Source organism: Pseudomonas sp. I3-I5 (assembly GCF_022699445.1).
GTDB lineage: Bacteria > Pseudomonadota > Gammaproteobacteria > Pseudomonadales > Pseudomonadaceae > Aquipseudomonas > Aquipseudomonas fulva.
In genome coordinates this window covers 3,383,848-3,840,645 of record NZ_CP093940.1, presented here as the reverse complement: position 1 = coordinate 3,840,645, position 456,798 = coordinate 3,383,848, and the positions used below count along the sequence as shown (strand labels likewise).

Annotated in this window: 409 protein-coding genes, 5 tRNA genes, 3 pseudogenes and 1 riboswitch (2 of these 418 cut by a window edge); of the genes and pseudogenes, 255 read left to right on the top strand and 162 right to left on the bottom strand. The window is 62.7% G+C overall.

Going from position 1 to position 456,798, the window contains the following annotated elements:
• Nucleotides 1-611 carry the 3' portion of a PTS fructose-like transporter subunit IIB gene (locus tag MOP87_RS17110; protein ID WP_242809836.1) on the top strand. 1,123 nt of this gene lie to the left of the window's left edge, so 611 of the gene's 1,734 nt are visible here — the last part of the coding sequence; its start codon lies beyond the left edge, outside the window; it ends in the stop codon at nt 609-611.
• Nucleotides 612-816: 205 nt separating this feature from the next.
• On the opposite strand, the gene MOP87_RS17105 is transcribed toward MOP87_RS17110, so the two are convergent.
• A complete protein-coding gene (locus MOP87_RS17105; RefSeq protein ID WP_242810554.1) occupies nt 817-1,041 on the bottom strand; it encodes a DUF3820 family protein in 225 nt (74 codons plus the stop codon).
• 191 nt (nt 1,042-1,232) lie between these two features.
• On the opposite strand from MOP87_RS17105, the gene MOP87_RS17100 reads away from it, so the two are divergent.
• Nucleotides 1,233-1,709, top strand: a complete 477-nt coding sequence (locus MOP87_RS17100) for a PA2169 family four-helix-bundle protein (protein ID WP_242809835.1) — start codon at nt 1,233-1,235, stop codon at nt 1,707-1,709.
• Here MOP87_RS17100 and MOP87_RS17095 read toward each other — a convergent pair.
• The 11 genes from MOP87_RS17095 to norR form a co-directional block, all read right to left on the bottom strand.
• Nucleotides 1,706-3,202 (bottom strand): diguanylate cyclase, encoded by a 1,497-nt coding sequence (locus MOP87_RS17095; RefSeq protein ID WP_242809834.1) that lies wholly within the window; start codon nt 3,200-3,202, stop codon nt 1,706-1,708. The genes MOP87_RS17100 and MOP87_RS17095 overlap by 4 nt on opposite strands.
• Nucleotides 3,203-3,338: 136 nt before the next feature.
• Nucleotides 3,339-4,673, bottom strand: coding sequence for an OprD family porin (locus MOP87_RS17090; RefSeq protein WP_028688222.1), 1,335 nt, complete (start codon nt 4,671-4,673; stop codon nt 3,339-3,341).
• A 196-nt stretch (nt 4,674-4,869) separates the two neighbouring features.
• Nucleotides 4,870-5,094: a hypothetical protein gene (locus tag MOP87_RS17085; protein WP_028688221.1), complete on the bottom strand. Its 225-nt coding sequence runs from the start codon at nt 5,092-5,094 to the stop codon at nt 4,870-4,872.
• Between the two features lie 351 nt (nt 5,095-5,445).
• Nucleotides 5,446-6,180: a YkgJ family cysteine cluster protein gene (locus MOP87_RS17080; RefSeq protein WP_028688220.1), complete on the bottom strand. Its 735-nt coding sequence runs from the start codon at nt 6,178-6,180 to the stop codon at nt 5,446-5,448.
• Nucleotides 6,177-6,488, bottom strand: a complete 312-nt coding sequence (locus MOP87_RS17075) for a hypothetical protein (protein ID WP_049695469.1) — start codon at nt 6,486-6,488, stop codon at nt 6,177-6,179. Before MOP87_RS17075 ends, MOP87_RS17080 begins: the two co-directional genes overlap by 4 nt.
• A gap of 85 nt (nt 6,489-6,573) precedes the next feature.
• Nucleotides 6,574-7,473 (bottom strand): chemotaxis protein, encoded by a 900-nt coding sequence (locus MOP87_RS17070; RefSeq protein WP_027916572.1) that lies wholly within the window; start codon nt 7,471-7,473, stop codon nt 6,574-6,576.
• Nucleotides 7,474-7,545: 72 nt separating this feature from the next.
• On the bottom strand, nt 7,546-8,730 hold the full coding sequence (locus tag MOP87_RS17065) for an HlyD family type I secretion periplasmic adaptor subunit (protein WP_023534727.1): 1,185 nt from the start codon (nt 8,728-8,730) through the stop codon (nt 7,546-7,548).
• Nucleotides 8,727-10,895 carry a type I secretion system permease/ATPase gene (locus MOP87_RS17060; RefSeq protein ID WP_242809833.1) on the bottom strand — a complete coding sequence of 723 codons (2,169 nt, stop codon included), beginning with the start codon at nt 10,893-10,895 and terminating at the stop codon, nt 8,727-8,729. The genes MOP87_RS17065 and MOP87_RS17060 overlap by 4 nt, the downstream gene beginning before the upstream one ends.
• Nucleotides 10,892-12,328, bottom strand: coding sequence for a TolC family outer membrane protein (locus MOP87_RS17055; RefSeq protein ID WP_242809832.1), 1,437 nt, complete (start codon nt 12,326-12,328; stop codon nt 10,892-10,894). The genes MOP87_RS17060 and MOP87_RS17055 overlap by 4 nt, the downstream gene beginning before the upstream one ends.
• A 66-nt stretch (nt 12,329-12,394) precedes the next feature.
• Nucleotides 12,395-29,560 carry a BapA/Bap/LapF family large adhesin gene (locus tag MOP87_RS17050; protein ID WP_242809831.1) on the bottom strand — a complete coding sequence of 5,722 codons (17,166 nt, stop codon included), beginning with the start codon at nt 29,558-29,560 and terminating at the stop codon, nt 12,395-12,397.
• Between the two features lie 186 nt (nt 29,561-29,746).
• The gene (gene norR / locus MOP87_RS17045) at nt 29,747-31,300 is read right to left on the bottom strand and encodes a nitric oxide reductase transcriptional regulator NorR (protein ID WP_110606894.1); all 1,554 of its coding nucleotides are present in this window, start codon (nt 31,298-31,300) and stop codon (nt 29,747-29,749) included.
• 153 nt (nt 31,301-31,453) lie between these two features.
• Here norR and hmpA point away from each other — a divergent pair, with 153 nt between their 5' ends.
• The 14 genes from hmpA (at nt 31,454) to MOP87_RS16975 (ending at nt 45,316) form a co-directional block, all read left to right on the top strand.
• Nucleotides 31,454-32,632, top strand: a complete 1,179-nt coding sequence (gene hmpA / locus MOP87_RS17040; protein WP_242809830.1) for an NO-inducible flavohemoprotein — start codon at nt 31,454-31,456, stop codon at nt 32,630-32,632.
• A gap of 380 nt (nt 32,633-33,012) precedes the next feature.
• Complete coding sequence (locus MOP87_RS17035) at nt 33,013-33,519, top strand: disulfide bond formation protein B (protein ID WP_027916567.1); 507 nt, start codon at nt 33,013-33,015, stop codon at nt 33,517-33,519.
• A gap of 555 nt (nt 33,520-34,074) precedes the next feature.
• Nucleotides 34,075-35,019 carry a ubiquinol oxidase subunit II gene (gene cyoA, locus MOP87_RS17030; RefSeq protein ID WP_023533467.1) on the top strand — a complete coding sequence of 315 codons (945 nt, stop codon included), beginning with the start codon at nt 34,075-34,077 and terminating at the stop codon, nt 35,017-35,019.
• Nucleotides 35,020-35,022: 3 nt separating this feature from the next.
• The gene (gene cyoB, locus MOP87_RS17025) at nt 35,023-37,041 is read left to right on the top strand and encodes a cytochrome o ubiquinol oxidase subunit I (RefSeq protein ID WP_023533473.1); all 2,019 of its coding nucleotides are present in this window, start codon (nt 35,023-35,025) and stop codon (nt 37,039-37,041) included.
• A 3-nt stretch (nt 37,042-37,044) separates the two neighbouring features.
• Nucleotides 37,045-37,665: a cytochrome o ubiquinol oxidase subunit III gene (gene cyoC, locus MOP87_RS17020; RefSeq protein WP_023533465.1), complete on the top strand. Its 621-nt coding sequence runs from the start codon at nt 37,045-37,047 to the stop codon at nt 37,663-37,665.
• Nucleotides 37,665-37,997: a cytochrome o ubiquinol oxidase subunit IV gene (gene cyoD / locus MOP87_RS17015; RefSeq protein ID WP_023533459.1), complete on the top strand. Its 333-nt coding sequence runs from the start codon at nt 37,665-37,667 to the stop codon at nt 37,995-37,997. The genes cyoC and cyoD overlap by 1 nt, the downstream gene beginning before the upstream one ends.
• A gap of 11 nt (nt 37,998-38,008) precedes the next feature.
• Nucleotides 38,009-38,896, top strand: coding sequence for a heme o synthase (gene cyoE / locus MOP87_RS17010; RefSeq protein WP_023533464.1), 888 nt, complete (start codon nt 38,009-38,011; stop codon nt 38,894-38,896).
• A 308-nt stretch (nt 38,897-39,204) separates the two neighbouring features.
• On the top strand, nt 39,205-40,413 hold the full coding sequence (gene alaC, locus MOP87_RS17005) for an alanine transaminase (RefSeq protein ID WP_028688214.1): 1,209 nt from the start codon (nt 39,205-39,207) through the stop codon (nt 40,411-40,413).
• A 131-nt stretch (nt 40,414-40,544) separates the two neighbouring features.
• Nucleotides 40,545-41,672, top strand: coding sequence for a hypothetical protein (locus MOP87_RS17000; protein WP_197874604.1), 1,128 nt, complete (start codon nt 40,545-40,547; stop codon nt 41,670-41,672).
• A 147-nt stretch (nt 41,673-41,819) separates the two neighbouring features.
• Nucleotides 41,820-42,203: a YkgJ family cysteine cluster protein gene (locus MOP87_RS16995; RefSeq protein ID WP_027916564.1), complete on the top strand. Its 384-nt coding sequence runs from the start codon at nt 41,820-41,822 to the stop codon at nt 42,201-42,203.
• A 207-nt stretch (nt 42,204-42,410) separates the two neighbouring features.
• Entirely contained in the window at nt 42,411-42,974 is a 564-nt protein-coding gene (locus tag MOP87_RS16990) for a GNAT family N-acetyltransferase (RefSeq protein WP_027916563.1), read from the top strand.
• 79 nt (nt 42,975-43,053) lie between these two features.
• On the top strand, nt 43,054-43,593 hold the full coding sequence (locus MOP87_RS16985) for a hypothetical protein (RefSeq protein WP_242809829.1): 540 nt from the start codon (nt 43,054-43,056) through the stop codon (nt 43,591-43,593).
• An 18-nt stretch (nt 43,594-43,611) separates the two neighbouring features.
• Nucleotides 43,612-43,998: a lysozyme inhibitor LprI family protein gene (locus tag MOP87_RS16980; RefSeq protein WP_049695475.1), complete on the top strand. Its 387-nt coding sequence runs from the start codon at nt 43,612-43,614 to the stop codon at nt 43,996-43,998.
• Nucleotides 43,999-44,887: 889 nt separating this feature from the next.
• Complete coding sequence (locus MOP87_RS16975; RefSeq protein ID WP_242809828.1) at nt 44,888-45,316, top strand: hypothetical protein; 429 nt, start codon at nt 44,888-44,890, stop codon at nt 45,314-45,316.
• On the opposite strand, the gene mnmH is transcribed toward MOP87_RS16975, so the two are convergent.
• On the bottom strand, nt 45,226-46,329 hold the full coding sequence (gene mnmH / locus MOP87_RS16970; RefSeq protein ID WP_242809827.1) for a tRNA 2-selenouridine(34) synthase MnmH: 1,104 nt from the start codon (nt 46,327-46,329) through the stop codon (nt 45,226-45,228). The two genes, MOP87_RS16975 and mnmH, sit on opposite strands and share 91 nt — an antisense overlap.
• Nucleotides 46,329-47,363 carry a selenide, water dikinase SelD gene (selD, locus tag MOP87_RS16965; RefSeq protein ID WP_027913658.1) on the bottom strand — a complete coding sequence of 345 codons (1,035 nt, stop codon included), beginning with the start codon at nt 47,361-47,363 and terminating at the stop codon, nt 46,329-46,331. The genes mnmH and selD overlap by 1 nt, the downstream gene beginning before the upstream one ends.
• Nucleotides 47,364-47,559: 196 nt before the next feature.
• On the opposite strand from selD, the gene MOP87_RS16960 reads away from it, so the two are divergent.
• Genes MOP87_RS16960 through phnE form a run of 4 tightly spaced genes read left to right on the top strand, consistent with a single transcriptional unit; the run spans nt 47,560 to nt 50,817 of the window.
• The gene (locus MOP87_RS16960; protein WP_027913659.1) at nt 47,560-48,414 is read left to right on the top strand and encodes a putative selenate ABC transporter substrate-binding protein; all 855 of its coding nucleotides are present in this window, start codon (nt 47,560-47,562) and stop codon (nt 48,412-48,414) included.
• An 8-nt stretch (nt 48,415-48,422) separates the two neighbouring features.
• Nucleotides 48,423-49,232, top strand: a complete 810-nt coding sequence (locus MOP87_RS16955; RefSeq protein WP_242809826.1) for an ATP-binding cassette domain-containing protein — start codon at nt 48,423-48,425, stop codon at nt 49,230-49,232.
• Nucleotides 49,226-50,053, top strand: a complete 828-nt coding sequence (locus MOP87_RS16950; protein ID WP_242809825.1) for an ABC transporter permease — start codon at nt 49,226-49,228, stop codon at nt 50,051-50,053. The genes MOP87_RS16955 and MOP87_RS16950 overlap by 7 nt, the downstream gene beginning before the upstream one ends.
• A complete protein-coding gene (phnE, locus tag MOP87_RS16945) occupies nt 50,050-50,817 on the top strand; it encodes a phosphonate ABC transporter, permease protein PhnE (protein ID WP_027913662.1) in 768 nt (255 codons plus the stop codon). Before MOP87_RS16950 ends, phnE begins: the two co-directional genes overlap by 4 nt.
• Before the next feature lie 33 nt (nt 50,818-50,850).
• Here the strand turns inward: phnE and MOP87_RS16940 are convergent, their stop codons facing one another.
• Nucleotides 50,851-51,744 carry a bestrophin family ion channel gene (locus MOP87_RS16940; RefSeq protein ID WP_027913663.1) on the bottom strand — a complete coding sequence of 298 codons (894 nt, stop codon included), beginning with the start codon at nt 51,742-51,744 and terminating at the stop codon, nt 50,851-50,853.
• A 245-nt stretch (nt 51,745-51,989) separates the two neighbouring features.
• Here MOP87_RS16940 and MOP87_RS16935 point away from each other — a divergent pair, with 245 nt between their 5' ends.
• Nucleotides 51,990-53,045, top strand: coding sequence for a diguanylate cyclase (locus MOP87_RS16935; RefSeq protein ID WP_242809824.1), 1,056 nt, complete (start codon nt 51,990-51,992; stop codon nt 53,043-53,045).
• Here the strand turns inward: MOP87_RS16935 and MOP87_RS16930 are convergent, their stop codons facing one another.
• Together MOP87_RS16930 and MOP87_RS16925 are read right to left on the bottom strand one after the other, a co-directional pair.
• The gene (locus MOP87_RS16930; protein WP_197874031.1) at nt 53,046-53,693 is read right to left on the bottom strand and encodes a trypsin-like peptidase domain-containing protein; all 648 of its coding nucleotides are present in this window, start codon (nt 53,691-53,693) and stop codon (nt 53,046-53,048) included.
• A gap of 278 nt (nt 53,694-53,971) precedes the next feature.
• Nucleotides 53,972-54,056: transfer RNA gene (locus MOP87_RS16925), tRNA-Leu, on the bottom strand.
• Between the two features lie 105 nt (nt 54,057-54,161).
• On the opposite strand from MOP87_RS16925, the gene queA reads away from it, so the two are divergent.
• From queA to MOP87_RS16895, 6 genes are all read left to right on the top strand, one after another.
• Nucleotides 54,162-55,211: a tRNA preQ1(34) S-adenosylmethionine ribosyltransferase-isomerase QueA gene (gene queA / locus MOP87_RS16920; RefSeq protein WP_027913679.1), complete on the top strand. Its 1,050-nt coding sequence runs from the start codon at nt 54,162-54,164 to the stop codon at nt 55,209-55,211.
• A 14-nt stretch (nt 55,212-55,225) separates the two neighbouring features.
• Nucleotides 55,226-56,341 (top strand): tRNA guanosine(34) transglycosylase Tgt, encoded by a 1,116-nt coding sequence (gene tgt, locus MOP87_RS16915; RefSeq protein WP_161780411.1) that lies wholly within the window; start codon nt 55,226-55,228, stop codon nt 56,339-56,341.
• A 44-nt stretch (nt 56,342-56,385) separates the two neighbouring features.
• A complete protein-coding gene (gene yajC / locus MOP87_RS16910; protein ID WP_023533309.1) occupies nt 56,386-56,721 on the top strand; it encodes a preprotein translocase subunit YajC in 336 nt (111 codons plus the stop codon).
• A gap of 64 nt (nt 56,722-56,785) precedes the next feature.
• Nucleotides 56,786-58,648 (top strand): protein translocase subunit SecD, encoded by a 1,863-nt coding sequence (secD, locus tag MOP87_RS16905; protein WP_197874025.1) that lies wholly within the window; start codon nt 56,786-56,788, stop codon nt 58,646-58,648.
• A gap of 10 nt (nt 58,649-58,658) precedes the next feature.
• On the top strand, nt 58,659-59,567 hold the full coding sequence (secF, locus tag MOP87_RS16900; RefSeq protein ID WP_027913682.1) for a protein translocase subunit SecF: 909 nt from the start codon (nt 58,659-58,661) through the stop codon (nt 59,565-59,567).
• 118 nt (nt 59,568-59,685) lie between these two features.
• On the top strand, nt 59,686-60,228 hold the full coding sequence (locus MOP87_RS16895; protein ID WP_027913683.1) for a glycine zipper 2TM domain-containing protein: 543 nt from the start codon (nt 59,686-59,688) through the stop codon (nt 60,226-60,228).
• Nucleotides 60,229-60,331: 103 nt separating this feature from the next.
• On the opposite strand, the gene suhB is transcribed toward MOP87_RS16895, so the two are convergent.
• A complete protein-coding gene (gene suhB, locus MOP87_RS16890; protein ID WP_023533392.1) occupies nt 60,332-61,150 on the bottom strand; it encodes an inositol-phosphate phosphatase in 819 nt (272 codons plus the stop codon).
• A 150-nt stretch (nt 61,151-61,300) separates the two neighbouring features.
• Here suhB and trmJ point away from each other — a divergent pair, with 150 nt between their 5' ends.
• From trmJ to MOP87_RS16780, 22 genes are all read left to right on the top strand, one after another.
• Nucleotides 61,301-62,056: a tRNA (cytosine(32)/uridine(32)-2'-O)-methyltransferase TrmJ gene (gene trmJ, locus MOP87_RS16885; RefSeq protein WP_027913684.1), complete on the top strand. Its 756-nt coding sequence runs from the start codon at nt 61,301-61,303 to the stop codon at nt 62,054-62,056.
• 3 nt (nt 62,057-62,059) lie between these two features.
• On the top strand, nt 62,060-62,845 hold the full coding sequence (gene cysE / locus MOP87_RS16880) for a serine O-acetyltransferase (protein ID WP_023533458.1): 786 nt from the start codon (nt 62,060-62,062) through the stop codon (nt 62,843-62,845).
• Nucleotides 62,846-63,027: 182 nt separating this feature from the next.
• Nucleotides 63,028-63,519: a Fe-S cluster assembly transcriptional regulator IscR gene (iscR, locus tag MOP87_RS16875; protein ID WP_023533322.1), complete on the top strand. Its 492-nt coding sequence runs from the start codon at nt 63,028-63,030 to the stop codon at nt 63,517-63,519.
• Nucleotides 63,520-63,564: 45 nt separating this feature from the next.
• On the top strand, nt 63,565-64,779 hold the full coding sequence (locus tag MOP87_RS16870; RefSeq protein WP_027913686.1) for an IscS subfamily cysteine desulfurase: 1,215 nt from the start codon (nt 63,565-63,567) through the stop codon (nt 64,777-64,779).
• Between the two features lie 46 nt (nt 64,780-64,825).
• Entirely contained in the window at nt 64,826-65,212 is a 387-nt protein-coding gene (iscU, locus tag MOP87_RS16865) for a Fe-S cluster assembly scaffold IscU (protein ID WP_003248539.1), read from the top strand.
• A gap of 29 nt (nt 65,213-65,241) precedes the next feature.
• Nucleotides 65,242-65,565, top strand: coding sequence for an iron-sulfur cluster assembly protein IscA (gene iscA / locus MOP87_RS16860; RefSeq protein WP_023533425.1), 324 nt, complete (start codon nt 65,242-65,244; stop codon nt 65,563-65,565).
• A gap of 8 nt (nt 65,566-65,573) precedes the next feature.
• Complete coding sequence (gene hscB / locus MOP87_RS16855; protein WP_027913687.1) at nt 65,574-66,095, top strand: co-chaperone HscB; 522 nt, start codon at nt 65,574-65,576, stop codon at nt 66,093-66,095.
• 42 nt (nt 66,096-66,137) lie between these two features.
• Nucleotides 66,138-68,003 (top strand): Fe-S protein assembly chaperone HscA, encoded by a 1,866-nt coding sequence (gene hscA / locus MOP87_RS16850; RefSeq protein ID WP_027913688.1) that lies wholly within the window; start codon nt 66,138-66,140, stop codon nt 68,001-68,003.
• Between the two features lie 3 nt (nt 68,004-68,006).
• Complete coding sequence (fdx, locus tag MOP87_RS16845; protein ID WP_027913689.1) at nt 68,007-68,348, top strand: ISC system 2Fe-2S type ferredoxin; 342 nt, start codon at nt 68,007-68,009, stop codon at nt 68,346-68,348.
• 10 nt (nt 68,349-68,358) lie between these two features.
• Nucleotides 68,359-68,559 carry a Fe-S cluster assembly protein IscX gene (iscX, locus tag MOP87_RS16840; protein ID WP_023533289.1) on the top strand — a complete coding sequence of 67 codons (201 nt, stop codon included), beginning with the start codon at nt 68,359-68,361 and terminating at the stop codon, nt 68,557-68,559.
• An 88-nt stretch (nt 68,560-68,647) separates the two neighbouring features.
• Nucleotides 68,648-69,073, top strand: a complete 426-nt coding sequence (gene ndk, locus MOP87_RS16835; protein WP_023533373.1) for a nucleoside-diphosphate kinase — start codon at nt 68,648-68,650, stop codon at nt 69,071-69,073.
• A gap of 28 nt (nt 69,074-69,101) precedes the next feature.
• Nucleotides 69,102-70,247: a 23S rRNA (adenine(2503)-C(2))-methyltransferase RlmN gene (gene rlmN / locus MOP87_RS16830; protein WP_027913690.1), complete on the top strand. Its 1,146-nt coding sequence runs from the start codon at nt 69,102-69,104 to the stop codon at nt 70,245-70,247.
• Between the two features lie 13 nt (nt 70,248-70,260).
• Nucleotides 70,261-71,022 (top strand): type IV pilus biogenesis/stability protein PilW, encoded by a 762-nt coding sequence (pilW, locus tag MOP87_RS16825; protein WP_027913691.1) that lies wholly within the window; start codon nt 70,261-70,263, stop codon nt 71,020-71,022.
• Nucleotides 71,019-72,023, top strand: a complete 1,005-nt coding sequence (locus MOP87_RS16820) for a RodZ family helix-turn-helix domain-containing protein (RefSeq protein WP_027913692.1) — start codon at nt 71,019-71,021, stop codon at nt 72,021-72,023. Before pilW ends, MOP87_RS16820 begins: the two co-directional genes overlap by 4 nt.
• A 3-nt stretch (nt 72,024-72,026) precedes the next feature.
• Entirely contained in the window at nt 72,027-73,136 is a 1,110-nt protein-coding gene (gene ispG, locus MOP87_RS16815; RefSeq protein WP_023533296.1) for a flavodoxin-dependent (E)-4-hydroxy-3-methylbut-2-enyl-diphosphate synthase, read from the top strand.
• Between the two features lie 25 nt (nt 73,137-73,161).
• Nucleotides 73,162-74,451 carry a histidine--tRNA ligase gene (gene hisS, locus MOP87_RS16810; RefSeq protein WP_028687033.1) on the top strand — a complete coding sequence of 430 codons (1,290 nt, stop codon included), beginning with the start codon at nt 73,162-73,164 and terminating at the stop codon, nt 74,449-74,451.
• 39 nt (nt 74,452-74,490) lie between these two features.
• Nucleotides 74,491-75,132, top strand: coding sequence for a tetratricopeptide repeat protein (locus tag MOP87_RS16805; protein WP_027913694.1), 642 nt, complete (start codon nt 74,491-74,493; stop codon nt 75,130-75,132).
• Nucleotides 75,133-76,275, top strand: a complete 1,143-nt coding sequence (bamB, locus tag MOP87_RS16800; protein ID WP_027913695.1) for an outer membrane protein assembly factor BamB — start codon at nt 75,133-75,135, stop codon at nt 76,273-76,275.
• Between the two features lie 115 nt (nt 76,276-76,390).
• Nucleotides 76,391-77,854: a ribosome biogenesis GTPase Der gene (gene der, locus MOP87_RS16795; RefSeq protein ID WP_023533412.1), complete on the top strand. Its 1,464-nt coding sequence runs from the start codon at nt 76,391-76,393 to the stop codon at nt 77,852-77,854.
• A gap of 267 nt (nt 77,855-78,121) precedes the next feature.
• Nucleotides 78,122-78,676 (top strand): hypothetical protein, encoded by a 555-nt coding sequence (locus tag MOP87_RS16790; RefSeq protein WP_027913696.1) that lies wholly within the window; start codon nt 78,122-78,124, stop codon nt 78,674-78,676.
• Between the two features lie 132 nt (nt 78,677-78,808).
• Entirely contained in the window at nt 78,809-79,957 is a 1,149-nt protein-coding gene (locus tag MOP87_RS16785) for a pyridoxal phosphate-dependent aminotransferase (protein WP_181073667.1), read from the top strand.
• On the top strand, nt 79,945-80,736 hold the full coding sequence (locus tag MOP87_RS16780) for an amidohydrolase (protein WP_027913698.1): 792 nt from the start codon (nt 79,945-79,947) through the stop codon (nt 80,734-80,736). The genes MOP87_RS16785 and MOP87_RS16780 overlap by 13 nt, the downstream gene beginning before the upstream one ends.
• A gap of 50 nt (nt 80,737-80,786) precedes the next feature.
• On the opposite strand, the gene MOP87_RS16775 is transcribed toward MOP87_RS16780, so the two are convergent.
• From MOP87_RS16775 to MOP87_RS16750, 6 genes are all read right to left on the bottom strand, one after another.
• Nucleotides 80,787-83,336, bottom strand: a complete 2,550-nt coding sequence (locus MOP87_RS16775) for a sulfite reductase flavoprotein subunit alpha (RefSeq protein ID WP_242809823.1) — start codon at nt 83,334-83,336, stop codon at nt 80,787-80,789.
• A 190-nt stretch (nt 83,337-83,526) separates the two neighbouring features.
• Nucleotides 83,527-84,690, bottom strand: a complete 1,164-nt coding sequence (locus tag MOP87_RS16770) for a type III PLP-dependent enzyme (protein ID WP_023533340.1) — start codon at nt 84,688-84,690, stop codon at nt 83,527-83,529.
• 470 nt (nt 84,691-85,160) lie between these two features.
• Nucleotides 85,161-86,318, bottom strand: a complete 1,158-nt coding sequence (locus MOP87_RS16765) for an ABC transporter ATP-binding protein (protein WP_027913700.1) — start codon at nt 86,316-86,318, stop codon at nt 85,161-85,163.
• On the bottom strand, nt 86,315-86,968 hold the full coding sequence (locus MOP87_RS16760; RefSeq protein ID WP_242809822.1) for an ABC transporter permease: 654 nt from the start codon (nt 86,966-86,968) through the stop codon (nt 86,315-86,317). The genes MOP87_RS16765 and MOP87_RS16760 overlap by 4 nt, the downstream gene beginning before the upstream one ends.
• The gene (locus MOP87_RS16755) at nt 86,965-87,876 is read right to left on the bottom strand and encodes a glycine betaine ABC transporter substrate-binding protein (RefSeq protein ID WP_027913702.1); all 912 of its coding nucleotides are present in this window, start codon (nt 87,874-87,876) and stop codon (nt 86,965-86,967) included. Before MOP87_RS16755 ends, MOP87_RS16760 begins: the two co-directional genes overlap by 4 nt.
• A 13-nt stretch (nt 87,877-87,889) precedes the next feature.
• On the bottom strand, nt 87,890-88,603 hold the full coding sequence (locus tag MOP87_RS16750) for an ABC transporter permease (protein ID WP_242809821.1): 714 nt from the start codon (nt 88,601-88,603) through the stop codon (nt 87,890-87,892).
• A gap of 360 nt (nt 88,604-88,963) precedes the next feature.
• Here MOP87_RS16750 and MOP87_RS16745 point away from each other — a divergent pair, with 360 nt between their 5' ends.
• Together MOP87_RS16745 and MOP87_RS16740 are read left to right on the top strand one after the other, a co-directional pair.
• Entirely contained in the window at nt 88,964-89,539 is a 576-nt protein-coding gene (locus MOP87_RS16745) for a hypothetical protein (RefSeq protein WP_027913704.1), read from the top strand.
• A gap of 92 nt (nt 89,540-89,631) precedes the next feature.
• Entirely contained in the window at nt 89,632-91,215 is a 1,584-nt protein-coding gene (locus MOP87_RS16740; RefSeq protein WP_028687037.1) for a peptide chain release factor 3, read from the top strand.
• 109 nt (nt 91,216-91,324) lie between these two features.
• Here MOP87_RS16740 and MOP87_RS16735 read toward each other — a convergent pair whose 3' ends face one another.
• The 4 genes from MOP87_RS16735 to MOP87_RS16720 all read right to left on the bottom strand — a co-directional run bounded on the left by MOP87_RS16735 (nt 91,325) and on the right by MOP87_RS16720 (nt 95,096).
• The gene (locus tag MOP87_RS16735; protein ID WP_242809820.1) at nt 91,325-92,404 is read right to left on the bottom strand and encodes a polyamine ABC transporter substrate-binding protein; all 1,080 of its coding nucleotides are present in this window, start codon (nt 92,402-92,404) and stop codon (nt 91,325-91,327) included.
• Nucleotides 92,405-92,455: 51 nt separating this feature from the next.
• Nucleotides 92,456-92,797, bottom strand: coding sequence for a cupin domain-containing protein (locus MOP87_RS16730; RefSeq protein ID WP_028687039.1), 342 nt, complete (start codon nt 92,795-92,797; stop codon nt 92,456-92,458).
• A 28-nt stretch (nt 92,798-92,825) separates the two neighbouring features.
• Nucleotides 92,826-94,232 (bottom strand): FAD-binding oxidoreductase, encoded by a 1,407-nt coding sequence (locus tag MOP87_RS16725; protein ID WP_027913708.1) that lies wholly within the window; start codon nt 94,230-94,232, stop codon nt 92,826-92,828.
• Between the two features lie 63 nt (nt 94,233-94,295).
• Nucleotides 94,296-95,096 carry a helix-turn-helix domain-containing protein gene (locus tag MOP87_RS16720; RefSeq protein WP_110606880.1) on the bottom strand — a complete coding sequence of 267 codons (801 nt, stop codon included), beginning with the start codon at nt 95,094-95,096 and terminating at the stop codon, nt 94,296-94,298.
• Nucleotides 95,097-95,306: 210 nt separating this feature from the next.
• On the opposite strand from MOP87_RS16720, the gene MOP87_RS16715 reads away from it, so the two are divergent.
• Complete coding sequence (locus MOP87_RS16715; RefSeq protein ID WP_027913710.1) at nt 95,307-96,206, top strand: hypothetical protein; 900 nt, start codon at nt 95,307-95,309, stop codon at nt 96,204-96,206.
• A 221-nt stretch (nt 96,207-96,427) separates the two neighbouring features.
• Here MOP87_RS16715 and MOP87_RS16710 read toward each other — a convergent pair whose 3' ends face one another.
• The 9 genes from MOP87_RS16710 to MOP87_RS16670 form a co-directional block, all read right to left on the bottom strand.
• Entirely contained in the window at nt 96,428-97,396 is a 969-nt protein-coding gene (locus MOP87_RS16710; RefSeq protein WP_027913711.1) for a peptide ABC transporter ATP-binding protein, read from the bottom strand.
• Complete coding sequence (locus MOP87_RS16705; protein WP_027913712.1) at nt 97,396-98,364, bottom strand: ABC transporter ATP-binding protein; 969 nt, start codon at nt 98,362-98,364, stop codon at nt 97,396-97,398. Before MOP87_RS16705 ends, MOP87_RS16710 begins: the two co-directional genes overlap by 1 nt.
• 11 nt (nt 98,365-98,375) lie before the next feature.
• Complete coding sequence (locus MOP87_RS16700; RefSeq protein WP_027913713.1) at nt 98,376-99,302, bottom strand: ABC transporter permease subunit; 927 nt, start codon at nt 99,300-99,302, stop codon at nt 98,376-98,378.
• Between the two features lie 9 nt (nt 99,303-99,311).
• The gene (locus MOP87_RS16695) at nt 99,312-100,322 is read right to left on the bottom strand and encodes an ABC transporter permease subunit (protein ID WP_027913714.1); all 1,011 of its coding nucleotides are present in this window, start codon (nt 100,320-100,322) and stop codon (nt 99,312-99,314) included.
• An 88-nt stretch (nt 100,323-100,410) separates the two neighbouring features.
• On the bottom strand, nt 100,411-102,021 hold the full coding sequence (locus MOP87_RS16690) for an ABC transporter substrate-binding protein (protein ID WP_132578303.1): 1,611 nt from the start codon (nt 102,019-102,021) through the stop codon (nt 100,411-100,413).
• Between the two features lie 69 nt (nt 102,022-102,090).
• Complete coding sequence (locus tag MOP87_RS16685) at nt 102,091-103,470, bottom strand: OprD family porin (protein ID WP_027913716.1); 1,380 nt, start codon at nt 103,468-103,470, stop codon at nt 102,091-102,093.
• A 170-nt stretch (nt 103,471-103,640) separates the two neighbouring features.
• Complete coding sequence (locus MOP87_RS16680) at nt 103,641-105,233, bottom strand: ABC transporter substrate-binding protein (RefSeq protein WP_027913717.1); 1,593 nt, start codon at nt 105,231-105,233, stop codon at nt 103,641-103,643.
• Nucleotides 105,234-105,371: 138 nt separating this feature from the next.
• Nucleotides 105,372-106,997 (bottom strand): ABC transporter substrate-binding protein, encoded by a 1,626-nt coding sequence (locus MOP87_RS16675; protein WP_027913718.1) that lies wholly within the window; start codon nt 106,995-106,997, stop codon nt 105,372-105,374.
• A 374-nt stretch (nt 106,998-107,371) separates the two neighbouring features.
• The gene (locus MOP87_RS16670) at nt 107,372-108,088 is read right to left on the bottom strand and encodes an SIMPL domain-containing protein (RefSeq protein WP_027913719.1); all 717 of its coding nucleotides are present in this window, start codon (nt 108,086-108,088) and stop codon (nt 107,372-107,374) included.
• Nucleotides 108,089-108,289: 201 nt separating this feature from the next.
• On the opposite strand from MOP87_RS16670, the gene MOP87_RS16665 reads away from it, so the two are divergent.
• From MOP87_RS16665 to MOP87_RS16650, 4 genes are all read left to right on the top strand, one after another.
• Nucleotides 108,290-109,546, top strand: coding sequence for an ATP-binding protein (locus tag MOP87_RS16665; RefSeq protein WP_027913720.1), 1,257 nt, complete (start codon nt 108,290-108,292; stop codon nt 109,544-109,546).
• Complete coding sequence (locus tag MOP87_RS16660) at nt 109,546-110,106, top strand: response regulator transcription factor (RefSeq protein ID WP_027913721.1); 561 nt, start codon at nt 109,546-109,548, stop codon at nt 110,104-110,106. Before MOP87_RS16665 ends, MOP87_RS16660 begins: the two co-directional genes overlap by 1 nt.
• Before the next feature lie 216 nt (nt 110,107-110,322).
• A complete protein-coding gene (locus MOP87_RS16655) occupies nt 110,323-111,264 on the top strand; it encodes an AEC family transporter (RefSeq protein ID WP_027913722.1) in 942 nt (313 codons plus the stop codon).
• Between the two features lie 50 nt (nt 111,265-111,314).
• Nucleotides 111,315-112,676: an amino acid permease gene (locus MOP87_RS16650; RefSeq protein ID WP_027913723.1), complete on the top strand. Its 1,362-nt coding sequence runs from the start codon at nt 111,315-111,317 to the stop codon at nt 112,674-112,676.
• Nucleotides 112,677-112,689: 13 nt separating this feature from the next.
• Here the strand turns inward: MOP87_RS16650 and MOP87_RS16645 are convergent, their stop codons facing one another.
• The 5 genes from MOP87_RS16645 to gatC all read right to left on the bottom strand — a co-directional run bounded on the left by MOP87_RS16645 (nt 112,690) and on the right by gatC (nt 117,498).
• Entirely contained in the window at nt 112,690-113,733 is a 1,044-nt protein-coding gene (locus tag MOP87_RS16645) for a calcium/sodium antiporter (protein WP_132578307.1), read from the bottom strand.
• A gap of 59 nt (nt 113,734-113,792) precedes the next feature.
• The gene (locus tag MOP87_RS16640; protein WP_023533371.1) at nt 113,793-114,167 is read right to left on the bottom strand and encodes a septal ring lytic transglycosylase RlpA family protein; all 375 of its coding nucleotides are present in this window, start codon (nt 114,165-114,167) and stop codon (nt 113,793-113,795) included.
• 119 nt (nt 114,168-114,286) lie between these two features.
• Nucleotides 114,287-115,732 (bottom strand): Asp-tRNA(Asn)/Glu-tRNA(Gln) amidotransferase subunit GatB, encoded by a 1,446-nt coding sequence (gene gatB, locus MOP87_RS16635; RefSeq protein ID WP_027913725.1) that lies wholly within the window; start codon nt 115,730-115,732, stop codon nt 114,287-114,289.
• An 11-nt stretch (nt 115,733-115,743) separates the two neighbouring features.
• A complete protein-coding gene (gene gatA / locus MOP87_RS16630; protein ID WP_027913726.1) occupies nt 115,744-117,195 on the bottom strand; it encodes an Asp-tRNA(Asn)/Glu-tRNA(Gln) amidotransferase subunit GatA in 1,452 nt (483 codons plus the stop codon).
• Between the two features lie 15 nt (nt 117,196-117,210).
• On the bottom strand, nt 117,211-117,498 hold the full coding sequence (gene gatC, locus MOP87_RS16625) for an Asp-tRNA(Asn)/Glu-tRNA(Gln) amidotransferase subunit GatC (RefSeq protein ID WP_023533299.1): 288 nt from the start codon (nt 117,496-117,498) through the stop codon (nt 117,211-117,213).
• 206 nt (nt 117,499-117,704) lie between these two features.
• Between gatC and mreB the strand changes: the two genes are divergently transcribed.
• From mreB to tldD, 8 genes are all read left to right on the top strand, one after another.
• Nucleotides 117,705-118,742 (top strand): rod shape-determining protein MreB, encoded by a 1,038-nt coding sequence (gene mreB, locus MOP87_RS16620; RefSeq protein WP_003255163.1) that lies wholly within the window; start codon nt 117,705-117,707, stop codon nt 118,740-118,742.
• A 224-nt stretch (nt 118,743-118,966) separates the two neighbouring features.
• Nucleotides 118,967-119,995 (top strand): rod shape-determining protein MreC, encoded by a 1,029-nt coding sequence (gene mreC / locus MOP87_RS16615; protein ID WP_028687046.1) that lies wholly within the window; start codon nt 118,967-118,969, stop codon nt 119,993-119,995.
• Nucleotides 119,995-120,483 carry a rod shape-determining protein MreD gene (gene mreD, locus MOP87_RS16610; RefSeq protein ID WP_027913729.1) on the top strand — a complete coding sequence of 163 codons (489 nt, stop codon included), beginning with the start codon at nt 119,995-119,997 and terminating at the stop codon, nt 120,481-120,483. The genes mreC and mreD overlap by 1 nt, the downstream gene beginning before the upstream one ends.
• Nucleotides 120,484-120,516: 33 nt before the next feature.
• Nucleotides 120,517-121,146, top strand: coding sequence for a Maf family protein (locus MOP87_RS16605; protein WP_110606874.1), 630 nt, complete (start codon nt 120,517-120,519; stop codon nt 121,144-121,146).
• Nucleotides 121,147-121,201: 55 nt separating this feature from the next.
• Entirely contained in the window at nt 121,202-122,659 is a 1,458-nt protein-coding gene (gene rng, locus MOP87_RS16600; protein WP_027913731.1) for a ribonuclease G, read from the top strand.
• Nucleotides 122,660-122,741: 82 nt separating this feature from the next.
• Complete coding sequence (locus MOP87_RS16595) at nt 122,742-126,551, top strand: YhdP family protein (RefSeq protein WP_242809819.1); 3,810 nt, start codon at nt 122,742-122,744, stop codon at nt 126,549-126,551.
• A gap of 14 nt (nt 126,552-126,565) precedes the next feature.
• Nucleotides 126,566-127,417, top strand: a complete 852-nt coding sequence (locus MOP87_RS16590; protein WP_028687049.1) for a carbon-nitrogen hydrolase family protein — start codon at nt 126,566-126,568, stop codon at nt 127,415-127,417.
• Between the two features lie 2 nt (nt 127,418-127,419).
• A complete protein-coding gene (gene tldD / locus MOP87_RS16585) occupies nt 127,420-128,859 on the top strand; it encodes a metalloprotease TldD (RefSeq protein WP_028687050.1) in 1,440 nt (479 codons plus the stop codon).
• 35 nt (nt 128,860-128,894) lie between these two features.
• Here the strand turns inward: tldD and yjgA are convergent, their stop codons facing one another.
• Nucleotides 128,895-129,416 carry a ribosome biogenesis factor YjgA gene (gene yjgA / locus MOP87_RS16580; RefSeq protein ID WP_023533376.1) on the bottom strand — a complete coding sequence of 174 codons (522 nt, stop codon included), beginning with the start codon at nt 129,414-129,416 and terminating at the stop codon, nt 128,895-128,897.
• A gap of 109 nt (nt 129,417-129,525) precedes the next feature.
• On the opposite strand from yjgA, the gene pmbA reads away from it, so the two are divergent.
• The 6 genes from pmbA (at nt 129,526) to MOP87_RS16550 (ending at nt 134,759) form a co-directional block, all read left to right on the top strand.
• Nucleotides 129,526-130,872, top strand: coding sequence for a metalloprotease PmbA (pmbA, locus tag MOP87_RS16575; RefSeq protein ID WP_027913735.1), 1,347 nt, complete (start codon nt 129,526-129,528; stop codon nt 130,870-130,872).
• A 148-nt stretch (nt 130,873-131,020) separates the two neighbouring features.
• Complete coding sequence (locus tag MOP87_RS16570; RefSeq protein ID WP_027913736.1) at nt 131,021-131,440, top strand: hypothetical protein; 420 nt, start codon at nt 131,021-131,023, stop codon at nt 131,438-131,440.
• Nucleotides 131,415-132,791, top strand: coding sequence for a class II fumarate hydratase (locus MOP87_RS16565; protein ID WP_088523090.1), 1,377 nt, complete (start codon nt 131,415-131,417; stop codon nt 132,789-132,791). The genes MOP87_RS16570 and MOP87_RS16565 overlap by 26 nt, the downstream gene beginning before the upstream one ends.
• Before the next feature lie 27 nt (nt 132,792-132,818).
• The gene (locus tag MOP87_RS16560) at nt 132,819-133,247 is read left to right on the top strand and encodes a hypothetical protein (RefSeq protein WP_028687053.1); all 429 of its coding nucleotides are present in this window, start codon (nt 132,819-132,821) and stop codon (nt 133,245-133,247) included.
• 1 nt (nt 133,248) lies between these two features.
• Nucleotides 133,249-133,860, top strand: coding sequence for a superoxide dismutase (locus tag MOP87_RS16555; RefSeq protein WP_110606869.1), 612 nt, complete (start codon nt 133,249-133,251; stop codon nt 133,858-133,860).
• A gap of 11 nt (nt 133,861-133,871) precedes the next feature.
• Complete coding sequence (locus MOP87_RS16550) at nt 133,872-134,759, top strand: ZIP family metal transporter (RefSeq protein ID WP_242810553.1); 888 nt, start codon at nt 133,872-133,874, stop codon at nt 134,757-134,759.
• A gap of 86 nt (nt 134,760-134,845) precedes the next feature.
• Here the strand turns inward: MOP87_RS16550 and MOP87_RS16545 are convergent, their stop codons facing one another.
• The 10 genes from MOP87_RS16545 to MOP87_RS16500 all read right to left on the bottom strand — a co-directional run bounded on the left by MOP87_RS16545 (nt 134,846) and on the right by MOP87_RS16500 (nt 141,859).
• A complete protein-coding gene (locus MOP87_RS16545) occupies nt 134,846-135,118 on the bottom strand; it encodes an HPr family phosphocarrier protein (RefSeq protein WP_078479052.1) in 273 nt (90 codons plus the stop codon).
• Nucleotides 135,119-135,137: 19 nt separating this feature from the next.
• Nucleotides 135,138-135,992 (bottom strand): RNase adapter RapZ, encoded by an 855-nt coding sequence (rapZ, locus tag MOP87_RS16540; protein ID WP_023533444.1) that lies wholly within the window; start codon nt 135,990-135,992, stop codon nt 135,138-135,140.
• Between the two features lie 2 nt (nt 135,993-135,994).
• Nucleotides 135,995-136,459, bottom strand: coding sequence for a PTS IIA-like nitrogen regulatory protein PtsN (gene ptsN / locus MOP87_RS16535; protein WP_027913742.1), 465 nt, complete (start codon nt 136,457-136,459; stop codon nt 135,995-135,997).
• Nucleotides 136,460-136,471: 12 nt separating this feature from the next.
• The gene (raiA, locus tag MOP87_RS16530) at nt 136,472-136,780 is read right to left on the bottom strand and encodes a ribosome-associated translation inhibitor RaiA (RefSeq protein ID WP_003255135.1); all 309 of its coding nucleotides are present in this window, start codon (nt 136,778-136,780) and stop codon (nt 136,472-136,474) included.
• 81 nt (nt 136,781-136,861) lie between these two features.
• Nucleotides 136,862-138,355 carry an RNA polymerase factor sigma-54 gene (locus MOP87_RS16525; RefSeq protein ID WP_023533448.1) on the bottom strand — a complete coding sequence of 498 codons (1,494 nt, stop codon included), beginning with the start codon at nt 138,353-138,355 and terminating at the stop codon, nt 136,862-136,864.
• Between the two features lie 175 nt (nt 138,356-138,530).
• The gene (gene lptB, locus MOP87_RS16520) at nt 138,531-139,256 is read right to left on the bottom strand and encodes an LPS export ABC transporter ATP-binding protein (RefSeq protein ID WP_027913743.1); all 726 of its coding nucleotides are present in this window, start codon (nt 139,254-139,256) and stop codon (nt 138,531-138,533) included.
• Nucleotides 139,257-139,781 carry a lipopolysaccharide transport periplasmic protein LptA gene (gene lptA / locus MOP87_RS16515; protein WP_023533341.1) on the bottom strand — a complete coding sequence of 175 codons (525 nt, stop codon included), beginning with the start codon at nt 139,779-139,781 and terminating at the stop codon, nt 139,257-139,259.
• Nucleotides 139,768-140,340 carry an LPS export ABC transporter periplasmic protein LptC gene (lptC, locus tag MOP87_RS16510; protein ID WP_028687057.1) on the bottom strand — a complete coding sequence of 191 codons (573 nt, stop codon included), beginning with the start codon at nt 140,338-140,340 and terminating at the stop codon, nt 139,768-139,770. Before lptC ends, lptA begins: the two co-directional genes overlap by 14 nt.
• Before the next feature lie 8 nt (nt 140,341-140,348).
• Nucleotides 140,349-140,873, bottom strand: a complete 525-nt coding sequence (locus MOP87_RS16505) for an HAD family hydrolase (protein WP_027913745.1) — start codon at nt 140,871-140,873, stop codon at nt 140,349-140,351.
• A gap of 11 nt (nt 140,874-140,884) precedes the next feature.
• Nucleotides 140,885-141,859 carry a KpsF/GutQ family sugar-phosphate isomerase gene (locus tag MOP87_RS16500; RefSeq protein WP_027913746.1) on the bottom strand — a complete coding sequence of 325 codons (975 nt, stop codon included), beginning with the start codon at nt 141,857-141,859 and terminating at the stop codon, nt 140,885-140,887.
• A gap of 247 nt (nt 141,860-142,106) precedes the next feature.
• Here MOP87_RS16500 and MOP87_RS16495 point away from each other — a divergent pair, with 247 nt between their 5' ends.
• The 12 genes from MOP87_RS16495 to MOP87_RS16440 all read left to right on the top strand — a co-directional run bounded on the left by MOP87_RS16495 (nt 142,107) and on the right by MOP87_RS16440 (nt 152,026).
• Nucleotides 142,107-142,916: an ATP-binding cassette domain-containing protein gene (locus MOP87_RS16495; RefSeq protein WP_023533446.1), complete on the top strand. Its 810-nt coding sequence runs from the start codon at nt 142,107-142,109 to the stop codon at nt 142,914-142,916.
• Nucleotides 142,916-143,713 carry a lipid asymmetry maintenance ABC transporter permease subunit MlaE gene (mlaE, locus tag MOP87_RS16490; RefSeq protein ID WP_023533432.1) on the top strand — a complete coding sequence of 266 codons (798 nt, stop codon included), beginning with the start codon at nt 142,916-142,918 and terminating at the stop codon, nt 143,711-143,713. Before MOP87_RS16495 ends, mlaE begins: the two co-directional genes overlap by 1 nt.
• The gene (mlaD, locus tag MOP87_RS16485; protein WP_027913748.1) at nt 143,713-144,198 is read left to right on the top strand and encodes an outer membrane lipid asymmetry maintenance protein MlaD; all 486 of its coding nucleotides are present in this window, start codon (nt 143,713-143,715) and stop codon (nt 144,196-144,198) included. The genes mlaE and mlaD overlap by 1 nt, the downstream gene beginning before the upstream one ends.
• 9 nt (nt 144,199-144,207) lie before the next feature.
• Nucleotides 144,208-144,855, top strand: coding sequence for an ABC transporter substrate-binding protein (locus MOP87_RS16480; RefSeq protein ID WP_027913749.1), 648 nt, complete (start codon nt 144,208-144,210; stop codon nt 144,853-144,855).
• The gene (locus MOP87_RS16475; protein ID WP_027913750.1) at nt 144,852-145,157 is read left to right on the top strand and encodes an STAS domain-containing protein; all 306 of its coding nucleotides are present in this window, start codon (nt 144,852-144,854) and stop codon (nt 145,155-145,157) included. Before MOP87_RS16480 ends, MOP87_RS16475 begins: the two co-directional genes overlap by 4 nt.
• Before the next feature lie 117 nt (nt 145,158-145,274).
• Nucleotides 145,275-145,514 carry a BolA family protein gene (locus tag MOP87_RS16470; RefSeq protein ID WP_019471361.1) on the top strand — a complete coding sequence of 80 codons (240 nt, stop codon included), beginning with the start codon at nt 145,275-145,277 and terminating at the stop codon, nt 145,512-145,514.
• Nucleotides 145,515-145,537: 23 nt separating this feature from the next.
• Nucleotides 145,538-146,803 carry a UDP-N-acetylglucosamine 1-carboxyvinyltransferase gene (gene murA, locus MOP87_RS16465; RefSeq protein ID WP_027913751.1) on the top strand — a complete coding sequence of 422 codons (1,266 nt, stop codon included), beginning with the start codon at nt 145,538-145,540 and terminating at the stop codon, nt 146,801-146,803.
• Between the two features lie 121 nt (nt 146,804-146,924).
• Entirely contained in the window at nt 146,925-147,560 is a 636-nt protein-coding gene (hisG, locus tag MOP87_RS16460) for an ATP phosphoribosyltransferase (protein ID WP_242809818.1), read from the top strand.
• Nucleotides 147,561-147,686: 126 nt separating this feature from the next.
• Entirely contained in the window at nt 147,687-149,012 is a 1,326-nt protein-coding gene (hisD, locus tag MOP87_RS16455; RefSeq protein ID WP_110606866.1) for a histidinol dehydrogenase, read from the top strand.
• A gap of 2 nt (nt 149,013-149,014) precedes the next feature.
• Nucleotides 149,015-150,061: a histidinol-phosphate transaminase gene (gene hisC, locus MOP87_RS16450; protein ID WP_128610213.1), complete on the top strand. Its 1,047-nt coding sequence runs from the start codon at nt 149,015-149,017 to the stop codon at nt 150,059-150,061.
• Nucleotides 150,062-150,184: 123 nt separating this feature from the next.
• Nucleotides 150,185-151,465, top strand: coding sequence for an MFS transporter (locus MOP87_RS16445; RefSeq protein WP_242809817.1), 1,281 nt, complete (start codon nt 150,185-150,187; stop codon nt 151,463-151,465).
• 75 nt (nt 151,466-151,540) lie between these two features.
• Complete coding sequence (locus MOP87_RS16440; RefSeq protein ID WP_027913755.1) at nt 151,541-152,026, top strand: nuclear transport factor 2 family protein; 486 nt, start codon at nt 151,541-151,543, stop codon at nt 152,024-152,026.
• On the opposite strand, the gene MOP87_RS16435 is transcribed toward MOP87_RS16440, so the two are convergent.
• Nucleotides 152,005-152,877 carry a hypothetical protein gene (locus MOP87_RS16435; RefSeq protein ID WP_242809816.1) on the bottom strand — a complete coding sequence of 291 codons (873 nt, stop codon included), beginning with the start codon at nt 152,875-152,877 and terminating at the stop codon, nt 152,005-152,007. The genes MOP87_RS16440 and MOP87_RS16435 overlap by 22 nt on opposite strands.
• A 36-nt stretch (nt 152,878-152,913) precedes the next feature.
• Between MOP87_RS16435 and MOP87_RS16430 the strand changes: the two genes are divergently transcribed.
• The gene (locus MOP87_RS16430) at nt 152,914-153,249 is read left to right on the top strand and encodes a GIY-YIG nuclease family protein (protein WP_104926496.1); all 336 of its coding nucleotides are present in this window, start codon (nt 152,914-152,916) and stop codon (nt 153,247-153,249) included.
• Here the strand turns inward: MOP87_RS16430 and yejK are convergent.
• Nucleotides 153,230-154,237 (bottom strand): nucleoid-associated protein YejK, encoded by a 1,008-nt coding sequence (gene yejK / locus MOP87_RS16425; protein WP_242809815.1) that lies wholly within the window; start codon nt 154,235-154,237, stop codon nt 153,230-153,232. The genes MOP87_RS16430 and yejK overlap by 20 nt on opposite strands.
• A gap of 372 nt (nt 154,238-154,609) precedes the next feature.
• Between yejK and MOP87_RS16420 the strand changes: the two genes are divergently transcribed.
• Complete coding sequence (locus MOP87_RS16420; protein WP_003255106.1) at nt 154,610-154,891, top strand: HU family DNA-binding protein; 282 nt, start codon at nt 154,610-154,612, stop codon at nt 154,889-154,891.
• 50 nt (nt 154,892-154,941) lie between these two features.
• On the opposite strand, the gene rlmF is transcribed toward MOP87_RS16420, so the two are convergent.
• The 5 genes from rlmF to MOP87_RS16395 form a co-directional block, all read right to left on the bottom strand.
• The gene (gene rlmF, locus MOP87_RS16415; protein ID WP_197874011.1) at nt 154,942-155,895 is read right to left on the bottom strand and encodes a 23S rRNA (adenine(1618)-N(6))-methyltransferase RlmF; all 954 of its coding nucleotides are present in this window, start codon (nt 155,893-155,895) and stop codon (nt 154,942-154,944) included.
• 128 nt (nt 155,896-156,023) lie between these two features.
• Nucleotides 156,024-158,870, bottom strand: a complete 2,847-nt coding sequence (locus MOP87_RS16410; protein ID WP_110606862.1) for a valine--tRNA ligase — start codon at nt 158,868-158,870, stop codon at nt 156,024-156,026.
• Nucleotides 158,871-159,084: 214 nt separating this feature from the next.
• Nucleotides 159,085-159,432 (bottom strand): hypothetical protein, encoded by a 348-nt coding sequence (locus MOP87_RS16405; protein ID WP_027913760.1) that lies wholly within the window; start codon nt 159,430-159,432, stop codon nt 159,085-159,087.
• A 5-nt stretch (nt 159,433-159,437) separates the two neighbouring features.
• Nucleotides 159,438-159,866, bottom strand: coding sequence for a DNA polymerase III subunit chi (locus MOP87_RS16400; protein WP_027913761.1), 429 nt, complete (start codon nt 159,864-159,866; stop codon nt 159,438-159,440).
• Nucleotides 159,867-159,914: 48 nt separating this feature from the next.
• Nucleotides 159,915-161,408, bottom strand: coding sequence for a leucyl aminopeptidase (locus tag MOP87_RS16395; protein ID WP_028687060.1), 1,494 nt, complete (start codon nt 161,406-161,408; stop codon nt 159,915-159,917).
• A 301-nt stretch (nt 161,409-161,709) separates the two neighbouring features.
• Here MOP87_RS16395 and lptF point away from each other — a divergent pair, with 301 nt between their 5' ends.
• Nucleotides 161,710-162,825 (top strand): LPS export ABC transporter permease LptF, encoded by a 1,116-nt coding sequence (gene lptF, locus MOP87_RS16390; RefSeq protein WP_023533424.1) that lies wholly within the window; start codon nt 161,710-161,712, stop codon nt 162,823-162,825.
• On the top strand, nt 162,818-163,879 hold the full coding sequence (lptG, locus tag MOP87_RS16385) for an LPS export ABC transporter permease LptG (protein WP_023533306.1): 1,062 nt from the start codon (nt 162,818-162,820) through the stop codon (nt 163,877-163,879). Before lptF ends, lptG begins: the two co-directional genes overlap by 8 nt.
• Before the next feature lie 94 nt (nt 163,880-163,973).
• On the opposite strand, the gene MOP87_RS16380 is transcribed toward lptG, so the two are convergent.
• From MOP87_RS16380 to gcvH, 5 genes are all read right to left on the bottom strand, one after another.
• Nucleotides 163,974-164,462 (bottom strand): RDD family protein, encoded by a 489-nt coding sequence (locus tag MOP87_RS16380; protein WP_027913763.1) that lies wholly within the window; start codon nt 164,460-164,462, stop codon nt 163,974-163,976.
• Between the two features lie 89 nt (nt 164,463-164,551).
• On the bottom strand, nt 164,552-164,764 hold the full coding sequence (locus tag MOP87_RS16375; protein WP_027913764.1) for a cold-shock protein: 213 nt from the start codon (nt 164,762-164,764) through the stop codon (nt 164,552-164,554).
• Nucleotides 164,765-165,121: 357 nt separating this feature from the next.
• Complete coding sequence (gene gcvT, locus MOP87_RS16370; RefSeq protein ID WP_027913765.1) at nt 165,122-166,243, bottom strand: glycine cleavage system aminomethyltransferase GcvT; 1,122 nt, start codon at nt 166,241-166,243, stop codon at nt 165,122-165,124.
• Between the two features lie 82 nt (nt 166,244-166,325).
• Nucleotides 166,326-169,181 (bottom strand): aminomethyl-transferring glycine dehydrogenase, encoded by a 2,856-nt coding sequence (gcvP, locus tag MOP87_RS16365; RefSeq protein WP_242809814.1) that lies wholly within the window; start codon nt 169,179-169,181, stop codon nt 166,326-166,328.
• An 11-nt stretch (nt 169,182-169,192) separates the two neighbouring features.
• Entirely contained in the window at nt 169,193-169,576 is a 384-nt protein-coding gene (gcvH, locus tag MOP87_RS16360) for a glycine cleavage system protein GcvH (protein ID WP_242809813.1), read from the bottom strand.
• A gap of 816 nt (nt 169,577-170,392) precedes the next feature.
• On the opposite strand from gcvH, the gene MOP87_RS16355 reads away from it, so the two are divergent.
• Nucleotides 170,393-170,647 carry a bacteriocin immunity protein gene (locus MOP87_RS16355; protein WP_132578325.1) on the top strand — a complete coding sequence of 85 codons (255 nt, stop codon included), beginning with the start codon at nt 170,393-170,395 and terminating at the stop codon, nt 170,645-170,647.
• A gap of 78 nt (nt 170,648-170,725) precedes the next feature.
• Here the strand turns inward: MOP87_RS16355 and gltS are convergent, their stop codons facing one another.
• The 7 genes from gltS to arcD (MOP87_RS16320) form a co-directional block, all read right to left on the bottom strand.
• A complete protein-coding gene (gene gltS / locus MOP87_RS16350) occupies nt 170,726-171,925 on the bottom strand; it encodes a sodium/glutamate symporter (protein ID WP_049695491.1) in 1,200 nt (399 codons plus the stop codon).
• 165 nt (nt 171,926-172,090) lie between these two features.
• The gene (locus MOP87_RS16345) at nt 172,091-173,599 is read right to left on the bottom strand and encodes a sigma-54-dependent transcriptional regulator (protein WP_027913769.1); all 1,509 of its coding nucleotides are present in this window, start codon (nt 173,597-173,599) and stop codon (nt 172,091-172,093) included.
• A 71-nt stretch (nt 173,600-173,670) separates the two neighbouring features.
• Nucleotides 173,671-174,039, bottom strand: a complete 369-nt coding sequence (locus MOP87_RS16340; protein WP_027913770.1) for a DUF5064 family protein — start codon at nt 174,037-174,039, stop codon at nt 173,671-173,673.
• Nucleotides 174,040-174,086: 47 nt separating this feature from the next.
• Nucleotides 174,087-175,016 (bottom strand): carbamate kinase, encoded by a 930-nt coding sequence (gene arcC, locus MOP87_RS16335; protein WP_028687065.1) that lies wholly within the window; start codon nt 175,014-175,016, stop codon nt 174,087-174,089.
• A gap of 88 nt (nt 175,017-175,104) precedes the next feature.
• On the bottom strand, nt 175,105-176,115 hold the full coding sequence (locus MOP87_RS16330; RefSeq protein WP_027913772.1) for an ornithine carbamoyltransferase: 1,011 nt from the start codon (nt 176,113-176,115) through the stop codon (nt 175,105-175,107).
• A gap of 66 nt (nt 176,116-176,181) precedes the next feature.
• Complete coding sequence (gene arcA, locus MOP87_RS16325) at nt 176,182-177,435, bottom strand: arginine deiminase (RefSeq protein ID WP_145280581.1); 1,254 nt, start codon at nt 177,433-177,435, stop codon at nt 176,182-176,184.
• Between the two features lie 31 nt (nt 177,436-177,466).
• The gene (arcD, locus tag MOP87_RS16320) at nt 177,467-178,894 is read right to left on the bottom strand and encodes an arginine-ornithine antiporter (RefSeq protein ID WP_027913774.1); all 1,428 of its coding nucleotides are present in this window, start codon (nt 178,892-178,894) and stop codon (nt 177,467-177,469) included.
• Between the two features lie 423 nt (nt 178,895-179,317).
• On the opposite strand from arcD (MOP87_RS16320), the gene arcD (MOP87_RS16315) reads away from it, so the two are divergent.
• Nucleotides 179,318-180,745: an arginine-ornithine antiporter gene (gene arcD, locus MOP87_RS16315; protein WP_028687067.1), complete on the top strand. Its 1,428-nt coding sequence runs from the start codon at nt 179,318-179,320 to the stop codon at nt 180,743-180,745.
• On the opposite strand, the gene MOP87_RS16310 is transcribed toward arcD (MOP87_RS16315), so the two are convergent.
• The 6 genes from MOP87_RS16310 to gap all read right to left on the bottom strand — a co-directional run bounded on the left by MOP87_RS16310 (nt 180,725) and on the right by gap (nt 187,451).
• A complete protein-coding gene (locus MOP87_RS16310) occupies nt 180,725-181,138 on the bottom strand; it encodes a YbaN family protein (RefSeq protein ID WP_027913776.1) in 414 nt (137 codons plus the stop codon). The genes arcD (MOP87_RS16315) and MOP87_RS16310 overlap by 21 nt on opposite strands.
• Before the next feature lie 51 nt (nt 181,139-181,189).
• Nucleotides 181,190-181,783, bottom strand: a complete 594-nt coding sequence (locus MOP87_RS16305) for a biliverdin-producing heme oxygenase (protein WP_242809812.1) — start codon at nt 181,781-181,783, stop codon at nt 181,190-181,192.
• Nucleotides 181,784-181,929: 146 nt separating this feature from the next.
• Complete coding sequence (locus MOP87_RS16300) at nt 181,930-184,518, bottom strand: TonB-dependent receptor (RefSeq protein ID WP_145280579.1); 2,589 nt, start codon at nt 184,516-184,518, stop codon at nt 181,930-181,932.
• A 182-nt stretch (nt 184,519-184,700) separates the two neighbouring features.
• A complete protein-coding gene (locus tag MOP87_RS16295; protein WP_145280577.1) occupies nt 184,701-185,669 on the bottom strand; it encodes a FecR domain-containing protein in 969 nt (322 codons plus the stop codon).
• A gap of 79 nt (nt 185,670-185,748) precedes the next feature.
• The gene (locus MOP87_RS16290) at nt 185,749-186,264 is read right to left on the bottom strand and encodes a sigma-70 family RNA polymerase sigma factor (protein ID WP_242809811.1); all 516 of its coding nucleotides are present in this window, start codon (nt 186,262-186,264) and stop codon (nt 185,749-185,751) included.
• 185 nt (nt 186,265-186,449) lie between these two features.
• Nucleotides 186,450-187,451 carry a type I glyceraldehyde-3-phosphate dehydrogenase gene (gap, locus tag MOP87_RS16285; protein WP_027913781.1) on the bottom strand — a complete coding sequence of 334 codons (1,002 nt, stop codon included), beginning with the start codon at nt 187,449-187,451 and terminating at the stop codon, nt 186,450-186,452.
• A gap of 262 nt (nt 187,452-187,713) precedes the next feature.
• On the opposite strand from gap, the gene edd reads away from it, so the two are divergent.
• The 11 genes from edd to MOP87_RS16230 all read left to right on the top strand — a co-directional run bounded on the left by edd (nt 187,714) and on the right by MOP87_RS16230 (nt 201,013).
• A complete protein-coding gene (gene edd, locus MOP87_RS16280; RefSeq protein WP_145280575.1) occupies nt 187,714-189,540 on the top strand; it encodes a phosphogluconate dehydratase in 1,827 nt (608 codons plus the stop codon).
• A complete protein-coding gene (locus tag MOP87_RS16275; protein WP_027913783.1) occupies nt 189,537-190,499 on the top strand; it encodes a glucokinase in 963 nt (320 codons plus the stop codon). Before edd ends, MOP87_RS16275 begins: the two co-directional genes overlap by 4 nt.
• 72 nt (nt 190,500-190,571) lie before the next feature.
• A complete protein-coding gene (gene gltR / locus MOP87_RS16270) occupies nt 190,572-191,297 on the top strand; it encodes a two-component system response regulator GltR (protein ID WP_145280573.1) in 726 nt (241 codons plus the stop codon).
• On the top strand, nt 191,278-192,732 hold the full coding sequence (locus tag MOP87_RS16265) for an ATP-binding protein (protein ID WP_027913785.1): 1,455 nt from the start codon (nt 191,278-191,280) through the stop codon (nt 192,730-192,732). The genes gltR and MOP87_RS16265 overlap by 20 nt, the downstream gene beginning before the upstream one ends.
• Nucleotides 192,733-192,873: 141 nt before the next feature.
• Nucleotides 192,874-194,124 carry an AGE family epimerase/isomerase gene (locus MOP87_RS16260; RefSeq protein WP_242810552.1) on the top strand — a complete coding sequence of 417 codons (1,251 nt, stop codon included), beginning with the start codon at nt 192,874-192,876 and terminating at the stop codon, nt 194,122-194,124.
• Between the two features lie 103 nt (nt 194,125-194,227).
• Nucleotides 194,228-195,514, top strand: coding sequence for an ABC transporter substrate-binding protein (locus tag MOP87_RS16255; RefSeq protein WP_027913787.1), 1,287 nt, complete (start codon nt 194,228-194,230; stop codon nt 195,512-195,514).
• A 230-nt stretch (nt 195,515-195,744) separates the two neighbouring features.
• Nucleotides 195,745-196,653 (top strand): sugar ABC transporter permease, encoded by a 909-nt coding sequence (locus MOP87_RS16250; protein ID WP_023533407.1) that lies wholly within the window; start codon nt 195,745-195,747, stop codon nt 196,651-196,653.
• Nucleotides 196,646-197,491: a carbohydrate ABC transporter permease gene (locus MOP87_RS16245; RefSeq protein ID WP_023533435.1), complete on the top strand. Its 846-nt coding sequence runs from the start codon at nt 196,646-196,648 to the stop codon at nt 197,489-197,491. Before MOP87_RS16250 ends, MOP87_RS16245 begins: the two co-directional genes overlap by 8 nt.
• Nucleotides 197,492-197,494: 3 nt before the next feature.
• On the top strand, nt 197,495-198,649 hold the full coding sequence (ugpC, locus tag MOP87_RS16240) for a sn-glycerol-3-phosphate ABC transporter ATP-binding protein UgpC (protein WP_059183669.1): 1,155 nt from the start codon (nt 197,495-197,497) through the stop codon (nt 198,647-198,649).
• Nucleotides 198,650-198,749: 100 nt separating this feature from the next.
• Nucleotides 198,750-200,042: a carbohydrate porin gene (locus tag MOP87_RS16235; RefSeq protein ID WP_225806717.1), complete on the top strand. Its 1,293-nt coding sequence runs from the start codon at nt 198,750-198,752 to the stop codon at nt 200,040-200,042.
• A 116-nt stretch (nt 200,043-200,158) separates the two neighbouring features.
• On the top strand, nt 200,159-201,013 hold the full coding sequence (locus MOP87_RS16230; RefSeq protein WP_242809810.1) for a D-hexose-6-phosphate mutarotase: 855 nt from the start codon (nt 200,159-200,161) through the stop codon (nt 201,011-201,013).
• Here MOP87_RS16230 and hexR read toward each other — a convergent pair.
• Nucleotides 201,006-201,869, bottom strand: coding sequence for a DNA-binding transcriptional regulator HexR (hexR, locus tag MOP87_RS16225; RefSeq protein ID WP_173645906.1), 864 nt, complete (start codon nt 201,867-201,869; stop codon nt 201,006-201,008). The genes MOP87_RS16230 and hexR overlap by 8 nt on opposite strands.
• Before the next feature lie 211 nt (nt 201,870-202,080).
• Between hexR and zwf the strand changes: the two genes are divergently transcribed.
• The 3 genes from zwf to MOP87_RS16210 are packed head-to-tail and all read left to right on the top strand — an operon-like array spanning nt 202,081 to nt 204,960.
• Nucleotides 202,081-203,550 (top strand): glucose-6-phosphate dehydrogenase, encoded by a 1,470-nt coding sequence (zwf, locus tag MOP87_RS16220; RefSeq protein WP_027913791.1) that lies wholly within the window; start codon nt 202,081-202,083, stop codon nt 203,548-203,550.
• Nucleotides 203,522-204,262 (top strand): 6-phosphogluconolactonase, encoded by a 741-nt coding sequence (gene pgl, locus MOP87_RS16215; protein WP_242809809.1) that lies wholly within the window; start codon nt 203,522-203,524, stop codon nt 204,260-204,262. Before zwf ends, pgl begins: the two co-directional genes overlap by 29 nt.
• 17 nt (nt 204,263-204,279) lie before the next feature.
• Nucleotides 204,280-204,960, top strand: a complete 681-nt coding sequence (locus MOP87_RS16210; RefSeq protein ID WP_023533406.1) for a bifunctional 4-hydroxy-2-oxoglutarate aldolase/2-dehydro-3-deoxy-phosphogluconate aldolase — start codon at nt 204,280-204,282, stop codon at nt 204,958-204,960.
• 195 nt (nt 204,961-205,155) lie between these two features.
• Here MOP87_RS16210 and leuA read toward each other — a convergent pair whose 3' ends face one another.
• From leuA to MOP87_RS16190, 4 genes are all read right to left on the bottom strand, one after another.
• Complete coding sequence (leuA, locus tag MOP87_RS16205) at nt 205,156-206,829, bottom strand: 2-isopropylmalate synthase (RefSeq protein WP_023533308.1); 1,674 nt, start codon at nt 206,827-206,829, stop codon at nt 205,156-205,158.
• A 406-nt stretch (nt 206,830-207,235) separates the two neighbouring features.
• Nucleotides 207,236-208,063 carry a M23 family metallopeptidase gene (locus MOP87_RS16200; protein ID WP_027913793.1) on the bottom strand — a complete coding sequence of 276 codons (828 nt, stop codon included), beginning with the start codon at nt 208,061-208,063 and terminating at the stop codon, nt 207,236-207,238.
• A gap of 3 nt (nt 208,064-208,066) precedes the next feature.
• Nucleotides 208,067-209,446, bottom strand: coding sequence for an exodeoxyribonuclease VII large subunit (gene xseA, locus MOP87_RS16195; RefSeq protein ID WP_023533297.1), 1,380 nt, complete (start codon nt 209,444-209,446; stop codon nt 208,067-208,069).
• Between the two features lie 75 nt (nt 209,447-209,521).
• Entirely contained in the window at nt 209,522-210,430 is a 909-nt protein-coding gene (locus tag MOP87_RS16190) for a LysR substrate-binding domain-containing protein (protein WP_049695560.1), read from the bottom strand.
• Between the two features lie 100 nt (nt 210,431-210,530).
• Between MOP87_RS16190 and MOP87_RS16185 the strand changes: the two genes are divergently transcribed.
• From MOP87_RS16185 to MOP87_RS16165, 5 genes and pseudogenes are all read left to right on the top strand, one after another.
• Complete coding sequence (locus MOP87_RS16185; protein ID WP_242809808.1) at nt 210,531-211,298, top strand: sulfite exporter TauE/SafE family protein; 768 nt, start codon at nt 210,531-210,533, stop codon at nt 211,296-211,298.
• A gap of 48 nt (nt 211,299-211,346) precedes the next feature.
• A complete protein-coding gene (locus MOP87_RS16180) occupies nt 211,347-211,898 on the top strand; it encodes a hypothetical protein (RefSeq protein ID WP_027913795.1) in 552 nt (183 codons plus the stop codon).
• 135 nt (nt 211,899-212,033) lie between these two features.
• A complete protein-coding gene (guaB, locus tag MOP87_RS16175) occupies nt 212,034-213,503 on the top strand; it encodes an IMP dehydrogenase (RefSeq protein ID WP_023533362.1) in 1,470 nt (489 codons plus the stop codon).
• 110 nt (nt 213,504-213,613) lie between these two features.
• Nucleotides 213,614-215,191, top strand: coding sequence for a glutamine-hydrolyzing GMP synthase (gene guaA, locus MOP87_RS16170; RefSeq protein ID WP_023533313.1), 1,578 nt, complete (start codon nt 213,614-213,616; stop codon nt 215,189-215,191).
• Between the two features lie 215 nt (nt 215,192-215,406).
• Nucleotides 215,407-215,677: pseudogene (locus tag MOP87_RS16165) on the top strand (IS630 family transposase); the annotation flags it as partial.
• Nucleotides 215,678-215,862: 185 nt separating this feature from the next.
• On the opposite strand, the gene MOP87_RS16160 reads toward MOP87_RS16165, so the two are convergent.
• Nucleotides 215,863-216,306, bottom strand: a complete 444-nt coding sequence (locus MOP87_RS16160; protein WP_242809807.1) for a hypothetical protein — start codon at nt 216,304-216,306, stop codon at nt 215,863-215,865.
• Nucleotides 216,307-216,614: 308 nt separating this feature from the next.
• On the opposite strand from MOP87_RS16160, the pseudogene MOP87_RS16155 reads away from it, so the two are divergent.
• Together MOP87_RS16155 and MOP87_RS16150 are read left to right on the top strand one after the other, a co-directional pair.
• A pseudogene (locus tag MOP87_RS16155) lies at nt 216,615-216,713 on the top strand (IS5/IS1182 family transposase); the annotation flags it as partial.
• 209 nt (nt 216,714-216,922) lie between these two features.
• Nucleotides 216,923-217,213, top strand: a complete 291-nt coding sequence (locus MOP87_RS16150) for a hypothetical protein (protein ID WP_242809806.1) — start codon at nt 216,923-216,925, stop codon at nt 217,211-217,213.
• Between the two features lie 474 nt (nt 217,214-217,687).
• Here the strand turns inward: MOP87_RS16150 and MOP87_RS16145 are convergent, their stop codons facing one another.
• Nucleotides 217,688-219,688, bottom strand: coding sequence for a methyl-accepting chemotaxis protein (locus MOP87_RS16145; protein ID WP_242809805.1), 2,001 nt, complete (start codon nt 219,686-219,688; stop codon nt 217,688-217,690).
• Nucleotides 219,689-219,862: 174 nt separating this feature from the next.
• On the bottom strand, nt 219,863-221,092 hold the full coding sequence (locus MOP87_RS16140) for an FAD-dependent oxidoreductase (RefSeq protein WP_242809804.1): 1,230 nt from the start codon (nt 221,090-221,092) through the stop codon (nt 219,863-219,865).
• A gap of 138 nt (nt 221,093-221,230) precedes the next feature.
• On the opposite strand from MOP87_RS16140, the gene MOP87_RS16135 reads away from it, so the two are divergent.
• Nucleotides 221,231-222,166, top strand: coding sequence for a LysR family transcriptional regulator (locus MOP87_RS16135; RefSeq protein WP_242809803.1), 936 nt, complete (start codon nt 221,231-221,233; stop codon nt 222,164-222,166).
• A gap of 56 nt (nt 222,167-222,222) precedes the next feature.
• On the opposite strand, the gene MOP87_RS16130 is transcribed toward MOP87_RS16135, so the two are convergent.
• Both MOP87_RS16130 and MOP87_RS16125 read right to left on the bottom strand, forming a co-directional pair.
• Nucleotides 222,223-224,169 carry an EAL domain-containing protein gene (locus MOP87_RS16130; RefSeq protein WP_236165798.1) on the bottom strand — a complete coding sequence of 649 codons (1,947 nt, stop codon included), beginning with the start codon at nt 224,167-224,169 and terminating at the stop codon, nt 222,223-222,225.
• 188 nt (nt 224,170-224,357) lie between these two features.
• Complete coding sequence (locus tag MOP87_RS16125) at nt 224,358-225,305, bottom strand: AraC family transcriptional regulator (protein WP_027913804.1); 948 nt, start codon at nt 225,303-225,305, stop codon at nt 224,358-224,360.
• 176 nt (nt 225,306-225,481) lie between these two features.
• Between MOP87_RS16125 and MOP87_RS16120 the strand changes: the two genes are divergently transcribed.
• From MOP87_RS16120 to tadA, 6 genes are all read left to right on the top strand, one after another.
• Entirely contained in the window at nt 225,482-225,916 is a 435-nt protein-coding gene (locus MOP87_RS16120) for a hypothetical protein (protein ID WP_027913805.1), read from the top strand.
• A 16-nt stretch (nt 225,917-225,932) separates the two neighbouring features.
• Nucleotides 225,933-226,592: a hypothetical protein gene (locus MOP87_RS16115; RefSeq protein WP_027913806.1), complete on the top strand. Its 660-nt coding sequence runs from the start codon at nt 225,933-225,935 to the stop codon at nt 226,590-226,592.
• Nucleotides 226,585-227,262, top strand: a complete 678-nt coding sequence (locus MOP87_RS16110) for a hypothetical protein (RefSeq protein WP_242809802.1) — start codon at nt 226,585-226,587, stop codon at nt 227,260-227,262. Before MOP87_RS16115 ends, MOP87_RS16110 begins: the two co-directional genes overlap by 8 nt.
• Entirely contained in the window at nt 227,259-228,692 is a 1,434-nt protein-coding gene (locus MOP87_RS16105; protein WP_059183676.1) for a M48 family metallopeptidase, read from the top strand. Before MOP87_RS16110 ends, MOP87_RS16105 begins: the two co-directional genes overlap by 4 nt.
• Nucleotides 228,693-228,846: 154 nt before the next feature.
• Nucleotides 228,847-230,229, top strand: a complete 1,383-nt coding sequence (locus tag MOP87_RS16100) for a multicopper oxidase family protein (RefSeq protein WP_028687082.1) — start codon at nt 228,847-228,849, stop codon at nt 230,227-230,229.
• Nucleotides 230,229-230,708, top strand: coding sequence for a tRNA adenosine(34) deaminase TadA (gene tadA, locus MOP87_RS16095; protein ID WP_023533384.1), 480 nt, complete (start codon nt 230,229-230,231; stop codon nt 230,706-230,708). The genes MOP87_RS16100 and tadA overlap by 1 nt, the downstream gene beginning before the upstream one ends.
• 9 nt (nt 230,709-230,717) lie before the next feature.
• On the opposite strand, the gene mltF is transcribed toward tadA, so the two are convergent.
• Nucleotides 230,718-232,175 (bottom strand): membrane-bound lytic murein transglycosylase MltF, encoded by a 1,458-nt coding sequence (gene mltF, locus MOP87_RS16090; protein WP_028687083.1) that lies wholly within the window; start codon nt 232,173-232,175, stop codon nt 230,718-230,720.
• 354 nt (nt 232,176-232,529) lie between these two features.
• On the opposite strand from mltF, the gene purL reads away from it, so the two are divergent.
• Complete coding sequence (gene purL, locus MOP87_RS16085; protein ID WP_027913811.1) at nt 232,530-236,429, top strand: phosphoribosylformylglycinamidine synthase; 3,900 nt, start codon at nt 232,530-232,532, stop codon at nt 236,427-236,429.
• 3 nt (nt 236,430-236,432) lie between these two features.
• Nucleotides 236,433-236,744: an NGG1p interacting factor 3 protein, NIF3 gene (locus MOP87_RS16080; protein ID WP_027913812.1), complete on the top strand. Its 312-nt coding sequence runs from the start codon at nt 236,433-236,435 to the stop codon at nt 236,742-236,744.
• A gap of 2,047 nt (nt 236,745-238,791) precedes the next feature.
• Here MOP87_RS16080 and MOP87_RS16075 read toward each other — a convergent pair.
• The 3 genes from MOP87_RS16075 to MOP87_RS16065 all read right to left on the bottom strand — a co-directional run bounded on the left by MOP87_RS16075 (nt 238,792) and on the right by MOP87_RS16065 (nt 242,493).
• Nucleotides 238,792-240,852 carry a PhoX family phosphatase gene (locus MOP87_RS16075; protein ID WP_242809801.1) on the bottom strand — a complete coding sequence of 687 codons (2,061 nt, stop codon included), beginning with the start codon at nt 240,850-240,852 and terminating at the stop codon, nt 238,792-238,794.
• Nucleotides 240,853-241,301: 449 nt separating this feature from the next.
• A complete protein-coding gene (locus MOP87_RS16070) occupies nt 241,302-241,856 on the bottom strand; it encodes a L,D-transpeptidase family protein (RefSeq protein ID WP_023533642.1) in 555 nt (184 codons plus the stop codon).
• An 82-nt stretch (nt 241,857-241,938) separates the two neighbouring features.
• Entirely contained in the window at nt 241,939-242,493 is a 555-nt protein-coding gene (locus tag MOP87_RS16065) for an NUDIX hydrolase (RefSeq protein WP_028686922.1), read from the bottom strand.
• 114 nt (nt 242,494-242,607) lie between these two features.
• On the opposite strand from MOP87_RS16065, the gene MOP87_RS16060 reads away from it, so the two are divergent.
• From MOP87_RS16060 to purT, 5 genes are all read left to right on the top strand, one after another.
• Nucleotides 242,608-243,264: a CoA pyrophosphatase gene (locus MOP87_RS16060; protein WP_225806658.1), complete on the top strand. Its 657-nt coding sequence runs from the start codon at nt 242,608-242,610 to the stop codon at nt 243,262-243,264.
• Nucleotides 243,261-243,785: a gamma carbonic anhydrase family protein gene (locus MOP87_RS16055; RefSeq protein WP_104926485.1), complete on the top strand. Its 525-nt coding sequence runs from the start codon at nt 243,261-243,263 to the stop codon at nt 243,783-243,785. Before MOP87_RS16060 ends, MOP87_RS16055 begins: the two co-directional genes overlap by 4 nt.
• Entirely contained in the window at nt 243,778-243,972 is a 195-nt protein-coding gene (locus MOP87_RS16050; protein ID WP_023533645.1) for a DUF1289 domain-containing protein, read from the top strand. Before MOP87_RS16055 ends, MOP87_RS16050 begins: the two co-directional genes overlap by 8 nt.
• A 67-nt stretch (nt 243,973-244,039) precedes the next feature.
• Nucleotides 244,040-244,507, top strand: coding sequence for a VUT family protein (locus MOP87_RS16045; RefSeq protein WP_023533643.1), 468 nt, complete (start codon nt 244,040-244,042; stop codon nt 244,505-244,507).
• Nucleotides 244,508-244,583: 76 nt separating this feature from the next.
• Nucleotides 244,584-245,765, top strand: a complete 1,182-nt coding sequence (gene purT, locus MOP87_RS16040; RefSeq protein WP_128610236.1) for a formate-dependent phosphoribosylglycinamide formyltransferase — start codon at nt 244,584-244,586, stop codon at nt 245,763-245,765.
• Nucleotides 245,766-245,826: 61 nt separating this feature from the next.
• Here purT and MOP87_RS16035 read toward each other — a convergent pair whose 3' ends face one another.
• The 3 genes from MOP87_RS16035 to MOP87_RS16025 all read right to left on the bottom strand — a co-directional run bounded on the left by MOP87_RS16035 (nt 245,827) and on the right by MOP87_RS16025 (nt 249,424).
• Nucleotides 245,827-247,125, bottom strand: a complete 1,299-nt coding sequence (locus MOP87_RS16035; RefSeq protein ID WP_027913817.1) for an MFS transporter — start codon at nt 247,123-247,125, stop codon at nt 245,827-245,829.
• A gap of 280 nt (nt 247,126-247,405) precedes the next feature.
• Entirely contained in the window at nt 247,406-248,605 is a 1,200-nt protein-coding gene (locus MOP87_RS16030) for a transporter associated domain-containing protein (RefSeq protein ID WP_028686919.1), read from the bottom strand.
• Nucleotides 248,606-248,614: 9 nt separating this feature from the next.
• A complete protein-coding gene (locus MOP87_RS16025; protein WP_027913819.1) occupies nt 248,615-249,424 on the bottom strand; it encodes an inner membrane protein YpjD in 810 nt (269 codons plus the stop codon).
• A gap of 251 nt (nt 249,425-249,675) precedes the next feature.
• Between MOP87_RS16025 and ffh the strand changes: the two genes are divergently transcribed.
• From ffh to MOP87_RS15965, 12 genes are all read left to right on the top strand, one after another.
• On the top strand, nt 249,676-251,052 hold the full coding sequence (gene ffh, locus MOP87_RS16020) for a signal recognition particle protein (protein ID WP_023533651.1): 1,377 nt from the start codon (nt 249,676-249,678) through the stop codon (nt 251,050-251,052).
• Between the two features lie 239 nt (nt 251,053-251,291).
• On the top strand, nt 251,292-251,543 hold the full coding sequence (gene rpsP, locus MOP87_RS16015; protein ID WP_023533649.1) for a 30S ribosomal protein S16: 252 nt from the start codon (nt 251,292-251,294) through the stop codon (nt 251,541-251,543).
• 5 nt (nt 251,544-251,548) lie between these two features.
• Nucleotides 251,549-252,085, top strand: a complete 537-nt coding sequence (rimM, locus tag MOP87_RS16010; protein ID WP_027913820.1) for a ribosome maturation factor RimM — start codon at nt 251,549-251,551, stop codon at nt 252,083-252,085.
• 3 nt (nt 252,086-252,088) lie between these two features.
• Nucleotides 252,089-252,841: a tRNA (guanosine(37)-N1)-methyltransferase TrmD gene (gene trmD, locus MOP87_RS16005; protein ID WP_023533658.1), complete on the top strand. Its 753-nt coding sequence runs from the start codon at nt 252,089-252,091 to the stop codon at nt 252,839-252,841.
• A 41-nt stretch (nt 252,842-252,882) separates the two neighbouring features.
• Nucleotides 252,883-253,233 (top strand): 50S ribosomal protein L19, encoded by a 351-nt coding sequence (gene rplS, locus MOP87_RS16000; protein WP_023533640.1) that lies wholly within the window; start codon nt 252,883-252,885, stop codon nt 253,231-253,233.
• A gap of 93 nt (nt 253,234-253,326) precedes the next feature.
• A complete protein-coding gene (locus tag MOP87_RS15995; RefSeq protein ID WP_027913821.1) occupies nt 253,327-253,746 on the top strand; it encodes an acyl-CoA thioesterase in 420 nt (139 codons plus the stop codon).
• Nucleotides 253,747-254,330: 584 nt separating this feature from the next.
• Nucleotides 254,331-255,227: a site-specific tyrosine recombinase XerD gene (gene xerD / locus MOP87_RS15990; RefSeq protein ID WP_027913822.1), complete on the top strand. Its 897-nt coding sequence runs from the start codon at nt 254,331-254,333 to the stop codon at nt 255,225-255,227.
• A 154-nt stretch (nt 255,228-255,381) separates the two neighbouring features.
• Nucleotides 255,382-256,125: a thioredoxin fold domain-containing protein gene (locus MOP87_RS15985; RefSeq protein ID WP_027913823.1), complete on the top strand. Its 744-nt coding sequence runs from the start codon at nt 255,382-255,384 to the stop codon at nt 256,123-256,125.
• Between the two features lie 83 nt (nt 256,126-256,208).
• Complete coding sequence (locus MOP87_RS15980) at nt 256,209-257,513, top strand: homoserine dehydrogenase (protein ID WP_023534107.1); 1,305 nt, start codon at nt 256,209-256,211, stop codon at nt 257,511-257,513.
• A 245-nt stretch (nt 257,514-257,758) separates the two neighbouring features.
• Nucleotides 257,759-259,168 carry a threonine synthase gene (gene thrC / locus MOP87_RS15975; RefSeq protein WP_145280616.1) on the top strand — a complete coding sequence of 470 codons (1,410 nt, stop codon included), beginning with the start codon at nt 257,759-257,761 and terminating at the stop codon, nt 259,166-259,168.
• 126 nt (nt 259,169-259,294) lie between these two features.
• A complete protein-coding gene (locus MOP87_RS15970) occupies nt 259,295-259,723 on the top strand; it encodes a histidine kinase (RefSeq protein WP_242809800.1) in 429 nt (142 codons plus the stop codon).
• A 69-nt stretch (nt 259,724-259,792) separates the two neighbouring features.
• A complete protein-coding gene (locus MOP87_RS15965) occupies nt 259,793-260,074 on the top strand; it encodes a DUF3509 domain-containing protein (protein WP_023534040.1) in 282 nt (93 codons plus the stop codon).
• A 126-nt stretch (nt 260,075-260,200) separates the two neighbouring features.
• On the opposite strand, the gene MOP87_RS15960 is transcribed toward MOP87_RS15965, so the two are convergent.
• A complete protein-coding gene (locus MOP87_RS15960; RefSeq protein WP_231977378.1) occupies nt 260,201-261,157 on the bottom strand; it encodes a TIGR02285 family protein in 957 nt (318 codons plus the stop codon).
• An 8-nt stretch (nt 261,158-261,165) separates the two neighbouring features.
• A complete protein-coding gene (locus tag MOP87_RS15955) occupies nt 261,166-262,365 on the bottom strand; it encodes a CaiB/BaiF CoA-transferase family protein (protein ID WP_242809799.1) in 1,200 nt (399 codons plus the stop codon).
• A 132-nt stretch (nt 262,366-262,497) separates the two neighbouring features.
• On the opposite strand from MOP87_RS15955, the gene MOP87_RS15950 reads away from it, so the two are divergent.
• From MOP87_RS15950 to MOP87_RS15865, 18 genes are all read left to right on the top strand, one after another.
• Entirely contained in the window at nt 262,498-263,040 is a 543-nt protein-coding gene (locus tag MOP87_RS15950; protein WP_023534041.1) for a YaeQ family protein, read from the top strand.
• An 8-nt stretch (nt 263,041-263,048) separates the two neighbouring features.
• Entirely contained in the window at nt 263,049-264,758 is a 1,710-nt protein-coding gene (gene recJ / locus MOP87_RS15945; RefSeq protein ID WP_027913828.1) for a single-stranded-DNA-specific exonuclease RecJ, read from the top strand.
• A gap of 224 nt (nt 264,759-264,982) precedes the next feature.
• Nucleotides 264,983-266,089, top strand: coding sequence for an NADH:flavin oxidoreductase/NADH oxidase (locus tag MOP87_RS15940; RefSeq protein ID WP_028686914.1), 1,107 nt, complete (start codon nt 264,983-264,985; stop codon nt 266,087-266,089).
• A gap of 143 nt (nt 266,090-266,232) precedes the next feature.
• On the top strand, nt 266,233-266,916 hold the full coding sequence (locus MOP87_RS15935; RefSeq protein WP_197874162.1) for a tellurite resistance TerB family protein: 684 nt from the start codon (nt 266,233-266,235) through the stop codon (nt 266,914-266,916).
• Nucleotides 266,917-267,059: 143 nt separating this feature from the next.
• Nucleotides 267,060-268,682: a methyl-accepting chemotaxis protein gene (locus MOP87_RS15930; RefSeq protein WP_027913831.1), complete on the top strand. Its 1,623-nt coding sequence runs from the start codon at nt 267,060-267,062 to the stop codon at nt 268,680-268,682.
• Nucleotides 268,683-268,687: 5 nt separating this feature from the next.
• A complete protein-coding gene (locus MOP87_RS15925; RefSeq protein WP_242809798.1) occupies nt 268,688-269,194 on the top strand; it encodes a chemotaxis protein CheW in 507 nt (168 codons plus the stop codon).
• Nucleotides 269,191-270,456 (top strand): CheR family methyltransferase, encoded by a 1,266-nt coding sequence (locus tag MOP87_RS15920; RefSeq protein WP_197874154.1) that lies wholly within the window; start codon nt 269,191-269,193, stop codon nt 270,454-270,456. The genes MOP87_RS15925 and MOP87_RS15920 overlap by 4 nt, the downstream gene beginning before the upstream one ends.
• Nucleotides 270,453-271,121: a chemotaxis protein CheW gene (locus MOP87_RS15915; RefSeq protein ID WP_242809797.1), complete on the top strand. Its 669-nt coding sequence runs from the start codon at nt 270,453-270,455 to the stop codon at nt 271,119-271,121. The genes MOP87_RS15920 and MOP87_RS15915 overlap by 4 nt, the downstream gene beginning before the upstream one ends.
• Nucleotides 271,118-273,421 (top strand): hybrid sensor histidine kinase/response regulator, encoded by a 2,304-nt coding sequence (locus tag MOP87_RS15910; protein ID WP_027913835.1) that lies wholly within the window; start codon nt 271,118-271,120, stop codon nt 273,419-273,421. The genes MOP87_RS15915 and MOP87_RS15910 overlap by 4 nt, the downstream gene beginning before the upstream one ends.
• A complete protein-coding gene (locus MOP87_RS15905; protein ID WP_027913836.1) occupies nt 273,418-274,431 on the top strand; it encodes a chemotaxis response regulator protein-glutamate methylesterase in 1,014 nt (337 codons plus the stop codon). The genes MOP87_RS15910 and MOP87_RS15905 overlap by 4 nt, the downstream gene beginning before the upstream one ends.
• 51 nt (nt 274,432-274,482) lie before the next feature.
• Nucleotides 274,483-275,487, top strand: coding sequence for a PleD family two-component system response regulator (locus MOP87_RS15900; RefSeq protein ID WP_028686906.1), 1,005 nt, complete (start codon nt 274,483-274,485; stop codon nt 275,485-275,487).
• A gap of 140 nt (nt 275,488-275,627) precedes the next feature.
• Nucleotides 275,628-276,723, top strand: a protein-coding gene (gene prfB / locus MOP87_RS15895) for a peptide chain release factor 2 (RefSeq protein WP_110606993.1) whose coding sequence is annotated in 2 segments (ribosomal slippage) — nt 275,628-275,699 and nt 275,701-276,723 — 1,095 coding nt in all. Because the reading frame shifts where the segments join, the coding sequence is not laid out codon by codon here.
• Nucleotides 276,724-276,815: 92 nt separating this feature from the next.
• Nucleotides 276,816-278,318 carry a lysine--tRNA ligase gene (gene lysS, locus MOP87_RS15890; RefSeq protein WP_028686905.1) on the top strand — a complete coding sequence of 501 codons (1,503 nt, stop codon included), beginning with the start codon at nt 276,816-276,818 and terminating at the stop codon, nt 278,316-278,318.
• Nucleotides 278,319-278,506: 188 nt separating this feature from the next.
• Entirely contained in the window at nt 278,507-279,211 is a 705-nt protein-coding gene (locus MOP87_RS15885; protein ID WP_027913840.1) for a TetR family transcriptional regulator, read from the top strand.
• A gap of 27 nt (nt 279,212-279,238) precedes the next feature.
• A complete protein-coding gene (locus tag MOP87_RS15880; RefSeq protein ID WP_049695514.1) occupies nt 279,239-279,787 on the top strand; it encodes a hypothetical protein in 549 nt (182 codons plus the stop codon).
• Nucleotides 279,788-279,890: 103 nt separating this feature from the next.
• Nucleotides 279,891-281,189, top strand: coding sequence for a flavohemoglobin expression-modulating QEGLA motif protein (locus MOP87_RS15875; RefSeq protein WP_197874152.1), 1,299 nt, complete (start codon nt 279,891-279,893; stop codon nt 281,187-281,189).
• The gene (locus MOP87_RS15870) at nt 281,161-282,084 is read left to right on the top strand and encodes an alpha/beta hydrolase (protein ID WP_140174107.1); all 924 of its coding nucleotides are present in this window, start codon (nt 281,161-281,163) and stop codon (nt 282,082-282,084) included. The genes MOP87_RS15875 and MOP87_RS15870 overlap by 29 nt, the downstream gene beginning before the upstream one ends.
• Nucleotides 282,081-282,407 (top strand): hypothetical protein, encoded by a 327-nt coding sequence (locus MOP87_RS15865; protein ID WP_023534135.1) that lies wholly within the window; start codon nt 282,081-282,083, stop codon nt 282,405-282,407. The genes MOP87_RS15870 and MOP87_RS15865 overlap by 4 nt, the downstream gene beginning before the upstream one ends.
• An 88-nt stretch (nt 282,408-282,495) precedes the next feature.
• On the opposite strand, the gene MOP87_RS15860 is transcribed toward MOP87_RS15865, so the two are convergent.
• The 3 genes from MOP87_RS15860 to MOP87_RS15850 all read right to left on the bottom strand — a co-directional run bounded on the left by MOP87_RS15860 (nt 282,496) and on the right by MOP87_RS15850 (nt 284,363).
• Nucleotides 282,496-283,278 carry an OmpA family protein gene (locus MOP87_RS15860; protein WP_027913844.1) on the bottom strand — a complete coding sequence of 261 codons (783 nt, stop codon included), beginning with the start codon at nt 283,276-283,278 and terminating at the stop codon, nt 282,496-282,498.
• A 50-nt stretch (nt 283,279-283,328) separates the two neighbouring features.
• Nucleotides 283,329-283,742: a DUF4398 domain-containing protein gene (locus tag MOP87_RS15855; RefSeq protein WP_023534068.1), complete on the bottom strand. Its 414-nt coding sequence runs from the start codon at nt 283,740-283,742 to the stop codon at nt 283,329-283,331.
• Between the two features lie 279 nt (nt 283,743-284,021).
• Nucleotides 284,022-284,363: a pilin assembly protein gene (locus MOP87_RS15850; protein ID WP_242809796.1), complete on the bottom strand. Its 342-nt coding sequence runs from the start codon at nt 284,361-284,363 to the stop codon at nt 284,022-284,024.
• Between the two features lie 197 nt (nt 284,364-284,560).
• Here MOP87_RS15850 and ppc point away from each other — a divergent pair, with 197 nt between their 5' ends.
• The 7 genes from ppc (at nt 284,561) to MOP87_RS15815 (ending at nt 291,779) form a co-directional block, all read left to right on the top strand.
• A complete protein-coding gene (gene ppc / locus MOP87_RS15845; RefSeq protein ID WP_145280622.1) occupies nt 284,561-287,188 on the top strand; it encodes a phosphoenolpyruvate carboxylase in 2,628 nt (875 codons plus the stop codon).
• A gap of 256 nt (nt 287,189-287,444) precedes the next feature.
• Complete coding sequence (gene adk / locus MOP87_RS15840; RefSeq protein WP_028686901.1) at nt 287,445-288,095, top strand: adenylate kinase; 651 nt, start codon at nt 287,445-287,447, stop codon at nt 288,093-288,095.
• A gap of 166 nt (nt 288,096-288,261) precedes the next feature.
• Complete coding sequence (gene tsaB, locus MOP87_RS15835) at nt 288,262-288,936, top strand: tRNA (adenosine(37)-N6)-threonylcarbamoyltransferase complex dimerization subunit type 1 TsaB (protein WP_242809795.1); 675 nt, start codon at nt 288,262-288,264, stop codon at nt 288,934-288,936.
• A 130-nt stretch (nt 288,937-289,066) separates the two neighbouring features.
• A complete protein-coding gene (locus tag MOP87_RS15830) occupies nt 289,067-289,357 on the top strand; it encodes a hypothetical protein (RefSeq protein ID WP_049695516.1) in 291 nt (96 codons plus the stop codon).
• Between the two features lie 3 nt (nt 289,358-289,360).
• The gene (locus tag MOP87_RS15825; RefSeq protein ID WP_049695517.1) at nt 289,361-290,230 is read left to right on the top strand and encodes a DUF72 domain-containing protein; all 870 of its coding nucleotides are present in this window, start codon (nt 289,361-289,363) and stop codon (nt 290,228-290,230) included.
• Between the two features lie 29 nt (nt 290,231-290,259).
• Nucleotides 290,260-291,093, top strand: a complete 834-nt coding sequence (locus tag MOP87_RS15820) for an isocitrate lyase/phosphoenolpyruvate mutase family protein (protein ID WP_140174111.1) — start codon at nt 290,260-290,262, stop codon at nt 291,091-291,093.
• Nucleotides 291,090-291,779: an extensin family protein gene (locus tag MOP87_RS15815; protein WP_027913852.1), complete on the top strand. Its 690-nt coding sequence runs from the start codon at nt 291,090-291,092 to the stop codon at nt 291,777-291,779. The genes MOP87_RS15820 and MOP87_RS15815 overlap by 4 nt, the downstream gene beginning before the upstream one ends.
• A 2-nt stretch (nt 291,780-291,781) precedes the next feature.
• Here MOP87_RS15815 and MOP87_RS15810 read toward each other — a convergent pair whose 3' ends face one another.
• Nucleotides 291,782-292,402 (bottom strand): hypothetical protein, encoded by a 621-nt coding sequence (locus MOP87_RS15810; RefSeq protein WP_027913853.1) that lies wholly within the window; start codon nt 292,400-292,402, stop codon nt 291,782-291,784.
• A gap of 104 nt (nt 292,403-292,506) precedes the next feature.
• Here MOP87_RS15810 and MOP87_RS15805 point away from each other — a divergent pair, with 104 nt between their 5' ends.
• Nucleotides 292,507-293,283, top strand: coding sequence for a class I SAM-dependent methyltransferase (locus MOP87_RS15805; protein ID WP_049695519.1), 777 nt, complete (start codon nt 292,507-292,509; stop codon nt 293,281-293,283).
• A gap of 78 nt (nt 293,284-293,361) precedes the next feature.
• On the opposite strand, the gene MOP87_RS15800 is transcribed toward MOP87_RS15805, so the two are convergent.
• Entirely contained in the window at nt 293,362-294,003 is a 642-nt protein-coding gene (locus tag MOP87_RS15800) for a TetR/AcrR family transcriptional regulator C-terminal domain-containing protein (protein ID WP_145280628.1), read from the bottom strand.
• A 173-nt stretch (nt 294,004-294,176) separates the two neighbouring features.
• On the opposite strand from MOP87_RS15800, the gene MOP87_RS15795 reads away from it, so the two are divergent.
• Together MOP87_RS15795 and MOP87_RS15790 are read left to right on the top strand one after the other, a co-directional pair.
• Nucleotides 294,177-295,274: an efflux RND transporter periplasmic adaptor subunit gene (locus MOP87_RS15795; protein ID WP_059183688.1), complete on the top strand. Its 1,098-nt coding sequence runs from the start codon at nt 294,177-294,179 to the stop codon at nt 295,272-295,274.
• Nucleotides 295,275-295,280: 6 nt separating this feature from the next.
• Complete coding sequence (locus MOP87_RS15790) at nt 295,281-298,349, top strand: efflux RND transporter permease subunit (protein ID WP_242809794.1); 3,069 nt, start codon at nt 295,281-295,283, stop codon at nt 298,347-298,349.
• A 57-nt stretch (nt 298,350-298,406) separates the two neighbouring features.
• Here the strand turns inward: MOP87_RS15790 and MOP87_RS15785 are convergent, their stop codons facing one another.
• Together MOP87_RS15785 and plsB are read right to left on the bottom strand one after the other, a co-directional pair.
• A complete protein-coding gene (locus tag MOP87_RS15785; RefSeq protein ID WP_242809793.1) occupies nt 298,407-299,093 on the bottom strand; it encodes a DUF4197 domain-containing protein in 687 nt (228 codons plus the stop codon).
• Nucleotides 299,094-299,121: 28 nt separating this feature from the next.
• Entirely contained in the window at nt 299,122-301,608 is a 2,487-nt protein-coding gene (plsB, locus tag MOP87_RS15780; protein WP_242809792.1) for a glycerol-3-phosphate 1-O-acyltransferase PlsB, read from the bottom strand.
• Nucleotides 301,609-301,852: 244 nt separating this feature from the next.
• On the opposite strand from plsB, the gene MOP87_RS15775 reads away from it, so the two are divergent.
• Nucleotides 301,853-302,062, top strand: a complete 210-nt coding sequence (locus MOP87_RS15775) for a cold-shock protein (protein ID WP_023534051.1) — start codon at nt 301,853-301,855, stop codon at nt 302,060-302,062.
• A gap of 60 nt (nt 302,063-302,122) precedes the next feature.
• Here the strand turns inward: MOP87_RS15775 and MOP87_RS15770 are convergent, their stop codons facing one another.
• From MOP87_RS15770 to MOP87_RS15755, 4 genes are all read right to left on the bottom strand, one after another.
• Nucleotides 302,123-302,503, bottom strand: coding sequence for a hypothetical protein (locus MOP87_RS15770; RefSeq protein WP_023534045.1), 381 nt, complete (start codon nt 302,501-302,503; stop codon nt 302,123-302,125).
• Between the two features lie 17 nt (nt 302,504-302,520).
• On the bottom strand, nt 302,521-303,333 hold the full coding sequence (locus tag MOP87_RS15765) for a putative RNA methyltransferase (protein WP_110607004.1): 813 nt from the start codon (nt 303,331-303,333) through the stop codon (nt 302,521-302,523).
• On the bottom strand, nt 303,333-304,484 hold the full coding sequence (dapE, locus tag MOP87_RS15760) for a succinyl-diaminopimelate desuccinylase (protein ID WP_049695524.1): 1,152 nt from the start codon (nt 304,482-304,484) through the stop codon (nt 303,333-303,335). The genes MOP87_RS15765 and dapE overlap by 1 nt, the downstream gene beginning before the upstream one ends.
• A 181-nt stretch (nt 304,485-304,665) precedes the next feature.
• Nucleotides 304,666-307,263: a glycosyltransferase gene (locus MOP87_RS15755; RefSeq protein ID WP_027913862.1), complete on the bottom strand. Its 2,598-nt coding sequence runs from the start codon at nt 307,261-307,263 to the stop codon at nt 304,666-304,668.
• Nucleotides 307,264-307,381: 118 nt separating this feature from the next.
• On the opposite strand from MOP87_RS15755, the gene tcdA reads away from it, so the two are divergent.
• Nucleotides 307,382-308,191, top strand: coding sequence for a tRNA cyclic N6-threonylcarbamoyladenosine(37) synthase TcdA (tcdA, locus tag MOP87_RS15750; protein WP_023534048.1), 810 nt, complete (start codon nt 307,382-307,384; stop codon nt 308,189-308,191).
• Between the two features lie 13 nt (nt 308,192-308,204).
• Here the strand turns inward: tcdA and MOP87_RS15745 are convergent, their stop codons facing one another.
• The 4 genes from MOP87_RS15745 to MOP87_RS15730 all read right to left on the bottom strand — a co-directional run bounded on the left by MOP87_RS15745 (nt 308,205) and on the right by MOP87_RS15730 (nt 311,312).
• Nucleotides 308,205-308,615 carry a SufE family protein gene (locus MOP87_RS15745; RefSeq protein ID WP_027913864.1) on the bottom strand — a complete coding sequence of 137 codons (411 nt, stop codon included), beginning with the start codon at nt 308,613-308,615 and terminating at the stop codon, nt 308,205-308,207.
• A complete protein-coding gene (locus MOP87_RS15740; RefSeq protein ID WP_242809791.1) occupies nt 308,612-309,817 on the bottom strand; it encodes a cysteine desulfurase in 1,206 nt (401 codons plus the stop codon). Before MOP87_RS15740 ends, MOP87_RS15745 begins: the two co-directional genes overlap by 4 nt.
• An 81-nt stretch (nt 309,818-309,898) precedes the next feature.
• Nucleotides 309,899-310,933: a 2,3,4,5-tetrahydropyridine-2,6-dicarboxylate N-succinyltransferase gene (gene dapD / locus MOP87_RS15735; RefSeq protein WP_027913866.1), complete on the bottom strand. Its 1,035-nt coding sequence runs from the start codon at nt 310,931-310,933 to the stop codon at nt 309,899-309,901.
• Between the two features lie 31 nt (nt 310,934-310,964).
• Nucleotides 310,965-311,312: an ArsC family reductase gene (locus MOP87_RS15730; protein WP_242810551.1), complete on the bottom strand. Its 348-nt coding sequence runs from the start codon at nt 311,310-311,312 to the stop codon at nt 310,965-310,967.
• Nucleotides 311,313-311,675: 363 nt separating this feature from the next.
• Between MOP87_RS15730 and MOP87_RS15725 the strand changes: the two genes are divergently transcribed.
• Nucleotides 311,676-313,322 (top strand): Na+/H+ antiporter, encoded by a 1,647-nt coding sequence (locus tag MOP87_RS15725; protein WP_027913868.1) that lies wholly within the window; start codon nt 311,676-311,678, stop codon nt 313,320-313,322.
• Between the two features lie 26 nt (nt 313,323-313,348).
• On the opposite strand, the gene dapC is transcribed toward MOP87_RS15725, so the two are convergent.
• Genes dapC through map (MOP87_RS15710) form a run of 3 tightly spaced genes read right to left on the bottom strand, consistent with a single transcriptional unit; the run spans nt 313,349 to nt 318,093 of the window.
• Entirely contained in the window at nt 313,349-314,545 is a 1,197-nt protein-coding gene (gene dapC, locus MOP87_RS15720; protein ID WP_242809790.1) for a succinyldiaminopimelate transaminase, read from the bottom strand.
• 27 nt (nt 314,546-314,572) lie between these two features.
• Nucleotides 314,573-317,272 (bottom strand): [protein-PII] uridylyltransferase, encoded by a 2,700-nt coding sequence (locus MOP87_RS15715; RefSeq protein WP_027913870.1) that lies wholly within the window; start codon nt 317,270-317,272, stop codon nt 314,573-314,575.
• Nucleotides 317,273-317,310: 38 nt separating this feature from the next.
• Nucleotides 317,311-318,093, bottom strand: coding sequence for a type I methionyl aminopeptidase (gene map, locus MOP87_RS15710; protein ID WP_027913871.1), 783 nt, complete (start codon nt 318,091-318,093; stop codon nt 317,311-317,313).
• Nucleotides 318,094-318,444: 351 nt separating this feature from the next.
• Between map (MOP87_RS15710) and rpsB the strand changes: the two genes are divergently transcribed.
• From rpsB to ispD, 23 genes are all read left to right on the top strand, one after another.
• The gene (gene rpsB / locus MOP87_RS15705; RefSeq protein ID WP_003252287.1) at nt 318,445-319,182 is read left to right on the top strand and encodes a 30S ribosomal protein S2; all 738 of its coding nucleotides are present in this window, start codon (nt 318,445-318,447) and stop codon (nt 319,180-319,182) included.
• A 182-nt stretch (nt 319,183-319,364) separates the two neighbouring features.
• Nucleotides 319,365-320,228 carry a translation elongation factor Ts gene (gene tsf / locus MOP87_RS15700; protein ID WP_023534066.1) on the top strand — a complete coding sequence of 288 codons (864 nt, stop codon included), beginning with the start codon at nt 319,365-319,367 and terminating at the stop codon, nt 320,226-320,228.
• A 180-nt stretch (nt 320,229-320,408) separates the two neighbouring features.
• The gene (pyrH, locus tag MOP87_RS15695; RefSeq protein WP_023534028.1) at nt 320,409-321,152 is read left to right on the top strand and encodes a UMP kinase; all 744 of its coding nucleotides are present in this window, start codon (nt 320,409-320,411) and stop codon (nt 321,150-321,152) included.
• Nucleotides 321,149-321,706 (top strand): ribosome recycling factor, encoded by a 558-nt coding sequence (frr, locus tag MOP87_RS15690; protein WP_023534036.1) that lies wholly within the window; start codon nt 321,149-321,151, stop codon nt 321,704-321,706. Before pyrH ends, frr begins: the two co-directional genes overlap by 4 nt.
• A gap of 15 nt (nt 321,707-321,721) precedes the next feature.
• On the top strand, nt 321,722-322,477 hold the full coding sequence (gene uppS / locus MOP87_RS15685) for a polyprenyl diphosphate synthase (protein WP_027913873.1): 756 nt from the start codon (nt 321,722-321,724) through the stop codon (nt 322,475-322,477).
• Nucleotides 322,477-323,292 carry a phosphatidate cytidylyltransferase gene (locus tag MOP87_RS15680; RefSeq protein ID WP_028686886.1) on the top strand — a complete coding sequence of 272 codons (816 nt, stop codon included), beginning with the start codon at nt 322,477-322,479 and terminating at the stop codon, nt 323,290-323,292. The genes uppS and MOP87_RS15680 overlap by 1 nt, the downstream gene beginning before the upstream one ends.
• Complete coding sequence (gene ispC, locus MOP87_RS15675; RefSeq protein ID WP_059183692.1) at nt 323,289-324,479, top strand: 1-deoxy-D-xylulose-5-phosphate reductoisomerase; 1,191 nt, start codon at nt 323,289-323,291, stop codon at nt 324,477-324,479. The genes MOP87_RS15680 and ispC overlap by 4 nt, the downstream gene beginning before the upstream one ends.
• A 68-nt stretch (nt 324,480-324,547) precedes the next feature.
• The gene (gene rseP, locus MOP87_RS15670; protein ID WP_242809788.1) at nt 324,548-325,900 is read left to right on the top strand and encodes an RIP metalloprotease RseP; all 1,353 of its coding nucleotides are present in this window, start codon (nt 324,548-324,550) and stop codon (nt 325,898-325,900) included.
• A 74-nt stretch (nt 325,901-325,974) separates the two neighbouring features.
• Nucleotides 325,975-328,326, top strand: a complete 2,352-nt coding sequence (gene bamA / locus MOP87_RS15665; RefSeq protein WP_145280647.1) for an outer membrane protein assembly factor BamA — start codon at nt 325,975-325,977, stop codon at nt 328,324-328,326.
• Between the two features lie 44 nt (nt 328,327-328,370).
• Nucleotides 328,371-328,874 carry an OmpH family outer membrane protein gene (locus tag MOP87_RS15660; RefSeq protein WP_023534153.1) on the top strand — a complete coding sequence of 168 codons (504 nt, stop codon included), beginning with the start codon at nt 328,371-328,373 and terminating at the stop codon, nt 328,872-328,874.
• A 1-nt stretch (nt 328,875) separates the two neighbouring features.
• The gene (gene lpxD / locus MOP87_RS15655) at nt 328,876-329,931 is read left to right on the top strand and encodes a UDP-3-O-(3-hydroxymyristoyl)glucosamine N-acyltransferase (protein WP_023534150.1); all 1,056 of its coding nucleotides are present in this window, start codon (nt 328,876-328,878) and stop codon (nt 329,929-329,931) included.
• A 113-nt stretch (nt 329,932-330,044) separates the two neighbouring features.
• On the top strand, nt 330,045-330,485 hold the full coding sequence (gene fabZ / locus MOP87_RS15650; RefSeq protein WP_023534097.1) for a 3-hydroxyacyl-ACP dehydratase FabZ: 441 nt from the start codon (nt 330,045-330,047) through the stop codon (nt 330,483-330,485).
• Nucleotides 330,482-331,258, top strand: coding sequence for an acyl-ACP--UDP-N-acetylglucosamine O-acyltransferase (lpxA, locus tag MOP87_RS15645; RefSeq protein ID WP_027913879.1), 777 nt, complete (start codon nt 330,482-330,484; stop codon nt 331,256-331,258). The genes fabZ and lpxA overlap by 4 nt, the downstream gene beginning before the upstream one ends.
• A 1-nt stretch (nt 331,259) precedes the next feature.
• Entirely contained in the window at nt 331,260-332,387 is a 1,128-nt protein-coding gene (gene lpxB / locus MOP87_RS15640) for a lipid-A-disaccharide synthase (protein WP_027913880.1), read from the top strand.
• 1 nt (nt 332,388) lies between these two features.
• A complete protein-coding gene (gene rnhB, locus MOP87_RS15635) occupies nt 332,389-333,012 on the top strand; it encodes a ribonuclease HII (RefSeq protein WP_027913881.1) in 624 nt (207 codons plus the stop codon).
• A 175-nt stretch (nt 333,013-333,187) separates the two neighbouring features.
• Entirely contained in the window at nt 333,188-336,712 is a 3,525-nt protein-coding gene (gene dnaE, locus MOP87_RS15630; protein ID WP_242809786.1) for a DNA polymerase III subunit alpha, read from the top strand.
• Between the two features lie 106 nt (nt 336,713-336,818).
• Entirely contained in the window at nt 336,819-337,766 is a 948-nt protein-coding gene (locus tag MOP87_RS15625) for an acetyl-CoA carboxylase carboxyltransferase subunit alpha (RefSeq protein WP_027913883.1), read from the top strand.
• 87 nt (nt 337,767-337,853) lie between these two features.
• A complete protein-coding gene (gene tilS / locus MOP87_RS15620; protein WP_145280651.1) occupies nt 337,854-339,137 on the top strand; it encodes a tRNA lysidine(34) synthetase TilS in 1,284 nt (427 codons plus the stop codon).
• 271 nt (nt 339,138-339,408) lie between these two features.
• Nucleotides 339,409-341,037 (top strand): CTP synthase, encoded by a 1,629-nt coding sequence (locus MOP87_RS15615; RefSeq protein ID WP_049695534.1) that lies wholly within the window; start codon nt 339,409-339,411, stop codon nt 341,035-341,037.
• A gap of 3 nt (nt 341,038-341,040) precedes the next feature.
• Nucleotides 341,041-341,886 carry a 3-deoxy-8-phosphooctulonate synthase gene (gene kdsA / locus MOP87_RS15610; RefSeq protein WP_110607010.1) on the top strand — a complete coding sequence of 282 codons (846 nt, stop codon included), beginning with the start codon at nt 341,041-341,043 and terminating at the stop codon, nt 341,884-341,886.
• Nucleotides 341,887-342,038: 152 nt separating this feature from the next.
• Complete coding sequence (eno, locus tag MOP87_RS15605; RefSeq protein ID WP_023534096.1) at nt 342,039-343,328, top strand: phosphopyruvate hydratase; 1,290 nt, start codon at nt 342,039-342,041, stop codon at nt 343,326-343,328.
• A 158-nt stretch (nt 343,329-343,486) separates the two neighbouring features.
• Nucleotides 343,487-343,768 (top strand): cell division protein FtsB, encoded by a 282-nt coding sequence (gene ftsB / locus MOP87_RS15600; protein WP_023534037.1) that lies wholly within the window; start codon nt 343,487-343,489, stop codon nt 343,766-343,768.
• Nucleotides 343,765-344,472 (top strand): 2-C-methyl-D-erythritol 4-phosphate cytidylyltransferase, encoded by a 708-nt coding sequence (gene ispD / locus MOP87_RS15595; RefSeq protein ID WP_110607011.1) that lies wholly within the window; start codon nt 343,765-343,767, stop codon nt 344,470-344,472. The genes ftsB and ispD overlap by 4 nt, the downstream gene beginning before the upstream one ends.
• A gap of 69 nt (nt 344,473-344,541) precedes the next feature.
• On the opposite strand, the gene MOP87_RS15590 is transcribed toward ispD, so the two are convergent.
• Entirely contained in the window at nt 344,542-345,435 is an 894-nt protein-coding gene (locus tag MOP87_RS15590; protein ID WP_027913889.1) for a LysR substrate-binding domain-containing protein, read from the bottom strand.
• A gap of 107 nt (nt 345,436-345,542) precedes the next feature.
• Between MOP87_RS15590 and MOP87_RS15585 the strand changes: the two genes are divergently transcribed.
• The 8 genes from MOP87_RS15585 (at nt 345,543) to rpoS (ending at nt 352,720) form a co-directional block, all read left to right on the top strand.
• Nucleotides 345,543-346,655: an S-(hydroxymethyl)glutathione dehydrogenase/class III alcohol dehydrogenase gene (locus MOP87_RS15585; protein WP_023534027.1), complete on the top strand. Its 1,113-nt coding sequence runs from the start codon at nt 345,543-345,545 to the stop codon at nt 346,653-346,655.
• 8 nt (nt 346,656-346,663) lie between these two features.
• A complete protein-coding gene (gene fghA, locus MOP87_RS15580) occupies nt 346,664-347,518 on the top strand; it encodes an S-formylglutathione hydrolase (protein WP_028686879.1) in 855 nt (284 codons plus the stop codon).
• 96 nt (nt 347,519-347,614) lie between these two features.
• Complete coding sequence (gene ispF, locus MOP87_RS15575; RefSeq protein WP_027913891.1) at nt 347,615-348,088, top strand: 2-C-methyl-D-erythritol 2,4-cyclodiphosphate synthase; 474 nt, start codon at nt 347,615-347,617, stop codon at nt 348,086-348,088.
• Entirely contained in the window at nt 348,085-349,143 is a 1,059-nt protein-coding gene (truD, locus tag MOP87_RS15570; protein WP_027913892.1) for a tRNA pseudouridine(13) synthase TruD, read from the top strand. Before ispF ends, truD begins: the two co-directional genes overlap by 4 nt.
• Nucleotides 349,131-349,880 carry a 5'/3'-nucleotidase SurE gene (surE, locus tag MOP87_RS15565; protein ID WP_033694933.1) on the top strand — a complete coding sequence of 250 codons (750 nt, stop codon included), beginning with the start codon at nt 349,131-349,133 and terminating at the stop codon, nt 349,878-349,880. Before truD ends, surE begins: the two co-directional genes overlap by 13 nt.
• A gap of 35 nt (nt 349,881-349,915) precedes the next feature.
• Nucleotides 349,916-350,554 (top strand): protein-L-isoaspartate(D-aspartate) O-methyltransferase, encoded by a 639-nt coding sequence (locus MOP87_RS15560; RefSeq protein WP_161780410.1) that lies wholly within the window; start codon nt 349,916-349,918, stop codon nt 350,552-350,554.
• Between the two features lie 192 nt (nt 350,555-350,746).
• Nucleotides 350,747-351,604: a peptidoglycan DD-metalloendopeptidase family protein gene (locus MOP87_RS15555; RefSeq protein WP_027913895.1), complete on the top strand. Its 858-nt coding sequence runs from the start codon at nt 350,747-350,749 to the stop codon at nt 351,602-351,604.
• Between the two features lie 108 nt (nt 351,605-351,712).
• Nucleotides 351,713-352,720, top strand: coding sequence for an RNA polymerase sigma factor RpoS (rpoS, locus tag MOP87_RS15550; RefSeq protein WP_023534146.1), 1,008 nt, complete (start codon nt 351,713-351,715; stop codon nt 352,718-352,720).
• Nucleotides 352,721-353,374: 654 nt separating this feature from the next.
• Here the strand turns inward: rpoS and fdxA are convergent.
• Together fdxA and mutS are read right to left on the bottom strand one after the other, a co-directional pair.
• Nucleotides 353,375-353,698: a ferredoxin FdxA gene (gene fdxA, locus MOP87_RS15545; RefSeq protein WP_023534129.1), complete on the bottom strand. Its 324-nt coding sequence runs from the start codon at nt 353,696-353,698 to the stop codon at nt 353,375-353,377.
• A 139-nt stretch (nt 353,699-353,837) separates the two neighbouring features.
• Nucleotides 353,838-356,411, bottom strand: coding sequence for a DNA mismatch repair protein MutS (gene mutS, locus MOP87_RS15540; protein ID WP_242809784.1), 2,574 nt, complete (start codon nt 356,409-356,411; stop codon nt 353,838-353,840).
• Between the two features lie 199 nt (nt 356,412-356,610).
• Between mutS and MOP87_RS15535 the strand changes: the two genes are divergently transcribed.
• The 3 genes from MOP87_RS15535 (at nt 356,611) to recX (ending at nt 358,751) form a co-directional block, all read left to right on the top strand.
• Nucleotides 356,611-357,093 carry a CinA family protein gene (locus MOP87_RS15535; protein ID WP_027913896.1) on the top strand — a complete coding sequence of 161 codons (483 nt, stop codon included), beginning with the start codon at nt 356,611-356,613 and terminating at the stop codon, nt 357,091-357,093.
• Nucleotides 357,094-357,195: 102 nt separating this feature from the next.
• The gene (gene recA, locus MOP87_RS15530) at nt 357,196-358,263 is read left to right on the top strand and encodes a recombinase RecA (RefSeq protein WP_023534161.1); all 1,068 of its coding nucleotides are present in this window, start codon (nt 357,196-357,198) and stop codon (nt 358,261-358,263) included.
• A gap of 20 nt (nt 358,264-358,283) precedes the next feature.
• Nucleotides 358,284-358,751 carry a recombination regulator RecX gene (gene recX, locus MOP87_RS15525; RefSeq protein WP_027913897.1) on the top strand — a complete coding sequence of 156 codons (468 nt, stop codon included), beginning with the start codon at nt 358,284-358,286 and terminating at the stop codon, nt 358,749-358,751.
• 15 nt (nt 358,752-358,766) lie between these two features.
• Here recX and MOP87_RS15520 read toward each other — a convergent pair whose 3' ends face one another.
• Nucleotides 358,767-359,876 (bottom strand): TIGR00730 family Rossman fold protein, encoded by a 1,110-nt coding sequence (locus tag MOP87_RS15520; protein WP_050587300.1) that lies wholly within the window; start codon nt 359,874-359,876, stop codon nt 358,767-358,769.
• 118 nt (nt 359,877-359,994) lie between these two features.
• Nucleotides 359,995-360,414 (bottom strand): quorum-sensing-regulated virulence factor family protein, encoded by a 420-nt coding sequence (locus MOP87_RS15515; protein WP_242809782.1) that lies wholly within the window; start codon nt 360,412-360,414, stop codon nt 359,995-359,997.
• A gap of 210 nt (nt 360,415-360,624) precedes the next feature.
• Between MOP87_RS15515 and MOP87_RS15510 the strand changes: the two genes are divergently transcribed.
• From MOP87_RS15510 to MOP87_RS15500, 3 genes are all read left to right on the top strand, one after another.
• On the top strand, nt 360,625-361,335 hold the full coding sequence (locus tag MOP87_RS15510) for a tRNA-uridine aminocarboxypropyltransferase (RefSeq protein ID WP_027913899.1): 711 nt from the start codon (nt 360,625-360,627) through the stop codon (nt 361,333-361,335).
• Between the two features lie 175 nt (nt 361,336-361,510).
• Nucleotides 361,511-362,161 carry a response regulator transcription factor ErdR gene (erdR, locus tag MOP87_RS15505; RefSeq protein ID WP_027913900.1) on the top strand — a complete coding sequence of 217 codons (651 nt, stop codon included), beginning with the start codon at nt 361,511-361,513 and terminating at the stop codon, nt 362,159-362,161.
• A 73-nt stretch (nt 362,162-362,234) separates the two neighbouring features.
• Nucleotides 362,235-362,603, top strand: coding sequence for a diacylglycerol kinase (locus tag MOP87_RS15500; RefSeq protein WP_027913901.1), 369 nt, complete (start codon nt 362,235-362,237; stop codon nt 362,601-362,603).
• A gap of 32 nt (nt 362,604-362,635) precedes the next feature.
• Here MOP87_RS15500 and MOP87_RS15495 read toward each other — a convergent pair whose 3' ends face one another.
• Nucleotides 362,636-363,562 (bottom strand): LysR family transcriptional regulator, encoded by a 927-nt coding sequence (locus MOP87_RS15495; protein ID WP_049695540.1) that lies wholly within the window; start codon nt 363,560-363,562, stop codon nt 362,636-362,638.
• A 121-nt stretch (nt 363,563-363,683) separates the two neighbouring features.
• Between MOP87_RS15495 and fpr the strand changes: the two genes are divergently transcribed.
• Nucleotides 363,684-364,463: a ferredoxin-NADP reductase gene (gene fpr, locus MOP87_RS15490; RefSeq protein WP_023534074.1), complete on the top strand. Its 780-nt coding sequence runs from the start codon at nt 363,684-363,686 to the stop codon at nt 364,461-364,463.
• Nucleotides 364,464-364,542: 79 nt separating this feature from the next.
• Here fpr and MOP87_RS15485 read toward each other — a convergent pair whose 3' ends face one another.
• Nucleotides 364,543-365,037, bottom strand: coding sequence for a SprT family zinc-dependent metalloprotease (locus MOP87_RS15485; protein WP_242809780.1), 495 nt, complete (start codon nt 365,035-365,037; stop codon nt 364,543-364,545).
• A 180-nt stretch (nt 365,038-365,217) separates the two neighbouring features.
• Between MOP87_RS15485 and ttcA the strand changes: the two genes are divergently transcribed.
• A complete protein-coding gene (ttcA, locus tag MOP87_RS15480; protein WP_023534071.1) occupies nt 365,218-366,042 on the top strand; it encodes a tRNA 2-thiocytidine(32) synthetase TtcA in 825 nt (274 codons plus the stop codon).
• 3 nt (nt 366,043-366,045) lie between these two features.
• Nucleotides 366,046-366,717 carry a DNA-3-methyladenine glycosylase I gene (locus MOP87_RS15475; protein WP_028686875.1) on the top strand — a complete coding sequence of 224 codons (672 nt, stop codon included), beginning with the start codon at nt 366,046-366,048 and terminating at the stop codon, nt 366,715-366,717.
• A 24-nt stretch (nt 366,718-366,741) separates the two neighbouring features.
• Here the strand turns inward: MOP87_RS15475 and MOP87_RS15470 are convergent, their stop codons facing one another.
• Genes MOP87_RS15470 through arsC form a run of 3 tightly spaced genes read right to left on the bottom strand, consistent with a single transcriptional unit; the run spans nt 366,742 to nt 368,103 of the window.
• Nucleotides 366,742-367,155 carry a DUF2069 domain-containing protein gene (locus MOP87_RS15470; protein WP_027913905.1) on the bottom strand — a complete coding sequence of 138 codons (414 nt, stop codon included), beginning with the start codon at nt 367,153-367,155 and terminating at the stop codon, nt 366,742-366,744.
• Nucleotides 367,148-367,753: an NAD(P)H:quinone oxidoreductase gene (wrbA, locus tag MOP87_RS15465; RefSeq protein ID WP_059183696.1), complete on the bottom strand. Its 606-nt coding sequence runs from the start codon at nt 367,751-367,753 to the stop codon at nt 367,148-367,150. The genes MOP87_RS15470 and wrbA overlap by 8 nt, the downstream gene beginning before the upstream one ends.
• Entirely contained in the window at nt 367,750-368,103 is a 354-nt protein-coding gene (gene arsC / locus MOP87_RS15460; RefSeq protein WP_027913907.1) for an arsenate reductase (glutaredoxin), read from the bottom strand. The genes wrbA and arsC overlap by 4 nt, the downstream gene beginning before the upstream one ends.
• An 85-nt stretch (nt 368,104-368,188) precedes the next feature.
• Here arsC and MOP87_RS15455 point away from each other — a divergent pair, with 85 nt between their 5' ends.
• Complete coding sequence (locus MOP87_RS15455; protein ID WP_027913908.1) at nt 368,189-368,653, top strand: TlpA disulfide reductase family protein; 465 nt, start codon at nt 368,189-368,191, stop codon at nt 368,651-368,653.
• A gap of 75 nt (nt 368,654-368,728) precedes the next feature.
• Here the strand turns inward: MOP87_RS15455 and MOP87_RS15450 are convergent, their stop codons facing one another.
• Genes MOP87_RS15450 through MOP87_RS15435 form a run of 4 tightly spaced genes read right to left on the bottom strand, consistent with a single transcriptional unit; the run spans nt 368,729 to nt 373,393 of the window.
• Nucleotides 368,729-369,133, bottom strand: a complete 405-nt coding sequence (locus MOP87_RS15450) for an META domain-containing protein (RefSeq protein WP_028686873.1) — start codon at nt 369,131-369,133, stop codon at nt 368,729-368,731.
• Nucleotides 369,130-369,567 carry a hypothetical protein gene (locus MOP87_RS15445; protein WP_027913910.1) on the bottom strand — a complete coding sequence of 146 codons (438 nt, stop codon included), beginning with the start codon at nt 369,565-369,567 and terminating at the stop codon, nt 369,130-369,132. Before MOP87_RS15445 ends, MOP87_RS15450 begins: the two co-directional genes overlap by 4 nt.
• Nucleotides 369,568-369,598: 31 nt before the next feature.
• Nucleotides 369,599-370,588, bottom strand: a complete 990-nt coding sequence (locus tag MOP87_RS15440) for a 2-hydroxyacid dehydrogenase (protein WP_110607015.1) — start codon at nt 370,586-370,588, stop codon at nt 369,599-369,601.
• 48 nt (nt 370,589-370,636) lie between these two features.
• Nucleotides 370,637-373,393 (bottom strand): response regulator, encoded by a 2,757-nt coding sequence (locus MOP87_RS15435; protein ID WP_027913912.1) that lies wholly within the window; start codon nt 373,391-373,393, stop codon nt 370,637-370,639.
• Between the two features lie 270 nt (nt 373,394-373,663).
• Between MOP87_RS15435 and cysM the strand changes: the two genes are divergently transcribed.
• The 5 genes from cysM to MOP87_RS15410 all read left to right on the top strand — a co-directional run bounded on the left by cysM (nt 373,664) and on the right by MOP87_RS15410 (nt 379,744).
• Nucleotides 373,664-374,563 (top strand): cysteine synthase CysM, encoded by a 900-nt coding sequence (gene cysM, locus MOP87_RS15430; protein WP_027913913.1) that lies wholly within the window; start codon nt 373,664-373,666, stop codon nt 374,561-374,563.
• Complete coding sequence (rlmD, locus tag MOP87_RS15425; RefSeq protein WP_145280667.1) at nt 374,564-375,922, top strand: 23S rRNA (uracil(1939)-C(5))-methyltransferase RlmD; 1,359 nt, start codon at nt 374,564-374,566, stop codon at nt 375,920-375,922.
• Between the two features lie 96 nt (nt 375,923-376,018).
• A complete protein-coding gene (gene relA / locus MOP87_RS15420) occupies nt 376,019-378,259 on the top strand; it encodes a GTP diphosphokinase (protein WP_027913915.1) in 2,241 nt (746 codons plus the stop codon).
• 85 nt (nt 378,260-378,344) lie between these two features.
• Nucleotides 378,345-379,178 (top strand): nucleoside triphosphate pyrophosphohydrolase, encoded by an 834-nt coding sequence (gene mazG, locus MOP87_RS15415; RefSeq protein WP_027913916.1) that lies wholly within the window; start codon nt 378,345-378,347, stop codon nt 379,176-379,178.
• 26 nt (nt 379,179-379,204) lie between these two features.
• The gene (locus MOP87_RS15410) at nt 379,205-379,744 is read left to right on the top strand and encodes a DUF2058 domain-containing protein (RefSeq protein ID WP_023534063.1); all 540 of its coding nucleotides are present in this window, start codon (nt 379,205-379,207) and stop codon (nt 379,742-379,744) included.
• A 122-nt stretch (nt 379,745-379,866) separates the two neighbouring features.
• On the opposite strand, the gene MOP87_RS15405 is transcribed toward MOP87_RS15410, so the two are convergent.
• The 4 genes from MOP87_RS15405 to purM form a co-directional block, all read right to left on the bottom strand.
• Nucleotides 379,867-380,049, bottom strand: a complete 183-nt coding sequence (locus MOP87_RS15405; protein WP_023534042.1) for a hypothetical protein — start codon at nt 380,047-380,049, stop codon at nt 379,867-379,869.
• Between the two features lie 215 nt (nt 380,050-380,264).
• A complete protein-coding gene (locus MOP87_RS15400; RefSeq protein ID WP_242809778.1) occupies nt 380,265-380,975 on the bottom strand; it encodes a DUF3108 domain-containing protein in 711 nt (236 codons plus the stop codon).
• 8 nt (nt 380,976-380,983) lie between these two features.
• Nucleotides 380,984-381,637 carry a phosphoribosylglycinamide formyltransferase gene (gene purN / locus MOP87_RS15395; RefSeq protein WP_027913918.1) on the bottom strand — a complete coding sequence of 218 codons (654 nt, stop codon included), beginning with the start codon at nt 381,635-381,637 and terminating at the stop codon, nt 380,984-380,986.
• Nucleotides 381,637-382,695 carry a phosphoribosylformylglycinamidine cyclo-ligase gene (gene purM / locus MOP87_RS15390; protein WP_027913919.1) on the bottom strand — a complete coding sequence of 353 codons (1,059 nt, stop codon included), beginning with the start codon at nt 382,693-382,695 and terminating at the stop codon, nt 381,637-381,639. Before purM ends, purN begins: the two co-directional genes overlap by 1 nt.
• A 286-nt stretch (nt 382,696-382,981) precedes the next feature.
• On the opposite strand from purM, the gene MOP87_RS15385 reads away from it, so the two are divergent.
• The 5 genes from MOP87_RS15385 to MOP87_RS15365 all read left to right on the top strand — a co-directional run bounded on the left by MOP87_RS15385 (nt 382,982) and on the right by MOP87_RS15365 (nt 387,478).
• Nucleotides 382,982-384,049 (top strand): DUF2066 domain-containing protein, encoded by a 1,068-nt coding sequence (locus MOP87_RS15385; protein WP_242809776.1) that lies wholly within the window; start codon nt 382,982-382,984, stop codon nt 384,047-384,049.
• A gap of 11 nt (nt 384,050-384,060) precedes the next feature.
• On the top strand, nt 384,061-385,164 hold the full coding sequence (locus MOP87_RS15380; RefSeq protein ID WP_242809774.1) for an AI-2E family transporter: 1,104 nt from the start codon (nt 384,061-384,063) through the stop codon (nt 385,162-385,164).
• 159 nt (nt 385,165-385,323) lie between these two features.
• Nucleotides 385,324-386,031 carry a DnaA regulatory inactivator Hda gene (gene hda / locus MOP87_RS15375; RefSeq protein WP_027913921.1) on the top strand — a complete coding sequence of 236 codons (708 nt, stop codon included), beginning with the start codon at nt 385,324-385,326 and terminating at the stop codon, nt 386,029-386,031.
• A 127-nt stretch (nt 386,032-386,158) separates the two neighbouring features.
• Nucleotides 386,159-386,797 carry an NlpC/P60 family protein gene (locus tag MOP87_RS15370; protein WP_028686867.1) on the top strand — a complete coding sequence of 213 codons (639 nt, stop codon included), beginning with the start codon at nt 386,159-386,161 and terminating at the stop codon, nt 386,795-386,797.
• Nucleotides 386,798-386,938: 141 nt separating this feature from the next.
• Complete coding sequence (locus MOP87_RS15365; RefSeq protein WP_027913923.1) at nt 386,939-387,478, top strand: C40 family peptidase; 540 nt, start codon at nt 386,939-386,941, stop codon at nt 387,476-387,478.
• A gap of 6 nt (nt 387,479-387,484) precedes the next feature.
• Here MOP87_RS15365 and MOP87_RS15360 read toward each other — a convergent pair whose 3' ends face one another.
• Nucleotides 387,485-388,801: a sorbosone dehydrogenase family protein gene (locus tag MOP87_RS15360; protein ID WP_088523265.1), complete on the bottom strand. Its 1,317-nt coding sequence runs from the start codon at nt 388,799-388,801 to the stop codon at nt 387,485-387,487.
• Nucleotides 388,802-388,954: 153 nt separating this feature from the next.
• Nucleotides 388,955-389,176: riboswitch (cobalamin riboswitch) on the top strand.
• A gap of 119 nt (nt 389,177-389,295) precedes the next feature.
• Here MOP87_RS15360 and cobO point away from each other — a divergent pair.
• The 15 genes and pseudogenes from cobO (at nt 389,296) to MOP87_RS15290 (ending at nt 401,676) form a co-directional block, all read left to right on the top strand.
• Nucleotides 389,296-389,907: a cob(I)yrinic acid a,c-diamide adenosyltransferase gene (cobO, locus tag MOP87_RS15355; RefSeq protein ID WP_242809772.1), complete on the top strand. Its 612-nt coding sequence runs from the start codon at nt 389,296-389,298 to the stop codon at nt 389,905-389,907.
• The gene (locus MOP87_RS15350; protein ID WP_059183703.1) at nt 389,904-391,199 is read left to right on the top strand and encodes a cobyrinate a,c-diamide synthase; all 1,296 of its coding nucleotides are present in this window, start codon (nt 389,904-389,906) and stop codon (nt 391,197-391,199) included. Before cobO ends, MOP87_RS15350 begins: the two co-directional genes overlap by 4 nt.
• Nucleotides 391,190-391,846, top strand: a complete 657-nt coding sequence (gene bluB, locus MOP87_RS15345) for a 5,6-dimethylbenzimidazole synthase (protein ID WP_169738685.1) — start codon at nt 391,190-391,192, stop codon at nt 391,844-391,846. Before MOP87_RS15350 ends, bluB begins: the two co-directional genes overlap by 10 nt.
• Complete coding sequence (gene cbiB, locus MOP87_RS15340) at nt 391,843-392,751, top strand: adenosylcobinamide-phosphate synthase CbiB (RefSeq protein WP_027913928.1); 909 nt, start codon at nt 391,843-391,845, stop codon at nt 392,749-392,751. Before bluB ends, cbiB begins: the two co-directional genes overlap by 4 nt.
• Entirely contained in the window at nt 392,744-393,736 is a 993-nt protein-coding gene (gene cobD, locus MOP87_RS15335; RefSeq protein WP_027913929.1) for a threonine-phosphate decarboxylase CobD, read from the top strand. The genes cbiB and cobD overlap by 8 nt, the downstream gene beginning before the upstream one ends.
• The gene (locus tag MOP87_RS15330; protein WP_027913930.1) at nt 393,733-395,187 is read left to right on the top strand and encodes a cobyric acid synthase; all 1,455 of its coding nucleotides are present in this window, start codon (nt 393,733-393,735) and stop codon (nt 395,185-395,187) included. The genes cobD and MOP87_RS15330 overlap by 4 nt, the downstream gene beginning before the upstream one ends.
• Before the next feature lies 1 nt (nt 395,188).
• On the top strand, nt 395,189-395,710 hold the full coding sequence (gene cobU, locus MOP87_RS15325; RefSeq protein ID WP_242809770.1) for a bifunctional adenosylcobinamide kinase/adenosylcobinamide-phosphate guanylyltransferase: 522 nt from the start codon (nt 395,189-395,191) through the stop codon (nt 395,708-395,710).
• Nucleotides 395,707-396,762 carry a nicotinate-nucleotide--dimethylbenzimidazole phosphoribosyltransferase gene (gene cobT, locus MOP87_RS15320; protein ID WP_181074142.1) on the top strand — a complete coding sequence of 352 codons (1,056 nt, stop codon included), beginning with the start codon at nt 395,707-395,709 and terminating at the stop codon, nt 396,760-396,762. The genes cobU and cobT overlap by 4 nt, the downstream gene beginning before the upstream one ends.
• Nucleotides 396,759-397,325 carry an alpha-ribazole phosphatase family protein gene (cobC, locus tag MOP87_RS15315; protein WP_088523269.1) on the top strand — a complete coding sequence of 189 codons (567 nt, stop codon included), beginning with the start codon at nt 396,759-396,761 and terminating at the stop codon, nt 397,323-397,325. The genes cobT and cobC overlap by 4 nt, the downstream gene beginning before the upstream one ends.
• A gap of 1 nt (nt 397,326) precedes the next feature.
• The gene (locus tag MOP87_RS15310; RefSeq protein WP_027913934.1) at nt 397,327-398,049 is read left to right on the top strand and encodes an adenosylcobinamide-GDP ribazoletransferase; all 723 of its coding nucleotides are present in this window, start codon (nt 397,327-397,329) and stop codon (nt 398,047-398,049) included.
• 22 nt (nt 398,050-398,071) lie between these two features.
• Nucleotides 398,072-398,434: pseudogene (locus MOP87_RS15305) on the top strand (glycosyl hydrolase); the annotation flags it as partial.
• A 171-nt stretch (nt 398,435-398,605) separates the two neighbouring features.
• A complete protein-coding gene (locus MOP87_RS15300; RefSeq protein ID WP_028686859.1) occupies nt 398,606-399,808 on the top strand; it encodes an MFS transporter in 1,203 nt (400 codons plus the stop codon).
• Nucleotides 399,805-399,927, top strand: coding sequence for a hypothetical protein (locus MOP87_RS21765; protein ID WP_255212321.1), 123 nt, complete (start codon nt 399,805-399,807; stop codon nt 399,925-399,927). The genes MOP87_RS15300 and MOP87_RS21765 overlap by 4 nt, the downstream gene beginning before the upstream one ends.
• A gap of 46 nt (nt 399,928-399,973) precedes the next feature.
• Entirely contained in the window at nt 399,974-400,525 is a 552-nt protein-coding gene (locus MOP87_RS15295) for a glutathione peroxidase (protein WP_027913937.1), read from the top strand.
• Between the two features lie 854 nt (nt 400,526-401,379).
• A complete protein-coding gene (locus tag MOP87_RS15290; RefSeq protein WP_242809768.1) occupies nt 401,380-401,676 on the top strand; it encodes a hypothetical protein in 297 nt (98 codons plus the stop codon).
• 71 nt (nt 401,677-401,747) lie between these two features.
• Here the strand turns inward: MOP87_RS15290 and MOP87_RS15285 are convergent, their stop codons facing one another.
• Entirely contained in the window at nt 401,748-402,005 is a 258-nt protein-coding gene (locus MOP87_RS15285) for a DUF2798 domain-containing protein (RefSeq protein WP_027915763.1), read from the bottom strand.
• A 115-nt stretch (nt 402,006-402,120) separates the two neighbouring features.
• On the opposite strand from MOP87_RS15285, the gene MOP87_RS15280 reads away from it, so the two are divergent.
• Nucleotides 402,121-403,050, top strand: coding sequence for a LysR family transcriptional regulator (locus MOP87_RS15280; protein ID WP_027915764.1), 930 nt, complete (start codon nt 402,121-402,123; stop codon nt 403,048-403,050).
• A 41-nt stretch (nt 403,051-403,091) separates the two neighbouring features.
• Here MOP87_RS15280 and MOP87_RS15275 read toward each other — a convergent pair whose 3' ends face one another.
• From MOP87_RS15275 to MOP87_RS15265, 3 genes are all read right to left on the bottom strand, one after another.
• Nucleotides 403,092-404,357: an outer membrane protein transport protein gene (locus tag MOP87_RS15275; protein ID WP_023533893.1), complete on the bottom strand. Its 1,266-nt coding sequence runs from the start codon at nt 404,355-404,357 to the stop codon at nt 403,092-403,094.
• A gap of 144 nt (nt 404,358-404,501) precedes the next feature.
• Entirely contained in the window at nt 404,502-404,984 is a 483-nt protein-coding gene (locus MOP87_RS15270) for a hypothetical protein (protein ID WP_110607519.1), read from the bottom strand.
• A 249-nt stretch (nt 404,985-405,233) separates the two neighbouring features.
• Nucleotides 405,234-405,458 carry a hypothetical protein gene (locus tag MOP87_RS15265; RefSeq protein WP_027915766.1) on the bottom strand — a complete coding sequence of 75 codons (225 nt, stop codon included), beginning with the start codon at nt 405,456-405,458 and terminating at the stop codon, nt 405,234-405,236.
• Nucleotides 405,459-406,397: 939 nt separating this feature from the next.
• On the opposite strand from MOP87_RS15265, the gene MOP87_RS15260 reads away from it, so the two are divergent.
• Both MOP87_RS15260 and rmuC read left to right on the top strand, forming a co-directional pair.
• Nucleotides 406,398-406,814, top strand: coding sequence for a sel1 repeat family protein (locus tag MOP87_RS15260; RefSeq protein ID WP_197874726.1), 417 nt, complete (start codon nt 406,398-406,400; stop codon nt 406,812-406,814).
• A 202-nt stretch (nt 406,815-407,016) separates the two neighbouring features.
• Nucleotides 407,017-408,387 carry a DNA recombination protein RmuC gene (rmuC, locus tag MOP87_RS15255; RefSeq protein WP_197874738.1) on the top strand — a complete coding sequence of 457 codons (1,371 nt, stop codon included), beginning with the start codon at nt 407,017-407,019 and terminating at the stop codon, nt 408,385-408,387.
• Here rmuC and MOP87_RS15250 read toward each other — a convergent pair.
• Nucleotides 408,359-411,832, bottom strand: coding sequence for a hybrid sensor histidine kinase/response regulator (locus MOP87_RS15250; protein ID WP_197874727.1), 3,474 nt, complete (start codon nt 411,830-411,832; stop codon nt 408,359-408,361). The genes rmuC and MOP87_RS15250 overlap by 29 nt on opposite strands.
• Before the next feature lie 235 nt (nt 411,833-412,067).
• Here MOP87_RS15250 and MOP87_RS15245 point away from each other — a divergent pair, with 235 nt between their 5' ends.
• From MOP87_RS15245 to MOP87_RS15235, 3 genes are all read left to right on the top strand, one after another.
• A complete protein-coding gene (locus tag MOP87_RS15245) occupies nt 412,068-412,799 on the top strand; it encodes a GntR family transcriptional regulator (protein WP_027915770.1) in 732 nt (243 codons plus the stop codon).
• A 124-nt stretch (nt 412,800-412,923) separates the two neighbouring features.
• The gene (locus tag MOP87_RS15240) at nt 412,924-414,192 is read left to right on the top strand and encodes an MFS transporter (protein WP_242809766.1); all 1,269 of its coding nucleotides are present in this window, start codon (nt 412,924-412,926) and stop codon (nt 414,190-414,192) included.
• 21 nt (nt 414,193-414,213) lie between these two features.
• The gene (locus tag MOP87_RS15235; protein WP_145281018.1) at nt 414,214-415,047 is read left to right on the top strand and encodes an amidohydrolase family protein; all 834 of its coding nucleotides are present in this window, start codon (nt 414,214-414,216) and stop codon (nt 415,045-415,047) included.
• A gap of 71 nt (nt 415,048-415,118) precedes the next feature.
• Here the strand turns inward: MOP87_RS15235 and bglX are convergent, their stop codons facing one another.
• Nucleotides 415,119-417,416, bottom strand: a complete 2,298-nt coding sequence (gene bglX / locus MOP87_RS15230) for a beta-glucosidase BglX (RefSeq protein WP_232097786.1) — start codon at nt 417,414-417,416, stop codon at nt 415,119-415,121.
• 155 nt (nt 417,417-417,571) lie between these two features.
• Between bglX and MOP87_RS15225 the strand changes: the two genes are divergently transcribed.
• Nucleotides 417,572-419,449, top strand: coding sequence for a 1-acyl-sn-glycerol-3-phosphate acyltransferase (locus MOP87_RS15225; protein ID WP_027915774.1), 1,878 nt, complete (start codon nt 417,572-417,574; stop codon nt 419,447-419,449).
• A gap of 24 nt (nt 419,450-419,473) precedes the next feature.
• Here MOP87_RS15225 and sugE read toward each other — a convergent pair whose 3' ends face one another.
• From sugE to rdgC, 3 genes are all read right to left on the bottom strand, one after another.
• Nucleotides 419,474-419,791: a quaternary ammonium compound efflux SMR transporter SugE gene (sugE, locus tag MOP87_RS15220; protein WP_023533912.1), complete on the bottom strand. Its 318-nt coding sequence runs from the start codon at nt 419,789-419,791 to the stop codon at nt 419,474-419,476.
• A gap of 133 nt (nt 419,792-419,924) precedes the next feature.
• Nucleotides 419,925-420,890 (bottom strand): bile acid:sodium symporter family protein, encoded by a 966-nt coding sequence (locus tag MOP87_RS15215; RefSeq protein ID WP_242809764.1) that lies wholly within the window; start codon nt 420,888-420,890, stop codon nt 419,925-419,927.
• A gap of 113 nt (nt 420,891-421,003) precedes the next feature.
• Nucleotides 421,004-421,924: a recombination-associated protein RdgC gene (gene rdgC, locus MOP87_RS15210; protein WP_027915776.1), complete on the bottom strand. Its 921-nt coding sequence runs from the start codon at nt 421,922-421,924 to the stop codon at nt 421,004-421,006.
• A gap of 215 nt (nt 421,925-422,139) precedes the next feature.
• On the opposite strand from rdgC, the gene MOP87_RS15205 reads away from it, so the two are divergent.
• From MOP87_RS15205 to MOP87_RS15190, 4 genes are all read left to right on the top strand, one after another.
• Nucleotides 422,140-422,215, top strand: a tRNA-Val gene (locus MOP87_RS15205).
• A 13-nt stretch (nt 422,216-422,228) separates the two neighbouring features.
• Nucleotides 422,229-422,305: transfer RNA gene (locus MOP87_RS15200), tRNA-Asp, on the top strand.
• 170 nt (nt 422,306-422,475) lie between these two features.
• A tRNA-Val gene (locus tag MOP87_RS15195) sits at nt 422,476-422,551 on the top strand.
• Between the two features lie 13 nt (nt 422,552-422,564).
• Nucleotides 422,565-422,641: transfer RNA gene (locus tag MOP87_RS15190), tRNA-Asp, on the top strand.
• A gap of 98 nt (nt 422,642-422,739) precedes the next feature.
• Here MOP87_RS15190 and map (MOP87_RS15185) read toward each other — a convergent pair.
• The gene (map, locus tag MOP87_RS15185) at nt 422,740-423,540 is read right to left on the bottom strand and encodes a type I methionyl aminopeptidase (protein ID WP_242809762.1); all 801 of its coding nucleotides are present in this window, start codon (nt 423,538-423,540) and stop codon (nt 422,740-422,742) included.
• 324 nt (nt 423,541-423,864) lie between these two features.
• Here map (MOP87_RS15185) and MOP87_RS15180 point away from each other — a divergent pair, with 324 nt between their 5' ends.
• The 4 genes from MOP87_RS15180 (at nt 423,865) to MOP87_RS15165 (ending at nt 426,393) form a co-directional block, all read left to right on the top strand.
• Nucleotides 423,865-424,629 (top strand): FKBP-type peptidyl-prolyl cis-trans isomerase, encoded by a 765-nt coding sequence (locus MOP87_RS15180; protein ID WP_027915778.1) that lies wholly within the window; start codon nt 423,865-423,867, stop codon nt 424,627-424,629.
• Nucleotides 424,630-425,119: 490 nt separating this feature from the next.
• Nucleotides 425,120-425,560 (top strand): YkvA family protein, encoded by a 441-nt coding sequence (locus tag MOP87_RS15175; RefSeq protein WP_027915779.1) that lies wholly within the window; start codon nt 425,120-425,122, stop codon nt 425,558-425,560.
• 126 nt (nt 425,561-425,686) lie between these two features.
• On the top strand, nt 425,687-426,028 hold the full coding sequence (locus tag MOP87_RS15170) for a helix-turn-helix transcriptional regulator (protein WP_027915780.1): 342 nt from the start codon (nt 425,687-425,689) through the stop codon (nt 426,026-426,028).
• On the top strand, nt 426,025-426,393 hold the full coding sequence (locus MOP87_RS15165) for a hypothetical protein (protein ID WP_027915781.1): 369 nt from the start codon (nt 426,025-426,027) through the stop codon (nt 426,391-426,393). Before MOP87_RS15170 ends, MOP87_RS15165 begins: the two co-directional genes overlap by 4 nt.
• 148 nt (nt 426,394-426,541) lie before the next feature.
• Here MOP87_RS15165 and MOP87_RS15160 read toward each other — a convergent pair whose 3' ends face one another.
• Complete coding sequence (locus MOP87_RS15160) at nt 426,542-428,623, bottom strand: carboxy terminal-processing peptidase (RefSeq protein WP_168199520.1); 2,082 nt, start codon at nt 428,621-428,623, stop codon at nt 426,542-426,544.
• Nucleotides 428,624-428,766: 143 nt separating this feature from the next.
• On the opposite strand from MOP87_RS15160, the gene MOP87_RS15155 reads away from it, so the two are divergent.
• A complete protein-coding gene (locus MOP87_RS15155; protein ID WP_197874731.1) occupies nt 428,767-429,729 on the top strand; it encodes an NAD(P)H-quinone oxidoreductase in 963 nt (320 codons plus the stop codon).
• 122 nt (nt 429,730-429,851) lie between these two features.
• Here MOP87_RS15155 and MOP87_RS15150 read toward each other — a convergent pair whose 3' ends face one another.
• The 6 genes from MOP87_RS15150 to MOP87_RS15125 form a co-directional block, all read right to left on the bottom strand.
• Nucleotides 429,852-430,505 carry an HAD family hydrolase gene (locus MOP87_RS15150; protein WP_242809760.1) on the bottom strand — a complete coding sequence of 218 codons (654 nt, stop codon included), beginning with the start codon at nt 430,503-430,505 and terminating at the stop codon, nt 429,852-429,854.
• Between the two features lie 12 nt (nt 430,506-430,517).
• A complete protein-coding gene (locus MOP87_RS15145) occupies nt 430,518-431,507 on the bottom strand; it encodes an ABC transporter ATP-binding protein (RefSeq protein ID WP_027915785.1) in 990 nt (329 codons plus the stop codon).
• Nucleotide 431,508: 1 nt separating this feature from the next.
• Entirely contained in the window at nt 431,509-432,303 is a 795-nt protein-coding gene (locus MOP87_RS15140; protein WP_027915786.1) for an ABC transporter permease, read from the bottom strand.
• Nucleotides 432,293-433,132: an ABC transporter permease subunit gene (locus MOP87_RS15135; protein ID WP_028686850.1), complete on the bottom strand. Its 840-nt coding sequence runs from the start codon at nt 433,130-433,132 to the stop codon at nt 432,293-432,295. Before MOP87_RS15135 ends, MOP87_RS15140 begins: the two co-directional genes overlap by 11 nt.
• Nucleotides 433,129-433,935, bottom strand: coding sequence for an alkaline phosphatase family protein (locus MOP87_RS15130; protein WP_027915788.1), 807 nt, complete (start codon nt 433,933-433,935; stop codon nt 433,129-433,131). The genes MOP87_RS15135 and MOP87_RS15130 overlap by 4 nt, the downstream gene beginning before the upstream one ends.
• A 150-nt stretch (nt 433,936-434,085) precedes the next feature.
• Nucleotides 434,086-435,147, bottom strand: a complete 1,062-nt coding sequence (locus MOP87_RS15125) for an extracellular solute-binding protein (RefSeq protein WP_242809758.1) — start codon at nt 435,145-435,147, stop codon at nt 434,086-434,088.
• 325 nt (nt 435,148-435,472) lie between these two features.
• Here MOP87_RS15125 and MOP87_RS15120 point away from each other — a divergent pair, with 325 nt between their 5' ends.
• On the top strand, nt 435,473-436,186 hold the full coding sequence (locus MOP87_RS15120) for a UTRA domain-containing protein (RefSeq protein WP_197874733.1): 714 nt from the start codon (nt 435,473-435,475) through the stop codon (nt 436,184-436,186).
• 53 nt (nt 436,187-436,239) lie between these two features.
• On the opposite strand, the gene MOP87_RS15115 is transcribed toward MOP87_RS15120, so the two are convergent.
• From MOP87_RS15115 to minC, 7 genes are all read right to left on the bottom strand, one after another.
• Nucleotides 436,240-438,393 carry a mechanosensitive ion channel family protein gene (locus MOP87_RS15115; protein ID WP_197874734.1) on the bottom strand — a complete coding sequence of 718 codons (2,154 nt, stop codon included), beginning with the start codon at nt 438,391-438,393 and terminating at the stop codon, nt 436,240-436,242.
• Nucleotides 438,394-438,437: 44 nt separating this feature from the next.
• Entirely contained in the window at nt 438,438-438,605 is a 168-nt protein-coding gene (locus tag MOP87_RS15110) for a hypothetical protein (RefSeq protein ID WP_165919273.1), read from the bottom strand.
• A gap of 142 nt (nt 438,606-438,747) precedes the next feature.
• On the bottom strand, nt 438,748-440,037 hold the full coding sequence (locus MOP87_RS15105; RefSeq protein ID WP_027915792.1) for a M18 family aminopeptidase: 1,290 nt from the start codon (nt 440,035-440,037) through the stop codon (nt 438,748-438,750).
• A 212-nt stretch (nt 440,038-440,249) separates the two neighbouring features.
• Complete coding sequence (locus MOP87_RS15100; protein ID WP_027915793.1) at nt 440,250-440,885, bottom strand: RluA family pseudouridine synthase; 636 nt, start codon at nt 440,883-440,885, stop codon at nt 440,250-440,252.
• A 149-nt stretch (nt 440,886-441,034) separates the two neighbouring features.
• Nucleotides 441,035-441,289, bottom strand: a complete 255-nt coding sequence (minE, locus tag MOP87_RS15095) for a cell division topological specificity factor MinE (protein WP_009682849.1) — start codon at nt 441,287-441,289, stop codon at nt 441,035-441,037.
• 3 nt (nt 441,290-441,292) lie between these two features.
• Nucleotides 441,293-442,105, bottom strand: coding sequence for a septum site-determining protein MinD (gene minD / locus MOP87_RS15090; protein ID WP_012313198.1), 813 nt, complete (start codon nt 442,103-442,105; stop codon nt 441,293-441,295).
• A 100-nt stretch (nt 442,106-442,205) separates the two neighbouring features.
• Nucleotides 442,206-442,964, bottom strand: a complete 759-nt coding sequence (minC, locus tag MOP87_RS15085; RefSeq protein WP_197874735.1) for a septum site-determining protein MinC — start codon at nt 442,962-442,964, stop codon at nt 442,206-442,208.
• 111 nt (nt 442,965-443,075) lie between these two features.
• Between minC and MOP87_RS15080 the strand changes: the two genes are divergently transcribed.
• Nucleotides 443,076-444,011, top strand: a complete 936-nt coding sequence (locus MOP87_RS15080; RefSeq protein WP_027915795.1) for a lipid A biosynthesis lauroyl acyltransferase — start codon at nt 443,076-443,078, stop codon at nt 444,009-444,011.
• Nucleotides 444,012-444,053: 42 nt separating this feature from the next.
• On the opposite strand, the gene MOP87_RS15075 is transcribed toward MOP87_RS15080, so the two are convergent.
• Nucleotides 444,054-444,881 carry a VacJ family lipoprotein gene (locus tag MOP87_RS15075; protein ID WP_023534883.1) on the bottom strand — a complete coding sequence of 276 codons (828 nt, stop codon included), beginning with the start codon at nt 444,879-444,881 and terminating at the stop codon, nt 444,054-444,056.
• Entirely contained in the window at nt 444,874-446,172 is a 1,299-nt protein-coding gene (locus MOP87_RS15070; RefSeq protein WP_027915797.1) for a serine/threonine protein kinase, read from the bottom strand. The genes MOP87_RS15075 and MOP87_RS15070 overlap by 8 nt, the downstream gene beginning before the upstream one ends.
• A gap of 186 nt (nt 446,173-446,358) precedes the next feature.
• Between MOP87_RS15070 and MOP87_RS15065 the strand changes: the two genes are divergently transcribed.
• Nucleotides 446,359-446,712, top strand: coding sequence for a hypothetical protein (locus tag MOP87_RS15065; protein WP_027915798.1), 354 nt, complete (start codon nt 446,359-446,361; stop codon nt 446,710-446,712).
• A gap of 47 nt (nt 446,713-446,759) precedes the next feature.
• Here the strand turns inward: MOP87_RS15065 and MOP87_RS15060 are convergent, their stop codons facing one another.
• The gene (locus MOP87_RS15060) at nt 446,760-448,325 is read right to left on the bottom strand and encodes a beta-1,6-glucan synthase (protein WP_028686846.1); all 1,566 of its coding nucleotides are present in this window, start codon (nt 448,323-448,325) and stop codon (nt 446,760-446,762) included.
• Nucleotides 448,326-448,521: 196 nt separating this feature from the next.
• Here MOP87_RS15060 and MOP87_RS15055 point away from each other — a divergent pair, with 196 nt between their 5' ends.
• The 3 genes from MOP87_RS15055 (at nt 448,522) to MOP87_RS15045 (ending at nt 455,035) form a co-directional block, all read left to right on the top strand.
• Nucleotides 448,522-449,382, top strand: coding sequence for a glycine betaine ABC transporter substrate-binding protein (locus MOP87_RS15055; RefSeq protein WP_027915800.1), 861 nt, complete (start codon nt 448,522-448,524; stop codon nt 449,380-449,382).
• Between the two features lie 394 nt (nt 449,383-449,776).
• Complete coding sequence (gene hrpA / locus MOP87_RS15050; RefSeq protein ID WP_027915801.1) at nt 449,777-453,682, top strand: ATP-dependent RNA helicase HrpA; 3,906 nt, start codon at nt 449,777-449,779, stop codon at nt 453,680-453,682.
• A gap of 231 nt (nt 453,683-453,913) precedes the next feature.
• Nucleotides 453,914-455,035 carry a beta-ketoacyl-ACP synthase III gene (locus MOP87_RS15045; protein ID WP_059183708.1) on the top strand — a complete coding sequence of 374 codons (1,122 nt, stop codon included), beginning with the start codon at nt 453,914-453,916 and terminating at the stop codon, nt 455,033-455,035.
• Nucleotides 455,036-455,110: 75 nt separating this feature from the next.
• Here MOP87_RS15045 and MOP87_RS15040 read toward each other — a convergent pair whose 3' ends face one another.
• A complete protein-coding gene (locus tag MOP87_RS15040; RefSeq protein ID WP_196136828.1) occupies nt 455,111-456,358 on the bottom strand; it encodes a putative porin in 1,248 nt (415 codons plus the stop codon).
• A gap of 247 nt (nt 456,359-456,605) precedes the next feature.
• Here MOP87_RS15040 and MOP87_RS15035 point away from each other — a divergent pair, with 247 nt between their 5' ends.
• On the top strand, nt 456,606-456,798 hold the start of the coding sequence (locus MOP87_RS15035; protein WP_128611094.1) for a GNAT family N-acetyltransferase. The gene runs 944 nt beyond the window's last position; only the first 193 of its 1,137 coding nucleotides appear in the window; it begins with the start codon at nt 456,606-456,608; its stop codon lies off the right edge, out of view.

Here is a 456,798-nt window from a genome sequence, read left to right as displayed (position 1 = left end):
TGATCTACGTGGTGGGGCAGCCCGTGGCGGCCATGCTTGAAGGCCTTACGCGGTTTCTCGACAGCATGGGCACTACCAACGCGATCCTGCTGGGGCTGCTGCTCGGTGGCATGATGTGCATCGACCTCGGCGGGCCGATCAACAAGGCCGCCTATGCGTTCTCGGTAGGGTTGCTGGCCTCTTCGAGCTATGCCCCGATGGCGGCCACCATGGCCGCTGGCATGGTGCCGCCGATCGGCCTGGGCCTTGCCACGTTCCTGGCCAGGCGTAAATTCGCCCAGAGCGAGCGGGAGGCAGGCAAGGCAGCGTTGGCGCTGGGGCTGTGCTTCATTTCCGAAGGGGCCATTCCATTCGCCGCCAAGGACCCGCTTCGAGTAATCCCGGCGAGCCTGGCAGGGGGCGCGCTGACCGGAGCGTTGTCCATGTACTTTGGTTGCAAGCTCATGGCGCCACACGGTGGCCTGTTCGTTCTGCTGATCCCGAACGCCATCAACCATGCCGCGTTGTACCTGTTGGCGATTGTCGCAGGCAGCTTGCTGACGGCGGTGGTCTATGCGCTGATCAAGAAGAACGAAAACGTCGAGTTGATGGTGGCGCCGTCCAAGGGCTAGGGTTGCTCAGCGGCAAGCCTTCTTGGCTACGGATGCTGTTCATCGGGCTTGCTGGCTTGCCCATGAAGTGCAAGGCGGTCCGATGAATACGTCAACTTCGACATTACGCGATCACTGTGGGCGCGGCCTTGCCAGGGCGCTCCTACAGGGAGCGGCGTCAGCGCTACACCGTGCCGTCCCGTGAGGGCGCGGTCGGCCAACCCGCTCAACAGCCATGCTTGCGCCGCAACGGCGCCAGCAGGTCAGCCAGGCCGTTATGATCGACCTCATGCATCAACGCCAGCAACTCCCCTAGCTCTCCTGTGGGAAAGCCCTTGCGCGCAAACCACGCCAGGTAATCGCCCGGCAGGTCGGCAATGATCCTGCCTTGGTATTTGCCGAACAGCATGCTGCGGGTCACCAGCAGTTCGAGACGTTCCGGGTTGAACATTTTCGTACTCGTCATAAAGACGTCCACCATACTGCAAACTGCACGACCCACCTAGGCGGATCATGCAGAACGCGATGCATGGCGATTTGCCTTTATCTTTTAAGCTACTGATTTAAAAGACTTTATTTTTTTTGGAAAGCTGGCACGAAGGCTGCTCCTGTCTACTTATCAACCCTCAAGGAGTTTGAGTCATGAGCGATACCAACAAAGACGTGATCGATATTCTCAACGACCTGATCGAATACAGCAAAGACGGCCAGAAAGGCTTTCTGAAGTCGGCAGAAGACGTCAAGAATCCGAGCCTAAAAGCTTTCCTGAGCGAGCGCGCCGCGGGTTGTGGCCAAGCTGTTTCGGAGCTCCAGGCCGAGGTCCGTCACTTGGGCGGTGATCCAGAGACCTCCACCAGCTTCACCGGTGACCTGCACCGTGCCTGGATCGAAATCAAGACAGCCTTCACCAGCCACGACGACGAAGCGGTGATGAACGAGACTGAGCGTGGCCAGGACTATGCCCTGAAGGCCTACCGTGAAGCCCGTGAAAAGCTCACCAAACTCAACGTCCCTGCCGCTTCGAACAGCCTGGTGCTGGTCGATCGTCAGCTGCAAGGCGTGCAGAAAAACCATGATGAAGTAAAAGCGCTGCGTGACAAGGTCCGCGCTCAGTCCTAAGTGACCGGGCCTTCTACCCGGTTGCGGCCGTTGGCCTTGGCCCGGTAGAGCGCTTCATCCGCCCCACCCAGCATGGCTGCAAGGTCTTGCTGGGTGTGTGCGTTAAGGCTGCCAATACCGATGCTCACCGTGACCGGCTGGGTATCGTCACCAAAAGGTGCAAGCCGTGCGACGCTGCGGCATATCCGTTCTGCCAGCATCCGTGCCCCGTCCAAGTCGGTTTCCGGCAGTACCACCTGAAATTCCTCCCCGCCATACCGAGCGGCCAGATCGGCCGGCCGACGGATACAGGCCTCGATGGCCTTGGCCACCTCGCGCAGTACATGGTCACCGCCTGCATGGCCATGGCGCTGATTGAACGCCTTGAAATGATCCACATCCACCATCAGCACCGTCAGTGGTTGGCGCGTACGCTGTGCACGTGCCCATTCAAGGCGCAGCACTTGGTCCAGGTGCCGGCGGTTGGCCAGGCCGGTCAGGCTGTCGGTCGCGGCCAAGGTCGCCAGGCGCTGTTCAGCCTGGAAACGGCGACGCAGCTCGCGACTGAGCAGCCAGGTCAACCAGATGATCCCCGCACACAGCAGCCCGGTGGCAACGCTGACCAGCAGTGCCGTACGGCGCCAGGACGCGAACACCTCGTCGGTGGCATGCACCACCAGCACGATCAGCGGCAAGTCGCCCACGCGGGCAAAGGTATACATGCGCTCGCCGTCATCCCCGGCGGAGGCCGCGACGAAGCTGCCACTCTGCTGCCCGAGTATTCGCTGGAAATTGGGTTTGCCGGCATGCTGGCTACCGACCGATGGATCGGAGGGGCCCATGGGCTGGCGGGCCAGAAGCTGGCCTTCGACGTTGAGCAGGTTCACGCTGCTGTTGGCGCCGATATCCAGGCGTTTGAACAGATCGGTAACGTAGCCAAGGCGCAGCGCGCCAGCCGCGATGCCAGCGAAATCACCGTTCGGGTCGGTGATGCGTCGGCTGAAACTGATGCACCAGTCCAGGTCGCCCAATCGGGCCTTGAACGGCGGCCCCACCAGCAGGGTGGTGTTGGGGTTGTGCAAATGGGTCTGGAACACGCCTGTGTCCCGGAAGTTGGCTTTGCGCGGTACGCTGCTGGTCGAATCGCCTACCACGTCACCGTTGCTGTTCAGCCACAGTACATCCCCACGCTTGCGGTCGGCGAAGGTGTCATCGAACAGCAGCCGCTGGCGCAGGGGGCCGGGTACGGAGGGCAGCTCCTTGCGGCCTACCGCCCAGATCAGCCTTTGCAGGGCCTGATCGTAAAGCTCGACATTGCGCAAAATGTCACTTTCGATCAATTGCACGATGTTGTTGGCCGAGCGTACGGCCGATTGCTCCACGCTTTCACGCTCGCGCATCAGCAAGTAGCTGACGATGGCCACGATGGCGAACACGGCCAGGCAACTGCCCAGCACGAGAGCAAGTTCGGGGTGCGACCGGGAGGGGGGGAGGCGTAACGGTGAGGTAGGCATGGTCGCGACTGCTGGGAGCCATTTGCGGCGGCGACATTCTAGGCAAGTGAAGATTGTCGGACAAGTTCGTCCGACGGAATTACCGTGCGGCAGGGGTTCCCCTGCCGCGCTGATCAGCCAGTGATTGCAGTGACTGTCAGAACACGTTCAAGGGATAGTCGACAATCACGCGCATCTCGTCGTTGTTGCTGTTGCCGTCAATCGAGGCGTAGCCCTGGCCGCCGCGGTGCGTGGCATACCGTACCAGTACCGAGAGGTCTTTGAGGTCGCCTTCCTGGAACACGTACTTGATGTCCAGGTCGCGTTCCCAGTGCTGGGCATCCTTGCCATCGGCCCGGTAGTAATCGTAGTGGCTGTTGCCCTGGGCGGCCTTGGTCAGGTCGGCCTTGCCCCGCGAGTAAGACAGCGATGCGCTCAAGCCGGGCAAGTCGAGGCCGGCGAAGTCGTACCCGTACTGAAGTTTCCAGGACCGCTCGTTCGGCGCGTTGAAGTCCGAATACATGCGCGAGTTGTCCAGGTAGACGCTGTCACCGAGGTTGATGTAGTCGAACGGGGTATCGCCGTTGACCCGCTGATAGGCGGCCGTCACGGTATGGGCGCCTGCATTGAGTGTCAGGTGAAGGCTGTAGGTATTGTTGTCGATGCTACCCAGCAAGGCCCGGCCTGTGTCTTGCGTGTGATAGAAGTGGGCGCCAGGGTTGAGGCTGACCTGCTCGTTGACCACGTAGGTGTAGTCGAAGTCGGCGTAGTACTGGTTCCAGATGTCCTTCAGTTCGGCCGCATACACGCTGGTAGTGATGTTGGGTGTACCGCTCCAGGCTGCGCCCGCCCAGCTCAGGTGCTTGCTCTTGCCGCGCTCATCCAGCGAGCCATAGTAGGTATCGATACGGCGGTGGCCGCTTTGGTTGTAGGGCTTGGTGAAACTGACCTTGCCACCCTCAAGCAGCAGCCCTTCGACGCTGGTGTTGATCAGGCTGATACCCCGGAACGTTTGCGGCAGCATGCGGGTTTCGCCACCGGCGATCACGGGGTTGGTCAAGAACAGGTCGCCGGCCTTGAACTCGGTGTCCAGCGCCTTGAGCTTGAGCGCCGCGCCTGCTGTGGAAAACGAATGCGGGGCAGCGCCCAGTTCGCCGTCGCCTTTCACATGTGTAGGCAGAATGCTGGTGCCTGCATGACCACCGCCACCGTCCAGCTTAACCCCCAGCATGGCGTGCGCGTCGAGACCGAAACCGACAATGCCTGGCGTGTAACCGGATTCGAAGCGCGCCACTGCCCCTTGACCCCATTCCCGCGTATCGCGTGCACCCTGATTGTGGGAGTCGCGGTTGAAATAAGCATTGCGCAGGTGCAGGTTCAACGATGAACCCGCTACAAAACCTTCGGCATTGTCATCGGTGGCCTGGGCCGTGACGGGAATACTTGCACTGAGCGCAATGAAAAGCGGGGTGAAGCGAAACGCGAAAGACACCGGTATTGACTCCTTGATCGGTAGGCGGGGCAGTGCTTGTTGTAGGAGATGGTCATGCTTGCTGCATGACGAATCTGCCAGGGGAAAACCCAGCGCATACGAAAAAAAGCCGCTGATAGGGCAGCGGCTTTTTAGAGGCTAACATATTGAAACAGATGAATCCCATGGCGCATGTTGAACGCGCCGAGGCGTAGGCTCAGCTGTCGGCGTCGGTATCGACAACCGCTTTGGACGCTGTCTGCTGCGAGGCTTTGACCGTCTCGGCATGCTGGGCGGCCACTGTTTCGCGGGCGTCCTGATGGGCCGCTGCGAACTCGGCGTTGCGGGCCACGAATGCAGGCGACTCTTCGGCCATGGCCAGGGGGGACAACAACAGGGACGACAGGACGAACACGCTGGCAATACCCATACTGTTGGACATTTCTAACTACCTTCTTGCGGTGCAAGTGCTAATGAGGACAGGGGTAAAGTTAGTCGTGTGGAGGCAGTTTAAACAGAGCGAAGTTGGATAAGCACTGTTGCGTAAAAGGTAAGTATCGGGGCTGGAATGGCGCAGATTGTCGTTGAAATGCCCGGTTTAGAGCCTTGTAGCGTGACGAAAGACAAGGCGCTCAGTGGGCGGTGTGAACACACCCTGTGAAAGGATCACCAAACCTTGTAAGTCGCGAAGCTGCGTGGCACGGCCACTGCGTAGGCCACTACAGCCGCAGCGGCGCCCCTGACCGGGTAAAACGGGCTGACGGTGTTCAAGCCAACATCACCCGTCCTGCCCCTAGAACCCGATAAAGGCGTAATAAACCGGTGGCTGGTCAGTCACCTGCACCCCAAGTGCCTGTAACTGGGCCTGCAATACAGCGTCTTCGACATGCAGAGCCCAAGACCCCCCTGTGTCCTGAGGATGCTCTGCAAGGGCTGTGGCAAATGCCTGCATGTCAGGCAGGTAGGCCGTGAAGCCGTTGCCCTTGAGCGCGCTGGTGGTCATGCCCAGTGCTTGGCAGACCGCCACCTTGGCCGCAATGTCTTCCCTGTCTGCCTGCCGAGAGGCCTGCACCAGCGCCTGCAACTCGGCATCGACCAGCTGTGTGCCGTGAATCAGCTCAGGCCCCTGTTGCCAGGCCTCGGGTGGGCAATCCTTGCTCTCGGGCCGCAAGGGAATGTGCGGGTTGATTTCAACCGGATAGATCCTGCACACCAGTGGGCGCTGGTCGTAAATGGCGCACAGGTCGTTGTCGTCCAGGTAGCGGCAACGGCCAGGGTTGAAGGCCGCGAAGGTCACCGACACCCGAACCTGGCCGTCGGCACTGGGCACGGCATGAGAGCGCAACAGCACATGTTCGCGTTGCTCAGGGGGCATGCCAGGGCCGTCCACCACGAATGCCTCTATCAGCACTATCACCTGCCCGCCGTCACGGGCCCAGCGCTGCGACTCGGCCAGGGTCAGGGGCACATGGTGGCCGCTGCAGCACTTGCCGCAGCCGGTGCAGGCGAAACGCAGGCTATCGCTCACTTGGTTTGCGGGCTCCATTCACTCACATACGCCCGCTGTTGCTTGCGGTCATACAGGCACAACTCGGTACCGGTTCGCTGCTTCATGTGCTTTTGCGGGTACAGGCCTTCGACCAGCAGGGCGCTCATGCCGGTCTGGTCGTCGAATTCGGCGGGCTTGCTACGGGCATGGGCGTTCTTGAACTGGCTGGCAGCCAGGCAGGCCTTGAGCATTTGCTGGCGGTGCTCGTTCCAGGCCTGGCTGCTGGAAGCCTGGACGAGGCCGCTGAACAGGGCGCAACTGATCAGGATGAGGCTGATACGTTTCATGCGTGGCTTCCTGTTGGTTGCGAAAGGGGGTATGGAAGTATGCCCCAGTCAGTCCGAGGGGCAAACCCGCCGCCGTGTGGGCAGGTCAGCGCTCGGCGAAGACCACCGCCCGCGCCGCCACCACCAGGCAGTCGGTCAACTCCGGGGACGAGAACTTGGTCAAGATGGCATTGGCCCCGGCCTGGGTCGCCTTTTCGCTGCTCATGGCGCTGTCCAGCGAGGTGTGCAGCAGCACATACACGTGCTGGAAATCCGGGCTTTCGCGCAGGCTGCGGGTGAAGGCATAGCCGTCCATCTCGCTCATCTCGATGTCCGAGACGATGACATTGATCTCCTGCGCCGTGCCTTGCAGCTCCAGCAGAATGCCGATGGCGTCCTTGGCACTGCGGGCGGTGCGGCATTCGATCCCCAGGTTGCGCAGGGTATGCACCGACTGTTGCAGGGCGACGTTGCTGTCGTCGACCACCAGGATGTTGGCGGCAGCCAGCAGGCTGGCGTCCTCGACGCTCAGGCCACTGGCGGGCAATTCGACGGGGGGCGGGGCGATGCCGTGAATGACCTTCTCGATGTCGAGCACCTGCACCAAGGTGTTGTCCACGCGGGTGACGCCCGTGATGAACGACTGTTTGCCCGCACCGTACGGCGGCGGTTTGATGTCGGTGCTCAGGCAGTGCACGATGCGGCTGACCGCTTGCACGTGCAGGCCCTGGCGTGAGCGGCTGATCTCGGTGACGATCAAACACCCGCCGTTGGGGTCGGCCAGCGGTTGCTCGCCAATGGCGCGGGACAGGTCGATCACCGACAGCGGATGCCCGCGCAAGGTCGCCACGCCTTTGACATGCGGGTGGGACTCGGGAAGCTTGGTCAGCGCCGGGCACGGAATGATTTCGCTGACCTTGAGCAGGTTGATTGCCATCAGCTTGCCGCTGCGCAGGGTGAACAACAGCAGGGACAACGCGTCCGCGCGGGCATTTTGCTTGGCCATGGTGACCTTCGGTGGGGAACAGGGGATGACAGGTTATCGGCCTGTTCCGTAAAGGCTTTAGGGGCGCTTGCGCTAACGCTCGCGCAAGGCTTCCTTGGCCCGGTTCAGGGGTTTGATGAGGTAGTCGAGTATCGTCTTCTCCCCGGTGCGAATATCCACCGTGGCGATCATCCCTGGCACGATTGCAAACTGCTTGCCGGCCTTGTTCTGCAGGCTGTCCTGTTCGGTGCGAATGAACACCCGGTAATAGTAGATTTCAGGTTTGACCTCGTCTTGCAGAGTATCCGGCGAAATCCCCACCACCTTGCCGTCCAAGCCGCCATACACCGAGTAGTCGTAGGCGCTGATCTTCACTTTGGCGGCCTGATCGGGGTGAATGAAGGCAATGTCCCGTGGCGCGATGCGGGTCTCGATCAGCAGGCGCTCATCCATCGGCACGATCTTCATCACCTGGCCACCTGGCTGCACCACACCGCCCAGGGTGTTGACCTCGATGTCCTTGACGATACCCCGCACCGGCGAGCGCAAGGTCAGGCGCGTCAATGAGTCGCTGCGGCCACGGATTACCTCCGACAGGCTGTCGGCCTCGGCACTGGCCTTGGCCAGTTCCTCCCTGGCCCGCACCAGATACTCCGAGCGTGCCTCGGTGGCCTTGAGCTCCAGTTCCGAGCGCTGGCGGTTCAGGCGGATGACCTCGACGCGGCTGGAAGCGCCCATCTTCGCCAGGTTTTCGGTGATCTTGAGCTCGCTGCGCACCAGCCGCAGCGAGTCCTCGATACCGGCCAGCGTCTGCTCAAGACCACGGCGGCGGGTGGTGTACAGCGCCGTCTCCGCCTCGATCAGCTCGGGCGACTCGCGCAGGCTGGCCGGGAATTTCAACGGCTTGCCCGTGACCTCTGCCTGCAGGCGCGCCTGGCTGGCCTTGGCGGCGCGGTACTTGGCTTCGCTTTCGCCCACGCTTGATGATGTCTTGGTCGGATCGAGCTGGGCCAGGACCTGGCCGCGCTCGACCAGATCTCCTTCGGCCACGCTCATCTGCGCGACGATCCCACCTTCGAACGACTGGATCACCTGCTCACGGGAGCTGGGGATGACCTTGCCCGTGCCGGTGGACACCTCGGTCACCTCGAACCAGGCCGCCCAGGCCAGGAATGCCGCCAGCATCACCGCGCACAGGGTGATCAGGCGCCCAGCCCGAAACACCGCCTGGTCATCCTGACCATCGAGGTAAGAGGCGGGAAGTTCATGGTTGCTCATGCCTGCGCTCCTTGCAGTTTGGCCAACGCGGCGTCGCGTGCGTCGTCGATCACGATACGGCCGCCGTCGAGCACCAGGACGCGGTCCACCCGCTGCAGCACGCTCAACCGGTGGGTGGCGATCACCAAGGTGCGGCCCTGGCAGAAGCGATCCAGGTTATCCAGCAACCGGCGCTCGGTGATGTCATCGAGCGAAGCGGTGGGCTCGTCCAGCAGCAGCACCTGCGGCTGACGCACCAGCAGCCGCGACAGCACCAGGGCCTGGCGCTGCCCACCGGACAGGCCCAGGCCGCCTTCGAGGATCAGGTGATCCATGCCTTTGGGCAGGCGACGCACGAAGTCCAGCGCACCGGTGGCCGACAGCGCCGCCACCAGCTCCTGATCGCTGGCCTGGCCGGCGCCCAGGGTCAGGTTCTCGCGCAGGGTGCCGTGGAACAGCCTGGCGTACTGGGCCAGCAAGCCCACGTCACGGCGCAGGTCGGCCGGGTCCAGGTGCGCCATGGCGATACCGTCCAGGCTCACCTCCCCCTGCATCAGGTCCATGCTACCGGCCAGCGCCTGCAGCAAGGTCGACTTGCCAGCGCCGTTGCGGCCGAGCACGGCAATGCGCTCGCCCGGGCGAATGTCCAGCTGCGCGATGTTAAGCACAGGCGGCGCCTCTTCGCTGTAGCGGAAGGTGGCCTGGCGCAAGCGGTATTCACCACGCAGGGCAGGCATGTGCACCCGTGCCTCGCCTTCGGGGTGGTCCACTGGCGACTGCATCAGCTTGTCCAGCCCTTGCAGGGCCACCTTGGCCTGCTGCCAGCGGGTCAGTACATGGGTCAGTTGGGCCAGCGGCGCCATCATGCGCGAGGCCAGCATGGAGGCGGCCACCAGGCTGCCGGTGGTCAGGTCGCCGGCGATCACCATGGGCGCGCCGATCACGATGACCACGGCGAATACGGCGCCTTGCACATTCTGCGTCCAGGCCACCAGCCCGTTGGTGAGGGTGCGCAGGCGCAGGTTGGTGTGGGCGCAGGCGGCGTTGTACTGGTTCCATTGCCGCTCGAAACGCGCTTCGGCTTGCAGGGCCTTGATCTCGTCCAGGCCCTGGATGCTCTCGACCAGCATGGCATTGCGCAACGAGGACTCACGCATCGAGGCATTGGCCAACCGTGCCAGGCGCCGCTGCGCGAGCAAGCCCGGCACCACCATCGCCACCAGGGCCACGATCGGCACGAACACCAGCACGCCGCCGATCAGCCAGAACACGAACAGGAACAGCAGGAAGAAGGGCAGGTCGGCCAGTGCCGTCGCGGTGCTGGAGGTGATCAGGTCGCGGATCGACTCCAGCTCGCGCAACTGCGAAATGAACGAGCCGGTGGACTTGGGCCGCACCGAGTTGCGCAGGCGCAGGGCGTGGCCATAGACCAGGTCGCTGACGCGCAGGTCGGCCCGCTTGCCCAACAGGTCGGTGACCTTGAGACGCAGCAGGCGCATGCTGAAGTCGAACACCAACGCCAGCACCACGCCGCCAAACAGCACATACAAGGTCGGCAGTGATTCAGCCGGAATCACGCGGTCGTAGACCTGCATCGAGAACAGCACTCCGGCCAGCGCCAGTACGTTGGCGACCAGTGAGGCGATCATCACTTGCCCGTACGGGTGCAGATCGCGCAGTACGATACGGGCGAACCAGTGCCGGTCGTACGGGGCGGTGTAGTCATCGGTGCGCACATCGCGCAGTGGCCGTGCGGGGCGCAGCAGTGCAACGCGGGTGATCCTGCCTTGCAGCGCATCGCGGGGCAGGCGCGAGGTCAACCCTTGATCGCCTGCGAAGACCACCGCCAGGTCGTCCTCCTGGGTCACCGACTCGACCACCGCCAGTTGGCCGTCATCGAGCTCCAACACCAGCGGCGTGCGCCATTGCCGCAAGCCTTTTGCGTCGAAACGCACGAAGCGCAAGGCCAGGCCGGCTTGGCGGGCCATGTGGCGCAGGATTTCGTCCAGGGGGCGGGCATCCTCATCGGCGGCCAGGCGGATGCGCTGGGGTGACACGTCCAGACGATAATGGTGCGCGACCTGCAGCATCACCTCCAGCCAAGGGCCGAGGTCTGCGCGCGCGCTGGTGGCAGGCGCCGGGGCCTGGGCCGGTTCGGGCAGCGTCACATTGACCGGATCGCTCATGGCTGAATCTCCACACCTTGCAGGTTACGCCCCTCGAGGCCGAAGGCCGCCCGCAGGGCGCCCGTGTTGTAGAGGCAGTCCACGTCCAGACGCAGCAGGTCGGAACGGGTGCCGGCCAGTTCGAAGCGCGACTGGTAGATTTCCTGCTCGGCATTGAGCAAGTCGAGCAGGGGGCGCGTGCCTAGGTCCAGGTACTGGCGGCCATAAAGCATTCGCGCTTCCTGGATGCTGTCCTGGCGGGCTTCGAGCGAGTTCAGGCGGCGCCCCAGGCCCGCTGTTTGTGCGGTGGCCTCGGCCAGGCCGCGACGGGCCTGCAGGCGCGCGGCATCCTCGGCCGAATCGGCGGCCGTCAGGGCATAGCCGGCCGCGCGGCTGCGGGCACTGATGGAGCCGCCCTGGTAGATGGGTACCTCCACGTTGAGGTAGATACCGGCCTGGGTACGGTCCAGGCGCGAGTTGTCACGGTTGTAGTCGTTGTCCAGGTAATGGTTGACCTGCGGCTGCAACGACACGGTGGGGTAGGCCTCGGCCTTTGCCTGGGCCAGTTCGGCCTGGCCTTGGGCACGTTGGGCAAGCGCCATCAGTACCGCTGGCAGGCGCTCGTCGCCCTGGCTCGGGCGCTTGCAGGCCTGGGCCAGTTCCCGAGGCGTTCGTTCGTCCAGAGAGACCGGCGTGGCGCGTCCGAGCAAGGCCGCCAGGGTCGAGCGCCAGCGCTCGTACTGGGCGCTGTATTCCTCCAGCACGGCGCGGGCGCTTTGTACCCGTGATTCGGCCTGGACCACGTCGGAGCGGGTGCTGGCGCCCATGTCGCTGCGCTGGCGGGCCATGTTGGCAATGTCGCCCACCCCGCGGATCTGGTCACGGGCAATGCCGATCAGCTGCTCATAGCGGCGCGTTTCGATCCAGGCATAGGCCGTGTCGCGGGCCAGGTCATCGACCACCAGCAAAATATTGGCCTGGGCCCGGGCGGCTGCGGCCTGGGCAGCGCTGACCGCATGATCGACCTTGCCGAAGTCGTACAGCATCTGCTTGAGCGACAGGTTGATGGCCTGGCTGCTGCGGTCACCGCCGTACCCGGTGTCATAGCCGGTACGCAGGCCACCGGAGATCTGCGGGTAATAACCTGCACGGGCGACGTTGATACCTTCGCCTTGCTTGTACAGGTTACCGATGGCCTCGGCGATGCTGGGGTGCCATTGCGCGGCTTGCAACACGGCCTCGGACAGCCGCAAGGCCTGCGCGCCGGCTACCGGCGCCATGCCCACGGCGGGCCTTGCCGGTACCGCTTCAGGCGCGTCCCTGAGCAGGGACGGCCCGATCTGGCGTAATGCGGGGTCTATGTCATCGGCGGCCTGGGCCACCGGTTGAAAATTCAAGACCAGGAGCCCGAAGGCTCCCAGCAACCACGGTGACAGCGTACTGCTTGGTTTCACAGAGTGTCCTTACTGCTGGTCATCGTCCTTGCCCCCGGGGATGTACCCGGCGGGTTTGCAGCGGCCTCAGACCACATGGATACCGCTTTGCACCCACAAGTGGTGACTCGGATCCTCCTGAGCCGTGTACTTGTTATAGTCGATACCGTCGGCAGTTTGGTTCCCCACCTTGCTCCAGGTGTCGGTCATGTGAACCGAGTCACTGTCATCCCCCTTGATGATCAGCGTGTCGCTGGCGCTGTCGGTAACCGCCACCACGTCGGCCAGGGTCAATGTGAGGGTTACTGCGCTGGTGTCGTTGAGGTCGATGGTGTCGATCTCGTGCACCCGACCGACCAGGTTGCCCAAGTCGATGCTGGCATCACCGCCATTCCAGAGCAGCGTGTCGTTCCCGCTCCCCCCGTTGATGCTGGCAAAGCCCTGGTCGCTGATCACCAGGGTATCGTTACCAGCGCCCCCGTCGAGCGTGACCGCGCTACCGGCGCTGGCCACCAGCGTGTCATCGCCATCGGTGCCGGCGATCACCTCACTGGCAGCGACCGTGGCGACACTGGCCAGCGCCGCGCCCTCGTCACCGGTGTCCGCCATGATCGCAGTGGTGGCGGCAAAGCCTGTGACCGGGTCGAGGTTGATGGTGAGCGTGGCGGTGTCGGTAGTGCCATTGGGGTGGGTCAGCTCGTAAGTGAACACCTCCCGTTGCCCGATCACCGACGAGCTGAGACCGGCATCGAGGGTATAGGCATAGCTGCCATCGGCCTGCACCACCAAGGTCCCGTAGCTGCCCTGGGCGATGGCCCCGTTGTAGCCCGGGATGGTGAAGGTGTTCGCCGCCGTCAGCACGCTCAGCACCGTCAGGGGCGAGCCCAGATTGTCGGCGCCCGCGCCGTCGGTCAGCAGGTTGCCGGTGACCGGCGTATAGCTGCCCACCACGAACTCATTGAGGTGAGTGGCCGTGGCATTGACCGTTGTGGTCAGCGAGCTGAGCAGCCCAATGCCGCCTGCGGTGACCCGCACGTGGTAGGTGCCGGCGCCCTGGTTCTGGAAGGTGTAGCCCGCTCCCCCGCCCAGCAGGGTGACCAGTGAACCACCGCCGACGGTCTGCACCGTCACGTACTGCCCGGTGGCCGGGTTGAGCTTGAGCAGCTCGAGCGTGGTGCCGTTGAGCAGGGTCAGCAGGTTGGCAGAATTGAGCACTACCTGTACATCAGCAGTGGTATTGGCTGCCACGGTAGTGGTGTACGTGGCCGAGCGGGTACCCACTACCGGCAAGGACAGCGGTGAGAACGTGGTGGTGCTGCTGGTTTGCAGGTTCACCAGGCTGATGTTGGTGTTGTCGACGTCATTCACCGCGTCCACTACGGTGGCTGGCGCTGCATAGTTGGTGTTGCTCCACACCTCGGTGGCTTGTGGGCTGTCAATGCGCACATACAGGTTGGCCGTGTCGGACTTGCCGTTCGGATGCACCAGCTGATAGCTGAATACATCCACCTTGCCGACGCTGCTCGGGCTGCCGTTGGGGGTATAGGTGTAACTGCCATCGCCCCGTATTACCAAGGTCCCGTACTGGCCCTGCACGGTGGTAGCGCTGCCAGCGGCCACATAGCTCCCACCCTTGAGCACTTGCAGCACCGCGTCGCTGTCCGGCCCACGCGCATCGGTCGTGCCGTCGATACCCACATCGGTGACGACGTTGCCGGACGTCGCTGCGCCCGTACCGGTGAACTGGGTCAGGCTGGTGGTATCGACCTGCAACGTGGTGTTGACCGTGGTCAGCAGGCCGATACCGCCGCTGCCCACGGTCAGCCGGTAGTCACCGGCACGCAGCTCGCCGATGTCCACGCGCAGGCCTTGGCCCAGCGGCAGCAATACCAGGTCGAGCAAGCCCTGGCTGTTACCGGTCGCCAGCGTCACCCAGGCGCCGCTGGCATTTTTCACTTGCAAGGTGAAGGTGGCGTTGTCCAGCAGGGCCAGGGCACTGCCCGTGTTGAGCGTCAGCGTTGGATCCGCCGTTGTGCCTGCTCCCACTGTCCAGGTAAAGGTCTTGCTGAAGCCCGCCAGCAGGGTGCTGAACGAGTCCTGGTAGGTACGGCTGCTGACGACGGGCGCAAGGTTGACCACGGCGGTCGCCAGGTTGTCGCTGGCGATGACCGGCGCATCGGCGTCCACATCGGGCGCTGTGACGGTGACGTTGCCCGACACGTTGCCGCGTGGGTCGCTCAGGGTGATCGACAGTAGCTGGCCATTGTCCTGTGGTGGGTTCAAGGCCACGGTGAAGCTGCCGTTAGGCTGCACGGTACCGGTTTGCAGCACCGTGCCGGTTGCGCTGCGCACGGTGACGGTGGCGCCGGGCTCGCCGGTACCGGTCAGGCTGGTACCGTCGGCATTGACCTGGAGGTTGCCGGCGACCGCTGGCGGGGTGAAGTCCGGCGCGGTCAACGCGGTGGGCGTCGAAACGTTGCCTGCCGCGTCCGTGAGCGTGACCGACAACGCCTGGTTGTCGATCTGCGCGGCCGCCAGGCTGACCACGAACAGGCCGTTGCTGCCGACCGTGGCGGTGCCCAGCACCGTACCGGCGCCGTTGCGCACTTGTACCGTACTGCCGACCTGGCCCGAGCCGCTGACGGCGGTGCCGGTGGGGTTGATGGTGGCAATCGGCGCGGCAGGCGGCGTGGTATCGGGTGCGAGCACACTGGCGCTGCCGGACAGGTTGCCGGCGGCATCGGTCTGGCGCACCACCAGCAGTTGCCCATCGTTCTGCGGCGAGGTCAGGGCGATGGTGAAGGTGCCGTTGGCCTGCACCACACCGGTACCGACCTGGCCACCTGGGCCTTGCACGGTAACGGTAGCGCCTGCTTCGCCGTTGCCGGTCAGCACGGTGCCTGCACCGTTGACCGTCACGTTGGTCGGCGCAGCCGGTGGTTGGAGGTCAGGCGCGGTGAAGGCCGTGCTGCCAGAGGCGTTGCCCGCCCCGTCGGTCTGGCTGACGTTCAGCACCTGGCCATTCAACTGCGGTGCATTGAGGTTGATGCTGAACTCGCCTGCGGCGTTGACCTGCCCGGTGCCCAGCACCGCATTGCCGGCGCTGCGCACGGTCACGGTTGCGCCCGCTTCGCCGGTGCCGGTCAGTACCAGGCCATTGGTCGACAGCGCGGCGATGACAGGGTTTGCAGGCGGGGTGATGTCTGCCGCCACCACGAAGGTCGGCTGCGATTCGCCGCCAACCAAGGCAACGGCCGTGACGGTCAGTTGCTGCCCGTTGAGCTGTGCAGTCGTCAGTTGCAGGCTGAACGTACCGTTCAAGGTGGCGCCGCCGACACCAATCTGATTGCCTGCTGCGTCGTATACCCGAATGCCTGTTCCCGAAGGCGCATTGCCCGACAAAGTCAGGCCATCGCTGGCCAGCACGACATTGGTAGGTGGTACAGGAGGGGGTGCCAACGGCGTGACGAAGGTGATGCTGGCAGACGTATTGGCCGCCGCATCGGTCTGGTAGACCACCAGCGACGCCACCGAGCCGGCAGGCGGACTGGTGACGATCTGGAAGGTCCCGGCCTCGCTGACTTCACCGGTACCGATCACCGTCCCGTTTTTGCTGATGGTAACGGTTGCGCCTGGCTCGCCACGGCCCGTGATCACGGTGAAGGTGTTGTCCACCGCCAGGTCTGTGACGGCATCGGGCGGCGAGGTATCCCGGGCCAGCAAGGTGGCCGGGAGTGAGGTGTTGCCTGCTGCGTCGATGGAGACGACGGTCAGAAGCTGGCCGTTGTCCTGGGCTGGATCCAGGGCGATCGTGAAGGCACCGCCCGCCGCCACCTGCACAGTGCCGACTTCGACACCGTCCGGCCCGCGCACGCTGATGGTGGTGCCGGCTTCGGCCGTGCCGGTGAGGGTCTGGCCGGTGGCATCGAGCACCAGGTCGCCCGGCTGCACCGGTGGGGTGAGGTCAGGCGCTTGCAATTGCACCCCCGGCGATGGGTTGCCGGTGGCGTCCTGGGCGATGAGGGTCAGCACTTCACCGTTGATCTGTGCCGGCGTCAGTGCCACCACGAAACGGCCGTCAGCGGCGACGACAACCTGGCCTACCAGATCGCCCTGGCTGTTGAGCACCGTCACGCGCGCCCCGACTTCGGCCGTGCCGACCAATTGGGTGCCGCTGCTGTTGATGGTCGCCACCACTGCTTCAGGGGGCGTGATGTCCAGTGCGGTCAGGGTGCTGACCGGCGAGACGTTCTGGGCAGCATCGGTCAGGGTCACCTGCAAGCGCTCGCCATTGAGCTGCGGGGTTTGCAGGGCGATGGTGAAGGTGCCTGCGGCGCTCACCACACCCGTGCCGATCTGTGTCGTGCCCACGAACACCCGCACGGTGGCGCCCACTTCACCGACGCCACCGAGGGTGTCGCCGGCCGCATTGAGCCGCAACTCGGTCGCCGCTGCTGGCGGCGTCAGGTCTGGCGCCTGCACCGTGACCGCCTCGCTGACGTTGCCGGGTGGGTCGGCCTGCAGCACGGAAAGCACTTGGTTATCGATCTGAGCCGGCGACAGGTCCACACGGAAGCTGCCGTCGGCCAGGACCGTGCCCGTGCCCAGCGTCACGCCCGCTGCATCCCTGACGGTTACCGTTGATCCCGGCTCACCAAAGCCGGTGACCACGCTGCCATCGGCGTTGATCACTACCTGCGTCAATGGCTCTGGTGGGGTGAAATCAGGCGTTTGCAAGGTGGCGACCGGCGAGACATTACCGGCCCCATCGGCCTGGGTGAAGCTCAGCACTTCGGCGTTGGTGAGCGGCGGGTCGAGGGTCAGCGTGAAGTTGCCGCTGGCATCGACAATGGCGCTGCCGATGTCCTCACCCGCTGCATTGGTGACGGTCACTGCTGCGCCGGCTTCGCCGCGCCCTGTGATGGTGACGCCGTCACTGGAAACCGCCAGCTCTGCCGGTGCGGTTGGCGGCGTGGTATCGGGCGCGGTGATGACGCTGGCGCCCGATTGGTTGCCGGCGGCGTCGGTCAGCAGCACCTGCACCTGTTGCCCGTTGGCCTGAGGCGCGGAGAGGTTGACCTGGAAGGTGCCATCGACGCGCACGGTGTCGGTGCCCAGCACACTGCCGTCGGCAGCGATCACCCGCACGGTGACGCCTGGCTCGCCTGTCCCGTTGAGCAGGCTGCCACCGCCAGCGAAGGTCAAGTCCTGTGCAGGTGTTGGCGCGGTGCGGTCCGGCGCGGTAAGGCTGACGCTGTTCGATTCGTTACCGGCCACATCGGCCTGGCTGGCATTGAGCAGCTCGCCGTCCAGTTGTGCCGTGGCCAGCGTGGCGCTGAAGTTGCCAGCAGCATCGACCACGGCAGTGCCGAGTTCGATACCGCCTTCGCCAGTGATGGTCACGGTAGCACCCGGTTCGCCGCGGCCGGTTACGACCAGGCCGTCGCCAGACAGCACCAGGCCGGTGAGCGGTAGCGGCGCCGTGGTATCCGGCGCCTGCAGCGTGGCAGGCAGCGATACCGCGCCGTCGGTGCCAGTAGCGGCGACCAGCAGCACTTCGCCGTTGGCCTGTGGGCTGCCAAGGTTGACCGTGAAACTGCCGTCATTGGCCACCGGGCTGCTGCCCAGAAGTTGCCCATTGGTGCCGTACACGTTGACGGTGGTGCCGCTGGCTGCCGTTCCCGAGACCGACAGGCCGTCGGCGGCCAGGACCAAGTCTGCCGGGGTTGCCGGTGCCAAAGGCCCAGGGGCGTTGATCGATTGGGCAGGCGAGACGTTCTGTGCTGCGTCGGCTTGCACCACGCTCAAGGTTTCACCCACCAGTGCCGCAGGGCTGAGGCTGACGTTGAAGCGACCGTCGGCTGCGACCACTGCTGTGCCCAACAGGCTGCCATCGGCTGCACTGACGCGCACTGTGGCACCGGCCTCACCGCTACCCACCAGGCTTGCGCCGTCGGCGGACACGGCCAGGTTGCTGACGGCGGCTGGCGGCGTGGTGTCCGCTGCGGTATAGGGCGCAGCGGTCGAAACGTTGCCGGCAGCGTCGGTGGCGGTCACCTGCAGGGCCTGCCCATTGGTCTGGGGCGCGTTGAGGGTTACCTGGAAGGTACCATTGGCGGCGGCGACTGCCGTGCCCAGCACGTTGCCGGCGTTATCACGCACGGTCACCGTGCTGTTTGCTTCGGCGCTGCCGGTCATCTGCAGGCCCGACGGGGCGAGCAGCAGGTTGACCGGTGCGTCGGGGGCGGTGAAGTCCGGCGCAGTCACGGCAACCGCCACCGATGTGTTGTTGCCCGCATCGGTCTGGGTGACGCTCAGGCGCTGCGCGTTGAGCTGGGCGCTGTTCAGGGTCAGGGTGAAGCTGCCATTGGCCGCGACCAGTCCTGTACCGAGGATAGTGCCGTCGACCCCGCGCACGCTGACGGTGGCGCCTGCTTCGCCCAAGCCGGTCAGGGTCAGGCCGTTGTTGTTCAGCACCACGTTGGTCAGGGCGGCAGGGGGCGTGAGGTCTGGCGTGGTGAGGTTGACGGCAACCGAGGTATTGCCGGCGGCATCGACCTGGGTGACGCCGATGGCCTGGCCATTGGCCTGGGGCGTATCGAACACCACGGTAAAGCGGCCATCCACACCCACCGTCGCGGTTCCCAGCACGGTGCCGGAAGCGTTGCGCACCTGCACGGTGGCGCCGGGTTCACCGCTGCCGGACAGCTGCCGGCCATCGCCGCTCAACTGCGCGTCGATCACTGCCGCTGGCGGTGTGCGGTCTGGGGTCGCGAGGCTGGCCGGCGCCGACACGTTGCCGGCTGCGTCGCTGAGGGTGACCTGCAGCGCGCTGCCGGTGGTCTGGGCACTGGGCAGGGTGATCTGGAACTGGCCACTCTGGTTGACGGTGCCGGTGGTCAGTACCGCGCCGCTGGCATCGCGAATCGTCACCAGCGCCCCGGCTTCACCCTGGCCGCTGACGACCGTGGCTGCGTTGTTCAAGCTCAGGTTGTTGGCAGCCAGAGGCGCCTGCAGATCGGGGGCCTGCAAGGTCGCAGCCAATGACACATTACCGGCCGCGTCCGCCTGGGTCACGATGAGGTTCTGGGCGTTGGCCACTGCCGGGACGAAGTTGACCGTGAACAAGCCATTGCTGCCTACGGTCGCGCTGCCCAGGAAGTTGCCCAAGCTATCGCTGACACGCACGGTAGCGCCCACTTCGCCCTGGCCGGTCAAGGTGCTGCCGATACGGTCGATGGCCACGCCTGTCGGTGCATCAGGCGGCGTGGTGTCTTCGGCAACCACGGTGGCTGGCACCGAGGGTTGGCCGCCTGCCGTGGCTCGCGCGGTGACCTGCAATTTCTGCGCATTGAGCTGGGCATTGAGGAAGAACACGCGGAAGATGCCGTCGGTGCCAACCGTCGCCGTGCCCAATGTGGTACCGGCGGATGTCACGGTAATCAAGGTACCGACGGTGCCCTGGCCGGTCAGGAGGAAGCCGTCTTCGCTGATCGCCAGGTTGCTTGGGGCCGCCACTTCGTTACCGGTCGGGCCCTGCAGCTGCACGTCGGTGGAGGCGTTGCCGGACGGGTCGATCACGACCACGTCGACCGTTTCGCCCGTGCTCAGGGGCGGGTCGATCGGGATCACGAAGGTGCCGTCCGGGCCGGCCGTATCACTGCCGCGCTCGGAGCCATCCGGGTTGCGGATGACCACCGTGCTGCCAGGTTCGGCCGTGCCGCCGACCGTCGTACCATCGGGGCTCACGCTGACATTGGTAGCTGGCAGCGGATCGGTGTTGTCCGGTGCTGTCACGCTGATCGGCACCGATGCATTGCCGGTCGGGTCGGTGACCACGACGGTGACGGTCTCCCCATTGTTTTGCGCGGTGGGCAGCGTCACGCTGAAGCCGCCGTCGGCGTCTACCGGGACAGTGACTTCACCGCCGGCACTGTCGCGTACCGTGACGGTCTGGGCGCCAGGCGCGTTACCGGTCACAGTGGTGCCGTCTTCGCTGACCACCACGCCGGTGGGTTGCGCAGGTGGGGTGATGTCCGGCGCGGTGACCCGTCCTGGCGAGGAGGCGTTGCCGGCGCCGTCGATCAATACGACGTCCAGCACCTGGCCATCGAGCTGCGCAGGTGACACGGGTACGGTGAAATTACCACCCTCAGGCACCAGGATACTGCCCAGCACGGCGCCGCCAGCGCCCCGTACTTCCACCGTGGCGCCGGGCTCGCCAACGCCCTGGATGGCAGTGCCGCCCGGGGTGATGACAAGACCCGTAGCGGTTGACGGCGGTGTGCTGTCGTCAGCCGTGAGCGTGGCTGCAGGTGACAGGTTGCCCTGTGCGTCGATGAGGATCACCGACAGCACTTCACCATTGGTTTGCGCTGGGGTGAGAGGGACTTCGAAGTTGCCATCTGCCCCTACTTCGACGCTGCCCAGCACATTGCCGGCGGCATCGCGCACCTCGACAGTGGTCCCGGCCTCACCTTGACCGCTCAGTACGTTCCCGGCGTCATTGAGCGAGAGGCCAACAGCCGCCAGAGGCGGTGCGAGGTCGGGCGCCGTCACGGTGCCCGCCGGGGACGGGTTGCCGGCAGGGTCGGTCTGTATGATCGACAGGTCCTGGCCACCGAGCTGCGCGGGTACCAGGGTGACGCTGAAATTGCCATCGGCTTGAACCTCGGCAGTGCCCAGCACGATGCCAGCCACACCGGTCACCGTGACTTGTGCGCCAGGCTCGCCCGTGCCGGTCACGAGGGTGCCATCGGCTGATACCAGCAGGGTGCCGGGTAGGGCAGGCGGTTCGTTGTCCGGTGCAGTCAGATCGACGGCTTGGGACAGGTTGCCGGCAGCATCACGCTGTTCGACACTCAGCACTTGGCCATTGGTCTGCGCGGGGTCGAGCGTGACCGAGAAGGCGCCATTGCCGCCTACCTGGGCGAAGCCCAGCACGGCGCCGTTCGGCGCGCGTACGGTCACCGTGGCGCCGGCTTCGCCAGTACCGCTCACCACGCTGCCTGCGCCGTTGATGACCGCATCGGTAACCTGCTGAGGTGGCGTGGTATCCGGCGCCGTGAAGGGTACAGGCCCTGCGCTGTTGCCCAGGTTGTCGGTGGCTTCCACGCTCAAGCTTTCGCCGTTGCGCTGGGCAGCGGACAGGGTGACGTCGAAGCGTCCGTCAGCCCCCACGGTTGCGCTGCCCAACACAGCGCCGCCTGCGTCGCGGACGGTGATGATCGAGCCGACCTGACCCACGCCGGTGAGGTGGATACCCGCCGTGTCGATGGCCAACGCAGAAGGCTGCAGCGGGCCGTCCAGATCAGGCGCCGTGAGGGTGGCGCTGGAGGTGTTGCCGGCGCCATCGCGCACGGTGACTTCCAGGGTCTGGCCATCGGTTTGTGGTGACGTCAGCTGCACGCTGATTACGCCGTTGGCACCGATTTGAGCCGTGCCGAGCACGTTGCCATCGGCATCGGTGACCTGCACCGTGGCCCCTGCCTCGCCCCGTCCGGTCAATACGCTGCCATTGGTGTTCAACTGCAGATCGGTAGGTTCATTGGGGGCCGTGATGTCGGGAGCGACGATCTGCACGGGCAGCGAGGGGGTGCCGTCGCCGTCGACGGCGACCACATCCAGGGTTTCGCCGTTCGCCTGGGCCGGTGTGAGCCCCACGGTGAAGCTGCCGTCAGGGTTGGCCTGCACGGTGCCGATGACATTGCCCTGGGCATCGCGTACTTCAACCTGAGCGTTGCCCGGTGCGGTGCCACTGACCGAGGTGCCGTCCCCAGCCACCACGATATCGGTCGGGCTGGCCGGTACAGGGGCTTGCGAAACGGTGACGTCTATCACCGTGGAGGTATTGCCAGCTGCGTCGGTCTGCACCAGCGAGATGGCCTGGCCGGCCGCCAGCGGCGCATCGAGGTTGACGACGAAGGTGCCGTTGACCGCGACAGTCCCCGTGCCGATGACAAGGCCCTCATCATTGCGCACCTGTACGATGGCGCCCGGTTCACCCCTGCCTGCGACGGCGAGGCTTCCCGCACCTGCTTGCACGTTGCTGACCGGCACTGGCGGCGTGATGTCGGGGGCGACATAGCCCAGCGGCACCGAGCTGTTACCCGCAGCGTCGGTCACGGTCACGGACAGGGCCTGACCGTTGGCCTGCGGCGGGTCGAGTATGAGGCTGAAGGTGCCGCCGGGCTGGGCGATGGCGCTGCCGATCAGGGTGCCAGCGGCATCGCGCACTTCAACGCGCGCGCCGGCCTCGGCAGTACCGCTCAAGGTCACGCCGTTTTCCAGCGCCAGATTGGCAGGCTGCAGCGGCGCCACCTGGTCAGGCGCGGCCAGCGAGCTTGGCGCCGAGACGTTGCCCGCTGCATCGGTAAGGGTGACCTGGAGCGCCGAGCCGTCAATCACCGGCGTCTGCAACTGCACCACGAAGGTGCCGTCGGCTTGTACCGTGCCGCTTGCCAGCAGCTGCCCCTGATCATTGCGCACTTGCACGGTGGTGCCGACTTCGCCGCGCCCGGAAACGGTGGCGCCATTGGCACTGATCACAAGGTCGGTGGCAGGTTGTGGCGGCGTGGTGTCGCCCCCGTTGTCAATCACAGGCGCAGTGACCGAGCCTGGCAACGAGGCATTGCCGGCGGCATCGGTGGCATTGACCTGCAAGACCTCGCCGTCGACCTGTGGCGGATTCAGGGTGATGCTGAAGACACCGGTTGCACCCACCACGGCTGACCCCAGCACAGTGACCCCGTCAGCGGCCAGCACACGCACGGTGCTGCCTGCTTCGGCGCGCCCCGTGACCACGCTGCCGTCGCCATTGACCTGCAACTCGCCGGGGATGGCTGGTGGCGTGATGTCCGGCGCCGTCACCTGCACGGGCAGGGAGGCGTTTGCTGCGCCATCGATGGCCACCACGTCGAGCAGTTCGCCGTTGGCCTGAGCCGGGTTGAGCACCACGGTGAACGTGCCACCGGCACCTACCACCACACTGCCGACTACGTTGCCATTGGCATCACGTACCTGCACCTGGCTGCCTGCCGGGGCCGTGCCGCTGATGCTGGTGCCGTCGTCGGCCACCACCAGACCGCTCGGGCTGGCCGGGGCCGGAACAAGGGGGACGTCGAACAGCAGCGGTTCGGACGCATTGCCGCTGGGGTCGGTCTGCACGAGATTCAGGCGTGCGCCGGGCTGGGCGGGTGGGGTGAGTTCGAGCAGGAAGGTCCCGTTGCCACTCACGGTGCCGCTGCCGATCACAGTGCCGGTCGCATCGCGCACTTCCACGCGCGCGCCCGCTTCGCCTCGACCGGCCACGGTCAAGCCGGCGTTACCCACCACGACATTGCTTACCGCAGCCGGAGGCGTGATGTCCGGTGCTTCGAACTGCAGCGGGGTCGAGGCGTTGCCGGCGGCGTCCACCAGGCGTACATCGAGTGCTTCGCCGTTGGCCTGCGCGGGTGCCAGGGTGAGACTGAAGTTGCCGTTTGCATCCACCAGGCCGGTGCCGATCACGGCCCCACCAGCGGTGCGTACTTGCACCGTTGCGCCAGGCTCGCCACGACCGGTAAGCGTGATGCCGCCTTCAAGGGCAAGCTCGGTTGGCTGGGCGGGCGCCAGCAGGTCGGGGCTGACCACGGTGGCGGGGGTGGATGCGTTGCCGGCGGCATCGGTGAGCACGACTTGCAGGGTGCTGCCGTCCTTGACCGCAGGGTCCAGGTTGACCTGGAAGGTGCCGTCGGCATTGACGGTTCCGCTGGCCAGCAGATTGCCTTGGCCATCGCGTACCTGCACCGTAGCGCCAGCTTCACCGCGCCCGTTCAGTTGCGCGCCGGCAAGGTTGATGGCCAGGCCCGTGGCAGGTGCAGGCGGGGTGTTGTCCACGGCATCGATATCCGGCGCGGTGACATTACCCCCAGCAGAGGTGTTGCCCGCTGCGTCGGTGGCCGTGACCTGCAAGACCTCGCCGTCGACCTGTGGCGGGTTCAATGTGATGCTGAAGCGGCCAGTGGCGCCGACCACTGCGCTGCCCAATACCGTGATGCCATCGGCAGCCAGCACACGCACGGTGCTGCCGGGCTCGCCACGTCCGCTGAGCCCCGTGCCGTCGGCATTGATGGCCAGTTCGCTTGGCGTTGCAGGCGCAGTGATGTCCGGGGCGATGATCTGGGTGGGCAGGGAAGAAAGCCCTGCACTGTCGATCGCGACCACATCGAGCAATTCGCCGTTGGCTTGTGCGGGTGCCAGCTCGACGGTGAAGCTGCCGTCAGGGCCTGCGACTGCGCTGCCAAGCAACGCACCGTCCGCCCCGCGCACTTCCACCCGAGTGCCTGCCGGGGCGGTGCCGGTGAGGGCGGTACCGTCTTCGGACAGTGCCAGCTCAGCAGGGCTGGCGGGTGGATTGGTCGCCGGCACCGCGATTGTCACGGGGATAGAAGCATTGCCGCTGGGGTCTACCTGAATCAGCCTCAGTTGCTCACCGGCCTGCGCGGCAGGGTCGAGGTTTACCAGGAATGTGCCGTTGGCGGTGACTACGCCGCGACCTAGCAGATTGCCATCGATGTCACGCACTTCAACTGTGGCACCGGCTTCGCCACGACCACTGAGTGCGGCCCCCCCTGGGCCGACCAGAAGATTGGTCACGGCTTCGGGTGGGGTGATGTCCGGGGCATCGAACTGCAACGGGTCAGACGTGTTGCCAGCTGCGTCTACCAGGCGCACGTCCAGCGCCTGGCCGTTGGCCTGGGCAGGAGAGAGGGTGACCGTGAACAGGCCGTCGTCACCCACGATTGCCGAGCCGATCAAGGTACCGGTTGCGGTACGGACCTGCACGATGGCACCCGCTTCACCGCGACCGGTCAGGGTCACGCCGCCAGCCAAGGCCAGGTCGGTTGGCTGCGCCGGGGCAATCAGGTCAGGGGAGGTAACGGTCGCGGGCTGGGACACGTTCCCCGCGGCATCGGTGAGCGTGACCTGCAGGTCGCTGCCGTCCTTGACGGCGGGGTCCAGGTTGACAGTGAAGGTGCCATCGGCGGCCACGGTGCCTGTTGCAATCAGGTCACCGGTCGCATTGCGCACTTGGACGGTAGCTCCGGCTTCACCGCGACCGCTCAACTGAGTACCCGCCACACCCACGACCAGGTTGGAAGCCGCTTCAGGCGGCGTTGTATCGCCACCGCCATCGATATCCGGTGCGGTGACCGAACTGGCCTGGGATGCATTGCCCGCGGCATCGGTGGCAGTGGCTTGCAGCACTTCGCCGTCTACCTGAGCAGGGTTCAAGGTGATGCTGAATACGCCGGTAGCGCCGACGACCGCCGAGCCCAGCTCGGTGCCGTCAGCGGCCAGAATACGCACGGTGCTCCCCGGCTCGGCGCGGCCCGTGACCACGGTGCCGTCGGCGCTCACCGCCAGCTCCGCGGGGGAGGCAGGCGCTGTGATATCGGGGGCGGTGATTTGAGCGGGCAGTGACGACACATCGTCGGCGATGGCCACCACATCCAGCAGTTCGCCATTGGCTTGGGCGGGGTTCAGGTCGATGCTGAAGCTGCCGTCGGCATTGGCGATGGCGCTGCCGATCAACGCGCCGCTGGCATCGCGCACCTCGACGCGTGAGCCTGCCGGAGCAGTACCGCTGAGCACGGTGCCGTCGGCGTTTACCGCCAGGTTGGCAGGGCTTTCCAGGGCTGGCGTCAGGGGCACTTCGTAGTCGACTGCGGGCGAGGCGTTGCCGCTAGGGTCTGTCTGCACCAGGCTCAGTTGCTCGCCGGGTTGCACGGCGGGGTCGAGGTTGACCAGGAAGGTGCCGTTGGCGGTAACCACGGTGCTGCCCAGCAAGGTACCGTTCGCATCGCGCACCTCGACCGTCGCACCTGGCTCGCCTCGGCCACCGATCACGTTACCGCCAGGGCCGACCAGCACATTGGTGACCGCCTCTGGCGGGGTGATGTCAGGGGCATCGAACTGCAAGGGTGCCGAGGCATTGCTTGCCGCATCGACCAGGCGTACGTCCAGTGCCTGGCCGTTGGCCTGGGCAGGGGAGAGGGTGATGCTGAAGGCGCCGTCTGCGCCCACGGTGCCTGTGCCAATCAAGGTGCCGGCAGCATCGCGCACTTGCACGGTAGCGCCTGGCTCACCGCGCCCGGTGAAGGTGACACCATCGGCCAGGGCCAGGTCGGTGGGTTGCGCAGGCCCCACAAGATCTGGAGATGCCACGCTGGCGGCTGGCGAAATGTTGCCTGCCGCGTCGGTCAGGGTGACTTGGAGGCTGCTGCCATCCTTGACGGCGGGGTCCAGGTTGACGGTGAAAGTGCCATCGGCGCCGACAGTGCCCGTGGCGAGCAGGTTGCCTGCCGCGTCGCGCACTTGCACGGTGGTGCCGGCTTCGCCGCGACCGGTCAGTTGGCTGCCTGCCAGTCCGATGACCAAGTTCACGGGCGCGTCTGGCGGGGTGACATCACCGCCACCATCGATGTCCGGTGCTGTGACTGCGCTGGCTTGGGATATGTTGCCCGCAGCATCGGCGGCAGTGGCTTGCAGCACTTCGCCGTCTACTTGGGCAGGGTTCAAGGTAATGCTGAACACGCCGGTGGCGCCGACGACCGCCGAGCCCAACTCGGTGCCGTCAGCGGCCAGAATACGCACGGTGCTGCCCGGCTCCGCGCGGCCGGTGACCACGGTGCCGTCGGCGCTCACCGCCAGCTCTGTGGGGGCGGTGGGCGCCGTGATATCAGGGGCGGTGACTTGGGCTGGCAGTGACGACACATCGTCGGCGATGGCCACCACATCCAGCAGTTCGCCATTGGCCTGGGCGGGGTTCAGGTCGATGCTGAAGCTGCCGTCGGCATTGGCGATGGCGCTGCCGATCAACACACCGCTGGCATCGCGCACCTCGACGCGCGAGCCTGCCGGAGCCGTACCGGTGAGCACGGTGCCATCGGCGTTTACCGCCAGGTTGGCAGGGCTTTCCAGGGCTGGGGTCAGGGGCACTTCGTAGTCGACTGCGGGCGAGGCGTTGCCGCTAGGGTCTGTCTGCACCAGGCTCAGTTGCTCGCCGGGTTGCACGGCGGGGTCGAGGTTGACCAGGAAGGTGCCGTTGGCGGTAACCACAGCGCTGCCCAGCAGGGTACCGTTCGCATCGCGCACCTCGACCGTCGCACCTGGCTCGCCTCGGCCACCGATGACGGTACCGCCCGGGCCGACCAGCACATTGGTGACGGCTTCTGGCGGGGTGATATCAGGAGCGTCGAATTGCAAGGGCGCCGACGCGTTGCCTGCCGCATCGACCAGGCGTACGTCCAATGCCTGGCCGTTGGCCTGGGCAGGGGAGAGGGTGATGCTGAAGGCGCCGTCTGCGCCTACGGTGCCTGTGCCGATCACGGTGCCGGCAGCGTCGCGCACCTGCACGGTAGCGCCTGGCTCACCGCGCCCGGTGAAGGTGACGCCATCGGCCAGTGCCAGGTCGGTGGGCTGCGCGGGCCCCACAAGATCTGGCGACGCCACGCTGGCGGCTGGTGAAGTGTTGCCTGCCGCGTCGGTCAGGGTGACTTGAAGGCTACTGCCGTCCTTGACGGCAGGGTCCAGGCTGACGGTGAAGGTGCCATCAGCACCCACGGTGCCCGTGGCGAGCAGGTTGCCTGCCGCGTCGCGCACTTGCACGGTGGTGCCGGCTTCGCCGCGGCCGGTCAGTTGGGTGCCAGCCAGGCCTACCACCAGGTCCACCGGTGCATCCGGCGGCGTGGTGTCACCGCCATCGACCAAGGGCGCGGTGATGTTGGCTGCCGGCGACGTATTGCCTGCCGCGTCGGTGGCGCTCACGGCCAAGGCCTGGCCAGTGGTCTGCGGGGGTTGTAGCGTGATGCTGAACAGGCCGTCAGCGCCCGCGATGGCGGTGCCCAGCAACGCGCCGCCGGGGCCGCGTACCGAAACGGTAGACCCGGGCTCGGCCCGCCCGGTCAGGGTGGCACCCTGGGCATCGACGGCCAGGTTGGTCGGTGCGAGCGGCGCCGTGAGGTCTGGCGCTACGACAGCGCCCGGTGCAGAGACGTTGCCAGCGGCATCGGTAAGGGTAACTTGCAGGTTCTGGCTATCGAGCTGCACGGGTGTGAGCACCACCTCGAAGGCACCATTGGCCCCCACCACGCCGCTGCCGATCACATTGCCGGCAGCGTCGCGAACGTTGACCGTAGTGCCGGGCTCCCCACGGCCCGAAAGGCGCGTGCCATCAGCGGACACAGCGAGCGCCACGGGCGCATCAGGAGGGGTGGTATCGGTGCCATCGACCACTGGAGCGGCAATACCGGCTGCGGCGGACGTGTTGCCCGCTGCATCCTCAGCCGTGACTTGTAACGCCTGGCCCGCTGTCTGCGCCGGTTGCAGGGTAACGCTGAACACTCCGTCCGCCCCTGCCGTGGCCGAGCCCAGCAGCACGCCGTCGGCCCCTCTGACCGACACCGTGGAACCGGGCTCGGCACGGCCGGTGAGCGTTGTACCCTGGGCGTCGATCGCCAGTTCGGTTGGCGCCAGCGGAGCGGTCGCATCCGGTGCGGTCACGGTGCCTGGTGCAGACACATTACCGGCTGCATCGGTCAAGGTCACTTGCAGGTTTTCGCTGTTGATCTGGGGGGCGTTGAGCGCTACATCGAAGCTGCCATCGGCCCCGACCGTACCGGTACCGAGCAGGTTGCCAGCCGCATCGCGGATGTTCACGATCGCACCCGCTTCACCGCGCCCCGACAGGCGCAGGCCATCCGGGGAAACCAGCAGGTCGATGGGGGTCGCCGGGGCCGTGGTGTCAGGCACTGCACCGCCACCACCGCCGCCGCCGCCACTACCGCCGCCTACCGCCGCCGCGCCGCCGCCCACGCCGAGCAACCCCAGGCCTGCGATGGCCCACGTCGGCATGGCATCGCCCGCCGTACCGATGCCTGCAACCAGTTCGTCCAGAGAAGCCACTTCGTTGAAGGTGAAGCCGGTGAACGCCTGGGCGTCGTATTCGGCTTGCCAGAGGGTACCGTCTTCGCCGACGAACACCATGTCGCTGCCAACGCCAGCCTGATTCACCGCGAAGAAATTGCCGATGGTGACCTTCTCGCCGGACTTGAGCGTGACGATCAAATCCTGCCCGCGTTGGGTGACGGTGGCGACCTGGTCGGGGGCGACGGGCATTTGCACGACGCCTGGGCCATTGAGACTGATATTGCCCCAGGCATTCTGGGTGGCGACGGCGGACTGCTTATCGGCGACGACGATGTTTTCCATGAAGTGCTCCCTGCTGGTCGACTGATCCCCCCCGGCCTGAATGTGGCCGGCATTGCTGCACCAGGTCCTCTGGAACGCGATGCGGCAACCTCGACTGGTGAGTCGAGGCATGGGCGTTTAGGAGATATAGCAGCCGTGTTCAGACCAACCAGAGGCTTTCTGGGTTAATCCTTTTGTGAGGCATCCCTAGCGGATACCTAGCCGCCGGGCCAGGCGGCTGAGGTTCGCGCGGTCGAGTTCGAGCGCTCTTGCGGTGGCTGCCCAGTTGCCCTGATGTTGATCCAGGCAGGCCTGGATCAGCTGGCGTTGGTAGGTGTCCAGCGCCTGGCGCAGGCCTCCAGCACCCAGGTCGGGTACCGTCGTCTCAGGGGCTGGAGCGGGCTGCGAATGGAGTGAGGTAGGTGGTTGCAGATCCAGATCGGCAGCGGTCAAGGACAAGATCCTGGGGCGTACCGTTTGTCGGCCCAACGCCTTGAGCGCCGAGCGGCCTATCAGATGCTCCAGTTCACGCACGTTGCCCGGCCAGTCGTAGGCCAGGAGTGCAGCTTGAGCGTCCGCGCCCAGTCGTAGGCTGCTCAGGCCCAAGCGTGAGCGATTCTGTTCGAGGAAGTAGCCTGCCAGCAGCAACACGTCGCGTGCGCGTTCCCGCAGAGGAGGGACATGCAACGGATAGACGCTCAGACGGTGGTAGAAATCGGCACGCAAGCGCCCGTTGCGCACCTCGGCGGCCAGATCACGGTTGGTGGCGGCGATCAGGCGCACATCGACGTGGTGTTCGCGGTCTGAACCCAGCCGCTGCAACTGTCCGCTTTGCAACACGCGCAGCAGCTTGGCTTGTACCGCCAGCGGCAACTCGCCCACCTCGTCGAGAAACAAGGTGCCCCCATGGGCCAGTTCGAACTTGCCCCGGCGGTCTGCATGGGCGCCGGTGAAGGCCCCGCGCACGTGGCCGAACAGCTCGCTTTCCACCAGCGTGTCGGGCAGCGCTGCGCAGTTCAGGCTGATCAGCGGCTTGTGGGCCCGGCTGCTCGCCTGGTGCAGGGCCTGGGCCACCAACTCCTTGCCCACCCCGGTCTCGCCGGTGATCAGCACGGTGAGGTCGCTGCTGCCCACCAGTCGGATTTCCTCCACCATGCGCTGGTGGGCCGGGCTCTGGCCGATCAGCTCTCGGTCCTGACCACTGGCCTGGCGGTACACCTCCGCCCGCTGATGCTCATTTTCCGCACGCAGGGCCAGGCGTTCGATCCGCTCGGCCACGGTCACCGTCGCAGCGGCCAGGCTCGCAAAGGCTTGCAAGGCGTCGAGCTCCAGGCTCTGGAACTGGCCGGGCGTCAGGGCATCGAGGGTGACCAGCCCCCACGGGCGCTCATCGACCATCAAAGGGCAACCCATGCAGTCGTGAACCTCAAGGTCCACATCCGGCGTATTGACCAGGCCATCGTACGGGTCCGGCAGCTCGGAGTCGCTGGCAAAGCGGGTAGGGGAGGGGCTGCTCAACAGGATCTGAAAACGTGGATGCTCACTGACCTTGAAGCGACGTCCAAGGGTGTCTGGGCTCAGGCCATCCACGGCCAAGGGCACTAGCCATTCGCCATCGAGCCGGAGCAAGGCGGCAGCGTCACAGGGCAACAGACTCCGCATGGCTTGCAGTAAACGGCGATAGCGTTCCTGATCAGGCAGGTCGCGAGACAGGTCGCTGACCAGTGGCAGCAAGGCGGTAAGCAGTGGCTTGGCAGTCATAGGGACTCCTGTGGGTCTAATTGACTATACGCCGCCCTGAGTCATTTAGACATGGTACGGCTTGAAGGCCGCGGATTTGCTGCGCGCTGGACTTGGCACGAATGATGAAAAGACTGAGCATCATTCGAAGCCCCAGGCTCAGGAGTTGCTGCAATGCTCAATGCCGAACAACGTGCGATCATCAAGGCCACCGTTCCATTGCTGGAAACAGGCGGCGAGGCACTGACCACTCATTTTTACCAGATGATGCTCAACGAGTATCCCGAGGTACGCCCACTGTTCAACCAGGCGCATCAGGCCAGCGGTGACCAGCCCCGTGCCTTGGCCAATGGCGTGCTGATGTATGCCCGTCATATCGACCAGCTCGAACAGCTGGGCGGTCTGGTGGGCCAGATCATCAACAAGCATGTGGCGCTGCAGATCCTGCCCGAGCATTACCCGATCGTTGGCCGCTGTTTACTGCGGGCCATCGAGGAAGTGTTGGGCACAGACATTGCCACGGCCGAGGTAATCGATGCCTGGGGCGCAGCCTATGGCCAGTTGGCAGACATACTCATTGGTGCTGAAGAAAACCTTTACAAGCAAAAGGAAGAGGCCGACGGCGGGTGGCGAGGGGCTCGCGAATTCCGACTGGCACGGCGGGTGGAAGAAAGCCTCGAGATCGTCTCCTTCTACTTCGCACCGGTGGACGGCAAGCCGGTGCTCAAGGCTGAACCAGGGCAGTACATCGGCCTGAGGCTGATGATCGATGGTGCAGAGCAACGCCGCAACTATTCGCTCTCCGCCTTGTGCGACGGGCGTGAATATCGGATCAGCGTCAAACGCGAATCCGATGGCAAGGTCTCCAACTACCTGCATGACAACCTGAGGGTAGGTGACACCCTCGAATTGTTCCCGCCAGCCGGTGATTTCACACTGGCCGCCAGTGACAGACCGTTAGTGCTGATCAGTGGGGGCGTGGGCATTACGCCTACCTTGGCCATGCTAGAAGCAGCCTTGCCGACCGGGCGGCCGGTGCACTTCATTCACTGCGCGCGCAATGGACAGGTGCATGCATTTCGCGAGTGGCTCGACACTCAGGCAGCGCAGCATCCGCAGCTCAAGCGTTTCTACTGCTATGCCGAAGCGGATGAAGCAGCCCACGCCGATGCCGTGGGCCTGCTGGACCAGCATCTGCTGGGCGAATGGCTCCCTCGCGAGCGCGATGTGGACGCCTACTTCCTCGGACCGAAGCCCTTCATGGCCGCCGTTAAACGCCAGCTTCTGTCCTTGGGCGTACCCGAGCAACAGACCCGCTACGAGTTCTTCGGGCCGGCCGCAGCGCTGGCGTAAGCGCATTAGCGCCTAGTGACTATATATAAAGAAGCGTAACGGCCAGGCGCAAGGTCGGCCGTCTCTGGGGCTGCAAGGCAGCCCCTTCCTGCGAAGACGAGATCGCCAGGGCGATACGTGTCTGAGCGTTAATCCTGCATTAACCCAGCTGCCATTCACTCCTGCTGAGCGAGAAGCAGGCGGCAACGGCGGCCTGTTCGGTAGCTTCAATTTTCGCTGCCCCTCGTTGAACCGTCCTGCCAATACCCGGTCTGAGCCACACCCCATTGCCGCCTGGAATATGTATCCATGAAAGGCGGGGCGCCCAGGCAACCGGCGTCTGTGTAGAATTACGCCGGGCTGGCGGAATACGCTGCGACTATCCATCCAAGGAACCGGCAATGAATGATCAAACATCGCGCCTGAATCGGGAACGGCGCTTTCTGGTACTGTTGGGCCTGATCTGCGTTTCGCTGATCGGTGGCGCTCTCTACATGCAGGTAGTGCTGGGCGAGGCGCCATGCCCGTTGTGCATCCTTCAGCGCTATGCGCTCCTGTTCATCGCCGTCTTTGCATTCCTGGCCGCAGCCATGCCCGGGCGACGCAGCCTGACCTTCTTCGAGGCACTGGTGGTGGTCAGCGCCATTGGCGGAATCATTGCAGCCGGCAACCATGTGTATATACTCGCCAACCCCATGGTCAGTTGTGGCATCGATACCCTGCAGCCCATCGTCGATGACTTGCCCTTGGCCAAGCTCTGGCCGCTGGCGTTTCAAGTGGACGGCTTCTGCAGCACGCCTTACCCACCGGTGCTGGGCCTTTCGCTGGCGCAATGGGCATTGATTGCCTTCGTCCTGACGGCGTTGCTGGTACCACTTGGCATCTACCGCAACCGTCGCCGTCCTTAGACAAAAGTCCCTGAATCCAACAAGGTTTTCAGGCGCTCGATCAAGGTCGGGAAACCCCTGGGAAGTTGATCCAGATCAAGCTGTAGCCCTTGCTGAATGCGGGTTGCAGGGCTATAGCCAGGGGTGCGACAAAGTGTCGCGAAGTTGAATTTATCGGCGTTATTGTTACAGATCCTGTAAAGGACTGTTGCTCAATAAGTCATAGTCAAGGGTTGGCGACCTATCTACAATCGCCCCCAATTTCCGTTCGGCACTGCTTGCAAGTCGCAGGATTGAAGGAAGCCCCAGCGCTCCTTTTTGCTGACTTCGTCAAGTTTCGCCCAACGGCGATACCGGGCGGACCCCCCTCCGCGTTTTCCGCACCAAATGGAATTGGTCTGCTATACAGGCCTTTGCCTACGAAACCAAAAGCACCGCTAACTCGCTTGAAGCCAAGGTCCTGCAGTCGGGCCCAGGCAGGAGCGGGTACGGGCGCGCAATGCCTCACTTGGTTGGACGAAGTGTTGGCTACCAAACACCAATTGCATTGAAGCAAGCTGATCTAGAGGTCGTGAGATGAGTAAAAAGCGTTACCCCAGACTGTTTGGCATATTGCCCTTTTTAGGCATGCTTTTACTCAGTGGGTGCAACTGGACCCTGCTCGACCCGAAGGGACAGGTCGGCATTGAGCAAAAGAACCTGATCCTGATCGCAATCGGCCTGATGCTGCTGGTCGTCGTGCCAGTCATCATCATGACCGTGGTGTTCGCCTGGAAGTATCGCGCTTCCAACAAGGCAGCCACCTACACCCCGGACTGGTCTCACTCGACCAAGATCGAGGCTGCGGTGTGGATCATCCCGATTCTGATCATCATCGTGCTGGGTTACGTGACCTACAAGTCCACCCACAGGCTCGACCCGTACCGTCCTCTGGATTCCGACGTGAAGCCCGTGCAGATCGACGTCGTCGCGCTAGACTGGAAGTGGCTGTTCATCTACCCGGAACAAGGTATCGCCACGGTCAACAAGATCGTCTTCCCGGCCAATACCCCGGTCAACTTCCGCGTCACCTCCGACGCCGTGATGAACTCGTTCTTCATCCCGGGCCTGGGCGGCCAGATCTACGCCATGGCGGGCATGACCACCAAGCTGCACCTGATCGCCAACGAGAACGGCGTGTTTGACGGTATCAGCGCCAACTACAGCGGTGCTGGCTTCACCGGCATGAAATTCAAGGCTACTGCCACGTCCCAGGAAGACTTCGAGAAGTGGGTCGCCGAAGTCAAGCAGTCGCCGAAGAAGCTGGGCAAGGCCGAATACGAAGCCTTGGCCAAACCAAGCGAAAACAACCCAGTCACGCTGTATAGCGAGGCCTCGCCTGACCAGTTCCAGCTGATCGTCGACAAGTACGAAGGCATGAACCGCGGTCGTTCGAGCCACGAAGAAGCTGGCAGCAAAGACCTGGCCACTACCAAGGGTGTGGAATCGAGTATGCAACCAGCTGCCGGTGCAGAGGAGTAAGAGATGTTCGGTAAATTAAGCCTGGAGGCGATACCCTATCACGAGCCGATAGTCATGGTGACACTCGCCATTATCGCGCTCGGTGGTATCGCTGTCGTTGGTGCGGTCACCTACTTCCGCAAGTGGTCCTACTTGTGGACCGAGTGGTTGACGACCGTCGACCACAAGAAAATCGGGGTGATGTACATCATCGTCGCGATGGTCATGCTGCTGCGCGGCTTTGCCGACGCCATCATGATGCGGACCCAGCTGGCTGTTGCCACCGGTGGTTCCGAAGGCTACCTGCCGCCTGAACACTATGACCAGATCTTCACCGCCCACGGTGTGATCATGATCATCTTCATGGCGATGCCATTCTTCACCGGCCTGATGAACCTCGCGGTTCCTCTGCAGATCGGTGCGCGTGACGTGGCCTTCCCGTTCCTGAACTCCCTGAGCTTCTACCTGCTGCTGGCAGGCGTGCTGCTGGTGAACATCTCGCTGGGCGTTGGTGAATTCGCCAAGACCGGTTGGGTTGCCTATCCGCCGCTCGCGGGTATTCAGTACAGTCCGGGCGTAGGTGTCGACTACTACATCTGGGCGCTACAGCTCTCAGGATTGGGTACGACGCTGACAGGCGTGAACTTCCTCGTCACCGTGATGAAGATGCGCGCACCTGGCATGAAGCTGATGGACATGCCTATCTTCACCTGGACCTGCACCTGGGCAAACGTGCTGATCGTGGCTTCGTTCCCGATCCTGACCGCTGCACTGGCACTGCTGACCGTTGACCGTTATCTGGACTTCCACATCTTCACCAACGAGCTTGGTGGGAACCCGATGATGTACGTCAACCTGTTCTGGGCCTGGGGTCACCCTGAGGTTTACATTCTGATCCTGCCGGCCTTCGGCGTGTTCTCGGAAGTGACCTCCACCTTCTCCGGCAAGCGCCTGTTCGGCCACCACGCGATGATCTACGCATCGGGTGCGATCGCTGTACTGGGCTTTGCGGTTTGGCTGCACCACTTCTTCACCATGGGTGCCGGCGCCAGCGTCAACACCTTCTTCGGCCTGGCGACGATGCTGATCTCCATTCCGACGGGTGTGAAGCTGTTCAACTGGCTGTTCACCATCTACCAGGGCCGTCTGCGCTTCACTGCGCCGATCCTCTGGACCCTGGGCTTCATGATCACCTTCTCCATCGGTGGCATGACTGGCGTTCTGCTGGCTGTACCGGGTGCTGACTTCGTGCTGCACAACAGCCTGTTCGTGATCGCCCACTTCCACAACGTGATCATCGGTGGTGCGGTATTCGGCTACATCGCCGGCTTCGCCTACTGGTTCCCGAAAGCCTTCGGTTTCACCTTGAACGAGAAGTGGGGCAAAGCTGCCTTCTGGTTCTGGATCTCGGGCTTCTACGTGGCATTCATGCCGCTGTACGCACTGGGCTTCATGGGTATGACCCGTCGTCTGAACCACTCGGACAACCCACTGTGGGAACCCTACCTGTACGTTGCCGTGGTCGGTGCCGTGCTGATCCTGTTCGGTATCGCCTGCCAGCTGATCCAGCTGTTCGTATCGGTTCGCGATCGTCACCAGAACCTGGACGTGACCGGCGACCCATGGGGCGGCCGTACCCTGGAATGGTCGACTTCGTCGCCACCTCCGTTCTACAACTTCGCCCACATGCCTGAGAAGGTTGGCCTGGATGCCTGGCACGAAGCCAAGGAAGCCGGTGTTGCCTACAAGGTGCCGGGCAAGTACGAAGCGATCCACATGCCGAGCAATACCTCTACCGGTTTGTTCATGGGTCTGTTCCTGACCATCTTCGGCTTCGCTTTCATCTGGCACATCTGGTGGCTGGTCGGCGCAAGCCTGGTTGCAACCATCGCTGTCTTCGTTCGCCACGCTGCGCGTGACGACCAGGGCTTCATGGTTCCGGCCGAAGAAGTGGCGCGCATCGAAGGCGAGCGCATGAAAGCGTTGGCCAATGCAGGTGCTCTGCCTGCCGGCGCACGTGTCGAATCGTTTGAGCGGGTGTAATCAATGTCCAGTCAAGTAATGCACGGTGCTCATGGTCACGACCATGGGCACGACGATCACCACCACGACTCGGGCCAGATGACCGTACTGGGCTTCTGGCTGTACCTGATGACCGACTGCATCCTGTTTGCGTCGCTCTTCGCCACCTACGCGGTGCTGTCCGGCAGTTTTGCCGGCGGCCCGTCGGGTCATGACATCTTCGAGCTCAAGTTCGTAGCTGTCGAAACGCTGTTCCTGCTGCTGTCCTCGATCACCTTCGGCTTCGCCATGCTGAAGATGTTCGCCGGTAACAAGGCAGGCGTACTGGGCTGGTTGGCTGTGACCTTCCTGTTCGGTGCGGGCTTCATCGCGATGGAAATCTACGAGTTCCATCACCTGATCGGCGAAGGCTTCGGCCCGAACCGCAGTGGCTTCCTGTCGGGCTTCTTCGCGCTGGTAGGCACCCACGGTCTGCACGTGACGGCTGGTCTGATCTGGATGGCAATCATGATGTACCAGATCAACAAGCACGGCATCACGCCGACCGCCAAGACCCGCATGAGCTGCCTGAGCCTGTTCTGGCACTTCCTGGACGTGGTCTGGATCTGCGTATTCACCGTCGTCTACCTGCTGGGGGTTCTGTAATGGCTAACGCACACGACACTCATCACGAAGGCAGCCACGGCAGCGTCAAGTCGTACATGATCGGTTTCGTCCTGTCGATCATCCTGACCGCGATTCCGTTCGGCCTGGTGATGTACCCAAGCCTGCCGAAGAACCTGACCGTTCTGATCGTTGTGGCCATGGCCGTGATTCAGGTAGTGGTACACCTGGTGTACTTCCTGCACATGGACCGCTCGAAAGAGCAACGCAACAACGTATCGACGTTCCTGTTCACCGCCATGGTGATCGCGCTGCTGGTTGGCCTGTCGCTGTGGATCATGTTCAGCATCCACGTCGAAATGCTGGCCAAGTGAGGTAAGACTGCATGTCCGTTAAGCACTTTATCCAAATCACCAAACCGGGGATCATTTTCGGTAACGTGCTTTCCGTGGCAGGCGGTTTCTTCCTTGCCGCGAAGGGCCATGTGGACTTCGCCCTGCTGCTGGCAGTGGTCGTTGGTACTTCCCTGGTGGTGGCGTCCGGTTGTGCATTCAACAACTGCATCGACCGCGACATCGACCAGAAAATGGAGCGCACCAAGAACCGCGTGATGGTACAGGGTGGCATGTCACTGCCCCTCGCGCTGATCTACGCCACCCTGCTTGGGGTGGCGGGTTTCAGCTTGCTGTACGTGCAGGCCAACCCCTTGTCCGCGTACTGCGCACTGATCGGCTTCGTGGTCTATGTAGGCTTCTATAGCCTGTGGCTCAAGCGTAAATCGGTGCACGGCACCTTGGTCGGCAGCCTGTCCGGTGCCATGCCGCCTGTCATTGGCTACTGCGCTGTCAGCAATAGCTTCGACCTGGCGGCTGTGACCCTGCTGGTGATGTTCAGCCTGTGGCAGATGCCGCACAGCTTTGCCATCGCCATCTTCCGCTTCAAGGACTACAGCGCCGCAAACATTCCGGTATTGCCGGTGGCGCGTGGCATCCTGGCTGCGAAGAAGCAGATCGTGCTGTATGTGCTGGCGTTCGTGCTTGCGACCTTGATGCTCACCCTCGGCGGTTACGCTGGCCTCGGCTACATGGCCGTGGCGGCTGCCATGGGCCTTTACTGGCTGTACATGGCATGGGGTGGCTACAAGGCTGAAGACGACAGCAAGTGGGCGCGCAAAGTGTTCGGCTTTTCCATCCTCACCGTCATGGCCCTGAGCCTGATGATGGGGGTGGACAGCCAGACGGCTGCTGACGTGCTGATGACCTACGCACGCTGAAACCACGCCTGCTTCACGAAAACCCCGGCCTGTGCGCCGGGGTTTTTTTATGTCTATTTGGGGCCTGTGGCGGGTGAGCCAGACCCCTCGCTTGGTTTGTAGAGCTTTTTTGGAACAGGCCTACCAGTGATGGTGAAGCGCACCACTGCGCGCGTTGGCGTTACAAAAAATGCCCCTGTTTAGATAATAAAAAACAGCAGATTGCCCTTTACAAGACACCTATATCGGCACTATCTTCTGAATCAGGTCGCCGCATGCGGCCAGCGTCGCTCGGACGGTTCCGGGCGCTTACGTTTTCTGAGGAAACCATGGCCACTCCAGGTTTGCCGCGCCGTTTTGCGCGCATCGATCGTCTCCCGCCCTACGTCTTCAACATCACTGCCGAGCTCAAGATGGCTGCCCGCCGCCGTGGCGAGGACATCATCGACCTGAGCATGGGTAACCCCGATGGCGCCACGCCGCCGCATATCGTCGAGAAGCTGGTGCAGGTCGCTCAGCGCGAGGATACCCACGGCTACTCCACATCACGCGGCATCCCGCGCCTGCGTCGCGCTATCTCGAACTGGTACAAGGAACGGTACGAGGTCGACATCGACCCCGAAGATGAGGCCATCGTCACCATTGGTTCGAAAGAGGGCCTGGCGCACCTGATGCTGGCCACACTGGACCAAGGCGATACGGTACTGGTACCCAACCCCAGCTACCCGATCCATATATACGGGGCTGTCATCGCCGGGGCCCAGGTGCGTTCTGTCCCGCTTGTGCCGGGCGTGGACTTCTTCAACGAGCTTGAGCGGGCCATTCGCGAGTCGATCCCCAAGCCCAAGATGATGATTCTCGGCTTCCCGTCCAACCCGACTGCCCAGTGCGTGGAGCTGGACTTCTTCGAACGCGTGGTGGCATTGGCCAAGCAATATGGCGTGCTGGTGGTCCACGACCTGGCGTATGCCGACATCGTGTACGACGGCTGGAAGGCGCCATCGATCATGCAGGTGCCTGGCGCCAAGGACATTGCGGTGGAGTTCTTCACCTTGTCCAAGAGCTACAACATGGCCGGCTGGCGGATCGGCTTCATGGTCGGCAACCCCGAACTGGTCAATGCCCTGGCGCGCATCAAGAGCTACCACGACTACGGCACGTTCACGCCTTTGCAGGTGGCTGCCATCGCAGCGCTGGAAGGGGATCAGCAGTGCGTACGGGATATTGCCGAGCAGTACCGCCAGCGTCGCAATTTGCTGGTCAAGGGTTTGCACGAGTTGGGCTGGATGGTCGAGAACCCCAAGGCGTCCATGTACGTCTGGGCCAAGATCCCGCCTGAGTACGCACACCTGGGTTCGCTCGAGTTTTCCAAGAAGCTGCTTGCCGAGGCCAAGGTATGTGTCTCGCCAGGCATCGGCTTTGGGGACTATGGTGATGATCATGTGCGCTTTGCCCTGATCGAAAACCAGGACCGGATCCGTCAGGCCATCCGCGGTATCCGCCAGATGTTCCGGGCTGACGGGCTGGCGCGCAAGTAATCCGTGACGGCCTGCCGCTGGCGTTGCCGGCGGCAGGTGCGCTGCGCTCAATGGTGGGGTGGGCTTCCGAATGTGCCTTGCCTCGCTGACTGATTACCTTCGGCACTCATTTCTCGCACGATGATAGTGACATGAGTGTTTTTACCGCCTATTTCTGTGGGACAGGTTCCCATCGCTTCGACGACACCAACACCAACTTCTGGAACGGCGAACTGGTCTCGACCCTGGCAAGCCATGACCAAGGCCGCGAATTTGCCCACTGGGTCGCTGTCGACGGCCCGGGCAGCGGCAATCTCCAGGACGACAGCCTGTTCGTCGATCCCGGCGGCTACTACAACTGGACAGGGCAGTTGTTTGGCCGTGGCTGGGAAGAAAACGTCAGCCATGTGCTGCAGATCATCAAGGGCGAAAGCCGCTGGCAGCGCACCAAGCTAAGCGAAGCCGAGTACAAACGCCTCAAGGATGCCGGCGTCCCTGTGCCAGAGGTGCCTTCGACCGCTTCGTGGTTCTGGAGAACCTATGACTACGGCGATCGCCACCCCACGCCGCAAGAGCTGCAAGAGCGCATCATTCATCTGTTCCGCAAGCCGCGCGTGCCTACCCAGGTCAACCTGGTCGGCTGGAGCCGCGGCGGCATCAGCTGCCACATGCTGGCCAATGCCATGGCCAAGGACCCTGAACTGTGTGATGTCCCGGTCAACATTTTTACCATTGACCCGGTTCCAGGCATTGGCAATGTGCAGCCAGAGCGCGTGATGCTGCCGGGCAATGTGCGCGAGTATGTGGGCTTCTACTCCCGTGACGAACGCTCCAAAGGGTTCGCCTGTGTGGTGCCAGGCGTGCAACCCGGTACCCGGATAAGCGTGTTTCCCATGCCGGGTCGGCACGCGACGTTGGTGGGGAATGCGTCGGTTGACGGTGCGGGCAGCGGCGAAGTGCTCGTCGAGCCGGGTTTGGTGGTCAGGCACTACGCCGAAGTATGCCTGAGGCGCTGGGGTGTCGAATTGGCCAAGTGCCTGAACTTGAGTGACGGACAAGTGATGGCCTATCACAAGGCAATGGCAGACTGTGAGGACCGGTACCAAGCAATGCGTCGTGCGTCCTACACCCTTGTGACCGAAGGTAGCCCTGACGACCGGCTGTTACACCAGGGCACCCGGCAAACGACCTTCAGCCATGTGCGCGGTGATCCCTATCGCCCAGCCGCGGGCCTTGGCCTGAATCAATGCGATGGCGATACCTATAAAGCGCTGCGCTAACTGAAATCGAGGGGCGAATAGGGTGTCTGGTGAAAGCCAAGCGCCTGCGGTTATTTTTTTCTGCCCCTCTATTCAATCACCCCCGCTTGGACCGAGAATGGCTGCTCGGGCCAGCCCCGATCTCAACCACCTTTCTTCCGTGCAATCATGTCCGAATATAACCCTTGCCTTGACTGCGGCGCTTGCTGCGGGTACTTCCGTGTGTCCTTCTTCTGGGGTGAATGCCAGTCCTCCGGCGGTGTGGTGCCTGACGATCTGGTGGTGCAAGTGAGTCCGTCTCGGGTGGCCATGATTGGCACCGACGCCAAGCCCTGCCGCTGCATTAGCCTGCAGGGCGAGGTGGGGCAGGGTGTGGCCTGCGCCATCTACGCCAACCGTTCCAGTCCCTGCCGCGAGTTCGAGGCGTCGTGGGAAGGGGGCGTACACAACCCACGCTGTGATACCGCCCGGGCCGCCTACGGGCTACCGCCATTGACCCCGCCTGGGGCGAATGAGCCGCATTGGCCCGATGATGGGGCTGAGGTCGCCTAAGCCCGTATCTAAGCGTGCGCGCACGAGCGTCTTGGACCTGAATCGTTGACATGGAAGTCGGTAGGATTCGCCATCTCTGACAGAGTCGCGATGCGAAGCTGAATGCGTTGGCTGTCGACTGTGGCCCGCCGTGCAGTTTTGCACTGCCTGAAGGTCGCGCTTGACGCTAAACTGTCATCTTACCCAGCAATGGACAGGTGAGCCGGCGTGACCCCACCCCGAAGTTTCCCGAGTGATCTGTGTCTCGATAGCCCGCGCCTTTACCTGCGCCCCATGCGCCACGCCGATGCGGCGAAGTGGTTGGCGATCATGGCCGACCCTGAGGTCATGCGGTACTGGCACCACGCGCCCTGGCAGAATCTGGCTGAAGCCCAGAGCGCGCTGGCAGCTGACCGTGAAGCGTACGCCAATGGCGAGCAACTCAAGTTGGGTATGTACCGCCGGGACAACGGCGAACTGATCGGTATGGTTCAACTGTTCAACATCGACGACACCTCCCGGCGAGGTGAGATCGGCTATTGCCTGGCCAGCGCCGTGCAGGGCAGGGGATACATGGATGAAGCGTTGACGTGCTTTATCGACTACATCGCCAATACCCTGCACATGCGCCGCCTGGAAGGCGAGATCGACCCTCGCAACCAGGGCTCGGCGCGTACGTTGGAGCGCCAGGGGTTCGTGCTGGAGGGCACCCTGCGAGCGCGCTGGTGCGTGGGCGGTGAGCTGTCGGACTCGGGTATCTACGGGCTGCTGCTGGAACCTCCGGTGGCGTGAGAGGCTGCGATCACCCAGTTTGGAAGCGGGGGATGACATGGGTTATGGTCATTCCCTGTGCCGACCTTCCAGGTGTCCTTTGCCCGCTTTTTACATCAGCATTACCCTCCTGTTGTACCTGGTCGCCCTGTGTCTCGATGGCGCCTCGATGAGTGACGGCCACCACATGCCAGCCCTGCAGATGCTGCTGTACGGGCCTTGGGGCATACCATTCGGCCTGCACCAGTGGTTTGCCAACCCATTGCTCGCCCTGGCCATCCTGGCGCATCGGCGCTTTCGCCGTTTGGCCCTGCTGCTGGGGCTTTGTGCGCTGTATCTGGCAGGTACCAGCCTGGGTATCGACCGCCTGCCTGACAACCAGAGTTATGAGTTCCACGACCTGACGGGCTTGGCGGCAGGCTTCTACGTGTGGGTGGCAGCGATGCTGGTGTTTTGCTTTGGTCAGGGCTGGTACTGTCTGAAAGCGCGCCAAGCCGCTGATATGCCTGGGTGGAATTGGGCGGACGTTACCCTGATTGCAGCATTGGCGGTGATGTTGTATGCCGCCACACAGATGCCGTCGCTGCGCTTCGAGCCGAGCAGGGTGTTGATGCCGCCGGAGCAACCTCAAACGCTTTGACCTTCACGGAGAGTTCGCATGATCAAGCACTATCTGGCTGGGCTGGCATTGGCGTGCTGCACGCCGCTGGCCATGGCCGACGATCCGTCGCCCGCTTATGCCCGCTGTATGGACAATGCCTCCAGTACCCTGGCCATGGGTGAATGCCTCAAGGCCGAGACGCAGGTACAGGACCAGCGTCTGAACCGCGTCTACAAACAGCTGATGAATAAACTACCGGCGGATCAGCAAAAGAGCCTGCGTGATGTGCAGCGCAAGTGGCTGGCTTATCGGGATGCCAACTGCCAGTTTCATCGCACGGCCAGTGGCGGCACCATGGCGCAGCTTGAGGGCGGGACCTGCCTGATGGACATGACCCGAGAGCGGGCGGCGGAGCTTGAGCGCGTATTGGATCCGCAGCGGTGATGGTGGCTTGTGCGGGTGTAGTTGAGGCTATGTTGTAATTGCGTGGGCGTTCTTACGCCCATACGCAAAGTTGGCCACTCGTTACAACTTGGGTAACAGTGCCTTGTCATGATTCTGTAAGTGCATCTTATTTGTCCCTTCTCATTCATACTAGTCCGGTTCAGTATTGCAGGCGCTCCTGCCTACTCTAAGTAAAACTGCTGTTGCTGTTGCTGTTGCTGTTGCTGTTGCTGTTGCTGTTGCTGTTGCTGTTGCTGTTGCTGTTGCTGTTGCTGTTGCTGTTGCTGTTGCTTTGGCTTTTGCTTCTAAGCGCGCGGTAGCCCAGGCGGCGCAGATCGCGACTTCAGGAGGCCGAGCGCAGGGCTTGCGGAGGGAGGTGACAGGCATGGATGCCTGTCAAGCGCTGGGCCCCAGGATGGGGCCTGCAGCGCGGTCCTCCCGGGAGCAAGCCCGGAGCGAGGGGACCCCGGAGCGCAGCGTAGGGGCCGGATGATAGGAGCAGGCGGTTTTTGCTTACTTTTTGCCAAGACAAAAAGTGAGCCGCCGTAAGGGCGGAAGGGTGACTGTGCGCCACCCGCGCCAATGAATACCAACTCGATATATGTGCCAATGCTTTGAAGTTTGAAGTTTGAAGTTGAAGTTGAAGTTTGATTGGGTTGGTGTGGGTATTGATAGAGCGCATAGTCCATTTGCGATGGCGACGCTTAATCACCTTTTCGCCCTTACGGCGAGTTACTTTTTGTCAAACGCCACAAAAAGTAACCAAAAAAGGCTGCGCTCCGTTCATACGGCCCCTACGCTGCGCTTCGGGGTTCCCTCACTCCGGTCTTGCTCCCGGGAGGACCGCGCTGTAGGCCCCATCCTGGGGCCCAGCGCTTGACAGGCATCCATGCCTGTCACCTCCCTCCGCAAGACCTGCGTTCGGCCTTCTGAAGTCGCGAAGATCAAGATCAAGATCAAGATCAAGATCAAGATCAAGATCAAGGTCAAGATCAAGGTCAAGATCAAGGTCAAGATCAAGGTCAAGATCAAGGTCAAGATCAAGGTCAAGATCAAGATCAAGATCAAGGTCAAGATCAAGATCAAGATCAAGATCAAGATCAAGATCAAGATCAAGATCAAGATCAAGATCAAGATCAAGATCGAGGTCGAGGTCAAGATCAAGATCAAAGGCCAGAGTCGAGTAAGAGCGAGAGCTGGCAGCTGCCGGGTTGCCCGGCTCAGACCCTACTTGCGCCGCGCGCGTTGCGCCAGATACTCCCGCACCTGCACAGCATCCCCAACAAACTCGATCCGCTCGGCCTTCGCCTCACGCTGATAGGCATACATCGGGTCGTAGTACTCGTTGAGCAGCCCCTCGATCCAACCTCGGTGCAGGTCCACACCGCCACTGCGCAATTGCTCTTCCAAAGCCTGCTCCAGCAGCGCCGTGAGCCGCTGATGGCGCTCTCCGCCGAGGCGCTTGCGGATGTTGGCCATGCTCTGCAGCATGCGCTGCGCGAACAAGTGCAGCCCGGCTTGCTCGCCATGCAGGGCGATGAACTCGGCACTGAGGTCGATGACATAGTCGCGCAGGATGCGCTCGACCCGGCCATCGAAACTGTCCTCCAGCCAAACCAGCGGGTACTGCTGCATGCCCTGGTACAAAGACAAAGGCACCGTGCAACTGCCAACGATGCGCCCTTCATCCTCCAACACGAATTGGCCGATACCCTGCGCGCGCTTTTTCAGCACATCGATGGCCAGCTGGTTCTCGAAGTCGATCTGGGCCGGTTGCCCGGTGGCGCGTTTGCCAAAGCTCGAACCGCGATGATTGGCATGGCCTTCAAGGTCCAGCACGTTGCCCAGCTGCTGCAACACGTCGGTCTTGCCAGTCCCGGTCAAGCCGCCAACCAGTACGAAATCACACTCGCTGACGGCCTGCTCCGTGGTTTCCAGCAAGTAGTTGCGCATCGCCTTGTAGCCCCCGCTGATACGCGGGTAGCGAATACCGGCTTCATCGCGCAACCACCCCTGGACGATCTGTGAACGCAGGCCACCACGAAAGCAATACAGATAGCCTTCCGGGTGAGCCTGGGTGAAGGCCACCCACGCCTCCAGACGGGCCTGCTTGGTGGCGCCGCCCACCAGTTGATGACCCAAGGCGATGGCGGCAGCCTGGCCCTGCTGCTTGTAGCAGGTGCCCACCTTCTGCCGTTCCAGATCGTTCATCAGGGGCAGGTTGGTCACGCCGGGGAAGGCGCCCTTGGCAAACTCGACGGGCGCGCGCATGTCCATCATCGGCACATCGTCGAGGAACAACTGACGGAAATCGGTGCAGTCTGGCCGCATCAGGCGACCTCGACTGCGTGGCTCTGTCGCTCTGCCAGATAGCCGATAGGCGACAGCTGCAAGCCCAGGTCGGCGGCTGCCGCGAGAAATGCGTCTTCACCTTCCGGAGTCACGGCCACAAGCAGCCCGCCGCTGGTCTGCGGGTCGCACAGCAAATGCTTCTGATCGTCACTGAGCGCGCCGATCTTGTGCCCGTAGCTCTCGAAGTTGCGCAGCGTACCCCCCGGAATGCAGCCGGCCGCGAGGTAGTGCTCGACACTCGGCAGGCGGGGCACCTTGGCGTAGTCCAGGTGTGCGGTCAGGCCGCTGCCCTCTGCAAGCTCAACCAGATGGCCGAGCAGGCCGAACCCGGTGACGTCCGTCATGGCCTTGACCCCGTCGAGCTTGCCAAATCGGCTGCCCGGAGTGTTCAGGGTACACATCCAGTCGCGCGCTACGCCTCGATCCTGCTCGCGCAGCACGGCTTTCTTCTCGGCAGTAGTGAGGATGCCGATGCCGAGCGGCTTGGTCAGATACAGTCGGCAGCCCGCCGTGGCGGTGTCGTTGCGCTTGAGATGGCGCTTGCTGACCACGCCGGTTACCGCCAGGCCGAAAATCGGCTCGGGGGCGTCGATGGAATGACCACCAGCAAGCGGGATGCCGGCTTCGGCGCAGACAGCCCGGCCACCGCGGATTACCTCACGAGCAACCTCGGGTGCCAGGACGTTGACCGGCCAGCCCAGGATGGCGATGGCCATCAGTGGATCGCCGCCCATGGCGTAGATATCGCTGATGGCATTGGTTGCCGCGATGCGGCCGAAATCGTAGGGGTCATCGACAATGGGCATGAAGAAGTCGGTGGTCGACACCACCCCGCGCTCCTCGTCCAGGGCATACACGGCGGCATCGTCGCGCGACGCATTGCCGACCCAGAGTTTCGGGTCCAGGGCCTGGGCACCGCTTTCGGCCAGGATGACGTCCAGCACCTTGGGGGATATCTTGCAGCCACAGCCGGCACCGTGGCTGTACTGGGTCAGGCGAATCGGCTCGCTCATGTGTACCTCGGCAGGTCAATTTATCGCCCGATTGTAGCAAAGCTGGTCATTGGGCCTGCGGCTCTTATAATCGTTGGGTCAATGACTTGCATCGAGCTGCAACCTGCACGTCGGCAAGGCAGCGCACATGCGCCGCCTGTTACTGCGCGCAGCCTCGAATTCGCCCTCATTCCCCGCTATTGAACCGGAGAAACCCATGCTCAAACGTCCTATGGCGCTCGCCGCCAGCCTGGTGCTGTCCTGCTGTGCCCTGGCCGTCCAGGCGGCAGAGACACTGCGTGTCAGCGCCATTCCTGACGAGGCGCCCACCGAACTGCAACGCAAGTTCAAACCCCTGGGCGAATACTTGTCCAAACAGTTGGGCATGCAGGTGAAGTTCGTGCCGGTGGCTGACTATCCGGCCGTGGTCGAATCGCTGGCCTCCGATCGGCTGGACCTGGCGTGGCTGGGCGGATTCACGTTCGTGCAGGTGCACCTGAAGGATCCGACGGCCACGCCGCTGGTGCAACGCGAGCAGGACGCCCAGTTCACCTCCAAGTTCATCACTGCCGACCCTGCGGTGAAAAGCCTTGCGGACCTCAAGGGCAAGTCCTTCGCCTTCGGGTCCGTTTCTTCCACCTCCGGTAGCCTGATGCCACGCTACTTCATGCTCAAGCAGGACAACATCAAGCCTGAAGGGTACTTCAGCCGCGTCGCCTATTCCGGTGCCCATGACGCCACCGTGGCCTGGGTGCAGGCTGGCAAGGTCGATGCCGGTGTGCTCAACGCCAGCGTCTGGCAGAAGCTGGTGGACGCCGGCAAGGTCGATACCGCCAAGGTGCGCGTGTTTGCCACGACCCCGACCTATTTCGACTACAACTGGACGGTGCGTGGCAACATGGACCCGGCCCTCAAGGAGAAGATCAAACAGGCCTTCTTGAACCTCGACCCTGCCGACCCAGAGCAAAAAGCCATTCTCGACCTGCAGGCGGCCAGCCGCTTCATCGAAACCAAACCGGAAAACTACGCGGGCACCGAGCAGGCCGCCCGCGAGGCCGGCTTGCTCAAGTGACGTCTGCCGTGCCTTCTGAGGCAGTCATCGCGCTGCAAGGTGCAAGCTTGCGGCATGGCGCGGTGCGCGCCGTGGAGGGCGTGACCTTGCGCATCGCACAGGGTGAGCGCGTCGCGATCATCGGCCCATCGGGGGCCGGCAAGTCAAGCTTGCTGCACCTGATGGCCACGGCGACCAGGCCTAGCAGCGGTCGTCTGGAGGTGCTCGGGCAGCAGCCATGGGCGTTGTCGACAGGGGCCCGGCAGCGCCTGCGGGCCCAGGTAGGCCTGGTTCACCAGGCGCCGCCGCTGCCGCCGCGCCAGCGGGTGGTCACTGCGGTGCTCGCGGGCCGCCTGGGCCAATGGGGGCTTGGACGCAGTCTGCTCAACCTGCTGTATCCCTGCGATGTGCCTGGTGCGCGCCAGGCCCTGGCCGAACTGGGTCTTGCAGACAAGCTGTTCGTGCAGTGCGGTCAACTGTCGGGTGGCCAGCTTCAGCGAGTAGGTATTGCGCGGGTGCTTTATCAGCAACCCCGTATCGTGCTTGCCGACGAGCCAGTGTCGGCGATGGACCCGGTATTGGCCGATCACAGCCTGGCGTTGCTCAACCGGCATGCCCAGGCCACTGGTGTGGCGTTGGTGGCCAGCCTGCACGCGGTCGATTTGGCATTGGCCCACTTTCCCCGGGTGATCGGCATTCGCGAAGGGCGCGTGCTGTTCGACTGCCCGGCCCAGGCGGTGACCGACGAGCTGCTGCAGGCGCTGTATGCCAATGAGCAGTTGGTGGCTGGACGTGGTGTTGATGCAACAAGCCCCCACGTGCAGTTGCCCAGATGCTGAGCGCCAGTCGCCGTGATCCGGCAATGGTGCCGAGGGTACTGATCGGGTTGCTGGCCATCGCGGTCCTGTGGCCGGGTATCCAATGGAGCGAACTCAATCCAGCCGTGCTGTTGCAGGCCGAAAACCGCGAGCAGATGGCACGTTTCACGGGGGCATTCTGGCCACCGGCACATGAACGCGACTTCCTCGAGCTATTGCTGGAGGCCACGCTACAGACCTTGGCTGTGGCTACCGCTGGCATGGTACTCGCCTGGCTGCTGGCCGTGCCGGCCGGGTTGCTGGCCAGCCGCGCCTTGTCCCTGAGCGCTGCCTCACGTGGCGGGCGCCCCGGTGTCTGGTCGCGCCTGGTGCGGCTGCCCGTACGGGGAGTGCTGATCTTCCTGCGCAGCGTGCCTGAAATCGTCTGGGCACTGTTGTTCGTGCGCGCCGTAGGCCTGGGGCCCACGGCTGGCGTGCTGGCAATTGCCATTACCTACAGCGGCATGCTGGGCAAGGTGTATGCGGAAATCTTCGAATCGGTGGACCAACGGCCTGCCCACGCCTTGTTGCAGGCGGGCAGTGGACGGCTGGCTGCCTTTTTCTACGGCATCCTGCCCAATGCCGCCAGCGAAGCGGTGTCCTACACGGTCTATCGGTGGGAATGTGCAGTACGGGCATCGGTGGTGATGGGGTTCGTGGGGGCCGGCGGTCTGGGTCAGCAGATCGACCTGTCCATGCGCATGTTCGCTGGCGCCGAGGTCGCCAGCATGTTGCTGACGTTCCTGGTCTTGGTGATGCTTGCCGATGGGCTCAGCCGGTTATTGCGCTGGAGGCTTGCATGAATCGGCTCATCAACCTGGCCCTGTTGGCCGCGCTGCTGGCAGCCATCGTCGGCTCGTTCGCTTACCTGGGGTTGGATTTCGGTGCCTTGATCGGCAACGGTGGGCTGGCCCAGATGGGCCAGTATGCCGGGCGGTTCCTGGCCCCGGACCTGTCCAGCGAGCATCTGCGAGCCGTGGCGCAGGGCGCGTTGGAGACCCTGGCCATGTCTGGCATCAGCACGTTGCTGGCCGCCATCATGGGCCTGTTGCTGGCGCTGCCGGCGGCAGGCCGCTTTGGCTGGCCGCTGCGGGCGCTGGCCCGGTTGCTGCTCAATGCCCTGCGCGCTATTCCGGAGCTGGTGTGGGCCGCGCTGACGGTGCTGGCAGCTGGACTGGGACCAAACGCCGGCACCCTGGCGTTGGCGCTGCACACCGCTGGCGTACTGGGACGGCTGTTTGCCGAAGCGCTGGAAAACGCCTCGCCCGAACCTGCAGCAGCCTTACGCCTGCAAGGCGCGGGGCAGGTAGCAGCCTTCTGCTACGGCACCTTGCCCAACCTGTGGCCGCAATTGCTTGCCTACAGTTTGTACCGTTGGGAAAACAACATACGCATGGCCAGTGTACTGGGCTTCGTCGGTGCCGGAGGCTTGGGACAGCTGCTCTACACCACCTTGAGCCTGTTCCAGGAGGCCCAGGCCAGTACGGTGATCATTGGAATGCTGGCGCTGGTGTTTCTGGTCGATGCGCTCAGTGATGTACTGCGCCAGCGTTTTGTAAGGGCCTGATCAGGCCAGCGGCCCTGTGACCGCTGCCCGTTCTCAGGCGCTCACCGCCTCGCCCGATTGCGCGCCACGCTGCATCGATTCCAGGTTGCGCTCGATCGTCTCGCAGATGGTATCCATCTGGATCTGGTGTTCGCTGAAGCGGAACGGGCTCTGCAAGTCGGTCCCGATGCGCTCGATCGCCAGCAGCATGAAGCCTACAACCGTGGAGGCCAGGGGCGTGAACCATTCCAGCGACTCTACCAGGCCGACCGGTACGATCAGGCAGAACAGCGTGATGAATAACCGAGGGAAATACACATAAGGGTAGGGCAGTGGCGTATTGGCGATGCGCTCCATGCCACCTTGTGCATTGGACAAGTCCACCAGGGTGGACTCAAGTCGAGCCAGACGGATGCTGTCCAGCCGGCCCTCCTGATATTCCCTGGCCAGTAACGCGGCGGAACCACTCAAGATGTCATTGGCAAAATTGTTGGAACCGTGGTGCCGCTCGAATTCTGCCTCAGGGATAAACGCCACCAGCTCTTGTGGGCATTTTTCCCCCTTCAGGTGTGCGGCCAGGCAATTGATATAGGCGATGTGCCGACGCAGCAGGGTCGCCTTGACCGGATTCAATCCATCGTCAGGGTCATCGATCAGCGTCAGCGTCTGACGGGCGAAACTGCGGGAACTGTTGACCAGCGCGCCCCACAGGGTACGGGCCTCCCACCAGCGGTTGTAGGCGCTGCTGTTGCGAAAGCTCACCAGCACGACCAGCGCCGAACCCATCAATGAAAGAGGGATCAGGGGCAGGGTGAACTTGCTGTTGAGAAACAGCATGAAATCAATGGTGACCAGCACGTCCCAGATCAGCAGCCAGAACAGTGACCAACCGATGTAGCCGAAGGTTTTCACGACCAGGCGGTATTTGCGGATGATGACGTCTTTCAAATGGCGCACCTTTACGGGTTCAGGACCTTGGATGGGACGCTGAGTCCCGCCGAAGGTTCTGCATGAGGTTGTTGCAACGCGTGTGGGGCTGACAAGTGCTGGCGTGATATCCGAATGGGTGTGTGCATTTCATCCAGACGCGTTTGCCGGCCCGATTTGGATGGTGGCACAATGCCTTGCCTCAGCATGCACATGCTCCGCAGCTGTACCCTGCACCTTCCGCCTTATTTTCTCGGTATCCCGCCATGATCGAGCGCACCGGCACGGGCCTTTCCTTCGCCAAACGCATGTATGCACCACGCGCCATCGGAACCGGCCTCGGCTTTTTTTGTGTATTGATCGGCATTGCGCCATTGCAGCCAGAGTGGTGGGTGTGGGCGCTGTTACTGGCACACGGTTTTGTCTGGCCGCACCTTGCGTTTCAGATAGCCCGGGTTTCTGCCCAGCCCTACAAGACCGAGCAGCGTAACTTGGTGGTCGATGGATTCGCCGGGGGTTGCTGGGCGGGTGCCATGGGGCTCAATCCTTTGCCCAGCGTGATCATCCTGTCGATGATTGCCATGGACAAGATCGCGGCAGGTGGCTGGCCCCTGTTGATCAGAACGGTGATTGCCCAGGGCATCGGCATCGCCTTGGGCCTGTGGCTGTTCGCGCCGCCGCTTTTTCCGGCCACCACGCAGGTGCAGATGCTGGCGTGTCTGCCGATCCTGCTGATCTACCCCATGGCCATTGGCATGATCTGCTATCAGGTGACTGTCCAATTGGGCCAGCATAAACGTGCACTGGCCCGCATGAGCCAGACCGACAGCCTTACGGGCCTGAGCAACCATGGGGCGTGGCAGGAACTGCTGCTGCGCGAATTCGCGCGTTGCCGAGCTAACGCCGGGAGCAGTTGCCTTGCCCTGATCGACGTGGACCACTTCAAACAGGTCAATGATCGTCATGGCCACCAGGTGGGTGACAACATCCTGCGGGTAATCAGTGCCACGCTCTCCTTGCACCTGCGCAAGCACGACCCTGCGGCCCGCTACGGAGGAGACGAATTCTGCGTGATGCTGCCCGATACGACGCCAGGGCAAGCAAGGGATGTGCTGGAGCGGCTGCGCCTGGCCGTGGAGGCGTTCCGCGACCCGGCGCTGCCGCACCTTACCCTGAGCCTGAGTATCGGCATCGCCCCTTATCATGCAGGCATTATCGATGCCCAGGCCTGGCTGCACGCCGCCGATATGGCGTTGTATGCCGCCAAGCGCGCCGGCCGAAATTGCATCGTCCTGGCGCCCCAGGCTTCTGAGCCCGCCTGATCAGGGTTTTGCTGCAACGGCCACGAAGCCCTTGATCGACGTTGGGGCCGCGGGTTTGGACTTGCGCGCCAGCATGTACTGGTAGCGCCGCCATTCTTTGTCGATCTCGCTGAAGGACATGAACACACTGACCCGGTCCTTGCCCACCAGGTCCGGTCGTCTGACGGCATCGATGCCGCTGGTAGGGATGATGGCGATGTTGATGCCTACCACGCTACCGTCATCGGCGAATACCGGGCCGCCAGACATCCCTTTGGTGATCGGCCCGTCGTGCACCGAATAGAACACGCTGCCAGGGGTGCCATCGAGCCGGACCAGTGACGAGAGCGCGTGGCCCTTGCCTTGTACGGGCATCATCAAGCTGTTGTAGCCCACTGCCGTGACCGTTTCTCCAGGCACATATTGTCGCCAGTGCGGTATTTCGCTGGCTTTGTGCTTAAAGAACACCACATCGCCTAGTCCTTCGTGGACCACGTTGCGCAGGAAAGGCGTGTGTTTGGCGGTGACGGCATAATCTGCGTTCCACTGGATGGCGCTTGCCATCAGCAGCATGGGCAGCGGTGCCCCGGACGTCACCACGAAAGCTTGACTGTAGACCGGGTCTGAAACGTAGGACGTTGGCACTCCATTGCACCCACTTAGCAGCATCATTGCCGCCATACAGGGCGCGGTTGTTTTCATTGGTCACACGAGGGGGAGGGGGTTGAGAGGAGCTGCACTATGGCTAAATGCCATCAGCCAGGCAATACGTTCGGCTTTTATCCGACGAAGTGAGGGTAGGCGGCGGGTATGGCCACTGGCCAATAGCATTGCTGCATGGTCAGTCACCAGCAAATCAATGGGCTGGCGCCAAGCAAATGTGCTGCACTGAATGGTTTTTTCGGCGCAAAAAAAAGCCGACCATTTAAGGTCGGCTCTTTCGGATTTGGTGCCCCGAGGGAGACTCGAACTCCCACTCCTTTCGAAAACGGATTTTGAATCCGCCGCGTCTACCAATTCCGCCATCAGGGCGTGGCGCGCAGTATAGAGAGGTGCCGTCGGTCGGTCAATCGTCTTTCATGGTCAATTTTCATTCGTTGGGCTAAACTTCCCGGCCCTGCCGAACCGAACATCATCATGCGCGTTGCCGATTTCTCCTTCGAACTTCCCGATTCCCTGATCGCCCGCCATCCGTTGGCCGAGCGCCATGGCAGCCGCCTGCTGGTGCTCGACGGGCCAAGCGGTGCACGCGAGCACCGGCAATTCCCCGACCTGCTGGGCTATCTGCGCCCGGGTGACCTGATGGTGTTCAACAACACCCGGGTCATTCCGGCGCGGCTGTTCGGTCAGAAAGCCTCCGGCGGCAAGCTCGAAGTGTTGGTCGAGCGTGTGCTCGACAGCCACCGTGTGCTGGCCCATGTGCGGGCGAGCAAGGCGCCCAAGGTAGGGGCGGTCATTTTGGTGGACGGTGGCGGTGAAGCTGAAATGGTTGCGCGCCACGACACCTTGTTCGAGCTGCGTTTCACCGAAGAGGTATTGCCGCTGCTCGACCGCGTCGGCCACATGCCGCTGCCGCCCTACATCGATCGCCCTGACGAAGGTGCGGACCGGGAGCGCTACCAGACGGTCTACGCCGAAAAGGCAGGCGCTGTCGCCGCGCCTACCGCAGGCCTGCATTTCGACGAGGCGCTGCTCGAGCAGATCGCCGCCAAAGGGGTGGAGCGCGCGTTCGTCACCCTGCACGTGGGCGCCGGTACCTTCCAGCCGGTGCGGGTCGACAAGATTGAAGATCACCACATGCATAAAGAGTGGCTCGAAGTGAGCCAGGATGTGGTCGACGCCATCGAGGCCTGCCGTGCCCGCGGCGGGCGCGTGATCGCCGTGGGCACCACCAGTGTGCGCTCGCTCGAAAGCGCCGCCCGCGATGGCCAGCTCAAGCCCTTCAGCGGTGACACCGATATCTTCATCTACCCCGGCCGCCCATTCCACGTGGTCGATGCGCTGGTTACCAACTTCCACCTGCCTGAGTCCACGCTGCTGATGCTGGTCTCGGCCTTCGCCGGTTACCCCGAGACCATGGCTGCCTACGCGGCAGCGGTCGAGCAGGGGTACCGCTTCTTCAGTTACGGTGATGCCATGTTCATCACCCGCAATCCGGCGCCTCGCGGGCCCGAGGAGCAAGCATGAGTCGCACCTGCCGAATGTCCTTCGAACTGCTGGCCACCGACGGCAAGGCCCGTCGTGGCCGCATCACCTTCCCCCGTGGCACGGTCGAAACCCCGGCGTTCATGCCGGTGGGCACCTATGGCACGGTCAAGGGCATGTTGCCCCGTGACATCGAGGCCATTGGTGCCGAGATGATCCTGGGCAACACCTTCCACCTGTGGCTGCGCCCAGGTACCGAGGTGATCAAGAAGCACAACGGGCTGCACGACTTCATGCAGTGGAAAGGCCCGATTCTCACCGATTCCGGTGGCTTCCAGGTCTTCAGCCTGGGCGCCATGCGCAAAATCAAGGAAGAAGGCGTGACCTTCGCCTCTCCCGTGGACGGCTCCAAGGTGTTCATGGGCCCGGAAGAATCCATGCAGGTGCAACGTGACCTGGGTTCGGACGTGGTGATGATCTTCGACGAGTGCACCCCGTACCCTGCCGAGCACGACATCGCCCGTACGTCCATGGAGCTATCGCTGCGCTGGGCCCAGCGCTCGAAGAACGCCCATGCCGACAACACCGCCGCGCTGTTCGGCATCGTTCAGGGCGGCATGTACCAGGACCTGCGCATGCGCTCCCTGGAAGGGCTTGAGAACATCGGCTTCGACGGCCTGGCCATCGGCGGCCTGTCGGTGGGTGAGCCCAAGCACGAGATGATCAAGGTGCTGGACTACTTGCCAGAGCAGATGCCGGCTGACAAACCTCGTTACCTTATGGGGGTAGGCAAACCGGAGGATCTCGTTGAGGGTGTGCGCCGCGGCGTCGATATGTTCGACTGCGTGATGCCTACGCGCAACGCGCGCAACGGCCACCTGTTCGTCGACACCGGGGTGATCAAGATCCGCAACGCGTTCCATCGCCATGATGAATCGCCACTGGATCCGACCTGTGACTGCTATACCTGCAGCAACTTCTCCCGCGCCTATCTGCATCACCTGGACAAGTGTGGCGAAATGCTCAGCAGCATGTTGAATACCATCCATAACTTGCGCCATTACCAGCGTTTGATGGCCGGTTTACGCGAGGCTATTCAACAAGGTAAATTGGCCGCCTTCGTCGACGCCTTCTACGCCAAGCGCGGGCTTGTTGTACCGCCCTTGGACTGACTGTCTGCATCCATTATTAAAATATTCGCATTAGGAGTGCACCCATGAGCTTCTTGATCCCCGCCGCATACGCGGACGCTGCAGCCCCCGCCGCCGGCCCTGCCGGTACTGGCTTCGAGTGGATTTTCCTGGTCGGTTTCCTGGTCATCTTCTACCTGATGATCTGGCGTCCACAGGCCAAACGTGCCAAAGAGCAGAAGAACCTGCTGGGCAACTTGCAGAAAGGTGACGAAGTTGTCACCAACGGTGGCATTGCCGGCAAGATCGTCAAAGTGGCCGATGATTTCGTGGTGCTGGAAGTGTCCGACACTGTCGAGCTGAAGTTCCAGAAGGGCGCCATTGCCGCGACCCTGCCAAAAGGTACGCTCAAGGCTATCTGAGTTACCGGTTTCATTTTTCCAGTCGGGGCGCGCAACGCGCCCCGCGTCTTGAACGGGCGGCGTGATGCTGAACAAATACCCTCTGTGGAAATACGCACTGATCCTGCTGGTACTGGCGATCGGTTTCATTTATTCCGCTCCCAACCTCTACCCGGATGACCCGGCCGTGCAGATCAGCGGTGCCAGCTCGGCGCTGCAGGTCAACCAGGCCGATCTCGATCGCGTCAGCAAGGCGCTGGTCGATGCAAACATCGCAGTCAAAGGCGTGAGCCTGGGTGAGAAGGGCAGTGGCCTGATTCGTCTGACCAATCAGGAAGACCAGCTGCCCGCCAAGGATGTGGTGCGCAAGGCGCTGGGCGATGACTATGTCGTGGCGCTGAACCTGGCACAAACCACCCCGCAGTGGTTGCGCAACCTGGGTGCCAGCCCCATGAAGCTGGGCCTGGACCTGTCCGGTGGCGTGCACTTCCTGCTGGAAGTGGACATGGACAAGGCCATGAGCGCCCGCTTGAAAGTCTACGAAGGCGAGGTCAAGACCTTGCTGCGCAAGGAGCGGGTCCGCTACCGCAGCCTGCCGCAGCAGGACGGTGGCATCATGCTCGGCTTTGCTGACAACGCTACGCGCGAACAGGCACGTGCCCTGATCCGCAAGAATTTCAACGATTTCGACCTGACCACCACCGAGCGCAATGACCTCGCCGTGCTGCGTCTGGCGCTGTCTCAGGCGAAAGTGGCCGAGATTCGCGAATACTCGATCAAGCAGAACCTCACCACCGTGCGTAACCGTGTCAACGAGCTGGGCGTCGCCGAGCCGCTGGTGCAGCGCCAGGGCGCCAACCGCATCGTGGTCGAGCTGCCGGGTGTGCAGGACACTGCCGAAGCCAAGCGTATTCTGGGCAAGACGGCCAACCTGGAGTTCCGTTTCGGTGCCGAGCCGGGCGCGTCCAAAGCCACCACCGAAGTGTTCGAGTTCCGTGAAGGGGGGCGTTCGGCGCCCGTTGAGCGTGGCCTGATCATCACCGGTGACCAGGTGACCGACGCCCAGGCCAGCTTCGACGAGCATGGCCGCCCGCAGGTGAACATTCGTCTGGACGGGCATGGCGGCGAACTGATGAGCCGCGCGACGCGCAGCAACGTTGGTCGCAGCATGGCGGTGATCTTCATCGAGCAGAAGCCTGTCACCCGCTACGTGAAGCAGACGGTCGATGGCGTCGAGAAGGACGTTGCGGTCCAGAGCTTCCAGGAAGAGAAGAAGATCATCAGCCTGGCGACCATCCAGTCGCCGCTGGGTAGCCAGTTCCGTATCACGGGGCTGAACGGCCAGGGCGAATCGTCTGAACTGGCCCTGCTCCTGCGTGCCGGCGGCCTGGCTGCACCGATGTACTTCGCTGAAGAGCGTACCATCGGCCCAAGCCTGGGGGCCGACAACATCACCAAGGGCATCGACGCCTCGCTGTGGGGTATGCTGTTCGTCTCGCTGTTCATCATTGCGATCTACCGGGCCTTCGGTGTGCTGGCCACTATCGCACTCGCCGGCAACATGGTGTTGCTGCTGGCGTTGATGTCCTTGCTGGGCGCTACGCTGACATTGCCAGGCATCGCGGGTATCGTGCTCACCATGGGCATGGCGGTGGATGCCAACGTGCTTATCTTCTCTCGAATCCGTGAAGAGCTGGCTGCAGGCATGTCTGTTCAGCGCGCTATTCATGAAGGCTTCAACCGCGCCTATTCGGCCATCGTCGATGCCAACCTGACTACCTTGCTCGTGGGCGGCATCCTGTTTGCCATGGGCACCGGGCCGGTCAAAGGCTTTGCGGTCACCATGTCCCTCGGGATTTTCACGTCGATGTTCACTGCTGTGATGGTCACCCGTGCCCTGGTCAACCTGACCTGTGGCGGGCGTGACATCAAGAAGCTGTGGGTTTGAGGGAGCTGCGATGAAAACCATCAATTTCATGGGTGTACGCAATGTCGCCTTCGGCGTCACCGTACTGCTCACCGTGCTGGCCTTGTTCAGCTGGTGGCAAAAGGGCCTGAACTTCGGCCTGGACTTCACTGGCGGCACGCTGATCGAGCTGACCTACGAGCGCCCGGCCGATCTCAAGGCGGTACGGGCCGAGTTGGTCGACTCGGGTTTCCACGAGGCAGTGGTGCAGAGCTTCGGTGCCACGACCGACCTGCTGGTGCGCATGCCGGGTGATGACCCACAGCTGGGCAACAAGGTCGCCGCAGCCTTGCAGAAGGCCGGCGGTGACAACCCAGCCACCGTCAAGCGTGTCGAGTTCGTCGGCCCGCAGGTGGGTGAAGAGCTGCGTGACCAGGGCGGCATGGGCATGCTCCTGGCGCTGGGTGGCATCCTTATCTACCTGGCGTTCCGCTTCCAGTGGAAATTCGCAGTAGGCGCCATCATTTCGCTGATCCACGACGTGATCGTGACACTGGGCATCTTGTCGTTCTTCCAGATCACCTTCGACCTGACGGTGCTGGCGGCGGTGCTGGCCATCATCGGCTACTCGCTCAATGACACCATCGTCGTGTTCGACCGGGTGCGTGAGAACTTCCGGGTCATGCGCAAGGCGTCCTTGATCGAAAACATCAACGTCTCCACCACCCAGACGTTACTGCGTACCGTGGCGACTTCGGTGTCTACCTTGCTGGCTATTGCCGCCTTGCTGTTCTTCGGCGGTGACAACCTGTTCGGCTTCTCGCTGGCCCTGTTCATCGGCGTGATGGCCGGTACCTACTCGTCGATCTACATCGCCAACGTGGTGCTGATCTGGCTGAACCTGAACAGCGAAGACCTGATTCCGCCGGCAAAGACCGAGGGCGTGGACGACCGTCCGTGACCGACTGACGCTCCGCTTGGCGGACGAGAGGGCGCGAGTGTTGAACTCGCGCCCTTTTTTTTGCTCCAAGGCAAGGAGAAAGCGGGCCAAGTCCCGTATGTACGATCAGGAGGTTCACGTGAATAAATCAATGCTGGTGGGTGCGGTGCTAGGTGCTGTCGGTGTCACTGCCGGAGGTGCTGTGGCGACCTACAGCTTGGTGAACAAAGGGCCTGAGTATGCTCAGGTCACCGACGTGCAGCCGATCAAGCAGCAGGTCAAGACCCCGCGCGAAGTGTGCAAGGACGTAACCGTCACTCGCCAGGCGCCAGTCAAGGACCAGCATCAGATCGCCGGCACTGTGGTCGGCGCGTTGGCCGGTGGCCTGTTGGGCAACCAGATCGGCGGCGGCACCGGCAAGAAGATCGCGACCGTGGCCGGTGCGGTGGGTGGTGGGTATGCTGGCAACAAGGTGCAGGAGGGCATGCAGCAGCGTGACACCTACACCACGACCCAGACCCGCTGCAACACGGTCAACGACATCAGTGAAAAAGTGGTGGGCTATAACGTCAAGTACACCATCGGCGATCAGGTCGGCCAGGTGAAGATGAACCGTGAGCCAGGCTCTACCATCCCAGTGGACAAGAACGGCAAGCTGATTCTCAGCGATGCCGGACAGTGATGCTGCTGCCGGCGTTGGCCCTGTGCCGACGCCGGTGATGCAGGGCTGGCAGGCATGAAAAAAGCACCCCGAGGGGTGCTTTTGTTTTCCTGCAATCAAATGCTCAACGCTTCATGCTTTCAGGCAGGTGCGGTTGGATGGCGGTCAGTACCGCCTTGAAGCACTTGATGTTGCCGGCGACGATGTGGCCTTTGTCGAGGAAGTCATGGCCGCCATTGAAGTCGCTCACCAAGCCGCCTGCTTCCTGAATCAGCAGCACGCCTGCGGCCATGTCCCATTCGGACAGGCCCGACTCCCAGAATGCATCGAAACGGCCTGCGGCCACATAGGCCAGGTCCAGGCTCGCCGCGCCAGCGCGGCGGATGCCGGCGGTCTGGCCTACCAGGCTGCGGAACATGCCCAGGTAATTGTCCAGGTCGGCCATCTGGTTATCACGGAAGGGGAAGCCAGTGCCCAGCAGGGCGCCGTCCAGGCTGGTGCGCGAGCTGACGCGCAGGCGGCGGCCGTTCAATTGAGCGCCACGGCCACGGCTGGCAGTAAACTCTTCCTGGCGAACCGGGTCGACGATCACAGCGTGCTCCAGGCGACCACGGTACTTGCAGGCAATGCTGACGGCAAAGTGAGGAATGCCACGCAGGAAGTTGGTGGTGCCGTCCAGCGGGTCGATGACCCACAGGTAGTCCTTGCCTTCTTCGCCGGAGCCGGCGTGCAGGCCAGTTTCCTCGCCCAGGATGGAGTGGTTCGGGTAGGCCTTGCGCAGGGCATTGACGATGCTCTGCTCGGCAGCGCGATCGACTTCGGAAACGTAGTCCTTGGCCTCTTTCTCATCGACCTTGATGCTATCCAGGCGTTCGATGGAGCGGAAGATCAGTTCACTGGCGCTGCGAGCGGCGCGCAGGGCGATATTCAGCATAGGCTGCATGGGCGGGTCACCTGGAGATGTTAAAGAAGAAAGCCGAACATTCTAACAGAAAATTGTGGCGGCAGAAGGGCGCATTCGCGTGCGTGGCGTTACGCCTGTCGGTTCTGTAAGATTCCAGGCCCTGATTTCCGCCACTGTGAGCACGAGACCTTGCTGCAGAATATTCGTGTCGTTCTGGTCAACACCAGCCACCCCGGCAACATCGGCGGCGCTGCGCGCGCCATGAAGAACATGGGCCTGTCGCGTCTGGTGCTGGTGCAGCCAAAGCAGTTTCCTGCCGACGAGGCCAGCGCGCGCGCCTCGGGCGCGGACGATGTGCTGGGTAACGCCATCGTCGTCGACAGCTTGGAGCAGGCATTGGTCGGCTGCAATCTGGTGATGGGCACCAGTGCCCGTGAGCGCAGCATTCCATGGCCTCTTATCGGCCCACGTGAATGCGGCGACAAGGCCGTGCAGCATGCCGACGGGGGCGAGCAGATCGCCTTGGTGTTCGGGCGCGAGCATGCCGGGCTGACCAATGAAGAGTTGCAGCGATGTCACTTCCACGTGCACATCCCCTCCAATCCCGACTTCAGTTCGCTGAACCTGGCCGCGGCTGTTCAGGTACTGGCCTATGAAGTGCGCATGGCCAGCCTGGCGAACGACCGCTCGCCTGCCCAGGTTGAGAAGGCTGACGCCGACGCCTTGGCCACGATGGACGAGATGGAGCTGTTCTACGACCATCTGGAAAAAACCCTGGTCGACATTGGTTTCCTTGATCCCGAAAAGCCCAAGCACCTGATGCCGCGTCTTCGCAGGCTTTACGGTCGGGTTGCAGTGGAGCGTACGGAAATGAGCATTTTGCGCGGCATTCTTACCGAGACCCAGAAGGTGGTCCGGGGTGAGCCGCATAAACGGAAGGACTGACAGATGCTGGAACGTCTGCGTGAAGATATTCAAAGCGTGTTCCACCGTGATCCAGCGGCGCGCAACGCGTTCGAAGTGCTGACCTGCTACCCCGGGATGCATGCCATATGGCTGCACCGGTTGGGTAATGCCCTGTGGCGGCGGGACTTCAAGTGGCTGGCGCGGCTGGTGTCCAACTTCGGTCGCTGGCTGACCGGTATCGAGATTCACCCGGGCGCCACGATAGGGCGGCGGTTCTTCATCGACCATGGCATGGGCATCGTCATTGGCGAAACCGCCGAGATTGGTGACGACGTGACGCTCTACCAAGGCGTAACCCTGGGCGGTACCAGCTGGAATAAAGGCAAGCGTCACCCAACGCTGGAGGACGGCGTAGTGGTCGGTGCGGGTGCGAAGGTGCTGGGGCCGTTTACCGTAGGGGCCGGGGCCAAGATCGGTTCCAATGCGGTGGTGACCAAGGCGGTGCCAGCCGGCGCCACGGCTGTTGGCATCCCCGGGCGCATCATCGTCAAGGACGAGCAGGGCGATGTCGAGGCGCGGCGCAAGGCCATGGCCGAGAAGATCGGTTTCGATGCCTATGGGGTCAGTGGCGACATGCCCGACCCGGTCGCCCGCGCCATTGGCCAGATGCTTGACCATCTGCAGGCCGTTGATGAGCGCCTGGAAGGCATGTGCGGGGCGTTGACGCGGATGGGCAGTGACTATTGCGCCAAGGAGCTGCCTGCGCTGCCTGAAGATGACTTCACCGAACAGGCGCAGTTGGCCAAGCGCGACATCCAGCCGCATTGATCCCGCCGTATCAGGCGCGGGTTCTGGCATGGGGGCATGTGCTATCGCCCCCGTGTCTGCTACAATCGCGGCCGCCTCCCCTCATGCAAACCCGACTAAGGCACTAGGTCTAATAGTTGACTTAAATGCTCGGGAATCGCATACTTGCACACATCCCGTAACTCCCGTGGTACCCAATAGCCATGCGACTGACTACCAAAGGCCGATACGCCGTGACTGCCATGCTCGACCTGGCGTTGCACGCGCAGCATGGGCCGGTGTCTTTGGCCGACATCTCCGAGCGCCAGGGCATATCCCTTTCTTATCTGGAACAGCTGTTCGCCAAGCTGCGCCGCAGCAGCCTGGTTTCCAGCGTTCGCGGCCCCGGTGGCGGTTATCAGCTGTCGCGCGGCATGGAGACCATCCAGGTCGCCCAGGTCATCGATGCGGTCAACGAATCGGTCGATGCCACCCGTTGCCAGGGGCTTGGGGACTGCCATGCCGGTGATACCTGCCTGACCCACCACTTGTGGTGCGACCTCAGTCAGCAGATTCACGAGTTCCTCAGTGGCATCAGTCTGGCCGACCTCGTCATGCGCCGTGAGGTGCAGGAAGTCGCTCAGCGTCAGGACCTGCGCCGCGTCGCTGGTCTGTCTGCCCCGCTGGACAAGATTGAGACGTCCGCCGTCGATTGATCCTTCGGGACGACGAGCGACGCCACCGCCTGATAGGAGAGAAAAATGAAGTTGCCGATCTACCTCGATTACTCCGCGACCACCCCGGTCGACCCACGCGTAGCCCAGAAGATGGCCGAATGCCTGACGGCTGACGGTAACTTCGGTAACCCGGCTTCGCGCTCCCACGTCTTTGGCTGGAAAGCCGAAGAAGCGGTCGAGAACGGTCGCCGTCAGGTCGCCGAGCTGATCAATGCCGACCCGCGCGAAATCGTCTGGACCAGCGGTGCCACCGAGTCCGACAACCTGGCCCTGAAGGGTGTTGCGCACTTCTATCAGACCAAGGGCAAGCACATCATCACCTCCAAGATCGAGCACAAGGCGGTCCTCGATACCGCTCGCCAGCTGGAGCGTGAGGGGTTCGAAGTCACCTACCTGGAACCGGGCGAAGACGGCATCGTCACCCCGGCCATGGTCGAGGCGGTCCTGCGTGACGACACCATCCTGGTCTCGCTGATGCACGTGAACAACGAAGTCGGCTCGATCAACGACATTGCCGCCATCGGTGAACTGACCCGTTCGCGCGGCGTGCTGTTCCACGTCGATGCCGCCCAGTCTGCCGGCAAGGTCGAAATCGACCTGCAGCAGCTCAAGGTCGATCTGATGTCGTTCTCCGCGCACAAGGTCTATGGCCCCAAAGGGATCGGCGCGCTGTACGTCAGCCGCAAGCCGCGGGTACGCCTCGAGGCAGCCATGCACGGCGGTGGTCACGAACGCGGCATGCGTTCGGGTACGCTGCCGACGCACCAGATTGTCGGCATGGGCGAAGCATTCGCCATTGCCAAGCAGGACATGGCGGCTGAAAACGCACGCATCAAAGCCTTGAGCGACCGCTTCTTCAAGCAGGTATCCAGCCTCGAAGAACTGTACGTCAACGGTAGCCTGACTGCTCGCGTGCCGCACAACCTGAACCTGAGCTTCAACTACGTCGAGGGCGAATCGCTGCTGATGTCGCTCAAGGACATCGCCGTCTCGTCCGGTTCGGCTTGCACCTCCGCCTCGCTCGAGCCGTCCTACGTGCTGCGTGCACTGGGCCGTAACGACGAGCTGGCGCACAGCTCCATCCGCTTCTCCTTCGGCCGCTTCACCACCGAGGAAGAGGTTGATTACGCCGCGCAGAAAGTCTGCGAGGCCGTGAACAAGCTGCGTGAACTGTCCCCACTTTGGGACATGTACAAAGACGGCGTCGACATCTCCAAGATCGAGTGGGCCGCCCACTAAGCAGTCGCCGGCAAGAGCGGCTCCCTGATGAGGAAGGAATTGCACCATGGCATACAGTGAAAAGGTCATCGACCACTACGAAAACCCGCGCAACGTCGGCAAGATGAATGCCGAGGACCCGGATGTCGGTACCGGCATGGTCGGCGCACCGGCCTGTGGCGACGTGATGCGCCTGCAGATCAAGGTCAACGAGCAGGGCGTGATCGAAGACGCCAAGTTCAAGACCTACGGCTGCGGTTCGGCCATCGCGTCCAGCTCCCTGGCCACCGAGTGGATGAAGGGCAAGACCCTGGACGAAGCCGAGACCATCAAGAACACCCAGCTGGCCGAAGAACTGGCATTGCCGCCGGTCAAGATCCACTGCTCGGTACTCGCCGAAGATGCCATCAAGGCCGCTGTTCGCGATTACAAGCAGAAGAAAGGCTTGATCTAACGTCGCCTGTTGCAAGGTAAGGAGTTCTCATGGCTATCAGCATGACAGAAGCCGCCGCCAATCATGTGCGGCGTTCCCTGGAAGGGCGGGGCAAGGGTGAAGGCATTCGCCTTGGCGTACGCACCACCGGTTGCTCGGGCCTGGCCTACGTGCTGGAGTTCGTGGACGAGCTGGCGGGCGAGGACCAGGTGTTCGAGAACCATGGCGTCAAGGTGATCATCGATCCCAAGAGCCTGGTTTATCTTGACGGCACCGAGCTGGACTTCGTCAAGGAAGGGTTGAACGAAGGGTTCAAGTTCAACAACCCCAACGTGCGCGGTGAGTGTGGCTGCGGCGAAAGCTTCAACGTCTGAGGCCGACCGTGGGTACTCCTTGTCATTTTGCACTGTTCGACCTGCAGCCGAGTTTTCGACTGGACCTTGAGATGCTGGCCACTCGCTATCGCGAGCTGGCCCGCGAAGTCCATCCTGATCGTTTTGCCGATGCCTCCGAGCGCGAGCAACGCTCTGCGCTGGAGAAATCCGCTGCCCTCAACGACGCCTACCAGACGCTGCGCAGTGCACCACGCCGTGCGCGCTACCTGTTGGCGATCGGTGGCCACGAAGTGCCGCAGGAGGTCACGGTCCATGACCCGGATTTCCTCCTGCAGCAGATGCAGTGGCGTGAGGAGCTCGAAGACCTCCAGGACGAAGCCGATCTCGATGGCGTGGCCGTGTTCAAGAAGCGCCTGAAGGCTGCTCAAGACACGCTCAACGAGGATTTCGCCGCCTGCTGGGATGTTGCCGATGCGCGTGAGCAGGCCGAACGCCTGATGCGCCGAATGCAATTCCTCGACAAGCTCGCCCAAGAAGTGCGCCAACTGGAAGAGCGCCTCGACGATTAACCCGGTGCTACCCGTGATGGCACCTAAGGTATTCAGATAAGCATGGCCCTATTGCAGATTGCCGAACCCGGTCAAACGCCCCAGCCCCATGAGCGCCGCCTGGCGGTAGGGATCGACCTGGGCACCACCAATTCCCTGGTCGCTGCATTGCGCAGCGGCGTGAGCGAGCCCCTGCCCGATGCGCAAGGTAATGTGATTCTGCCTTCGGCGGTGCGTTACCTCGAAGCTGGCGGCAGCGAAGTCGGGCAGGCAGCGCGTGACGCTGCCTCCAGCGATCCGCTGAACACCGTGCTGTCGGTCAAGCGCCTGATGGGTCGCGGCCTGGCCGACGTCAAGCAGTTGGGCCAGCAATTGCCCTACCGCTTCGTCGGTGGCGAATCGCACATGCCTTTCATCGATACGGTGCAAGGGCCCAAGAGCCCGGTGCAGGTCTCGGCGGACATCCTCAAGGTGCTGCGTGAGCGCGCCGAGGCGACATTGGGCGGTGAACTGGTCGGTGCGGTGATCACCGTTCCGGCCTATTTCGATGACGCCCAGCGCCAGGCCACAAAAGATGCTGCACGCCTGGCTGGCCTGAACGTACTGCGTCTGCTCAACGAGCCCACGGCCGCCGCCGTGGCCTATGGCCTTGACCAGAACGCCGAGGGCGTAGTCGCCATCTACGACCTGGGTGGCGGTACCTTCGACATTTCCATCCTGCGCCTGACAGCGGGCGTGTTCGAAGTGCTGGCCACCGGCGGCGACACCGCCCTGGGTGGCGATGACTTCGATCACGCCATTGCAGGCTGGATCATCGAGCAGGCTGGCTTGTCCTCCGACCTCGACCCGGCTACCCAGCGCGCGCTGTTACAGACGGCTTGCGCCGCCAAGGAAGCGTTGACCGATGCCGAGGTGGTGGGCGTCACGCATGGTGCCTGGCAGGGTGAGCTCACCCGTGCCGGTTTCGATGCGATGATCGAGCCGCTGGTGGCCCGCAGCCTCAAGGCCTGCCGCCGTGCCGTACGTGACAGTGGCGTCGAGCTCGATGAAGTCAGCGCCGTGGTCATGGTCGGCGGTTCCACGCGCGTGCCCCGTGTTCGCGATGCCGTCGGTACCCTGTTCGGTCGTAGCCCGCTGACTTCCATCGACCCCGATCAGGTCGTGGCCATCGGCGCCGCCATTCAGGCCGATACCCTGGCCGGCAACCGTCGCGAAGGCGGCGAGCTGTTGCTGCTTGATGTGATCCCGCTGTCACTGGGCCTGGAGACCATGGGCGGGCTCATGGAGAAAGTGATCCCGCGCAATACCACCATCCCGGTGGCGCGCGCCCAGGAGTTCACGACTTATAAAGACGGCCAGTCGGCCATGATGATCCATGTGCTGCAGGGCGAGCGCGAACTGATCAGCGACTGCCGGTCACTGGCGCGCTTCGAACTGCGCGGCATTCCGGCCATGGTGGCAGGGGCAGCGAAAATTCGCGTCACCTTCCAGGTCGATGCCGACGGGCTGCTCAGCGTCGCCGCCCGGGAACTCGCATCAGGCGTGGAAGCCAGCATTCAGGTCAAGCCGTCCTACGGCCTGACCGATGGCGAAATCGCGCGCATGCTCAAGGACTCCTTCGAGCATGCTGGTACCGACAAGCAGGCACGTCAGTTGCGTGAGCACCAAGTGGACGCCGAACGGCTGCTCGAAGCGGTACAGGGCGCCCTGGACGCCGACGGTCAGCGCTTGCTCAGTGAAGAAGAGCGCCAGGCCATTGAATTCCAGATGCAAGAACTACGTGATTTGCTGGCGGGCACCGATGGCGCTGCCATCGAGCAACAGACCAAGCGTCTGTCGCACGTGACCGACGCATTTGCCGCCCGACGCCTTGATTCGACGGTCAAAGCCGCACTGGCCGGGCGCAACCTGAATGAGATCGAGGAGTAATCGATGCCGCTGGTGACATTCCTGCCGCATGAGAAGTTCTGCCCGGAGGGGCTGACCGTGGAGGTGCCTGCCGGCACCAATATCCTGGAGCTGGCCCACGATCATCACATCGAGATGGAGAGCGCCTGCGGCGGTGTGAAGGCCTGCACCACGTGCCACTGCATCGTGCGCAAGGGCTTCGATTCCCTTGAGGAAGCCGACGAGCTCGAAGAAGACATGCTGGACAAGGCGTGGGGCCTGGAAGCGCAGTCGCGTCTGGGTTGCCAGGTGGTGGTGGCCGATCAGGACCTCACCATCGAGATCCCCAAGTATTCGCTCAACCACGCTGCCGAAGCGCCGCACTGAGGTCCTGGACATGAGTCTGAAATGGATTGATGTACTTGATATCGCCATCGAGCTTGCAGAAAGCAAGCCGGACGTCGATCCTCGGTATGTGAATTTCGTCGATCTGCACCGCTGGGTGGTGGCATTGCCTGGCTTCAGTGACGATCCTTCGCGCGCCGGCGAGAAGGTGCTCGAGGCCATCCAGGCGGCCTGGATCGACGAAGCCGACTGAACACGCACCGCAGGTTAGGCAATCCCCTGGAACCCGCGTATAATTCGCGGGTTTAATTTTTCGTAACACTCATATTCTGGAGTTTTCCATGGCTGTTCAACGTACTTTCTCCATCATCAAGCCTGACGCTGTTGCCAAGAACGTCATCGGCAAGATCACCACTCGCTTCGAAGAAGCCGGCCTGAAAATCGTTGCCTCGAAAATCAAGCAACTGTCCAAGGCCGAGGCCGAAGGCTTCTACGCCGAGCACAGCGAGCGCGGCTTCTTCGGTGATCTGGTTGCCTTCATGACTTCCGGTCCGGTTGTCGTTCAGGTCCTGGAAGGCGAGAACGCCATTGCCAAGAACCGTGAGCTGATGGGCGCTACCAACCCTAAAGAAGCCGCTGCCGGCACCATCCGCGCCGACTTCGCCGAGTCCATCGACGCCAACGCCGTTCACGGTTCGGACTCCGAAGCTGCTGCTGCTCGCGAAATCGCTTACTTCTTCGCTGCTACCGAGGTAACCACTCGCTAAGCGAAAGCTTACGGGTGAGGGTGAATCCATGACGACATCGACTGACAAAATCAACCTGCTGGGTCTGACCCTGCAGGAAATGGAACAATTCTTCGATTCCATCGGAGAGAAGCGCTTCCGCGCCGGTCAGGTGATGAAATGGATTCACCACTTTGGCGTCGATGATTTCGCCGCCATGACGAACGTCGGCAAGGTCTTGCGTGAAAAGCTCGAGGCCGTTGCCGAAATTCGCCCACCGGAAGTGGTCAGCGAAGACATTTCCGCAGACGGCACCCGCAAATGGGTGATCCGCGTTGCCTCCGGCAGCTGCGTCGAAACCGTCTATATTCCCACCGACGATCGCGGCACCCTGTGCGTGTCGTCGCAAGCCGGTTGTGCCCTGGACTGCAGCTTCTGCTCCACCGGCAAACAAGGCTTCAACAGCAACCTCACCGCCGCCGAAGTGATCGGCCAGGTGTGGCTTGCGAACAAATCCTTCGGGACCGTGCCTGCCAAAATCGACCGCGCCATCACCAACGTGGTCATGATGGGCATGGGCGAACCCCTGCTCAATTTCGACAATGTCATCGCCGCCATGAAGATCATGATGGAAGATCTGGGCTATGGCATCTCCAAGCGTCGCGTCACCCTGTCCACCTCGGGCGTCGTGCCGATGATCGACGAGTTGGCCAAGCACATCGATGTGTCGCTGGCTTTGTCATTGCATGCACCCAATGACGAGTTGCGCAACAAACTGGTACCGATCAACAAGAAGTACCCGCTCAAGATGCTGCTCGACGCATGCATGGGCTACATGGCGACCCTGGGCGGCAAGCGGGTGCTCACCATCGAGTACACCCTGCTCAAGGACGTCAACGACCAGCCCGAGCATGCGGCGCAGATGATCGAGCTGCTGCGCGACGTGCCGTGCAAGATCAACCTGATTCCATTCAATCCGTTCCCGCACTCCGGCTACGAGCGCCCCAGCAACAACGCCATTCGTCGTTTCCAGGACCTGCTGCACCACGGTGGCTACAACGTGACGACGCGCACCACCCGTGGTGATGACATCGATGCGGCTTGCGGCCAGCTGGTGGGGCAGGTCAATGACCGCACCCGGCGCAGCGAACGTTACATCGCCGTCCGGCAGCTGTCGGCAGACGCCGAGCGCCCGGACAGCCCGGCCGCCCACTGACCGGAACTGGCCTATGAACGTGCGCGCTGCGCTGCCGATCATTGCGCTTTCGCTGCTCGCCGGCTGCATGTCAGGCGCAGGCAGCGATGCGCAGGTGGCTGAGCAGCGCAGGGTCGAGGCCGGGCGGGCGTATGTGCAGCTGGGGCTGGGCTACCTGCAGCAGGGGATGCTGGGCCAGGCCAAGACGCCCTTGTCAAAGGCGCTGGCGCTGGATGGCGACGATGCCGACGCCCATGCCGCCTTGGCATTGGTCTACCAGGCCGAAGGCGAGCCTGTATTGGCCGAGCGCCATTTCAAGCAAGCGCTTGGGGCGGGTGCCAGCACCACGCGAATTCGCAACAATTACGGCAGTTTCCTTTATGCTCAAGGGCGGTTTGCCGAAGCGCAGCAGATGTTTCGCCTTGCCAGCGCCGATACCCTGTATCCTGAGCGATCACGGGTTTATGAAAACCTTGGCCTGACAGCCTTGAGGCTCGGCCAGCGCGATCAGGCGCACGCCCATTTGCAAAAAGCATTGCAGCTTAACCAGCGACAGCCACAAGCGTTGCTGGAAATGGCTGAGTTGTCCTACGAAAACAGGCATTATGTGCCGGCCCGGGATTACTACGATCGTTTCAGCCGGTTGAGTGGCCACGATGCCCGGAGCCTGCTGCTGGGTAGCCGCCTTGCCAAGGTGTTCGACGAGCAAGGGACGGTGGCCGAGTTGGGGCAGCAATTACAACGACTTTATCCCGGTACGCCGGAATATCAGCAATACCTGTCGGAGCAACGATGAACGCCGCGCATCCCGAAGTAGCTGTAGCGCCTGGCCAGAACCCTGGTGAGCTGTTGCGCCTGGCCCGTGAGAAACGGGACTGGTCCCAAGCCGAGGTGGCCCGCAAGCTCAATCTTACTGTCAGCTCGCTCAACCATGTGGAAACCGGCGCCTTCGACAAGCTGCCCGGGCATACCTTCGCCCGTGGCTACATCCGCGCCTACGCCAAGTTGATGGAGCTGGACCAGGCTGCCCTGGTCGAAGCCTTCGATCGCTACACCGGCACCCACGCCAAGGGCAGCGACGTACATTCGCTGGGGCGTATCGAAGAGCCTTCCCGGTTGTCCCACAATATTCTGCGCGGGGTCAGCCTGTTGCTGCTGCTGGCGGTCGTGGGTGGCGGTTTCGTCTGGTGGCAGGACCAGGGCAGTCTGCGCGGCAAAGATCTCTCCAGCATCGCCCTTGAGCACGTCGAGGTCGAAAGCGCCGACGGCACCACCCAGATTCACCCGCTTGACGAACCCGAAGACCAGGCCGTCTCTGCCGCCCAGCAACCTGAGAGCGCCCCCCTGCCGTTGGCCCAGGGTACCGACGAGCAGCAGGCTGCAAGTACCGGGCAGGCAGCGGCTACCGACACGCCTGCAGCCGGCTCTGCTCCGGTAACGGGCACTGCGACGCCGCAGCCGGCGCCGGCCAACGCTACCCCTCTTGCCAGCGCGCCGGCGGCAGCCGCCCCTGCAACCAGTGCAGCCGCCGCCGAGCCCGCCGCCGTGCCAGCAGGCAGCGGCAAGGTCGCGATTGAGTTCGTCGCCGATTGCTGGACCCAGGTTTCCGATGGCAACGGCAAGGTGCTGTTCAGCGGCATCAAGCGCAAGGGGGACAACCTCGAGCTGACTGGCAAGCCGCCGTTTGCGGTACGTCTGGGCTTTGCCCGTGGCGCCAAGGTCAGCTACAACGGCCAGGCCGTCGACGTTGCCCCGTTCACCAGTGGCGAAACCGCTCGCCTGAAGTTGGGACAGTAATTCATGCACGGCCAATCCCCGATCAAACGTCGCGAATCCCGCAAGATATGGGTCGGCAATGTGCCGGTGGGCGGTGATGCGCCCATTGCAGTGCAGAGCATGACCAACACCGATACCAATGATGTCGCCGCCACGGTGGGGCAGATCCAGCGTCTGGTCGATGCTGGTGTGGACATCGTTCGCGTGTCGGTACCTGACATGGACGCCGCCGAAGCCTTCGGCCGCATCAAGCAGCAGGTCAGCGTGCCGCTGGTCGCCGACATTCACTTCGACTACAAGATTGCCCTGCGAGTGGCCGAGTTGGGTGTGGACTGCCTGCGCATCAACCCTGGCAATATCGGCCGTGAAGACCGGGTCAGGGCTGTCGTTGACGCCGCTCGCGACCGTGGTATTCCAATCCGTATCGGCGTCAACGCAGGCTCACTGGAAAAGGACCTGCAGAAAAAGTACGGCGAGCCTACGCCCGCAGCGCTGGTCGAATCGGCGCTGCGCCATGTGGAACACCTCGATCGTCTCGACTTCCAGGATTTCAAGGTCAGCGTCAAGGCGTCGGACGTGTTCATGGCCGTCGAGGCCTATCGCCTGCTGGCACGGCAGATCGTGCAACCCCTGCACCTGGGAATCACCGAAGCCGGTGGCCTGCGCTCGGGTACGGTGAAATCTGCCGTTGGCCTAGGTATGCTGCTGGCCGAAGGCATTGGCGATACCATCCGCATTTCGCTGGCGGCAGACCCGGTGGAGGAGGTCAAGGTAGGCTATGACATCCTCAAGTCCCTGCACTTGCGTTCCCGAGGCATCAACTTCATCGCCTGCCCGAGCTGCTCGCGGCAGAATTTCGATGTGGTAAAAACCATGAACGAGCTCGAAGGGCGCCTCGAGGACCTGCTGGTGCCGCTGGACGTGGCCGTCATCGGCTGTGTGGTCAATGGCCCGGGGGAGGCCAAGGAAGCGCATGTCGGCCTGACCGGTGGTACGCCCAACCTGGTCTACATCGACGGTAAACCGGCGCAGAAACTGACCAACGACAACCTGGTCGATGATCTCGAAAGGCTCATCCGTCAGAAAGCGGCCGAGAAGGTCGAAGCCGACGCGGCGTTGATCGCCCGTGGCTGATACACAGAATTCGTAAGGATCATTCGTGAGCAAATCGCTGCAAGCCATCCGTGGCATGAACGACATCCTGCCCGAGCAGTCGCCATTGTGGCGCTATTTCGAGGGTACCGTTGCCGGCCTGCTGGACACCTACGGGTACAGCCAGATCCGCACGCCCATCGTGGAGTTCACCGAGCTGTTCAAGCGCTCGATCGGTGAAGTGACCGATATCGTCGAAAAGGAAATGTACACCTTCGAAGACCGCAACGGTGACTCGCTCACACTGCGTCCGGAAGGGACTGCGGCCTGTGTTCGCGCGGTGCTGGAGCATGGCATCACCGGCAATGGCCAGGTGCAGAAGCTGTGGTACATCGGGCAGATGTTCCGCCACGAGCGTCCCCAGAAGGGCCGCTACCGGCAGTTCCACCAGATCGGTGTGGAGGTGTTCAACCTCGATGGCCCGGACATCGATGCCGAGTTGATCATGCTGACCTGGCGCCTGTGGGGCTTGCTGGGCATTCAGGATGCGGTCAAGCTCGAACTCAACAGCCTTGGCACCAGCCAAGCGCGCGCCCGCTACCGCGACGCGTTGGTGGAGTTCCTGTCCGCGCGCCTGGAGCAACTGGACGAGGACAGCCAGCGCCGCCTCAAGAGCAATCCGCTGCGCATCCTCGACAGCAAGGACACCAACACCCAGGCGGTGCTGGTCGATGCGCCGAAGCTCGAAGATTACCTGGACGAAGAATCCCGTGCGCACTTCGCAGGCCTGAAGGCCCGCCTGGACGCTGCCGGCATTCCATTCGTGCTCAACACCAAGCTGGTGCGGGGGCTGGACTACTACAGCAAGACCGTCTTCGAGTGGGTCACCGACAAGCTTGGTGCCCAGGGTACGGTGTGTGCCGGCGGCCGCTACGATGGGCTGGTGGAGCAAATGGGCGGCAAGCCTACACCTGGCGTTGGCTTTGCCATGGGTATCGAGCGCCTGATTCTGCTGCTTGAAACCCTTGGCAAGGTACCGGACTCCATCAGCCGTCAGGTCGATGTCTACCTCTGCGCTTTTGGTGAGCAGGCCGAGTTGGCGGGCCTGCGTCTGTCCGAAGCGGTGCGTGACCGCCTGCCGGGCCTGCGTCTGGCCGTGAATGCGGGCGGGGGCAGTTTCAAAAGCCAGTTCAAGAAAGCCGACAAGAGCGGCGCGCTGTTCGCCTTGATTCTTGGCGATGATGAGTTGGCCAAACAGGAAGTCGGCTTCAAACCCCTGCGTGGTCAGGGCGAACAACAGAACATTGCCTGGGATGCCCTTGCAGGGCACCTGGAAACCGCGATCGCGCAGGCGTAACGCGGTTCAACGAGCGAATAGGCGAAAAGGAGTATTGGGGTGTCGAGTACCGATGATGATGACCTGGCAGGGGTCAAGGACTGGTGGAACCGTAACGGCAAGCCGCTGCTGACCGGTGCGTTGCTCGCCGGCGTGGTAGTGCTGGGCTGGAACACCTGGCACAAGTACCAGAACAACCAGTCGCAAGGTGCCTCGCAGTTGTATCAGGCGCTACTGGAAACCAGCCTCACGCCTACGGGTCAGCCGGACGCCACCCGGGTTGCGGAACTGGCCGGCAAGCTCAAGAGCGAGTTCGGCGGCACTGCCTATGCCCAGTACGGCAGCCTGTTCGTGGCCAAGGTAGCGGTCGAGAGCGGCAAGCTCGACGATGCCGCTGGCGAACTCAAGGCTGTGCTGGACAAGCCGGCAGACGCCACCCTTGGCGAGATCGCACGCCAGCGTCTGGCCCGTGTGCTGGCCGCCCAGAACAAGGCCGAGGATGCCCTCAAGTTGCTTGACGGGGATGCCGAGAAAGCCTTCCTCGCCAGTCGCGAGGAGTTGAAAGGGGACCTGCTGGTACAGCTGGGCCGCGCTGATGACGCGCACGGTGCTTACGAAAAGGCCAAGGCTGCGTTGTCCGACGAGGCGGCAGTGGGTGGCTTGCAGTTGAAGCTCGATGATCTGGCCAGAGGGGACGCGTAAGTGATCGGTTGGAAACAAGCAGCAGTGCTGACCTTGGCGGTATTGGCCGCAGGGTGCAGCAGCAACAGCAAGAAGGAATTGCCTCCTGCCGAACTGACCAAGTTCACCGAGGAAGTGGTGCTCAAGAAGCAGTGGAGCCGCTCCATCGGTGACGGTCAGGGTGAAACCTACAACACCCTCGTGCCGGCCATCGAGAACGACCGGATCTATGCCTCCGACGTCACCGGCGATGTCTATGCCCTGGACCGCATCACGGGCAACGTGGTGTGGAACAAGGACCTTGACCTGCCGGTTTCTGGCGCGGTCGGCGTAGGCTACGGTCTGGTGATGCTCGGCACCCTCAAGGGTGAAGTGATTGCCCTGGATTCGAGCACCGGCGAGGAGCGCTGGCGCGCCCGGGTGACCAGCGAAGTGCTGGCGCCCCCGGCCAACAACGGTGATGTGGTAGTGGTGCAGACCCAGGATGATCGCCTGATCGGCCTGGATGCTGCTACCGGTGATCGTCGCTGGATTTATGAAAGCACCCCGGCAGTACTGACCCTGCGCGGTACCGGCGCGCCGATCGTGACCAACCGCCTGGCGGTTGCTGGCCTGTCCACCGGTAAGGTCGTGGCAGTCGACATCAGCAATGGCGTACCTGTATGGGAAAGCCGTGTGGCGATCCCCCAGGGCCGTTCCGAGCTTGAGCGTGTCGTCGACATCGACGGCGGCTTGCTGCTCTCGGGTGGTACCCTGTACGTCAGCACCTACCAGGGGCGCGTTGCGGGCCTGGATCTGGAAAGTGGCCGCGTGCTCTGGCAGCGTGATGCTTCCAGCTACGTCGGGGTCGCCCAGGGCTTTGGCAACGTTTACGTGAGCGAAGCCTCGGGTACCGTGGAAAGCGTCGATGAGCGTTCCTCCAGCGCCCTGTGGTCCAACGATGCCATGGCCCGCCGCCAGCTGACCGCCCCCGAGGTGTACAGCAGCTACGTGGCAGTAGGCGACTTCGAAGGCTACCTGCACCTGCTCAGCCAAGTCGACGGTCGCTTCGTTGGCCGTGAGCGTGTCGACAGCAGTGGCCTGCGTGCACGGCCATTGGTGGTGGGTGACACCATCTATGTCTTCGGCAACAGCGGCAAGCTCGAGGCACTGACCATCCGCTGAAGCTATGCTTGAAGCCGTGCGGCTTCAGGCTGCGGCGTAGGACACGCCGCCCGAACTCCGGCCGCTGCCTTGCAGCGGCCTTTGTATTTTCAAGAATTCAAGAGTGGAGAGCCGAATGGTTCCCGTAATCGCCCTGGTGGGCCGTCCGAACGTCGGCAAATCCACCATGTTCAACCGCCTGACCAAGACCCGCGATGCCATCGTGGGTGACCTGTCGGGCCTGACCCGTGATCGCCAGTATGGTGATGCCAGCTGGCAGGGTCGCTCCTTCATCCTCATCGACACCGGTGGCATCACCGGTGATGAAGTGGGCATGGACGAAAAAATGGCCGAGCAGTCGCTCATGGCCATCGAAGAAGCCGACTATGTGCTGTTCCTGGTCGATGCCCGAGCGGGCATGACAGCGGCAGACCAGATGATTGCCGAGCACCTGCGCAAGCGCAACAAGGCGGCGATTCTGGTCGCCAACAAGATCGACAACATCGACGCTGACGTCGCTCGCGCTGAGTTCTCGCCAATGGGCATGGGCAATGCCATTCCGGTGGCAGGCTCCCAGGGTCGAGGCATCAACGCGTTGATGGAGGCCGTACTCGGTCACTTGCCGCGCGATGCCGAAGAAGAAGCCCTGGACCAGGATGTCGCCGAAGGCGAAGAGGCCGTTCGCATCCCTGGCCCAAGCGAAAAGGATGGCATCAAGATTGCCATCATTGGTCGCCCCAACGTCGGCAAGTCGACCCTGGTCAACCGCATGCTCGGTGAAGAGCGTGTGGTGGTCTACGACGAGCCGGGTACGACGCGCGACAGTATCTACATTCCCTTCGAGCGTGATGGTGACAAGTACACCTTCATCGACACCGCCGGTGTGCGCAAGCGCGGCAAGATCCACGAGGAAGTCGAAAAGTTCTCGGTGGTGAAGACGCTGCAGGCGATCAAGGACGCCAACGTGGTGATCTTCGTCATGGATGCTCGCGAAGGGGTGGTCGATCACGACCTGAACTTGCTGGGCTTTGCTCTGGAAGCTGGCCGCGCCATCGTCATCGCCCTGAACAAGTGGGATGGCATGGAGCCGGGTGAGCGTGCCTATGTGAAGACCGAGCTGGAGCGCCGGCTGTTCTTCGTCGATTTCGCCGATATCCACTTCATTTCCGCCCTGCACGGCACGGGCGTGGGCAACCTGTACAAATCGGTGCAGGCCGCGTTCACCTCAGCTGTGACCCGCTGGCCAACCAGCCGCCTGACGCAGATCCTCGAAGACGCCGTCAGCGAGCACCAGCCGCCGCTGGTCAATGGCCGTCGCATCAAGCTGCGTTATGCGCACCTGGGCGGGGCCAACCCGCCGCTGATCGTGATCCACGGCAACCAAACCGACAGCATTCCCAAGTCGTACTCGCGTTACCTGGAAAACACTTACCGTCGCGTGCTCAAGCTGGTCGGCACGCCGATTCGCATCGAGTACAAAGGCGGTGAAAACCCCTACGAGGGCAAGAAGAACACCCTCACAGACCGCCAGGTCAACAAGAAACGTCGCTTGATGTCGCACCACAAGAAAGCCGAGAAGAAACGCCGCGATAAGCGATAGGCGCCTGCCGGACCCGTTACAGTGTCTGTACAGGTCCTCGCCCGCCGTGCTGCGCATTTCTAGCGCCGCACCTGTGTTCCTGTTTCCTCGCGAGTGCGGCCATGCAGCCAAGCTCGGGAGGAAACATTGATCTATGCCGCTCTCCACATTGCACCGGTAGTTTGTGTGCGTGTGGTGCACAAGGCGCTCAGTCCGTGCTCCCCGCGCGGGGGGCGTTGGCTATTCACGTACGTGTGAATGATGTGTTAGATCAATGGAGGGAACGTCATGAACGATATTTACTTAAAAAAAACCAAAGGCAAGCTCTATCTGCTTGAGGACGGCGAGCGTTATGCAATCATCGTCAATCATTTGAATGAACTGCAGGTAGCAGGATCGCTGGATACGCCCGAGTGCTTCGACATCGGAATGCTCGCCCACCCATCGCTCGAGGGGGGTGTGGCTTTTGAGTTTCGAACGTCAGCAGGCAAGCAGGTCACTGGACGTGGTGGGCGCGTGCTTCATGCGTCGGGCGAGGAGCTGGGCACACCCGGTCCTGCTCTGCAAATCAGTCACCTGGCTGGAAACGTTGACGGCGAGCCCAATGTTAACCAGGTTCAATTGCAAACCCTCGATGCCCGCTACGTCTCAGCCCACGATCGTGTGCTCGTGGGCTACAAAGAAGTCCCCGTAGGCTGGACTTGGTTCGGCCTCACGCCCAATGCTACGAAGAAGGTACCCGTTTGGGAGAGCCAGCCAAGCGACAGGTTGCGCTACCATACCAAGGACGTGGCGCCCGCAGCGACCTTCATACTGGAGTTCGTCGCTCCAGCAGAAGGTTAAACTAGCCCCGACAGTGATCTTCGGGAAAGCCTGTGACGTGCGACTCACGCCTTGACTGGCTTCTTCCCGACGAAACGATCCGCTATGCTCGTGCTTTCTTTCCGTGCCGGCTGCACCAGGAGCAAGGGCGCCATGATCCCCAGCAAATTGCCGAACGTCGGCACGACCATCTTCACCACCATGTCAGAGCTCGCCGCCCAGACCGGTGCGCTGAACCTTTCGCAGGGCTTCCCGGATTTCAACGGGCCCCAAGCCCTGCTCGAGTCGGTGGGCCGGCATGTCATGGCAGGCCACAATCAATACGCGCCCATGTCGGGCCTTGCAGCCTTACGCCAGCAGGTGACCATCAAGGTCAAGCGGCTCTACGGTGTCACGGTGGACCCCGACCATGAAGTGACGATTACGCCCGGCGCGACGGAGGCGATCTTCTGCGCTATCCAGGCGGTCGTGCAGCCAGGGGACGAGGTCATCATCTTCGACCCCTGCTACGACAGCTACGCGCCCTCGGTGGCGCTGGCCGGTGGCCGGTGCGTGCATCTGCAACTGGACCCTGGCGATTTTTCCATCGATTGGCAGCAGCTCGCGGACGCCCTTACGCCACGCACACGTCTGGTCGTGCTCAACTCGCCCCATAACCCCAGCGGTGCCTTGCTTTCCAGCAAGGATCTGGATCAGCTGGCCCAGCTGATCGCCGATCGAGACATCTACGTACTCAGCGATGAAGTCTACGAACACCTGGTCTACGACGACGTGAAGCATGCGTGCGTACTGGCTCACGAGCAGCTCTACAGACGTGCGTTCGTGGTCAGCTCCTTTGGCAAGACGTACCACGTCACCGGTTGGAAGACGGGCTATGTCATCGCACCGCCGGCCCTCACCGGCGAACTGCGCAAGGTGCATCAATACGTCAACTTTTGTGGCGTGACCCCGTTGCAGTACGCCCTGGCTGACTTCATGGCCGAGCATCCGGAACATGTCGATGCGTTACCGGCTTTCTATCAAGCCAAGCGCGACCTGTGTTGCGGCTTGTTGCAGGATTCGCGATTCAGCTTCACCCCCACAGCCGGCACTTACTTTCAGTTGGTTGACTATTCGCACATCCGACCGGACCTCGATGACGTGCAGATGGCGACGTGGTTGACCCGCGAGCATGGCGTGGCCACCATCCCGATCTCGGTGTTCTACCAGCAACCTGTTCCCGGTCAGCGACTGCTGCGCCTGTGCTTTGCCAAACGAGAGGAGACGCTGCGTCAGGCGGCGGAGAAACTATGCGCGATCTGAGTACGCTGCCTGACCTCAGGCTGGCCCTGGTGCAGACCACACTTGCCTGGCACGACCGGGAAGCCAACTTCGCCCATTTCGATGTGCTGCTCGAGCAGGTGGGCGAGGTGGACCTGGTGATCTTGCCGGAAATGTTCACCACCGGGTTTTCCATGCAGTCCAAGAGCCTCGCCGAGCCGGAGAATGGCCCGACGTACAAATGGCTCAAGGCTCAGGCGAAAAAGTGCAATGCCGTGGTCACGGGCAGCGTGATCATTCAGGCGGCCGATGGCAGTCACCGTAACCGCCTGCTCTGGGCAAGGCCAGATGGCGAGATCCTGCACTACGACAAGCGTCATCTGTTCCGCATGGCTGGTGAGCATGAGCACTACACGCCGGGCGAGCGTCAGGTGCAGTTCGAGCTCAAGGGATGGCGTATTCGCCCGCTCATCTGCTACGACCTGCGCTTCCCAGTCTGGAGCCGGGATGCCACGGACACCGACCTGCTGTTGTACACGGCCAACTGGCCGGCAGCACGTCGCCTGCACTGGAACCGTCTGCTTCCGGCGCGAGGGATCGAAAACCTGTGCTATGTCGCGGCTGTGAACCGGGTGGGCACTGACGGCAAGAGTTTCGCGTACAGCGGTGATAGCCAGGTGCTGGATTTTCAGGGCGAGAGCTTGCTCAGCGCTGGAGAGGCAGATGGCGTGTTCACTGTGGTATTGAGTGCCTCGGATCTCGCTGCCTATAGAGCCAAGTTCCCGGCCAACTTGGACGCCGATACCTTCGAGCTGCACTGATTGCGGCGAGGTTCCGGAAGATCAATGCCAGAAAGCCGCCTGGCTGCCGGTCAGTACACATCCCGCCGGTAGCGCCCCTCTTCGATCAGCCGTTGCACCGCAGCGTCCCCAAGCAGGCCTGCGAGTGCCGCATCGACACCCGCGGCCATGCCCTGCAGGCTGCCGCAGACGTATACGCAGGCACCTTCATCCATCCAGCGTTTGAACAATGCCGCCTGCTGCAACAACACATCCTGCACGTAGATTTTTTCAGCCTGGTCGCGAGAGAACGCCAGGTCCAGCCGTGCCAGATCGCCAGCGGCGAGCAACCCTTGCAGCTCCTGGCCACACAGAAAATCATGAGCACGGTTGCGTTCGCCGTACAGCAACCAGTTACGCCGCTCGCCCGCGGCGACGCGAGCCCGTAGCAGACTGCGCAGGCCGGCCAGGCCCGTGCCGTTGCCGATCAGGATCATCGGCACATTACCCTGGGGCGCATGGAAGCCGCTGTTGCGCCTTAGCCTCAGGCTCAGCGTGCCGTCGAGCGGCAGGTACTTGGTCAGCCAACCAGAGCCTACGCCCACCTCGCCGCTTGGATGGCGCTCCTGGCGCACGATCAGCTCCAGCACGCCATCACTGGCAATTGACGCGATGGAATAGTCGCGGCTGCCGAGGGGCACCAGTGCGTCCACCACCGCCTGGGCATGCAGCCCGACCAGATGCTCACCGACGGCAGGTAACTGACGGCCGGCAAGTGCTTGGGCAAGCGTTTCTACCACCCCTTCGACCTGCACCTGCGTGTCCGCCTCCAGCCCCAGGCTTTTGATGAAGGCATCGACCCTCGGCCGACCGTTGAGCGGCAGAATCTCCACCAGGTCGCCAGCTTCCCACACGGCAGGCGCTTGCGCTTGCAGACCAAGCAGGTAGACCGGATGGCCCTGGCTGCCAGGGTTGAGCAGTTCACGGCGTATCAGCGACCAGTTGCCAAAACGGGGAGCTTGCCAAGCGGATACCGGCGCGGTGCCGGTCAGAAGCGCCAGCGCCTGATGCCACTGCTGAAGGGCTGCCTGATCGACGTTGTCCACCTCTATGGGGCTGAACGCACAGCGAGCACCCCGCTCGGTCAACCACGCCTGAAGCCTGCGGGCGAATCCGCAGAACTGTGGGTATTGACGATCACCCAGCGCCAGCAGGGCATAGCTGAGCGTCTGCAAGGACAAAGGCTGACCCAGCACGTTGCGCTCAAAGCCTCGCGCGCTGTCAGGGGCGTCTGCATCCCCGAAGGTGCTGACGACGAACAGCGCACGGCGTGCCTGACGCAGATCGTCTTCACACAACGTACCCAATGCCCTGACCTGCACCGGCAAACCCGCCGCTTGCAGTTGCCCGGCGCTGTGCCAGGCCAGTTGCTCGGCCGTACCACTCTGGCTGGCGTAGCCGATCAGCCAGCTCTCGCTGTTGACCTCATCGCAGGTCACGTGGCGGCGGGCAGCCCGAACCTGACGTTTCTTGCGTCGTCGATCCAGGTAGAGCAGCCAGCCCGTGACGAAGAAGATTGGCATGGCCAGGCTGGCCAAGGTCAGAACGATGCGTCCAACCAGGCCAAAGTATTCGCCGACATGCAGCGCGTACACGCTCTGGAGCAATTGGGCCTTGAGTGACTTGTCACTGTAGCGTTCGTGACGGCTAACCTTGCCATTGGCAGGGTCCAGGACCAAGGTGTCGAATGCCCTGGGGTGGTCGGCGTCATCGAGCAGGTAGAACACGTTGGCAGGTTGACCGCCAACTGGGGGCAGGCGCAGGTTGTAGCTGGCAAGGCCTGGACCTGCGGCGTTGCGCAGGCTGGCCCAGAGGGCGTCGTAGTCGACGTTCAGCGCCGGTGCGTTTGGGTCGATGGGCGCAGCCCCGTGGCGCCGGGCTTTTTGCGCCTGTGGCTGCCCAGCGACCGGCGGATCGGCCAGTAGCCGGTTCAGGCCTTCGCGGTACCATTCGTAGGACCAGAACAGGCCCGTCAGGGCAAATAGCAGGTAGAAGAGCAGGCACCAAGTGCCTGCCACGGCGTGCAGGTCCCAGTTGAACGCGCGGCCTTTCTTGGCCCAATCCAGCGTCAGCCAGGTTCGCCAGTTCGTGGCATTGCGCGGCCAACGCAGGTACAGGCCCGACAGGCAGAAGAACACCAACAGCAGCGTCGAGGCACCGGTGATCTGCCTGCCCGTGTCGCCCATGGCCAGAAAGCGGTGAAGCGTGAGCATGAGGGTGAAGAAGCCTTGCCCAGACACCTCGCCCAGCAACTGGCCCGTATACGGGTCTGCGTAGCGCAACGGGCCGCGCCGCTCGCCCGGTGCAGGTGTGAAGAAGATCCTGGCGGCTTCGCCTTCACGGACGTCGACCCACAGCATGGCGACCTTGTCGTGTTGCTGGGCCTCGACCCGCCGCACCAGTTCAGCAGGCGGCAGCACGCCCTCTGGGCGTACCTCCACGCGCAGCACATCGGCATTGAACGCGCCCAGCAGTTCGTCCTGAAACGAATAGAGCGCCCCGGTGATACCCATCACTGCAAGAACCAGCCCGGCCGTGATGCCGAATAACCAATGCAGCTGGAACAGCGTCTTCTTCAACACCTTCGATCACCTTGTATCGCCGCCGCACCCTGCGTCGCGCTGGCGGATGTTAATGGAAGCTCCAGTACGCGGCAATTGAGATTCGTTCACATTCACAAGGTGAGTGGCGGGAGGTGTAGCGCCGGTGACCAACGTGCGGTCGGCTTTATTGCGCAGACATGAAAACGGGGCCTTTGGGCCCCGTCATGGATTACAGGTAGAAGGCTTTGAGCGGCGGGAACCCATTGAACTCCACCGCGCTGTAGCTGGTGGTATAGGCACCGGTCGACAGCCAGTACAGGCGATCGCCAATGGCCAGGTTCAGCGGCAGACCATACTTGTAGTGCTCGTACATGATGTCGGCGCTGTCACAGGTAGGCCCGGCGATGACCACTTCCTCGGTTTCGCCCTTTTTCTCGGTCCAGATCGGGAACTTGATGGACTCGTCCATGGTTTCGATCAGGCCCGAGAACTTGCCGACGTCGGTGTAGATCCAGCGCTCGACGGCCGTGCGCGACTTGCGTGCCACCAACACCACTTCGCTAACCAGGATGCCGGCGTTGGCAATCAGCGAACGGCCCGGCTCCAGGATGATTTCTGGCAAGTCGTCACCGAAGTCTTCCTTGAGGAAGCGAATGATCTCTTCGGCATAGGTTTCCAAGCTGTTGGTGCGGGTAATGTAGTTGGCCGGGAAGCCGCCGCCCATGTTGATCAGCTTCAGTTCGATACCGTCTTCTTCCTTGAGCCGTTCGAAGATCACCTTCACCTTGGCGATGGCGGCGTCCCACACGCTGATGTCGCGCTGTTGCGAGCCCACGTGGAAGGAGATGCCATAGGGCACCAGGCCCAGGTCGCGGGCGAGGATCAACAGGTCCATGGCCATGTCGGTCTGGCAACCGAACTTGCGCGACAGCGGCCAGTCAGCGGTGGTGGAGCCTTCGGTCAGGATACGTACGTACACTTTCGAACCCGGCGCGGCCTTGGCGATGTTGCGCAGGTCTGCCTCGGAGTCAGTGGCGTACAGGCGCACGCCCTTCTCGTAGAAGTAGCGAATGTCCTTGGATTTCTTGATGGTGTTGCCGTAGCTGATGCGGTCGGCGCTGACACCCTGGTTCATCACCTTGTCCAGCTCGTAGATGGAGGCGATGTCGAAGTTCGAGCCCTTGTCCTTGAGCAGGTCGATGATCTCGACGGCTGGGTTGGCCTTGACGGCGTAGTACACCTTGGCGAATTCGAACCCGGCGCGCAGGTCGTCATAAGCCTTGCTGATCATCTGGGTATCGATGAGTACGAACGGCGTTTCCTGCTTGTCGGCAAACGCCTTCATTTTCTGGAAGGTGTCGCGTGCGAAATAGTCTTCGACCTGGATCGACATGCTCAGGGACTCCATGGGCAAACTGAAAATTTAAGTGGCTGCAAACTGAACGTCCTCCGTATCCCCACTTTGGTTCGCCTACTCAGTACTTGAGCCGGATGGATCGTTTCCAGCATGGACGTTCGGCGCGCACTTTAGGACGTGAACTCGGCAGAATCAACAGGCAATCCCTGATGAATCGGCGATGATCGAGCTGCCACGCCTGGGATAAACGACCCATGTGAGCGGCTGATGTTCCCCAGTGCGCTTCAGACGTAAAGAATTGTGGAATAGCCCTTAGCAGGGGGCTTAAACCCAAGCCCCTCTGCATGGGCACGACGTGCTTTTGGAGATGATCGAGCGGTGCGAAAGGTAGGCTCGGGTGTTCATATTTATGGCCACCCGAGCCTGGTACGGGCGTTCAGAAAACGGCCCGTGAATTTTTTGTTCCGTCCGCCCTCGTCACGTCTTTTTTTTGCGATGAGAGGCTTTTAGGACGTCACCATCTCGGCGGGCGAGACGATGGTGGATTTCGCCCCACGCGAGCGGCCCGAACTCAGGTAGGCTGCAATCGACTCCTGGGTGACCTCGCCCAGGAACACCTGCTCGGCGTCCAGTACTGGGAGCCAGGCGCGGTTGAACTCGTACATGCGCGACAACAAGATACGCAGGTTCTCATCGTGCGCCGCCGTGGCGTTGAACGGCCGTAGGAAGTCGGCGCACGTGCCTTGCTGGCGGTGCATGTCGCGTCGGCGCACATAGCCAAGCGCCTTGTTCGCGGCATCGGTCACCACCACGTAGCGGCGATCATGTTCATCCAGCAGCTCCAGCGCATCATGCACTGGGGTCTGCGGGCTTACCGCCGGGGCATTGTCAGCGGCATCTTCGGCACGTACCAGCAGCAGCCGCTTCAGGGTGCTGTCCTGGCCGACGAAGTTGCTCACGAAGTCATCGGCCGGGTGCGCCAGCAAGGTGTCCGGGTGATCCAGCTGCAACAGCTTGCCCGCACGGAAGATGGCAATCTTGTCGCCCAGCTTGATGGCTTCGTCGATGTCATGGCTGACCATGATCACGGTCTTGTTCAAGGCCCGCTGCATCTCGAAGAATTCGTTCTGGATCATCTCCCGGTTGATGGGGTCCACGGCGCCGAACGGTTCGTCCATCAACAGCACCGGGGCGTCGGCTGCCAAGGCGCGGATCACCCCGATCCGCTGCTGCTGACCCCCGGAGAGTTCGCGGGGGTAGCGCTGCAGGTACTGCTTGGGTTCGAGCTTGATCATGTGCATCAGCTCCCGGGCGCGCTCGGCGCAGCGCTGCTTGTCCCACCCGAGCAGGCGAGGGACGACGGTGATGTTCTCCTCGATGGTCATGTTCGGGAACAGGCCGATCTGCTGGATCACATAGCCGATGTGACGACGCAGGCTGACCTCGTCCAGCCCGCTGGTGTCTTCGCCATTGATGAACACCTGCCCCGAGGTGGGTGTGATCAGGCGGTTGATCATCTTCAGGGTGGTGCTCTTGCCGCACCCTGACGGGCCCAGGAACACGCAGATTTCGCCTTCATTGACCGTGAGGCTGACCGCGTCCACGGCCTTGACGTCCTTGCCGTTGACGTTGAAGGTCTTGCTGAGGTTTTTCAGTTCGATCATGAGCGCATTCCTTCTGGAGTCAGGGCACGTTGCAGGGTTTGCAGAAGCAGGTCGGCGATGATCGCCAGCAGGCTGACCAGCACGGCGCCGACCAGCAGCATCGACATGTCGCTGCGGCTGATGGAGGTGAGGATGAGGACGCCCAGGCCACCGGCTCCGATGGTGGCGGCGATGGTCATTACGCCGATGTTCATCACCACGGCCGTACGCACGCCGGCGAGAATCACCGGTACCGCGATGGGCAACTCGACCATGCGCAGGCGTTGGCCGAAGGTCATGCCAATGCCCCGGGCAGCCTCGCGAATACCGGGCTCGACGTTGCTCAGCGCCAAGTAGGTGTTGCGCAGGATCGGCAGCAGGGAATAGAGAAACACCGCCGTGATGGCAGGCAGCGGGCCCAGGCCCTGGCCGAACGTGGAGTAAAACGGCAACAGCAGCCCGAACAGGGCGATCGACGGGATGGTCAGCAGTACCGTGGCGCTGGCCTGCACGGGCCCGGCCAGGAACGGGAAGCGGGTCATGACGATGCCCAGCGGCACCCCGATCAGGATGGCCAGGCCCACGGCCACGCCCACCAACATGATGTGCTGCCAGGTCAGCTGCAGCACCAGGGCCCAGTCCAGGTGCGCGAAAGTGTCGAGCAATGTCATGGCGTCACCTCCTTCAAGGGATGTTCTCGCAGGAAGTCGGCCGCGACCGAGGAGGGGCTTTGATGCTGCACATCGACCTTGGCGTTGAGCTGGCGCATGGTCTCGTCGTCCAATTGCTCGGCCAGAGGCGCGAGCAGGCTGGCCAACTGCGGGTGAGCGTCGAGTACGGCCTTGCGCACCACCGGGCCTGCCGTGTAATCCGGGAAGTAGTGCTTGTCGTCTTCGAGCAGCTTGAGCTTGAACGCGTTGAGCCGGCCATCGGTGGTGTACACCAGGCCTGCGAACACCTGGGCATTGCGCAGCGCGGTGTAGACCAGGCCTGCATCCATCTGGCGGATGTTGGCGCGCCCCAGCTGCATGCCATACCGCGCCTGCAGGCCATCCAGGCCGTCGGGCCGGTTGGCGAACTCGGTGTCCAGCGCAACCACGTGCTTGCGCGCCTGCTCGTCCATCAACACCTGGTTCAACTGGCTGATGGTGTTGACCTGTGGGTAGGCTTTGGCCACTTCGCTAGGCAAAGCCAATGCATAGGTGTTGCTGAACTTGGAAGGCTTGAGCCAGACCAGTCCCTTTTCGGCGTCCAGAGCCTTGACCCTGGCATAGGTGGCCGCCGCGCTGGGCATGCGTTCTTCGACATGGTTGTAGGACACCAGCGAGACCCCGGTGTATTCCCACATCAGGTCAAGCTGCCCGGTTTCCTGCGCCTGACGTGCCAGGCTGCTGCCAAGGCCGCCAGTGACGCGCACATCGAAGCCATGGGCGCGCAGGTATTGGGCAGTGATTTCGGCGAGCACGGTCTGTTCGGTGAATACCCGGGCGCCGATACGGATCAACGGTTTGTCTGCCGCCTGGGCAAAACCTGCCGACAGCAGGACCGCGCCCAGGAGCAAGGCGATTGCGTTCTTCATGGTTTTCCTCGGGTTATTGGGCCAGGCCACGTTCCAGCCAGCGCTTGCTGGCGAACGTCACCAGTGCGTCCAGCAGCAATGCCAGCAGTGCCGTGCAAGCGGCGCCCAGCAAAAGCTGGGGCTGGTTGTTCAGGGCGATGCCGGGGAAGATCAGGCTGCCCAGGCTGTTGGCACCGATCAGGAAGGCGAGCGGGGCGGTGCCCACGTTCAGTGCCAGCGCCACACGCACGCCGCCGACGATGATGGGCACGGCGTTGGGCAGCTCGACCTGCCATAACTGCTGGCGCGGCGTCATGCCGATGCCGGTAGCGGCTTCCCTGAGCGAGGCGGGAACGTTTTTCAGCCCTTCGTAGGTGTTGCGCACGATGGGCAGGAGGGAGGCGAGGAACAGGGCGAAAATGGCAGGCCCTGCGCCGATGCCTAGCACGCTCAGGGCGATGGCCAGTACGGCCAAGGGAGGGATGGTGTTGCCAATGTTGAAGAACTGCATGAACCGCTCGGCTTTGTCGACCCTGTGCGGTCGACTCAAGGCAATGCCGGCGGGGATGCCCACGGCCAATGCCGCCGCCATCGAAGCCAGCACCAGAACCAGGTGCGCTTGCAGGTAGAACGTCAGATCGTCGCGGTAGCGCGCGATCGTGTCGAGGCCGATCCAATGGACCAGCAGGGCCAGGATGACGAGCACGGCGGCCCATCCCAACAGCCCTTTTCCGTAGCGTGTCGCCACAGGTGGACTCCTTCTTGTCGTCGGCGAGCACACTTCTTCTTGGCCAGCCCTCGAGGGCAGCGGTGGTGTGTTCGCGAGTAGCAGCATGATGCCGTTGAAGCTGAGCGTTCATGCAATGAGTCGAGCCCCGTCGGGCATCGAAGATGCTGATGAATTCAGCCCTGAGTCGAGGTGCAATTCAGGGCAATGGACGTCTCCCAAGGCACCAAGGTTCCCATCTGGGGAAGCATTTGGCCAGCCCTGCGCAGCTCGCAAGTCATTGTTTCCAGGTGCTCATTACGCTCATAGGCCTCTTCAATACTGGGCTGTAGCGAACTGGAAAAAAGTCGTTTTTGTTCAATCTTGCACAGGTCCCATGCCATGCTGAATTACAGTTATGACCGATCGTTCATCGCCCAGGTACGTTGTCTGTCCCTGGACGCGCCGGGGTATCTGGACTGCGCTAAATTGGTCGAGCGCGGCCAACAGGCCGCACGCGCCGCCGATGACTGGATGATCGTCACCTCTCTGGTGACAAAGTCGCCACACATGTTCATGTTCCGTTGCCTGTTCGACGCCGCGATTGGCCGTCCTTACTACGACATCCAGTCTTGGAGCCGAAAGACGGGGCGGGATTTTCAGTCTGCCAATTGCCACCTCGACTGCAGCAACAATGGCTACGCCGGCCTCTATGCCGCACCTCCCGGCGAGCAAACATTGTGGAAGTTCATGCAGATGGACGAGGGTGGCGAGTGGCGGAGCATGACATCCATCGTCGAACCAGGGCAGACGATTCGTGGCCGTATCCATACCCGCTCGAACATACCGCTTCAGGCCTATCGCAAGGAAACGGTGGCAGGTCACTGGTTTGCCTATGTGGTCAATGAGGGTGGACAGCCCATGGACCTGGAACTGGACATTCTGCATGTCGGCCAGGAGCTCATGGACGATCATTGAGGCGGGCCAGCGCGTGGCGGCAGGTTTTGGCCTGACGCCAGAGTTCAGGTATGATATCGCCCCTTTCAAATCCCCCAGTCAGGCGATTTCCCATGACCAACCAGGCCGCCGAAGTCGCGAAGCGCCGCACTTTCGCAATCATTTCCCACCCCGACGCCGGTAAGACCACCATCACCGAGAAGCTGTTGCTGATGGGCAAGGCCATCTCCGTCGCCGGCACCGTGAAGTCGCGCAAGTCCGACCGCCACGCCACCTCCGACTGGATGGAAATGGAGAAGCAGCGCGGCATCTCCATCACCACTTCGGTGATGCAGTTCCCGTACCGAGAGCACATGATCAACCTGCTCGACACCCCCGGGCACGAAGACTTCTCCGAAGACACCTATCGCACCCTCACCGCGGTGGACTCGGCGCTGATGGTGCTCGACGGCGGTAAAGGTGTAGAGCCGCGGACCATTGCCCTGATGGACGTATGCCGCCTGCGCGACACGCCCATCGTCAGCTTCATCAACAAGCTCGACCGCGACATTCGCGACCCGATCGAACTGCTCGACGAAATCGAAGCCGTTCTGAAGATCAAGGCCGCACCGATTACCTGGCCTATCGGGTGTTACCGTGACTTCAAGGGCGTGTACCACCTGACCGGTGACTACATCATCGTCTACACGCCCGGCCACGGCCACGAGCGCACCGAAGCCAAGATCATTCGCAATCTGGACTCGGACGAAGCCCGCGCCCACCTGGGCGACCAGTACGACGCGTTCGTCGAGCAGCTGGAGCTGGTGCAGGGCGCTTGCCACGAGTTCGACCAGGACGAATTCATCAACGGTCAACTGACCCCTGTGTTCTTCGGTACCGCACTGGGCAACTTCGGTGTCGACCACGTGCTCGATGCCGTCGTCGACTGGGCGCCGCGCCCGCTGGGCCGTGTTGCCCACGAGCGTACCGTCGAGCCCGTGGAAGAGAAATTCACCGGCTTCGTGTTCAAGATCCAGGCGAACATGGACCCGAAACACCGGGACCGTATCGCCTTCATGCGCATCTGCTCGGGCAAGTACGAAAAGGGCATGAAAATGCGCCACGTGCGGCTGAACAAGGACCTTCGCATCGGCGATGCGCTGACCTTCTTCTCGTCCGAGCGTGAGCAGCTCGAAGAAGCCTACGCCGGCGACATCATCGGTTTGCACAACCACGGCACCATCCAGATCGGTGACACCTTCACCGAAGGCGAGGCGCTGGGCTTTACCGGCATCCCGCACTTCGCCCCGGAACTGTTCCGCCGCGTGCGCCTGAAAGACCCGCTGAAATCCAAGCAGTTGCGTCAGGGCCTGCAGCAGCTGGCCGAAGAAGGTGCTACCCAGGTGTTCTTCCCCGAGCGCAGCAACGACATCATCCTCGGTGCGGTCGGTGTGCTGCAGTTCGACGTGGTTGCCAGCCGCCTGAAGGAAGAATACAAGGTCGAGTGTGCCTACGAGCCCATCACCGTGTGGTCGGCGCGCTGGATCGCCTGCGACGACAAGAAGAAGCTGGAGGAATTCCAGAACAAGGCCATGGAGAACCTGGCCATCGATGGTGGCGGGCACCTGACCTACCTGGCGCCCACCCGGGTCAACCTGTCGCTGATGGAAGAGCGCTGGCCTGACGTCAAGTTCCGCGCCACGCGCGAGCACCACTGAGCGTAAAAGGCCCGGCCACTTCGCTGGCCGGGCCCTTGCGCGAGCAGGGCGGCCCGACGTTCGCCTCGCTCACCTCAACCATTTCCTGCCACTTTCGCAGGCGCAGGCATCAGTTGCCCGCCTTCACACTGGTCCAGATACGCGTCCTGATGCGGTCTATCTTGGCCGGCATCGCTTCTAGCGCGTACAACTTGCCCATCACCGCTTCGCTCGGATAGATCATGGTGTTGGCCTTGAGCGCCGGGTCAACCAGCGCATCGGCTTGCAGGTTGGCGTTGGCGTATTGCACATGATTGCTGATGGCGGCCATTACCTGCGGCTCCAGCAGGTAGTTCATGTAGGCATACCCGGCCTTTTCATCCGGCGCATCGGCGGGCATGGCCACCATGTCGAACCACATCGGCGCCCCCTCCTTGGGTATCGAGTAGCCGACCTTGACCCCGTTATGGGCCTCCTTGGCGCGATTCTTTGCCTGGAGCACGTCCCCCGAGAACCCGACCACCACGCAGACGTCGCCATTGGCCAGGTCCGCCGTGTACTTGGATGAATGGAAATAGCTGATGTACGGCCGCACCTGCATCAGCAGCGCCTTGGCCTTGTCGTAGTCGGCCGGGTTCTGGCTATGGTGGGGCAGCCCCAGGTAATGCAAGGCGATGGGTAGCAACTCGGGGCCATTGTCCAGCACCGCCACACCACAACCTTTGAGCTTGCTCATGTACTGCGGCTTGAAGATCAGGTCCCAGGAGTCGACCGGCGCGTCGTCGCCCAATACGGCTTTGACCTTGTCGATGTTGTAGCCGATGCCCGTGCTGCCCCAGAGGTACGGGAACCCGTACTGGTTGCCTGGGTCATTGCCCTCCAGGGCCTTGAGCAGCACTGGGTTGAGGTTCTTCCAGTTGGGCAACTGCGACTTGTCCAGGCGCTTGAGGGCTTTGCCCTGGATTTGCCGGGCCATGAAATGGTTGGAGGGAAACACCACGTCGTAGCCGGAATTGCCGGTCATCAACTTGCCATCGAGGGTCTCGTTGCTGTCATAGACGTCGTAGGTGGGCACGATGCCGGTGGCTTGCTGGAACTGCTTCAAGGTGTCGGGCGCGATGTAACTGGACCAGTTGTAGATCTTGACGGTTTCTGCCGCGCTGGCCACGCTGGCGGCCAGCATCAAGGGGGCGATGATAAGCGTGCGCATATCGGGTTACCTTGCTTTGTGTGTTGTTATCGAAGGCAGGCGATCAGCGGATCAGAAGATAAGTACGTAGGTCTTGCGCACGGTTTCCTGGATATCCCAGGTGCCAGTGCTGTTGGCCGGTAGCATCAATGCGTCTCCGGCTTCTATGACCAGGGGCTCGCCATCGTCAGGGGTGAAGGTGCAGCGCCCCTTGATGAAGTGGCAGAACTCCTGTTGCGTGATTTGCCGTCGCCAGCGCCCTGGGGTGCATTCCCAGATTCCCGTCTCCACGCCATCGCTGCGTTGCACGCTCGTGGTCGATGTCACCGCCACGGGTTGGCCGAGCGGTACGGCGACAGGGCTGCTGGACTGCAAAACGGCGCTGTCTGCCCGTTTGAACTGAGTGATGCTCATGAAAGGTCGGTCCGGTTTGGGTGAAGAATCAGTGCATGAAACCTTCCATGAAATCTGCCAGCTTGCTGGCCAGTTGCCGTCTCCATGGCGGTGTCGCGGGGTTGGCCAGGGTACGGTCCTCGTGGACGAAACTCTGGATGATGGCGTTGTACCCCAACCAGCGGCTGGGCTCCGGAGGCCAGCTGGCCAGGCTCGATAGCGGCCTGTTGTCATGTACCCAAGGCTGCCCGGTGAGTGCGTTCTGCTGATTCAGGATAAGTGCAGCCAGGGTGCGACCACCCAGGTTGGTCGCGCCTACGCCTTCACCGCCGTAGCCTCCGGCCAACGCGATACCCCGCTGGCGGTCGCACAGCATGTGCGGCTGGAAGCGCCGCGCCATGCCCAGGTTGCCACCCCACGAATGGGTGATGCGTACATGGCGCAGTTGGGGAAACAGCTCGCTGAACAGGTAGCGACGCAGCTCGATTTCATGGGCCTGGAGGTTGAAGTCCTCACGCAACCTGCCACCGAAGCGGTAGCCACCTCGGGCACCGAACACCAGCCGATCATCGGCAGTGCGCTGACCATAGGTCACCTGTCGGCTGCCCTCGCTGAAGGCTTGTCCCTGGTCGAGGCCGATCTGCGCCCAAATGGCCTCAGGCAAAGGCTCGGTAGCGACCATCAGGCTCTGAACCGGCAACTGGTGTTTGCCCAACGGCGGCAAGCTGGCGGCATAGCCTTCCACCGCCGGGACGATCCAGTTGCACCGCAGGCGTGCCAACGGGGTGGTCACTTCGCCAGGTTGCCAGTCCAGCGCCGGTGTGTTTTCGTAGATCGGCACCCCCAGGGCCTCGACTGCGCTGGCCAGGCCACGGACGAGCTTGGCCGGCTGAATCGTGGCCGTGTGCGGGCTGTAGATAGCCCCATAGGCATTGCTTACACGCAACTGGCCCTGCAGTTGCGCTGGACGCAGCCAGTGGTAATCGTCCTCGGTCATGCCCAGGTTGTACAAGTGATCCAGGTAGGCACGCAGGCTTCGCTCCTGCTCGGGATAACGGGCTGCGCAGTACAACACGCCGCCCTTGCGGTAGTCGCAATCGAGCTGTTCGCGGTGCAACACGCGCTGTACTTCGTCTGGAATGTCATGCAGCAGCTCGATGCTGGCGCGGCGCTGAACCGGCGACAGGCTGGCCAACAGGCGATCTTCACCCAGCAAATTGCCCATCAACCACCCGCCGTTGCGCCCCGAGGCGCCAAACCCTGCGATGTTGGCCTCGATTACCACGACATTGAGGTGCGGTGCCTGGCGCTTGAGGTAGTAAGCGGTCCACAGGCCTGTGTAGCCAGCGCCGATGATGCAGACGTCGGCCTCGACATTTTCACGCAGGGCAGGGCGCGCGCACAGCGGCTCTTGCAGCTGGTCCATCCACAAGCTGAGTGTACGCAGAGGCTGCATGGGCCGGGCTCCACAAGCGATCAGGTGATGGAGCGATGCTAGTGGCCAACGCCAGCGGTTGTCTTACGTGCGTGCACGCGAGGAAATCTGTTTGAGATAGGCCTTTGGCGTCAGCCCGGTATGCTCGCGGAAGCATTTGTAGAACGCGGACAGCGAGTTGAAACCGGCGTTGAACGCCAGGTCATCGATGGACGTCTGGCCGCTGTCATTCGCCAGGATCGTCATCAGGTGCTGAAGGCGGGCTTGGTTGACGTAGCGGTAAAAACGCTGGCCCAGCACCTGGTTCAGCAAGTAGGAAATCTGATTGCGGCTGTAACCGCTGGCCTGGGCGACCTGTTGCAAACTCAAGTCAGGATCCAGGTACGGACGATGTCGCTGGAAGTAGTGCTCAAGGTCTTGCGCCATGGTAGACAACTGGCGCGGGGACAGCCCAAGCCGGCTGGTGGCGGGCCGTGAGGTGCGACTGGTGCTGCTTGCGCTGTGCTGACGCACGAGTGTGGCGTATTCATTGACCTGCCAGATCAGACCGTCCTTGACCGTGATCGCCTCGCTGGACTGGAACGCCACCAGGCCGTCCCCGCCCTGCACGGTGACTTGGTACTGAATATACGCCGTGCAGCCATCGACGCGGATACGGTCGCTGTGCACGATGTCCTCGCCGGCGGCATGGGGCAGGCAGGCGCCCACGTACATACGCAGCTCGGCATGGCCCAGCACACGGTTCTGAAAGAAGTCGTGGTATTGAATGTCGGGGTGGTACAGCGCCATCACGCCATCGAGATCACGATGCTTCCAGCACAGGTGGTAGCGCATCACGGTGTCGGCGGTAATCGGTGTCTGGGACGGGCCATCGGGCAGGGTCATGGACGGATCATGCCCTTTCCCTGGCGTGGCGACAAGAATGCAGAACACCTGACGCTACAGGTCGATTCGCGCATTTTGCACGGTCAATAATTAACCTGTTTTTGTAAGTTGTTGATTTCAAAGGGCATGATTTTTTACGGCAACTGGCACAGCCGCTGCAACGTTTAATGCGCGAATGGACTTCTCGCTAACAACACAGGCGACCACATCATGATCTCATCTGCCGACTATCCCGTTGTCGATACACAAAGCCGCTCAGGTGTTTCCTGGGCAGCAATCTTTGCTGGCGCAGCCGGTGCTGCTGCCATCTCCCTCCTTCTGGTGGTACTCGGTGCAGGGCTCGGCTTTGCCGCGACCTCGCCATGGGCAGATGAAGGGGCCAGTGCGAAAGCCCTGGGCATCTCTACCATTGTCTGGTTGCTCCTGACCCAGATCATCGCTTCGGGCATGGGCGGCTACATTGCCGGCCGTCTGCGCGTGAAATGGGCCAATCTGCACGGCGACGAAGTGTATTTCCGCGACACTGCACACGGCTTCCTGTCGTGGGCCGTGGCTACCCTGGTAACGGCCATGCTTGTACTGGGCACAGCCGGCAACATCGTGGGCGCTGGTGCCAGTGCAGCCACTCAAGCGGCCGGCATGACCGCCGCTGCCGGTGGCGCTGCCGCTTCCAATGCCTCGGATGAGTCCCTGGACTACTTCGTCGACGGCCTGTTCCGTGGCGAGGGCCCGGCGCCTGTCAGCGATGATGCGGCCAACGGTGTTGCCGCTCGCATCCTGGCCAAAGGCTTTGCCGGTGACGGCGCCCTGGCACCTGAAGACCGTGCCTACCTGGCGCAGCTGGTTGCCCAGCGCACCCGCCTTTCTCAACCGGAAGCCGAAGCTCGCGTCGATCAGGTCATGGCTCAGGTTCAGCAACTGAAAACCGATGCCAAGCAGGCTGCAGACACCGCTGCCAAAGTGGCTGCCTGGACTGCCCTGTGGACCTTCGTGGCCCTGCTGTGCGGCGCCTTCTTCGCCAGCCTGGCCGCGCTGTACGGTGGTCGTCGTCGCGACCAGGTTCAGTGGCTCGAAGGCGACTACGTCGCTCACCGCACCATTCAACGCTAAGTAAGGAGAACGAACATGCGCTCGATATTGCTATGGATGCTGGGTGTACCGATTCCAGTCATCATTCTGATTGCACTGTTCATGCACTGACGAAAAGGGCCGCTTAGCGGCCCTTTTCGTTTATGTCTCATTTGTCGGTCTGCTGCCTTGCGTCGCTTCTGATGGTGAGTGAATTCGGAGCGGTCGTGCCGGTCCGCCCGACCGACCGCGCCGTACCTTCGTTAAAGAAACTGCTCCGCATAATGACAAGCCACCTGCCGGGTCTCCACTTGCCTGAACGCCGGCACCTCATTGGCGCAGCGATCGGTCGCGTAGGGGCAGCGTTTGTGAAAAGCGCAGCCATCCGGCGGGTTGAGCGGGTTGGGCAGCTCACCGGCAATGCGGATGCGCGGCTTGGACGGGTCTGGATGAATAGCGGGTGTGGCAGACAATAGAGCCTGGGTGTACGGATGCAGCGGCTTTTCGTAGATATCGGCTTTGGGCCCCATCTCCGCCGGCCTGCCCAAGTACATGACCAGCACATCGTCAGCCACGTGACGTACTACCGCCAGGTTGTGGGAGATGAATACATAACCGGTACCGTACTGCTGCTGCATGTCCATGAACAAGTTCAGCACCTGGGCCTGGATGGACACATCCAGTGCAGATGTCGGCTCGTCGGCCACCAACACCTTGGGCTGCAACATCATGGCCCGTGCCAGCGCGATACGCTGACGCTGCCCACCGGAGAACATGTGCGGATAGCGCTGGTAATGCTCCGGGCGCAGCCCCACCTGCTCCATCATCTTCTGCACCCTGTCACGGCGCTGCGCCTTGCTCAGCGCGGTGTTGATCAGCAAAGGCTCGGCCAGCTGGTCACCGATCTTCTGCCGCGGGTTGAGCGAGGCGTAAGGGCTCTGGAAGACCATCTGCACGTCCCGGCGCAGTTGCTTGCGCTCGGCCTTGCTGGCTCCGGTGACCTCGGTACCTGCAATCTGCAGCGAGCCTGAGGTGGGCTGCTCGATCAGGGTCAGGGCGCGGGCCAGGGTCGACTTGCCGCAACCGGACTCACCGACTACCGCCAACGTCTTGCCCGCCTCCAGTTCGAACGAAACGCCATTGAGCGCGCGCACCAGCGCATGGCCCTTGAACAACCCGCGGGAGACTTCGTAATGCCGGGTCAGGTCCCGGGCCGATAGAACGACGGCCATCACGCCACCTCCTGGTTCAGTGGGTAGAAACAACGGGCCAGGCTCTGGGCCTTGGGGTCCAGGGCCGGGCGCTGGTGTCGGCAGTTGTCCTGCACATAAGGGCAACGCGGTGACAGCAGGCAACCCGTTGGCCGGTCATAGCGGCCCGGGACGATGCCAGGCAGGGTAGCCAAGCGCTCGGCACCCAGGCTGTGTTCGGGAATCGCCGCCAGCAGGGCTTCGGTATAGGGGTGGGCAGGGACGTCGAACAGCTCTGGCACCTGGCCCACCTCCACGGCCTGGCCTGCATACATCACGCACACCCGGCGCGCGGTCTCGGCCACTACCGCCAGGTCATGGGTGATCAGGATCAGGGCCATGTTGCGCTCCTGTTGCAGGTTGACCAGCAGCTCCATGATCTGCGCCTGGATGGTCACGTCCAGCGCCGTGGTCGGCTCATCGGCGATCAGCAGCTTCGGCTCACCGGCGATGGCCATGGCGATGGCCACCCGTTGGCTCATGCCGCCGGACAGTTGATGCGGATAAGCGTCCAGGCGGCTTTCGGCGGCCGGGATCTCGACCTTCTGCAGCAGTTCCAGGGCCCGTTGCCGCGCCGCCTTGCCCTTGAGGCCCAGGTGTTGACGCAGGACTTCTTCGATCTGATAACCCACGGTGTAGCTGGGGTTCAGGGCCGTCATGGGGTCTTGGAAGACCATGGCGATGTCCTTGCCCACCACCTTGCGCCGTTGCCGGCCGCTGAGGGTGAGCATGTCGGTACCGTCGAATGTCATGGCATCGGCCGTGATCCGGCCAGGGGCCTCGACCAGGCCCATCAGGGCCATCATGGTCACCGATTTGCCCGAGCCGGACTCGCCGACGATGGCCAGGATTTCGCCGGCTTGAACCTGTAAGTCCAGCCCGTCCACCACTGGCACGGCGTCCGCGTCGCCAAAACGCACGTTGAGGTTGTTGATCTGCAACAAAGACATGGGTGTGCTCCTCAGGCGGCGTTCTTGAGTTTGGGGTCGAGCGCATCGCGCAGGCCATCACCCATCAGGTTGATCGCCAGTACGCTGAGCAGGATGGTCAGGCCCGGCAGGCTCACCACCCACCAGGCGCGCTCGATGTAATCCCTGGCCGAGGCCAGCATGGTGCCCCACTCCGGCGTCGGGGGTTGCACACCAAGGCCCAGGAAGCCCAGGGCGGCGGCGTCGAGAATGGCCGAGGAAAAGCTCAAGGTGGCCTGCACGATCAGCGGCGCCATGCAGTTGGGCAGCACGGTCACGAACATCAGGCGCCCCAGCCCAGCGCCTGCCAGCCGGGCAGCGGTGACGTAGTCGCGGTTCAGCTCGCCCATCACGGCGGCGCGGGTCAGGCGCACGTAGGAGGGCAGCGAGACGATGGCAATGGCGATGACGGTGTTGATCAGGCCAGGGCCGAGGATGGCGACGATGGCGACGGCCAGCAGCAGCGAGGGCAGGGCCAGCATCACGTCCATCAGGCGCATGATCGAAGGGCCGACGAAGTGCGGGAAGAAGCCCGCCAGCAACCCGAGCAGAATGCCGGGGATCAACGATATCACCACCGAGGACAAGCCAATCAGCAAGGACAGGCGCGCCCCTTGGATCAAGCGCGAGAGCAGGTCGCGGCCAAGCTCATCGGTGCCCAGGATGAACTGCCAAGTGCCACCCTCCAGCCACACCGGGGGGGTGAGCAGAAAATCGCGGTACTGCTCGCTGGGGTCGTGGGGCGCGACCCAGGGCGCGAACAGCGCGCAGAACACCACCACGCACATGAACGCCAGGCCCATCACCGCGCCCTTGTTGCGCGCGAAGGCCTGCCAGAATTCCTTGTAGGGCGAGGGGTAGAGAAGGCTCTGGTCCACCGGGCTGACTGGGGACAGGGTTTTTGCAGTCGGGTTGGTCATGACGGGGCCTCAGCGCTGATGACGGATGCGTGGATTGGCCAGGCCGTAGAGAATGTCCACGACGAAGTTGACCAGGATCACCAGGCAGGCAATCAACAGAATGCCGTTCTGGACCACGGGGTAGTCACGGGCGCCGATGGCTTCGATCAGCCATTTGCCGATGCCCGGCCAGGAGAAAATGGTTTCGGTCAACACCGCACCGGCCAGCAAGGTGCCGACCTGCAGGCCGAACACGGTCAGGACGGGAATCAGGGCGTTGCGCAAGCCGTGCATGAACACGACCCGGGCCGGGGACAGCCCCTTGGCGCGCGCCGTGCGGATGTAGTCCTCGCGCAACACTTCGAGCATGGAGGAACGCGTCATGCGTGCGATCACCGCCAGCGGAATGGTACCCAGTACGATGGCCGGCAGAATCAGGTGCATCACGGCATCCTTGAACGAACCCTCTTCGTCGCTGAGCAGGGTGTCGATGAGCATGAAGCCGGTCTTGGGCTCGATGTCATAGAGCAGGTCGATGCGCCCGGATACCGGGGTCCAGCCCAGGCTCACCGAGAAGAACATGATCAGGATCAGGCCCCACCAGAAGATCGGCATCGAGTAGCCCGCCAGCGAAATCCCCATCACCCCATGGTCGAACAGCGAGCCGCGCTTGAGCGCGGCGATCACCCCGGCCAGCAAGCCGACCACGCCGGCGAACAGCAAGGCGGCCATGGCCAGTTCCAGGGTGGCCGGGAACAAGGTGGTGAACTCGCTCCATACGCTCTCGCGCGTGCGCAGCGACTCGCCCAGGTCGCCCTGGGCCAGCTTGCCGATGTAGTCCAGGTACTGGGCCGGCAACGGTTTGTTCAGGCCCAGCCGCTCCATGGCCTGGGCGTGCATTTCCGGGTCGACCCTGCGTTCGCCCATCATCACTTCCACCGGGTCACCGGGGATCAGGCGTATCAGCGCGAAGGTCAGCAAGGTGATGCCGAAAAAGGTCGGGATCAACAGGCCCAAGCGCCGGGCAATAAAACTCAACATGGTCGCAGTTACCTCATCAGGCCGCATGGCAGGTACCTGCCACGGCAGTGCCGCCGCTGCCCACAGGGCAACGGCGGTCGTTGTTGTTCTACTTCACTCGGGTGGTAGCGAAGTTGTTGCTGGTCAAGGGGCTGATCACGTAGCCCTCCACGTTCTCACGCATGGCCGTGAACACCTTGGGGTGGGCCATGCTGATCCAGGGCTGGTCCTCATCGTACACCGTCAATGCCTCGCTATAGAGCCTGGCACGCTCCTCGTTGTCGCTCACCTCGCGGGCGCGGGTGATCAATGCCTGGAATTTCGAGTTGCACCAGCGTGCATAGTTCTCGCCATTGCTGGCCGCCTCGCAACTGAGCAGGGGGGTAAGAAAGTTGTCCGGGTCGCCGTTGTCGCCGGCCCAGCCACTGGACACCAGGTCCGCCTCGCCTTTCTTGGCACGGCGCAGCATTTCGGCCCACTCCATGACACGGATATCCAGCTTCAGGCCGATCTGCGCCAGGTCGGCCTGAAGCATCTCGGCGGACAGTCGCGGGTTCGGGTTAGTCGGGCCGCCGCCATTGCGGGTGAACAGGGTAATGACCGTGCCCTGGGGGACACCGGCTTGTTTTAGCAGCGCACGCGCCTGGTCGAGATCGCGTGGCGGGTTCTGGTTGTCGGTGTTGTAGCCGATCATCGAAGGGGGATACGGGTTGACGCCCACCAGCGCGTTGCCTTTGCCGAATAGCTGGTCGACGTGGGTCTGGCGGTCGAAGGCCATGTTGATCGCCTTGCGCACGCGTACATCACTCAGGTACGGATGCTGGGTGTTCATGGCGATGTAACCGGTCACCAGCGCTTCGGTCTGGGCGACCTTCAGGCGCGGGTCCGCCACGATCGACGGTACATCGTCCGGTTTGGGGTACAACGCAACCTGGCACTCGTTGGCGCGCAACTTTTGCAGGCGAACATTACTGTCGGTGGCGATGGCGAAAATCAGGGCATCGGCGGGCGGCTTGCCCCGGAAGTAGTCCGGGTTGGGCTTGAAGCGGACCTGGGCATCCTTGTTGTAGCGCTGGAAAATGAACGGCCCTGTGCCGATTGGCTTGCTGTTGAGCTCTGCCGTCTTGCCGGCTGCCAACAACTGATCGCCGTACTCGGCGGAGTAGATGGACGTGAAGCCCATGGCCATGTCGCGCAGCAAAGGCGCCTCTGGCCGGGTCAAGGTGATCACCACGGTGTAGTCGTCGGTCTTGTCCACCGACTTGAGCAACGAATTGAAGGCCATGCTCTCGAAGTAGGGGTAGCCGATGCTGGTCTTGTCGTGCCAGGGGTGGCTCGGGTCAAGCTGGCGGCGCAAGCTCCACAGCACATCGTCGGCGTTCAGGTCGCGGCTGGGCTTGAAATAGTCGGTGGTGTGGAACTTGACCCCTCGGCGAAGGTGGAAGGTATAGGTCAGGCCGTCGGAGGAGATGTCCCAACGCTCGGCCAGGGCCGGTTGGACATCCGTGGTGCCGGGCTTGAAGTCCACCAGGCGGTTGAAGAGGGTTTCGGCCGCCGCGTCGAACGTCACCGCCGTGGTGTATTGCACCACATCGAACCCTTCGGGGCTGGCCTCGGTGCACACCACCAGCGGCTTGGCGGCCAGCTGGGATGTACTGCCCAAAAGCAGCGTTGCCAGCAACAGCCGCAGCGCCGATGTCTTCTTGGTCACAGCGTGCATGGATCAATTCTCCCTGCGTTGTGCTCCAGCCTGACGCCCGACCCGCTGGCAAGCGGGCCAGGCGGCCGGTCAGAGGATGTTGAACGGGATGGTGGTCACGAGCCTGAATTCGTTCAGGCTGCCATCGCCCTGTGCCTTGCTTGCGCGGTGTGTGGTGTAGGTGGCGCGGATGCTGGTGTCCTTGAGCGGTCCGCTCTGTACGGCGTAGCTGGTGCCGATACCCCACTCGTAATGGGTCTCGCCATCGAGGCCCTGGACGTCATAGGCGCTACCGCGGTAATGGGTGCCGTCGATGCCCCAGCCCCGGGCGTTGTACAGGTTGAATTTCAGCCCTGGCACGCCGTAGTAAGCCATGTTAAGCACATAGGATAACTGCAGCGATTTCTCGTTCGGGCCGTTGAAGTCCGACAGCAGCGAGTTGGCCAGGTAGATGCCGTTGGTTTCGTGGAGGTAGTCGAAATACTCGTTGCCATTGACCTGCTGCCAGGCGGCGGTGAGGGTGTGCGCCTGATGGGTCAGGCCCAGCGACAGGCTGTAGGTGTCGTTGTCGATTTCGCCCATCTTGCGGCTGCCGGCGTCCACGGTCTTGTAGTAGTTGAGGCCCGTGGACAGGCTGAGCACGGCGCTGTCACCGAACATGTGATTGGCGCCGAAGTAGTACTGGTTCCAGAAATCGTCGACCTTGGTGGCATACAGGCTGGTGGTCAGGCTCTTGAGGGGCTGGTAGTTGATACCGACCGTGCTGGCGCGGTCCGTTTCCACCCCGGCCGCACCGTATTCGCTGCGGAACTTGCTCAGGCTCTGCTCGGTACGGGGCGAGACCCGGTCGAAGGTACCCAGGTCGAACGTCAGGTTGTCGAATTCAGCGCTGTGCAGGAATGCGCCCTGAAAACTGGAGGGCAGGGCGCGGTTACCGATAAAGGCGATCATCGGGGTATCGACGGCCTGGCGACCGAGGGTCAGGGTGGTATTGGAAAGACGCGCCTTGACGTTGCCCAGCCCCAGTTTGCTCCACTGGCCGATGGCGTCGCCGTCGCTGTGGGTCAGGGTACGGTTGTTGGGACCTGCGATCGCTTCGCGGTCCTGCTGCAGGGCGATGGCGTTATAGCCGGCTGCCTCCACGGCAAAGCCCACCGTGCCCTGGGTAAAGCCCGAGGTGTAGTTGAGGATGGTGCCTTGCACCCAGTTTTCACGGGTGTGGGTCGGGTGACGGGTGCCGTCGCTCTTGTAGTAGCGCCACAGCGGTGCGCGGGTGGCGCGTTCGCGGGCGTACCAGTTGCGCGTCGTCCCGCCCAAGCTCTGGCCATCGACGAAACCCTTGGCCTGCGCCTGGGCGCTTTCGGCTGCGAGGGTGAGCGGCAAGTAGGCCTGGCTCTGTGGATCGGCGTGGACGGTGGTGGTTGCTGCACCTATGGCTAACGCCAGTGCGCTCGAATTGAACAGTCTCACGATAGAAGCTCCTTTTCATTTCTAGTTATTGCCGGCCTTGTGGGCCGGGTGGGTGTTGCCGTGTTGCCGTGTTGCCTGGGGCGCCCCGGGATCACCGAGGCTTAAGCGGGCGATGGGTAGGCATGGCGCGCGGGTCTCCCCCCCCTGCGCGCCCTGCCTGCCAGTCGGTGCTAATCGACGCTGACGCCGGAAAACTCGTTGCGCCCGAACGGGCTGACCTTGAACCCGGACACTCGGGTGCTCAGGGGCTGATTGACAGTGGAGTGGGCCACTGGCGTGATCGGCACCTGCTGCTTGAGCCGCTGCTGGGCTTGCTGATAGAGCGTGGTGCGCTGAGCTTGGTCGGTAACCTGCTTGGCTTGCTTGACCAGGCTGTCGTACTGCGGGTCGCACCATTGCGAATAGTTGTTGCTGCCAATGGCATCGCAGCTGTACAGCGTGCCCAGCCAGTTGTCGGGATCGCCGTTGTCACCGGTCCAGCCGATCAGCGCCACATCGTGCTCGCCGCTCTTGAGGCGCTTGATGTATTCGCCCCATTCGTAGCTGACGATGCGCACCTTCAAGCCCAGCTTGCTCCAATCGGCCTGGAGCATTTCGGCCATCAGCTTGGCGTTGGGGTTGTAGGGGCGTTGCACCGGCATGGCCCACAGAGTGATTTCGGTGCCAGGCTTGACCCCGGCCTGTTCGAGCAGCTGGCGGGCTTTTTCCGGGTCGTGCGGTGCATCGGTGATGCTAGTGTCGTAGGACCACTGGGTGGGCGGCATGGCGTTGACCGCCCGTTGTCCTGCTTCCTGGTAGACCGCCTGCAGGATGGCCTGCTTGTTGACTGCCATGTCCATGGCCTGGCGCACCTCAAGCCGATCGAATGGCGGGTGCTGGGTGTTGTAGGCGATATAGCCCAGGTTGAACCCTGCTTGCTGCAAGACCTGCACGTTCGTGTCCTGCTTGAGCCCTGGCAGGTCGGCCGGCCGCGGATGCAGGGTGACCTGGCACTCGTTGCGGCGCAGTTTCTGGATGCGCACCGACGGGTCGACATTGATCGAGAACACCAGGTTGTCGAGCTTCACCTGCTCGGGCGCCCAGTAGGCACGGTTGGCCTTGTAGCGGATCTGCGAGTCTTTCTGGTAGCGCTGGAACACGAACGGGCCGGTGCCTATCGGTTGCTGGTTGATGTCGCTAGGGCGGCCGGTTTTAAGCAACTGCTCGGCGTATTCGGCGGACAGGATCGAGGCAAAGCTCATGGCCAGGTTCTGGATGAACGCGGCATCTACGGTGTGCAGCGTGAACACCACGGTGAACGGGTCGGTCTTTTCGACGCCTGCGATGTTCTTGTCCAGGCCCATGCTGACGAAGTAGGGAAACTCGGTGGGGTAGGCCTTGCGAAACGGGTGCTGCCTGTCGAGCATGCGGTTGAAGGTGAACAGCACGTCGTCTGCGTTGAAGGGCCGGCTGGGGGTGAAGGCCTTGTTGCTGTGAAAGCTCACGCCTTCGCGCAGGTGAAAGGTGTAGCGCAGGCCGTCCTCGGTGACTTCCCAGCGGGTGGCCAGGGCAGGGTGTACCGCCGTGCCGCCGCGCTCGAACTCCACCAGGCGGTTGTAGATCGGCTGGGCGGCGTCATTGTCGGTGGCGGTGGTGTATTGGGCCGTATCGAAACCGGCCGGGCTGCCTTCGGAGCAGAACACCAAGTTGTTGGCCATCACGGCTGGCGTCTGGCCGACCAGGGCCAGGGCGAGCAGTGTAGAAAGTCGGGTCACGTGGCGCATGCTAAGTCCTTTTGGGTGCTGGGCCGGCTCCGGGCACGAATCGCGGCAACAGTTCGCCTGTCCCGCACGCTTGGCAGCGGGACGACTGGGTATGAATGGGGTGGGTCAGGCGCCCGTCAGGCGGGCGCAGCCCTCAGGCTATTTGTCGACGCTGACGCCGTAGAACGCGTTGAGGGCAAATGGACTGATCTTGAAGTCCTTCACCTTGGCACTCATGGGCTGGTAGACGGTGGAGTGGGCGATCGGGGTGATCGGCACCTGCTCCTTGAGGATGTGCTGGGCTTTCTGATAAAGCTCGGTGCGCTTGGCCTGGTCGGAGGTGGCCTTGGCCTGCTTGATCAGGTCATCGTAGGGCTTGTAGCACCACTTGGAGAAGTTGTTGCCGTCGATGGCGTCGCAGCCATACAAGGTGCCCAGCCAGTTGTCAGGGTCGCCATTGTCCCCGCTCCAGCCAATGAGCATGGCGCCTTGTTCGCCCGCCTTGGAGCGCTTGATGTACTCGCCCCACTCATAGCTGACGATCTTGGCCTTGATGCCGATCTTGGCCCAGTCTGCCTGGAGCATCTCGGCCATCAGTTTGGCGTTGGGGTTGTACGGCCGCTGGACCGGCATGGCCCACAGGGTGATTTCAGTGCCGTCCTTGATGCCGGCTTCCTTGAGCAACTGGCGGGCCTTGTCGGGGTCGTGGGGAGCGTCCTTGATGCTGCTGTCATACGACCACTGGGTCGGCGGCATGGCATTGACCGCCAGCTGGCCCGCCCCCTGGTACACCGACTCGATGATTTTCTGCTTGTCCACGGCCATGTCCAGCGCCTGGCGCACCTTGAGCTGGGCCATGGGGTTGGGCTGGTTGCTGCCCTTGACCTGGTCCATCACGTTGTAGGCGATGTAGCCCAGGTTGAAGCCCGCTTGCTGGGGCATCTGCAGCTTGGAGTCCTGCTTGAGCGGCGCGATATCGGCCGGACGCGGGAACAGCGTGACCTGGCACTCGTTCTTCTTGAGTTTCTGCATGCGCACCGAAGCATCGGTGGTGATGGCGAAGATCAGGTTGTCGATCTTCACGTCCTCGGGTTTCCAGTAGTCCTTGTTGCCCTTGAAGCGGATCTGCGCGTCCTTCTGGTACTTGCTGAACACGAACGGGCCAGTGCCGATCGGCTTCTGGTTGATGTCGGCGGCCTTGCCGTTCTTGAGCAACTGGTCGGCGTACTCGGCGGACTGGATGGACGCGAAGCTCATGGCCAGGTTCTGGATGAAGGCGGCGTCGACGTCGTTGAGGGTGAACTTGACCGTGTGCTCGTCCAGTTTCTCGATCCCGGCGATGTTCTTGTCCATGCCCATGTCGGTGAAGTACGGGAACTCGGTGGGGTAGGCCTTGCGGAATGGATGGTCCTTGTCGAGCATGCGGTTGAACGTGAACAGCACGTCGTCTGCATTGAACGGGCGAGTGGGCTTGAAGTAGTCGGTGGTGTGGAACTTCACGCCTTCGCGCAGGTGGAAGGTGTAGGTCTTGCCATCTTCCGCGACCTCCCAGCGCGTTGCCAGCCCCGGGATGACCGCAGTGCCGCCACGCTCGAACTGAGTCAACCGGTTGAAGACCGTTTCGGCCGAGGCGTCGAAATCGGTACCGGTGGTGTATTGCCCCGGGTCGAAGCCGGCCGGGCTGCCTTCTGAACAGAACACCAGGTTCGAAGCGGCGAAGGCCGACGGCGCGCCAGTGAGCAAACCTGCGCCTAGCAGGAACGGAATGACTGCATGTTTGAGCATGTTGGCCTCATTGTTGTCATTGTTCAGAGAGGGCGGCCTCGTGAGCCGACCTGCGGATACTTATGCAGGGGTGGGCCCAATGCAATATGCACAAGGTTAGTCGGGACTTGAAAAGTGGCACGGCAGTACATGAATGTCGCATCGGTGTAACTTTTGGCGGAGTTAAACGTTTGCGAGGGCAAAATGATGGCTTTTTGCTGAATATTGCTGATTGGATGAGGATGTCGGGAAAGGCTTAAGAGGGTGTAGGAAATCTCTTAAAATGCAGGACTTTCTTCAGGGGAGGGTAAAAAGCCCTGGCGGGGCAGTTAAGGCGCCAGGGCATCAGCTGCTGGTCAGGGGCAGCCCTTGGACCTGCCCCTGCCACCTCGCCGTCAAGGCATCTGCACTTCGATCAAGCCATCGGCGTTCATGCTCACTTCGCTGGTGCCCGCCTCGATGTCCGGCGCTGGCGCAGCTTCGTCTGCTGCCATGGCCTTCATCGCCATCGGTGCACTGCGCAGGTAAGGCCGTGGATAGCCGCTGCTGTTCAGGTTGAGGCTGACCACCTTGTAACCACTGCCGCCCAGGGCTTCGGTGGCCAATTGGGCGCGCGCCTTGAATGCGTCGACGGCTTCCTTGAGCAGCGCGTCTTCGCTGGACTTGCGGGTTGCCGGTGCGATGGAGAAGTCCATGCCGCCCATTTTCAGGTCTTGCAGCAGCTCGGCGGTGAGCTGTGAAAGCGCCGGGAAGTCCGCGCTTTCGAGCCGCAGCTCGGCACGCTCGCGCCAGCCGGTGATTTTCTGGCCTTTGGTGTCGTACACCGGGTAGCTGTTGCGGCTGCCCTGGCTGATCTTGACGTCCTTGACCTGGCGCGACTGCTGCACAGCCTTGTTCATGGTCTCGGTGATCTGCTTGGCAAGCTTGCCCGGGTCGGTGTTCTGCGCTTCGCTGTAGAGGGTCACGACCATCAGGTCGCGTGCCACTTCCTTGCTCACTTCGGCGCGCAGTGACACCTGATTGAAGCGCGGCTCATCGGCGGCCAGCGCTGGCAAGCTGGCCAGCAAACCGCAGGACAAGAGAAGGGCAGCGCCGCGACGTTGGATTAGCATAAGGTGCTCCTTGGCAGATGAAAGCGTGGGGTGTGGCCATCCATTCCACGCATGGCCCATCAGACCGGGAACAGTGTAGTGGGTTCAGCGCTGGCCCCATGAAGCTGTGACAAAGTGTGGCGCTTTGCCGCATCACTGCAGCAGCATGCCCCGCTTCGGTATACTCCAGCCGATTTTCTGGAGCACTCATCAGGAGAGCTCATGCTCGCCGCCGCACAACCGCTGTCCGCTACGCGCCAGAACCTCTGGCGACTGACCGTTATTCGCGTCCTGGTTTTGGCCGCCCAGGCCGGCTCGGTCGGCGTGGCCTACTGGACCGAGCTGCTGCCACTGCCCTGGCTGTCGCTGGCCGGCACCCTGGCCTTGTCCTCGCTGCTGTGCGCCTTCACGGCGCTGCGCCTGCGCCTGTCGCTGCCGGTCACCGAACTCGAATATGCCCTGCAACTGGCGTGCGACCTGTTGATACACAGCGCTCTGCTGTACTACTCCGGCGGCTCGACCAACCCTTTCGTGTCCTACTACCTGGTGCCGCTGGCGATCGCGGCGGTGACGCTGCCCTGGCTGTATTCGCTGATTCTGTCGGGCATCGCGCTGACGGCCTACAGCCTGCTGCTGGTGCAGTTCTACCCGCTTGAGGGCCTGCCGCTGGCACGGGACAAGATGCAGGTCTACGGCATGTGGCTGAGCATTGCGCTGGCCGCGGCGGTGATCACCTTCTTTGCCGCGCGCATGGCCGAGGAGCTTCGGCGCCAGGAACACCTGCGCTCGGAGCGGCGCGAAGAAAGCCTGCGCGATGAGCAATTGCTGGCCGTGGCCACCCAGGCGGCGGGCGCGGCCCACGAGCTGGGTACGCCGCTGGCGACGATGAGCGTGTTGCTCAACGAGATGCGCCAGGACCATACTGATCCGCTGCTGCAGGAAGACCTGCAGATTCTTCAGGACCAGGTCAAACTGTGCAAGGAAACACTGCAACAGCTGGTTCGCGCCGCCGAGGCCAATCGCCGCCTGGCCATTGTCGAGCAGGAGGTCACCGTCTGGCTCGACGAGGCCCTCAACCGCTGGCACCTGATGCGCCCGGAAGCCAGTTACCGCTTCCAGCGCCTGCGTGATGGGCTCGTCCCTCGGTTGACGCCGCCGCCTGACCTGACCCAGGCACTGCTCAACTTGTTGAACAACGCCGCCGACGCCTGTCCTGATGACCTGGAGGTGCGCCTGGACTGGGATCACCAGGACATCGTCATCAGCATTCGCGACCATGGCCCTGGCGTACCGCCGGCCATCGCCGAGGCCATTGGCAAACCTTTCATTACCACCAAGGGCAAGGGCTTCGGCCTGGGCCTGTTCCTGAGCAAGGCCAGCGTCACCCGTGCGGGTGGCTCAGTGAAACTCTATAGTCATGAACAAGGTGGCACCCTGACCGAATTGCGCCTGCCCTATGGCACGCGAGGAGAAGCATGATGAGTGAAGAAACCCAGGTTGAAACCGAAGAGCTGCCGCACCTGCTGTTGGTGGACGACGATGCTACCTTCACCCGGGTGATGGCCCGGGCCATGAGCCGCAGGGGCTTTCGGGTAAGCACCGCCAGCTCGGCCGAAGAAGGTTTGATCCTGGCCCAGCAAGACCTGCCGGACTACGCCACGCTCGACCTGAAAATGGAAGGGGATTCGGGCCTGGTGCTGTTGCCCAAGCTGCTGGAGCTGGACCCGGAAATGCGGGTCGTCATCCTGACCGGGTACTCGAGCATCGCCACCGCCGTGGAAGCGGTCAAGCGCGGCGCCTGCAACTACCTGTGCAAACCGGCTGACGCTGACGACGTGCTGGCGGCCCTGTTGTCCGAGCATACCGACCTGGACACCCTGGTGCCGGAAAACCCCATGTCCGTGGACCGTCTGCAGTGGGAACACATCCAGCGCGTGCTGAACGAGCACGAGGGCAACATCTCGGCGACCGCACGCGCGCTAGGCATGCACCGCCGGACACTGCAGCGCAAATTGCAGAAGCGGCCAGTTCGGCGCTGAATCGTGCTGTAGGCGCGGCCTGTTGCCGCGAGGTAGCGGCCCCGACAACATGCGCTGCGCAGCTGACACCTGGGGCTGCTGCGCAGCCCATCGCGGCCGGTCCAGTGCCCCGGCAGGGCACGGTTGCGCTCCCATCACCGCACAATGCCCGCAAATCCTGGCCGTTGGCGTATCATTAGCCCCCTAACGGCAACCCCCTTTCAGGATCGTGCGCCCATGCTTGCCCTTCTCATCCAGACGCTGAACATCACGGCGCCCGTTTTCGCCATGCTGTTTCTGGGCGTGTTGCTTCGCCGTATCCACCTGATCGACGACAACTTCAACAAGGTCGCTTCGCAACTGGTGTTCAACGTCTGCATGCCGGCCTTGCTGTTTCTGGGCATCTATCATGCCGACCTGGCGGCGGCGGTCCGGCCAGGGATCATGATCTATTTCACGGTGGCCACCCTGGCCGGATTTGCCATCGCCTGGGGCATGGCCGTCTGGCGCAGCCCGTGGGCCGACCGTGGTATCTACACCCAAGGCGCCTTTCGCGGCAACAACGGGGTGATTGGCCTGGCGCTGGCCGCAAGCTTGTACGGCGACTATGGCATCTCACTGGGTGCGGTACTGGCTGGGTTGGTGATCCTGTTGTACAACTCGTTGTCTGCCATCGTGCTGGCGGTCTACAGCCCCGACCTGAAGTCCGACCCGTGGAGCATCCTCAAAAGCATCCTGAAAAATCCGCTGATTCTCAGCGTGCTGGTCGCCATTCCCATGGCCTACGGCCAGGTCCCTTTGCCGAATTGGCTGCTCACCTCCGGTGACTACCTGGCGCAGATGACCTTACCCCTTGCCCTGATCTGCATTGGCGGCACCCTGTCGCTGACGGCCCTTCGCGACAGCGGCAGGTTGGCCGTGGACGCCAGCCTGGTGAAAATGGCCTGGCTGCCACTCGTTGGCACACTGGGTGCCTGGCTTTGTGGTTTTCGCGGGGCCGAACTGGGCATCCTGTTTCTCTACATCGGTAGCCCCACCGCAGCGGCCAGCTACGTGATGGCGCGTGCGGCCAACGGCAACCATGAACTTGCCGCGTCAATCATCGTGATTACCACGCTGATGGCCGCGATCACCACCAACATTGGTATTTTCATCTTGCAGTGGGGCGGATGGATCTAGATCCTTGACTGCAAACAACAGCATTGCCTCACTGAGCGAAAGGACACTTCATGCAAGACCAGAGCACGCCCGAGCGGTTACAGCGCGGGTTGAAGAATCGTCACATCCAGCTGATCGCGCTCGGCGGCGCTATCGGCACGGGGTTGTTCCTGGGCATTGCCCAGACCATCCAGCTGGCCGGCCCCTCCGTTTTGCTGGGCTATGCCATTGCTGGCCTGATGGCGTTCCTGATCATGCGCCAGCTCGGGGAAATGGTCGTCGAAGAGCCGGTGGCCGGTAGCTTCAGCCATTTTGCCCACCAGTACTGGAGCGAGTTCGCAGGCTTCGTGTCTGGCTGGAACTACTGGGTGGTCTACGTGTTGGTCGGCATGGCCGAGCTGACGGCGGTGGGTATCTACGTCCAGTACTGGTGGCCTGACTTTCCAACCTGGGCCACGGCCGCGATCTTCTTTGTGGTGATCAACCTGATCAACCTCACCCAGGTGAAGGTCTATGGCGAGATGGAGTTCTGGTTCGCCTTGGTAAAAGTCGTGGCCATCGTCAGCATGATAGGTTTCGGCGCCTGGTTGCTCAGCACCGGAAACGGCGGCCCGGACGCCAGCGTGGCCAACCTGTGGCAATACGGCGGGTTCTTCCCCAATGGCGTGAGCGGCCTGGTCATGGCCCTGGCCGTGATCATGTTTTCGTTCGGTGGCCTGGAACTGGTAGGCATCACGGCCGCCGAAGCCGACAATCCGCGCCAGAGCATTCCCAAGGCCACCAACCAGGTGGTCTACCGGATCCTGATCTTCTACATCGGCGCGCTGGCGGTGCTGCTTTCGTTGTACCCCTGGCAGAAGGTGGTACAAGGCGGCAGTCCATTTGTGATGATCTTCCATGAGCTGGACAGCGACCTGGTCGCGACCATCCTCAACATCGTGGTCCTGACAGCGGCGCTGTCGGTCTACAACAGCTGCGTGTACGCCAACAGTCGCATGCTGTTCGGCCTGGCTAGCCAAGGTGACGCCCCGCGTCAATTGCTGAAGGTCAGCCGCAGCGGTGTACCCCTGGCAGCTTTAGGCATTTCTGCCCTGGCCACGGGCCTGTGTGTGGTGATCAACTACCTGATGCCCGGCGAAGCCTTTGGCCTGCTGATGGCACTGGCGGTGTCGGCGCTGGTGATCAACTGGGCCAGCATCAGCATCACCCACCTCAAGTTCCGCAAGGCCAAGCGCGCGGCAGGGGTACAGCCGTTCTACCAGAGCCTGGGCCATCCGTTCACCAACTACCTGTGCCTGGCCTTCATCGTGCTGATCCTGGTGGTGATGTACCTGACGCCGCCCATTCGCATCTCGGTGATGCTGATCCCCGGCTGGATCCTGCTGCTCTGGGTAGCCTTCAAGTTGAAGAAGGCCCGTCAGGCCAGCCGCTGATCCGACTTGCGGCTCAATGCTGGCGGCGCCAGGCGCGCACCGTGGTGTACACCAACACAACCGCCAGCACGGGCAATACGTAGAGCAGCATCAGGCGCTCCAGGCGCCCGGCCAGGGGCATGCCCATGGTGAACGCGGCGATGTGCAGGCCGTAGGCCAGGTACAGGCACAGGAACACCAGTCCTTCGGCCCGGGTGATGCGATAGCCTGAATAGAACACCGGCAAGCTCAATGCGGCCACACCCAGCATGACGGGCAGGTCGAAATCCAGCGCATTGGGCGAAATCGACAGGGGCTCGGGGGTCACCACGGCGGTCAGGCCCAATACGCCCAACAGGTTGAACAGGTTGCTGCCGATCACCGTGCCCACGGCGATCTCGCGTTCACCGCGCAAGGCAGCGATCAGGGCTGCTGCCAGTTCCGGCAACGACGTGCAGATGGCGACCACCGTAAGGCCGATGACGCGCTCGGACAGGCCCAGGTCAGTGGCCACTTCCACGGCAGCGTCGAGCAGCAGATGACCGGCCAGGCTCAGCAGGGCCAGGCCCGCCATCACCAACAGTAACGTCCCGCACCAGAAGCGTGCCGGGGTTTGTGGCACCGATGGCGGGGCAGGGTAGGTGCGTGCGTAGTGACGGGACTGGTGCCAGAGCATGGCCAGGTAACCCACCAGCCCCATCAGCAGCAATACGCCTTCAACGCGGCCCAGATAGCCATTTGCAGCCAACCCGTAGACCAGGGCGCTGGCCAGGATCATCAGCGGAATATCCAGGCGTACCAGCTGGCGAGACACGCGAAGGGGAATGACCAGCGCTGCCAGGCCAAGAATGGCCAGCACATTGAAGATGTTGCTGCCGATGACGCTGCCCACGGCAACGTCCGGTGCGCCTTGGTAGGCGGCCTGCAGGCTGAGGGTCAACTGGGGTGCAGTGCTGCCGAATGCCACCAGGCTCAGCCCGATGATCAGCGGCCGCACGTGGAGGCGTTGCGCCAGGCGCAGTGCAGCCCGTACCAGCAGTTCGGCGCCTGCGACCAGCAGCAGCAAGGCGATGCCCAGCTGCAGCAGGCTGAACGTGGGGAGGGTGGCCAGATCGAAAATGGTAAAGCTCCTGGTCGTCAGTCACTAAGACCTTGTACTCGCACGCGCGCCGTTCCGCTACGCACCATGCCGATTTTTTCAGCGGCAGCCCGAGACAGGTCGATCAGCCGGCTGCGGGCGTGCGGGCCGCGGTCGTTGATGCGGACCACCACGCTGCGCCGATTGGCCAGGTTGGTCACCAGCACCCGGCTGCCGAACGGCAGGTTGCGATGAGCCGCCGTCAGGCCATGCTGATTGAACGCCTCGCCGCTGGCGGTGCGTTTGCCGTGATGGCGGGCGCCGTAGTAGGAGGCAGTACCCGTGCGGTCATAACCTCGCGGGTCGATGTCATGGCTGGCGCAGCCTGCCAGACAGGAAAAGAGGGCCAAGCTGGCCAAAGAACGTTTGAACATACAGGTACTCCGGTGCGCCGGGGCTTTTGGCCGGGCGCGGGACAAGCCGAGGTGGACCTGTGTCCTGGTCAACCTCGGCTGGTCTGTCAGCGAGGGCGAGCCCCCGCTGAAGGGTGCGGTCAGCCTTCGAGCTTGGCCTTGAGCAGCTGATTCACCTGCCCAGGGTTGGCCTTGCCCTTGGAAGCTTTCATGGCTTGGCCGACGAAGAAACCGAACATTTTGCCGCGCTTGGCCTCGTCGGCGGCGCGGTACTGTTCGACCTGTTCGGCGTTGGCCGCCAACACCTCGTCGAGCATCGACTCGATGGCGCCGCTGTCGGTGACCTGCTTGAGGCCGCGGCTTTCGATGATGGTGTCGGCGTCGCCTTCACCTGCCGCCATGGCCTCGAACACGGTCTTGGCGATCTTGCCGCTGATGGTGTTGTCGCGGATGCGCACCAGCATGCCGCCCAGTTGCGCGGCGGTGACCGGGGCCTGGTCAATCTCGATGCCCAGCTTGTTGAGCAGGCTGCCCAGCTCGACCATGACCCAGTTGGCGGCCATTTTGGCGTCGCCCCCGAGCTTGACCACCTCCTCGAAGTAGTCGGCCTGTTCACGGCTCGATGCCAAAACGTTGGCATCGTATGCCGACAGTCCGTACTGGCTTTGGAAGCGCTCGACTTTCTGGGTGGGCAGTTCCGGCAAGCCGGCGCGCACGGTTTCCAGGAAGCTGTCCTCGATGACCACCGGCAGCAGGTCCGGGTCGGGGAAGTAACGGTAGTCGTTGGCTTCCTCCTTGCTGCGCATGGAGCGGGTCTCGTCCTTGTTCGGATCGTACAGGCGCGTTTCCTGAACCACCTTGCCGCCGTCCTCGATCAAGTCGATCTGGCGCTGGATCTCGCTGTTGATCGCGCGCTCGATGAAGCGGAACGAGTTGACGTTCTTGATCTCGCAGCGAGTGCCGAACTCGGTCTGGCCCTTGGGCCGGATCGACACGTTGCAGTCGCAGCGCAGTGATCCTTCGGCCATGTTGCCGTCGCAGATGCCCAGGTAGCGCACCAGCGCATGGATGGCCTTGACATAGGCCACCGCTTCCTTGGCGCTGCGCATGTCGGGCTCGGACACGATTTCCAGCAGCGGGGTGCCGGCACGGTTCAGGTCGATGCCGGTGGAGCCGCTGAAATCTTCGTGCAGGCTCTTGCCCGCATCTTCTTCCAGGTGGGCACGGGTCACGCCGATGCGCTTGATGGTGCCGTCTTCCAGCGCGATGTCCAGGTGGCCCTTGCCCACAATCGGCAGGTCCATCTGGCTGATCTGATAGCCCTTGGGCAGGTCGGGGTAGAAGTAGTTCTTGCGCGCGAACACGTTGCGCTTGCCGATCTCGGCATCGATGGCCAGGCCGAACATGCACGCCATGCGCACCGCTTCCTGGTTCAGGACCGGCAGCACACCTGGCATGCCCAGGTCGACCAGGCTCGCCTGGGTGTTGGGTTCCGAGCCAAACGTGGTGGCACTACCGGAAAAGATTTTCGACTGGGTGGCGAGCTGAGTGTGAATTTCCAGCCCGATCACAACTTCCCATTGCATGTGTCTGTTCCTCAGAAGCCGTTAGGGGCGCGGGTGTGCCAGTCGGTCACCTGCTGGTAGCGATGGGCTACGTTGAGCAGGCGGCCTTCCTGGAAGTAAGGCGCCAGCAACTGCACGCCTACCGGCAGGCCATCGACGAAGCCGGCTGGCATCGACAGGCCTGGCAGGCCCGCGAGGTTGGCCGTGATGGTGTAGACGTCCTCGAGGTAGGCGGCGACCGGATCGCTGCTCTTGGCGCCCAGTTTCCAGGCCGGGTTGGGCGTGGTCGGGCCGAGAATCAGGTCGACATCCTTGAAGGCAGCCATGAAGTCGTTCTTGATCAGGCGGCGAATTTGCTGGGCCTTCACGTAGTACGCGTCATAGTAGCCCGCCGACAGGGCGTAGGTACCGACCATGATCCGGCGCTGCACTTCGGCGCCGAAGCCTTCGCCGCGGGAACGCTTGTACAGGTCGGTCAGGTCCTTGGGCGCCTCGCAGCGGTGACCGAAGCGAACACCGTCGAAACGCGACAGGTTCGAGGACGCTTCTGCCGGAGCGATCACGTAGTACGCCGGGATGGCGTGTTGCATGTTCGGCAGGCTGATTTCCTTGACCACCGCGCCGAGCTTTTCCAGCTCCTTGACGCTGGCCTGCACGAGGTCGGCGATGCGCGGGTCCAGGCCAGCCCCGAAGTACTCTTTCGGCAGACCGATACGCAACCCTTGCAGCGAATCACCCAGGGTGGCGCTGTAGTCGGGAACCGGCTCCTCGATGCTGGTCGAATCCTTGGCGTCGAAGCCGGCCATGCCTTGCAGCAGCAGCGCGCAGTCCTCGGCCGTGCGGGCCAGGGGGCCGCCCTGGTCCAGGCTCGAGGCATAGGCGATCATGCCCCAGCGCGAGACGCGGCCATAGGTAGGCTTGAGGCCGGTGAGGTTGGTCAGTGCGGCCGGCTGACGGATCGAGCCGCCGGTGTCGGTGCCGGTGGTCACCGGCAACAGGCGCGCTGCCACGGCAGCGGCCGAGCCGCCCGACGAGCCACCCGGTACGTGCTCGAGGTTCCAGGGGTTTTTCACCGCGCCGTAGTGGCTCGATTCGTTGGCCGAGCCCATGGCGAACTCGTCCATGTTGGTCTTGCCCAGCGTGACCATGCCAGCTTCGGCGAGCTTGGCCACCACGGTGGCGTCATAGGGCGCCTTGAAGGTGTCGAGCATCTTCGACGCGCAGCTGGTGCGCACGCCCTGGGTGCAGAACAGGTCCTTGTGGGCAATGGGCGCGCCCAGCAACGCCCCGCCTTCGCCAGCGGCGCGGCGGGCATCGGCAGCACGTGCCTGGCCCAGGGCCAGCTCGTCGGTCACGGTGATGAAGCTGTTGAGCTGTGGGTCGAGCTGCTTGATACGGGCCAGCAGGGCGCCGGTCAGCTCTTCGGAGGAAAACGACTTGTCGGCGAGTCCGCGGGCGATCTCGGCCAGGGTCAATTGATGCATGGCAGGCTCTATCCCTTACTCGATGACTTTCGGAACCAGGTACAGACCGTTTTCGGTCTGTGGGGCGACGGCCTGATAGGCGTCACGCTGGTTGTGCTCGGTGACCTGGTCGGGGCGCAGGCGCTGGCTGGCCTCAAGGGGGTGAGCCAGGGGTTCGATGCCGGCGGTGTCCACCGCTTGCATCTGGTCGACCAACCCTAGGATGCTGTTCAAGGCGTCGGTAATGCGTGGCAGTTCGCCATCATTTAGGCCCAGTCGGGCCAGATGGGCGATCTTTTCCACGTCGCAGCGTTCAAGCGCCATGGGGATCTCCAGAAGGATAGAAAGAACGGATTCAGTGTCCGCAATGAGGAACATGTCAGCTTTTTGGCGGTCCAATAGCCGCGATCATCGGCTGGCATGCTCGGAAAAACAGCCAATTTAACATATTGGCTCCTTGCCCAAAATCCCTGCCATTGTTAGAGTTTGCCGCACTTTTTTACCCACGCTTTCCCCAGGGTCACTTTCCCATGTTCAAGAAACTGCGTGGCATGTTTTCCAGCGATCTGTCCATCGACCTGGGTACTGCCAACACCCTAATTTACGTGCGTGAGCGCGGTATCGTCCTGAATGAGCCCTCGGTTGTTGCCATCCGTACCCATGGCAATCAGAAAAGCGTCGTCGCCGTCGGTACCGAAGCCAAACGCATGCTGGGCCGTACGCCTGGCAACATCGCAGCCATTCGTCCGATGAAGGACGGCGTGATCGCCGACTTCAGCGTCTGCGAAAAAATGTTGCAATACTTTATCAACAAGGTTCATGAGAACAGCTTCCTGCAGCCCAGCCCTCGCGTGCTGATCTGCGTGCCGTGCAAGTCCACCCAGGTTGAGCGCCGCGCCATTCGCGAGTCGGCCCTGGGAGCAGGTGCCCGCGAAGTGTTCCTGATCGAAGAACCCATGGCGGCCGCCATCGGTGCCGGCCTGCCGGTCGAAGAGGCCCGTGGCTCCATGGTCGTCGACATCGGCGGTGGTACCACCGAAATCGCGTTGATCTCGCTCAACGGCGTGGTCTATGCCGAATCGGTGCGTGTCGGTGGTGACCGCTTCGACGAAGCCATCGTGACCTACGTGCGCCGTAACTACGGCAGCCTGATCGGCGAATCCACCGCCGAGCGCATCAAGCAGGAAATCGGTACTGCCTACCCGGGCGGTGAAGTGCGCGAAGTCGACGTTCGCGGCCGTAACCTTGCCGAAGGCGTACCGCGTGCGTTCACCCTGAACTCCAACGAAGTGCTCGAAGCGCTGCAGGAGTCGCTGGCGACCATCGTTCAGGCGGTCAAGAGCGCCCTGGAGCAGTCGCCACCCGAACTGGCTTCCGACATCGCCGAGCGTGGCCTGGTGTTGACCGGCGGCGGCGCACTGCTGCGTGACCTGGACAAGCTGCTGGCCCAGGAAACCGGGCTGCCGGTCATCGTCGCCGAAGACCCGTTGACCTGTGTCGCCCGCGGCGGCGGTCGAGCCCTGGAAATGATGGACAAGCACGCAATGGACCTGCTCTCGAGCGAGTGATTCGTCCTCGCGGCTCGTGAGCCCCGGTTTACAGGTAGCACGCACAGTGCTACCTGTATGTGCTGGCCGGTGCCCGTCCGGGCGCCTCATCCGTCAATTCGTAACCAGGCTGGTGCCTTGTCCCATGTCCAATGACTTCCTGAGTCGTCCACGAGGAACGGCCCATTAAACCGCTTTTCTCCAAGGGCCCGTCGCTGGGCGTTCGCCTGCTCGTCCTGGTGGTGATGTCGGTCGCGTTGATGGTCGTCGACGCGCGCTTTGACCTGCTCAAGCCCGTTCGCAGCCAGATGGGCCTGGTGCTCATGGAATCGTACTGGATCACCGACTTGCCGCAACGCGCCTGGCAAGGGGTGGCGGGCCAGTTCGGCAGCCGCAACGAGCTGATTGCCGAGAACGAGAAACTCAAGACCGAGGCCCTGCTGCTGCAAGGTCGCCTGCAGAAGCTGGCGGCGTTGACCGAGCAGAACGTGCGCCTGCGTGAGCTGCTCAATTCCTCGGCGCTGGTTGACGAAAAGGTCGAAGTTGCCGAATTGATCGGCGTCGATCCCAACCCCTTCACACACCGCATCCTGATCAACAAGGGTGAGCGCGATGGCGTGTTTCTCGGTCAACCGGTGCTCGACGCTCGCGGCCTGATGGGGCAGGTGGTCGAACTGATGCCCTATACCTCGCGGGTCTTGCTGCTCACCGATACCACCCACAGCATTCCCGTGCAGGTCAACCGCAACGGTTTGCGCGCCATTGCCAGCGGTACCGGCAACCCGGAGCGCCTCGAGTTGCGCCACGTGGCCGATACGGCGGACATCAAGGAAGGCGACCTGCTGGTCAGCTCCGGAATGGGCCAACGCTTCCCCGCCGGTTATCCCGTGGCCACCGTCAACGAGGTGATCCACGATTCCGGCCAGCCATTCGCCATTGTGCGCGCCATCCCCACCGCGGCGCTCAACCGTAGCCGTTACATGCTGCTGGTGTTCAGCGACCGGCGTACGCCCGAGCAGCGCGCCACCGATGCCGCGATTGCCCAGGAAGAAGCAGACCGCAAAGGCGAGAGGGCTCCTGCTCAGGGTGCTGGTACGACCGGTCAAGGTGCGCCTGCAAACGGCACTCCCGCAAACGGTACCCCTGCAAACGGCGCGCCTGCCGTAACCCCTGCGCCTGCCACCCAGTCCAGTACGCCCGCCACAGCGCCAGCTGCACAGTCCGCAAGCCCGGCCGCAGCGCCCGCTGCGCCCACTCAACCCCGGAGGCAGTGATGGCCGCATCGCGCCGCAACAATGGTTGGGTCATCTGGCTGACATTTGCCGTTGGCCTGCTGCTCAGTGTCTCGCCCATGCCGCAGTTCATGGAAGTCTTTCGGCCCATGTGGCTGGCGTTGCTGGTGTCGTTCTGGACCTTGAACGTGCCGCACAAGGTCGGCATGGCCACAGCGTTCATGCTTGGCCTGGCCGAGGACGTGCTGTACGGCACCCTGTTGGGGCAGAACGCGTTGATCCTCACCCTGATCACATTCCTGGTGCTGTCGCTGCAACAGCGCCTGCGCATGTTCCCCATGTGGCAGCAAAGCCTGATCATCCTGGTGGTCTTCGGCATTGCACAGTTGCTCCAGCTGTGGCTCAGTGCCTTGACCGGTAATCGCCTGCCTACCCTGGCGCTGGTCTGGTCGGCCGTGATCAGCGCGCTGCTCTGGCCGTGGATCAGCTTTGCCTTGCGCGACCTTCGCCGACGCTTGCACATCAATTGACGGCTTGGTGGCCGCTGACAGGGAGATGTCCGAATGACCCCGCTATACCTGGCTTCCGGCTCTCCACGTCGGCGCGAGCTGTTGACGCAGATCGGCGTACGCTTCAGGGTTGTCAGCGCGCCCATCGATGAAACCCCGCTGCCTGGCGAAAGCGCCGAGGTGTATGTGCAGCGCCTGGCCAAAGCCAAGGCTGCAGCGGGTCGTGCCCGTCTCGAACCGGCCGAGACCGCGAACGAGGGCGCTGTGGTGTTGGGCGCTGACACGGCCGTCGTGCTTGACGGCCATATTCTGGGCAAACCCGAGCACCGTGACGACGCCTTGGGCATGCTGGCCCGGTTGTCCGGCCGCGAACACCAGGTATTGACGGCCGTGGCGCTCGATGACGGCACGCGTGTCGAGAGCTTGTGTGTCAGCAGCACCGTCCGCTTTCGCGACATCCACCAGCAGGAAGCGCAGCGCTACTGGGCCAGCGGCGAGCCGGCAGACAAGGCGGGCGGCTATGCGATTCAAGGGCTGGGCGCGGTATTCGTCACCGGGCTGATTGGCAGCTATTCGGCCGTGGTCGGCCTGCCATTGAGCGAAACGGCACAGTTGCTCGAGCGCTTCGGCATCGCTTGCTGGCAACAGGCGGCCTCGGAACCTGAGGTGACGCGCCCGCAGTAGCCAGCACCGTTTGCGCCATCCATCATTAGAACAAGACCCTGGACGAGAACCTGCCATGAGCGAAGAGATCCTGATCAACATCACCCCGATGGAGTCACGCGTGGCGGTGGTGGAAAACGGGGTACTGCAGGAAGTGCACGTCGAGCGCACCCAGCGTCGCGGCATCGTCGGCAATATCTACAAGGGCAAGGTGGTCAGGGTGCTGCCTGGCATGCAGGCGGCGTTCGTGGACATCGGGCTGGAACGGGCAGCGTTCATCCATGCCTCGGAGATTTCGCAGCGCGAAGGCTCGGCCGTGGAAAACATCACCGCCCTGGTCCATGAAGGCCAGGCCCTGGTGGTACAGGTCACCAAAGACCCCATCGGCAGCAAAGGCGCGCGGCTGACCACCCAGTTGTCGATCCCGTCGCGCTACCTGGTCTACATGCCGCGTAGCAGCCACGTGGGCATTTCGCTCAAGATCGAGGACGAAGCCGAGCGTGAACGCCTCAAGCGCGTGGTCAGTGATTGCGTGGACAGCGAGAACATACAAGGCGCTGGCGGCTTCATTCTGCGCACCGCCGCCGAAGGCGCGCGGGTTGAGGAGATCCTGCAGGATATTCGCTACCTGCGGCGGTTGTGGGAGCAGATCGGGGCGCAGATCAAGACCTGTGGCGCACCCCTGGTCATCTACGAAGACCTGGGCCTGGCGCTGCGTACCCTGCGCGACCTGGTCAACCCGAAGATCGAAAAAATCCGCATCGACTCGCGGGAAACCTTCCAGCGCACCACGCAGTTCGTGCAAGAGCTGATGCCTGAAATCGCCGACCGTCTGGAACACTACCCAGGCGAACGGCCCATCTTCGACCTGTACGGTGTCGAGGATGAAATCCAGCGCGCCCTGGATCGCAAGGTACCGTTGAAGTCGGGTGGCTACCTGGTGGTGGATCCGGCCGAGGCGATGACCACCATCGACGTCAACACCGGCGCCTTCGTGGGTCACCGCAACCTGGAAGAAACCATCTTCAAGACCAACCTGGAGGCCGCCACCGCCATTGCCCGGCAACTGCGGCTGCGCAACATCGGCGGCATCATCATCATCGACTTCATCGACATGGAAGACGAAGATCACCAGCGTCAGGTGCTGCGAACGCTGGAAAAACAGCTGGAGCGCGACCACGCCAAGACCAACATCATCGGCATCACCGAGTTGGGCTTGGTGCAGATGACCCGCAAGCGCACCCGGGAGAGCCTTGAGCAGGTTCTGTGCGAACCGTGCCAGGCTTGCCAGGGGCGAGGCAAGCTCAAAACGCCCGAAACCATCTGTTACGAGATCTTTCGCGAAATCCTGCGTGAAGCCCGCGCCTACCAGGCGGAAGGCTATCGCGTGCTGGCCAATCAGAAGGTGGTCGATCGCCTGTTGGACGAAGAGTCGGGCAACGTGGCTGAACTCGAGGCCTTCATCGGGCGAACCATTCGCTTCCAGGTCGAGTCGATGTATTCGCAAGAGCAGTATGACGTGGTGCTGCTCTGAGGCCTGCTGAAACCCGACGCGGTTCGATCGGCATGGCGAAAACGGCACCACGGGCCATTATGCATATACGACCTGGAGGGCCATGGCCATGGGACGTCTAAGCCGCGTTCTGAGTGTCCTGACCCGTTGGGGGCTGGGGGCTTGCGCGTTGCTGGTCATCGCAGTGGCGCTGTACGCCAGCCTTGGCCGGGCCTTGGTGCCGCTGGCGGCCGAGTACCGCAGCACGGTGCAGGCCAAGGTCGCCGGAGCGCTGGGTGTGCCGGTGCACATTGGCGCGCTTCAGGGCCGCTGGAGCAGGCTGTCGCCGGTGCTGACCGTACGCGACCTGCAAATCGGTGAAGGCGGCACGGCCTTGCGGCTCGATGACGTCACCGTGGTGCCGGATGTCTGGGGCAGCCTGGTCGCAGGTGAAGTGCGCCTGGCGCGCATCCAGCTGGCTGGCCTGCAGCTGATCGCCCGAGAGGATGAAGCCGGCAAGTGGAAGCTCGAGGGCCTGCCCAAGCAGGACGACGCACCCTTGCAGCCCGAGCAGTTGCTCAAGGACCTGCGCCGGCTTGGGCGGGTCGATGTGTTCGACAGCCAAGTTACCCTCCACGCCTGGCAGCGTGATCCGCTGACGCTGACCTATGTCAGCGCAGGCTTGCTGGCGGGGCCCTCGCGGCAATCGTTGGACCTGCGGGCAACCTTGCCAGATGGCCAACCCCTGACGCTGAGCGCGCGCAGCCGCGCTTCGGCCGAAGCCTGGCGTGATGCGCAGGTACAGGGCTATCTCAACCTGCCGCACAGTGACTGGGCACGCTGGTTGCCGCCCCGGCTGTTGGGGCAGTGGCATGCCCAGGTGCTGCAGGCAGGCGGTGAAGCCTGGTTCGACTGGCGCGACCGTCAGTTGCACCAAGGCGCCGTACGCCTGAATGCGCCGCACCTGCAAGGGGCCTATGACACGCGCAAACCGGTCAAGGTAGACAGCCTCGCCCTCAATGCCTGGTTCGAGCGTCAGGATGAGGGCTTCGACGTCATTGTCGACGCGTTGGCGATGGACATTGGCGACACGCATTGGGCCTCGCGGCTGCGGTTGATGCAGCGCAACGGTGCGGCCCCGGCCGATGAAAGCTGGCAGGTGCAGGCCGACCGTGTGGAGCTGACCCCTCTCACGCCGCTGATCCACGCCTTGGCGCCCATGGGCCAGCAAGTGCTGGCGGTGATCGATGGCCTCAATGTCACAGGTGCCCTGCGCAACGTGCACCTGACGGCCCGGCCCAAGGCCGACGGCGATCGCCGGCTGGCGTTCGAAAGCAACCTGGAGCGCGTGGGTTTCGATGCGTATCACGGCGCCCCGGCTGCCGGTAACGTGAGCGGCAGCATCAGCGGCGACCTTGGGCATGGCGAACTGCGCCTGGACACCGACGCTTTCATGCTGCACCTGGATCCGATCTTCGCCAAACCCTGGCACTACCAGAAAGCCAATGCGCGCCTGACCTGGGCACTGGACAAGGAAGGCTTCACCCTGATCGCTCCTTACCTGAAGGTCGTGGGCGAGGAGGGCAACATTGCAGGCGACTTCCTCATCCGCCTGTTGTTCGAGGAAGGGCGTGAAGACTACATGGACCTGCGTGTCGGTCTGACCGACGGCGATGGCCGCTACACCGCCAAGTACTTGCCCGAGGTGTTGAGCCCGGCCTTGGACCAATGGCTGCGCAGCGCAATCGTCAAAGGCAGTGTCGACCAGGGTTACTTCCAGTACCAGGGCTCGCTCAATCACGGTGCCAAGCCCGAAGCTCGCAGCATCAGCCTGTTCTTCAAAGTTCATGATGCCACCCTGGACTTCCAGCCCGGCTGGCCACAGGTACAGCATGTGGACGGTGACGTGTTCATCGAGGACAGCGGTGTGCGCATCAAGGCGCAACGCGGTGTGCTGCTCGACACCAAGGTCAGCGACGTGAAAGTCGACATTCCACATGTGGAAGGCATGGGTGACAGCCACTTGCACTTGGACGGCAATTTCGAGGGTGGCCTGGTGGACGGGCTCAAGATACTCAAGCAAGCGCCCATTGGCACCAATGAAATCTTTGCAGGATGGGAAGGTGAGGGCCCCCTCAAAGGCAAGGTCAAGCTGGACATCCCGCTGGCCCATGGGCAGCAACCTAAGGTGAAGGTGGATTTCGCCACGCGCGATGCACGGCTCAAGATTGCATCGCCCGAGCTGGAACTCACGCGCCTGAAGGGCGACTTCAGCTTCGACTACGACAAGGGCCTCAGTGGCAAGGGCATTTCCCTGCAGGCATTCGGCAAGCCGGTCACTGCACAGATTGCCGCTGTAGGCGAACCGGGACAGATGCAGACCAGAATCAGCGCCAGCGGCCGGGTTTCGCTGCAAGCACTGACCCAATGGCTGCACTTCGACCAGGCACTGCCGGCGTCTGGCGAGCTGCCGTACCAGCTGCAGTTGAGCATTGGCGCACGTGAAAACCTGATTAACGTCGATTCGGACCTCAAAGGCCTGTCGATCGACCTGCCGGCGCCCTTTGGCAAAGCGCCTGCCGACAGTCGGGCCAGCCGTTTCAGCATGAACCTGCAAGGCGCGCAACGGCACATCGACGCCGCCTACACCGATCTTGCCCGGCTAGCCTACGTGGCGCCAGCCGAGCACCTGGACCAGGGCGCTGGTGAGCTGCTGCTTGGTGCTGGTCAAGCGCAGCCTCCTGGCGGTCGCGGCCTGCGTATCCGTGGGCACCTCGATACCCTGGACCTTGAGCCTTGGCAGGCTCAGGCGCAGAAGCTAGGGGGCGGCGATCCAGGTGGCAATGCGCGCCAGACACTGCAGAGCGTTGACCTGAGCATCGGGGCCCTGAAGGCGTACGGTACCGAGCTGAACCAGGCGAGGGTGCGTCTGGCACGTGGGTCGGCGGCCTGGGACGTGCGCCTGGACAGTCGGCAGGTGGTGGGCGACGCGCGCGTGCCCGACGCCGAGGGCGCCCCTATCGTGGTGCGGCTGCAAACCTTGCGCCTGCCGGCAGGCAATGCCGACCAGGCGCAGGACGAAGACGGCGCTGACCCGCTGGCGTCGTTCGATCCGCGCAAGGTGCCGCCGCTGGACGTGCGCATCGACACGTTTTACCGCGGTGACGATCTGTACGGCAGCGCTGCGATCAAGCTGCGGCCGACCCGTACCGGTGTGAACGCCAGCGACATCGATCTGAACCTCAAGGGGCTGCGCATCGACGGCGCCGGTGGTTGGGATGGCGCAGGCGGCACGAGCTGGTACAAAGGCCGCGTGCAAGGCAAGCAACTGGGTGACGTGCTCACGGCCTGGGGCTTTGCCCCGACGGTAACCGCCCGGGATTTTCGCATGGACGTGGACGGGCGGTGGCCGGGCTCCCCGGCGGCAATCAGCCTGAAGCGGTTCTCCGGGAGCCTCGATGCAGTGCTGCACAGCGGGCAGTTCGTCGAGGTGGACGGTGGCGCACAAGCGTTGCGGGTATTCGGCTTGCTGAACTTCAACGCCATTGGTCGGCGCTTGCGCCTGGACTTCTCCGACTTGTTCGAAAAGGGCCTGGCCTACGACCGGCTCAAGGGGCTGCTGGTGGCCAGTGAAGGGGTATACGTAACCCGCACGCCGATCAAGGTAACTGGCCCGTCGAGCGATTTCGAACTCGATGGTACCCTGGACATGGTGCGTGAGCGGGTCGCTGCCAACCTGCAGGTCAGCCTGCCGGTAACCAACAACCTTCCCCTGGCAGCGCTGATCGTCGGCGCCCCGGCCGTGGGCGGCGCACTGTTTCTGGTCGACCGGCTGATTGGCGATCGGGTGTCGCGCTTTGCCAGCGTGCATTACCGGGTAGTAGGGCCGTGGAAAGAGCCTAAGATTACCTTTGTGAAACCATTCCAGAAATAGCGCCAGGAGGGTCGATGAAGGCGGCAGTGATCCAGATGGTCAGCCAGGATGATGTGCAGGGTAACCTGCGCCAGGCGAGCAAGCTTCTGGAACAGGCGGCATCAGGTGGCGCCAGGCTGGCCGTGCTGCCGGAGAACTTCGCCGCCATGGGGCGTGCAGACGCCGCGGCGATCGGCCGCGCCGAGGCCCTCGGCGAAGGCCCGATCCTGCCCTGGTTGAAACGCGTGGCTCGTGACCTTAGGTTATGGATTGTCGCAGGCACCATTGCCCTGCCGCCGACCGGTCAGCCCAAGGCCAAGGCACATGCCTGTTCGTTGTTGATCGACGAGCATGGGCAGCAGGTCGCGCGGTATGACAAGTTGCACCTGTTCGATGTGGATGTCGCCGACAATCGTGGCCGCTATCGTGAATCCGATGATTACGCCCCCGGTGCGCAGGTGGTGGTTGCCGATACGCCGGTGGGGCGGTTGGGCCTGAGCGTGTGCTACGACCTGCGCTTTCCCGAGTTGTACAGCCACCTGCGCGCAGCCGGGGCAGAACTGATCAGTGCACCGTCGGCGTTCACGGCGGTGACAGGGGCGGCGCATTGGGACGTGCTGATCCGCGCACGCGCCATCGAAACGCAATGCTACATGCTGGCCGCAGCCCAAGGCGGGCTTCACCCCGGCCAGCGCCAGACTCACGGCCACGCGGCGATCGTCGACCCATGGGGGCGCATCGTGGCGCAACAGGCGCAAGGCGAAGCGGTACTGCTTGCCGAGCGCGACAGTGACGAACAGGCGTCCATTCGGGCGCGCATGCCGGTGATCGATCACCGGCGCTTCTTCTCGCAGGGCGCATTGCGGCCTGCGCACACCTCGGAGTGACTATGAGCCAGATGTTATCCACCGTCAGCGAGCAGCTACTGGCCCCAGGCGGCTTGACCCTGGACAGCCTGCAAAGTGTGCTGGGTGAATTGGCCGGCCCAGGCATCGACGCCGCCGACCTGTACTTTCAGGGCCAGATTTCGGAAACCTGGGCGCTGGAGGATGGGATTGTCAAAGAAGGCAGTTTCAACCTCGATCAGGGGGTCGGTGTCCGTGCCCAGGCCGGCGAAAAAACCGGCTTTGCCTACAGCAATGCCATCAATCTCGAAGCCTTGACCTCTGCCGCGCGCGCCGCGCGATCGATTTCCCGTGCCGGGCAGAACGGCACGGTTCAGGCATTCCGTGCCCAGGACGTGACCACTCTCTACCCGGCGGATAATCCATTGGACGTGCTCAGCCGTGCCGAGAAGGTCGAGCTGCTCAAGCGTGTCGATGCCGCCACCCGTGCACTGGACCCGCGTATCCAGCAGGTCAGCGTCAGCATGGCCGGCGTCTGGGAGCGGATCCTGGTCGCGGCCGCCGATGGCAGCCTGGCGGCCGACGTACGGCCCCTGGTGCGCTTCAACGTCAGCGTCATCGTCGAGCAGAACGGCCGTCGCGAACGCGGCGGGCAGGGCGGCGGCGGGCGCACCGACTATCGCTTCTTCACCGAGGAGCGGGTGATGGGCTATGCCCGCGAGGCACTGCGCCAGGCGTTGGTGAACCTGGAGGCCGTTGCTGCGCCTGCCGGCACCCTGCCCGTGGTGCTGGGGCCTGGTTGGTCCGGCGTGCTGTTGCACGAGGCGGTTGGCCATGGCCTGGAAGGCGATTTCAACCGCAAGGGCAGTTCGGCATTCAGCGGCCGAATCGGCCAGAAGGTCGCGTCCAGCCTATGCACCATCGTCGATGATGGCACCTTGGAAGGCCGACGTGGCTCCTTGAGCGTGGACGACGAAGGTACGCCGACCGAGTGCACCACCCTGATCGAAAACGGCGTGCTCAAGGGCTACATGCAGGACAAGCTCAATGCGCGCCTGATGGGCATGGCGGTGACGGGTAACGGCCGACGGGAATCCTATGCCCACTTGCCGATGCCGCGCATGACCAACACTTACATGCGGGCCGGTGAAAGCGACCCGCAGGAGATCATCGCGTCGGTGAAGAAGGGCATCTACTGCGCGAATTTGGGTGGCGGACAGGTGGACATTACCAGCGGCAAGTTCGTGTTTTCGACCAGCGAGGCCTACCTGATCGAGGATGGCAAGATCACCGCCCCGGTCAAAGGCGCGACCTTGATTGGCAATGGCCCGGAGGCGATGAGCCGTGTGTCGATGGTCGGCAACGACCTGTCGCTCGACAGTGGGGTAGGGACATGCGGCAAGGACGGGCAGTCCGTGCCGGTCGGTGTAGGCCAACCGACCTTGAAACTCGATGCGATCACGGTGGGTGGTACCGGGGCGTGAGGGTTGGCTGGGGCCGCAAGGCGGCCCCGCCGCGATCAGCGCAGCCCGCGCTGCAGCTCGTCCAGATCGCGAATGTACTTGAACACCTTGCGCGAAGCGGCAGGGGGTTTGTTCCTGGCCTTTTCGTGCTGGGCATGGCGCACCAGCGAGCGCAGCTGCTGGCGGTCGGTCTCCGGGTATTCGTTGACGAACCGTTCGAGGTCCTCGTCGTTGCCGTCGATCAACCGATCACGCCAGCGTTCAAGGCCGTGAAAACGCTCGTTGTACTGGCGGGTGGAGCTGTCCATCTGTTCCAGCAGGGCGTGAATGGCGTCCAGGTCCTGTACACGCATCAGCTTGCCGACGAACGACATGTGGCGTTTGCGAGCCCCATGCGCGGTGTGCTTGCTGGCTTCGGCCAATGCCTTGCGCAGTTCATCGGTCAAGGGCAGGCGCGCCAGGGTATCGGCCTTGAGGGTGGTGAGCCGCTCGCCGAGTTCGACCAGCGCATGCAGTTCGCGCTTGATCTGGGTTTTGCTTTTTTCGCCGTCGAAGGCGTCGTCGTTTGAATCAACCATGGTGGCAGTCCGCTAAAGATCGCCGCCATGATAACCAGTCGGGGGCCGCTTGTCCGGCCCGGCCGTTGAATGGCCCTTGCCGAACGCAGAATTCTGAGTGGAGAAAACCATGAGTGCAGTCCAGAGTATCGGCCCGAACGATCTGCCAGCCTTGCAAGAGCAGGTCGAAGCGATCATTGCCGAGGCCCGCCGCCAGGGTGCCAGCGCCTGCGAAGTGGCGGTGTCGCTGGAGCAGGGCCTGTCCACCACGGTCCGCCAGCGCGAGGTCGAGACGGTTGAGTTCAACCGTGACCAGGGCTTTGGTATCACCCTGTACGTCGGGCAGCGCAAAGGCTCGGCCAGCACCTCGGCCAGTGGTTCGGACGCCATTCGCGAAACCGTCGCAGCTGCGCTGGCCATTGCCAAGCACACCTCCGAGGACGAATGCGCCGGGCTTGCCGACGCCGCCCTGATGGCCCGCGATGTTCCGGACCTCGACCTCTACCACGACTGGAACCTGGAGCCGGAGAAGGCCATTGAAATGGCCTTGGCGTGCGAAGCTGCGGCCTTCGACGCTGATCCTCGAATTCTCAACGCCGATGGCACCTCGCTCAACACCCACCAGGGGTGCAGGGTGTATGGCAACAGCAACGGCTTTGTCGGTGGCTACGCCTCCACCCGTCACAGCCTGAGCTGCGTGATGATCGCCGAGGGCGATGGGCAGATGCAGCGTGACTACTGGTACGACGTCAATCGCCAAGGTAACCTGCTGGCTGACCCGCGCAGCATCGGTATCCGCGCCGCCCAACGCGCCGCCAGTCGCCTGGGCGCACGGCCGGTGCCGACCTGTGAGGTGCCGGTACTGTTCTCGGCCGAATTGGCAGGCGGGCTGTTCGGCAGCTTCCTGTCGGCGGTTTCCGGTGGGAACCTGTACCGCAAGTCCTCCTTCCTTGAAGGCGCCCTCGGCCAACAGTTGTTCCCGGCCTGGCTGACCTTGGACGAGCGCCCTCACATCCCGCGCGCGTTGGGCAGCGCAGCCTTCGATGGTGATGGCCTGGCAACCTACGCCAAACCGTTCGTGGATAAGGGCCAGCTGGTGTCCTACCTGCTCGGTACCTACTCGGGGCGCAAACTGGGTCTGCCCAGTACCGCCAACTCAGGCGGCGTGCACAACCTGTTCGTCACCCATGGCAGTGAAGACCAGGCCGCGTTGATCCGACGCATGGGGCGCGGCCTGCTGGTCACCGAATTGATGGGCCATGGCCTGAACATGGTGACAGGGGACTATTCCCGTGGCGCGGCCGGTTTCTGGGTCGAGAATGGCGAGATCCAGTACGCCGTCCAGGAAGTCACCATCGCGGGCAACATGAAGGACATGTTCAAGCAGATCGTGGCGATTGGCAGCGACCTGGAGACCCGCAGCAACATTCATACAGGCTCGGTGTTGATCGAGCGGATGATGGTTGCCGGTAGTTGATCCTCTTCATGTGAAGCCGTTGGGGCCGCGCAGCGGCCCCTTTTTTTTCGCGGCAGAAGATCAAGCGGCGGCCCCTTCACACCATCTATGGGTTGAATTGATTCTGTTTATCAATTAATAATGAATATCATTTCACAGCTGCACGATGATGATGTTCATGACGACCGCCCTTCGCGAACTGCCCTATCTTGAAAACTGGCGCTGGCTCAGTCGCCGGATCCGCTGTGCGCTCGAGCCCGATGAGCCGCGCCTGATCGAACATTACCTGGCGGAAGGGCGTTACCTGGTGTGTTGCACCCAGACGTCACCCTGGACGGTGGCATTGACCTCCTTCCGCCTGCTGCTCGATACCGCCTGCGACCGCATGCTGCCTTGGCACTGGCGCTGCCAGTGCCTGGATCAGGCCTGGCGGCCACTGTTGATCCTGCGCAACCTCGACCGACAGGAACAGAACCAGCGCTGGCAGCCCTATGCCCTGCAACTGGCCAATTGCCGTTTGCTGCCCTCGATTTCCCCCGATGAATTGATGCAAGGACCCGATGATGATCAATACCCGCATCGAGCGTGACAGCATGGGCGAGTTGCACGTGCCGGCAGACGCGCTGTACGGCGCGCAGACCCAGCGTGCGGTCGACAATTTCCCCATCAGTGGCCAGCGCATGCCTGCCCAGTTCATACGCGCGCTGCTGCTGGCCAAGGCAGCGGCGGCTAACGCCAACGTCGAACTGGAGCAGTTGTCTGAGCAGCAAGGCCAGGCGATCGTCACGGCCGTACAGCAACTGCTGGCAGAAGACTTCAGCGTGCATTTTCCGGTCGACGTGTTCCAGACCGGTTCCGGCACCAGTTCCAACATGAACGCGAACGAAGTGATTGCAACGCTGGCCAGCCGGGTCGCGAGCGAAGCGGTCAATCCCAATGACCACGTCAATTGCGGGCAGAGCAGCAATGACATCATTCCTACCACCATTCATGTGAGCGCAGCCCTGGCGCTCCACGAGCAACTGCTGCCAGCGCTGAGCCACCTCGTGCAGGTGATCGAAGCCAAGTCGATCCAGGTTCGTCCCTATATCAAGACAGGCCGTACGCACTTGATGGATGCCATGCCTGTGCGCATGAGCCAAGTGCTCGATGGCTGGGCGGCGCAGGTCGCTGGTGCCAAGGCGCACATAGAGGCCACCTTGCCTAGCCTGCAGGCCCTGGCCCAGGGCGGCACGGCCGTGGGCACCGGGATCAACGCCCATCCTGATTTCGCAGCCGGCTTCGCCCGTCACCTCAGCGCGTTGACGGGCGTAGCGTTTCGCCCTGCTCAGAATCTGTTTGCCCTGATCGGCTCCCAAGACACTGCCGTTGCACTGTCTGGCCAGCTCAAGACCACGGCGGTGGCGTTGATGAAGATCGCCAACGACCTGCGCTGGATGAACTCGGGGCCCTTGGCGGGCTTGGGTGAAATCGAGCTGCAGGGCTTGCAACCTGGCTCGTCGATCATGCCTGGAAAGGTCAATCCGGTGATTCCTGAAGCCACCGCCATGGTCGCCGCTCAGGTCATCGGCAATGACGCAACGATCGCGGTAGCGGGGCAGTCCGGCAACTTCGAGCTCAATGTCATGTTGCCGGTCATCGCCCGTAACCTGCTCGAAAGCATCGAGCTGATGGCCAATGTCAGCCGGTTGCTGGCAGACAAAGCCATTGCCACATTCAAGGTCAATGAAAACAAACTCAACGAGGCGTTGGCGCGTAACCCGATCCTGGTCACGGCACTGAACCCGATCATTGGTTACCTCAAGGCAGCCGAGATCGCCAAGGCCGCTTATGCGCAAGGGCGGCCCATCATCGATGTGGCGCTGGAGCACACCGACCTTTCCCGTGATCGGTTGCAGGCCTTGCTGAATCCGGAAAAGCTGACCGCCGGTGGTATCTGAACAGCGCAATGGCCCTGGAGGCTCGTCATGCAGCACTGGAAACGCATCACGCAAGTCGCCAATCAGCTGTTCTCGCAAGGTGAGCTGGTGGATGCTCGCGAACACTACCTCCAGGCCCTGGCATTGGCCCAAGTGCTGTTCACGCGCTGGGAGGATGCCGATCAAGCCGTGGCCTCATTGGTGATCGCGCATCACAACCTGGCCGACCTGCACCTGCGTCTGCAGCAGCCCCATGAAAGCGCCGATTACCTGTGCGCCGTGCACCAACGGCTGTTGCAGGCCAGTCAGGACGTGTGCCTGCCACGGGCGCTGCGTGATGCCGCACTGCGCCACAGCGCCCGTACCTACACCGAGTTGTTGAGTTTCATCGCCGAACACGGCCAGTACCCGCGCACCGAGCACCTGCTCAACCGACACAGCGCCTGTTCACTTCAACCTGCCCACGGAGTCCATTGACATGCCTCATGCATTGCCTGCACTGCCCTACGCCTACGATGCGCTGGAACCGCACATCGACACGCAGACCATGGAGATCCATCACACCAAGCATCACCAGACGTACGTCAATGGCCTCAACGCAGCGGTCGAGAACAGTGAATGGGCCGACTGGCCGGTGGAAAAGCTGGTGGCGCAGGTCGAGCAGTTACCTGAAAACCTGCGAGGCGCCGTGACCAACCATGGCGGCGGGCATGCCAACCACAGCCTGTTCTGGACGGTGATGTCCCCCCGTGGTGGAGGCGAGCCCCAGGGCGAAGTTGCCCGTGCCATCGACACACAATTGGGTGGCTTCGAGGCATTCAAGGAAGCCTTCACCAAGGCCGCGCTCACCCGCTTCGGCAGTGGTTGGGCCTGGCTGAGCGTTACCCCGCAGCGGACCCTCGTGGTCGAGAGCAGTGGCAACCAGGACAGCCCATTGATGCATGGCCACACACCGATCCTCGGCCTGGACGTCTGGGAGCACGCGTACTACCTGAAGTATCAGAACCGTCGGCCTGAGTACATCGGGGCCTTCTACAACGTCATCGACTGGGCGCAAGTGAATCGCCGCTACCTCGATGCCATGAAATGAGCCAGGCAGGTATGCGCGCCGAAGTCATGTCCGTCAGCAGCGTGCGCCTGTTCAGGCTGGCGCTTGGAACCCTGTTGCTGCTGGCGGGTACCGCGCTGCTGGTGGCGCGCGCATTTGCCTGGCTCGACCTGGACCCACGTATGTTGCGCGCGCTTGAGGGCGGCGCGCTGTGCGCGTTGGGGACGGCCCTGGGTGCGGTGCCGGTACTGGTTATCCGCACCATGCCCGTGGCATTGGCCGATACACTGTTGGGCTTTGGTGCTGGCGTCATGTTGGCGGCCACGGCCTTCTCGCTGATAGTGCCTGGGTTGGAGGCCGCTCAGGCCATTGGTTTTGGTGCATGGGGAGCCGGCGGCCTCATCAGCGCGGGCCTGCTGGCAGGCGCGTTGTGCCTTTACCTGGTGGACCTGAAACTCTCGCCAGGCTTGTCCTCAGGGCTGACCCCTGACGAGCCGGTCATCGCTTCGCGCGTGTGGCTGTTCGTGTTCGCCATCATCGCCCACAACATTCCAGAGGGCATGGCCATAGGCGTGTCTGCAGGCGGGGGCATGGCAGATGCCGACAGCCTGGCAATGGGCATCGCCTTGCAGGATGTACCGGAGGGGCTGGTCATTGCGCTGGTGCTCGCCGGGGCTGGCATGTCGCGCTTCAAGGCCTTTCTCATCGGCGCCGTCTCCGGTCTGGTGGAGCCCGTGGCAGCCGTTATCTGCGCCTGGCTGGTGAATGTGGCGCAACTGCTGTTGCCCCTGGGCCTCGCCTGCGCTGCAGGGGCGATGCTGCTGGTCGTGACCCAGGAAATCATCCCCGAATCACGCAGCCACGGTAATCACCGCCTGGCCAGCCTGGGGCTGTGCATCGGTTTCTGCCTGATGATGGTGATGGATACCGCGATGTCCTGAAGCGCCCGCCAGACTGCGGGCGTGAGGAGGAGGGCGTCACGCTTGGCGACGGCCGATGTGAAACGCCTGCTGGCCGTGCCGAGGGCTTACTCCCCCTCGTCGAAATAGTTGTTGATCAACTCGACCAGTGCCTCCATGGCTTCACTGTCCTGCTCGCCTTCGGTGTGCAGGTAGACCTGAGTGCCTTTGCCCGCCGCCAGCATCATGACCCCCATGATGCTCTTGCCATCGACCAGCTTGTCCGGGGCACGACCTACCTTGACCTGGCAGGGAAAGCGACCGGCAACCCCGACGAATTTGGCTGCCGCCCGGGCATGCAGACCCAGTTTGTTGATGATGGTGATTTCGCGGGCGGGCATGAGCTGGCGGATCCTTGGGCTAGAGGTCGCGGTGGCGAACCTGGACGTTTTTCAAAGATTGCTGGAGCAACTGGCCCAGCCGTTCGGTGAGGTACACCGAGCGATGATGGCCGCCAGTGCATCCGATGGCAATGGTGACATAGGCACGGTTGCTGGCGGCGAACCGTGGCAGCCACTTGAGCAGGTAGCTGGAAATATCGGTGAACATCTCTTCGACGTCCGGCTGAGCCGCGAGGTAGTCGATGACGGGTTGTTCAAGGCCGGAATGCTCGCGCAGTTCTGGCTTCCAGTATGGGTTGGGCAGGCAGCGCACGTCGAACACCAGATCGGCATCGACCGGCATGCCCCGCTTGAAGCCGAATGACTCCACCAGAAAAGCCGTACCCGGTTCTGGCTTGTCCAACAAGCGCAGCTTGATAGAGTCACGCAGCTGATAGAGATTCAGGCGGGTGGTGTCGATCTTGAGATCGGCCAGGTCAGCTATCGGCCCCAGCAAATCCCGTTCGACGCGAATCGCCTCGGCCAGTGAGCGATCGGCATTGGTCAACGGGTGGCGTCGGCGGGTTTCGGAAAAACGCTTGAGCAGCGTGTCTTCGTCGGCATCGAGGTACAGCACGTCGCACTGGATGTGACGAGCACGCGCTTGTTCGAGCAGTTCGGGAAAGCGCGACAAGTGGCTTGGCAGGTTGCGTGCGTCAATCGATACGGCAACCTTGGGCTGCGGCAATTCGGTGTTGAGCAGCGCGCTTTCCGCCAACTGCGGCAGCAGCCCGGCGGGCAAATTGTCGATGCAGTAGAAACCGTTGTCTTCGAGGACATCGAGGGCCGTGCTCTTACCGGAGCCGGACCGGCCACTGACGATGATCAAGCGCATGTTCAATGCTCGTTCTGTACGTCCAGGACGACCTGGAACAAGGCCTCGCTGCTCTGGGCTGCACGCAGGCGATCACGAACGTCCTTGCGATCGAGCATGCTGGCTATCTGGCGCAGCAGTTCCAGATGAGCATCGGTGGCCGCAACCGGAACCAGCAGAACGAAAAGCAGGTCCACGGGCGCGCCATCGATCGCGTCATAATCGATGGGGGCGTCAAGGTGCAGAAGGGCGCTGACCGGTGAGGAGCACCCTTCGAGGCGGCAATGGGGGATGGCGATGCCATTGCCGAAACCAGTGGAGCCCAGCTTTTCGCGGGCCACCAGTTTTTCGAAGACGTCTTGCATCTCAAGTTCAGGTACTTGATCGGCAATCAGGGTGGCGACCTTTTCCAGGGCGCGCTTCTTGCTGCCGCCCGGCACGTTCACGAGGGAACGGCCGGGGGTCAGGATGGTTTCAAGTCGGATCATGGATGAGGGGGATCAGCGGGCTGCTGCACCTTGCAGCAGGCTTTGCTGTTTTTCCTTGTGTTTTTTCAGTTGGCGGTCGAGCTTGTCGGCCAAGGCGTCGATGGCTGCATACATGTCTTCGTGTTCGGCGTTGGCTACCACTTCACCGCCAGGAATCTGCAAGGTCGCTTCGACCTTCTGCTGCAGCTTCTCGACTTTCATGATGACCTGCACGTTAGTGATCTTGTCGAAGTGACTCTCCACGCGGGCGAGCTTTTCGAGCACGTAATCACGCAAGGGTTGGGTGACTTCTACATGCTGTCCACTGATATTGACTTGCATACAGCTTCTCCTTTTGTTGCCCGTGCATCAAAGAGGCAGGTGTTGCACCTGCCACACAAACGCGGTGGCACATCTCAGGGGCTACATCAATCGCTTGCGCTCGCTCGAGGGTGCGATACCCAGGGACTCGCGGTACTTGGCGACAGTGCGACGGGCGACCTGGATGCCTTGTGCCTCCAGTAAACCAGCGATCTTGCTGTCACTCAATGGCTTTTTCTGATTTTCCGCCGCAACCAGTTTCTTGATGATCGCGCGGATCGCCGTGGACGAGCATTCCCCGCCTTCGGAGGTGCTGACGTGGCTCGAGAAAAAGTATTTCAGCTCGTAGATGCCGCGGGGGGTGTGCATGTACTTCTGGGTGGTGACCCGGGAAATGGTCGACTCGTGCATGCCCACAGCTTCTGCGATGTCGTGCAGCACCAGCGGCTTCATCGCCTCGTCGCCGTGGTCCAGGAAACCGCGCTGATGCTCGACGATCTGCGTAGCCACCTTCATCAAGGTTTCGTTGCGGCTTTGCAGGCTCTTGATGAACCAGCGGGCTTCCTGCAACTGGTTGCGCATGAAGGTGTTGTCGGCACTGGTGTCGGCGCGGCGTACGAACCCGGCGTATTGCGCGTTAACGCGCAGGCGTGGCACCGCCTCCTGGTTCAGTTCCACCAGCCACCGCTCGCTGTCCTTGCGCACGATCACATCCGGCACCACGTACTCGGGCTCACTGGACTCGATCTGCGACCCTGGGCGAGGGTTGAGGCTCTGCACCAGTTCGATGACCTGGCGCAGCTCATCTTCCTTGAGTTTCATGCGGCGCATGAGCTGGCTGTAGTCGCGGCTTCCCAGCAGGTCGATGAAGTCGCTGACCAGGCGCATGGCCTCGGTCATCCACGGGGTGCTGGCCGGCAGCTGGCGCAGTTGCAGCAACAGGCATTCGCCCAGCGTGCGGGCGCCGACACCAGCAGGTTCGAATTGCTGGATACGATGCAGCACTGCCTCGACTTCATCCAGCTCGATGTCGAGCTCAGGGTCGAACCCTGCACAAATCTCTTCCAGACTGTCTTCCAGATAGCCCTGATTGTTGATGCTGTCGATCAAGGTGACTGCAATGAGCCGGTCGGTGTCGGACATCGGCGCCAGGTTCAACTGCCACAGCAGATGGCTTTGCAGGCTCTCGCCAGCCGAAGTGCGGGTGGTGAAATCCCACTCGTCGTCGTCATTGCTTGGCAGGCTGCTGGCACTGGTCTGGTAGATGTCTTCCCAGGCGGTGTCGACAGGAAGCTCGTTGGGGATGCGTTCGTTCCACTCGCCGTCTTCGAGGTTTTCGGCGCTGGCAGTGGTTTCCTGGAAGCTGTTGTCCTGGACGTCGCTGGTCGGTTTGTTCTCGGCGTTGTCCGCCATGGGGTCGGTGTTGTCGAAGTCGTCGCCGTCTTCCTGGCGCTCGAGCATCGGATTGGACTCCAGGGCTTCCTGGATTTCCTGCTGAAGGTCCAGGGTGGAAAGCTGGAGCAGGCGGATGGCCTGTTGCAACTGCGGTGTCATCGTCAGTTGCTGGCCCATTTTTAGGACGAGCGATGGTTTCATGGCAGATGCTTTGTACCTTGTTCGCCGGCGCACATGCGCCTTCCACTACACGAGGGCGCCGGGGCGCCATTTCAAGCAAGATTTATGCCTTAAATTGTAGCGTTTGCCTAGAGCACTGTAACAACTTGGCCCGACTTGGGGGCGTCTTTGTTCGTGCCCAAGGCGCGCGTCGTGATCAAAGCCTGAACTCGTGCCCCAGGTAAACTTCTTTCACCAGGTCATTGGCCAGGATGGTCTGGGCATCGCCCTCGGCGATCAGGCGGCCGTCGTTGACGATGTAGGCCGTTTCACAGATATCCAGCGTTTCACGCACGTTGTGGTCCGTGATCAGCACACCGATGCCCTTGGCTTTGAGGTGATGAATGATCTGCTTGATATCACCGACCGAAATGGGGTCCACGCCTGCGAAGGGCTCGTCGAGCAAGATGAATTTTGGAGAGGTTGCCAATGCCCGGGCAATCTCGACACGCCGCCGCTCGCCGCCGGACAGGCTCATGCCCAGGTTGTCGCGAATGTGGCTGATGTGGAATTCCTGAAGCAGGCTTTCGAGCTCCTGGCGCTGGCCCTCGCGATCAAGATCCTTGCGGGTTTCCAGGATCGCCTTGATGTTGTCGGCCACCGACAGCTTGCGGAAGATCGACGCTTCCTGCGGTAGATAGCCGATACCGGCCCGGGCGCGACCGTGCATGGGCTGGTGGCTGACATCGAGGCTGTCGATCAGCACGCGCCCCTGATCGGCCTGAACCAGGCCAACGATCATGTAGAAGCACGTAGTCTTGCCGGCGCCATTGGGGCCGAGCAGGCCGACGATCTGACCGCTGTCGATCGACAGGCTGACGTCTCGCACGACCTGGCGGCCCTTGTAGCTCTTGGCCAGGTGCTGGGCTTTGAGGGTTGCCATTTACTCGGCCTTCTTCTTGGGCTGGATCACCATGTCGATACGCTGACGTGGCGTGGTTACGTTGCCACCCCGACCGGCAGTGGCCACTTGTGTCTGGGTGTTGTAGACGATTTTCTCGCCTTCGGTGGTGTTGCCTTCGTTTTCCACCTTGGCTCGGTCGGTGAGCACCACCAGGTCTTTCTGGGCCTGGTACTGGATGGTAACGCCCCAGCCTTTCATCTTGTCCGCCTTGGACGCGCTTTGTTGCTGCTCGAAATAGGCCAGGTTGCCCACCGAGGTCACCACGTCGATGTCGCCACCGTTCGTGCGAGTGATGGTTACGGTGTTGCCTTTGATCATCATAGAGCCCTGGGTGATGATCACGTCACCGGTATAGGTGGCCACGCCTTTCTTGTCGTCCAGGTGCGCATTGTCGGCCTGGATGCGAATCGGCTGGTCACGGTCGTTCGGCAGGGCGAGGGCGCTCGCGCTTCCCAGTGCTGCGCTCAGGCTGAGCAAAAGGGGGAGGGTTTTAACGAGCCTCATACTGTCCTCTTACGTTAGAGAGCAGGTCCATCCTGCCTTCTTTCAGGTACGCTTTCATTCCTTTGCCCGTGGTCGTTCCACCGGCGCCGTCGATTCTAACGGCTTGCTCGGTCTGCGCATATTGCTTCTGCGGGAACACGGTCATGCGCGAGCTGGTGATGATGGTCTCACGCTTCTGTTCGTCAGTGCGGGCAACCCGCACATTGTCGATCAACTCGACCTCGCTGCCGTCGGGGTTGACCTCGGCGCGGGTGCTTTGTACATGCCACGGAAACGCCGTGCCGCGGTACAGGTGCAAGTCCGGCGTGGTCAACATCGTGACCTCGCTGGCCTTGAGATGTTCGACTTTGTCGGCGGTCATTTCGTACTGGAGCCTGCCGTCGGGCAGGAACTGGACGCTGTGGGCGTTGATGGCGTAGTAGTCGATGGCGCTCTCGTCGACCTGGGCGACTGGCTTCTCCAGGAAGCTCTCCGGGCTGACGTTCCAGTAGCCGACGGCCACCAGCAGGGCCGCAATGGCCCCGAGCAGCACGATGTTTCTGGCTTTCTTGCTGAACATGGGCAACCTTACAGGTAGTTGGCGTTGGCAGCATCCAGGGTGCCCTGGGCCTGCATGATGAGTTCGCAGAATTCACGTGCGGCGCCTTCGCCGCCGCGGGCCTGGGTCACGCCGTGAGCGTGCTCGCGCACGAACGGCGCCGCGTTGGCGACGGCCATGCCCAGAGCTACGCGCCGAATGACCGGCAAGTCCGGCAGGTCATCGCCAAGGTAAGCCACCTGATCATAGCTCAGGCCCAGCTCGGCGAGCAGGCCGTCGAGCACCACGAGTTTGTCTTCGCGCCCCTGATACAGATGCGCGATGCCGAGGTTCTTCGCCCTGCGCTCGACGACCGGTGTCTTGCGCCCACTGATGATCGCGGTCGTAACGCCAGACGCCATCAGCATCTTGATGCCGTGCCCGTCGAGGGTATTGAAGGTCTTGAACTCGCTGCCGTCTTCAAGAAAATAGAGACGCCCGTCGGTGAGTACACCATCGACGTCGAAGACCGCCAGCTTGATGGCCTTGGCGCGTTGCATCAGATCCTGATTCATCGTGGAGCTCCTCACAGTACGCCAGCGCGCAGCAGATCGTGCATGTTCAGGGCGCCGGTGGGGCGGTCGTGGGCGTCCACCACCACCAGTGCGCCAATCTTGTTGTCTTCCATGATTTTCAACGCTTCGGCGGCCAGCATTTCGGCCCGGGCGGTCTTGCCGTGTACCGTCATCACCTCCTCGATCAAGGCGGTGCGCACATCGATGTTGCGGTCCAGGCTGCGGCGCAGGTCGCCGTCGGTGAAGACGCCGGCCAGCGTGCCATCGTCTTCGATGATCACGGTCATGCCCAGGCCTTTGCGGGACATTTCAAGCAGGGCGTCCTTGAGCAGTGTGCCGCGCGTCACCTTGGGCAGGTCGTCGCCGGCATGCATCACGTTCTCGACCTTGAGCAGCAACCTGCGCCCCAGCGCACCGCCGGGGTGGGAGAAGGCAAAATCCTCGGCGGTGAACCCCCGTGCTTCGAGCAGGGCGATGGCAAGGGCATCCCCCAGCACCAGCGAGGCGGTGGTGGAGGATGTGGGCGCCAGGTTCAACGGGCAGGCTTCCTGGGCGACGCTGGCGTCGAGATTGACGTCGGCGGCCTGGGCCAGGGACGAGGCCGGGTTGCCGGTCAGGCTCACCAGCTTGATGCCCAGGCGCTTGATCAGTGGCAAGAGGGTGATGATTTCGGCAGTACTGCCAGAGTTCGACAGCGCGAGAATCACGTCGTCGCGGGTGATCATGCCCATGTCGCCATGGCTGGCTTCGGCCGGGTGCACGAAGAAGGCCGGTGTGCCGGTACTGGCCAGGGTGGCGGCGATCTTGTTGCCGATATGCCCGGACTTGCCCATGCCGACCACCACGACCCGGCCTTTGCTGGCCAGGATCAGCTCGCAGGCCTTGACGAAGTCGTCGCCGATACGCTCGATCAGGGCCGTGACGGCCTCGAGTTCCAGGCGCAGGGTGCGTTGGGCGGATTGGATCAGCTCGCTGGATTGGCTCATGTCGAAAAAGCAGTGTCTGATAAAAAGGCGGCGATTATAGCGGTAATGATTGAAACCCTCACGCTTTCGATTGTCGTAGGCAATATCCCCAAACGCTGTCGACTAGCTGAACAGCGGGCGGTACGGCCTTGGGGCGGCGTTCAGAGCGGTGTTATAGTTCGCGGCTATTCGGCCTGGCCCGGGGCGTGTGCCTTCCCGATGAAGGCTGACGTCCACTAGGACAGGGCTGCACTAGCAAGGAGTCTAGATGAGTGTGGATAGCGCCTGCGCGGTCGAGTTGAAGGGGGTTACCTTCAAACGCGGTTCACGCAGCATTTTCAACAATGTCGACATCCGTATCCCACGCGGCAAGGTCACCGGCATCATGGGGCCATCGGGTTGCGGCAAGACCACGTTGCTTCGTCTGATGGGTGCGCAACTGCGCCCTGCAAGTGGGGAAGTGTGGGTGGCCGGGCAGAACCTGCCGGCGCTTTCGCGCAGTGACCTGTTCGATGCACGCAAGCAGATGGGCGTGCTGTTCCAGAGTGGCGCCCTTTTCACCGACCTCGATGTCTTCGAAAACGTGGCGTTCCCCCTGCGCGTGCACACACAACTGCCGGACGAGATGATTCGCGACATCGTGCTGATGAAGCTGCAGGCGGTGGGCTTGCGCGGCGCCATCGACCTGATGCCGGACGAATTGTCCGGCGGCATGAAGCGGCGCGTGGCCCTGGCCCGGGCCATCGCCCTGGACCCGCAGATCCTCATGTACGACGAGCCCTTCGTAGGCCAGGACCCGATCGCCATGGGGGTGCTGGTGCGCTTGATTCGCCTGCTCAACGATGCCCTGGGCATTACCAGCATCGTGGTGTCCCATGACCTGGCAGAAACTGCCAGCATCGCCGACTACATCTATGTGGTGGGCGATGGCCAGGTGCTGGGGCAAGGTACGCCGGACGAATTGATGGGTTCCGATAACCCGCGCATTCGCCAGTTCATGAAAGGCGATCCCGATGGCCCCGTGCCGTTCCATTTCCCCGCGCCCGATTACCGCGCCGACCTGTTGGGGGCGCGCTGATGCGTCAGAAATCCATTCTTGAGCGTGTGCGCCTGCTGGGGCGCTCGTCCATTGACGTGCTGGCGGTGCTAGGGCGGTCCTGCCTGTTCCTGTTCCATGCCCTGGTTGGGCGCGGCGGCATCGGCGGCGGCTTCCAACTGCTCACTCGCCAGCTGTATTCGGTGGGTGTGCTGTCCCTGGCCATCGTGGTGGTCTCGGGCATGTTCATCGGCATGGTGCTGGCCCTGCAGGGCTACAGCATCCTCACCAAGTACGGCTCCGAGCAGGCGGTGGGGCAGATGGTTGCCCTGACCCTGCTGCGCGAACTGGGCCCGGTGGTGACCGCCTTGCTGTTCGCGGGCCGAGCCGGTTCCGCCCTGACGGCCGAGATCGGCAACATGAAGTCCACCGAGCAGCTTTCCAGCCTCGAGATGATCGGCGTAGACCCCCTCAAATACATCGTTGCGCCGCGCCTTTGGGCAGGGTTCATCTCATTGCCGTTGCTGGCGCTGATCTTCAGCGTAGTGGGGATCTGGGGTGGCTCGTGGGTGGCGGTCGACTGGCTGGGCGTCTATGAAGGGTCTTTCTGGGCCAACATGCAGAACAGTGTCTCCTTTACCGACGATGTGCTCAACGGGTTGATCAAGAGCCTGGTGTTCGCCTTCGTCACCACCTGGATTGCCGTGTTCCAAGGGTATGACTGCGAGCCCACTTCCGAAGGGATCAGCCGTGCCACTACCAAGACCGTGGTCTATGCCTCGCTGGCTGTACTGGGTCTGGACTTTATTCTGACCGCTTTGATGTTTGGAGATTTCTGATGCAAAACCGCACCCTGGAAATCGGTGTCGGCCTGTTCCTCCTGGCCGGCATTCTGGCGTTGCTGATGCTGGCCCTGCGCGTCAGTGGCCTGTCGGCCAGCCCCGCCACCGATACGTACAAAGTTTATGCCTACTTCGACAATATCGCCGGTTTGACTGTCAGAGCGAAGGTGACCATGGCCGGCGTCACCATCGGCAAGGTCACCGCCATCGACCTGGACCGTGATTCGTACACCGGTCGGGTGACGCTGCAACTGGACAAGTCGGTGGATAACCTGCCGACCGACTCCACGGCGTCGATCCTGACTGCCGGGCTGCTTGGCGAGAAATACATTGGCATCAGCGTGGGCGGTGAGGAAGAGGTGCTCAAGGAGGGTGCGACCATTCACGATACCCAATCGTCGCTGGTACTCGAAGACCTGATTGGCAAGTTCCTGCTCAACTCCGTTGGCAAGGAACCCAGAGACGCGCAACCGGACAACTGAGGAGTTTCCATGATATCGATTCTGCGACGTGGCCTGCTGGTTCTGCTGGCGGCTTTCCCCTTGCTGGCCGTGGCGGCACAATCGCCCCACGATGTGATCCAGAGCACCACCAACGAATTGCTGAGTGACCTGAAGGCCAACAAGCAGCAGTACAAGGCCAACCCCAATGCGTTCTACGAGTCGCTCAATCGGATTCTCGGCCCGGTGGTCGATGCCGACGGTATCTCCAGGAGCATCATGACCGTCAAGTATTCGCGCAAGGCCACGCCCGAGCAGATGCAGCGCTTCCAGGAAAACTTCAAGCGCAGCCTGCTGCAGTTCTACGGCAATGCCCTGCTTGAGTACAACAACGAAGGAATCGTGGTCGACCCGGCCAAGGCCGATGATGGCAAGCGTGCCAGTGTTGGCATGAAGGTCACCGGTAACAACGGTGCGGTGTACCCGGTGCAGTACACGTTGGAGAACATCGCTGGCGAGTGGAAGGTGCGCAATGTGATTGTCAACGGCATCAACATCGGCAAGCTGTTCCGTGATCAGTTCGCCGATGCCATGCAGCGCAATGGCAACAACCTGGACAAGACCATCGACGGCTGGGCCGGCGAAGTGGCCAAGGCCAAGCAGAGCGCCGACAGCTCCCCGGAGAAGGCTGTCAAATGAGCCCGGCCGCCACCGCAAGCATGAACGAGCCTGGCGTACTGCGCCTGGCCGGCGTGCTGGACTACCGCAGTGGCCCTGCGCTGCGCAAGCAGGGCCAGGCGCTGATCAAGGCCAGCGGTGATGCGCAGCTGATCATCGACTGCACGGCCGTCGAGCATTCCACAAGCGTGGGCCTGTCGCTGTTGCTGGCTTTCATGCGCGATGCTCAGGCCGCTGGCAAGCGTTGCCAGGTGCAGGGCCTGCCTGATGACATGCGTGACATCGCCCAGGTTTATGACCTCGACGAGGTGCTGGCGAGCTGAAGCGCTGGCGGTAGAATCGCCCCTCGGTCAGTGAACTCCCTCGTTGGGCTTCGCAGGCGAGGGGCTTTTTTGTATGATGGCCGACCCGTGCGCATCGGGCGCCGATTGAGGTTGAGCATGCAGGCCCTAGAAGTTAAAAGCTTCCTTGAAGAAAAATTGCCGGGTTCCCGGGTCGAAGTTGAAGGCGAAGGCTGCAACTTCCAGTTGAACGTGATCAGCGACGAGCTGGCTGGCCTTAGCCCGGTCAAGCGTCAGCAGGCGATCTACGCCCACCTCAATCCATGGATCGCCAATGGCAGCATCCATGCGGTAACCATGAAATTTTTCAGCAGCGCAGCTTGGGCTGAGCGCACCTGAGCCACAAGGCGGCGAGATTCCAAATGGACAAACTGATTATCACTGGTGGCGCTCGTCTTGACGGCGAGATCCGCATTTCGGGTGCGAAAAACGCCGCCCTGCCAATCCTGGCCGCCACCTTGCTGGCCGATGGCCCGGTCACCGTAGGCAACCTGCCGCACCTGCACGACATCACCACCATGATCGAGCTGTTCGGGCGCATGGGCATCGAGCCTGTGATCGACGAAAAGCTGGCTGTGGAAATCGACCCGCGCAGCATCAAGACCCTGGTAGCGCCGTATGAGCTGGTCAAGACCATGCGTGCCTCCATCCTGGTGCTCGGCCCCATGGTTGCCCGCTTCGGTGAAGCCGAAGTGGCGTTGCCTGGCGGTTGCGCCATCGGCTCACGCCCGGTCGACCTGCACATCCGCGGCCTGGAAGCCATGGGCGCAACGATCGAAGTCGAGGCCGGCTACATCAAGGCCAAGGCGCCCGAAGGCGGGCTGCGCGGCGCGCACTTCTTCTTCGATACCGTCAGCGTGACCGGTACCGAGAACATCATGATGGCCGCAGCCCTGGCCAAGGGTCGCAGCGTGTTGCAGAACGCCGCGCGCGAGCCTGAAGTGGTCGACCTGGCCAACTTCATCAATGCCATGGGCGGCAACGTGCAAGGCGCAGGCACCGACACCATCACCATCGATGGCGTGGAGCGTTTGGGTTCGGCCAACTACCGGGTCATGCCCGACCGTATCGAGACTGGTACCTACCTGGTCGCCGCTGCCGTGACCGGTGGCCGCGTCAAGGTCAAGGACACCGATCCGACCATCCTTGAAGCGGTGCTGGAAAAACTCAAGGAAGCCGGTGCCGACATCAGCACCGGTACCGACTGGATCGAGCTGGACATGCACGGCAAGCGGCCCAAGGCCGTCAACCTGCGCACCGCGCCCTATCCTGCCTTCCCGACCGACATGCAGGCGCAGTTCATCTCGCTCAACGCCATCGCTGAAGGCACTGGCGCCGTCATCGAGACGATCTTCGAAAACCGCTTCATGCACGTGTATGAAATGCACCGCATGGGCGCGCAGATCCAGGTCGAGGGCAACACGGCCATCGTCACTGGCGTCAATGCGCTCAAGGGCGCCCCGGTCATGGCCACCGACTTGCGCGCCTCGGCCAGTCTGGTACTGTCGGCCCTGGTAGCCGAAGGGGACACCCTGATCGACCGCATCTACCACATCGACCGTGGTTACGAATGCATCGAGGAAAAACTGCAGATGCTGGGCGCGAAGATCCGTCGCGTGCCGGGCTAGGAGCCCGTTGGCGCAGTGCAGGGAAGCGTGCAGCCTCGCTTGCCCTGCCTGTGCCTCATGAATTGAATGCCGCCAGGTCGTTGACCTGGCCAGCAGTAGCCGCTTAAGGACTGACGTTCCAATGCTGACCATCGCGCTTTCCAAAGGCCGTATTCTCGACGATACCCTGCCGTTGCTGGCCGAAGCCGGTATCGTACCCACCGAGAACCCGGACAAGAGCCGCAAGCTGATCATTCCCACCACGCAGGACGACGTGCGCTTGCTGATCGTGCGTGCCACCGACGTGCCGACCTATGTCGAGCATGGCGCCGCCGACCTGGGCGTGGCTGGCAAGGACGTGTTGATGGAGTACGGCGGCCAAGGTCTCTACGAACCGCTGGACCTGCAGATTGCCCGCTGCAAGCTGATGACCGCCGGGGTGGTTGGTGCGCCAGAGCCCAAGGGGCGTCTGCGGGTGGCCACCAAGTTCGTCAACGTGGCCAAACGTTACTATGCCGAGCAAGGCCGTCAGGTCGACATCATCAAGCTGTACGGCTCCATGGAGCTGGCGCCGCTGATCAACCTGGCCGACAAGATCATCGACGTGGTCGATACCGGTAACACCTTGCGTGCCAACGGCCTGGAACCCCAGGAGATGATCGCCGACATCAGCTCCCGCCTGGTGGTCAACAAGGCCTCCATGAAAATGCAGCACCCCCGCATCCAGAGCCTGATCGACACCCTGCGTAAAGCGGTCGAATCGCGACACCGCGGCTGACTTCTGCGCGCGACCTTCGCTGTCGCGCCCGTCTATCCGCGTCATAGCCACTTTTCTCAGGTGCCCGCGCGGATGGACTGGTAGCCTAGGGCGCCTGAGCATTCGTCATCAACCGAGGCCCTCGCCATGACCGTGTCCACTGCAATTGCCCGTCTCAACGCTGCTGACCCGGACTTCGCCCGACATCTGGATCATCTGCTGAGCTGGGAGAGTGTGTCCGATGAGGCGGTCAACCAGCGCGTGCTCGACATCATCAAGGCTGTGCGCGAGCGCGGCGACGACGCCCTGGTGGAGTTCACCCAGCGCTTCGATGGCCTGCAAGCCGACTCGATCCAGGACTTGATCCTCGATCGTCAGCGGCTCGAGCTCGCACTGACCCGCATCACTGACACCCAGCGTGCGGCCCTTGAAAAAGCCGCCGAGCGCGTGCGTCTTTACCACGAGCGGCAAAAACAGGACTCCTGGCAGTACACCGAAGCCGATGGCACCGTGCTGGGCCAGAAGGTCACCCCGCTGGATCGCGCCGGGTTGTACGTGCCTGGCGGCAAGGCGTCCTACCCCTCATCCGTGCTGATGAACGCCATTCCCGCGAAGGTGGCGGGTGTGGGCGAGGTGGTCATGGTGGTGCCTACACCGCGTGGCGAGGTCAACGAACTGGTGCTGGCCGCGGCCTGTATCGCCGGTGTCGATCGCGTGTTCACCGTCGGTGGCGCCCAGGCCGTGGCTGCTCTGGCCTATGGCACTGCCAGCGTGCCCAAGGTCGACAAGATCGTCGGCCCGGGCAACATCTATGTCGCCACGGCCAAGCGCCATGTGTTCGGGCAGGTCGGGATCGACATGATCGCCGGCCCCTCCGAGATCCTCGTGGTGTGTGACGGCCAGACCGATCCAGACTGGATCGCCATGGACCTGTTCTCCCAGGCCGAGCACGACGAGGACGCCCAGGCCATCCTGGTGAGCCCGGACGCTGCATTCCTCGACCGTGTCGCGGAAAGCATCGACAAGTTGCTGCCGACCATGGAGCGGGCCGACATCATCGAAAAGTCGGTCAATGGGCGGGGGGCATTGATCCAGGTGCGCGACATGCAGCAGGCCATCGAGGTGGCCAACCGTATCGCGCCCGAGCACCTCGAGTTGTCAGTGGCAGATCCACAGGCGTGGTTGCCGCACATCCGTCACGCTGGCGCCATTTTCATGGGGCGTCACACCAGCGAGGCACTGGGTGACTACTGCGCGGGTCCGAACCATGTACTGCCCACCTCTGGCACTGCACGCTTCTCGTCCCCGCTCGGGGTCTATGACTTCCAGAAGCGTTCATCGATCATCTTCTGTTCGGAGCAGGGCGCTTCCGAACTGGGGCGCACGGCCTCCGTGCTGGCCCGCGGCGAGTCGCTGACCGCCCACGCGCGCAGTGCCGAATACCGCATTCTGACTACCGAGAAGGGGAACTGAGCATGAGTCGATTCTGGAGCCCTTTCGTCAAGGCGCTAGTGCCCTATGTTCCTGGTGAACAGCCCAAGCTTGCCCGCCTGGTCAAGCTGAACACCAATGAGAACCCCTATGGCCCGTCGCCCAAGGCGCTCGAAGCCATGCGCGGTGAAATCAACGAGAGCCTGCGCCTGTACCCTGATCCCAATGGCGATCACCTGAAGCAAGCGGTCGCGGACTACTACGGCGTCACCGCTGCCCAGGTATTCGTCGGCAACGGCTCGGACGAGGTGCTGGCGCACATCTTCCATGGCCTGTTCCAGCACGATGCGCCTCTGCTGTTTCCAGACATCAGCTACAGCTTCTATCCGGTGTATTGCGGGCTGTACGGCATTGCCTATGAGCAGGTGCCCCTGGACGAGCAGTTCCAGATTCGTGTCGAGGACTACCGCAAGCCCAACGCCGGTATCATTTTCCCCAACCCCAATGCGCCGACTGGCTGCCTGATGCCGTTGCAGGCCATCGAGCAACTCTTGCAGCAGAACCCGGATTCGGTGGTGGTCGTCGATGAGGCCTACATCGATTTCGGCGGTCAGACGGCGATCAGCCTGGTAGACCGTTACGACAACCTGCTGGTAACCCAGACCCTGTCGAAATCGCGCTCCCTGGCCGGCCTGCGGGTGGGCTTGGCCGTAGGTCATCCGGACCTGATCGAGGCACTGGAGCGGATCAAGAACAGCTTCAACTCCTACCCACTGGACCGCGCCGCCATCGTCGGTGCAGCAGCGGCATTCGCCGATCGAGCGTATTTCCAGCAGACCTGCCAGAAAGTGATCGACAGCCGCGAAGCGTTGGTGGCCGAGTTGCAAGCGCGTGGCTTCGAGGTGCTGCCATCGGCAGCCAACTTCGTCTTTGCCCGCCATCCTCGACACGATGCCGCCGCCCTCGCGGCGCAGTTGCGCGAGCAAGGGGTCATCGTGCGTCACTTCAAGCAGGCGCGTATCGATCAGTTCCTGCGCATCACCATTGGCACCCCTGAAATGAATCAGGCGTTGCTCGACGCCCTGGCGTGACGTCGCTGCGTTCGCCATGTCCCGCAAGGCTCATGGCGTGCGTCTTTGTTTCGAGGTTATCCAACCACGGGTGCGGCCCAGGCGACGCACCTGATCTTGCTCGCCCTCTGACACGAGTTACCAATGCCTGAATCCAGAATGCCCAAAACCCCAGCAGTGGATCATGACAGCGATCCGTTGCTCATCGACGCCGAGGCGGACGACGAGCAGGTGCAGAGCCAGCCGCCGGTGAGGCACAAACCCTGGCTGCTGTTGCTCGGCCTGATACTGGTGGCCTTGAACCTGCGCCCTGCGTTGTCGAGCATGGCGCCGGTGCTGGGGCAGGTCTCTGACGGGCTGGGGCTCAGCGCAGCGCAGGCAGGCTTGCTGACGACCTTGCCGGTCCTGTGCCTGGGTCTGTTCGCGCCACTCGCGCCCATGCTGGCGCGACGAATCGGCAGCGAGCGGGTAGTCCTTGGCATTCTGGCTACCCTGGCACTGGGCATTGTCCTGCGCAGCACCCTGGGCACGACGGGTCTGTTTCTGGGCAGCCTGCTGGCCGGTGCCAGTATCGGCATCATCGGTGTACTGCTACCGGGTATCGTCAAGCGCGACTTTCCACAGCATGCCGGCACGCTGACCGGCGTCTATACCATGGCGCTGTGCCTGGGGGCGGCGATGGCAGCAGGCGCAACCGTGCCGCTGGCGCATGCCTTTGGCGACAGCTGGGCGCCTGCACTCGGGTTCTGGATGCTACCGGCCATCCTGGCCATGCTGGTCTGGCTCCCACAGGCGCGCAACGGTCATGGCGTGCACAAGGTCGCCTATCGCGTGCGTGGCCTTTGGCGTGATCCGCTGGCATGGCAGGTCACACTGTACATGGGCCTGCAGTCCTCGCTCGCCTACATTGTCTTCGGCTGGCTGCCCTCTATCCTGATTGGCCGCGGCCTTAGCCCAACCCAGGCGGGCCTAGTGCTGTCGGGGTCGGTGATCATGCAACTGTTCAGCTCGCTTGCGGCACCCTGGTTGGCCACCCGTGGACGTGATCAGCGCCTGGCGATCGTGGTGGTCATGCTGGTGACCCTTTGCGGACTGTTCGGCTGCCTTTACGCACCCTTGTCGGGGCTGTGGGGCTGGGCAGTGCTGTTGGGCCTGGGCCAGGGTGGCACGTTTGCCCTGGCACTCACCTTGATCGTGCTGCGCTCAAGGGATGCGCATGTGGCGGCAAACCTCTCCAGCATGGCTCAGGGCGTTGGCTATACGCTGGCGTCGATGGGGCCGTTCGCCGTGGGCCTGGTGCATGACCTGACCGGAGGCTGGAGTGCTTTGGGTTGGGTGTTTGCCGTGCTCGGTGCAGGGGCCATCGTGTTTGGCCTGGGGGCAGGGCGCGCGTTGCATGTGCAGGTCACCAGCGAGAAGGTCTGATGGTTTCACGGTGGTACTGGCGTAACCCCGCGACGCGGATTATCGTGCGGTTTTAACCCAAGGGAAGGCCCTTTGATGAGCGATGCCAACCGCGAGTTGATAACCCGTTTCTACCAGGCGTTCCAGCGGCTTGATGCCCAGGCCATGGTCGCCTGTTACAGCGATGACGTGGTGTTCAGTGATCCGGTCTTCGGCACGCTGCGTGGCAGGGACGCCGGCGACATGTGGCGAATGCTGACCCGGCGCGCCAAGGATTTCTCCCTGCGCTACGACAACGTGTGTGCCGATGAGCGCGGTGGTTCGGCGCAATGGACTGCCACTTACGTCTTCGCCCAGACCGGACGAGACGTGGTCAACACCATCCAGGCACGCTTCGAGATCCGCGATGGGCTGATACACCGGCATCAAGACGACTTCGACCTGTGGGCCTGGTCCCGCCAGGCCCTGGGTGCGCCAGGGCTGCTGCTGGGCTGGACACCTTGGCTACAGGCCAAAGTACGCCACCAGGCATTCAAGGGCTTGCGGGCGTACCAGCACGCTCAAGGGGCGGCAACGGCCTGATCACGGTCGTGATAGGTGAACGTGGCACGCTCGCCGGCCTGCCAGGGTAGCCGTACCTTGATGACGGGTATGAAGCCGCCATGGGTGCGGTGCCAGTCCTTCTGATCTGCCTGGGCCTGCTCCAGGGCACCGGATTCCCCGTCGATGTAAAAGAATGACTGGATGGGCAGCTCGCCCGCGCGGGCTTCATCCCAAGCGCCGATGACTATCTCGTTCCAGACAAAGGGCAGTTCGTCAGCAAACAACCGTTGCGTGCGCAGGGTCTGGTGGAAGGCTTCCGCGCGTTCCGGTATGCGCGCCCGGCGTATGTCGAAGGCGCATTGACGCTTGTAGTCGCCGGTCAGCCTGAAGCGTGCGATCCAGTCTTCGGCCGTGTGCACGCCTTGCTCATGGCAAGCCGTTTCACGTTCGGGTGTCTGTCGATTGTCGCCGCACCCCCGGTTGTCACGTTCCCAGGTGTCGCCGTCGGTGGGCCATGCGCAGAGCATTTCATAGCGCAGGGATCCAGCGGGTCGCTGTATCAGCGGATACAAGGTGAAGCCACTGCGACCATCGGCGGCCAGGCCAGTGGTCGGCAAGTCACTGCGCAGGTAGGAAAACGAAACACCACCTTTGTCCTTGCTGTTCTGGCTATGATGCCAGGTGTGATAGTACGGAGATGGAAGCGTGGACCTCAGCAAGACGCCAGAGCAGGCATGGGCCGGCACGGCATTGCCCTCGCACTGGGTGGGGGTGGCGTTATAGTTTTCCTGCATGCGGGCGGCGGTCTGGGCGCCAATCGAAGCCTGTGCGCTGGCAGTTGCAGCGAGTACCGCAGTGGCCAGCAGTGGACGAATCTGCAAATGGAGCATGATGAGCCCTCGTCGAGTGGGCTCATGAAGTTAATGATGGATACAACCGTTGTGGTGAGTGAAAGAGTACCGGATCAGGTAATCAAACCATGGTATGTGTACCTGGTCAGGGCGGCCAATGGCGCGCTCTACTGTGGCATCAGCGATGACCCGCGGCGGCGCTTCGAGGCGCACCGCAAAGGCCAGGGGGCACGCTTTTTCAAAAGCAGCCCTGCCCAGGCCCTGGTCTACATGGAGCGGTGGCCAGACAAAAGCGAAGCCTTGCGCCAGGAAAGGCTGGTCAAGCGCCTGCGCAAGTCGGCGAAAGAGGCACTGGTGTCCTCCTACAACGCCGAACCTGCATGCCGTGCGGTCAGTCTTTGCGACGCTTGAGCTGATCCACGAGCGTCGTGGGCAAACCTTTGATGATCAAGGTGCCAGCAGCTTCGTCGTACTCCACCTTGTCGCCCAACAGGTGCGCCTCGAAACTGATCGACAGCCCTTCGGCACGGCCGGTGAAGCGACGGAACTGGTTGAGGGTGCGCTTATCGGCAGGAATCTCCGGTGACAACCCGTAGTCCTTGTTGCGGATATGGTCGTAAAACGCCTTGGGCCGATCCTCATCGATCAAGCTGGACAGTTCTTCGAGCGTCACCGGTTCGCCCAACTTGGTCTGCGTGGTGGCGTAGTCCACCAGCGTCTGGGTCTTTTCGCGGGCAGAGGCCTCAGGCAGGTCCTCGCTTTCCACGAAGTCACTGAACGCCTTGAGCAGCGTGCGCGTCTCGCCCGGCCCGTCCACACCTTCCTGGCAACCGATGAAGTCACGGAAGTAATCCGAGACTTTCTTGCCGTTCTTGCCTTTGATGAACGAGATGTACTGCTTGGAGTTCTGGTTGTTCTTCCATTCCGAAAGATTGATGCGTGCTGCCAGGTGCAACTGACCCAGGTCCAGGTGCCGCGAAGGCATGACATCGAGCGCGGCGTTCACGGCAACGCCTTCGCTGTGGTGCAGCAATGCGATGGCCAGGTATTCGGTCATGCCTTGCTGGTAATGCGCGAACAGAACGTGCCCGCCGGTGGACAGATTGGACTCTTCCATCAGCTTTTGCAGATGCTCCACAGCCTGCCGGCTGAAGGCGGTGAAATCCTGCTCCTGCTCTAGGTACTGTTTCAGCCAGCCACTGAGCGGATAAGCGCCGGACTCGCTGTGGAAGAACCCCCAAGCCTTGCCTTGTTTGGCGTTGTAGCTGTCATTGAGGTCGGCTAGCAGGTTCTCGATGGCGTCCGAGGCCGCGAGCTCGGCGTCACGTGCGTGCAACACGGCAGGGCTGCCATCGGGCTTTTTGTCGATCAGGTGAACGATGCAATGTCGGATTGGCATGGGGAGTCTCGGACAGGTACAAAAGCACTGAAGTTTACCTCAGACGCTGGGTGATTCAGTGGGCGGATCGAAGCAGAATCGCAGGTTGGCGGTTTTTTACTCAAATCTGCGGTCTTTTCATCATCAAGGCCTGAAAACCTGCATTAAATCAGGGGTGGCAGCGGATATTTATCCGCTGCTGTGGTAGTTTTGCGCCGTCTTGCGCCCCTGTTGTGGCGCATTGCTGCAGTACGCGCTCGGCGTGTCGAACCAAACGCTGATTTGCGTATCTACATACCCAATTGGCGCGGCCCTCCAATCTCGTCGGGGCTGGCCCGATAACGTCGTCGTTCGCTGCATAACCATCGAATTTGATAGGGAAGGAACACCACCATGGCATTGACCAAAGACCAACTGATTGCCGACATCGCCGAATCGATCGCAGCGCCTAAAGCCACCGCCAAGAACGCTCTGGAGCAACTGGGCCAGATCGTTGCCGACCAACTGGAAAACGGCGCTGAAATCACCCTGCCAGGCATCGGCAAGCTGAAAGTCTCCGAGCGTCCTGCCCGTACCGGCCGCAACCCTTCGACTGGCGCTGCCATCGAAATCGCTGCCAAGAAAGTCGTCAAGTTCGTACCGGCCAAAGTGCTGACCGACGCCATCAACAAGTAATTGTCGATGCAGTGACCTGACCGCGCCCGGGTTGCCCGAGCGCGGTTTTTTCATGCCTGTGAAATGGGCTTGGCGCGCCATGCCTGGCGCGCAGCATCGTCATGGAAGCTCCAGGCGAGCATGCGGCTCTGTTTCTGTCCTTGGCCCATTTCGACAACGCGCACAGCCGCGGCCCCCGTCTTTTTCAAGACTGCCTCCAGTGCCGCCAGGTTACTGGCCTTCGACACCAGGCTGGTGAACCACAGTGTCTGGTTGGCGTATTGCGCGCTCTCGTTGATCAGCTGGGTGACGAAGCGGATTTCACCGCCTTCGCACCACAGTTCGTTGTTCTGGCCACCGAAGTTCAGCACGGGCAGCTTGCGCTTGGGGTCCTGCTTGCCCAGGTTCTTCCATTTGCGCTGGCTGCCACGGGTGGCTTCCTCGCGTGAGGCATGGAAGGGCGGGTTGCACAGGGTCAGGTCGAAGCGCTCGTCGTCCTTGAGCAGGCCGCTGAGAATATGCGCAGGGTTGCTCTGCTGGCGTAGGTTGATGACCTTGTCCAAGCCATTGGCCTGAATGATCGCCTTGGCCGACGCCAATGCTACCGGATCGATGTCCGAGCCCAGAAAGCGCCAGCGGTAATCGCTATGGCCCAGCAGCGGGTAGATGCAGTTGGCACCCACGCCGATGTCGAGCACGCGCACCTGAGCGCCTTTGAGGAGCTGGCCTGCGTTATCGGCAGCCAACAGGTCGGCGGCCACATGAAGGTAGTCGGCGCGACCTGGAATCGGCGGGCACAGGTAGTTGGCGGGGATGTCCCAATGCTGGATCCCGTACTGGGCCTTGAGCAGGGCACGGTTGAACACTCGCACCGCTTCGGGGTTGGCGAAATCGATGCTGGGTTTGCCATGGGGGTTGGTGAGGGTGAAGCGCGCCAGATCAGGGTGTGCCTTGATCAGGCTGGGAAAATCGTAGCGCCCTTGATGGCGGTTACGCGGGTGCAGGGTGGGTTTGCTCTGGGTCATGCTCGGGTCCGGTGTTGCAGGTGCTGGCCCCCAGACCGTTGGACGGCCCGGTCGCGGCCGGCCCGGTTGCCCCGGGGCTGGCCGCGAACGAGGGCTGAGCCCTCGTCAGTCAGCACTGCACGGTCAGGTTACAGCGCTGCAATCCGCGCATGCTGCTCGGTGAAGTTCGCCAACGCCTGCTCGGACTCGGCCAGCTTGGCGCGCTCCTTCTCGATGACGGCAGGCGGTGCCTTGTCGACGAACGCGGCGTTGGACAGCTTGCCGCCCACGCGCGCCACTTCGCCTTGCAGGCGCTGGATTTCCTTGTTCAGGCGAGCCAGTTCGGCATTTTTGTCGATCAGCCCGGCCATCGGTACCAGCACCTGAAGGTCACCCACCAGCGCCGTGGCGGACAATGGCGCCTCGTCGTTGTCGCCCAGCACGGTGAACGATTCGACCTTGGCCAATTTCTTGAGCAAGGCTTCGTTTTCCTGCAGGCGGCGCTGGTCGTCGGCGCTGGCGTTCTTCAGGAACAGCGGCAGGGGTTTGCCAGGGCCGATGTTCATTTCAGCGCGAATGTTGCGCAAGCCGACCATCAGCTCCTTGAGCCACTCGATGTCGCCTTCGGCGGCCACGTCGATGCGTGCGTCATTGGCCTGGGGCCAGGGCTGCAGCATGATGGTCCTGCCTTCGACGCCGGCCAACGGTGCAATACGCTGCCAGATTTCCTCGGTGATGAACGGCATGAACGGGTGGGCCAGGCGCAGTGCCACCTCCAGCACGCGAACCAGGGTGCGGCGCGTGCCACGGGCGCGTTCCACAGGGGCCTGCTCATCCCACAACACTGGCTTGGAAAGCTCCAGGTACCAGTCGCAGTACTGGTTCCAGATGAATTCGTACAGTGCCTGGCTGGCCAGGTCGAAGCGGAACTGTTCGAGCTGACGGGTCACTTCAGCTTCGGTGCGCTGCAACTGCGAGATGATCCAGCGGTCGGCCAGCGACAGCTCGTAGGCCTCGCCGTTCTGCCCACAGTCCTCACCCTTGTCCAGCACGTAGCGGGCGGCGTTCCAGATTTTGTTGCAGAAGTTGCGATAGCCTTCGACGCGGCCCATGTCGAACTTGATGTCGCGACCGGTCGAGGCCAAGGAGCAGAACGTGAAACGCAGGGCGTCGGTACCGTAGCTGGCGATACCCTCGGGGAACTCGGCCTTGGTCTGCTTGGCGATCTTCTCGGCCAGCTTGGGCTGCATCATGCCGCTGGTGCGTTTCTCCAGCAGGGCATCGAGGGTGATGCCGTCGACGATGTCCAGCGGGTCCAGCACGTTGCCCTTGGACTTGGACATCTTCTGGCCCTGGCCGTCACGCACCAGGCCGTGCACGTACACGGTCTTGAACGGAACCTGGGGCGTGCCGTCCTCGTTCTTGATCAGGTGCATGGTCAACATGATCATGCGCGCAACCCAGAAGAAGATGATGTCGAAGCCGGTGACCAGCACATCGGTGGAGTGGAATTTCTTGAGGAACTCGGTTTGCTCCGGCCAGCCCAGGGTTGAGAAGGTCCACAGGCCCGAGCTGAACCAAGTGTCGAGCACGTCGTCATCCTGGCGCAGGTTCACGTCCGCGCCGAGGCCGTGCTTGCTGCGCACTTCCTCCTCGTTGCGCCCGACATAGACCCGGCCCGCCTCGTCGTACCAGGCCGGGATGCGATGGCCCCACCACAGCTGCCGGCTGATGCACCAATCCTGAATGTCGCGCATCCAGGAGAAGTACATGTTCTCGTACTGCTTGGGCACGAACTGGATACGGCCATCCTCGACCGCAGCGATGGCAGGCTCGGCCAGCGGCTTGGTGGAAACGTACCACTGGTCGGTCAGCCACGGTTCGATGATGGTGCCCGAGCGGTCGCCCTTGGGCACTTTCAAGGCATGGTCGTCGATGCCGACCAGCAGGCCCTGAGCCTCCAGGTCGGCAACGATCTGCTTACGTGCAACGAAGCGATCGAGGCCGGCGTACTGGGACGGCAGGGCGGTGTCTACCTGGTCATTGAGCGAACCATCGAGGTTGAATGCCTGGGCTGCTGGCAGCACCACGGCATTCTTGTCGAAAATGTTCAGCAGCGGCAGGTTATGACGCTTGCCGACTTCATAGTCGTTGAAGTCGTGGGCCGGGGTGATCTTGACGCAACCGGTGCCGAACTCAGGGTCGCAGTAGTCATCGGCAACGATAGGGATGCGACGGCCAACCAGCGGCAACTCGACGAACTTGCCGATCAGGGCCTGGTAGCGTTCGTCGGTGGGGTTGACCGCGACGGCAGCGTCACCCAGCAGGGTTTCCGGACGCGTGGTGGCGACCACGAGGTAATCCAGCCCCTCGGCGGTGGTGGCACCGTCGGCCAGCGGGTAGCGCAGGTTCCACAGGTGACCTTTCTCGTCGTGGCTCTCGACTTCCAGATCGGAAATGGCGGTGTGCAGCTTGGTATCCCAGTTGACCAGGCGCTTGCCCCGGTAGATCAGGCCGTCTTCATGCAGGCGCACGAACGCTTCCTTGACCGCTTCGGACAGGCCATCGTCCATGGTGAAGCGCTCGCGGCTCCAGTCCACGGAGGAGCCGAGCCGACGAATCTGCCGGCTGATGTTGCCGCCCGACTGGTCTTTCCACTCCCAGATTTTTTCCAGGAACTGTTCGCGGCCCAGGTCATGACGGTTCAGGCCCTTGGCTTCAAGCTGGCGCTCGACCAGCATCTGCGTGGCGATGCCCGCGTGGTCGGTACCAGGCTGCCAGAGGGTGTCGCGACCCTGCATGCGGCGGAAGCGGATCAGGGCATCCATGATCGCGTTGTTGAAACCATGGCCCATGTGCAGGCTGCCGGTCACGTTCGGCGGCGGAATCATGATGGTGTAGGACTCGCCTGCACCTTGTGGAGCGAAATAGTTTTCGGCTTCCCAGGTGTTGTACCAGGAAGTTTCGATGGCGTGCGGCTGGTAGGTCTTATCCATGCGCGGCGGGACCCTGTGCATTTATTCGGGAAAGCCGGGAAGTATAACCAAGCCGGAGGGCGCAGGCGACAAGCGGCTGCTGGGCGGGTTTGCCCGGTGCGGGGAAAGACAGCCGCGTGACGGCAAGCGTCCTGCGCCGCAGCAGAACGTTACAGCTTCGCCAGTAGGAGCAGTAGCTTGCAGGCGGGTGAAGAGCAGGTGCCCGGCAGCCCCTTCACTCCGAACGCTTGATCAACCGCTCGATGCGCGCATCGAGGCGACGCTTGATCTCGTTTTCGATGTGCGGGGTAAAGTCGTTGATCACATCCTGCATGATCATCTGCGCTGCAGCGCGCAGTTCGCTTTCAAGGTGCAGCAGGGTGTCCTGGCGACGTGCCTGCGGGTCGTCCTGGGCGGTGTCGCTGGCAGCCGGATCGGCAGCGGCGTCAACGCGTGCAGGCACCTGCTCCACCGTGTCGGTGAGCAAAGGCGGTTGCAGGTCGGCATCGCCAAGCAATTGGCGAATCGACTCAAGATCGTCGAGCAGGTGGGTAGAGCCGGGCAGGGGAGCGTGCTTGTCCATCGTCATCAAAATCGCTGTAAGCGGTGGTCTTGCAGAGCATAGCCTTGTTCACGGTAGAAACGGAATCGCTCACGCGCCGATTGGCGGATCGCTGCCTCTTCAACCACGATCTCGGCAACCCGCTCGAACTGGCTGACAAAGCCGGGAACATCGGCGCCCAGGTTGATCAACAAGTCCTGGTGCCCCTGGGCGTGATCACCGACGCCAAGCGCCACGCTCGCATCGGCGTGATCTTCTGCCAGGTCATGGGGCACGAAGGCTTCGCCCCTGAATGCCCATAAACGCGTGTCCAAAGCGGCACGCTGATCCTCATCCTGGCAGTGCAGGTAGACGCGATGGCCGAGCCGCCAGGCTTTGTCGCACAGCTTGCAGGCGAAATCCAGGCGCGCCTCCAGCGAATCGGTAGGCAGTATGTAGAAGTCGACTTTGCTCATGTGGGTTCCGTCAGCCGGCAATGCCCGAGGCACTGCCGGCGGTTGCGGTCAGGCGCCAGCGCGGTCCAGCAGGTACTGGGTCAGCAAGGGCACCGGGCGACCGGAGGCACCCTTGTCCTTGCCGCCGCTGATCCAGGCGGTACCCGCGATATCCAGGTGCGCCCAGTCATAGGCCTTGGCGAATCGCGACAGGAAGCAACCGGCGGTGATGGTGCCGGCTTTCGGGCCGCCGATGTTGCCCATGTCGGCGAACGGGCTGTCCAGTTGTTCCTGGTATTCGTCGAACAGCGGCAATTGCCAGGCGCGGTCATCGGCACGCTTGCCCGCCTCGAGCAGTTGGCTGACCAGCGCGTCGTTGTTGCCCATCAGACCGCTGGTGTGGCTGCCCAGGGCGACGATGCAGGCGCCGGTAAGCGTGGCGATATCGATCACCGCCTGGGGTTTGAAGCGCTCGGCGTAGGTGAGGGTATCGCACAGTACCAGGCGACCTTCGGCGTCGGTGTTGAGAATCTCAACGGTCTGGCCGCTCATGGTGGTCACGATGTCACCGGGGCGAGTGGCGCCGCCGCTGGGCATGTTCTCGGCACAGGCGAGCAAGCACACCAGATTGATGGGCAGCTGCAGTTCCAGCACCGCACGCAGGGTGCCGAACACGCTGGCTGCGCCGCACATGTCGTATTTCATCTCGTCCATGCCGGCACCGGGCTTTAGGCTGATGCCGCCAGTGTCGAAGGTGATGCCCTTGCCCACCAGCACGAAAGGCTTGTCGCCTTTCTTGGCGCCTTGGTAGTTGAGCACGATCAGGCGCGGAGGTTGATCGCTGCCCTGGCCGACGGCGTAGAACGCGCCCATGCCCAGGTCCTTGATCTTCTTCTCGTCCAGCACGTCGACTTTCAGGCCTTTGTGCGCCTTGCCCAGCTCCTTGGCCTGCTCGGCCAGGTAGCTTGGATGGCACAGGTTGGGCGGCAGGTTGCCCAGGTCACGGGTATAGGCCATGCCAGTGGCGATGGCATTGGCGTGGCGCACGGCGCGCTCCACGTCGGCCTGGCCGAGCTTGGTGGTGAGCAGGGTGACTTTTTTCAGCGCACGAGGCTCGGCTTTCTGGCTTTTGAAACGATCGAACACGTACTCGCCGTCGAGCAGGGTTTCGGCCAGCAGGCGATATTTGCCATAGCCTGCATCGCGGTTGCTCAGCGCAATGTCATCGAGTGCCAGAACGGCGTCGGCACCGTTGAGGCCCTTGAGCACGCCGGCAACGCTGGCCACCAGCTTGCGCCAGGTGCGATCACCCAGTGCCTCGTCCTTGCCGCTACCCACCAGCAGCACACGCTCGGCCTTCAGGCCTGCAACGGCGTGCAGCAGCAGCGTCTGGCCAGGCTTGCCCACCAGGTCGCCACGCTTGAGCGCCGCACTGATGGCGCCCTCGCTTGCCAGGTCCACGGCCTGGGCCACGGTGCCCAAGGCACGTTTTTCACCGACTGGGATGACCAGCGTTGCGGTCTTGAGCGATGCAGCGGCTACGCTTTTTACAACCAGTTCCATCTCAGGGTCCCCGAATGATCGATACGTGTGGCGCCGTGCTGGCCGGCGCTTGGAACGCGACTGGCTGCGCAGTGGCAGGCCAGTGGAAAAGCTGCCAGTTTGAGCCTGCGGCCGGCGTGCTGACAACCCCGGCGTGCTGTGCGATGCGCGGCCAAGTGACAGGCGCGGTCAATCACAGGATAATGCGCGCACTTTATATGGAGGTTCGCCTTGGGCGAACCAGCATTGGCCTTGGATGTACTAAGTCATCGTCTGGTGCCATCGATTGGCAGTCCGTGCTGACAACCCAGGAGTGTCTGGTTTGATCGTCTTTCGTTATCTTTCCCGCGAGGTCCTGGTGACCTTGAGCGCCGTCAGCGCCGTGCTGCTGGTGATCATCATGAGCGGGCGCTTCATCAAATACCTGGCCCAGGCTGCACAGGGGGTGCTCGACCCTGGCGTACTGTTCCTGATCATGGGGTTCCGCCTGCCGGGCTTCCTGCAACTGATCCTGCCGCTGGGGTTGTTCCTGGGTATTCTGCTGGCCTATGGCCGGCTGTACCTGGAAAGCGAAATGACCGTGCTGTCGGCCACCGGCATGAGCCAGCAGCGCTTGCTGGCCATGACCATGGCGCCTGCAGCGCTGGTGGCCCTGCTGGTGGCCTGGCTGAGCCTGAGCCTTGCACCCCTGGGCGTGGCCCAGGTGCAGAAGATCATCAGCCAGCAGGATGCCCTGACCGAATTCGACACCCTGGTGCCGGGCCGCTTCCAGACCCTGCGCGATGGTTCGCGGGTGACCTACACCGAGCAGCTTTCAGATGACCGGGTAAACCTGGGCGGCGTGTTCATCTCCGAAAAACGCTTCAACCAGGACAAGACCAAGGACCGCGCCCCGTCGGTGCTGGTGGCCGAGCGCGGGCACCAGGAAATCCAGGCCGATGGCAACCGTTATCTGGTGCTCGAAAACGGCTACCGCTACGACGGCAACCCAGGCCAGGCCGACTACCGCGCCATCAAGTACGACACCTATGGCGTGTTGTTGCCCAAGCCTGAAGTCAGCGAGGAGGTCACCGAGCGGGAGGCCATTCCCACTACCCAACTATTCGGCGCTACGGACCTGCGTGAACGCGCCGAGTTGCAATGGCGTCTGTCACTGCCGATCCTGGTGTTCATCGTGACCCTGCTCGCCGTGCCGCTGTCACGGGCCAATCCTCGGCAGGGGCGTTTCCTCAAGCTGCTGCCAGCCATCCTTCTGTACATGGCGTACCTGACAATGCTGATTTCCGTGCGCGGTGCACTCGAGAAGGGCAAGCTGCCCATCGCCCTTGGCATGTGGTGGGTGCATGGGCTGTTCCTGCTCATCGGCCTGGGCCTGATGTACTGGGAACCTCTTCGCCTCAAGCGCGCAGCCCGTCGTGCGGAGGTGGCCCGTGGCTAAGCTCGATCGTTATATCGGCCAAAGCGTGCTGGTGGCTATTCTGGCTGTCCTGGGCATCATCCTGGGGCTGGCCTCGCTGTTCGCCTTCATCGACGAAATGGGCGACCTGAGCGATACCTACACGGTGCTCGAAGCAGGCAAGTACGTGCTGCTCACCGCACCGCGGCGCCTGTACGACATGCTGCCGATGGCCGCGCTCATCGGCTGCCTGATCGGCCTGGGTACGCTGGCCAGCAGCAGCGAGCTGACCATCATGCGCGCTGCTGGGGTGTCGATCGGTCGCATCGTCTGGGCGGTGATGAAACCAATGCTGGTGCTGATGCTGGTTGGCCTCCTGATCGGCGAGTACGTGGCACCGGTTACCGAAAACAAAGCCCAGGCCGATCGCTCCCTCGCCCAGGGTGGCGGTGAAGCGCAAAGCTCCAAGCGCGGCATGTGGCACCGGCAGGGCGAGGAGTTCGTGCACATCAACTCCGTGCAGCCCAACGGCCTTCTGCTGGGTGTGACCCGCTACCGGTTCGACGACCAGCGCAAGATCATCAGCTCCAGCTTCGCGCGCCGGGCGCGTTACGAAAACGATCACTGGCTGCTGACCGATGTGCGCACCACGCTGTTCCATGGTGACCGTACCGAAGTCGTGCAAAACCCTGAAGAACAGTGGGATGTGTCGGTCACGCCGCAGTTGCTCAACACGGTGGTGCTGGCGCCTGAATCGCTGTCGATCACCGGCCTGTGGGACTACATCCACTACCTGTCCGACCAAGGGTTGAACAATGCCCGCTACTGGCTGGCGTTCTGGACCAAGGTCCTGCAACCGGCCATCACGGCAGCCCTGGTACTCATGGCCATTTCGTTCATCTTCGGCCCGCTGCGCTCGGTGACGCTTGGTCAGCGTGTCTTCACCGGCGTGCTGGTGGGCTTCGTGTTCCGTATCGCTCAGGACCTGCTGGGCCCATCCAGCCAGGTGTTCGGCTTCCCGCCGTTGCTTGCGGTGGTGCTGCCAGCCGGCATCTGTGCCGTGGCAGGCTTGTGGTTGTTGCGCCGCGCTGGATAAGCCTGCTGCGCAGCCCCATGGCTGCGTGCTTGACCCTGGGGGCCGCTATTGCGGCCCCTTGTGTTTCATGGCCGCTGCCGCTTGAGTAGAGCGCTCATTTCTTCGGCTTGGGGACTCGAACCAGTTGGCTCTCGGAGTAGATGTCATGCCAGCTGCGTTTGCGCTTGTCGATCAGGGCCCAGAAAAAACCCAGTCCCAGGCACAGCCACGAGGCAATGGAAACAATAAACCGCAACAGCGCCTGCCAGAGCGTGATGGGCGAGCCATCGGCGTTCTGCACACGCACGCCCCAGACCTGCATGCCCAGCGTCTGCCCGCCATGGGTCCAGAACTTGGCGAAGAAACCGAACAGCACGAACAGCAGCACCGTGGACAGCAAAGGGTCGCCGTCGAGCGCGCCTGCTTCGGTAAGTTCGCGCATACGCTGTTGGCCGATGATCGCCATCTGGACCATCTTGTAGAGGCCCGCAGTGACGATCAGCAGGGCCGTACACAGTAAAAAGTCATAGAACACCGCGGCCAGGCGCCTGCCCAGGCCGACCGGAGGGAAATCACCTTGGGGAAGCAGCACAGGCTTGGACATGCAGAACAGCTCCATCATGCAAAGGCGCCATTCTACGGGCAAAAAAAAGCCCCTGCACTGAGCAGGGGCTTTTTGGAAGGTGACAAGGCTTATTCAGCAACCTGTACCTTGTCAGCTTGCATACCTTTTTGGCCTTGAACGGCTTCGAAAGTGACCTTCTGGCCTTCTTTCAGGCTTTTGAAGCCGTTGCCTTCGATGGCGCGGAAGTGCACGAACAGATCAGCACCGCTTTCTGGGGTGATGAAGCCGTAGCCTTTTTCGTCATTGAACCACTTGACGATACCGTTCTGACGGGTAGACATAATCTTATTTCCTATGAAACTTAGGTTTGGATGACAGTTTTCTTTCGCTTTCAAACAAGCAAAAGAGTACTGGGCTGGGTTGCAGGAAAGTAAGAGACGTCGAACGGGTTGTAGCAGATTGCGGCTACTGGCCCAGGTCACGAACTGTTGCGACCCATGCAAACACAGTGCGTTGACTCTACGCCAACTGCCGAGCGAAAAACAAGCCTTCCAGCGGGTGGAAAGTGACTGTTTTACAACCAGCGGCCAAACCGCCGAACAGTGCATGGTGCCTGGCCTGGCGCCATGTTCGCAGTGGCGCGGGCAACGTTCGCAAACGAAGATGCTGAACGTTGCCACGCCGCTGATGAGTCTGCCTCAACCGCGATAGTAACGGGGCGCAACGAATGGGGTTTTACTGACTTTCAAGGCCACCTTCTTTCCACGCACGAGTGCATATAGAAGCGTGTCCAGTGCGGACTGTTCGGTGTCCACATAACCCATCGCCACAGGGGCACTGAGTGTGGGTCCAAAGCCGCCACTGCAGATGGTGCCAACCGAGGTGCCTTCTGCATCGACAATCTCGGCGCCTTCGCGTACAGGCGTGCGTTCCTGGGGCAGCAAACCGACCCGCTTGCGTTTCACACCCTCACGTTGCTGATCGAAGATGGCCTGTGCGCCCGGAAAGCCCCCAGCACGCGCACCATCGGCCCGGCGCGACTTGGACATTGCCCACAACAAGTTCGCCTGCACGGGTGAAGTGTCGGCGTTCATGTCATGGCCATACAGGCACAGGCCGGCTTCCAGACGCAACGAGTCACGGGCCCCCAGCCCGATCGGCTGGACCTCTGGCTGCTTGAGCAGCGCTCTGGCGAGCGTCTCGGCACCTGCCACCGGCACGGAGATTTCATAACCATCCTCCCCGGTGTAGCCCGACCGACTGACCCAGCACAGGTGGCCCAGCAACGTGACAGGTCGCACCTGCATGAACGTCATGTCCGCCACTTCATGCGCCAGACGCTGCAGGACCTTGGCCGCTGCCGGCCCTTGCAAGGCGAGCAGAGCACGTTGATCGAACAGTGGCTGTACCTCGCAACGTTGGCTGATATGCCGCTGCAAGTGCGCCAGGTCCTGATCCTTGCAGGCGGCGTTCACCACCAGCAGCAGCGTGTCGTCACCCAGGTTGGCGACCATCAGGTCGTCGAGGATGCCGCCGTGTTCGTTGGTGAACATGGCGTAGCGCTGCATGCCAACGGGCAGGTCGATGATATCGACCGGCACCAGCGTTTCCAGCGCCCTGGCAGCGTCGCTACCCTTGAGCAGTATCTGCCCCATGTGCGAGACGTCGAACAACCCGGCCTGTTCTCGGGTGTGCAGGTGCTCTTTAAGCACACCCAGAGGGTACTGCACCGGCATGTCGTAGCCCGCGAAGGGCACCATGCGCGCACCCAGTTCCAGGTGCAGGGCATGCAGTGGGGTTTTGAGCAGTGTTTCGGACATCGATGACTCCTTGCATGGGTTTTCGGTCAATGTCCGGGGACATTGACCGCCAGGCGAATGACACACTCACGATCCGGCGCTGTCAGGCGTCCTGGTAGCTTTCGATCGAGGGGCAGGCACAGACCAGGTTGCGGTCGCCGAAGACGTTGTCGACCCGGCTCACAGGCGGCCAGTACTTGCTTTCCACCAGGCCAGGCAGCGGGTAGACCGCTTGCTCGCGGGAGTAACCATGAGCCCATTCGCCCACCAGTTCCGCTGCGGTGTGCGGCGCGTTCTTGAGCGGGTTGTCATCCTTGTCCAACGTGCCGTCCTCTACCGCACGGATTTCCTCGCGGATCTGGATCATGGCCGCGCAGAACCTGTCCAGTTCTTCCCGGGATTCGCTTTCGGTCGGCTCAATCATCAGCGTGCCTGCCACCGGGAACGACATGGTCGGGGCATGGAAGCCGTAGTCGATCAACCGCTTGGCCACGTCGTCGACGCTGATGCCACTGCTGTCCTTGAGCGGGCGCAGGTCCAGGATGCATTCGTGGGCGACCAGGCCATTGCCGCCGGTGTACAGCACCGGGTAGTGCTCCTCCAGGCGGCGGGCGATGTAGTTGGCATTGAGGATGGCCATCTGCGAAGCCCGTTTGAGCCCTGCGCCGCCCATCATGCGAATGTACATCCAGGTGATCGGCAGGATGCTGGCGCTGCCGAAGGGTGCGGCGCATACCACGCCTTCGGCAGTGCCCAGGGCAGCATGGCCCGGGAGGAAGGGCGCCAGGTGCGATTTCACACCGATCGGCCCAACGCCCGGACCACCGCCGCCATGGGGAATGCAGAAGGTCTTGTGCAGGTTCAGGTGCGACACATCGCCCCCGAATTTGCCCGGTGCGCACAGACCGACCATGGCGTTCATGTTGGCACCGTCGATGTAAACCTGGCCGCCGTTGTCGTGGATGATGGCGCAAATCTCGCCTATCGCCTCCTCGAACACCCCGTGGGTGGACGGGTAGGTGATCATCAGCGCTGCCAGGCGTTCACGGTGCTCGATGGCCTTGGCACGCAGGTCGGCGACGTCGACGTTGCCGCGCGCGTCGCAGGCCGTGACCACCACCTGCATGCCGGCCATGTTGGCCGTTGCCGGGTTAGTGCCGTGGGCTGAAGAAGGGATCAGGCAGATGTCGCGATGCCCCTCGTTGCGGCTGCGGTGATAGGCGCGGATCGCCAGCAGGCCCGCGTACTCGCCCTGAGAACCGGCGTTAGGTTGCAGCGATACGGCATCGTAGCCCGTGGCTGCGCAGAGCATGGCCTCCAACTCCGACGTCAATTGCAGGTAGCCCTGGCTCTGCTGCGCCGGGGCGAAGGGGTGCAGGTTGCCGAATTCTGCCCAGGTGACCGGGATCATTTCACTGGCAGCGTTGAGTTTCATGGTGCACGAGCCCAGCGGGATCATGCTGCGGTCCAGGGCCAAGTCCTTGTCGGCCAGCTTGCGCAGGTAACGCATCAACTCCGTTTCGCTGTGATAGCGGTTGAACACGGGGTGTTCCAGGAACGTCGAGCGGCGCAACAAGGCCTCGGGCAGCAGCGTACCGCTGCTGGCGGCCAGCGCCTGGAAGTCAGGTTGCGTTTGACCATCGCCAAGCAGCTGCCACAGCGCCTGCACATCCGCCGGAGTGGTGGTTTCATCCAGCGATACGCCCACATGGCCGGCATCGACCTGACGCAGGTTGATGCCTTGTGCACGGGCTTTTTCGTGCAGGCCGAGGGTGGCATCGCCAGTGGCCAGGGTCAGGGTGTCGAATGCCGTGTCGCCCACCACCGTCACAGCCATTGCACGCAAGCCCTGGGCCAGGATGGCGGTCAGGCTATGGGTACGTTGGGCAATGCGCGTGAGACCTTCAGGGCCGTGATACACGGCGAACATGCTGGCAATGTTGGCAAGCAGCACCTGGGCGGTGCAGATGTTGCTGGTGGCCTTTTCGCGGCGAATGTGCTGCTCACGTGTCTGCATGGCCAAGCGCAGTGCCGTCTTGCCGAAGCGGTCTATCGACACGCCCACCAGGCGCCCTGGCATGTCGCGCTTGAAGGCATCGCGGGTAGCGAAGTAGGCCGCATGAGGCCCGCCGAAGCCCAGGGGCACGCCAAAGCGCTGGGCGCTGCCAATGGCCACATCGGCCTCGAACTCGCCAGGCGGGGTCAACAGGGTCAAGGCCAACAGGTCCGCCGCCACGGCCACCAGCGCATTGGCGTGGTGGAACCGTTGCACCACCTCCCGGTAATCGAAGATACCACCGGTGCTGGCGGGGTATTGCAGCAAGGCGCCGAAGAACGGGCTGGCATCGTCGAGCGTCTGCTCGTCGCCTATCACGACTTCGATGCCCAGAGGTTCAGCGCGGGTACGCAGTACATCGAGGGTCTGGGGGTGGCAATGCATTGAGGCAAAGAAGCGGTTGCTGGCCTTGTTCTTCGACAGGCGCTTGCAGAACGTCATGGCCTCGGCAGCGGCCGTTGCCTCATCGAGCAGCGACGCATTGGCGATCGGTAACCCTGTGAGGTCGCTGATCAGGGTCTGGAAATTGAGCAGAGCTTCCAGCCGGCCCTGGGAAATTTCTGGCTGGTAGGGCGTGTACGCGGTGTACCACGCCGGGTTCTCCAGCAGATTGCGCAGGATGGGCGCGGGCGTGTGGGTGTTGTAGTAACCCTGGCCTATGTAACTTTTGAACAGTTGGTTCTTGCCGGCGATGGCCTTCAGGGCGGCGAGCGCATCCGCTTCGCTGTGCCCATCGTCCGTGCCCAGCACGCTGGTGCCCTTGATGCTGGCGGGGATGACGGCGTCGGTCATGGCCTCCAGCGAGTCGAAGCCCAGGGTGGCGAGCATGGCCTGCTCGTCTTCGCTGCGTGGCCCGATGTGACGGGCAATGAACTCATTGGCAGTGCTGAGGTTGATGGTCATGGCGTGATTCCTCAGGCGTCGTCGTTGGCGTTGAGCAGGCGGTCATAGGCCTCCTGGTCGAGCAGGGCGCTCACAGCGCTGGCGTCGGCAGGCTTGATGCGGAAGAACCAGCCTTCGCCCAGCGGGTCCTCGTTGACCAGCTCGGGGCGCTCTTCGAGTTGGGCGTTGACCTCGATCACCTCGCCGGACAGCGGCATGTACACCCCGCTAGCAGCCTTGACCGACTCTACGGTGGACGCTTCGCTGCCTTTGTCATAGTGCTGCAGCTCCGGCAGCTGCACGAACACCACATCCCCCAGTGCATGCTGGGCGTAGGCAGTGATACCTACGATGACGCTGCCATCAGCTTCTACACGCAGCCATTCGTGGTCGTCGGTGAAACGCAACTCGCTCATGAAAAATCCTCGTGGACCGGGTGGCGCGATTAGGTTCGCGCTCTGGTGGGTTTTCAGTAAGCAATAACGTGGCCAACTAGCGCTGGGCCCTGTGGATACAGGGAGGGAATGCCAGCTTGCTGAAGATCGAGTAAGACGGTGTAACGAAATCGATACGATAAAACGTTGGTTTTGCTATATGACGCCGTTAATCTCTCGGCCCACCTTGGAGTTGGAGGTGTAGCGATTCAGATACGGTGTATTGAATTCGATACGGCGACGCGTGTTCCACTGTTTTGAATAAGCAACCGTGCATCGGGGAATCAAACAAGGAATGGGAAATACACCATAAAGCCAGTGTTTCTGAAGCAAAAATGTTTATGATATTAATAATCTGCTGGTGAAGTTTATTGAAATATGTATTTGATCTATCAGGAATAGTGGGTCATACAGAATAAACCATCTCGCCTGACTGAAAAATCATGAATTTTGTCTGCGGTTTCTATCATGCAGATCCGGTCCTTTATCCTTGGGATCGTTCGCACCCACAGGAGGTCATGAAGTTTGAGGTGCTTTCAGAACACCCACAAGGATCTGATTTAATATTTCACTCAAGTGCAGTAGGGGTAAACGATTGAACACGATCCGTCGTCGGTGCTGTGATAAAGGTGGCGCAAAGAGCAGGGGTTGCCCGGTTTCAAAGATGCCTGAGTAACCTTGGCTTTATAGGCGGTATGCTATTCACAGGCCCTCAGAGCATGCCTGGAATGAAAGGCAAGCTACAGCAGCTCACAGGCAAGTCTTGCGCAAGCGGAAAATAGACCCACGCCTAAAGAAATGACTGATTTTACTGAGCGAGAATTTTTCCAATGGGTGTATGCCTTATATCACAGTGACCCTCAGTACTTTCCTAATGACAGGGAGCACACTCGCGGCATACTTGAGTTTGAACGCTTGGTGCAGCATCCTGCAACGTCAAACTTGATTTATCGCCCCCACAGGGTCGGGATTCAATCCTCCCCTCAAGCGGTGGTTGATGAAGTGAAACGGTGGCGGGCTGAGCAGGGACTTCCAGGGTTCAAGCCATCTTGAATCCAGAACAGACGACTCCCGCAGCTCATCATGCGGGAGTCTTAACCTTAGCGGTTCAGCAACGCCATCATGGCCTGCTTACTGAAAAAACGGCAATGCCAAATACACCTTGATCACCACCACATTGATCAAGTCAATGAAGAACGCCCCCACCATCGGCACCACCAGAAATGCCACGTGCGAAGGCCCGAACCGCTGGGTTACCGCTTGCATGTTGGCGATTGCCGTCGGCGTTGCCCCCAACCCGAAGCCGCAATGGCCGGCGGACAGGACAGCCGCGTCGTAGGTGCGGCCCATCACTCGGAAGGTGATGAAGATGGCGAACAGTGCCATCAGCAGCGTCTGCGCCGCCAGCAGCACGAAGAACGGCAGTGCCAGGGCAGCCAGGTCCCACAGTTTCAACGACATCAACGCAATGGCCAAAAACAACGACAGGCTCACATTGCCCAGTACCGACACTTCCCGCTCGAACACCTGGTAAAAGCCGAAGGCTGACAGGCCATTGCGCAGCAGCACGCCCACGAACAATACGCAGACGAAGTTTGGCAGTTCGAAGGCAGTACCCTTGAGCAGCTCATTCAAAACGGTGCCGCTCAACAGGCTCACTGCAATCAGGGCAAGCGTCTCGATCACGGAAATCGAGGTGATCAGGCGTTCTTTCTCCGGCTGCTCGAAGCCTGAAGGTAACTGAGGCGTGCTGTCGGCGCGACCAGGGCTAGCGACCCGCTTGATCAGCAAGCGGGCCACGGGGCCACCAATCAAACCCCCCAGTACCAATCCAAATGTGGCGGAGGCTAGTGCCAGTTCCGAGGCCGAGGCCAGGCCGAATTTTTCGGTGAAGGTGGCGCCCCACGCAGCACCGGTGCCATGGCCTCCTGACAGGGTGATCGAACCGGCCAGCAGGCCCATCAGCGGGTCCAACCCCAGCGCCGTGGCCAGACCGATGCCCAGGGCGTTCTGTACCACCAGCAGGCTGGTCACCACCGCCAGGAACAGCACCACCGCGCGCCCACCTTTTTTCAGGCTGGCGAAATCGGCGTTCAGGCCGATGGTAGCGAAGAACGCCAGCATCAAAGGTGTTTGCAGGGAGGTGTCGAAGTGAACTTGCACATCGAAGGTGCGCAGCACCAACAGGGCAATCGCGACCACCAAGCCGCCGGCGACCGGTTCAGGAATGTTGTAGGCACGCAGAAAACCTATGCGTGCGACCAGGCCGCGACCTAGCAGCAGCACCAGGGAAGCGGCCACCAGCGTGCCGTAAAAATCGAGTTCGAACATCAGGTACTCTCGTTGAATCCATAACGGACCGCTGACCACTCTGGGGTGGTCTTGCGGGGTGACAGGCAGGGATTGCACTGGCGCCATTCTACGAGGCGTGAGGAAGGACGTATCCGGGGAACGCCTAGGAAAAGTCTACTAAAACAGCAGCATTTGCCGACAACTTCAGGTTTTCCCAGGAATGCCGTATTTGCGCAGGCGTTGGGCAATGGCGGTATGTGAGGTGTGCAGCCGGGCCGCCAGCAATCGGGTCGAGGGGTAACTGGTGTACAGCCGTTGCAACAGTTCACGCTCGAAATCACCCACAGCCTGCTCCAGGCTGGCCACATCACCTTCATGGGTGCGACTGACAGACGTGCCGGCGATGTCCAGGTCGCCGATGTCCACCAGGTTGCTTTCGCAAATGGCGGCGGCGCGAAAGATCACGTTCTGCAATTGCCGTACATTGCCCGGCCAAGGGTTAGCCAGCATGGCGCTGTGAGTGGCGGGGGTGAGCCTGCAGGCAGGCCGCTGGATCTGTGTGCAGGCCTGCTGCATGAAGAAGTGCGCAAGCATGAGGATGTCCTGGCCGCGGTCACGCAGGGGTGGGACCTGCAGGTTCAACACGTTGAGGCGGTAGAACAGGTCTTCGCGGAACGTGCCCTCGGCCACCATCTGCTCCAGGTTACGGTGGGTCGCGCTGATGATACGCACGTTGACCTTCACTTCCCGGTCGCCCCCCACCCGGCGGAAGCTGCCGTCGCTGAGAAAACGCAGCAGCTTGGCTTGCAGGTAGGGGGACATCTCGCCGATTTCATCGAGAAACACCGTGCCCTGGTTGGCCAGCTCCATCAGCCCTGGCTTGCCGCCGCGCTGGGCGCCGGTGAAGGCGCCTGGTGCATAACCGAACAGTTCGCTCTCGGCGAGGCTCTCAGGCAATGCGGCGCAGTTCAGAGCCAGAAAGGGGGCCGCATGACGGCTGCTGATCGCGTGGCATGCGCGGGCCACCAGTTCCTTGCCGGTGCCGGTTTCGCCATGCACCAGCAGCGGTGCATCCAGGGTGGCCACGCGCAGGGCTCGAGCCTTCAGGGTGCGGATGGCAGGTGATTCGCCCAGCAGAGCGTCGAAGCCCTCGGCATGGTCATGGCGCAGGGCCGATAGCCGTTCGCCCAACCGCGTAGGCGGGTAGAGCGTCAGCAAGCCGCCGGTATGGGTGATTGGCATGGCATCGAGCAGCAGGCTCTGGCCATTGAGCTGCATTTCGCGCATGGGCAGGTGAAAGTTGCTGTCGAGCAATACTTGCAGCAGGCCCGGGTCGCCAAACAACTCGCCTACGCAGCGCCCGGCCGACTCCCGACCACACAACGCCACCAGCGCGGGGTTGGCCAGCAGCACCTTGCCGGCCCTGTCAACCGCCAGTACGGGGTCGCTCATGGCGGCCAGCAGCGCATCGAGCTGCAGGTGACGGCGTTGCCCCGGCAGGATATCGACCACCTCCACCGCCTCCACGCCCTGCACCTCGAACAAGGCGTCATGCAGCTCTTCCAGTACGGCGGGGCTGAGGGTAGGCGCGTCGATGTAGACGTTCGGCGGCACCATTTCCACGGCATCGAGGTTGAGGTTGCGCGCACCGAGCAGCGCCAGGACTTCCTGAGTGATGCCGACGCGGTCGATGAAGCTGACGTGGATACGCATGGGGCAATACGAAATGGCCGGGTAGGGCGCTAGTATGCCTCAAGCTGATCCTGCTCGTGACGGGTAGCGCCCTACTCCAGATGCTCAGGCTTGATGGGGTCACCGGACTTCACGTCCAGCTTGGCGCGAATGTCTTCGAACATCCAGTCGTAGATCCTGTGAGGTGAAGCCAGGCTCTCGAACTTCTTCGGTGGGGCCAGGTAGGCCTGGGCGCGGCGACTCAGTTGCATCAGAAAGCTAGGCAGCACCTGGTCCTTGGGCAGAAAGAAAACCTCGTCGACCGGCTTGCCCTCGATGCTGCCCTGCATGCGGAACTGAATGCCCCTGCCTTCACGGGGGTCGGTGAAGGCCTCGTAGTCCACCTTGAGGTCATAGCTGTGGTCACTGCTGTTGAGCGCAGTGCGCTCGATGTGGACGTGACCGGGTTCATATTTGGCCATGGGCTCTCCTGTACGAGGTTGGGCGGGCACATGGCCCGCCGACTGTGTCAACGGTAGCTGATCCCGGGGGCAGCGGTCGAAACCCGCGTGCCGGCGGTACCGCTCACGATGCGCTCGATGTTGGCCAGCGAGCTGATCACCGCCACCTTGCCCGTGTGCCGGGCGAAGTCGCAGGCCGCCTGCACCTTGGGCCCCATCGAACCTGCCGCGAAACCCAGCCTGTCCAGCTCGTCAGGGTGGGCCTGGGCGATGGCGCGTTGGGTTGGCTTGCCAAAGTCGATGTACGCCGCCTCCACGTCGGTGGCAATGACCAGCAGGTCGGCCTCGAGCTGTTCGGCCAGCAGTGCAGAGCACAGGTCCTTGTCGATCACCGCCTCGATCCCTTTGAGGTTACGGTGTTCATCATAGAGAGTCGGGATGCCGCCGCCGCCGGCGCAGATCACGATGCTGCCCTTTTCGAGCAGCCACTTGATGGGGCGGATTTCGAAGATGCGCTTGGGTCTGGGGCTTGCCACCACGCGGCGGTACTTGTCGCCGTCAGGCTTGACCACCCAGCCCTTTTCAGCGGCCAAGCGCTGGGCTTCATCCTTGCTGTAGACCGGGCCGATGAACTTGCTCGGGTCCTTGAACGCAGGGTCCTGAGCGTCCACTTCAACCTGGGTCAGCAGGGTGGCGAACGGCACGTCGAAGTCCAGCAGGTTGCCCAGTTCCTGCTCGATCATGTAGCCGATCATGCCCTCGGTTTCGGCGCCCAGCACGTCCAATGGGTAGGCCTCGTCCGGCTTGTACGACAGCCCCTGCAATGCCAGCAGGCCCACTTGCGGGCCATTGCCATGAGCGATCACCAACTCGTTGCCTGGGTGGATCTTGGCAATCTGCTCGGCGGCGGTACGGATGTTGGCGCGCTGGTTTTCCGCGGTCATGGGCTCGCCACGGCGCAGCAGGGCATTGCCGCCTAGTGCAACAACGATACGCATGAAGAATGTCCTTTATCGAAAGTCTTGAGCCGCTGCCCGACGGCTATTGCGGCACGCTAACAGCCGCAACGCCTGGGCAGGTGGCGATCTACAGGTCGGCCAGTGTCGACACCAGGATCGCCTTGATCGTGTGCATGCGGTTCTCCGCTTGCTCGAACGCAATGCAGGCCGGGGACTCGAACACGTCGTCGGTCACTTCGATGCCGTTGGTGAGGTCCGGGTACTGCTCGGCGATCTGCTTGCCGACCTTGGTCTCACAGTTGTGAAACGCCGGCAGGCAGTGCATGAACTTGGTCCTGGGGTTGCCGCTGGCCTTCATCAGCTCGGCGTTGACCTGGTAGGGCTTGAGCAGCTTGATACGTTCGCCCCAGGCTTCGATGGGTTCACCCATCGATACCCACACGTCGGTATGAATGAAGTCCACGCCCTTGACTGCCGCCTTGGCATCTTCGGTGAGGGTGATGCGGGCACCACTTTCCTCGGCGTACTGCTTGCAACGTTGCACCAGGTCATCGTGGGGCCACAGGTCCTTGGGCGCGGCGATGCGCACGTCCATGCCCAGCTTGGCGCCGATCAACAGCAGCGAGTTGCCCATGTTGTTGCGCGCATCGCCCAAGTAGGCGTAGCTGATGTCATGCAGCGGCTTGTCGCTGTGTTCGCGCATGGTCAACACGTCGGCAATCATCTGGGTCGGGTGGTATTCATCGGTCAGGCCATTGAATACCGGCACGCCGGCATACTTGGCCAACTCTTCGACGATTTCCTGCTTGAAACCGCGGTACTCGATGGCGTCGTACATGCGCCCGAGTACACGTGCGGTGTCCTTCATGCTTTCCTTGTGGCCGATCTGCGAGGAATTCGGGTCGATGTAGGTGACGTTGGCGCCTTGATCGTACGCGGCCACCTCGAACGCACAACGGGTACGCGTGGAGGTTTTTTCAAAGATCAGCGCAATGTTGTTGCCCTTGAGGTGCTGCTGCTCGGTGCCGGTGTACTTGGCCCGCTTGAGGTCGCGGGACAGGTCCAGCAGGTAACGCAGCTCACGGGTGCTGTGGTGTTCCAGGCTGAGCAGGTTGCGGTTGTGGATGTTGAACGCCATGACTTTTCTCCTGGGTGTGGTGAACGCCGGGCCGCCGCCGGGTAGGGACGGCCTGGGTGATGGACGTCAGTAATCGATGGGGTCGCGAACGATAGGGCAGGTCATGCAGTGGCCACCGCCGCGACCACGGCCCAGTTCGCCAGCACTGATGGTGATCACTTCGACCCCGGCCTTGCGCAGCAAAGTGTTGGTGTAGGTGTTGCGGTCGTAGCCGATGACCACGCCTGGCTCCAGCGCCACGACGTTGTTGCCGTCGTCCCATTGCTCGCGTTCGGCGGCGAAGCTGTTGCCGCCGGTTTCGACCACCCGCAGGCGCACGCCCAATTGTTCGCCCACCACCTCGATGAACGATTTGTGCTCGCGGCGGACGTCCATGCCATAGGGCCGGCTTTCGTCGGGCTGGATGATGAACGGCACGATCTCGTTGACGACTTCGGGGAAGACCGTGACCAGGTCGCGGTCGCAGAAGCTGAACACGGTATCCAGGTGCATGGCGGCGCGGGACTTGGGCAAGCCGGCGACGATGACTTTATGCACGGCGCCCTTGGCGAACAGGCTCTGCGCCAACTGGCCGATGGCCTGGCGGGAGGTCCGCTCGCCCATGCCGATCAGCACGATGCCGTTGCCGATGGGCATGACATCACCGCCTTCGAGGGTGGACTGGCCATGGTCCTTGTCCGGGTCTCCGTACCAGACCTGGAAGTCGGCGCCTGTGAACTGCGGGTGGAACGTGTAGATGGCGGTGGTGAGCAGTGTTTCCTGGCGCCGCGCCGGCCAATACATGGGGTTGAGCGTGACGCCGCCGTAGATCCAGCAGGTGGTGTCGCGGGTGAATTGGGTGTTGGGCAACGGCGGTAGGATGAAGCTGGAATGGCCCAGGTAGTCGTTGTACATCCTGACCACTTCGGCACCTTCACTTTGCGGCAGATCCTGGCCGGCCACACCGCCGATCAAAAATTCGGCCAGATGGCGCGGCTCCATGCCTTCGAGCCAACTGCGCACTTCATTGGTCAGGCCCACCCCAACGGTGTCGGGCGTAATCTTGCGGTCCAGTATCCACTTGAGTGCTTCGGGTTGCTGCACGATATCGGTCAGCAGGTTGTGCATCTCCAGCACATCGACACCGCGCTCGCGCATCTTGGTGACGAAATCGAAGTGGTCACGCTTGGCCTGGTCCACCCAGATCACATCGTCGAACAACAGCTCGTCGCAGTTGCTCGGGGTCAGGCGCTTGTGCGCAAGGCCCGGCGCGCACACCATGACCTTGCGCAGCTTGCCGGCTTCTGAATGCACACCGTATTTCTGTTTTTCAGCGGACATGGTTTCAATCCTCCATTGAGTCGAAGAGGGGTCACAGCGTCAGGAAGCCGTCGTACAGGCCGAAGGCTGCCACCAAGGCACCGACGACCACGGCTGCGAAAATCAGTTTTTCCACGGGGGTGAAGACAGGTTGGCCCACCTCACGCTTGGCCTTGGCAAACAGGATGGCGCCAGGGGCGTACAGCAACGCCGAGAGCAGCAGGTACTTCACCCCGCCGGCATACAGCAGCCAGATGGCATAGAGCAGGGCGATGCTGCCGATGAACAGGTCCTTGCGGCGTTCGGCCAGCGCCTGTTGATAGGTTTCACTGCGCACCGCCAGCAACACGGCGTAGGCCGCCGACCACAGGTAGGGCACCAGGATCATCGAGGTAGCCAGGTAGATCAGCGACAGGTAGGTACTGTTGGAGAACAGCGTGATCACCAGGAAGATCTGCACCATGGCGTTGGTCAGCCACAAGGCGTTGGCAGGCACCTGGTTGGCGTTCTCGCGGCGCAGGAACGCGGGCATGGTATGGTCCTTGGCTGCGGCGAACATGATCTCGGCGCACAACAGCACCCATGACAGCAGCGCACCGAGCAGCGAAATGATCAGCCCGACACTGATCAGCACGGCGCCCCAGTGGCCGACCACATGCTCAAGCACGGCCGCCATCGAGGGGTTCTGCAGCCCTGCCAGTTCAGGCTGGGTCATGATGCCCAGCGACAGCACATTGACCAGCACCAGGAACAACAGCACCGTGATGAAGCCAATGACGGTGGCCTTGCCCACATCGGAGCGTTTTTCCGCACGTGACGAGAAGATGCTCGCGCCTTCAATGCCGATGAAGACCCACACCGTCACCAGCATCATGTTGCGCACCTGATTCATCACACCGCCTAGCTCAGGGGTCCTGGTGCCCCATATATCGGCGGTGAAGATGTCCAGCCGGAAGGCGAACAGGCAAATCAGCGCAAAGAGCACCAGCGGCACCACCTTGGCCACCGTGGTGACCAGGTTGATGAACGCCGCTTCACGGATGCCACGCAGCACCAGAAAATGCACGGCCCACAGCAGGATCGAGGCGCCGATGATCGCGGCCGGCGTGTTGCCCTCGCCAAACACCGGGAAGAAATAGCCCAGGGTGCTGAACAACAGCACGAAATAGCCGACGTTCCCCAGCCAGGCACTGATCCAGTAGCCCCAGGCCGAAGAAAAGCCCATGTAATCGCCGAAACCGGCCTTGGCATACGCATAGACCCCACCGTCCAGGTCAGGCTTGCGGTTAGCCAGGGTCTGGAATACGAAAGCCAGGGTCAGCATGCCCACGGCGGTGATCGCCCAGCCAATCAGTACCGCGCCCACGCCGGCGCTGGCGGCCATGTTCTGCGGCAGGGAAAATATACCGCCACCGATCATCGAGCCGACGACCAACGCAACTAATGCGCCGAGTTTTAGTTTTGCGGGAGAATCAGACATTTAACAACTCCTGCCAGGAGAAAGTTGGCCTCAGATTAAATCTGACGCCGTGGCCACACGCTGATATGGATCAGTGCATTGCAAGGTAAGGCCGTTGAATCACCTCACCGAACTCCTGGAGACTGCCGACTGCCATGGCTGCAGGCCTTGTACGCTGGCACCTCCATGTATTGCTCATCTTCATCCCTCTTTGCCTGCGAAGGTTGAAACTAGTCGCTTCTGGGCAGAGCGCAAATTTTTTACGGGTATTTATGCTTTTATCGGAATAGTGTGAACCGGTTGGCAACTGCGGGGTTCTTAACCACCGCACGCTTAGACGTTAATGGCTTAGTGGCTAAATGGAAGTACGGCTGTAATGACACCAGCCTTTATAAACAGTGTGTTGTTACAACTGCATGACTGTCAGGAAATATTTGGAGACCTATGGGCGAACAAGGACAGAAACTCCGGCTGGGGGCATTGGTGGCGCTCGTCGTGGGCTCAATGATCGGTGGCGGCATCTTTTCCTTGCCCCAGAACATGGCGGCCCGTGCCCAGGCCGGGGCGGTGCTGATTGGCTGGGGGATCACTGCCGTGGGCATGCTGGCCCTGGCGTTCGTTTTCCAGACGCTGGCCAACCGCAAGCCCGAACTGGATTCGGGGGTCTATGCCTATGCCAAGGCTGGGTTCGGCGATTACATGGGCTTTTCTTCGGCCTGGGGCTACTGGATCAGTGCTTGGCTGGGCAACGTTGGCTACTTCGTACTGTTGTTCAGCACCCTGGGGTTCTATTTCCCGGTGTTCGGTGAAGGCAATACCCCAGTGGCCATCGGGTGTGCCTCGATGTTGCTATGGGCCGTGCATTTTCTGGTGTTGCGCGGGATTCGCGAGGCGGCGTTCATCAACCTGGTCACCACGGTGGCCAAGGTGGTGCCCTTGGTACTGTTCGTCGTCATCGCGGCTTGCGCCTTTCGCCTGGATATCTTCACCCAGGACATTTGGGGGCAGGGCACTCCGGCGATCGGCAGTGTGCTCGAGCAAGTGCGCAACATGATGCTGGTGACGGTGTTCGTCTTCATCGGTATCGAAGGCGCCAGCGTGTATTCGGGCAGGGCACGGCGCCGGGCCGACGTGGGCAGGGCGACGGTCATTGGCTTTGTGGGTGTGCTGGCCCTGCTGGTGCTGGTCAACGTCCTCTCCCTTGGGGTCATGACGCAACCGGAGCTGGCTGGCTTGCAGAACCCCTCGCTGGCGGCGGTTCTGTCGCACATCGTTGGCCCCTGGGGCGCGTTACTGATCAGCCTGGGGCTGGCTGTCTCGTTGCTTGGGGCGTTGCTGTCGTGGGCGCTGCTGTGTGCCGAGATCCTCTATGCCACGGCGCGCGACCAGACCATGCCCCGTTTCCTTGCCAGGGAGAACGCCAACCAGGTACCTGCCAATGCACTGTGGCTGACCAACTGCATGATCCAGGGTTTTCTACTGATCACGCTGGTATCTGCCGGTACCTATACCAGCCTGATCTACCTGGCCTCATCCATGATTCTGGCGCCGTACCTGTGGTCTGCCGCCTACGCCATGTCGCTGGCCGTGCGTGGGGAGACTTACGCAGGCCAACCGGCCCGGCGGCGCAAGGACCTGCTGGTGGCCGCGCTCGCGGTGGTGTACGCCGTTTGGCTGCTGTATGCCGGTGGCCTGAAGTACCTGCTGCTCTCGGCGCTCTTGTACGCACCGGGGGTGATCCTGTTTGCGCGGGCCAAGCATGAACAAGGTCTCACGCTTTTCACGCTGATGGAGAAACTGATCTTCGCCGCCGTGCTGTCGGGGGCGGCGCTGGCAGGCTATGCACTCTGGTCAGGGTTGCTGAGCCTGTGAGCCGGCTGTGAACGGCCGTTCCGGGCGGGACCAGATCCACAGGTTGCCCAGGCTCATGCCGGCGATGGCCAGGAACACCGGCCAGTGATGCTCAAGAAACACCAGCATCAAAACCGCGCAGAGCAACATGCTGACCGTCGCACTGACCTTGGCCCGCCGCTGGATCACCTTGCCGTTGCGCCAGTTGTACAGAATAGGACCGAACAACCGGTGATTTTCCAGCCAGGCGGACAGGCGAGGCGAGCTTCGCGTGGCCGCCCATGCCGACAACAGAATGAATTCGGTGGTCGGCAAGCCCGGAATGACAATGGCGACCAGGCCCACCCCCAGGCTTGCGTAAGCCAGGATCGCATACAGCAGTCGGGCAATTTTGGAGCGGGCAGGTTGGGTCATGGGCTCACTGCTAGAACGAACGGCCCCGGTCAGGGGGCCTTTGAAAGTGTTTCAAACCTGCTCGGCATCCACGGCATAGGCCTGTTTGAGCAAGACGGTAAAGCGCTCGAACGCTGCGACGGCGCCGTGTTCTGCAGCCACTTCTTCTCCAGCTGACAGCATCAGGCCATCGAGTGTTCGCGTGAACTGCTTCCAGCCTTCGGCGCGGCCACCGGCGGGCTCGCCCAGGTGGCGGGCGCCGAAGGTCTCCGACAAGCCCAGCGCCGCCGCCCGCTTGATTAGAAACGCGGCGCCCAGTTTGGAGCCTTCGGACACGAAGATCCAGCCTAATGCCTCTGCAATGCTGGGGCGCTGCACGGCCCCCGGCAGCTCGGCAGGCGCCTGCATGTCCAGGTCCGACAGGTCCTGGCGGGCCTGATGGGCTCGGCAGCGCTCGGCAAGGTCGGGTATGAGGGCGATCAATCGCGGGTCGTTGTAGAGCGGCTGCAGTTCGGCCTGGAACAGGTACTGGGCCACCACGAAGCGGGCAAAACTTTCGCGGCTATCGAATGGCGCATGGGATTTGACCAGGGCGTCGAGTGCGGCATGGGGCGCCTGGGTCACCAGGTTCAGGCGTTGGGTACGCGAAGAAGCGCGGTTGCTCATGATGCAGTCCTTGGAAAGCGAAGCGTTTCAATACAAGACGAATCAACAGGGGCGGGGGCGTAAAAAACCCCGCAGGAACAGGGGTGGGTGCCAGGAACCAAGGCGGGAACACAGCGACCCCGCCCGGTTTCAGCTGCGCCAGCGCCTCAGATGTCCCACACCACGTTGATGGCGAAGTTACGGCCCGGCATGCTCAGGCGGTCGATGTTGGCCGGCTGGGTCACCGCGGCCTCCCCCTGGCCGTCATAGCTGCGCACCGAGTCCCACTGCCAGTACTTCTTGTCGGTGAGGTTGTACAGGCCGGCGTTCACGGTGATGTCATCGGTAACGTTGTAGAAGCCGGTCAGGTCCAGCACGCCATAGCCGGGCGTGCGGAACTTCGACGCCGAGCCATCGGGGGAATAGAAGGTGCTGTCGTCGACCCGCGTCTTGCGCTTGACCAGCGTCCAGCTCAGCAGCCCACCCATGTCGCCCTGCGTGTAGCCCAGGCCCATGACGCCCTTGAGTGGGTTGACGGTGTTGAGCGGCTGGCCGCTGTCGTCGTTGCGGCCGTAGGTGTATGCCAGGGAGCCTTGTGCATACAGCCCCTGTGGCGCGCCGAATTGGTCGAGTTCGAGCTGGCCTTTGACCTCGGCGCCTTTGATGGTCGCGCGCTTGATGTTGTTGGCCTGGAAGGTCTGCTCGAGGTTGGCGCCTTGCACGGCGTCTTCGTCAATGAAGTCACGGTACTTGTTGTAGTAGACCGCCATATCGAAGCTGCCCGTATCGAAGCGACCGCGCAGCCCGGTTTCCAGGCCCTTGCTGCGCTCAGGCCGCAGGCCAGGGTTACCCTCCACGCGGTAGCCTTGTTCCAGGTTCACGAACTTGCCGTACATGGACTTGGCCGTGGGCGTACGGAAGCCTTGGGCGTATTGCGCGTAGCCTGTGTAGTGGTCGTTGAAGGCATAGGTCACCCCGAGCTTGGGTGACACGCGGTGCCACTTCTTGTCTGAGTCATCCTGGAAAGCCGGGGCCGTGCCGCTGGCATCAAGGCCGCGCAGGAAAGCATCGGTGAAGTGAGGCGCCATGCGTGTGTAGTCGTAGCGCGCACCTGGCAGGAACGTCCAGCTGCCCCAGCGAATCTCGTCCTGAACGAACAGGCTGTAGGTATCGATGGTTGGGTCCGGGAAGTCGCTGACCAGCGCCTGGCCGTCGCGCGGGCTGTCCTGGCCGATACCCCGGCAGGTGCCGCCCACATTCACGCACGTGCCAGTACCGCTGCGCGCCCCGGTGACGTCCTGGTGCTTGAGGGTAGTGCCATAGGTCAGGGCGTGGTCGGTCTGGCCAAGGCTGAATGCCTTTTCAAGCTGGGCATCGAAGATCCACTGGCGGTCCTTGTAGGTGGTCTGGCGGTCGCGCAGTACCTGACGTCCCGAAGCGACGTACAGCTCGTCGGTGCGCTGGTCCGTCTTGGCGATCTGGTAGTTCAGGCTCCACCTGACATCGTCTGCGAACAGGCTGTCCAGGCCGAAACGTTGGTTCAGGCCGAAGCGCTCGCGGGTAATCGTGTCGTTGCCCTGGCGCATGCGGTACGAATTCATGGCACCAACGCCCGGGATGAATGGCCCGCCTACGGCGCTGAGCAGGTTCTGGTCGCGGTCGTCCTTGAAGCGTTCGTAGGTCACGCCCAGGCGGGCGTCGTCGGCGTAGTCCCAGCCCAGCTTGGCCAGCACGTTGGTGGTACGCGCATCCACTGGGTTGGCGCGGGTGCGTGCAAGGCCCACGCCGCCGTGATCGGCATGGCTCTCGGTTTCGTGACCGTTGCGCTGGCTCAGGTGCAGCAGACCGTCCAGGCTGCCCTCACGGCCAGCCACGGTGGCGGACGTCAGCCAACTGTCATCGGCTGAGCTGTAGCCGGTTTTGAGTCGCGCGCCAGCGTCTCGGCCAGGTTTGATGATGTCTTCAGGATCCAGGGTGAAGTAGCTCACTGCACCGCCGATGGCATTGCTGCCGTAGAGCACCGAGGCTGGGCCGCGCAGGATTTCCACCCGCTTGATGATTTCCGGGTCGACATAATTGCGCTGGGTCTGGGCGTAGGGCCCGTAGAAGAAGCTGTCCGGTATCGCCACGCCGTCGATCTGGGTGAGTATCCGCTCGCCATCGATACCGCGAATGTTGTAGCCGTTCAGGCCACTGCGCTGCCCGGTCCCCGCCACCGAGACGCCCGGCTCGTAGCGCACCAGGTCCTGGAGGGTGTTGACGTTCTGCCGGTCCAGCTGCTCTCGGGTCTGCACGCTGACCGTGCTGGGGACCTGGCTCACGTCCTGGGCACTGCGGGTGGCGCTGACGGTCACCTGCTGCAAGGCTATGGCCCCGCGACCTGACTGGCGCTCGAGCACCACGTTGCCGTGGCTGATGGTCCGCGGGACCAGGCCAGTGCCGTGTAGCAGGCGTTTGAGTGCCTGCTCGGGGGGCAGTGAACCCTGTATGCCCGGGGAGGCGACCCCTTCGGCCAGGCGAGCGTCGAAGCCCACCTGCCAGCCCGTGACCTGGCTGAAGGCATTGATGGCCGATACCAGCGGCTGTTGGGCGATGCCGAAGTGGTAGTCGCCCATGCGCGAGGTGCTCACCGACGCCGGCTCGACCGCCAGCGTGGGGAGTGAACAGGCGCCTGTGGCGAGCAAGGCGAGTGAAAACAGGGACAGTTGCCCCTTGAGGCGTGGCCGTAGGGTCGAACGGATAGGACTGGTGGGCATCGAAAGCGCTCCCTGACGCGCGAACTGTTCATAGGGTGTGCGTTCTTGATTGAACAAGAATCAATTGCATTGGCTATGACGAGACGGACAGGGAGGGGGTATCGCGTAAAAATAAATCCCAGGCGCCCAGCAGGGCATACGGCGCTGCCGCGGGTGGGCTGGTAGCGGTCAAGGCAGGCGCATCAGTTCAGGATGACCAGCGCTGGATACTCATGCAGTTGTGCCGAGGTGATATGGGCCAATGCACGTAGCGCCTCAAGCGGCTGGTCAAGGCGGTAGTTGCCGGTGACGGCGATGTTCTCCAGCCGTTCATTGCGATTGATGATCCAGCCGGGGTAATAGCGGCGCAGCTCGGCCAGCACCTGGCTCAAGGGGCAATTTTCGAAGACCAGGCGCCCATCGACCCAGGCCAGGTCCTTGCGCATGTCCAGTTGCCTGCGTGCACCGAGCCCGTCGGGCCCGACGCGAATGCTCTGACCGGCCTGCAAACGGATGCGTTGGACGCGGCCCCCTTGCACGTCGACGTCGACGTCGCCGCGTTGCACCTTGACCCAAGCCTGGCCATCGAGCAGGCGCACGGCAAAATCGGTGTCGCGTGCCTGGGCGCGCAGAGGGCCGGCTTGCACTTCGAGCGGTACCGGCGCGCCCTTGGGCACCTGGAAGTATGCCTCGCCTTGCAGCAGGCGGGCGACCTGCCGCCCGTCATTGCGCTCGCTGGCAAACGCTGACTGGGTATTGAGCAGCACCCGGGCATCGTCCTGAAGGTTCACCCGGTGGCGTTCCCCCGCGACCGTCAGGTGATCAGCCTGCAGGCGCACTGGCACGTTGCCGAACGTGAACAGGCCTACCAGCAGCGCGGCAGCGGTGGCCAGCGGTTTCCACTGGCGACGCAGGCGACCTGCGCGAGGGCGCGATGGGTAGCCCTGCAGCTGTGCAGCGGCCTGCTTGAGCGCTGCGCCGTTCCACAATGCCTCGGCTTGCACGAACGCTTCGGCATTTTCGGGAGCGGCTTGCAGCCAGGTTTCGAATGCGAGGTGGTCGGCGGGCTCGGCGGTTTCAAGACGGACCAGCCACGCCAAAGCCTCGTCCGTGGCACGACGACGCGCATTGGGCCTGGTTGGTGACGGGCGATGTTCGGGGCTGTCGGTCACGGTGAGTCCTTGAGCGGGCGTGCGCAGATGATCAGGGCGCTGGCGCGATGTGGCAAGCGGGCCTCATCGCGGCGGCCCGTCAGGCGTCCAGGCGATGGGCGACACCCAGGCAGATACCCATGATCAACTTCAGCTCCTTTTGCACCGTGCTCGCAGAAACCCCCAGCTGCTGGGCGATTTCGAGAGAGGTGGCGCCGTGCAGCCGGCTTAGCGTGAAGATCCTTTGCTGGCGTGGCGTCAGTTGCTTCAGGCTTTCGCTCAGGTGGCGCAGCAGTTGCTGGGCATGTGCAGCATCCTCGTTGCTGCTGGCGGGCACGGCGACATTGTTCACTACCTCGTCAGCCACGTCGTCGACCAGGGTTCGGGCCTGTACCCGGCGGGCACGCAAGTGGTCGAGCGCAAGGTTGCGGGCGGTCTGAAAGACGAAGGGTTCGATGTGCTGGACCGAACGCTCGCCCAGTGCGCGTGAGACGCGCAAGTAGGTTTCCTGAAGCAGGTCTTCGGCCGTGCAACGGTTGCCTACCATGCGCTGGAGCGTGCGCAGCAAGATGGGCCTCTGGCTGAGGAATACGGAATTGAACCGGGACTGACTCACGGAGCGACCTGACCTGACAAGCGGCCAATGATAATGCTTATCATCCGTGCTTGGGGTCAAGCTGCGAAATGTAGGCAAATCGTAACGGCGCCGCGAGTATCGCCGGTGCCGCAGAGCGGCTACGGCGATACGAGCTCGATGACCCAGCACCTGCTACCAGTTGTCAGGGCGTGCTGGCACAGCCGTTACTGAGCGCGGCAGAGCGCCAGGCAGTTGTCCAGCATGCGGTTGGAGAAGCCCCACTCGTTGTCGTACCAGGCCAGCACCTTGAGCATGCGCCCATTGGCCCGTGTGTGGTTGGCATCGAAGATCGACGACAGCGGGTTGTGGTTGAAGTCGCACGAGACCAGGGGCAGGGCGTTATAGCCCAATACTCGCGAATGCTTGCTGGCCTCGAGGAACAGCTGGTTGACCTGTTCGGCCGTGGCTTCGCGCTTGAGGTTGACGGTGAGGTCCACCAGCGACACGTTGATCACCGGTACCCGCACGGCCATGCCGGTCAGCTTGCCGGCCAGCTCCGGCAGTACCAGGCCCACGGCCTCGGCGGCGCCAGTCTTGCTGGGGATCATCGACTGGGTGGCCGAACGGGCGCGGTAGGGGTCGCTGTGGTACACGTCGGTCAGCACCTGGTCGTTGGTGTAGGCATGGATGGTGGTCATCAGGCCTTGCTCGATACCGAACTCGCGGTGCAGCACCTGGGCGATGGGCGCCAGGCAGTTGGTGGTGCAGGAGGCGTTGGAAATGACCTGATGCGAGGCGCGCAGCACGTCGTGGTTGACGCCATACACCACGGTGGCATCAGCGCCCTTGGCCGGCGCCGAGACGATCACCTTGCCCGCGCCGGCAGCGATGTGCGCAGCGGCCTTGTCGCGCTCGGTGAACAGCCCCGTGCATTCGAAGACCACATCGATCGCCAGGGCTTTCCAGGGCAGTTCGGCCGGGTTGCGAATGGCGCTCACCGCGATGCGGTCGCCGTTGACGGTCAGGCTTTCGTGGTCGGCTTCGACGCTGGCCTCGAAGGTGCCGTGCACGCTGTCGTACTTGAGCAAGTGGGCGTTCATGGTGCTGTCGCCCAGGTCGTTGATGGCGACGACCTGCATGTCCTGGCGGTAGCCCTGGGTATAGAGTGCGCGCAGGACATTGCGCCCGATGCGGCCGAATCCGTTGATGGCGATGCGAAGGGTCATGGCGATACCTCTGGCAGTCCGAGTCAAACCTGTGGCACAAAGGTGCTTCACTGAAACGGTTTTGTTGTTGGAATTACAAGATTATTCAGTTGCAGATAGAAAACAAGCCTTTTTAGTGGCAGTATTTTGTTTAAACCTACAACGAGCGGTTCGATCGTGAGCCTACCGAAGCAGTGCGCGCCTGTCCTTTGAGCCTAGGCGGCAATCGGCCGGGCACGATCACTTGGTAAACCGCCCTTACAATTAGCCTGGAGTCCAGTACATGCACCCGCGCATCCTTGAGGTCACCCAACGGCTGGTCGAGCGTAGCCGCGCCACCCGCGAACGCTACCTGCAGCTGATCCGCGGGGCCGCCAGCGAGGGCCCGATGCGTGCCAGCCTGCAATGCGCCAACTTCGCCCATGGCGTGGCCGGTTGCGGCAGCGAGGACAAACAGACCCTGCGCCTGATGAATGCCGCCAACGTGGCCATCGTCTCGGCCTACAACGACATGTTGTCGGCCCACCAGCCCTACCTGCATTTTCCCGAACAGATCAAGCAGGCCCTGCGCGAAGTCGGCTCGGTAGGCCAGTTCGCCGGCGGTGTGCCGGCCATGTGCGATGGCGTCACCCAGGGCGAGCCGGGCATGGAACTGGCCATCGCCAGCCGTGAAGTGATCGCCATGTCCACTGCCGTGGCGTTGTCCCACAACATGTTCGACGCGGCCCTGATGCTGGGCATCTGCGACAAGATCGTGCCGGGCCTGATGATGGGGGCCTTGCGCTTTGGTCACTTGCCCACGGTGTTCGTACCGGGCGGGCCGATGGTCTCGGGTATTTCCAACAAGCAGAAAGCCGATGTGCGCCAGCGTTATGCCGAAGGCAAGGCCAGCCGAGAGGAACTGCTGGAATCGGAAATGCAGTCCTACCACGGCCCTGGCACCTGCACCTTCTACGGCACGGCCAACACCAACCAGCTGGTGATGGAAGTGATGGGGCTGCACCTACCGGGTGCTTCTTTCGTCAACCCCTACACGCCGCTGCGCGACGCGCTGACCGCCGAGGCGGCGCAACAGGTCACGCGCATGACCAAGGCCAGCGGCACCTTCATGCCCCTGGGCGAAATCGTCGACGAGAAGGCGCTGGTCAACTCGATCGTGGCCCTGCATGCCACAGGCGGTTCCACCAACCATACCCTGCACATTCCGGCCATAGCCCAGGCCGCCGGTATCCAGCTGACCTGGCAGGACATGGCCGACCTGTCCGAAGTGGTACCGACCCTGTCCCACGTCTACCCCAACGGCAAGGCCGACATCAACCACTTCCAGGCCGCCGGCGGCATGGCGTTCCTGATCCGCGAGCTGCTCGATGCCGGTTTGCTGCACGAGGACGTCAACACCGTCGCCGGCCCTGGCCTGCGTCGCTACACCCAGGAGCCGTTCCTGGAGGACGGCAAGCTGGTCTGGCGCGAAGGGCCACAGCAGAGCCTGGACGAAAGCATCCTGCGGCCCGTGGCGCGGCCGTTCTCCGCCGAAGGCGGGTTGCGGGTGATGGAGGGCAACCTGGGGCGTGGCGTGATGAAAGTCTCCGCCGTGGCTCCAGAGCACCGCGTGGTCGAGGCGCCGGCGCGCATCTTTCACGATCAGCAGTCATTGGCCGACGCCTTCAAGGCAGGCGAGCTGGAGCGGGACTTCATCGCAGTGGTGCGCTTCCAGGGCCCGCGCTGCAACGGCATGCCGGAGCTGCACAAACTCACCCCGTTCCTTGGCGTGCTGCAGGATCGCGGGTACAAGGTAGCCCTGGTGACCGATGGACGCATGTCCGGTGCATCGGGCAAGATCCCCGCCGCCATTCACGTGTGCCCCGAAGCCTATGACGGCGGCCCGCTGGCACGGCTGCGCGATGGTGATATCGTGCGGGTCGATGGCGCTGAAGGTACATTGCGGGTAATGGTATCGGCCGACGAGCTGGCCCTGCGTGACCTGGCGACCGCGCCCCAGGGCAATGACCTGGGCTGCGGGCGCGAGCTCTTCGGCTTCATGCGCATGGCGTTCAGCCCGGCAGAGCAGGGCGCCAGCGCCTTTACCTCTGCCCTGGAGAACCTGAAATGAATGACCTGCTGGTTGGCGACATCGGCGGCACCAATGCCCGTTTTGCGTTATGGCGTGACAACCAGCTGCACGAGGTGAAGGTATTCGCCACCGAGGACTACACAAGCCCGGAACAGGCCATCGAAGCGTATTTTGAAGCCCTGGCCATACCGCGGGGTGGCGTAGCCGCTGCTTGCCTGGCGGTGGCCGGCCCGGTCGATGGCGATGAGTTTCGCTTCACCAACAACCATTGGCGCCTGAGCCGGACCGCCTTTTGCCAACGCTTACAGATCGGGCACCTGTTGCTGATCAACGATTTCACCGCCATGGCCCTTGGCATGACCCGCCTGCGCGAGGGTGAGTGTCGAGAAGTCTGCCCAGGTCAGGCCGATCCGCTGCGCCCGGCGCTGGTCATCGGACCCGGTACAGGCCTGGGTGTCGGCTCGCTGTTGCGCCTGGGGGGCAAGCACTGGCATGCCTTGCCAGGCGAAGGCGGGCACGTCGACCTGCCGGTGGGCAATGCCCGAGAGGCGGCGATCCATCAGTACATCCATGGCCAGATCGGCCATGTCAGTGCCGAGACGGTGCTCAGCGGCGGCGGGCTGGTGCGCCTGTACCAGGCCATCTGCGCCCTGGATGGTGAAAATCCGCGACACACTTCGCCGGCGCAGATCACCGATGCGGCCCTGGGTGGCGAGCCGCGGGCGCGGGCGGTGATCGAGCAATTCTGCCGGTTCCTGGGACGCGTGGCGGGCAACAACGTGCTTACCCTGGGCGCGCGTGGTGGGGTATATATCGTCGGCGGCGTGATCCCACGCTTTGCCGAGCTGTTCCTGCGCAGCGGTTTCGCCGACAGTTTCGGCGACAAAGGCTGCATGAGCGGTTACTTCCAAGGCGTGCCCGTATGGCTGGTGACTGCCGAGTTTTCCGGGCTGCTGGGCGCTGGCGTGGCCTTGCAGCAAGCGCTGGATCAGGGCTAGGCGCCTGGGCTCCCTGCAAGGCGACACAGGTCAGCGGGCAACAAGACCCGCCACCACAAAAGGACATCCCCCTTGAGCACTGCCGGCAAATCCATCCTGATGGTCGACGACGATCAGGAAATTCGCGAACTGTTGCAAACCTACCTCAGCCGCTCGGGCTTTCATGTCAATGCCCAGGCCGATGGCGCCGGGTTTCGTCATGCCCTGGACACCACCGCTTGTGACCTGGTTATCCTGGACGTCATGCTGCCGGACGAGGACGGTTTCAGCCTGTGCCGATGGGTACGCCAGCACCCGCGTCATGCGCGGGTGCCCATCATCATGTTGACGGCAAGCTCGGACGAGACCGATCGGGTCATCGGGCTCGAGCTTGGCGCCGATGATTACCTGGGCAAGCCGTTCAGCCCGCGTGAACTGCAGGCCCGCATCAAAGCCTTGCTGCGCCGCGCCGAGTTCGGGCAAGCAGCGCCGGGTGGGGCGGTGCTGGCATTCGACGATTGGCGGCTCGACACGGTCAGCCATCGCCTGTTCCACCGCGACGGAGAGGAGGTGATTCTCTCGGGCGCGGACTTTGCGCTGCTCAAGCTGTTTCTGGACCACCCCCAGCAGATCCTCGACCGCGACACCATCGGCAACGCCACGCGAGGGCGAGAGCCGATGCCACTGGACCGCATCGTGGACATGGCCGTCAGCCGTCTGCGCCAGCGCTTGCGCGACACCGAGAAGCCACCCCGGCTGATCCGCACCGTGCGTGGCAGCGGCTACCTGCTGGCGACCCATGTCTGCACTGCACCCTGAGCGGCGGTGGCGCCTGCTGCCACGTTCGCTGCTGGGGCGCATGCTGCTGCTGACCTTGCTGGTGGTTCTGCTGGCCCAAGGGCTGTCGAGCATCATCTGGGTGGCCCAGCTGCGCGCCAGCCAGTTGCAAGGGCTGCGTGCCAGTGCCAGCAGCCTGGCCCACTCGATGAGCGCCAGCGTCAGTTACTTTCGCTCGCTGCCCGTTGCTTACCGGCCAATGGTGCTCGACCAGTTGCGCAGCATGGGAGGCACGCGATTTTTCGTTTCGCTGAACGCCAAGCCGCTGGACATGCAGATGCTGCCTGTCACGCCGCGCAAGCAGGCAGTGATGGAGGTGTTCCAGCAAGTGCTGCATGAGCGTCTAGGGCCGCAGATGGACATTTCCGTCGAATTCGTCGACCCCGACGAACTGCGCATCTTCAACAGCGGGCTCAAGCTCGACGAGCTGCCAAGGTCATGGGCCCATTATTCGCTCACCCTCGAACCGCTCAATCCGCCGGTACTGGTCACCCAGATTCGTCTGGCCGAAGGCGAATGGCTGTACATCGCCTCGTTGTTGCCCGAGCCCTATACCAGCCTGGAAGCCGAGCGTCTGCCGCGCCAGCAGATCGGCTTCATCGTCCTGACTACGGCATTGTTGTTGCTGTTCATCGGGCTGCTGGTGCAATGGCAGAGCTGGCCGCTCAAGCGCCTGGCCCGTGCAGCGCGGGAGCTGTCACTGGGCGCCGATGTTGCGCCTGTGGCCGAAGGCGGCGGCAGCGAGGTGGTGGAGGTGGGTCGGGCCTTCAACAGCATGCGCGAGCGGATCAGCCGTTACCTCACCGAGCGTAGCCAATTGTTCAGCGCCATCTCCCACGACCTGCGTACGCCCATCACCCGGCTTCGCCTGCGTGTCGAACTGCTTGAAGACGAGCACCTGCAAGCCAAGTTCAGCCAGGACCTGGACGAACTGGAATTGCTGGTAAAGGGCGCGCTGCAATGCGTGAAGGACACCGACATTCACGAGAACATCGAGCCGGTGGACCTCAATCATATCCTCGAACTGCTGGCCGAGCCGTACCTGCGAGACGGTAGGATCATACTCGAAGGGCATGCCCTGGCGCCGTATCCGGGCAAGCCACTGGCATTGCGGCGCTGCATCGGCAACCTGATCGACAACGCCATCAAGTACGGCGAGCGGGCGCGGCTGCGTATCATCGACGGTGCGGCAGGCTTCGTCCTGCAGGTCGATGATCAGGGGCCTGGGGTGCCGCAACAGCAGATGGAGCAGGTGTTCGAACCCCATGTGCGGCTGGCCGGTCATCAGCAAGGCTATGGGCTGGGGTTGGGCATTGCCCGCAACATCGCCCACAGCCACGGTGGCGAGGTCAGCCTGCTCAATCTGCGCGAAGGCGGCTTGCGGGTGACCTTGTACCTGCCACGGGGCGTGGACTGACCCACCTGTACGCGTTGAACGTGCACCTGCGCGCAGAGGGCCAAATGTCACGGGCACGTGACAATCATGCCCGCGTTCGTGACACCCCACGTGGCCTGGCTGGCTAGAATCGGCACACGACTGGCAAGGACCTCGCTGGCGATGAACAATGATCTTTCTTCACAGGTGTCCTGGCTCCAAGCTCCGGGGCACACCGCATGGCGGCTGGCCGAGGGGCAGCGGTTGCTGGCCTTCGCCAGGGCTGCACGGCTCGCAGAAGGGTTTGGTGACCTGGATGCGGCAGGCAGGCTTGACCTTGATGCAAGCGCCCAGACCCTGACCACTGCCCGCATGACCCACTGTTTCGCCCTGGCTCACCTTCAAGGCCTGCCGGGCCACCTAGGGCTGGCTGCCCACGGTGTGAGTGCCCTGCGCGGCCCCCTGAAGGATGCGCGCTACGGCGGCTGGTTTGCCCAGGCGGGCGGCCGTCAGGACAGTGGCAAGGATGCGTACCTGCATGCGTTCGTCGCCCTGGCCGCCAGCTCCGCCGTGGTGGCGGGCGTCGATGACGCTGAGGCCTTGCTGAGCGACGCCATCGACATCATCGAGCGGCATTTCTGGAGCGAGGAGGAAGGTGCGCTTCGCGAAGCCTACGCCCGCGCCTGGCAGATGCCCGAGCCCTACCGCGGCGCCAACAGCAACATGCACGCGACCGAGGCGTTCCTGGCCCTGGCCGATGTCACCGGCAACCCAGTGTGGTTGCACCGCGCCTTGCGCATTGCCGAGCGCATCATCCATGCCCACGCGGCTGCCAACGGCTACCGAGTGGTGGAACACTTCGACGTCTTCTGGCGGCCGCTCAAGGACTACAACCAAGCACACCCGGCCGACCACTTCCGACCCTACGGCACGACGCCTGGGCATGCCTTCGAGTGGGCGCGGCTTCTGCTTCATCTGGAGGCCAGCCTGGCCCGCTGCGGGCACCAGCCCCCGCCATGGCTGGTCGACAGTGCCCGCGCCCTGTTCGACGCCGCCTGCGCACAGGCGTGGAGCGTCGATGGCCAGCCTGGCTTCGTCTACACCCTCGGCTGGGATGATCAGCCACGGGTACGCGCCCGGCTGCATTGGGTTCACGCCGAAGCCTGCGCATGCGCAGCAGCCCTGTTGCAGCGCACGGGGCAGGCGCGCTTCGAGCAGTGGTATCGGCGCTGCTGGGACTTCATCACCGAGCATTTCATCGATCTTGAAGGCGGCAGTTGGCACCACGAACTCGATGCCGACAACCGTCCTGCCGGCACGATATGGCCCGGTAAGCCCGACCTGTACCATGCCTACCAGGCCCTATTGCTACCCGGCCTGCCGCTGGCACGAAGCCTGGCGAGCGGGTTGGCCCTGAATGTAACCAAACGATGACATTCGCGCATCGCTTCGTTACCTGGCGGTGCGCGCACGCTGTTTAGACTCCATGCAACGCAAGCGCACGACTTGCACGGCATAACAACAATAAGGTGTAGAAATGACTTCCTACCTTCGTCTCGCTGCCGCGATCTCCCTGGCATCCCTGTTCCCCCTGACTGCGCACGCTGCCGATGCCAAGGGCACCGTCGAAGTGGTGCACTGGTGGACATCGGGTGGTGAAAAAGCGGCCGTCGATGTGCTCAAGGCCCAGGTCGAGAAAGACGGTTTCACCTGGAAGGACGGCGCCGTGGCCGGCGGCGGCGGCGCTACTGCCATGACCGTGCTCAAAAGCCGAGCGGTGGCTGGCAATCCGCCAGGCGTCGCGCAGATCAAGGGCCCCGACATCCAGGATTGGGCTGCAACCGGCCTGCTCGACAGCGACGTGCTCAAGGATGTGGCCAAGCAGGAAAAGTGGGATGCACTGCTGGACAAGAAAGTCGCCGACACCGTGAAATACGACGGCGACTATGTAGCCGTTCCGGTCAACATCCATCGCACCAACTGGCTGTGGATCAACCCTGAAGCCTTCAAGAAGGCCGGGATCGACAAGGCGCCCGCCACCCTCGATGAGTTCTATGCCGCTGCCGACAAGCTCAAGGCGGCAGGCATCATCCCGCTCGCCCACGGTGGCCAGCCGTGGCAGGACAGCACCGTCTTCGAAAGCGTCGTGCTGTCGGTGATGGGTGTCGACGGCTACAAGAAAGCCATGGTCGACCTGGACAACGATGCCCTGACCGGGCCCGACATGATCAAGGCCCTGACCGAGCTCAAGCGGGTCGCCACGTACATGGACCCCGATGGCAAAGGCCAGGACTGGAACCTGGAAGCTGCCAAGGTCATCAACGGCAAGGCCGGTATGCAGATCATGGGCGACTGGGCCAAGAGCGAGTGGACCTTGGCCAAGAAAACCGCCGGCAAGGACTACCAGTGCGTGCCGTTCCCCGGCACCGAGAAGGCCTTCCTGTACAACATCGATTCGCTGGTGGTGTTCAAGCAGAACGATGAGGGCACAGCTGCCGGCCAGCAGGACATCGCCCGCAAGGTGCTGGGTGAGGAGTTCCAGAAGGTGTTCAGCACCAACAAAGGCTCGATCCCGGTGCGCAACGACATGCTTGCCGACATGGGCAAGTATGGGTTCGATGCCTGCGCCCAGACCTCGGCCAAGGACTTCCTCGCCGACGCCAAGACCGGCGGCCTGCAGCCGAGCATGGCGCACAACATGGCCACGACGCTGGCCGTGCAGGGCGCCTTCTTCGATGTGGTGACCAACTACATCAACGACCCCAAGGCCGACCCGGCAGACGCGGCCAAGAAGCTGGCAGCCGCCATCCGAGCGGCCAAGTAGCCCACGGGCTGGCCAATGCGGCCCGGTGTCGGGGATGCCTGACGGGTCGCTGCGCCATCGTGGCCCGGCGTGACAAGCAGGCTGCGTGGCCCATCGACCTGTGGCTGCGTCAGTCTCGCGCGGCCACCGGCCTCGCACCCCGGTGCCACGTAGCGCCCAAGGCGACCTTCAAACCTGAGCAAGACAGTCGCTGCCGCGCGCCCTGCGCAGCAGCGCCTTCGAGGTGAACCATGACCACTACCACCGCCCGCCTGCGGGCTTCTCCCATGGATGCGCTACAGCGCTGGCTGCCCAAGCTGGTGCTGGCGCCGAGCATGTTCATCGTGCTGGTGGGCTTCTACGGCTACATCCTCTGGACCTTTGTGCTGTCCTTCACCACGTCCACGTTCCTGCCTACCTACAAGTGGGCAGGGCTGGCGCAGTACGTGCGTTTGTTCGACAACGACCGCTGGTGGGTGGCGAGCAAGAACCTGCTGGTGTTCGGCGGGCTGTTCATTACCATCAGCCTGGCGATTGGCGTGCTGCTGGCGGTGCTGCTGGACCAGCGCATTCGCCGCGAGGGGTTCATCCGCACCATTTACCTGTATCCCATGGCCCTGTCGATGATCGTTACCGGCACGGCCTGGAAGTGGTTGCTCAACCCTGGCATGGGGCTGGACAAGCTGCTGCGCGACTGGGGCTGGGAGGGCTTTCGCCTGGACTGGCTGCTGGACCCGGACCGGGTGGTGTACTGCCTGGTGATCGCGGCCGTGTGGCAGGCCTCGGGTTTCATCATGGCGATGTTCCTCGCCGGCCTGCGGGGCGTCGATCCCTCGATCATCCGCGCCGCCCAGATCGACGGTGCCAGCCTGCCGCGCATCTATTGGCGCGTGGTGCTGCCCAGCTTGCGCCCGGTGTTCTTCAGCTCGGTGATGATCCTCTCGCACATCGCCATCAAGAGCTTCGACCTGGTTGCTGCGATGACGGCAGGCGGGCCCGGCTATTCGTCTGACCTGCCGGCGATGTTCATGTATGCCTTCACCTTCAGCCGCGGGCAGATGGGCATGGGCTCGGCCAGTGCCATCCTCATGCTGGGGGCGATCCTGGCCATCCTGGTGCCTTACCTGTATTCAGAGTTGCGGAGCAAACGCCATGCATAGCCCTGTCGACAAACCCGCGCTCAGCCCCAGCCGGCTCGCCATCCATGCCGTGCTGCTGATCGCCGTGGTGCTGTACCTGGTGCCACTGGTGGTGATGCTGCTGACCAGTTTCAAAACCCCCGAGGACATCAGTACCGGCAACCTGCTCAGCTGGCCGACAGCGATCACGGCCATTGGCTGGGTCAAGGCCTGGGGCACGGTCAGCGGCTATTTCTGGAACTCGATTTTGATCACCGTGCCCGCGGTGCTGATTTCCACCACCATTGGTGCGCTCAATGGCTATGTGCTGTCGATGTGGCGCTTTCGTGGCTCGCAGCTGTTCTTCGGCCTGCTGTTGTTCGGCTGCTTCCTGCCGTTCCAGACGGTGCTGCTGCCGGCCTCGTTCACCCTGGGCAAGCTCGGGTTGGCCAGTACCACCACCGGCCTGGTGCTGGTACATGTGGTCTATGGCCTGGCCTTCACCACGCTGTTCTTTCGCAACTTCTACGTCAGCATCCCCGATGCACTGGTCAAGGCCGCACGGCTGGACGGGGCAGGGTTCTTCACCATCTTCAGGCGCATCATCCTGCCCATGTCCACGCCGATCATCATGGTCTGCCTGATCTGGCAGTTCACCCAGATCTGGAACGACTTCCTGTTCGGCGTGGTGTTCTCCAGTGGCGACTCGCAACCCATCACGGTGGCCTTGAACAACCTGGTCAATACCAGCACCGGGGCCAAGGAGTACAACGTCGACATGGCCGCCGCGATGATCGCCGGCCTGCCGACCCTGCTGGTGTACGTGGTGGCAGGCAAATATTTCGTGCGCGGGCTCACGGCCGGCGCGGTTAAGGGGTAAGTCATGGCAACGCTCGAACTTCGCAACGTGAACAAAACCTACGGTGCCGGGCTGCCGGATACCCTCAAGGACATCCAGCTGTCGATCAAGGACGGTGAGTTCCTGATCCTGGTCGGCCCTTCGGGCTGCGGCAAGTCGACCTTGATGAACTGCATCGCCGGGCTTGAGCAGATCACCGGTGGCGCCATCCTGATCGACCAGCAGGACGTCAGCGGCATGAGCCCCAAGGACCGTGACATCGCCATGGTGTTCCAGTCCTATGCGCTGTACCCGACCATGACCGTGCGCGAGAACATCGAATTTGGCCTGAAGATCCGCAAGATGCCCCAAGCCGCCATCGACGAGGAGGTGGCGCGGGTGGCCAAGCTGCTGCAGATCGAGCACCTGCTGGCGCGCAAGCCGGCGCAACTGTCTGGCGGTCAGCAGCAGCGCGTGGCCATGGGCAGGGCGCTGGCGCGCCGGCCGAAGATCTACCTGTTCGATGAACCGTTGTCCAACCTCGATGCCAAATTACGGGTCGAGATGCGCACTGAAATGAAACTGATGCACCAGCGCCTGAAAACCACCACCGTCTACGTCACCCATGATCAGATCGAGGCCATGACCCTGGGTGACAAGGTAGCTGTCATGAAGGACGGCATCATCCAGCAGTTCGGCACGCCTCAGCAGATCTACAACGACCCGGCCAACCAGTTCGTCGCAAGCTTCATTGGCTCGCCGCCCATGAACTTCGTGCCGGCGCGGCTGGTTGCACAAGGCGGTCAGCTGCATGCGGTACTCGACAGTGGCCAGGCACGCTGCGAGCTGCCCCTGCCCGGCGCCGACCTGGGCCTGGAAGGGCGCGAAATCGTCCTGGGCATTCGTCCCGAGCAGATTGCCCTGGGCGCCGAGGGTGGCAACGGCGGGCCAAGCATTCGCGCCCAGGTACAGGTCACCGAGCCCACCGGCCCGGACATGCTGGTGTTCGTGACACTCAACCAGACCAAGGTGTGCTGCCGACTGGCCCCCGACGTGGCCTGCCAGGTAGGCGACACCCTGGCCCTGCAGTTCGACCCGGCGCGGGTGCTGCTGTTCGACGCCCAGAGCGGCGAGCGCCTGCAGGCAAACCGTATCGCCAATACCGTCAAGGACAACATGGCTGCCCTCGGTGGCCGTTGAATCGTCTACACCATCAATAAGAAAAAGAGGACGCAACGCAATGGAACAGCGCAATCGTATTACCACCTGGGGCTCACTGGCGTTGCTTGCGCCGCTGGCGATGGCCGTCAGTACTGGCCTGCAGGCTGCCGAAGCTTTCTCCAGCGAGTCGAAATGGATGACCGGTGATTGGGGCGGCACCCGCACCGAGCTGCTGGAAAAAGGCTACGACTTCACCGTCGATTACGTTGGCGAAGTGGCCAGCAACCTCCACGGTGGCTACAACAACGACAAGACCGCCCGCTACAGCGACCAGTTCGCCTTGGGTGCGCACTTGGACCTGCAGAAGATCTTCGGCTGGCACGATGCCGAATTCAAACTGGCCATCACCGAGCGAAGCGGTCGCAACCTGTCCAACGACCGCATCAGCGACCCACGCGCCGGGCAGTTCAGCTCGGTGCAGGAAGTGTGGGGACGCGGCCAGACCTGGCGCTTGACCCAGATGTGGTTCAAACAGAAGTACTTCGACGGCGCGCTGGACGTGAAATTCGGCCGCTTCGGGCCGGGCGAGGACTTCAACAGTTTCCCTTGCGACTTCCAGAACCTGGCGTTCTGCGGCTCGCAAGTGGGTAACTGGGTGGGCGGCATCTGGTACAACTGGCCCGTCAGCCAATGGGCGACGCGCGTCAAGTACAACGTCACCCCCGAGTTCTATGTACAAGTCGGTGCCTACGAGCAGAACCCGTCCAACCTGGAAACCGGCAATGGCTTCAAGCTGAGCGGCAGCGGCACCAAGGGCGCGATTTTGCCGGTGGAAATGGTCTGGACGCCGAAGCTCAACGGCCTGCCCGGCGAATACCGCCTGGGCTATTACTACAGCACCGCCGATGCCGAAGATGTGTACAAAGACGTCAACGGCAACGCCCAAGGGCTCAGTGGTTCGGGCTTCAAGTCGCACTCTAGCAAGCACGGCTGGTGGGTGGTGGCGCAACAGCAGGTGACGGCCCAGGCGGGCGACGTCAACCGCGGGCTGAGCCTGTTCGCCAACTTCACGGTGCACGACAAGGCCACCAACGTGGTCGACAACTACCAGCAGGTGGGCATGGTCTACAAAGGCGCCTTCGACGCCCGGCCCAAGGATGACATCGGTTTCGGTATCGCCCGCATCCACGTCAATGACGATGTGCGCAAGCGTGCGCGCCAGCTCAACGACATGAGCGGCATCAACGACTACGACAACCCAGGCTTCGTCCCGCTGCAACGTACCGAGTACAACGCCGAGCTGTACTACGGCTTCCACGTCACCAACTGGCTGACCGTGCGGCCGAACCTTCAGTACATCAAGAGCCCCGGCGGCGTGGATGAAGTGGACAATGCGCTGGTGGCAGGCCTGAAGATTCAGTCGTCTTTCTAAGTGCATTTGTTGTAAATTTACGCCAATCCCGTTTGGCGCCCGGCAACCACTGACCTGCAGTGGTTGCCGTGGACAGGCCAAGACAGCGCTACCTCAAACAACAAGAGCCCTGCACCATGCCTGAGCATCCGCTCCATCGCTTCTTCGCCGCGCGGCGGCCCCGGCCGACGTTCGAATGGGAGCGCTACCAGCAGCGCGATGTGCTGATCATCGATCACCCCCTGTGCCAGGCGGCTTTCAGTCGCCAGGGGGCACAGTTGCTGCATTTCCAGCCCACAGGTGAACGGCCCTGGCTGTGGTGCGCAGAACAGTGGCCACAGGTGGGCGCCATTCGCGGCGGGGTGCCGGTCTGCTGGCCCTGGTACGGGCGCCATCCCAGTGAAGACCTGTGGCCTGCCCACGGTTGGGCCCGCCTGCTGGACTGGAAGCTGATGGACAGTCATGAGGATGAGCAGGGCGTGGTCCTCAAGTGGCGCCTGGAACTGTGCGACTGGCAGGTCGACCTGGAGGCGCGGCTGGGCAGCCGCATGGAGTTGAGCCTGAGCACCGAGCATCAGGACAGCGAGCCGTGCCAGTTGAGTCATGCCTTGCTGGCCTACTGGCGTATCAGTGACGTGTCGGAGGTAGCGCTGTCCGGGCTCGAGGACATCGAGGGGTACGACCACCTCAACCGTCAGGCATGCCGCCACGACGGGGCGCTCAAGCCCAAGGGCGGCTGCCAGCGGGTCTATCCGGGCATTCCGCGCGTGCAACTGCATGACCCGGCCTGGCAGCGCCAGCTGTGCATCGACACCGGCGACAGCGACGACACGGTCGTATGGCACCCCGGCAGCCGGCCGCTATTGGGGGTTACCGGGCGCGAGTGCCAGCGTTTCGTGTGTGTGGAGGCTGCCAGCGGCAGCGACGACGGCCTGAGCCTGGCACCGGGGCAGCGCGCGCACTTGAGTCTGCAGGCGCACCGGCTCAGCTGAGTTCGTCGTCCTCGATGGGGTAGCGACTGGCGTTGAGGCTTTCCTTGATTTTGCGCAGGTGTGGCTGGAAATCCACGCCCCGGCGCAAGGTCATGCCGGTGGCCAGCACATCGAGTACGGTCAACTGGATGATGCGCGAGGTCATCGGCATATAGATGTCGGTGTCTTCGGGCAGGGGGATGTGAAGGCTAAGGCTGCAGGCGTTGGCCAGCGGCGACCCGGCCGCTGTCAGGCCCAGCACCGAGGCGCCGTTTTCCCTGGCCAGACGGGCTACTTCCACCAGCTCGCGAGTACGCCCAGTGTAGGAAATGATCACGAACAGGTCGCCAGTATGGGTCACCGAGGCCAGCATGCGTTGCATCAGTACGTCGGCATGCGCCGACACTGCCAGGTTGAAGCGGAAGAACTTGTGCTGGGCATCCAGCGCCACCGGCGCGGAGGCGCCCAGGCCGAAGAAGTGAATCTGCCGAGCCTGGATCATCATGTCGACTGCGCGGCTGACCTGCTGGGGATCCAGCTGCTGGCAGGCACTGTCGAGCGAAGCGATGGCGCTGGCGAAGATTTTCTGGGTATAGGCCGCCGGATCGTCATCGGCCTCCACCGCACGGCTGACGTAGGCAGCGCCGCTGGCCAGGCTTTGCGCCAGTTGCAGTTTCAGCTCCGGGTAACCGCTGACACCGAATGAGCGGCAGAAGCGGTTGACGGTCGGTTCGCTGACCTTGGCCGCCTGGGCCAGCGCCGCGATGCTGAAGCGTGTGGCTTGTTGCGGGTTGAGCAGGATGACTTCGGCGACTTTGCGTTCGGCCTTGTTCAGCTCGTCGAGGCGTCCCTGGATCTGTTCCAGGAGGTTTCTCACGCGGTCCATGGGGTGTCCTTGGGTCGGGAAGACAGCCAGCTGAGGGAGCAGCAGGCCTGTTTGCAGGGTCGTCTATCGTACTGGCGGCGCCGATTGCGCACCACTCGTCTGTCATACATCCGAATAATGTTATGGTTTTTACTACATTTTTTCTTGAAAACCCTAACTGAAAACGGTATTTCTAAATCAACTTTAGGAAAGAACCAACATCATGGCTGCAATCAGTGTCGAACCTTGCACATTTGCCCTGTTTGGCGCCCTGGGCGACCTGGCCCTGCGCAAGCTCTTCCCTGCGCTGTACCAGCTCGACCGCGCCGGGCTATTGCACGCCCAGACGCGCCTGCTGGCGCTGGCGCGGGAGGCGGGCAGCGCCCAGGATCACCTGAACAGCATCGAAGCCCACTTGCGCAAACATGTGCCCGAGGCCGACATCGAGGCTCCGGCGCTCGAGCGCTTCCTGGCAAGGCTCGATTACCAGCACCTGGATTTTCTGCAGCCAGAAGGCTATCAGGCCCTGGCCGCGCAAGTGCCTGACGGGCATCCCCTGATCGCCTACTTCGCCACGGCCGCCGTTGTGTATGGTGCCATCAGCGAAAACCTGGACAAGGCGGGCCTGAGCGAGCGCACCCGTGTGGTACTGGAGAAGCCGATCGGTCACGACCTTGAGTCCTCACGCCGGGTCAATGATGCCGTGGCGCGGTTCTTTCCCGAAAGCCGCGTTTATCGCATCGACCACTACCTGGGCAAGGAGACGGTACAGAACCTGATCGCCTTGCGCTTCGCCAACAGCCTGTTCGAAACCCAATGGAACCAGAACTCCATCTCCCACGTGGAAATCACGGTGGCGGAGAAGGTGGGGATCGAGGGTCGCTGGGGCTACTTCGACAAGGCCGGGCAGTTGCGCGACATGATCCAGAACCACCTGTTGCAGTTGCTGTGCCTGATTGCCATGGACCCGCCGAGCGAGCTGTCGGCCGACGCCATTCGCGATGAGAAGGTCAAGGTGCTCAAGGCGCTGGCGCCAATCACCGGAGACGGGTTGAGCACGCGGGTGGTGCGCGGGCAGTACATTGCCGGCTACAGCGATGGCAAGCCGGTGCCGGGTTACCTTGAAGAAGACAACGCCAACAGCCAGAGCGACACCGAGACCTTCGTCGCTCTGCGCGCCGACATTCGCAACTGGCGCTGGTCGGGCGTGCCGTTCTACCTGCGCACCGGAAAGCGCATGCCGCAAAAGCTGTCGCAGATCGTCATCCACTTCAAGGAAACGCCGCACTACATCTTTGCCCCGGAACAGCGTTTGCAGGTGGGCAACAAGTTGATCATTCGCCTGCAGCCGGACGAAGGTATCTCCCTGCGCGTGATGACCAAGGAGCAAGGGCTGGACAAGGGTATGCAACTGCGCAGTGGCCCGCTGCAACTGAATTTTTCCGACGCCTGGCGTAGCGCGCGGATTCCGGACGCCTATGAACGCTTGCTGCTTGAAGTGATGCGGGGCAACCAGAACCTGTTCGTGCGCAAGGACGAAATCGAGTACGCCTGGAAGTGGTGTGACCAGCTGATTGCCGGCTGGCGCAACACAGGCGACGCCCCCAAGCCCTATGCTGCGGGCAGCTGGGGGCCAATGAGCTCGATTGCTTTGATCACCCGCGATGGGAGGGCCTGGTATGGCGACATCTGAAACATTGTCCGACTTGCAGTTTCCGACGAGCACCAAGGTGCATCAACTGCCCGACGCAAGCACCCTGGCTGATACATTGGCCAAGGATGTGAGTGAGCGCCTGCGTGCAGCCATCGACGCTAACGGCCAGGCCTGCGTCGTGCTGTCTGGTGGACGCAGCCCGGTGCCTTTTCTCGAGCAACTGGCCAGGCAGCACCTGGACTGGAGCAAGGTGACGGTCAGCCTTGCCGATGAGCGCTGGGTGCCGGTGGAGCACGCCGACAGCAATGCCGGCCTGTTGGCCCGGCATCTGCTCACAGGGCAGGCCGCCCAAGCGCGCTTCATTGGCTTGTACCAGCAAGCGCCTTCGCTGGAAGAAGCTGCAGAGCAGGCCGATCGCGCCCTGGCCGATCTGCCGCCCATCGACGTGCTGGTACTGGGTATGGGTGACGATGGCCATACGGCCTCGCTGTTCCCAGCCAGTCCCAACTTGGCCGAGGGCCTTGATCCAAACAATCCCCGCCGTTGCCTACCGCTAATGGCGCCAACCGTTCCCCATCAGCGTCTTTCCATGACCCGATCGCTGCTGGCCACGGCAGGGTTCACCGCATTGTCCGTGCAAGGGCAAGGCAAACTCGCTACCCTGCGCGCCGCGCTGGCGGATGGCGACCTCGCCGAAATGCCCATTCGCGCTTTTCTTCACGCACCCCTGGACATCTACTGGTGCCCATGAGCCAAGGATCCACAGCAATGATCACCCTCGAACGTCCACAGCCCAAGCTCTCGATGGCCGACAAGGCCGCGCGGGTCGACGCCATCTGCGAAGCGGCGCGCATCCTGCCGGTGATCACCATCGCCCGCGAACAGGACATCCTGCCACTGGCCGATGCCCTGGCAGCCGGCGGTATCCGCACGCTGGAAGTGACCCTGCGTTCACAGCATGGCCTGAAGGCCATCGAAGTGCTGCGTGAGCAGCGCCCCGAACTGTGTGTAGGCGCCGGGACGGTGCTCGATCGCGCCATGTTTGCAGCCGTCGAGGCCGCTGGCGCCCAGTTCGTCGTCACGCCCGGTATTACCCAGGATGTGCTTCAAGCAGGTGTGGAGAGCGAAATCCCATTGCTGCCGGGTATCAGCACCCCGTCCGAAATCATGATGGGCTACGCGCTGGGCTACCGCCGTTTCAAGCTGTTCCCCGCCGAAATCAGCGGTGGCGTGGCGGCGATCAAAGCCTTTGCCGGCCCGTTTGGCGATATCCGTTTCTGCCCCACCGGCGGCGTCAACCCGGCCAACGTGCGCAATTACATGGCCTTGGCCAATGTGATGTGTGTAGGCGGCACCTGGATGCTCGACAGCAGCTGGATCAAGAATGGCGACTGGGCTCGCATCGAGGCCTGCAGTGCCGAGGCCATGGCGCTGGTGGACGGTCACTGAATTTCGTTGTGTACTTTACGGCTTTTTGGGCGCTTGGTCGGCGCCCATTTTTTTGCCTGCCGTTTGCCGCTTGCGGGTGGTGAGCGCGTAGACGGTAGAGGTAAGTGTGCCTTTAGAACGTTGGGGCCGCAAAGCGGCCCCAACAATCCCGAGTCAACAACATCGGCTAAAGAGCCGCTTTCTCCCTGACAGCACTCAGGCCGCCTTGGCCTCTTGCTGGCTCAGCGAGCGGTTCAGCGCGCTGAACAGGGCCTTGAAGCTGGCTGTGGTGATGTTTTCATCGATACCCACACCGTGCACAGGACGCCCGCCGGCTACACGCAACTCGATGTAGGCCGCTGCCTTGGCGTTGGTGCCGGCGCCGATGGCATGTTCGTTGTAGTCCATGATTTCGACGGCAACCGGCAGGCCGGCAACCAGGGCTTCCAGGGCGCCATTGCCCTTGCCGCGCCAGTGCAGCGTGGTCTCGCCTTCGCCAGCGACTTCCACTTCCACGGCACTGTGGCCGTTTTCTTCCTGCAGGCGATGGCTGACCAGCGCGTATGGCGCATTGGCTTGCAAGTATTCCTTGTGCAGCAAGCTGTAGATCTGCTGCGCCGTCATTTCCAGGCCCAGGCGGTCGGTTTCGCCCTGCACAACCTGGCTGAACTCGATTTGCATGCGGCGCGGCAGGCTGATGCCGTATTCCTGCTCGAGCAGGTAGGTGATGCCGCCTTTGCCGGACTGGCTGTTGACGCGAATCACGGCCTCGTAGCTACGGCCGATATCGGCCGGGTCGATCGGCAGGTACGGAACTTCCCACAACTCGCCTTCCTGCTGCTTGGCCAGGCCCTTGCGAATGGCATCCTGGTGCGAGCCGGAGAAGGCTGTGTGCACCAGGTCGCCTACGTACGGGTGGCGCGGGTGTACCGGCAGCTGGTTGCATTCTTCGACGACCTTGCGCACACCGTCGATATCGGAGAAATCCAGGCCCGGATCGATGCCCTGGGTGTACAGGTTCAAGGCCAGCGTCACCAGGTCGACGTTGCCGGTACGCTCACCATTGCCGAACAGGCAGCCCTCGGCACGGTCGGCGCCGGCCATCAGGCCCAGCTCGGTCGCGGCGATGCCGGTTCCCCGGTCGTTGTGGCAGTGCAGGCTGATGATCACGCTGTCACGGCGGTTGATGTGGCGGCAGAACCATTCGATCTGGTCGGCGTACACGTTGGGCGTGGCGACTTCGACGGTAGCCGGCAGGTTGAGGATGATCTTGTGCTCGGGCGTGGGGTTCCACACCTCGATGACCGCATCGCACACTTCCTTGGCAAATTCCATCTCGGTAGCGCTGAAGGTTTCGGGCGAGTACTGGAATGTCCAGTGCGTGTCCGGCTGCTGTGCGGCGTATTTGACGAACAGCTTGGCTGCGTTTACCGCGATGTCCTTCACGCCCTGCTTGTCCTGGTTGAAGACGATGCGGCGGAAAGCCGGGCAGGTGGCGTTGTACAGGTGAACGATGGCCTTCTTGGCGCCGCGCAGGGACTCGAAGGTACGGGCAATCAGGTCTTCACGCGCCTGGGTCAGCACCTGGATGGTGGTGTCCTCTGGAATATGACCGTCTTCGATCAAGGTGCGGACGAAGTCGAAGTCGGTTTGCGAGGCCGAAGGGAAGGAGGCTTCAATTTCCTTCACGCCCACTTGCACCAAGGTCTTCCAGAACCGCAGCTTCTTCTCCGCATCCATCGGCTCGATCAGCGACTGGTTACCGTCCCGCAGGTCCGAGCTGCACCAGATGGGCGCCTCGGTGATGGTCTTGGACGGCCAGGTGCGGTCGGGCAGGTCGATGGTGGGGAAGGCGCGGTATTTCTTCGAAGGGTCTTTGAGCATGGTCATGGAAGCAATCCTTTTATGTGCGGCCGAGATCGGGCCTGCCGAGCAGTAACGAGGTGGGGGCGAGGCGACGCGATTCAGCCTGGTAGTCGAGCGCTGACCAGGCAGAGGCTGCGATGTTGTCGGAGCAAGATGAGGGTGCTGAAGGTTTTCATGGCCTCAACCCTAACCAGTGGGCTGAGGGTTGGCAAGCGTTGAAAAAAAATTGAGAGAAATGCTCAAAAAAAGCGCTATTGCGAGATTTTCTTGTGGCTAGCATTTGAATGCTTTGCATCTGTTGCGCAGTATTTTTCTTTGGCGCAATGGTGTGTCAACCGTTCAGAAGGGCTTCAGATCTGCGTTGGCCCGGCAACCGCCGCCCGTTTCGTCGGGCGGCTCAAGGGTCTATCGACGCAGAGTCAGCCCGGCCTCAGGGCTGAAAGGCACCGATGAAGATCGCCGGGTCAACACGCGCATCGTTCAGGCTGACGTTCCAGTGCATGTGCGGCCCGGTCGCGCGCCCCGTTGAGCCAACGCGCCCGACCACATCGCCACGACGCAGCTGCTGCCCGTTCTGCACGTCGATCCTGGACATATGGCAGAACATGCTGATGAAGCCCTGCCCGTGGTCCACGAACACCGTGCGGCCATTGAAAAAATAATCGCCTACCAGAATCACCTTGCCATTGGCTGGCGTCTTGATCGGCGTACCCGCTGGTACAGCGAAATCCAGGCCCGCATGGGGGTTGCGCTCTTCACCATTGAAGAACCGGCGCACGCCGAACTTGCTCGACAGCGGCCCATTGACCGGCTTGTCGAGGATCAGGTTGCTTGGCAATGCCGGGCTGAAGCTGCGGTAGGCCTTGATCTGCTCGGCCAGTTCGCGATCGATGCGCTTGAGGTCGGCCGGATTGGGGTTGACCTGGCGGGTGTTCTTCAAGGTGATGCGCTGTTCGGGGTACTGCTTGTGGCCCACGGTGAAGGGCAGGCTTCGGCTGCCTTGCTGCACCACCGCCTGCCCAGGCTTCTGGGTCAGGGGGATACCGACGATGGCCAACCAGTTGTCCTGTTCCTTGACCACCAGCACCGGCTTGCCATCGAAGCGTGCGCTGGGGGCACTGGCTGCCGGCCCCAGGTCGACCACTGCAACGCCGCCGGGCACCGGCTTGTTCAGCGTGCGGGTGATGTAGCTGGCCTGGGCTGTGGCGCTCAGGACGGTGAAGGCGAGGGCGAGCAGTGACGCGAGCAAGCGGGGCATGGGTCAATCCAGAAGTGAGAGCGTGACCGGAGTCAGGTGGTTATCTTCGACCCGCACCTGCAGCTCGCCTTCGTTGAGGCGTGCGGTGAGGCGCTGGCCGTTGCGCGTCTGTTCGGCGCTGCGGATGGCCTGGCCTTGTTCGTCGAGCAGAATGCTGTAGCCGCGCGCCAGCGTCGCCAGGGGGCTGACGATCTGCAGGGTCTGTAGCTGGGCCTGGAAGCGCTGGCGCCGGTCCTTGAGCACGTCGCGCATGGCCCGTGGCAGTCGCTCGGCCAGGCTGTCCAGGCGCTGGCCCAGCAGGGCCAGGGTGCGCCCGGGATGTTGCGCAGCCAGGCGCGTCTCCAGGCGCACCAGGCGCTCGCGGCGCTGATTGAGGTTGTGCAGGAAGGCACGGCGCAGGCGCATGTCCAGGTCATCAAGGCGCTGAGCCTGCTGACGCAGGCGTTCGCCCGGATGGCGCAAGCGGCGAATCAGCGACTCCAGGCGCAGGCGATCATGCACCAACCGGTTCTGCATGCGCAGGGTCAGGCGCCGTTGCAGGCCGTCCAGGCGATGCTGCAACCCGCTGCTGTCGGGGGCAAGCAGCTCGGCCGCAGCAGACGGGGTAGGGGCACGCACGTCGGCCACGAAGTCGCTGATCGACACGTCGGTTTCATGGCCCACGGCGCTCACGATCGGCGTCTTGCACGCGGCCACGGCGCGCGCCACGGCTTCCTCGTTGAAGCACCACAGGTCCTCCAGCGAACCGCCGCCGCGGGCCAGGATCAATGCGTCGAAACCGCGGCTGTCGGCCAGGCGAATGGCGCGCACGATCTGGGCGATGGCTTCGCGGCCCTGCACGGCGGTGGGGATGAGGTTCAACTCCACCTGGGGCGCGCGACGGGCGAACACACTGATGATGTCGCGGATCACGGCCCCGGTGGGGGAGGTGATGATGCCGATACGCTGGGGATGCGCAGGCAGCGCGCGCTTGCTGTCGGTGCTGAACAAGCCCTCGGCGCCAAGCTTTTCCTTGAGCGCCTCGAAAGCCAGGCGCAGCGCACCATCGCCAGCAGGCTCCACCGTATCGAGGATCAGCTGATAGTCGCCACGGCCTTCGAACAGGGACACCTTGCCGCGCACCCGTACCGCCAGGCCATCACGCAGTGCCTGGCGCACCCGCGTGGCGCTCTGCCGGAAGAGGGCGCAGCGCACCTGGGCACCGCTGTCCTTGAGGGTGAAGTACATGTGACCGGAGGCCGGCCGGGCCAGGTTGGAAATCTCGCCCTCCACCCACACGCTGCGGAAAACGTCTTCCAGCAGCACCCGGGCGCGGCCATTGAGTTGGCTGACGGTGAGCACATCACGGTCAAGGCCGAGGCGTTCGAAAGGGTCTTTGATCATGGGAAGGCACTATAAAGGATGAGGGGGCCGGGTGTCGTGCCCGGTCGATCAGGAACTGACCTGGATCGCGGGTGCCTACCCTGGCGTACCGATTGCCGAAGCTGCGCAGGTCATGTGCTCGATGAACTGGCTAACCAGCGGCCCGGCATCGCGACGGTGAGCGATGGCGACGGTGCTGACGCAGCCGGGGTCCGTCAGCGGGATGAACCGCAGCGCAGGAGGGGCGATGTCCTGCATGCAGCGTGGCAGCAAAGCCACCCCGAACCCCGCCTGGATCAGCTGCAACTGCGTGGTCTTGCGCGACACCACCCGCGCAGGCTGGGGAAAGAACCCCGCCGCCATGCACAGCTCGGCAGACAGATAGCTCAGGCCACCGCGTTGGTGGTGGGGAATGGAGATGAACGGCTGGCTCGAAAGCTCCGCCAAGGCGATGCAATCGCGCGCTGCCAGCTCATGGGTAGGGGCAAGCGCCAGCAGCAGGGGCTCTTCGAACAGCGGCTCGACGCACAACCCATCGTGCTGACGCAGCACTGGCAGTCTCAGCAGCCCGATGTCCAGGCGACCTTCGGCCAGGGCTGCAAGCTGCCCTTCGGAGGACAGCTGGGCGATCTCCATGCTCACGCCTGGGTTGGTCCGCAAGTACTCACCCAAGTGCTCAAGCAACCGACCGGTCAGCGGCACCGTGCTGGAGTGGCTGATGTTCAGGCTGCCGCGCAGGCCCTGGCCAACGGCTCGGGCCAGCTCGCCAGCCTTGTCCAGGTCCAGCAGCAGGTTGCGCGCACGCGGCAGGAACGCCCGGCCCGCATCGGTCAGGCGAGGCAACCTGGCCGTGCGTTCGAACAACGCCGTGTCCAGCTGCAGTTCAAGCTCGCGCACCTGGCGGCTGAGGGCGGACTGGGCGACATACAGCCGTTCGGCCGCAGCACTAAAGCTGCCACATTCGGCAATTTCCACGAAGTAACGTAACTGACGGGTCGAGATCATGAGCGATGCCATTTCGAGATGGATCAAGGCGAGATTGCATATTAGCCGGCATGACACGGGTTTGGTTATGGTGCGCTGAACCTTCAAGGACAACGCGCCGATGCTTGCTGACTTCGCCATAGCACTACCGTTCTCGGGGCTTGACTGGCTACCCATCGTGCTGGGTATCGCGGCGGCCTATGTGGTGTTCGGCATCGCCGGCTTCGGCACGGCGTTGGTGGCAGGCCCGGTGCTGATCCATTTCATGCCGCTGTCGCAGATCATTCCTTTGCTGGTGTTGCTCGATTTCGTGGCGGCGTTCGGCAACCTGTTGCCCTCGCGGCGCGATGTAGTACAGGGCGAATTGCTGCGCCTGCTGCCGTTCATGGCGCTGGGATGCACCCTGGGCGTTGTGTTCCTGCTGCAGCTCAAATCGGACCTGCTGATGCTGCTGATGGGGCTGTTCATCACCGCCTACGCGCTCTACAGCCTGGCGCTGAAGGTACGCCCGGCCTCGCTTGCCGGGTGGTGGGCGGCACCAATGGGCACCGTGGGCGGGCTGTTCGGGGCCTTGTTCGGCAGTGGCGGCTTTCTCTACGCCCTTTACCTGAGCGCTCGCCTGCCCGACAAGGCGCAGGTGCGCGCCACCCAGAGCGCGTTGATCAGTTGCAGCACCCTGGTGCGCCTGACGCTGTTCCTGGTCGCCGGTGTCTACGCCGATCGACAACTGCTGCTGATGGCGGCCTGCCTGTTGCCGGTGATGGTCATCGGCTTGTGGGCTGGGCGCAGGCTCACGCACAGGCTGTCACGCGAGGTCTTCGTGCGGCTGGTCACCTGGTTGGTGCTGGCCAGCGGCCTGGCGCTCATCGCTCGCTATGTGAGCGCTTGAGCAGGGGGTAGAATTGGCCGACTACCCGATCCAAGGCTTGTCCCGCTCATGAATACCCAAAGCATCATCGTTCCCAGGCAGTCCACCGTCCCGGTGCACGAGGCCCGCGCCCGCGCCATCCTGCGCTGGCTGGTCCGCGAAAAGGTCGTGGAAGAGCAGCTGACCACCTGCGGGCGTACCGGCAACCGCATGGCCCATGCCCTTGGGCCAGGTGCTCGCAAGGTGGCGCTGCACCCCGACAAACTGCCCTTCGGTGCGCCGGTCAACGGCCTTGAGGTGATGCTCAAGCGCTGCATCTATACGCCCACCGAAGGCTTCAAGGAAGAGGCAGGCTGCCCGCAGTGCCGGCGGGAAGTGGGCGAGCCGTTGTTCGACAGCCTGGAAGAGTGGATGCCTGGGGTCAGCGACAACTTCACGTGCCCGCTGTGCGGGTTCGAAGACGACATCAATGGCTTTCTGTTCCTGCAACCCTGTGCCTTTTCCAACCTGGGCTTCATCTTCAACAACTGGGGCGATGCCGGGTTCACCCAGGCGTTCATCGACAGCTTCGCCGATTGGCTGGACCAACCGGTGGCGGTGGTGCAGGTCCGGCTCGCCTGACGAGCGGCCGGGCAGGGCGGTAGCGCGCAGGGCAGCAACGGCCACTTGTAACTTCAGGCTTGATTTACATTGAGTGGCACGGCACGCATGAGTATAATGGCGCGCTTCCATTTTTCCCGCCCGGGAGCCCCCGCGATGTTGCGTATCAGCCAAGAAGCCCTGACCTTCGACGATATTCTCCTTGTACCTGGTTATTCCGAGGTACTGCCCAATGAAGTCAGTCTCAAGACCCGTTTGACCCGTGGCATCGAGCTGAACATCCCGCTGGTCTCCGCTGCCATGGACACCGTCACCGAAGCGCGCCTGGCCATCGCCATGGCCCAGGAAGGCGGCATCGGCATCATCCACAAGAACATGACCATCGAGCAACAGGCCGGCGAAGTGCGCAAGGTCAAGAAGTTCGAGGCTGGCGTGGTCAAGGACCCGATCACCATCGAGGCCGACGCCACCGTGCGTGATCTGTTCGACCTGACGCGCCTGAACAACATTTCCGGCGTGCCCGTGCTGGAAAACGGTGACCTGGTCGGTATCGTGACCTCCCGCGACGTGCGCTTCGAAAGCCGCCTGGACGCCAGGGTCCGCGAAGTGATGACGCCCAAGGAACGCCTGGTCACCGTCCGCGAGGGCGCGGACAAGAACGAGGTGCGCGAGCTGCTGCACAAGCACCGCCTCGAGAAAGTGCTGATCGTCGACGAGCACTTCAGCCTCAAGGGCATGATGACCGTCAAGGACATCGAGAAGGCCAAGGCCTACCCACTGGCCAGCAAGGACGACCAGGGTCGTCTGCGCGTTGGCGCTGCGGTCGGCACCGGCAAGGACACTGGCGAGCGTGTTGCCGCCCTGGTCGCCGCTGGCGTGGACGTGGTCGTGGTCGACACCGCTCACGGGCACTCCAAGGGCGTGATCGAGCGCGTGCGCTGGGTCAAGCAAACCTACCCGCAGGTGCAGGTGATCGGCGGCAACATCGCCACCGGCGCGGCTGCCAAGGCCCTGGCCGAAGCCGGCGCGGACGCGGTCAAGGTCGGTATCGGCCCTGGCTCGATCTGCACCACCCGTATTGTGGCCGGTGTCGGCGTGCCGCAGATCAGCGCCATCGCCAACGTCGCCGCTGCGCTTGAAGGCACCGGTGTGCCATTGATCGCCGACGGCGGCATCCGCTTCTCCGGCGACCTGTCCAAGGCCATCGTCGCCGGTGCCAGCTGCGTGATGATGGGTTCGATGTTCGCCGGTACCGAAGAAGCGCCGGGCGAAGTCGAACTGTTCCAGGGCCGCTCCTACAAGGCCTACCGTGGCATGGGTTCGCTGGGCGCCATGGCGCAGTCGCAAGGCTCCTCCGACCGTTACTTCCAGGACTCCTCGGCCGGTGCCGAGAAGCTGGTCCCCGAAGGTATCGAAGGCCGCGTGCCGTACAAGGGCGCACTGGCCGCGATCATTCACCAGCTGATGGGCGGCCTGCGCTCGTCCATGGGCTACACCGGCAGTGCCACCATCGAAGAGATGCGCACCAAGCCGGAATTCGTACGCATCACGGGCGCCGGCATGGCCGAGTCCCACGTCCACGACGTGCAGATCACCAAGGAAGCCCCCAACTACCGGGTTGGCTGATTGCTCAGCGGTAAGCTCCAGACGGTGGCTGCGTTCGCGCAGCCACTGCGTTTTCCCCGATCAACTTGCAGCTTGCAGCTTCAAGCTCGCAGCTGAATCAGAGATTCCCCATGGCCCTCGATATTCACGCTCACCGGATCCTCATCCTCGATTTCGGCTCCCAGTACACCCAGCTGATCGCCCGCCGCGTGCGCGAGATCGGCGTGTACTGCGAACTGCACCCGTTCGACATGGACGATGAAGCGATCCGCGAATTCAACCCGCGCGGCATCATCCTCGCCGGTGGCCCCGAGTCGGTTCACGAAGCCAACAGCCCCCGTGCACCCCAGGCCGTGTTCGACCTGAACGTGCCTGTGCTGGGCATCTGCTACGGCATGCAGACCATGTCCGAACAGATGGGCGGCAAGGTCGAAGGGTCCGACCTGCGTGAGTTCGGTTATGCCCGCGTGGACGTGGTCGGCAAGAGCCGCCTGCTCGACGGCATCGAGGACCATATCGACGCCGACGGCGTACTGGGCCTGGACGTGTGGATGAGCCACGGTGACAAGGTCACCCAGCTGCCGACCGGTTTCCACGTACTGGCCAGCACCCCGAGCTGCCCGATCGCCGGCATGTTCGACGACACGCGCGGCTACTACGGCGTGCAGTTCCACCCGGAAGTGACCCACACCAAACAGGGCGGTCGCATCCTGTCCCGTTTCGTGCAGGACATCTGCGGCTGTGAAGCCCTGTGGACCCCGTCCAACATCGTCGAGGACGCCATCGCCCAGGTGCGTGAGCAAGTGGGGTCGGCCAACGTCCTGCTCGGCCTGTCCGGCGGCGTGGACAGTTCGGTGGTCGCGGCCCTGCTGCACCGCGCCATCGGCGACCAGCTGACCTGCGTCTTCGTCGACAACGGCCTGCTGCGCCTGCACGAGGGTGACCAGGTGATGGCCATGTTCAAGGAGAACATGGGCGTCAAGGTGATCCGTGCCGACGCTGAACAGCAGTTCCTCGACAACCTGGCCGGCGAAGCCGACCCGGAGAAGAAGCGCAAGATCATCGGCCGCACCTTCATCGACATCTTCGATGCCGAGGCCAGCAAGCTGCCCAACATCCAGTTCCTCGCCCAGGGCACCATCTACCCGGACGTGATCGAATCGGCTGGCGCCAAGAGTGGCAAGGCCCACGTGATCAAGTCCCACCACAACGTCGGTGGCCTGCCGGAGGAAATGAACCTCAAGCTGGTCGAACCACTGCGTGAGCTGTTCAAGGATGAAGTGCGCAAGATCGGCCTGGAACTCGGCCTGCCCTACGACATGGTCTACCGCCACCCATTCCCAGGCCCGGGCCTGGGTGTGCGCATCCTGGGTGAAGTGAAGAAAGAATACGCCGACATTCTGCGTCGCGCGGACCATATCTTCATCGAAGAGCTGCGCAAGGCTGATTGGTACCACAAGACCAGCCAGGCCTTCGTGGTGTTCCAGCCAGTGAAATCGGTTGGTGTGGTCGGTGACGGCCGTCGCTACGCCTGGGTCGTCGCCCTGCGCGCCGTCGAGACCGTGGACTTCATGACCGCGCGTTGGGCTCATCTGCCTTACGAGCTGCTGGAAACCGTCAGTGGCCGCATCATCAACGAGATCGACGGTATCTCGCGGGTGACCTACGACGTGTCGAGCAAGCCGCCGGCGACGATTGAGTGGGAGTGATCCTGCGTCCGGTATAGCCCGGCACGATCTAGCAAAAAATGCCCTGAAGCCCGCGTAATTGCGGGCTTTTGGCTTTTTGCGTTTGGCAAATTCGGATAGAGTTCTGCATCGCCAAGCACGGTGTTTGTGTGACATGGTACGGGGTATTGACTGCATCTAATGCCATGCATGACGCTCAATACCATGTCGTTTGCCTCAGTATTGACATTGTATCGAAAGTCAGGGCCTGGCTCGCGGCGCGTCCGCGCTACAACATGCACTTCACACCGACTCCGGCCTCGTGCCTGAATGGGGTCGAGCGCTTTTTCTCAACGCTGAGCGAGAAATGGATCAAGCGGCAGGCACAGGTTAGCGTCAAGATCTAGAAGCATCGATTGAGCACTACTTGGAAACGTCAACCAGACTCCGAAACCATTCCGGTGGCATGAGAAGGCTGGTGACAGCCTCCTCTCAGTCGCTCGTGCAGCAAGCGCGCTGGGCAAATGATGTTTCCATGATACTTATGAAGCACCACACGAGTGCCCTGAACGGGTAGTTCGTTATCTGTTTGAATAAATAGCCCAATGATTCAGAGGCTTTTAGATTAACGAACTACCCGGGCGGAACACGGGTCTTTGCTATTTAGTCCTTGATATTCCAATGGCCAATATTTGTCTTGTCATCCATGAACCTCAAGACCCCCCCTCAATACTCAATGGCCTACCCGTCCCAGGCTCTCTTTGCCAGATCTCGTAATAATCGCCCTTGTCGACGAACGTCACGGGGTCGAACTTTTTACTGTAGGGCCTCACCCATCCTTTTGTGCTATCGATGTACTGACCCTTCAAGTGCTCGCAGGCAACCTTAAGGTGACCACCCCAGTTACCGTCTTTTTCCCAGCTGTCTACAACTTCAACCCATAACGTAGACCTTAATTTGCCTTCGGTGTGATCTGTGCGAAAGGCGCGTCCATATCTGTCCTTATTGTAGATTGCACCCGCCGTCGTCTTGGCTACATCGCCACCGTCAAGACCGATACCTAGCCCATCATCATCGGTGAACCTCACAATGGCTTTAGAGTTATTCTCGTCATAGCCAAAGTAAAGTTTAAAGGCAGACTCTCTTCGCTTTCCCATAAGACACCTCTATCCTGTTGATGAATGTTACAGCTGTGGAAAAAGACAGTATTTTCATGCCCCAGCGTCATTGTTAATGACGCAGAAGACAAAATCGAAACTCATTGGAAAATAGACGCGTGCAGCCTGTCTAGGTTTTCAAGTCTGTCTTTCGTCGTACCTAACGTAATGCGCCCTTATAGATTTTCATACTGGCAAAAATATCAGGTGATAACCGCCGTGTTAGCGTAATGGCCGCGGCGAGGGAGTCTTCGGCCAAGTCCTCCAGTGTGATGACGCCTGACCGCCTGCCCGCCTGACCCGAGCCGCCCATGATCCAGTTTGCACGCCTGACGTTGAGCGTCCCGATACCTGAAGGCATCACGAACATGACCTTCCGGCACCTGCTGGAGTAGCATCAACTGGCCTGAGCGAGGCTCGCGGTCATAACGGTTATCTTCAAGAAAAAGGCCTGTCGCTACGCCCCGAATGAAAGTGCTGATGCGTGATGGAGTCGTCGTTTGGCTGGCGGCACGCCGGTTGAACCCAGGCAAATTCAACGGGTCGCTCGTGTAGCAAGAGCGCTGGGTAATTGATGTTTCCATGGTACTTATAAAACACCCCACTCGCTGAGCTGGTGAAGGTGCATATTGACCCGAAGAAGGTGATGTTCGCATGGCTGCGGAACGATGGTCTGACATGTCAGGGGGCTGAGTTCATCGAGCGCTATAGCCTGAACGTTGCGCCGCCAGAAGCGCAGATCTTATCTAGTGCAAGCGTGCTGGAGTGGAACCGCGTCAACGATATCAAGCATCTGGCCATCCAATTCGATCTGGATGTCCTGGATCCGACTGAGTGTCGCTCGGTCTTCTTCGGCGAGCCTAACCCGGCCTGCGACCCTTACGAGGCTTCCCTGCAGGGAAAATGAGCGTCGCCCAAGGCGTGCGATTAATCAACGGTGTATCCAAGGCGACTGATGTGGTTGGTTTGGGTATCACCGAGCACCTGCCGTGAGACGCCATCACGCTCAAGGGTAGATTGGCTGAGATCCCGATCCTGAAGTAGTTCTCTAGAAAAGAAAGAGCCAGCTTCTGCTGGCTCATTCAAGCCAGTATGGGTTCCCAACTCAGGCGCCATGAATCACCCTTGATCTCATAGCCACTACCATGCATTTGCTCGACTGGCCGAGATTGGCTATTGAGACGACGCAGGCGAAAGGCTGCTTTTGGAATAGCGTGGGCGTGATCCACGCCATTTAGCAACAGCGTGTTGGCCACCGAGCTATTGCGCTGAAGCGCTTTCGGCTCCCTTACAGGAGGCCGGAAGGGACGGGGCCGCTTAGCGGCCCCATTTGCATTGGATAACAGCCTTTCACTCAATGCTTGGCTGCCAAGCCCAAGCCCTAACGACCGCCGCGACTCAACCCACCCAGCCGCGCCGAAATCGACTGCATCCCCTTGCCCAACTCCCTGAGCGTACTCGCATCCCGGGCGCCTTCTTCACTGGCCGCATGGATCCGTACCGCCAGCTCGTTGATTTCCTGCGTCACGTGGCTCTGCTCCTGGGCGGCGACGGCGATCTGCTGGGCGCGCTGGACGATGTCGTCGAAACTGCCCACGGTGGTGCCCAGGGTCGTGGCCACGCCCACGGCCTGCTGCACCGACTCGCGAGTGCGCTGCGCACCGTGCTGCATGGTGGTGACCGCAGCGTACGATGCCTCGCGTAGATGGGTGATCATTTCCTGGATTTCGTTGGCAGACGTTTGTGTACGGCCGGCAAGCGTGCGCACCTCATCGGCTACCACCGCAAAGCCGCGGCCTTGTTCGCCAGCGCGGGCGGCCTCGATGGCAGCGTTGAGCGCCAACAGGTTGGTCTGCTGGGAGATCGACTTGATCACCTCCAGCACGCCGCCTACGCGCTCGATGTCTTCGCCTAGCTGGGTGATCGCGGTGGCCGCGCCCGAGATGTCGGTCGCCAGGCCTTCGATGGATTCACCGTTGCGACTGACTTGGTCCTGACTCTTCTGCGCCTCGACCAATGAGCTGCGAGCCGTGTCCGAGCAGTCCGTGGTGTTGCGCGCGACCTCATTGGCGCTGGCCGACATTTCGGTGATGGCGGTGGCGAGCAGGGTGTTGTCCACGCGTTGCGCCTCTGCCCGATCGGCCAGGCCAGTGGACAGTTGCGCCAGCTCGTTGGCTTGTTCTTCCAGTGACACCGACTCCTCGGCTATGTGGCGCAGCATGGCCTGCAGAGAGCCGGCGTACTGGTTGACGGCCGTGCGCAACGCGCCCAGCTCATCATTGCGCACAACGTCTAGCTGAGCACCCGCCTGGCCGCCTTGACCCAGGCTTTCGATTTGCGCCGTGGTTTCGTCGATCTGGGTGAGCAGCCGCTTGCCCGCCAGCCATGCCAGCCCCAGCAAAATGGCCAGTAAGGGCAGCAGGAACAGCAGGATCTGGCCGGTGAGCTTGTTCGCCAGGCCGACAACACGAGCTTCGGGGGTGACCAAGCCAATGCGCCAGCCAGTGCCTTCCATGGTAGCCAGGGTGACGTAGGCCGGCCCATCGAGGCGCGCATCGTTATCCAGATAGAGGGTAGTGGTGCCAGCCGGCTTGCTCGCCAGGCTATCGGCCACTGGCTTGAACCACGGTTGTTCCTGGCTCAGGCCGGCAAGGGTCGGCAAGCCCTTGGCGCTTTTTGCATCGGGGAAGAACAACAGGTTACCTGAGGCGTCGACCGCAAAGGCGTAGCCACCGGTGACATTGCCGTTGGCCTTGAGGAAGGCCGCAAGGCCGTCGAGCTTCAGGTCGATGGTGGCGACGCCGGCGAACGCGCCCTGGGCGTGATAAGGCACGCTGCACGTCGTCATGGCGACGCCGCTGACCGGGTCCTGGTACCCATCCGACCAGACACAGCGGCCCAAGGGCGCGGCTTTGGCGCCGGTGTACCAGGACTCAGCCTGATACGGCGCGGTTTGCGCAGCGTTGTACTCGTCCGAGTAATCCAACCCATTGCTGGCGTTGCGTGCCCAGAAAAAACTGCGGCGTTCAGTGCCGGCAACGAAGCCGTTCGGTTCTGGCCACAGCCCGCCGCCTGCAATGGCGGTATCGCCTTGGCTGTCGATCACGTTGGGCAAGTTGGCCTTGATCAGGTTCTCGTCGCGGGGCAGGGTCTCGGCCAGGTGCGCCATCGCAGCCGCGGTGCCCTCGATGCGGTTCACCTGCATGGCCAGCTGGCGGGTGATGGCGCTGGCCGACTGTTCCGCCGCCTCGGTGCCAGCTGCAACCAGTTCAGGCTTGCCGCCCAAGGTCATGACGCTATAGATCGCCAATGCGGTGAGTGCCAGCAACGTCAGGATTCCCAGGGTCATGCGCCCGGAGATGCGATTGGGAAGTAGCGACATGCTGAAGCTCCACAAAATTTAGGTTGGCTTTCATTGATTACGGCAGCCAAGCCCGATAGTTGAGGTGCTACATCATGTTTCGTATGAGCGGACGACCGATGGCGACAAAAAGGCTATGAATCGAGGGGGAATCAGCCAAAGCCGAGCACACTTTCTGATACCCATGAAGCATCGTCACCCTCTCAAACGATAAACGCTGTCCGGGCTGTCTTCAGTCAATGGCGTATCAAGCACCCCTCCCGCCATCGGTAAACCTTGCGCCCATCCCGCAGCCAACACCTGCACGTCCCGCACTGGGTCGCACGCCCTGACCCTTGCATCGCGCAACCGACACGTCTGGGCATCCGTTGCGAACAAGGCGCGGGCAAAGCCCCGGCCCTGTTCCGAAAGCCGTGCGGTTTTGGGGGCGCGGATCGTTGTAAATACCTCAAACGCCTCGGTGGGCTCGTTGCCGGCAACAGCCAGGCAGCGAGCCAGGTGCCAGGCGTCTTCCAGGGCCTGGCAGGCGCCTTGGCCGGAGGTGGGCAATGGCGCATGCGCAGCGTCGCCGATCAACAGCACGTTCGCGCGGCTCCACGTGTGCAGCGGTTCCAAGTCGTGGACTGCAATTCGCCGGACGGCCTGGATGGGGGTTGCCCGGATGATGCGTGAAACGGGCTCGGGCCATTGGGCGAATTTATGCTCGACCTGCGCCCGGTCATCGGCTTGGCCAGCCCCTTCGTTGGACGAGCATGCTTGCGCGGCGGCCCAATACACCAGGTCAGGTCGAACCGCCACCGCACCGAAGCGCTGCCCCGTTCCCCAGTAATCCTGGATCGACACATCGTCCACCAGTGCGCGCGACCCTTGGGCCACGCCGATCCAGTTCACGAACCCTTGATAGCGCGGGGTGTTGTCACCCGCGACGAACTTGCGTGTCACCGATGCCATGCGCCCGTCCGCACCGATCAGCACGTCTGGGCGGATGCGTGTGCCGTTGCCGAAGCGGGCCACGGCCTGGCCCTGGGCATCCAGGTCGATGGCAACTGCCTGGCAGCCGAATTCGACTGCGATCCCCGCCCGCCTTGCATGTGCGAGCAACGCGTCCTGCAAATCCCGGCGCAGCACCGTTACGGTGGGGTAGCCCATGGTTCGGTCCAGCAGTTCGATATCCAGGCCTCCCAACGCATTGCCGGCTGCATCGTACCGGCGCATGGCAAGGGGCCTGCCGCCGACGGCCTGGATAGCGTGCAACACGCCGAGCTGCTCCAGCACAAAGCTGGCGTTGGGCCAGAGCGTCACGCCGGCCCCTCCGGCTGCCGGTACACTGCGGCGCTCAAAGACCCGTGGGTTGAAGCCCTGCTTGCGCAACGCCAGCGCCGCGCTCAGCCCTGCAATGCCTGCACCCACTATCGCTATGTCCACGTTCCAGCCCTCCTTGTTCATTCACTGCCCCGCGCCAGGTCATTGAGCGCTGGGGGCAAAGGGCAATCGTAGATTTCCCCGCTTCAGATCACTAGCGTGCAAAAATGGGACGTTTTCATACCTCAGGTGGGATAGTCAGTGCGCAATGAGCTCGATCTGAATGCGGTCCGTGTTTATACAGCGGTGGTGGATGAGCAGAGTTTCGTCGGCGCCTCGCGTGTGTTGGCCATGCCGTCTTCGAATGTCAGTCGCCATGTCGCTTCACTGGAGCGACAGCTCGGCACGCGCCTGCTCGAGCGCAGCACCCGTCATCTGCGCATGACCGAAGCGGGGCGGCTGTTATACGCACGGGCCAAGCCCTTGCTCGACGCTTTGCGCAGCACCCAGGAAGCACTCGGTGCTGTACAGCGCGAGCTGCGAGGTCCATTGAAGCTGTGTATGCCGGGTGAGGCTCCCAGGCTGCTGGCGCCCATCCTGGCCGAATTTTGCAGCCTGCACCCTGGCATCGAGCTTGAGTGCGATACCCGGGTGACTGGGCTGCAAGTGCTGCGTGAGGACATGGACCTGTGCATCCTCTTTCACCGTGGCCGCCAGGAAGACAGCGAGTTCATCACCTGCGAGCTGGCCTGCTTGCCGAGCATCGTGGTCGCTGCCCCGTCTCTGCTGGCCCGTACAGGTATCCCGCAGCACGTTCGAGCGCTGAAGTCGCTGCCTTGCATCACCACGCTCAGCGCGCTCGGCGGGCAACCCTGGCAGTTTCAAGGTGCCAAGGGCGAAATCGTCAAGGTATCGGTGCGCAGCCGTTACCGCGTCAACAGCGGTGAGCTGGCCGTGGCGGGCGCGCGGCAGGGGATAGGGTTTGCGATTGTGGCGGCTTATCCCTGCCAGGACGATCTGGCGGCTGGCCGGTTGCAGGAAGTGGTACTGGATCTGTGCCCGGCGCCTTTGCAGTTGCTGGCGGCGTATAGCCACCGCCATTCAGTGACGGCGCGGGTGCACGCCCTGCTGGCGTTCATTCGGGAGCGGTTGGAGGCGATGCACAGCTTGCCAGGCGGTTCTGCCGGCGCAGGTTGATCACGGCGTAAAGCGCGCTCACACCGGCAGGCTGTCACGGCCGAAAAAGCGGCCTGTCAGATCGCCTTCACCTTGACCCATTGCTCGGCCTCAAGCCACGCCCCGATCTCGTTGGGGCGCATCGGCCTGGAGAACAGGTAGCCTTGTGCCCAGGTGCAGCCCAGGGTCTTCAGGGTATTGAGTTCTGCCGCAGTCTCCACGCCTTCGACGATGCACTCCAGTTGCATGTCCTGACACAGGGCAATCAGCGACTTGACGATTTTCAAGCTGGCCGGGTTGAGCTGGATGCCGGTGACGAAGGTGCGGTCCACCTTCAGCTTGGTCAGCGACAACGCATGGATCTGGCTGAGGCTGGAGTAGCCGGTGCCAAAGTCGTCCAGGGAAATGCCGCAGCCCAACTCACGCAGGCGGCTGATGGCGCGCTGGGCTTGTGGCAGGTCCTGGATGGCTGCGGTTTCGGTGATTTCCAGGTCCAGGTACGCAGGGTCGAACCGGCTGCTCCTGATCAACGCCACGATCTGCTGGGCGGCCTCTTCCGAGCCACAGTCATGGGTAGACAGGTTGAAAGACAGGCGCATGCCTGCAGGCCAACTGGCGGCCGTGTCCAGTGCCTTGGTCAGCAGGGGCAGCGTGAGGCGATTGACCATGCCGATGCGCTCGGCGATCGGGATGAAGTCACTGGGTGGCACATGACCCAGCTCCGGGCTTTCCCAGCGCGCCAGTGCCTCGAACGCAACGGTTCGCTCGCTGCGAATATCCACGATGGGTTGGAACACCATGTGAAACTCGCGATCAAGGTCCGCCCTGCGCAGGGCCTGCTCGGTCAGCCCTTGTCGATTGAGTTGCTGACGATGGGCAGTGCTGAACAGGCACGCCGTGCCAGGGCGATGACGCTTGCTCTGGTACAGCGCGTAGTCGGCATATTCGTACACTTGCGTGGCTGACGATGCCTGATCCGGAAAGGTGGCGATGCCCAGCGACGCACTGATCTGAATGGGGATGTCCACCAGTACGAATGGCTCGCGCATGCGCGTGCAGACCTTCTCGCCAAAGGCGCGTAGCTGCTCGTCATCCAGGGCCTGAGTAATGATCAGGCCGAACTCGTCGCCCCCCAGCCGGCTCAGGTGCACGCTGTCGTCGAGCAACTCGTTGAGGCGCTGACCGACCTGATACAGCAGCCGGTCGCCCACACTGTGGCCATACAGGTCGTTGACTGGCTTGAAACCATCCAGGTCAATCAGCCCGACGGCCAGGCGGGCGCCCTGGTCACCAGCTTGGGTCAACAGCGTGTCGAGCCGGGAGAAGAACTGCCGGCGATTGGCAAGCCCGGTCAGGCTGTCCACGTTGGCCAGCTGCAGGTTTTCCTCGCTGAGCCTGGCCGTTTGCGCCTGCATGTTCACCAGCCGGGTGAAGTCGGTGTATTGCGCCTTGAGGATGACCAGCATGGCGATCGATACCAGCAGCACATCGAGCGCGGTGGCAATGAACGTGATGATGGAGGTGGAGGCGAAAAACACCACGAACGCTGTGTTGACCACAGCGGTAGTGGCCAAGGCCGCTGGCAACAGGTGCATCATGCAGAAAATGCAGCCGATCACGGTGATGGCCATGTAGAAGGCGACATGCGCCCGGGTGTAGCTGTCGCCATAGGGAAACAGCGCCAGCGACCAGGCCGTGAAGGCCACGGCAACGAAGGGTGCGAGCGTGTTGGTGCGTTTGAGTGCCGTGACCATCTGGGCCGGGCTGCGCACGCGCCTGCGGGTACGTACCCACTCTATCCCTCGGACCAGGCCGAACACCGTCATGATCATCGGGCAGTACACCACCAGCCAGCGCGGCGCCACCGTGAAGTGGGTGCCCGCCAGCATCATGGTGTTGATCAGCAGGATGAAGTACATCATGGGCAGCTGGCGCGACAGCGCGATGTATTGCGCCTTGACCAGGTCGGGGTTGTCCTTGGGTACGGACATCAAAGCTCGCAGGCCGAGTAGTGTTTTTTTCATCAGGCGACGCTCTGAAAGTACAACCAGGTGACAAACCGAACGGATTGCCCTTTTTCAGCTTGAAACGAGCAGGGCGGGACGCTGCTCTCACGGACCGTATCGGCCGATCCTCTGGTTGCTGCAATCGTTCAGACTGGTGGCACTTTGATTTCGTTCCCGCCTGCCAACGCCGCGGTGAGTAGCGCCGGTTATTCCGTGCCGGGGGTGTGGCCGAAATAGGCCTTGTAGGCATGGCAGAAGTTCGCCGGGTTGGCATAGCCGATGTGATAGGCGATCTGCGAGATTTGCCATTTGCGTTCCAGTACCAGGAGGCGTGCAAGCTCCAGGCGCTGTTGGCGAATGTACTGCAGGATCGAACAGCCAAACTGCTGGCTGAAGGCCCGGCGCAGGGTGGTCTCGCTCACTTTCAGCTGTTTGGCCAGGGCGGCGACGGACGGCGGGGCAGTGGGGCTGGTGTCCAGCAGCCGACGCGTTTCCAGTGCCAGGTCGCGGCGGCCACGGTCTTGCTGCAGCTCAGGTGTCGGGGCCTGGCTCGACAGATGGCTGGCCAGCTCCAGCACGATCCCCAGGCTCAGGCTTTCGTAGTGCAGGCGGCGCAAGCTCCCGCTGTAGGGCGAGCGATAAAGCTGCTGGAACAGGCGGCTCAGCGAGGGGGACTGGGGCAACTGGTCGAACTGCATGCCATCGGCCAGCAGGGCCAGCAATGGGTGGAACTGGGGATCGTCCTGAGCCAGTTCGCGCAACGCGTCACCGGCAATGCGCACGCCGGCCATGCGCGCATGGCTGTCGACCGGCAACTGGTCCTGGGCTTCGAGGCTCTCGCTCAGGCCAAGCACGTGCAGCCGACCGGTGTCGTACTGGTTCAGCCTGCCGTCGACCTTGTGCTGCCAGGCGCCGTCGAACACCTGCACGATGCACAGGCTCTCGGGCAGCACCTTGTCGATGCGCAGGGGCTCGGGAAAGTGCAGGTGGCAATCGAAGTACTGCAAGCCCTGGCGCACGGTCTGTGCCCGATAGTGCCCCGTGGCACTGCCCATCACATGAGCGGCACGCGTATCCAGCACGCCTGCCTGGGCCAGGGAGCCAGGGCTGTCGAAACAGAAGGCGGTATCCAGGTAGGGGGTTAGCGATTGCATGCAGGCTCGGTTTCTCGGTGGGGGCAGCGTCGACCAGAAATGGTAACGCGCGCACATTTTCGACAATAGTCGTTGTGACCAACCGGCTGTTTGTTGTGATGAACGGGCAACTGGGTTGGCAGCCTGGCTATTGAGTCCTTCAATACGCGTTTTGTTGCAGATCAGGAAACAAAATCATGTTCGCTTATCGGAAATGGGCTGCCTTGCTGGTTGCCGCGCTCACCCTGTGTATCGGTCAAGCCCAGGCCGAGGACCGCCCGGACGTGGCCAAGAACGTCGTCGCCTACCTGGGCACTGAAGGGGCCAAGGTGTGGACGCTGCGCATTGGCGATCGCGCGGCCAACGAGGCGCTGGTGCAGGTGGAAGGCGTCGATCACGACTGGGATATGCGCATCCAGAAAATGCACGTCGAGAAAACCGCCAAGGATACCCGCTACTGGACCGACGTCGACGGCAAGAAATTCGTCGTGCTGATCATCCAGGGCATGTGGGGGGGCGAGCTGTACCTGCCCGGCGAGGCGCAACCGCGCCAGGTCGGTTACTCGGAAGGTTTGTCGCATCAGGGCAACGCCGAGGCGTTCCTGACCGATTACCTGGCTGCCAAGAAATAATCGAGGGGCATCGATCATGAGCGAACATACCGATCCATTGGCCGACCTGTCCGGTTCGCTGGGCAATGAGTACGACCAGTCGCGCACGGCCCAGCGCGAGCGCGTGGTCGCCGAGCTTCGGCAAGTGATCGAGCGCGTGCCGGAGCAGAGCGAATTCACCAACTCTCGCCGTTACCGCGTGTGGGGGCCTGTATGGCTGGTCGGTGCCCTGATTCTGTTCGGAATCGGCATCAGCATGCAGCGCACCGGGCCGATCGTGGCCACCGCCTTCATCGTGCTCATCGCCGCTGTTGTGACCTGGCAGCACCGCAACGCCGGTACCCAGGTGTTCATGCGCCTGACACGCCGTCAACTGTTCGTCGACACGTTGGACGCGCCGGTGGACTTGGCCCAAGTGCAGGACATCTCGGTCAAGGATGAAGGGCTGGTGATGATGCAGACGCTGGAGATGAGCAGCGATGCTGCATTGCCTACCCACCGAGTGGCGAGGCTGCAGTTCTTCGGTAACCAGGCCATGGTCCTGAAAAAGCCGCGCCCCCAGATCCGTATCATGTCGGCTGGGCTGGCGCAGAACGGACGCAAGCTGTCCAACGAAGAAGTGCTGGCCGTGCTGACGGCCTACTGCGATGCCGCCCACGCTCAGCGTCAGCTCGAGCTGCTGCAGGCCAATGGATAACTCCGGCGCCAATGACGACCTGGCCTACCTGCAGGTCCATGCCGTCGGGCCTGATGAGTCGTTCGAGCTGCGTGAGCACTCGCTGGGCAAGGCACTTGCGTGTGCAATCATCGGGCTGGTGGCACTTGGGCTCGGTGGCTGGCTCGCGAGCTTGCCGATGGTCTTCGGCCCGCAGACCTCCACCGCGGTGGTGGTGTTGCTATGGGCATTCGGTGCAGGGCTGGCCGGCATCGGGCTGGTGGCCCTGGTTTGCGCCTGGGCGCTGTATCAGCGCCATGGGCAGTGCGCACTGGCGGTGACCCGTGACACGGTCGGCTTCGCCAACGCCTTGGCCCCAGTACCATGGGAAGCGTTCGAGGCCTTCGATGTCGAACAACGGCGGCTGAGTACGCACCTGGTGTTCAGCCTTGCCGCGTTCGGTGCTGCACCTGTGCTCAAGGCCTCGAGCTTCAAAGCGCTGGCAGCCCCTGATGCCCAACTGATTGCCGGTGGCCTGCGGCTCAAGGTGTGGGCGTGTAACTTCACCCTGACCGGGCGCAGGCTCACACTGGCAGAACTGGTGGACGTGCTTTACCCCTACCTGCAGGCAGCACAGGCCAGGCGTACCTTGGCACAGTTGTTCCCGGCCGTGGCTCGCCAGGGTGATGCCCTGCGGCGGGCTGGGCCATGAGCAACGGGGCCATACGGCTGCTCAGGCGCCTGGGCTGGGGCTTGGCCCTGCTGCTGTTGCCGCTGCTGGTACTGGGGTGGAGCCAGGTGCAACTCTGGCGCCTCGAGGTGGCACAGGCGCAGGCTCAGGTGATGCGCCAGTGGCTGGATACGCCAAGCGACACGCTCTTGCAGGCCCTGCCCAAGGCCGAGCGTAACCCATACCTGCCCCAGGCAGACCGACGTGAGCGGCTTCAGCGTGAAGTGGACCGCTATGAGGCGGGCCTTGGCGGGCAGTCTCTGCGCAAGGTCCTGGCAGTCACGAGCGGCCTGCTGGCGGTTCTGGCCCTGCTCACTGCGGCAGGGGCGTGGCTCAGGCTCAGACTGGACGCCTGGCGGGCGCTGCGCTCATCTGAGTTCCTGCAGCAGCACATGACCCAGCGTTGGCGTGCCCTGGGCAAGTGGCTGGTACTGCATCTGGGCTTGCTGGCTGCCGCATTGAGCCTTGCCTTGCTGTACGAGCTGAGCGTTGCGACCAGCCGGGTGGCCGAGGGTGGGTTGACGGTGCTGTTCATCGTGTTGCCGCTGGCTTCGTGCGTGCTGGTCTGCCTGCAACTGGCCAGGCGGTTGCATCGACGCTGGCCGCTTGTACTCGATCAGGGCACGTCCTTTCTGGGCAGGGCGCTTGATCGGGACAGTGCACCGGGGGTATGGCGCTGGGTCGAGGGCCTGGCGGCGCAGCTTCAGGCACCGGTCCCCGACAACATCGTGGTTGGCCTCGATCAGGGCTTTTTTGTCACCAGCGTGCCGATTCTGCTTCAGCCTGCAGGCTTGCCGCTGGCAGGTCGCACGCTGTACTTGCCGCTGCCTTACCTGGGCATGCTCAGCCAGGCAGAAGCGGGTGCGGTCATTGGACACGAGCTGGGCCATTTCCGGCATCAGGATACCGAACGGGCCAGCCAGACCAATGCACAGTTCAGCATGATGCGCGCCCATTTCTCGGCGCTGGTGGGCGATGACGAGCCCGCGCCCTGGACGCAACGCCCGACGCTGTGGATGGCCTGGCAGTTCCTGCACCATTTCCAGCGTGCGGTACTGCACTGGGGACGGTCGCAAGAGCTGCTGGCAGACCAGGCAGGCGCTGCAGTCGGCGGACAACGGCTGTTTGCGCAGACCTTGCTGCGCATCATTGCGCTGCAGCCTGCGGTCGATACGGTGCTGGCGACGTGCGGTGGACAAGGTATCGATCGAGCCCTGCCTGGCTACCTTGAGCATCACCCGCTGCAGGTGGGCGACGAGGTGCTGGGTGCCGCCATGGCGCACCCCTTCGACACTCACCCTGCAGCCGCTTCCCGCCTGCAGGCGTTGGGTGTTGCGCCCGACCCGGCGCTGCTGTTCGCCGCTACCCGGGCACCGGGCGTCGAGGAGCGCCACTGGTTCGGCCGACTGTGAACGGGGGCGCGCGCTCAAGCCGATTGAGCGCGCCCAGGACACATCGGATTGATCCTTCACTTAATCTTTCCCATTCGCAGGTGTATCGTATTCGCCCTTCTTCATCAGCGCCTGCTGGTGAACTGTTTGTGCCGAACACGAGGTACCCGCTGCGATGTCCTTCACCCGTCGACAAATGCTCAAGGGCCTGACCGGCCTGGTTGTGGTTGGCCTGGGCGCGGGGGGCGCCGCGCGGTACTGGCTGGGCAAGGTCGAAGATGACAATGCCGGCCATGACTACGAGCTGATCGCAGCGCCCCTTGACGTCGAACTGGTCCCTGGACACACGACTCAAGCCTGGGCGTTCGGGCCCAGTGCCCCTGGGACCGAGCTGCGCGTGCGGCAGGGTACCTGGCTGCGCGTGCGCTTCATCAACCACCTGCCGATCGAGACCACCATCCACTGGCATGGCATCCGCTTGCCGCTGGAAATGGATGGCGTGCCGTATGTGTCGCAATTGCCAGTCAAGCCAGGGGAGTATTTCGACTACAAGTTCCGGGTGCCCGATGCCGGCAGCTACTGGTACCACCCCCATGTCAGCAGCTCCGAAGAGCTGGGCCGGGGCCTGGTGGGCCCGCTGATCGTCGAGGAGCGCGAACCCACCGGTTTCAAGCATGAGCGCACGCTCAACCTCAAGACCTGGCATGTGGACGAGCAGGGGGGCTGGATGCCGTTCAGCGTCCCGCGCGAGGCGGCGCGCAATGGGACGGCAGGGCGGCTGATCACCATCAACGGCCAAGCCGATGCCGTGACCGAGCTGCCGGCAGGGCAGGTGGTGCGCGTGCGCCTGCTGAACCTGGACAACACCTGGACGTACCGCATCAACCTCAAGGGCAACTGCGAAGCGCGGATCTACGCGCTCGATGGCAACCCCGTCACCCCCCGGCCATTGGAGGATGACTACTGGCTGGGGCCTGGCATGCGCATTTGCCTGGCGATCCGCATTCCCGAGGCCGGCGAAGAGATCTCCCTTCGCGATGGCTTCGTGCGCCTGGGCACCCTGCGCGCGGTGGCCAACCCGGATGCGCCCAGCGACTGGCCAGCGGCGCTGCCGCCCAACCCCATCGCCGAGCCGGACCTGGAAAACGCCGAAAAGCTCAACTTCAACTTCGAGTGGGCAGGCAAGGTGTCGGTCGGCACCGACCAGGGCAAGCCGCCGAGCCTGTGGCAGATCAACGGTCAGGCCTGGGACATCACCGACAAGACCTGCGCCGATCGCCCGATCGCGACGCTGACCAAGGGCAAGAGCTACATTTTCGAATTGAAGAACATGACCCAGTACCAGCACCCCATCCACTTGCACGGCATGAGCTTCAAGGTGATTGGTTCCAACCGGCATGACATCAAGGAGCCGTGGTTCACCGACACCTACCTGCTGGGCAAGAACGAGCGCGCCCAGGTTGCGCTGGTCGCCGATAACCCGGGCACCTGGATGTTCCACTGCCACGTCATCGACCACATGGAAACCGGCCTGATGGCCGCGATCGCGGTGGTCTGATGCGACCGCAGATCATCGACCGCAGCCATGACCAGACCTACATGCGCATGGCGTTGGCGTTGGCCGCCGAGGGCGCCCAGCTGGGCGAGGTGCCGGTGGGCGCTGTGCTGGTGCAGGACGGCCAGGTCATCGGCCAGGGCTTCAACCGCCCGATCACCGACAGCGACCCCAGCGCCCATGCCGAGATGGTGGCGATCCGCGCCGCCGCGCGGGCGGTCGGCAACTACCGCCTGCCGGGTAGCACGCTGTACGTGACCTTGGAGCCGTGCAGCATGTGCGCCGGCTTGATCGTGCATTCGCGGGTGATGCGCGTGGTCTTCGGCGCACTGGAACCCAAGGCCGGGATCGTGCAGAGCCAGGGCCAGTTCTTCGGGCAAGGCTTCCTGAACCACCGTGTGCTGGTGGAGGGGGGCGTGATGGCCGAAGCGTGCGGGCAAGTGCTCAGTGACTTCTTCAAGGCTCGCCGGGCCAAGCCGTGACGGGACCGGCTACAACGGCGCTGATTGCTCTGCCGGTTTAGCCTTGTTCACACCCGGTACATGCAGGTCGCCCTCGGCCACCTGGCCTTCGAGCTGAGGCTGGGTAACCCAGGTGAGAATGTCGTAGTAGCGGCGGATGTTGGCGACGAAGTGCACCGGTTCGCCGCCCCGCGCATAGCCGTACTTGGTCTGGCGGTACCATTGCTTCTGCGCCAGGCGCGGTAGCATCTTCTTCACATCCAGCCACTTGTTGGGGTTGAGCTTTTCGCGCTTGGCCAGGGTGCGCGCATCTTCCAGGTGGCCGCTGCCGACGTTGTAGGCGGCCAGCGCGAACCAGGTGCGGTCGGGCTCCTGGATGCTGTCGTCCAGCTCGGCCTTGATCTTCATGAAGTACTTGGCGCCACCCTTGATGCTCTGCTTGGGGTCCAGGCGGTTGGAAACCCCCATGGCCTGGGCGGTGCGCTGGGTCAGCATCATCAAGCCACGCACGCCGGTCTTGGAGGTGACCTCCGGCTGCCACATGGATTCCTGGTAGCCGATGGCGGCCAACAGGCGCCAGTCCACCTGCTCGACCTTGGCATAGCTCTTGAAATGCTTTTCGTACTTGGGCAAACGTTGCTGCAGGTGCTGGGCGAAGGTGTAGGCGCCCACATAGCCCAGTACGTCGACATGCCCGTAATAGCGGTCCTTCAGGCGCTGCAGGGTGCCATTCTTCTGGGACTTGTCGAGGAATTCGTTCACCTCGTTCAGCAGGCTGTTGTCCTCGCCTGCGGCGACGGCCCAGCGCTGGTCACGAGACTCGCCCAGGTCGAAGGCCACGCGCACATTAGGGAAGTACACCTGGTTCATGGCCAGTTCGTTGGAGTCGACCAGGGTAAGGTCGATCTGCCCTTCGTCGACCATGCGCAGCAGGTCGACCACCTCCACGGCATCGGATTCTTCGTATTGCAGGCCCGGGTACTGTTTTTTCAGCTCGGCCAGCTGATCGGCATGGCTGCTGCCCTTGAGCACCATGATTTTCTTGCCGACCAAGCCTTGGGCGCTGGTCGGGCGCGAGCGGCCATTGCGGTAGATGACCTGAGGCGTCACCTCAAGGTAGGGGTGAGAAAACTTCGCCTGGACCTGGCGCCGTTCGCTGCTGACAAGGCCGGCGGCTGCCAGCACCGGGCCGGACGGCTTGCCAAGGTCGTCGAACAGTTCGTCGAGGTTGTCGGCGGTCTCGATTTCCAGCTTCACGCCCAGGTCATCGGCAAAATGCTTGACCAGTTCGTACTCGAAGCCGGTCTCACCGTTGCGATCCTGGAAATAGGTGGCCGGGCTGTTGCGGGTGATCACGCGCAGCACACCGTCCTCCTTCACGCGCTCGAGGGTACTGGGTTTTTCAACGCAGCCACCAAGCAGCAGAAAGAGTCCGGTTGCGAAAAGCCATCTGGCGCAACGCTGGCGCAAAGCAGTGTGGGTGAACATAGGTTGCAGTATACGCAAAGGACTGGCCGTGCCATATCTCGACAACGGCTAGCTTGTCTGATAGCGCTTACTGGGGTTTGTCACTCGTGCGCACCGTCCAGCGCTGCGTTCATGGTCTGGTACAGGGTGCAGGCCCTGCATCAGAGCGATCACCCCCCCTTTTGCCAGCCCGGGCAGGCGCTGCCGATGAGCTGCCAACACGGCCCCTGACAAGTGGTCGAACCCCCGGAAATTTTGACCCGCCGGTCCGGTTCCGCCGCCCGGCAGCCATGCGCTACAGCGGGTGCCGCAAGCCAACGAATTAGGCTAGAATGCACGGCCTCCAAGCACACCCCTTCTGAGGCTGTCCCGACGATGTTGATCCTGCGCGGCGCTCCTGCCCTTTCTGCCTTTCGCCACGGTAAGTTACTCGAGCAACTGAGCCAGAAAGTCCCCGCTGTTACTGGTTTGTATGCCGAATTTGCCCACTTCGCCGATACCGACGGCGAGCTGACCGCCGACCAGCAGCAGGTGCTGGGCCGTCTGCTCAAGTACGGCCCGAGCGTACCGGTGCAGGAGCCCGCCGGTCGCCTGTTCCTGGTCGTACCGCGCCTGGGCACCATTTCGCCCTGGGCCAGCAAGGCCAGCGACATCGCCCACAACTGCGGCCTGCAGTCGATCCAGCGCCTGGAGCGCGGCATTGCGTACTACGTTGCCGGTGACCTCAGCGACGCCGAGGCCGAGCAGGTGTCGGCGCAGTTGCACGACCGCATGACCCAGCGCGTGCTGGGCCAGCTTGAGCAGGCCGCCGACATGTTCAGCCACGCCCAGCCAAGGCCCATGACGTCAGTGGACATCCTCGCCGGTGGCCGCGACGCTCTGGCCCAGGCCAACATCGACCTCGGCCTGGCATTGGCCGAGGACGAGGTGGACTACCTGGTCACCGCGTTCCAGGGCCTCAAGCGCAACCCCAACGACATCGAACTGATGATGTTCGCCCAGGCCAACTCCGAGCACTGCCGCCACAAGATCTTCAACGCCAGTTGGGACATCGACGGCCAGGCGCAGGACAAGAGCCTGTTCGGCATGATCAAGAACACCTACCAGATGCACAGCGAAGGTGTGCTGTCGGCGTACAAGGACAACGCTTCGGTCATCGTCGGCAACGTTGCTGGTCGTTTCTACCCGAACCCTGAAACCCGCCAGTATGGTGCGGTGCAGGAGCCGGTACACATTCTGATGAAGGTGGAAACCCACAACCACCCGACCGCCATCGCTCCCTTCTCCGGGGCATCGACCGGTTCTGGCGGCGAAATCCGTGACGAAGGTGCCACCGGCCGTGGCGCCAAGCCCAAGGCCGGCCTCACCGGCTTCACCGTGTCCAACCTGCGCATCCCAGGCTTCGAGCAGCCCTGGGAGCAGGACTACGGCAAGCCTGGCCGCATCGTCGACGCCCTCGACATCATGGTCGAAGGCCCGCTGGGCGGCGCTGCCTTCAACAACGAGTTCGGGCGTCCGGCCCTGACCGGCTACTTCCGTACCTTCGAGCAGTCCATCAACACCCCGCACGGCGAAGAAGTGCGCGGTTACCACAAGCCGATCATGCTGGCCGGCGGCATGGGCAACATCCGCGAAGATCACGTGCAGAAGGGCGAGATCACCGTCGGTGCCAAGCTGATCGTGTTGGGCGGTCCGGCCATGCTGATCGGCCTGGGTGGCGGCGCCGCTTCGTCGGTGGCCACCGGCGCCAGCTCGGCCGACCTCGACTTCGCCTCGGTGCAGCGCGAAAACCCCGAGATGGAGCGCCGTTGCCAGGAGGTCATCGACCGTTGCTGGCAGTTGGGTGAACACAACCCCATCGCCTTCATCCACGACGTGGGGGCGGGCGGTATCTCCAATGCGTTCCCTGAACTGGTGAACGACGGCGGTCGCGGTGGCCGCTTCGAGCTGCGCAACGTGCCCAATGACGAGCCGGGCATGGCCCCGCACGAAATCTGGAGCAACGAATCCCAGGAACGCTATGTACTGGCAGTCAGCGCCGAGGACTTCGAGCGCTTCCAGGCCATCTGCGAGCGCGAGCGCTGCCCGTTCGCAGTCGTCGGCGAGGCGACTGCCGAGCCGCACCTGACTGTGACCGACAGCCACTTTGGCAACACGCCGGTCGACATGCCGCTGGACGTGCTGCTCGGCAAACCGCCGCGCATGCACCGCTCGGTCAGCCGCGAAGCCGAGTTGGGCGACGACTTCGATCCGAGCACCCTGGACCTGGACAGCGCTGCGCAGCGCGTGCTGAACCACCCGGCCGTTGCCAGCAAGAGCTTCCTGATCACCATTGGCGACCGCACCATCACCGGCCTTGTGGCGCGCGACCAGATGGTCGGCCCCTGGCAGGTGCCGGTGGCTGACTGTGCCGTCACCGCCACCAGCTTCGACGTGTACACCGGTGAAGCCATGGCCATGGGCGAGCGTACCCCGCTGGCCCTGCTCGATGCCCCGGCTTCCGGGCGCATGGCCATCGGCGAGGTCCTGACCAACATGGCCGGCGCGCGTATCGACAAACTGTCCGACATCAAGCTGTCGGCCAACTGGATGTCGGCCGCCGGCCACCCGGGCGAAGACGCCCGCTTGTACGACACCGTCAAGGCTGTGGGCATGGAGCTGTGCCCAGAGCTGGGCCTGACGATTCCGGTCGGCAAAGACTCCATGTCGATGAAAACCAAGTGGAGCGAGGACGGCGTGGACAAGAGCGTGACCTCGCCGATGTCGCTGATCGTCAGCGGCTTTGCGCCGGTTACCGACATCCGCGGCACCCTGACCCCGCAATTGCGCATGGACAAGGGCGAGACGGACCTGATCCTGATCGACCTGGGCCGTGGCAAGAACCGCATGGGCGCGTCGATCCTGGCGCAGACCTACGGCAAGCTCGGTGCCCAGGCGCCGGATGTGGACGATGCCGAAGACCTCAAGGCGTTCTTCGCCGTCATCCAGGGCCTGAATGCCGACGGCCACCTGCTGGCCTACCATGACCGCTCCGACGGCGGCCTCTTCGCCACCGTGCTGGAAATGGCCTTCGCGGGTCACTGCGGTCTGGACTTGCACCTCGATCCGCTGACCGACAGCAAGGCCGACATCCCGGCCATCCTGTTCAACGAAGAGCTGGGCGCGGTCATTCAGGTGCGTCAGGACGCTACCCCGGACGTACTGGTCCAGTTCAGCGCCGCTGGCTTGGGTGAGCAGTGCGTGGCGGTGATCGGCAAGCCGGTCAACAACGCCGAAGTCTCCATCAGCCTGAACGGCGAAGTGCTGTTCGATGACGACCGCCGCATGCTTCAGCGCCAGTGGGCTGAGACCAGCTACCAGATCCAGCGCCTGCGCGACAACGCCGATTGCGCGGATCAGGAATTCGACCTGCTGCTCGAAGAAGACAACCCAGGGCTGTCGGTCAAGTTGGGCTTTGATGTCAACGACGACATCGCCGCGCCCTACATCAAGAAAGGCGTGCGCCCGCAAGTGGCCATCCTGCGTGAGCAGGGCGTCAACGGCCAGGTCGAAATGGCGGCTGCCTTCGACCGTGCCGGTTTCGCGGCCATCGACGTGCACATGAGCGACATCCTTGCTGGTCGCGTGGACTTCGAGGCCTTCAAGGGCTTGGTCGCATGTGGCGGCTTCTCCTACGGCGACGTGTTGGGTGCAGGCGAGGGCTGGGCCAAGTCGGCCCTGTTCAACAGCCGTGCGCGTGATGCCTTCCAGGCGTTCTTCGAGCGTAACGACAGCTTCGCCCTGGGGGTGTGCAACGGTTGCCAGATGATGTCCAACCTGCACGAGCTGATTCCGGGCACCGAGTACTGGCCGCACTTCGTGCGTAACCGCTCCGAGCAGTTCGAGGCGCGGGTGGCCATGGTCGAGGTGCAGAAGTCCAACTCGATCTTCCTGCAGGGCATGGCCGGCTCGCGCATGCCGATCGCCATCGCCCACGGCGAGGGCCATGCCGAGTTCGCCAGTGAAGAGGCCTTGCTGGAGGCCGATGTGTCCGGTTGCGTGGCGCTGCGTTACGTGGACAACCACGGCAAGGTCACCGAGGCCTACCCGGCCAACCCCAACGGCTCGCCACGCGGTATCACGGGGCTCACCAGCCGCGACGGCCGCGTGACCATCATGATGCCGCACCCGGAGCGTGTGTTCCGTGCCGTGCAGAACTCGTGGCGCCCGGATGAGTGGCAGGAAGATGCGGCGCTGATGCGTATGTTCCGCAATGCGCGGGTGTGGGTGAACTAAGGCGTGTACAAGCTCGCCTTCTTCGTCCCTGCCAGCCATGTGGAGGTGGTCAAGGCTGCTGTGTTCGCCGCAGGTGGTGGGCACATGGGTGATTATGACCACTGTGCTTGGCAGACCTTGGGCCAGGGCCAGTTTCGTCCATTGGACGGCAGTTCGCCGTTTCTTGGGCGGGCGGGTCAGGTCGAGGTGGTGGAGGAGTGGAGGGTGGAGCTTGTGGTGGGCGATGACCTGATTCGTCAGGTTGTTGCTGCGCTCAAGCAGAGTCATCCGTATGAGACGCCGGCCTATGAGGTTTATCGGTTGGTGGACTTTTAATGCTCGTCGTGGTGGGTGAGGGGTGAGTTAGCCTCTTACAGGTTGGGTCGGGAGTTTTGATGGGTTTCGATATCCTGCCTGATGATGTGGAAGTTCTAAGTTCTAAGTTCTAAGTTCTGAGTTCTGAGTTCTGAGTTATATATTTAGAACTTGAATGCTTAGGTGTGGGTGTTGATAAAGTGTTCAGTCCATTTGCGATGGCGACGCTTAATCACCTTTTCGCCCTTACGGCGAGTCACTTTTTGTCAAACGCGACAAAAAGTAACCAAAAAACGCTGCGCTCCATTCATACTGCCCCTACGCTGCGCTTCGGGGTTCCCTCACTCCGGTCTTGCTCCCGGGAGGACCGCGCTGTAGGCCCCATCCTGGGGCCCAGCGCTTGACAGGCATCCATGCCTGTCACCTCCCTCCGCAAGACCTGCGTTCGGCCTTCTGAAGTCGCGAAGATCAAGATCAAGATCAAGATCAAGATCAAGATCAAGATCAAGATCAAGATCGAGCGCCGCACATAGTTATACATGTCCTGTAGGAGCGGCCTTGCGCCGCGATGGGCCGCTCTCACATGGATATCGAGTAATATTTAAATGATGCGCGCGCATTAAATAACTACATTAAGTTTACAGCCTGCTGTTGCTGTTGCTGTTGCTGTTGCTGTTGCTGTTGCTGTTGCTGTTGCTTCTAAGCGCACGGTAGTTCAGGCGCCGCAGATCGCGACTTCAGGAGGCCGAGCGCAGGGCTTGCGGAGGGAGGTGACGGGCATGGATGCCCGTCAAGCGCTGGGCCCCAGGATGGGGCCTGCAGCGCGGTCCTCCCGGGAGCAAGCCCGGAGCGAGGGAACCCCGAAGCGTAGCGTAGGGGCCGGATGATAGGAGCAGGCGGTTTTTGCTTACTTTTTGACAAGACAAAAAGTGAGCCGCCGTAAGGGCGGAAGGGTGACTGTGCGCCACCCGCGCCAATGAATACCAACTCGATATATGTGCCAATGCTTTGAAGTTTGAAGTTTGAAGTTTGAAGTTTGAAGTTTGAAGTTTGAAGTTTGAAGTTTGAAGTTTGAAGGTTGAAGGTTGAAGGTTGAAGTTGAAGTTGAAGTTGAAGTTGAAGTTTGATTGGGTTGGTGTGGGTATTGATAGAGCGCATAGTCCATTTGCGATGGCGACGCTTAATCACCTTTTCGCCCTTACGGCGAGTTACTTTTTGTCAAACGCCACAAAAAGTAACCAAAAAAGGCTGCGCTCCGTTCATACGGCCCCTACGCTGCGCTTCGGGGTTCCCTCACTCCGGTCTTGCTCCCGGGAGGACCGCGCTGTAGGCCCCATCCTGGGGCCCAGCGCTTGACAGGCATCCATGCCTGTCACCTCCCTCCGCAAGACCTGCGTTCGGCCTTCTGAAGTCGCGAAGATCAAAAGCAAGATCAAGATCAAGCGCCGCACATAGTTATACATGTCCTGTAGGAGCGGCCTTGCGCCGCGATGGACCGCTCTCACATGGATATCGAGTAATATTTAAATGATGCACGCACATTAAATAACTACATTAAGTTTACAGCCTGCTGTTGCTGTTGCTGTTGCTGTTGCTGTTGCTGTTGCTGTTGCTGTTGCTGTTGCTTCTAAGCGCACGGTAGTTCAGGCGCCGCAGATCGCGACTTCAGGAGGCCGAGCGCAGGGCTTGCGGAGGGAGGTGACGGGCATGGATGCCCGTCAAGCGCTGGGCCCCAGGATGGGGCCTGCAGCGCGGTCCTCCCGGGAGCAAGCCCGGAGCGAGGGAACCCCGGAGCGTAGCGGAGGGGCCGGATGATAGGAGCAGGCGGTTTTTGCTTACTTTTTGACAAGACAAAAAGTGAGCCGCCGTAAGGGCGGAAAGGTGACTGTGCGCCACCCCCGCCACTGAATATCTAATCGATACAAGCGCCCCCGCAAAACTCCTATCTCACATAAAACATAAAACATAAAACATAAAACATAAAACATAAAACATAAAACATGGACTATAGAATCTGGAACTTGAAACTTAAGGTTGAATAACCTACGTAGTCCCCCCCAGAACCCAATCAAACCGTCCCAATCTCCCCCCCATCCTCCCGCTGAATCACCACCGTGGAAGACCGCGGCCTAACCCGCTTCCCCCCAACAGCCCCCTCGGTAGCATCCTCCGAAACTGGCCAATTCCCCGGATGCTGAATATTGACAAACAACGTCCTGTTATCCGGCGTAAACGCAATCCCCGTCACCTCACACCCGTTGGGCCCCACGAAAAACCGCCGCAACCCCCCTTGGTTCTGCCCATTGACCGGCACCTGCCGCCCCGCCGCATCCACCAGCAGACCTGGAATCACCGCCAACAGCTGGTCGTTGGTGTAGTCACTGACCGTCGACTCACTGTTGTCCGTCTCGAACCACAGCACCCCGCGACTATCGAATCGCATCCCGTCAGGGCTGGCGAACTGGTTGAGTTCCGTCAGTCCAGAACGGTTGATCTCGGCCCCACCGCCCGCATTGGCGCCAAACACGAAGATGTCCCAGGTCAAGCGCAGGTGATCGTCGCTGTCATGCCAGCGAATGATATGGCCATGACGGTTGGGCCCGCGTGGATTGACCGCGTCGACCTTGTCCGGCGTGCGCGTACTGTTATTGGTCAGTGTGAGGTACACATCGCCGTTGAGCGGATTGACAGTGGTCCACTCCGGCCGATCCATCGGCGTAGCGCCCACGGCGTCGGCAGCGCCACGGGTATTGAGCAAGATGCCCGGCAGGTCACCAAAGCGCGCACCCAGCGTGCCACCCTCGGTGGTAGGGGTAAGCACGTCCAGCGGTAACCATACCCCCGTGCCATCGGCCTCGAAGCGAGCCACGTACAGCGTGCCGTGGTCGAGGTACTTGGCCCCTGTGGTCAGGCGGTTGGCAGCCTGAGCGTCGGCGGGGTCCCACGGTGCCTGCGACACCCACTTGTAAAGGTATTCGTTGTTCGAATCGTCACCCATGTACCAGACCAGAGGCTTGCCAGCGACTGGCACGCCCGGTGCACAGCCTTCGTGACGAAAGCGACCCAGCGCCGTGCGCTTGGTGGCCAGGGTGGTGCGGTCATACGGGTCGATTTCGACGATGTAGCCGTAAGTACTGGCTTCGTTGCGGTAATCCTCCAGTGCACTGGTGCCTTTGGCCGTTACATCGAATCTGGCAAACTCGCCAGCGTCTTCACCGCTATCACCCGCGGCGCTTTCCCACTGGTACTGGCTGCTGGAGGTGGCCACGCCCAAGCGGCGCTGATCCTCCGGGCACGTACCGTGGTTGACGAAAATGCCTGGCCAGTTCTCTTCGCAGGTGAGGTAGGTGCCCCAAGGCGTGTAGCCATTGCCACAGTTGTTGTTGGTGCCACGGCAGTGGGTGCCGGCAGTGGAGTATGGGGTCTTGACATGAGCGGTGCCGCGCAGCGGGCCGCTGATGTGCATGGGCGAGGCGGTGGTGAAACGCCGGTTCAGTGGATCGTTCTCCACCACCTGCCAGTGGCCATGCACGTTGCGCAGGCGTACCACGCCAGCGCCATGTGCGTTGATTTCCTTGCGAACTTCTTCTGGCGGCCGCTTGCCGTTAGCTGCCCTGGTGGGGCCGGCCGGGTGCAAAGCTGCAGGGTCGATGTACTCGAAGTTAATGGCTAACAGGCCATCATCCGAGCTGCCATCGATGGGGAAGAAATGCATGCCGTCATGGTGCATGCCCATGGCGTTGGCCTGGTCGACAGCGGTATTGCTGCCGTCAGGCTTCCAGGGCGCGGCTTTCCGGTTGAGTGGTGTTCCCCAGGGGGCCAGGACGCGTGCACGATAGCCCTTGGCAATGGTGCACGCATCGGTGCGTGACCCGGGGATCGAGTCGAAGCCCAGCGTCAGCCCTGACCTGGCAGCGTTACCGCTGGCCGACACACCAGGGCCGGCAGGCCTGCGAATCTCAGCCCCATTGACACAACCGCCCAAGCCGGTGCCGGCGATCAAGGTGACGGCGGCGGCCAGACCGCCGCGCATCACACTGCGTCGGCTCAGGTAAATGTCCATGACAGTGGCCATGGCCGTGTTGGTGCCGGGGTTTCGGTCCAGGTTGTCGCCGGTATCACGACTCATCACATGTCCTTGGGTTGCAGAATTGATCCAGACCGCACTCTAGTGGGCAATTGTGATATTTCGTTTGCAGAACCATGAACGGACGTTGCAACCCTGTGGTGTATCTGGCAGGAGCCTCGAAGAAGGGCGCCCTCGCAAGGTTGCTAAGTGGCGCCTGGCGCCCAGGCTCGATGCCCACTGCTCAGAGCGGTTATGCCTACTGGTGCGGATCAGCCCAGGATCCACCGCGTTTCAGCCCTGGGCAGCCTTCGGTGGTGACCTAGAGCAGCGCGTTGATCTGGGCAACGCCCCTTGCACGGCATGCGATGCGGTACGGGCCTCGTACCCGATTGCGTGGATGCTTTAAGCCGCTGCATTCACTTGGATGCCGTCCCGTGCCTAAGACACTGTCAGGCAGGTTCCAGCAAATAGGTGGGTCTTTCCTGCAAAAACAGATGAATTGCGCTAAATCAGGGCCGAATCTCGATCATCGTGCCATCGCGCACCAGGCTCCAGACTTCTTGCATGTCGCGGTTACGCATGGCGATACAGCCGTCTGTCCAGTCCAGCGTATGGAAATACCACTCGGGGTATTCGTCATTGATCGGCGTGCCGTGGATCATGATCATGCTGCCGGCCTTCACGCCTGCCTGGCTGGCCCGGGCCGCATCGCTGACGTTGGGGTAGTCGATGTGCATGGCCAGGTTGAAGCGCTCGCTCTGCTTGCGCCAGTCCAGCCAGTAGAAGCCTTCCGGGGTTTTCTTGTCGCCTTCGCGCTGCTTGGGGCCCTTCGGTTGCTTGCCCAGGGAAATGCGGTAGGTCTTGATTGGCTCGCCGCGGCTGATCAGTTGCAGGCGACGCTCGGACTTGATGACCAGTACCTTGTCGACCTGAGGCTGCACGGCCGGTTGCGCAGGCGAACCCGTCTGCACCGCCGAGACCGGTTTGCGGATGATGGTTTCGGTGTAGGCCGCCTGGGACATCGAGGCAACGCCAAGGCAGAGGAGGGCAAGCAACCAGCGCATGTAGCAATATCCTGAAGGCTCTGTGCCGGGCTTCGCGAAAGGCCCGCGGCGGTAATCATCACCGGGCGGCATTTCGTAAACCCTAACGGGGTGTGGGCGACACGTTCATCGGCGGCAGGTATTCATGGCCTATGGGGAACTGCTGCTCGATTCGGTCGCGATAGTAGCATTCTAATGTCCGCGCCACGGTCCGGAAAGCCAGGGCATCCCAGGGGATCTCATGCTCCTCGAACAGCCTTACTTCCAGGCTCTCGACCCCGACGGCAAACTCAAGGTCCGCCAGCTCGGCGCGAAAGAAGACATGCACCTGGTTGATGTGCGGCAAATCGAACAGCTGGTACAGCGTCATCGAGCCTACACGCGCGCAGGCTTCTTCGATGGTCTCGCGACGGGCGGCCTGGTCGAGCGTCTCGCCGTTTTCCATGAAGCCGGCTGGCAATGTCCAGAAACCACGGCGCGGCTCGATGGCGCGGCGGCACAGCAGCACTCGGCTGCCATGGGTAGGCAGTACACCGGCCACCACGTTGGGGTTCTGGTAGTGGATGGTGTGGCACGCGGGGCAGACGTACCGCAACCGTGTGTCGCCCTGGGGGATCTGCTCGATGACCGGCTGACCGCACGCACTGCAGAAATTCATGGAGGCTTCCTTTTGTCGTGGCCTATCTTGGCGCGGCGGGTCGGTCGCCGCAAGCAGCAGGGGTTGGGTGGCTGACGGCTTTCGTGCATCATGCAGGGCAGGCCTTGGATACGAGTGAGCGCGATGCTGGACGAGCTACTTCGCCGAATGAGCAACCACCAACCTGCAACCCTGGAATCGGATCGGCGGTTCCCGGAAGCGGCGGTACTCTTGCCCATTACCCGCAGCGAAGTGCCTGAGCTCGTGCTGACCCTGCGTGCCAAGGGGCTTTCGACCCACGGTGGCGAAGTCGCATTCCCGGGTGGCCGGCGCGATCCCGAAGACCCGGACCTGGTCTTCACCGCCCTGCGCGAGGCTGAAGAAGAAATTGGCCTGCCGCCGGGGTTGGTAGAGGTGCTTGGCCCGCTCAGCCCCCTGATATCTCTGCATGGCCTCAAGGTAACGCCGTACGTCGGCGTCATTCCCGACTTCGTCGAATACCGCCCCAACGATGCCGAGATCGCGGCGGTGTTCACTGTTCCGCTGGAGTTCTTTCGCCAGGACCCACGTGACCATACCCACCGCATCGATTACCAGGGCCGCAGCTGGTATGTGCCCAGTTACCGCTACGGCGAATACAAGATCTGGGGGCTGTCGGCAATCATGATCGTCGAACTGGTCAACCTGTTGTTCGACGCCGGAATCTCCCTGCACCATCCCCCTGTACGTCCTACCGACAAACGAGCAGGGCCCACCCTGCCATCTGCACCCCAGCCTGAGGAGCAACCATGAAATATCGCCTGGGCGACCTGCGGGTCGAGACTCATCCCACCAGCTGGGCCGCGCCCAACGCCACGCTCATCGGCAATGTCCGTCTCCAGGCCCATGCCAGCGTCTGGTTCAGCGCTGTGCTGCGTGGCGACAACGAGCTGATCGACATCGGTGAAGGTAGCAACGTGCAGGACGGCACCGTGATGCATACCGACATGGGCTCGCCCCTGACCCTGGGCAAAGGTGTGACCGTTGGGCATAACGCCATGCTTCATGGCTGCACGGTGGGCGACTACAGCCTGATTGGCATCAATGCCGTCGTGCTCAATGGTGCGCGTATTGGCAAGCACTGCATCATCGGCGCCAATGCCCTGATTGCCGAGGGCAAGGAAATTCCCGATGGCTCTCTGGTCATGGGCTCGCCCGGCAAGGTGGTGCGCGAGCTGACCGAGCAACAGAAACGCATGCTCGAGGCCAGCGCAGCGCACTATGTCCATAACGCCCAGCGCTACGCAAAGGAACTGGTGCCCGACGATGAGTGAGGTGAGCGAGCGCCCCGTGGCGTCCCCCTGCGTCAATATCTGTGCCCTGGACGAGCAGGATATCTGTACCGGCTGCCAGCGCAGCGTTGCAGAGATCGGCCAGTGGGGCCGGATGAGCAACGACGAGCGGCGTGGGGTGCTCAGGCGCTGCCACGAGCGCGCTACCGAAGCCGGGCTGGTGCTCTAGCTGTCCTGCGGTTGCCTCCCAGGGCGGGCGACGGTAATCTGTGCCGCTTGCCCAAAGACTACCCGCCATGCTCTTTCTGATTGCCTATATCAGCAGTGTCGTGCTGATCAACTACGCCTTCTCCAGCGCCCCGCACCTGGACGTCATCTGGTCCGCCTGGGGTGGCCTGGTCTTCATCCTGCGCGACATGGTGCAGACCCGTTTCGGGCATGGGGCACTGGTGGCCATGCTGGCGGCCCTGGTGCTGTCCTACGTCACCTCCGAACCCGCTATCGCCCTGGCCAGCGCCACGGCGTTCTTCGTCTCCGAGCTGATCGACTGGCTGGTCTTCAGCGTCACCCGACGCCCGCTGCGCGACCGGCTGTGGTTGAGCTCGGCCTTGAGCATCCCGGTCGATACGTTCATCTTCTTCGGCATGATCGGTGCGCTCACACCCATGGTCATCGGTACCGCCATGGCGTCGAAGTTCGCCGGCGTCACGGCCGTCTGGCTGGCCATGGCATTTCGCGCCCGACGGGCTGCCGTGGCGGGCTGATGGTGTAGAATAGCGGTCCTTTTTCAGCGGGTGGTGCCGAGTCAGGCGCGGCCCCGGATGCCTTCGAGGACCTGAAATGACCCGTATCGGAACCCCCCTGTCGCCGACCGCGACCCGTGTACTGCTCTGTGGCTGTGGCGAGTTGGGTAAGGAAGTGGTGATCGAGCTCCAGCGCCTGGGTGTGGAAGTGATCGCCGTCGACCGTTACGCCGACGCGCCGGCCATGCAGGTGGCCCACCGCAGCCACGTGGTCAACATGCTCGATGGGGTGGCGCTGCGCGCTGTCATCGAGGCCGAGAAGCCGCATTACATCGTGCCGGAAATCGAAGCCATCGCCACCGCCACGCTGGTGGAGCTGGAAAACGAAGGCTTCAACGTGGTGCCCACTGCACGCGCCACGCAACTGACCATGAACCGTGAAGGCATTCGTCGTCTGGCTGCCGAAGAACTGGACCTGCCCACCTCGCCCTACCACTTTGCCGACACCTACGAAGACTATGCCGTGGCTGTCGCCGATGTGGGCTACCCCTGCGTGGTCAAGCCTGTGATGAGCTCGTCCGGCAAGGGGCAGAGCCTTCTGCGCAGCGATGCCGACCTGCAGAGCGCCTGGGCCTACGCACAGGAAGGTGGGCGCGCCGGCAAGGGGCGGGTGATCGTCGAAGGTTTCATCGATTTCGATTACGAGATCACCCTGCTGACCGTGCGTCATGTCGGGGGCACCACCTTCCTCGAACCGGTTGGGCACCGTCAGGAAAAAGGCGACTACCAGGAGTCCTGGCAGCCGCAGGCCATGACCCCCAAGGCGCTGGCCGAGTCGCAGCGGGTTGCCAAGGCGGTCACCGACGCCCTGGGCGGGCGTGGGCTGTTCGGTGTCGAGCTGTTCGTCAAGGGCGATCAGGTCTGGTTCAGCGAGGTGTCGCCACGCCCGCACGACACCGGCCTCGTCACCCTGATCTCCCAGGACCTGTCGCAGTTTGCCCTGCATGCCCGCGCCATTCTCGGGTTGCCGATTCCGGTGGTGCGCCAATTCGGTCCTAGTGCTTCGGCTGTCATCCTGCCGCAGGGGCACTCACAGCAGACCGCCTTCACCAATCTCGGCGCTGCGCTGAGCGAGCCGGATACCGCGATCCGCCTGTTTGGCAAGCCTGAGATCAGCGGCACTCGTCGTATGGGTGTTTGCCTGGCCCGTGACGAATCCATCGAAGCAGCGCGCGCCAAGGCGACCCGTGCGGCCCAGGCCGTGCAAGTAGAGTTCTGATAGGCCGTTGGGGCCGCTCAGGCGGCCCCAACGCTCCTGCTATGAGGCCACCCTGAGCGTCCTAGAGCTCGGTATTGCGCGTCTCCTTCAGGCACAGCACGGCAATCAAGCTGATCACGGCCGCCGCTGAAACATACCCGCCCACCCAACTCAGGCCGCCCATGCTCACCAGCTTCTGAGCGAAGAACGGCGCTGCCGACGCGCCCACGATACCGCCCAGGTTATAGGCTGCCGAAGCGCCGGTATAACGCACATGGGTCGGGAACAGCTCTGGCAGCAAGGCGCCCATCGGCGCGAAGGTCACGCCCATCAGGAACAACTCGATGGCCAGGAACAGCGCCACGCCCGTGGTCGAACCCGAGGTCAGCAGCGGTTCCATGGTGAAGCCCGAAGCCACGGCCAGCAGGCCGCCGACGATCAGGACAGGCTTGCGCCCGTAGCGATCGCTGAGCCAGGCCGACAGCGGCGTCGCCAAGGCCATGAACACCACCGCAAAGCACAACAGCCCCAGGAACGTTTCACGGCTGTAGCCCAGCGTGCTTACGCCGTAGCTCAAGGAAAAGACGGTGGAGATGTAGAACAGTGCGTAGCACACCACCATGGCGGCGGCACCGAGCAAGGTCGGGCGCCAGTGCTTGGCGAACAGGTCCACCACCGGCAGCTTCACGCGCTCCTGGCGGGCCACCGCCTTGGCGAACACCGGGCTTTCCTCCAGCTTCAGGCGCACATACAGCCCCACCAGGACCAGGGCGGCGCTGAGCAGAAACGGTATGCGCCAGCCCCACTCGCGGAACTGTTCGTCGCTAAGCGTCAGTGCCAACGTGAGGAACAGGCCATTGGCTGCCAGAAACCCGATCGAAGGGCCTAGTTGTGGGAACATCCCGAACCACGCCCGTTTACCGTGCGGTGCATTTTCGGTGGCCAGCAGTGCCGCACCGCCCCATTCGCCGCCCAGCCCCAGCCCTTGGCCAAAGCGCAACAGGCAAAGGATGATCGGTGCCCACACACCAATGCTGTCATACCCCGGCAAAACGCCGATGGCGGTGGTGGAAACGCCCATCAATAGCAGTGAGGCAACCAGGGTGGACTTGCGTCCGATACGGTCGCCGAAGTGACCGAACAGTGCTGAGCCCAGTGGCCTGGCCAGAAAGGCGATGCCAAAGGTCAGGAAGGCCGCCAGCATCTGGGCAGTGCCGGACCCGGACGGGAAGAACACCGGCCCGATGACCAATGCGGCTGCCGTGGCGTAGACATAGAAATCGTAGAACTCGATGGCGGTGCCGATGAAGCTGGCAGTGGCAACCCGCGCGGGCGAGTTGACCGGCGCGGCAGGTGCGCCGGCGTAGGTGCTGGTTGTCATTCAAAGGTCCCTGGCAGTCTGGGGCAACGCCATGGTGCTCTGTCAGCTTGCAACGGACACACCGATTGCAGCCGGCTGAACAGCGGTTCGCATGGCGCTGGCGCGATTGTTGTTGTGTTCGCCTGGCTGACGATAGCCCAAGGGGATAGGGGCGGGCGGACACTGCTCAGGATGGTGAAGCAGGGCCGCAGGGCGTTTCAGCGAAGCGGACTGACCGTGGAGCGCCGAGTGCGGGTAGCAGGCGGGACGGCAGGGCTGGGTAAGCGTTGCCCGAGTATAGCTATCGGGTTGCCGTCCATACCAGTACCTTGCTGGCGCAATTGTCTTCGGTTTCAAGGATTTCCAGGCGATAGCGGCCGATTTTCAGGCACACCGCACTCTCCGGGATGCTTTCCAACGCTTCGGTCACAAGGCCGTTGAGGGTCTTTGGTCCGCCATCGCACGGCAGGTGCCAACCCAAGCTGCGGTTGATCTCCCGCAGCGAGGCCGTGCCGTCGATGACATAGGTACCGTCAGGCTGCTTGTGCACATGGGGATTGCCCAGGCTCTGGTCATCTTCGAACTCGCCGACGATTTCCTCGAGAATGTCCTCCAGGGTGACGATACCCAGTACTTCACCGTACTCATCCACCACCACGCCCAGGCGCCGCTGCTGCTTGTGGAAATTGAGCAACTGCAGGTTCAAGGGCGTGCTTTCGGGCACGAAATAGGGCTCGTAGCACGCCTGGCGCAGTGCTTCGAGGGTCAGCTCGGCCTGCGGCAACAAGTGGCTGATCAGCTTGGTGTTGAGGATGGCTTCAACCTGGTTGATGTCGTTGTGATACACCGGCAAACGGGTGTGACGGCTGACGATCAGTTGCTCGATGATGCGCGCGATCGGCTCGTCGAGGTTGATGCCATCGACCTCGTTGCGCGGCACCAGAATGTCGTTGACGGTGATCTTGTCCAGCGACTGGATGCCGTCGAGCAAGCCCCGTCGTGGTGTTTCCGGGTGCTCGTCGTCCTCGAAGGCGTCGGCTTGCTCGGGGTGCAGGGCGACTGCGGCGGGCTGCTTGCGCAGTGGGCGCAGCAGCAGCTTGGCGCAGCCGTCGAGTACACCGGCCAGCGGTTGCAGCAGTACCAGTGGCGGCTTGAGCAAGGCGCCCAGGCTGACGAAGACGTGCGGGTTGCGTCTGGCCAGGCGACGCGGCAGGTACTCGGCGAACACCAACAGAACGGCAGCGGCAGCAAGGCCTGCCTGCCACAGGCCATTGTCACCGCCTTGGCGCAGCCCGATCAGGCAGGCCAGCGCCAGCACCAGCCATTTGCCCAGGCTGGCGCCCAGGACCAGGGCAGGGCCCGAGAGCTTGGGTGGGCTGTCATTCTCGCCGCCCGACACCATCGTGTGCAGGCGTGCGGTCTCGATGGCGGTGAGCAGTGCAGACCACAGCAGGGCGATTGCCGAGGTGCCGAGAAGAGGTGCGTACGGCAGGATGTTCATGTAAGGCCGTCAGATGTGCAGGATGAATTCGCGAACCAGCTTGCTGCCGAAATAGGCCAGCATCAGCAGGCAGAAGCCTGCCAGGGTCCAGCGGATGGCCTTGTGGCCCCGCCAGCCCAGGCGGGTACGCCCCCACAACAATACGCTGAACACAACCCAGGCCACGCAGGCCAGCAACGTCTTGTGCACCAGGTGCTGGGCGAACAGGTTGTCAAGGAACAACCAGCCGGACACCAGCGACAGGGACAGCAGGCACCAGCCTGCCCAGAGAAAGCCGAACAGCAGGCTTTCCATGGTTTGCAGTGGCGGGAAGTTTCGAATCAGGCCTGAGGGGTGCTTGTGCTTGAGTTGATGATCCTGGACCAGCAACAGCAACGACTGGAACACGGCGATGGTGAACAGCCCGTAGGCCAGAATCGACAAGAGGATATGGGCAAGAATGCCCGGTTCCTCATCGATCAGCGGCACGGTCCCCGGCGGCGCGAATTGGGCCAGCAGCGCAGTGACCGCACCGAGCGGGAACAACAGCACCAGCAGGTTCTCCACCGGGATGCGCAGGCATGCCAGCAAGGTCAGGGCGATGACGGCCACGGCGATCAGGCTGGCGGCACTGAAGAAATCCAGGCTCAGGCCAAGCGGGGTGATCAGCTGGAAGAACAGCGCACCGCCCTGGGCGATCACGGCAATGGTGCCCAACAGACCGGGTAGCCGTTTGTCGATCTTGCGGCCCTTGGCCAGGGATGAGCCCTGGTAGATGGCCGCGACGATGTAGAGCGCAGCGGCAATCAGGTTGGGGATGAGGCTGGGAGAGGAGACCATAAGTCCTGGTGGGCGAGCCTTAAAGAGACGGAGTTTGGCATAAACCGCGCCGCTCTAGGAAGACTGACGGGCGCGCAAGGCGGAGGCGGCGCAGGCACGGGGCAAACCCACGTCGCGACTGGCGAGTGCCACTGAAGGTGTGCGCGGTCGCTTCACTTCGCTATAATCGCCGCCTTGCTGTGCCTGGCGGGTGTGCATTTCCCCGCGGGCGCCTGACAACCTCGGCTTTTACTGGGCCAGAAAGGATCATCATGTTCGAAAACCTGACCGACCGCCTGTCACAGACGCTGCGCCATGTCACCGGCAAGGCCAAGCTGACCGAAGACAACATCAAGGACACGCTGCGCGAAGTGCGCATGGCCCTGCTCGAGGCCGACGTTGCCCTGCCGGTGGTGAAGGATTTCGTCAACAGCGTGAAGGAGCGTGCCGTCGGCACAGAAGTGTCGCGCAGCCTCACCCCAGGCCAGGCCTTCGTCAAGATCGTCCAGGCCGAACTCGAAAGCCTGATGGGGGCGGCCAACGAGGACCTGGCGCTCAATGCCGCCCCGCCTGCCGTGGTGCTGATGGCCGGCCTGCAAGGTGCGGGCAAGACCACCACCGCCGGCAAGCTGGCGCGCTTCCTTAAAGAGCGCAAGAAAAAGAGCGTGATGGTGGTGTCTGCCGACGTCTATCGTCCCGCGGCTATCAAGCAGCTCGAGACCCTGGCCAACGACATCGGCGTCACCTTCTTCCCGTCCGACATCAGCCAGAAGCCGGTCGCCATCGCCGAAGCCGCCATTCGCGAAGCCAAGCTCAAGTTCATCGATGTGGTCATCGTCGATACCGCAGGCCGTCTGCACATCGACGCCGACATGATGGACGAGATCAAGGCCCTGCACGCCGCGGTCAAGCCCATCGAAACGTTGTTCGTGGTCGATGCCATGACCGGCCAGGACGCCGCCAACACCGCCAAGGCGTTCGGGGAAGCCTTGCCGTTGACCGGCGTGGTGCTGACCAAGGTCGATGGTGATGCGCGTGGTGGTGCGGCGCTGTCGGTGCGCGCCATCACCGGCAAGCCGATCAAGTTCATCGGCATGGGCGAGAAGAGCGAAGCGCTCGAGCCGTTCCACCCCGACCGGGTGGCCTCGCGCATCCTGGGCATGGGCGACGTGCTCAGCCTGATCGAGCAGGCCGAGCAGACCATCGACAAGGCCAAGGCCGACAAGCTGGCCAAGAAACTGAAGAAGGGCAAGGGCTTCGACCTTGAAGACTTCCGTGACCAGCTTCAGCAGATGAAGAACATGGGCGGCCTGGGCGGGCTGATGGACAAGCTGCCGAGCATCGGCGGCGTCAACCTGTCGCAGATGGGCAATGCCCAGGGCGCTGCCGAGAAGCAGTTCAAGCAGATGGAGGCGATCATCAACTCCATGACGCCGGCCGAGCGCCGCGATCCCGACCTGATCAGCGGCTCGCGCAAGCGCCGCATTGCCCTAGGCTCCGGTACCCAGGTGCAGGACATCGGCCGGCTGATCAAGCAGCACAAGCAGATGCAGAAGATGATGAAGAAGTTCTCCAGCAAAGGCGGCATGGCCAAGATGATGCGAGGGCTCGGCGGCATGCTGCCGGGCGGCGGCATGCCCAAGCTGTGAAGTTTTCGGGGCAGGCCGTCTTCGTGCCGGCCCCTCACCCCGCGCAAGCGGGACAACGGTCGCGATTTTCGCGGCTTACGCAGCAAGTCTGGACGGTCGGGCAAGCTTCGACCGAAAAAGTCATTTGCAAATGTCCGTGTATTCCTTGAGAATATGCGGCCTTTTGGGCACCCGTGTGCCTATTTGGCATTCAGATTTGCAGTACCAACTGCAGCACCGACTATAGGAACGATGTTCACATGGTAACCATTCGTCTGGCCCGTGGCGGCTCGAAAAAGCGCCCTTTCTACCACCTGACCGTGACCAACTCGCGTAACGCCCGTGACGGCCGTTTCGTTGAGCGCGTAGGTTTCTTCAACCCGATCGCTGCTGGCGCCGAAGTCAAGCTGTCGGTCAACCAAGAGCGCGTCACCTACTGGCTGAGCCAGGGCGCACAGCCGTCTGAGCGTGTTGCTCAGCTGCTGAAGGACGCTGCCAAGGCTGCCGCCTGAGCAATATGAACGCGACGCCAGAAAAGGCTGACGACCTCATCGTCGTTGGCAAGATTTTTTCGGTTCACGGCGTTCGCGGCGAGGTGAAGGTGTATTCCTTTACCGATCCGATTGAAAACCTGTTGGATTATCCAAGCTGGACGCTTCGGCACGAAGGCAAGGTAAAGCAGGTCGAGCTGGTCAGCGGTCGTGGCTCCCAAAAGGGCCTGGTCGTGAAACTGAAAGGTCTCGAGGATCGTGACGAAGCCCGTCTTCTGAGCGGTTACGAAATCTGCATTGCGCGGAGCCTTTTGCCCAACCTGGCCGCCGATGAGTACTACTGGTACCAGTTGGTAGGTCTGAAGGTCATCAACCAGGACGAACACCTGTTCGGCAAGGTCGATCATCTGTTGGAGACCGGTGCGAACGATGTAATGGTGGTCAAGCCGTGTGCAGGCAGCCTGGATGATCGCGAGCGTTTGTTGCCCTATACGGCGCAATGCGTGCTCGATATCGACCTGGATGCAGGCGTGATGCGGGTTGAGTGGGACGCGGACTTCTAATCGATGGGTAACCTTCGCGTAGACGTCATCACGTTGTTCCCCGAGATGTTTTCGGCCATCACGGAGTACGGCATTACCAGCCGCGCGGTGAAACAGGGGTTGCTTCAGGTAACGTGCTGGAACCCGCGGGACTACACCACAGATCGTCACCATACGGTAGATGATCGGCCGTTTGGCGGTGGTCCTGGCATGGTGATGAAAATCAAGCCTCTGGAAGATGCCCTGGTCAACGCCAGGCAGGCAACCGGAGCTGCGGCGAAGGTGATCTATCTCTCGCCACAAGGCCGCAAGCTGACTCAGCAGGCGGTCAAAGGCCTGGCCGAACAGGAATCATTGATCCTGATCGCCGGTCGTTATGAAGGCATCGACGAGCGTTTCATTGAAGCTCATGTCGATGAGGAGTGGTCGATTGGCGACTATGTGCTTTCCGGTGGCGAGCTGCCGGCCATGGTACTGATCGATGCGGTTACACGGCTGCTGCCCGGAGCTTTAGGGCATGTGGACTCGGCGGAAGAAGACTCTTTCACCGATGGTCTGCTTGATTGCCCGCACTACACCCGACCTGAGGTGTATGCGGATCAGCGTGTTCCCGACGTGTTGCTTAGTGGCAACCATGCACACATCCGGCGTTGGAGAATGAAGCAGTCCCTTGGTAGGACCTTCGAACGACGCGCCGATCTTCTGGAAAGTCGCTCGCTTTCTGGAGAAGAGAAGAAGCTGCTCGAGGAATACCTCCACGAGCGGGACGATAGTTAAACGTATCGATGGTGGATCACGATCCATCTTAGGAGCACAGCATGACCAACAAGATCATCCAGCAGCTCGAAGCCGAGCAGATGAGCAAGGAAATCCCGACCTTCGCACCCGGCGACACCGTTGTCGTTCAGGTTAAAGTGAAGGAAGGTGAGCGTTCCCGTCTGCAGGCGTTCGAAGGCGTCGTTATCGCCAAGCGCAACCGTGGTCTGAACAGCGCCTTCACCGTGCGCAAGATCTCCAGCGGCGTTGGTGTAGAGCGTACCTTCCAGACCTTCAGCCCACAGATCGACAGCCTGGCCGTGAAACGTCGTGGTGACGTGCGTAAAGCCAAGCTGTACTACCTGCGCGATCTGTCCGGCAAAGCCGCTCGCATCAAGGAAAAACTGTCCTGAGTACAGTTTGCCCGGCGGCCCAGGTCGCCTAGCGAGAAAGAAGCAGCCTTCGGGCTGCTTTTTTGCGTTTTGAACTTCGTACAGGTGACAGCCATGACCACCCGAGACCAGGAAATTCAGCGCCGCACCGAGCTTTCGGTCACCCGCGTGACCAAGGCGGTGTTCCCCAACACCACCAACCATCACAACACCTTGTTCGGTGGCACGGCCCTGGCGTGGATGGACGAAGTGTCCTTCATCGCGGCCACGCGTTTCTGCCGCTTGCCGTTGGTGACTGTTTCCACCGATCGCATCGACTTCAAGCACCCGATCCCGGCGGGCTCAATCGTCGAGCTGGTGGGTACGGTGATCAAGGTAGGCAATACCAGCTTGCAGGTGCAGGTGGATGTCTTCGTCGAAAACATGTACCTCGATGGCCGGGAGCGGGCGATTCACGGCGTCTTCAGTTTCGTTGCCATCGACGAAGACAAACGTCCGGTACCGGTACTGCAGGAAATATCAAAACCCGCATAGGCAAGGCGTCGCCGGAGCGCCGCTCCCGCACGAAATTCGACAGGCTTCTTGCCAGTGCCAGTGCCAGTGCCGTTGCTTTAGCTTTTGCTTCTAAGCGCGCGGTAGCCCAGGCGCCGCAGATCGCGACTTCAGGAGGCCGAGCGCAGGGAGGTGACAGGCATGGATGGCTGTCAAGCGCTGGGCCCCAGGATGGGGCCTGCAGCGCGGTCCTCCCGGGAGCAAGCCCGGAGCGAGGGAACCCCGGAGCGCAGCGCAGGGGCCGGATGATAGGAGCAGGCGGTTTTTGCTTACTTTTTGCCAAGACAAAAAGTGAGCCGCCGTAAGGGCGGAAGGGTGACTGTGCGCCCCCTCGCCAATGAATACCAACTTGCCACATACGCCCAAGCTAAGGCGCCAAGGCCCCAAGGCGTTTAGGCGCTCAAACGTTCATACCGACTATTTAATCTCACCGCGCCCCTTCGCCGCCGGTCCATAAAAAACCCGCGAACCTCGATAAGCACTGCAAGCCAGCCCACCCCAAATACAGACAACCCGCCAATCGCTATGAAACACTACCGCCCCCACAGCCGCAAATAGCCCCCAGCATGCCCGCCCTGGACCACCCGCTCATCGATCAATTCCTGGACGCCCTGTGGCTCGAAAAGGGATTGTCCGACAATACTCGCACCTCTTACCGCAGCGACCTCGCCCTGTTCAACGGCTGGCTACAAGCACACTCGGTCAACCTCCCCGATGCGGGCCGCGAACTGATTCTCGACCACCTGGCCTGGCGTCTGGACCAAGGCTACAAGCCGCGCTCGACCGCACGTTTCCTGTCCGGGCTACGCGGTTTCTTCCGCTACCTGCTGCGCGAAAAGCTCATCGCCATCGACCCGACGCTTCAGGTAGACATGCCACAACTGGGCAAGCCGCTGCCCAAGTCGCTGTCCGAGGCCGATGTGGAAGCCTTGTTGCAAGCCCCGGAGCTTGGCGAGGCCATCGGCCAGCGCGACCGCGCCATGCTCGAAGTGCTGTATGCCTGCGGCCTGCGCGTCACCGAGCTGGTCAGCCTCACGCTCGATCAGGTCAATCTGCGCCAGGGCGTACTCAGGGTGATGGGCAAAGGCAGCAAGGAGCGGCTGGTGCCCATGGGCGAGGAGGCGGTGGTGTGGCTGGAGCGCTACCTGCGCCACGGCCGTGCCGAATTGCTCAACGGCCGTCCCAGCGATGTGCTGTTCCCTAGCCTGCGCGGCGAGCAGATGACCCGGCAGACCTTCTGGCATCGCATCAAGCACCATGCCCAGATGGCGGGCATCGACAAGGCCTTGTCGCCGCATACGCTGCGACACGCATTCGCCACGCACCTGCTCAACCACGGTGCGGACCTTCGCGTGGTGCAGCTGTTGCTGGGCCACAGCGATTTGTCGACCACGCAGATCTACACCCACGTGGCCAAGGCACGGTTGCAGCAACTGCACGCCGAGCACCATCCACGCGGATGAATGTTTTTCATGTTCGCCCAACCGGCAGTCTGCGGCGGCTTCAAGCCAGGCGTGATGTGGTAGGCTTGGGCGGTTAGCACCAAGGGCCGCCCAGTCACCTCGTCGTTTTACTCAGGTGACGCTCTGCGGCCCCTGTCCGCCCTCAGGAGTATCCATGCGCGTGACCCCGTTTTTCGCCGCCGCCGCCTTGGCGCTGGCCAGCACCTTTGCCGTGGCTGCGGCGCCCGATACGCCAGTCGGCGCCGAGCAGGCCATTCGCAAGTCATTGCAGAACCTGTCCCTGGAAGTGCCTGTCGAGAGCGTGGCCAGCAGCCCGGTCAGCGGCCTGTACGAAGTCAAGCTGCAAGGCGGGCGTGTGCTGTACGCCAGCGCCGATGGCCAGTTCGTGATGCAGGGCTACCTGTTCCAGATCCAGGACGGCAAGCCCGTCAACCTGACCGAAAAAGCCGAGCGCCTGGGCATAGCCAAGCTCATCAATGGCATTCCGGCAGGTGAGATGGTGGTGTATCCGGCCAAGGGCGAAACCAAGTCCCATATCACCGTCTTCACCGACACCACGTGCCCGTACTGCCACAAGCTGCATGCCGAAGTGCCCGAACTCAACCGCCGCGGTATCGAAGTGCGTTACGTCGCCTTCCCGCGTCAGGGCCTGGGCTCGGCCGGCGACCAGCAATTGCAGGCGGTGTGGTGCTCCAGCGACCGTCGCAAAGCCATGGACAAGATGGTCGAGGGTGATGAAATCAAGGCAGCCAAGTGCACCAACCCGGTCAGCAAGCAGTTCCAGCTGGGGCAGTCGATCGGCGTCAACGGTACACCGGCCATCGTGCTCGAAAATGGCCAGGTGATTCCGGGTTACCAGCCTGCACCGCAGGTCGCCAAGCTGGCGCTTGCCAAGTAATACAGTTCTATACGCCGTCGTCATGGGGTGACGGCATGTTTCACGGTCGGCAAAGGTGTCGGCCGTTCAATGGGGAGTTCACAGTGAAACCGGTCAAAGTAGGCATCTGTGGGTTGGGGACCGTCGGTGGCGGAACCTTCAATGTACTTCAGCGCAACGCCGAGGAGATTGCCCGCCGTGCCGGGCGCGGTATTGAAGTGGCACAGATCGCCATGCGCTCGCAGAACCCGAACTGCCAGATTACCGGTACCCCCATTACCGCTGATGTGTTCGAAGTCGCGAGCAACCCCGAGATCGATATCGTCATCGAGCTCATTGGGGGCTACACCGTGGCCCGCGACCTGGTGCTCAAGGCCATCGAGAACGGCAAGCACGTGGTCACCGCCAACAAGGCGCTGATCGCCGTGCATGGCAACGAAATCTTCGCCAGAGCCCGTGAAAAGGGCGTGATCGTCGCCTTCGAAGCAGCTGTGGCCGGCGGCATCCCGGTAATCAAGGCCATTCGGGAGGGCCTGTCGGCCAACCGTATCAACTGGCTGGCGGGGATCATCAACGGTACCGGCAATTTCATCCTCACCGAAATGCGCGAAAAAGGCCGTGCCTTCCCGGATGTGCTGGCCGAAGCCCAGGCGCTTGGCTATGCCGAAGCTGACCCGACGTTCGACGTCGAAGGCATCGACGCGGCGCACAAGCTGACCATCCTGGCATCGATCGCGTTCGGCATTCCGCTGCAGTTCGACAAGGCCTACACCGAAGGCATCACCCAGCTGACCACGGCGGACGTGAACTACGCCGAAGCCCTGGGCTACCGCATCAAGCACCTGGGCATGGCACGCCGTACCGCCGAAGGTATCGAGTTGCGCGTGCACCCGACGCTGATTCCGGCCGACCGCCTGATTGCCAACGTCAATGGGGTGATGAATGCCGTGATGGTCAACGGCGACGCCGCCGGCTCGACGTTGTACTACGGTGCAGGCGCAGGAATGGAACCAACCGCCTCCTCGGTGGTGGGTGACCTGGTGGACGTGGTCCGTGCCATGACCTCTGACCCGGAAAACCGCGTACCCCACCTGGCGTTCCAGCCCGATTCGCTGTCGGCGCACCCGATCCTGCCGATCGAAGCCTGCGAGAGCGCCTATTACCTGCGTATTCAGGCCAAGGATCATCCAGGGGTGCTGGCCCAGGTGGCGAGCATTCTGTCCGAGCGTGGCATCAACATCGAATCGATCATGCAAAAGGAAGCCGAAGAGCAAGACGGCCTGGTGCCGATGATCCTGTTGACCCACCGGGTGGTGGAGCAGGGCATCAACGACGCTATCGTTGCCCTCGAGGCCCTGCAGGATGTAGTAGGCCAGGTCGTGCGCATTCGCGTCGAGCAGCTCAACTAGGGTTGGCCTGAACAGCCTTGTGACGAACGTCCGGCAATGCTGTTTTCGGACATGCGTGACCGAGTACCGGGGCTTCTCGCACAGAGCCCCAGCGACACCCCCTACGCTGCAGCCGTACGCAGCGTAGGGGCTTTAGAACACCCTATAGTCACGGCAAGCCAAGGCGTGCCGCCCAGGAACGAGGCCTCCGGCCCTTTTCTGCTGCGGGTAAACCAGGCTTGCCGCTCAAACCAAAGGTTTGTCCCATGCGCTATATCAGTACCCGCGGCCAGGCACCGGCCCTGAACTTCGAAGACGTATTGCTCGCCGGCCTGGCTACCGACGGTGGCCTGTACGTCCCGGAAAACCTGCCACGTTTCACCCAGGAAGAAATCGCATCCTGGGCGGGCCTGCCGTACCACGAGCTGGCCTTCCGCGTCATGCGCCCGTTCGTCGAGGGCAGCATCGCCGATGCCGACTTCAAGAAAATTCTCGAAGAAACCTACGGCGAATTCGCCCATGCTGCCGTTGCCCCGCTGCGCCAGCTCAACAGCAACGAGTGGGTGCTTGAGCTGTTCCACGGGCCGACCCTGGCATTCAAGGATTTCGCCTTGCAACTGCTCGGTCGCTTGCTCGACCACGTGCTGGTCAAGCGTAACGAGCGTGTGGTGATCATCGGTGCCACCAGCGGCGACACCGGCTCTGCGGCCATCGAAGGTTGCCGTCGGTGCGACAATGTCGACATCTTCATCCTGCACCCGCACCAGCGGGTTTCGGAAGTGCAGCGTCGGCAGATGACGACCCTCTTCGGCGAGAACATCCACAACATCGCCATCGAAGGCAACTTCGATGACTGCCAGGAAATGGTCAAGGCGAGCTTCGCCGACCAGTCGTTCCTCAAGGGCACCCGCCTGGTAGCTGTCAATTCGATCAACTGGGCACGGATCATGGCCCAGATCGTCTACTACTTCCACGCAGCCCTGCAGCTTGGCGGCCCGGCCCGTTCGGTGGCCTTCTCGGTGCCCACCGGCAACTTCGGCGATATCTTCGCAGGCTACCTGGCACGCAACATGGGCCTGCCGATCAGCCAGCTGGTGGTGGCCACCAACCGCAACGACATCCTGCACCGCTTCATGAGCGGCAACCAGTACGTCAAGGAGCAGTTGCACGCCACCTTGTCGCCGTCGATGGACATCATGGTTTCGTCCAACTTCGAGCGCCTGCTGTTCGATCTGCACGGTCGCAACGGCGCGTCGATTGCCGAGTTGATGGCCAACTTCCGCCAAGGCGGCGGCTTCAGCGTCGAACAGGACCGCTGGACCGAGGCGCGCAAGCTCTTCGATTCGCTGGCCGTCACCGATGAACAGACCTGCCAGACCATCGCCGAGGTGTTTGAGACGACCGGCGAGGTGCTGGACCCGCACACGGCCATCGGCGTCAAGGCCGGTCGCGAGTGCCGCCGTAGCCTGGATACGCCCATGGTTGTGCTGGGTACCGCACACCCGGTCAAGTTCCCTGAAGCGGTCGAGCAGGCAGGCGTTGGCAAGGCGCTTGAATTGCCCGTGCACATGAGCGACCTGTTCAGCCGTGAAGAGCGATGCACCGTATTGCCCAATGACCTCAAGGCAGTACAAGGCTTCGTCAGCCAGCACGGCAATCGCGGCAAGCCGCTCTGACCTTGCAGGCTCCGGGTCGGGCCGATCCGGAGCCTCAGTGGTTTCGATGCATTAATTCAGAAAAATCCTATTCTGGCCGATCGTCATCGCGCCTAGATTAGCCGGTCCTCCCAGCAGGAGCGGCTCATGCAACAGCCCCATGTACTGATTCATCAGGTGCGCCCGTCCCACCAGATCCTTCTGCACCAGGCCCTCAATGCCCAGGGCGTGTTTCGGGTGCGGGTCTGTCAGGACAAGGCCGAGCTCGACGCGTGCCTTTCGGGCGCATTCTCCCCGGATTTATTGATTTTCGACCATGCCATGCCCACCCGCACAGGCATTGCGATACTCAAGCGGCTACCGATGGCCTGCCCGGTGCTGTTCGTCGGTCAGGCAGGTGCCCGGCGACGCAACCTGGCTGATCAGGCCCGCGGTTTTGGCTTGCAAGTCATTGCGGAGTTGCCATGGCCATTGTCTTCCCCGGCCCTGCGAAGGGTGTTGCAAATACTGCCAAGCCCGTCCGAACGTGAAAGGTCGCAACCCATCAACGCACCGACGGCGCATTCAACAGCATGAAGGGTTAGAACTTTCCGCTTCGCTTGCAGGTCTGCTCCTTACAACTCATCAATCAAGCGAGTAATCCGGATGGAACGAATCTGCAGACTGCTCAACCAAGCCCTCACCCCTTACCAGGCGCACTTGGGCCTGGCCGATAGCCACGGTAACCGGCAATTGACCGTCCACGACCACCTGGCCAGGGTGGTATTACAGCGCACGGTCAGCGAGCGTCAATTGCAGGAGCAACGTCTGCTGGTGGACATGGTCGATGGTCTGCATCGTGATCTGCAGATCGCCGAAGGGCGGCTGCAACCTTGCGTGATTGCTGCATTGCAGCAGCGTCAGCAACCTCAGGGAACCTTTGCCTGAGCGAGTCATCAGATTGATCAGTACAGCCGGCCACTGCTTTGCTCCCGCATGGCCACTGCTGTCGCTGGAAGCCCAAGGGCTTTCGCTTGACCCCGGACGTTCTTCCCCAGCGTCCGGGGTTTCTTTTTATCTGGGTTGGGGATCTTGAAGGTTGATCGGCCCAGCGGCGTGGCGCTCGTCCTGTTCAGGGCGTTCGGCGTGTGCCGCCGTGTGCTCGCTGAAGAAAGCGCGACTGTGTTCAAGGTAGTCCGCCCGCTGAGCGAGGTCGAGCCAATGCGCATACAGGTTCGGTAGCACCGTCTGGCGCAGCTGGGTCAAGACCTGATCGATGTGGGCCATGGCGGCTTGCCCTTGCGGGCTGGCCGAGCAGCCTACATGCAGGAATTGGTAGGGCTTCACACCCTGAACCGGGTGAAATTGGTAGTCAGCAGGCGATCCGCCCTGTTGCTGGATCAGATAGCGAACTTCCGGCCAGTAGCCGAGCACCAGGCGCAGTCGGCCCAAGCGCTGCATCTGCAGCAGGTTGGCGGTGGCCTGCGTGCCGTAGTGCCGGCTGACGGAGGCATCTGGCAAGTGGCTCAGCGTATCGTCGATCACAGCCCCGTAACTGCGCTCTGCCACTACCCCAAGGCGTAGCGATGGGTCGCTCAGCAGGCCTTGAAGATCGACCGCCTCACCGTCGAGGTGGGGCGCCACCAGGGCGTGGTTTTCCTTGCGCACGACCAGGCCGCTGGTTTGCACGCCCAGCAACGGGATGGAAAAGCGCACATAGCGAGCGCGCTCGGCAGTCCACAGCAGCATCGGATCACAGGTCAGGCTGCTGCTGTCCTGCAGCATCTGCAAGCCACGCGCACGATTGACCCGCACGGTGCTGTGGGCATATTCGGGCATCTGCTGGATCAGCTGCGGTAACAGCTGGTCGATCACCCCACGACCTTCTTCCGGGCCCTCGGATACGCTGAACGGTGGCAGATCGCGCACCAGCCACAGCAACCGCTCCTGAGCGCTTGATGGCACGCTCAGCAGTGCAGCCAGTAGGGCACCCGTCCATGCCAACCTAACGGGGCGCAGGCAATGGAACAGCGACAGGCTCAGACAGCGCCCGCCTGACGCAGGGCGGCGACGGCGGCCGCATCATAGCCCAGCTGGCTTAGCAGCTCGTCGGTGTGTTCGCCCAGTGCTGGCCCGACCCAATCGGCAGAGCCTGGGGTGTCGGATAGCTTTGGGACGATGCCCGGCATGCGCACTGCCTTGCCATCGGGCAGGCGCGCCTCCAGAAGCATCTCGCGCGCCAGGTACTGAGGGTCGCTGAACATGTCTTCGGCCGAGTAAATGCGGCTGGCCGGCACCTCGGCTGCGGTCAGGGCCTGCATAAGCTGCTCCAGTGGCAATCCGTTGGCCCAGCGATCGATGACCCCGTACAGCTCATCGCGGCGCAGGTCTCGCCCGTCATTGCTGGCCAGGCTCGGGTCCTCGGCCAGGTCGCTACGGCCGATGGTCAACATCAGGCGCCTGAAGATGGCATCGCCATTGGCGCCGATCTGTACATGCTTGCCGTCTGCGCTGGTATGGATGGAGGAGGGCGTGATGCCCGGCATGATGTTGCCCGTGCGCTCGCGGATGAAACCGAAGACGTCGAACTCCGGCACCATGCTCTCCATCATGGCGAAGATGGCCTCGTACAGCGCCACGTCGACCACCTGGCCCAAACCCCCGTTGACCTCGCGATGACGCAGGGCCATCAGTGCGCCGATCACCGCCCACAACGCCGCAATGGAGTCGCCGATGGAAATACCGGTGCGCACGGGCGGGCGATCCTCGAACCCAGTGATGTAACGCAAGCCACCCATGGACTCGCCCACCGCGCCAAAGCCTGGTTGCTCCTTCATGGGCCCGGTCTGGCCGAAGCCTGACAGGCGCACCATGACCAGCCGTGGGTTGAGCGCATGGAGCACGTCCCAGCCAAAACCGAGCTTCTCGAGCACGCCCGGACGGAAGTTTTCGATCAGGATGTCCGCCTCGGCCAGCAGTTTGCGCAGGACGTCGCGCCCGTCGGGGTGCTTGAGATTGAGGGTGAGCGAGCGCTTGTTGCGCGCCTGCACGAACCACCACAGCGAGGTGCCCTCGTAAAGCTTGCGCCACTTGCGCAACGGGTCGCCGCCGTCGGGCGATTCCACCTTGACCACCTCGGCGCCGAATTCGGCGCAGATGCGCGATGCGAATGGCCCGGCGATCAAGGTGCCGAGCTCGACCACTTTAAGGCCGGCGAGGGGTTTGCTTGACGTCGACATGGGGCATCCGTGGCAGCTATGAAGAGCGGTGTTTTTATCACAGCTGCGATGCGGCAGATACTGCCGCGGCGCAACCGTGGACTGGATCGGTTAGACTGTGCGACTTTTCTTCAGGCAAGAAGCACCCCGACCATGGCCCAGCCGTCCACCACCTACAAATTCGAACTCAACCTGACCGACCTCGACCGCAATGTCTACGAGAACGTCAAGCAGACCATCGCGCGGCACCCGTCGGAAACCGAGGAGCGTATGGCGGTTCGTCTGTTGGCCTATGCGCTGTGGTACAACGAAAACCTGACATTCGGCCGGGGGCTGTCGGACGTCGATGAGCCGGCGCTCTGGGAAAAGAGCCTGGACGACCGCGTGTTGCACTGGATCGAAGTAGGCCAGCCAGATGCCGATCGCCTGACCTGGTGCTCGCGCCGTACCGAACGCACCAGCCTGCTGGCCTACGGTAGTCTGCGTGTGTGGGAAGGCAAGGTGGTGAGCGCGGTGAAGAACCTCAAGAACCTCAGCATCGCGGCCGTGCCTCAGGAGGTGCTCGAGACCCTGGCCACCGACATGCCCCGCAGCATCAAATGGGATGTGATGATCAGCGAAGGCACGGTGTTCGTGACCGATGACCGTGGCCAGCACGAAGTGCAATTGCAGTGGCTGCTGGGGGAGCGTGGCTGAACCATCCCATGCGTATCGAATCTCGCCCGCTGCCCCCGACCCTACCGTTTCTTGGCAACCTGCCACCCTTGCTGACGCGCCTGTACGCCGCCCGTGGCGTGCTAAGCGAGGCCGAGCTGGACAAGAGCCTGGCGCGCCTGCTGCCCTACCAGCAGCTCAAGGGCATGGACGCGGGCGTCGACCTGCTGGTGCAGGCCATCGACCAAGGCCAGCGCATTCTGATCGTCGGTGACTTCGATGCCGATGGCGCCACGGCCAGTACCGTCGGCGTGCTGGGTTTGCGCCTGCTCGGTGCGGCCCACGTGGACTACCTGGTACCCAACCGCTTCGAATACGGGTACGGCCTCACGCCGGAAATCGTCGAAGTGGCATTGCAGCGCCAACCGCAGCTGCTGGTCACGGTCGACAACGGGATTTCCAGCGTCGACGGCGTCGCGGCGGCGAAGGCGGCTGGCCTCAAGGTCCTGGTGACCGACCACCACTTGCCTGGCGAGGCGCTGCCGGACGCCGATGCCATCATCAACCCCAACCAGCCAGGCTGCCCGTTTCCGAGCAAGTCGCTGGCAGGCGTCGGGGTGATTTTCTACGTGCTCATGGCCCTGCGCGCGCGCTTGCGCAGCCTGGGCCGCTACGACACCCGGCCGCAGCCGAACATTGGCGAACTGCTGGACCTGGTTGCCTTGGGCAGCGTGGCTGACGTGGTGCCGCTGGACGCGAACAATCGCATCCTGGTGCATCAGGGCCTGGAGCGCATTCGTGCCGGGCGCGCCCGGCCTGGCCTCAAGGCAATTCTGGAGGTAGCCAAGCGCGACCACCGGCGCATCACCTCCACCGACCTGGGTTTCATTCTGGGCCCGCGGCTGAACGCCGCCGGGCGCCTGGACGACATGAGCCTGGGTATCGAGTGCCTGCTCTGCGAGGATTATGCCCTGGCGTTGGACATGGCTCAGCAACTGGATGGCCTGAACCAGGACCGCAAGTCCATCGAACAGGGCATGCAGCGTGAAGCACTGGCCCAGTTGCGGGACTTGCCGGTCGAATCGATGCCCTATGGCCTGTGCCTGTTCGATGCAGAGTGGCACCAGGGCGTCATTGGCATCCTGGCTTCTCGCCTCAAGGAACGGTATCACCGCCCAACCATCGCTTTCGCCGATGCCGGTGACGGCATGCTCAAGGGCTCTGCGCGCTCCGTGCCGGGGTTTCACATCCGCGACGCGCTCGATGCGGTGGCCGCGCGCCATCCGCAGCTGATCAGCAAGTTCGGTGGCCATGCCATGGCGGCGGGGCTGTCCCTGCCCGAAGCCAACTATCCCGCGTTCGCCGAGGCCTTCGACCAGGAGGTCCGCCGCCAACTGTGCGAGGACGACCTCACCGGGCGACTGCTGTCTGATGGCAGTCTGGCGGTGGAGGAATTCCACCTGGACCTGGCCAAGGCGCTGCGCCAAGCCGGGCCTTGGGGGCAACATTTTCCGGAGCCGCTGTTCCACGGTGTGTTCCAGCTGGTCGAGCAGCGCGTGGTGGGTGAGCGCCATCTGAAAGTCGTGCTCAAAAGCGAGTGCGGCACGGTGCGCCTGGACGGCATCGCCTTCGGTATCGACCGCGAGGTTTGGCCCAACCCGACCGTGCGCTGGGTGGAGCTGGCCTACAAGCTGGATGTGAACGAGTTCCGCGGCAATGAAAGCGTGCAACTGATGATCGCCCACATGGAGCCGCGCTGAGCCAGGATCTGTGTGAAACGTTTCGAGAAGAGGCCTGGCTGTATTTAACCCAGCCTCACCGCGTATCGAGGCTTTTCACACAGCGCCCAGGGCATCACTGCCAAATCCCATGGAACCTTCCCCCTACCCAATCTGGTCTAGTCTGAACACAGACCGGTACCGGGCCAGGAATGTGTGAACGAGTGCCCGGCCGGATCACTTTGCAGCCATTGGGAGGTGCCCTCATGAGCATGCTGCTCGAGCCTTACACCCTGCGTCAGCTGACCCTGCCGAACCGTATCGCCGTATCACCGATGTGCCAGTATTCCTCGGTCGATGGCCTGGCCAACGACTGGCACCTGGTGCACCTGGGCAGTCGCGCTGTCGGCGGTGCGGGCCTGGTCGTCACCGAGGCCGTGGCGGTCACGGCCGACGGGCGCATCACCGCTGAAGACCTCGGCCTGTGGGAGGACGCGCAGATCGCCCCCTTGCAGCGCATCACCCGTTTCATCACCGCTCAAGGGTCCATCCCGGGTATCCAGCTCGCCCATGCCGGGCGCAAGGCCAGCACCTACCGCCCTTGGCTGGGCAAGCATGGCAGCGTCACATTGGAGGAGGGCGGCTGGCAGCCGGTCGGGCCGTCGAAGATCGCGTTCGATCCTGAGCACACCGTGCCCAGTGAGCTGACCCATGCGCAGATCCAGGACGTGGTGCAGGCCTTTGTCGCCTCGGCCAGGCGCGCGCTGGACGCGGGCTTCAAAGTGGTCGAGGTGCACGCTGCCCACGGTTACCTGTTGCACCAGTTCCTGTCGCCGTTGAGCAATCAGCGTCAGGATGAATACGGCAGCTGCTTCGAGAACCGCATCCGCCTGACCTTGCAGGTGGTCGAAGCGGTTCGCGCAGTCTGGCCGGCCGAGTTGCCATTGTTCGTGCGGGTGTCGGCCACCGACTGGGTGGAAGACGGCTGGAACCCGGACGAAACCGTCGAGCTGGCCCGGCGCCTGCGTGTGCTTGGCGTGGATCTGATCGATGTGTCTTCAGGTGGCACGTCCAGCAATGCCGAGATTCCGACCGGCCCTGGCTACCAGACCCGCTTTGCCGAGCGCGTGCGCAAGGAGTCGGAGATGGCCACAGGCACCGTGGGCATGATCACCGAGCCTGCCCAGGCCGAGCACATCCTGCGCACAGGCCAGGCCGACTTGATTTTCCTGGCCCGGGAGCTGCTGCGCGACCCGTACTGGCCGTTGCATGCAGACGACGACCTGGGCGGGCACCAGGCCACCTGGCCGGCGCAATACCAGCGGGCCACCAGCCGGTCGAGCCCAATTCACGAATCGGACCTGCGCGACTGAAAGGACGTGGATGCCGGCGGCGGGTGTGCAGGCACCGGCAAGCCGCCTCCGGCGATGCAACATCTGGAAGCAAATCCTCTGTGTCGTGTTGTGGGGCAAGTCTTAATCTGGCTGCTGACTTCCATGATGTGGAGATGCGCATGATGAATACCCGGGGTTTGCTTGATCAATTGCTCAAATCCGGCCAGCAACTGTTAGAAAAGCAGGCAGGCGGGGCCAAGACGGGTGCAGGCGCCGGCGGGCTCGGCGGGTTGCTGTCAGGCGCAGGTGGTGGCCTGCTTGGCGGCGGTGCGCTGGGCGTGTTACTTGGCAGCAAGAAAGCCCGCAAGTTTGGTGGCAAGGCGCTTACCTACGGGGGGCTCGCCGCGCTTGGCGTGCTTGCCTACAAGGCCTATGGCAACTGGCAGGCCCAGCAGGCCATCCAACAGACCCCCACCCCAGAGCCCCAGACGGTAGACCGCGTACCTGCGGCCCAGGTGGAGCAGCACAGCCAGGCGGTGCTGCGTGCACTGGTCGCTGCGGCCAAGGCCGATGGTCATGTGGATGAGCGCGAACGCGCGCTGATCGAGGGGGAGTTCACCCGCCTGGACGGTGACCGTGAAGTGCAGCAGTGGCTGCATGCGGAGCTCGACAAGCCGCTGGACCCGGCCGAGGTGGCCCGGGCGGCCCAGACGCCGGAAATCGCTGCCGAGATGTACCTGGCCAGCGTGATGATGGTCGATCAGGAAAACTACATGGAACGTGCTTATCTGGACGAACTGGCGCGCCAGCTGGGGTTGGCCCAAGGGTTGCGCGAGGAGCTGGAAAAGCAGGCGCGGCAGGTCTGAGCCGCGCGTGCAGTTTTGGCCTGATCGGGAGGGTCACTGCGTTGTCTGGGCGTTCTGTCAGAACATGACACGCAATTCTGTAGGACGCCTGGGCTATACTTCGGCGATTTTTCCTGCTCGTAGTGAATCCCTGAGGGCTGAATGTGAAGAACTGGACGTTGCGCCAACGGATCCTGGCAAGTTTCGCCGTGATCATCGCCATCATGCTGCTGATGATCGTGGCGGCCTATTCGCGCTTGGTGACCATCGAATCTGCCGAGCAGGAAGTTGGGGCCGACAGCATTCCAGGGGTCTACTACAGCTCGATGATCCGCAGCGCATGGGTGGACAGTTATGTCACCAGCCAACAGTTGGTCGGGCTTTCTGACCGGCGCGAGATCAGCTCGGCCGACATGGAACTCTTCAAGAGTTTCGAAGACCGGCTCAAGCAACACATGGCCAGTTACCAGACCACCATTCGCGATGGCGAGGACCAGGCCCGCTTCGACGCCTTCGTGAAGCTGGAACAAGCCTACATGCAGAACGTCAACCAGGTGCTCAGTGCGTATCGCGAACGCAATTATGCCGAAGCCCAGCGTTTGATCTCCCAAGTGCTGACCCCCACCTGGGTCGAAGGGCGCAAGCACCTGAACGAGGTGATCGAACAGAATCGCCTGTCCGCCGACGCGGCCACCCGAGAAATCGTCAGCGCGGTGAACACGGCCAAGGGCAGCATGGTTGTGTCACTGTTGCTGGCCATCGTGGCCGCCGGTATTTGTGGCTTGCTGCTGCTGCGCGCCATCACCTCGCCCATGAGCCTCATCGTGACTGCGCTGGACAGGCTTCGCTCGGGTGACCTGAGCATGCGCCTGAACCTGGATCGCCAGGACGAGTTCGGCGCGGTTCAGGGTGGCTTCAATGAAATGGCTGAGGCGTTGGCCAATCTGGTGGCGCAGGCGCAGCGCTCGTCGGTGCAGGTCACCACCTCGGTGACGGAAATCGCGGCCACCTCCAAGCAGCAGCAGGCCACCGCCACCGAGACGGCCGCCACCACGACCGAAATCGGTGCCACCTCGCGTGAAATCGCCGCCACTTCCCGCGACCTGGTGCGCACCATGACCGAAGTCACCTCGGCCGCCGATCAGGCGTCGAGCCTGGCCGGCTCCGGCCAGCAAGGGCTGGCGCGCATGGAAGAAACCATGCACCAGGTCATGGGTGCGGCCGACCTGGTCAACGCCAAGCTGGGCATCCTCAACGAGAAGGCCAGCAACATCACCCAGATGGTCGTCACCATCGTCAAGGTGGCCGACCAGACCAACCTGCTGTCGCTCAACGCGGCCATCGAAGCCGAGAAGGCCGGAGAATACGGCCGCGGTTTTGCCGTGGTGGCCACCGAAGTGCGCCGCCTGGCTGACCAGACGGCGGTGGCGACCTATGACATCGAGCAGATGGTGCGCGAGATCCAGTCGGCCGTGTCGGCCGGGGTCATGGGCATGGACAAGTTTTCCGAAGAGGTGCGCCGCGGCATGTTCGAGGTTCAGCAGGTCGGTGAGCAACTGAGCCAGATCATTCATCAGGTCCAGGCACTGGCGCCGCGTGTACTGATGGTCAACGAAGGCATGCAGGCCCAGGCCACCGGTGCCGAGCAGATCAACCAGGCGCTGGCGCAACTGAGCGATGCCAGTACCCAGACCGTGGAGTCGCTGCGCCAGGCCAGTTTCGCCATCGACGAGCTGAGCCAGGTCGCCGCCGGCCTGCGCGGCGGCGTGTCGCGCTTCAAAGTCTGAAGGCGATGATCGACATGCAACCGCGCGCCGTGTCGGCAGGCCACGACAACGGTGCGCTGTACCTGCAGTTTCACCTAGGTGACCAGCGTTTTGCCCTGTCTGTGCAGGACGTGATCAAGGTGCTGCCCCGTCAGCCCCTCAAGCCAGTGCTGCAAGCGCCGCACTGGGTGGCGGGCATTCTTGCCTACCGGGGGCAGTTGGTGCCGGTGGTGGATTTGGCTGCCCTGTGCGTGGGGCGGCCGGCGTTGCAGCGTACCAGTACCCGCCTGGTGCTGGTGCGCTATCGCAGCGCACTGCAACTGGGCCTGATTCTGGAGCATGCCACCGGAACCCTGCGCTGCCGTGCTGATGAATTCAAACCCTATGGCGTAAACAATGACCCCGCACCTTACCTGGGGCCGGTCCGCCAGGATGCCCTGGGTCTGGTGCAGCGCATCGAGGTCGACCAGGTGTTGCCCGAGGCCGTGCACCGAGTGCTGTACCCTGACCCACAGGGCGGGACCTGCACATGAACGAACGGCATTTCTTTCATTTTCTGCGTGAGCGCATAGGTTTGGATGTCGAATCGGTAGGCGCGTCGATGGTCGAGCGTGCCCTGCGTCAGCGCAGCGCGGCACTGGGTGCCAGCGGCCTTGACGACTACTGGGTGCGCCTGCAGCAGTCGCTGGCCGAGCAGCAGGCGCTGATCGAAGCGGTGATCGTGCCGGAGACGTGGTTCTTCCGGTACCGCGAGTCCTTCACTGCGCTGACAGGCCTGGCGCACAAACGCCTGGCCAAATTGGCCGCCGCTCGCCCTCTGCGCTTGCTCAGCCTGCCCTGTTCGACAGGGGAGGAGCCCTATTCACTGGCGATGGCGCTGATCGATGCCGGCATTCCCCCGGCATCCTTCCTGATCGACGGTATGGACATCAGCCCTGCGTCCGTGGCCAAGGCCAGCCAGGGTCTCTACGGGCGCAATGCGTTTCGTGGCGATGACCTGGGATTTCGCGAACGTTATTTCGATGTCGCTGACGAAGGCCATCGCGTGCATGACCGTGTGCGCCAGCAAGTGACCCTGCAGGTGGGCAATGTCCTCGATCCGGCATTGGCCAACCGGGAGGGCCTTTACGACTTCGTGTTCTGCCGCAACCTGCTCATCTATTTCGATGTGCCTACTCAGCAACGGGTGTTCGAAACCCTCAAGCGCCTGCTTCATCCTCAAGGCGTGCTGTTCATCGGGCCTGCCGAAGGCAGCCTGCTGGCTCGCCTTGGCATGCGCCCGGTGGGTATTGCCCAGTCGTTTGCCTATGTCCGCCAGGACGATGTGACCCAGCAACGCCCGGCGCCGGCCGTGCCGATTCAACGCGACCCCATCAAGCCGTTGACCGGCTACCGCTCGGCCAGCGCCCCGGTGCCGCGCTTGCGCGGGTCCCTTGGGCCTGTGCCTGACCGGCAGACCGTCGAAGCCCCCCGGACCGGCCCCCACGAATTGCTGGCAAGCATTGCCGAGCATGCCAATGCCGGCAATAGCCAGCAGGCGCGTGATGCCTGCCAGCGCTACCTTCGCCAGTACCCGCCGTCGGCCCAGGTGTACTACTGGTTGGGCCTGCTCAGCGACACCGAAGGTGATTTGCAACAAGCACAGGTTCACTACCGCAAGGCGCTGTACCTTGAGCCGCAGCACCCAGAAGCGCTCGTTCACCTGGCCGCGCTGTTGCAGGCCCAAGGTGACCAGGCCGGGGCCCTGCGTTTGCAGAGCCGTGCCATGCGTGCCGGTCGGGAGGCTGACCGATGAACGATGAGGCTGTGACCGACCTGCTCGCCGAAACCGATGTGCGCATCGACGACTGCTGGAATCGCATCGGTGTGCATGGCAACAAGCAGTGCCCGCTGCTTGAGCGTCATGTCCATTGCCGCAACTGCGAGGTGTACGCCGCCGCTGCCACGCGTCTGCTGGACCGCTATGCACTGGTGCAGGACACCGATGCCCGGCCGGACTTGGAGCCAGTCGAGCAGGCCTGTACAGGGCGCTCGATGCTGTTGTTCCGCCTGGGGGAGGAGTGGCTGGCGTTGCCTACCGCATGCCTGGCCGAGATCGCGCCCTTGCAGGCCGTGCATTCGCTACCCCATCAGCGCTCGCGCGTGCTGTTGGGCGTTGCCAATGTACGCGGTGCCTTGGTGCCGTGCCTGTCGTTGCAGGAGCTGCTGGGTACGCCTGGCAGCGTGACTGAACAGCGCAGCACTCGTGGCTTGCCGCGCATGCTGATCCTGGCGGCCGAGGGTGGCCCGGTGGTCATGGCCGTCGAGGAAATCGACGGCATTCATCGGCTTGATCGGCCCATGGACCCTGCTCACGACGCCATGCGCTTCACGGCAGCGGTGCTGCAATGGCGCGGGCGCAGCGTGCGTGTGCTGGATGAACAACAGCTGTTGTCTGCCGTACAGCGGAGCCTGTCATGACACCTGAGCAAATGCGCGACGCCTCGTTGCTCGAACTGTTCAGCCTTGAAGCCGAGGCCCAGACGCAGGTGCTCAACGCCGGGCTGCTGGCCCTTGAGCGCAACCCCACGCAGGCCGACCAGCTAGAAGCCTGCATGCGCGCGGCCCATTCCCTCAAAGGGGCTGCACGCATCGTTGGGGTGGATGCCGGTGTCACCGTTGCGCACGTGATGGAGGACTGCCTGGTGGCAGCCCAGGAAGGTCGCCTGCGCCTGAGCGCGGAGCATATCGACGCGCTGCTGCAGGGCACCGACCTGTTGATGCGCATTGCCACACCTGGCGACACCGCCGCCCAGGACGATGTGCCCGGCTTCCTGGTGCTGATGGCCGCCGTATTGGAGCCCGGGGGGCCGAGCGCAGCACCTGCCGTTCCCGCACAGGCCGGTGCACCGATGGCGCCGCCGCCGGTGGCGAGCCAGGCACCGGCGGCGGCGCCTGTACCAGCGTCTGAGCCGCCAGACGATGCTGAGCCCGCGCCGCGTCGCAAGGCCGGCAAGCGCACAGTAGAGGGGGGCGAGCGGGTGCTGCGGGTGACCGCCGACAGGCTCAACAGCCTGCTCGACCTGTCCAGCAAGTCCTTGGTGGAAACCCAGCGTCTCAAGCCCTACCTAGCCACCTTGCAGCGTCTCAAGCGCATGCATGGCCAGGGCATGCAGGCGCTCGATGGGCTGCGCCTGCAACTCGAAGACAGCGGCCAGGGTGGCGAGGTGCTCGAGGCCTTGGCCCAGACCCAACGCTTGTTGGCCGAAACCCAGCAGATCCTGCGTCAGCAAGCGGCCGACCTGGACGAGTTCGGCTGGCAGGCCAGCCAGCGTGCACAACTGCTCTACGACACCGCCCTGGCCTGCCGTATGCGACCATTTGCCGATGTGCTGGCCGGGCAGAGCCGCATGGTGCGCGACTTGGGCCGCGCCCTGGGCAAACCGGTGCGCCTGATCATCGAAGGGGAGAAAACCCAGGTCGATCGTGACGTCCTGGAAAAACTCGAAGCGCCGCTGACCCACTTGCTGCGTAACGCGGTCGATCATGGCATCGAACTGCCAGACAGGCGGCTGTTGGCGGGCAAGCCCGAAGAAGGGCTGATCCGCCTGCGCGTCTCGCACCACGCCGGGATGCTGAGCCTTGAGCTGATGGACGACGGTGCCGGCGTGGACCTGGATCGCCTGCGTGCCAGCATCGTGGAACGTGCCCTGTCTCCGGCCGAAACCGTCGAGCGCATGAGTGACGATGAATTGCTCACCTTCCTCTTCCTGCCGGGTTTCAGTCTGCGGGATACGGTGACCGAAGTGTCCGGGCGGGGTGTGGGGCTTGACGCCGTGCAGCACATGATCCGCGAATTGCGCGGGGCAATCGAACTGACCCAGACGCCTGGGTTGGGGTGCCGCTTCCACCTGCAGGTACCGCAAACCTTGTCGGTCGTGCGCAGCCTCGTCGTGGAAGTCGGCGGGGAGGCCTATGCCTTCCCTCTGGCGCATATCGAACACACCCTGGCGGTGGACGCCAACGACATCGTGCAGATAGAAGGGCGGCAGCACTTCTGGCATGACGGCCAGCACATCGGCCTGGTAGCCGCCAGCCAGTTGCTGCACCGGCCGGCCGGGCAAACCGATCAGAACAGCCTGCGGGTCGTGGTCATCCGCGAGCGCGAGCGCTTGTATGGCGTGGCGGTCGAGCGGCTGATCGGCGAGCGGGTGCTGGTGGTGATGCCGCTCGATCCGCGTCTGGGCAAAGTGCAGGACATTTCTTCAGGGGCGCTGCTGGACGACGGCTCGGTGGTGCTGATCGTCGATGTGGAGGACATTCTGCGCTCGGTCGACAAACTGCTCAGCACCGGTACGCTCGAGCGCGTCGAGCGCGGCGGTGCCGGCGCCTCTGGCCTGGCGCGCAAACGCATCCTGGTGGTCGACGACTCGCTGACCGTGCGTGAGCTGCAGCGCAAGCTGCTGGGCAATCGCGGCTATGACGTCGCGGTGGCAGTCGATGGCATGGATGGCTGGAATGCTCTGCGCGGCGACGATTTCGACTTGCTGATCACCGACATCGACATGCCGCGCATGGACGGCATCGAGTTGGTCACCCTGGTGCGCCGTGACCAACGCTTGCAATCGCTGCCCGTCATGGTGGTTTCCTACAAGGACCGGGAGGAAGACCGACGGCGCGGCCTGGATGCCGGGGCCGACTACTATTTGGCTAAAGCCAGTTTCCACGACGATGCGTTGCTGGATGCTGTAGTCGAACTGATCGGAGGTGCTCACGGATGAAGATCGCCATCGTCAATGACATGCCCTTGGCAGTGGAGGCCTTGCGCCGTGCCGTCGCGCTGGAACCTGCCCATGAGGTGGTGTGGGTGGCCAGCAACGGCGCCGAAGCCGTGCAACGCTGTCAGGAGCAGCAACCGGACCTGATCCTGATGGACTTGATCATGCCGGTGATGGATGGCGTGGAAGCGACTCGCCGGATCATGGCCGACACCCCGTGCGCCATCGTCATCGTTACGGTCGATCGCAAGCAGAATGTGCACCGGGTATTCGAAGCCATGGGGCATGGTGCACTGGATGTGGTCGACACACCGGCGCTGGGTGCGGGCGACGCCCGCGAAGCCGCCGCGCCATTGCTGCGCAAGATTCTCAACATCAGCTGGCTGATTGGACAGCAGCGCCCGCCGACGCCCAGGCCGGTTGCCGCACCGCTGCGTGAAGCGAGCCAGCGACGAGGGTTGGTGGCCATCGGTTCCTCGGCAGGTGGTCCGGCGGCCCTGGAAATACTGCTCAAAAGAGTGCCAGCCGGGTTCCCGGCCGCGATCGTGCTGGTCCAGCATGTGGATCAGGTCTTTGCCGCTGGCATGGCCGAATGGCTCAGCAGTGCGGCCGGGCTGCCGGTGCGCCTGGCGCGCGAAGGCGAGCCACCGCAACCTGGCCAGGTGCTGCTGGCCGGAACCAACCACCATCTGCGCCTGCTACAGAACGGGCAACTGGCCTACACTGCCGAACCGGTCAATGAAATCTACCGCCCCTCCATCGACGTTTTCTTCGAAAGCGTGGCGCGCTACTGGTCAGGCGAGGCAGTGGGGGTATTGCTCACCGGCATGGGGCGTGACGGAGCACAGGGGCTCAAGATGATGCGCCAACGGGGTTTTCTGACCATTGCCCAGGACCAGGCCAGCAGTGCTGTCTATGGCATGCCCAAGGCTGCTGCGGCGATCGATGCCGCAGTGGAAATCCGCCCGCTTGAAGGCATAGCCGGGCGTCTGACGGAAATTTTTTCACAATGATGAAGCGTAACGAATCATGCCGCCCGGCCGGCAGTGTTCAGGTGAACAGCCATGAATGAGCTCCCCATCGAAGGGTTCGCCGCCGCCGATGAAAATTCGGCGATGGTGCTGCTGGTCGACGATCAGGCCATGATCGGGGAAGCCGTGCGGCGGGGCCTGGCCCATGAGGACAACATCGATTTTCATTTTTGCGCCGACCCGCACCAGGCGGTGCAGCAGGCCATGCGCATCAAGCCCACGGTGATCCTGCAGGACCTGATCATGCCCGGGCTCGATGGCCTGACGCTGGTGCGTGAGTACCGCAGCAACCCGGCCACCCAGGACATCCCGATCATCGTGCTGTCGACCAAGGAAGACCCGCTGGTCAAGCGCGCCGCGTTCGCGGCCGGGGCCAACGATTACCTGGTCAAACTGCCCGACACCATCGAGCTGGTGGCGCGCATTCGCTATCACTCGCGTTCCTACCTGACCTTGTTGCAGCGCGACGAAGCTTACCGCGCCCTGCGGGTCAGCCAGCAGCAGTTGCTCGATTCGAACCTGATGCTACAACGGCTGATGAACTCCGATGGCTTGACGGGCCTGTCCAATCGACGCCATTTCGATGAGTACCTGGAGCTTGAGTGGCGACGGGCGATGCGCGAGCAGCAACAGTTGTCGCTGTTGATGATCGACGTCGATTATTTCAAGGCCTACAACGACACCTTTGGCCACCTGGCCGGAGACGAAGCGCTGCGGCGCGTGGCAGAAGCCATCCGTGGCTCGTGCTCGCGGCCTAGCGACCTTCCGGCCCGCTACGGCGGCGAGGAGTTCGCCCTGGTGTTGCCCAACACCTCCCCAGGTGGCGCCAGGTTGGTTGCCGAGAAACTGCGCCAGAGCGTGCTGGGCCTGGCGATCGAGCACACGGCACCGGCTGCCGGAGCGTACCTGACCGTCAGCGTGGGCCTGGCCACGCAGGTTCCCGCTATCGGCAGCCTCTGTCGGCAATTGATCTCGGCGGCGGACAAAGGGCTGTACCAGGCCAAGAACGGTGGCCGCAACCAGGTGGGTGTCGCCTAGCGCGCTGGGCGAGGGGTGCTCCTTTCGAGCGGCTGCACCCGGCGGCTGGTTGTCGATGCCTGCCAGGCGGGTCTGCCGCCACGCGGCCGACTCGGTTATACTCGCAGGCTTTTCACCGAATTCGCACGAGTAGCCTGCCCATGGAAATCCAACCGATCCTGAACACCATCAAGGACCTCTCCGACCGCTCCCAGTCCATTCGGGGGTATCTTTGACTACGATCTCAAGCATGACCGCCTGATCGAAGTCAATCGCGAGCTGGAAGACCCCAACGTCTGGAACAAGCCCGAGTACGCCCAGGCCCTGGGCCGTGAGCGGTCCATGCTGGCGCAGGTCGTCGAGACGCTGGACAAGCTGTCCAACGGCCTGGCCGATTGCAAGGACCTGCTGGACATGGCCGTCGAAGAGGGCGACGAAGGCGCTGTCGGCGACGTCGTGACCGAACTGCAAGGCCTTGAAGAAAACCTGGCCCAGCTCGAGTTCCGTCGCATGTTCAGCGGCGAGATGGACATGAACAACGCCTACCTCGACATCCAGGCCGGCTCCGGCGGGACCGAGGCGCAGGACTGGGCCAACATTCTGTTGCGCATGTACCTGCGCTGGGCCGACAAGCGTGGTTTCGACGCCACCATCATCGAACTCTCCGAGGGCGAAGTGGCTGGCATCAAGGGCGCCACCGTGCACATCAAGGGCGAATATGCCTTCGGCTGGCTGCGCACCGAGATCGGCGTGCACCGCCTGGTGCGCAAGAGCCCGTTCGACTCCGGCGCCCGCCGCCACACCTCGTTCTCGGCCGTGTTCGTCTCGCCCGAAATCGACGACAAGGTCGAAATCGAGATCAACCCGTCGGACCTGCGCATCGACACCTACCGCTCCTCGGGCGCCGGCGGCCAGCACGTGAACACCACCGACTCGGCAGTGCGTATCACCCACGTGCCGACCAACACAGTGGTGGCGTGCCAGAACGAACGCTCCCAGCATGCCAACAAGGACACCGCCATGAAAATGCTGCGGGCCAAGTTGTACGAGCTGGAGATGCAAAAACGCAATGCGGCCTCGCAGGCGCTGGAAGACAGCAAGTCGGACATTGGCTGGGGCCACCAGATCCGCTCGTACGTGCTGGACGACTCGCGCATCAAGGACCTGCGTACCGGCGTGGAACGCAGCGACTGCCAGAAAGTGCTGGACGGTGACCTTGACCAGTACCTGGAAGCGAGCCTCAAACAGGGGCTGTAAGCCACACCCTATCGCCGCGCCACCGGCCTCGTACCGGTAGCGCGCGCCCTGCCCGCCAAGGGCAACGAATACCTGATGGAAACAAAGACGACATGAGCGACCTGAAGACCGAATCGCAAGACCTGCAACAGGAAGAAAACGCCCTGATCGCCCTGCGCAAGGAAAAGCTTGCAGCAGAACGCGCCAAGGGCAATGCCTTCCCCAACGACTTCCGTCGCGACAGCTACTGCAACGACCTGCAGAAACAGTACGCGGACAAGACCAAGGAAGAGCTGGAAGCAGCCGCGATCCCGGTCAAGGTGGCGGGCCGCATCATGCTCAACCGTGGCTCGTTCATGGTCATCCAGGACATGACCGGCCGCATCCAGGTCTACGTCAACCGCAAGACCCTGCCCGAAGAAACCCTGGCTGCGGTCAAGACCTGGGACCTGGGCGACATCATCAGCGCCGAGGGCACCCTGGCTCGCTCGGGCAAGGGTGACCTGTACGTCGAAATGACCCAGGTGCGCCTGCTGACCAAGTCGCTGCGTCCGCTGCCCGACAAACACCACGGCCTGACCGACACCGAGCAGCGCTACCGCCAGCGCTACGTCGACCTGATGGTCAACGAAGAGACACGCCACACCTTCCGCGTGCGCTCCCAGGTCATCTCGCACATTCGCAAGTTCCTCATCGAGCGCGACTTCCTCGAAGTCGAGACGCCGATGCTGCAGACCATCCCGGGCGGTGCAGCGGCCAAGCCGTTCGAAACCCACCACAATGCGCTGGACATGGCCATGTTCCTGCGTATCGCGCCTGAGCTGTACCTCAAGCGTCTGGTCGTCGGTGGTTTCGAGAAGGTCTTCGAAATCAACCGCAACTTCCGCAACGAAGGGGTTTCGACGCGCCACAACCCCGAGTTCACCATGCTCGAGTTCTACCAGGCCTACGCCGACTACCGCGACAACATGGACCTCACCGAGGAACTGTTCCGCGAGCTGGCGCAGCTGGTGCTGGGGTCTACCGATGTGCCGTACGGTGACAAGGTCTTCCACTTCGGCGAGCCCTTCGTGCGCCTGTCGGTGTTCGACTCGATCCTCAAGTACAACCCGGAGCTCACCGCCGCCGATCTGCAGGATGTCGACCGCGCCCGCGACATCGCCCGCAAGGCCGGTGCGAAGGTGCTGGGCCATGAAGGCCTGGGCAAACTGCAGGTGATGATTTTCGAAGAGCTGGTCGAGCACAAACTGGAGCAGCCGCACTTCATCACCGAGTACCCGTTCGAGGTCTCGCCGCTGGCCCGTCGCAACGACGAGAACCCTGCGGTGACCGACCGTTTCGAACTGTTCATCGGCGGGCGCGAAATCGCCAACGCCTACTCCGAGCTCAACGATGCCGAAGACCAGGCCGAGCGCTTCCTGGCCCAGGTGGCCGAGAAGGATGCCGGTGACGACGAGGCCATGCATTACGACGCCGACTTCGTGCGCGCGCTGGAATACGGCATGCCGCCAACGGCGGGCGAGGGCATCGGCATCGACCGCCTGGTGATGCTGCTGACCAACTCGCCATCGATCCGCGATGTGATCCTGTTCCCGCACATGCGTCCGCAGGGCTGAGTGAAGTCGAAAAAGCCGCCTTTTCAGGCGGCTTTTTCTTGCCTGAAGCATTATGTTGTCATTACCGGCCCGCTCGCGATCCAAGCGCCTGCGAAGCAATCTGCGATTCCAACGCCTGGGGGCAGATCGGACGCGAACGGGCATGCTCCGACCAGACACCGTACATGAGGTACTCCATGACAACCGCCATGGCTCAACAAGGGGCTGCAGGCATCGCCACTGCCGTTGCCGAAAGCGTGCGCTACCAGGGCCGCAAGACGGCCCGGCAAGGCAGTGAGCAGCGTCGCCAACTGATTCTGGACGCCGCCATGCGCATCGTGGTGCGCGATGGCGTGCGGGGCGTGCGACACCGTGCCGTCGCCGCAGAGGCAGGGGTGCCGCTGTCGGCCACCACCTACTACTTCAAGGACATCGAGGACCTGCTCACCGACACGTTCGCCCAGTACGTCGAACGCAGCGCCGCCTACATGGCCAAGCTCTGGCTCAACACCGAAGCAGTGTTGCGCCAACTGCTGGCCCAAGGTGACGGCAGTCCCCAGGCACGGGCAAAACTGGCCGATGAAGTGGCGCGCATGACGGCCGATTACGTGCAGCGCCAACTGCTCACCCGCCGCGATTTCATGATGGCCGAGCAGGCATTTCGCCAGGAAGCGCTGCTGTGCCCACGCCTGGCCGAGCTGGTCTGTGCTCACGAGCAGATTCTGCTGCACGGTACGCGCCAACTGCTGCAGGTCGTTGGCTCGCGACAGCCCGAACAGGATGCACAGATGTTGACGGCGATTATCGAGCAGATGGAATATCAGGGCCTGCTCAAGCACGCCGAGGCGCAGGCCGATGGGCCGATGCTGGCGATGCTTACCCGATACTTGCAGTTGGTGCTGGCGTCGGCTTGAGCCCGACCTTTTCGAGGAAGAAACCTGATGAAAGCCTGGCGTGTGGTGCTGTTGACGCTGTCATTCCTGATGCTGGGCGGTTGTCTGGTGACCTTTTCCGAACCGCTACCCGGTAAGTCCTCGGCCCCCAAGGGGCTGGTGGGCAGCTGGACCACCAAGGACGCCTGGGGCGAGCCGCTGAAGCTGGTCATCACGCGTGCCGACGCAGGTGCCTACAAAGCGGTGGCCACACCCAAGGGCAAATCTGCCCAAACCTATGTATTCAATGTGGCCCAGCAGGGTAACCGCTGGTACCTGTCGGCGCGAGTGCCTGGCGACCTGGGCGGCAACTACGTGATCGGTGGTTTCGATATCGTCGATGGCAAGGAGCTGGTGGTCTATAACCTCGATCTGCAGCAAGTGCAGCAGGCCGTGGACAGCAAGGAATTGAGCGGGCACAGCACCGAGGTGGCGCAGGACAACGGCGAGGGTCTGCTGGTCGACAGCCCACCAGCGCGTGTCCTGGCCTACCTCAACGACCCAGCGAATTCGGACCTGTTCGTGGAGGCAGTGCGCTTCAAACGCGCTGGCCAGTGACAGGGCAAGTCTCTGGTGATTCGCGGATGCGCCAAGGGCGCACTCTCGCCTCGGCTGCTCGACACTTGAGTCGGCCGACACGAGCGGGACATGGCTTGGCCTGATGGCCGATAAGGATTTCTTTGTGGACGAGTACCAGCAAACCATTCGCGCACTGTCCGACCGCATCGTGGCTGCGCAAACGCCGATTCGCGTGCTCGATGCAGTCAAGTGGGACGATGGCATCCGTCGCGGCTTCTTCGAGGCCAAGGGCAAGATCCCGCCTGCCGTGGACCGTGCCTATTATCAGGCGCGCTCACTGGGGTTCGACTCCAGCGCTGTGAAGGCGGAGTTCCAGGCCATCGAGCGTGACATCATTCGCCAGCTTGGCCAGTTCAGCCCCGTGGGGCAGATCATGAAACGCATGTGCCGCGAGTACCGCATGGTCGTGCGCATGCTCGAGGCCAGGGGTACGGAAGATTTCGGTCTGATTTCCCAGGAGCTGTACGGCGCTGCCTCCGATGTTTTCCATGCCGGTGACCCGACCCTGGCCGACCTTGGCCTGATGCTGTCGGACTACCTGAACAACATCGATGGACGCGGTGACCTCAAGGACGAGCCGAAGGACCTGACGGCCAAGCAGGCGGTGGAAATCCTCCAGTGCCGGTTGAACAAGGTGTTCGGTGAAGCCGAGGGGACCATTCGCGTGTTCGAGTCCGACGGTATCGTGGCCGATGCCGCCGCCGGTGCCGACTACATCAAGGTGCGTGCCGATGCCATGTTCAACGCGCGCGATGTACGGGCCCTGGAAGTGCACGAGGGGTTGGTGCACGTGGGCACTACCCTCAATGGCCTGAACCAGCCTATCTGCACGTTCCTGGCCAAGGGCCCGCCTTCCTCGACGGTGACCCAGGAAGGCCTGGCCATCCTGATGGAAGTCATCGCTTTCGCCTCCTACCCCAGCCGCCTGCGCAAACTGACCAACCGCACCCGCGCCATACACATGGTCGAGGACGGTGCGGACTTCATGCAGGTGTACCGGTTCTTCCAGGAGCAGGGCTTCGACATGGGGCAAAGCTACAGCAATGCCAGCCGGGTATTCCGTGGGTCGGTGCCCAATGGCTTGCCATTCACCAAGGACTTGTCCTACCTCAAGGGCTTCATCATGGTTTACAACTACATTCAGTTGGCCGTGAAGAAGGGCAAGCTGGAGCAGATACCGCTGCTGTTCTGTGGCAAGACCACCCTCGAAGACATGCGCACCCTGCGCCAGCTTGTCGAGGAGGGCCTGGTGGAGCCGCCCAAGTACCTGCCTGAGCAATTCCGCGACTTGAACGCCTTGTCGGCCTGGATGTGCTTTTCCAACTTCCTCAACCACTTGAGCCTGGACCGTATTGAAACCGACTACGCGAATATCCTTTGACGGGCTCCGCCTGCTGACGGCGGGCATGGTGCTGGTGCTGCTGGGCGGGTGCAGCGGCTTGCTGTTCTACCCTGAGCGGGGCCAAGCGTTCACGCCAGAGCGCGCCAGGCTCGCCTACAGCGATGTCACCCTGGTCGCCGCCGACGGTGTACGCCTGCATGCCTGGTGGTTGCCGGCCAAGCAAGGGGTGGCGGTCAAGGGCACGGTACTGCACCTGCACGGCAATGGGGGCAATCTGCCCGGTCACCTGGGCGGCAGCTACTGGTTGCCGGAGCAGGGTTACCAAGTGCTGATGATCGACTACCGAGGCTACGGCCTGTCCGATGGCAAGCCGCGGCTACCTGAGGTCTATCAGGATATCGCCGCCGCCATGGCCTGGCTCGACCAGTCGCCGCAGGTCAAGGGCAAGCCCCTGGTCTTGCTGGGGCAGAGCCTGGGCGGTGCCATGGCCATCCACTACCTGGCGGCCCATCCCGAGCAGCGCGAACGCTTCAGCGCTCTGGTGTTCGACGGCGTTCCGGCCAGCTACCGGGCGGTGGGCCGATACGCCTTGAGCACCTCGTGGATGACCTGGCCGCTTCAGGTGCCGTTGTCCTGGCTGGTGCCCGATGCCGATAGCGCCATCGAGTCCGTCGGACAGCTGACCAGCCCGCCCAAGCTCTTTTTCCACAGCATCGATGATGACCTGGTGCCCATGAACAACGTCATCCGCCTGTATCAGCAGGCACCCCCTCCACGGGTGCTGCAGTTGACCCGAGGTGGACACGTGCAGACGTTCGCCGACCCTACCTGGCGTGAAGTGATGCTGCGTTTTCTGGATGACCCCAGCCACTTCACCGGCCTGCGGCGGCTCGCCGAAGTGCCCAATGCCTATGACGAGAAGAACCCGCAATGAGCGAAGAACGCAACGCCATACCGCTGATCCTGACAGGAGTCGGCAGCATTATCGTGACGGTGGGGGCCCTGTGGTACTACGGCTACCTGCACTTCGCCAAGCCTGAGGATGCCTTGTTGCTGCAGGATTTCACCATGCTCAAGACGGTACCGGGCGAAGACTACAAGGTGTCACTGGAGCCCGCAGCGCAGGTAGCCCAGTGCGCCGATGGCGTGCTGGTACTGTTCGACACCCAGCAAAAAGGCCTCAGTGGCGTGCTCGTCGACAGCCGCAAGCGCGCCGTACGCTGCGTGGGCGCCGATACGCCGCAGCAGGTGCGATAGGGCCTACGTGGCTAACCGGTAGCACCAAAAAAGAACCCCGCGCTGGAGGGACGCTCCAGCGCGGGGTTCTTGTTCCTGCCGTGCAGCGTTACTTCATCGAAGAACGCGGTGCAACTGGCTGGTTGTCATTGGAAATGGTCACTTCCACACGACGGTTCTGGGCACGGCCCGAGTTGCTGGAGTTATCCGCTACAGGATATTCCTTGCCATAGCCCTGGGCAACGATGCGCGCTGGGTCTACACCTGCGCGGACCAGTGCCATGCGTACGCTGCCGGCGCGACGCTCGGACAGGGACTGGTTGTAGCTGGCCGAGCCGACGCTGTCGGTGTAACCCTCGACGATCACTTTGCGCTCAGGGTTTTCCTGAAGGAACTGAGCCAGCTTGGTGATGTTCGGGTAGGCATTGCTCTTGAGCTCAGCCTTGTTGAAGTCGAACAGCACGTCGCCGAAGGTCACCAGGGTGCCGCGCTCGGTCTGCTTGGCGTTCAGGCTTTGCTGCAGCTTGGCGATCTGGGCGTCACGGGCGTCCAGCTTGGCCTGTGCGCGCAGCGCGGCGGCGTTTTTCAGGTCGCCTTCAGCAGTGCGCAGGGCGATGGTCTGCTTGGCCACTTCAACACGCTGGTTGGTCAGGTAGGCCAGTTGGTCGACCTTCTGCTCGTCTTCGCGGTCCATGTAGGCTTTGTCAGCCTTGTTCAGCCAATCCTGGGCGTCCTTGGTTTCAAGGGCAGCCACTTTGCTGGCCTGCGGATCGCTCTGCAGGGAAGAGAAGTTGGTGCGAGCCGCTTCCAGGTTGGCGTTCGGGTCGTGCGAGCAGGCAGCGAGACCGACGCTCAGGGCCAGGAGGGCGGGAATCATGACGTGTTTGCGCATAGTGTTCATCCTTTGATCGAGTGCGAAGGCTAAGGGAGACAGGGCAGGGCTCATTGAGCGCTGCGCAGGCCTTCCTCACGTACGTCCTGGGCGCCTTGACGGGCGTCCTGTACGGCCTTCTGGGCCTTGGCCGCCTGGGCCTTACGTTCGGCGAGACGCGCGTCCCATTCGGCCTGTTCGGCCAGACGCTTGGCTTCGTCGTACTTCTTGTCATGCATGGCGATTTCGGCCTGCTTGAACTTGTCCTGAGCTGCTTTCATTTCGACAGCAGCGTACTCGGTGCCGCCTGCGCTGACGGCAGAGTTCACGGCGGACTGGGTCACAGCATACTGTTCGGTTGGCGGGTTGCCTGCACAGCCAGCCAGGACCAGGCTACTGCCCAGGGCCAGCGCGGCCAGCTTGAACCCGCGCACGTAAGTGGATGAAGGTTTGACAGTGCGGGTTTTCATGGTGGTCAGCTCCATTGGATCACTCCTGATAATGACGATGTCCGTAGCAGTCCATCGCTCATTCCCCGGACCGTTTTCATGCGCTTCAGCTGAATGGCGCACAAGTACCGGTGTGCAGGGTTTTAGCGTGATGGCTATTGGCTCCGACTGGAAGAATTTTCGAATAGTTCAGTAAAAAGTCCAGATTACGAGTAACTCTTTCTGACTAATCGGTCAGCTGAAATTCAGCGGAACTTTTGCCTGCCCAAGCGGTTTTCGCTACGGCCAGAAACCGAAGTCTTGGTCGGGCGACGGTCATTTCTCATCTCCCCCCGCCCCGTTCAGCGCATGCAAATGCTGACGCGAAAGTGCGAGGAAGCGGGGCGTGGGCCCTACGTCTTCGTAAAAGGGATCACCCTCTTCATCGGTGGCGATGACCTGGCGTCCCTGGACATAGGGGAAGCTTGCCTCCAGCTCCTCCAGCGCCGCACCGACCAGTTCGCCAAGTAGCGCTTCGGCGGTTCGCTTGGGGTACATGTCGATGAGCGCCGCCAGGCGCGCTTCGGACTCCAGATCAAGGTGCAACACATGTTCGGTACGGCTGAGGGTGCCGGCCGCGTTCTGTTCCCAGTGCTGGGCGAGTTCACGAATTTTCATGATGACCTCTGTTAGCGCCTGCTAGGGCACGCAAGGCATGAGAGTGGTGAGCATCGACATTAGTTTGCTTTGGGTGTGCATGGCTTGCCATCGCCGCCTTGCTCTTGGCACTCTGGCATGAGGTCGCGGCCTCACAGGCAGCGCGATGAGCCTAACAAGGCATGCCAGGCGCTTGAGCTGCGCCACGGAGAGGGCCAATGACCGATATCGATGTGCGTTTGCGTGAAGATGTCCATGTGCTGGGAGAGCTGCTCGGCGACACGATTCGTCACCAGTATGGCGATGAATTTTTGCAGAAGATCGAGGATATTCGTCACAGCGCGAAAGCTGATCGACGCAATGCCGGCGAAGAGCTCAGCTCGACCCTGGGTGATCTGGACGATGACGAACTGTTGCCGGTGGCCAGGGCATTCAACCAGTTCCTCAACCTGGCCAACATGGCCGAGCAATACCAGTTGATACGACGCCGCGATGCCGACCAACCCGAGCCCTTCGAGGCCCGCGTGCTGCCGGAGCTGCTGGCCCGCCTCAAGCAGGCCGGCCATGACGATCAGGACCTGGCGCGGCAGTTGGCTGGCCTGGATATCCAGCTGGTGCTCACAGCGCACCCTACCGAAGTCTCGCGGCGTACCCTGATCCAGAAGTACGACGCCATCGCCGCCCAGCTGGCTGCCCAGGATCATCGCGACCTGACCCCCGCCGAAACCGCGCAGATCCGCGACCGCTTGCGCCGTCTGATTGCCGAGGCCTGGCATACCGAGGAAATCCGCCGTACACGCCCCACGCCCGTGGATGAGGCCAAATGGGGCTTCGCCGTGATCGAGCACTCGTTGTGGCACGCCATCCCCAACCACCTGCGCAAAGTCGATCACGCCCTGCAGGAGGCGACCGGCCAGCGGCTGCCACTGACGGCGGCCCCCATCCGCTTCGCTTCGTGGATGGGCGGCGACCGGGACGGCAACCCCAATGTTACCGCCAAGGTCACCCGGGAAGTCCTGCTGCTGGCCCGTTGGATGGCAGCGGACCTGTTCCTGCGCGATATCGATGCGCTGGCGGCCGAGCTTTCCATGCAACAGGCCAGTACGGCCTTGCGCGAGCACGTGGGCGACAGCCCGGAGCCTTACCGTGCGCTGCTCAAGCAACTGCGCGAGCGCTTGCGGGCAACTCGCAGCTGGGCCCATTCGGCACTGTCTGCCAACGTACCGCCTGGGCCTGACGTGCTGGTGGACAACCGCGAGCTGGTTGCACCGTTGCAATTGTGTCACCAGTCGCTGCATGACTGCGGCATGGGCATCATCGCCGATGGCCCGCTGCTGGACTGCCTGCGCCGGGCCGTGACCTTCGGCCTCTTCCTGGTCAGGCTGGACGTGCGCCAAGACGCCGCGCGTCACCGTGATGCGCTGAGCGAAATCACCGAGTACCTAGGCATGGGCCGGTATGCCGACTGGGATGAGGAACAGCGTATTGACTTCCTGGAACAGGAGCTGGCCAACCGTAGGCCGCTGCTGCCAGCCCACTTCGAGCCTCAGGACGAGACGGCCGAGGTGTTGGCCACCTGCCGGGAGATCGCCGCGGCGCCAGGCGCCTCGCTGGGCTCGTACGTGATTTCGATGGCAGGTGCTGCGTCGGACGTGCTGGCGGTGCAATTGCTGCTCAAGGAAGCCGGCCTGACCCGTCCGATGCGGGTGGTGCCGCTGTTCGAAACCTTGGCTGACCTGGATAACGCGGGCCCGGTGATGCAGCGTCTGCTGGCGCTGCCCAGTTATCGCGCCGGCCTGCATGGCCCTCAGGAGGTCATGATCGGCTATTCCGATTCGGCCAAGGATGCGGGCACCACGGCCGCGGCCTGGGCCCAGTACCGCGCCCAGGAAAGCCTGGTGCGCATTTGCGCCGAGCACCAGGTCGAATTGCTGCTGTTCCATGGCCGGGGCGGTACGGTGGGGCGCGGCGGCGGCCCGGCTCACGCCGCCATTTTGTCGCAACCGCCGGGTTCGGTCGCCGGGCGGTTCCGCACCACCGAACAGGGGGAGATGATCCGCTTCAAGTTCGGCTTGCCTGGCATTGCCGAGCAGAACCTCAACCTGTATCTGGCCGCCGTGCTCGAAGCCACGCTGCTGCCACCGCCGCCCCCGCAGCCGGCCTGGCGCGACCTCATGGATCAGATGGCTGCCGATGGGGTCAAGGCCTACCGCGACGTGGTGCGTGAGCACCCGGACTTCGTCGAGTACTTCCGCCAGTCGACCCCCGAGCAGGAGTTGGGGCGCCTGCCGCTGGGCAGTCGCCCGGCCAAGCGACGTGCCGGCGGTATCGAAAGCCTGCGCGCCATCCCCTGGATCTTCGGCTGGACCCAGACTCGACTGATGCTCCCAGCCTGGCTGGGTTGGGAGACGGCACTGAACAACGCGCTGGCTGCCGGGCAGGGCCCGTTGCTTGCACAGATGCGCGAGCAGTGGCCGTTCTTCCGCACGCGCATCGACATGCTGGAGATGGTCCTGGCCAAAGCCGATGCCCAAATTGCAGAGGCCTACGACCAACGTCTGGTGCAACCGCACCTGCTACCTTTAGGTACACAGCTGCGCGACCTATTGTCGCAGTCGTGCCAGGTCGTGCTGAGCCTGACCGGGCAGCAGGTGCTACTGGCGCATAGCCCCGAAACCCTGGAATTCATCCGCCTGCGCAACACCTACCTGGACCCGCTGCATCGGCTGCAGGCAGAACTGCTGGCGCGTTCGCGTGACCGCCAGGCCGCTCTGGACAGCCCGCTGGAGCAGGCGTTGCTGGTGACCATCGCCGGTATCGCCGCGGGGCTGCGCAACACCGGTTGAGGGGAGGGGGCGGGGCTGCTTCAGAAAGGTGCAGGGGGGCATCGAACAGCGACGGCACGGGGGTTGCGCTGGGCGCAACCACTGACCCGCTCGACCTGAAGTGATGCATTCATGCAACTTTGGGACGCTTGTCGGGCTGGCAGGCGCTGTGTATCTTGAGCAGCCTTCTGACCGATTCATGGTCATACCTAATTTCCGGACTTGGCCCTGGTTGCCGAATCCATTGAATTGCATACAAAAATTTGAGGAGCACAAGATGCGCGTAATTCTGCTGGGAGCTCCCGGGGCCGGTAAAGGTACTCAGGCAAAGTTCATCACCGAAAAGTTCGGTATTCCACAGATCTCCACCGGCGACATGCTGCGTGCGGCGGTCAAGGCCGGCACGCCCCTGGGCCTGGAGCTGAAAAAAGTCATGGATGCCGGCCAACTGGTCTCCGACGAGTTGATCATCAGCCTGGTCAAAGAGCGCATCGCCCAGCCTGATTGCGCCAACGGCTGCCTGTTCGACGGTTTCCCGCGCACTATCCCACAGGCAGAGGCCATGGACGATGCGGGCGTGAACATTGATGCCGTGGTCGAGATCGCCGTGGACGACGAAGAGATCGTTGGCCGCATGGCAGGCCGTCGTGTGCACCTGGCCTCGGGCCGTACCTACCATGTCCAGTACAACCCGCCGAAAATCGAAGGCAAGGACGATGTCACTGGCGAAGACCTGATCCAGCGCGATGACGACAAGGAAGAAACCGTTCGCCATCGCCTGTCGGTCTACCACAGCCAGACCAAGCCATTGGTAGACTTCTACCAGAAGCTGTCGGCGACCAACGGTGGCAAGCCCAAGTACAGCCACATCGAAGGTGTGGGCTCGGTAGAAGCGATCACTGCCAAGGTACTGGCCGCGCTGAGCTGATCGGCACATTGTCATTGAACGACGGCCCGCTTGCGGGCCGTTGTCGTTTTTGGCCTTGTGCGGTGTGGGCGTATCCCCGGCAGCCCACACGGCGGCCCTTTGGGACACGAAGGCGCGGCTGCTCTATACTCGCGCTCTTTCCCACTCACACCTGGATACCTGTTCGATGACCACCTTGTTGGCCCTGGATACCGCCACCGAAGCCTGTTCCGTTGCACTGCTGCATAACGGTGAGGTAACCAGCCATTACGAGGTGATCCCACGCATGCATGCCCAGAAGTTGCTGCCAATGATCAAGCAACTGCTGGCCGAATCCGGCGTAGCCCTGGGCACGGTCGATGCCATTGCGTTCGGCCGTGGCCCGGGTGCGTTCACTGGTGTGCGCATTGCCATCGGCGTGGTGCAGGGGCTGGCTTTCGCCCTGGAGCGGCCCGTGTTGCCGGTGTCCAATCTCGCAGCGCTGGCCCAGGGCGCACTGCGTCAACAGGGTGCCCAGCAAGTGGCCGCCGCCATCGATGCGCGTATGGACGAGGTGTACTGGGGCTGCTATCAGGCCATAGCCGGGGAAATGCGCCTGCAAGGCGCTGAAGCGGTGCTGCCACCTGAATGTGTGGCGTTGCCAGCAGGGGCGCAAGGACCATGGTTCGGAGCAGGTACGGGTTGGGGCTATGCCGAGCGCCTAGCGGTCACTGCTGACGCAAGCGACCCCTCGGCCTTGCCCAGTGCCCTTGATGTGCTGAGCCTGGCGCGCTTTGCCTGGGCCCGGGGTGAAGCCATCGCAGCTGAGCAGGCTCAGCCGATTTACCTGCGCGATAACGTGGCAACGCCCAAAAAGCAGTAAGGCTGTTCGTCGGGCACGCTCGATAGTGCTACAACCTTTTGCATAAAGTGTGGTCAAGTTCTCAATCGAGCATTAGCGGCGGGCCATCAATGCTGCTAAATTGCCATCATTGGTCCTGGGTGCCCATGCCATGCGTGTCGACGGTTTCTCATCACAGTCCTTTCCGATCAAGCGTACGCCGCGCAAGGCAGCGGTGCATGATGACGTGGCCGATGATGGCGAACTGGTGGAAGAGGTCGCCATGGCAGCCCAGGAGCCTGCTGCTCGTCGCCGTACCGGGACGCTGCCAGCCCGTCAGCAGGACATGGTGTTCCCCCGCGCCCGTGACCGGCGCACCGCCTCGGCACTTGCCAGTTACCTGAGCACAGCGGGCTTTACCGACTGGGACATGGAAGTACTGGGGCTCGACCTGTACATTTGACGGATGAGCCTGCCGTCCATCCCCTATTTCATTGGCTGCCCCTCGTGGAGCGAAAACGCCTGGCGTGAGTACCTGTACCCTGCCGACGCCAGCGCCGCGCAGATGCTTGGGCTGTACAGCCAGGTCTTCAATGCCGTCGAAGGCAATACCACGTTCTATGCCAGGCCATCGCCTGCCACGGTGGCCCGGTGGGCGGCAACGATGCCAGCGCATTTTCGCTTCACGGCCAAGTTCCCCCGCGACATCAGCCACGGTGGCGACCTGCGCGACCATCTCGAACCTGCCTTTGACTTCATTCGCCTGATGGCGCCGCTCGGGCCGCGCGTGTCCCCTTACTGGCTGCAGTTGCCCGCTTCGTACGGCCCGGGGCGACTGGCAGAGCTGAGCCAGTTCCTGCAGCAGGTGGGTGTAAACGTTGCAGTGGAGGTGCGCCACCCGGCGTTCTTCGCCAAGGGCGAGGATGAACGCGCGCTCAACCGCCTGCTGGCCGACTTGGGTGTCGAGCGGGTGTGTCTCGATCCCAGGGCGCTGTTCAGCTGTACCTCCACTGACCCCGCCATCGTGCATGCCCAGTCCAAGAAGCCCAACGTTCCGCCGCGACCAGCCGCGTTCAGTCAGCGTCCGCAGGTGCGCTTCATCGGCCATCCGGCGCTTGAGTACAACGAACCCTTCCTGACCCCTTGGGTGGACAAGCTGGCTGCGTGGATCGAAGAGGGGCGCAGCCCGTACATCTTCTTGCACACTGCTGACAACCGCCTGGCGGCCGCGTTGGCGCAACGTTTCCACCAGCGGCTCATGTTACGCCTGCCCGGGCTGGCCGCACTGCCGGAATTGCCGCGAGCGCCGGAGGTCGAACAGCTGGGCCTGCTCTGATTTCTTCCCCATTGCCGGAGTGCTTGATCATGGATGTGCAAACCCTGCGAGCCGAAGCCTTCAAGGCCTTGCATCAACGCGATGGCGCCTTCGTCATGGCCAACCCCTGGGACGCCGGTTCAGCCAAGCTGCTGGCCAGCCTGGGTTTCGAGGCCTTGGCCAGCACCAGCGCCGGGCTTGCCTTCAGCCTGGGGCGCCCGGATGCCGAAGGGGCGCTAAGCCTCGATGACGTGCTGGACAACGCAGGCGAAATCGTCGACGCCACCGCATTGCCAGTGGCTGCGGACCTTGAGAACGGCTTCGGGGATCTGCCCGAGGATTGCGCCCAGGCCATTCTGCGCGCTGCTGAGGCAGGGCTGGTCGGTGGCTCCATCGAGGACGCCAGTGGCCGCGCCGCGTCACCTATCTACGACAAGGGCCTTGCGGTGGAGCGTGTTCGTGCTGCCGTGCAGGCGGCGCGCAGCCTGCCTTTTCCCTTCACCGTGTGCGCGCGCGCGGAAAACCTGCTGCACGGGCGCCAGGACCTGGACGACACCATCGAGCGCCTGCAGGCTTTCGCCGAGGCGGGCGCCGATGTGCTCTACGCCCCTGGGCTGCGTACGGCCGAGGAAGTGCGGGCAGTGGTGCAGGCGCTGGCGCCTCGCCCACTGAACGTGCTGATGGGCATGGCGGGGGTGCCGTTGTGCGTCAACCAGCTTCAGGACCTGGGTGTACGGCGCGTTAGCGTCGGTTCGTCGATGGCGCGTGCGGCCTTTGGCGCCTTACAGCGGGCTGCGCAGGAAATCCGTGAACAGGGTACGTTTGGCTACGCCGAGCAGGCCTTGCCGTTCGATCAGCTCAATGAGCTGTTCCGCCGCGGATGAAAGTCGTTCTGCTGCTTCTGGGCGTGCTGGTGCTGGCCGCCGGCCAGGCGTGGCACCTGGGCTGGCGCCCGCCTGCGCAGTGGAACCCGCTTGCCCCCTTGGACGTCAGCCAGCCGCCCAACTGGCTGACTGGCTTCAAGCTCAAGCGTCTGCGCGACGACCCGGCGCTTTGCCAACAGGCGCTTCAAAGCAGTCAACTGCGCTACCGGGCGCAGGCTGACAGCCCAGCCTCGGCCAAATGCCCACTGAGCAATGTCTGGCGTATCGAAGGTGGGCAGGCCCGCCTGAGCAGCAGTTTCCTGGCCAGCTGCCCGCTGGCGGTCGCCTACGCCCTGTTCGAGCGCCACGGCCTGCAGCCGGTGGCTCAGCGCGTGCTGGGCCAGTCGGTGGTGCAGGTCGATCACCTGGGTAGCTTTGCCTGCCGCAACGTCTACAACCGCAAGGCAGGGCGCTTGAGCCAGCATGCCAGCGCCAACGCCCTGGACATTGCAGGTTTTCGCCTGCGGGACGGCCAACGCATCGTCCTGGCGCGCGACTGGCAGGGGACCGGGGACAAGGCGATGTTCTTGCGTGAGGTACGTCAGGCGGCGTGCGAGCACTTCAGCACGGTGCTGGGGCCGGAGTACAATGCCGCGCACCGCGATCACTTTCATGTGGACATGGGCCGTTGGCAGGTGTGCCGTTAGCTTCAGGCGTAAGCGCGCACGTTGTTCAACACCACTGGGCGCGCCCAGTGCATGTCGAAGGCCAGGTCGTGCTGCTGGCGTGCCAGGGTCGGTTCATCGAACGGTTCGGGGGCCGGGTCCAGCAACGTGCTGTCGAACTCGGCGATCGGCAGGAACAGAGGCCGTGGTGCAGGGCCGGGACCCGGTTCAGCTAAGGGTTGGCCCTGACGGGCGACCACGGGCCGAACCCAACTGTTGTCGATATCAAGCTGACGCTGCTGCTCGATCATTTCCAGCGCACCGAACGGCTCGGGGGCGGGCGGCAGCAGGTTGGCCTCCAGTTCGGCCTTGGGCAGGAACAACGGCTCGGGTGGCGCGACCACGGTGTCTTGCACCGGGCAGGCGCGTTGCGCGTCGATCAAGGCCAGGGCACGGGCGCCGCCGACAGGTTCTCCGCTGGCCTGGTCGTACTGCACGAATGACTGGCTGACGCTGTCGACGGGCGTTTCAGATTGCTCCGCCATTGCCCGGGCGAAGAAATCCTGCCACAGGTGGCTGACGCCCCCCAGTGCCTGGGTGTTGTGCTGACTGTAGTTGTCGACAGGCGACAGGTAGGTCAAGCCGATAGGAAGAATTTCTGACATGGCAGTCGCGCGCGTTGTGCTCTGGCAGAATAGCGGGATATTGCCTGTATCGGCCGCGTTGGCCGGTTCATTAAGGGCCAGGTTGTTTTTTTCAGGTGTGAGCGATGCAAGAGCAAGGCGTGGGGATCAGGGTCGAGGCGATGTCCGAGGAGTATGCGGGCCAGGCGCAGGCATGGGCGCAGCGCTTGGGCTTGCCCTTGCAGAATGACGACGCGCAGTTCGCCGTTCAGCTGGGCCCCGAGGGGTTGCAGGTCCAGCAGTTGGGGCCCCAGGCCCCCGGCCCGGTGCGGGTCGACTTCGTCGAAGGCCAGGCTGCCCACCGGCGCCAGTTCGGCGGTGGCAACGGGCAGATGATCGCCAAGGCCGTGGGCATCGCCCAGGGTGTGAGGCCGGTGGTACTCGACGCTACCGCAGGGCTTGGCAAGGACGCCTTCGTGCTGGCCAGTCTGGGTTGCCACATGACCCTGATCGAGCGCCAGCCGCTTGTGGCTGCGCTACTGGAAGACGGGTTGGCGCGGGCCCGTGCCGATGAGGACGTCGGGCCAATCGTCGCGCGCATGCGCCTGCTGACGGGCAACGCCATCGAGTGCATGCGCAACTGGGAAGGCGAGCCGCCGCAGGTGATCTACCTGGACCCGATGTTTCCCCACCGGGACAAGAGCGCACTGGTGAAAAAGGAAATGCGCGTGTTCCGCCCGTTGGTCGGCGACGACCTGGACGCCCCGGCGCTGCTCGAAGCGGCGCTGGCGTTGGCGACCCACCGCGTGGTGGTCAAGCGACCGCGCAAGGCGCCGATCATCGACGGACCCAAACCCAGCCACGGCCTTGAGGGCAAGTCGAGCCGCTATGACATCTACCCCAAGAAGGCCTTGAAAGGCTGAGCACCGCATGAGGGTGGCCGGGCCCTGCGCCGCAGGCGACCCTGGACGATCAACGTGGGTTGTCGAGTCTGGCCCGACTCAGGGCCTGAATGCGCGCAGAAACACCTCGACCACCTCGCACACGTGCGCCTCGGCCGCTTCGCCGCACAGCGGCTCGGCGCAGCCCAGCATCAGGCGGTAATCCGGCGCGCCTTTTACCAGGCAGAAGAAATGCTCCGCTGCCCTGAGCGGGTCATCGATCCGCAACAGCCCGCGCTCGTCGGCCCCGCGCAGCAAGGCCTCCATTCCCGCCAGCACCCGCTTGGGCCCGGCCTCGTAGAAATACTCGCCAAAGCCTGGATCGCTAGTGCCCTGGGCCATGATCAGGCGACTGAGCTTGACGGCTTCGTCACTGCTGATCAGGGCCTGGAAACTGCGGGCGATGGTCAAGAGCACTTCTTCTATCGGCGCGTGCTCGGGGTATTCGAACAGTTGATCGGGCAACTGCAACTGACACGTGGCCATGACCGCCGAGCAGAACAGTGTCTGTTTGTCGGTGAAGTGGCTGTACACCGTCAGCTTCGATACACCCGCTGCCGCCGCGACCGCATCCATGCTGGTACTTGCGTAACCCAGGCTCAGAAACAGCGACTTGGCCGCTTCGAGAATGGCCTGGCGCTTGGCAAGGTCCTTTGGGCGGCCTGGGCCGCTGGAGACGTCGTTGGACATTGGGATCTGCATCTGCCTTGAAGGTTGCCTATCTTATACGGCTTGAGCGTGGCTCGCTGTTCTTGACCGCAATAGCGCGCAAACGCTCCAAAAAAACCTCGGGACGCTCTTCCCGTGCCTTGATGGCTGACTTACTATACCGGCCAGTTCAAATATTCGATCAGCATTTTGCGAAGGGATTCCCGATGTTGCCCCGTGCCCTCAGCCTTGCCCTGCCCATGGTCCTCTTGATGCTTACGGCGTGCAATCAGGAACCTGCATTACCTGCGGTGGTTCGCCCTGCTTTGGTGGTTCAGCCGCGGCCAGCCGAGGCGATGGCCGATAACTACCCAGGCGAGGTCAGGGCGCGACTGGAGCCGGAACTGGCTTTTCGCATTGGTGGCAAGGTCAGCAAGCGGCTTGTCGAAGAAGGGCAACGGGTCAAGCTCAACCAGCCGCTGGCTGAACTGGACCCGCAGGATGTGCGCCTGCAGTTGGAGGCTAACCGCGCGCAGGTAGCCGGTGCCGAGGCCAACCTGGCGCTGGTGCGCACCGAGCGTGACCGTTACCAGAAGTTGCTCGACAAGCAGATGATCAGCCACTCGCAGTACGACAACGCCGAAAACCTCTATCGCGCTGGGGTCGCCAGGCTCAAGCAGGCCAAGGCCGAGTTCGACGTGGCGGGTAACCAGGCCGACTACGCTGTGTTGCGCGCGCCTCAGGCAGGGGTGATAGCCAGGCGCCTGGTCGAAGTCGGTCAAGTCGTCGCTGCGGGTCAGACGGTATTGACCTTGGCAGCTGACGGCGAGCGCGAAGTGGCCATCGCCGTTCCCGAGCAGCAATACGCCCGCTTCGCCGTGGGCCAGCCGGTCACCGTGGAGCTGTGGTCGCACCCGGGGCGGCGCTTCGAGGGGCGGATCCGCGAGCTGTCGCCGGCCGCCGATCCGCGCTCCAGAACCTACGCGGCTCGGGTTGCCTTTACCTCCAACGAGGTGCCGGCAACGCTGGGGCAGAGCGCCAGGGTATTGGTCGCCCACCCAGGGCAGGTGCCGTTGTCGGTTCCCTTGTCGGCCGTCACGGCTGAAGCCGGCCAGGCGTACGTCTGGCGGGTCACTGGCGAGCACCGTGTGCAGCGGGTCGCGGTGCAGCTTGGCGCCTATGGGACTGACAGCGTGCCTGTGCTCGCGGGGCTTGCGGCTGACGACTGGGTGGTGGCAGCCGGCGGTCATGTGCTGCGCGAAGGCCAGCAGGTGCGACCCGTGGACCGCGCCAACCGTACAGTCGACCTGACGGGCAAGGAGTAACTCGGGATGGGTTTCAACCTCTCTGCCTGGGCGCTGCGCAACCGCCAGATCGTACTCTTTTTGATGATACTGCTCGCGGGCGTTGGCGCGCTGTCCTACACCAAGCTGGGTCAGAGCGAAGACCCGCCCTTCACCTTCAAGGCCATGGTCATCCGCACCCTGTGGCCCGGCGCCACCGCTGAGGAGGTGGCGCGCCAGGTCACTGAGCGCATCGAGAAAAAGCTCATGGAAACCGGCGAGTACGAAAAGATCGTCTCGTTCTCGCGCCCCGGTGAATCGCAGGTGACCTTCATGGCCCGCGACGCTCTGCACTCGGCCGATATCCCCACATTGTGGTACCAGATACGCAAGAAGGTCGCCGACATCCGCCACACGCTGCCACCCGAGGTGCAGGGCCCGTTCTTCAACGATGAGTTCGGCACCACGTTCGGCAACATCTATGCGCTGACTGGGCCGGGTTTCGACTATGCGGTCCTCAAGGACTATGCGGACCGTATTCAGATCCAGCTGCAGCGGGTCAAGGATGTGGGCAAGGTCGAGCTGATCGGTTTGCAGGACGAGAAGATCTGGATCGAACTGTCCAACGTCAAGCTGGCCACCCTCGGCATCCCTTTGCAGGCGGTGCAGCAGGCGTTGCAGGAGCAGAATGCGGTGAGCACGGCCGGGTTCTTCGAAACGCCCAGCGAACGTGTGCAACTGCGGGTCAGTGGGCGATTCGACAGTGTCGAGCAGATTCGCCAGTTGCCACTGCGCGTGGGCGAGCGCACGTTTCGCCTGGGCGATGTGGCGCGCGTGTACCGGGGCTACAACGATCCGCCTGCGCCGCGGATGCGCTTCATGGGCGAAGACGCCATCGGCCTGGCGGTGTCGATGAAGGATGGGGGTGACATCCTGACCTTGGGCAAGGCCCTGGAAGCGGAATTCGAGCGTCTGGCCCGCGGCTTGCCGGCCGGCTTGTCGCTGCGCAAGGTGTCCGACCAGCCCGCTGCGGTGAAGGCAGGGGTTGGCGAGTTCGTCCAGGTGCTGTGCGAGGCGCTGGTGATCGTGTTGTTGGTCAGTTTCTTTTCGCTGGGCGTGCGCACGGGGTTGGTGGTGGCGCTGGCCATCCCCCTGGTGCTGGCCATGACCTTCGCCGCCATGTACTACTTTGGCATCGGCCTGCACAAGATCTCACTGGGTGCGCTGGTGCTCGCCCTGGGGTTGCTGGTCGATGACGCCATCATTGCCGTGGAGATGATGGCGATCAAGATGGAGCAGGGCTTCGACCGCCTGAAAGCGGCAAGCTATGCGTGGACCAGCACGGCATTCCCCATGCTGACCGGCACCCTGATCACCGCAGCCGGGTTCCTGCCCATTGCCACGGCTGCCTCCAGCACCGGCGAGTACACACGGTCGATCTTCCAGGTGGTGACCATTGCGTTGCTCACCTCCTGGGTGGCCGCCGTGCTCTTCGTGCCCTACCTGGGCGAGCGGTTGCTGCCGGATCTGGCCAAGCGACACGCCGCTCGCCACGGTAACGGCGGCGCTGCACCGGACCCGTATGCCACCCCCTTCTACCAGCGTGTGCGCCGTGTGGTGGCATGGTGCGTGCGGCGCCGCAAGACCGTTATCGTGCTGACCATTGCCGCGTTCGTGGGCAGCGTGTTCCTGTTTCGCTTCGTACCGCAGCAGTTCTTCCCGGCCTCCGGGCGTCCTGAGCTGATGGTCGACCTGAAGCTTGCCGAAGGCGCATCGCTGGTCAACACGGGCGAGAAAGTCCGGCAGCTTGAGCAGTTGCTCAAGCTGCAACAGGGCATCGTCAACTATGTCGCCTATGTCGGTTCAGGGTCGCCGCGCTTTTATTTGCCTTTGGATCAGCAACTGCCCGCTGCCAGCTTCGCCCAATTCGTGGTGTTGGCCGACTCCATGCAAGCACGCGAAGACTTGCGCAGTTGGCTGATCAGCACGGTCGAGCAGCAGTTCCCTGAACTGCGCGCGCGCGTCACCCGGTTGGAAAACGGCCCACCGGTGGGCTACCCCGTGCAGTTCCGAGTGACAGGCGAGCACATCGAACAAGCACGCGCCCTGGCCCGGGAAGTGGCAGAAAAGGTGCGGGAGAACCCCCATGTGGTCAATGTGCACCTGGACTGGGAAGAGCCCAGCAAAGCCGTGTTCGTGGAGATCGACCAGGACCGCGCCCGCGCCTTGGGCGTCAGCACCCGCCAGTTGTCCAGTTTCCTGCAAAGCTCGCTCACAGGCACCGCGGTCAGCCAGTACCGCGAAGACGATGAGCTGATCGAAATCCTGCTGCGAGGCACCGCACAGGAACGCAACGACCTGAGCCAGCTCGCCAGCTTGTCGCTGCCCACGGACAACGGGCGTAGCGTGGCCCTGTCACAGGTGGCCACGCTGACCTACGGCTTCGAGGAAGGCATCATCTGGCACCGCGACCGTCTGCCGACGGTGACCGTGCGGGCCGATATCTACGACAAGGTACAGCCGGCCACGGTGGTCAAGCAGGTACAGCCTACCTTGCAAGGCATCCGGGCCAAGTTGCCCGATGGCTATCTGCTAGAGGTGGGTGGCACGGTGGAAGATGCAGAACGTGGGCAGAAATCGGTGAATGACGGCATGCCGTTGTTCATCGTGGTCGTGTTGAGCCTGCTGATGATTCAGCTGCGCAGTTTTTCTCGCACGGTCATGGTCTTTCTGACGGCGCCGCTGGGCTTGATTGGCGTGACCCTGTTCCTGCTGGTGTTCAACCAGCCGTTCGGGTTCGTCGCCATGCTGGGGACCATTGCCCTGGCGGGCATGATCATGCGCAACTCGGTCATTCTGGTGGACCAGATCGAGCAGGATATCGCATCCGGGCTGGGGCGCTGGCAGGCCATCGTCGAAGCCACGGTGCGCCGTTTCCGGCCTATCGTGCTGACGGCCTTGGCGGCCGTGCTAGCCATGATCCCGTTGTCGCGCAGCGTGTTCTACGGGCCAATGGCCGTGGCGATCATGGGCGGGCTGATCGTCGCCACCGCCTTGACCCTGCTGTTTCTGCCGGCGTTGTACGCCGCCTGGTTCAAGGTCAGGGAACGCGACTAGCGGCCTTTTTGCTGCGGTGTAAAAAGGGCCCGCGGCGGGGCCCCTTTCAGGTAGCGATCAGAGTGCGCCAAATACCTTCTTGGCCAGGCTCGTGGCGGCCTGGGCAGGGTTCTGCCGAATGCTCTGCTCCTGCTTGGCGATCATCTCGAACAAACCGTCCATTGCCTTTTCCGTCACGTAGTTCTCGATGTTGGCGTCATTCTTGATCAGCCCCAGGCCTTTGGCCTGTGCGGCGAAGGCGTTGTACTGCTGGGCCACGCCGACCTGGTCGGTCGCTTGCTTGACGATTGGCAGGAACTTGGCACGGATCTGCTCGCGGCTGCTTGTGTTCAGGTACTGGGTGGCCGAATCCTGACCGCCGCTTAGAATGCCCTTGGCATCGGTCACGGTCATGTTTCTCACGGCGTTGACGAGAATCGCCTGGGCCTGCGGCACGGCCGCCTCAGCGGCCTTGTTCATGCCGGCTTCGAGCGCGTCCACCTGGTCGCCTTTGCCGAACATTTTCATGGCCTTGGCCGCCTTGCCCAGGTTGCCGGGCAGCTCGATACGCACGTCCGGGTTGTTGCTGAAGCCGCCCGGCGTGCTCAGCTGCTTGACGGCCAACTGCGCGCCTTGGGTCAGTGCGTCTTTCAGGCCACCGGTGGCGTCCTTCTGGCTGAGGTCGCCAAGCGACAGGGCAAAGGCGCTGGCCGACAGCAGCAGGCCGGCGCACAGGGTGGTCAGACGCAGGGAGGAGCGGGTCATGGCAGTGTCCTTGTATTCAGAAAAAGGTTCATAGGGTCGCCGTTGCCAGGCCATCATCCCCGTGCAGGGCAACCTGGCGGATCGACAAGCGCAACTCGGCCGACAGCACGCGCTTGGCCACGCCTTCGGCCAACCCGCCTAGCTTCTTGCTGTAGCTCAGTTTGCCGTGTGCATTCTCGCGCAGCACACCTTGGTCGATCAGCGTCTGGATGAAGTGGCGGAACAGGCTTTTGTCGAAAAATTCCGGTGCGTTCAGGCCATGCAAGATCGAAAGGCGCTGGGCCATCATCACGCACAGTGCTTCGAGCGCTTCGGCGCTCAGGGTACCTTGGCCGCTGTTGAGCAGCAGCGAAGTCGCCATGTAGAAGCGCTGCAGGGTCTGGGTGATGCTGCGCGCCAGCAGGGTCAGCAGCACGAACTGACGAGAACTGGGCGCTGCACGGACAAAGATGTCGTGGTCCTGGCGAAGCAGGCCTTGCTCGACCAGCGCGCCAAGCCACTGGTCGATCACCTCGTCCAACTGCTCAGGTTCCCAGCGCAGGAACAGCTCCGCCTGCAGGTAGGGGTACAAGGCATGGACATATTGGCCAAGCAAGGCGCGGCTCATGCGCGAGCTACTCAGGAAGAAGCTTGCCAGCAGGGCCGGCAGGGCAAAGATGTGCAGGACATTGTTGCGGTAATAGGTCATCAGTACCGCGTTGTTTTCATCCAGGTACAGAATGCGCCCAAGCGCGTCCTTCTGCTCTGCCACCAGGTCCATCCCGCGCACATGCTCGATCAGGGCCTGACCGTCGCCTTCGGGCACTGTGGTATGTGAGGAGTAGGGCACCTGGCGCATTAACGCCAGGTACAGGTCGAGCACGCGCACCAGCGCACGTTCGTCCAGGGCCAGCTTGCTGGTGGAAAGCAGGGCCAGCGCCACTAGGTTGACCGGGTTGATGGCCGCTGCGCCGTTCAGGTGCCTGGCGACGGTATCGCCCAGGCGCGTCGTGGTTTCGCTGAGCCAAGCCGGGCGGTACTGTGGCCCGTGGTCCTGGTCTCGCCAGCCGGGTTGCTGCTGGTCGAGAAAGCTGGCCAGGCGGATGGGTTCGCCGAAGTTGACGTAGACCTGGCCAAAGCGTTGCTTGAGCGCACCCAGCACTTTGAAAATGTCGAAAATGGATTCTTTCTTCTTGCTCGCCCCGCGCAACTCACCCAGGTAGGTACGCCCTTCGAGTACGCGCTCATACCCAATGTAGACAGGCACGAACACGATCGGCGTGCGTGAGGAGCGCAGGAAGCTGCGCAGGGTGATGGCCAGCATTCCCGTGCGCGGCTGGAGCATGCGCCCGGTACGCGAGCGGCCGCCCTCGACGAAGTACTCCACCGGGAACCCTTTGGTGTACAGCGTATGCAGGTATTCGTTGAACACGGCGGTGTAGAGCGGGTTGCCCTTGAACGACCGGCGCATGAAGAACGCACCACCACGGCGCAACAGGTTGCCCACCACGGGCATGTTCAGGTTGATGCCGGCCGCCACATGCGGTGGTGTCAGGCCGTTCTTGAACAGCAGGTACGACAGCAGCAGGTAGTCGATATGGCTACGGTGGCAAGGGACGTAGATCACCTCGTGGCCCGGGGCGATGCCCTGGACCTGCTCGATGTGGTTGACCTTGATGCCGTCATAGATCTTGTGCCAGAACCAGCTGAGTACCACTTCGAGAAAGCGAATGGCCGTGTAGGTGTAGTCCGAGGCGATTTCGTTACCGTAGTGGCGGGCCTGTGCCTCGGCCTTGGCTTGGGGCACGTGCTCGCGCTCAGCGTGCTCGGCGATGGCCTGGCGCACCAACGGCGCATGGATCAAGCCTTTGACCAGGTTGCGTCGGTGGGAGATGTCCGGCCCGATGACCGCTGTCTTGAGGTTGCGCAGGTGCACGCGCATCAGGCGCTGGGCCATGCGCACGGTGCGGGCGTGGCCCTTGTTGTGCTGCACGAGTTCGCGCAGGTGAATCGGGGTGGAGAACTGCACCCGGGTCTTGCGTCCCAGGATCAGCACGGTCAGCAAGCGGCGCAAGCGGCCGGTCACCGCCCAGCTGTCGGCAAACAGCAGCTTCCACGGGCTCGACTCGCTGTCGGGCGATTGCCCCCAGAACACACTCACCGGAATGATCTGCGCATCTTCCTCGGCGTGCTGGCCGAGCACTTCGACCAGACGTTCCAGGGTAGGCGGGGCGCCACTTTTGTCATGGCGCCCCAGCCAGTCCGGGTCGGGGGTGAGGTAGAAGAACGCAGCCGCCTCGTGCAGGGGGCCGACGACCACTGGCAGTACCGGGCGTGGCAGCCCTGCCTTGGTGCATTCGTGGTCGAGCACCGCCAGGTCCGTCAGCGCAGGCGAAGGCAAGGCGTAGAACACAGGGCGACTGCGGTCGAGCTTGAGGGTCAGGGCTGACTGATTGATGGTTTCGGAGCGCACCCACAGGTACAAGAACCGGCGCAGAACGCCGAATACCAAGCGGTGCAGGGGAGAACGGGTCATGAAAAGAGCCCTGGTTGAGGGTGAAGAGTGCCGAGCGCAGCGATCACTGCGCGGTTAGCCCAGATAGGCCAGTCGTTCGCATTGCGCCTAGCTTGACGTGCACGTGGCCTGTCTTCAATTTTTTTATGCGCCAGCACCGATCAGGCCTGCCGCTTGCAGGAGATTTACGCACGCGGCGCTGATTCGGGGCGATTGTCTCGTGTCTGCAAGGCGATTTTCACAATAAAAATCCGGAGTAGTGCAGATGTCGTCTCGTGAGACTGGGAACGTGAAGTGGTTCAACGATGCCAAGGGCTATGGCTTCATTCAACGGGAAGGGGGCGCAGATGTCTTCGTTCACTACCGGGCCATCCGGGGTGAGGGGCATCGTAGCCTGGTCGAGGGCCAGCAGGTCGAGTATGCCTGCGTGCAGGGCCAGAAAGGCCTGCAGGCCGAGGATGTCGTGGGTCTCTGAGCGACCAGGCTCAAGCCTGAAGCTGCAAGCCGGCTGTGCTTGCAGCTTCAGGGACGCCCATCAGGGCGACGTGCGCCAGGTGATTTCCTCTTCGCCGTCGGCACTGATACGCACCCAGCGATCAGCATCTTCCTCGCCGTCTTCCTCTACCCAGCCGCCGGGTGCACAGCGTACTTCCACACCCAGAGCCGCGTGGGCATCACGACCACAGGCGATATCATCGGCCCAGGGCGTCTGGTCGCTTTCCAGGTACAGGCTGTTCCATTTCCCTACAGCTTTGGGTAACCAAGTGACCGGAATGTTACCGGCCTGGCACTTGTAGGTCTGGCCTTTCTGCTTCCATTCGGTGCACGGGCCGATGGCCTGGGTCAGCCAGGCTGCAATCTGCTTGTGGTCGACTTCGGCGTCTTTGAGATAAATCTCGATATCAGGTTGGCGCATAACACCTCCGGGTGTGCTCATGCTTGGCGCACGAAATAGTCAAAACGCATGGAGACGGTGACCTCGAACGGTTCCGGCTGCTCGATCACGCGCGCCCGACGCTCTGCACTGGCGCGCCAGCCATGCGGGGTCATGGCGAGCAGGGCAGCGCGGGCTTGGGGTTCGGCCAGGCTCAGGCGAAATTCCAGGACCTCGCCATGGGCGTGATACATGCCCTGGGGCACGAGGGCCAGGTGCTTGTCGTCAGCATAGGGGCGCACGTGGTCGTAGAGCACTTCGCGCAGCTCCATCAGGTGGCCGCTGGTAGGGCCTACGCGCATCAGGCCACCGCCTGGGCTCAGCACACGGCTGGCTTCGGCCCAGTCGAGCGGGCTGAAGACGCTGGCGATGAACTGGCAGCTGGCATCGGCCAGCGGCACGCGCGCCATGCTGGCTACCATCCAGGTGACGTCCGGTGCGCGGCGGCAGGCACGCTTAACGGCCTCGCGGGAGATATCCAGGGCGTAGCCTTGGGCATCAGGCAGTGCCTGGGCCAATTGCGCGGTGTAGTAGCCTTCGCCGCAACCGATGTCCAGCCAAGTACCTGGCTGGCGCTCGACCGCCAATTGCGCCAGCCGTCCGGCCACCGGTGCATAATGGCCAGCGTCCAGAAAATGACGGCGTGCCTCGACCATGGCCTGGTTGTCACCTGGGTCGCGACTGTTCTTGTGCTGCACCGGCAGCAGGTTCAGGTAGCCCTGGCGCGCGCGATCGAAGCGGTGGCCCGCTGGGCACACCACACCGTTGTCCAGCGGGCTCAGGGCAGCCTGGCAGAGTGGGCAGGTCAGCATCAGGCGAGCAACCGTACCAGGGTCTGGTAGTAGATTTCGGTCAGCAGGTCCAGGTCGCTCGCCAGGATGCGCTCGTCGACCTGGTGAATGGTGGCGTTGACCGGGCCAAGTTCGACCACCTGGGTGCCCATGGTGGCAATGAAGCGGCCATCGGAGGTGCCGCCGCTGGTCGAGGGTTGGGTGTCGCGGCCGGTGACGCCCTTGATGCTGGCCGAAACCGCATCGAGCAGCTCGCCCGGCTCGGTCAGGAACGGCAGGCCGGACAACGCCCACTCCACCGACCAATCCAGTTCATGCTTGTCCAGGATCGCCGAGACCCGAGCCTTCAGGCCCTCCACGGTGGACTCGGTGGAGAAGCGGAAGTTGAACAGCGCCGTCAGTTCGCCGGGCACCACGTTTGTTGCACCGGTCCCGGCGTTGAGATTGGAAATCTGGAAGCTGGTTGGGGGGAAGAAGGCGTTCCCCTGGTCCCAATGCTCGGCTGCCAATTCGGCCAGCGCTGGCGCGGCCAGGTGGATCGGGTTGCGCGCCAGGTGCGGGTAGGCAACGTGGCCTTGCTTGCCGCGTACGGTCAGCGTGGCGCCGAGCGAGCCGCGACGGCCATTCTTGACCACATCGCCCAGCACGTTGGTGCTGGAGGGCTCGCCGACGATGCACCAGTCCAGGCGCTGGTTGCGCGCCTTGAGGCGCTCGACCACGGCCTTAGTGCCGTGATGGGCCGGGCCTTCCTCGTCACTGGTGATCAGGAAGGCAACCTGGCCCCGGTGGCCTGGGTAGTCACGCACGAAGCGCTCGCTGGCCACCACCATGCACGCCAGGCTGCCCTTCATGTCGGCCGCGCCACGGCCGCAGAGCATGCCGTCGGCATCGATCAGCGCCTGGAACGGCTCGTGTTGCCACTGCTGGACCGGGCCGGTAGGCACGACATCGGTATGGCCAGCAAAGCACAGCACCGGGCCTGCCTGGGTGCCATGGGTGGCCCAGAAATTGTCGACGTCCTCGATGCGCATCGGTTCAAGCTCGAAGCCCACGGCGCCCAGGCGCTGCATCATCTGCGCCTGGCAATCGGCGTCGACGGGGGTGACCGAGGGACGACGTATCAGGTCGCAGGCCAGTTGAAGGGTAGGCGAGAGCTCGGCAGGGGCCGTCATGGGGAACTCCGGGGCAAGGCAAGGCGGGAAAACTGAGGGGCGTTATCTTATATCAAACGATGCCGGGCTTCACGGCCCAATCGCCGACAAGCCCGCCCCTGCACGCATTCGCACAATACGTAGTCCTTTTGCAGGCGACTTGCCGGTGATGGCCGACAGGTCGGCCTGCAAGGCCTCACGCCTAGGGCGTCTCGACAGCCTTTTCCGTAGCCTTTGCTTCAGGCTTGGGCAGTGATGACAGAAACGCCATCACCAGCGCGGCCAGGTAGGGCAGCGACTGCACCAGGAGCATGGCGACCCAGAAGCGCATGTCCGAGCTCGGCAAGCCCTGCACCAGGTAAATTCCGGCTGCAGCGCCCCACAACAGCAGCATGATGAACAGCTCTTCCCGCGCTTCGGAAATCGCCACCAGCAAGCCATGGCTGTCGGCATTTTTCGGCGTGCGGAAGAACGGCATGCTGCTGGTGAAGAACCCGTACAGCACGGCCTTGGCGATGGTGTGCGACAACGCCAACCCGGCCAGCGCAGCGGCCAGTGCATCCTTGAGGTTGACCCCAACGGCGCGGCGATACAGGAACACGATCTTGCCGACCTTGAAGAAGAACAGCGCCAGCGGCGGGATGGCGAAGATCATCAGCGGCGGGTCCACCCGGTGCGGCACGATGATCATGGCGGCAGACCACAACAAGGCCCCCACCGTGAAGAAGATGTTCATGCCGTCGGCAATCCATGGCAGCCAGCCGGCCAGGAAGTGGTAACGCTGGCCGCGGGTCAATTCACTGCCTTTGCCGCGCAGCAGGGCAGCGGCGTGGTGCTTGATGATCTGGATGGCGCCATAGGCCCAGCGGAAGCGCTGTTTCTTGAAGTCGATGAAGGTGTCAGGCATCAAGCCCTTGCCATAGCTGTTGTGGGCGTAGGCCGCCGACAGGCCCTTCTCGAACACCCGCAGGCCAAGTTCGGCGTCTTCGCAGATGCACCACTCGGCCCAGCCCAGTTCGTCCAGCACGCTGCGCCGGGTCATGGTCATGGTGCCGTGCTGGATGATCGCATCGCGGTCGTTGCGGGTGACCATGCCAATGTGGAAGAAGCCCTTGTACTCGCTGTAGCACAGCTTCTTGAAGGCGCTCTCGTGCTGGTCGCGGTAGTCTTGCGGCGACTGCACCACGGCGATCTTCGGATCGGCGAAATGCGGCACCATGTGCTTGAGCCAGTTACGGTCGACGCAGTAGTCCGAGTCGATCACCGCGATCACTTCGGCATCCTTGGCCGTGTGCGGGAGCAGGTAGTTGAGCGCGCCGCCCTTGAAACCGGCCAGGGGTGCGACGTGGAAGAACCGGAAGCGCTCGCCGAGCTTTTCACAGTGGGCCTTGAGCGGCTCCCACACGGCCGGGTCCTTGGTGTTGTTGTCGATGACCAGCACTTCGTAGTCCGGATAATCCAGCGCGGCCAGAGCATCGAGGGTCTGTTTGACCATTTCCGGCGGTTCGTTGTAGCACGGCACATGCACCGACACTTTCGGTCGGTAGGCACTGTCGCCGTGCACCGGCAGGAATTCGCGCCGCCGCTTGTGCGTCCATACCGCCTCGGCCAGCTCATGGGCTTCGGTCAGCAGCACGATGAACACCCCCAGTGCGCCAAGGGCCAGGAGCACGCCTACCGTAAGGCTGAACCAGGTGCTGTACTGCTGGCTGTAGTCGTAGGCGATCCACACCAGCACCGATCCGCACAGGAACGTGATGAACGTCAGGAAGGTGCGCCCACGCTGGCGCAGGGCCGAGCCATCGATGAACAGCACCATCAGTGCAATCATCGCCAGCACCACCGAGGCCACTGCCAAGGCTCGCCATTGGGGAATGGCGACCACGGGGCCTTCGAAGTTGAATTTCTGCTGGCGTTCGGCGTTGAACACGCCCCAATAGGCCCCGACCGAGCCTTCATCGCTGGCTTTCCAGGGTTGGTCGTAGGCTTCGATCACAAAATAGTTGAAGCCGCGTCGGTTGAGCGTGTTGACCAGGGTGCGCAGGTAGATGGCCTGGTCGGCCTGGGTGGCATCGGCACCACCGCGCATCCGGCCATTGCTCGGCCAGCCCACTTCCGAAAGCAGCAGCGGCTTGCGGGGAAACTGGTGTTTCAGCTCCCGCGCACGGTCGAGGACGAACTCGACCGAGTCCTTCATGGGCACGAATTCCCAGTAGGGCAGGATGTGGGCGGCGATCAGGTCCACATGCTTGGCCAGTTGCGGGTTCTGTTTCCAGATGTGCCACTGCTCGCTGGTGGTCACCGGCACTTTCACGGCCGCGCGTACACGGTCCAGGTACTGGATGAGGTTTTCCGGCGTCACTTCCTCGCGGAACAAGGCTTCGTTGCCGACCACCACCCGTACCACGCTGCGCGAGGTGTTGGCCAGTTCGATGGCCGTGGCGATCTCGCGCTCGTTACGCTCAAGGTCCGGGCTGATCCAGATCCCCACCGTTACCCGCAGCCCGAATTCCTCGGCCAGCTTCGGGATGTGCGCCTGGGTGCCTTCGACGGTGTAGATACGGATGCTGTCGGTGAGCTTGCTCATCTGCTCCAGGTCCTGACGCATCTCGTTGTCGTCCGGGTACTGGCCCTTCTGCGGGCTTTCACCCAGGCGAAACGGCGAGTAGGAAAAGCCGGAGATTTGTTCGGGCCAGGCCGGTGCCGATACCGGGCGATTGATCAGCGCCCAGAAACCGGTGAACAGCGCCGCGATGGCCAGGACCACTACCAGGTTCAGGCCGAATTTACGTGAAGACATTGTCGTCCATAAGTGTCGAAGTGTTACGACATTAAAGCAGGGTTAAGGTGTCTTTCCTAACCGTGCAGGGCATGGCCTGGCTGGCCTATAATGCGCGCCGGTTTTTTGGGGTATTGACATGAGCACAGAAGATCCACGTTTTGCAGGGGTGGCCCGGTTGTATGGCGACCAGGGCCTGCAGCGCCTGCAGCAGGCCCACGTGGGCATCGTCGGGATTGGCGGGGTGGGCTCGTGGGTGGCCGAAGCCTTGGCCCGCTCGGGGGTGGGTGAGATCACCCTGTTTGACCTGGATGATGTGTGCGTGAGCAATACCAACCGTCAGGCCCATGCGCTGGAAGGGCAGGTGGGCCGGCCCAAGGTCGAGGTGATGGCCGAGCGCCTGCGGGCCATCAACCCGGCGTGCAAGGTCCACGCGGTGGCCGATTTCGTCACCCGCGAGACCATGGCCGAGTACATCACCGAACAGTTCGACTACGTGGTGGACTGCATTGACAGCGTCATGGCCAAGGCAGCCCTGATAGCCTGGTGCCGGCGGCGCAAGATCGGCATCGTCACCACCGGTGGTGCAGGTGGCCAGATCGACCCGACCCAGATCCAGATCGCGGACTTGAACAAGACCTTCAACGACCCGCTGGCCTCAAGGGTGCGCTCGACCTTGCGCCGCGACTACAACTTCTCGCGCAATGTCAGCCGTAACTATGGCGTGCCCTGTGTGTTTTCCAGTGAACAGCTGCGTTATCCCAAGGGGGATGGCAGTGTGTGCCTGCAGAAGAGTTTCGTGGGCGAGGGCGTACGGCTGGACTGCTCCGGCGGCTTTGGCGCGGTGATGATGGTGACGGCCACGTTCGGCATGGTTGCCGCCAGCAAAGCCGTGGAGAAGCTGGTAGCGGGCGCCAGGCGGCCATCGGAGCGTGTCCGGCCGGAGTGAATGCGCGGTGGCATCAACGCCCAGAAGCCAGCACCGCCATTCGCTGCACCACGGCATGCAAGCCGTTGCTGCGTGAGGGTGACAGCTGGCGTTCAAGGCCCAGTTGCCCGAACCAGTCCTGCACGTCCAGCGCCAGCAGCGCCTCACCACTCAAGCCCTGCACCCTCACCAGCAGCAGCGCCAGCAGACCGCGCAGCAAGCGTGCATCGCTGCTGGCCTTGAATCGCCAGTGGCCGTCCACGGCATCGGCCACCAGCCAGACCAGGCTTTCGCACCCGTGAACGCGATTGGCTTCGGTCTTCTCGGCTTCAGTCAGCGGTTCCAGGCGGTCCCCCCACTGCATCAACAGCCGCGCGCGCTGCTCCCAGCCCTTGCTCTGCGCAAAGGCCTCCAGTGCCTGATCGGCTTGTGCTGGCAAGGTCATCGCAGCAACTCCAGCGCCTGGTCCAGCGCCTCGAAGAAGCGTTGCAGGTCGGCCTGGTCATTGTAGAGGCCCAGCGACACGCGGATCGCCCCGTCCAGGCCCAACCCCTGGAGCAGGGGCATCGCACAGTGATGGCCTGCCCGCACGGCAATGCCTTGTTCGGTGAGCAGGTGCGCGATATCGGCGTTGTGCACCCCTTCCACGACGAAGCTGGCCAACGCACACTGCGGCAGGCCTAGCAGGCGAATACCTTCGCGTTGCGTGAGGCCCTCGATCAGCCGGGCATGCAACCCGGCCTCGTGAGCCAGCACCGCCGCCGCGTCCAGGCTCGCCAGATAATCGAGCGTAGCGCCAAGGCCGATCACCCCGGCGATGGGCGGTGTGCCGGCTTCCAGGCCCAGCGGCGCCGGCCTGAAGCTCGCGCGCTGGTACTCGGCCAGTTGCACCATCTCTCCGCCGAACTGCCAATGGCGCAGCAGCCCCAGCGCCTGGTCGCGCCCGTACAAAACGCCCACCCCGTCCGGCCCGTACAGTTTGTGACTGGAGAACACATAGAAGTCGCACCCCAGTTGCTGCAGGTCCTGGCGCCCATGCACCACACCCTGGGCGCCGTCTACAACCGTCAGTGCACCCTGTGCGCGGGCATGGGCGAGCAGGGCCGGCAGCGGCTGCCAAGTGCCCAGCACGTTGGACAACTGGCTGACGGCGAGGACGCGGGTGCGTGGCCCGATCATCTGCAGCGCCCGCTCCAGGTCGATGAAACCGCGTGCATCGACCGGCAATATGACCAGGCGCAGGCTGCGTCGGTGTGCCAGCTGCTGCCAAGGGAGCAGGTTGGCATGGTGTTCGAGGGCGCTGATGGCAATCTCGTCGCCGGCCTCGAGACGAGACTCCAGGCCATAGGCCAGCAGGTTCAGCGCAGCCGTGGCGCCATGGGTGAACACGATCTGGCCGGTCTGTCCGACATTCAACCAGCGGGCGACCTTGTCGCGGCTGGCTTCGAAGGCCTGGGTTGCCCGTGCGCCAGGCAGGTGCTGGGCACGGTGGACATTGGCCGCCCCGCTGCCATAGTAGTGGCCCAGAGCGTCGAGCAGCGCCTGGGGTTTCTGAGCGGTGGCGGCGCTGTCCAGGTAGGTCTGGTGCTGGCGTTGCAGGGCGTCGATAGCAGGAAAATCGGCACGCCAGGGGGAGGGCTGGAACATATTCGCGGGGCCTGGAATGAAAATCGGGTCTGGCGCTGAGGCGCCAGACCCGATCTTAACACTTCATACCCGGTGGGGTTTTCAGTTGTGTGCGTGCAAGGCTTCGTTCAGCTCGATGGCCGATTTGTGGGTCTTGCACTCCACGGCGCCATTGAGCGAGTTGCGGCGGAACAACAGGTCGGCCTGGCCCGCCAGGTCGCGTGCCTTGACGACCTTGACCAGTTCGTTGTGCTCGTCCAGCAGGTTCACCTTGGTCCCGGCGGTGATGTACAGGCCCGCTTCGACGGTATTGCGGTCGCCCAGTGGAATGCCGATACCGGCGTTGGCACCGATCAGGCAGCCTTCGCCGACCTTGATGACGATGTTGCCGCCGCCGGACAGGGTACCCATGGTCGAGCAGCCGCCACCGAGGTCCGACCCTTTGCCGACGAAGACACCGGCCGACACACGACCTTCGATCATGCCCGGGCCTTCGGTGCCGGCGTTAAAGTTGACGAAACCTTCGTGCATGATGGTGGTGCCTTCGCCAATGTAGGCGCCCAGGCGTACCCGTGCAGTGTCGGCGATGCGCACGCCGGCCGGGACCACGTAGTCGGTCATCTTCGGGAACTTGTCCACCGAGAACACTTCCAGCAGCTCGCCACGCAAGCGCGCTTCGAGTTGCAGCTCGGCGAGCTCGGCCAGGTCCACGGCGCCGATGTTGGTCCAGGCCACGTTTGGCAGCAGGGGGAAGATACCGGCCAGGCTCACGCCGTGCGGCTTGACCAGGCGGTGGGACAGCAGGTGCAGCTTGAGGTAGGCCTCGGGCGTGGAGGCCAGTGCGGCGTCTTCAGCCAGCAGGGTGGCCACCAGCGGCTTGTGGCTTTCTGCCAGACGCGTGAGCAGGGCGGCTTGTGCGGCATCGACGCTTCTGACGGCGTCGGCCAGTTGCGCGGCCTGGGCGTTGCTGAAGGTGATGGCCTGGTTGCCACCCTCATAGCCAAGGATTGGTGCGATGGCCGCGACCAGCTCGGGGCTCGGGTCGATCAGGGGCTGTGCGTAGAACACTTCCAGCCAGGCGCCCTGGCGGTTCTGGGAGCCGACACCGAAGGCCAGGCTGAACAGGGAATTGGACATGTGGTTACCTCTTGCTAAATAGGGTAGGGACTCAGGCCAGGGCGGCGGCGTACAGGTCGGGTTTGAAGCCCACCAGCGTGCGCGTACCCAGGTCGAGTACCGGGCGCTTGATCATCGAAGGCTGGGCCAGCATGAGCTCGACGGCCTTGGGCTGGTCGAGATCGGCTTTGCTGGCGTCGTCGAGCTTGCGGAACGTGGTGCCGGCGCGGTTGAGGAGGGTTTCCCAGCCGTGCTCGTCGCACCAGCGGTTCAGGCTGTCACGGTCGATGCCTTGAGTCTTGTAGTCATGGAATTCGTAGGCGATGGCCTGGTCGTCGAGCCAGGTGCGAGCCTTTTTCATGGTGTCGCAGGCTTTGATGCCGTAGAGCGTGTAGGTCATTGTGTGCATCGGGGATACGTGTCGCCCCAATCTCTCCATTTCCGAATGTCAGTCGCGCGATTATGCGATAACCCTCCGCACGGCGCCACGGGAGGTTGTCCTGAACGGGCAGCGGTTGCTTCTGCAAACGCGTGCTGCCTTTCTTCATGGACGGGAACGTGCGTCCAATTGAGCGCAACCACCGGTCATTTCCCGATACCGGCTGAACCCTTGGGCGGTAGATGTATCTTCATGTTACACATTAGTTCGCCACCTGCGACCTTGGTGCAGCGGCCAGGCACGCTTGTCACCCGTTACCATGCTGATCCAGGTGTACGTTTTGTCCTCGGGTACGGGGCCGTTTGAAGAAGGAAGACCCACTGGATGCAGTCCGCCTATACCGTCCTTATCCTGCTGATGCTGGTCAGCGTGTCGAAATTGGTCGGCCGCCTGATTCCCCTGCCTCTGCCGCTGGTACAAATCGCAGCTGGCGCTTTGCTGGCCTGGCCGACACTGGGGCTGCATGTCGCCCTCGACCCCGAACTGTTTCTGTTTCTGTTCTTGCCGCCGCTGTTGTTCGCCGATGGCTGGCGCATTCCCAAACGCGCGTTGTGGCGCATTCGCGGCCCGGTGGTGGCCCTGGCGGTGGGCTTGGTGTTGTTCACCGTGGTCGGTGCGGGCTATTTCATCCACTGGTTGTTGCCGAGCATCCCGTTGCCGGTGGCATTCGCGCTGGCAGCCGTACTGTCGCCGACTGACGCGGTGGCCGTGTCGGCCATTACCCAGGACCGCCTGCCTACGCCGTTGATGCACATGCTCCAGGGTGAGGCCCTGATGAACGATGCCTCGGGCCTGGTTACCTTCAAGTTCGCCCTGGCTGCGGCCATCACCGGTGTCTTTTCACTGACCGATGCCAGCCTGAGCTTCGCACTGGTGGCGCTTGGCGGTCTGGCCGTGGGGGTAGCGCTGAGTTGGCTGGTCGGCCGCCTGCGTGCCTGGATGATCGGCCGCGGCTGGGACGACCCGGCCACCCATGTGGTGTTCATGCTGCTGCTGCCGTTCGCGGCCTATGTGCTGGCCGAGCGCCTCGGGGTGTCGGGCATCCTCTCGGCAGTGGCGGCCGGCATGATGCAGAGCTGGCTCGACCTGCTGCCACGCCAGACCAGCACCCGCCTGCTCAATCGTAGCGTGTGGTCGCTGCTGGAGTTCGCGTTCAATGGGCTGATCTTCCTGTTGTTGGGCTTGCAACTGCCCGACATCGTCAAGGCGGTGGTCAGCCATGAAACCACGCTGTGGCCGACCCTGGCCTGGCGCTGCCTGGACGTGGTCGCCATCTTCGCGGCGCTGATCGTGCTGCGGTTCATCTGGGTGCAGAGTATCTGGCGCCTGGTGGGGGTTCTGCGCCGTTGGCGCGGCAAGCCTGCGCTGGTGATGTTGCCCACCGCACGCTCGTGCTGGTTGCTCACGCTGGGCGGTGTGCGAGGGGCCGTCACCCTGGCGGGTGTGATGTCGATTCCGTTGCTGATGGGCGCGGACAAGGCGTTTCCAGAGCGCGATCTGCTGATCTTCATTGCCGCCGGTGTCATCCTGCTGTCGTTGATCGGTGCCTGTGTCGCACTGCCGCTTTTACTGCGCGGCGTGACCAAAAGCCCTGACGAGCGCATGCAGCAAGAGGTGCATGAAGCCTGGCGACGCACCGCTGAGGCCGCGATTCACGCCTTGGAGGCCGAGGAGGTGGTCGATGCCAACGCGCCGCAGGATGCCGCCCAGGCCACACTGGCTACAGAATTGAAGGCTCGGCTGATGGCTGAGTATCGCGACCAACTGGACCGGCACAATGACAGTGAAGAGGCCAGGGCCTTGGCCGAGCAGATGGACCTGCTCGAGCGCCGCCTGCGCTTGCGTGCGCTGCGGGCCCAGCGCCTGGAGCTCTACAACCTGCACCGCCAGCACCTGCTCGGTGACGAGGTGGTGCGGCATGTGCTGGGCGACCTGGACATGAGCGAGGCTAACCTGGGCCAGATCAAGTGAACTGGCCCCGTCTTGCCTAAAAGGCTTCAGCGCGTGTGCAAGAACGCGCGAATACGCTCGGCCGCCTCGATGCATTCGGACAGCGGGGCAACCAGCGCCATGCGCACGCGTCCGGCGCCGGGGTTGACCCCGCCCACTTCACGGGACAGGTACGAGCCGGGTACCACGGTCACGTGCTCGGCCTCGAACAGATCGCGCGTGAAGTCGGCATCGCTACCCGGCACCTTGGCCCACAGGTAGAAGCTGCCGTCCGGGCGCTGCACATCCATGACCGGCTCGAGGATGGCCAGCACGGCGTCATACTTGGCGCGGTACTGGTCGCGGTTTGCGCGCACATGCGCCTCATCCTCCCAGGCGGCGATGCTGGCCAACTGTGTCTGCACCGGCATGGCGCAACCATGGTAGGTGCGGTACAGCAGAAACGGCTTGATGATGTCGGCATCGCCGGCCACGAAGCCCGAGCGCAGCCCCGGCAGGTTCGAACGCTTGGACAGGCTGTGGAACACCACGCAGCGCTTGAAGTCATTACGCCCCAGCTCCGCACAGGCCGACAACAGCCCCGGTGGCGGTGCATCCTCATCGAAATACAACTCGCTGTAGCATTCGTCGGCAGCGATCACGAAATCGTGCGCATCGGCCAGTGCGATCAGCTTTTTCAAGGTGTCCATGGGCACCAGGGCGCCGGTGGGGTTGCCGGGTGAGCACAGGAACAGGACCTGGCAACGGGCCCAGACGTGGTCGGGCACCGCGTCGAAGTCGGGGTTCAAGCCGTTGCTTTCCAGGCACGGCAGGTAGTACGGGGTGGCACCGGCCAACAGCGCAGCCCCTTCATAGATCTGGTAGAACGGGTTGGGGCTCAACACCAGGCCATCGGCACTACGGTCGACCACCGCCTGGGTAAAGGCGAACAGCGCTTCGCGGGTGCCGTTCACCGGCAGGATATGACGATCGGCATCCAGCCAGCCAGCAGGCACGCCAAAGCGGCGCTCGCACCACTGCCCGATGGCCTGGCGCAAGGCAGTCAGGCCCAGGGTGCTGGGGTATACCGCCAGCTTGTCGAGGTTGTCGGCCATCGCCTGGGCCACGAAGGGTGGCGAGGCGTGCTTGGGCTCGCCAATCGACAGGGCAATGGCGCGTTTGTCAGCAGCGGGCGTAACGCTGCCCAGCAGGGCACGAAGCTTTTCGAAAGGGTAGGGCTGAAGCTGGCTCAAGGCAGGGTTCATTGGCGCAAGGTCTCGTCAATCATGTCGTCAAAAGGTCACGCGGGCAGGGCTGGCGCTGGCCTGCCCTGCTTGCAGTTGTTGCACGATGGCTTCCTGCAGGCGGCTGCACAGTTGCGGGTCGGACAGGGGCTGGTTGTCGGCGTCGGTGATGAAGAACACGTCCTCCACACGCTCGCCCAGGGTGGCAATCTTGGCGTTCTGCAACGACAGGTCGAATTCCAGGAAGATGCGCCCCAGCCGCGCCAGCAGGCCCGGCCGGTCGGGCGCGGTGATTTCGAGAATGGTCACCGGGCGCTGGGCGTCGTTGAGGATGGTCACCTGCGGCGGGAAGTCGAAGTGCTTGAGTTGGCGCGGCACCCGACGCTGGATGATCGTGGGGTAGTCTTCGGGGTTGCGCAGCGCCTCGGTCAGGCCGTCGCGAATCTGCCTGACCCGTTGCGGGTTGTCGCCGATCGCACCGCCGTCGTTGTCCAGCACGATGTAGGTGTCCAGGGTGAACTGGCTGCTGGAGGTGATGATGCGGGCGTCGTGGATGTTCAGGTTCAGCTGCGACATGGCCGCCACCGTCACGGCGAAGAAATCGTGCTGGTCAGGGGCATAGATGAAGATCTGAGTCCCGCCTTCGAATTCGCGCTGGGTGGTTTCCTTGATCAGTACCAGCGGGCCACCGTCAGCCGGCTGTTGCAGGATGGCGTCGGTGTGCCAGGCCACGTCGGAGGCGGTGTGCTTGAGGAAGTAGTCATCCCCCAGCTGCGACCACAGCTGCTCCACGTCATCCGGGTCGGTGCCTTCGCGCACCAGCGTGTCCAATGCCGAGGACTGGGTCTGGCGAATCTGCTCCTCACGATCCAGCGGGTTTTCGAGCCCACGGCGCAGGGCACGCTTGGTCTCGGTGTACAACTGGCGCAACAGGCTGGCTCGCCATGAATTCCACAAGGTGGGGTTGGTGGCGTTGATGTCCGCCACCGTCAGCACATAGAGGTAGTCCAGCCGTGTTTCATCCCCCACGTGCAGGGCGAAGTCGTTGATCACCTGCGGATCGGACAAGTCCTTGCGCTGGGCGGTGGTGGACATGACCAGGTGGTTCTGCACCAGCCAGGCGATCAACCGGCTGTCCCAGGCTGGGAGCTGGTGGCGCTCGCAGAACTTGAGGGCATCGACCGCGCCGAGCTCGGAATGATCGCCCTGACGGCCTTTGCCGATGTCGTGGTAGAGACCGGCCAGGTAGATCAGCTCGGGCTTGGGCAAGCGGCCCATGAGCTTGCTGGCCAGCGGGAATTTCTCCGACACCGGTGTGTACTGCAGCTTGCGCAGGTGCTTGATCAGGTTGAGGGTATGGGCATCGACGGTATAGATGTGGAACAGGTCGTGCTGCATCTGCCCGACGATCAGCCCGAACTCCGGCAGGTAGCGCCCGAGGATGCCGTAGCGGTTCATGCGCCGCAGGTTGCGATGAATACCGATTTCACACTTGAACAGTTCGATGAACAGACTGGTGTTGCGAATATCGTTGCGGAAGGTGTCGTCGATCAGGTGCCGATGCTCGCGCAGCAGGCGTACCGTGTCGGCACGCACACCCTTGATGTCCGGGTGCTGGGCCATCAGCACGAATATTTCCAGCATGGCGAACGGCGTGCGCTTGAACACGTTCGGGCGCACGGCCTCGATGTAGCCGTCATGCAGGCGGAAGCGCGCATTGAGCGGTTGGGTGGTACCACTGTCGTCGTCGGCGAGAATGACTTCCTCGAAATGCTGGATGATCAGGTCGCACAACTGGCTGATGCTCATCACCACCCGGTAGTACTGCTGCATGAACTGCTCGATGGCACGCTTGGGGTTTTCGTCGCTGTAGCCCAGCAGGGCGGCAATGCTGCGCTGGTGGTCGAACAGCAGGCGATCCTCGGCACGGCCGGCGAGCATGTGCAGGGCGTAGCGCACCCGCCACAGGAAATCCTGGGAGGAGGCCAGGAGCGCATTCTCGCTTTCCAGTAGGAAGCCTTCGCCGGCCAGGGCATGCAGGTTCAGGGTACCGTACTGGCGGCGCGCCACCCACAGCACGGTCTGGATGTCGCGCAGCCCCCCAGGCGAGCCCTTGACGTTGGGCTCGAGGTTGTACTCGGTGTCGTTGTACTTGTGGTGGCGCGCCTGCAGCTCGGCGCGCTTGGCCAGGAAGAACTCGCGGCTCGGCCACATGTGCGCCGTGCTGGTGACCTCGAGCATGCGCTGGCGCAGGGCTTCCGGGCCGGCGATGGTGCGGCTTTCCATCATGTTGGTGATGATGGTGAGGTCGGCGCGGGCCTGTTCGGCACACTCATCGACGGTGCGCACGCTCTGGCCGACCTCCAGGCCGATGTCCCACAGCAGGGTCAGAAAGCGCTCGATGGCATCGCGATACCGTTCGTGCTCGGCCTCTCCCAGCAGGATAAGCAGGTCGATGTCCGAGTGCGGGTGAAGCTCACCGCGCCCGTAGCCGCCGACCGCCACCAGGGAAATGCCGCCCTGCTCGCCCCAGTCGAACTGGTTCCACGCCTGCTGCAGGACGTTGTCCACCAGCCAGGCCCGAGCTTGGATCAGCGGGCGGATGGCGTGGCCTGCGCGAAAGCGCTTGTCCAGCACCTCGCCCGCCTGGCGAATGGCCTTCTTGAAGGCGGGTATGGGGCTGGCCTTGAGGGCCAGTTCCGCCTGGAACTGACCACGGTCGAACAGTTCGGGGTCGAGCTGGAGCATGGGGTCAGGTTCCTGTCATCGAAGGCTGCTGGGGTGGCTCAGGCCGAGGTGCGGGCGATGGTGTCGTCCTTGCGCAGGGTGAAGATCTCGTACCCGGTCGCCGTGACCACCAGGGTATGCTCCCACTGCGCCGAGAGCTTGCGGTCCTTGGTGATCGCGGTCCAGCCATCGCCCAGCACCTTGGTGTCGGCCTTGCCCTGGTTGATCATCGGCTCGATGGTGAAGGTCATGCCTTCCTTGAGTTCCATGCCGGTGCCGGCGCGGCCGTAATGCAGGATCTGCGGCTCTTCGTGGAATACCTTGCCGATGCCATGGCCGCAGAACTCGCGCACCACCGAGAAACCGTTCTTCTCGGCATGCTTCTGGATGACTTCGCCGATGTCGCCCAGGCGACAGCCCGGCTTGACCAGTTCGATGGCCTTGTACAGGCATTCCTGGGTGACCTGGGACAGACGCTGGGCCCACACCGGCACGGTGCCGACGTGGAACATGCGGCTGGTGTCGCCGTGGTAGCCGTCCTTGATCACCGTGATGTCGATGTTCAGGGTATCGCCGTTTTTCAGGGGCTTGTCATTGGGGATGCCGTGACAGACCACGTGGTTGATCGACGTGCAGATCGACTTGGGGTAGCCCTTGTAGTTGAGCGGCGCCGGTATGGCCTGCTGGACGTTGACGATGTAGTCGTGGCACAGGCGGTCGAGCTCCTCGGTGGTGACACCGGGCTTGACGTGCTCCTCGATCATTTCCAGCACGTCGGCTGCCAGGCGGCCGGCGATGCGCATCTTCTCGATGTCTTCTGCAGTCTTGATGGTGACGGTCATTACAGGCTCTCTACTCGGCGCCGCAGGCGGCGCGTTCAAATCGGGAAAGGCGTCATTCTATCAGAGGTGCGGGCTCGTAGCGGCACGCGGCCCTTGCAAACACGCCACACCTGCACCGTCGCTGGTCGTGCGCTGGCGCACATGCCCTGCCGTCCGGCGGTTGGGGGGTGAGTTTCGTGTTTTGTTTGCGCGCAGCCTGTGGTATAACATGCGCCGCTTTCGGAGCCAGCTCCGTCTGCATCCAAACCCACACACGTGTCGACACGATGGCCTGGGTGCCCCGAGCTTCAGGGTTCGCGGGTTGGTCATTGGGATACGTGGAGGCCCAACCCGACTTATCAAGGAACTATCATGTCCCAAGTCAACATGCGCGATATGCTGAAGGCCGGTGTGCACTTCGGCCACCAGACCCGTTACTGGAACCCGAAAATGGGCAAGTACATTTTCGGTGCGCGCAACAAGATCCACATCGTCAACCTGGAAAAAACCCTGCCGATGTTCAACGACGCCCTGTCGTTCGTTGAGCGCCTGGCCCAGGGCAAGAACAAGATCCTGTTCGTCGGCACCAAGCGTTCCGCCGGCAAGATCGTCGCCGAGCAAGCTGCTCGTTGCGGTTCGCCGTACGTTGACCACCGTTGGTTGGGCGGCATGCTGACCAACTACAAGACCATCCGTGCTTCGATCAAGCGTCTGCGCGACCTGGAAACTCAGGCCGAAGATGGCACCTTTGCCAAGCTGACCAAGAAAGAAGCCCTGATGCGCTCCCGCGATCTGGAAAAACTGGACCGCAGCCTGGGCGGCATCAAGGACATGGGCGGTCTGCCTGACGCTCTGTTCGTCATCGACGTTGATCACGAGCGCATCGCGATCACCGAAGCCAACAAACTGGGTATCCCGGTCATTGGCGTTGTCGATACCAACAGCAGCCCGGAAGGTGTTGACTACATCATCCCAGGTAACGATGACGCCATTCGCGCTATCGAGCTGTACATGACTTCCATGGCTGACGCTGTCATCCGTGGCCGCAACAACGTTGCTGGCGGCACCGAAGTCTACGCTGAAGAAGCGGCTGCACCTGCTGCCGAGTAATAGACGCTAGCGTCGACTTGGCACGCGAAAAGGGGGCTATGCCCCCTTTTTGCCACCTTGAAATCCTGCTGTCGGCAGCCGTCCCTTTCATGGGCATGCAGGCACAGACAGCGGATTAGCAGAATTGAACGCCCGTCACAAACGGGTGGAATGGTTGAAAAACTTTCCAAGAGGATTTTGAAATGGCAGCAATTACTGCAGCGCTGGTCAAAGAACTGCGCGAGCGTACCGGCGAAGGCATGATGGATTGCAAGAAAGCCCTGGAAAAGGCTGACGGCGACATCGAAAAAGCCATTGACGACATGCGTGCCTCGGGCGCCATCAAGGCCGCCAAGAAGGCTGGCAACGTGGCTGCCGAAGGCGCTATCGCCGTCAAGACCGACGGCAAGGCCGCCGTACTGCTGGAAGTGAACTCGCAGACCGACTTCCTGGCCCTGCAAGACGACTTCAAGAACTTCGTCGCCGAAAGCCTGGAAGAAGCCTTCGCCCAGAAGCTGACCGACGCCGCTCCGCTGATCGCCTCGCGTGAAGCTGCCCGTGAAGCCCTGGTCGCCAAGTGCGGCGAAAACGTCAACATCCGCCGCCTGGTACGTGTGGAAGGCGACGTGGTCGGCGCCTACCTGCACGGCAACAAGATCGGTGCTGTCGTTGTCCTGAAAGGCGGTGACGTCGAGCTGGCCAAGAACATCGCCATGCACGTTGCAGCGTCCAACCCCGAGTTCCTGGACTCGTCGGAAATCTCCGCCGAAGCCATCGAGCGCGAGAAGGGTGTCTTCCTGCAGCTGAACGCCGACAAGATTGCCGGCAAGCCGGAAAACATCGTTGAAAACATGATCAACGGCCGTATCACCAAGTTCAAGGCTGAAGCCTCGCTCAAAGAGCAGGCGTTCGTCATGAACCCGGAAGTCAAGGTCGGCGAGCTGGCCAAGAAAGCCGGTGCTGAAATCGTTTCCTTCACCTACTTCAAGGTTGGCGAAGGCATCGAGAAGCCAGTCGACGACTTCGCTGCCGAAGTTGCCGCACAGGTTGCTGCTGCCAAGCAGTAAGACAGCCCCGTCTGTCGCCCCAAAGAGGCTGCCCGCTCACGCGCGCAGCCTCTTTGTCAAAGCGGCGAGGCGTTTACACGACGCTGCCGCCGCTGGCGCCAAAACGGTGCCACGCTACAGTTAGCAGGCTGCAAACAGCCCGCACGAATTTTCTACAGTACGCCGCAGGAGAGACTCGCAATGGCTCAGCAGGTGAGTGGTCGCCAACCTCGCTATAAACGCATTTTGCTCAAACTTAGCGGCGAGGCCCTGATGGGCTCCGAAGACTTCGGGATCGACCCGAAGGTGCTCGATCGCATGGCCCTTGAAGTAGGGCAGCTGGTCGGTATCGGTGTGCAGGTCGGCCTGGTCATCGGTGGTGGCAACCTGTTCCGAGGGGCTGCGCTGAGCGCCGCCGGCATGGACCGCGTTACCGGCGACCACATGGGGATGCTGGCTACCGTGATGAACGCCCTGGCCATGCGCGATGCGCTGGAGCGCTCGAACATCCCGGCACTGGTCATGTCGGCCATCTCCATGGTGGGCGTCACCGATCACTATGACCGTCGCAAAGCGATTCGCCACCTCAACTCCGGGGATGTGGTAATTTTCTCCGCCGGTACCGGCAACCCGTTCTTCACCACCGACTCGGCAGCCTGTCTGCGAGCCATCGAAATCGATGCCGACGTGGTGCTGAAGGCGACCAAGGTCGATGGTGTGTACACTGCCGATCCATTCAAGGACCCGCACGCCGAGAAGTTCGATCGCCTGACCTATGACGAGGTCCTGGATCGTAAGCTCGGCGTGATGGACTTGACCGCAATCTGCCTGTGCCGTGACCACGGCATGCCATTGCGGGTATTCAACATGAACAAGCCAGGCGCCCTGCTGAACATCGTGGTGGGCGGCGCTGAAGGCACTCTGATCGAGGAAGGCCAAGCATGATCAACGACATCAAGAAAGACGCGCAGGAGCGCATGACCAAGTCCATCGAGGCCCTGGGCCGCAACCTGGCGGCCATCCGCACCGGTCGCGCGCACCCAAGCATTCTGGACAGCGTCAAGGTCACTGCCTGGGGTAGCGAGATGCCGCTGAACCAGGTCGCTGCGATCAGCGTCGAGGACGCGCGCACCTTGAAGATCGTCGCTCACGACAAGAACCTGAGCGCTGCCATCGAAAAGGCCATCCTGACCTCCGACCTCGGGCTGAACCCGTCGAGCGCCGGCACCACCATCCGTGTGCCGATGCCTGCCCTGACCGAAGAAACCCGCAAGGGCTACACCAAGCAGGCCAGCGGCGTTGCCGAAGACGCCAAGGTCGCCGTGCGCAACGTGCGTCGTGATGCCCTGGCGGACTTGAAGAAGCTCACCAAGGACAAGTCCATCAGCGAAGACGAAGAGCGCCGCGCTGCCGATGACATCCAGAAGCTGACGGACAAGTTCGTCGCCGAGGTGGATGCAGCCTTCAAGGCCAAGGAAAAGGACCTGATGGCCGTCTAAGGCCGGGTTTTTTTAATGGAAAAGACCAAGCCAGCGGTGCCTCCCTCGGTGCCGCGTCACGTCGCGATCATCATGGACGGCAACAATCGCTGGGCGAAACGGCGCTTGTTGCCTGGCGTTGCCGGGCACAAGGCAGGCGTCGATGCCGTGCGCGCAGTCATCGAAGTGTGCGCCGAGGCCGGCGTCGAAGTGCTGACCCTGTTTGCCTTCTCCAGTGAAAACTGGCAGCGACCTGCCGATGAGGTCGGTGCATTGATGGAGTTGTTCTTCTCGGCGTTGCGCCGCGAGGCACGTCGCTTGAACGACAACAACATCAGCCTGCGCATCATCGGCGACCGCTCGCGCTTTCACCCGGAGTTGCAGGCTGCCATGCGCGAAGCCGAGGCGCTGACCGCAGGCAACAGCCGCTTCATCCTGCAGATCGCCGCCAACTACGGTGGGCAGTGGGACATCGCCCAGGCCGCGCAGCGGCTGGCGCGTGAAGTTCAGGCTGGCCATCTTCGCCCCGACGACATCACCCCAGGGTTGTTGCAGACGTGCCTTGCGACCGGCGAGCAGCCTTTGCCGGACTTGTGCATCCGCACCGGCGGCGAGCATCGCATCAGCAATTTCCTGTTGTGGCAACTGGCCTACGCCGAGTTGTATTTCTCCGACCTTTACTGGCCGGACTTCAAACACGAGGCCATGCGCAGTGCATTGGCTGATTTCGCTTCGCGCCAGCGCCGCTTTGGTAAGACCAGCGAGCAGGTCGAGGCTGGAGCGCGTGCTTAATGCTTAAACAACGCATCATTACCGCGCTGATCCTGTTGCCCATAGCGCTGGGTGGGTTCTTCCTGCTCGAGGGGGGCAACTTCGCCCTGTTCATCGGTCTGGTGGTAACGCTCGGCGCCTGGGAGTGGGCACGGTTGGCGGGGTTGATGGCTCAGCCCCTGCGTGTCGCCTATGCCTTGGTCGTTGCCGGGGCCTTGATGCTGCTGTACATCCTGCCGGAGCTTGCACCCTGGGTGCTTGGGGCTGCCGTCATCTGGTGGGGGTTGGCCACTTGGCTGGTGCTGACGTACCCACGCACCAGCGAACTGTGGGCCAGCGCTGCCTGCCGGCTGCTGATCGGCCTGCTGGTGTTGCTGCCGGCCTGGCAAGGCCTGGTGCTGCTCAAGCACTGGCCGCTGGGCAACTGGCTGATCCTGTCGGTCATGGCTCTGGTCTGGGCCGCCGACATCGGTGCGTACTTTTCCGGCAGGGCCTTCGGCAAGCGCAAGCTGGCGCCGCAGGTCAGCCCTGGCAAAAGCTGGGAAGGCGTGTACGGCGGGCTGGCGGTCAGCCTGGTGATCACCCTGGTGGTGGGTATCAGCCGAGACTGGAGCATTGGTCAGCTGCTGCTGGGTCTGGCAGGCGCTGCGCTGGTGGTCATGGCCTCGGTGATCGGCGACCTGACCGAAAGCATGTTCAAGCGCCGCTCGGGCATCAAGGACAGCAGCAATCTGCTGCCTGGCCACGGTGGCGTGCTCGACCGCATCGACAGCCTGACGGCGGCCATCCCATTGTTCGCCGTGCTGTTGTGGGCGGCTGAATGGGGTGTGATGTGAGTCAAGTGCAACGCATTACCGTGCTGGGGGCCACCGGCTCCATAGGTCTGAGTACCCTGGACGTGATTGCCCGCCACCCTGAGCGCTATCAGGCCTTCGCCTTGACCGGCTACACCCGCGTCGAGGAGCTGTTGGCCCTGTGTGTGCGGCATCGCCCGGCCTACGCCGTGGTGCCGAGCGCCGACGCGGCGGGGCGCCTGCGTGCAGGCCTGGCAGCGGCAGGGTGCGCTACCGAAGTGCTGGAAGGCGAGGCCGGGTTGTGCCAGGTCGCCTGCGCCAGCGAAGTGGATGCGGTCATGGCCGCCATCGTCGGCGCCGCCGGCCTGCGGCCGACCCTGGCCGCCGTGCAGGCCGGCAAGAAGGTGCTGCTGGCCAACAAGGAGGCCCTGGTCATGTCGGGCGCCTTGTTCATGGACGCCGTGCGTCAGTCGGGCGCCGTGTTGTTGCCCATCGACAGTGAGCACAACGCCATCTTCCAGTGCATGCCCGGCGACTACGCGCGCGGGCTGAGCGCTGTGGGTGTGCGCCGCATTCTGCTGACGGCCTCGGGTGGACCGTTCCGCCAGACATCGACCCAGGCCCTGCAGGACGTCACGCCCGAACAGGCGTGCGCCCACCCGAACTGGTCGATGGGGCGCAAGATTTCCGTCGATTCGGCCAGCATGATGAACAAGGGCCTGGAGTTGATCGAGGCATGCTGGCTGTTCGATGCGCCGCCCAGCTTGGTCGAGGTGGTGGTGCATCCGCAGAGCGTGATCCACTCCCTGGTTGATTACGTCGACGGTTCGGTGCTGGCACAGTTGGGTAACCCGGACATGCGTACGCCCATCGCCAATGCCCTGGCCTGGCCAGAGCGAATCGATTCCGGGGTCGCGCCGCTGGACCTGTTCAGCATTGCGCGCCTGGATTTCGAGGCGCCCGATGAGCAGCGTTTCCCTTGCCTGCGCCTGGCACGACAGGCGGCGCAGGCAGGCAACAGCGCCCCAGCCGTGCTCAATGCGGCCAACGAAGTGGCGGTGCAGACGTTCCTCCAGGGCCGTATCCGCTTCCCGGAGATCGCGAGTATGATCGAACAGGTACTGGACCAGGAGCCCGTGGTGCCGCTGACTTCGCTGGAAGCAGTGTTTGCCGCCGACCAGCGCGCGCGCGAGCTGGCCTGGGCCTGGCTGGACCGCAACGGCCGCTGAGGCGGGCTCGCCCGGTCATCGACGACAGCACCCCCTATTGACCCATTGCTCATCATTCGGAGATGGACATGACAGCGCTCTACATGATCATCGGTACGCTCGTCGCCTTGGGTGTGCTGGTCACCTTCCATGAGTTCGGCCACTTCTGGGTGGCGCGTCGCTGTGGCGTGAAAGTGCTGCGGTTTTCCGTGGGCTTCGGTACGCCACTGGTGCGCTGGCATGATCGCCAGGGCACCGAGTTCGTCATCGCAGCCATTCCACTGGGCGGCTACGTGAAGATGCTCGACGAGCGCGAAGGCGACGTGCCCCCTGCACTGGTGGGTCAATCGTTCAATCGCAAGCCCGTCGGCCAGCGCATCGCGATCGTTGCCGCGGGGCCGGTCGCCAACTTTTTGCTGGCCATCTTCTTCTTCTGGGTGCTGGCGATGCTCGGCAGCCAGCAGATCCGACCGGTAATCGGCACCGTCGAGAATGGCAGCCCGGCGGCAGCAGCAGGGCTGACGGCCGGCCAGGAAATCGTCTCAGTGGATGGCAAGCCGACCAACGGTTGGTCGGCGGTCAACCTGCAATTGGTTCGCCGCCTGGGTGAGAGCGGCACGCTGAACATCGGTGTGCGCGATGAAGGCAGCAGTACCGATCAGCAGCGCCAGGTGAAACTCGACCAGTGGTTGAAAGGTGCCGATGAGCCCGATCCGATTCGCTCGCTGGGGCTTCAACCCTGGCGCCCGGCCATCGAGCCGGTGCTGGCCGAGATCGACCCCAAGGGGCCGGCCGGGGCGGCGGGCTTGAAGACCGGCGACCGGTTGTTGGGCATCGGCGGCCAGTCGGTGAACGAATGGCAGCAGGTGGTCGATAGCGTGCGCGCGCGGCCCGGCGCCCAGGTGGTAGTGCGTGTGGAGCGCGACGGTGCGCCCTTGGACGTACTGGTAACGCTGGGCGTGAAGGGCGAGGGTGAGGCGGCGGCAGGCTACCTGGGGGCGGGCGTCATAGGCGGTCAATGGCCGGCCTCGATGCTGCGCGAAGTCAGCTATGGGCCGCTGGAGGCGGTGGGTGAAGGCCTGTCGCGCACCTGGAACATGAGCGTGCTCACGCTTGGGTCACTGAAGAAAATGCTGTTCGGTGAGCTCTCGGTAAAAAACTTGAGTGGACCGATAACCATTGCTAAAGTGGCGGGCGCTTCAGCCCAGTCCGGCGTGGGGGATTTCCTGAATTTCCTGGCCTACCTGAGCATAAGCCTGGGGGTTCTTAACCTGCTGCCCATCCCGGTACTGGATGGGGGGCACTTGCTGTTCTACCTGGTTGAATGGGCGCGCGGTCGTCCGTTGTCAGACCGGGTACAAGGTTGGGGGGTCCAGATCGGTATCAGTTTGGTCTTGGGGGTGATGTTGCTCGCCCTGATCAACGATCTGGGTCGACTATAAAAGCTTCGCTCAATTGCGAAACCTGTCGTTCATGACGGCAGGTTGTTTATTGCCAGTTGGAATAAAAGGACTTCATGAAACGTCTGTTGCTAACTGCGGTGCTCTCCGCACTGATGATCGCTGAAGTTCACGCCGAGTCCTTCACCATCTCCGATATCCGCGTCAATGGCCTGCAGCGGGTTTCCGCCGGCAGCGTCTTCGGTGCCTTGCCCCTGAACGTGGGCGACCAGGCCGATGACCGGCGCCTGGTGGAGTCGACCCGCTCGCTGTTCAAGACCGGGTTCTTCCAGGACATCGAGCTGAACCGTGATGGCAACGTGCTGATCATCAATGTGGTCGAGCGCCCGTCGGTGTCGAGCATCGAGATCGAAGGCAACAAGGCGATCAGTACCGAAGACCTGATGAAGGGCCTGAAGCAATCGGGCCTGGCCGAAGGCGAGATCTTCCAGCGTGCTACCCTCGAAGGCGTGCGTAACGAGCTGCAGCGCCAGTACGTGGCCCAGGGCCGCTACTCGGCCGAGGTCGACGCCGAGGTGGTGCCTCAGCCGCGCAACCGTGTGGCCTTGAAGATCAAGATCAACGAGGGCACCGTCGCTGCCATCCAGCACATCAACATCGTTGGCAACAACGTGTTCGATGACGACACCCTGGGTCAGCTGTTCGAGCTCAAGACCACCAACTGGTTGTCGTTCTTCAAGAATGACGACAAGTATGCCCGCGAAAAACTGTCCGGTGACCTGGAGCGTCTGCGTTCCTACTACCTGGACCGCGGCTACATCAACATGGACATCGCGTCCACCCAGGTGTCCATCACACCTGACAAGAAACACGTCTACATCACCGTCAACATCAACGAAGGCGAGAAGTACACCGTCCGTGACGTGAAGCTCTCCGGTGACCTCAAGGTACCGGAAGACCAGGTCAAGTCGCTGCTGCTGGTGCAGCCGGGCCAGGTGTTCTCGCGCAAGGTGATGACCAGCACGTCCGAGCTGATCACCCGCCGCCTGGGTAACGAAGGCTATACCTTCGCCAACGTCAACGGCGTGCCTCAGCCAAACGACCAGGATCACACCGTCGACATCATGTTCGTGGTCGATCCGGGCAAGCGTGCGTACGTCAACCGCATCAACTACCGCGGCAACACCAAGACCGAAGACGAAGTGCTGCGCCGCGAAATGCGTCAGATGGAAGGCGGCTGGGCCTCGACCTACCTGATCGACCAGTCCAAGACCCGCCTGGAACGGCTGGGCTTCTTCAAGGACGTGAACGTCGAGACCCCACCGGTGCCGGGCACCGACGATCAGGTCGACGTGAACTACAGCGTCGAAGAGCAGGCCTCCGGTTCGATCACCGCCAGCGTCGGCTTTGCCCAGAGCGCAGGCTTGATCCTGGGTGGCTCGATCAGCCAGAGCAACTTCCTGGGTACCGGTAACAAGGTTTCCGTTGGCCTGACCCGGTCCGAGTACCAGTCGCGATACAACTTCGGCTTCGTCGATCCCTACTTCACTGCCGATGGCGTGAGCCTGGGTTACAACGCCTTCTACCGCAGCACCAACTACGACGACCTCGATGTCGACGTGGCGAGCTACGCGGTGGACAGCCTGGGTGCCGGTGTGAGCCTGGGTTACCCGATCAGCGAGACGTCGCGCCTGACCTATGGGTTGAGTGTGCAGCAGGATAAGCTGAAGACCGGTAAGTACACCGTTGACGAGATCTTTGATTTCATCAACAAGGAAGGCGAGAACTTCACCAACTTCAAAGCCTCGATCGGCTGGTCCGAATCGACGTTGAACAAAGGTGTGCTGGCAACACGCGGTCACTCGCAGAGCCTGAGCCTCGAAACCACGATTCCAGGCAGCGACTTGTCGTTCTACAAACTGGACTACCGCGGCCAGCTGTTCAAGCCACTGAGCCAGAACTACACCCTGCGTCTGCACACCGAACTGGGTTACGGTGACGGCTTCGGGGGTACCTCCGGTCTGCCGTTCTACGAGAACTACTACGCGGGCGGCTTCAACTCGGTTCGCGGCTTCAAGGACAGCACCCTGGGGCCGCGCAGTACCCCAAGTAAAAACAATCCGGTGAACGGCACGATTGAAGACCCCGACCAAGACCCGCTTCCATTCGGCGGCAACGTCCTGGTCCAGGGCGGCGTCGAGTTGCTGTTCCCGCTGCCGTTCGTCAAGGATCAGCGTTCCCTGCGCACCTCGGTCTTCTGGGACGTGGGTAACGTGTTCGACACCAACTGCGGCAACAAGCCGGACTGCACCAAGGTCGGTTTCTCCGACATGGCCAGTTCGGTCGGTCTTGGCGTGACGTGGATCACGGCCTTGGGCCCGTTGAGCTTCAGCCTGGCGATGCCGATCAAGAAGCCGGACGAGGCAGACACCCAGGTGTTCCAATTCTCTCTGGGCCAGACCTTCTAAGGTCGGCCCTTGCTTAACGACAACGGTTTATCCAGGAGTTCATCGTGCGCAAGTTGACCCAAATGGCCGTAGTGGCCGCGGCGCTGGTCGCCACCCCGGCTTTCGCCGAAATGAAGGTTGCCGTTCTGAACTATCAGATGGCACTGCTCGAGTCCGATGCCGCCAAGAAGTACGCCGTGGATGCCGAAAAGAAGTTCGGCCCTCAGCTGACCAAGCTCAAAGGCCTGGAAAGCAGCGCCAAGGGCATCCAGGATCGCCTGATCAAGGGCGGTGACAAGATGCAGCAGCAGGAGCGTGAGCGCCTGGAGCTCGAGTTCAAGCAAAAGGCCCGTGACTTCCAGTTCCAGTCCAAGGAGCTGAACGAAGCCAAGGCCGTTGCCGACCGCGACATGCTCAAGCAGCTCAAGCCCAAGCTGGACGGCGCCGTCGAGGAAGTGATCAAGAAGGGCGGTTACGACCTGGTGCTCGAGCGCGGTGCGGTCATTGATGTCAAGCCTCAGTACGACATCACCCGCCAGGTTATCGAGCGTATGAACCAAGCCCGTTGATATGACCGTGACCATGACGCTTGGCCAACTGGCCGAGACCCTCGGGGCCACCCTCAAGGGCCCCGAGACGCTGCAGATCACAGGCCTTGCCACCTTGCAGGAGGCCGGGCCGGGTCAGTTGAGCTTTCTTGCCAACCCGCAGTACCGCAAATACCTGGACGAGAGCCAGGCGGCTGCCGTGCTGCTCAAGGCCGCCGATGCCGAGGCGTTCGCCGGTCATGCCCTGATCGTTGCCGATCCCTACCTGGCATATGCCCGCATTTCCCACCTGTTCGACCCCAAACCCAAGGCTGTGGCGGGGATTCACCCCAGCGCCGTGGTAGCCGGGGATGCCCAGGTAGACGCGACGGCCAGTGTCGGGCCTTTCGCGGTCGTTGAAAGCGGTGCGCGTATCGGCGCCCATGTCACCATCGGTGCCCACTGCTTCATCGGTGCCCGCTGCGTGATCGGCGAAGGGGGCTGGCTGGCGCCGCGGGTCACGCTGTATCACGATGTCACCATTGGCAAGCGGGTGGTCATCCAGTCCGGCGCAGTGATCGGTGGTGAAGGCTTTGGCTTTGCCAACGAGAAAGGCGTGTGGCGCAAGATCGCCCAGATCGGCGGGGTCAGCATTGGTGACGATGTGGAGATTGGTGTGAACACGGCCGTGGACCGTGGCGCCTTGTCCGACACCTGCATCGCCGACGGCGTCAAGCTCGACAACCAGATCCAGATTGCCCACAACGTGCAGATCGGGGAGCATACGGCCATGGCCGCGTGCGTGGGTATCTCCGGCAGTACGCGTATCGGCAAGCATTGCACCATCGCCGGTGGCGTGGGCATGGTCGGTCATATCGATGTCTGCGACAACGTTTTCGTGTCCGGAATGACCATGGTGACCCGCTCGATCACCGAGCCGGGTGGCTATTCTTCCGGGACTGCCATGCAGCCTCTGGCTGACTGGCGCAAGAGCGCCGCGCGTATCCGCCACCTGGACGACATGGCCAAGCGTCTCCAGCAGTTGGAAAAACGCGTCGATACCGTGACCTCAGGTGGGCAGCCGACATCAGAAGGCTGATACCATTTCCTGAGCAAGAGTGAACAGTCGCTAGCTGGCTCCTCTTTGGATTGCAAAAGGAGCGTGTGGTCAGCACCTGCGCTCCCTATTCTTATACAGGCTTCCCCCCCGAAATGATGGACATCAACGAGATTCGCGAATACCTGCCTCACCGTTACCCGTTCCTGCTAGTGGACCGCGTGACGGATCTGGATTACGAGGCCCAGAGCATTCGTGCCTACAAGAATGTCAGCATCAACGAGCCGTTCTTCAACGGTCACTTCCCGGCGCACCCCATCATGCCCGGCGTCCTGATCATCGAAGCCATGGCCCAGGCGGCCGGCATCCTCGGTTTCAAGATGCTCGATGCCAAGCCTGCCGACGGCACCTTGTACTACTTCGTAGGCTCCGACAAGCTGCGTTTCCGTCAGCCGGTGCTGCCGGGTGACCAGCTGGTGCTGGAAGCGAAGTTCCTGAGCCGCAAAAGCATGATCTGGAAGTTCGAATGCCGTGCCCTGGTCGACGGCAAGGCAGTATGCTCGGCCGAAATCACCTGTGCGGAACGCTCCCTATGAATTCGATTGATCCTCGGGCCATCATCGACCCTTCGGCCAAGCTGGCCGAAGGCGTCGAGGTGGGCCCTTGGTCGATCGTTGGCCCCGATGTCGAAATCGGGGAGGGCACCGTCATCGGCCCACACGTTGTGCTCAAGGGGCCGACCCGGATCGGCAAGCACAACCGTATCTTTCAGTTTTCCTCGATTGGCGAAGACACCCCGGACCTCAAGTACAAGGGTGAGCCCACCCGCCTGGTGATCGGCGATCACAACGTCATCCGTGAAGGCGTCACGATCCACCGCGGTACCGTGCAGGATCGCGCCGAAACCACCGTCGGCGACCATAACCTGATCATGGCCTATGCCCACATTGGCCATGACAGCGTGATCGGCAGCCACTGCATTCTGGTCAACAACACTGCGCTGGCGGGCCATGTGCATGTGGGCGACTGGGCGATCCTGTCCGGGTTCACCCTGGTGCACCAGTATTGCCACATCGGCGCCCATGCGTTTTCTGGCATGGGCACGGCCATCGGCAAGGACGTGCCCGCGTTCGTCACCGTTTTCGGCAGCCCCGCCGAAGCGCGCAGCATGAACTTCGAAGGCATGCGCCGCCGTGGTTTCAGCGACGAGGTCATCCATGTGCTGCGTCGCTGCTACAAGATCGTCTACCGCCAGGGCCTGACGGTGGAGGATGCATTGCGCGAACTCGAAGCGCCGGCGGCGCAGCATCCCGAGGTCGAGCTGTTCCGCCAGTCGATCGTGAGTTCGGCCCGCGGCATCACTCGCTGACATGGCCCAGCTCTGCGTAGCCCTGGTCGCCGGTGAAGCCAGCGGCGACATCCTCGGTTCCGGCTTGATGCGCGCCTTGAAGGCGCGCCATCCCGATGTGCGCTTCATCGGTGTCGGTGGCCCGCTCATGGAGGCCGAAGGCCTGCAATCCTACTTCCCCATGGAGCGCTTGGCCGTCATGGGGCTGGTCGAGGTGCTCGGTCGCCTGCGTGAATTGCTCAAGCGCCGCAAGCTGCTGGTCCAGACACTCATCGAGCAGAAGCCGGACGTGTTCATCGGTATCGATGCGCCCGACTTTACGCTGGAGATCGAACTCAAACTGCGCCAGGCGGGGATCAAGACCGTCCACTACGTCAGTCCTTCAGTGTGGGCATGGCGGCAAAAGCGCGTGTTGAAGATACGTCAGGGTTGCGACCTGATGCTGACATTGTTGCCGTTCGAGGCCCGCTTCTATGAAGAGCAGGGCGTGCCGGTGCGATTCGTCGGCCACCCGCTGGCCGATACCATTGCCCTGCAGGCGGATCGGCCCGCGGCGCGCGCCGCCCTGGGCCTGGGCGATGGCCCGGTGGTCGCCCTGATGCCAGGCAGCCGTGGGGGCGAAGTCGGGCGCCTGGGTGCGCTGTTCCTGGATGCAGCGCAACGTCTGCAGCAGCAGGTGCCGGGTGTGCGCTTCGTGCTGCCCTGTGCCAACGCCGCTCGCCGCGCGCAGCTCGAGCAAATGCTCGAGGGCCGCAATTTGCCGTTGGCCCTGCTCGATGGCCGCTCGCACGAGGCGCTTGCCGCGTGTGACGCCGTCCTGATCGCATCGGGTACGGCCACCCTGGAAGCGCTGCTGTTCAAGCGACCCATGGTAGTCGCCTACCGCCTGGCGCCGCTTACCTACTGGATACTCAAACGGCTGGTGAAAAGCCCCTACGTGTCCTTGCCCAACCTGCTGGCGCGCCGTGCACTGGTGCCCGAGTTGCTGCAAGACGCTGCGACCAGCGAAGCGCTGGTCGATGCGCTGTTGCCCTTGCTGCGCGACGGTAGCGGGCAAACCGACTCGTTCGACGAGATTCACCGCACGTTGCGCCGGGATGCCTCCAATCAGGCCGCCGACGCCGTGCTGGCCCTGCTGGAGAAACGCTGAGATGCAGTTCGGTCTGGATTTCAACCTGGTCGAAGACTTGGTCGCCGGCGTCGACGAAGTGGGCCGCGGCCCCCTGTGTGGCGACGTGGTGACGGCTGCCGTGATCCTTGACCCAGCACGCCCGATCCTGGGGCTGAACGACTCGAAGAAGCTGACCCAGGCACGCCGTGAGGCCTTGTTCGACGAAATCTGCGACAAGGCCCTGAGCTTTTTCATTGCCCGCGCCGAAGTCGAAGAAATCGATCGCCTCAATATCCTGCATGCCACCATGCTGGCCATGCAGCGCGCGGTGGAAGGCTTGCACATCACCCCGAACATGGCCTTGATCGACGGCAATCGCTGCCCGCAGCTGTCGGTGCCCTCGGCACCGGTCGTGCAGGGGGATGCCAAGGTGCCCGCCATCGCGGCGGCTTCGATCCTGGCCAAGGTAACGCGGGATCGCGAAATGGGCGCCTTCGAGCTGATCTACCCCGGGTACGGCATAGGCGCGCATAAAGGCTACCCGACGCCGGTCCACCTGGAGGCACTGGCACGGCTCGGGCCGACGCCCATTCATCGTCGATCGTTTGCGCCCGTGCGTGCCGCCTGGGGTGTGCGTGAGGCTGTGACCGCCTCGCTGATCTGATACCCAACCCTGCCGTATCCAGGGGCTTGAGGCCCTGCGGGGCCGGGCTGGACCACGTTCCCAGGCATTTGCTCAGGCCGCCCTGCCGTCGCGCAGGGGCAACCGGCCCTCAAAACCCCTGCCCAATTGAGCTACAATCGCGCCCTTGTCGTTAAGCACTGCTACAGGATCATTCATGTCGGTTTCCTTCGTTCACCTGCGCGTCCACTCCGAATTCTCGCTGGTCGACGGTCTGGTCCGGATCAAACCGCTGGCCAAGGCGCTGGCCGGGATGAACATGCCTGCGGTGGCGATCACCGACCAGAGCAACATGTGCTCGCTGGTCAAGTTCTACAAGGCGGCCATGGGGGCGGGCATCAAGCCGATCTGTGGTGCGGACCTGTGGTTGGCCGGTGAAGATGCGCAGGCGCCGCTGTCGCGTATCTGCTTCCTGGCCATGAACCCTCTGGGCTACCGCAACCTGACCGAGTTGCTTTCCCGGGGCTGGACCGAGGGCCAGCGCAATGGCCTGGTCATCATCCAGCGTGACTGGATTGCCGCGGCCAGCGAAGGCCTGATCGCGCTTTCGGCGGGCAAGGAAGGCGACATCGGCATGGCGTTGCTGGGGGGGCGTAGTGAGGAGGCGCAAGCGCTGCTCGAGGACTGGATGGCCATGTTCCCCGAGCGCTTTTATGTCGAAGTCCAGCGCACCAGTCGCCCCAGGGACGAAGAGTATGTGCATGCCGCCGTGGCCCTGGCCGATCGGCTGGGTGCGCCGCTGGTGGCCACCAACGATGTGCGTTTCATCAAACAGACCGATTTCGACGCCCACGAAACCCGTGTATGCATCGGTGAAGGCTGGACGCTGGACGATCCGCGTCGCCCGCGCCTGTACAGCGACCAGCAATACCTGAAATCGGCCGAGGAAATGGCCGAGCTGTTCAGCGACCTGCCGGACGCCCTGGCCAACACCGTCGAAATCGCCAAGCGCTGCAATATCCAGGTGCAACTGGGCAAGTACTTCCTGCCTGACTTCCCCACGCCCAATGGCATGGGGATCGACGATTACCTGCGTCACGTGTCCCACGAAGGGCTGGAAGAGCGCCTTGCGGTGCTGTGGCCGAAAGAGACCACGCCCGACTACGAGCAAAAGCGCCAGGTCTACCTCGATCGCCTGAAGTTCGAGCTGGATATCATCATCCAGATGGGCTTCCCCGGTTACTTCCTGATCGTGATGGACTTCATCAAGTGGGCCAAGAACAACGGCGTACCGGTGGGGCCTGGCCGAGGCTCGGGTGCAGGTTCGCTGGTGGCCTACGTGCTCAAGATCACCGACCTCGACCCGCTGGCCTACGACCTGCTGTTCGAGCGCTTCCTGAACCCTGAGCGGGTGTCCATGCCCGACTTCGACGTCGACTTCTGCATGGACGGCCGGGACCGGGTCATCGACTACGTGGCAGAGGCCTACGGGCGTAATGCCGTGAGCCAGATCATTACCTTTGGCACCATGGCGGCCAAGGCCGTGGTGCGCGACGTGGCACGCGTGCAAGGCAAGTCCTATGGCCTGGCCGATCGTCTGTCGAAGATGATTCCGTTCGAAGTGGGCATGACCCTGGAGAAGGCCTACGAGCAGGAAGAAATCCTGCGCGACTTCCTCAAGGGTGACGAAGACGCTCGTGAGATCTGGGACATGGCCCTGAAGCTTGAAGGCGTCACGCGCGGTACCGGCAAGCACGCCGGTGGCGTGGTCATTGCGCCGACCAAGCTTACTGATTTCTCGCCCATCGCCTGCGACGAAGAAGGCGGTGGCCTGATCACCCAGTTCGACAAGGACGACGTGGAGGCGGCGGGCCTTGTGAAGTTCGACTTCCTGGGCCTGCGCACGCTGACCATCATCAAGTGGGCGATGGAGATCATCAACCGTGAGCAGGCCAAGAAAGACCTGCCCGACCTGAACATCGACTTCATCCCGCTCGATGACCGCAAGACCTATGAGCTGTTGCAGAAGGCCGAAACCACAGCGGTGTTCCAGCTCGAATCGCGCGGCATGAAAGAGCTGATCAAGAAGCTCAAGCCCGACTGCCTCGAAGACCTCATCGCCTTGGTGGCGCTGTTCCGCCCCGGCCCGCTGCAGTCGGGTATGGTGGACGACTTCATCAACCGCAAGCACGGACGTGCCGAGCTGGCCTACCCGCATCCGGACTATCAGTATGACGGCCTGCAGCCGGTGCTGGCGCCAACCTACGGCATCATCCTGTATCAGGAGCAGGTGATGCAGATCGCCCAGGTGATGGCGGGGTACACCTTGGGTGGCGCCGACATGCTGCGTCGGGCGATGGGCAAGAAGAAGCCCGAGGAAATGGCCAAGCAGCGCGGCGGTTTCATTGAAGGCTGTGCCAATAATGGAATCGATGGGGATCTTGCGGGCAACATCTTCGACCTGGTAGAGAAGTTCGCAGGTTACGGCTTCAACAAGTCTCACTCGGCCGCCTATGGCCTGGTGTCCTACCAGACAGCCTGGCTCAAGACCCACCACCCGGCACCGTTCATGGCCGCGGTGTTGTCGGCGGACATGCACAACACCGACAAGGTGGTGGTGCTGGTCGAGGAAGTGCGCACCATGAAGTTGCGTCTGGACGCGCCAGATGTGAACTTCTCGGACTTCAAGTTCACCGTCAACGACGATGGCCGCATTGTGTATGGCCTCGGCGCCATCAAGGGCGTGGGTGAGGGGCCTGTGGAGGCGATCGTCGAGGCCCGTGCCGAGGGCGGCCCGTTCAAGGACCTGTATGACTTCTGCGAGCGCATCGACCTCAAGCGCGTCAACAAGCGCACCCTCGATGCGCTGGTGCGCAGTGGCGCGCTGGACCGGCTCGGCCCGCATTTTCATGACGAGATCAAGGCTTACCATGCCCACATCGACATCAACCGGGCCATCCTGCTGGCGGCACTGGGCGATGCCATCAAGGCGGCCGAGCAGACGGCCCGCACGGCCGACAGCGGTCACATCGACCTGTTCGGCGGCATGTTCGACGAGCCGGACGCCGACGTGTATGCCAGTTACCGCAAAGCGCGACCACTGACGCTCAAGGAGCGGCTCAAGGGCGAGAAGGACACGCTGGGGCTTTACCTCACCGGTCACCCGATCGATGAATACGAGGCTGAAATCCGCCGCTTCGCGCGCCAGCGCATCATCGACCTCAAGCCCTCGCGCGAAACCCAGACCATCGCCGGCATGATCATCGCCCTGCGGGTCATGAAGAACAAAAAGGGCGACAAGATGGGGTTCGTCACCCTGGACGACAGGTCTGGCCGCATCGAGGCCTCGCTGTTTGCCGATGCCTATACCACGGCCCAGTCACTGCTGCAGAACGATGCGATGGTGGTGGTCGAAGGGGAGGTCAGCAACGACGATTTCTCAGGCGGCCTGCGGCTGCGGGTCAAGCAGGTGATGACCTTGGAGGATGCCCGTACCAAGCTGGCCGAGAGCCTGCGCCTGAAGGTCGCCCACGAGGCGCTCAAGGGCGATCGCCTCAAGTGGCTGGGTGAGTTGATCACCCGTCACCGCGGCGCCTGCCCGATCACGCTGGAATACACCGGCAGCGATGCCAAGGCCATGCTGCAATTTGGCGACCAGTGGGCCATCGACCCCGCAGACGGGCTGATTCAGACCCTGCGTGACCAGTTCGGACGTGAGAACGTCTTTTTGCAATACCGTTGAGCCGCTCAACATTTAATCTCGACCTGAAGGCGCCTGATCCCTTAAGGTATGGCGCCAAACGGATCAACCGGCCGGCCGCCTGGCCGTAGACCCAAGACGGATGACTATGAACCCGAACTTTCTCGACTTCGAACAGCCGATTGCCGACCTGCAAGCCAAGATCGAAGGCCTGCGCCTGGTAGGCAACGACAATTCGCTGAACATCAGCGATGAAATTGCCCGTCTGCAAGACAAGAGCAATACCCTGACCGAAAGCATCTTCGGCAACCTGACCAGCTGGCAGATCGCTCGCCTGGCACGTCACCCGCGTCGTCCCTATACCCTGGACTACCTGCAGCACATCTTCACCGAATTCGAAGAACTGCACGGCGATCGCCACTTCTCCGACGATGCTGCCATCGTTGGCGGTACCGCACGCCTGGACGGCAAGCCGGTCATGGTCATCGGGCACCAGAAGGGCCGCGAAGTGCGGGAGAAGGTTCGCCGTAACTTCGGCATGCCGCGCCCTGAGGGCTACCGCAAGGCGTGCCGTCTGATGGAAATGGCCGAGCGTTTCCGCATGCCGATTCTGACCTTCATCGACACGCCGGGTGCCTATCCAGGCATCGACGCCGAAGAGCGTAACCAGAGCGAGGCCATCGCCTGGAACCTGCGCGTGATGGCGCGCCTGAAGACGCCAATCATCGCTACGGTGATCGGTGAAGGCGGGTCGGGCGGCGCGCTGGCCATCGGCGTGTGCGACCAGCTGAACATGCTGCAGTACTCCACCTACTCGGTCATCTCGCCCGAAGGCTGCGCTTCGATCCTGTGGAAGACGGCCGACAAGGCTGCCGATGCCGCCGAGGCCATGGGCATCACGGCTGAGCGCCTCAAGAGCCTGGACATCGTCGACAAGGTTATCCCGGAGCCACTGGGTGGCGCTCACCGTGATCCTGCCGCCATGTCCGAAAGCATCCGCGCCGAGCTGGTGCAGCAGCTGGACATGCTCAGCGGGTTGGACCACGACGCACTGCTGGCTCGCCGTTACGATCGTCTGATGAGCTACGGCGTCTGATCGCCTTCGGGGCCGTCTGTCGGCCCCTCGGGTGAGCCTGGAGCCCAGGCTCACCCGCATCCGTCACTCAGGTTGATGGAAGCCTTGATGATTGATCCCGCCCCCTGGCTTTGCGCCCGCACCTGGTACGTCGCCCTCTCTGGCGGCCTGGACTCCACCGTTCTGCTGCACTGGCTCGCCGCCTACGCCCGCAGCCATCGTGCACCGCCGCTGCGCGCGATTCACATCCAGCATGGCCTGCAACCGGTCGCGCAGGCGTGGCCTGCCCATTGCCAACGCGTCTGCGATGACCTGGGCATCGAGCTGCAGGTCATCGAGGTCGACGTCGCCCCGGGCCCTAGCCTGGAGCAGGCTGCCCGCCATGCCCGTTACGCCGCCTTCGAGCGGGTATTGGCGGCAGATGACATGCTGTTCACTGGCCAGCACCGCGACGACCAGGCTGAAACGCTGCTGTTTCGCCTGCTGCGGGGCGCGGGGTTGCGCGGCCTGGCGGCGATGCCGAGGGAGCGGGCGCTGGGGCAGGGCAGGCTGGTCAGGCCTTTGCTCGGTTGCTCCCGGCGAGAGTTGCAACACTATGCACAGGCGCACGCGTTGGGCTGGGTCGAGGACCCTTCGAATGCCGACACTCGGTTTGCCCGCAACTATCTGCGCAGGGAGGTTCTGCCGTCCCTTCGGCAGCGCTGGCCGCACGCCGGGCAGAGCCTGGCCCGTGCCGCCGACCACCTGGGCGAAGCCCTGAGCCTGCTGGACGAGCTGGCCGAGAGCGACCTGGCGCCGGTACGCCAAAATGCCCCTGCTGTTTGGCCTGGGCTCGATTCGCTGGACCTAGCCGGCCTGCTTGCGCTTTCACCTGCACGCCAACGCAATGCGTTGCAGTATTGGCTCAGCCACCGAACCCGCTTGCCCGACACGCGCCACTGGGCCGGCTGGGCGGACCTGCGCGACGCCGCTGGCGATGCCTGCCCCGTGTGGCAACTGAGCGATGGCCAACTGGTGCGCAGCCAAGGGCGCATCTGGTGGCTGAGCGGCGACTGGTTGCAAACGCCGCGTCAGGCCATGGCTTGGGAAAACGCCGATGAGCCGTTGGCCTTGCCGGGCAACGGCAGTGTGCGACTTGTTGGCGCAGGCTCGCTGACGGGCCTGCGTATCGGCTACCGTCAGGGCGGGGAGTGGCTGGACATCCCAGGACGCGGGCGGCGTGATCTCAAGCGCCTGCTCAATGAGCTGCAAGTGCCGCATTTTCTGCGCATGCGCCTGCCTCTGCTTTTCCAAGGTGAGCGGCTGCTGGCGGTGGCCAACCTGCCCAGTTTGGCTCAGGGGGATTACCGGCTGCATTGGCAGTTGCCGACGCGCGCGCAAGGTTTGAGCTAGTGGGTACATTCGGGTAGACTACCCTCCCTTCTTGATACAGCTTCTGTGGGTTCCGCGAAAACACAGGAGTTGCCGATTACCAAGCAGTTTTTTGCTGGGCTGATTCTTAGAAATGACGAGCGAGCGCCCTGCCAGGGTTACCCCTGGTCTGTACACACGCGGCAGTTTTTCGAGATGCACTGTGATTGACGCAGGTGATCGGGGGGCGTTTGCCCTCCTTCGCTATCTCCGGCGGCGCTGGCCGCTTTAACGCAGACTTCTAGGGTTTTTCATGACGCGCTACATATTCGTCACGGGCGGTGTTGTTTCTTCATTGGGGAAAGGCATTGCCTCGGCTTCCCTGGCGGCCATCCTGGAGGCGCGGGGCCTGAAGGTCACCATGCTCAAGCTGGATCCGTACATCAACGTCGACCCAGGCACCATGAGCCCGTTCCAGCACGGTGAAGTATTCGTCACCCAGGATGGCGCCGAGACCGACCTGGACCTGGGCCACTACGAGCGGTTCATCCGCACCACCATGACCCAGAACAACAACTTCACCACCGGCCGCGTCTACGAGCACGTGCTGCGCAAGGAACGCCGTGGTGACTACCTGGGCGCGACCATCCAGGTCATCCCGCACATCACCGATGAAATCAAGCGCCGCATCATCAAGGGTGCAGGCGATGCCGACGTGGCCCTGGTCGAGATCGGCGGCACCGTGGGCGACATCGAGTCCCAGCCGTTCCTCGAAGCCATTCGCCAACTGCGCGTGGAAGTGGGTTCCAAACGCGCGATGCTGATGCACCTGACGCTGGTGCCTTACATCGCCACCGCCGGTGAAACCAAGACCAAGCCGACCCAGCACTCGGTCAAGGAGCTGCGCTCCATCGGCCTGCAGCCTGACGTGCTGATCTGCCGCTCCGACCACCCTGTCGATGCATCGTCGCGCCGCAAGATCGCGTTGTTCACCAACGTTGAAGAGCGCGCGGTGATTTCGCTGGAAGACGTCGACACCATCTACAAGATTCCAGGTGTCTTGCACGCCCAGGGTCTGGACGACTTCGTCGTCGAGCGTTTCGGCCTGCAGTGCAGCAGTGCCGACCTGTCCGAGTGGGACAAGGTGGTCGACGCCAAGCTCAACCCGGAGCATGAAGTCACCATCGCCATGGTCGGCAAGTACATGGAGCTGCTCGATGCGTACAAGTCGCTGATCGAAGCGATGAGCCACGCGGGCATCACCAACCGCACCAAGGTCAACCTGCGCTACATCGATTCCGAAGACATCGAGAACCAGGGCACCAGCCTGCTCCAGGGCGCCGATGCCATCCTGGTACCCGGTGGTTTCGGCCTGCGCGGTGTCGAAGGCAAGATCACGGCGGTGCAATACGCCCGTGAGAACAAGGTGCCGTACCTGGGTATCTGCCTGGGCATGCAAGTGGCGGTCATCGAGTTCGCCCGTAACGTGATGGGCTGGAGCGACGCCAACTCCACCGAGTTCGATCGCGACAGCGGCCACCCGGTCGTCGGTCTGATCACCGAGTGGGCCGATGCCACCGGCGCGGTCGAAACCCGTAGCGAGGCGTCGGACCTGGGCGGCACCATGCGCCTGGGCGCCCAGGACTGCCAGCTGGCTGCCGGTTCCAATGTGCATGCGTGCTATGGCAAGGACATCATCACCGAGCGTCACCGTCACCGCTACGAAGTGAACAACAACCTGCTGCCGCAGCTGGTGGACGCAGGCCTGGTGGTTTCCGGTCGTTCCGAAGACGGTGCCCTGGTCGAGGTGGTGGAGTCCAAGGACCACCCGTGGTTCGTCGCCTGCCAGTTCCACCCGGAGTTCACCTCCACCCCACGCGATGGCCACCCGCTGTTCAGTGGCTTCGTCAAGGCGGCGCTCGCCCAGAAGAACAAGGCCTGACCCATGCCCCAGAAGATCATCCGCGTCGGTCACATCGATATCGCCAACGACAAGCCATTCGTCCTGTTCGGTGGCATGAACGTTCTGGAGTCCCGCGACCTGGCCATGAAGGTGTGCGAAGAATACGTGCGGGTTACCGAAAAGCTCGGTATCCCGTATGTGTTCAAGGCCAGCTTCGATAAGGCCAACCGGTCCTCGGTCACTTCCTACCGCGGCCCTGGCCTGGAAGAGGGCCTGAAGATCTTCGAGGAGATCAAGCGCACCTTCAACGTGCCGGTGATCACCGATGTGCACGAGCCTTACCAGGCCGAGCCGGTGGCCAAGGTCTGCGACATCATCCAGTTGCCGGCTTTCCTGTCGCGCCAGACCGACCTGGTGGTGGCGATGGCCAAGACTGGCGCGGTGATCAATATCAAGAAGGCTCAGTTCCTCGCACCCCAGGAGATGAAACATATCCTGACCAAGTGCGAGGAAGCCGGTAATGACCAATTGATCCTGTGCGAGCGTGGTTCGAGCTTCGGTTACAACAACCTGGTCGTGGACATGCTCGGCTTCGGTGTCATGAAGCAGTTCGAGTACCCGGTGTTCTTCGACGTGACCCATGCCCTGCAGATGCCGGGTGGTCGTGCCGACTCCGCAGGCGGGCGCCGCGCTCAGGTGACCGACCTGGCCAAGGCCGGCATGAGCCAGGGGCTGGCAGGGTTGTTCCTCGAAGCTCACCCCGATCCGGACAACGCCAAGTGCGACGGCCCGTGTGCCTTGCGCCTGGACAAGCTGGAGCCGTTCCTGGCTCAGCTCAAGCAACTGGATGACCTGGTGAAAAGTTTTCCGACGGTAGAAACCGCGTAAAGCACTTTTCTCGGGTAAAGTACCGTCCGATTCACCCCTGACCACTCGGTCAGGGGCTCCCTTCGCCGGGCCTGCCTCTGCATCCTCGTCCGGTGAACGGCAAGAATTTTCTAAGCTGCGTTGTTTTCGTCAATTCTGGAGTGCTTACAACAATGGCAAAAATCGTCGACATCAAAGGTCGTGAAGTTCTCGATTCACGTGGCAACCCCACCGTGGAAGCCGATGTACTGCTCGACAACGGCATCATCGGCAGCGCCTGCGCGCCGTCCGGTGCTTCCACCGGCTCGCGCGAAGCGCTGGAGCTGCGTGATGGCGACAAGAGCCGTTACTTGGGCAAGGGTGTGCTGAAGGCTGTCGCCAACATCAATGGCCCAATCCGCGACCTGCTGCTGGGCAAGGACCCTTCCGACCAGAAGGCCCTGGACCACGCCATGATCGAGCTGGACGGTACCGAGAACAAGGCCAAGCTGGGCGCCAACGCCATCCTGGCCGTGTCCCTGGCGGCTGCCAAAGCGGCAGCCCAGGATCAGGACCTGCCCCTGTACGCCCACATTGCCAACCTAAACGGCACTCCAGGCCAGTACTCGATGCCGGTACCGATGATGAACATCATCAACGGTGGCGAGCATGCCGACAACAACGTCGATATCCAGGAGTTCATGGTTCAGCCAGTGGGCGCCAAGACCTTCTCCGACGGCCTGCGCATGGGGACCGAGATCTTCCATCACCTCAAGGCCGTGCTCAAGGCCCGTGGCCTGAACACTGCCGTCGGTGACGAAGGCGGTTTCGCCCCTAACCTGGCCTCCAACGAAGACGCCCTTGGCGCCATCGCCGAAGCCGTCGAGAAAGCCGGCTACAAACTGGGCACCGACGTGACCCTGGCCCTGGACTGCGCCGCCTCTGAGTTTTATGAGAACGGCAAGTACAACCTGTCCGGCGAAGGCAAGTCGTTCGACGCCGAAGGCTTTGCCGACTACCTCAAAGGCCTGACCGAGCGCTTCCCGATCATTTCGATCGAAGATGGCCTGGACGAGTCCGATTGGGCTGGCTGGAAGATCCTCACTGACAAGATCGGCGAGAAGGTGCAACTGGTCGGTGACGACCTGTTCGTGACCAATACCAAGATCCTCAAGGAAGGCATCGAGAAGGGCATCGGTAACTCGATTCTGATCAAGTTCAACCAGATCGGCTCGCTGACCGAGACCCTGGAAGCCATCCAGATGGCCAAGGCTGCCGGTTACACCGCCGTGATCTCCCACCGCTCGGGTGAAACCGAAGACTCCACCATCGCCGACCTGGCTGTGGGTACTGCGGCCGGTCAGATCAAGACGGGTTCGCTGTGCCGCTCCGACCGCGTGTCGAAGTACAACCAATTGCTGCGCATCGAAGAGCAACTGGGTGCCAAGGCGGTTTACCGTGGCCGTACCGAGTTTCGCGGCTAAGCAAGAGATGGTAAAAAGACAGCAGCCGGAGCTGTAGGAACGTTCGTACCGTAACTTCCTACGTTCCATCGGGTTTCTGTTTGAGAAGCCTGGCCTCGGCCAGGCTTCGTGCTATCTGAGATCCTGAACCAACAGGGTCTTTCAACCTGGATATCTTGATGCGCAGTCCTTATTGGTTGTTCCTGGTCCTGCTTCTGCTGCTGGGCGGCCTGCAATACCGTTTGTGGGTAGGCAATGGCAGCCTGGCGCAGGTGGCCGAGCTCAAGCAGCAGATTGACGAGCAGCATGCCGAGAACGAGCGGCTGCTGGAGCGTAACCGTGTGCTCGACGCCGAAGTACTGGAGTTGAAAAAAGGCATGGAAACCGTCGAAGAACGTGCCCGCCACGAGCTTGGCATGGTCAAGGAAGGCGAAACCCTCTTTCAGTTGCCACAGAAATGAGTGAGCGTTTGCCGGCCTTCTGGGCCGTGATCCCTGCGGCGGGAGTGGGCGCCCGCATGGCTGCCGATCGCCCCAAGCAATACCTGGCGTTGGCGGGGCAGACCATCATCGAGCACAGCCTGGCGTGTTTTCTCGATCACCCCGCACTCAAGGGGGTCGTGGTCAGCATCGCTGAACATGACCCTTACTGGCCCGGCCTTGGGTGCGCCAGCGACCCGCGCATCCGCCGGGCTGCCGGGGGGCGCGAGCGTGCTGACTCGGTACTCAATGCCTTGCTGCTGTTGCACGCTCAGGGCGCGCAAGATGATGACTGGGTGTTGGTGCACGATGCGGCGCGGCCCAACCTGGCACGCAGTGACCTGGACAAGCTGCTGGCCGAATTGGCAGATGATCCGGTGGGCGGCCTGTTGGCGGTACCTGCTCGCGATACGCTCAAAAAATCCGACGGCCATGGGCGCGTCAGCGCCACGGTTGACCGCAGCACCATCTGGCAAGCCTATACGCCGCAGATGTTCCGTTTAGGGGCGCTGCATCGGGCGCTGGCCGAGTGCCTGGTGTCGGATGTGGTGGTGACCGATGAGGCGTCGGCCATCGAATGGTCCGGTCAGTCGCCACGGCTGATCGAAGGCCGCAGTGACAACCTCAAGGTTACGCGCCCCGAAGACCTGGAGTGGCTGCGCCAACGCTGGAATGGGCGGTGTTGACAGGGCCCCGTTCAACTCCCCGGTGATTGAGTCAGGCTCCCACCACCCGCCATTCTGACTGAGCGCCGGTCATGCCCGGTACTCAGGCAGACCTGCCAAGCCCTCTTTCAGATAGTCCACCAGGCGCCGCACTTTTGGCGACAAATGCCGCTGTTGCGGGTACAAGGCCCATACCGCCGTATTGGGCGGTTGGTGGGCTTGCAGCAGCGGGACCAATGCGCCGCTGTGCAGGTGTTCGAGCACGTAATAATCCGGCAGTTGGCACAAACCGATGCCCTGGAGCGCCGCATCCAGCACCGCCTGGCCGCTGTTGCACCGCCAGTTGCCCTGAACGCGCTGGCTGATTTCACGCCCCTCCATTTGCAACGCCCATACATCCGAGCTGCCTATCAGGCAGTTGTGCCTGGCCAGTTCCGACAGGCTGTGCGGCCTGCCATAGCGCGCCAGGTAGCCCGGCGAGGCGCACACGTACATGCGCCGGGGCGCAAGGCGCGTCGCGATCAGGCGCGAGTCGGCCAGGCGACCGAGGCGGATGGCCAGGTCCATGCCTTCGTGCAGCAGGTCCAGGGTCTGGTTGCTCAGTTCGACGTCCACCCTCAACTGCGGGTACAACGCCATGAAACGGGTCACCAGCGGCACGATGAAGCGCTCGCCGTAGGCCACGGCGCACGTCATGCGCAGCAGCCCCTTGGGCTCGCTGGCCAGGTCGCCCATTGCCCGCAGCGCTTCCTCACGCCCATCCTGCAGGCGCTGGCAGTGTTGCAGGAACGTCTGTCCGGCCTCGCTGAGCGTAACCCTTCGCGTGCTGCGGTACAGCAAACGCGTCTGCACGCGTTCTTCCAGGCGCGCTATCTGCCGGCTCACATGGGACGAGGATACGCCCAGCCGTTCAGCCGCCGCCGTGAACTGCCCCAACTCGGCCACCGCCACGAACTCATCGATGCCCTCCCAGCGGTTGCTCATGATTATCCCTGCACAGCAATAATGTTTTGTCTTTCACCCGATTATTCAGCAATTGCGGGTGAATTACACTGTCTGCCGATTTCATTGACCTGTCTGGAGCCCCTGCGATGATCAAGTCCCGCGCTGCCGTAGCATTCGAAGCCAAGAAACCCTTGGAAATCGTTGAAGTCGATGTGGCCATGCCCAAGGCTGGCGAGGTATTGCTGCGCGTGGTCGCCAGCGGCGTGTGCCACACCGATGCCTATACCTTGTCCGGTGCTGACCCCGAAGGCATCTTCCCGTCCATCCTGGGCCACGAAGGCGGTGCCATCGTCGAAGCCGTGGGCGAGGGCGTGACCTCGGTGGCGGTGGGTGATCATGTGATTCCGCTGTACACGCCCGAGTGTGGCAAGTGCAAATTCTGCCTGTCTGGCAAGACCAACCTGTGCCAGGCCATCCGTGCCACCCAGGGCAAGGGCCTGATGCCCGACGGCACCACGCGCTTCTCCTACAAGGGTCAGCAGCTGTTCCACTACATGGGCACCTCGACGTTCTCCGAATACACCGTATTGCCGGAAATCTCGGTGGCCAAGATCCAGAAAGAAGCGCCGCTGGAGAAGGTCTGCCTGCTGGGTTGCGGCGTGACCACGGGTATTGGCGCCGTGCTGAACACCGCCAAGGTGCAGCCGGGTGATACCGTCGCCGTCTTCGGCCTGGGCGGCATCGGCCTGTCGGCCATCATTGGTGCAGTCAAGGCCAAGGCTTCGCGCATCATCGCCATCGACATCAACCCGGCCAAGTTCGAAATCGCTCGCCAGCTGGGCGCTACCGATTGCATCAACCCCAAGGAGTACGATCGCCCCATCCAGGAAGTGATCGTCGACCTTACCGACGGCGGCGTGGACTTCTCCTTCGAGTGCATCGGCAACGTGCAACTGATGCGTGCGGCCCTGGAGTGCTGCCACAAGGGCTGGGGCGAGTCGGTCATCATCGGTGTCGCTGGCGCTGGTCAGGAAATCGCCACCCGGCCATTCCAACTGGTCACCGGACGCGTCTGGCGCGGTTCGGCGTTCGGCGGCGTGCGTGGCCGCAGCGAACTGCCTAGCTACGTGGAAATGTCCGAGAAGGGCGAGATTCCGCTGGATACCTTCATCACCCACACCATGGGCCTGGAGGATATCAACAAGGCCTTCGACCTGATGCACGAAGGCAAGAGCATTCGCAGCGTCATCCACTTCTGAGGCTTGCCATGACCCTGGACAATATTTCCTGCCAGAAGAGCTTCGGCGGCTGGCACAAGCGTTACCGCCACACCTCCAAGGTGCTGGGTTGCGACATGGTCTTCGCCGTCTACCTGCCACCCCAGGCCGAGCAGGGCGAAAAGCTGCCGGTCCTGTACTGGCTCAGCGGGTTGACCTGCAACGACGAGAACTTCATGCAGAAAGCCGGCGCCCAGCGCCTGGCCGCAGAGCTGGGGCTGATCATCGTGGCGCCCGATACCAGCCCTCGCGGCGAGCAGGTACCCGGTGATCCCGACGGTGCCTGGGACTTTGGCCTGGGTGCTGGCTTCTACCTAAATGCCACGCAGCAACCCTGGGCTCAGCACTACCGCATGCACGATTACGTGGTGCAGGAGCTGCCAGCCCTGATCGAGGCGCATTTCCCGGCCTCCGGCGAGCGCAGCATCAGTGGGCATTCCATGGGCGGGCACGGCGCCCTGGTCTGCGCATTGCGCAACCCAGGCCGCTATCGCTCGGTGTCGGCGTTTTCGCCGATCTGCAACCCGATGGATTGCCCTTGGGGCGAAAAGGCCTTCAGCCGCTACCTGGGTGAAGAGCGCACGCGCTGGCGTGAGTGGGATGCCAGCGTGTTGCTGGCCGAAACCCCGTCGGGGCAGTGCCCTGCGTTGCTGGTGGACCAGGGCGATCGCGACGACTTCCTCGAAAAGCAGCTCAAGCCCGAAGCCCTGGAGCAGGCGGCGCGCAAAGGCGGTCATGAGCTGACCCTGCGTCTGCAACCGGGCTACGATCACAGCTACTACTTCATCGCCAGCTTCATCGAGGAACACCTGCGCCATCACGCGGTGGCTTTGGGCCGGGTGTAGCCGCAGGGCAGCCAGCCGGCGACGTTGGCCGGCTCTGCACCTTGGCGTTGCAAATGCAGGTAGAATCACGCCCTGACTCATTCAGGGCGTTTTCTTATGCGTATTGGCCACGGCTACGATGTGCACCGGTTTTGCGACGGTGATTTCATTACCCTGGGCGGGGTGCGTATCCCCCACAAGTACGGCCTGCTGGCCCATTCCGATGGTGACGTGCTGCTGCATGCCCTGAGCGACGCATTGCTCGGCGCCGCCGCGCTGGGTGATATCGGCAAGCACTTCCCCGACACCGACCCGCAGTTCAAGGGCGCCGACAGCCGCGTGCTGCTGCGTCATGTGCTGGATGTCGTTCGGGCCAAGGGCTGGCAAGTCGGCAACGTCGACGCCACCATCATTGCCCAGGCGCCGAAGATGGCACCCCACATCGAGGTCATGCGCCAGCGCATCGCCGACGACCTCAAAGTGGGCCTGGACCAGGTCAACGTCAAGGCCACCACCACCGAAAAGCTCGGCTTCGCCGGGCGCGAGGAGGGGATCGCCGTGCATGCGGTTGCCCTGTTGCTGCCAGCATGACCGAATTGGATCTGCTGGGCCCAAGGGCCTCGGGGCAAGCGCTCGGTACGGCTGTGCTCAAGGCCGTTGCCGAAGATTTTCAGGTCGACGAAGTGCTTGATATCCCGCTGTCTGGCCAGGGCGAGCACCTGTGGCTATGGGTGGAAAAGCGTGAGCTCAATACCGAGGAAGCGGCCCGCCGGCTTGCAAGGGCCGCGGGGGTGCCTGCGCGCGCGATCAGCTACGCCGGGCTCAAGGACCGCCAGGCCTTGACCCGCCAGTGGTTCAGCCTGCATTTGCCGGGCAAGGCCGACCCCGACCTGTCGCGGGCCGAGGATGCCAATCTGCGCGTCCTCAAGCAGATGCGCCACCAGCGCAAGTTGCAGCGCGGCGCGCATTCGTCCAATGGCTTCACGCTGCGCCTGACCCAGCTGGCAGCCGATCATCAGGCAGTCGACGCGCGCCTGGCCCAGCTCAAAGCCAACGGCGTGCCCAATTACTTCGGTACCCAGCGCTTCGGGCATGCCGGCGGCAATGTGCATGACGCCCTGGCCTGGGCCGAGCGCCAGGCCTTGCCTGAGCAACGTAACGTTCGCTCGCGCCTGCTTTCAGCCGGTCGCAGCTACCTGTTCAACCAGGTCCTGGCCGCACGGGTAGCCGATGGCAGCTGGGCCAGTGCGCAAGTGGGCGATCTGCTGGCATTCACCGACAGCCGCAGCTTTTTTCCGGCTGCTGAAGCTGAATGCGCTGATCCTCGCCTAGCCGTTCTCGACCTGCACCCTACAGGCCCCCTGTGGGGCGAGGGCGATTCGCCAGCCAGCGGTCGAACCCGGGCATTGGAAAATTCGGTCGGTGCTGCCCAGCCCGCGCTGTGCCAGTGGTTGGCAAAGGCGGGCATGGATCACGAACGGCGTATTCTGCGGCTCCCTATTGCTGGCCTTACGTGGCATTATCCCGAGCCTGATATCCTGCAACTGGAATTCGTCCTTCCGGCCGGATGCTTCGCCACCGTCGTGGTGCGCGAGGTGGTGGATCTGGTGTCGGCAGGGCAGACGGACAGCCCATGCGTATTCTGATTTCGAACGACGACGGTGTGACCGCACCAGGCATCGCCGCGCTGCACGCTGCGCTTGCCGATTACGCGCAGTGCGCGGTCATTGCACCTGACCAAGACAAGAGCGGCGCCGGCAGCTCGCTGACGTTGGACCGGCCGCTGCATCCGCAGACGCTGGCCAACGGCTTCATCAGCCTCAATGGCACGCCGACCGACTGCGTGCACCTGGGGCTCAACGGGCTGTTGCCGTATACGCCAGACATGGTCGTGTCGGGCATCAACCTGGGGGCCAACCTGGGCGATGACGTGCTGTACTCGGGCACCGTGGCCGCTGCGCTGGAGGGTCGTTTCCTGGGCGGTACGTCGCTGGCGTTCTCACTGCTTTCGCGCCAGCCGGACAACCTTCCGGCCGCGGCTCATATTGCCCGTCGTCTGGTCGAGGCACAGTCGCGCCTGACGCTGCCGCCGCGCACCGTGCTCAATGTCAACATACCCAACCTGCCGCTTGAGCGCATTCGTGGCATCCAGCTGACGCGACTCGGCCATCGGGCGCGGGCCGCGGCACCCACCAAAGTAGTCAACCCGCGTGGTAAGGAAGGTTACTGGATCGCAGTCGCCGGCGATGCAGAGGACGGCGGCCCGGGCACTGACTTCCATGCCGTGATGCAAGGCTACGTTTCCATCACCCCGTTGCAGCTCGACCGCACCTTCAACGACGCTTTCGAGCAGCTCGATGGCTGGCTGGAGGGCTTGCTTTGATGCGTGAGGACGATATGTTGCGTCGGGGCATCGGCATGACGTCCCAGCGCACCCGCGAGCGCCTGATCCAGCGGCTGTGCGAGGAGGGCGTGTCCAGCCCCCAGGTGCTCGATGTGATTCGCCGCACGCCACGCCATCTGTTCGTGGACGAGGCACTGGCCCATCGCGCCTATGAAGATACCGCGCTGCCCATCGGCCACAACCAGACCATCTCGCAACCGTTCATGGTGGCGCACATGAGCGAATTGCTGCTCGAGGCGGGTCCGCTGGATAAAGTCCTGGAGATCGGCACCGGTTCTGGCTACCAGACCGCCGTGCTGGCGCAACTGGTCGAGCGGGTGTTCTCGGTCGAGCGCATCAAGGTCTTGCAGGACCGCGCCAAGGAACGCCTGGTGGAGCTGAACCTGCGCAACGTGGTGTTTCGTTGGGGCGATGGGTGTGAGGGGTGGCCGGCACTGGCCCCCTACAATGGCATCATCGTGACCGCCGTTGCTTCGGAAGTGCCCCAGGCGCTGCTCGACCAACTGGCGCCGGGCGGGCGGATGGTGATTCCAGTGGGTTCACCCGGTGAAGTGCAGCAGCTGATGCTCATCGTCCGAGAAGAGCATGGGTTTTCACGCCGTGTGCTTGGGGCGGTACGCTTCGTGCCTCTGCTCAATGGACCGGTAACCTGATTCATCGGGGCATCGACGGGCTATTTTTGCACCTGCGTCGAATTCTTGCAGGATCGACCTGTCTATCTGGCGGTGCACGCACGTTGCGCAAGTGTGTTGCAGCCGCCTGCCAAGACTGGCGAGCTTCGTTATAATTGCAACAATATTGCATTCATGTCTTGAAACGTTTTCGGCACCATGAGGGGAGCGCGGGTGGGTCACACAGTCTTTCGGCAGCGCAAGGACAGCTCGGGTCTCAGGCTCCTGGTGCTGGTACTGGCCATGGGCACACTGTTGGTGGGGTGCTCGAGCTCCGGCAGCAACAGTGCGCGTGTCGTCGACCGCAACAGCAGCGCGCCCAAACGGCCTACCGTGACCTCCGGTCAGTATGTGGTCAAGCCAGGCGATACGCTGTTCTCCATCGCGTTTCGCTATGGCTGGGACTACAAGGAGTTGGCGGCCCGCAACGGTATCGCCCCGCCGTATACCATTCGCCCTGGCCAGCCGATTCGCTTCAGTAGCGGGGCCTCGGGCAGCACCACCGTAGTGGCCAGCCCGTCCTCGTCCAGCCGAACCACGGTCACCCGCCGTCCTGTAGGTGCCACGGCCTCTACTCCTGCCACGACCACCAAGACCGTCACCACATCCAGCTCGGCGAGCACGCCGGTAGTCGCTACCGTGCCTGCCGCCGAACGTGCGGCCGGTGGCTGGACCTGGCCGGCGAACGGGGTTTTGATCGGCAAATTTGCTTCAAACGGTAGTTTGAATAAAGGCATTGATATCGCCGGTGATTTGGGACAGCCTGTTTTTGCTGCGGCCAGTGGATCAGTGGTGTACGCCGGGAGTGGTTTGAGGGGCTACGGCGAGCTGATCATCATCAAGCACAGCGATACCTATGTCAGTGCCTACGGCCACAACCGCAGGCTCTTGGTACGGGAGGGGCAGCAGGTCAAGGCAGGGCAGTCGATTGCTGAAATGGGGTCTACAGGCACAGATCGGGTGAAGTTGCATTTCGAAATTCGCCGTCAGGGCAAACCCGTCGATCCGCTCCAGTTCCTGCCACGCCGTTGATTGTTGTTTCCGGTCTGTTCCGCTGACATGGAGGGGACAGGCTCCAGCGCTGCCAAGGAGAAAGGCGCCGCTTGAGTCTGAGTTCGAACTCAGCAAAGGACTATAACAATGGCTCTCAGCAAAGAAGCGCCGGAGTTTGACATCGACGATGACGTCCTCCTCATGGAGACGGGCATCGTTTTGGAAACGGATGTGGTGTCAGACGAACCTGCTGTACCTTCGGTTCGGACCAGGGCCAAATCAGGCTCTTCACTTAAACAACACAAGTACATCGATTACAGCCGCGCCCTCGATGCGACTCAGTTGTACCTCAACGAGATTGGCTTTTCGCCTCTGCTTTCGCCGGAAGAAGAAGTGCATTTTGCGCGCTTGTCGCAAAAGGGCGACCCTGCCGGCCGCAAGCGCATGATCGAAAGCAATCTGCGCCTAGTGGTGAAAATCGCTCGCCGCTACGTGAACCGGGGGTTGTCATTGCTCGATCTGATCGAGGAGGGCAACCTTGGGCTGATTCGCGCGGTGGAGAAGTTCGATCCTGAGCGGGGCTTCCGTTTCTCGACCTATGCCACCTGGTGGATTCGGCAGACCATCGAGCGGGCGATCATGAACCAGACCCGCACCATTCGCCTCCCCATTCATGTGGTCAAGGAACTCAACGTTTACTTGCGCGCGGCGCGCGAACTGACCCAGAAGCTGGATCACGAGCCTTCGCCCGAAGAGATCGCCGCCTTGCTGGAGAAGCCGGTTGCCGAGGTCAAGCGCATGCTGGGTCTCAACGAGCGGGTGTCCTCCGTGGACGTGTCTCTGGGTCCTGACTCGGACAAGACGCTGCTTGACACCCTGACGGATGATCGCCCCACTGACCCGTTCGAGTTGCTGCAGGACGATGACCTGTCGCAGAGCATCGATCAGTGGCTCGGTGAACTGACCGACAAGCAACGTGAAGTGGTGGTGCGCCGGTTCGGCTTGCGTGGACACGAAAGCAGTACGTTGGAGGACGTCGGTCTGGAAATCGGCCTGACCCGCGAGCGGGTGCGGCAGATACAGGTCGAGGGGCTCAAGCGCCTGCGTGAGATTCTGGAAAAGAACGGCTTATCCAGCGAGTCGCTTTTTCGTTAGTCCCTGGTCTGACGCTGCGTACAGAAACGCCCCGATAAAAAGGGGCGTTTTTGCGTTTGGGGTTTGGGGAGCCGTGCTGTCGATCCGTTCTCTGCGGTGAGCGGTGCTCGGCCCGGTTTGCAGATTCACAGGCGTACTCAGCGATGTGCTCACCCTGACAGTTCGGCCTGTAAGCCTTTGCTTACTCGTTGCGTAAGCCTTTGAAGGGTGTGGCGGTAAATCATTGTCGTTTTCAAAAGCAACCTTTTCTTAAGTCATTGAAAAAGCTGAAGTATTTAGATGTGTGAAAGTTTGTAGGTCGCAACATTCTGTGAGGAGGACGCGTTGCACATCCTGCTCAGATCGCTAGTATTCGAACTGTGCACACGGACACGCACAGGCACTCAGGAAGAGCGCCAAGGACATCGCAAGAAGCGATTTCATCAGGACGATGTACAGGACAAGCAGGGACTACGGAAAAAAATGTGGGCGGGTCAAACCGCCCCTTTTTTTTGCCTTTTTTTCAGGATCTGAGCTTTTCGATTCCAGCGCCAGACTGCATGACGCTTGTGAACAGCTCTGCCAGAACCCGCGTGGCGGCGGCCACGTCTGCATGCAGGTTTTTCGCGCTAAACAAAAAGGCCCTTGCGGGCCTTTTCGTTTTTTCATGCGACGTTAACGCTGCAAGTCGGCAATCTTGCCTGGCTTGCCGTCCCACTCCTCAGCATCAGGAAGGGCATCCTTGCGCTCGGTGATGTTGGGCCAGATTTCAGCCAGTTCGGCGTTCAACTCGATGAAGTTCTCCATGCCCGATGGCACTTCGTCTTCCGAGAAAATGGCTTGTGCCGGGCACTCTGGTTCGCACAGTGCACAGTCGATGCACTCATCCGGGTGGATGACCAGGAAGTTCGGGCCTTCGTAGAAGCAGTCCACCGGACAGACTTCCACGCAGTCGGTGTATTTGCATTTGATGCAGTTGTCGGTGACGACGAAGGTCATTTCTAGTTCTCTCCTCAGGCGACGGCGGCGGCCCTTCCTCTCGGGCCGCGCGGTTTGCGGGTTTTGGCTGCAGGCCAGGCTAATAACCGTGCAGTACCAGCAAACCGCGGCGGATTCTACCAGCTTGTCATGGCTGCCGTTATAACAGGTTCTTTAGTTGATATAGCATTTCGATAGCTTGGCGCGGTGTCATGTCATCAAGCTGCAGCTTGCCCAGTTTCTCGATGGCTGGGTGAGGCAGGCTGGCGAACAGGTCGCTCTGGTGCGGCACTTGTGGTGCATCCTGCGCTTTCGTGACCTGAGTCGAGTCGTGCGGCAGGCTGGTGGTTTCCAGGCGTGACAGGTGCTCACGGGCGCGCTGGATGACCACCGCCGGTACACCTGCCAGTTGCGCAACCGCCAGGCCATAGCTCTGGCTCGCAGGCCCTGGCAGCACGTGGTGCAGGAACACGATACGGTCGTTGTGCTCCGTCGCATTGAGGTGCACGTTAGCCACCAGCTGCTCACTGTCGGGCAACACGGTCAGTTCGAAATAGTGGGTAGCGAACAAGGTGTAGGCCCGCAGGCGCGCCAGGCGTTCGGCTGCTGCCCAGGCCAGCGACAGGCCATCGAAGGTACTGGTGCCGCGGCCAACTTCGTCCATCAGCACCAGGCTGCGGTCGGTTGCGTTGTGCAGGATATTGGCGGTTTCGCTCATTTCCACCATGAAGGTGGAGCGCCCGCCTGCCAGGTCGTCGCTCGAGCCAATGCGGGTGAAGATGCGGTCGACCACCGACAGCTCGCAGCGCGCTGCTGGAACGAAGCTGCCGATGTGCGCCATCAGCACGATCAGTGCGGTCTGGCGCATGTACGTGGACTTACCACCCATGTTCGGCCCGGTGATGATCAGCATCCGGGTACTGTCGTCCAGGCCCAGGTCGTTGGCCACGAACGGCGTGGTGAGCACCTGCTCGACCACCGGGTGACGCCCCTGCTCGATGCGCAGGCACGGCTCGTCGACGAAGCGTGGGCAGTTCAGGTCCAGGTTCAGGGCACGCTCTGCCAGGTTGCTGAGCACGTCCAGTTCGGCCAGGGCGGCGGCACTGTCCTGCAGTGGCGCCAAGTGGCTGATCAGGGTCTCCAGCAGCGCGTCGTAGAGCATCTTTTCCCGGGCCAGGGCGCGGCTCTTGGCCGACAGCGCCTTGTCCTCGAATGCCTTGAGTTCCGGCGTGATGAAACGCTCGGCGCCCTTGAGGGTCTGCCGGCGGATGTAGTCGACCGGGGCCTGCTCGGCCTGCTTGGAAGGCAGCTCGATGAAATAGCCATGCACACGGTTGTAGCCGACCTTGAGGTTGGCAAGGCCGGTGCGCGCCTTCTCACGCGCCTCGAGGTCGATCAGGAACTGCCCGGCGTTTTCGCTGATGGCCAGTAGCTCGTCGAGCTCGCTGTCGTAGCCGGTCTTGAGCACGCCTCCATCACGGATCACGGCAGGCGGGTTGTCGACCACCGCACGCTCCAGCAGGCTGGCCAGCTCCGGGTAGGTGCCGGTGATCGCGGCCAGGCGTGCCAGGTGCGGCGCCTCGAGCTCGGTCATTGCATTCTGCAGCTCGGGCAGGGCGCCCAGTGCGTCTCGCAACCGCGCCAGGTCGCGTGGGCGGGCGTTGCGCAAGCCGATACGGGCCAGGATGCGCTCGATATCGCCGATTTCCTTGAGCTGGGGTTGCAGCTTTTCGAACCGGTAGCTGTCGAGCAGGCAGCGGATCGAATCCTGGCGGGCCTGTATGACCTTGAGGTCGCGCAGCGGACGGTTCAGCCAGCGGCTCAGCAGGCGGCTGGCCATGGCCGTCTGGCAGCGATCGACGACCGATTGCAGGGTATTGTCACGCCCACCTGCCAGGTTGACGTCCAGCTCCAGGTTGCGACGGCTGGCCCCGTCGAGGATGACGGTGTCGTCCAGGCGCTCGTGACGCAGGCTGCGCAAGTGCGGCAGGGCCGTGCGCTGGGTTTCCTTGGCATAGGCCAGCAGGCAGCCGGCGGCGCCGATGGCCAGGGTCAGCTTGTCACAGCCAAAGCCCTTGAGGTCCTTGGTGGCAAATTGTTGGCAGAGCGCTTTGCGCGCCGAGTCGCGGTCAAAGTCCCAGGGCGCTCGGCGACGCGCACCGGGGCGTTTCTCGGCAGGCAGGTCGCGTGGCCAGTCATCCGGGATGAGCAGCTCGACCGGGTTGAGGCGGTCCAGTTCAGCCAGCAGGGTTTCCCAGCCTTTGATCTCCTGGACGCCGAAGTGACCGCTGGTGATGTCGAGCACGGCCAGGCCAAACAGGCGCTCGTCGCCCAGCAGTGCTGCGATCAGGTTGTCACGGCGCTCATCGAGCAGCGCTTCGTCGCTGACGGTACCTGGCGTGATGATGCGCACGACCTGGCGCTCGACCGGCCCCTTGCTGGTGGCCGGGTCGCCGATCTGCTCGCAGATGACCACCGATTCGCCCAGCTTGACCAGCTTGGCCAGGTAACCCTCGAGGGAATGAAACGGCACCCCGCACATGGGAATGGACTGGCCGGCGGACTGACCGCGCGCGGTCAGGGTGATGTCCAGCAGGCTGGCGGCCTTTTTCGCATCTTCATAGAAGATCTCGTAGAAGTCGCCCATGCGATAGAACATCAGCTGGTCCGGATGCTGGTTTTTCAGCTTCCAGTACTGCTGCATCATTGGGGTATGTGCGGAGAGATCGGACATGGTCGGCCTTACAGCGGGTGGTCTGGTTGGCAAGGGTAAACCGGCAATGGTACAGGCTTTTTCGGTGCGATGCAGGCGCCGAACGCCGTGCCTGCCCACCATGGGTGCTGCGTCAGGGGCTTGGAAAACCTGAACGTTTGCCGGGCAAGCTTCTCTATTGGGGTGATAGGGTAGTAGTCAGTCTACAAGGAGCCCTCGCATGGACCCGATTACCACACTCGCCACTCGCCTGGGTGACCACCTTCAACGCCTGGGGGCGCATGTGAGCACCGCCGAATCCTGTACCGGCGGCGGCATTGCCGAGGCCATTACCCGGATTGCCGGCAGCTCGGCCTGGTTCGAAGCCGGCTACGTGACCTATTCCAACCGGCAAAAAACGCGTCAGCTCGGGGTGCCCGAAGCGTTGTTCGGGCAGGTGGGCGCCGTAAGTCAGGAGGTGGTCGAGGCCATGGTCAAGGGCGCGCAGCTGGCCAGCGGCGCCCGCTTTGCCGTGGCGGTCAGCGGAGTGGCCGGCCCCGGCGGCGGTTCGGCCGACAAGCCCGTGGGGACTGTATGGTTGGCCTGGAGCGATGGCCAGCAGGTCGTCAGCGAGCGTCGTCAGTTCGACGGCGACCGCGAGGCCGTGCGGCGCCAGACCGTCATCGCCGCCTTAGAAGGCTTGTTACAGCTTGGCATCGGTTAAATCGAAATCGGGGGTTTGCTCGAACGCTCGCCTGTGGAATAATACTGGCTACTTATACAGTTATCCGGCCATCAGGGCCAAGTCGAACACGTGAGGATTTCAATGGACGACAACAAGAAGCGCGCCTTGGCTGCGGCCCTGGGTCAAATCGAACGTCAATTCGGTAAGGGCGCGGTCATGCGCATGGGCGACCATGAGCGCCAAGCCATCCCTTCCATTTCCACCGGCTCTCTGGGGCTGGACATCGCCCTGGGTATCGGCGGTCTGCCAAAAGGCCGTATCGTCGAAATCTACGGCCCGGAATCGTCAGGTAAAACCACGCTCACGCTCTCGGTCATCGCCGAAGCCCAGAAAAGTGGCGCCACCTGTGCGTTCGTCGATGCCGAGCATGCTCTTGATCCGGAGTACGCTGGCAAACTGGGCGTCAACGTAGACGACCTGCTGGTTTCGCAGCCTGACACGGGTGAGCAGGCGCTGGAAATTACCGACATGTTGGTACGGTCCAACGCGGTCGACGTCATCATCGTCGACTCCGTGGCGGCGCTGGTACCCAAGGCTGAAATCGAAGGCGAAATGGGTGACATGCACGTGGGCTTGCAGGCTCGTCTGATGTCCCAGGCGCTGCGCAAGATCACCGGTAACATCAAGAACGCCAACTGCCTGGTTATCTTCATCAACCAGATCCGTATGAAGATCGGCGTGATGTTCGGTAGCCCGGAAACCACCACCGGCGGCAACGCACTGAAGTTCTATGCCTCGGTTCGCCTGGACATCCGCCGCACCGGTGCAGTCAAGGAAGGCGACGAGGTGGTGGGTAGTGAAACCCGCGTCAAGATCGTCAAGAACAAGGTGGCGCCACCGTTCCGTCAAGCGGAATTCCAGATTCTGTACGGCAAGGGTATCTACCGTAACGGTGAAATCATCGATCTGGGCGTGTCTCAGGGCCTGGTCGAGAAATCGGGCGCCTGGTACAGCTACCAAGGCAACAAGATCGGTCAGGGCAAGGCGAATGCTGCCAAGTACCTGCATGAGAATCCCGCTATCGGTAGCGAAATCGAGAAGCAGATCCGCGACAAGCTGCTCAATGCCGGTGCTGTAGCCGCTGCTGCCAAGGCTGCAGCCGCACAGGCCGATGCGGGTGACGTGGCCGAAGCCGAAGCTGGCTATTGATCACGCGACCGTAGCCGAACATGCCTGCCGTACTCGACACCCCCGTCGCCATTCGGCGGGCAGCCATGGACCTGCTTGCGCGACGTGAGCATGGTCGCGTGGAATTGACCCGCAAGTTACTTCAGCGCGGGGCGTTGCAGACGCTGATCGAGCCTGAGCTCGATCGGCTGAGCGACGAAGGCTTGCTGAGTGAAGCTCGTTATCTGGAAAGCTTCATTCGCTATCGATCCAGTTCAGGTTATGGCCCTGCCCGAATCCGTGAGGAGCTCGGGCAGCGCGGCTTGGCGCGTGGTGATATCGACGCGGCGCTTCGCGAGAGTCAAATCGACTGGGGCGAGCGGCTGTTTGAAGTATGGCAGCGCAAATATGCCGGGCAACGCCCTGAAGACCCCAAGGCGCGTGCGCAGCAAATGCGTTTCCTCGCCTATCGCGGTTTCCCCATGGACATGATTGGCAGGCTGCTTAGTGGTCGAGGCTGGGACGACTGAGCGCACAGCCTGCGCCTAGGATAGATCCGGCAAACGCTGTTCAAGGCAGGTCGGTGGCGCAACAGCCCAATGTTGCGGCAGATTGATGAAGTCCACCAGCTCTCGCAGTCGGCCTTGATCACGGCCGGTAAAAGCGAAGCACAGGCGTGTCAGGTGCCCAAAATCCCCGGTCTCGTTTTCGACATTGCTGTCAGGCGTTTGCTCGAAGCTGCCGCTCAGGCAGAGATCACTAAACCGCTCGCCAATTGCGTGCAACGCTTCGGGCGTGAGTGGCCGGTGCATGCGCAGGACGAACTGGCGTTTCAGCCAGCGGCTGGAGTGGTAGTTTCTGTAAAACTGATTGATTTCCTCGACAGCTTCGTCAGCACTGTGCACCAGGCGCAGCAGCTTGAGGTCGCCTGGGAGGATGTAGCGGTTGTCCTGCAACTGATGGCGAATGAACGTCAGGCAGTCTTGCCAGAAAGTACCCTGCGGGGAGTCCAACAGCACCACCGGTACCAGCGGGCTCTTGCCTGTCTGGATAAGCGTCAGCACTTCCAGTGCCTCATCGAGCGTACCGAACCCTCCGGGGCACAACACCAGCGCGTCCGCTTCCTTGACGAAAAACAACTTGCGAATGAAAAAGAAGTGAAACGACAGCAGCTTGTCGGTGCCGTCTATCGTTGGGTTGGCATGTTGCTCGAAGGGCAGGGTGATGTTGAAGCCAAGGCTGTTGTCGGCGCCTGAACCTTCATGGGCGGCGGCCATGATACCGCCACCACCCCCGGTGATGACCATCAGGTCCGAGCGGGCCAGCGCAGCACCCAGCTCACGGGCCAGGGCATACATGGGATGCTCCAGCGGCGTACGCGCCGAGCCGAAGACGGTGACCTTGCGGCGATGCTTGTGGCGACGCAGTGCGCGAAAGGACTGGTCGAGTTCGCGCAGCGCTTGCAGGGTGATCTTGGTGCTCCAGCGGTCGGCATCGTCATGGGCCATGCGCAGGACCGTCAGCATCATGTCGCGATAGAGGGGCAGGTTGGGGCTATCGGGGGCCACGCGTTCGAGTTGCGCGTCGATGTAGCTCAGGTCGATGTCATGATCGCGGAAGTGGCTGGAAAGCAGGTCATTCGATTGATAGGGCATGCAACTTCTCCTTCTGCACCTCATCAATCTAGCCCTTTAGCACCGGTCACGCCCAGCCCGTATCAGGGCGTCGGGCGCATGAGGGCGCCCGGACGGGGCTTGAGCGGTAGTCGAAGATTTACTTCTTCTTGTTACCGGCAACGCAGCTGGCGCTGTCGAAGGCCTGATCCATCAACGGCTGATTGGTCTTGTAGACCGTGAAGCGGTACACCATCACTGCGCTCTTGGACATCAGGTTGCGGAACCCGCTGTTGCGGCAAACGCTGTCGCCCAACTGGCTACGCACCTGCTCAGGGTTGGCCTGCATGCGCGCAGCATGGTCGGCGCGTACGCTGAGATGATTGATCAGGGCCTTGCCTTCGACGGTATAGCCTTGGTCGAGAATGTCTTCGTTGATGGCGCGGGGTGTGCCGACGCTGCTTTCCTTGGCAACCTTTTGCAGCATCGTGTTCAGGTCATAGTCCTGCTTGGAAGCCGCCTGGGCTGCAAGTGGCAATGCGAGCAGCAAGCTCAGGGCGGGGGCGATAAGGCGCAGCATGGATCTCTCCTGGTTCGGTGACTGGCGCTTGGACAGGCAAGGACAGGCGGCGTTCCGTAATCGCTGCCGCCCGTATGGCGCTTGAAATCGCGAGTATAGGGGCGCACTGGTCGTCTGCACAGCAACTGGCCAGCATTCTGGTAAACTGCCGGCCGTTTTCAATCGAGCAATTGCTGTGACTGCCACCTCTCTTCTGCACCGCGTGCCGGCATGAGTCATGCCGTCGCACGGCTGCGCGCCGAACGCCTGGCACGCAGCAACAAACCCTTCGTCGCACGCGGCTCACGTGCCGAGCGTTGCCCGGGCTGCCGGGTCATCGCCACGCATTGCCTGTGTGACTGGAAGCCCAGTGTCAGTGCCGAGTCGGGCATCTGCCTGTTGATGCACGATACCGAGCCGCTCAAGCCAACCAACACCGGCTGGCTCATCGCTGACCTGATCGAAGACACATCAGCCTTCGGCTGGCTGCGAACCTCGGTAAACGAAGGCTTGCTGGCATTGCTCGATGACCCGCAATGGCAGCCGTACATCGTGTTCCCGGGTGAATTCGTGGCGCCGGAGCGCGTCGTGACGGACGTGGTGCGCTCGCCTGAGAAGCGGCCATTGTTCATCCTGCTCGACGCCACCTGGACCGAGGCGCGCAAGATGTTCCGCAAAAGTCCGTACCTGGAGCGTTTTCCGGTGCTGAGCCTGCAGCCCGAGCAGATGTCGCGCTACCGCCTGCGCCGCTCGCGGCGCGATGACCACTTCTGCACGGCGGAAGTAGCCGCGATGTGCCTGGACCTGGCTGGGGACCACCTCGCCTCACAGGCACTGGATGCCTATCTGGACGTCTTCAGCTTGCACTACCTCAGTGGCAAGCGTCGCCTGCCTCTGGATGAGCAGGATGCTGTTCACCAGCGCCTGCATACCTTCCTATAGTCCAAGGGGCAGCCTACCGGCTTTGGTTCATAATGGCCGGCATGCCGCCGAGGCGGGTTGAACGACTGGCAGGCTGGCTTGACCTTTGCCGTTGCCGCTCGGCATCCTTGGCGCCGATTCCCGCCAACGTGCCCGTGTCGACGGGCCCTTGGTACAGAACAGGATCCTTAGATCGATGGCCACATATGAAATCCTGATTGCCGATGACCACCCGCTGTTTCGCGGTGCACTGCGCCAGGCCGTAACCCTGGGCATGGGCCCGGACGTGCGCCTGGTGGAAGTGGCAAGTATCGCCGAGCTGGAAAACCGCCTGAGCGAGAAGGCAGACTGGGACCTGGTGCTGCTGGACCTGAACATGCCGGGTGCCTATGGTTTTTCCGGATTGGTCCTGCTGCGCGGGCAGTACCCGCAGATACCGGTGGTGATGGTTTCGGCGCAGGAGGAGGCTGCGGTCGTGGTCAAGTCCCGCGAGTTCGGCGCCAGCGGGTTCATTCCCAAATCGAGCACCCTTGAAGTGATTCAGGATGCGGTGCGCAAAGTGCTCGATGGCGACGTGTGGTGGCCACCGCAGGCGTTCGAGAAGGTCGATGTGCCTGCCGAAGCGAAGGCTGCCAGCGAAGGCCTCGCTAGCCTCACGCCGCAGCAGTTTCGGGTGCTGACCATGGTCTGCGAGGGCTTGCTGAACAAGCAGATCGCCTACGAGCTGAGTGTGTCCGAAGCTACCATCAAGGCCCATGTGACGGCCATTTTCCGCAAACTGGGCGTGCGCACGCGCACCCAGGCCGCTTTGTTGCTGCAACAACTTGAATCGGTTGCAAGCACCTGACTGTACGTGGCTTCACGCTTTTTTGACCCTTGCCAGCCTAGTCTGCCGGCCTTTTTGTAGCTAAGCGAACCTCATGACGCCATCACCTTTCAAGGGCCAGACTGGCCTGAAACGAATCCTCAACGCCGCAGGCTATTCCCTGGACGGGCTGCGCGCCGCCTTCAAGGGCGAGGCTGCGTTCCGCCAGTTGGTGCTGCTCAACGTCGTGCTGGTGCCTGTTGCATTCTGGTTGCCGGTAAGCCGTGCGGAGCGGGCGATCATGATCGCGGTGTGCCTGCTTGGACTGATCGTCGAGCTGTTCAATTCGGCGGTGGAGGCGGCGATCGATCGCATTTCTCTCGAACGCCACCCGTTGTCGAAGAACGCCAAGGACATGGGCAGCGCTGCCCAGCTGGTGTCGTTGTGCATGGTGGCGATCGTGTGGGGCGTGATCCTGCTGTAGGGCTGCACCGTGGGGCGCAGCGCCTGGACGGCTCAGGCGATGGGCGGCAGCACGATCTCGTCGCTGCGCGTGACGCCAGCTGTGAAGTGGCGACAGAGTTCCAGAAACTCGCGCATCGCCGAGGTCTGGTATTTCTGCTTGTGCCAGATGAAGTAGAACTGGCGCATCAAGTCCAGCTCGGGTGTTTCCACTGCCACCAGGCTGCCTCGGCGAAAGGCATCGCGCAGGGCGAGGCGTGAAATGCATCCGATGCCCAGGCCCGATTCCACGGCGCGCTTGATGGCCTCGGTGTGCTCCAGTTCCAGGCGGATGTCCAGCTGTGCGCGGTGGTGCCGCATGGCCTGGTCGAACGTCAGGCGCGTGCCCGAGCCTTGCTCGCGCAGGATCCAGGCCTCACGGGCCAGCGTGGCGATGTCGGCGCGGCCCTGCCTGGCCAATGGATGTTGAGGGGCGCAGAACACCACCAGTTCATCCGCCACCCAAGGCTGCACCTCAAGGTCCGGATGATTGCAATCACCTTCGATCAGACCCAGGTCAATTTCGTGGTGGGCAACTTGCTGCACGATATGCACGGTATTTTGTACGTGCAGCTTCACCTGGCTTTCGGGGTGTCGCTGCATGAAGCTGCCGATCAGCAGGGTTGCCAAATAGTTGCCAATGGTGAGCGTAGCACCCACGGCGAGGGAGCCGAAGCCTGACTTGCCGTTGAGCAGGTCCTCGATCTCCTTGGCCTGGTCCAGTAACGCCACAGCTTGTGGCAGCAACTGGTGACCCAAGGCATTGAGGCTCAGGCGCTTGCCCGCGCGGTCGAACAGCTGGCAACTGCTCTGACGCTCAAGCTCGGTGATGGAGGTGCTGGCAGCCGACTGCGACAGCGCGAGCACGCTGGCAGCGCGTGAAACGCTCTGGTGCTGGGCGACGGCCACGAAGACCTGCAGTTGACGTAGTGTGAATCGCATATCGATATAACCGATAACACATATCTTGATAATCCAGTTAACAGATATTGTCGCTGCCCCTAAACTATCGCGCAACTCTGCGCCTCGTGCGCGCTGCGACTTTTTTCAGGAGCCCCATTAGATGAGCAACATGAACCACGAACGTGTCCTCAGTGTGCACCACTGGAACGACACGCTGTTCAGCTTCAAGTGCACCCGTGATCCGGGGCTGCGCTTCGAGAACGGTCAGTTCGTGATGATCGGCCTGCAGCAGGACTCCGGCCGTCCGCTCATGCGCGCCTACTCCATCGCCTCGCCGAACTGGGAGGAGCACCTGGAGTTCTTCAGCATCAAGGTGCCCGACGGCCCGCTGACCTCGCAGCTGCAGCACCTGAAGGAAGGCGATGAGATCATCATCAGCAAGAAGCCTACCGGTACGCTGGTGCTCGACGACCTCAACCCTGGCAAGCACTTGTACCTGCTCAGCACCGGCACTGGCCTGGCGCCGTTCATGAGCGTGATCCAGGACCCTGAAACCTACGAGCGTTTCGAGAAGGTGATCCTGGTCCACGGCGTGCGCTACGTGAACGAAGTGGCCTACCGTGAGTTCATCACCGAGCACTTGCCGCAGAACGAATTCTTCGGCGATGCCGTACGCGAAAAGCTGATCTATTACCCGACCGTTACCCGCGAGCCTTTCGAGAATCAGGGCCGTCTGACCGACCTGATGCGCAGCGGCAAGTTGTTCAGCGACATCGGCCTGCCGCCGATCAACCCGCAGGATGACCGCGCGATGATTTGCGGCAGCCCGAGCATGCTCGATGAGACCAGCGAAGTGCTGGACAGCTTCGGCCTGAAAATCTCCCCACGCATGCGCGAGCCGGGCGATTACCTGATCGAGCGAGCGTTCGTCGAGAAGTAAGGCGCGCTCAGCATGACCAGACGGTCCGTTGACCCCGCGTCAACGGACCGTTTTTTTGCCTGCTTCATCACTCAGGCCGCTATTCGACCCGCGTCTGGCCGCTGTAGAACAGCAGCTGCCTGCAACGTTTGCACAGGTACCGACGGCCTTGCCCTACCAGCGCGTGCCGCTGCGCCGTGAACGCAAACTCGCTTTGCGGGCAGGGGCAGCGGTAGAGGTAGCGGGTCACCACGCGGCGCTTGACGGCGTAGTTGTGACAGCGCGCGGGCGGTAGTTCGTAGACGCCGCGCATGATCAACTGCCACTCCTGCCCGTGGGCCTGGATACCTTCGCCGAAGACCTGGTGTGCGACCAAGTGGGCGACCTCGTGCGCCACGGTCTGGCGCAGGAAGTCTTCGTGGTTCTCGCGGTAGAGCTGCAGGTTGAAACGCAGCTTGTTTTCGTGCAGGTGAGCGACCCCGGCTTTTTGCCCGCGCAGCTTGAAACTGATCTGCGGGCGGGGGAAGGCGCGATCGAAAAACCGTTCAGCTTGCTGATAGCAGGTTTCAACGCGTTGGATGAGCAGTTCGGGCATGGGGCAATGAATCCTCTGGCGACCATTATGCCGCAGCGGCAGTGCGCTCACCCAGCCATTGGTCACACGGCGGGTTATTCGAGCGTGATCGCCCTGAAGTCTTTGTCGGAATGCCTACAGCCCAGCTGGAATTGTGCGTAAAATAGCCGGCTTTTGTCACACCTCGCGGATTCAAGCGCTATGGGCACCCTTTCGGTCAACCAGAACAAATTGCAAAAACGCCTGCGTCGTCTCGCCGGCGAAGCCATCACCGACTACAACATGATCGAGGATGGCGACAAGGTCATGGTCTGCCTGTCCGGCGGCAAGGACAGCTACACCATGCTCGATGTTCTGTTGCACCTGCAGAAGGTGGCGCCGATCTCGTTCCAGATCGTGGCGGTGAACATGGACCAGAAGCAGCCGGGCTTCCCCGAGCACGTGCTGCCGGCCTACCTCAAGGAACTGGGCGTCGAGTACCACATCGTCGAGAAGGACACTTACTCGGTGGTCAAGGAGCTGGTCCCGGAAGGCAAGACTACCTGCTCGCTCTGCTCACGCCTGCGCCGCGGTACCTTGTACACCTTCGCCGATGAAATCGGTGCCACTAAGATGGCGCTAGGCCATCATCGTGACGACATCGTCGAAACATTCTTCCTCAACATGTTCTTCAACGGTGCCCTCAAAGGCATGCCGCCAAAACTGCGTGCCGACGACGGCCGTAACGTGGTGATCCGTCCGCTGGCCTATTGCAGCGAGAAAGATATCCAGGCGTACTCGGACATGAAGGCGTTCCCGATCATCCCATGCAACCTGTGCGGCTCGCAGGAGAACCTGCAGCGTCAGGTGGTCAAGGACATGCTGGTCGAATGGGAGCGCAAGCACCCAGGTCGTACCGAAAGCATCTTCCGCGCCCTGCAGAATGTTGCGCCGTCGCAGTTGGCCGACCGTAATCTCTTCGATTTCACCAGCCTGACGATCGATGAAAACGCCACCCCGCGTTTTCTTGACGTGGTGAACATCTGACTCATGCGTGATTATCAGTGGTTGCACGAGTTCTGCCTGAACCGCTTCGGCTCTGCCCGCGCCTTGGAGGCGGCCTTGCCGCACCCCCGTAGCCCGGAGCAGCTAAGGGCGACCAGCGCTGATCGCTACTTGTCGACCCTTGCCCTGCGTGTATTTCGCGCCGGGCTCAAGCACAGCCTGGTGGACGCCAAGTGGCCGGCCTTCGAGCAGGTGTTCTTCGGCTTCGACCCGGAAAAGGTCGTGCTGATGAGTGCCGAGCACCTTGAGCGGCTGATGCAGGACACCCGCATCATCCGGCACCTGGGCAAGCTCAAGAGCGTGCCGCGCAACGCCCAGATGGTGCTGGACATCGAAAAACAGTGGGGCAGCTTCGGCGACTTCATCGCCGATTGGCCAGTCACCGATATCGTGGGTTTGTGGAAATACCTGACCAAGCACGGCAACCAGTTGGGCGGTTTGTCCGCGCCACGTTTCCTGCGCATGGTCGGCAAGGACACCTTCGTGCCTACCGACGATATGTCGGCAGCGCTGATCGCTCAGAAGGTCATCGATAAGAAGCCCACCAGCCAGCGCGACCTGGCCCTGGTGCAGGACGCCTTCAACCAGTGGCACGAACAAAGCGGCCGGCCGTTGTGCCAGCTGTCGGTGATGCTGGCCCACACCGTCAATCACTGAGCCGACGGGGCGGGCCCGCCCCCATCAGTTGCCTTCGCCGGCCAGGCGCCTTTGGTACTGGAACTTCCAGCGCACATACAGCAGCGCAGCCGTGAACAGCCCCAGGCTGAGCAACAGCTCAAGCCAGCCAGACAGCGCCCGGGCAGGATCGAACGCTGCCACCACCCCCTTGATGAAGTAGATGTTGACCACGAAACAGGCCCAGGCATGAGCCCGGGCGCTGGCGCTTAACATGCCTGGCAATACCAGCAGCAGTGGCAGCAGTTCGATGGCCAGGATCACGCTCACCCGCGCGCCATGCAGGTTGGCGAACCACAGGTTGTTGACCACCAGCAGCGCGATCAACCCCAGCACGAAGGCCAAGCTCAGCGCCCGCGTCACCCGCACCCGGGGTGCCAGCCATGCTTGCGCAGGCAGCGGTTTTCGCGCCTTAGCCACGCGTGGTCTCCAAAGCTTTGGCCGTGGTCGCCAGGCGTTGCCCCAAGGCGCGGCACAAGGCGATTTCGTGCTCATCGAGGTCACGCTTGCCGTCGGCGCCGGCGTGGTGGCTTGCCCCGTAAGGTGTGCCGCCGCCACGGGTCTCGATCAGGGCTGACTCGCTGTAGGGCAGGCCCAGTACCAACATGCCGTGGTGCAGCAAGGGCAGCATCATCGACAGCAGGGTGCTCTCCTGGCCACCGTGCAAGCTCGCGGTGGAGGTGAACACACCGGCGGGCTTGCCCACCAGCTCGCCGCCCAGCCACAAGGGGCTGGTACCGTCCAGAAAGTATTTGAGCGCAGCGGCCATGTTGCCGAAGCGGGTAGGGCTGCCCAGGGCCAGCCCCGAGCAGTGGCGCAGGTCGTCGAGGGTGGCGTAGGGTGCGCCACTGGTCGGCACGTCGGGCGCGACCGCCTCGCATTCGCTGGACACTGCCGGTACGGTGCGCAGGCGTGCTTCCATGCCGCCCAGCTCGATGCCACGGGCGATGTGCCGGGCCATCTCGCTGGTCGAGCCATGGCGGCTGTAGTAAAGCACCAGGATGTAAGGTTCGCTCACGGCAGGATCTCCAGGATTTTTTCGGGTGGGCGGCCGATCACGGCCTTGTCGCCGGCTACCAGAATTGGCCGCTCGATCAGCTTGGGATGGGTCGCCATGGCGTCGATCAGCTGGGCGTCGCTGAGTGTCGGGTCGGCCAGGTTCAGTTGAGCGTAGTCGTCCTCGCCCGTACGCAACAGTTGACGGGGCGGCATGCCCAGCTTGTCCAACAGCGCCTTGAGCGTGGCCACATCGGGGGGTGTTTCCAGGTAGCGCACCACGGTAGGCGCCAGGCCGCGGGCCTCGAGCAGATCCAGCGCGCCGCGGGATTTGGAGCAGCGCGGGTTATGATAGAGCGTCAGGTCAGTCATGTGGGGTCGCATCCGGCAAGGTGTCACCGGTATTCTAACCGCAGCGACTGTCCCATTTGCTCTAAAACTCGAGAAGGATTGACCCATGGCAAGGCGTCTGGCAGCAGTAATGGCCATCACCGCGAGCCTGTTGCTTGGTGGCTGCGGTGCCGATTATGGCGTGGACCAGCATGGCAACACGGTAAAGGCCGAACACCTGGATGGGCACTGGCTGGTGCTCAACTACTGGGCGGAGTGGTGCGGGCCCTGCCGTACCGAAATTCCCGAGCTCAATGCCGCTGCCAAGCAATGGGCCGCTGACGGCATCAAGGTGGTAGGGGTGAATTTCGATGGCCTGCAAGGCGCGGACCTCAAGCAGGCGGCCGACACGCTGGGCATCGGTTTCACCGTGCTGGCCCAGGACCCCGCCGAGCGCTACGACCTGCCCCGCAGCGAAGCGCTGCCGGTGACCTACATCATCGATGACAAGGGCAAGGTGCGTGAGCAGTTGCTCGGTGAGCAGACGCTCGAAGGCTTGAAGGCCAAAATCAAGGCCCTGAAACAGGGCTAACGCTGGCACGGGCGGTGCGAACGGGGCGCTGACCTGTCACGCCAGGCCAGGCCCCGTGGGTAACGGGCCGCCTGATCAGCCCTCTTCAGGCCACAGGCGCAGCGGCTTGCCGTCGGTTGGCCACAAGCGCAGTTGCTGATCGGGCGCCAAGTCCCAGCGCGTCACCTTGCCAAGGGCCTGCAGGAAGCGTTTTTCCTGTTCCATCAAGGCCGGTGCACACAGCTTGCGGGTGCTGCCGACGCTGCCAAAACTCAAGCGCCCGCCGTCGAGGGTGTAGGCCGCGAACCAGTGATTGCAGCCTGCATTGCCGTAGGCGCGCCCGTCGCTGCCCAGGGTCATGCTCAAGTGGCTGTCGTCGAGCAGGGGGCGCTCCCCGATCCACTCCAGTACGTAGCTGCGGTCTTGCTGCAGGTCCGAAGGGGCTGTCGCGCAGCCAAGCAGGCCGGTGACGATCAGTGCGCTGGTGAGCAGGTGTTTCATTGTGCAGGCTCCTGGCAACGGGGGCAGAGGTGCCGGGCGTCCTGGCTTGCCCAGCCCAGTTCGGCGATGCGGGCGTTGGCTGCAGGCTGACGCGCTGCTTTGCCCAGCTTGGCATCGACCGCAAATTCGAAATCCAGTACCGCATCGCAGCTGTCGCACGCCACTTGCCAGGCCAGAATCTCCAGTTCGTGGAAGACCGGCCCGTTGGCCACGGCAACCCACTGTCCACGCGGGTTGATCAGGTGCCGGACGCTGTCCACGGTCAGGCGCATGGTCAAGTCCTTGCTGCCCTTGAGGGTGACCAGCAGGGTATCGCCCTTGTGCATCGAGCCGCCGTTGCCTGTGACCTGGTAGCGACCAGGCACCAGGGCGCGGCATTCGATCAGCGTGTGCTGCGGGTTGAAGAGGGTGTAACGAAAATCGTGTTCGACCATGGGTCCTCCCTAAATGCCGCGTATCCTAGCATTAACCGGTCACCAGGTTCTGCGCCCTGCCTGCCGCCCAGCAGGCAATGTTCTCGAGGGTCGTCTGGGCAATGGCCTGCAAGGCCTCGTGGGTGAGGAAGGCTTGATGGGCAGTCACGATCACATTGGGGAATGTCAGCAGGCGCGCCAGCACATCGTCCTGCAGGGGCAGGTCCGAACGGTCTTCGAAGAACACTTTGGCTTCTTCTTCGTAGACGTCCAGGCCCAGGTAGCCCAGCTGGCCGCTCTTGAGCGCATCGAGCAATGCCGGCGTATCGACCAGCGCCCCGCGCCCGGTATTGATGAGCATGGCGCCAGGTTGCAGGTGCGCCAGGCTCTGCGCGTTGATCAGGTGCCGGGTGCCTGGCGTCAACGGGCAGTGCAGGCTGATGATGCGTGCCTGGCCCAGCAACGCTGGCAAACTCATGTAGCGCACGCCCAAGGCCTCAAGCTGCGGGTCGGGGCAGGGGTCGTAAGCCAGCAGTTGGCAGCCGAAGCCAGCCATGATGCGCGCGAAGGCCGCGCCGATCTGGCCGGTGCCGACCACCCCGACGGTCTTGCCATGCAAGTCGAAACCGGTCAGGCCGTGCAAGGTGAAGTCGCCTTCCCGTGTGCGGTTGTAGGCCCGATGCAAGCGCCGATTGAGCGCCAGTATCAGCGCCACGGCGTGCTCGGCCACGGCTTGGGGCGAGTAGGCCGGCACGCGCACCACGTCTATCCCCAGTCGCTTGGCCGCAGCCAGGTCGACATGGTTGTACCCCGCCGAACGCAACGCCACCAGGCGCGTACCACCGCGCGCCAGGCATTGCAGCACCGTCGCGTCGAGCTCGTCGTTGATGAAGGGGCAGACCACATCAAAGCCCTGGGCCAGCGGCGCGGTATCGGCCGTAAGTCGGGCGGACTGAAAGTGCAGTGCCACGCCGCCGCCTAGGGCGGCCTGGGTGAAACTCTCCTGGTCATAGTGCTGACTGCTGAAGAGCAGGGCGCGCATGGTGGCTCCTTGTGCATGGGCACTGGTCGGTGGAAAGGGCGGGTGCCTTCAAATACTCAGCCTGGCCTCGGCTGCCAGCCGGCTGATCGCGTTGTCCAGTTCATCGAGCGCCTCCCCAGCCAAGGGGCTGTCCTGTTTGAGCAGGGTTTCGCTGCGTTGGCAGGCGGCACGTAGTTGAGGTACACCGCAGTAGCGAGAAGCGCCGTTGAGCCGGTGCACCTGCTCGATGAGCGTATGACGGTCATGCGCTTCACGCGCACCCAGAATGGCGGCGCGGTCATCTTCCAGCGAGGCCAGCAGCATGCTCAGCATGTCGGCGGCCAGATCGGCTTTGCCTGCCGCCAGGCGCAGGCCTTCGTCATGGTCAAGCACCTTCAACTCGTCAGGCCCGGTGGGCAGGCCCGACGGCATCTGCGGCGAAGGGCCAAGGCTCAGGCCGGTCCACTTCATCACCACCTGTGCCAGCTGCCGCTCGCTGATCGGCTTGGTCAGGTAGTCGTCCATGCCGCCATGGAGCAAGGCGCGTTTTTCATTGGCCATTGCGTGGGCGGTCAGCGCAACGATCGGCAACGGGTTGCCGCTCTGGGTGTTTTCCCAGAGGCGAATCTGTTCGGTACAGGCGCGTCCGTCCATGCCAGGCATCTGCACGTCCATCAGTACCAGGTCGAACGGTTCGCTCTGCACGGCCTGTACCGCCGCGTAACCATTGTCGACAGCCGTCACCCGGGCGCCCAGGTCTTCCAGCAAGGTCTGCACCAGCAAGAGATTGGCCGCATTGTCATCCACGCACAGCACCTTTGGCTGGCGCTGCTGGCCCGCCATGGCGCTGACCTCGCCCTGCAACCGGCGGGGCTGGACCATTTCCAGCAGCAGGCGGCGCAGCTTGCGTGTGCAGGATGGCTTGGACAACAGCTGACCGTGGCCATTGGACAGGTAAGGGTGATAGAGCGCCTGTTCGGTGGTGGGGCACAGCACCACGCACTGGCAATGATGCCGCTCCAGGTGCTGGTAGTACTGGCCCAGTTGTTCGGGCGCCAGGGAGCCCACGTTGGCGCCCAGCACGGCGAAGTCGAACGGCTGCCCCGCCTGGCTGGCAGCTTGCACCGCCTGCACCAGTTGCTCGTAGGAGGTAAAGACACAGACGCTCAGGCCGCAGTCCTGCAATTGGTGCTCCAGAGCCTGTCGCGCCAGTTCGTGGCCATCGACGATGGCGGCGCGACGCCCGAGCAAGGGCTGCAGAGGGAGCTCCTCGGCATCGTCGTGCGCCTTGGGCAGGTTCAAGCTGATCCAGAATTGCGAGCCCTCGCCAGGGGTACTGTCGACGCCGATCTCGCCACCCATCTGCTCGATCAGGCGCTTGGAGATCACCAGCCCCAGGCCAGTGCCACCTGGCTGGCGGGCCAGGGAGTTGTCAGCCTGGCTGAAGGCCTGGAACAGCGTACGTACGTCTTGAGGCGACAGGCCGATGCCGGTGTCCTGGACACTGATGCGCAACTGGGCGCTGTCCTCGTGCTCGTCCTCGAGCATGGCACGCACGACGATGGTGCCTTCGCGGGTGAACTTGATCGCGTTGCTGACCAGGTTGGTGAGGATCTGCTTGAGCCGCAGCGGGTCACCGATCAGCGAGGAGGGCGTATCGCGGTAGATCAGGCACAGCAGCTCAAGCTGCTTGGCATGGGCCGCCGGCGCCAGGATGGTCAAGGTGTCCTGGATCAGGTCGCGCAGGTTGAAGGGGATGCTGTCGAGCACCAGCTTGCCCGCCTCGATCTTGGAGAAATCGAGAATCTCGTTGATGATCCCGAGCAAGTTGTCAGCTGACTTCTCGATGGTGTTCAGGTAGTCCACCTGGCGTGGCATCAGCTCGCTTTTCTGCAGCAGGTGGGTAAAGCCCAGAATGCCGTTGAGCGGCGTGCGGATTTCATGGCTCATGTTGGCCAGAAATTCCGACTTGATCCGACTGGCTTCCAGGGCCTCCTTGCGGGCCATGTCCAGCTCGATGTTCTGGATCTCGATGGTTTCAAGGTTTTGCCGGACGTCTTCGGTGGCCTGGTCGATGCTGTGCTGCAGCTCTTCGTGGGCACTGTGCAGGGTCTCGGCCATGCGGTTGATGCCGTGGGCCAGTTCGTCCAGCTCGTGACTGCCCATTGCCGGCAGGCGCTCCTCCAGGTGGCCGTCCTTGAGCTGGTTGACGGCATGCTTGATGCGCTCGATCGGGGTGTTGATGGCACGGCTCATGCGCAGGGCCAGCAGCCCGCTGACCACCAAGCAGGCCAGGATCAGGAGCAGCGTGGTGAAGAGGTTGCGGTAGCCGCGCAGCAAGGTGCCGTCATGGGACAGTTCGATTTCCACCCAGCCCAGCAAGCGTTCGGCTTCGGCAGGCACGGCGTCGGTGGCCAGGTCGCGGTGGTGGCCGAACACCGGCATCAGGTAGCGAGTGGCATCGTTGCCACTGCGTTGTAGCAACTGGGTGCCGCTGCCGCCGCTGGGCGGTTGGTTGAGCATGCTCGGGCCGGCATGGGCCAGCCGACTACGGTCCGGTGTCAGGAAGGCGACGGCGCGTACGTCGGCCTGTTCGAGGGTCTGCGCGGCAATGCGCTCCAGTTGTGCAGGCGCCTTGCGGGCCATGGCCGGGGCTGCCAGCGGCGCCAGCTGCTCGGCCAGCATCTTGCCCCGTTGCAGCAATTGCGTGCGCAGGTCGCTCTGTTGCAGCCAGGTGAAATAGCTGCCCAGTACCAAGGCCATCAATCCGGCTGGCAGCAGCGCCAGCAACAGCACACGGCTGCGAATTCCCAAACGGTCGAGCACACTCGCCTCCTGTCAATGTGCCTGGATGCCGCCTTGCAAGGCGGCCAAGCGGGGACGTTACTCCGCCTCGCCAGCCATTGCACGAGTTAACTCCGTGCGCATGGGCAGCCTGCGCATTGGCATGGGTCTACAGGGCCTGCGCAGTGCGTGGGCAAGGCATTGCACAGGCTTTATAGCTTGCAGCTATATGCACCTCAGATTGCGTGATATGGCGAAGCAGGGTTTGCCGGTATGATGGTCGCCCCTGCCGTCCGGATTGTGAAAGACACCATGACCTTGCAGTATCCAACCATCGCCGATTGCGTCGGCAATACGCCCCTGGTTCGCCTGCAGCGCCTGGCTGGCCAGACCAGCAATACCTTGCTGCTCAAGCTCGAGGGCAACAATCCTGCCGGCTCGGTCAAGGATCGCCCCGCGCTGTCGATGATCGCCCGTGCAGAATCGCGCGGTCAGATCAAACCCGGCGATACGCTGATCGAAGCCACCTCCGGCAACACCGGCATCGCCTTGGCCATGGCGGCGGCAATCAAGGGTTACAAGATGATCCTGATCATGCCCGACAACTCCACGGCCGAACGCAAGGCGGCGATGGCAGCCTACGGCGCCGAGCTGATCCTGGTGACCAAGGAAGAGGGCATGGAAGGGGCCCGCGACCTGGCCCAGCAGCTGGAAGCCGATGGCCGTGGCGTGGTGCTCGACCAGTTCGCCAACGGTGACAACCCGATTGCGCACTACACCAGTACCGGCCCGGAAATCTGGCAGCAGACCCAGGGGCGCGTTACCCACTTCATCAGTTCGATGGGCACTACCGGGACCATCATGGGGTGCTCGCAGTACCTCAAGGAGCAGAACCCTGCGGTGCAGATCGTCGGCTTGCAGCCGATGGAAGGCGCGGCCATTCCGGGTATTCGCCGCTGGCCCCAGGAATACCTGCCAAAAATCTTCGACGCAGCCCGGGTCGATCGCATCGTCGACATGTCCCAGGACGAGGCCGAGCAGACCATGCGCAGGCTTGCTCGTGAAGAGGGCATTTTCTGCGGCGTGTCTTCCGGTGGTGCAGTCGCCGCCATGCTGCGCCTGTCCCGGGAAGTGGAAAATGCCACGTTGGTGGCCATCATCTGCGACCGCGGCGACCGCTACCTGTCCACTGGCCTGTTCGATCCGAGCTAAATGTCCAAGAAGAAAACCAACAGCGGCCTGCGCTTTCAGCCAGCCGGTGGCAATCGTAGTCCCCAGGTTCCCGTGGGCAAGAAGCAACGCCTGGTCATCGAGCGCCTGTCAGGGGACGGTCGCGGTATTGCCTTCCATGAAGGGCGCACCTGGTTCGTCACCGGCGCCCTGGCAGGCGAGGAGGTCGAGTCGAGGGTGCTCAATGCCCGTGGCAAAGTGGTCGAGGCGCGGCTGGAGCGGGTGCTCCAGGCCAGTCCCGAGCGCCGCGAAGCCCCGTGCAAGTACTACGGCCAGTGCGGGGGGTGCAACCTTCAGCACCTGCCCCACGAGGCCCAGCTAGCGCTCAAACAGCGCACCCTGGCCGAGCAACTGCAACGGGTGGCCGGTGTGCAGCCCGAGCAGTGGGCCGCGCCCTTGACCGGGGCCGCTTTCGGCTACCGTCGTCGCGCCCGTGTGGCCGTGCGCTGGGACCCCAAGACCCGCCAGTTGGCCGTCGGCTTCAGGGCGCAGGCCAGTCAGGACATCGTTGCCATCGATGATTGCCTGGTGCTGGTACAGCCCTTGCAGTCGATCCTGCGTCACTTGCCTACGGTGCTGCGCTCGTTGGTCAAGCCCCAGGCCCTGGGCCATGTGGAACTGTTCAGCGGCACGGCCGAGGCGGTGCTGGTGCGTCATGTCGCGCCGTTGCCGCCCGACGATGTAGCGCGCTTGCAGGCGTTCTGCGCCGAGGCCAACGCGCAGCTGTGGTTGCAGGGTGAAGGCGAGCCGCAGCCGGTGGATGCCACTGGGCCGTTGGGTTTCGTCCTGGCGCCTTGGCAGCTGCAGCTGGACTGGCGCCCCGGCGACTTCGTGCAGGTCAATGCCCAGGTCAATACCGCCATGATCGAGCAGGCCCTGGCTTGGCTCGCTCCGCAGCCCGAAGAGCGGGTACTGGACTTGTTCTGCGGCCTGGGCAATTTTGCCTTGCCGCTGGCACGGCACGCTCGTGAGGTGGTGGCGGTAGAGGGCGTGCAGGCCATGGTCGATCGCGCGGCGGCCAACGCCCGCGGCAACGATGTGCATAACGCGCAGTTTTTTCAGGCCGATTTATCGCAGCCGTTGACGGGCATGGAATGGGCCGCCGAGGGCTTTTCTGCGGTACTCTTGGACCCACCGCGCGACGGTGCATGGGAGGTGGTGCAAGGCATCGCCCGTCTTGGGGCCAAGCGGCTGGTCTATGTATCGTGCAACCCGGCCACGCTGGCGCGAGACGCCCAAGTGCTGGTCGGGCAGGGGTACCGGTTAACAAGGGCCGGGATTCTCGACATGTTTCCTCAAACGGCGCATGTCGAAGCCATGGCGTTATTCGAAGTGGGCTAGCCAGCTGGCCCCTTGGTGCGGCTTCCAGGGAATGGCAGCCGTGCGGTGATTGCCAGTGCACCCGCAGGGTGCGCTGTATGGAAAGGTAAAACAAAGATGGTACAGGTGAGAGTGCACCAGCCGGTCAATACCGACGGCAGTATCAATCTCGAAGCGTGGTTGGACCATGTGGTCAGCGTCGATTCGGCGCTCGACCGCGCAGCGCTCAAAGAGGCCTGCGAGTTTGCCCAGGAAGTCGAGAAGAAGGGCAACCCGGCCAAGCATTCCTGGGCCGATGGTACGTCGAGCTATCAGGCAGGTCTTGAGATCGCCGAGATCCTCGCGGACCTCAAGCTTGACCAGGACTCCCTGGTAGCGGCGGTCATCTACCGCGCTGTGCGAGAAGGCAAGGTCACCCTGGCCGAAGTCAGCCAGCGCTTCGGGCCGGTCGTGTCCAAGCTGATCGATGGCGTGCTGCGCATGGCTGCGATCAGTGCCAGCCTCAGCCCCCGCCAGTCGCTGGTGCTCGGCTCCCAGGCGCAGGTCGAGAACCTGCGCAAGATGCTGGTGGCGATGGTCGACGACGTTCGCGTGGCGTTGATCAAGCTGGCCGAACGCACCTGTGCCATTCGGGCGGTCAAGTCCGCTGACGACGAGAAGCGCCTGCGGGTGGCGCGGGAAGTGTTCGACATCTACGCCCCCCTGGCCCACCGTCTGGGTATCGGGCATATCAAGTGGGAACTGGAAGACCTGTCGTTCCGCTACCTCGAGCCCGAGCAGTACAAGCAGATCGCCAAGCTTTTGCACGAGCGCCGCCTGGACCGTGAACGCTTCATCAGCGATGTCATGAACCAGTTGCAGAACGAACTGCTGGCCACCGGGGTGAAGGCGGACATCAGTGGCCGCGCCAAGCACATCTACTCGATCTGGCGCAAGATGCAGCGCAAGGGCCTGGAATTCAGCCAGATCTACGACGTGCGCGCCGTGCGGGTGCTGGTCCCCGAGATACGCGACTGCTACACCGCCCTGGGTATCGTGCACACCTTGTGGCGTCACATCCCCAAGGAATTCGACGACTACATCGCCAACCCCAAGGAAAACGGCTACCGCTCCCTGCACACGGCTGTGATCGGCCCGGAAGGCAAGGTGCTGGAAGTGCAGATCCGCACCCACGGCATGCACGAGGAAGCGGAGCTTGGCGTCTGTGCCCACTGGCGATACAAGGGCACCGACGTCAAGCCCAGCTCAAACCACTACGAAGAAAAGATTTCCTGGCTGCGCCAGGTACTGGAGTGGCATGAAGAACTGGGCGACATCGGGGGGCTGGCCGAGCAACTGCGGGTCGACATCGAGCCCGACCGGGTGTACGTATTCACCCCGGACGGTCACGCCATCGACCTGCCAAAAGGGGCGACGCCCCTGGACTTCGCCTACCGGGTACACACCGAGATCGGCCACAACTGCCGGGGTGCCAAGATCAACGGGCGCATCGTGCCGCTCAACTACAGCCTGCAGACTGGCGAGCAGGTCGAAATCATCACCAGCAAGCATGGCAACCCGAGCCGTGACTGGCTGAACTCGAACCTGGGCTATGTCACCACCTCGCGCGCGCGGGCCAAGATCGTGCACTGGTTCAAGCTGCAGGCGCGCGACCAGAACGTTGCCGCCGGCAAGACGCTGCTCGAACGCGAGCTCAGCCGGTTGGGCCTGCCGCAGGTCGACTTCGAGCGCCTGGCCGAGAAGACCAACGTCAAGACGGCCGAGGACATGTTTGCGTCCCTGGGGGCTGGGGACCTGCGCCTGGCGCACCTGGTCAACGCGGCGCAACAGCTGCTGGAGCCTGAGCGCATCGAGCAGATCGAACTGGTGCCGCGCAAGCCCAGTGGGCCGCGTGGGGGTAAGCGTGGCGACATCCAGATCCAGGGCGTGGGCAACCTGCTGACGCAGATGGCCGGTTGCTGCCAGCCCTTGCCTGGCGATGCCATCGTCGGCTACATCACTCAGGGGCGCGGGGTGAGCATCCACCGCCAGGATTGCGCCTCGGTGTTGCAGCTGGCCGGCAAAGAGCCAGAGCGCATGATCCAGGTCAGCTGGGGGCCGATACCGGTACAGACCTATCCGGTCGATATCGTCATCCGTGCCTATGACCGCCCCGGTTTGCTGCGCGATGTCTCCCAGGTGCTGCTCAACGAGAAGATCAACGTGCTGGCGGTCAACACCCGCTCGAACAAGGAAGACAACACGGCGCTGATGTCGCTGACCATCGAGATTCCCGGTTTGGACGCCCTTGGGCGCTTGCTGGGGCGTATCTCGCAGTTGCCGAACATCATCGAGACACGGCGTAATCGTACGCCCTGAACCACGTGTGCACGATTTGCGGGTAGACCGCCTCACCTGTGGGGCCGGTTTGCCCGCCAAGCCCGACCGTCAAGGACTTGCCTGAATGACCTACACCCTCCAGGACCTGCTTCACCTCATGGCTCGCTTGCGCGACCCGCACTACGGCTGCCCCTGGGACCTGAAGCAGGACTATGCCAGCATCGTCCCGCACACCCTCGAAGAAGCTTACGAGGTGGCGGACACCATCGAACGCGGCGATTTCGAGGACTTGCAAGGCGAGTTGGGTGATCTGCTGTTCCAGGTGGTCTACTACAGCCAGCTTGCTCGGGAGGAGGGCCGTTTCGCGTTCGACGGCGTGGTGGATGGCATCACCCGCAAGCTCATTCGTCGCCACCCGCATGTCTTTCCGACCGGGGACCTGTATGCGCCGCTGGAGACGCCCAGCCTGAGCGATGCGCAGGTCAAGTCACGCTGGGAAGAAATCAAGGCGCAGGAGCGGGCGCAAAAAAGCCGACCAGAGCAGCTGTCGTTGCTCGACGATGTGCCGACGGCATTGCCTGCCTTGTCCCGGGCGGCCAAACTGCAAAAGCGTGCGGCCACCGTCGGTTTCGACTGGCCCGAGGCCTTGCCGGTTGTGGACAAGGTGCGTGAGGAACTTGGCGAAGTGTTGCAGGCCATGGCCGACGGGGACAACGATGCGCTGGAAGACGAAGTAGGCGATTTGCTGTTCGCGGTGGTCAACCTGGCGCGTCACTTGAAACATGACCCTGAAAACGCCTTGCGCCGAGCCAATCGCAAGTTCGAGCGACGTTTTCGCTTTATCGAGCAGGCATTGCGTGACAGCGGCACTGCCATTGAAGATTGTAACCTTGATGCGCTGGACACCCTTTGGGGTGAAGCCAAGCGTCAGGAAAAGAACCTGCCCAGCTGCGGCTGAGCTGTTGCATAAGTGAGTGAACATTCATGAGCCTTTCCCTTCGCGACCAATTGCTCAAAGCCGGGCTGGTCAACCAGAAACAGGTTTCTCAGGCCAACAAGGCTGAAAAGAAACAGAAGCGCCTGGAGCACAAAGGCCAGGTCGACGTGGACGATACCCAGCAGCGGCTGGCCAAGGAAGCCATGGCTGAAAAGGCCAAGCGTGATCAGGCGCTCAACCGTGAACAGCAGGAAAAAGCCGAAAAGAAGGCACGCGCCGCGCAGATCAAGCAACTGATCGAAGCGACCCGCCTGCCCAAGCTCACGACCGAGGATTACTACAACTTCGTCGACGACAAAAAGGTCAAACGTATCGCGGTCAACGCCCTGATGCGCAGCAAGTTGAGCAATGGTGCGCTGGCGGTGGTGTCCTACGGGGGCGGCTATGAGGTCATTCCCCGCGAGGCTGCCGTCAAGATTCAGGAACGCGACCCGGGCCGGGTATTACTGCTCAATACCCATGTCGAGGAAGCCGATGACGACGATCCGTATGCGGCGTACAAGATCCCTGACGATCTGATGTGGTAACGCTGCAAGGCCCTGTCTGATCGTGAATCGGTTAGGCAGGGCCGCATTGTGTGCGCTGGGCCGCGAGGCGGCCCCTGGCACCACGACGACTATTCACGTCATGGTTTTTCTGAAGATCGCTGTCACTGCGTCGTGCGCTGCTTTTCCAGGTCTTCCAGTTCGACACGGTACTGTTGCGCCTCGTGCTCGTTGTGGAACATCCCGACCAACTGGCCCTGCTGGTGCACATCCCAGATCCGCACGCCTGCGGCCAGGCCTTCGTGGGACATTTTCGATTCGTCGCGTTCGGTCACTTGAACTGTCATCGTTAAACTCCACTTTTTCGGGTTGGGTGCGACAGTCTGTCGCACGCCTTATTTATAGAGTTTGTTAGCAGCCTAAGTAAATAAAACGGTCATGAAACAAGTTTCATGTAGCCATGGCATGCCCTGGCGCGACTGCCTTATGCCCGGCCAAAGAAAAGCCCCGCACAGGGCGGGGCTTTGCGTTGATTACGGCTAAACGCCGACAACCTCGAACGTTAGTTACCTTTGACCGACTTGCCATCGACCGTGCCGTCCTGCAGGACGATCACGTATTCCTTGCCATCGGTTTCCACTTGGCGCAATTGCACCAGCAGGTAGTCCCAGTTCTTGGCAAACCATAGCTCGGTGATGCGCTTGCTCTGGCTTGGATCACGCACACGTTCGACCTTGACGGCATCCACCTGGCCGGTCTTGGTGGTGACTTTTTCGGTGCCCAGCACGCGGAAGTCATAGGTATCGATCTCGTCACCATCGACCACCTGATAAGTCATGCTCTTCTTGCCTGCAGCGACATCGTGCTGCAGCGCCAGTTGATAGGACGACTTGTCGAGCACCCCACGGTTGAGCGGCAGGGTGATGGCATCGCCACGATCGCTACCGGTCACTTTCTTGGCAGCCCAATCGAAGTCCAAGTCGACCTTCTTGGCCTTGCCAAGACCGCCGCGCTCGAAGTGGTAACGCTGCGGCAGCAAGGTATCGTTTTCCAGGCGCAACGAGCTTTGCTCGGTCAGGCTGGCGATCATCATTGACGCCTTGAAGTTCAGGTCCCAAGTGCCATCGGCATTCTTGACCAGGCTACGTTCGGCGGTGCCGCTCATGGGCAGTTGCTTCCAGTCGGCGGTGTAGCTGGCCGAGAACGGCTTCAGGTCTGCTGCCTGGAGGGGCAGGGCAAGCACGGCAAGAGCCAAGAGCAGGGCGCGACGCATAGTATCTCCTAGGATCGAATCAAATGACCGCTGGCCGACAGGGGCTGGCCATCCAGTAATGCACCTTGTTCGCCAAGACGCAAGCGGCCGTTGGCGAACCAGTGAACAGCCATTGGGTAGATGACGTGTTCCTGTGCGTGAACCCGCTGAGCCAGGCTTTGGACCGTGTCATCGGGTGCCACCGGCACGACAGCCTGTACGACCAACGGGCCCCCATCGAGTTCCTCGGTGACGAAATGGACACTGCACCCATGCTCGGCATCCCCTGCTTCCAGGGCGCGTCGATGGGTGTGCAACCCTTTGTAGCGAGGCAGCAGCGAAGGATGGATGTTGAGCAGGCGACCCTGGTAGTGGCGCACGAAGCCGCCACTGAGGATACGCATGAAACCCGCCAGCACCACCAGGTCCGGGGCGAACCCATCGATACACGCCACCAGGGCCGCATCGAAGGCTTCGCGGCCTTCGAATTCGGTATGGTCGAGTACTGCGGTTTCGATACCGGCAGCGGCTGCGCGCTGCAGGCCGTAGGCATCGGCGCGGTTGGAGATGACCGCGCCGATGCGCACGGCGCTGTCCGGGATGGCGCTGCTGTCGATCAGCGCTTGCAGGTTGCTGCCGGAACCCGACAGCAGTACCACGACATTGCAGGGCTTGCTCGGCATCAGTGTGCCTTGAGGTTCTGCAACTCGACCTGAGCAGCGCCCTCTGCGGCCTCGGTGATATGGCCGATGACCCAAGGCTGTTCGCCGGCGTTGCGCAGTTCGCTTAGGGCAGTTTCGACCTGGTCCTGGCCTACGCAGATCACCATGCCCACGCCGCAGTTGAGTACGCGGTGCATTTCATGCTCGTCGACGTTGCCCTTTTCCTGCAGGAAATCGAAGACGGCTGGGCGCTGCCAGCTGGCCACGTCGATGACCGCCTGGGCATTGGCCGGCAATACGCGCGGGATGTTGTCCAGCAGGCCGCCACCGGTGATGTGGGCCATGGCCTTGACTGCGCCAGTGTTCTTGATCAGTTGCAGCAGCGGCTTGACGTAGATGCGCGTTGGCGCCATCAGCAGGTCGGTCAGTGGCTGGCCGTCGAGCTGGGTGCTTTCGACGTCGGTGCCCGAGACTTCGAGGATCTTGCGGATCAACGAGTAACCGTTGGAGTGCGGGCCCGAGGATGGCAGAGCGATGAGCGCATCACCGGTGGCCACGCGCGAGCCGTCGATGATCTCGGCCTTTTCCACTACACCTACGCAGAAGCCCGCCAGGTCGTAGTCCTCACCTTCGTACATGCCCGGCATCTCGGCGGTTTCGCCACCAACCAGCGAGCAGCCCGCCAGTTCGCAACCTGCGCCGATACCGGTGACCACGGTAGCCGCCACGTCCACGTTCAGCTTGCCAGTGGCGTAGTAATCCAGGAAGAACAGCGGTTCGGCGCCGCAAACTACCAGGTCGTTCACGCACATGGCGACCAGGTCCTGGCCGATGCTGTCGTGCTTGTTCAGGTTCAGCGCCAGGCGCAGCTTGGTGCCCACGCCGTCGGTGCCGGAGACCAGCACCGGCTGCTTGTAGCCGGCCGGGATCTCGCAAAGGGCGCCGAAGCCGCCCAGGCCACCCATGACTTCAGGGCGTGCGGTGCGTTTTGCCACGCCCTTGATGCGTTCGACCAGTGCTTCGCCGGCGTCGATGTCTACACCGGCGTCCTTGTAGCTCAGGGAGGGTTGCTTGCTCATTGATCCAGGCCTTTAGGAGGGAGGGATTCGTAAAAACGACCCTGACGGCAAGGGCCGGCAGCCATGCAGCGGCTAACCGTGACATCAGTGGTCTGTGAAGGCGCGCGATTTTATCAGGGTTGCCGGGCAGCGGCCATCCTCCGGCCGACGGGCAGGTGAATTTAGGGCCCTTGCCCCTGCAAGATCGCCAGAAGCCTGGCCTTGCCGGTGCTACCTTTAACCGTGCCGCTTGAGGTGTGAGCGCTGAAGCTTGAAACTCGCCGTTCCAGATCACAAGGACACAACGATGCGCTTCTTCACTACTTGGGTCATGGGATGTCTGGCGTTGATCGCAGGCGCGGCCCAGGCCGAAAACGTCTCCGGCCTCTATCAGGTACGCGAGCCAGTGGCCGGGCAGGGCGCCGAGGCGCGTGCGGCGGCGACCAGCCAGGCCTTCGACACCTTGGTGCTGCGCCTGACCGGCGACTCCAAGGCCGTGCAGAGCCCGGCGCTGGCCGCACTGCGCAAGGACCCGCAACCGATCGTCAACCAGGTGGGCAGCGACGCTGGCCCGCCCGAAACCGTGCGGGTCGAGTTCGACCCCGGTAGCACCGAACGTGCCCTGCGCAAGGCGGGCCTTAGTCTGTGGGGCAGCAATCGCCCGTCGATTCTGGGTTGGTGGCTCGTCGAGAGCGTTGACGGCACCAGCTTGGTAGGGGACGGCCAGCCCAGCGCCCAGCCGTTGCGGCGCGCGGCCCGTCACCGGGGCTTGCCGCTGCGCCTGCCTCTGGCCGATCTGCAAGAGCAATTGGTGGCCGATGCCAAGCATATCGACGCCAAGGACCCGGGGCCGCTGCGTGAAGTCTCCCAGCGCTACGGCGCCGATGCTCTGCTGGCTGTGCACGCCCAGCAGGTCGACGGCAAATGGCAAGGTAAATGGCAATTGTGGCTGGGCGGTGAGCGCGAGCAGGGCAGCGCCGAAGGAGCGGACCCGGCAGCGCTTGCCGACGCCGTGATGCTTGCGGTGAGTACGCGGCTGGCACCGCGTTACGTGACGCGACCCGGGGCCGGTGGCCAAGTGCAGATGCAGGTCCAGGGCATGAACCTGCCGCGCTACGCTGAGCTGGCCCGGGTTCTGGAGTCCTACGGCGCGCAGTTGAAGCGGGTCGACGGCGACGTGCTGACCTATTCGGTCACCGCCAGCCGCGAACAACTACGGGCTCAGCTGGCATTGGCCAAGCTCAGGGAAGTCCCGGCCGAGCAGATACCTGCGCCGCAGGTGACCCCTGGGCCAGTGGGTACGTCCCCAGACGAGCCACCAGTGTCGCCTGCGGCTGGTGCCGAACCGTTCGATGGCTTGCGCTTTGGTTGGTGAGAGGGTCGTTCATGACTGACATGCGTCGTTGGATCTGGCTGGGCGTGGCATTGATCGTCATCGCCCTGCTTTATAGCCTGCACAACATTCTCACACCTTTTCTGGTCGGCATTCTGCTGGCGTATCTGGCCGACCCGCTGGTCGATCGCCTGGAGCGCCTGGGGTTGTCACGGACCTGGGGCGTAGCGGTGGTGTTCGGGCTGTTCACGTTGCTGATGCTTGCACTGTTGCTCGTGCTCATCCCCATGCTGGCCAAGCAGTTGGTGCGCCTGTATGCGCTGGCGCCGCAAGTGCTTGACTGGCTCGAACACGTCGCCTTGCCTTGGGTGCAGGGGCGCCTGGGCCTTGCCGACGGGTTCTGGAAATTCGACAAGATCAAGGCGGCCATCGGCGCTCACATGGGGCAGACCACCGATATCGTCAGCATGCTCCTGTCCCAGGCAACGGCCTCCAGCCTGGCGTTGATGGCCTGGGTGGCCAACATGGTGCTGATCCCCGTGGTGGGGTTCTACCTGTTGCGTGACTGGGACTTGATGATGGCCAAGTTGCGCAGCTTGTTGCCGCGGCAGAGCGAGCCGAAAGTCGTCGAGCTGGCCAGCGAGTGCCACGAGGTGCTGGGTGCGTTCGTGCGTGGGCAACTGCTGGTGATGGTCGCGTTGGGCATCATCTACTCGGCAGGCTTGATGCTGGTCGGGCTTGAACTGGGGTTGTTGATCGGCATGCTGGCCGGTCTGGCGGCCATCGTCCCCTACATGGGCTTCATCATTGGCATCGGCGCGGCGCTGGTGGCAGGACTGTTTCAGTTCGGTGGCGATCTGTATCCCATGCTCGGCATCGTTGCGGTCTTCATGGTCGGTCAGGCACTCGAGGGCATGGTGCTGACACCGCTACTGGTAGGCGACCGGATCGGTTTGCACCCTGTGGCGGTGATCTTCGCCATCCTGGCCGGCGGTGAGCTGTTCGGTTTCACGGGCGTGCTGCTCGCGTTGCCGGTGGCGGCGGTCATCATGGTGCTGCTGCGCCACGTGCACGGCTTGTACAAGGAGTCGGACATGTATGCAGGGGATGCTCCAGTCCCAGTCCCCCTCGATCCCCCCGCACCCAATCAGCCGTGACAGGGCGGCAGGTGAGTCTCGGGTTGGCGCTGGGAGAGTGCAACCCATTGATTTTGCTTGGACTCTGCAGCGGCGTCATTGTGCACCCCGCTTGGCAGGTATAGACTTTGCAGATTGTCCACAAAAGGCCCCCTGCGGTCCTGTCGACCGCCCGCGAGCATGAAACCACCGATCCAGTTGCCCCTGGGTGTGCGCCTGCGCGACGACGCCACCTTCATCAACTACTATCCGGGCGCCAATGCCGCTGCGTTGGGGTATGTCGAGCGGCTTTGCGAAGCCGACGCCGGCTGGACCGAGAGCCTCATCTACCTGTGGGGCAAACAAGGCGTGGGCCGCACGCATCTGCTGCAAGCAGCCACCCATCGTTTCCAGCAACGGGGCGAGCCTGCCGTCTACCTGCCCTTGGCGCAGCTGCTCGAACGCGGTACCGGTCTTCTGGACTACCTGGCCCAGTACGAACTGGTGTGCATCGATGACCTGCACGTCATCGCCGGCAAGCCGGACTGGGAGGAGGCCATGTTCCACCTGTTCAATCGCTTGCGCGACAGTGGCCGTCGGCTGCTGCTGGCAGCATCCGCTTCCCCGCGAGAATTGCCGGTGAAGCTGCCTGACCTGAAATCCCGCCTCACCCTTGCCCTGGTGTTCCAGATGCGCGGGCTGTCCGACGAAGACAAGCTACGTGCCTTGCAATTGCGGGCATCCAGGCGCGGCCTGCACCTGACCGACGAAGTGGGTCACTTCATCCTTACCCGCGGCGCGCGCAGCATGAGTGCGCTGTTCGATCTGCTGGAACGGCTCGATCAGGCATCTCTGCAAGCCCAGCGCAAACTCACCATTCCTTTCCTCAAGGAAACCCTGGGCTGGTGACCCCCTGAAAACACGGGGCCAGAGCCATCCCACGGAAAAGTCACATCTTTTTCGATAAAATTTGCAAATGGAACTTATAGTGGGCATAGTTCCACCCCACTAAAGGATTACAGACACGGTTGTGCCCATGCTCAAGCGCTTCGCACCCCTCGTGCCACTCGCACTCGTGACCCTGCTTTTTGGCTGCGCGGCCCAAGGCCCGGTATCCCAGCCCCAGGATCACACCCCGGTCGCCGTACAGCCGGCGATCAAGGCCAAGGCCTCGTCTTCGCCAGTGTTTGGCGAACCCCAGGAAGTGGCTACTGACGATGAACTGGAGGTCTTCTCCAGCAGCAAGCCCTATCAGCTGCCAGTGCTGGCCGACAGCATTCTGGAGCGCGGCATGTCGTTGATCGGCACCCGCTATCGCTTCGGTGGTACCTCGGAGCAGTCCGGCTTCGATTGCAGCGGCTTCATCGGCTACCTGTTCCGCGAAGAGGCAGGCATGACCTTGCCGCGCTCTACCCGCGAGATGATCAACGTCGATGCGCCGAAGGTGGCACGCAACAAACTCAAGCCTGGCGATCTGCTGTTCTTCAGCACCAACGGCCGTGGTCGTGTCAGTCATGCTGGCATCTACCTGGGCGACAACCAGTTCATTCACTCCAGCAGCCGCCGTAGCGGGGGCGTACGCATCGATAGCCTCGGTGACCGTTACTGGAGCAAGACCTTCCTCGAGGCCAAACGTGCCTTGGCCATGGCGCCGACGCATATCGCGCGCAACTAATGGCAATCTGATGTGTCCTAACCACGGCGTCGCTGCTTTGCAAAAAAGCTCGACGCCGTGCGTATTTACAGAAAGCGTCTAATCTAATTTCTCAACTCTATCCCGCTGCGGCCCAGCGTTCCCATACAGGATGTTTTGGCCATGACAACGATGGCGCGCTTCGCTTTCATTTCCCTGGCAGCCTTATTGGCGGCCTGCTCCAGCCAACCTCAGGCGCCTGCCCCTGTGCGGGTTGTGCAGCCCCAGGTTACCTACAGCCAACCCAGCTTCTCGCCCACTGCCGATGACGTACTGATTCGCGCCATTGGTCTGGTTGGCACGCCCTACCGCTGGGGCGGCAATACGCCCGATTCAGGCTTCGACTGCAGTGGTCTGATCAAGTACGTCTACCGCGATGCCGCCGGCATCAGCCTGCCGCGCTCCACGCGCGAGATGATCGGCATGCGTGCGCCTACCGTGGATGTGAAATCCTTGCAGTCGGGTGATCTGGTGTTTTTCGCGACCAGTGGCGGCTCGCAGGTGAGCCATGCCGGCATTTATGTAGGGGACGGGCGCTTCGTGCATGCGCCTCGCACTGGCGGTACGGTGCGTTTGGACTATTTGTCCAACAGCTACTGGGCCAAGGCCTACCTGCAGGCCAAGCGGGTCATCCCTCAGGGGCACCTGGCACAGAACCCCTGAGACGGGTTACCGAGCTTTGCTGACGCGCCAGATGGCATTGCCCACATCGTCCGCGACCAGTACGGCCCCGCGACCCTCCAGGGCAACCCCCACCGGGCGGCCCATGGCTTGGCCGCCTTCATCCAGAAAACCGTCGAGCACGTCCATGGGCCGGCCCGACGGTTTGCCTGAGGCGTCGAAGGGTACGAATATCACCTTGTAGCCGCTGTGGGGCTTGCGGTTCCAGGACCCATGCTGGCCAATCAATGCGCCTGCTCCAAAACGAGCAGGTAGCACATCCGGCCCGGCGAAGGCCAATCCCAGTGAAGCAGTATGCGGTCCAACGGCATAGTCGGGTACCCGTGCTCGGGCGACCTTGGCGGGGTCCTGGGGCTGCACGCGCTCATCCACGTGCTGGCCATAGTAGCTGTAGGGCCACCCATAGAATCCACCCGCGTGTACCGAGGTGATGTAGTCCGGTACCAGATCGCTGCCGATTTCGTCACGCTCGTTGACCGCCGTCCACAGTGCGCCACTGTTAGGCTCCCAGGCGAGCCCGTTAGGGTTGCGCAGGCCGGTGGCGAACAGGCGGTGCTTGCCGGTGCTAGGGTCGATCTCCCAGATTGCGGCGCGACCCTGCTCCTGGTCGAGTCCGTTTTCACCCACGTTGCTGTTTGAGCCCACGGTGACGTAGAGGCGCTGCCCATCAGGGCTTGCGATGACATTCTTGGTCCAGTGGTGATTCAACGGGCCGGCTGGCAGCAGGGTAACTACTTCTGCCGGGCCGGTTACCTGGCGTGCCCCCGGCTGGTAGTGAAAACGCAGCAGCTTGTCCGTATCGGCTATGTAAAAATCATTGCCCACCAGCGCCATCCCAAAGGGCGAGTTCAGCCCGTCGGCAAAGGTATGGCGGATTTCCGCAACGCCATCCTGGTCGGCGTCGCGCAACAGGGTAATGCGATCAGGGCTGGGCACGGCAGCCCCCGCGCGTGCCATGACCCGCTTCATGGCCCATCCGCGGATACCCTTGGCGTCTTCGGGCTTGGCAGGTGCGTTGGTTTCTGCCACCAGCACGTCGCCATTGGGTAGCACGTACAGCCAGCGCGGATGGTCGAGGTCACCGGCAAAGCGCGACACCTGTAACCCGGGTGCAGCCTGAGGCATGCGCCCGGCGGGCCAGCCGACGGCTGGCGCGATGTTCACGGTGGGGAGCAGGGTCTTGGCGGGGGAGGGCAACTGCGGCGCAGGGCCGGTGCCGTCGGCCACTGTCAGGCGCGCCGTTTCGCCGCAGCCACCCAAGCCCAGGCTTACAAGAAGTGCAACAGGCAGTGCCACGCGGTTCATGGTCGACGTCCTCGGCAGGTTCTATTGATTCAGAGGCTGTGGAACGCGGCGGGTTCAGTCGCACAGGCGGCGGGGCTGACGCGGGTGGCTCGGCCATCCCTCCTGCGCCGCCAGGCGAGCCGCGTCGATTGACGCTCCGGGTGCAACCCTCTAACCTTCGCGCGTGTTTCAGGTGCCCCGCCAGCAACGTCTGGCCAGGGTGAAACTGGGAAGTCGGTGAGTGCCCACAGGGTGCGATTCCGGCGCTGCCCCCGCAACGGTAAGTGAGTGACGGCCGCGCAGGGCCACTGGGTGACCATACCCGGGAAGGCGCGCAGGTCAGGGCCAGCGGCCCGCTCACGAGCCCGGAGACCGGCCTGATACTGCCAACGGCATCACGGAGGGTGATGCGCGGTGACCACTGGCCTTGGCCAATGCCCCTGCGCGCGCTCCGTTTGCCTGCCCATTCCCTGACACGGCGCTCGATCGTGGTGTCAGCCAGCGGAGAACCTCCCATGAGCGACGCCACCGAGCGCGACGAACGCCATCTGGCACGGATGCAGCGCAAGAAAGCGGTCATCGACGAACGCATTGCCAATTCCCCCAACGAATGCGGCCTGCTGCTGGTGCTCACCGGCAATGGCAAAGGCAAGAGCAGCTCGGCCTTCGGCATGCTTGCCCGGGCCCTGGGCCACGGCATGCAGTGCGGGGTGGTGCAGTTCATCAAGGGCCGCAACAGTACCGGCGAAGAGCTGTTCTTCAGGCGCTTTCCCGAACAGGTGCGCTATCACGTGATGGGCGAGGGTTTCACCTGGGAAACTCAGGACCGCCAGCGTGACATTGCGGCGGCAGAAGCGGCATGGGCCGTCTCCACGCAACTGCTGCAGGATCCTGCGGTGCAGTTCGTGGTGCTCGACGAGCTCAACATTGCGCTCAAGCACGGCTACCTTGATCTGGACCAGGTGCTATCGGACATCCAGGCTCGCCCCCCCATGCAGCACGTCATCGTCACCGGTCGCGCGGCCAAGCCGGAAATGGTCGAGCTGGCCGACACCGTGACCGAAATGGGCATGCTCAAGCACGCCTTCCAGGCCGGTATCCGTGCCCAGAAGGGCGTCGAGCTGTGAGCCAGGCCCGCCATTGCCCCGCCGTCCTGATTGCCGCGCCGGCTTCTGGCCAAGGCAAGACCACGGTCACTGCCGCGCTGGCGCGCCTGCACCGCAATCTGGGCCGCAAGGTGCGGGTGTTCAAATGCGGGCCTGACTTTCTCGACCCCATGATTCTCGAACGCGCCAGCGGTGCCCCCGTCTGCCAGTTGGACCTGTGGATGATCGGTGCCGAGGAAAGCCGCCGGCTGCTCTGGGAGGCGGCAGGTGAAGCCGACCTGATCCTCATCGAAGGGGTGATGGGGCTGTTCGACGGCACCCCTTCGAGCGCCGACCTGGCACGTCACTTCGGCGTGCCGGTGCTGGCGGTTATCGACGGTACGGCCATGGCCCAGACCTTTGGCGCGCTGGCCCTGGGCCTGGCGCGTTATCAGCCGGATCTGCCGTTCGCCGGGGTGCTGGCCAACCGGGTGGGCAGCCTGCGTCATGCGCAACTGCTCGAAGGCAGCCTCACCGAGGGCCTGCGTTGGTATGGCGGCTTGTCCCGCGAGCGCGGCATCGAACTGCCCAGCCGTCACCTGGGGTTGGTGCAGGCCAGCGAGTTGAACGACCTGGACGCACGCCTGGACGCTGCCGCCCAGGCATTGGGCGCCAGTTGCGATGCCGCCTTGCCACCGGCGGTCACCTTCGAACCGGCCGATCCGTTACCCGCCCAGGCCACCTTGGCGGGCGTACGTATCGGTGTGGCCCGCGACGAAGCCTTTGCCTTCCTCTATGGCGCTAACCTGGACCTGTTGCGCCGTCTAGGCGCACAGGTGCAGTTCTTCTCCCCCCTGCATGACGTCGAATTGCCCCCAGTGGACAGCCTGTACCTGCCCGGCGGTTACCCCGAGCTGCACCATCATGCCTTGGCGCGCAACACCTCGATGTGCCAGGCCATCCGCGCCCATCATGCCCAGGGCAAGCCGTTGCTCGCCGAATGCGGCGGCATGCTGTATCTGCTCGACGCACTGACCGACGTGGCCGGGGACAGGGTCGAGTTGCTTGGGTTGCTGCCGGGGGAGGCGACCATGCAAAAGCGCCTGGCGGCCCTGGCTCTGCAGGCGGTCGAACTGCCCGAGGGCATACTGCGCGGCCATACCTACCACCACTCCTTGACCAGCACCGCGCTCGAGCCGCTGGCACGTGGGTTGAGCCCCAACGGTGGGCGCGGCAACGAAGCGGTCTATCGCCTGGGCCGCCTGACCGCGTCCTACGTGCACTTCTACTTCCCCTCCAACCCGGAGGCAGCCGCAGCGCTGCTCTGCCCATGAACGAACATGCGTTCAGCGACCAGGAGCGTGCCGCGGTCTACCGCGCCATCGGCGAGCGGCGCGACATGCGCCATTTCGCTCAAGGGGAGGTGGCGCCGCAGGTCATGACACGGTTACTCAGCGCAGCCCACCAGGCACCGAGCGTGGGCTTGATGCAGCCATGGCGGTTCATCCGCATCACCGAGCGGGCCCTGCGTGGGCGCATCCAGGCCCTGGTGGAGGCCGAACGGGCGTTGACTGCACAAGCGCTGGGCGAGCGCTCGGACGAATTCATGAAGCTCAAGGTAGAGGGCATCAACGATTGCGCCGAACTATGGGTCGCCGCCTTGATGGACAACCGTGAGCCTCACATTTTCGGGCGCCGCACCCTGCCTGAAATGGACCTGGCCTCGCTCGCCTGCGCGATCCAGAACCTGTGGCTGGCCGCCCGTGCCGAAGGGCTGGGCATGGGCTGGGTATCGCTGTTCGATCCCCAGGCGCTGGCAGCGTTGCTTGGCATGCCCAGCGGCGCCAAACCCGTGGCCGTGCTGTGCCTGGGGCCGGTGGCGGCATTCTATCCTGCGCCCATGCTGGTCATGCAGAGCTGGACCGAAGAACGACCGTTGCACGAGATGCTGTTTGAAAACCGGTGGGGAGAAGGCGTATGAGCGTGGCGTTGCTGAGCGTGGCCGGTGTGGCCCTGGATGCGTTGCTCGGTGAGCCGCGGCGGCGCCACCCGCTGGTCGCTTTCGGCAACATGGCCAGCAGCCTGGAGCGGCGCTTCAATGCCGGCGGGCGCGGTTGGCGCAGTCATGGCGTGAGCGCCTGGTTCCTGGCCGTGGTGCCGCTGACCTTGCTGGCCCTCATGCTCTCCTGGCTGCCGGTGATCGGCTGGCTGGTCGATGTGCTGGCGCTGTACTGCGCCCTGGGGCTGCGTAGCCTGGGCGAACATGTGCTGCCGGTGGCCACGGCCTTGCGCCAGGGCGATCTGGAAGAAGCACGGCGGCGAGTGGGGTATCTGGTCAGCCGTGAAACCCGTGAGCTGGACGAGACGGCGGTGGCGCGGGCGGCCACCGAGTCGGTGCTGGAAAACGGCAGCGATGCCGTGTTCGCCGCCTTGTTCTGGTTTGCCGTGGCCGGGGCGCCAGGGGTGGTGCTTTATCGACTGAGCAACACCCTCGATGCCATGTGGGGCTATCGAAACGAACGCTTCGAGCGCTTCGGCTGGTGCGCGGCGCGCATCGATGACGTACTCAATTATGTGCCGGCGCGCCTGGTCGCACTCACCTACGCAGTGCTGGGCAAAACCCGCCTGGCGCTGGCCTGCTGGCGCCGCCAGGGGCCGCTATGGGACAGCCCCAATGCTGGCCCGGTCATGGCGGCCGGGGCAGGGGCGCTGGGTGTCGAGTTGGGCGGGCCCGCGGTGTACCACGGCCAACTGCACGACCGCCCGCGCCTGGGCGACGGCCCTGCGGCCAGCCCCGATGCCATCGAGGGCGGCTGGACACTGGTGCAGCGTGGGGTATGGCTGTGGCTGTTGGTGTTGTGTCTGGGAGCTTACCTGAATGCTTGAACATGGAGGCCGGCTGCTGCGTGCGGTTCGGCAATATGGCATCGCCCGCGAGCAGTGGCTGGACCTGTCCAGTGGCATTGCGCCCTGGTCCTTCCCGATACCGCCGATCCCTATCGAAGCCTGGGCACGCCTGCCGGAAACAGACGATGGCCTTGAGCAGGCGGCGTGCAGCTACTACGGCGCCACGCGACTGCTGCCCGTGGCGGGCTCACAGGCTGCCATCCAGGCCCTGCCGCTGTTACGCAGCCCGAGCCGAGTCGGAGTGCTGACACCCTGTTATGCCGAGCACCCCTATGCCTGGCAGCGGACTGGGCACACGTTGCTTGAGCTGGATGAGCACCAGGTCGACGACGCGATCGACAACCTCGACGTGCTGGTCTTGGTCAATCCGAACAACCCCACCGGCCGCGTCGTGCCTGCGCCCACACTGCTGGGGTGGCATCAGCGCCTGGCAGCACGCGGCGGCTGGCTGGTGGTCGATGAAGCCTTCATGGACAACAGCCCCGCAAACACTGTGATCAAACGTGCCGAATGCCCGGGTTTGATAGTGCTGCGCTCGTTCGGCAAGTTCTTCGGCCTGGCCGGTGTGCGCCTGGGCTTCGTGGCCGCAGAGCACAGCGTGCTGCAGCGCCTGGCCGAATTGCTCGGCCCGTGGACCATCAACGGCCCCAGCCGGGTGCTGGCCCAGGCCAGCCTGACCGACCTGGCCACGCAGCAGCTGCAGCGCCAGCGCTGTGCAGGCGCCAGCGAACGCCTGGCGGCTTTGCTGTCCCATGCAGGGCTGGCGCCCGCCGGCGGCTGTGACCTGTTCCAGTACGTGCGGTGCGAGCATGCCGCCCGGTTGCACGATCACCTCGCACGACACGGGGTGCTGGTGCGCCTGTTCGAGCAGCCGGCGGCCCTGCGTTTCGGGTTACCGCCCAGCCAGGCGGACGAACGACGATTGGCCCAAGCCCTCAGTGCCTACCGCAAGGACCTTACATGACGACCCTGATGGTGCAAGGCACCACCTCCGACGCCGGCAAGAGCACCCTGGTGACTGCCCTGTGCCGCTGGCTGCTGCGCCAGGGCATCGGCGTGGTGCCGTTCAAGCCGCAGAACATGGCCCTCAACAGCGCCGTGACCGCCGACGGCGGCGAGATCGGCCGGGCCCAGGCGGTGCAGGCCCAAGCCTGTCGCCTGGCGCCGCACACCGACATGAACCCGGTGCTGCTCAAACCCAACAGCGACACCGGCGCCCAGGTGATCATCCATGGCCGTGCGGTGACCAGCATGAACGCGGTTGCCTACCATGATTACAAGGCCATCGCCATGCAGGCCGTGCTGGCCTCGCACCAGCGCCTGAGCCAGGGCTGGCCGGTGGTCATGGTGGAGGGCGCAGGGTCGCCGGCCGAGATCAACCTGCGGGCTGGCGACATTGCCAACATGGGGTTTGCCGAGGCTGTGGACTGCCCGGTGATTCTAGTCGCCGACATCAACCGCGGGGGTGTGTTCGCCCACCTGGTCGGTACCCTCGAACTGCTGTCGCCCAGCGAGCAGGCGCGCGTCAAAGGGTTCGTCATCAACCGCTTCAGGGGCGACATCGCCCTGTTGCAACCCGGGCTCGACTGGCTGGAGCAGCGCACCGGCAAACCCGTGCTCGGCGTGCTGCCGTACGTCACCGACCTGCACCTTGAAGCCGAGGACGGCATCGACCGGCGCCAGGGCGAAAAGCAGCAGCGTGTGCTCAAGGTGATCGTGCCTGTGCTGCCACGTATCAGCAACCACACCGACTTCGACCCGCTGCGCCTGCACCCGCAGGTCGACCTGCAGTTCATCGGCCCCGGTCAACCGGTGCCGCCAGCGGACCTGATCATCCTGCCAGGCTCCAAGAGTGTCCGTGGCGACCTGGCGCAACTGCGTGCGCGCGGCTGGGACAAGGCCATCGAACGCCATCTGCGCTATGGCGGCAAGGTGATCGGTATCTGCGGCGGCCTGCAGATGCTTGGGCGCGAGGTGCACGATCCGCTGGGCCTGGAAGGCGCTGCAGGCTCCAGCCCCGGGCTCGGCCTGCTGGACTACGCCACGGTGCTGGAAGCCGACAAGCAGTTGCGCAACGTCGCCGGGACCTTGCACCTGGATGCATCGCCTGTGACCGGTTACGAGATCCATGCCGGTGTCACCACTGGCCCTGCGCTGGCGCAACCAGCTATACGCCTGGCCGACGGTCGCTGCGAGGGTGCCATCAGCACGGACGGCCAGGTGTTGGCCACTTACCTGCACGGGTTGTTCGAGGGCAGCGCCTCCTGCGCGGCCCTGCTGCGCTGGGCTGGGCTTGAAGACGTGCAACTGATCGACTACGAGGCGTTGCGCGAGCGCGACATCGAACGCCTGGCTGACCTGGTGGACAAGCACCTGGACACCCAGCGCCTGCGCCAATTGTGTGGAGTACCTTGACGTGCGTACGTTCGTGATCGGCGGAGCCCGGTCTGGCAAGAGCCGCCTGGCCGAGCAGCGGGCAGCCGCCTGCGGCCTGACCGTGACCTATATCGCCACCAGTCAACCGCTGGATGGCGAACTCGATGAGCGGGTGCAGCTGCACCGCCAGCGCCGGCCAGTGGAGTGGGGGTTGATCGAAGAACCCTTGGCCCTGGCCGCCGTACTGAAGGCCGAAGCGGCCGTTGACCGCTGCCTGCTGGTGGACTGCCTGACGCTATGGCTGACCAACCTGCTCATGCTGGACGACCCGCGCCGGCTGGCCGAGGAGCGTGATGCCTTGTTGGACTGCCTTGAGCACCTGCCCGGCCACATCATCCTGGTCAGTAACGAGACCGGCCTGGGCGTGGTGCCCATGGGCGAGCTGACGCGACGTTACGTCGACTTGGCCGGTGTCGTGCATCAGGCGGTGGCCGAACGCTGCCAGCAGGTGATCCTCACGGTCGCCGGCCTCCCACTCACGCTCAAAGGACCTGCATCATGAACCCTGTCTGGTGGCAGATGCCCTGCCAGCCCCTTGACGAGGCGGCCATGGCCGCAGCACGCGAGCGGCAGCAACAATTGACCAAGCCTGCCGGTTCGCTCGGCCAGCTCGAAGCGCTCGCCATTCAGTTGGCAGGCCTGCAGGGCTGCGAACGGCCGTCGCTGGAGCACGTCGCCATCAGCCTGTTCGCGGGCGACCATGGCGTGGTCGAGGAGGGCGTTTCGGCGTACCCTCAGGCCGTGACGGGCCAGATGTTGCGCAATTTCGTCGGCGGGGGTGCAGCCATCAGCGTACTGGCGCGCCAACTGCACGCCACCCTGGAGGTGGTCGACCTCGGCACTGTCGACCCGACGCTCGCATTGCCGGGCGTTCGCCACCTGCACCTTGGCCCCGGTACGGCCAATTTTGCCCAACAGCCCGCCCTGAGCGAGGCACAACTGCACGCCGCCCTGCAGGCAGGTCGTGACAGCGCGCTGCGGGCGGCGGCCCACGGTGCACAGCTGTTCATAGGCGGCGAAATGGGCATCGGTAACACCACCGCAGCGGCGGCGCTGGCCAGCGTACTGCTCGCCTGTCCGCCAGCCACATTGAGCGGGCCAGGCACCGGGTTGGACAGCGCCGGCGTGCAGCACAAGGCGTACGTCATCGAGCGAGCCCTGGCCTTGCACCGCCTGGCGGCCGATGAGCCGCTGCGTGCGCTGGGCTGTGTGGGGGGCTTCGAGCTGGCGGCGCTGGTCGGCGCTTATCTCGCATGCGCCCAGGCGGGTGTGGCGGTGCTGGTGGACGGGTTCATCTGCACCGTGGCGGCCTTGGTGGCCGTGCGCCTCAACCCGCAGTGCCGCGCTTGGCTGTTGTTCGCCCACCAAGGTGCGGAGCCTGGTCACCAGGCGGTGCTGAGCGCCTTGCAGGCCGAGCCTCTGTTGGCCCTGGGGCTGCGCCTGGGTGAGGGCAGCGGTGCCGCGCTGGCCGTGCCCTTGCTGCGGCTGGCCTGCGCGCTACACGCGCAGATGGCGACCTTTGCCGAGGCTGCCGTGGAGGACCGCCCGGCATGAGGCTCGACCTGCTGCGCCACGGGGAAACCGAGCAAGGTGGCCTGCGTGGCAGCCTCGATGACGCCCTGACCGAAAAGGGCTGGGCCCAAATGCGCGCTGCCGTGGCCGACGCAGGGCCTTGGCAGGCATTGGTCAGTTCGCCGTTGCAGCGCTGTGGCCGATTCGCCGATGAATTGGGCGCCAGGCTGGGCCTGCCCGTGCAGCGCGAGCCTGCATTGCAAGAGCTGCATTTCGGCGATTGGGAAGGGCGTACGGCGTTGCAGATCATGGAACACGACGCACAGGCGCTTGGGCAGTTCTGGGCTGACCCCTATGGCTATACGCCGCCCAATGGCGAGCCGGTCCAGGCGTTTGCGCAGCGCGTCCTGACAGCCATCGAGGGGTTGTACCGCCAGCATGCCGGCAAGCGCGTACTGCTGGTCACCCATGGGGGTGTCATGCGCCTGCTGCTGGCCCGCGCCCGGGGCCTGCCCAGGGCGCAGCTGTTGCAGGTGGAAGTCGGCCATGGCGCACGGGTGTGCTTGCAAGTCGGCGAGGATGGCCAGCTGGCTGAGGAGGGTTAGCATGCAGCCATTCTGGATTGCCCTGCAGTTTCTAAGCAGCCTCCCTGTCACCTTGCCTGGCATGCCAACGCCACGCCAAGTGGGCCGCTCGTTGTTGTACTACCCCTTGGTCGGGCTGCTGTTCGGTCTGGTGCTGTGGCTGGCCAGCCACTGGCTCGAAGGCGTTCCGGCGGCGCTGCATGCTGCCTTGCTATTGACCCTCTGGGTGCTGCTCAGTGGCGCGCTGCACCTGGACGGCCTGGCAGACAGCGCAGATGCCTGGCTAGGCGGGTTTGGTGATCGTGAACGCACGCTGCAGATCATGAAGGACCCGCGCAGCGGGCCGGCAGCGGTGGTGACGCTGGTTTTGGTGCTGCTGCTCAAGTTCTGCGCCTTGTGGGCACTGATCGAGCAGGGGGCTGGCCTGCAACTGATGCTTGCACCGGTCATTGGTCGAGCAGCGATGCTGGGGTTGTTCCTGTGTACTCCCTATGTGCGCCCTGGCGGGTTAGGCCAGGCACTGGCCGATCACATGCCCCGCCGCGCAGCGGGATGGGTACTGTTGACCTGTGCTGGCCTGGGCCTGGCTTTGACCGGCTGGGCAATGGTGCTGACGGCGGTCGTGTTCGTGGCATTGCGCAGGGTGATGTGCAATCGTCTGGGCGGCACCACGGGCGACACCGCAGGTGCACTGCTGGAACTGCTTGAGCTCACCGTCCTGCTGGGCCTTGTCGTGATCCGCTGAGCAAATCGCGGCAGCGCGGTCTTCCGGCCAGCCTCAGCAAGGGGACGGCCAGCGCGTGGCGCAGTACCTGCAGGCCCCGCTGAACAGGGCCGATGCCACGAACGTGCCCCATTCGCGCCTGGTGGTGGGCGAGTTCGGCTGCACGCGCCGCCTGTCAGGCTGCCGGCAGTACCTGGAGGACGTACTGGGCGTGCTCGATCAGCACCGCGTGCACTGGGCGTTCTACAGTTTGCGCGAAGACAGCTGGGACGGGATGGATTACGAATTGGGTACCGCCAAAGTGCCCTGGCGTTACTGGCAGGCGATCGACCAGGGGGTGCCCGACCCGCTGCCACGGCAGGCGACGCCGGCGTTCGAACCGATACGCAAACGACTGGCCATAGACCAATGGCGACGTCTGCTGATGTCCTGCTTGCTGTCAGTCGGCTCCAGCGTTCATGCTGTAACCAAATGCTTCCTTGATGACTCGACGTACAGGGCGGTCACCGTCCCTGGAATATCAGGTTTTATCAGCGGCAGCACCTGACGACCTTGCGATGGGCTGGAGACAATAACAATGACGTCTGTATGGCGAACCAGTGGATGGGTGTTGGCTGGGGCGGCGCTGATCCTCGCGCTGTCACTGGGCGTCAGGCACGGCTTTGGCCTGTTCCTGGCGCCGATGAGCGCCGATTTCGGCTGGGGTCGGGGGGTCTTTGCCTTCGCCATCGCCTTGCAGAACCTGATCTGGGGCCTGGCCCAGCCGTTCGCCGGGGCGTTGGCCGATCGTCTTGGCGCCTCGCGGGTGGTCATGGTGGGCGGCGTGCTGTATGCGGTGGGCCTGGCGATGATGGGGATGGCCGATTCTGCCTGGTCGTTGTCACTGAGCGCTGGTCTGTTGATCGGCATCGGCCTGTCGGGTACGTCCTTTTCGGTCATCCTGGGCGTCGTCGGCCGGGCCGTGCCGCCTGAAAAGCGCAGCATGGCCATGGGCATTGCCAGTGCCGCCGGTTCGTTCGGTCAGTTCGCCATGCTGCCCGGCACCCTCGGCCTGATCCAATGGCTGGGCTGGTCGGCCGCCTTGCTGGTACTGGGCCTGCTGGTCGCCTTCATCGTGCCGTTGGTAGGCCTGTTGCGCGACCGGCCCTTGCCCGCGTACGGCAACGAGCAGACCCTGGGCGAGGCGCTGCGTGAGGCCTGTGGGCATGCCGGCTTCTGGTTGCTGGCGCTAGGTTTTTTCGTGTGTGGCTTCCAGGTGGTGTTCATCGGGGTGCACCTGCCGGCGTACCTGGTAGACCAGCATCTGCCAGCCACCACGGGCACGACCGTGCTGGCCCTGGTGGGCCTGTTCAATATCGTGGGCACGTTCACGGCCGGTTGGCTGGGCGGGCGCCTGTCCAAGCCACGGTTACTGACCGGGCTCTACCTGCTGCGTGCAGTCGTCATCGTGCTGTTTCTCTGGGCGCCGGTGAGTGCCTTCAGCGCGTACCTGTTCGGTATTGCGATGGGCCTGTTGTGGCTGTCCACCGTACCGCTCACCAACGGTACCGTCGCGACGGTCTTTGGCGTGCGCAACTTGTCGATGCTTGGCGGTATCGTCTTCCTGTTCCACCAGCTTGGGGCGTTTCTGGGCGGTTGGCTAGGAGGCGTGGTGTATGACCGTACTGGCAGTTATGACCTGGTCTGGCAGATCGCGATCCTGCTGAGTGTCTTGGCTGCGGCGCTCAACTGGCCGGTTCGTGAACGGCCTGTGGCACGCTTGCAGGCAACAGCGGCATGAGCCCTGGACTGATCCGTATCGCCCTCGCGGTGGCGGCGCTTTTGGTGCTGACGCTGGTCTGGTGGGGGTGGCACGAGGGCGGCATGGCGCTCATGCAATTGGGCATGGGCGCCTGTTAGGCACTACGCTGCCAGTTCAAGGTTGATCGAGCAGGAGCGAGATGTCATGAGCGTGAAGTGGATGGTGGTGCCGGTATTGGCGTTGATGGCCAGCGCGTCCAGCTGGGCGACCGAATGCCCGGCCGTGTTGCAGGGTTCGTTGCCGGAGTTGCGGGGCAAGGGTGAGGTCGCTTTGTGCGAGCGGTTTGCTGGCAAGCCCTTGGTGGTGATCAACACGGCGAGCTATTGCGGGTTTGCGCCGCAGTTCGAGGGGCTTGAGGCGGTGTACAAGCAGTACCATGGCCGTGGGTTGGAGATGCTGGGTGTGCCTTCGAACGACTTCAAGCAGGAGGATGCGGACAGCGAGAAGACGGCGAAGGTGTGTTACGCGAATTATGGTGTGACGTTCACCATGACCAAGGAGCAGGCGGTGCGGGGCAAGGATGCGATTCCGATGTTCGCTGAATTGGCCAGGCAGAGCAGTGCGCCCAAGTGGAACTTCTACAAGTATGTAATTGATCGCCAGGGCAAGGTGATTGGTAGTTTTTCGAGTTTGACGAAACCGGATGACGTCGAGTTTAGAACAGCGATTGAGAAGGCTATCGCCTCGCAGCCCTGATCTTTTTGGTTTGATCAAGTAGCGGTCCCTGTTAGAGCATGGGGGCTTCCAGTGATGGAGCTGTATAGTTGATCTGTGGCAAGTATATATAAGGTGCTTAAGTATACTTAGCCAATTACCCACAGTAGCTTGTAGGGGCGGCCTTCCTGGGGTACCGGGCCGACCGCTCCTACAGGGGTGGTGTGTAATCCAGAAAGTTGGGCAGCTGCTCAACTCTCAAGTTCAGAGAAATGCGCTGTTTTGGCTCTTGCTCTTGCTCTTGCTCTTGCTAATGCTTTTGCTCTTGCTTCTAAGCGCGCGGTAGCCCAGGCGGCGCAGATCGCGACTTCAGGAGGCCGAGCGCAGGGCTTGCGGAGGGAGGTGACAGGCATGGATGCCTGTCAAGCGCTGGGCCCCAGGATGGGGCCTGCAGCGCGGTCCTCCCGGGAGCAAGCCCGGAGCGAGGGAACCCCGGAGCGCAGCGTAGGGGCCGGATGATAGGAGCAGGCGGTTTTTGCTTACTTTTTGACAAGACAAAAAGTGAGCCGCCGTAAGGGCGGAAGGGTGACTGTGCGCCACCCGCGCCAATGAATACCAACTCGATATATGTGCCAACGCTTTGAAGTTTGAAGTTTGATTGGGTTGGTGTGGGTATTGAAAGAGAGCATAGTCCATTTGCGATGGGGACGCTTAATCACCTTTTCGCCCTTACGGCGAGTTACTTTTTGTCAAACGCCACAAAAAGTAACCAAAAAAGGCTGCGCTCCATTCATACGGCCCCTACGCTGCGCTTCGGGGTTCCCTCACTCCGGTCTTGCTCCCAGGTGGACCGCGCTGTAGGCCCCATCCTGGGGCCCAGCGCTTGACAGGCATCCATGCCTGTCACCTCCCTCCGCAAGACCTGCGTTCGGCCTTCTGAAGTCGCGGAGATCAAAAGCAAGAGCAAGAGCAAGAGCAAGAGCAAGAGCAAGAGCAAGAGCAAGAGCAAGAGCAAGAGCAAGAGCAAGAGCAAGAGCAAGAGCAAGAGCAAGAGCAAGAGCAAGATCAAGATCAAGATCAAGATCAAGATCAAGATCAAGATCAAGATCAAGATCAAGATCAAGATCAAGATCAAGATCAAGATCAACAGCCAAACCGATAGCAGTGACCGTTATTTACAGGTAGGGGGTTAGTGAAGAGGGTACCCTGCATAGCGATTGCTGATGATTAATCTACCTATTCACGATAGCAGCTGCACGGCCATTCAAGCCGTATGCACGGTCATCGCAACCAGCCTTCCCACAATCGGCCTTACAATCAACACGCACACAAAAGCTACCGGCATCGCCAATCGATAAGCTTTCAGTACGTTGCTCATATAATCCTGATCGATTCCGGCATTAGCTGCCGTGATCACGAAACACATCAGCAATGCCATGATGGCCGACATGTAAAAGGCAAACACATACGGCGTGGCATTCACATGCAACCTGCGACGACGGCTTTGAGTGACATCAGTCATGCGACCTCCTGGAGTCCGATTGAGGCCTTACCCTATCAACCCACTGCGCTTCACCAGTAGACCGCTCCGCCTAACTCCTTTATAAAGCAAAACTTACGAATCCCAAGGGCACAGCATGGACCTGCTCAACGCCATCCGCAGCTTCATCAAGGTCGTCGAAGCCGGAAGTATCGCAGCAGGTGCCCGCAGCCTGGGCATTACCCCAGCAGCTGTGAGCCAGAACCTGGCCCGGCTTGAAGGGCATTTGCAGGTCCGTTTGCTGACCCGCACAACGCGGCGTATGACGCTGACTCCCGCCGGCACCCAGTACTACAAGCATGTCAGGCTGATAGAGCGTGACTTGGCGCGCGCTGAACAAGCGGTGATGACCCCGGAAAGCGAACCTCAAGGTCGCCTGTGCATCGCGTCGACCTCTGCGTTCGGTCGTCACGTCCTGGCGCCCCTGATACCCGCGTTCAGCGTGCTGTACCCGCGCATTTCGATTGAACTGGTCATGAGCGACAGAAAGGTTGACCACGCACGTGAAGGTATCGATGTCAGCCTGCGCATCACGCCCCAGTTGGACGAGCACCTGATAGCCAAGCACATCGCCCGCATTCCTTTCGTCTGCTGTGCCGCACCAGGGTACCTGGCCAGTGCAGGCGTACCACAGACGCCGGAGGCACTGCGCAATCACCGCTGTCTGGTGTTTCGCTACCCGGTCGATGGCCGTCTGTTGCGTTGGGGATTCATGCGTGATGGGCAGCGCCTGGAGCCCGAATTTGGTGACGTGCTCATCTGCGACGACATCGATGCGCTAACGCAGATGGCGGTGCATGACGGCGGCATCACGCGCCTGGCAGCGTTCATTGCCCGGCCGCACCTGGCTTGCGGTGCCCTGGTGCCGCTGTTCGAACATGGCCCTGACGGGCAGGCGTACGCGCAGACAGCACCGATGGACGTTTATCTCTGCGTGGCCGACCGCTTCGCACTCACGAGCAAGGTACACGCCTTCATGCACTACCTGCGCGACCACCTGGGCGACGAGTGGCAAGTGCCAACATGAAAAAACCGCCACAAGGCGGTTTTTTAAGATAACGGTAACGATCAGAAGCGGTAAGTGAGCGATGCCCCTACACCGTGCGCGCTGTTCTCGTACTTGGCACGGTAGGCGCCCTTGGTGGCGCTGACCTGATTGACCTTGGTGTCTTCTTCCCACAGGTAGGAGTACGCCACGTCGATGGTCATGTCCTCGCTCGGGCTCCAGCCGGCGCCCAGGCTGAAGATCTTGCGATCGCCCGTGGGGATGCGCGGCGAACGGTCCTGGTTGTTGGTCGGCGATTGGTCGACCGTGAAGCCGGTGCGCAGCACCCACTCCTTGTTGACCTTGTACGACGCACCCACGGCGTGGGCCCAGGTGTCATGCCAGTTCTGTTCTTCCGAAATGGTCTGGAAGGCAGAGCCGATCAATGGGCGCGGGACATCGTTCTGTACAGTGATGTCCTTCAGGCGGCTCCAGCGCGTCCAGGTGCTGCCAGCGTACAGCGTCCATTGGTCGTCGAGTTCATGCGTGACCGACAGGTCAACCGACTCCGGCGTCTTGATCTTGAGCGAGGCATCGAACTTGCTGCCGTTGAATGGCCCGATCAGCGGGGTGTTGACCTTGGTCTTGCCCTCGAGCTTGTAGTCGACCATGGAGTGATAGGTCAGGCCGATGCGCGTGCGATCGGTGGCTTGCACCATCAGGCCGATGTTGTAGCCGACTGCCGTGTCGTCACCCTTGATCTTGACTTCACCGTCGTTGCGCCCAGGGGTGGCCGGGTTGATCAGGTTGGAACCCAGTTCGCCCTTGATCCGGTTGAAGGTCGGGCCGAAGCCGATCGATACCTTGTCATTGAAGGCATAGCTGACGGTAGGCTGGAACGTCACCACTTCCACGTGACTTTTCTTGCCCCAATAGCGCGCCGCGTCGTCACTGCCGTAATCGGTCACCAGACCGAAGGGCACGTAGACACCGAAGCCGACGGTCCAGTGGTCGTCGATGGGCTTGACGTAGTAACCCATGGGTACGCCGACGACCGGTACCATGTCACCGTCAGTTTCCCCCCCAAGGTTGCTGCCAGGCCCCGAGATATCGGTTTTGGCGATGACCGCTGCGCCACCGACGGTGACCTGCTGGCGCTTGAGGCGGGACATGCCGGCCGGGTTGCCGTATACGGTGCTGGCATCCTCGGCAGAAGAGGAACGTCCCGCGAAACCTGTCCCCATGCTGCTGACGCTTTGTTCGTTCAACGCGAAGCCGCTGGCGAACAGTTGGCTCGATGCGAGCGCAACAGCAACGCCAAGGGAGGTTTTGAGCATTACTTTTTTCATTATTAGAACTCCTTGGGATCTCCGAGGCGAAAAGCTACCAACAAATCACGCGTCGCGCTATAGGCGCAATCGCAGGAGATAGAGCGGTTTTGTAGGACAATCCGACTAAAATTCCTTTTCTCAGTTGAGTCTGTAAGAACCGTCTCAAGAAGCTACTGGCAGTTTCTGACCAATGCAGGCTTGCCAGGCTTCGGTGAAGTCTCGCAAGCGACCCTGAGGGTTGAAAATCTGCCGCCAGATACGCGCCTGGCCCATCCGGTCGTCCACGGCAGGCAAGGTCACCACCTGGGCCTCCACAAGCAGCCAGGCAATGGCAGTGGCGTAGCGCAGGTTGACGGTGAGTTCCAGGTCGGGTCCGCCCAGGAAGGCATGTTGGCTGGCCAGGCCGCGTACACGGCTGGCCAAGTCTGGATCGCGTGCCAGGTAGTCGTCCCAGAGCGCCCGATGACGCTGATCATCTATGCGAAAGAGGCCATGCCCGCGTCTGCCGTGCAGCGCCGATCCCAAAGCCGACTGGCAGGCAGCGATGCCGAGCAACAACACTTCGGCGCTGGCGCAGTGACGGTCAAGGTAGATCAGTGTGGGCCTGATGACATGCTGACGTAGTTCTTTGGCCGCAATACCCATGGTGCCCCCGAGCAGTAAGGGACCGGCGGGCGCAGGCGCTTGGCAGCTGTGTGAACGGTCAGGCCCGCCGGAAGCGGCGTGCACCGCTCGAGTTGAAGTGTAGTGTGATAAGGGTGACGTAAAAGGCTGTTTTTAAATCGATTGCTGCCTGACAAGCCGAGCGATATACCCGAAGGCAATTACGCTGGATTTGTGCAGGCAAGCTGGGAGGGGGTGTATCTGATGGGTGAATGCCGCAGCATTCACCGCTCACGCGGTGAGTGACTGGCGGGTACGGGCGATGACGGCCTGCAGCGGTTCGCTGCGGCTGTACTGCTCGTGGTACAGGCGTTCGGTATGGCAGGCGATACCGTGTTCGTCCACCAGCGTAAAGCTGAAGCTGCCTTTGCGGGGTGCGACGAGCAAGCATTTCAACGGCGAGAACGCCTGGGAAAGGGTACCGATTGCAGCCTGGATTTGATGTTGAGTTTGCATATTATTGGAGGTTCCTGCATTAAACACGGGGAGTAGATCCGTGCATCATAGAAACGTTCCAGTGACGTCTTTATTAAGGGACGAGAGAACCTGCTGGAACAAAGCAGCCAGAGGGAGCGCAATCAATGGTGGGCGCTTGGGCTGACTGGTAGGTACTTCAGAGGGCAGGCAGCACGCGGAGCCAAGGTTCTAGGCCTTCGCGCGGGATCCTGATCAATTGGACTCGTGATGGATGTCGCGGCAGCGTATCGGCTGCGGGCGAATCATCGAAAGGGCCGGTCCTGGTTTCAGCAGCGCGCTATTGGGAGAGCGAGTCTGCAAGGACACTGTGGGCCAGAATTGACTTTCAGCTTGGTACTAACGAGGCGCATCCTACCTGAGCCTTTCGGTGAAGGCAAGCCCTGATTGTGCGTGGGTAGCCGAGCAGTATGGCGCTTAATGCCGGCGGTGGGAAGGGGCCGAGCGTGCTCGAAGGGTGTCCTGGCCGCCTTGCTCACATACGAAAGGATGCGCGGTTGATGTTTGTTCACACCGAAAGGAGGACGTGTATCAAACCTGTCCCACCTTTCGCTCCAGTCGCCAATGACTTGACTAGCCAGTTAAGTCAATGAAAAAAAACACTATTTTTCGTTGGTGAAAAAATCGTCAGTTTGACAGCAGCCCCCGTAATTCGGGGCTTGGCGGGGGGGAATAGGGTGTTGTCCACCGACTTATCCACAGGAACTGTGGATTGTCGCCGCCGCTTGCTCTAGTGCGGGGTTGGCGCCAAGCTGCCTCGGGTCTCGCCAAGAATCAGACCAGTTCGAATGACCATCCATCGTCTTGCAAACGTCAAGAAACAATCACATGAAATTTTTATAAAAAAAATCCTCAGGGTTAGGCCCGCACGTCGAAAACCGGTAGAGTGGCGCGCTTTTCGATTTGCCTGACCTGCCGCTCATGAAGTCTCGCAGTAAACAACTTGCCAGCCCCATGTCCTCGTCTGCAGAGCGTTCCGGACGGTTCACCCTAAAGGTTGCCCTGTGGCTACTCGACAATTCGCGTCTGGGTGACAAGCCTCAGGTCAAGCACTTGGCTGGGCGGTTGCTCAAGCGCCCAGCCCGCGAGGGTGTGGTGGTGGCTCAAAGCCGCCTGGGGCAGATGCTTTGCCGCGATTGTGGCAGCGCCCGTGATCGGCGTATCGGCCATGACCTGCTACGCCAGGCCGCACGCGCTGGCGATTGTCGTGCCCAAGTGGAGTATGCCCGGGCGTGCCGGGCGTCTTCGCCCGAGCAGGCCCGCAGCTGGCTGGAATTGGCGGCCGGGAAGGGGTCCCATGAGGCCCGTCGATTGCTGCGTCAGTGGTTTGGGCACTGACGACCCCTGCAGGTGACGGCGGCACGGGCAACCTGCCGGTCAGGCTGTTAAGCTTCAGCGAATTTGCCAGACAGTGACCGGGGTAGGCATGACAGTGGATCTGGCCAGCATTCTGCTGGGCTTGGTGGCGGGCGCGGTGCCGTGCCTGGTGTGGGTCATGCAGCTTCAGCGTCGGCATGCAGCACGGCATGGCGAGCGTGCTTTGCTTGAAGAGCGTCTGAACGCAGCGCAGCTGGCCCATGCCGGTTTGCAGGCGCAGCTCGAGGCCAGCCGTGATGAAGTCAGTGATCTCAGCGAAGCCAATACCCTCAAGCAGACGCAACTGGCAGCCCAAGGCCGAGAGCTGGAGCTGCTGCAGATCGAGCGAGACAACGCCCGTGATGCCGCTCACGCCTGGAACCTGGAACGCGCGACTCGCGAGGCCGAGCAGCGCCGTCTGGAGTCCCAGGCCGCACGCCTCGAAGCCGAGCTGCGAGAACAGCAGGAAAGCCACCAGCAGCGTCTCGAAGACCTGCAGGAGGCCCGCGATACGCTGCGCGCCCAGTTTGCCGACATGGCCACCAAGATCTTCGATGAGCGTGAGCAGCGCTTTGCTCAAACCAGCCAGCAGCACCTTGGCCAACTGCTCGACCCATTGAAAGAGCGTATCCAGGCGTTTGAAAAGCGTGTCGAGGAAAGTTACCAGCAGGAGGCCCGCGAGCGTTTTTCGCTGGGCAAGGAACTCGAGCGCCTGCAGCAACTCAACCTGCGTCTGTCCGATGAAGCGACCAACCTCACCCAGGCGCTCAAGGGGCAGAAAACCCAGGGTAATTGGGGCGAGCTGATCCTGGAGCGCGTGCTCGAACACGCAGGGCTGGAGAAGGGTAGGGAGTACCAGACGCAGGTGAGCCTCAAGAGCGCTGACGGTGAGCGCTTCCAGCCAGATGTGCTGATCATGTTGCCGGGCAATAAGCAGGTGGTGGTCGATGCCAAGGTCAGCCTGACGGCGTATCAGCAGTTCGTGTCAGGCAACGACGAGGCGGCGCTCAAGCAGCACGTCCAGTCGCTGCGCAGTCACGTCAAGGGCCTGTCGAGCAAGGACTACAGCCGCCTCGAAGGCCTGCACAGCCTGGATTTCGTACTGTTGTTCGTGCCCATCGAGGCCGCGTTCTCGGCGGCACTGCAGGCCGAGCCCAACCTGTTCCAGGAAGCCTTCGACCGGCAAATCGTCATCGTCAGCCCCACCACCTTGCTGGCCACCTTGCGGGTGATAGACAGCTTGTGGAAGCAGGAACGCCAAGGCCAGAACGCCCGGGAAATCGCCGAACGTGCCGGGTGGCTATACGACAAGTTCGTGTTGTTCATCCAGGACCTGGATGAGCTGGGCAGCCGCCTGCAACAGGTGGACAAGGCCTATGCGGCAGCACGTAACAAACTGTGCGAAGGGCGCGGCAATCTCGTCAGTCGCAGCGAGCAGCTCAAGCTGCTCGGCGCCCGGGCCAGCAAAAGCCTGTCGCCCGACTTGCTCGAACGCGCCTTCGCCGATGAAGTGCCCGACCAGGCAGTTACTGCACCAGGCTCAGATGACGGTTGAGCAGGGCCCGCAATGCAGCCGGCTTGACCGGCTTGGGCAAATAGTCCAGGCCTGCGGCGTGCACCAGAGCGATGGTTTCCTTGCTGCCGTCGGCGCTGATGACCACCCCGGGCACCGGTTCGCCCAATCGGGTGCGTAGCCAGCCCATCAGGCGCGTGCCGGTGTCGCCTTCATCCAGGTGATAGTCCACCAAGGCCAGGTGTGGGCGCATGCCCTCGGCCAGCAGGGCCTCGCACTCGCTGCGGCTGCGTGCGGTCCACACCTGACAGCCCCAGCGGCTGAGCAGGCTGTTCATGCCAATCAGGATGCTGTCTTCGTTGTCCACGCACAACACCTGCAGCCCGGCCAGCGGCTCGCTGCGCTGCTCCACCGCCGAAGTGATAGGGGCTGGTTGTAGAGAGATCGGCACGCTCACACGGAACACGGTGCCCTTGCCTGGCCAGGAACGTACCTCCAGTGTGTGGCCCAGGACTCGGCACAGTCCGTCCGCGATCGCCAGGCCCAGGCCCAGGCCTTTTTCGGCGCGGGTCTGATGGCTGTCCAGGCGTTTGAACTCCTGGAAGATCACGTGCAGCTTGTCGTCGGCGATGCCAGGGCCCCTGTCCCAGACTTCCAGCCACAGGCGCTCGCCCTGGCGGCGGGCACCCAGCAGGATCGGGCTCTTGCCATAGCGCAGGGCGTTGGTCAGGAAGTTTTGCAGCACGCGGCGCAGCAGCTTCATGTCACTGTTGACCCGCAGGCGGCTGCCGCGCAGGCGGAACGCCAGGCCTTTCTCTGCCGCCAGCACCTTGAATTCCGCCCCAAGGGTGTCGAACAGCTCGTTCAAGGCAAATGGCTTGGCGTCAGGGGTGATCTTGCCGTTTTCCAGGCGCGAGATGTCCAGCAGGTCGCTGATCAGTTCTTCGGCCGAACGCAGTGAAGTGTCCATGTGCTGAACCAGTTGCCGGGCTTCCTCGGTCATGCCTTCGGCTTGCTGCGACAAGGCCGCTGAAAACAACCTGGCGGCGTTCAGAGGCTGCATCAGGTCGTGGCTGACCGCAGCCAAAAAGCGAGTCTTGGACTGGCTGACCGCTTCGGCATGGCTCTTGGCTTCGGTCAGCGCCTGGTTCAGTTGCGACAGCTCGTAGGTGCGCTCTGCCACGCGTTGCTCAAGGCTTTCGTTGGCATGGCGCAGCGCTTGCTCGGCTTCGCGGAACGGCGTGATGTCGGTAAAGCTCATCACGAAACCGCCACCGGGCATCGGGTTGCCGATCAACTCGATCACGCGCCCATTGGGGAACAGCCGCTCGGACGAGTGGGCCCGGCCCTGGCGCATCCAGTGCAGACGCCGGGCTACGTGCACCTGGGCCTCCCCTGGGCCGCACAGGCCGCGCTCGGCGTTGTAGCGAATGATGTCGGCAATGGGCCGTCCCACGCTGATCAGCCCGTCCGGGTAATTGAACAGCTCAAGGTAACGCCGGTTCCAGGCCACCAGATGCAGGTTCTGGTCGACCACGCTGATGCCCTGGTTGATGTTTTCGATGGCGCCCTGCAGCAGTGCCCGGTTGAACTGCAGCACTTCGCTCGCTTCATCGGCGATGCGCACCACGTCTTCGAGCTGCATGTCGCGGCCTTCGATCGCTGCCTTGACCACTGCACGGGTAGACGAACTGCCCAGGACACCGGCCAACAACCGCTCGGTGTGCTCGATCCAGTCACCGTCGGCGTTTTGGTTGGGGTTGAAGCCCTTGCCCTGGCGGTAGGCGAAACGGATGAAGCTCTGGCGCGCGCGCTCCTCACCCACGAAACGCGATGCCAAGGTCAGCAGGTCGTCTATCTGCACCGCCAGCAAGGGCTTGCTGCTGGGGCGGGCGCTGGTCTGCTGGCCAATGAAGCGGCCCGCTTGCCAGTGCTCGGACACGCGGGTACGCGACAGCAGCGAGACCCAGGCAAACAGGGTGAAGTTGCCGGCAAGCGACAGCACCACGCCTTGGGTCAGCGGGCTGATCGGCAGATTCAGGGGGTTGCCGTGCAACCACGCCAACCCTGGGAATACCTGCAACGACCAGCCCAGGCTGTGGGCGGCGATGGGCAGCACCAGGGTGTAGAACCACAGGAAGATGCCCGCCGCCAGACCTGCGAATACACCCCGGCGGTTGGCCTGTTTCCAGTACAGCGCCCCGAGCATGGCGGGCGTCAGTTGGGTCACGGCAGCAAACGCGATCTGGCCGATGGTCGCCAGGCTGGCCGTAGAACCCAGCAGGCGGTAGCTGACGTACGCCAGCAGCAGGATGACCACGATGGTGACCCGCCGGACCGAAAGCATCCAGTGCCGGAACACCTCGAACGGTCGCTCGGCGTTGTTGCGACGTAGCAACCAGGGCAGCAGCATGTCGTTGGACACCATGGTCGACAACGCGACCGCTTCTACGATGACCATGCCGGTAGCCGCTGACGCGCCACCGATGAATGCCAGCAGCGCCAGGCTGGGGTGGGCCTCGGCCAGGGGAAGGCTGATCACGAACGAGTCCGACATCACCGTCCCTGGCAGCAACATCTGCCCCGCCAGGGCGATGGGCACCACGAACAGTGCAGCCAGGGCCAGGTACATCGGGAACACCCAGCGTGCCAGGCGCATGTCCTGTGGCTCGATGTTTTCCACCACGGTCACGTGGAACTGCCGAGGCAGGCAGATGATGGCCATCATGGCGACAGCCGTCTGGACCACCATCGACGGCCAGTTGATGGTCTCTGTCCAGTAATCGTGCAGCTCGATGGACTGGCGCGCCTGGGTGAACAGGTCATCGAACCCATCGTACAGGTTGAAGACGACGAAGATCCCCACGGCCAGAAACGCCAACAGCTTGATCAACGACTCGAACGCGATCGCCAGCACCATGCCCCGGTGGTGCTCGGTGACGTCCAGGCTGCGCGTGCCGAATACGATGGCGAACAGCGCCAGCACCAGCGACACCACCAGCGCAGTGTCCTGTACGCGCGTGCCGGTGGCGTCTGCACTGGCGCCGATCAACAGATTGACGCCCAGCACGATGCCTTTGAGCTGCAGGGCGATGTAGGGCAGCACGCCCACCAGGCAGATCAGAGCCACGACCACGGCCAGCGTCTGGGATTTGCCGTAACGGGCAGCGATGAAGTCGGCAATGGAAGTGATGTTCTGCTGTTTGCTGATCAGCACCATCTTCTGCACCACCCAGGGTGCGAAGACCAGAAGCAATACCGGCCCCAGGTAGATCGGCAGGAATGCCCACAGCTGCTCGGCCGCTTGTCCGACCGCGCCGAAGAACGTCCAGCTGGTGCAATACACCGCCAGCGACAGGCTGTACACCCAGGCACGCAATTTGGGCGGCAAAGGGGTGCTGCGCCGGTCGCCATAGAATGCGATGGCGAACATGACGGCCATATAGGCCAGGGCGACCGCGGCGATCAGCCCGCTGGACAACGACATGGTGACTCCGAAGCTAAATGGATAACGAGGCCCGGTCAGCCAGTCTGGCACGACAGGTGGCGCGCCGTCAGCGCAGACGATGGTCGCAGTGGCAGGTGGTCGCAGCGTGACGCACCCAAATTGCAGGCTCGTGCGGGGCCCAGCAGACGGGTGGAGGATTGACAGGCGATGCCTGGAAGCAAATACTCTCGAAAAATTCATATAGATGTCTATATAACAAGACGAGAATACAGCCATGCTTCCACTCGCCAGCGACACACGACTGCCACGCTATCAACAGCTACGCGACCATCTGGTAGCGCAGATCGCCAACAACCGCTGGCACCCGGGTGAGGCGATCCCCACCGAGGCTGCATTGGCGAGTGAATTCGACCTGTCGGTGGGCACGGTGCGCAAGGCCATCGATGCGCTGGTCGCCGAAGGCGTGCTTGAGCGCCAGCAGGGGCGAGGTACCTTCATCCGCCGTCCACAGTTCCAATCCTCGCTGTTTCGCTTCTTCCGCTTCGAAGCTGTCAACGGCGAGCGCGTCGTGCCGATGAGTCGCATCCTGAGCATGAACGCCGTGGCGGCACCGTCTGCCGTGGCTCAGGCCTTGGGGCTCGTACCCGGGGCCGATGTGATCCATCTGCAGCGGCTTCGTCTGCTCGATGCCCAGCCCGTGCTGGCCGAGGACATCTGGCTGCCCCGCCAGCCGTTCCAGTTGCTGCTGGAGACTGATCTGGATAACAAGGGCCCATTGCTCTACCCGATCTACGAACAGCTGTGTGGGCAAGTGGTCGCAGCCGCCGAAGAAGCCCTGACTGCCGAGGCCGTGGATGAAGTGCATGGGCGCCTTCTGCAGGTACCGGCCGGCAGCCCTATTGTGGTGATCGAACGGCTGGCCCGTGACTACGCCGGCAAACCCCTGGAGTGGCGCCGGTCGCGGGGACACGCGCAGCACTTCCGCTACCGCATCGATATTCGCTGACCGCGCCGTTTCAAACTTCTTTACCTGCCTGCGCCCCGTCACCAGGGCGCAGTGGCTTCGCCTGCTCGGTTGTCTGCGTTGAGGGCAACCCAGCGTACCCTTCACCCTTAAAAGGATAAGAATCATGTTCAGCTGGTACCGCCAAATTACATCGCGCGAACGCAAGACCTTCTGGGCCTGTTTTGGGGGCTGGTCGCTCGATGCGCTGGAAGTGCAGATGTTCGGCCTGGCCATTCCCGCGCTGATCGCGGCTTTCTCGCTGTCCAAAGGCGATGCGGGCCTGATCAGTGGCCTGACCCTGGTGACCTCGGCGATCGGCGGCTGGCTTGGCGGAACCCTGTCGGATCGGTACGGCCGCGTGCGCACCTTGCAGTGGATGATCCTGTGGTTCTCCTGCTTCACATTCCTCTCGGCTTTCGTCACAGGCTTCTATCCACTGCTGTTCGTCAAGGCCATGCAAGGCTTTGGCATTGGTGGGGAGTGGGCGGCCGGGGCCGTGCTGATGGCCGAGACCATCAACCCCAAGTACCGCGGCAAGGTCGTGGGTACGGTGCAAAGCGCCTGGGCGGTAGGGTGGGGCCTGGCGGTAGCGTTGTTCACCTTGATCTATTCGCTGGTGCCGCAGGAATTCGCCTGGCGCGTGATGTTCTTCGTGGGCCTGTTGCCGTCGCTGCTGATCATCTGGGTGCGTCGCAACGTTCCAGAACCGGACAGCTTTCAACGCCTGCAGAAACAGAACGCCATTCCCCAGGGTTTCTTCGCCTCGATGGCGGGGATCTTTCGCCCTGAATTGCTGCGCGTCACGTTGCTGGGCGGCTTGCTGGGCCTGGGGGCGCATGGTGGCTACCACGCGGTGATGACCTGGCTGCCGACTTTCCTTAAGACCGAACGCAACTTGTCGGTGCTCAATTCCGGTGGCTACCTGGCGGTGATCATCTTTGCGTTCTGGTGTGGCTGCGTGGTCAGCGGGTTGTTGATCGATCGCATCGGCAGGCGTCGCAACATCCTGCTGTTTGCGCTGTGCTGCGTGCTGACGGTTCAGGCCTATGTCTTCTTCCCGTTGAGCAATACGCAGATGCTGTTCCTGGGTTTCCCGCTGGGCTTCTTCGCAGCCGGCATTCCAGCAAGCCTCGGCGCCTTCTTCAACGAGCTGTATCCTGCCGATGTGCGGGGAGCGGGGGTTGGCTTCTGCTACAACTTTGGCCGTGTGCTCTCGGCGGTCTTCCCCTTCCTGGTCGGGCACATGAGCGAATCCATGTCGCTGGGTACCGCCATCGGCATTGATGCCGGCATCGCCTACGGCGTGGCGGTGATCGCTGCACTGTGCCTGCCTGAAACGCGCGGCCGCAACCTCGAGCCTGCCCCGCAAGCGCCCGGTGTGGCCGCCCAGTAACCTGACCGAAAGATCAAAGACATGCCTCACAACCCTGCTTCATCCATGATTGCCATCGACAGCCATGCCCACGTGTTCAGTCAAGGGCTGACATTGGCGCGCGAGCGCCGTTATGCCCCCGCGTACGATGCACCGTTGGCGGATTACCTCAGCCAGTTGCAGGCGCACGGTTTCAGTCACGGCGTTCTGGTGCAGCCCAGTTTCCTGGGGACCGACAATGGCTATCTGCTGGGTGCCCTGCAAGCCGCTCAGGGGCGCCTGCGGGGGGTGGTGATGCTTGAGCCGGACGTTGCGCGCCAAACCCTCATACAGATGGACCAGCTTGGGGTCAGAGGCGTGCGCCTGAACCTGATGGGGCAACCACTGCCGGACCTTGCGGCCCCGCAGTGGCGCCATCGTTTCGCGTGCATGGCCGAACTGGGCTGGCACGTCGAACTGCATCGACAACTGGCGGACATTCCCACCCTGGTGCGGGCGCTGCAACCGTACGGGCTGGATATCGTCATCGACCATCTGGGAAGGCCCGATGCGCGCAGCGGGCTGGGGCAGGCAGGCTTCGCCGACCTATTGACCCTGGGCGGGCAGGGCAATGTCTGGGTGAAGGTTTCCGGTATCTACCGCCTGGAAGGCTCGCCCGAGCAGAACGAGCTGTTCGCCCGCCAGGCGCTGGGCGCGCTGGAAGCGCACTATGGGGCCGAGCGCCTGATGTGGGGCAGCGATTGGCCGCATACGCAGCACGAACGCACGATGAGTTATGGCCAGGCGCTCGAGCAATTGCAGGCCCTAGGCTGCTCCAGCGAGTTGCGCAAGGCGCTGTTGCTGGAGACGGCCAAGGACTTGTACCGTTTCAATTGAGTCAAAGAATGGGTACGCAAGGCTTCGGTCAACCTATAGCGATCCTGTAGCGGGGTCGTCGGGGCAAGCAGTCACGGCAGGCGTTCGAATGTGGCTGTTTTGACGTGGTGCGAGTCCAGTCCGACCATCACTTCGAAGTCACCGGGCTCGGTCACCCATTGCAGGTTACGGTCCACGAATGCTAGCGCGGTGGGTGCAATCTCCAGCGTCAGGTCTCTGGCAGCACCAGGCTCCAGGAAGATGTTCTGGAAGCCTTTGAGTTCTTTGACGGGCCGACTGACAGAGGCGCTCAGGTCCCGAAGATAGAGTTGCACGGTTGTTTCGCCCGCCAACGGTCCCTGATTGGTAACAGTGACTCGAACCTTCAAGCGCTCACCCGGACGCAGACGGTCGGTGGACAAGCGTGGGGCTGAGACATCGAACTGGGTGTAGCTCAGCCCGAAGCCAAAAGGAAAAAGAGGGGTGTCATCGACGTCGAAGTGGCGCGACCGGTAAGGTGCGGGGTTGATGGCGTCGAACGGCCTGCCGGTGTTCAGATGGTTGTAATACAGGGGGATCTGGCCGACGTTGCGCACGAACGTCACTGGGAGTTTCCCGGAGGGGTTGTAGTCGCCAAACAGCACATCAGCGATGGCATTACCCCCCTCGCTCCCGCTATACCAGGTTTCCAGTACGGCATCGGCCCACTTGGTTTCGTCGTCGAGGGCAAGCGGGCGGCCATTCATCAAAACCAGTACCACTGGAATGCCGGTATCGCTCAATGCCTTGAGCAGCGCACGTTGTCCGCCGGGTAGACCCAGCTCGGTCCTGCTCGCACCCTCATGGGACATGCCGCGCGCCTCGCCAAGCACCGCGACGATTACATCGGCTTGCCGAGCCACCGCCAGGGCCTGCTTGAGCATCGCTGCGGGAGGGCTTGGATCGATGTCGACGTGTTTGTCCGCAAGAAGCATCAGGGCCGATGGATCGTCAATGATGTTGGCCCCTTTGGCATAGCGCAATCGACCCTTGCCCGCCTGAGCCTGATGCATGCCGGAGCGAAGCGTGACCACCTCCTCGGGTCTGCCATTGGCATACCAACTGCCAAGCATGTCTGCCGCGTTATCGGCCAATGGGCCGATCAAGGCGATATTCATGCTTTTATGCAGCGGCAGCGTGCGGTTTCGGTTTTTCAGCAGCACCAAGGAGCGGCGCGCCATATCCCGCGCTTGGGCACGATGCTGTCCGATCTGCTCGCTAGCGGCGTCGGCACCCAGGCGCTGATAAGGGGCATCAAACAGGCCCAATTCGTACTTGGTTGTGAGCACCTGGCGAACCGCGCCGTCCAGCTCGGCTTCGCTGACCTGTCCTTGCTTGATCAAGCCAGCCAGCTGGTCACGGTAATGACGGTCGCTCATGCTCATTTGTGTGCCAGCGGTCAGCGCTGCCTTGGCCGCCTGGGTGCCATCACGGGCCACGCCATGGTCTATCAGCTCTGCCACTGCGCCGTGGTCGCTGATGACTAAGCCTTTGAACTGCCACTGTGTGCGAAGCAGGTCTTTCAAGAGCCAGCCGTTGGCCGTTGCAGGGATGCCATTAAGGCTGGACAGTGCAGTCATCACGGCACCGGCCTTGGCTTCGATGGCAGCCTTGAAGGGGGGCAGGTAATCCTGATGAAGGCGTTGTTCGCTCATGTCAGCCGTGTTGTAGTCGCGCCCTCCCTCAACCGCTCCATAACCGGCAAAATGCTTGATACAAACCATCAGGCTGTCCGGTGCTGCCAGATGCGGTCGTTGCAAACCGCGGATGGCAGCCTCACCCATGCGCGAGGCCAGGTGCGTGTCTTCGCCGTAGCCTTCGGAGATGCGTCCCCACCGCGGGTCGCGACTGACATCCAAGACGGGAGCGAAGGTCATGTCCAAGCCATCGTTGGTCGCCTCGATTGCTGCAACGCGTGCACTTTTTTCCACCGCGCGCAGGTCCCAGCTGGACGCCTGACCCAAGTTGATGGGAAAAATGGTGCGACGTCCATGGATTACATCACCTGCAAAGAACAGCGGGATACCCAGCCGGCTACGCTCGACCGCCATGGCCTGTAGCCTGCGCAAATCCGTACTGTTGGCAGCCGGGTGGGTGAACATCGCCCCCACATTCCCGGCTGCGATGGCTGTGTTCATGTCTTGAGGCGCATCACCTTGAGCGGCATATTCCATTCGCAACTGTCCGATCTTTTCCTGCAAGGTCATCTGCGAGAGCAAATTGTCGATGAACGTCTTTTGCTGCGCGTCAGGCTTGTTAGCCAGGGCGGTGACAGGCCCTATCGCTGCGCAAAGCATCAACATGGCCGTGAGTGCAGGTGAGCGGGTTGCTCGCTTGCGGGGAGGGGTCATTCCATTGACTTCCTGGGCGAATTTCCCTGACATTGCCACCTGAGTGATCAAGCTCGCTACTCGCAGATCTACCAGTTGCCTATCCCCGATATCTGTGCAATCCCCACGACCTTCCTTCACCCGTGCCCTCGCGGCTTCACCCAGGACCAAGGACGATGAGTCATTCCTCGCAATTCACCTTGCTCGGCAAGCGGCGCTTCCTGCCTTTTTTCATTACTCAGTCGCTCGGTGCGTTCAACGACAACCTGTTCAAGCAGTCGCTGATCCTGGCCATCCTGTTCAAGCTGAGCCTTGGGGACGGTGACCGATCCATCTGGGTCAATCTGTGTGCCTTGCTGTTCATCCTGCCGTTCTTTCTTTTTTCGGCGCTGGGTGGACAGTTCGGGGAGAAATTTCCCAAGGACGCGCTCATTCGTGTGATCAAGCTGGCGGAGATCGGCATCATGTCGATCGGCGCGCTGGGGTTTGCGACCAATCACCTGGCCCTCATGCTGGTGGCCTTGTTCGGCATGGGTACCCATTCGGCGCTGTTCGGGCCGGTGAAGTACTCGATCCTGCCCCAAGCGCTGCGTGAGCAAGAGCTGGTAGGCGGCAATGGGCTGGTGGAGACGGGCACCTTCCTGGCTATCCTCGCCGGCACCATCGGCGCCGGGGTGATGATGTCGACCGAACGCTATGCCGCGGTGGTAGCCGGTGGCGTAGTGGGCACTGCCGTACTGGGCTACCTGGCCAGCCGCTGGATTCCCCGTGCCGCCGCTGCCTCACCCCACATGAAGCTGGACTGGAACATCTTCAGGCAGTCGTGGACTATCCTGCGCATGGGCCTTGCCCAGCCGCCTGCGGTATCGCGCTCGATCGTCGGCAACTCCTGGTTCTGGTTCGTCGGCGCCATCTACCTGACCCAGATCCCGGCCTATGCCAAGGACTGGCTGCACGGCGATGGCACCGTGGTCACCCTGGTGCTGACGCTGTTCTCGGTGGGCATCGCCCTGGGTTCCTTGTTGTGTGAGCGACTGAGCGGGCGCAAGGTGGAGATCGGGCTGGTGCCGTTCGGCTCCTTTGGCCTGACCGTGTTCGGCCTGCTATGGTGGTGGCATTCCGGGGATGTGCCCAGCGCTGCCAGCGCCCATGACTGGCTCGACCTGCTGGGCCTGAGCCAGGCGTGGTGGATTCTGCTGTCCATCGTCGGGCTCGGGGTGTTTGGCGGTTTCTATATCGTGCCGCTGTACGCATTGATTCAGGCACGCACCGCCGTAGACGAGCGCGCGCGGGTGATCGCTGCCAACAACATCCTCAATGCATTGTTCATGGTGGTATCGGCCCTGTTGACCATGGTGCTGCTGGGCGTGGCTGGGCTGGACATCCCGCAGCTGTTTTTGGTCGTCTCGCTGCTGAACATCGCCGTCAACGCCTACATTTTCAGCATCGTGCCTGAATTCACCATGCGGTTTCTCATCTGGCTGCTCAGTCACTCGATGTACCGCGTCAAGCACCAGGGGCTGCAGCACATTCCCGACGAAGGCGCGGCATTGCTGGTGTGCAACCACGTGTCGTTCGTCGATGCCTTGTTGCTCGCTGGCGCGATACGCCGTCCCATTCGTTTCGTCATGTACTACAAGATCTACAACCTGCCCGTGCTCAACTTCGTGTTTCGCACCGCAGGCGCCATTCCGATTGCCGGACGCAGCGAGGACCTGGCGACGTACGAACGCGCCTTCACCCGCATTGCCCGTTACCTGGCTGACGGCGAGCTTGTGTGCATCTTTCCCGAGGGCAAGCTGACAGGGGATGGTGAGGTCGACGTGTTCAAGGGCGGCTTGAGCCATATCCTTGAACAGACGCCGGTGCCGGTGATTCCCCTGGCGCTGCAAGGGCTGTGGGGCAGTTTCTTCAGTCGCGACCCGGCCAAAGGGTTTTTCAGAAGAATGTGGTCCCGGGTGACCGTCGTGGCAGGCAGCGCCATCCCTGCACAGGAGGCGCTACCAGAGCGGCTGCGCGAGCAGGTCATTGGCCTGCGCGCAGGCATTCGCTGAGCAAACCTGGCCAGCTGACCGGTATCAGCTGGCGCTGACCTTGAGGCCGATCAGGCCGCATACGATCAGTGCCACGCTGACCAGTCGAACCAACGCCATGGACTCACCGAACAGGATGATGCCGGCGATCACGGTGCCCACCGCGCCGACGCCGGTCCAGATGGCATAGGCCGTCCCCAGCGGCAGCTCTTTCATCGCCAGGCCCAGCAGGCCGAGACTGACGGCCATGGCGGCAACCGTCAGCGCGGTGGGCAGAGGCTTGCTGAAACCGTCGGTATACTTGAGGCCAACGGCCCAGCCGACTTCGAACAGGCCGGCGAAGAACAGGATGATCCAGGACATGATGCGTCTCCATCGTTGCAAGTGATGGGGCCGTCCCCTGGATGATCACGCTGGGCGTCGTGAGGTCGTCCTCACCGTGAGCCCATGGTGCACATCTACGGTCTGCCGGGCAAGCCTGCGGGCCAATCGCCTGTCAGCGTCTGACACGTTTTGCGCCCTCGACGTCGGAGGAGGTGTCCTCCAGCCGCCGGAACCAGGTGGAAAGCAGCGCCCCGGAAATATTGTGCCACACGCTGAACAGCGCACTGGGCACGGCCGCCAGGGGCGAGAAGTGCGCAGCGGCAAGGGCTGCTCCTAGCCCGGAGTTCTGCATGCCGACCTCCAGCGCCAGCGACTTGCGCTGGGCCAAGGGCAGTTTGCACAGCTTGCCGGTGATGTACCCCAGCAAATAACCGAAGCTGTTGTGCAACATGACCACCGCCATGATCAACAGCCCCGACTCGGCGATTTTCGCCTGGCTGGCGGCCACCACGGCGCATACGATCAGTACGATGCTCACCACCGATACCAGTGGCAAAACCTGAACTGCGGTCTGCACGCGCTCACCCAGCAGGCGTTGGGCCAGCACGCCGAGTACGATCGGGAGCATGACCAGCTGCAGGATCGACCAGAACATATCCATGAAGGACACCGGAAGCCAGGCCGACGCCAGGACCCAGATCAGCGCAGGGGTCAGCAGTGGCGCCAGCAGCGTGGTGACGCCTGCGATGGCCACGGCCAGCGCGAGGTCGCCGCGCGACAGCCACACCATCACGTTCGAGGCCGTACCGCTCGGGCAGCAGCCGACCAGGATCACGCCCACGGCGATCTGCGGCGGTAGCTCGAAGAGCTGGCACAGCAGCCAGGCCATGCCCGGCATGATCACGAAATGCGCGACCACCCCCAGCATGACCCGCCAGGGTTGGCGGGCCAGGGCAGCGAAGTCGTCGAGCTTGAGGGTAAGGCCCATTCCGAACATCACCAGCCCCAGCAAGGGCACGATGGCCACCTTCAACCCAATGAACCATTGCGGTTGCAGGAAGGCCAGCACGGCGAACACCAATACCCACAAGGCAAAGGTGTTGCCGACGAATCGACTCAAGGCGGCGAGGGCGCGCATGGGGTTATCTCCAGTTCGACTGCATGCCCGGGCATTGTCGCTGCAGGCAGGGGGTCAAGTGCGGCAACGGTGCCGCACTCAAGTGTCGTGGGTACTGCCAACCCGCAGCGGGCTCACACCCCTTGCGGGATTTCTTCGCCGCCCAAAGCTTCGAAGAGCACGGGCAGGAACTCTGCAAATGTCATCATCATCAGCTGGAAGCTGGCGTCGAACTGCTGCGCGGCCTCGTCACCGCCATCCTGCTCGGCCTGCTCCTGCAGCAGTTCCTCGAATTTCAGGCGCTTGATGACCATCTTGTCGTCCAGCACGAACGACAGTTTGTCCTGCCAGGCCAGGGCGAGTTGGGTCACGACCTTGCCGGTACTCAGGTGCAGCTGGATTTCCTCGCCAGTCAGGTCCTGGCGCTTGCAGCGCACAATGCCGCCATCTTCGGCCGTGTCGCGCAGCTCGCATTCGTCCAGCACATAGAAGCCTTCGGCGGCATTCTGGGATTTGACCCAGTCGGTCATGGTGGCCACCGGGGCGATCTTGACGGTGGCCGGCCGCACGGGCAGCGAGCCCATCACTTCGCGCAGCGTGGACAGCAGGTCTTCGGCGCGTTTGGCGCTGGCCGAGTTGACCAGAATCACCCCCAGGCGCGGGGCGATGGCAGCGAAGATCATCGAGCGGCGAATGAAGGCGCGAGGCAGGAAGGCCTGAATGATCTCGTCCTTGATCTGGTCACGCTCCTTCTTGTAGACCTTGCGCATCTGTTCGGTCTCGATCTCTTCGACCTTTTCCTTGACCGCGTCATTGACCACGCTGCTGGGCAGAATACGTTCTTCCTTGCGTGCAGCGATCAGCAGGTAATCGCCACTGACGTGCACCAGCGGGGCATCTTCGCCCTTGCCGAACGGGGCGACGAAACCGTAGGTGGTCAGCTCCTGGCTGGCGCACGGACGGGCTGGCTTGCTGGCCAGGGCAGCCTCCAGGGCTTCAGGCTCGAAGGGCACGTCCTGGGTCAGGCGGTAGGTCAGCAGGTTCTTGAACCACATCGGGGAAGTCTCTCATTAATGCATAAGGCGGGCATTATTCTCCTACCAGCCCCGGAAGGCCAACCCTGTCAGAGGGCCAGCAGTGCACAAACCGGACGAAATCGGGCCGTTACGCTAGGTCGTTGAAAGATCTGTACTTTTTTCGAAATAAAGTGAAAGAAAGTGCTTGCCAGGGGGCAGGGCCGTCCGTAGAATGCGCCCCACACCGAGACGAAGGGTGATTAGCTCAGCCGGGAGAGCATCTGCCTTACAAGCAGAGGGTCGGCGGTTCGATCCCGTCATCACCCACCACTCGATGTATAGCGCAGCGGTAGTTCAGTCGGTTAGAATACCGGCCTGTCACGCCGGGGGTCGCGGGTTCGAGTCCCGTCCGCTGCGCCATATTCAGCTTCAAGGGCCCACTGAACACCCTGAAGCAACGAGAAAGCGACCTTAGGGTCGCTTTTTTTATGCCTTGAATTTCATGCGAACGTGCAGGGTATAAAAAAAAGCCATAAGTGCTTGCCAGCATTGAAAGTTGTCCGTAGAATGCGCGCCACACCGAGAGACATGGGTGATTAGCTCAGCCGGGAGAGCATCTGCCTTACAAGCAGAGGGTCGGCGGTTCGATCCCGTCATCACCCACCACTCGATGTATAGCGCAGCGGTAGTTCAGTCGGTTAGAATACCGGCCTGTCACGCCGGGGGTCGCGGGTTCGAGTCCCGTCCGCTGCGCCATATTCAGCTTCAAGGGCCCACTGAACACCCTGAAGCAATAAGAAAGCGACCCTAGGGTCGCTTTTTTTATGCCTGCATTTCAGTTTTATAGTCGCCTTTCAGGCCCGGGCCGCCTGGCCATTGAGGCCTGGGCGCTCCTCGGCCCGCAGGGTCAGTACCTCGAACCCTTCGTCCGTCACGGCCACCGTGTGCTCCCATTGCGCTGACAGGCTGCCGTCACGTGTCACCACGCTCCAGCCATCCTTGAGCGTGCGGGTGCCGCGCCCGCCCTGGTTGATCATGGGCTCGATGGTGAACACCATGCCTGGCTTGAGCTTCATGCCCATGCCGCGCTGACCGACATGCAGCACCTCTGGCGCTTCATGCATCTGCTGGCCAATGCCATGCCCACAATACTCTCGGACCACGCTGTAGCCTGCGGCCTCGGCATGCGCCTGCACGGCATGGCCAATGTCACCCAGGGTGGCCCCAGGTCGTACTTGCTCGATGCCTTTCCACAGCGCCGCATAGGTGGTGTCGATCAGGCGCCGGGCTTCATCATCGATCTGCCCGATGGCGTACATTTTAGAAGAGTCAGCAATGTAACCGCCTTGTTCCAGCGTGATGTCGACGTTGACGATCGAACCTTCTTTGAGTACTTCATCGGCGTCAGGCATGCCATGGCACACCACATGATCGACCGAGGTATTGAGCGCATAGGGGAAGCCGTACTGGCCTTTGCTGGCCGGTCTTGCCCGAAGGGCCTGGACGATGAAGTCTTCTGCGTGGTCATTGATCTGCAGGGTGGTGATGCCTGGACGGATGAAACTGTCGAGTTCGGCGAACACCTGTGCCAGCAGTTGGCCTGCGCGGCGCATCAGGTCGAGCTCGGCGGAGGATTTGATGATGACCTTGGACATAAACGCGAATAATCACTCCAGCTAGAATGCCTCAAAGCATAGACCCACCGCATACCCACATGCCACCGTCGAGCACCGATGCGTCACTTGATCGTGGATGATTTCTTTGTCGGTACCTGCTGTTTTAAACATGACTTTAGCGCTGGCGCGGGGGATCTGTCAGGTCATGGCATGAAGCTGTTACCTGGTTGATGAATAACGATTCACTTGCTGAACTTACTTACTCAAACCCGCTCCTATGCCGGTAGCCATTGGTGAGGGCCGCCTGCTAAGCTCGCGGCCTCTACCCTGATTGCCCTTATGGCGCATGAACAAGGAATTAGCATGAAACAGCATCGTTTGGCGGCTGCGGTTGCCCTGGTAGGCCTGGTACTGGCTGGTTGTGATCAGCAGGCCAGCAGCCCCGAACTGAAGACGCCTGCGCAGAAAGCTTCCTACGGCATTGGCCTGAACATGGGCAAGAGCCTGGCGCAGGAAGGCATGGACGACCTCGATTCCAAGGCGGTAGCGCTGGGTATCGAGGACGCCGTTGGCAAGAAAGAGCAGCGCCTGAAGGACGAAGAACTGGTAGAAGCCTTCACTGCCTTGCAGAAGCGTTCCGAAGAACGCCTGGCCAAGGCCAGCGAAGAGGCGGCCACTGCGGGCAAGAAGTTCCTTGAAGAAAACGGCAAGAAGCAAGGCGTGGTGACCACCGCCTCGGGTCTGCAGTACGAAGTTGTCAAGAAGGCCGATGGCCCGCAGCCCAAGCCAACCGACGTGGTGACCGTTCACTATGAAGGCAAGTTGATCGACGGCAAGGTCTTCGACAGCTCCGTCGAGCGCGGCAGCCCGATCGACCTGCCGGTCAGCGGCGTGATCCCAGGTTGGGTCGAAGCGTTGCAATTGATGCACGTTGGCGAGAAGTACAAGTTGTTCATCCCTGCTGACCTGGCCTACGGCGCCCAGAGCCCGAGCCCGTTGATCCCAGCCAATTCGGTTCTGGTGTTTGACCTGGAACTGATCGCGATCAAGGACCCAGCGCAGCTGCAAGGTGGTGAGCCTGAGGCCGAAGCGCCTGCCGACGCACCGGCTGAAGCACCTGCCAAGTAAGGCGTGTTTCGATTGAAACGAGCGCGCTGTCATCACGGAGCGTTCGGTTCACTTGATACCATTGGGGCCGCTATGCGGCCCTAATAGTATCTGCGGCAAAGCTAAATCCTGGGGAGGCTGCGCGGCCGATCCGCAGCCCCGGCAAGGCCGTAACTGCGCGGGTACAGCGTACTCCGCCTACACGGGTATCTGATGACATTCAGAGCCGTGCTGAACCTGTGGCGGAGCTGCCTTACAGGACGTTCGCATTTGGGCATCCCGTTCGAACCTGCTCTGGCGCCCATGGTCCGAACAAGGACAGGCGCTGGGTGTAAGCTGCGTCTGAAATAACTGTCCTAGGGCGGGCCCGCGCAGTGCTCTGTAACCGCTGTGTAAAAAATGCCCGATCTTGTCCGGTGCCCTGTTTATGGGCCAGCGGGCTCGGAAACGTCCCCCTGTTCACAAGGTTATCCACAATAAATGTGGATAACCTTTTCCGTCTGGAGGCACTATGAAGGCACCTTGGAATTTCACGCGCTTCCTGCCCCTGGCAGAGCGCCTGCTCAGCCGTGGGCGCTTGCCGGCGCTGCTGTTCGCGGTGGCCCGCAAAGGGCCACGCTTGGGCAAACTGCGCGAAGACGTGAAGTTGATGCAGGCCCTGTGCCTGGCATGGTGGCGAGGCGAGTACCGGGCGATCAACCGCAAGGCCTTGATTACGATCGTTGCCGGTCTGCTTTATTTCGTAAGCCCCATCGACGCCATCCCGGACTGGTTGCTGGGCGTAGGTTTTCTGGATGACATCGCCGTGCTGGGGTGGGTGCTCAAGACCGTTTCCGATGAACTGGAGCGCTTCAAGGCCTGGCGGGACACCCAGTCGCCAGAACGGCTGCAGGTAGTTGAGCGTCTTCCAGCCACCCCCGAAGACCTGCGTCTGGAGCGTGAAATCCCTTGAGGCGTCAGTGACACGGTAGAACCCTGCCGGCGCTCGACTGCAAAGATCCTGAACTTGGTCATATAATTGGCACATGAAACACGCCAATGGATTACCTTCAGTAGTCCTCTCGAAGGGATTTTTGCAATGGATATTCAGGTCATCAGCCGCGACGGTCAACCCGAGTATGCCGTCGTACCGTGGGAAGACTACCAGGCGCTGCTCAAGGCAGCAGGGCAGGCCCCAGCGAATACCCCAGTACAGTCACCTGTCGAAGAAGCCGCCTCACATGCCGCTTTGCCCGCATTTAGCGAAGTAGGTGCCATACGCCGGGACAAAGGCATCGCCGCCGAGCACCTGGCCCGCAATGTGGGGGTGAGCCCGGCTTACCTGGCGATGATCGAGTCGGGCGAGCGGGAGCCCGATGCCGCCATTCGCCGTGCCCTGGCCTGGCACCTGGGTGTGCCTGGCTGGAGCGAGGCTTCATGAGTCAGGTCAGGATCAGCCGCCAGCACTGGGACAACCTGCTGGGCGAGCTGGATCTGGCCCGACGGCAACGTCATTTGCTGACCTACCGAGCGCTCATCGAGCGCCTGCAACTGCCAAGTCCTGCCATGCAGACACTGACCGCAGCGCTTGAGTACCTGGCAGTGCTGGATGCGCGTGCCGAACAACCCCTGCGCAGTTCATTGGTGATCAGCCAGGGTGCCAGCCGCTTGCCGCGCACAGGCTTCTTTGAGTGCGTCGAGCGGTTAGGGCGCTTCACAGGGCCTGTCGATGGCATGGAGGCCGCTTCCTGGCATGCCTCTGAAGTCGCACGCGTATTCGAATACACGTATCCCGATCCCGCCTGATCAGACCCAGCAACGCTGAGCCCTCCAACCCTTCTCCAGGCGCTCCTACCAATGACCCAAAAAGAAAGCCGGGCATCAATGAGCCCGGCTTTTTTTTACACATCAGGGGAAGGTGGCGAATGGATCGTCCCTCCCCAGGGTCTGCCGCTTACTTCTTAGCCACCTTGGTGCTGGCGCTGAGGTAATCGATCAGGATGCGCCCGGTTTCCGACAGGTAGGCGTCGTCTTCCGGCTTGGTGTCTTCATCCTCGGCCGGCAATGCATCCTCATCTTCTTTCTTCAGCTCCTTGAGCGGTTCCTCGCCCTTGGCCTTGCGACGGATGTTTTCCAGAGCCAGTTGCTTGGCCTCGACTTCATCGTGACGCGCCCGACGCTCTTGCTCATTGAGGCTGACGGTCTTTTCGGTCATCAGTTTCTGGGTCAATGCCAGGCGGTCGCGGATGTAGATGAACTCGGCATCCTTGTCGCTGCGTGCCTGGTGCTGAGCCTTGAGCTGGGCCAGGTAAGGCTTGAAGGGGTCTACCGCAGGCTTGACGACAGGACGGATGGTGTCCCATGGCATCGCTTCGGGCAGGGCGCTTTCGCCGATTTCCTTGGTGTCGATGATCGACGGGTAGTCGATGTCCGGCAATACGCCCTGGTGCTGGGTGCTCTGCCCGGAAACCCGGTAGAACTTGGCCAGGGTCAGCTTGAGCTCGCCATGGTTAAGTGGCTGAATGGTCTGCACGGTGCCCTTGCCGAAGGTCTGGCCACCAATGATCAACGCGCGATGATAATCCTGCATGGCGCCAGCGAAAATCTCCGATGCCGAGGCGGACAGGCGGTTGACTAGCAAGGCCAGCGGCCCCTTGTAGAAGGCACCTGGGTTTTCATCTTCAAGCACATCCACACGGCCATCGCTATTGCGCACCAGCACAGTAGGGCCTTTTTCGATGAACAGGCTGGTCAGCTCGGTCGCTTCCTGCAGCGAACCACCGCCATTGTTGCGCAAGTCGATGACCACGCCGTCGACTTTCTCTTTCTGCAGCTCGGTCAGCAGCTTCTTCACGTCACGCGTGGTGCTCTTGTACTCCGGATCACCTGCGCGGTAGGCCTTGAAGTCCAGGTAGAACGCCGGGATCTCGATAATGCCGAGTTTGTAGTCACGCCCGTCCTGCTTGAGTTTGAGCACGGACTTCTTGGCCGCCTGCTCTTCGAGCTTGACCGCTTCACGCGTGATCGACACGATCTTGCTGGTCTGATCGCTGGGGGCGTTACTCGCCGGGATGATTTCCAGGCGTACCACCGAGCCCTTGGGGCCGCGAATCAGCTTGACCACTTCGTCCAGGCGCCAGCCGACGACGTCGACCATTTCCTTGTTCCCCTGAGCAACGCCTATGATCTTGTCGGCCGGCGCGACCTGCTTGGTCTTGGCCGCAGGCCCCGCCGGTACCAGGCGCACGATCTTGACCTGATCGTTGTCGCTTTGCAGCACCGCGCCAATCCCTTCGAGCGACAGGCTCATGTTGATGTCGAAGTTTTCGGCGTTGTCCGGCGACAGGTAGTTGGTGTGCGGGTCGTAGGACTGGGCAAACGTATTGATGTACGCCTGGAAAATGTCTTCGGCGCGGGTCTGATCCAGGCGTGCCAGCTGGTTCTTGTAGCGCTTGATCAGGGTTTCCTGAATCTGCTTGGGCTCTTTGCCAGCAATCTTCTGGCGCAGCACCTCGTCCTTGACGCGTTTACGCCACAGGTCGTCCAGGGCAGCCTGGTCCTTGAGCCAAGGCGCGTCCTTGCGGTCGATCAGCAAGGTCTCGTTGACCGTGAAGTCGATCTTGTCCACGCCCTTGTTGAGCTCGGCCAAGGCGAAGTCCAGGCGCTGCTTGACCCGGTCCAGGTAGCGCTTGTAGATGGTGAAGCCAGGGTCGAGGTTGCCGCTTTTGAGGAAGTCGTCGAACTGCGTCTTCCACTTGTCGAATTCGGCGATGTCGGCGGCGGTGAAATAGCTGCGCGCCGGGTCCAACAGCTTGATGTAGCTGTCGTAGATGATGACCGAACGGGCGTCATCCAAGGGCGGCTTGCTGTAGTGATGGCGTTTGAGCAGCTCCACCACGTTGAGGCTGGCGACGATTTCGTCGCGGTCCGGTTGCAGGCTGTCCCATTTGTTGGCGGCCGCCGCATTGCCGCCGAGCGTAAGGCTGCCAAGGCCGATCATCAGTGCCAGGGCGGTGCTGGGTAGGAAATGCTTCATGCTGATTCGACGTGGGGGCAATTGATCACGCATAGTAGGCCGTCTTTTCCGTTCGCCGGTTCCATAAAAACCGGGCGCATACTGCAAAAAGCCTGGGCACGGGTGGCCCAGGCTCGGTCATATGATTCAACTATGGAGGCACTGTGAAGGCATTGCAAGGCGTTGACGGACATGTCACCTGGGTCGAAGCCGAACGTCCGGCGTGTGACGCAGGACAAGTACGCATCCGGGTCGCGGCTGCGGGGTTGAACCGTGCCGATTTGCTGCAGATGAAAGGGCTCTATCCGCCGCCGCCCGGCGCCAGCCCCTACATGGGCCTGGAATGTGCCGGCGTGATCGCAGAAGTGGGGGCCGGGGCAGCCTGGCGGGTGGGCGACAGGGTGTGCGCACTGCTGGCCAGCGGTGCCATGGCCGAGGAAGTGATCGTCGATGCGCGGCACGTGCTGCCTGTGCCCGAAGGGCTTAGCCTGCATGAAGCGGCAGCCCTGCCGGAGGTCTACGCGACGGCGTGGCTGAACATCTTCCAGCTGGGCGGCGTCAAAGCCGGCGAGAAGGTGCTGGTGCACGCCGGTGCCAGCGGCGTGGGGTCGGCTGCCATTCAACTGTGCAAGGCGTTCGGCAACAGCGTCTGGGTCAGCGTCGGCTCGGCCGAGCGACTGGCGTATTGCCAAGCCCTGGGTGCGTCAGGTGGCGTGGTGCGCAACCAGAACCTCGATGACCTGGAAGCCATCGGCCCATTCGATGTGATTCTCGACCCGGTCGGCGCCAGCTATGGCGAGCTGAACCTCAGGCTGCTGGCCCGCGACGGGCGCTGGGTGATCATCGGCGTGATGGGTGGACGCACGTTCGAACTGGACTTGGCCCAGGTCATGGGCAAGCGGGCGCAGATCACGGGCTCGACCTTGCGCAACCGTGACGATGCATTCAAGGCCGAACTGTTGAGTGACTTGCACCAGCAAGTCTGGCCGCTGTTCACCGAGGGGCGGTTGTCACCGCAGTTGGTCGATACCTACCCGGTGGAGTTCGCCCAGGCAGCCTACGCCGAACTCGAGACCAACCAGGTGTCCGGCAAGCTGGTCATGATCATCGACCCGAGCCTGGCCTAGTGTCGGGCCCGCTTGCCTGCTCGGGTACTGGCCTCATGGCGCCCTCATAGTCCCTGCGGGCCTGCGTGAACGCAGGCCCACGGGGGCAGGGCAAGCCTTGGCACTGAACAGCGAACGCGGGTTCAGTGCCAGCTCAAGATCGGCCAACCGTGGGCTTGCGCATGCTCGCGCAACACCGGGTCCGGGTTCACGGCACAAGGGTTATCCACCTTCAGCAACAAGGGCAGGTCATTGCGCGAGTCGGAATAGAAGCTCGCGCCCTCCAGGTTTTCCTGCTCCTGGTCCAGCCAGGCCATCAAGCGGGTGATCTTGCCTTCCTGGTAGGTGAGTACGCCATGGGTAGCTCCGGTATAGACGCCATTGCGGGCCTCCAAGTCGATTGCCAGGTATTCGTCCACGCCCAGGCGTGCAGCAATCGGTCCAACCAGGTGTACCCCTGACGCAGAAATGATCAGCACCCGGTCCCCGCACTTGCGATGTTCGGCGATGCAGCGGCAGGCATCGCCGAAAATGATCGGTTCGATGACATCTTCCACCCACGGCTCGACCAAGTGTGCGACCTCTTCCAGGGTCCGCCCGGCAATCGGCTCCAGGCTGAACGCCATGTAGTCTTCCATCGCCAGCTCGCCTTTGCCGTAGGCCTCCATCAGCGCGCGGTCACGGCGCAAGAACGCGTCACCATCCACCCACCCCAGCCGGGCCATGTGTTCGCTCCACAGTGACGCGCAGTCGCCGTGAATCAGGGTTTCGTCCAGATCGAAAATGGCTAGCGCCATACATGCATCTCCTTAAGCCACTTCCCGTAGCGCACTGGGGTCTATCGACACGCTGACCCGCTGACCGTCGGCATGCAGGTCGGCGGGTGAGCGGTTGAGCACATCCACCACCAGCTCTACCTCGCGTACCTGCACCCGATAACGTATCACGTTGCCCAGCAGGCTGTGACTGCGCACCTGGGCGTCGAGTTCGCCGTGCAGACCCAGTGTGATGGATTCTGGGCGTATGGCCAGGCGCCCGGTGACAGGCCGCTGCAGCAGGCGGCTGGCACTGTCGGCGTCCAGCAGGTTGTAATTGCCGATGAAACCGGCGGCAAACAGGTCCACCGGGGCCGTGTAGAGAGTCTCTGCATCACCGCTTTGCACGATACGGCCCTGATTCATCAGGAAGATGCGGTCTGACAGCGTCAAGGCCTCTTCCTGGTCATGGGTAACGAAGATCGTGGTCAAACCCAGTTCCCTCTGGATGGCGCGGATCTGTTCACGCAGGTGTTTGCGAATACGCGCATCGAGCGCCGAAAGCGGCTCGTCCAGCAACAGCAGTCGGGGGCGGGTGACCAGGGAGCGGGCCAGGGCGACGCGCTGGCATTGCCCGCCAGACAACTGGTGAGGGTAACGTGCGGCGAAGTCATTCAATTCCACCAGCTGCAATGCCTCGCGCACCCGTGCCTGGCTTTCATCACCCCTGACCTTCTGCATGCGCAGCCCGAAGGCGACATTCTGCTCCACCGTCATGTTGGGAAATAGCGCGTAGCTCTGGAAGACCATGCCGATACCGCGCTTCTGCGGGCTCTGCGGCACGATGTCGATGCCGTCGAGCAGGATCTGCCCGCTGTCAACGGGCGTGAGCCCGGCGATGCAGCGCAGCAGCGTGGACTTGCCGCACCCTGAGGGGCCGAGCAGGGTGATGAACTCGCCCCGTTCGATCTGGCAATCGATCTGGCTGAATACCGGGCTACCGGCGTAGCTTTTTTGCAGGTTGCGTACGCTGACGTAGCTCATGTCAGGTCTTGTCCTTGTTCAAGCGGTTGGCGACCCACGTCAGGATCAGCACGAAGGCGAAATAGGAGATCACCAGCGCACTGTTGAAGTGGCCGCTGCTGTTGCGCATGTTGTTGAGGTACACCTGCAGGGTCTCGTAGCGCGTGCCCACCAGCAGGTTGGCGAACACGAATTCCCCGAACAGGAACGAGAACGACAGCAGCAGGGCCACCATCAGGCCCTTGCGCAGGTTGGGGAGTACCACCAGCAAAGCCGCCTGCCAGGTGCTGGCGCCCAGCAACTGCGCCGCGTCCATCAGGTCGCGCAGATTGATGGCCTGCAGGTTGTTGGTGATGGCCCGGTACATGAAGGGCAGGGCGATGGTGAAGTAGCAGCCGATCAGAATCCACGGTGTCCCCACCATGGCCATCGGCCCACTGCCATACAGTTGCAGCAACCCCACCGACGACACCACAGGTGGTACGGCAAACGGCAGCAGAATCAGGACATTCATCAACGCGTCGAGCCGGGGGAAGTGATAGTGCACCACGAACAGCAGTGGCAGGATCAGCACGACCGACAGCAGCAGCGCGCCGACGCACACCAGCAGCGACTGGCCGAATGCCGCCAGAAAGCGCGGCTCGCTCCACAACGCCACGTACCACTTCAGGGTCAGGCCGCTGGGAAGCAGGGTGGCCGACCAACTGGTGGCCAGGGAGTAGAGCAGGGTACCGGCCAGTGGCATCAGCAGAATCAGAAACAGCAGGTAGACCACGGCGCGGTGGTACCAGCCGCCTCCTTTGGGGTCAGCGCGCATGGTAGCTCCTTTTCAACAACCATTGATGCACCACGGTAACCACCGTCATCAGCCCTACCAGCACCATTGCCAGGGCACTGGCAAGGTTCGGATCGAGGCTGATGTCGCCGGCCACCAGGCCCGCGATGCGTATGGGCAGTACGTTGAAGTTACCGGTGGTCAGGGCATAGACCGTGGCGTAGGCGCCCAGTGCGTTGGCCAGCAGGATGACGAAGGTGCCCAGCAGCGCCGGGGCCAGCACCGGCAGCCCGATGTGCCGCCAGAACTGCCAGTGATTGGCGCCCAGCAGCGCAGCCGACTCGCGCCAGTCTTCGCGCAGCGCGTCGAAGGCCGGGTACAGCAGCAGGACACCCAAGGGGATCTGGAAATAGGTGTACACCAGGATCAGCCCGCTCTTGGAGTAGATGCTGAAGTCTTCCAGCAGGCCCATCTGCTTGAGCAACAAGGTCAATGCGCCGTTGAAGCCGAGCAGGATGATGAACGCGAACGCCAGCGGCACGCCGGCAAAATTGCTGGTCATGTTGGCAAAGGCACTGACGAAGTCGCGTAGCCGCGAGTCCACCTGACGCAGCGAATAGGCGCCCAGGGTCGCGATGATGATGCCGAACAGGCTGGACCAGAAGCTGATCTCCAGGCTGCGTTGCAGGGCTTGCAGGTAGAACTTGGAGGCGAACACCTTGCTGAAGTTGTCCATGCCCCAACCCGCCTCCGACTGCAGGCTGCTCAGCGCCACCCAGGCCAGCGGGGCGATCTGGAAGATCACGAAAACGGCAGCGAAGGGCACCAGGCACAGCAACGCCAGGTAACGGCCACGAGGCGATTGGCTCATTTGAGCAACTCCCGGCAGACCGATTTGTCGTGAGCGGCGCCAAGCAACTCACAGATGGTCCCGCACAGGTCGGTCTGCAGTGGCTTGGCCGATGGGTCGAGGCTGAAGGCTGCGCCGAACACGAACAGGGGTACTTCGCGCTCTTCGGCCAGCAGCCCGTTGTGCGAGCGATCGTTGTTCATGCCATGGTCGGCGGTCACCAGCACTTGATAGCCCTCGTCGAGCCACCTGGGCAGGTAATCGGCCAGCAGGATGTCCGCGCTGCGGGCAGCATTGCGGTATTGGCTGCTGTCCAGCCCATGGTGGTGGCCCACATCGTCGATGCTCATCGGGTGCACCAGCAGGAAGTTGGGCGCATGGCGCCGGCGCAGGTATTCGCCGTCCGCCAGCAGGTGTGAATCGGGGTAGCGATCGTCCCAGTAGAACAACCCGTGCTGGATGGGCAACTTGGGGGCATGGGTATGCCGGTCACGCTGGGGGTCGAACGGGGAGCGGTTGTAGAGCTCGCTCATCCAGTGATAGGCCGCCGCTGCCGTGCCCAGGTTGGCCTCGCGGGCGTAGTGGAACACGCTGCGCTGGTTGGAAAGCCGGTTGACGTTGTTGTGCACGATGCCGCTGTCGATAGGGGGCACACCCGTGAGAATGCACTCGTACAGCGGACGGGACAGCGACGGCAACTCGCACTCCATGCGGTAAAGCGCGGCGCGGTCGGCCTCGACATAGGCGTGCAAGTGGCCCATGGCGTGGTGGGCAACCTGATAGTTCAGCCCGTCCAACAGCACCAGGATGACGTTGTGGCTCATTGATGACTCCGCAAAAAACCATCGGGGAAGGGGGCGCTCGCATTGCGCGGCGCCGCGCCGGGGAGTTACTGCTGGCGCGACGCCGGCTCGCTGGGGCTGCCATACAGGCGGGACGGCCAGCGTGGCAGCTGGCAGGCCCGTCTGCATGCCTCATTCCATCTCGATGATCACCTGCTCCTGCCACATCTGCGGCAGCTTCTTGGAGGTCGCTTCCCACACCTCGGCGTTCTTGATCGGCTGCGCAGGCGCATATTGCTCGTTGGGCAGCAATTTGGCCTGCACATCTTCCGGCAACTTCAGGTGCTCGGCGCGGATCGGGCGTGCATGCCCCTTGGCCAAGTTGATCTGCCCGGCATCGCTGAAGATGTATTCACGCGTCAGCTTCGCGGCATTGGGGTGTTTTGCGTACTTGTTGATGATGGTGGTGTAGCCCGAGGTGATCGAGCCGTCCGATGGGATCAGCACTTCGAAGCGCTTGGGGTCGATCTGATCGCGGTAGCTCAAGCCATTGAAGTCCCAGACCACGCCCACTTCCACCTCGCCCTTTTCCAGGGTCTGGATGGTCGGGTTAGCCAGAGAAAGGCGCTTTTGCTGGGCCAGCTTGGTGAACAGTTGCAGGCCTGGGGCCACGTTGCTCTCATCGCCCTTGTAGGCGATGGCGGCGGCCAGCACACCATTGGCGGCCTGGGCGGCGGTGCCGACATCACCGATGGCCACCTTGTACGTGCCGCGCTCCAGGTCGTGCCAGGTCTTGGGCCGCTCTGACTCCTTGATCAGGTCCTTGTTGATGATGAACGCGATGGTGCCGGTGTAGGCCAGCGCCCAATGGCCGTCCTTGTCCTTGGCCCACTCTGGCACCTGGTCCCAGGTGCTTGGCTTGTACGGCTGGCTTACGCCCTTGGCGATGGCGATGGGTCCGAACGCTGCGCCCACATCGCCGATGTCGGCACTGGCGTTGTCTTTCTCCGCCTCGAACTTGGCGATTTCCTGCGCCGAACTCATGTCGGTGTCGCTGTGCTTGAGCCCGTACTTGCTGGCCAGGTCCTGCCAGGTGTCCTTCCAGTTGGCCCAGGCGTCGGGCATGCCCACGCTGTTGACCATGCCTTCCTTGCGGGCGGCATCCTCCAGTGCCTTGAGGTCATCTGCGGCCATGGCCGACGTGCAGAACGCGATTGCCGAACCGAGCAGTGACGCCATGAACAACTTTTTCATCCGTAGCTCCTTGGGTGGGTGCATCGACCGAACGCTGTTGTGTATGAAGCCGTTGTCTGCAGCCTTGGTCTAGGTCAGCAAACCTTGAGCCAAGGTAGGCCGGTAGCGTGACAATTTGATGTAGCCCCAGGTCCAGCTGCCTGATCGCGGCCTCTGGCAATACAGCGTAGACCACCTGCGAGCCGGGCTTCACAAGGCCTGGCCCGTTTCTGGCAGCACCAGCCGGGCAGTCTTGTCACGGGATGTTCATCAGCCCTGCCTAGGCTTGTATCCAGTGCCCCGTGCCCTGTAGTGGGGCTGGCCTAGTCCAGATAGGTAACCTTTGATGCAGCCGATGCCACCGCGCGCGGTAACAGCCATCTGTAACGCCCTTGAGGAGCAGATCGAACACGGCCTTTTGGCGCCTGGCGGCAAGCTGCCTGCCGAACGCCGGCTCAGCGAACTCTTCGCCACCACGCGCATCACCCTGCGCGAAGCGTTGGTGCAGTTGGAGGCAAGGGGGTTGATCTATCGCGAGGAGCGGCGGGGCTGGTTCGTCGCCCCCGAACGCTTGAGCTATGACCTCATCGCGCGCAGCCACTTTCATGCAATGGTGCGTGAGCAGGGGCGGGGCGCCAGTACCGAGTTGCTGTCGGCTCGGCTGCAGCCGGCGTCGGCGGCCATTTGCGCGCGGTTGCAACTGCCGGCGTTGTCCAGTGTGGTGCGCATCTGCAGGCTCAGGCGCATCGACGGCAGGGCGGTGCTGTACGCCGAGCACTACCTCAACCCGCGTTACTTTCCGGCCATCCTCGAGCACGACCTGGCCCAGTCATTGACCGAAATCTACGCGCGCCAGTACGGTCTGCACTACGGGCAGGTGTGCTTCGAGATCCTGCCCACCGCATTGCCCGTGCAGGCGGCCGGTGCGTTGAAGGTGTCAGCAGGCAGCCCTGGGCTGCAAATCACCCGGGTCAACAGCGACCAGCAGGGGCAACTGATCGACTGCGACCTTGAATACTGGCGCCATGACGCCATCTGCATCAGGGCACAGGCAGGCTAGCCGGGCGGCCTCTTGAGGGCGCCAGCGAGGACGCGATCCATGGCCAACCGGCTTCAACCGGACGGCTCGGTTTGTGTCATGGCGCCTGCGCCGGCCGTTACCACCTGCACCGACAACCTGGGCGTTGCCAAGTCCAGCCCGGCTTCGTCGAGCTGGCGCTTGAGTGCCAGGTTGAAGGCCCGCGATACTTCCCACTGCTTGATCGGCGCCGTCTTGAAGCGTGCCCGCAACACCGCTGAACCCGACTCGAAGCTCTCCACCCCTTGCAGTTCCAGCGGCGACCAGATGTTGCGGCGCATCAGCGGATCGCTGCGCAGCTTCTGACCGACCTCGCGCACCAGTGTGATCGCCTGGTCGATGTTCATGTTGTAGGGGATCGCCACGCGGAAGATCGCATAGCCGAATTCGCGGGAGTAGTTCTTGATGCTCTTGATTTCGCTGAAAGGAATGGTGTGCACGATGCCATCGATGTCCCGCAGACGCACGGTGCGGATGGTCAGGCCTTCCACCGTACCCAGGTGGCCGCCGACATCCACGTAGTCGTCGATGGCCAGGGAGTCCTCGATGATGATGAACAGCCCGGTGATCAGGTCGGCCACCAGCGACTGGGCGCCGAAGCCGATCGCCAGGCCGATGACACCGGCACCGGCCAGCAGCGGCGTCACGTTCATGCCCATGTTGGCCAGGGCGACGATCACCGCGATGATGAAGATGAACACGAACATCACGTTGCGGATCAACGGCATCATGGTCTGCGCCCGGGCGTTGGCCATGCCGCGGCGCGAGCGGACCAGCGCATGGTGTACCGCCGTGTCCGCCAGGATCCACACCAGCCACGCGACAATCAGCGTCCCTGCCAGGCCCATCAGGCGCAGGCTGATGTCATGCCCATCGCCTTCGGCGAAGCTGATCATCGACAGCCCCCATACCCGAAGACCCAGTTCGATGAACACCAGCCAGATGAACAGGTGGACCAACAAGTAGCCAAAGTTGCGCAGCCGCTCGGCGTACACCGCATGGCGCTTGCCGGCGCGCTTGGGGTTGGCAGCGTGGCGGCGCACCAGGCCATTGAGCACCATGCACACCACCACCAGCACCGTGCACATCAGTGACTGGCGAAGCGCCGTGCTGGTATCACCGGCCGAAACGAAAGTGGCGAACAGCGAGATGGCCACCAGAATCAGCGCCGGAATGAACCAGAAACTGCCCAGGATCTCGATGGTGTCGCTCAGGGTTCGTCGCGTCAGGCGGCGCGACAGGGGTTGATTGCGAATCAGGTGGGCAATCGGCCGGCGAAAACGCAGGATGAACAGGCCGGTGCACACTGCGGCGACGACGTTGGCCAGGGTTGCCACCCCATGGGCCAGGTGTATGCCCAGCGCAGCGGTGAGGCGCGGGTCGCTCATGGCCTCGCCGAAGGCGGCAAAGCTGCCGATCAGCCACAAGGGCCGGAATGCACGGTGGCGCAGGATGTGCAATGCCCGGTGGCGGTGCGGGCCGTCCAGCAGGGAAAACGCGATCACGCAGATGGCCGAGAAGCAGGTGCCGACCACCAGGGCATACGCCAGCACCATGGCCAGCGATTTACCCAGCGACGGGGGCAGTACGAAGCTCAGGTACACCGTGAACACCAGCGCGACCAACCAGGGGCCCAGCTTGCGCAGGGCGAAGCGGACCAGGTCCCAGGTGCGAGGATGCTGGGGCAGTTCTTCGCTCAGGCCGAACCGCAGGCGGACCCGGTGGCCCACCCAGTTGAACGCGAACGCCAGTACGCTCCACACCGCGATTACCGCAGCAAAGCCGAACAGGATCGCGGGCCATTGATGAACGGGTACCATCAAGGCCGCCAGTTCTTCCTGGGCCTGGTCGATTTCCATGCCCCAGCGCTGGAACGGGTTGGCTTCCCCGGTGAACTGCTTTTCGAAATCGTGCAGGGCGCCACCGATCAAGCCGAGCACGCCTTGCTCAACGCTCGGTTGCGACTTTTGCGTAGCGTCGCGCAGCTTTTTCAGGTCGGCCAGGAGTTTGGCACGCTGCTGGTCGTTCTCCAGGCTCTTGATCACCTCGTCCAGGGATTTGCCCAGCGGCTCGGAAGCCTCGGGCTGGACGGGGGCACTGGAACCCAGAAGGCCGGGCAGGCCTGCTGCGTGTGCAGAACCTACGAACAGCAACAGCACAACAAACAGGTAACGCAGAAGGGCAGGCACGGGCAGATCTACCTCAGGTCAAACGATTGCCCGAGTGTAGAGGTTTATGACGGCAGTTTCTCCAGGATCTTCCAGCAGGTCAGGCCGAAGATGCCCAGGGTGCCCACCCACATCATCAGCACGCCAACATCGCGCTCGCGCAGGCCGAACCCGAGGGTCAGCAACAACAGCGATGCGCAGACGGGAATCAGCAGGGCCAGGAAGGGTGACATGGCGACAGTCCTTTGCAGTGAGACATGCCTTTAGCATAGTCGCTAACCCCCGGCCTGGCCTGCTGGAAGCGGACTCGTCGGCCATGTGCAGCAGCGCGGCCTGTTGGCGCCGGGTGTGTAGCACCCCGGCGCCCCGCGTGGCTCACGGCAAGTCGTGGCTGCGGTAGAACGCTGTCAGGACCTTCACCAAGTGCGCCAGGTCATGGCTGCCGCACAGCTCGCGGATGGAGTGCATGGCGAAGGTCGGCAGCCCGATGTCGACCGTCCGCACGCCAAGGTGACTGGCCGCAATGGGCCCTATGGTCGAGCCACAGCCCATGTCGCTGCGTACCACGAAGCTCTGCACAGGTACTTCTTCGGCCATGCACAAGTGGCGGAAGAAGCCGGCGGTTTCGCTGTTGGTGGCATAGCGCTGGTTGTTGTTCACCTTGATCACCGGCCCTGCGTTGAGTTTCGGGCCGTGGTTGCCGTCGTGCTTGTCGGCGTAGTTCGGATGCACGCCATGGGCATTGTCGGCCGAGACCATCAACGAGCGCTGGATGGTACGCACGTAGGCGTCACCGTCGGGCAACAGGCGCTGCAACGTCTGCTCGAGCATCGGCCCGTCGGCGCCGCAGGCCGAGCTGCTGCCGACTTCCTCGTGGTCATTGCACACCAGGATGCAGGTTTCATCGCTGTCAGCGGCCAGCAGGGCCTGCAGCCCGGCGTAGCACGACAGCAGGTTGTCCAGGCGGGCGCCGGCAATGAAGTCGCCATTGAGCCCGATCTGCGCGGCGTCCTGGGTGTCGTAGAAACTCAGCTCGTAGTCCAGTACCACGTCGGCGTTGAGTTGGTGCTCGCGTGCCAGTTGCTCGGTCAGCAGGGCGCGAAAGTCGATGCGCTCGTCACCGGCCACCTGGGCCAGGATCGGTGGCAGTTCGGTCTGCGGGTTGATATGCCAGCCATCGTTGGCGGTACGGTTGAGGTGGATGGCCAGGTTGGGGATGACGGCGATCGGCAACTTGAAGTCGATCAGCTGGCTTTCCACCTTGCCGTCACGGCGGTAGGTGACCCGCCCCGCCAGCGACAGGTCGCGGTCGAACCACGGCGCCAGCAGGGCACCGCCATACACTTCCACGCCCAGTTGCAAGAAGCCCTGGCGCTGCAGTTCCGGCTGCGGCTTGACCCGCAGGCAGGGGCTATCGGTGTGGGCGCCGACCATGCGGATGCCGTTGAGCAGCGGCGCCTGCCTGCCCATCTTGATCGCGATGATCGAGGAATCGTTGCGGGTGACGTAATAGCGCCCGCCCGACACGACGGACCAGCTCTCGCGTTCGTCCAGGCGCTGGTAGCCAGCGGCCTCCAGGCGCAGGGCCAGGCTGGCAGTAGCGTGGAAGGGGGTAGGGGAGGCCTTCAGAAAATCGATCAGGCCTGCATTGAGTACATCGCGCATAGTTCACTCCAGACAGCAGTGGCGCGAGTTTAGCGTATTGAGTCGCCGAGCGGTGTCGGGCTGTGGGTTGTGCGGTTGGCCAGGCGACAGTGGTTGCGCAGGTATAGCGCAGGCTCCAGGCCGCACTGCGGCCCCAGCGCTTCGGCCTGCATTACAGCTCGTCAGGGCAGGGCCAGCAGCGCTCGTGGACTGCTAGCCACAGCCACACCCCATCAAAACGGTGCCGGGCACTCGAATCTGAGGCGTTCACCGGACACCGGGTGGGTAAAGCTGAGCATCGATGCATGCAGGCACAGCCGCTCGTGGGCGGCCAAGGCCTGGGGGTTGGCATACAGCCGATCACCCAGCAGCGGGTGGCCGATCGATAGCATGTGCACACGCAGTTGGTGCGAGCGCCCTGTGATCGGCGTCAGCTCCACACGGCAATACTCGCCGCAACGTTCCACCACCCGCCAGAACGTCAGCGCATGCTTGCCTTGTTCATGATCCACGACGTGGCGTGGCTTGGTAGGTGGGTCATACCGCAGTGGCAGGTCGATGCTGCCGCTGTCCAGGGCCGGCTGCCCCCAACACAGAGCGGTGTAGGCCTTTTCGGTTTCCCGGTCATGGAACTGGCGCGATAGCTCGCGGTGGCTGTCGGCATCGCGGGCCAGCAGGATGATGCCCGACGTTTCCCAGTCCAGGCGATGCACGATCAGCGCATCGGGATAGCCGTTTTCCTGAAGGCGGGTGATCAGGCAATCCTTGTTGTCGTCAGCTCTGCCCGGGACCGACAGCAGCAGCGTCGGCTTGTTGATCACCAGGATGGCGGCGTCTTCGTGAAGGATCTGGAGGGTGGACAGCGGCATTGCGTGGTCTCTGTTGAATCGGGAGAAAAAAGCGGGGCTGTGCTGCAACCCATACGCGGCAAGGCCGCTCCGACAGAGGAACGCGATCCCTTGTCGAAGCGGCCTCGTGCCGCGAATGGGCTGCAGCGCAGCTCCGGCTCTTGGCCGGATCAGCGATCCGGCAGGGTGATGTTCAGCTCCAGAATGGAGCAGCTGCCCTGGTTTTCCAGCTCGATATGCACATCGTCATTGCCGATGTTCACATACTTGCGAATCACTTCCAGCAGTTCCTTCTGCAACTCGGGCAGATAGTCCGGTTCGCTGCGTTGTCCGCGCTCGTGCGCCACGATGATCTGTAGACGCTCTTTCGCCACCGACGCGCTGGTCTGTTTCTGTCTGCCACGAAAGAAGTCAAAAAGGTTCATGGTTTATTTGCTCCCGAAAATGCGCTCGAAGAATCCCTTCTTCTGTACATCGATGAAGCGCATCGGCTTCTCTTTGCCCAGCAGGCGGTCGACTGCGTCACTGTACGCCTGGCCGGCATCGCTCTGGTCATCGAGAATGACCGGGATACCCTGGTTGGATGCCTTGAGCACCGCCTGCGATTCGGGAATCACGCCCTTGAGCTTGATCGAGAGAATCTCTTCCACGTCGGCCACGCTCAGCATTTCGCCCTTGACGACGCGCTCGGGGTGGTAGCGAGTGATCAACAGGTGCTCCTTGATCGGCTCCTCGCCGTTTTCCGAGCGGCGCGACTTGCTCGACAGGATGCCCAGCATGCGGTCGGAGTCACGGACCGAAGACACTTCGGGGTTGGTGACCACGATGGCCTCGTCGGCGAAATACATGGCCAGGTGGGCACCTTTCTCGATACCGGCCGGCGAGTCGCAGATCACGTACTCGAACTGCTCCTTGAGGTCCATCAGGACTTTCTCGACGCCTTCCTGAGTAAGCGCGTCCTTGTCACGGGTCTGGCTGGCCGCCAGCACGTACAGGTTTTCCAGGCGCTTGTCCTTGATCAGGGCTTGCTGCAGGTTGGCTTCGCCATTGACCACGTTGACGAAGTCGTACACCACGCGGCGTTCGCAGCCCATGATCAGGTCGAGGTTACGCAGGCCCACGTCGAAGTCGACGATAACCGTCTTGTGGCCACGCAGTGCGAGGCCGGTACCGATGGCGGCGCTGGTGGTGGTCTTGCCCACACCCCCTTTGCCGGAAGTAACCACGAGAATCTTGGCCAAGGTGTTTCACCCCTAAAATGATCGGGACGCAAGTCCCTGCAAATAACTGAAATAACGGCAACGATAAAAAAGTTGCTCTAAAAATGCTGGCAAGTATCCGTTAAAGACGGGTGATGTTCAACACGTCGCCAGACAGGCTGACTTGTACGCCCGCCCCCCACAAAGGATCGCGGCGCAAGTCTTCGCACACTTTGTACTGGCCGGCAATGGAGACCATTTCGGCGGTCATCTGCTGGCAGAAGATACGCGCCTTGGTATTGCCCTTGATACCTGCCAGGGCACGGCCACGCATGGCGCCGTACACATGGATGTTGCCATCGGCAAGAAGTTCCGCACCCGGGCTGACCGAGGCGGTGACCACCAGGTCCCCCCCTTGGGCATAGATCTGCTGGCCGCCACGTACCGGAGCGGTGATGATGCGCGTGGGGCGCACCTCAGGTTCGAGTACCGGTGGCGGGGCAGGGGCCGGCTCGGGTTTCTTGGCCTCGGGCTCGGGTTCCAGTGGCCGCTCGCGGGCGCCGGACGGGGGCAGCACTGGCAGATCGATGGCGATGGCCGCGGCAATGTCCTCGATGCGGCTGGCGCGGATGGCCAGGGTCCGCAGGCCATGGTGGCGGCAAATCCGCATCAAACCAGGCAAGTCGACCGCGCCTTCGCCGGCCGGCAGCTTGTCCAGCGCCAGCACCAACGGCGTGTTACTGAAGAAGTTCGGCGCTTGCGCCACTTTGGCCGCCAACTGGCGATCGAGGGCTTCAAGGTCGTTGCGCGCCAGTTCCAGAACGGTAATGGCAAGCATGCTGCCCTTGAGCTGGAACACGGAGGGGGTGTCGGGGGTGTGGTTTGGGCTCATGGTCTGCATAGACGGCTTGTTGCGGAAAAAGTGCCCTGACTTATAACGATAAGACCGGTTGCCCGCAACATGAGCCGATCCGTTGTAGAATGCGCGGCCCATGTCTTGCTGGAAGCTTCAATGGATCGCCCGCGTTTTCGTCCCTATTTCCTTCATCCCAAGTTCTGGGGCCTGTGGCTGGGCCTGGGGCTGCTGTGGCTGGTGGTGCAGCTGCCGTACCGGGCATTGCTCAAGCTGGGTGCGGCGTTAGGCGCGATCATGTACCGCTTTGCCGGTGAACGCAGGCGTATCGCTGCGCGCAACCTGGAACTGTGCTTCCCCGAGCTGTCGGCGGACGAACGGCAACGGCTGCTCAAAGCCAATTTTGCCTCGACCGGCATCGCCTTCTTCGAAATGGCCATGAGCTGGTGGTGGCCCAAGACGCGGTTGGCGCGCCTGGCCCATGTCGAGGGGCTTGAGCACTTGCAGGCCGCCCAGCAGGCGGGGCAGGGCGCAATCCTGATGGCGGTGCACTTCACTACCCTGGAAATCGGTGCGGCCTTGCTCGGCCAGCGTCACACCATCGATGGCATGTACCGCGAACATGGCAATGCCCTGTTCGATTTCATCCAGCGCAGCGGACGCGAACGGCACAACCTGGACTCACTGGCCGTCGAACGCGAGGATGTCAGGGGCATGCTCAAGCTGCTGCGCGCCGGCCGCGCAATCTGGTACGCACCCGACCAGGACTACGGCGCCAAGCAAAGCCTGTTCGTGCCCTTGTTCGGGATCCCGGCAGCCACGGTCACGGCCACCACCAAGTTTGCGCGCCTGGGCCGCGCCCAGGTCATTCCCTTCACGCAGAAGCGACTCGAAGACGGCAGCGGTTATCGGTTGGTGATTCATCCCCCACTGAGCGATTTCCCCGGTGAGAGCGAAGAGGCTGATTGCCTGCGAATCAATCAATGGGTCGAGCAGGTACTGCGCGAATGCCCCGAGCAGTACTTGTGGGCACACCGCCGGTTCAAGTCCCGACCGGACGGGGCCCCAAGGCTGTACGAAAAGAAAGGGCGTTGAAAGCGAGTGCGCCGCTGCCGTAATGGCAGTGGCGCTGCCGGCTCACTCGGCGATCTGCAGCTTGCGCGACTGGGTGTAGACGTAGCGCACCTTTTCATACTCGAACGGTGAGTTCATCTGCCCGTAGCGGAAGTTGGTGGTGTAGCGCTTGTCGATGACCCGCAGGCCGAAGAACTCCGGGTGCTCGCGGCTGACTTTGGCCATGTCCAGGTAATTGATCGCCTGCTCGCCGGAATAATCCACCACCAGCCCGGCGGTGTCGCGCAGGTTCGAAGGGCCCAACAGCGGCAGCATCAGGTACGGGCCTGCCGGTACGCCATAGAAGCCCAAGGTCTGGCCGAAATCCTCGCTCTGGCGCGGCAGGCCCATCTTGGTCGCCGGGTCCCACAAACCGCCTACCCCGATGATCGTGTTGAACATCAGCCGCGCTGTGATCTCGGCCGAGCGTTTGGCCTTGAGCTGCAGCACGCTGTTGAACAGGTTGGGCACGTCCCCCAGGTTGTTGAAGAAGTTGGTCACGCCACTGCGCAGAAAACGCGGGGTGACGTACTGGTAGCCATTGACCAGCGGCAGCAGCACCCATTGGTCCAGGCGGTAGTTGAAGTGATAGATGCGGCGGTTCATCGACTCGAGCGGGTCGTAGACGTTCAGCGCTTCGAGGGTCGAGCGCTCGAACTCACGCTGGTCCAGGCCCGGGTTGAATTTCAACTCGCGCAGCGGGTCGAGGAAGCCATCGGCTTCCGGTGCCAGCGGGGCGGTACCGATCACCTGCGGATCAGCCTCGATGACGCTGGCTCGGGGAGCGGTCTCGGCGGCCAGGGTATGGCCTGCGGCAAGCAGGGCCGTGGCAAAGAGCAGTTTGTTAACCACGGAAGAACTCCAGCATGGCGTCACTGTTGACGCGGTAGTTGATGTTGCCGCAATGGCCACCATGGGGATAAAGGGTCAGGCGATCACCGAATACCTTGCGCAGGAACCCGATATCGCCAGGGCCGAGAATGACGTCGTCGGCATTGTGCATCACGGCGATCTTGGGGCTGTTTTGCAGGTAATCGGCCAGGGCGTACAGGCTGACCTGGTTGGTCAGCTCCAGGATGGTGCCCCCGCCGGTGCGGGCACGCCACATCGGGATTACCTGTTCGCTCATGTAACAGTCGAAATCGCACTGCAAGGCACGCTTGAAGTAGGGCGTCAGGCTCGTGCCTTCGGTGATCTTGACCTTCGGCGGGATGATCAGGCCGCGGCGGTTGATCAGGTCGGAGGTGAAGGCGATATCGGCGGCCGAGAAGCGGAACGAGGTGCCGATGAGCATGGCCATCTGCTCGTTGGACAGGTGCTGGCGCGACTGCTGGAAGTCGTACAAGAGCGCTTCGTTGAGGTCGATGAACCCCTTTTCCTGGAAGTAGCGCGTGAGTTTTTCCAGCATCAGCTCATAGAACGTGGTGCTGCGGTCGATCCCCTTGACTTGGGTCTGCACCAGCTTGTCCAGGTTGTTGATCGAGGTGTAGAGGTTCACGGGTGGGTTGAGCAGCAGCACACGCTTGAAGTTGAAGCTGCGCCGGGTTTCGTCCAGGTGGCTGACGAAGGCCGCATCGAGCGCGCCCAGGCTGTAGCCGGTCAGGTAGAACTCGGTCACCGGCAGGCGAGGGTGCTGGGCGCGGACCGATTGCATCACCCGGTACATGTCCTCGGCGTCATCCTGGCTGATGCCGGGCGTGGCGAAGCGAGACGCGGCGCTGATGAAATCGTAGCTGGTGGGCGAGGACAGCTGCACCACGTGGAAGCCGGCCTTGTAGTACAGCTTTTTCAGGTATTCGTTGATGCTGCTGCTGTAGGACGCACCGGTGCCGGCAATGATGAAGATCAAGGGTGCAGCGTGGTCCTGCTGGGCCATGCGGTACTTGAGTTTCTTGACCGCCCAGAAGTTGTCCGGCAGCGTGAATTCACGCTCCGGGCGCAAGGTGAGGCTGTAGTCGGACTGGTCGATCTCGTCATCGCTGGGCAGCATCGGGCGCTGGTCCGGCGGCGTCGTGGCGATGGTCGCCTCGAACGGGTTGGTCAGGGGGTAGCCATAGCTCGCGGCGTCGATATCCCGCGCAGAAGCGGCCACAGCCATGAGCAGGCTGCCGAGAACGGCAGCGAGGCGCAAAGAACGAAGCATGTAATCCCCCAAAAGAACGCAAGGTGGCGCGTGTGCAAGCTAAGACCACATGGGCCGTGGCAAAGTTGCCGGGCGTGATGGCCTTTGGTGTGCCAGTTATCTGAACCGTGTTGCAGGCAGGTATTTTGCCTTAGACCGTGATGTAAGCGATCATTGATTTTTTGATCAATCAAGTGGGAAAAGTCAATGAGTCGCAGGCTGCCTGGCGCACTACTGCTGATGTTCGTCGGGCTCTGGCTCGCTGCCAGCTATGGCGTGCGCTATGGACTGATGGAGGACGGCCAGTGGGTGGGGTTGTGCACGGAGCCAGCCGCCTATTGGCAGTGCAAGATGCGGGCAGTGCTGGGGTTGGGCATTCACCACCAGGTCCTGGCCTGGACCGGGCTGGCCCTGGCAGCGCTTGGCTGGCTGCTACAGGGGCGGACCGGTACATGGCTGGCCGGCATTGCCCTGCTGTTCGCAGTGCCAGCATTGGTGCTGTATACCGCGAGCATCGCCGTATTCGCATTGGTCCTGGCCGGGTTGCGCCTGGTCAGGTAAACGTGCGCCCGCCAGGGGGCGCTCCGTGACGCTGACAAATAGAGGTATCAGGCGCGGCCGAGTCTCTGGCTGCGCCACAGGGCGGCGGTCATCAGCGCGCTCACTGCTGCCCAGCGCCACGCCTGCCCGCTGTTCATCCCCTCGATGAGTAGCTGGGGCAGTATGCCAAGCCCGATGATACTTGCCAGAAAGGTGGCCTCCCGTCGCCGCACTGGCACGGGCCACAGGACGAACACCAGGGCTGGCAAGGCCAGCGCGGCACTGGGGAAACTGCGGTAGCGGGGGTCGAACACCATCGCCAACGTGCTTACGGCGGCAGCAAAGCCGGCCAGCAGCAGCAACCCGCCAGCTCGCCTTTGCAGCCAGGCAGACCAGCGCCCGCGCACGCCTTGCGGCTGGGACAGGTGCAGCAGTGCCCGGGCCAGTACCAGCACGTTCAACCCCGCCAACAGCCCTGCCCACATCCATTCGGGGGCGAAACGGGCGTGGCTGCGCATCAGCTCGCCCCACAGGCCCAGGCACGCCGCACCGAACATGGCCAGTATTGGCATGGCCCACGCGCCACGGCGTGTGCGTGGCCGCCCGGCCATGCACAGCATCAGCCCCGCCAGCGCCGCGCATGCCAGCCACCATGTGGGCCAGTCGGGCAAGTTGCTGACGGGCCCTTCAAGGATGCCCTTGTCCTGCCGGTCGGCATCGTAGAGGCCCCAATACCCGCCCACGGCACCTTCGTTGGCGCGTTTCCAGGGCTGGTCGAAGGCTTCGATCAGGTTGTAGCGCCAGCCGTTGTGCTCGGCCATGGCGACGAAGCCGCGAATGAAGCGCGCTTCGTTGACCCGGCTGGGCAGGGCGGTTTCACGCTGCCTGCCTTCGCTGGGCCAGCCGGTTTCACCGATCAGGATGTCCTTGGGCGCGAAGCGCTGGCCGAATTGTCGGCGTATGTCGGCGACATGGGCCAACGCATCGTCGATGCCCCGTGGCTCGTCTTCCCAATACGGCAGCAAGTGAATGGTGAGAAAGTCTACTTCAGGCGCGATCTCGGGGTGCTGCAACCAGAACTCCCACACATCGGCGTAGGTGACCGGCACGCTTACCTGGCGCTTGACCCGCGCGATCAACTCGGCCAGTCGTTTGCCGGTGACTTCCTTGCGCAGCAAGGTCTCGTTACCCACGATGACGGCGCTGACCACATCGGGGTTGGCATTGGCGGCGGCGATCAGCAGCGCGACTTCCCGGTCGGTGTCGGCCGGGTGAGCATTGACCCAGGCCCCGAGCATCACCTTCAGTCCATGCTTGCGCGCCAGCGCTGGGATAGCCTCAAGACCGCTCATCGAATAGGTGCGGATGCACTGGAATCGCTCAGCGAGCAGGGCCAAGTCGGCATCCATGCGCGCCGGGCGCAGTTGCATGGGTTGATCGTAGGGCGACTGGTCCTTGTCGAACGGGGTATAGGATGCGCACTGCAGCTTGTGCGTGGCATTGGCGGCGTCGGGCAGGTGCACCGGTCTGCCCAGCCCGTGCCAGAGCACGCCGAGCCCGAGCAGACCGATCAGGCAAGCAAGGGTGTACAGAAGTGTCAGCAGGCGGGTGGAACTGGGCATCGGGCGGTCCATCATCGGGGGCAAAAGGGTCAATAGTAGCCCGGCGCCAAACCTTTGGCATGCAAGGATCGCGCAGGCAGGTTCATGCCGCTGCCGCTAATGGCACAGTGCTGTCGCGTATGAGCGCCTGGGCGTCGTACTTGGATCAGGTCTGGCTTGGTTGCAGGCAGATGATGGAATCTCCGAGACCTGACGAGGGAATGCTTTGATGGCTACTTCAACAAAAATGCGTCGTTTCCTGGGCGTAGGTACCGCCCTGGCACTGGCCTTGAGCGGCGCACAGGCCATGGCCAAAGAAGTCAGCATTGGTTACGTGGATGGGTGGGCAGACAGTGTGGCGACCACCAACGTGGCCGCCGAGGTGATCAAGCAGAAGCTTGGCTACGATGTGAAGCTGCAAGCCGTGGCCACGGGCATCATGTGGCAGGGCGTGGCCACCGGTAAGCTCGATGCCATGCTGTCGGCATGGCTGCCGGTGACCCACGGTGAGTACTGGACCAAGAACAAGGACAACGTGGTCGACTACGGCGCGAACTTCAAGGATGCCAAGATTGGCCTGATCGTGCCTGAGTACGTCAAGGCGGTGAGCATCGCTGACCTGAAGACCGATTCCTCGTTCAAGCAGAAAATCGTCGGCATCGATGCTGGCTCGGGTGTAATGATCAAGACCGATCAGGCGATCAAGGACTACGACCTGACCGGCTACAAGCTGCAGGCAAGTTCCGGTGCTGCAATGACCGCCGAGCTGGGCCGTGCCTACGCCAAGCAGCAATCCATCGCCGTGACCGGATGGGTACCGCACTGGATGTTCGCCAAATGGAAACTCAAGTTCCTCGAGGACCCCAAAGGCGTGTATGGCGCTGCTGAAACCGTCAATAGCATCGGCAGCAAGGAGCTGGCCACCAAGGCCCCGGAAGTGGCCGAGTTCCTGAAGAAGTTCAGCTGGCAGTCCAAGGATGAGATCGGCGAGGTGATGCTGGCTATCCAGGAAGGCGCCAAGCCCGAAGCGGCTGCCAAGGACTGGGTGGCCAAGCACCCTGAGCGCGTGAAGGACTGGACGGGCAAGTAAAACGCCTGTGCGCTGATGCCCTGAAATGAAGCCGTTCGAGCCTCAAGCGTTCGAGCGGTTTCGTTGGCGTGGGAACGACCCCATTGCGCTGCGTTACGAGGCTGTCCAATGCTCCGTGGAGCAGCCTTGGCGGGGCGCGGATCGGCCGCGATGGGCGCAAATCGGCCCAGGCGACCTCAGCCAGTTCGCACACCGCCTGCTCTCACCCACATCACCGTCCATCATCCCTGCACCCCCCAGCTACACCCCCCGCCGAGAGAAACTGAACCCTCACACCGACCCGCCAGCCCAACCGCTCAAGCACCCCCAGCACGCACTAACCAAATCTGCGACAATCACACCTCTTTCGAATGCCGATCACACCGCAGGCCCACCTGCATCACCGAAAAGCCCAATGACTGACCACGCCATCGACAAACTGCTGCAAAACCTCGACCACGCCATGATCGCCGACCGCCACCGCCTGCGGCGCCAGTTGCACGAACTGCGCAAGCGCCCCGACGAGGCGAAGCTGGCGCAGTGGGCTGAGCGGGTGCAGGCGTCCTGCGCCCAGGTCACCGCCCGCCAGCAGAGCGTGCCATTGGTGCGCTACGACGACAGCCTGCCCATCGCCGCCAAGCGCGACGAGATAAAAAAGGCCCTGGCCGAACACCAGGTGCTGGTCATCGCTGGCGAAACCGGCTCGGGCAAGACCACCCAGCTGCCCAAGATCTGCCTGGAACTGGGCCGTGGCAGCCATGGCCTGATCGCCCACACTCAGCCACGCCGGATCGCCGCGCGCAGTGTCGCTGCCCGGGTGGCCGAGGAGTTGGGCACGCCGTTGGGCGGCCTGGTGGGGTACCAGGTGCGCTTCGAAGACCAGAGCGATGCCAACACACTGGTCAAACTCATGACCGACGGCATCCTGCTGGCCGAAACCCAGCACGACCGCTTCCTGGAACGCTACGACACCATCATCGTCGACGAAGCCCACGAACGCAGCCTGAACATCGACTTCCTGCTCGGCTACCTCAAAACCCTCCTGCACCGGCGGCCCGAACTCAAGCTCATCATCACCTCGGCCACCATCGACCTGGAGCGGTTCTCCAAGCATTTCGACAACGCGCCCATCATCGAGGTGTCCGGCCGTACCTTCCCGGTGGAAACCTGGTACCGCCCGCTGACCAGCGAACAGGACGAGGAGGGCAACCCGATCGAGGACGACCTCACCGTCGACCAGGCTATCCTCGCCACCCTCGACGAACTGGCCCAGCACGAGCGCGGCCAGGGCAAGGGCCCGGGGGATGTGCTGATCTTCCTGCCCGGTGAGCGCGAAATCCGCGACGCCGCCGAGATTCTGCGCAAGGCGCAGCTGCGCCATACCGAAATCCTGCCCCTGTACGCGCGCCTGTCGCCAGCCGAGCAGCAACGGATCTTCCAGCCCCATGCCGGGCGGCGTGTGGTGCTGGCCACCAACGTGGCCGAAACATCGCTGACGGTGCCCGGCATCCGTTATGTGATCGATACCGGTACGGCCCGCATCAGCCGCTACAGCTACCGCGCCAAGGTGCAGCGCCTGCCCATCGAAGCCGTGTCCCAGGCCAGCGCCAACCAGCGCAAGGGCCGTTGTGGACGGGTGGAGCCGGGTATCTGCGTGCGCCTGTACAGCGAAGAAGACTTCAACAGCCGGCCGGCTTTCACCGACCCCGAGATACTGCGCACCAACCTGGCGGCCGTCATCCTGCAGATGCTGCACCTGCGCCTGGGCGCCATCGACGCGTTTCCCTTCATCGAGCCGCCAGACGGCAAGGCGATCAGCGACGGTTTCAACCTGCTGCAAGAGCTCTCGGCGGTCAACCGTGAAAACCAACTGACGCCGGTCGGGCGTCAGCTGGCGCGGCTGCCCATCGACCCGCGCCTGGGCCGTATGCTGCTCGAAGGCGCGCGCCTGGGCAGCCTGCAGGAAGTGCTGATCGTCACCAGCGCCCTGTCGGTGCAGGACCCACGCGAACGCCCCCCTGAGCGCCAGCAGGCCGCCGACCAGGCCCACGCACAATGGAAGGACGTGGATTCGGACTTCGCCGCACTGGTCAACCTGTGGCGGGGCTTCGAGGAGCAGCGCCAGGCGCTGACGGCCAACCCCTTGCGCAACTGGTGCCGCAAGCAGTTCCTCAATTACCTGCGCCTGCGCGAGTGGCGCGACGCCCATCGCCAGCTGGCGCTGATCTGCCGCGAGCTGCAACTGACGGTCAACAAGGAACCGTGCGACTACCCCAAGCTGCACAAAGCCGTACTCAGCGGCCTGCTCAGCCAGATAGGCCACAAGACCGAAGACGGTGACTACCAAGGCGCGCGGCAGCGCAGGTTCTGGGTGCACCCGTCATCGGGTATCGGGCGCAAGCGTCCGCAGTGGGTCATGGCGGCCGAACTGGTGGAAACCACCAAGCTTTATGCCCGCGTGGTCGCGCGCATCGAGCCGGACTGGATCGAGCCGCTGGCCGGCCATCTGATCAAGAAGAACCACTTCGAGCCCCATTGGGAGAAGAAGCGCGGACAGGTCGTGGCCTATGAGCAGATCACCCTGTATGGGTTGATCCTGGTCGGCCGCAGGCCGGTACACTTTGGCCCCATCGACCCGGCCACCTCCCGCGAGCTGTTCATTCGTGAAGCCCTGGTGGGCGGTGAGATCCAGTCGCGGGCCAAGTGCCTGGCGGCCAACAAGCGCCTGCTCGAAACGCTCGACGCCCTCGAGGCCAAGGCCCGCCGTCGCGATATTCTGGCCGACGAAGAAACGCTCTATGCCTTCTACGAAGCGCGTTTGCCGGCCGAGATCCACCAGACGGCCACCTTCGACAGCTGGTACCGCATGGGCAGCCAGAAAGATCCCAACCTGCTGATTATGCGCGAGGAAGACGTGCTGGCGCGCGAGGCCAGTGAGGTGACCGCCGCGCAGTACCCCGACAGCTTGCAGGTCGGCCAACTGCGCTTGCCGTTGACCTACCACTTCGAGCCCAATCACCCCCGTGACGGCGTGACCGTGCGGGTGCCGGCACCCCTGTTGCCGAGCCTGCCGGGCGAGCGCCTGGAGTGGCTGGTGCCCGGCCTGCTCGAGGCCAAGTGCGTGGCGCTGATTCGCAACTTGCCCAAGGCCCTGCGCAAGAACTTCGTGCCGGTGCCGGACTTCGTCAAGGCCGCCTTGGCCCGCATGACGTTTGGCCAAGGCGCGTTGCCCCAGGCCTTGGGCCATGAACTGCTGCGCATGACCGGTGCGCGCGTGCCCGATGACGCCTGGGACGAGTCGGTCAGCCTGGTTGAAGGTCACCTGCGCATGAACATCGAGGTGGTCGACGGGCAGGGCAAGTTCCTGGGTGAAGGGCGTGACCTGGCTGAGCTTACGGCGCGGTTCGCCGCTGCCAGCCAGGCAGCCCTGGCGGTGCCAGGCGATGCCAAGAGCGAGCAGCCGGTGCAGGCCAAGGCCTTCAGCGAAGTGAAGCCCACGGCGCAGCAAAAGATCGCAGGGCTGTCGATGACGGTTTACCCGGCACTGGTCGAGGATAACGGCACGGTGCGTGAAGGCCGCTTCTCGACCCAGGCCGAGGCCGACTTCCAGCACCGCCGCGCCTTGCAGCGCCTGCTGTTGCAACAGCTGGCCGAGCCGGCCAAGTTCCTGCGTGGCAAACTGCCTGGCCTGACTGAACTGGGGCTGTTGTACCGCGACATGGGCCGGGTCGACGCGCTGGTCGAGGACATTCTGCTGGCAAGCCTGGACAGTTGCATCCTCGACGGTGAGCCGGTATTGCCCCGTGAAGGTGCCGCGCTGGCGGCGCTGGCCGAACGCAAGCGGGGCAGCTGGGCCGAACATGCCGAGCGCCTGGCGCGGCAAACCCTCGAGGTGCTGAAGCTGTGGCACGGGTTGCAGAAACGCTTCAAGGGCAAGATCGACCTGAGCCAGGCCGTGGCCCTGAACGATATCAAGCAGCAGTTGGGCAACCTTGTGTACCCCGGCTTTGTGCGCGAAACGCCGGCGGTATGGTTCAAGGAACTGCCACGCTACCTCAGGGCCATCGAGCTGCGCCTGGAGAAGTTGGGTTCTCAGGTGCAGAAGGACCGGGTATGGAGTGGCGAACTGGCCAATCTGTGGGCGCAGTACAAGGCCCGTGCCGACAAACATGCTCAGGAAGGCAAGCGCGACGAGCAACTGGCCCTGTACCGCTGGTGGCTGGAAGAATACCGCGTGTCGCTGTTCGCCCAGCAGTTGGGCACAAAAGTGCCGATTTCAGACAAGCGATTGAGCAAGCAGTGGAGCCTGGTGGAAGGCTAAACTCACACAGTTGTGGCACTATTGAGACAATGTCAGGCCGCTTGACGGCCCAGTGCGGGCAGCCCTGCTTCGCTTGTCCATTCACCGTTCGCGGGGTGATGGCTTAAGTGAGGCAGGCTACTGTCAAACGAGGGCTTGGCCCTCGTCGTGAAGTTAGTACTAAAGTGCCACTAATCCAGTGTATTTCCAGCCAGCGCCGGGTGGCGATGGCCCACGAACAGAGGAACGACCGTGCATAATGTCGTGATCAGCGGCACCGGCCTGTACACCCCGGCCCAGAGCATCTCCAACGAAGAACTGGTAGCGTCCTTCAACACCTGGTCGCAGCAATTCAACCAGGACAACGCCCAGGCCATCGAGCGTGGCGAGGTCGAAGCCGCACCGCTGTCCGATGCGGCGTTCATCGAAAAGGCCTCCGGTATCAAGAGCCGCTTCGTCATGGACAAGGCCGGCATCCTCGACCCGCAGCGCATGAAACCGCGCCTGCCAGAGCGCGCCAACGACGAACCCTCCGTGCTGTGCGAAATGGCCGTGGCAGCGGCACGTCAGGCGCTGGAGCGCGCTGGCCGCAGCGCGGCCGATGTGGACGGGGTCATCGTCGCCTGCTCCAACTTGCAGCGCCCGTACCCGGCCATTGCCATCGAAGTGCAGCAGGCGCTGGGCATCCAGGGGTTTGCGTTCGACATGAACGTGGCCTGTTCGTCAGCCACCTTCGGCATCCAGACCGCCGCCAACAGCGTGGCGCTGGGGCAGGCGCGGGCCGTGCTCATGGTCAACCCCGAAGTGTGCACCGGCCACCTTAACTTCCGCGACCGTGACAGCCACTTCATCTTTGGCGATGCGGCGACTGCGGTGCTGCTCGAACGCGCCGATCGAGCCACTTCGGTGCACCAGTTCGACGTGGTCAGCAGCAAGCTGTGGACCGAGTTTTCCAACAACATCCGCAACAACTTCGGTTTCCTCAACCGCGCAGCAGAGGAGGGCGAGGGCGCCGCAGACAAGCTGTTCATCCAGGAAGGCCGCAAGGTGTTCCGCGAGGTGTGCCCGAAAGTGGCGGAGCTGGTAGGCGAGCATTTGCAGGAAAACGGCCTTCAGCCCAGCGACGTGGCGCGCTTCTGGCTGCACCAGGCCAACCTCAGCATGAACCACCTGATCGTCAAGAAGCTGCTGGGGCGCGAAGTGAGTGAACAGGAAGCACCGGTGATCCTGGACCGCTACGCCAACACCAGTTCGGCAGGGTCGGTCATTGCCTTCCACTTGTATCAAGATGACTTGCCGCAAGGTGCGTTGGGGGTGCTCAGCTCGTTCGGGGCGGGGTATTCGATTGGCAGCGTGATCTTGCGCAAACGCTAAGCCGGCAAGGCGGGCGATGCCCGCATAAACGCGCAAACGGCCGGATGGGGGCGGCCGTTTGCAGCTTGGCGATGCTTAGAACTTGGCTTCCAGGTCCACCTGCAGCGTATCCACATCGGCGTTGCTGTTGGGCAGGTTGGAGTAGTCGGTTTTGGCCATCATGTAGGCCGCACCGAGTGCGAAGTTCTTGTCGATCTCGTAGCCAACCTTGAACTTGTGGCCGCGCGAACCGGTGAAGCCGTTGCCGAAGTCCGAGTCTGTGAACAGGCTCACGACGCCATTGCGCTGCACGTCGCGGTAGTTGTAGTCCAGGCTCCATGCCCCGATCTTGCTCTTCAGACCCGCCAGCCAGGCCTTGTCCTGACCATCGGTGCTCTCGGTGTTCTTCACAAATTGGCCATAGGCCGACAGCGGGATGGCGAAGCCGGTGAAGTCCACCTGGCCAAAACCTTCGACCAGGTTGAATTCGTCGGTGGTGTTGCCCAGCGAGCGCAGGGCCGCAGATGACTTGTCGTTGTCGTAGCCGTACACGCTGCCGCCCACCGTGACCTTGACGGTATCGGCTGCGTTGAACTTGGTCCCAAGCTGCGCGGCGTAGAGCTGTGCATCGTGCTTGAACTGCACGCCGTCGCCGTCGACGTTGTCCTTGAGGTTGTAGTGGCCAATGCTGCCGAACACTTCGGCAGGGCCCAGGTTGGTCTTGTAGGTGGCGGCTACGCCTTCAGGGTTGATGTCGCTGTCCCAGATGATGTCGCCCATGCTCACCCAGGGCTGCATCATCTTGCCGCCGATCAGGTGCAGGTTCGGCACGGCAGTGGGGTGCCAGTCGAGGTAGGCCAGGTCGACCCACAGCGATTTCTTCTCGAAGTAGTTGTCCAGGCTCTGGTTGGTCGAACGTGCATCGGCGCTGCTGCCGGTGGCTACCCGTACCCCGGCGTCTACTTGCGGGTTGATTTCGCTGTAGAAACCGACGCGGGCACGCACACGTTCCCGGTCCTGGTTGCCACTGCGGGAAATCGGGTTGTCCACGTTGACGTCTTCATAACGCAGGCGCACGTCGCCTTTGATCTGAGTCTTCGCTGCCCAGGCTACTTTCTGCTCGAACGAACTCATGCGCTCGGACTGGGCTTTCTGAGCGGCCTTTTCCTTGGTTTCCTGGGCCAGGTCGGCCTGCAGCTCGCTGTATTGCGCCTGATTGATCGAGCCATTGGCGCGGAGCATTTCGAGCAGCTTGGCGTCAACGGCCGCACTGGCCGGAGTGGTGCTAATGGCCAGCACCATGCCGGTCAGGCTTGCTCCGGTAAGTGTAGAAACAAGACGCATACGGTTCTCCCTACTGAATAAGATGGGGGACGCCGAGCGCCCGCCCCTGTGTTGGCACGTCTCCGAAAGGGCCTGAATAGACAGGTTCTGTGGTTCCGGAAAACAGGCGCAAGTATTGCGGGGGCGAGTGACAGATTAATGTCGGAATAGTGGCACTGTTGTGAAGTGAAGGCCGCCAGGCGATCGTCATTTGAGTCCGGCGCCCGGCTTGGTGATACTGGGGGCCTTGATGCCGCGAGCCGACCCTGTGACCAGTCTGTATAGCCTTGCTCATTTACGTGATATGCCAGCCGCCACCTGGGACGCCTTGGTCCCTGAGGGCCAGCCGTTTCTCAGCCATGCCTTTCTCAGTGCGATGGAAGACAGTGGCAGTGTCGCGCGCACCACCGGATGGGCGGCCGAACACCTGGTGCTTGAGCATGAGGGTAAGGTGCAAGCGC

Excerpts from the sequence above, each read along its gene's own strand:
- surE (WP_033694933.1), top strand. The coding sequence starts at position 349,131 with ATGCGTATTCTGATTTCGAACGACGACGGTGTGACCGCACCAGGCATC.
- MOP87_RS15795 (WP_059183688.1), top strand. The coding sequence starts at position 294,177 with ATGTTGCCCCGTGCCCTCAGCCTTGCCCTGCCCATGGTCCTCTTGATG.
- MOP87_RS16435 (WP_242809816.1), bottom strand. The coding sequence starts at position 152,877 with ATGCTCCATTTGCAGATTCGTCCACTGCTGGCCACTGCGGTACTCGCT.
- MOP87_RS15810 (WP_027913853.1), bottom strand. The coding sequence starts at position 292,402 with ATGTCAGAAATTCTTCCTATCGGCTTGACCTACCTGTCGCCTGTCGAC.
- MOP87_RS16560 (WP_028687053.1), top strand. The coding sequence starts at position 132,819 with ATGCAGCACTGGAAACGCATCACGCAAGTCGCCAATCAGCTGTTCTCG.
- cyoA (WP_023533467.1), top strand. The coding sequence starts at position 34,075 with ATGAGTAAAAAGCGTTACCCCAGACTGTTTGGCATATTGCCCTTTTTA.
- MOP87_RS15060 (WP_028686846.1), bottom strand. The coding sequence starts at position 448,325 with ATGGACCGCCCGATGCCCAGTTCCACCCGCCTGCTGACACTTCTGTAC.
- MOP87_RS15170 (WP_027915780.1), top strand. The coding sequence starts at position 425,687 with ATGGATATTCAGGTCATCAGCCGCGACGGTCAACCCGAGTATGCCGTC.
- ftsB (WP_023534037.1), top strand. The coding sequence starts at position 343,487 with ATGCGCAGTCCTTATTGGTTGTTCCTGGTCCTGCTTCTGCTGCTGGGC.
- MOP87_RS15295 (WP_027913937.1), top strand. The coding sequence starts at position 399,974 with ATGAGCGTGAAGTGGATGGTGGTGCCGGTATTGGCGTTGATGGCCAGC.
- cobC (WP_088523269.1), top strand. The coding sequence starts at position 396,759 with ATGAGGCTCGACCTGCTGCGCCACGGGGAAACCGAGCAAGGTGGCCTG.
- plsB (WP_242809792.1), bottom strand. The coding sequence starts at position 301,608 with ATGACCCGTTCTCCCCTGCACCGCTTGGTATTCGGCGTTCTGCGCCGG.
- MOP87_RS15740 (WP_242809791.1), bottom strand. The coding sequence starts at position 309,817 with ATGTTCCAGCCCTCCCCCTGGCGTGCCGATTTTCCTGCTATCGACGCC.
- MOP87_RS15875 (WP_197874152.1), top strand. The coding sequence starts at position 279,891 with ATGGCCGATAAGGATTTCTTTGTGGACGAGTACCAGCAAACCATTCGC.
- MOP87_RS16180 (WP_027913795.1), top strand. The coding sequence starts at position 211,347 with ATGAATACCCAAAGCATCATCGTTCCCAGGCAGTCCACCGTCCCGGTG.
- MOP87_RS15145 (WP_027915785.1), bottom strand. The coding sequence starts at position 431,507 with ATGAGCTACGTCAGCGTACGCAACCTGCAAAAAAGCTACGCCGGTAGC.
- MOP87_RS16200 (WP_027913793.1), bottom strand. The coding sequence starts at position 208,063 with ATGCCCCGCTTGCTCGCGTCACTGCTCGCCCTCGCCTTCACCGTCCTG.
- raiA (WP_003255135.1), bottom strand. The coding sequence starts at position 136,780 with ATGCAAGTCAATATCAGTGGACAGCATGTAGAAGTCACCCAACCCTTG.
- MOP87_RS16145 (WP_242809805.1), bottom strand. The coding sequence starts at position 219,688 with ATGTCGCTACTTCCCAATCGCATCTCCGGGCGCATGACCCTGGGAATC.
- rlmN (WP_027913690.1), top strand. The coding sequence starts at position 69,102 with ATGACGACATCGACTGACAAAATCAACCTGCTGGGTCTGACCCTGCAG.
- MOP87_RS15820 (WP_140174111.1), top strand. The coding sequence starts at position 290,260 with ATGGATGTGCAAACCCTGCGAGCCGAAGCCTTCAAGGCCTTGCATCAA.
- cobO (WP_242809772.1), top strand. The coding sequence starts at position 389,296 with ATGAGCGACGCCACCGAGCGCGACGAACGCCATCTGGCACGGATGCAG.
- MOP87_RS15495 (WP_049695540.1), bottom strand. The coding sequence starts at position 363,562 with ATGCGATTCACACTACGTCAACTGCAGGTCTTCGTGGCCGTCGCCCAG.
- rseP (WP_242809788.1), top strand. The coding sequence starts at position 324,548 with ATGACAGCGCTCTACATGATCATCGGTACGCTCGTCGCCTTGGGTGTG.
- MOP87_RS16480 (WP_027913749.1), top strand. The coding sequence starts at position 144,208 with ATGATATCGATTCTGCGACGTGGCCTGCTGGTTCTGCTGGCGGCTTTC.
- MOP87_RS15825 (WP_049695517.1), top strand. The coding sequence starts at position 289,361 with ATGAGCCTGCCGTCCATCCCCTATTTCATTGGCTGCCCCTCGTGGAGC.
- MOP87_RS16400 (WP_027913761.1), bottom strand. The coding sequence starts at position 159,866 with ATGAGCAAAGTCGACTTCTACATACTGCCTACCGATTCGCTGGAGGCG.
- pmbA (WP_027913735.1), top strand. The coding sequence starts at position 129,526 with ATGAGTGCAGTCCAGAGTATCGGCCCGAACGATCTGCCAGCCTTGCAA.
- MOP87_RS15125 (WP_242809758.1), bottom strand. The coding sequence starts at position 435,147 with ATGAAAAAGTTGTTCATGGCGTCACTGCTCGGTTCGGCAATCGCGTTC.
- rng (WP_027913731.1), top strand. The coding sequence starts at position 121,202 with ATGAGCGAAGAGATCCTGATCAACATCACCCCGATGGAGTCACGCGTG.
- kdsA (WP_110607010.1), top strand. The coding sequence starts at position 341,041 with ATGCCCCAGAAGATCATCCGCGTCGGTCACATCGATATCGCCAACGAC.
- ppc (WP_145280622.1), top strand. The coding sequence starts at position 284,561 with ATGACCGATATCGATGTGCGTTTGCGTGAAGATGTCCATGTGCTGGGA.
- MOP87_RS15520 (WP_050587300.1), bottom strand. The coding sequence starts at position 359,876 with ATGCCCTATCAATCGAATGACCTGCTTTCCAGCCACTTCCGCGATCAT.
- MOP87_RS16755 (WP_027913702.1), bottom strand. The coding sequence starts at position 87,876 with ATGAAGAACGCAATCGCCTTGCTCCTGGGCGCGGTCCTGCTGTCGGCA.
- MOP87_RS15310 (WP_027913934.1), top strand. The coding sequence starts at position 397,327 with ATGCAGCCATTCTGGATTGCCCTGCAGTTTCTAAGCAGCCTCCCTGTC.
- gcvH (WP_242809813.1), bottom strand. The coding sequence starts at position 169,576 with ATGAGCGAGTTGCGTTTCACCGACGACCACGAATGGCTGCGTGTAGAA.
- MOP87_RS15860 (WP_027913844.1), bottom strand. The coding sequence starts at position 283,278 with ATGCGCAAACACGTCATGATTCCCGCCCTCCTGGCCCTGAGCGTCGGT.
- MOP87_RS17100 (WP_242809835.1), top strand. The coding sequence starts at position 1,233 with ATGAGCGATACCAACAAAGACGTGATCGATATTCTCAACGACCTGATC.
- MOP87_RS16125 (WP_027913804.1), bottom strand. The coding sequence starts at position 225,305 with ATGCAATCGCTAACCCCCTACCTGGATACCGCCTTCTGTTTCGACAGC.
- mlaD (WP_027913748.1), top strand. The coding sequence starts at position 143,713 with ATGCAAAACCGCACCCTGGAAATCGGTGTCGGCCTGTTCCTCCTGGCC.
- uppS (WP_027913873.1), top strand. The coding sequence starts at position 321,722 with ATGGAAAAGACCAAGCCAGCGGTGCCTCCCTCGGTGCCGCGTCACGTC.
- iscU (WP_003248539.1), top strand. The coding sequence starts at position 64,826 with ATGGCATACAGTGAAAAGGTCATCGACCACTACGAAAACCCGCGCAAC.
- rapZ (WP_023533444.1), bottom strand. The coding sequence starts at position 135,992 with ATGCGCTTGATCATCGTCAGTGGCCGGTCCGGCTCCGGTAAGAGCACG.
- adk (WP_028686901.1), top strand. The coding sequence starts at position 287,445 with ATGCGCGTAATTCTGCTGGGAGCTCCCGGGGCCGGTAAAGGTACTCAG.
- MOP87_RS15110 (WP_165919273.1), bottom strand. The coding sequence starts at position 438,605 with ATGTCACCCTTCCTGGCCCTGCTGATTCCCGTCTGCGCATCGCTGTTG.
- yjgA (WP_023533376.1), bottom strand. The coding sequence starts at position 129,416 with ATGGTTGATTCAAACGACGACGCCTTCGACGGCGAAAAAAGCAAAACC.
- ispD (WP_110607011.1), top strand. The coding sequence starts at position 343,765 with ATGAGTGAGCGTTTGCCGGCCTTCTGGGCCGTGATCCCTGCGGCGGGA.
- MOP87_RS16275 (WP_027913783.1), top strand. The coding sequence starts at position 189,537 with ATGAATGACCTGCTGGTTGGCGACATCGGCGGCACCAATGCCCGTTTT.
- MOP87_RS15130 (WP_027915788.1), bottom strand. The coding sequence starts at position 433,935 with ATGAGCCACAACGTCATCCTGGTGCTGTTGGACGGGCTGAACTATCAG.
- MOP87_RS15745 (WP_027913864.1), bottom strand. The coding sequence starts at position 308,615 with ATGACCTTGCCAGCACAAGCCGATCAGGCACTGGAGGCCTTTGCGCAG.
- rpoS (WP_023534146.1), top strand. The coding sequence starts at position 351,713 with ATGGCTCTCAGCAAAGAAGCGCCGGAGTTTGACATCGACGATGACGTC.
- norR (WP_110606894.1), bottom strand. The coding sequence starts at position 31,300 with ATGACTGCCAAGCCACTGCTTACCGCCTTGCTGCCACTGGTCAGCGAC.
- MOP87_RS16055 (WP_104926485.1), top strand. The coding sequence starts at position 243,261 with ATGAAATATCGCCTGGGCGACCTGCGGGTCGAGACTCATCCCACCAGC.
- tcdA (WP_023534048.1), top strand. The coding sequence starts at position 307,382 with ATGAGCACAGAAGATCCACGTTTTGCAGGGGTGGCCCGGTTGTATGGC.
- MOP87_RS15225 (WP_027915774.1), top strand. The coding sequence starts at position 417,572 with ATGAGTCATTCCTCGCAATTCACCTTGCTCGGCAAGCGGCGCTTCCTG.
- MOP87_RS15260 (WP_197874726.1), top strand. The coding sequence starts at position 406,398 with ATGAAGTCTCGCAGTAAACAACTTGCCAGCCCCATGTCCTCGTCTGCA.
- sugE (WP_023533912.1), bottom strand. The coding sequence starts at position 419,791 with ATGTCCTGGATCATCCTGTTCTTCGCCGGCCTGTTCGAAGTCGGCTGG.
- MOP87_RS16430 (WP_104926496.1), top strand. The coding sequence starts at position 152,914 with ATGGATACAACCGTTGTGGTGAGTGAAAGAGTACCGGATCAGGTAATC.
- erdR (WP_027913900.1), top strand. The coding sequence starts at position 361,511 with ATGGCCACATATGAAATCCTGATTGCCGATGACCACCCGCTGTTTCGC.
- MOP87_RS16250 (WP_023533407.1), top strand. The coding sequence starts at position 195,745 with ATGACCACTACCACCGCCCGCCTGCGGGCTTCTCCCATGGATGCGCTA.
- MOP87_RS15970 (WP_242809800.1), top strand. The coding sequence starts at position 259,295 with ATGCAACAGCCCCATGTACTGATTCATCAGGTGCGCCCGTCCCACCAG.
- MOP87_RS15940 (WP_028686914.1), top strand. The coding sequence starts at position 264,983 with ATGAGCATGCTGCTCGAGCCTTACACCCTGCGTCAGCTGACCCTGCCG.
- MOP87_RS16245 (WP_023533435.1), top strand. The coding sequence starts at position 196,646 with ATGCATAGCCCTGTCGACAAACCCGCGCTCAGCCCCAGCCGGCTCGCC.
- mltF (WP_028687083.1), bottom strand. The coding sequence starts at position 232,175 with ATGTTCACCCACACTGCTTTGCGCCAGCGTTGCGCCAGATGGCTTTTC.
- cobT (WP_181074142.1), top strand. The coding sequence starts at position 395,707 with ATGAACCCTGTCTGGTGGCAGATGCCCTGCCAGCCCCTTGACGAGGCG.
- MOP87_RS16670 (WP_027913719.1), bottom strand. The coding sequence starts at position 108,088 with ATGCTAATCCAACGTCGCGGCGCTGCCCTTCTCTTGTCCTGCGGTTTG.
- recX (WP_027913897.1), top strand. The coding sequence starts at position 358,284 with ATGCCTGCCGTACTCGACACCCCCGTCGCCATTCGGCGGGCAGCCATG.
- MOP87_RS16760 (WP_242809822.1), bottom strand. The coding sequence starts at position 86,968 with ATGACATTGCTCGACACTTTCGCGCACCTGGACTGGGCCCTGGTGCTG.
- MOP87_RS15080 (WP_027915795.1), top strand. The coding sequence starts at position 443,076 with ATGGATCGCCCGCGTTTTCGTCCCTATTTCCTTCATCCCAAGTTCTGG.
- MOP87_RS16030 (WP_028686919.1), bottom strand. The coding sequence starts at position 248,605 with ATGAACATCCTGCCGTACGCACCTCTTCTCGGCACCTCGGCAATCGCC.
- MOP87_RS21765 (WP_255212321.1), top strand. The coding sequence starts at position 399,805 with ATGAGCCCTGGACTGATCCGTATCGCCCTCGCGGTGGCGGCGCTTTTG.
- lpxD (WP_023534150.1), top strand. The coding sequence starts at position 328,876 with ATGACCGTGACCATGACGCTTGGCCAACTGGCCGAGACCCTCGGGGCC.
- MOP87_RS16525 (WP_023533448.1), bottom strand. The coding sequence starts at position 138,355 with ATGAAACCATCGCTCGTCCTAAAAATGGGCCAGCAACTGACGATGACA.
- xseA (WP_023533297.1), bottom strand. The coding sequence starts at position 209,446 with ATGATCAAAGACCCTTTCGAACGCCTCGGCCTTGACCGTGATGTGCTC.
- MOP87_RS16355 (WP_132578325.1), top strand. The coding sequence starts at position 170,393 with ATGACTGATTTTACTGAGCGAGAATTTTTCCAATGGGTGTATGCCTTA.
- fpr (WP_023534074.1), top strand. The coding sequence starts at position 363,684 with ATGAGCAACATGAACCACGAACGTGTCCTCAGTGTGCACCACTGGAAC.
- MOP87_RS17060 (WP_242809833.1), bottom strand. The coding sequence starts at position 10,895 with ATGAGCGATCCGGTCAATGTGACGCTGCCCGAACCGGCCCAGGCCCCG.
- gatA (WP_027913726.1), bottom strand. The coding sequence starts at position 117,195 with ATGCATCAATTGACCCTGGCCGAGATCGCCCGCGGACTCGCCGACAAG.
- MOP87_RS16740 (WP_028687037.1), top strand. The coding sequence starts at position 89,632 with ATGACCAACCAGGCCGCCGAAGTCGCGAAGCGCCGCACTTTCGCAATC.
- MOP87_RS15955 (WP_242809799.1), bottom strand. The coding sequence starts at position 262,365 with ATGTCGACGTCAAGCAAACCCCTCGCCGGCCTTAAAGTGGTCGAGCTC.
- mreB (WP_003255163.1), top strand. The coding sequence starts at position 117,705 with ATGTTCAAGAAACTGCGTGGCATGTTTTCCAGCGATCTGTCCATCGAC.
- mazG (WP_027913916.1), top strand. The coding sequence starts at position 378,345 with ATGACCTACACCCTCCAGGACCTGCTTCACCTCATGGCTCGCTTGCGC.
- MOP87_RS16210 (WP_023533406.1), top strand. The coding sequence starts at position 204,280 with ATGATCACCCTCGAACGTCCACAGCCCAAGCTCTCGATGGCCGACAAG.
- MOP87_RS15070 (WP_027915797.1), bottom strand. The coding sequence starts at position 446,172 with ATGCTTCGTTCTTTGCGCCTCGCTGCCGTTCTCGGCAGCCTGCTCATG.
- dapD (WP_027913866.1), bottom strand. The coding sequence starts at position 310,933 with ATGTCCAATTCCCTGTTCAGCCTGGCCTTCGGTGTCGGCTCCCAGAAC.
- MOP87_RS15995 (WP_027913821.1), top strand. The coding sequence starts at position 253,327 with ATGACCACCCGAGACCAGGAAATTCAGCGCCGCACCGAGCTTTCGGTC.
- arcD (WP_027913774.1), bottom strand. The coding sequence starts at position 178,894 with ATGTCTGATTCTCCCGCAAAACTAAAACTCGGCGCATTAGTTGCGTTG.
- MOP87_RS15290 (WP_242809768.1), top strand. The coding sequence starts at position 401,380 with ATGCCTGTCACCTCCCTCCGCAAGACCTGCGTTCGGCCTTCTGAAGTC.
- MOP87_RS16730 (WP_028687039.1), bottom strand. The coding sequence starts at position 92,797 with ATGAGCATCACTCAGTTCAAACGGGCAGACAGCGCCGTTTTGCAGTCC.
- MOP87_RS16960 (WP_027913659.1), top strand. The coding sequence starts at position 47,560 with ATGCTCAAACGTCCTATGGCGCTCGCCGCCAGCCTGGTGCTGTCCTGC.
- MOP87_RS16405 (WP_027913760.1), bottom strand. The coding sequence starts at position 159,432 with ATGGACAAGCACGCTCCCCTGCCCGGCTCTACCCACCTGCTCGACGAT.
- MOP87_RS17050 (WP_242809831.1), bottom strand. The coding sequence starts at position 29,560 with ATGGAAAACATCGTCGTCGCCGATAAGCAGTCCGCCGTCGCCACCCAG.
- minE (WP_009682849.1), bottom strand. The coding sequence starts at position 441,289 with ATGAACCTTTTTGACTTCTTTCGTGGCAGACAGAAACAGACCAGCGCG.
- MOP87_RS16590 (WP_028687049.1), top strand. The coding sequence starts at position 126,566 with ATGAAGGCGGCAGTGATCCAGATGGTCAGCCAGGATGATGTGCAGGGT.
- cbiB (WP_027913928.1), top strand. The coding sequence starts at position 391,843 with ATGAGCGTGGCGTTGCTGAGCGTGGCCGGTGTGGCCCTGGATGCGTTG.
- MOP87_RS15885 (WP_027913840.1), top strand. The coding sequence starts at position 278,507 with ATGGCTCAACAAGGGGCTGCAGGCATCGCCACTGCCGTTGCCGAAAGC.
- MOP87_RS15370 (WP_028686867.1), top strand. The coding sequence starts at position 386,159 with ATGCTCAAGCGCTTCGCACCCCTCGTGCCACTCGCACTCGTGACCCTG.
- zwf (WP_027913791.1), top strand. The coding sequence starts at position 202,081 with ATGGCTGCAATCAGTGTCGAACCTTGCACATTTGCCCTGTTTGGCGCC.
- mnmH (WP_242809827.1), bottom strand. The coding sequence starts at position 46,329 with ATGCGGCCAGACTGCACCGATTTCCGTCAGTTGTTCCTCGACGATGTG.
- MOP87_RS15900 (WP_028686906.1), top strand. The coding sequence starts at position 274,483 with ATGAATGAGCTCCCCATCGAAGGGTTCGCCGCCGCCGATGAAAATTCG.
- MOP87_RS15510 (WP_027913899.1), top strand. The coding sequence starts at position 360,625 with ATGAGTCATGCCGTCGCACGGCTGCGCGCCGAACGCCTGGCACGCAGC.
- MOP87_RS16045 (WP_023533643.1), top strand. The coding sequence starts at position 244,040 with ATGCTCTTTCTGATTGCCTATATCAGCAGTGTCGTGCTGATCAACTAC.
- MOP87_RS15850 (WP_242809796.1), bottom strand. The coding sequence starts at position 284,363 with ATGAAAATTCGTGAACTCGCCCAGCACTGGGAACAGAACGCGGCCGGC.
- MOP87_RS16820 (WP_027913692.1), top strand. The coding sequence starts at position 71,019 with ATGAACGCCGCGCATCCCGAAGTAGCTGTAGCGCCTGGCCAGAACCCT.
- bamA (WP_145280647.1), top strand. The coding sequence starts at position 325,975 with ATGAAACGTCTGTTGCTAACTGCGGTGCTCTCCGCACTGATGATCGCT.
- MOP87_RS16640 (WP_023533371.1), bottom strand. The coding sequence starts at position 114,167 with ATGTTCAAACGTTCTTTGGCCAGCTTGGCCCTCTTTTCCTGTCTGGCA.
- rplS (WP_023533640.1), top strand. The coding sequence starts at position 252,883 with ATGACCAACAAGATCATCCAGCAGCTCGAAGCCGAGCAGATGAGCAAG.
- tldD (WP_028687050.1), top strand. The coding sequence starts at position 127,420 with ATGAGCCAGATGTTATCCACCGTCAGCGAGCAGCTACTGGCCCCAGGC.
- leuA (WP_023533308.1), bottom strand. The coding sequence starts at position 206,829 with ATGACCATGCTCAAAGACCCTTCGAAGAAATACCGCGCCTTCCCCACC.
- MOP87_RS15730 (WP_242810551.1), bottom strand. The coding sequence starts at position 311,312 with ATGACCTACACGCTCTACGGCATCAAAGCCTGCGACACCATGAAAAAG.
- MOP87_RS16025 (WP_027913819.1), bottom strand. The coding sequence starts at position 249,424 with ATGGTCTCCTCTCCCAGCCTCATCCCCAACCTGATTGCCGCTGCGCTC.
- MOP87_RS16375 (WP_027913764.1), bottom strand. The coding sequence starts at position 164,764 with ATGTCTACCCGTCAGAACGGTATCGTCAAGTGGTTCAATGACGAAAAA.
- rlmD (WP_145280667.1), top strand. The coding sequence starts at position 374,564 with ATGTCCAAGAAGAAAACCAACAGCGGCCTGCGCTTTCAGCCAGCCGGT.
- MOP87_RS16330 (WP_027913772.1), bottom strand. The coding sequence starts at position 176,115 with ATGGCGTTCAACATCCACAACCGCAACCTGCTCAGCCTGGAACACCAC.
- MOP87_RS16995 (WP_027916564.1), top strand. The coding sequence starts at position 41,820 with ATGTCCGAATATAACCCTTGCCTTGACTGCGGCGCTTGCTGCGGGTAC.
- recJ (WP_027913828.1), top strand. The coding sequence starts at position 263,049 with ATGCGTATCGAATCTCGCCCGCTGCCCCCGACCCTACCGTTTCTTGGC.
- MOP87_RS15065 (WP_027915798.1), top strand. The coding sequence starts at position 446,359 with ATGAGTCGCAGGCTGCCTGGCGCACTACTGCTGATGTTCGTCGGGCTC.
- MOP87_RS15935 (WP_197874162.1), top strand. The coding sequence starts at position 266,233 with ATGAATACCCGGGGTTTGCTTGATCAATTGCTCAAATCCGGCCAGCAA.
- murA (WP_027913751.1), top strand. The coding sequence starts at position 145,538 with ATGGACAAACTGATTATCACTGGTGGCGCTCGTCTTGACGGCGAGATC.
- MOP87_RS16475 (WP_027913750.1), top strand. The coding sequence starts at position 144,852 with ATGAGCCCGGCCGCCACCGCAAGCATGAACGAGCCTGGCGTACTGCGC.
- MOP87_RS15865 (WP_023534135.1), top strand. The coding sequence starts at position 282,081 with ATGAGCGAAGAACGCAACGCCATACCGCTGATCCTGACAGGAGTCGGC.
- MOP87_RS16790 (WP_027913696.1), top strand. The coding sequence starts at position 78,122 with ATGAACGATATTTACTTAAAAAAAACCAAAGGCAAGCTCTATCTGCTT.
- MOP87_RS15725 (WP_027913868.1), top strand. The coding sequence starts at position 311,676 with ATGCAGTCCGCCTATACCGTCCTTATCCTGCTGATGCTGGTCAGCGTG.
- ffh (WP_023533651.1), top strand. The coding sequence starts at position 249,676 with ATGTTCGAAAACCTGACCGACCGCCTGTCACAGACGCTGCGCCATGTC.
- cyoD (WP_023533459.1), top strand. The coding sequence starts at position 37,665 with ATGGCTAACGCACACGACACTCATCACGAAGGCAGCCACGGCAGCGTC.
- cyoE (WP_023533464.1), top strand. The coding sequence starts at position 38,009 with ATGTCCGTTAAGCACTTTATCCAAATCACCAAACCGGGGATCATTTTC.
- MOP87_RS15120 (WP_197874733.1), top strand. The coding sequence starts at position 435,473 with ATGCAGCCGATGCCACCGCGCGCGGTAACAGCCATCTGTAACGCCCTT.
- MOP87_RS15815 (WP_027913852.1), top strand. The coding sequence starts at position 291,090 with ATGAAAGTCGTTCTGCTGCTTCTGGGCGTGCTGGTGCTGGCCGCCGGC.
- rimM (WP_027913820.1), top strand. The coding sequence starts at position 251,549 with ATGAACGCGACGCCAGAAAAGGCTGACGACCTCATCGTCGTTGGCAAG.
- rnhB (WP_027913881.1), top strand. The coding sequence starts at position 332,389 with ATGCAGTTCGGTCTGGATTTCAACCTGGTCGAAGACTTGGTCGCCGGC.
- selD (WP_027913658.1), bottom strand. The coding sequence starts at position 47,363 with ATGAGCGAGCCGATTCGCCTGACCCAGTACAGCCACGGTGCCGGCTGT.
- MOP87_RS15830 (WP_049695516.1), top strand. The coding sequence starts at position 289,067 with ATGCGTGTCGACGGTTTCTCATCACAGTCCTTTCCGATCAAGCGTACG.
- MOP87_RS16340 (WP_027913770.1), bottom strand. The coding sequence starts at position 174,039 with ATGGCCAAATATGAACCCGGTCACGTCCACATCGAGCGCACTGCGCTC.
- MOP87_RS16130 (WP_236165798.1), bottom strand. The coding sequence starts at position 224,169 with ATGAAAAAAACACTACTCGGCCTGCGAGCTTTGATGTCCGTACCCAAG.
- MOP87_RS17035 (WP_027916567.1), top strand. The coding sequence starts at position 33,013 with ATGAATGATCAAACATCGCGCCTGAATCGGGAACGGCGCTTTCTGGTA.
- ndk (WP_023533373.1), top strand. The coding sequence starts at position 68,648 with ATGGCTGTTCAACGTACTTTCTCCATCATCAAGCCTGACGCTGTTGCC.
- MOP87_RS15275 (WP_023533893.1), bottom strand. The coding sequence starts at position 404,357 with ATGAAAAAAGTAATGCTCAAAACCTCCCTTGGCGTTGCTGTTGCGCTC.
- MOP87_RS16230 (WP_242809810.1), top strand. The coding sequence starts at position 200,159 with ATGCCTGAGCATCCGCTCCATCGCTTCTTCGCCGCGCGGCGGCCCCGG.
- MOP87_RS15175 (WP_027915779.1), top strand. The coding sequence starts at position 425,120 with ATGAAGGCACCTTGGAATTTCACGCGCTTCCTGCCCCTGGCAGAGCGC.
- MOP87_RS16665 (WP_027913720.1), top strand. The coding sequence starts at position 108,290 with ATGCTCGCCGCCGCACAACCGCTGTCCGCTACGCGCCAGAACCTCTGG.
- MOP87_RS16300 (WP_145280579.1), bottom strand. The coding sequence starts at position 184,518 with ATGCCCACCAGTCCTATCCGTTCGACCCTACGGCCACGCCTCAAGGGG.
- MOP87_RS16770 (WP_023533340.1), bottom strand. The coding sequence starts at position 84,690 with ATGTCGATCCAGGTCGAAGACTATTTCGCACGCGACACCTTCCAGAAA.
- rlmF (WP_197874011.1), bottom strand. The coding sequence starts at position 155,895 with ATGACCCAGAGCAAACCCACCCTGCACCCGCGTAACCGCCATCAAGGG.
- iscA (WP_023533425.1), top strand. The coding sequence starts at position 65,242 with ATGGCTATCAGCATGACAGAAGCCGCCGCCAATCATGTGCGGCGTTCC.
- MOP87_RS16115 (WP_027913806.1), top strand. The coding sequence starts at position 225,933 with ATGAGCGAACATACCGATCCATTGGCCGACCTGTCCGGTTCGCTGGGC.
- truD (WP_027913892.1), top strand. The coding sequence starts at position 348,085 with ATGACCGAATTGGATCTGCTGGGCCCAAGGGCCTCGGGGCAAGCGCTC.
- guaA (WP_023533313.1), top strand. The coding sequence starts at position 213,614 with ATGGCCCTCGATATTCACGCTCACCGGATCCTCATCCTCGATTTCGGC.
- MOP87_RS15105 (WP_027915792.1), bottom strand. The coding sequence starts at position 440,037 with ATGCGCGATGTACTCAATGCAGGCCTGATCGATTTTCTGAAGGCCTCC.
- gcvP (WP_242809814.1), bottom strand. The coding sequence starts at position 169,181 with ATGACCATCAACCTCAGCACTGCCAATGAGTTCATTGCCCGTCACATC.
- MOP87_RS16550 (WP_242810553.1), top strand. The coding sequence starts at position 133,872 with ATGCGCGCCGAAGTCATGTCCGTCAGCAGCGTGCGCCTGTTCAGGCTG.
- hrpA (WP_027915801.1), top strand. The coding sequence starts at position 449,777 with ATGACTGACCACGCCATCGACAAACTGCTGCAAAACCTCGACCACGCC.
- tsf (WP_023534066.1), top strand. The coding sequence starts at position 319,365 with ATGGCAGCAATTACTGCAGCGCTGGTCAAAGAACTGCGCGAGCGTACC.
- hisD (WP_110606866.1), top strand. The coding sequence starts at position 147,687 with ATGACCGTGTCCACTGCAATTGCCCGTCTCAACGCTGCTGACCCGGAC.
- lpxA (WP_027913879.1), top strand. The coding sequence starts at position 330,482 with ATGAATTCGATTGATCCTCGGGCCATCATCGACCCTTCGGCCAAGCTG.
- MOP87_RS16605 (WP_110606874.1), top strand. The coding sequence starts at position 120,517 with ATGACCCCGCTATACCTGGCTTCCGGCTCTCCACGTCGGCGCGAGCTG.
- trmD (WP_023533658.1), top strand. The coding sequence starts at position 252,089 with ATGGGTAACCTTCGCGTAGACGTCATCACGTTGTTCCCCGAGATGTTT.
- MOP87_RS16765 (WP_027913700.1), bottom strand. The coding sequence starts at position 86,318 with ATGATCGAACTGAAAAACCTCAGCAAGACCTTCAACGTCAACGGCAAG.
- MOP87_RS16470 (WP_019471361.1), top strand. The coding sequence starts at position 145,275 with ATGCAGGCCCTAGAAGTTAAAAGCTTCCTTGAAGAAAAATTGCCGGGT.
- hisG (WP_242809818.1), top strand. The coding sequence starts at position 146,925 with ATGCTGACCATCGCGCTTTCCAAAGGCCGTATTCTCGACGATACCCTG.
- MOP87_RS15180 (WP_027915778.1), top strand. The coding sequence starts at position 423,865 with ATGAAACAGCATCGTTTGGCGGCTGCGGTTGCCCTGGTAGGCCTGGTA.
- guaB (WP_023533362.1), top strand. The coding sequence starts at position 212,034 with ATGTTGCGTATCAGCCAAGAAGCCCTGACCTTCGACGATATTCTCCTT.
- recA (WP_023534161.1), top strand. The coding sequence starts at position 357,196 with ATGGACGACAACAAGAAGCGCGCCTTGGCTGCGGCCCTGGGTCAAATC.
- MOP87_RS15455 (WP_027913908.1), top strand. The coding sequence starts at position 368,189 with ATGGCAAGGCGTCTGGCAGCAGTAATGGCCATCACCGCGAGCCTGTTG.
- fabZ (WP_023534097.1), top strand. The coding sequence starts at position 330,045 with ATGATGGACATCAACGAGATTCGCGAATACCTGCCTCACCGTTACCCG.
- MOP87_RS16380 (WP_027913763.1), bottom strand. The coding sequence starts at position 164,462 with ATGTCCAAGCCTGTGCTGCTTCCCCAAGGTGATTTCCCTCCGGTCGGC.
- fdx (WP_027913689.1), top strand. The coding sequence starts at position 68,007 with ATGCCGCTGGTGACATTCCTGCCGCATGAGAAGTTCTGCCCGGAGGGG.
- MOP87_RS15475 (WP_028686875.1), top strand. The coding sequence starts at position 366,046 with ATGCGTGATTATCAGTGGTTGCACGAGTTCTGCCTGAACCGCTTCGGC.
- MOP87_RS16410 (WP_110606862.1), bottom strand. The coding sequence starts at position 158,870 with ATGGATAAGACCTACCAGCCGCACGCCATCGAAACTTCCTGGTACAAC.
- MOP87_RS16710 (WP_027913711.1), bottom strand. The coding sequence starts at position 97,396 with ATGGCCGTCGTTCTATCGGCCCGGGACCTGACCCGGCATTACGAAGTC.
- MOP87_RS15165 (WP_027915781.1), top strand. The coding sequence starts at position 426,025 with ATGAGTCAGGTCAGGATCAGCCGCCAGCACTGGGACAACCTGCTGGGC.
- MOP87_RS16980 (WP_049695475.1), top strand. The coding sequence starts at position 43,612 with ATGATCAAGCACTATCTGGCTGGGCTGGCATTGGCGTGCTGCACGCCG.
- MOP87_RS17085 (WP_028688221.1), bottom strand. The coding sequence starts at position 5,094 with ATGTCCAACAGTATGGGTATTGCCAGCGTGTTCGTCCTGTCGTCCCTG.
- MOP87_RS15515 (WP_242809782.1), bottom strand. The coding sequence starts at position 360,414 with ATGCTGCGCCTTATCGCCCCCGCCCTGAGCTTGCTGCTCGCATTGCCA.
- MOP87_RS16160 (WP_242809807.1), bottom strand. The coding sequence starts at position 216,306 with ATGGGAAAGCGAAGAGAGTCTGCCTTTAAACTTTACTTTGGCTATGAC.
- MOP87_RS15615 (WP_049695534.1), top strand. The coding sequence starts at position 339,409 with ATGACGCGCTACATATTCGTCACGGGCGGTGTTGTTTCTTCATTGGGG.
- MOP87_RS16070 (WP_023533642.1), bottom strand. The coding sequence starts at position 241,856 with ATGCGCTGGTTGCTTGCCCTCCTCTGCCTTGGCGTTGCCTCGATGTCC.
- MOP87_RS15235 (WP_145281018.1), top strand. The coding sequence starts at position 414,214 with ATGCCTCACAACCCTGCTTCATCCATGATTGCCATCGACAGCCATGCC.
- MOP87_RS15775 (WP_023534051.1), top strand. The coding sequence starts at position 301,853 with ATGTCGTCTCGTGAGACTGGGAACGTGAAGTGGTTCAACGATGCCAAG.
- MOP87_RS15985 (WP_027913823.1), top strand. The coding sequence starts at position 255,382 with ATGCGCGTGACCCCGTTTTTCGCCGCCGCCGCCTTGGCGCTGGCCAGC.
- iscR (WP_023533322.1), top strand. The coding sequence starts at position 63,028 with ATGCGACTGACTACCAAAGGCCGATACGCCGTGACTGCCATGCTCGAC.
- MOP87_RS15360 (WP_088523265.1), bottom strand. The coding sequence starts at position 388,801 with ATGAACCGCGTGGCACTGCCTGTTGCACTTCTTGTAAGCCTGGGCTTG.
- MOP87_RS15535 (WP_027913896.1), top strand. The coding sequence starts at position 356,611 with ATGGACCCGATTACCACACTCGCCACTCGCCTGGGTGACCACCTTCAA.
- MOP87_RS16395 (WP_028687060.1), bottom strand. The coding sequence starts at position 161,408 with ATGGAACTGGTTGTAAAAAGCGTAGCCGCTGCATCGCTCAAGACCGCA.
- MOP87_RS15150 (WP_242809760.1), bottom strand. The coding sequence starts at position 430,505 with ATGGCGCTAGCCATTTTCGATCTGGACGAAACCCTGATTCACGGCGAC.
- ttcA (WP_023534071.1), top strand. The coding sequence starts at position 365,218 with ATGGGCACCCTTTCGGTCAACCAGAACAAATTGCAAAAACGCCTGCGT.
- MOP87_RS15770 (WP_023534045.1), bottom strand. The coding sequence starts at position 302,503 with ATGCGCCAACCTGATATCGAGATTTATCTCAAAGACGCCGAAGTCGAC.
- MOP87_RS15040 (WP_196136828.1), bottom strand. The coding sequence starts at position 456,358 with ATGCGTCTTGTTTCTACACTTACCGGAGCAAGCCTGACCGGCATGGTG.
- MOP87_RS16650 (WP_027913723.1), top strand. The coding sequence starts at position 111,315 with ATGCAAGACCAGAGCACGCCCGAGCGGTTACAGCGCGGGTTGAAGAAT.
- purT (WP_128610236.1), top strand. The coding sequence starts at position 244,584 with ATGACCCGTATCGGAACCCCCCTGTCGCCGACCGCGACCCGTGTACTG.
- MOP87_RS17095 (WP_242809834.1), bottom strand. The coding sequence starts at position 3,202 with ATGCCTACCTCACCGTTACGCCTCCCCCCCTCCCGGTCGCACCCCGAA.
- MOP87_RS16445 (WP_242809817.1), top strand. The coding sequence starts at position 150,185 with ATGCCTGAATCCAGAATGCCCAAAACCCCAGCAGTGGATCATGACAGC.
- MOP87_RS16255 (WP_027913787.1), top strand. The coding sequence starts at position 194,228 with ATGACTTCCTACCTTCGTCTCGCTGCCGCGATCTCCCTGGCATCCCTG.
- ugpC (WP_059183669.1), top strand. The coding sequence starts at position 197,495 with ATGGCAACGCTCGAACTTCGCAACGTGAACAAAACCTACGGTGCCGGG.
- gcvT (WP_027913765.1), bottom strand. The coding sequence starts at position 166,243 with ATGTCCGAAACACTGCTCAAAACCCCACTGCATGCCCTGCACCTGGAA.
- eno (WP_023534096.1), top strand. The coding sequence starts at position 342,039 with ATGGCAAAAATCGTCGACATCAAAGGTCGTGAAGTTCTCGATTCACGT.
- minC (WP_197874735.1), bottom strand. The coding sequence starts at position 442,964 with ATGCAGACCATGAGCCCAAACCACACCCCCGACACCCCCTCCGTGTTC.
- MOP87_RS15215 (WP_242809764.1), bottom strand. The coding sequence starts at position 420,890 with ATGCGCGCCCTCGCCGCCTTGAGTCGATTCGTCGGCAACACCTTTGCC.
- MOP87_RS16100 (WP_028687082.1), top strand. The coding sequence starts at position 228,847 with ATGTCCTTCACCCGTCGACAAATGCTCAAGGGCCTGACCGGCCTGGTT.
- MOP87_RS15800 (WP_145280628.1), bottom strand. The coding sequence starts at position 294,003 with ATGCAGATCCCAATGTCCAACGACGTCTCCAGCGGCCCAGGCCGCCCA.
- ptsN (WP_027913742.1), bottom strand. The coding sequence starts at position 136,459 with ATGATCCGACTTGAAACCATCCTGACCCCCGGCCGTTCCCTCGTGAAC.
- tgt (WP_161780411.1), top strand. The coding sequence starts at position 55,226 with ATGTCCTTCGAACTGCTGGCCACCGACGGCAAGGCCCGTCGTGGCCGC.
- MOP87_RS15450 (WP_028686873.1), bottom strand. The coding sequence starts at position 369,133 with ATGAAACACCTGCTCACCAGCGCACTGATCGTCACCGGCCTGCTTGGC.
- MOP87_RS15485 (WP_242809780.1), bottom strand. The coding sequence starts at position 365,037 with ATGCCCGAACTGCTCATCCAACGCGTTGAAACCTGCTATCAGCAAGCT.
- cyoC (WP_023533465.1), top strand. The coding sequence starts at position 37,045 with ATGTCCAGTCAAGTAATGCACGGTGCTCATGGTCACGACCATGGGCAC.
- map (WP_242809762.1), bottom strand. The coding sequence starts at position 423,540 with ATGTCCAAGGTCATCATCAAATCCTCCGCCGAGCTCGACCTGATGCGC.
- MOP87_RS16660 (WP_027913721.1), top strand. The coding sequence starts at position 109,546 with ATGAGTGAAGAAACCCAGGTTGAAACCGAAGAGCTGCCGCACCTGCTG.
- MOP87_RS16345 (WP_027913769.1), bottom strand. The coding sequence starts at position 173,599 with ATGCGTATCCACGTCAGCTTCATCGACCGCGTCGGCATCACTCAGGAA.
- der (WP_023533412.1), top strand. The coding sequence starts at position 76,391 with ATGGTTCCCGTAATCGCCCTGGTGGGCCGTCCGAACGTCGGCAAATCC.
- iscX (WP_023533289.1), top strand. The coding sequence starts at position 68,359 with ATGAGTCTGAAATGGATTGATGTACTTGATATCGCCATCGAGCTTGCA.
- gap (WP_027913781.1), bottom strand. The coding sequence starts at position 187,451 with ATGACCCTTCGCATCGCCATCAACGGATTCGGCCGCATCGGGCGCAAT.
- yajC (WP_023533309.1), top strand. The coding sequence starts at position 56,386 with ATGAGCTTCTTGATCCCCGCCGCATACGCGGACGCTGCAGCCCCCGCC.
- hisC (WP_128610213.1), top strand. The coding sequence starts at position 149,015 with ATGAGTCGATTCTGGAGCCCTTTCGTCAAGGCGCTAGTGCCCTATGTT.
- pgl (WP_242809809.1), top strand. The coding sequence starts at position 203,522 with ATGGGAGGGCCTGGTATGGCGACATCTGAAACATTGTCCGACTTGCAG.
- MOP87_RS15765 (WP_110607004.1), bottom strand. The coding sequence starts at position 303,333 with ATGCTGACCTGCCCACTCTGCCAGGCTGCCCTGAGCCCGCTGGACAAC.
- MOP87_RS16950 (WP_242809825.1), top strand. The coding sequence starts at position 49,226 with ATGCTGAGCGCCAGTCGCCGTGATCCGGCAATGGTGCCGAGGGTACTG.
- edd (WP_145280575.1), top strand. The coding sequence starts at position 187,714 with ATGCACCCGCGCATCCTTGAGGTCACCCAACGGCTGGTCGAGCGTAGC.
- relA (WP_027913915.1), top strand. The coding sequence starts at position 376,019 with ATGGTACAGGTGAGAGTGCACCAGCCGGTCAATACCGACGGCAGTATC.
- MOP87_RS15855 (WP_023534068.1), bottom strand. The coding sequence starts at position 283,742 with ATGGAGCTGACCACCATGAAAACCCGCACTGTCAAACCTTCATCCACT.
- MOP87_RS15625 (WP_027913883.1), top strand. The coding sequence starts at position 336,819 with ATGAACCCGAACTTTCTCGACTTCGAACAGCCGATTGCCGACCTGCAA.
- MOP87_RS16545 (WP_078479052.1), bottom strand. The coding sequence starts at position 135,118 with ATGCCCGCCCGCGAAATCACCATCATCAACAAACTGGGTCTGCATGCC.
- MOP87_RS16110 (WP_242809802.1), top strand. The coding sequence starts at position 226,585 with ATGGATAACTCCGGCGCCAATGACGACCTGGCCTACCTGCAGGTCCAT.
- MOP87_RS16570 (WP_027913736.1), top strand. The coding sequence starts at position 131,021 with ATGATGTTCATGACGACCGCCCTTCGCGAACTGCCCTATCTTGAAAAC.
- MOP87_RS15560 (WP_161780410.1), top strand. The coding sequence starts at position 349,916 with ATGACGTCCCAGCGCACCCGCGAGCGCCTGATCCAGCGGCTGTGCGAG.
- purM (WP_027913919.1), bottom strand. The coding sequence starts at position 382,695 with ATGAGCAAGCAACCCTCCCTGAGCTACAAGGACGCCGGTGTAGACATC.
- MOP87_RS15265 (WP_027915766.1), bottom strand. The coding sequence starts at position 405,458 with ATGCAAACTCAACATCAAATCCAGGCTGCAATCGGTACCCTTTCCCAG.
- MOP87_RS16780 (WP_027913698.1), top strand. The coding sequence starts at position 79,945 with ATGCGCGATCTGAGTACGCTGCCTGACCTCAGGCTGGCCCTGGTGCAG.
- MOP87_RS16555 (WP_110606869.1), top strand. The coding sequence starts at position 133,249 with ATGCCTCATGCATTGCCTGCACTGCCCTACGCCTACGATGCGCTGGAA.
- MOP87_RS15300 (WP_028686859.1), top strand. The coding sequence starts at position 398,606 with ATGACGTCTGTATGGCGAACCAGTGGATGGGTGTTGGCTGGGGCGGCG.
- MOP87_RS15925 (WP_242809798.1), top strand. The coding sequence starts at position 268,688 with ATGATCGACATGCAACCGCGCGCCGTGTCGGCAGGCCACGACAACGGT.
- MOP87_RS16720 (WP_110606880.1), bottom strand. The coding sequence starts at position 95,096 with ATGACCCTGCCCGATGGCCCGTCCCAGACACCGATTACCGCCGACACC.
- MOP87_RS17065 (WP_023534727.1), bottom strand. The coding sequence starts at position 8,730 with ATGAGCAACCATGAACTTCCCGCCTCTTACCTCGATGGTCAGGATGAC.
- MOP87_RS16565 (WP_088523090.1), top strand. The coding sequence starts at position 131,415 with ATGATCAATACCCGCATCGAGCGTGACAGCATGGGCGAGTTGCACGTG.
- MOP87_RS16105 (WP_059183676.1), top strand. The coding sequence starts at position 227,259 with ATGAGCAACGGGGCCATACGGCTGCTCAGGCGCCTGGGCTGGGGCTTG.
- MOP87_RS16700 (WP_027913713.1), bottom strand. The coding sequence starts at position 99,302 with ATGACCAACCCGACTGCAAAAACCCTGTCCCCAGTCAGCCCGGTGGAC.
- MOP87_RS16310 (WP_027913776.1), bottom strand. The coding sequence starts at position 181,138 with ATGACCCAACCTGCCCGCTCCAAAATTGCCCGACTGCTGTATGCGATC.
- bglX (WP_232097786.1), bottom strand. The coding sequence starts at position 417,416 with ATGACCCCTCCCCGCAAGCGAGCAACCCGCTCACCTGCACTCACGGCC.
- MOP87_RS17070 (WP_027916572.1), bottom strand. The coding sequence starts at position 7,473 with ATGGCCAAGCAAAATGCCCGCGCGGACGCGTTGTCCCTGCTGTTGTTC.
- cysM (WP_027913913.1), top strand. The coding sequence starts at position 373,664 with ATGACCTTGCAGTATCCAACCATCGCCGATTGCGTCGGCAATACGCCC.
- MOP87_RS17105 (WP_242810554.1), bottom strand. The coding sequence starts at position 1,041 with ATGTTCAACCCGGAACGTCTCGAACTGCTGGTGACCCGCAGCATGCTG.
- pyrH (WP_023534028.1), top strand. The coding sequence starts at position 320,409 with ATGGCTCAGCAGGTGAGTGGTCGCCAACCTCGCTATAAACGCATTTTG.
- dnaE (WP_242809786.1), top strand. The coding sequence starts at position 333,188 with ATGTCGGTTTCCTTCGTTCACCTGCGCGTCCACTCCGAATTCTCGCTG.
- MOP87_RS15790 (WP_242809794.1), top strand. The coding sequence starts at position 295,281 with ATGGGTTTCAACCTCTCTGCCTGGGCGCTGCGCAACCGCCAGATCGTA.
- MOP87_RS15440 (WP_110607015.1), bottom strand. The coding sequence starts at position 370,588 with ATGCGCGCCCTGCTCTTCAGCAGTCAGCACTATGACCAGGAGAGTTTC.
- MOP87_RS15285 (WP_027915763.1), bottom strand. The coding sequence starts at position 402,005 with ATGACTGATGTCACTCAAAGCCGTCGTCGCAGGTTGCATGTGAATGCC.
- MOP87_RS16190 (WP_049695560.1), bottom strand. The coding sequence starts at position 210,430 with ATGATCTCGACCCGTCAGTTACGTTACTTCGTGGAAATTGCCGAATGT.
- MOP87_RS15160 (WP_168199520.1), bottom strand. The coding sequence starts at position 428,623 with ATGAAGCATTTCCTACCCAGCACCGCCCTGGCACTGATGATCGGCCTT.
- cyoB (WP_023533473.1), top strand. The coding sequence starts at position 35,023 with ATGTTCGGTAAATTAAGCCTGGAGGCGATACCCTATCACGAGCCGATA.
- arcD (WP_028687067.1), top strand. The coding sequence starts at position 179,318 with ATGGGCGAACAAGGACAGAAACTCCGGCTGGGGGCATTGGTGGCGCTC.
- MOP87_RS16495 (WP_023533446.1), top strand. The coding sequence starts at position 142,107 with ATGAGTGTGGATAGCGCCTGCGCGGTCGAGTTGAAGGGGGTTACCTTC.
- mlaE (WP_023533432.1), top strand. The coding sequence starts at position 142,916 with ATGCGTCAGAAATCCATTCTTGAGCGTGTGCGCCTGCTGGGGCGCTCG.
- lptB (WP_027913743.1), bottom strand. The coding sequence starts at position 139,256 with ATGGCAACCCTCAAAGCCCAGCACCTGGCCAAGAGCTACAAGGGCCGC.
- MOP87_RS16935 (WP_242809824.1), top strand. The coding sequence starts at position 51,990 with ATGATCGAGCGCACCGGCACGGGCCTTTCCTTCGCCAAACGCATGTAT.
- MOP87_RS16595 (WP_242809819.1), top strand. The coding sequence starts at position 122,742 with ATGGCCATGGGACGTCTAAGCCGCGTTCTGAGTGTCCTGACCCGTTGG.
- MOP87_RS15250 (WP_197874727.1), bottom strand. The coding sequence starts at position 411,832 with ATGTCGTTGTCCAGCGGGCTGATCGCCGCGGTCGCCCTGGCCTATATG.
- mutS (WP_242809784.1), bottom strand. The coding sequence starts at position 356,411 with ATGTCCGATCTCTCCGCACATACCCCAATGATGCAGCAGTACTGGAAG.
- MOP87_RS16675 (WP_027913718.1), bottom strand. The coding sequence starts at position 106,997 with ATGCTCAAACATGCAGTCATTCCGTTCCTGCTAGGCGCAGGTTTGCTC.
- pilW (WP_027913691.1), top strand. The coding sequence starts at position 70,261 with ATGAACGTGCGCGCTGCGCTGCCGATCATTGCGCTTTCGCTGCTCGCC.
- MOP87_RS15270 (WP_110607519.1), bottom strand. The coding sequence starts at position 404,984 with ATGGGTATTGCGGCCAAAGAACTACGTCAGCATGTCATCAGGCCCACA.
- hmpA (WP_242809830.1), top strand. The coding sequence starts at position 31,454 with ATGCTCAATGCCGAACAACGTGCGATCATCAAGGCCACCGTTCCATTG.
- MOP87_RS15805 (WP_049695519.1), top strand. The coding sequence starts at position 292,507 with ATGCAAGAGCAAGGCGTGGGGATCAGGGTCGAGGCGATGTCCGAGGAG.
- MOP87_RS15410 (WP_023534063.1), top strand. The coding sequence starts at position 379,205 with ATGAGCCTTTCCCTTCGCGACCAATTGCTCAAAGCCGGGCTGGTCAAC.
- MOP87_RS17075 (WP_049695469.1), bottom strand. The coding sequence starts at position 6,488 with ATGAAACGTATCAGCCTCATCCTGATCAGTTGCGCCCTGTTCAGCGGC.
- arsC (WP_027913907.1), bottom strand. The coding sequence starts at position 368,103 with ATGACTGACCTGACGCTCTATCATAACCCGCGCTGCTCCAAATCCCGC.
- fdxA (WP_023534129.1), bottom strand. The coding sequence starts at position 353,698 with ATGACCTTCGTCGTCACCGACAACTGCATCAAATGCAAATACACCGAC.
- MOP87_RS15785 (WP_242809793.1), bottom strand. The coding sequence starts at position 299,093 with ATGACCCGCTCCTCCCTGCGTCTGACCACCCTGTGCGCCGGCCTGCTG.
- frr (WP_023534036.1), top strand. The coding sequence starts at position 321,149 with ATGATCAACGACATCAAGAAAGACGCGCAGGAGCGCATGACCAAGTCC.
- MOP87_RS15245 (WP_027915770.1), top strand. The coding sequence starts at position 412,068 with ATGCTTCCACTCGCCAGCGACACACGACTGCCACGCTATCAACAGCTA.
- tsaB (WP_242809795.1), top strand. The coding sequence starts at position 288,262 with ATGACCACCTTGTTGGCCCTGGATACCGCCACCGAAGCCTGTTCCGTT.
- MOP87_RS16870 (WP_027913686.1), top strand. The coding sequence starts at position 63,565 with ATGAAGTTGCCGATCTACCTCGATTACTCCGCGACCACCCCGGTCGAC.
- phnE (WP_027913662.1), top strand. The coding sequence starts at position 50,050 with ATGAATCGGCTCATCAACCTGGCCCTGTTGGCCGCGCTGCTGGCAGCC.
- mreC (WP_028687046.1), top strand. The coding sequence starts at position 118,967 with ATGTCGGTCGCGTTGATGGTCGTCGACGCGCGCTTTGACCTGCTCAAG.
- lpxB (WP_027913880.1), top strand. The coding sequence starts at position 331,260 with ATGGCCCAGCTCTGCGTAGCCCTGGTCGCCGGTGAAGCCAGCGGCGAC.
- MOP87_RS15385 (WP_242809776.1), top strand. The coding sequence starts at position 382,982 with ATGCGCTTCTTCACTACTTGGGTCATGGGATGTCTGGCGTTGATCGCA.
- gltS (WP_049695491.1), bottom strand. The coding sequence starts at position 171,925 with ATGTTCGAACTCGATTTTTACGGCACGCTGGTGGCCGCTTCCCTGGTG.
- MOP87_RS16260 (WP_242810552.1), top strand. The coding sequence starts at position 192,874 with ATGAACAATGATCTTTCTTCACAGGTGTCCTGGCTCCAAGCTCCGGGG.
- gatB (WP_027913725.1), bottom strand. The coding sequence starts at position 115,732 with ATGCAATGGGAAGTTGTGATCGGGCTGGAAATTCACACTCAGCTCGCC.
- MOP87_RS17000 (WP_197874604.1), top strand. The coding sequence starts at position 40,545 with ATGAGTGTTTTTACCGCCTATTTCTGTGGGACAGGTTCCCATCGCTTC.
- MOP87_RS15055 (WP_027915800.1), top strand. The coding sequence starts at position 448,522 with ATGGCTACTTCAACAAAAATGCGTCGTTTCCTGGGCGTAGGTACCGCC.
- MOP87_RS15135 (WP_028686850.1), bottom strand. The coding sequence starts at position 433,132 with ATGAGCCAATCGCCTCGTGGCCGTTACCTGGCGTTGCTGTGCCTGGTG.
- MOP87_RS15280 (WP_027915764.1), top strand. The coding sequence starts at position 402,121 with ATGGACCTGCTCAACGCCATCCGCAGCTTCATCAAGGTCGTCGAAGCC.
- MOP87_RS16075 (WP_242809801.1), bottom strand. The coding sequence starts at position 240,852 with ATGAGTCGTGATACCGGCGACAACCTGGACCGAAACCCCGGCACCAAC.
- MOP87_RS15880 (WP_049695514.1), top strand. The coding sequence starts at position 279,239 with ATGAAAGCCTGGCGTGTGGTGCTGTTGACGCTGTCATTCCTGATGCTG.
- MOP87_RS16305 (WP_242809812.1), bottom strand. The coding sequence starts at position 181,783 with ATGAGCAACCGCGCTTCTTCGCGTACCCAACGCCTGAACCTGGTGACC.
- xerD (WP_027913822.1), top strand. The coding sequence starts at position 254,331 with ATGCCCGCCCTGGACCACCCGCTCATCGATCAATTCCTGGACGCCCTG.
- MOP87_RS16505 (WP_027913745.1), bottom strand. The coding sequence starts at position 140,873 with ATGAATCAGGATCTGATGCAACGCGCCAAGGCCATCAAGCTGGCGGTC.
- MOP87_RS16705 (WP_027913712.1), bottom strand. The coding sequence starts at position 98,364 with ATGTCTTTGTTGCAGATCAACAACCTCAACGTGCGTTTTGGCGACGCG.
- lysS (WP_028686905.1), top strand. The coding sequence starts at position 276,816 with ATGAGCGACCTGAAGACCGAATCGCAAGACCTGCAACAGGAAGAAAAC.
- tilS (WP_145280651.1), top strand. The coding sequence starts at position 337,854 with ATGATTGATCCCGCCCCCTGGCTTTGCGCCCGCACCTGGTACGTCGCC.
- purL (WP_027913811.1), top strand. The coding sequence starts at position 232,530 with ATGTTGATCCTGCGCGGCGCTCCTGCCCTTTCTGCCTTTCGCCACGGT.
- MOP87_RS16930 (WP_197874031.1), bottom strand. The coding sequence starts at position 53,693 with ATGCTGCTAAGTGGGTGCAATGGAGTGCCAACGTCCTACGTTTCAGAC.
- MOP87_RS15400 (WP_242809778.1), bottom strand. The coding sequence starts at position 380,975 with ATGCGTCGCGCCCTGCTCTTGGCTCTTGCCGTGCTTGCCCTGCCCCTC.
- MOP87_RS15680 (WP_028686886.1), top strand. The coding sequence starts at position 322,477 with ATGCTTAAACAACGCATCATTACCGCGCTGATCCTGTTGCCCATAGCG.
- lptC (WP_028687057.1), bottom strand. The coding sequence starts at position 140,340 with ATGTTCAGCAAGAAAGCCAGAAACATCGTGCTGCTCGGGGCCATTGCG.
- MOP87_RS16500 (WP_027913746.1), bottom strand. The coding sequence starts at position 141,859 with ATGAGCCAATCCAGCGAGCTGATCCAATCCGCCCAACGCACCCTGCGC.
- MOP87_RS16715 (WP_027913710.1), top strand. The coding sequence starts at position 95,307 with ATGATCTCATCTGCCGACTATCCCGTTGTCGATACACAAAGCCGCTCA.
- lptA (WP_023533341.1), bottom strand. The coding sequence starts at position 139,781 with ATGAGGCTCGTTAAAACCCTCCCCCTTTTGCTCAGCCTGAGCGCAGCA.
- arcA (WP_145280581.1), bottom strand. The coding sequence starts at position 177,435 with ATGTCCGCTGAAAAACAGAAATACGGTGTGCATTCAGAAGCCGGCAAG.
- MOP87_RS16975 (WP_242809828.1), top strand. The coding sequence starts at position 44,888 with ATGCCTGTCACCTCCCTCCGCAAGACCTGCGTTCGGCCTTCTGAAGTC.
- MOP87_RS16440 (WP_027913755.1), top strand. The coding sequence starts at position 151,541 with ATGAGCGATGCCAACCGCGAGTTGATAACCCGTTTCTACCAGGCGTTC.
- MOP87_RS16655 (WP_027913722.1), top strand. The coding sequence starts at position 110,323 with ATGCTTGCCCTTCTCATCCAGACGCTGAACATCACGGCGCCCGTTTTC.
- MOP87_RS15405 (WP_023534042.1), bottom strand. The coding sequence starts at position 380,049 with ATGACAGTTCAAGTGACCGAACGCGACGAATCGAAAATGTCCCACGAA.
- MOP87_RS15140 (WP_027915786.1), bottom strand. The coding sequence starts at position 432,303 with ATGCGCGCTGACCCCAAAGGAGGCGGCTGGTACCACCGCGCCGTGGTC.
- dapE (WP_049695524.1), bottom strand. The coding sequence starts at position 304,484 with ATGACGGCCCCTGCCGAGCTCTCGCCTACCCTTCAACTGGCCTGCGAC.
- secF (WP_027913682.1), top strand. The coding sequence starts at position 58,659 with ATGAAAACCATCAATTTCATGGGTGTACGCAATGTCGCCTTCGGCGTC.
- MOP87_RS15965 (WP_023534040.1), top strand. The coding sequence starts at position 259,793 with ATGGAACGAATCTGCAGACTGCTCAACCAAGCCCTCACCCCTTACCAG.
- MOP87_RS16420 (WP_003255106.1), top strand. The coding sequence starts at position 154,610 with ATGGCATTGACCAAAGACCAACTGATTGCCGACATCGCCGAATCGATC.
- MOP87_RS15915 (WP_242809797.1), top strand. The coding sequence starts at position 270,453 with ATGAACGATGAGGCTGTGACCGACCTGCTCGCCGAAACCGATGTGCGC.
- dapC (WP_242809790.1), bottom strand. The coding sequence starts at position 314,545 with ATGAACCCTGCCTTGAGCCAGCTTCAGCCCTACCCTTTCGAAAAGCTT.
- MOP87_RS16185 (WP_242809808.1), top strand. The coding sequence starts at position 210,531 with ATGCTTGCTGACTTCGCCATAGCACTACCGTTCTCGGGGCTTGACTGG.
- MOP87_RS16690 (WP_132578303.1), bottom strand. The coding sequence starts at position 102,021 with ATGCACGCTGTGACCAAGAAGACATCGGCGCTGCGGCTGTTGCTGGCA.
- MOP87_RS15755 (WP_027913862.1), bottom strand. The coding sequence starts at position 307,263 with ATGTCTTCACGTAAATTCGGCCTGAACCTGGTAGTGGTCCTGGCCATC.
- MOP87_RS16745 (WP_027913704.1), top strand. The coding sequence starts at position 88,964 with ATGCTGAATTACAGTTATGACCGATCGTTCATCGCCCAGGTACGTTGT.
- rdgC (WP_027915776.1), bottom strand. The coding sequence starts at position 421,924 with ATGTGGTTCAAGAACCTGCTGACCTACCGCCTGACCCAGGACGTGCCC.
- MOP87_RS15585 (WP_023534027.1), top strand. The coding sequence starts at position 345,543 with ATGATCAAGTCCCGCGCTGCCGTAGCATTCGAAGCCAAGAAACCCTTG.
- rpsB (WP_003252287.1), top strand. The coding sequence starts at position 318,445 with ATGTCCCAAGTCAACATGCGCGATATGCTGAAGGCCGGTGTGCACTTC.
- MOP87_RS15380 (WP_242809774.1), top strand. The coding sequence starts at position 384,061 with ATGACTGACATGCGTCGTTGGATCTGGCTGGGCGTGGCATTGATCGTC.
- MOP87_RS16735 (WP_242809820.1), bottom strand. The coding sequence starts at position 92,404 with ATGCGCACGCTTATCATCGCCCCCTTGATGCTGGCCGCCAGCGTGGCC.
- MOP87_RS15100 (WP_027915793.1), bottom strand. The coding sequence starts at position 440,885 with ATGCCGCTGTCCACCCTCCAGATCCTTCACGAAGACGCCGCCATCCTG.
- ispF (WP_027913891.1), top strand. The coding sequence starts at position 347,615 with ATGCGTATTGGCCACGGCTACGATGTGCACCGGTTTTGCGACGGTGAT.
- alaC (WP_028688214.1), top strand. The coding sequence starts at position 39,205 with ATGGCCACTCCAGGTTTGCCGCGCCGTTTTGCGCGCATCGATCGTCTC.
- MOP87_RS16235 (WP_225806717.1), top strand. The coding sequence starts at position 198,750 with ATGGCCGTCAGTACTGGCCTGCAGGCTGCCGAAGCTTTCTCCAGCGAG.
- ispG (WP_023533296.1), top strand. The coding sequence starts at position 72,027 with ATGCACGGCCAATCCCCGATCAAACGTCGCGAATCCCGCAAGATATGG.
- arcC (WP_028687065.1), bottom strand. The coding sequence starts at position 175,016 with ATGCGTATCGTTGTTGCACTAGGCGGCAATGCCCTGCTGCGCCGTGGC.
- rpsP (WP_023533649.1), top strand. The coding sequence starts at position 251,292 with ATGGTAACCATTCGTCTGGCCCGTGGCGGCTCGAAAAAGCGCCCTTTC.
- MOP87_RS16680 (WP_027913717.1), bottom strand. The coding sequence starts at position 105,233 with ATGCGCCACGTGACCCGACTTTCTACACTGCTCGCCCTGGCCCTGGTC.
- hda (WP_027913921.1), top strand. The coding sequence starts at position 385,324 with ATGAAACCACCGATCCAGTTGCCCCTGGGTGTGCGCCTGCGCGACGAC.
- MOP87_RS16035 (WP_027913817.1), bottom strand. The coding sequence starts at position 247,125 with ATGACAACCAGCACCTACGCCGGCGCACCTGCCGCGCCGGTCAACTCG.
- MOP87_RS15330 (WP_027913930.1), top strand. The coding sequence starts at position 393,733 with ATGACGACCCTGATGGTGCAAGGCACCACCTCCGACGCCGGCAAGAGC.
- MOP87_RS15905 (WP_027913836.1), top strand. The coding sequence starts at position 273,418 with ATGAAGATCGCCATCGTCAATGACATGCCCTTGGCAGTGGAGGCCTTG.
- MOP87_RS16050 (WP_023533645.1), top strand. The coding sequence starts at position 243,778 with ATGAGTGAGGTGAGCGAGCGCCCCGTGGCGTCCCCCTGCGTCAATATC.
- MOP87_RS16695 (WP_027913714.1), bottom strand. The coding sequence starts at position 100,322 with ATGTTGAGTTTTATTGCCCGGCGCTTGGGCCTGTTGATCCCGACCTTT.
- tadA (WP_023533384.1), top strand. The coding sequence starts at position 230,229 with ATGCGACCGCAGATCATCGACCGCAGCCATGACCAGACCTACATGCGC.
- MOP87_RS15240 (WP_242809766.1), top strand. The coding sequence starts at position 412,924 with ATGTTCAGCTGGTACCGCCAAATTACATCGCGCGAACGCAAGACCTTC.
- MOP87_RS15910 (WP_027913835.1), top strand. The coding sequence starts at position 271,118 with ATGACACCTGAGCAAATGCGCGACGCCTCGTTGCTCGAACTGTTCAGC.
- mreD (WP_027913729.1), top strand. The coding sequence starts at position 119,995 with ATGGCCGCATCGCGCCGCAACAATGGTTGGGTCATCTGGCTGACATTT.
- map (WP_027913871.1), bottom strand. The coding sequence starts at position 318,093 with ATGACCGTCACCATCAAGACTGCAGAAGACATCGAGAAGATGCGCATC.
- thrC (WP_145280616.1), top strand. The coding sequence starts at position 257,759 with ATGCGCTATATCAGTACCCGCGGCCAGGCACCGGCCCTGAACTTCGAA.
- cobD (WP_027913929.1), top strand. The coding sequence starts at position 392,744 with ATGCTTGAACATGGAGGCCGGCTGCTGCGTGCGGTTCGGCAATATGGC.
- suhB (WP_023533392.1), bottom strand. The coding sequence starts at position 61,150 with ATGCAGCCTATGCTGAATATCGCCCTGCGCGCCGCTCGCAGCGCCAGT.
- yejK (WP_242809815.1), bottom strand. The coding sequence starts at position 154,237 with ATGCCAATCCGACATTGCATCGTTCACCTGATCGACAAAAAGCCCGAT.
- gatC (WP_023533299.1), bottom strand. The coding sequence starts at position 117,498 with ATGGCGCTTGAACGCTGCGACGTGGAAAAGATCGCCCATCTGGCCCGA.
- MOP87_RS16725 (WP_027913708.1), bottom strand. The coding sequence starts at position 94,232 with ATGCAGCCTCTGCGTACACTCAGCTTGTGGATGGACCAGCTGCAAGAG.
- queA (WP_027913679.1), top strand. The coding sequence starts at position 54,162 with ATGCGCGTTGCCGATTTCTCCTTCGAACTTCCCGATTCCCTGATCGCC.
- MOP87_RS15920 (WP_197874154.1), top strand. The coding sequence starts at position 269,191 with ATGAACGAACGGCATTTCTTTCATTTTCTGCGTGAGCGCATAGGTTTG.
- MOP87_RS15715 (WP_027913870.1), bottom strand. The coding sequence starts at position 317,272 with ATGCTCCAGCTCGACCCCGAACTGTTCGACCGTGGTCAGTTCCAGGCG.
- MOP87_RS15365 (WP_027913923.1), top strand. The coding sequence starts at position 386,939 with ATGACAACGATGGCGCGCTTCGCTTTCATTTCCCTGGCAGCCTTATTG.
- MOP87_RS16785 (WP_181073667.1), top strand. The coding sequence starts at position 78,809 with ATGATCCCCAGCAAATTGCCGAACGTCGGCACGACCATCTTCACCACC.
- MOP87_RS15500 (WP_027913901.1), top strand. The coding sequence starts at position 362,235 with ATGACGCCATCACCTTTCAAGGGCCAGACTGGCCTGAAACGAATCCTC.
- hscA (WP_027913688.1), top strand. The coding sequence starts at position 66,138 with ATGGCCCTATTGCAGATTGCCGAACCCGGTCAAACGCCCCAGCCCCAT.
- MOP87_RS15950 (WP_023534041.1), top strand. The coding sequence starts at position 262,498 with ATGGCCCAGCCGTCCACCACCTACAAATTCGAACTCAACCTGACCGAC.
- secD (WP_197874025.1), top strand. The coding sequence starts at position 56,786 with ATGCTGAACAAATACCCTCTGTGGAAATACGCACTGATCCTGCTGGTA.
- fghA (WP_028686879.1), top strand. The coding sequence starts at position 346,664 with ATGACCCTGGACAATATTTCCTGCCAGAAGAGCTTCGGCGGCTGGCAC.
- MOP87_RS16265 (WP_027913785.1), top strand. The coding sequence starts at position 191,278 with ATGTCTGCACTGCACCCTGAGCGGCGGTGGCGCCTGCTGCCACGTTCG.
- cysE (WP_023533458.1), top strand. The coding sequence starts at position 62,060 with ATGCTGGAACGTCTGCGTGAAGATATTCAAAGCGTGTTCCACCGTGAT.
- MOP87_RS16120 (WP_027913805.1), top strand. The coding sequence starts at position 225,482 with ATGTTCGCTTATCGGAAATGGGCTGCCTTGCTGGTTGCCGCGCTCACC.
- MOP87_RS15445 (WP_027913910.1), bottom strand. The coding sequence starts at position 369,567 with ATGGTCGAACACGATTTTCGTTACACCCTCTTCAACCCGCAGCACACG.
- purN (WP_027913918.1), bottom strand. The coding sequence starts at position 381,637 with ATGCCGAGCAAGCCCTGCAATGTCGTGGTACTGCTGTCGGGTTCCGGC.
- MOP87_RS15590 (WP_027913889.1), bottom strand. The coding sequence starts at position 345,435 with ATGAGCAACCGCTGGGAGGGCATCGATGAGTTCGTGGCGGTGGCCGAG.
- MOP87_RS16065 (WP_028686922.1), bottom strand. The coding sequence starts at position 242,493 with ATGAATTTCTGCAGTGCGTGCGGTCAGCCGGTCATCGAGCAGATCCCC.